Source organism: Thioclava sp. IC9 (assembly GCF_002213225.1).
Classification (GTDB): Bacteria; Pseudomonadota; Alphaproteobacteria; order Rhodobacterales; family Rhodobacteraceae; genus Thioclava; species Thioclava nitratireducens.
Genome location: NZ_NBNX01000004.1, coordinates 110,917 through 442,262 on the forward strand (window position 1 = coordinate 110,917; position 331,346 = coordinate 442,262).

Genomic DNA, 331,346 nt, shown 5'->3' on the forward strand with positions numbered 1-331,346 from the left:
CGCCGCCGCGCTAATCTAAGGCCATGCAACCGGTCATTCTCGTCGCACATGGATCCCCGTCAGAGCCTGAAACTCAGGAAAAGGCCCTGCTGTCCTTGGCCGAAAAGGTTGCAGCAGAAAGCTCCGGGCGCTCGATAGATGCGGCGACGCTCGCGACTCCGGGGTCTTTGGAAGCCGCCTTGGCGCGGCACGAAAACCCTTTGATTTATCCCTATTTCATGGCCCAGGGCTGGTTCACAAAGACCGAACTTCCGCGACGGCTGGCGGCTGCGGGATCTGATGCGCGCCAGCTCGATCCGTTCGGCGTCGATCCGGCGCTGCCCGGTCTGCTGACCAAGGTCATTTTCGATGCGCGTGAATCAGAAAATGTCCCGACCGACTCGCCGGTGATTCTCGTGGCGCACGGGTCGAAAATCTCGCGGAAATCGCGCAATTCGGTTTACGACATAGCGGAAACTCTGGTCCGGAATCCGCTCATGCCGGAGATTCATGTGGCCCTGATCGAGGAGCCGCCCTACCTTGAAGACGTGGCCCGCGCACACCCGGATGGCGTGTGTTTGCCGTTCTTCGCGCTGCGGGCAGGACATGTGACAGGCGATATTCCGCAGGCGTTGCAGGCGGCTAGCTACCGGGGGAGCCTTTTGCCCGAAATCGGGGCGCATCGTGAGGTTCCCGTCCTGATTGCACAGGCGATTTCGCGAGGCTGATCACGATCCTTCACGGACTCGTAGATTGTCACATAGCTGTTACATAATGTTTGCATAAGCGTCACCGAAGACGCCTAGGACCGCGCTGAGGCCACACGACGGCCCAAATTTCAGAACACTGGGAGTGATCTATGAAATCGTTCAACCTCGCCGCTTCCGCGATCGCGATCGTCGCCGTTTCGGGCACCGCCGCCATCGCGCGTGACAACATCCAGGTCGCCGGTTCCTCGACCGTGCTGCCCTACGCCTCCATCGTCGCCGAAGCTTTCGGTGAAAACTTCGATTACCCGACCCCGGTCGTGGAATCGGGCGGCTCCTCGGCTGGCCTGAAGCGCTTCTGCGAAGGCGTTGGCGAAAACACGATCGACGTCGCGAACGCTTCGCGCAAGATCAAGGACAAGGAAGTCGCGACCTGCGCCGACAACGGCGTCACCGACATCATGGAAGTTCGCATCGGCTATGACGGCATCGTCTTCGCGTCGCAAAAAGACGGCCCGGCCTTCAACGCGTTCACGCCCTCGGACATCTTCAACGCGCTCGGCGCGAAGGTCCTGAAGGACGGCAAGATCGTCGACAACAGCTACGCCAAGTGGAACGAGTTCAACTCGGACCTGCCGGATGCCGACATCGTCGCTTTCATCCCGGGCACCAAGCACGGCACCCGTGAAGTCTTCGAAGAGAAAGTTCTGGAAGCTGGCTGCGAAGCCACCGGCGCCAAAGAAGCCTTCATGGCTTCGGGCATGGACGACAAGGCTGCCAGCAAAGCCTGCATGGAAGTCCGCACCGACGGCAAGGCTGTCGATATCGACGGCGACTACACCGAGACCCTCGCCCGCATCGGTTCGAACCCGAACGGCATCGGCGTCTTCGGTCTGGCGTTCTACGAGAACAACACCGACAAGCTGAAAGTTGCGACCATGTCGGGCGTCGAGCCTTCGACCGAGACCATCGCGTCGGGCGACTACCCGGTGTCGCGTCCGCTCTACTTCTACGTCAAGAAAGCGCATATCGGCGTGATCCCCGGCCTGAAGGAATACGCTGAGTTCTTCGTCTCCGACGACATGGCTGGCCCCGACGGCCCGCTCGCTCAATACGGCCTCGTCGCCGACCCGGAACTGGCGAAGACCCAGGAAGCCGTGGCGAACGAAGTGACCATGGGTTCGGGCTCGTAATCGAGACCGCTATCTTCAGGGGGCGGCATATTTCGCCGCCCCCTTTTTCCTTTTTGGTAATTTCCAACTGGTGGGGCTGAAATGCCTGTTTTGTGGATCGTTGTGATCGTGGTCGTGCTGGCGGGAGTCGGCTTCGTGATGGGTCGAATGCGCGCGCTGCATTCGGCGGGCGAAGACCGACGTTCCCTGCACAGTTTGCCGAATTATTACGGCTTCAACGTCGCGATGTTCACCGCGGTCCCGGCGCTTCTTCTCCTTGTGGTCTGGATGGTGGCACAGCCGCTGATCGTGAATGCTCGCGTCTCCGCCGGGATTCCGGAAACGTTGCTGGAAGGCTCGAACATGAGCCTCGTGATGTCGGATGTCCGGCGCGTCGCCGACGGGCTCGATATCGCGATTTCGGAAGGCGCGCTGAGCGCACGACAAGCCGCGAATCTCGATCTTCAGACCACGGACCTGCGCGACGTTCTCGGCTCGGTCGGTGTCGCGCTCGGCTCCAATGTCGATCCGGCGACGCTGAAGGCGGCACAGACCTACCGCGATATGACCTCGACCGGTGATCTGGCGATGACGATCTTCGTCCTTCTCGCCGCAGCCGCGGGTTTCGCCGTCACCTATATACGCACGAACAAGGATTTTCGTGCCCGCAACACGGTGGAACACGGGGTACGCGTTCTTCTGATCGCCGCCGCCTCGATCGCGATCCTGACCACGATCGGTATCGTCCTCTCGCTTGTCTTCAATACGATCGAGTTCTTCCGCCTCTATCCCATCACCGATTTCTTCTTCGGCACCACCTGGTCGCCGAGCTTCGGCGGCGGGTCGGAGCTGGGTATCCTGCCGCTTCTCTGGGGCACGCTCTACATCTCGCTCGTGGCGCTTCTCGTGGCGGTTCCGATCGGGTTGTTCGCGGCCGTCTACCTGTCGGAATACGCGACGAAATCGGTGCGTAGCGTCGTGAAACCGCTGCTCGAAGTGCTCGCCGGGATCCCCACCATCGTGTACGGCCTTTTCGCCCTGCTGACCGTCGGACCCTTCTTGCTGTCGATCTTCGGCCCCTCGGGTCCGACCGCTGCGATGGCAGATGGCGGCTGGATGCATGCGGGCACGGCGGTGATGACCGCGGGTCTGGTGATGGGCATCATGCTGATCCCCTTCGTCTCCTCGCTGTCCGACGACATCATCAACGCGGTGCCGCAATCGCTGCGCGACGGCTCCTACGGCCTCGGCGCGACGAAATCCGAGACGATCAAGCAGGTTATCCTGCCCGCCGCCCTGCCCGGCATCGTCGGCGCGGTGCTCCTCGCGACCTCGCGCGCCATTGGCGAGACGATGATCGTCGTGCTGGGTGCAGGCGCCGCCGCGCGCCTCAGCATGAACCCGTTCGACGCGATGACCACCGTCACCGCCAAGATCGTCTCGCAGCTCACCGGCGATGCCGATTTCGCTTCCCCCGAGGCGCTGGTCGCCTTCGCGCTCGGCATGACGCTGTTCGTCCTGACGCTGGGGCTCAATATCTTCGCGCTCTACATCGTGCGCAAATACCGGGAGCAATACGAATGAGTGATGCGACCCAACACGGCGCAAGCCAGCCCGCGACACGTTCGCTGCATCATGTCGATGCCCGCACGAAGCGCCGCAACGCCTCCGAGAAGCGTTTCAAAGCGCTCGGCATCGGTGCGATCGGGATCGGCCTCGCCTTCCTCGTGATCCTGCTGGTGACGATCGTCTCCAACGGTGCGACCGCATTCCAGCAGACCTTCATTCAGGTGCCGGTCTACCTAGACGCCGCGAAGCTCGACAAGAAGGGCAACCGCGACCCGGCGGACCTTAATAAGGCGACGACCTTCACCTACAAACCGCTGATCGAGAAAGGGCTTCTCGACGCGGTGGAGAAATCCGGCGCGACAACCGATCTCGCCAAGGCGAAGGACATGAAGAACCTGATCTCGGCCTCTGCCGCGAGCCAGGTGCGCGATACGGTCCTCGCAGACCCATCGCTGATCGGCCAGACGGTGAATTTCGAGATACTCGCATCCTCGCGGGTCGACAGCTACCTCAAGGGGCGGGTGCATCGCGACGAGATCGCCAAGGACAAGAACATCACCGTGGCGCAGCTCGACCTCGTCGATCAGCTTCGTGACGCGGGCATCATCCACAAGAGCTTCAATTGGGATTTCATCTTCGGCGCCGACGCTTCGGACAGCCGCGCCGAGCAGGCCGGAATCGGGATCTCGATGCTGGGCTCGTTCTACATGATGCTCGTGGTGCTCGTTCTGGCCCTGCCGATCGGTGTCGCCGCCTCGATCTATCTCGAAGAATTCGCACCGAAGAACCGCTTCACTGACCTGATCGAGGTGAACATCTCGAACCTCGCCGCAGTGCCGTCGATCGTCTTCGGTATCCTCGGCCTCGCGGTGTTCATCCAGTTCGCGCATCTGCCGCAATCGGCCCCGCTGGTCGGTGGCCTCGTGCTGACGCTGATGACCCTGCCGACGATCATCATCTCAACCCGCGCCGCGCTGAAAGCCGTGCCACCGTCGATCCGCGACGCGGCGCTCGGCATCGGCGCGTCTAAGATGCAATCGGTATTCCACCACGTTCTGCCGCTGGCGATGCCCGGCATCCTGACCGGCACGATCATCGGTCTGGCGCAGGCCTTGGGGGAGACCGCGCCGCTTCTGCTGATCGGGATGGTCGGCTATATCGCAACGAACTCGCCGGACGGGTTCTGGGACGGCTTCGTCTCTCCCAACTCCGCCATGCCTGCGCAGATCTACGAATGGGCCAAGCGCGCCGACCCGGCATTTTACGAACGCGCCTGGGGAGGTATCATCATTCTACTGATCTTCCTTTTGGGCATGAACATCATCGCCATCATCCTTCGCCGCAAGTTCGAGCGCCGTTGGTAAGGGAGTGCGAGACATGGAAGACATGAGCCTGACGGAGAGAGCCGTGACCACTGACGACATCAAGATCACCGCACGCAACGTGCAGGTCTACTACGGCGACACCCACGCGATCAAAGACGTCAATGTCGACATCCTCGACAAGACTGTCACCGCCTTCATCGGCCCCTCTGGCTGCGGGAAATCGACCTTCCTGCGATGCCTGAATCGGATGAACGACACGATCGACGTCGCCCGCGTCGAGGGAGAAATCCTGCTCGATGGCGAGGACATCTACGACAAGCGCGTCGATCCGGTGCAGCTGCGCGCCAAGGTCGGCATGGTGTTCCAGAAACCGAACCCCTTCCCGAAATCGATCTACGACAACGTGGCCTACGGCCCGAAAATCCACGGCCTGACCAAAAACAAGGCCGAGCTGGATCAGGTGGTCGAGGATTCGCTGCGCAAGGCCGCGCTGTGGAACGAAGTGAAGGATCGCCTCCACGCTCCCGGGACCGGGCTTTCCGGCGGCCAGCAACAGCGCCTGTGCATCGCGCGCGCCGTCGCGACCTCGCCGGAAGTGCTGCTGATGGACGAGCCCTGCTCGGCGCTCGACCCGATCGCGACCGCGCAGGTCGAGGAACTGATCGACGAACTTCGGGCGAATTTCTCGGTGGTGATCGTGACGCACTCGATGCAGCAGGCCGCGCGCGTCAGCCAGAGAACCGCGTTCTTCCACCTCGGGAATCTCGTCGAATACGACGATACGGACAAGATATTCACCAACCCGTCCGACAGCCGGACGGAAAGCTACATTACCGGCCGGATCGGCTGAGGAGGCAAATAATCATGAGCGAGCATATCCTTTCCGCCTTCGACCGCGACCTTGAAGCCGTGCAGGCCCTGGTCGTGAAGATGGGCGGCCTCGTCGAGGAACAGATCCTCGAAAGCGCCCGCGCCCTCGAAGTGCGCGACCTCGAACTGGCCGAGCAAATCCGCGCCCGCGACCGTGCGGTCGACGAACTGGAAGAGAAGATCAACGAAGAAGCCGCGCGCCTGATCGCCCTGCGCGCACCCGCCGCGCGCGACCTGCGCATGGCGCTCTCGGTCATCAAGATCTCGGCGAGCCTCGAGCGCGTCGGCGATTACGCGAAAAACATTGCCAAGCGCACGCAGGTTCTGTCCGACGGCCCGCAGATTACCGGCACCGCCACCGCGATCCGCCGCATGGCCGGCACCACGGAAGCGATGCTGAAGGACGCGCTCGACGCCTATATCCAGCGAGACGCGAAACTGGCCGCCGATGTGCGCGAGCGCGACCTCGAAGTCGACCAGATGTACAACGCGCTGTTCCGCGAATTCCTGACCTACATGATGGAAGACCCGCGCAACATCACGCCCTGCATGCACCTGCATTTCATCGCGAAGAATATCGAGCGGATGGGCGACCACGCGACGACGATCGCCGAACAGGTGATCTATCTCGTGACCGGCGAAATGCCGGAGGATGCGCGTCCGAAAAGTTCCAGCGTGGCCTGACCGGAGACCCTGAAAAATGTCGCCAGCCCAACAGCCCTGCGTCCTCGTGGTCGAAGACGAAAACGCCCAGCGCGAAGTTCTCAGCTACAACCTCGAAGCCGAAGGGTTTCGCGTCGTGATGGCGGAGAACGGCGACGAGGGCCTGCTGTTCGTGAAGGAAGAAAAGCCCGATCTGATCGTGCTCGACTGGATGCTGCCCAACGTTTCCGGCATCGAGATCTGCCGCCGCGTGAAGGCCAATTCCGACACGCGCAACATCCCGATCATCATGCTCTCGGCGCGCTCGGAAGAGGTGGACCGGGTGCGGGGTCTGGAAACCGGCGCAGACGACTACGTCGTGAAACCCTATTCGGTAGTCGAGCTCATGGCGCGCGTGCGCACGCAACTGCGCCGCACCCGCCCCGCGACGATGGGTGAACGGCTGAGCTTCGAGGACATCATCCTCGACGCCGAGGAACACCGCGTCTTCCGTAACGGCCAGCCGCTGAAACTCGGGCCGACAGAGTTCCGGCTGCTGTCCACGATGATGGAAAAACCGGGCCGCGTCTGGACCCGCGACCAGTTGCTCGACCGGGTCTGGGGACGCGACATCTATGTCGACACCCGGACCATCGACGTCCATGTCGGGCGGCTCCGCAAGGCACTGATGGCGAATGGTGGAGATGATCCGGTGCGCACGGTGCGCGGCACGGGTTACGCGCTAGGATAAAGCGACAAAGGCGCGCGGATCACCGCGCGCCTTCTTCAAATCATTCCTTCAGGCAGAGCTTGCACGCGGTGAGCGCCGCCATGTTCAGGATATCGTTCACCGTCGCGCTCGTGGAACAGAGCTGCACGGCATGGCTCGTCCCGGTCAGGATAGGTCCGATCACGGTCGCGCCCGCCATTTCCTGCATCAGCTTAACCGAGATCGACGCCGAATGCCGCGCGGGCACGACGAGGATATTGGCTGGGCCGGTTAGACGGCAGAACGGATAGTTCTTCATCTGCTCCATATTGAGCGCCACATCGACGGTCATCTCGCCATCGTATTCGAAATCCACGCCGCGCTGGTCGAGGATTTTCGGTGCGACATGCATCTTCGTGGCGCGCTCCGAAACCGGGTAGCCGAAGGTCGAAAAGGAGCAGAACGCCACGCGGGGTTCGAGCCCGAGCCCGCGCGCCACATGCGCCCCCGCCGTCGCGATATCCGCCAGATCGTGCTCGTCGGGCCATTCATGCACCAGTGTATCGCCGATCAGCACGACGCGGCCTTTGTTCAGCACGGCGGTGATCCCGACCGCGCCATCCGAAGGCCGCGCGTCGATCACCTTGTTGATCAGTTCCAGCACATGCGCCGATTTGCGCGTCGCCCCGGTCACCATCCCGTCGCCATGGCCATGGACCAGCATCAGCGCCGCGAAGACATGCCGGTCACGCGTCGCCATTTTATGCGCGTCCTGCCGGTCGATGCCCTGCCGCTGCAGGCGTTTGTAGAGGAAATCCTTGTAGGTCTCAGTATGCTTGGAATTGGCCGCATTCACCACGCGCAACTCGCGATAGGCATCGCCCAGACCTGCCGCTTCCAGCTTTTCCTTCACGTCCTGCTCGCGGCCCACGACCAGCGCCTCGCCCATGCCGGAGCGCTGATAGGCCACGGCAGCGCGCAGCACCCGCTCGTCATCGCCCTCGGCGAAGATCATCTTCGCCTGCGCCTGACGCGCGCGGCTGTGGATGCCCTGCAGGATCGAGGCGGTCGGGTCCATCCGCGCCTTCAGGCTTTGGGCATAGCCTTCCATGTCGATGATCGGACGGCGCGCCACGCCGGTATCCATCCCGGCTTTCGCGACCGCCGGCGGGATCACGTGGATCAGCCGCGGATCGAAGGGCGTCGGAATGATGTAATCGCGCCCGAAGCTCAGCTTGCGCCCATAGGCCATCGCGACCTCGTCGGGCACGTCTTCGCGCGCCAGCTCCGCCAGGGCGTTGGCGCAGGCGATCTTCATCTCGTCATTGATCGCACGGGCGTGAATGTCGAGTGCGCCACGGAACAGGTACGGAAAGCCGAGGACGTTGTTCACCTGGTTCGGATAGTCCGACCGCCCCGTCGCCACAATCGCATCGGGACGCACCGATTGCGCCTCTTCCGGGGTAATTTCCGGGTCCGGGTTCGCCATCGCGAAGATAACCGGGTTGTCGGCCATCGACTGAACCATCTCGGGCGTCACAGCCCCCTTGGCCGACACCCCGAGAAACACGTCGGCATCCTTCATCGCCTCTTCCAGCGTGCGGGCATCGGTCACCGCCGCATGGGCCGATTTCCACTGGTTCATGCCCTCGGTGCGGCCCTGATAGATCACGCCCTTGGTGTCGCACATGATGCAGTTGTCGTGCTTCGCGCCCATCGCCTTCACGAGTTCCAGACAGGCGATGCCCGCAGCCCCCGCGCCGTTCAGCACGATCTTGCAGTCCTCGATCTTCTTGCCCGACAGCTCCAGCGCGTTAATCAGACCCGCCGCACAGATCACCGCCGTGCCGTGCTGATCGTCGTGAAACACCGGGATGTCCATCAACTCCTTGAGCCGCTGCTCGATGATGAAACATTCCGGTGCCTTGATATCCTCGAGGTTGATCCCACCGAAGGTCGGCCCCATCAGCTTCACTGCGTTGATGATCTCTTCGGCATCCTCGGTATCGAGCTCGATATCGATCGCGTTCACATCGGCGAAGCGCTTGAAGAGAACCGCCTTGCCCTCCATCACCGGTTTCGAGGCGAGCGCGCCGAGATTGCCCAACCCAAGAATGGCCGAGCCGTTCGAGATCACCGCGACCATGTTCCCCTTCACGGTGTAGTCGTAGGCGAGCTCGGGGTTCTCCGCGATCGCCTCCACCGGCACGGCAACGCCGGGGCTGTAGGCCAGCGACAGATCGCGCTGCGACGTCATGGGCTTCGACGCCGTGATGTCGTATTTCCCCGGATGCGGGTCGAGGTGATAGGCCAACGCCTCTTCGGGCGTGATACGGTTCTTGCTGGGCATTGGGCCGGTGCTCCTCCTGCAGGTCCGAACCGGTTTAACGTCCCGTGATCCGTCACTCAACGGAATTGCGCCCGAATCCGGGGTTTTGTAGGGTCGCGCGACCAGCAAATGGGGGGCACATGGCCAAGCCGACCGTCACACCGATGATGGAACAGTATCTGGGGATCAAGGAGGCCAATCCGGGCGCACTCCTGTTCTATCGGATGGGTGATTTCTACGAGATGTTCTTTCAGGACGCGGTCGATGCCGCGGCCGCGCTCGACATCGCACTGACTAAGCGTGGTCAGCACATGGGCGAGGATATCGCGATGTGCGGCGTCCCCGTGCACGCGGCCGAGGGCTATTTGCTGACGCTGATCCGAAAAGGCTTCCGCGTGGCGATCGCCGAGCAGATGGAAGACCCTGCCGAAGCGAAGAAGCGCGGGTCGAAATCCGTCGTGAAACGCGATGTGGTGCGGCTGGTCACGCCCGGCACGCTCACTGAGGAAAGCTTGCTGGAGGCGCGCCGCCACAACTTCCTCGCTGCCTGGGCCGAGGTGCGCGACGAAGCCGCGATTGCGTGGGTCGATATCTCTACCGGCGAATTCCGCGTGACGCCATGCCCGCTGTCGCGGCTGGGCCCCGAGCTTGCCCGGCTTGCGCCGCGTGAAGTGCTGGTCAGTGAAGCGAAAGAGGCCGATTGCGCCGAAATAGTCTCTGATATGCGAGCCGCAATGACGCCCTTGTCGCGGGCGAGCTTCGACAGTCAGGCGGCCGAGACGCGGCTTCTGTCGCTCTATTCCATCGGCTCGCTCGATGCGTTCGGCAGTTTCACCCGCGCCGAGATGGCCGCGATGGGGGCGATCGTCGATTACCTCGAGATCACGCAGAAAGGGAAACTGCCCCTGCTGCGCCGTCCCGTTCATGAAGACAGCGGCGCAGCGATGCAGATCGACGCCGCGACGCGCCGCAATCTGGAATTGACGCAGGCACTTTCGGGCGGGCGCGACGGCTCGCTCCTGAATGCCATCGACCGCACCGTTACGGCAGGCGGCGCGCGGCTTCTGGAACGCCGGATCTCCGCCCCGTCTCGGAGTCTGACCGAAATCCACGCGCGGCACGATTCCGTGCGTTTTTTGCTGGAACAGGGTCGATTTTCCGAAGATATCCGCGCCGATCTGAAGCGCTGCCCCGATATGGATCGAGCGCTTTCGCGCCTCGCCCTCGACCGCGGCGGCCCGCGCGACATGGCCGCGATCCGCAACGGGTTGGCGCAGGCCGAGCGGATCGCCGAAGCGGTGTCCGCCGTCGAGGCCCCGCCACTGCTCGCCGAGGCCGCCAAAGCACTGATGGGCCATGACGACCTCACCGCCCTTCTGGATGCGGCGCTCATCGCGGAGCCCCCGCTTCTTGCGCGCGACGGCGGCTTCATCGCGGCAGGCTACGACGAAGATCTCGATCAGACGCGCCAGCTGCGTGACGAGGGCCGTGGCGTGATCGCGAAAATGCAGGCGGAATATATCGAGGCCACGGGGATCAATTCGCTCAAGATCAAGCACAACAACGTGCTGGGCTACTTCATCGAAACCACCGCCACCCACGCCGAGAAGATGCTTGCCCCGCCGCTGTCGGAGCGCTTCATCCACCGTCAGACCACTGCGAACCAAGTGCGCTTCACGACGGTCGAACTGAGCGAGATCGAGACCCGCATTCTGAACGCCGGACACCATGCGCTGGAGATCGAAAAAAGGCTCTATTCCAGCCTAAGACAGGCAATTCTCGACCGCGCGGGTCCGATCAACGAGGCCTCGCGCGCACTTGCCGAAATCGACCTCGCCAGCGCTTTCGCGACGCTCGCGCGCAACGAAGACTGGGCAGAACCCACAGTCGATGACAGCCACGCTTTCGAGATTGAAGGCGGGCGGCATCCGGTCGTCGAAGCCTCGCTCAAGAAATCCGGCGAGCCGTTCATCGCGAATGACTGCGAACTGACCGAAGGCGCGACCCCCGCGATCTGGCTGCTCACCGGTCCGAACATGGCCGGTAAATCGACCTTCCTGCGCCAGAACGCCCTGATCGCGCTTCTCGCACAGGCAGGCAGCTTCGTTCCGGCGAAATCCGCCCATATCGGTCTTGTGTCACAACTCTTCAGCCGCGTCGGTGCGGCGGACGATCTGGCGCGGGGCCGGTCGACCTTCATGGTCGAGATGGTGGAAACCGCCGCGATCCTCAATCAGGCCGATGACCGCGCTCTGGTGATCCTCGACGAAATCGGCCGCGGAACGGCAACCTATGACGGGCTCTCGATCGCCTGGGCGGTCATGGAGCATCTGCACGCGTCCAACCGCTGTCGAGCCCTCTTCGCGACCCATTACCACGAGATGACCGCGCTGTCGGCCAAGCTAGACGGCGTCGAAAATGCGACTGTCGCGGTGAAGGAATGGGAAGGCGAAGTGATCTTCCTGCACGAGGTTCGCAAAGGCGCCGCCGACCGCTCCTATGGCGTTCAGGTCGCACGGCTCGCCGGGCTTCCGCATTCCGTCGTGGAACGCGCGCGGATCGTGCTCGATGCGCTGGAGAAGGGCGAACGCGAAGGCGGTGGCAAGAAACAGGCGGTGATCGACGATCTGCCGCTATTTTCAGTGTCTAACACACCGCAACCCGCCGCCCCGCCAACCGGTCCGTCTCCGCTGGAGGAACGCCTGAAATCGCTCATTCCGGACGACATGACACCGAAAGACGCGCTCGACGCCCTCTACGAGCTTCGCGCGCTTCTCACGGAGTAGTCTTCCTCTTCTTGATGGAAATATCCCGGGGGTCTGGGGGCAGTGCCCCCAGCCTTACCGATCAGGATTTAGGAGTGGAGCTGACGCCCACTTTCGCCGGCCGCAGAAGCCGGTCGTGGATCATGAAGCCGTTCTCCATGACCTGGATGATGTCGCCGGCCTTGGTGCCGGGCGCGGGCGCTTCGAACATCGCTTCATGCATCTGCGGGTCGAACTTCTCGCCGACTTCAGGCGCAACAGTGGTGATGCCGTGACGAGCGAACACGTTGAGCAATTCGCGCTGGGTCAGTTCGACCCCTTCGAGGAACGGTCCGGCCTGCGAACGCACGTCCTCATTCGCGGCCTCGAGCGCACGCGACAGCGCGTCGAACACCGGCAGCATGTCGCGCGCAAGACGCGTCCCGCCGTAATTCGAGGCTTCCTGACGCTCTTTGTCGGCCCGTTTGCGTGCGTTCTCGGCATCTGCCAGCGCACGCATGAAACGGTCGCGATAATCGTCGCGCTCCGCACGCAACGCCTCGAGCTCGTCGGCTTCATAAGACATCACGTCTTCAAAACTCTCGTCGATATGCGCCTGATCCTCGGCAATCTCGTCTTTTTTCTCGCTCATGCCATTCATCCTTTGCCCTGGCCGGAGATCATCCGCCCGACCAGTTGCGCTGTGTAGTCCACGATCGGCACGATGCGCCCGTAGTTGAGCCGGGTCGGCCCAATCACGCCCACCGCACCAATGATCTTTCGGTCAGCGTTCATATATGGAGAGACAACCAAAGAGGAACCCGAAAGAGAGAAAAGTTTGTTCTCTGAGCCAATAAAAATACGCACACCTTCGCCATCCTCGGCCAGATCGAGGAATTCGGCGATGTCGCGCTTCCGCTCGAGATCGTCGAATAGCGAGCGGATGCGGTCGAGATCGTCTTCAGAACCCAAGAGGTTGGCGCGACCACGCACGATCAGCCGTTCGTAGCGCTCGCCCTTGTTCTCCCAAGCGGCCAGACCGCTGTCGATCAGTTCAGTCGCGAGCGAATCGATTTCGTTACGGTGATTTGCAATCTGGCGGGCGATGTGGCCCCGCAGCTCGGACAGGGTTCTTCCCTCCGCCATCGCGTTGAGGAAATTGGCGGCCTCCCGCATCGACGAAGGCGTCTGTCCGAGCGGCGGCGTAAAGACGCGGTTCTCTACCTGCCCGTCCGCGAAGACGAGCACCACCAGTGCACGGTCGGGCGCCAACGAAACGAATTCGATATGGCGGATCGGGGCCTCGTGTTTGGGCGTGAGAACGAGGCTCGCGCCCTGCGTCATTCCCGAAAGCGCGCTCGACACACGGTCCAACAAAGACCCTACATCGCCTGAATTCGCGCCCATCGTTGCATCGAGCGCCGCGCGGTCCTCGTCCCCGAGGTGGCTCACTTCCATCACCCCGTCGACGAACAACCGCAGACCCATCTGGGTCGGAACGCGCCCCGCAGAGACATGCGGGCTGTCCAGAAGCCCGAGATATTCGAGGTCCTGCATAACGTTGCGGATCGTCGCCGCCGAGACCTTCTCGTTCATCTCTCGGGTCAGGCTGCGCGAGCCCACGGGACCGCCAGTCGTCAGATAGCCTTCGACCACCCGGCGAAACACTTCGCGGGAGCGGTCGTTCAGTTCAGAAAGAATATCGTTCTGGTCACTCATCGCGCTTCATCCAAGCTGACTTAAAGCCGCGCGAAGCCGAAGGTCAATCTCGGCTCGGGGGTTGCATCGCTGCGCATGGGCGATCAAATGGGGTGAATTCAGTAGAAAGGACCCCACGATGCGCCCTTCCGGCAGAGAGTTAAGCGAACTTCGCCCGATTTCAATCGAGACCGGGGTTACGAAACACGCAGAAGGGTCATGCCTCATCAAAATGGGCGACACCCATGTGCTGTGCACCGCCACCATCGAGGATCGCGCCCCGTCCTTCCTGAAAGGCTCCGGCCTTGGCTGGGTAACCGCAGAATACGGCATGCTGCCGCGCGCGACCAACACGCGTAACCGTCGCGAGGCCGCGGCGGGCAAGCAAGGCGGAAGAACCGTTGAAATTCAACGACTTATCGGACGCGCTCTACGCGCTGGCGTAGATCGTTCGGCGCTTGGCGAGCGTCAGATCGTCGTCGATTGCGATGTGATCCAGGCCGATGGCGGCACGCGTTGCGCCTCGATCACCGGCGGTTGGGTCGCGCTGCGTCTCGCAGCGAACAAGTTGATGAAATCGGGCGCCTGCACCTCGGATCCGCTGCTCGACCATGTCGCAGCCTTGTCCTGCGGCATTTATGCGGGCCAGCCGGTGGCCGATCTCGACTATGCCGAGGATAGCGAAGCGGGCACCGACGGGAATTTCATCATGACCGGGCGCGGCAAGCTCATCGAAGTGCAGATGTCGGCCGAAGGCGCGACCTTCTCGCGCGAGCAGATGGATCGGCTTCTCGATCTGGCCGAGGAAGGCGCGGCGAAGCTCGTCGAAGCGCAGAAAGCGGCGATCGGATGAGGAGCTTCACCGAGAAGAAGCTGCTGGTCGCGACCCATAACGCTGGGAAGCTCGAGGAGATCAAAGCTATCCTCGCGCCTTTCGGCGTCGAGGTGGTCGGCGCGAAGGAAATGAACCTACCCGAGCCGGAAGAGACCGAGAGCACCTTCGTCGGCAATGCCCGGATCAAGGCGCACGCCGCTTCCAAGGCGACGGGCCTGCCCGCCTTGGCTGACGATTCCGGGATTGAAGTGGACTGTCTCGACGGGGCGCCGGGCGTTTATACCGCCGATTGGGCGACGACCCCGAACGGTCGCGATTTCACCATGGCGATGGAGAAGACGTGGAAGGCTTGCGACGATATCGAGGCCCCCTCGCCACGGACTGCGCGGTTCCGCTCGACCCTGGTTCTCGCCTGGCCCGACGGGCATGACGAAGTGTTCGAAGGCCGCGCCGAGGGTCAACTGGTCTGGCCGATGCGCGGCGCGCTTGGCCATGGCTACGACCCGATGTTCCAGCCCGAGGGCTACGATCTCACCTTCGCGGAGATGGACCCCGCGCAGAAGAACGAGATTTCGCACCGTGCGGACGCTTTCCGCAAATTCGTTACGGTATTCGAGGCGAAATGACCGAGGATTGGCGGCACGGGGGGTTCGGCCTCTACCTTCACTGGCCGTTCTGTGCCGCCAAATGTCCTTATTGCGACTTCAATTCGCACGTCGCGACCTCCATCGACCAAAAACGATGGCTGTCTGCTTATCTCAGCGAACTCGACCGCTATGCCGCTCAGACCGAAGGCCGGGTTTTGAACACGGTTTTCTTCGGCGGCGGCACTCCATCGTTAATGGATCCCGAGATCGTCGCCGCGATCATCGAACGCATTCGCAGAAACTGGCAAACCAGCAACGATTTCGAGATTACCCTCGAAGCAAACCCCACAAGTGTCGAATCCGGACGGTTTAGAGCCTTTTCCAAGGCTGGCGTGAACCGCGTCTCGATGGGGATGCAGGCGCTGAATGACGAAGATCTGCGTCGTTTGGGCCGGATGCACTCGGTCGCAGAAGGCCAGAAAGCCTTCGACATTGCGCGCAAGCAATTCGACCGTGTGAGCTTCGATCTGATCTACGCGCGCCAGCACCAGTCGATCGAAGATTGGAAGTCAGAGCTGGACGAGGCGCTGCGAATGGCAGTCGACCACCTCTCCCTCTATCAGCTGACCATTGAACCCGGCACCGTGTTCGGTGCGCGGCACGATGCAGGCAAGCTCCGCGGCATTCCCGAGGACGATATCTCCGCCGAAATGTATTTCGCGACGCAGGAAATCTGCGAGAAGCACGGCCTGCCCGCCTATGAAATCTCGAACCACGCGCGCCCCGGCGCCGAGAGCCGCCACAACCTGATTTACTGGCGCTATGGGGACTATATCGGCATCGGTCCCGGCGCGCATGGGCGCCTGACCGAAAATGGTGTCCGTCACGCCACCGATACGCTCAAACAACCCGGCGCCTGGCTTGCGCAGGTGGAAAAAACCGGTGCCGGAGAGAATGAACGCGCCGCCCTGCCCCGCGAAGAGCAGGCAATCGAGTATCTTCTATTCGCGCTACGCCTCTCCGAAGGGCTCGAGATGGAACGGTTCAACACGATCTCGCGTTCACCGCTCGACGAGGCGACTATGCGCCATCTTGAGGATATCGGCATGATCGAGAGAGAGAACGGATTTCTGCGCGCGACGGATCAAGGCCGCCCGGTCCTGAACGCCATCATTCGCGACCTCATCCCCTGATGCGCATCGTCTGGCTCACGCTTGGCATCGTCTCGACCGCCATCGGTATCATCGGGCTGTTCCTGCCGCTTGTCCCTACCGTTCCCCTGATGCTTCTAGCGACGTTCTGCTTCGCGCGGTCCTCCGATCGCCTGCACAACTGGATCATCACCCATCCGCGTTTCGGGCCACAGGTCATCGACTGGCAGGAACGGCGTGCTATCGCGAAACGCGCAAAAATCGCGGCAACAGTGTCTGTTTTCGCGGCTTTTGGCCTGTCGTTAGCCTTCCGGTTGCCAGTCGGCATCTTGGCGATTCAGGGGATTACGCTGCTCGGCGTTCTGATTTTCATCTGGACTCGCCCGAATAGCTGATCAGCCGTTGCTGAGCATCTGGCAAAGACGGTCGAGCTCCTCCAGATCACCGTAGGAAATCGTGATCTTACCGCTTCCATTGCTCGTGTGATCGATCGCGACCTTCATCCCGATCGTCGCGGAAAGATCGCCCTCGAGCGCGCGCGTATCGGCATCCTTCTGGGGCTTCGGACGCGCCTTGCGCTCTTCCCCGCCCTGCTGCTTCTTGGCGAGCTTTTCGACATCGCGCACCGACAGCGTCTTTGCCACGGCTTGCCGGGCCAGGCCGACCGGATCCTCAGCGGTAATCATCGCCCGCGCATGACCAGCGGAGAGTTTCCCCTCGCGCAGGTAGCCCTGCACTTCTTCGGGAAGTTGCAGCAGACGCATCAGGTTGGCGATATGACTACGGCTTTTCGACAGCGCCTCGGCCAGCTTTTCTTGTGTGTGGCCGAAGCGGCTCATCAATTGCTTGTAGGCCAGTGCTTCTTCCAACGCGTTGAGGTCGGCGCGCTGAATGTTTTCGATAATCGCGACTTCAAGAACTTCCGTGTCGTTGAACTCGCGAATGATGACCGGAAGCTGGTGAAGCTTGGCCATCTGCGACGCGCGCCACCGGCGTTCACCGGCCACGATCTCATAATGATCCGGCTTCGTCGGGTGTTTGCGCACGATAAGCGGCTGAATCACGCCTTTTTCGCGGATCGACGCCGCCAGTTCTTCCAGGGCGGCGGGCTCGAAATCGCGACGCGGCTGGTCCGGGTTCGGCTCGATCTTCTCGACCGGCACATATTGCTCCGGCCGGCGCGGCGATGCCGTCGTCTCAGCCGGATTCAAATCGACATCCGCCATCAAAGCCGACAAACCGCGCCCCAATCCACGCTTTTCGCGTTCTTTCGCCATGCTCACACCGCCTTTGCCAATTCGTGCCGCGACATCAATTCGCTCGCCAGGTTTCGATAGGCCACCGCCCCGCGCGAGCTGCTGTCATAGTTGAGCACCGGCATCGCGTAAGAAGGCGCCTCGGAGACCCGCACGTTCCGGGGAATCATCGTACGGAAAACCAACTCACCCAAGGTCGCGCGCGCATCCGCCTCCACCTGCTGCGAGAGATTGTTCCGCACGTCATACATCGTGAGAACGATCCCTTCTATCCGCAGGTTTCGATTTGCGCTGAGCCGGATCTCCCGGATCGTCAACATCAGCTGCGAAAGCCCTTCGAGCGCGAAGAATTCCGCCTGAAGCGGCACCAGCACCGAATGCGATGCGACCATCGCGTTGATGGTCAGCAGGCTAAGGCTAGGCGGGCAGTCGATCAATATATAGTCGAAGCCATAGGTATCGACATCAGGATGTCGTAGCGCGTCATGCAGAAGAAAGCTGCGCTTTTCGGTCGAAACGAGCTCCATATCGGCCGAGGACAGGTCCGTTGTCGCTGGACAGAGGTAAAGACCGTCGATTTCCGTCTTGTGCAAGACTGACGAAACCGGCGCATCCTCGATCAGAAGATCATAGGTCGTCAGTTCGCGATCATCAGGTTCGATTCCGAGCCCCGTCGACGCGTTCCCCTGCGGATCCAGGTCGATCAGAAGCACCTTCCGCCCGGCCTCAACGAGCCCGGCAGCGAGATTGATCGCCGTTGTCGTCTTGCCCACGCCGCCCTTCTGGTTCGCAATCGCAATAATTTTCGGTTCGTTTGCGCGAATTGGGTCAGACACGCTCGGCTCCGTGGATTTTCAGGACAACACTGTTTGGATCGCTGAGGCTTTCGATCGCCTCGTGGTCAAAGGACCAGCTTTCCCGCGCCTGCGCAAGTTCTTCCTGCCAGCGTGCGCCTTTCGGAAAGAGAGCCGTCCCGTCCGGCTTCAGATGTGGCGCGGTGAATTCCAACAATTTTGGCAGGCTAGCGAGAGCACGGGCAGAAACGACGCCCGCGTCCAGCGGAGCGATTTCTTCGATTCTCTGCGCGATAACGCGGGTGTTGAGCGACAATTCACGACTGACCGTCGACAGAAAAGCAGATTTGCGAAGATCCGACTCGACGAGAACCACTTGCCTCTCGGGCTCTTTTTCTGCCGACAAAACCGCGATCACCAGGCCTGGAAACCCTCCCCCTGCCCCAAAATCCGCCCATATCTGCGCATTTTCAGGCGCCATCGCGAATATTTGGGCCGAATCGAGGAAGTGGCGCGACCACATATCCTCCAAGGTCGATTTCGCGACGAGGTTGATCGCCGGGTTCCATTTCTTCAGGAGGACTTCGTAGGCTAGGAGCTTATCCAGTGTTTCACGTGAAACATCGAATCGCTTCGCGAACTCCTCGGCTTCGGGCGTCGTCATGCAGAGCGTTCCCGCTTTGACTGCCGCAGGCGCGCTAAGATCAAGGTTAGCGCAGCCGGCGTCACTCCATCTATACGCCCCGCCTGACCTAAAGTCTTGGGCATCGCGCGCTGAAGCTTCCCCTTCAGCTCGTTCGAAAGCCCTTGCAAAGAATCGAAATTGAAATCTTCGGGGATTTCCCAGCCCTCATCGCGCTTGAGAGAGGCCGCGTCGACCTCCTGACGCGCCACGTAATTCGCGTAAAGCGCATCGATCGACAATTGCCGCGCGGCATCTTCGGAAAGTTTTTTCAGTTCCGGAAGCGCCTCCTGCAAAGCGGGCATTGTGATATCCGGGAAGGACAAGAGATCGAACGCCGTCCGGCGAGTCCCATCCTCGTTAACCTTGAAACCCTTCTCCTTCGCTTCCTTCGGCGTAAGCGAAATCGACCGCAATAATTCGCCGCCAACCGCAAGCTCGGCGGACTTCTTTTCAAACTGCGCACGGCGCGCTTCGCCAACGCAGCCAATCTCGATCCCCATCCCGGTCAGACGTTGGTCGGCGTTATCAGCCCGCAGCGACAGGCGGAATTCGGCGCGCGAGGTAAACATCCGGTAAGGTTCGGTAACGCCGCGTGAGGTCAGGTCGTCAATCATCACGCCGATATAGCTTGAGGTCCGGCTGAATTGCACCGGTTCGCCCGACTTGGCGGAAGACGCCGCATTCAACCCCGCCACCAAACCTTGGGCGGCGGCTTCCTCATATCCTGTGGTTCCGTTTATCTGTCCCGCAAGATATAGGCCGGTCACGGCGCGCAACTGCAGCGTCCCGTCCAGTGCCCGCGGATCGACATAGTCATATTCGATCGCGTAACCGGGTTGCAGAATCTTCGCATTTTCCAGACCGAAGATCGAATGGACGTAATCTTCCTGAACATCGACAGGTAGCGAAGTCGAAATTCCGTTCGGATAGACCGTGTCGTCGTCCAGCCCTTCCGGTTCAAGAAAGATCTGATGCGAATCCTTGTCGGCAAAACGGACGACCTTGTCTTCGATAGACGGGCAATAGCGAGGGCCAACCCCAGAAATATGCCCGCCATACATTGCTGAGCGGTCGAGATTGCCCCGGATGATGTCGTGAGTCCGCCCATTCGTATGGGTGATCCCGCAGGAAATCTGCCGCACTTCGGGCGACCGGTTAAGGAAGGAAAACATCACCGGATCGTCATCGCCCGGCTGGCTCTCCAATTTTTCCCAAGCGATCGTCTTCCCATCCAGCCGCGGCGGCGTACCGGTTTTCAGACGGCCCATCGGCAGCTCCATCGCATAAAGCCGCTCTGCGAGTGCACGCGACGGGCTATCCCCGATGCGACCTCCTGGACGCTGCTGATCGCCGATATGAATCACGCCATTCAGGAACGTTCCCGAAGTCAGGATCGCCGAATGACAGCTAAGCGCTACACCATCTGCAAGCATCACGCCGGTCACACGACCGCTTTTGACGCTCAGGTCGGTCACTTCCCCTTCGATCACATCAAGATTGGGTTGCGCCGCAGTCACCCTCTGAGCCGCCTCACGGTAGAGTTTACGATCCGCCTGAGCGCGGGGACCCTGCACCGCTGGCCCTTTACGTCGGTTAAGAAGGCGAAATTGAATCCCCGCCGCATCGGCCAGCCGCCCCATAACGCCATCCATCGCGTCGATCTCGCGCACCAAATGGCCTTTTCCAAGCCCACCAATCGCGGGATTGCACGACATTACCCCGATCGCGTCGGCGCGCAGGGTCACCAAGGCCACCTGAACGCCCATCCGGGCGGCGGCGTGGGCTGCCTCGGTTCCGGCGTGCCCGCCTCCGATCACGATGACGTCGTAATGTTTCACGTGAAACACTCCTTACTTTCCGATGCAGAAGCTCGAGAAAATTTCGTCCAACAGGTTCTCGACATCCACCCGCCCGAGCAACGCTTCCAGCGCCCAAGCCGCCTGGCGCAGTGATTCCGCTGCCAGCTCGCTCCGGTCGGACCCGCGCAATACCTCATCTCGCGCCGATTCCAAAGCCCCGAATGCACGTTGCATTGCAACCCGGTGTCGCTCTCGCGTCATCACGCCGGCACCCTCACCAAGCCCGGACAGCCTTTCTTCGATTGCGGAGATAAGTTCTGCCAGACCAGCTCCTGTCTTTCCGGACACGTTCAGCCCGTCATGCTCGGCAATATCCGATTTGCCGTGCGCCACCAGATCGCCCGGTTCCGGCGCGATCAACGGTACTTCTTCGCCATCGAGCAGGAACACGCGCAGGTCGGATTGTCGGGCGCGTTCCAGAGCCCGCTCCACCCCGATCGCTTCCACGACATCGTCGGTTTCGCGCAGGCCAGCGGTGTCGAGCAAGGTCACCGCCTGCCCGCCGATTTCCATTCGCACCTCGATAACGTCGCGCGTCGTGCCTGCGAATTCGGAGGTGATCGCGGCTTCGCGCCCTGCGAGCGCGTTGAGTAAGGTTGATTTCCCGGCATTCGGACGCCCGACAATTGCGACCTCAAACCCTTCGCGGATCCGTTCTGCCGCACCAATCCGGCGTAATTCATCGCGAATTCCGGCTGTGACCGCGTCGATCAGCTCCAACACCTCGGGCGACACATCGACCGGAACTTCCTCATCCGCGAAGTCGATCGTTGCTTCGATCAACGCCCCCGCCCGGATCAGCTTCGCCCGCCAATCCTCGACCAGAGCGCCAACCGCGCCTGACAAAACCTTCAACGCTTGTTTGCGCTGCGCCTCTGTCTCCGCCTCGATCAGATCGGAAAGTCCTTCGACCTGTGCCAGATCGAGCCGTTCGTTCTCCAACGCCCGCCGGGTAAATTCACCAGGTTCCGCAAGCCGCAACCCGTCGATCTGTCCAAGCGCACGCAAGACAGCCGAGACCGTCGCGATCGCCCCGTGGATATGCAGCTCCGCGACCTCTTCGCCGGTAAAGCTGGCCCCATTTTCAAAGCACAGCACCACTGCCTCGTCGAGTTCCTCACCCGCGAGCCGCAGCCTGCGCAGCCCGGCGATGCGCGGTTCCGGCAAGGTTCCCGCCAGTTCCCGCGCCGCATACCAAGCTTGCGGTCCTGAAATACGAATGACGGCCACGCCCGCTTTTCCGCGGGCCGTGGCCAGAGCATAGATCGTGTCCATAGCAATCCTCTTCCGAGCGGAAGATAGGACGGCCTCAGCCGTTCATCGAGTCGAAGAATTCCGAGTTCGTTTTGGTCTGCTTGAGCTTCGAGATCAGGAACTCGATCGCATCGGTCGTACCCATCGGATTCAGGATGCGGCGCAGAAGGTACGTTTTCTGAAGATCCTTCTGATCGACGAGCAGATCCTCTTTCCGGGTGCCGGATTTGAGGATGTCCATCGCCGGGAATACACGCTTGTCGGCAACCTTGCGGTCCAGCACAATCTCCGAGTTACCGGTGCCCTTGAATTCTTCGAAGATGACTTCGTCCATCCGCGAGCCGGTATCGATCAGCGCGGTCGCAATAATGGTCAGCGAGCCGCCCTCTTCGATGTTCCGCGCGGCGCCGAAGAACCGCTTCGGACGCTGCAGCGCGTTCGCGTCGACACCACCGGTCAGCACCTTGCCCGAGCTCGGAACGACGGTGTTGAAGGCGCGGCCCAAACGGGTAATCGAATCCAGCAAAATAACGACATCTCGCTTATGCTCGACGAGGCGCTTGGCCTTTTCGATGACCATATCGGACACCGCAACGTGGCGCGTCGCCGGTTCATCGAAGGTCGAAGAGATCACCTCGCCCTTCACCGAACGCTGCATGTCGGTGACTTCTTCCGGTCGTTCGTCGATCAGCAGAACGATCAGGTAGCATTCCGGGTGGTTACGCTCGATCGAGGTCGCGATGTTCTGCAGCAGAACCGTCTTACCGGTCCGCGGCGGGGCGACGATCAGCGAACGCTGGCCTTTCCCGATCGGCGCGACGAGGTCGATGATCCGGGCCGAACGGTCCTTGATCGTCGGATCCTCGATTTCCATCTTCAGGCGCTCATCGGGATAGAGCGGCGTGAGGTTGTCGAAAGCGACCTTGTGGCGCGCCCTCTCCGGCTCCTCGAAGTTGATCCGCTCAACCTTCGTTAACGCGAAATACCGCTCGTTCTCGCCGGGCGCGCGGATCACGCCTTCGACGGTATCGCCGGTGCGCAGGCTGTGCTGGCGGATCATGTCGGGCGAGACGTAGATATCGTCGGGACCCGGCAGATAGTTCGCCTCGGTCGAACGCAGGAAGCCGAAACCATCCTGCAGAACTTCGAGGACGCCATCGCCACCGATGACCCAATCATCCTCGGCATGCTCCTTCAGGATCGAGAACATCATCTCGCCCTTGCGCATGGTCGAGGCGTTTTCGATCTCCCATTCTTCGGCCAGCGCCAGAAGTTCCTTCGGGCTCTTGGCTTTCAAGTCGGAGAGATTGAGGCGTTCATCGCTCATCGGATTACCTGCAGCTGGCGCCTCACCAGAGCGATGGGCGCAAAGATTCGTCGTGTCTCAGAAAAACCGGTCGGCCAGGACGGCCGGGGCTTGGCGAGGCAGATAAGCGCAAAGCGTCGCTGAGTCAACGAAAGTCAGAATTTCACGATCACCGACGCGACGATAACGATCATGAAGATCGTCGGGATCTCGTTCATCATGCGGTAGTAGCGCCCGCTGCGGTTCGCCCTGCCCTCTGCAAGCGCCTTGCGTTCCTTCGCGCACCACATGTGGAACCAGGTCATGCCGAGAACGGCGGCTGCCTTGGTCCACGGCCAGATGCTCGACCAATCGACGATCCCCGGCGTGAAGACCAGCATCAGGCCGAAGAGCCAGCTCGCGATCATCCCCGGGTTCATGATGGCCTTGAGAAGAAGCCGTTCCTGATGCCGGAACAGAAGCTCCTGATCGCTATCGCGTTTCATGCCCGCCTTGTTCAGCCCCTCGACGTGGTAAACGTAAAGCCGCGGCAAATAAAACAAGGCCGCCATCCATGTGATGATCGCCATCACGTGGAGCGCTTTGATCCACAAATACCATGTGCTCAGGAAATCGGTCATCTCGCCTCCGGCTGACAGCTGCCATCATCTTCAAAAAAGATTCTTTAAAGAAAAAGATGATGATGATGTAGGGCCTGTTGATGATGTGGATTAACACTTTATCAAGAGTTTCTCCACAGGCGGAAAACATCTGGTGGGAAGGAATCTTTCGGCTGGCGAGTTTCTCCTAAAACATTGATACTGCGTGTTTATCTCTCGGAGAGTCTCAACGTCATCCTGTGGATAACTCTTTGGAGAAAATTGTGAAGTCCTCACCGTGTCCCCAACGGCTCGAATCCGAATTCCACAGGTGGACAAGTTTCGTAAATCTGCCATGAAACGTGCCGATCCGGTGGAGTAATCCGCCGATCCGCGTTATGCCCAATTCGACCCCGAGACTTCTGCGCCTGCTTATCCACAAGTTCATGAACATCCTCCTTGCCTCCGCTTCAGAAATCCGCGCGCAGCTTCTGCGCAACGCCGGTCTGTCGGTGACGGTCGCGCCCGCGCGCATTGACGAGGACACGATCAGGCGGAGTTTGGAGGCCGAAGAGGCAAAGCCGCGCGATGTCGCGGACCTTCTCGCCGAGATGAAGGCTACGAAACTGTCGGCGCGCCATCCCGGAGAACTGGTGGTCGGCGCGGATCAGGTTCTGGAGCTTAAAGGCACGGTCTTGTCGAAGCCGGAGACACCGGAGGACGCGAAATCGCAGTTGCGTGCCCTCTCCGGCCAAACCCACAAACTGCTTTCCGCGATGGTTGCGATCCGGGATGGCGAGCCGCTCTGGCGTCATGTGGGCGAAGTGCGTCTGACGATGCATGAGCTTACTGCGCCCTTCATCGACGATTACGTCGCCCGGAACTGGGAGAGCATCCGCTGGTCCGTGGGCAGCTACAAGCTCGAGGAGGAAGGCGTGCGTCTTTTCTCCCGCGTCCAAGGCGATTATTTTGCCGTCCTGGGCCTTCCCTTGATCGAATTCCTTAACTGGCTTCATGCCCGAGGAGATTTCACGACATGACGGATCATCCGCGCATTCCCCTCGCTGGCGTCATCGGATCGCCGGTCGCGCATTCGCGCTCGCCGCTCCTGTTCCGCACCTGGTTTGCAGAATACGGGATCGAAGGGTTCTATGTTCCGATGGATGTGGCCAGTGATGATCTGGAAACCGTGCTTCGGACCTTGCCCAAGGCGGGGTTCGTCGGCACGAATGTGACGATCCCGCACAAGATCCGCGCGCTCGAGATTGCCGATGTCATCTCCGATCGCGCGGCCCTAATCGGCGCTGCGAATACCTTGGTGTTCCGCCCGGATGGCAAGATTTACGCAGATAATACAGATGGTTACGGTTTCATCGCTAATCTGAGGCAGAATGCGCCGAACTGGGACCCGAAGTCTGGCCCGGCTGCCGTTCTCGGCGCAGGCGGGGCCGCGCGCGCCATCGTCGCTTCGCTTCTGGAAAGCGGAGCGCCGGAAATCCGTATCTCGAACCGGACGCGGGCGCGCGCCGATGCGCTGCGTCAGGAATTCGGGGCGCGTCTGGTCGTTTACGATTGGGTGCGGGCGGGCAATATGCTCGAAGATGCGGCGACGGTGGTGAACACGACGTCGCTCGGTATGATAGGCAAGTCGGAGTTTCGCGTTCCGCTCGATGCATTGCGTCCCAGCGCGACTTGCTGTGATCTCGTGTATACACCCCTTAAGACCAAATTTCTCACCGAGGCCGAAGACGCGGGATGCACCGTGGTCGACGGGCTTGGCATGCTTTTGCATCAAGCCGTCCCGGGATTTGAGCGTTGGTTCGGCCAGCGCCCGGAAGTCGGCGAAACCGTCCGCAACGCGGTGCTCGGGGGATGAGCAAGCCTTTCCTGCTCGGTCTGACCGGCTCCATCGGGATGGGAAAATCCACGACCGCCGCGATGTTCGCCGAGGCCGGCGTGCCCGTGTGGGATGCGGATCAGACGGTGCATGATCTCTATGCGAAGGATGGTGCGGCCGTTGCGCCGATCGCCGCCGCTTTTCCCTCTGCGATCAAGGCGGGCGCAGTGGATCGGGTGGAGCTGAAAAAACTGCTCGCGAACGACAAAACGGCTCTAAACCGCGTTGAAGAGATCGTTCACCCACTCACGACGGCCTCTCGTAGCCAGTTCATCGCGGATCACTCAGAGGCGGATCTGATCCTCCTCGACATCCCTCTTTTGTTCGAAACCGGGGCTGATGCTGCTTGCGATGCCACTCTTGTCGTTTCCGCGCCGGCGGAGGTTCAGCGCGCGCGCGTCCTGGAGCGGCCGGAGATGACCAAGGCGCAGCTCGATTTCATCCTGTCGCGACAGATGCCGGACGCAGAGAAACGCCGCCGCGCGACCTTCATCATCGAAACCGTCGATCTTGAGCAGACCCGCCAAGATGTGCGAAACCTGATCGCGCAGATCAGGGGTGAGCAAAATGCGTGAAATCGTTCTCGATACCGAAACCACAGGTTTCGAGCCGGAAGACGGCGATCGGATCGTCGAGATCGGCGCGGTTGAGCTGTTCAATCACATGCCCACCGGTAACACCTATCACCAATACATTAACCCCGAGCGCTCGATGCCGCAGGAAGCCTTCCAAGTGCATGGCTTGGGCGACGAATTCCTGTCGGACAAGCCCAAATTCGCCCAGATCGGCCTCGATTTCCTGAATTTCATCGGCACGGACTCGGTCCTCGTGATCCACAACGCCAAGTTCGACATGAAATTCCTGAATGCCGAGCTTCGCTGGGCCGGAATGCCTCTGATCCCGGATGAACGCGCACTCGATACGCTCGCGATGGCACGGCGTAGATTTCCTGGCTCGCCCGCGACGCTCGACGCGCTCTGCCGTCGTTTCGGCATCGACAACTCGTCGCGGACTTTGCACGGCGCGCTGCTCGACAGTGAGATTTTGGCTGAGGTTTACCTTGAGCTGATTGGCGGTCGGCAGCCGGGCTTTGGACTGCAACCCGTTGAAACCGGTCAGAAATTGCAAGCTGGCGCAAATCAAGGCTGGCGTCCGAAGCCCCGTCCGGAGCCCCTGCCCCCACGTTTGACTGCTGAAGAAGCCGAAGCCCATGCTGCCTTTGTCGCCAAGCTGGGACAAGCGGCGATCTGGAACCGTTACGACTGACGTCGGCGCCTTTTCTATCAAAATAAACAAGTTTCCCATTTAACCGAGCGTCAACCTCCCTTAAATCGGGGGCTTCTTAGGGAGAGAGCGGGAGTACCGTCCATGCTGGACCTGACTGAAATGCGTGCCACGCTGGCCGAGACCTATGATCTTGCGCCGTCCATCGAGCTGGCCGAGGAAATGCACGAGATCCACGCAAAGATGGATCGCGTTATCCCCCTTCCGGATTTCGCGCGTTACGCGCCGTATATCCGCGCAATCAACCAGTTGAAGAGAGAGAAGAACGCGGTAATTCTTGCTCACAACTACATGACGCCGGAAATCTACCACGGCGTGGCAGATGTAGTAGGTGATAGTCTGCAGCTTGCTATCGAAGCGACCAAAGTTCAGGCGGGCACGATCGTCCAATGCGGCGTGCACTTCATGGCCGAAACGTCAAAAATCCTGAACCCGGCCAAGACCGTCCTGATCCCAGATATGAAAGCCGGCTGCTCGCTGGCAGAGTCGATCACCGCTGACGGCATTGCGGAGATGCGCTCGAAATACCCGGGCGCGTCCGTGGTAAGCTACGTTAACACAACAGCCGAGGTGAAAGCCGCCTCCGACATCTGCTGCACCTCGTCCAACGCCGCGCAGATCGTGCGGGCGATGGAGAGTGACACGGTCATCATGACCCCGGACCAGTACCTTGCGCAGAACGTGGCGAACGAGGTTCCCGAGAAGAATGTGGTTTGGTGGGAAGGTTCGTGCATCGTCCACGAACAGTACACTGCCAAGGATATCAGTGACTTCCGCGCGATGCACCCAAATACCCGGATCATCGCGCACCCGGAATGCCCGCCGGATGTTGTCGCGGCCTCCGATTTCTCGGGCTCGACGTCGGGGATCATTAAATACGTCGAAACCAACAAGCCAAAAGAGGCCATGTTGGTGACGGAATGCTCTATGGCATCCAACATCGCCGACGCGCTACCGGAAGTAGATTTTGTGGGTCCGTGCAATATGTGCCCCTACATGAAGAAAATCACGCTCGAAAAAATCCTGTGGTCGCTGCATACCGGGACCGAGGAAGTGATCGTCGACCCGCAGATTGCCGAGAAAGCGCGCGTCGCGGTCGAGCGGATGATCGAACTCTCCCGGACGCTGGCGAAGTGATCGAAACGCAGCGGATCGTCATCGTCGGCGCGGGCTTGGGCGCACTTTACGCGGCCCTAAGCCTCGCGCCCCGCCCCGTTCTCATCATCTCGCCGGAAACTCTGGGCGAAGGCGCATCATCGGCTTGGGCCCAGGGCGGTGTCGCGGCGGCGATGTCGGTCAGCGACACGCCTGCGGCGCATGCACGCGACACGATGATCGCCGGAGCAGGCACTGTTTCACCGCAAATCGCCCATTTGGTCACCGAAGAAGCACGTCAGCACATCCTCGCATTGACCGAACTCGGAACGCCCTTCGATCGCGATCTCGAGGGCGACTACGTGATGTCGCGCGAGGCAGCGCACAGTCACGCGCGGGTCGTCCGGGTGAAAGGCGATCAGGCGGGTCGCGAGATCATGCAGACTCTCGTCGCGGCAGTCCGGCAGGCACCCTCGGTTCAGGTTCTCGAAGGCGTCCTGGCCACGTATCTGGAGACCGAAGACGACCGCGTGACCGGCGTGTGGATCGAACGCGCATTTGAGCCTTCAGGGCCCGTTCTGATCAAAAGCCCGGCGGTTTTGCTTGCGGGCGGCGGGTCCGGCGGGCTGTTTTCCGTTACGACAAACCCGCCTCGGATCCGTGGGCAGGTCATCGGGATGGCAGCGCGCGCTGGCGCGCGGATCGCCGATCCGGAATTCGTACAGTTCCACCCGACCGCGATCGCCAGTGGCGAAGACCCTGCCCCGCTCGCGACCGAAGCGCTGCGCGGTGAAGGTGCAATACTCGTTAACGCGGATGGCGAGCGCTTCATGCTCTCCGTTCATCCCGACGCGGAGCTTGCTCCGCGCGATATTGTGGCGCGGGCGGTTTACCTGGAGCGACAGGCCGGGCGCGAACCCGCTTTGGATACGCGTGCAGCCCTAGGGGCTGAAGTCCTGACCCGCTTCCCCGCCGTTGCCGAAGCCTGCGAACGGGCCGGAATAGACCCTGTTTCCGGCGTCATCCCCGTTGCGCCGGCCGCACATTATCATATGGGCGGAGTCGATACCGATACGGAGGGACGCAGTTCGCTCGACCGGCTCTGGGTTTGCGGCGAGGCCTCGTCGACCGGGCTGCATGGCGCGAACCGCCTGGCGTCGAACGGGTTGCTTGAGGCTTTGGTTTTCGCACGGATTTGCGCTGTCGGTATCGCTGCTGAGCTTGGAGATATCGCCGACGCTGAGCCGGTAACCCCCGCGTTTCCCGACGGCGATGTCCCGGTGAACGAGGCAGCCGTGCAGGTGCTGCGCAACGCGATGACCGATGGTGTCGGTGTCGTGCGCGATGCGGAGGGATTGAAGGCGGCCCTGCGCGTCATTGCGAAGATCGAGGCGGAGGCCCGCACGGAAACGATGCGGAACATGACCGCGACGGCCACGTTGATCGCTGCAGCGGCGCTTGCGCGCCGAGAGAGCCGCGGCGGCCATTTCCGTTCCGATTTTCCGGACATGGACCCTAAATTGGCGAAAAGAACGAAAATCACGCTGGAGGAGGCGCTGAAAATTCGCGCCGCAGCCCTGGAGGACTGACATGTTGCCCGATTTGCTGATCGAACCAATTGTCCGCGCCGCGCTGGTCGAAGACCTTTCGCCGATGGGCGACGCGACGACGAAGGCGGTGATTCCGGCGGGCAAGACCTATTCCGCGCGACTGAAAGCGCGGGAAGATGGCGTCGCTTCAGGTATGCAGGTCGCGGCGATGGCGTTTCGACTGGTCGATCCGACTTTGCTCGTCTCGATACTGATCGCGGATGGCAAACCGTGCCAAGCCGGGGAGACCTTGCTGACGGTCGATGGCTCGGCCGCGTCGATCCTGATGGCGGAGCGGGTGGCGCTGAATTTCGCGGGACGCCTCAGCGGGATTGCCACGAAAACCGCGAGCTTCGTCGCGAAAACCGAAGGCACGAAGGCGCGTATCACTTGCACCCGGAAGACCACCCCGGGTCTACGCGCGCTCGAGAAAGCAGCGGTGACCCATGGCGGCGGTTTCAACCATCGTTACGGCCTGTCGGACGCGATCCTGATCAAGGATAACCATATTGCGGCCGCCGGGAGCGTGCGCGCGGTGCTCGAAGCAGCGAAAGCGGCGCGCAGTCACATGATGCGGATCGAGCTGGAAGTCGACACGCTGCGCCAGATGGAAGAGGCGCTGAAAATCGGTGGCGCCGATGTCATCCTGCTCGACAATATGGACAGCGCGGAGCTGCGTGCGGCCGTGGCGCTTAATGCGGGCCGCGTCGTACTGGAAGCCTCGGGGAACATGACGCTCGAGCGGATTGCCGAAGTGGCAGCGACCGGCGTGGATTACATCTCTTCCGGTGCGCTCACCCATTCGGCGCGGACGCTCGATCTGGGCCTCGATTTCTGAGAATTCAGCCGAGATAGTCTCTGAATTCGGCGCGAACGGCCTCGTAGACCGAGCGTTTGAAGGGGACGATCTTCTCGACCAGTTCGTCGAAGGGCATCCACTGCCAGACCGAGAATTCGGGATGGTCGGTGTCGATGCGCACCTGATCGTCGGAGCCGAGGAAGCGCATCAGGAACCATTTCTGCTCCTGCCCGCGCCAGCGACCGTTCCAGATTTTCGGCACAAGATCGTGCGGCAGGTCGTAGCGTACCCAATCGGAGGTTTTCGCGACGATTTCGACGAGATCGGGGTTCACCCCGGTTTCTTCTTCCAGTTCGCGCAGTGCGGCTTCTTTCGGCTTTTCACCCTTGTCGATCCCGCCCTGCGGCATCTGCCAGGCCGGTCCAGGATTGTCGATGCGCTGGCCCGCGAAGACGAGGCCCGCGGGGTTCATCAGAACGACGCCGACATTGCGGCGGTAAGGAAGTTTAACGATTTCTTCGGGAGTCATATGAAAAAGGGGCCCGAAGGCCCCTTCCCCTCAATTCTGCTGCGTGTCGGTTTTGCTATCGGCGCTCGGCGCTTCGGCTTGCTGCGTCGACGCGGTGTCAGCCTTGGCTTCCGGCGCGATGGCCGAGAGGCCTTTGATCAGGTCAATCGCGTAGGACATCTGGAAATCTTCCATCCGGCGCTTCGCGGCCTCTTCGGCTTTCGCGCGCTCGTCCTCGGCCTGTTTCTTCTCGTCCTCGGTCATCGAGTCGTTGGTGATTGCACCTTTCAGATCGGCCTCGGAGGTCATCTTGCGGGCGTTGTCGCCTTCAGCGGCCGCCTTATCCTGCGATTTCGGCTGATCGGGCTGCGGCACGACAACGTCGGGAGCAATGCCCAGCGACTGAATCGAACGACCTGACGGCGTGTAGTAGCGCGCGGTGGTCAGACGCATCGCGCCCTCGCCCTGGATCGGCATGACCGTCTGGACCGAGCCTTTGCCGAAGCTCTTGGTGCCGACGACGATTGCGCGGTGATGATCCTGCAGCGCGCCGGTCACGATTTCCGAAGCCGACGCCGAGCCGCCGTTGATCAGCACGACGATCGGCTTGCCGTCGGCCATGTCGCCCGCGGTCGCGTTGAAGCGCTCGCTATCCTGCGGGTTCCGACCGCGGGTGGAGACGATCTCACCCTTGTCGAGGAACGCATCCGCCGTCTTGATCGCCTGCGTCAGAAGACCGCCGGGGTTGTTGCGCAGGTCGATGATGAAGCCGTCGACCTTGTCCATGCCGCCGACCTCTTTCACCTGCTCCTTGATCGAGGATTCGAGGTTCGGGAAGGTCTGGTCGTTAAAGGTGGTGATGCGCAGAATGACGGTATCGCCGTCATGGCGCCCCTTCACGGCGGTCAGCTTGATCGTGTCGCGGGTCAGCGTGACGTCGAACGGATCCTGCTCGCCTTCGCGGACGATGGTCACGGTGATGTCCGAGCCGACCGGCCCACGCATCTTGTCGACTGCCTGATCGAGCGGGATACCCATCAGGGACTCGCCATCGACCGCGGTGATGAAATCGCCGGACTGAATGCCGGCTTCGGCCGCGGGCGTACCGTCCATCGGCGAAACCACCTTCACGAAGCCGTCTTCCTGCGTGACCTCGATACCGAGACCGCCGAACGAACCGCGCGTCTGCACGCGCATATCGCTGTAATCGGAAGGCGGCAGGTAGCTGGAATGCGGGTCGAGAGAGCTGAGCATGCCGTTGATTGCGGCTTCGATCAGCTTCTTGCTATCGACCGGCTCGACATAGTCTTGGCGGATCTTCTCGAAGATGTCGCCGAACAGGTCCAGCTGCTGGTAGACGGTTTCGTTGCGTTTCGTTTCCTCGGCCATCAGCGGCGCCGCGACTTGCGTGGACAGAAGCGCGCCCGCAAGCGTCCCGCCAACCGCTGCCATCATGAACTTTTTCATACTCAACCCTTGTCGTCTTTTGTCTGGATGAACCACGGCGTCGGGTCCACGGGCTTGCCGCCCTCTCTCAGTTCCAAATAAAGCGTCTCGCTGCGATCTGCACCAGCGCCATCTGTCGCCGCCTGCACGAATTCCTTGCCGAATTCCTTCGCTCCCGGCTGAATTCCGCCCATCAAGCCGATGGGCGTGCCCTTTGGCAGCACGTCTCCGACCTCACCATAGACGGTTCCGAGGCCCGCAAGAACCAGAAGATATCCATCTGCGGGTTCGAGGACCATCACATTTCCGTAGTCGAGCAAGGGACCGCGGTATCGGATCGTCGCAGCCCAAGGCGTCGTGACCAGAGATCCCGGCTCACTGGCAATCACGAGGCCGGGACGTTTGATCCCTGCCGCATCCGGTTCGTTGAAGCCACGCAGCACCGAGCCGATAACCGGCAAGTTCAGCGTGCCCTTTGCGCCCGCGAAATCCCCGCGCGGCGGACCGATATCGTTTTCCATATCGCTCAACCCGGTCGCGAAGCCTTCGAGCGTATCGGCGCTTTGCACCAGCGCGGTCAGCTCCTCGGGTTCCTCGAGATAGCGCTGCGGCAGCTTTTCGCGGCGCTCGGAAATGGCCTCCGACAGCGCAGTGCGTGCCTTGGTCACCGAGACCATCCCCTTTTCGAGGGTCTCGCGCGCGTTTTCCTGCAGTTTGCGCAGGGTCGCAATTTCCTCAAGGTGGACGCTCAGCTTCTGCGCCTCGTCCTGCAAGGCGGGCGCGACCGAGGACAGTACCATCCCGGACCGCGCCGAGCCTTCGGGACCGGACGGATGCAGCAGCAGCAGCGGCCCGTCGGATTGCTGCATGGTCGACATGACAGCCAGCAAACTGCCAAGCTCTTCGCGTTTCGCGTCGAAGCCTTGCTTGATCTCGCGCTCGCGGATCGCTGCGCGGCGCAACCCGTCGCGCAGCGCGCTCAGCCCTTGTTCATAGGCATGGATCGTTTTCGTTAGTGCTGCAATGCGATCCGACTTCGACTGCGCCGCGTCGAGCGCGGTGATCGCCTTGCGCAGATCGGCCGAGGCCTTGAGTGCGGCGTCGCCAGATCCGTCCGCCCAAAGCGGCCCGGCGGAAATCAGAAGAGCTGCGAGTGCGGCGCGGATCACGATACGATCAGGCTCTTTCCTGTCATTTCTTCGGGTTGATCGATCTGCATCAGGTCCAGTAGCGTCGGCGCGAGATCCGCGAGCCGCCCGTCGCGCAGCTTGGCGCCCTCCGGCCCGCCAACCAGAGAGACCGGCACGAGGTTCGTCGTATGCGCGGTGTGCGGACCCCCGGTTTCCGGATCGATCATGGTTTCGCAATTGCCGTGATCGGCGGTGATGATCATCGCGCCGCCCGCAGCCTCCAGCGCCTCGACGACGCGGCCGATATCGTGGTCGATCTCTTCCACCGCAGCGATCGCAGCTTTCAGCGAGCCGGTATGGCCGACCATATCGGGGTTGGCGTAGTTCACGATGATCAGGTCGTACCCGGTCTCGATCGCCTCGACGAACTTGTCGGTGACTTCCGGCGCGCTCATCTCGGGCTGCAGGTCATAGGTCGCGACCTTGGGCGATTTCGGCATGTAGCGGTCTTCGCCTTCCCACGGCTCTTCCTTGCCGCCGTTGAGGAAGAAGGTGACGTGCGGATATTTCTCTGTCTCCGCCAAGTGGAATTGGCTAAGCCCTTGTTTTGATATCCACTCTCCGAGCGTGTTTACGATTTCGCGCTTCGGATAGGCGGTCTTCATATAGGCGTTATGCTTGTCGGAATACTCGACCATCCCCAGCAGCGCCGCCCATTTCGGACGCGTTCCCGTCTCGAATTCCGAGAAGTCCGGCTCGCCGATCGCGCGCAGGATTTCGCGCGCGCGGTCGGCGCGGAAGTTGAGGCAGAAGAAGCCATCGCCATCCTTTGCGCCCTCGTAATCGCCGATCACGGTGGGCTTGATGAACTCGTCCATCTCGTCCTTGTCGTAGCTGGCTTCGACCGCGGCCACGGCGGTGTCTGCCCCCTGCCCTTTGCCGTTGATCATCGCGTCATAGGCAAGGCCGACGCGGTCCCAGCGGTTGTCGCGGTCCATTGCGTAATAGCGACCATCGACAGTGACGACCGTACAGCCTTTGGGAAGCCGGTCGCAAAGATCCGAAACGAAGGACTTCGCGCTATCGGGGGCGACATCGCGCCCGTCGGTGATCGCGTGGATCAGAACGGGGACGCCTGCCTCCGAGACCATTTTCGCCGCAGCGAGCGTATGTTCGATATGGCCGTGCACACCACCATCCGAGATGACGCCCATAAGATGCGCGCGCCCGCCGCTCTCTTTCATCGTGTCGATGAAGGACAAGATCGCCTGGTTCTCGAAGAAAGAGCCATCCTCGATCGCCAGATCAATCTGGCCCAGATCCATCGCCACCACCCGTCCCGCGCCGATATTGGTGTGGCCGACTTCGGAATTGCCCATCTGACCGCTCGGCAGACCGACATCGGGGCCGAAGGTCACCAGCGTCGATTTCGCCGGGTTGTTCCACAGGACACGGTCGAGGTTCGGGGTGTCGGCCAGCAAGGGCGCGTTGCCTTCGCGCTCCTTTCGCTCGCCAAAGCCATCGAGAATGCACAGGACGACGGGTTTCGGGCGGGTCATGGCGGCCTCCTAATCTGTTGCCCCCTCATACGCCTCGCAGGCCGTCGCGGCAACCGGGGGCATGCGAGGCTCAGGCCTGGAACATGATCCGCCGGGCCTTCTTCTCGTAGCTGAGTATCTCGGTCTGTCGCGTGACCTCGAGCAGCGAGGCGAGCGCCGCGTCGGGCTTTTCCATATAGCGCCGGCGCAGGTCCAGCACGACAGCCCCGCCGTCCCGGATCACCCGCATCATCAGGTCGAGATAATCGCCGATCGGATAATGAAAGCCGCAGGAAATCAGGCTGGTGACAAGATCGCCCGTGACTCCGTCCAGCGCATCAGGCTGCTTGACCGGGTTGAGTGTCTCGACCGCGCGGGCGCCATTGTCGCGCAGGAACGCCGCTGCGGCGTCGAGCGAGGCATAGCCTGCACCGGTATCGCTCCAGAAATGATATTGCTCCGGGGTTTCCTCGATATCGATCAGGGTCACGGCGCAATCGTAATCCTTGATCAGCAATGCGTCGTTGAGCCCCTGCCCGCAGCCGATGTCGACCACATGGGTCGGACGGCGGCCGGTTTCCTCGAGCGTCTTGCGCAGCGGTAGATACTCGGTGAAGACCTCGGCGAGCGCGCCGCGAAAGATCTCCTCGTTGCGGGTCTCGACTTCTTCGAACGCGGGCCCCCTGTCACCGTCTTCCCAAGCCTTTCGCGCAGTGCCGGAAATCTGGCGCGTGCGCTGGAACCCCAGTAGCATCATTGCCTCGCGGGAAATGGACGCGCCGGATATGTTCATGTCTCGAAGAGTATTCATCGGGCCTGACCTGCTGCACATCATTTTCGGACGCAGCGTAACGTCGTCGTGATGCGGTGCAAGCTGTCGATGGGAGCAGAGGTTAGTGACCTGTCGATCAGACGCGGTGATAGGGTGTGCCGGCGATGATCTGTCCGGCGCGGTAAATCTGTTCGGTCAGCATGACGCGGGCCAGCATATGCGGCCAGACCATCTTGCCGAAGGAGATGGAAAACTCGGCGCGGCTGCGCAGGGCCGGGTCGATCCCGTCCGCACCGCCGATCACGAAAGCCACGTCGCGCGCCTGATCGCGCCAGCCTTGCAGTTTCGTGGCGAATTCCGGCGATGAGATCAGGCTGCCGCGTTCGTCGAGGGTGACGATGACCGATCCCTCGGGAATGGCGCGGCTGAGCAACTCTGCTTCCGCGCCCTGCCCCAAGCCTTTCTTGTCTTCGACCTCGACGACGGAAGCCGGGCCGAGCCCGAAGGCGCGCCCGGATTTCTCGAAGCGTTTCAGGTAGTCGTCGATCAGCTCGCGCTCGGGCCCCTTGCGCAAGCGGCCCACCGCGCAGATCGTGATCTTCATGCAGCCGAACTCAGACGGGGGCGCCCGCAGGCATCCACATCTTTTCCAGCTGATAAAACTCGCGCACTTCCGGGCGGAAGACGTGAACGATGACGTCGGAGCTGTCGATCAGCACCCAGTCGCCCTGATCCTTGCCCTCGACTTTGCAAGCCCGGTCGAATTCGTGCTTCAGCCGCTCGGTCAGGTTTTCGGCTATGGCGCTGACCTGACGCGTGCTGCGCCCGGAACAGACAACCATATAGTCGCCGATCGAGGACCGACCGCGCAGGTCGATGGTCACGATATCTTCGGCCTTGTCGTCTTCGAGGGAAGAGATGACGCGCGCGAGGATTTCTTCGCTCGTCGCTTCGGCGTTGACGGCCCGTGTATTCATGGCCGCTGCCTTTGTGCCGGCATCACTCGGCACGAGGGAAAGATGAGACAGGACATGGTCCTCCAGATGTTACGCGCCACAATAGTCCCGGCGCTGGACGTCTTTCAAAAGTAGCATTCCGCAGGTCCGATTTCAATTTTCCTGCGGCGAATTTTCGCTATGCGTTTCCGGAGCCTGTTGCAAGTCAAGCTGTGACCCTTCGAGCACGCGCACTTCGCGCTGCGGGAACGGGATCGAAATGCCGTTCGCCTTGAACGTATCCCAGAGCGCGAGAAACACTTGGCCGCGCACATTGGTCAGTCCCTCGACCGGGTCGGTGATCCAGAACCGCAGGAGGTAATCGATCGAACTGTTGCCGAAACCGGTCACGTGGCAAACCGTCGGGCGGTTCTTCAGGACGCGGTTCACCGATTGCGCGGCCTCCACCGCGAGCTTGCGCACCAGATGCGGGTCGTCGTGATAGGAGGTGCCGAAGGGCAGGTCGATCCGGACGAATTCGTTGGAATGGGACCAGTTGACCACCTGCCCCGTGATCAGGTCTTCATTCGGGATCAGGTATTCCTTGCCGTCGCGCGTGACGACCGAGACATAGCGCGCGCCCAGCGAATTGATCCAGCCGAAGGTTTCGCCAAGGCTGATCACGTCGCCGGGCTTGATCGATTTATCCAGCAGGATGATCACGCCCGAGACGAGGTTTGACACGACTTTCTGCAGACCGAAGCCAAGGCCCACGCCGATCGCACCGGACAGAACCGCAAGCCCGGTCAGGTCGAATCCTACCGCCTTGATCCCGATGAACAGCGCTGCGCCGTAAAGCAGCACCTGCATCACCTTGATGACCAGCTCCGACATCGACGGGCTGATATCCTCGTTGGTCCGCAGCCGCGCCGAGGTCTGCCCAGAGATGATCCGCGCCACCGACAGGAGGATCGTCGTCAGCACCAGTGCCTTGAGAACCCCGTAGGCCGTGATGCGGAAATCACCGAATTCGACCGCGGTCCCGTTCAAGAGCCGCACCGTTTCGTCCCAAAGCCCGAGGTAATAGAGCGTGACCCAGATCCACGCGCCCCAGCGCACGATACCGCGCAGGAGCGCATTTCGGATCAGCCGCGCGACGAGGCCGACGACGAGCCATGCCGTGACGAGCGTGGCGGCCAGCACCACGAGGAAGCGCCAGGAATAAAAACCCTTGGTTGCCTCGAGCACGAACACCGACGCCCATGCGAACACGATGAAGAGAAATCCGCGCAGACGCTTCCGGAGCAGGATCAGCCAGCGAAGCTGACGGGTCGAGAGCTCACGCCTCCGCCCCCAGTCGTCGACTTTCGGCGCGAGCCAGATGCGCCCGAGATGGGCCAGCGCAAAACACGCTGCGATGATCCCGAATTGCCAGAGCCGCGAGGGCAAGACCATAGAATTGAGGAAGATTTCGATCTGCGCCCAGATCGAACTCAAAATCTTGACGATGTCCCCGTTCGCGAAATCCATGGAAATGACGTTAGCCCGGTTTTGCGATCAGGCCAAACACGGACTCTTCGATTGCCTCAGCGCCGGATTCGCCGTATTTAGCGCCCCATGACACTCGTTTTCGACATGGATGATCGCGCCCGCCTCCGCGAGCGCTTCTACGGCGAAAGCCGCTCGGTGCTGGCACGACTTTGATGCTCTGCGCCCGCGGGCGCATATCTGCGCCTGCTGTCCCATGTCTGACAAACGGCCGTTTTATAGGCCAGCCATCCAAAGAAAGTGAGAGCCATGTCTGCTCCGAAGACCCTCTATGACAAGATCTGGGACGCGCATGTCGTGTCCGAAGACGAAGACGGCACCAGCCTGCTCTATATCGACCGCCACCTCGTCCACGAAGTGACCTCGCCGCAAGCCTTCGAAGGGCTGCGCATGGCGGGCCGCAAGGTGCGCGCGCCGGAGAAAACCATCGCCGTACCGGATCACAACGTGCCGACCACGCTCGACCGCGCGAAGGGGATCGAGAACGAGGAAAGCCGGATTCAGGTCGATGCGCTCGACAAGAACGCCAAGGACTTCGGGGTGAACTATTACCCGGTCTCCGACGTGCGTCAGGGCATCGTGCACATCGTCGGTCCTGAACAGGGCTGGACGCTGCCGGGCATGACGGTCGTCTGCGGCGACAGCCACACCGCGACCCATGGCGCGTTCGGTGCGCTCGCTCACGGCATCGGTACCTCGGAAGTGGAGCATGTTCTGGCGACCCAGACGCTGATCCAGTCGAAGTCGAAGAACATGAAGGTCGAGATCACCGGCAAGCTGCGTCCGGGCGTCACCGCCAAGGACATCACGCTGTCGGTCATCGGCGCGACCGGCACTGCCGGCGGCACTGGTCATGTCATCGAATATTGCGGCGAAGCGATCCGCGAGCTGTCGATGGAAGGCCGCATGACCGTCTGCAACATGGCGATCGAAGGCGGCGCGCGCGCTGGCCTCATCGCGCCGGACGAGAAGACCTTCGAATACGTCAAAGGCCGGGCTCACGCTCCGAAAGGCGCGCAATGGGAGGCGGCTCTGCATTGGTGGAAGCAGCTCTACACCGACGAGGGCGCGCATTTCGACAAGGTCGTCACCATCAAGGCCGAAGAGATCGAGCCCGTCGTGACCTGGGGCACTTCGCCCGAGGACGTGCTGCCGATCTCGGGCTCCGTGCCCGCGCCGGAAGACTTCAAGGGCGGTAAGGTCGAAGCGGCCAAGCGCGCGCTCGACTACATGGGCCTCGAAGCGGGCACCAAGCTGACTGACATCAAGATCGACGTGGTCTTCATCGGCTCGTGCACCAACGGCCGGATCGAGGATCTGCGCGCCGCCGCCGAAGTCGTCAAAGGCCGCAAGCTGGCCGACGGCGTCCGCGCGATGGTCGTGCCGGGCTCGGGTCTCGTGCGGGCTCAGGCCGAAGAAGAGGGTCTGGACAAGATCTTCCTCGACGCCGGGTTCGAATGGCGCATGGCGGGCTGCTCGATGTGTCTCGCGATGAACCCCGACCAGCTGGCAGAGGGCGAGCGTTGCGCGTCGACCTCGAACCGTAACTTCGAGGGGCGTCAGGGCTACAAGGGCCGCACCCATCTGATGAGCCCGGCCATGGCCGCCGCCGCTGCCGTCACCGGTCATCTGACGGATGTTCGGAAGCTGATGGAAATGGAAGACGCGTAAGGAGCGACGAGAATGGAAAAGTTCGAAAAAGTTACCGGGATCGCCGCGCCCATGCCGCTGGTCAATATCGACACCGATATGATCATCCCCAAGGGTTTCCTGAAAACCATCAAGCGTACCGGGCTCGGCGTGCATGCGTTCGACGAGATGCGTTACGACCGTCAGGGGAACGAGAACCCCGACTTCGTTCTCAACAAGCCGCAATATCGGGAAGCGCAGATCCTCGTGGTCGGCGACAACTTCGGCTGCGGCTCCTCGCGTGAGCACGCCCCGTGGGCGCTCGCGGATTTCGGCATCAAGGTGATCATCTCGACCTCCTTCGCCGACATCTTCTACAACAACTCGTTCAAGAACGGGATGTTGCCGATCGTGCTGCCGCAGGAGCAGGTCGATATCCTGATGAAGGATGCGGAGAAGGGTTCGAACGCGCGGATGACCGTCGATCTCGAGAACCAGGAGATCACGACCTCGGAAGGCGAGACGATCAAGTTCGACGTCGACGCTTTCAAGAAGCATTGCCTGCTCGAAGGTCTCGACGATATCGGCCTGACGCTTGAAAAGGCCGCAGCCATCGACAGCTTCGAGACGCAGATGCATCAGGCGCGTCCCTGGGTGTAATCCCCGATACCATAAGAACAGGAAAAGCCGCCCCGGCCCGGGCGGCTTTTTTCGTGAGGAGGGGGCGCGGGAATGCACCGCCCGTGGTATCGTTCATCATTTGACGTAGACCGAGAGGATGATGCGATGCCCGTTTCGACCCTGTTTCTGATGACCGGCCTCGTGCTGATTGTTCTCGGCGTCGCGGCCATCACGAATCCCTTCGCGACCTCTCTGGCCCTGACTACCTTCGTGGGCATACTGTTCCTGATTGCCGGGGTGGTGCAGGCGTGGCTCGCCTTCAACGACCGAGGCGGGGCGCATCGCGCGTGGCACGGGCTGATCGCGCTTCTCAATATCGTCGTCGGCGTCTGGCTGATCGCCGATCCGATGTCCGGCACGGTCTCGCTCGCAGCGGTGGTCGGCGTGCTCTTCCTGCTGATGGGGGCGTTGCGCCTGCTGATCGGCCTGCGCCTCGCGGCGCCGCGCCTGCGCTGGATGCTGGTCCTGTCGGGCGCGGTTTCGATCCTTCTCGGGCTTTTGATCTTCGCGGCCTTCGATCAGATCGCGACGCAGATTCTCGGGCTTTTGCTGGGCATCCAGCTTCTCGCGGATGGTGTCGGTCTTGCCGCACTCGGCTTTGCCAGTCGCGACTCCTGAGGGCTTTTGACCGGCTAAGCCCTTGATCCACAAAATATGGTTCCGCTCCCTAGTTTGCCACAATTTTGCACCTTTATTGATGCAATGTCGCACCAGGTCTTTCCAGAAAACGCCCGAATACGGCAGAGAGTCTGAAAACAGTATTTGCTTGGATCGGGAACTTGGGCAAAATCATGGCAAGTTTGAGGCAGCGGGTCACATTTGGCGCGCGTCTTGCGGGTAAAAGGATCGGCAATGTATCGAATCCGACCGCAGGGAAGGGTAGGGTAACTGTGTTTTCACGTCTCTCAGGGGCGCTCTTTCGCGCGATCCTCGTTGCGGTGGTGATTTGCATCCCCGCGCTCATACTGCCCGATACCAGTAGCGACACCGCCCAGATCGTGGCGTTGATGGCGCTGTTCGGATTTGCGCTGACCCTGTTCGAATACGCCTCGGTCTATCCCGGTCTGATCGAGTTTCGCGATGCGCCGCCCTTCAACCGCATTCGGTTCATGTCGCTGTTTCTAACCGTCGGCCTGCTCTCTCTTGCGGTACAGTCGCAATATCACGCGTCGACGCTGACCCGGTTGATCGAGGTTCTAGGCACAACGGTCGCAAGCTCCATCGACGTGCCTTACAGCCCCGTGCGCCTATTGCAGCTCGCGCTTCCGGCGGATGCCTCTTTGCATCAGGTCGCGCTGGTGCGCACCGCGGCGGGGATGGCCTACCTGATCTCGCTGCTGACCCTCGGCTATTTCGTCATCGTCATGCGGATCATGGGCTGGCCGCAGGCGCATACCAAATTCAACGTCTGGGTAAATCTGCCGACCTTCGACCCCACCGCGGGCGGCGACGTGGTCGAGCGCCTGCGCCGCGACGCGTGGTTCAACATTGCACTCGGATTTCTTTTACCCTTCCTTATTCCGGCGGTGCTCAAACTCGTTTCGGTCAGTTTCGTGATCGTGACGCTGGAAGTGCCACACACGATGATCTGGATGGTGACGGCATGGGCCTTCCTTCCCGCAAGCCTGTTCATGCGCGGCATCGCGCTGGCCCGGGTCGCGCAAATGATCGAGAACAAGCGTCTCGCCTCCGGGGCGAGCGACTACTTGCCGGCCTGATCGCGCTCTGTTTCGCGCTGCCCGCAACGGCAGAGACTCTGCGTGTGGCGACATGGGATGCTGGGCTGTCGCGCCGGGGTCCCGGCCTTCTTCTGAAAGATATCCGCAAAGGCGAGGCGCAGGTCGCGGCGGCGACGCGGATCGTGGACACGATCGCGCCGGATGTTCTGCTGCTGACCGGGATCGACTGGGATCTCGACGGGCTGTCGCTGGAGGCGCTGAACGAACGCCTCGCGCAGCCCTATCCGCACCTTTTCGCGCCACGCCCCAATAGCGGCTGGCCGAGCGGGGTCGATCTCGACGGCAATGGAAAGCTTGGCGAAGCGCGGGATGCCCAAGGCTACGGACGATTTCCGGGGCAGGGCGGCATGGCGCTTCTGTCGCGTTATCCGATCGAGGCCGATCATGTGCGCGACTTCTCCAGGATGCTGTGGAAGGACCTGCCCGACGGGAGGATCGCCGGGGCGGCGCTGTCGCCCGAGGCGATGGCGGTGCAGCGCCTAAGTTCGACGGGGCATTGGGACGTGCCGCTCAAGTTGCCGTTGGGCGAGCGCCTTCATCTTCTGGCCTTCTCTGCGACGCCGCCGGTGTTCGATGGGCCGGAAGATCGCAACGGACGCCGCAATCGTGACGAGATCGCCTTCTGGCTGCGCTATCTGGATGGGGAGCTCGACGCGCTGCCGGCCGAAGCGCCGGTGATCCTGATGGGCGTCGCCAACCTCGACCCGAAGGACGGGGAGGGGCGGCGCGATGCGCTCGATCTGCTGCTGAACGGTCCGCATTTCCAAGACCCCCAGCCGCGGAGTGCGGGAGCGAAAGCTGCGGCGGATCCTGATCATAGGGGCGACTCGAGCCTTGATACCGCCGATTACGACGGCCCGGGCAACCTACGGCTCGACTACGTTCTGCCGTCGAATGATCTGCATGTAGAGGCGGCGGGCGTCGTCTGGCCCGAGCCGGGCGCGCCCTTGGCGGAGGCGGCACGCGCCGCCTCGCGTCACAAGATGGTCTGGCTCGACATTGTATTGCCCTGATCGGGCACGACCTTGAGGCCCCGGATATAGAGATGCTCGAACACCACGCGCTGCAGCGTCTTCGGCGTGAATTCCGGGAAGCGTGCGTGGAAATCGGTGCCGTCGATTTCGTGGCTCATGTCGAACAGGTAGCGCATCTCGCGTAGTTCGCGTGCCAGTTCCCACGCGGGCGATGCGAGCAGAAGCGCCGTCCACGGGAATTTCTTGATCGAGATGTCGCGCCCCATCTGGCGGGAGAATTCCTCGGCCAGCTCGCGAACGGAGAACCGGGTTCCGGGGAACCCGAGATCGAGAAGACCGGGCGAGTGATCTTCGGTCTCGGCAAGTTGCACCGCGACACGTGTCATGTCCTCGAGATCGGCGTAGACGCGCTGCGCATCGGGCTTGCCGAGCGCGGTGATCTTGCCCTTGCGCAAATCCTTCAGCATCACCCGGTTGAGTAGTGTGTCGGGCGCCTCGGCATTGATGAAATCGCCGCCGCGCAGGATCACGACCGAACGGCCCTCCTCGGCATGGGCGCGATAGCGCGCCTCCATCTCGGCGCGGATATTGCCCTTGCGGGTGCAGGCGTGATGCGGGGTCGAGGCGCTCCACGGAGACGGCTCGCGCCCGTAGACATAGACGTTGCCCGGCACCATCACCGATGCGCCGCTATCGCGCGACGCGGTCAGAACCTGCTTGGTGATCTGCGGGATCTGGTTCGCCCAGTCGTGGTAATTCGGCGGGTTCATCGCATTCACGATCCACCGCGCGCCGCGCGCCGCGATCGCCATATCGGTGCCCCGGCGATAGCGATCGACGTCCCAGCCAGCCGCTCGGAAGGACCGTGCCGCAGCTGATCCGAACAAACCGCCCATTCCCAGGATCAGTACCCTGCGATTCATTTCGCCCTCATGTGTCGTCTGCCTGCTCTAAACTCTAGCATGCGCTCATACGCGCGCGGGGGCCACTCGCCAACCACTTGATCCGCAAAAGCCCGCCGAAGCCTCGGCAACCGCTTGCCGATCGTCCAGACACGGTTTCGCGACCTGTGCCGCTTGACCAGGGCGCGGGCAGGGGATACCCCCTTCGAGACCCTGTTTTCTCGGGAGATTATCCTAATGACCAACCCCTCCATCCTCATCCTGCCCGGCGACGGGATCGGCCCTGAAGTCATGGCCGAGGTTCGCAAAGTCATCGATTGGTACGGTGCCAAGCGCGACCTCGCCTTCGACGTGAGCGAAGACCTCGTCGGCGGCGCGGCCTATGACAAGCACGGCGTGCCGCTGGCCGATGAGACGATGGCGAAGGCGCAGGAAGTGGACGCGGTTCTGCTCGGCGCCGTGGGTGGCCCGAAATACGACACGCTCGACTTCTCGGTGAAGCCGGAGCGCGGCCTGCTGCGTCTGCGCAAAGAGATGGACCTGTTTGCGAACCTGCGCCCCGCGCAATGCTTCGACGCGCTCGCCGATTTCTCTTCGCTGAAGAAGGACGTGGTCGCAGGCCTCGACATCATGATCGTGCGCGAACTGACCTCGGGCGTCTATTTCGGGGAGCCGCGCGGCATCTTCGAAGAAGGCAACGAGCGCGTCGGCATCAACACCCAGCGCTACACCGAGTCCGAGATCGAGCGCGCCGCCCGTGCCGCGTTCGAACTGGCGATGAAGCGCAACAAGAAGCTCTGCTCGATGGAGAAAGCCAACGTGATGGAGTCGGGCATCCTCTGGCGCGAAGTCGTGACCCGCGTCGGTCAGGACTACCCGGAAGTCGAACTGAGCCACATGTATGCGGATAACGGCGCGATGCAGCTCGTGCGCGCGCCCAAGCAGTTCGACGTGATCGTCACCGACAACCTGTTCGGCGACATCTTGTCTGACTGCGCGGCGATGCTGACCGGTTCGCTCGGGATGCTGCCTTCGGCGAGCCTCGGCGCGCCGATGGCGAATGGCCGCCCGAAAGCGATGTACGAGCCCGTTCACGGTTCGGCGCCCGATATTGCGGGGCAGGGCAAGGCCAACCCGATCGCCTGTATTCTCAGCTTCGCGATGGCGTTGCGCTACAGCTTCGATCAGGGCGACGAGGCGACCCGCCTGGAAAACGCGATCGAGAAAGTGCTGGCCGATGGCGTGCGCACCGCGGACCTGATGGGCCCCGAAGGCGGCACCCCGGTCTCGACCGCCGAGATGGGCGACAAGATCATCGAAGCGCTCGACGCCTCGCTCTGATCCAAGAGAAAAGTCTCATGAAAAGGCGCGGGTGAAAGCTCGCGCCTTTTTCATGCCGCGGCCTTGCAACTCCCGAACATCCGCCCAAGATGCGAGCGATAACACCGGGAGCCTTCCATGCCCGATTTCGGCGGAAAATCAAACGCGCGCGGCGCCGCGCTTGGCCTGACATCGATGGCGATCTACGCCACGCATGACGTCATCATCAAACATCTGGGCCAGACCTATTCGCCGGTTCAGATCGTGTTCTTCGCGGCGCTTCTATCCTTCCCGCTGCTCTCGGTGATCCTGCTCAACGACAAGCGCGAGGGCAGCCTGCGCCCGGTTCATCCCGGTTGGGTCGTGGGGCGTGTCGTCACCACCGTCGTCACTGGGCTCTGCGCGTTCTACGCCTTCTCGACCCTGCCACTGGCGCAGGTCTATCCGCTTCTCTTCGCGATGCCGCTGCTGGTCACCGTCTTCTCGATCCCGATCCTCGGCGAGCGGGTCGGTATCCACCGCTGGGCCGCTGTCATCCTCGGCCTGATCGGCGTGGTGATCGTGGTGCGCCCCGGACAGGCAGAACTCGCGCCGGGCCATTTCGCGGCGATGACGGCGGCGGTGACCGGCGCCCTCGCCTCGGTGATCGTGCGCAAGATCGGTTCGGAGGAGCGCTCGGTCGTCCTCCTGCTCTCGCCGCTTCTGGGCAACGTGATCGTCATGGCGATCCTTCTCCCCTTCGTCTGGCAGCCGCTTCAGATTACCGATCTCGGCTTGATGGCGGTGATCGCGATGTTCGGCCTGACCGCGTCGTTCCTGCAAATCCTCGCCTATCGCGCGGGCGAGGCCGCAATCGTCGCGCCGATGCAATATTCGCAGATCCTCTGGGCTGTCTTTTACGGCTGGATCATTTTCCACGAGAGCGTGGATATCCCGACGCTCGTCGGCGCCGGCGTCGTGATCCTGTCCGGCATCTACATCGTGATCCGCGAGACCCGCGTCTCCACGAACCAGCCGGTGCTGCGCACGCGGGGACGTTCGGAAACCGCGACCGCGCCGCGTTCGTCGCTTCTGGGCCGCGTTTTGGGCCTTCGCGCACCCAATTCAAGAAGCTGATCAAGACCCCCTTGCAAAACTCCGCGCAAGCCGCTAATTCCCCGCCCACGGTCGGAGCGTAGCGCAGCCTGGTAGCGCACCTGCTTCGGGAGCAGGGGGTCGGAGGTTCGAATCCTCTCGCTCCGACCATTTCCCGATTTTCCCTGATTCCTTGCCTTTTGGCGATGTCGCTGGCCTTTCGGCCCGTGCTTTGGCACAACTTTCCCGAAGCAATGAAGGCAGGGCGCATGCAGGTCGAAGCAACACCCCTTAGCGGCGTTCTGGTGATCACCCCGAAGCGATTCGGCGATCACCGCGGGTTTTTTTCCGAGAGCTATTCGGCGAAGCGATTTGCCGAGGCCGGGATCGATATCGAGTTTGTGCAGGATAACCATTCGGTCTCGGAGGCCGTGGGCACGGTGCGCGGGCTGCATTTTCAGGCGCCACCCCATGCTCAGGCGAAACTGGTGCGCTGCGGACGCGGGCGGCTCTGGGATGTCGCGGTTGATATCCGCAAGGGCAGCCCGACTTACGGGCAATGGTTCGGCACCGAGCTGAGCTTCGAGAACGGCAAGCAGCTGCTGATCCCGGCGGGCTTTGCGCATGGGTTCGTGACGCTCGAGCCGGGCACCGAGATCGTCTACAAATGCTCGGATTACTACGCTCCCGACTGTGAAGGCGCGATCCGCTGGGACGATCCCGATCTGGGCATAGACTGGCCGCTTTCCGCAGGAACAGAGCCTGTTTTGTCCGGCAAGGATGCCGAGGCACCTCTTTTCGCTACCTTCGACAGCCCCTTCACCTGGGAGGGCGCAGCATGAAGATCCTCGTCACCGGGGGTGCCGGGTTCATCGGCTCCGCCGTCGTCCGCCTCGCCGTCTCGCGAGGCCATGAGGTCGTGAACCTCGACGCGCTGACCTATGCCGCCTGCCTCGAGAATGTCGCGCCCGTCTCGGGCAGCCCGCTTTATGCGTTCGAGCAGGCCGATATCCGCGACCCCGAGGCTTTGGCGGCGATCTTCGACCGTCACAAGCCCGACGCGGTGATGCATTTCGCGGCCGAAAGCCATGTGGATCGCTCGATCGACGGTCCCGGCGCCTTTATTGAGACGAACGTGATGGGCACCTACAACATGCTGCAGGCGGCGCGTGCCTACTGGGAGGGTGAAGGCCGCCCCGAGAGTTTCCGCTTCCATCACATCTCGACTGACGAGGTTTATGGCACGCTCGGCGCCACCGGCCAGTTCACCGAAGAGACGCCCTACGCTCCGAACAGTCCCTATTCAGCCTCGAAAGCGGGCTCGGACCATCTCGTGCGCGCCTGGCACGAGACCTACGGCCTGCCGGTCGTGCTCACGAACTGCTCGAACAATTACGGCCCCTATCACTTCCCGGAAAAGCTGATCCCGGTCGTGATCCTGAACGCGCTCGCGGGCAAGCCGCTGCCGATCTATGGCGACGGCTCGAACGTGCGCGACTGGCTCTATGTGGAAGATCACGCCGATGCGCTGCTTCTCGTGCTCGAGAAGGGCGCCTTGGGTCGCAGCTACAATATCGGCGGCGAGAACGAGCGGTCGAACCTCGAGCTGGTCCAGACGATCTGCACCATTCTCGACAAGCTGCGTCCGGGCGACGCGCCCTATTCCGAGCTGATCACCTTCGTCACCGATCGCCCCGGCCACGATGCGCGCTACGCGATCGACCCGACCCGCATCCGCGAGGAGCTGGGCTGGCGGCCGAGCGTGACGGTTGAGGAAGGGCTGGAGCGCACCGTGCGCTGGTATCTCGAGAACGAGGATTGGTGGCGGCCGCTGCTGGGGCGGCACGGCGTCGGCGAAAGGTTGGGCAAGGCATGATCCTCGTCTTCGGACAGACCGGCCAAGTCGCGCAGGAATTGCAGCGCCTCGCACCCGATGCGGCGTTCTTGGGCCGGGATAGGGTCGATTTGAGCAATCCCGACGCCGCCGCACAGGCGATCCGGGAAGCCAAGCCCGAGGCGGTAATCAACGCCGCGGCCTATACGGCTGTCGACAAGGCCGAAGAAGAAGAGGCGCTCGCCCAAACCGTCAACGGTGACGCGCCCGCGGCGATGGCCGAAGCCTGCCGCGACCTCGGCATTCCCTTCGTTCACATCTCCACCGATTACGTCTTCGACGGCTCGGGCGAGGCGCCGTTCGAGCCGACCGATCCGACCGGACCGCTGGGTGCCTATGGCCGCACCAAGCTCGCCGGAGAACAGGCGATCCGCGCGACAGGAGGAACCTTCGCCATCCTGCGCACGAGTTGGGTCTTTTCGGCACATGGCGGGAACTTCGTGAAGACGATGCTGCGCCTGTCCGAGAGCCGCGATCACCTGACGATCGTCGCCGACCAGATCGGCGGCCCGACCCCGGCCAAGGCGATTGCCGAGGCCTGCCTGACGATGGCGCAAGAGTTGCAGCGCGCGCCCGAGAAAAGCGGCGTTTACCATTTCTCAGGCTCTCCCGATGTAAGCTGGGCAGGCCTTGCGCGGGAGATCTTCGCGCGGGCCGGGCGGGAGGTGACGGTGGCGGATATCCCCACCGCCGATTATCCGACGCCCGCGAAACGGCCGCTCAACTCGCGGCTCGACTGCAGCGATCTGGCTGTGTTCGGCTTGAATAGACCCGATTGGAAGTCGGGATTGGACGAGGTTTTGACCGAATTGGGGGCGAAGTGATGCGCAAGGGGATCATTCTGGCGGGCGGCTCGGGCACGCGGCTCTATCCGATCACGATGGGCGTCTCAAAACAGCTTCTGCCAGTCTACGACAAGCCGATGATCTACTACCCGCTGACCACCCTGATGCTGGCCGGTATTCGCGAGATCGCGGTGATCACCACGCCGCATGATCAGGAGCAGTTCATCCGCACGCTCGGCGATGGCAGCCAATGGGGGCTGCGCCTGACCTATATCACCCAGCCCTCGCCCGACGGTCTGGCGCAGGCCTATCTGCTAGCTGAAGATTTTCTCGCGGGCAGCCCTTCGGCGATGGTTCTGGGCGACAACATCTTCTTCGGGGCGGGTCTCGGCGAGATCCTGAAAGCGGCGAATGCGACAACAGAGGGCGGCACCGTCTTCGGCTATCGCGTCCGCGATCCCGAACGCTACGGAGTGGTGGATTTCGACGACAGCGGCAAAGTGCGTGCGATCATCGAGAAGCCCGAAGTACCGCCCTCGCAATTCGCGGTCACGGGGCTCTATTTCCTCGACGAGACCGCTCCGGACCGCGCCAAGACGATCACGCCATCCGCTCGGGGCGAGTTGGAGATCACCTCGCTTCTCGAAACCTACCTACATGACGGCGCGCTCTCGGTCGCGCAGATGGGCCGGGGCTTTGCCTGGCTCGACACTGGAACACATGGCAGCCTGCTCGATGCGGGGAACTTCGTGCGAACGCTGGAAGAGCGACAGGGGCTGCAAAGCGGCTCGCCGGATGAAATCGCCTTCGAGAAAGGCTGGATCAGTGGCGAGCAACTGAAAGATCGCGCGAATGAGTTCGGCAAGAACAGCTATGGCGAGTATCTGCTGCGCCTGATCGAGTGATGGTCAATGACACGGGTCACGATCCTGATGGCGACACGCGATCCGGGCCCGGAGTTGCGCGATCAGCTCGAAAGCCTCGCGACGCAGACGCATCCTGAGTGGCGGCTGATTGTTGGGGACGACAGCCGAAGCGATGCCGCACACGATCTATTGGCAGAGTTCGCGCGGAGCCATGAGGTACGGATTGTAGCCGGGCCGCAAAAAGGAGCGGGGGGGAATTTCCTATCTCTTCTAAGCGGCGTGGACCCCGCCACGACCGAGTTCATCGCCTTCTGCGATCAGGATGATGTTTGGTTGCCGGATCGGCTCGCGCGGGGGATTGCGGCCTTGGACGAGGGTAAACCTGCTCTCTATTGCAGCCGCACATGGGTCTGTGACGCTAATTTGGGAAACAAACACCTTTCGGCGCGACATCCACATCGGCCATCGTTCGGTAACGCTCTGGTCCAGAATATCGCGGCCGGTAACACGATCCTCCTGAACCCGGCCGGGGCCGAGCTTGCCATCTCTGCGGCGCGCGAATTGCAGGTCGCGCCGCGCCATGACTGGTGGATTTATCAACTGTTCACTGGCTGCGGCGTCCGGGTCGTCTATGACGCGGAACCTACGCTTCTCTATCGACAGCATGGCCGCAACGCGGAAGGTGCGAACCTCACGATGCGTGCAAAGCTCTCTCGGTTGAAGCGGCTCCTGAAGGGTGAATGGCGTGGTTGGGTCGATGTCCAATGCGCGGCGCTTACCGCCTCCGCGCACCGGTTCACGCCCGAAAACCGGACCATTTTCAACCGCTTCTTGAATATGCGCGAGGCAGATTTTTCGACCCGAATGAAAGAATTCGCCCGGCTGAGGCTCTATCGCCAAAGCCGGGCGTCTACGCTTGCCCTTTGGATTGGGGCCGTGTTTCGGCTGATTTAGGGTCTCAAATCCGGAAAATCGGCTGCAGAAGGCGCGGCAGGAGCCCCTTGAACTTCAGCGGCGCATCGGTCGCGGCGAGGCAGATGCAGACATCTTCCATCCCCGCGATCGGCGTGTGGTCGAGATCGTCATCCGCCACTTCCACATCGCCCACGCCAAAGCGCCCGGTTTCGTCCGAGAAGGAGCCCTGCAGAACCATGGTCAGTTCCAGGCCGCCATGGGTATGATCGGGCACCGCCATTCCCGGCGGGATGTAGAGAAGCCGTGCCGACCCCTCCTTGTCCTCGCTCAGGATGGCCTGCTTGATGCCGCCGCCCAAGGCACGCCAGCGCGGGTTGTCCGCACCCATCGCCTCGACCACGGCGCCCGGATAGATTCCTGCGCGCGCGGGTTGCGCCGCGACGATCACATCGTCGTCGTCCAGCCCATCAAACACACGTCGCCGCAAATCGTCGCTCGGCGCCATGCCTTCAAGCTCGTCCAGAACCAGCCCGCCTGCCAGTTCCTCTGCTTCAAGCCGTGCGCGACACTCGTCGCACTGGCTCACATGCGCCGCGACGACCAGCGAAAACGCATGACCCAGTGAGCCGGTCGCGTAAGACCGAACCAACCAATCGGGCAAATGATGCGTGATCTCCGTCATTCGTCTCTCAGATCCCTTAACTCGTGTCTAAGCTTCTCCAGCGCGAGCCGGATCCGCGATTTGATCGTCCCTAGTGCGAGGCCTGTTGCCTCGCGTATTTCGGCCTGTGTGAGTTCACCCACGTAGGCCCGCTCGATAATGTCGCGCTGCGCTTCGGGCAGAGCCTTGATCGCTTCACGCAGTTGCGCCGCTTCCTGTTCCAACCCGATCGCCGCGTCGGCTTCTCGGGTTTCCCGCGTTTCCGCTTCGGCGACCAGCTCGTCTGGAACGGGCCGGGGCCGTCTTCGGATCACATCGATCTGCCGATTGCGCGCAATTCGGTAGATCCATGCCGAGGCGCGCGCCCGCGTCTCGTCGTAAAGATGAGCCTTGCGCCAGATCGTGAGCATCACGTCCTGCACCACATCCTCCGCCGCCGCCTGCGACATGCCAGAGCGCACCAGCATCCCCTTCAGTCGCGGCGAGAAGTGATCGTAAAGCCGCGCGAAGGCCATTTTGTCACGCCTGTCACGAACGGCGACGAGCCAGTCGGTCTGCTCGCATGCCGCCTCTGGCGTAGGTTTCGCTGAATTCTTGTCGTCCATACTCTTCCCGGCAAAGGTATGTCCCGCCGCGATTGGCGGGGTCCCCGTGGTGTCGAAGTTGATGGTCGCATCTCTCAGCATGTGACCGATACGCAGCTTATGGGAATCTGGTTCACATGAGTCGCGAAAAAACTTCTGATCCAAACGGTAATATGCACCGTTAAGCCTTCAAGAGCTTGGGAGAATTCGAATGTCATTTGATGCCGTGCATCCACAGGCGCAACGCATCGCGATCATCGGCTCGGGGATTTCCGGTCTGGCCGCGGCGTGGCAACTCGCGCCGCAGAACCGCGTTACCGTCTACGAGGCGGAGCCGCGGCTCGGTGGGCATTCGCGGACGATCGTCGCGGGGCGCAACGGCGATCAGCCGGTCGATACCGGTTTCATCGTCTTCAACTACGCGAATTATCCCCATCTGACGCGCCTGTTCTCCGAGCTCGACGTGCCCGTCGAGAAATCCGACATGAGCTTTGGCGTGACGATCGATCAAGGCCGCATCGAATATGCGCTGCGCGATCTGAACAGCCTTGTGGCGCAAAAGCGCAACCTCGCCCGGCCGGGCTTTCTGCGGATGGTCGCGGATATCGCGAAGTTCAATGCGAAAGCCGTCTCGGTCGCGCAGAGTGACGACGTGACGATCGACGGCCTGCTGGACGAGTTGAACTTAGGCGACTGGTTCCGGCGCTATTACCTGCTGCCGATTTGCGGGGCGATCTGGTCCACGCCCGCCGATCAGATCGGCGCGTTTCCCGCGAAAAGCCTGCTGCGCTTCTTCGAGAACCACGCGCTGTTGTCGGCGACCGGTCAGCATCAGTGGTGGACAGTCTCGGGCGGGTCGATCGAATATGTAAAGCGGCTGGAGGCGGCCTTGCGTCTGCGTGGTGTCGAATTCCGCACCGGTACCCCGGTCACCGCGATCAAGCGGGAGCGAAATTCGGTCGCCATTCTGGCGGAAAAGGCCCTTCCGGATCAGTTCGACCAGGTGATCATCGCCACCCATTCCGATCAGGCGCTCAAGCTGCTGGCCAAGCCGACCCCGCAGGAGCAGGCCGCGCTTTCGGCGGTCCGCTATCAGCCAAACGATGTATATCTTCATCGCGACGAGGCGCAGATGCCGCGTCGGCGCGCTTGTTGGTCGAGCTGGGTCTACCAGGCGCAGACCCGTGCGAGCGAGACGCGGCTTGGTGTGACCTATTGGATGAACAAGTTGCAGAACATCCCCGAGCGCGATCCGCTCTTTGTCACACTGAACCCCGACACACCAATTGCCGAGGAAAAGATCTACGACCATGAGGTCTTCTGGCACCCGGTCTTCGACCGCGCGGCGTTGCGGGCGCAGGGCGAAATCCAGGCGATACAGGGTCTGAATCGGACCTGGTTTGCAGGGGCGTGGCTACGTCATGGCTTCCACGAGGACGGATTCGCCTCGGCCGTTCGGGTTGCGCGCGAGCTCAATCGCGGGGCGCAGCCGCAGATCAAGTTCGAGAAGGTGCCCGCATGAGTGGCGAATTCTGTCCCGGTCACACGGTCCATGCGCGGCGGGGCGCGATTGCCCACCAGTTCCGCTATCACGTCGATTACGTGCTGATCGATCCGGATTCGCGGGGCCCCTGGCCAAGAGTATTCTCACGACGTGGGCGCAACCTCGCGACGGTGCAGGACAAGGATTATGGTGGGACGCCTCATCATGGGGAAGGCGAGGAGTGGGTCCGCAAGCAGCTCTCTCGGCTCGGTGCGCCGGAGATCGCGAAGCTCCGCCTTCTGACCCAACCGAAAATTCTCGGGGCGGGGTTCAACCCTGTGAATTTCTGGCTGGCCTATGATGCGCAAGACGACCTGCGCGCCGTTATCGCGGAGGTGAACAACACTTTCGGTGATCGGCACTCCTATCTCTGCGCCACCCCCGATTTCGACCCTATTTCTGCGGAAACCGAGCTTCACGCCGCGAAGATCTTCCATGTTTCCCCGTTCCAGACGATCGCGGGCGAGTATCGCTTCCGCTTCGATATCCGGGCGGAACATATCCGCATCCGCATCGACCACCGAAATGGAGAAGAAGGCGTGGTTGCGACCCTCGTGACCGACCGGCGTCCACTCACCTCGGCGGCACTTCTCGGGATGGCGCTGCGCCGTCCGCTCACCCCAATTCGCACGCTCGGCCTGATCTACTGGCAGGCCCTGCGGCTCAAGCTCAAAGGCGCCCGCTACCTGCCGCGGCCCACACCCCCGACCGAGGAGATCAGCCAATGATGCCTTTCCTGACCAACCGCATCCGCAGCGAATTCCTCGCCACATGCGAGAAGATCGAGCATGGGACGCTCTATTTGCGCCTGCCCGACGGCACCGCTCGCCGCTTTGGTCACGGAGAGCCGCAGGCCGATATGGAAATCCGCGACTGGCAAGCCGTGGTGGCGATGGCGTCTCGCGGCGATGTCGGCCTTGGCGAGGCCTATATTGCGGGGCTATGGGAAACCTCCTCTATCGAGTCGCTTCTTTCTCTCGCGCTGAAGAACCTCGATGTGGTCGACGGCTATGCCTATGCGGGCTTCTGGTCGAACCTGAAATTCCGCCTGATCGACCGGTTGATGCGGGCCAATTCGCTGCGTGGCGCTTCGCGCAACATTCGGGCGCATTACGATGTCGGAAATGAGTTTTATCAACTCTGGCTCGATGAAGGGATGAGCTATTCGTCGGCGCTTTTCGCGCCGGGCGACAGCGATCTGCACCGGGCCCAAAACCGCAAGCTCGATCGCATTCTCGATCGGATGGGCGAGGGGGAGCAGGTTCTGGAGATCGGCTGCGGCTGGGGACATTTCGCCGAACGCGCGGCCGAGCAGGGGCGCCACGTCACCGGCATCACGATCTCGCCCAGTCAGAAAGGCTATGCCGATGCGCGGCTCGACGGGCGCGCGGATATCCGGCTTCAGGACTATCGCCGTACGCCGGGGCAGTTCGATCATATCGTCTCCATCGAGATGATCGAAGCGGTCGGAGAGCGCTACTGGCCGAACTATTTCCGTACTCTGAAAGAGCGGCTGGCGGAGGGCGGTTCGGCAATGATTCAGGCCATAACAGTGTCTGATTCCTACTTTCCGAAATATCGCGAGACCTCGGATTTCATCCGGCAATACACCTTCCCCGGCGGGATGCTCCTGTCGGACGGCGTGATCCGGGATCAGGCGGCAAAGGCGGGCCTGGCGGTGAAGGACAGCTTCGCTTTCGGGCAGGACTATGCCGAAACCTGCCGGCAATGGGCCGCCCGCTTGAAAGAGCGCAGCGCGCGGGCTGCCGAGTTGGGCTTTGGCCCGGAATTCCTGCGCAACTGGGCCTACTATCTCGAAGCCTGCGCGGCGGCTTTCGCGGTCGGCCATACCGATGTCGTTCAGGTGCAACTGGCACATGCGAGGGCTTAACATGATGCTGAAATTGTTAATTGTCGTCGCGGCCCTGATCTTTGCGGCTTTGCTGGTCCGACACTTCTTCTTCTCTTTCCCGGCGCAGAAATCTGCGGATTACGCGGCAGAGAGCCCAGAATTCGACATCCGGCGGGCCTTCGACGGTCCTGTCGAGGCGCACGGCATGATCTACGGGCCCGACGGCCGCGTCACCTCCCGCTTCCGCGCTGTGATGACGGGGCGGTTCACCAATGACGGTGGCGTAATCGAGGAAGAGTTCGAATATGCCTCAGGGCGTCGCCAGAGCCGGGCATGGAATATTCAGTTCGGGCCGAACGGCGAAATCAGCTCGACCGCCGACGATATCGAAGGTCGCGCCGAGATGGAGCAGTCGGGCAACGCGCTGCGGATGCGGTACCGGCTGCGGCTGCCGGAAGACGCGGGCGGCCATGTGCTCGACGTGACCGACTGGATTTACCTGATGCCGGACGGGACGCTTCTGAACCGGTCGCAGATGCGCAAATTCGGCATCAAGGTGGCGGAGCTGTTCGCGGTCATGCGGCCGATGACCGAACCGGCCGAATGATCACTCGAAGCAACTGGCGCGGCCGTCTTTCTGGATCGTCGCCGCGCCATCCATGATCGAACGCGCGCGGCGCGACAGGAAGCTGCCGGGCTTCGCTGCCGAACGGTCCTTCGGGTCCGGCAGGACGCCTGCGATCAGCGCGGATTGCCGGGCGCTCAGCTTGTCGGGTGTGCTGCGGAAATAGCGATGCGCCGCAGCATCCACCCCGAACGCTCCCTCATCGAACTCGGCGACGTTAAGATAGATTTCCAAAATCCGTCTCTTGCCCCAGATCGCTTCGGCGAGCGGTGTCATAGACGCCTCCAGCGCCTTGCGCAGCCAGCTTCGGCCCTGCCAGAGAAACACGTTCTTCACGGTCTGCTGGGTGATCGTCGAGGCGCCGCGATTGGCGCCATCGTCGATCGCCTTGCGGATCGCGCGCATGTCGAAGCCCCAGTGATTGCAGAAATTGGCATCCTCCGCCGCGACGACCGACCGGGCAAGCACCGGCGCAATATCCTCGAGCGGCACCCATTTCTGATCCACCGCACCGAGCCGCTGGCGTTCGCTCCAAATCGTCCAGGTGGTCGGTGGGTTAACGAACTTGAAAAGAACCATAAGCACGAGCACGAGCGCGACGAGACCGAGCAGGCCGCGCAGCGCCCATTTAAGAGCGCCGCGAAACGGCGCTCGCATGCGGGTGGAGACACTCGATTTCGTGCTGCGTTTGGCGGGCTTTCTGCCCGTTTTTTTCGTGCTCTTTGCCATGCGCGTATAAGTCACAGCGCGCCCCGAGGGGTCAAGCGACAAGGAGCGCCAATTCCGGCCCGCGTGCCACCTGTCGCGCCGTTACCATGGTTTCGATCGGTGCGTCTGAGACGGCTGTCCACGCGGTGCGGATCTCCTGCGCGAGGTCGCGATCTTCGTCGAGGATCATGTTCCCTGGAAAGAGGCTCTCGCTCGGCGCACCTTCGGCAATCAGAATATGATGCCGCGCGAAAAGCAGATGGCGATAGTGGACGGTTGCCCTCGGCTCGATCCGCACGCTTTTGCCATTCACCAGATGCTTTGCGGCGATCAGCACCTCGCTATCCGCGCAGGCGATCTCGGCGCGCCAGCCGCGCAGCAACATCCGGTGTTCCTGCGATACGTAGAGCGGACGTTCGTTGCCAATGGCACCGGCGGCGAAGCGGACCGGCGCGTAAAGGCCGGCGCCACGGCAGACCCGTCCCCCCGCCCAAAGGAGCGGCTGCGGCCCTTCGTCTTCGGTTGAGACGAGATCGCCTGCCGAGAGCGTTTCGACCGCACGCGGACCAGTGGGTGTCTCGATCCGCGTGCCGGCGAGAAAACAGGCGGGTCCGAGGTCGCCGACAGGGGCCTGCGTGCTTTGCGTGACGTAGGTCGAGCTGACGAAGGTCGCGTTGTGGAGGATCGTACCGTCCGAGGGCGTAAACACGGCCGTCCCGTCGCGCAGGTAGAACGTATCGCCGGTGATCGTTTCCTGCACGCCGTTCGCACGTTCGATCGTGATCGTGTCGCCGCGCCAGACATCGGTGACGCGTTGGCCGTTGATCGTGTCGCGGGCACCGTTGCTGCTTGATATCCAGTTGTCGTTGTTCCTGTCGACGATTTCGAATGTCGTCGGAGACAGGACGGTGCCTGCGGTGGGCGGATTGCCCGGGTCCATGACGTAGAACTGATCGTAATAAGTCGCCATCTTTACTGCCCTGGTAACGTTATTATTGGTTATTCGTTACGTGGTAAGCAGCGATCTGGGCGACACGAAGGCGCCTGTAAGGCGCAAAATTAACACAGGATTAAAAAGTGGCAGCCCGGCGACGGGCCAATTCAGAGCGCAGAGGGGCCGACCATACGAGCAAGGCTGCCGGTCGAGCCTTCGCTGATTTCCTCGCCGGTGAAGGCCGTGGTGCCCCCGGAGGAGAGCGCGACTTCCAGCCGTTCGTGGAAATCTTCCGGCAGGGGAATCTGCAGCACGCGGCCGCTTGCATGGCCCAGTGTCCGCATTCGGTCGAGCACTTCGGCGGCGCTGGCTTTCTTAAGCATGATGAAAACCGCAGAGCCGCCTTCCGGCAGGCTCTCTCCCGCCTCGCGCAGGAAGGAGGTATTCAGCCCGACATCCGTGAACTTGCCCGAGATCACCCCGGCCCCGGCGCCCACTACTGCCCCGACCAGTGGCGACAGGAAAACCAACCCGAGGACGCCGCCCCAGACCGCGCCGCCGATCGCGCCGAGGGCGACCGTATTGCTGTTCTCATGGACCCGGACCGCGCCGCTTTGCTCGCGGGTCACGACGACAATGTCCTGCGACCGGAAAAATCCCTCTTTCTCGAGGGCGGTCAGTTCCTCGCGCATCGCGAAACCGGCGGCTTCCGTTTCATGCGCCATCACCAGTAATTCGGACATCGTTACCTCCAGACAGAACAAAGGGCGAGACATCTGTCTCGCCCTTTGAAACGGTTCCGTGAGGGGGTGGGTTCCCTTATTCCGCCGGCACTGCCTGCGGCTCGTCGCTGAGCGGATAGGACAGATGCGCCAGCATTTCCTTCGGGCAGACCTGCAGGAAGTTGGCCTTCTCGGTCTCCCAGTGCTGGAGAATATCGGCGCCTTTGCGCGATCCCGTTTCGGCGACGTGACGCTCGATCAGGCCTTTCAGCTCGGCTTCCCAATGCTCGTGGCCCAGCCCGCAGGTGACGAGGCTTTCGAGATTGATCAGCTCTTCCGCCGTATTGTCCGGATCGTAGAGATAGGCCATGCCGCCGGTCATGCCCGCACCGAAGTTCGGGCCGATCGAGCCGAGGATCACCGCGACGCCGCCGGTCATGTATTCGCAACCGTTGGAGCCGCAGCCCTCGATCACCACTTTCGCACCCGAGTTACGCACCGCGAAGCGCTCGCCCGCGCGGCCCGCCGCGAAGAGGTAACCCTCGGTCGCGCCGTAAAGCACGGTGTTGCCGATGATCGTGTTCTCGGAGGCCACCAGCGGCGAAGCCATGGGCGGACGGACGACGATCATGCCACCCGAGAGACCTTTGCCGACATAGTCGTTGGCATCGCCCGACACTTCGATCTTCAGACCCGGGGCCGCGAAGGCGCCCAGCGACTGACCGCAGGAGCCGGTCAGCTTCACCGTCAGGTGGTCCGATTGCAGCGCGTTGCGCATCCCGAAGTTCTTCACGATGTGCGAAGAGGCGCGCGTCCCGATGGTGCGCAGCGTGTTGCGCACCGCGTAGGAGAGCTGCATCTTCTCGCCATCCTCGAAGAAGCGGTGACCGTCCTTGATGATCTCGGCATCGAGCGTGTCCGAAACCCAGTTACGCGGCTTCGAGCGGTCGTAGACGATCTTGTCCCAGCCATCGACGGTGATCAGGAGCGGATTGAGATCCAGATCGTCGAGATGCGCCGACCCGCGGCTCACCTGGCTGAGAAGATCGGCGCGCCCGATCACCTCGTCGAGCGAACGCGCACCGATCGAGGCGAGGATTTCGCGTACTTCCTGAGCGTAGAAGGTGATGAGGTTCACCACCTTGTCCGCGGTGCCGGTGAACTTGGCGCGCAGCTCCGGATCCTGGGTACAGACGCCCACCGGGCAGGTGTTCGACTGACACTGACGGACCATGATGCAGCCCATCGCGATCAGGGCGGCAGTGCCGATGCCGTATTCCTCGGCCCCCATCATTGCCGCCATCACGATGTCACGCCCCGTGCGCAGACCGCCATCGGTCCGCAGGGTGACGCGTTCGCGCAGGTTGTTCATCGCGAGAACCTGATGCGCCTCGGTCAGACCCATCTCCCACGGGAGACCGGCATATTTGATCGAGGTCGCGGGCGATGCGCCCGTGCCGCCGTTGTGGCCCGAGATCAGGATGATATCGGCCTTCGCCTTCGCGACACCGGCCGCGATCGTGCCGACGCCCGAGGACGCCACCAGCTTCACCGTCACTTTGACCTTCGGGTTGATCTGCTTGAGGTCGTAGATCAGCTGCGCGAGGTCTTCGATCGAGTAGATGTCGTGGTGCGGCGGCGGCGAGATCAGGGTTACGCCCTTGGTCGAGTGCCGCAGACGCGCGATCAGGTCGGTGACTTTCATCCCCGGAAGCTGGCCGCCTTCACCGGGCTTGGCACCCTGAGCGACCTTGATCTCAAGCTCTTCGCAGTGGTTGAGGTATTCGGCGGTGACACCGAAACGGCCCGACGCCACCTGCTTGATCTTCGCCGACGGGTTGTCGCCGTTCGGCTCGGGCACGAAATGCGCCGGGTCTTCGCCGCCTTCACCCGAGTCCGACTTCGCACCGATCCGGTTCATCGCGACGTTCAGGAGCTTGTGCGCCTCGGGCGAAAGCGCGCCCAACGACATGCCCGGCGTCACGAAACGCTTACGGATCGAGGTGATCGACTCGACCTCTTCGATCGGCACCGGCTTGCCCAGCGACTTGATGTCCAGCATGTCGCGGATGTGGATCGGCGGGTTCGCCCGCATCATCGCGGAATACTGCTTCCACAGGTCATAGCTCGCGCGGTTACAGGCCGATTGCAGCATGTGCATCGACTGCGCGCCCCAGGCGTGGCTTTCGCCGGTGCGGCGCGCTTTGTAGAAGCCGCCGATCGGCAGCACGTCCTGACCGCCTTTCCAGCCCTTCGCATGCACGCCTTCAAGCGCGTGCTGGATGCCGTGCAGACCGATGCCGGAGATGCGCGAGTGCATGCCGGGGAAATATTCCGCGACCATCGCGCGCGACAGACCCACGGCTTCGAAGTTCAGACCGCCGCGATAGGAGGAAATCACCGAGATCCCCATCTTCGACATGATCTTCAGCAGACCGGCGTCGATCGCATCGCGATACTTGCGCATCGCATCGACGAGCGAGCCGCTCAGCAGCCCACGGTCGATCCGGTCGGCGATCGTGTCCTGCGCGAGATAGGCGTTCACTGTGGTCGCGCCCGAGCCGATCAGCACCGCGAAGTAATGCGGGTCGATACATTCCGCCGAGCGGACGTTGATCGAACAGAAGGTCCGCAGACCTTTCTGCGTCAGCCAGCTATGCACCGCCGAGGTCGCGAGGATCATCGGCATCGCGACCTTGTTCTCGTCCTGCTCCTCGTCGGTCAGCACGATATGCAGCGCACCCGAGCGCACCGCGTCTTCGGCTTCCTGACGGATCCGGGTCAGACCCTCGCGCAGCGCATCCTGATCCGCATTGGCCGGGAAGGTGCAGTCGATCATCGCCACCTGCTCGCCGAATTCCTTGAGCATGTGGTCGAATTCGGAATTCGCGAGGAACGGGCTTTCGAGGATCCAGATTTCGGTCTGCGAGCTGTCCTCGTCGAGGACGTTCTTCAGGTTGCCGAAGCGCGTCTTGAGCGACATCACCCGGCTTTCACGAAGCGAGTCGATCGGCGGGTTGGTCACCTGGCTGAAGTTCTGACGGAAGAAATGGCTCAGCGGACGGTATTGCTTGGACAGAACCGCAGGCGGCGTGTCGTCGCCCATCGAGGCGATGGCTTCCTTGCCGTCCTCTGCCATCGGCGCGAGAATCTGTTCAATCTCTTCGACCGTGTAGCCCGCTGCGACCTGACGCTTGCGCAGCGTGCCGCCGGAGAATTTCGGCTCTTCCGGCACGTCCACGAGGATCGCGTTCAGATCGGTAACCTTGCCGACCCATTCGCCGAAGGGTTGTGCCGCGGCCAGTTTGTCCTTGATTTCGGTGTCGTGGTAGAGCTTGCCCTCGCGCATATCGACCGCGATCATCTGACCCGGGCCAAGCGCGCCCTTTTCCACGACCGTCGCCTCATCGATCGGCACCATGCCGGCTTCCGAGCCTGCGATCAGGACGCCGTCACCAGTAATGACATAGCGCAGCGGGCGCAGGCCGTTGCGGTCGAGACCGCCGCAGACCCAGCGGCCATCGGTCATCGCCAGCGCGGCGGGGCCGTCCCACGGCTCCATCACGGCGTTGCAATAGGCATACATGTCCTGCCACGCGGACGGCATCGTATCGGTGGATTTCGACCACGGCTCGGGCACGAGCATGGTCTTCACCATCGGCGCGTTGCGGCCCGAGCGGACCATCAGTTCGAACACCGCATCGAGCGCACCGGAATCCGACGCACCTGCCGGGATGATCGGCTTGATGTCTTCGGCGCTGTCGCCGAAGGCCGAGGAGGCCATGCGGATTTCATGGCTCTTCATCCAGTTGGTATTGCCCTTGATCGTGTTGATCTCGCCGTTATGCGCCAGCATCCGGAACGGCTGCGCCAGCCACCACTGCGGGAAGGTGTTGGTGGAATAGCGCTGGTGATAGATCGCGAAGGCGGATTCGAAGCGCTCATCCTTCAGATCGGGATAGAATTCCGCGACCTGCTCGGCCAGCATCATGCCTTTGTAGATGATCGAGCGCGTCGACAGCGAGCAGATGTAGAGCCCGTTGATCTGCGCAGCGATCGCCGCTTTCTCGATGCGGCGGCGGATGATGTAGAGCTCGCGCTCGAACTGCTCCTCGTCGATGTCCTTGTCGTTGCGGATCAGGATCTGCTCGATCTCGGGACGCGTTGCGTTGGCCTTCTCGCCCAGCACTTCGGTGTTCACCGGAACGTGGCGCCAGCCGTAGATGTAGTGACCCATCCGAAGAACTTCGGATTCGACGATCGTGCGGCAGCGCTCCTGCGCGCCGAAATCGGTGCGCGGCAGGAAGACCTGACCGACGGCAACCATTTTCTCCATGTCCGGCTCGTGGCCGGTGCGGCGGATCTGGTCGTAGAAGAAGGGGGCCGGGATCTGGACGTGGATGCCCGCGCCGTCGCCGGTCTTGCCGTCGGCATCGACCGCGCCGCGGTGCCAGATCGCCTTCAGCGCGTCGATGCCGTTCTCCACGACGCGGCGCGAGGCCTTGCCGTCGATCGACACCACGAGACCGACGCCGCAGGACGCCTTCTCGTCATCTTCCTTCCACAGCGAATTCTCGTTCATCCACTGGCGTTTCGCTTCCTCGGCGGCCACCCAGGCTTCGTCATATTTGGTCATTGCAGTGCCTCCTTGGAGAAAGAGCGGGAAAGGGGGGCGAGGCTGACGCGCGTGGGCCGCAGATCGGCCTCCGTCATCATCAGGTCGCAGTCATATTCAGGCGTCTCGGTCGAAAAACCGGGATCGCCGGGAAAGTCGAAGCGTACCGGGCTGTCGTCATAACTCACGACATCGCCCTGATCGTTCTCGAACCGCTCGGCACCGCTGAAGAACACGCGATACTTGCGCGAGATATATTGCGTGCCGGTGCGGGTCGCGACGGTTTGGCCGTTCTGGTCGTCTTCGCGCAGGTCGAAGGTGATTGTCTCGAGCGGGACATCGTCGATGCTGAGCGAATTGCCGGTGAGGGCATCGCTGCCGACATAGCGGCGCAGGCCCCGGTAATTCGACCGTGTGACGAAATCGTAATCGTCCTTGCCATCCGACAAGAGCGCCGAGAACGAGGGGGCGTCCTTCGACGCGCCCGGATCGAACATCTCGATCTCGCCGGTATCGGTCGACACGCTTTCGAGCCAGCGAGTTTCGGAATCTATATGGCTCAGGTAATAGATGCCCTCGCCATCCGCGAACGCGGTCCAGAGATCGCCCTCGGGATCGGCGGCGCAGCGATAGTAATTGGCGACCTGACAGTTATGCATCTGCACGGTCATGAAGACCTCGCAGCCCTGCGGCGGCTTGAAGTCTGCGGCATGGGCGGGCAGGGCGCTGAAGAGCCCCCCGCAGATCGCCATGCCGAGAAAATTCGACCGCATCGCATGCATTCCTTTTCAGATCGACAGGGCGCGGATCACTCCGCTGCCACCGCCGCCACGTTTTCGAGATAGCTCAGGATCGAGCCAGCCGCTTCGCGCCCGTCGCGGATCGCCCAGACAACGAGGCTAGCACCGCGCACGATGTCGCCGATCGCGTAGACGCCGGGGATCGAGGTCGCGTGGGTGCCGAACTCGGCCTTCACGGTGCCCCAGCGGGTCGTCTCCAGATCGTCGGCGTCCCACGCGCCGGGCAGGTCTTCGGGCTCGAAACCGAGCGCCTTGATCACCAGGTCGGCCTCTTCGTCATAGATGCCGCCCTCGATCTTCTCTGGGCTCTGACGGCCCGACTTGTCCGGAGCGCCCAGACGCATCCGCTGTACCGAGCAGTTGGTGACGGGATTGCCCGAGAAGCCGGCCGGTGCGGAGAGCCAGACGAATTCCACGCCTTCTTCCTCGGCATTCTGCACTTCGCGCTGCGAGCCCGGCATGTTGGCGCGGTCGCGTCGATAGAGACATTTCACCGAAGTGGCGCCCTGACGGATCGCGGTGCGCACGCAGTCCATCGCGGTGTCGCCCCCGCCGATGACGAGGACGCGCTTGTCCTTGGCGTTGAGCGTGCCGTCCTCGAATTCCGGTACCTCGTCGCCGAAGCTCTTGCGGTTCGAGGCGGTGAGATAGTCGATCGCGCGCACGATGCCGGCGGCGTCTGCACCCTCGTCGGTCAGTTCGCGCGTCTTGTAGACGCCCGTCGCGATCAAAACCGCGTCATGCTTTCCGCGGATCGCGTCGAAGGAGATGTCGGTGCCGACATTGCAGTTCAGCACGAATTCGACGCCGCCATCTTCCAGCTGCTTCACGCGCTGCATGACGATGTCTTTCTCGAGCTTGAAGCCGGGGATGCCGTAAGTCATCAGGCCGCCCGCGCGGTCGTAGCGGTCATAGACGGTGACCTGAACGCCTGCGCGACGCAGCATGTCGGCCGCTGCCAGGCCGCCCGGACCCGCGCCGATGATGCCGACGCTTTCGGCACGCTCGGTCGCCGGTTTGATCGGCTTCACCCAGCCCATGTCGAAAGCGGTGTCGGTGATGTATTTCTCGACCGCGCCGATGGTGACGGTGCCGTGGCCCGACTGTTCGATCACGCAGTTGCCTTCGCACAGACGATCCTGCGGGCAGATGCGACCGCAGATTTCCGGGAAGGTATTGGTCGCCTGCGACATCTCATAGGCTTCCTGCAGACGGCCTTCGGCGGTCAGGCGCAGCCAGTCGGGGATGTTGTTATGGAGCGGGCAATGCGTGTGGCAATACGGCACGCCGCACTGGCTGCAGCGGCTCGCCTGCTCGGCAGCCTTCTCGTCCGCGTATTCGCGATAGATTTCGTTGAAATCATGGGAGCGCACGTTCGCGTCGCGCTTCTGAGGCATCTCTTTCGCCGTCTTGACGAACTTGAGCATCGGTTGCTTGGCCATTGTGGCGCCTCCCTAGAAAACCGGTGGGTGCGCATGACTACACCGCTTGCCGCAGCAATAAAAGTAAGCAAGACTGACCTAAATGTGCGTTTTTTGTGTGAGGTGCGCGAGAAGGCTCCTCAAAATCACTCAAACTAGGTCAGCTTAGTTTACGTTATTGCGGCTTTTCCCTGATTTTCCTGAAGATGACGCACCGCCAAAAAGCGATTCGCGCTTCGTCAGCCTAGCACACCGACCGCCGCGAGGCTCAGCAAGAGCCCACCGAAGATGATCCGGTAGATCGCGAAGATGGTGAAACGGTGCCCCTGAATGTAGCCAAGGAGCCATTTCACCGCGACAAAGGCCGTGATTGTCGAGACGATGAAGGCAACGCTGAGCGCGGTCCAGTCCTCGTTGCCGCCGGCCCCGTCCTTGAACTGTTTGAGCAATTCGTAACCGCTCGCCGCATACATGGTGGGGATGCCGACGAGGAAGGCGAATTCCGTCGCGGCCGCGCGGTTCGAGGTGCCCAGAAGCATCGCTACGAAGATCGTCGTGGCGGAACGCGAGGTGCCCGGAAAGACCCCGGCCACGATCTGCGCGATCCCGACTGCGATCGCGACACGCCAGAAGACGTGGCTGCTATCGGGCTGACGATCCGCGACGCGTTCGGCAAAGAGCATCCAGAAGCCGCCGATCACCAGCGCCCAGGCGACTGGCTGAATGGCCGTCGGCAACTCGAAGCCCATCTTCTTTACGATCAGGCCCAGAACAGCCGTAATCAGGAAGGCAACGGTCAGCTTCGCTAAATAGTCGCGGTTTTCAGGATCGCGCCAGTTGAACAGCAGTTCCATCAGGCGGCGCCAGTAGATCAGTGTGACGGCGAGGATCGCCCCGGCCTGAATGACGATATTGTAGGTATCCGAGCGCGTACCGAGCCAATGTTCGGCGAGAATGAGGTGGCCAGTGCTCGAAATCGGGAGGAACTCGGTGATCCCTTCGATCACACCGAGCAGAACATCGTTCAGATAGCTCAAGAATACCGCCTATGTCAGAACTGCGCCGCACGCGACGCTTGGAGGTGGGTCAGGTCTTGCGAAGGTTCTTCGCGGAAGCCTTGATGTCGTCATACTGGCCACCGGGACGGAAGCGCCACAGGTAGCCGGGCATCACGGCTTCCATTGCCATAGGATGGATTCCGAGATCGGAGAAGCCTTTCGCCCCCTCGGACACGACATTGTCAGCCTGCAGGTTCTTCACCTGATCGCGCGTGAGGATACGGTTGGTGAACAGCCCGCCGGTGACGGCCTGGCCCAGATCGAAGACGCCGCCCATGATGCTTGCGATCCAGCGCGGCAGCGACAGCACGAGCCGACGACGGTGGATCACTGCCAGCATCTGCTTCATCAGGTCGTGGAAGGTTTCTACATCCGGCCCGCCGAGTTCATAGATGCCGGGCGCGACTTTCCCGTCGGCGCCCATGACCGCCACCTTCGCGACATCGTCGACGAAGACCGGCTGGAACTTGGTCTTGCCACCGGTGATCGGAAGGATCGGGGTGAAGCGCGCCATCGAGGCGAACTTGTTGAAGAAACCGTCCTCGTTGCCGAAAATGATCGAGGGACGCAGGATCACGGCCTGCGGATAGGCCTCCAGAACCGCTTTCTCGCCCGCAGCCTTGGTGCGGGCATATTCGCTGGGGCTGTCCGGATCGGCGCCAATGGCCGAGATCTGCACCAGTTTCGGCACGTTCATCTCTGCGGCGATACGTGCCACGCGGCCTGCGCCTTCGGCCTGCACCGCCCCGAACTTGTTCTTGCCTTCGTTCACCAGGATGCCGACGCAGTTGATCACCGCATCCGCGCCCTGCATCGCCGCGCGCACGCTGGCATCATCGCGAATGTTACAGAAGACCGGCTCGACTTGCCCGACCGCACCGTAGGGTTTGACGAAGAGCGCCTCGTTCGGACGCCGGACCGCAACGCGAATCCGCCAACCGTCCTTTGCCATGCGCCGCGCGATATACCGCCCGACGAACCCCGAACCGCCGTAGATCGTAACCAGCTTGGACATGGGCAGAGGCCTTTCCTTGCAAGAATTTCGTCCTTTGATTACCGCCTCGCCCCCGCGGGAACAAGGCCAAAGACCCGAAGAGTGAAAGCTTGCGAATTTTTCGTGTCGATCCCCGTTGACAGTCCCAGCGCCGCTCTGTATCTCGCGCTCCACGGCACCTGCCCAGGTGGCGGAATTGGTAGACGCGCACGGTTCAGGTCCGTGTGCCGCAAGGCGTGGAGGTTCGAGTCCTCTCCTGGGCACCACTACTAAAAAGTCGCGCAACTCATCTGGGTTGCGCGACTTTTTCGTTTTCGGGTGGCGCGTCCTCGTGCAGCGGCCCGCGCTCCGTCTTATTTCCTGCGGAAAAAGCGCGCGCGATCGTAAAGCGCCTCGAGCCTAGCCATGCGGGCCGAGGTTTCCTCCCAAGTGAGCGACTGGATCGCAGCCATGAACGTTTCGACCAGAACCTGAATCGCGACCGTCGAATCCCATGCCGAGGGCGCTTCGATCTGCGCCGAAAACCGATAGCGCGCATGCGCCGCGGCAGGCGAGACCCAGGGATCGGTGATCAGCACGACTTCCGCGCCCTGCTCGACCGCCATCTCCACCAGTTGCAGCACGCTCGATTCATAGCGGCGAATGTCGAATACCAGCAGCACGTCGCCCTTCTGCATCTCCAGAAGCGCGGGCGGCCAGCTGTTCGATAGCGGTTCGAGCAGCTCGACCCCGGGCCGGATCACCTTCATATGTGCCACGAAATAAGCTGCGATCGGGCCGGTGATCCGGCCCCCGGTCGCGAAAATGCGCCGCTTCGGATCGGCCATCATCGCGGCGGCGGCGTCGAACTCGGCATGGTCGATCTGCTTCAGGGTCGCCTGCAGGTTGCCCAGAACCGTATCGGCGAAGCGGTTGATCATATGGGTATCGGGCGCATCCCCCGCCCAGCGGTCATGTTTGACGAGCGGTGAGACAAGCTGCGCCTCCAGCTCGTCGCGCACCGCCTGCTGCAGTCCCGGATAGCCACCATAGCCCATCTTCTGGGCAAGTCTCACGACGGTGGGAGAGGAGACCTCGGCGGCGCGCGCCAGCTGCGCGACAGATCCCAGAAGCGCCATCGGATAGTGACGCAGGATATGTCCTGCGAGCTGCTTCTCGGTCCGGGTCATCTCTTCGATGCCCGACCGGAGCCTGTCTTCGATGCTTTGCGTGGCTGCTGACAAATCGGGCACTCCCGTGCGAATCACGTTAGAAATGATTGTAACAGAATTTTCTTCTCTGAAATTTTCTTGACAGACACGAGGTGCCGGGGCGAGCCTGACGCTAAGGACGCGACGCAGAATCGCGCCTTGCAACAGGAAGGGACCAATTTGAACAGCGCGCATGCAGCGGTGGACATCGAAGGCGCAGAGCGTTCGGGCCAGATCGTTCTGGTCTGCGAACATGCGTCGAATGCCTTTCCCGCGCCTTGGGGCGAGCTGGGATTGACCCCCGATCAACGCGACGCGCATATCGCCTGGGATCCCGGCGCGCTGGGCCTCGCGCGCGGTCTGGCTGCGAAATTGGAGGCACCGCTGGTTGCGGCCTGCCAGTCGCGGCTGATCTACGATCTCAACCGCCCGCCGCATCATACCGGAGCCATGCCCGTGCAATCGGAGATCCACGAGATCCCCGGCAATGCGGGGCTGACACCGGACGACCGCAGCGCCCGCACCGAGGCGCTTTATCTTCCGTTCCACGCGGCTCTGGGCGGTCTCGTTGCCGAGCGGCTGGCGCGCGGGCAAGCCACTGCACTGGTCACGGTGCATTCCTTCACGCCGATCTGGTTCGGTCAGCCCCGCGCGGTAGAGTTCGGCGTGATCCACGACGCCGATCCGAGCTTTGCGCAGGCGGTTCTCGAGGAAGCCCGCCGTGTCACCGAGCTCGATACGCGTCTTAACGAACCTTACTCAGGCGCCGATGGCGTCTGTCATACGCTGGCGCTGCAAGCGACGCCGATGGGGCTGCCGAATGTCATGCTGGAACTGCGCAACGATCTGATCGCCGATCCCGCCGCGCAGGAGGCGATGGCCGCGACGCTTGCGCCGGTACTGCAAGCCGCGCTGTCACGGATCACCGCAAATAACGGGGAGGCCGCCTGATGCCACGCTGGAGTGTCGCCTATGTCCGCCTGATCGACGGGTTCAATCGCAAGCTCGGCAAACTGGCGATGTACCTGCTCTACGTCATCATGGGCATCATGCTGTTCTCGTCGGTGACGAAGATTGTGCAGATCCCCGCACTCTGGACGCTGGAAATGGCCCAGTTCACGCTGGTGGCCTATTACATGCTGGGCGCGCCGTGGACGCTGCAGGGCGATACCAACGTGCGGATGGACCTGCTATATTCCCGCTGGTCGGCGAAGGGGCAGGCGTGGTGGGATGCTTTCACCGTCTTCGCGCTGCTCTTCTATCTCGGGATCATGGTCTACTCGGCCTATGACTCGACGGTCTATTCCTTCGAATACAACGAGCGAAATCCGACCGCGTGGCGTCCGGTGCTGTGGCCGATCAAGGTCATCATCACGACGGGCTTCGCGCTTCTGTTCCTGCAGGCCGTGGCGCTTCTGATCCGCGATGTCGCGACTATTCGCGGAGAGGAAATCTGATGGATCACAACACCATCGCCCTTTTGATGTTCTCGACGATGCTGCTGATGATGCTGACCGGTCAGCGCGTTTTCGGCGCGATCGGCTTCGTCGCGGTCGTCGCGGCCTTCTGGCTCTGGGGGCCGGGCGGCACGCAGATGGGCTTCGGCTCGGTCATGAAGCTGATGAAATGGACGCCGCTGCTGACGCTGCCGATGTTCGTCTACATGGGCTATGTGATGTCCGAGAGCCGTCTGGCCGAAGACCTATATCGGATGTTCCACGTCTGGTTCGGGCCATTACCGGGGGGCCTCGCCATCGGGACAATCATGTTGATGGTGATGATCTCGGTGATGAACGGGCTGTCGGTCGCGGGCATGGCGATCGGGGCGACGATCGCGCTGCCGGAACTGCTGCGCCGGAACTACGACAAGCTGATGATCTCGGGCGTGATTCAGGCGGGGTCGAGCCTCGGCATCCTGATTCCGCCTTCGGTCGTGCTGGTGCTGTTCTCGCTGATCGCACGCCAGCCGGTTTCCGAACTGTGGCTGGCCGGCGCGGTGCCGGGGCTTCTGATGGCCACGCTTTTCGTCGCCTATATCGTGATCCGCTGCAAACTGAACCCCGACCTCGCCCCGCCGATGGATGCGGAAGAGCGCGCGATGATCACCATGCGCGAGAAACTGCGTCTGCTGCGTGCGGGTCTGATGCCGGTGTTCATCTTCATTGCGATGATGGTGCCATTCCTCAAAGGCTGGGCGAGCCTGACCGAAGCCTCGGTGATCGGCGCGCTGGCCGCTGTCTTCGCGGCGGTTATCAAGCGGCGCTTCACCTGGCAGGTGTTCCAGGTCGCGACCGAGAACACGCTCAAGATCACCGTGATGTTCATGCTGATCATAACCGCGGCGCTATCCTTCGGGGCGGTGTTCGACGGTCTGGGTGCGGGCCGCGCGATCGAGGATTTCTTCACCGACAGCCTCGGTCTCGGCCCGTGGCAGATCCTGATCCTGATGCAGCTGAGCTTCCTCGTGATGGGGATGTTCCTCGACGACACGGCGATGCTGGTGATCGTGGCTCCGGTCTATGTCTCGCTCGCCCGGCATCTGGGCTTCGACATGATCTGGTACGGTGTCCTTTATACCATCACCTGTCAGGTTGCCTATCTCACGCCCCCCTTCGGCTATAACCTGTTCCTGATGAAGGCGATGGCGCCGAAGGAATTCACGTTGCCTGTGATCTACGCCTCCGTGATCCCCTTCGTGGGCGTGATGGTCCTGACGCTGATCCTCGTGATGATCTTTCCGCAGCTGGCGCTCTGGCTGCCGCATGCGGTGCTTGGAAGATAACCATAACCCGGAAAAACCGGGATCAACCAACAAGGAGAGAGTGATGACGACAAGAAGACAGTTCCTCACCACCGGTGCGGTGGGTGCGGCTGCGGCGGGCCTTGCGGCCCCGGCCGTCGCGCAAACCACGCCGATCAAGTGGCGGATGCAGACCTATGCCGGCCCCGCGCTGGCTGAACAGGTCGTGGATAACTGCATCAAGACCTTCAACGAAATCGCCGATGGCGAGATGGAGATCGAACTTTACTACGCCGACCAGCTGGTGCCGACCTCCGAGCTGTTCCGCGCGATGCAGTCGGGCACGATCGACGCCGTGCAATCCGACGATGACTCGATGGCCTCGCCCACCGAAGTCACCGTCTTCGGCGGCTATTTCCCCTTCGGCCTGCGCTACTCGCTCGACGTGCCGACGCTGTTCAACGAATGGGGTCTCAACGAGATCTGGGACGAGCAGTATTCGGCCGTGGGCGTGAAGCACATCTCGGCGGGCTCGTGGGACCCGTGCAACTTCGCCATGAAAGAGCCGGTGAAGTCGCTCGACGATCTGAACGGCAAGCGGGTCTTCACCTTCCCGACCGCCGGGCGCTTCCTCGCGCAATTCGGCGTGGTGCCGGTGACGATTCCGTGGGAAGACGTGGAAGTCGCGCTGCAGACCGGCGAGCTTGACGGCGTCGCATGGTCGGGCATCACGGAGGATTACACCTCGGGCTGGGGCAAGAACGCGCCCTACTTCCTGACCAACAACATCTCGGGTGCGTGGATCGGCCACTTCTTCGCCAACATGGATCGTTGGAACGAAGTGCCGGATCGTCTGAAGACGCTGATGAAGACCTGCTTCGATCAATCGCATTACCACCGCCAGTACTGGTACTGGTCGGGCGAGGCGAAGCTGCGCGTCGATGGCGAGGACATGCAGCTCACCACGATCCCGGATGCCGAATGGCAGAAGGTCGAGGATGCGGCGCACAAGTTCTGGGACGAGATCGCGGCCGAGAGCGAGTTGAAGGCGAAAGTCGTCGACATCTTCCGCAAGTATAACGAGACGATGCGCAAGGCAGGCCCGCCCTACCGTTGCGGTTGATCTCGTCGGCGGGCAGCCCGTCCTGCCCGCTCTTATTTGCCCTCTTGTAGGGCCTTGCACCGCGCGGCACTCTCGCGCGGTGACCCTGATCCCGGAGGAACTCATGTCGCGAAAAATGTCGTTCGACGCGCTCAAGAAGGCGGTCAATGCTGGCGAGGTCGATACCGTCATCGCAGCCCTTGTGGATATGCAGGGACGGCTTCAGGGCAAGCGGTTCCACGCGGCGCATTTCATCGACAGCGCATGGGAAGAGACCCATTGCTGCAACTACCTGCTGGCGACCGACATGGAGATGGTCACGGTGCCGGGCTATGACGCGTCCAGCTGGGAACGCGGCTACGGCGATTACGTGATGAAGCCCGACATGGAGACGCTGCGGCTGATCCCTTGGGTTCCGGGCACGGCGCTGGTGATCTGCGATCTGCTCGATCATCACAGCCACGAGCCGATCCCCCATGCGCCGCGCCAGATGCTGAAATCGCAGCTCAAGCGCGCGAAGGACATGGGCTATGACGTGATGATGGCGACCGAGCTGGAGTTCTTCCTGTTCGAGGAAAGCTATCCGCAGCTGTTCGACGCGGGCTATCCGGAGCCGACCCCGGTCGCGCGCTACAATGTCGATTACTCGATCATGGGTAATTCGCGCGCCGAACCGGCGATGCGGGCGATGCGCAACGCGCTCTACGCCGCAGGCGTGCCGGTCGAATGCTCCAAGGGCGAGGCCGAGCGCGGTCAGGAAGAGCTGAACGTGAAATATGCGGCCGGTCTGCAGACCGCCGACATGCATGTGCTGGTCAAGCAATGCGCCAAGGAAGTCGCCCAGTCCCACGGGCTGTCGGCGACGTTCATGGCGAAATACCACACCGACAAGGCGGGCAGTTCGAGCCACGTGCACCAGTCGCTCTGGAAGGGTGGCAAGCCTGCCTTCTTCGACAAGGACGCGCCCAATGGCATGTCCGAGCTGATGCGGCACTATCTCGGCGGGCAGATGGCCCATGCGCGTGACATCACCTATTTCCTCGCGCCCTACACCAACAGCTACAAGCGTTTCTGCGAGGGGCTTTTCGCGCCGACGAAAGCGGTTTGGTCTTTGGACAACCGCACGGCGGGTTTCCGCATCTGCGGCGAGGGCACGAAATCCATCCGCGTCGAATGTCGCATCGGCGGCGCCGACCTGAACCCCTATCTGGCCTGCGCCGCGCTTCTGGCGGCGGGGCTCGCCGGGATCGAGCAGCAGATGGACCCGGGCCCGGAAGCCGCGGGCGACATCTACAAGGCGGGCGAAGTGACCGAGGTGCCGAAATCCCTGACCGAGGCGCTGGGCGCTCTGGAAGGTTCGGACATGCTCAAATCCGCCTTCGGCGAGGATGTGATGGCCCATTACGTGCGCGCCGCCCGCTGGGAAATCGAAGAACAGAACCGAGTTGTGACCGACTGGGAGCGGATGCGCGGTTTCGAACGCGCCTGAGTTTTGACAGACCCGCGGGGCCCTACACCCGCAAGGAGACATGATGACCAAGACCCTGAAATGTATCTCGCCCGTCGACGGGCAGGTCTATGCCGAACGCGAGGCGCTGAGCGCCTCCGACGCGCAGGCGCTGGCCGCAGGCCTGCGCGCCGCGCAGCCGGCATGGGCCGAGCGCCCGCTGTCCGAGCGTATCGCGCTCGTCGAGGCGGGCATCGCCAAGCTCAACGAGATGAAAGACCTAGTAGTCGAGGAGCTCGCGTGGCAAATGGGCCGCCCGACCCGCTATGGCGGCGAATTCGGCGGCATGAACGAGCGCGCGGGCTACATGGCCTCGATCGCCGAAGAGGCGCTGGCCCCGATGGTGGTCGAGCAGAGCGACAGCTTCCTGCGCCAGATCGCGCGCGAACCCGTAGGCGTCGTCTTCATCATCGCGCCGTGGAACTACCCCTACATGACGGTGATCAACTCGCTGGTCCCGGCCCTGATCGCGGGCAACACGGTGATGTTGAAGCACGCGACGCAAACGATGCTGGTGGGCGAACGCATCGCCGAAGCCTTCCACGCGGCGGGCGTGCCGCAGGACGTGTTCCAGAATGTCTACCTCACGCATGAGGTGTCGGAAGAGTTGATGGGCGCGAAGGCGTTCGATTTCGTCAACTTCACCGGCTCGGTCGGCGGCGGTCGCGCGGTGGAGCGCGCGCTGGCGGGCACCTTTACCGGGTTAGGCCTCGAGTTGGGCGGCAAGGATCCGGGCTATGTCGCCGCAGACGCCGACCTGGACGCGGCGGTCGACGGGTTGATGGATGGTGCGCTGTTCAACGCGGGCCAGTGCTGCTGCGGAATCGAGAGAATCTACGTCCATGCGAGCCTCTACGACGCTTTCGTCGAAAAGGCCGCAGCCTGGGCAAGCAAGCTGACCCTGGGCAATCCGTTCGAGCCGGAAACGACCCTCGGCCCGATGGCGAACAAGCGTTTCGCCGAAGTGGTGCGCGGCCAGATCGAGGACGCGATCACCGATGGCGCGAAGCCGCTGCTCGATCCTTCGTTGTTCCCGGCAGACGATGGCGGCGCCTATCTCGCGCCGCAGATCCTCGTGGACGTGAACCACGAGATGCGCGTGATGCGCGAGGAAAGCTTCGGTCCCGTCGTCGGCATCATGCCGGTGAAGGATGACGAGGAAGCCATCGCCGCGATGAACGATTGCGATTACGGTCTGACCTGCTCGATCTGGACCGCCGATCCCGCCCGCGCCGAGGCGATGGGCAAGCGGCTGCAGACCGGCACCGTCTTCATGAACCGCTGCGACTATCTCGACCCGGCGCTGTGCTGGACCGGCTGCAAGGAAACGGGCCGTGGCGGCTCGCTCTCGGTGCTGGGCTATCACGCGCTGACGCGTCCGAAATCCTACCATCTCAAGAAGGTGACGAAATGACTGCCCCCACCGCAAACTGGTCCTATCCGACTACGATCAAGTTCGGCCCCGGCCGGATCTCGGAACTGGCCGATCACTGCAAATCCGTGGGCATGAACAAGCCGCTTCTGGTGACCGACAAGGCGCTGGCGGCGCTGCCGATCACCGCCGGGGCGCTCGACGTTCTGGACGGCGCGGGTCTGGGCCGCGCGGTTTTCTCTGAGGTCGATCCGAACCCGAACGAGGGCAACATGGCCGCCGGGATCGAGGTCTATAAAGCGGGCGGCCATGACGGCGTGATCTGCTTCGGCGGCGGCTCGGCGCTCGACCTGGGCAAGATGATCGCGCTGATGGCGGGGCAGGACAGCTCGCTCAGCGTCTGGGATCTGGAAGATATCGGCGACTGGTGGACGCGCGCCAATGGCGACGCCATCGCGCCGATCATCGCCGTACCGACCACCGCCGGGACCGGCTCGGAGGTCGGGCGCGCGGGCGTTCTGACCAATTCCGAGACTCACAAGAAGAAGATCATCTTCCACCCGAAGCTGATGCCCGCGATCACGATCTGCGATCCGGAGCTGACGGTCGGCATGCCGCCCTTCATCACGGCGGGCACCGGGATGGACGCGCTGGCGCATTGTCTCGAGGCGTTCTGCAGCCCTCATTACCACCCGATGAGCCAGGGTATCGCACTTGAAGGGATGCGGCTGGTCTTCGAGAACCTGCCGCGCGCCTTCACGACGCCGGACGATCTGGAAGCGCGCGCCAACATGATGTCGGCGGCGGCGATGGGGGCGGTGGCCTTCCAGAAGGGGCTCGGCGCGATCCACTCGCTCAGCCATCCGGTCGGCGCGGTCTACGGCACCCATCACGGCACGACCAATGCCTGTGTGATGCCGATGGTGCTCGACTTCAACCGCGCCGCCATCGAAGAGCGGATCAACCGCGCGGCGGCTTACCTTGGCATCCCGGGCGGCTTCGACGGCTTCAAGGCCCGCATCGAGAGCCTGCGCACCGAACTGTCCATCCCGGCTAACCTGACCGAGATGGGCGTGAAGCGCGAGGATCTCGACATGCTGGTCGAGATGGCACTGGAAGATCCGTCCTGTGGTGGCAATCCGGTCGAGATGACCGCCGACAATACCCGCGCGCTCTACGAGGCGTGCCTATAAAATCTGCGTGCGGCGGCCAGAAGGTCGTCGCACGCGCCTGCGGCTCACGCATCTGTGGCTCGTGTTGATAAGTAAATTGACTGCATGATCAATCTTGCCAAAATTCTGTTACAAGACCCGCATAAAGGGACGCCGATGCCGGAGCCAACCGGACGGCACAATCGTCGAAAGACATAGCTCGGGGGACAGGACCGCATGATGCGGCACCGCCCTCCATCAACGGGGAGAGACCTGAATATGACCTTCAAGTTCCGTTATCTTGCGGCAGCCAGCGCGATGGCCCTCGCTGCCAGCACCGGCACCAGCTTCGCCGACAGCATGGATGACCTCTACGCCGCCGCTAAGGAAGAAGGCAGCCTGACCACGATCGCGCTGCCGCATTCGTGGTGCAACTACTCGGGCGTGATCGACGGCTTCAAGAAGAAGTACCCCGGGATCACCGTGAACGAGCTGAACCCCGATGCGGGCTCGGCCGACGAACTCGAGGCGATCCGCGCCAACAAGGACAACAAGGGTCCGCAGGCGCCCGACGTGATCGACGTCGGTCTTTCCTTCGGCCCGGCGGCCAAGGACGAAGGTCTGATCCAGCCCTACAAGGTCTCGACCTGGGACACGATCCCGGACAGCGCCAAGGATTCCGAAGGCTACTGGTACGGTGATTATTACGGTGTGCTGTCGTTCGCGGTGAACAAGGACATCGTCGACAACGTGCCGCAGGACTGGTCGGATCTGCTCAAGCCGGAATACGCGAACTCGGTGGCTCTGGCGGGCGATCCGCGCGCCTCGAACCAGGCGATCCTCGGCGTTCTGGCCGCGGGCGTCGCAGCAGGCGGCGAGCCGGGCAAAGCCTCGGGTGAAGCTGGCCTGAAGTACTTCGCCGAGATGAACAAGAACGGCAACTTCGTGCCCGTCATCGGCAAGACCGGGACGCTCGCACAGGGCGCGACCCCGATCGTCATCGAGTGGGACTATAACGCTCTGGCCGGTCGCGACACGCTGAACGGCAACCCGCCGGTCGACGTCGTCGTGCCGAAATCGGGCGTGGTCGCCGGTGTCTACGTTCAGGCGATCTCGGCCTACGCGCCGCACCCGAACGCAGCCAAGCTCTGGATGGAATACCTCTATTCGGACGAAGGTCAGCTCGGCTGGCTGGAAGGCTATTGCCACCCGATCCGCTTCAACGACCTGTCGGCCAACGGCAAGGTTCCGCAGAAGATGCTCGACGCGATGCCTCCGGCGGAAGGCTATGCCAAGGCGATCTTCCCGTCGCTCGACGCGCAGGCTGCGAACAAGGAAGTCGTGACCGGCGGCTGGGACAGCGTCGTCGGCGCGAACGTCCAGTAACCGAACCGGCATAAGAAAACGCCCCGCGCTTGATCGCGCGGGGCGACTTTATTGGAATTTCTGTAAGGCGAGGCCCGATGCAAAGCCGCAAGCTGCCGCTGACTTGGGTGGGGATGGTTCCCTTCACGCTCTTCGCGCTTTTGTTCCTGATCGCCCCGACGATGTATATCGTGGTGGGCGCGTTCCGGACGAGTGACGGGGGTTTCACGCTGTCGAACCTCGTGAACCTGTTTCAACCGACGATCCTCGCGAGCTATTGGATTTCTATCAGGATCAGCCTCGCCACTGCGCTTGTAGGCTGCCTGATCGGGTTCGCGCTCGCTGCGGCCGTCACGCTGGGCGGCCTGCCGAAATGGCTGCGCGGTCCGGTGATGACCTTCTCGGGCGTGGCCTCGAACTTCGCGGGCGTGCCGCTGGCCTTCGCCTTTCTCGCGACGCTGGGACGTCTGGGGCTCGTGACCGTGCTGCTGAAGTCGTGGTTCGGCTTCAACATCTACACCCACGGCTTCAACCTGCTCAGCTTCTTCGGTCTGACGATCACCTATCTGTTCTTCCAAATCCCGCTGATGGTGCTGATCATCACCCCTGCGCTGGACGGTCTGAAGCGCGAATGGAAAGAGGCGGCGAGCATTCTCGGCGCGACCGGCTTCCAGTATTGGCGCATCGTCGCGCTGCCGATCCTCTGGCCCTCGCTGCTGGGTACGCTGGCGCTGCTGTTCGCCAATAGCTTCGGTGCGGTGGCGACGGCCTATGCGCTCACCGGTTCGTCGATGTCGATCGTGCCGATCATGCTTTACGCGCAAATCCGTGGCGATGTGCTGCAGGACCCGCATCTGGGCTACGCGCTGGCCTTCGGGATGATCGTCATCACCGGCCTAGCCAACCTCGCCTATGTCTGGCTGCGCGTACGCTCGGAAAGGTGGATGCGATGAAATCCAAGAAACTCTGGTCATGGCTCGCGCTGGCGTTCGGGGCGCTCTATTTCGCCCTGCCGCTGCTCGGTACGCTGGAATTCTCGCTGCGGGCGCGGCGCGGGGTGTATTCGCTCGACGCTTACCGCTCGGTGCTGGCCGATCCGCAATTCCGCGAGACCTTCAGCTACTCCGTCGTGATGGCGATCTTCACGATCCTCGTGGGGGCGCTGATCGTGGTGCCGACCGCCTATTGGGTGCGGTTGCGCCTGCCGCATTGGCGCCCGGTGGTGGAGTTTATCACTCTGCTACCGCTGGTGATCCCGCCGATCGTGATCGTTTTCGGCTATATCCGGCTCTATAACACGTCGTCGATCCTGCCGCTGACCGGCACGACGACGGGCACCAATGTCCTGCTGATGCTGGGCTATGCCACGCTCTCGCTGCCCTACATGTATCGCGCCGTCGATACCGGCCTGCGCACCATCGATGTCGGTACGCTGACCGAGGCGGCACAAAGCCTCGGCGCGGGATGGAGCACGATCCTCGCCCGCGTCATCCTGCCGAACGTGCTGGTCGCGGTGCTCTCGGGCGCCTTCATCACCTTCGCCATCGTCATCGGCGAGTTCGTCCTCGCCTCGCTCCTCAACCGGCCGGCCTTCGGCCCCTACATGCAGCTGACCGGCGCGAACAAGGCTTACGAGCCCGCCGCGCTTGCGGTGATCGCCTTCTCGATCACCTGGATCTGCATGGGGCTCATTCAACTCGTCACCCGGTTTTCCAAACATACGAACGCAAAGCGGTAACCCATGGCCTCTCTCGAGATCGAACATCTGGAAAAATCCTTCGGCGCGAACCGCGTTGTGAAGGATTTCAACCTCTCCATCGAAGAGGGCGAATTCATCTCGCTCCTTGGCCCGTCGGGCTGCGGCAAGACGACGGTGCTGCGGATGGTGGCAGGCTTCGAGTCCCCCTCGGGCGGTGCGATCCGCATCGGCGGGCAGGACGTGACGCATATGGGGGCGAACCAGCGCAATATCGGTATGGTGTTCCAGGCCTACGCGCTGTTTCCCAACCTGACAGTCGCGCAGAACGTGGGCTTCGGGCTGCGCGTGGCAAAACGTCCGCGCGCTGAGATCAAGGCACGTGTCGCCGAGATGCTGTCGCTGATCGGCCTGCCCGATCTGGGCAATCGCTACCCGTTCCAGCTGTCGGGCGGACAACAGCAGCGTGTGGCGCTCGCACGGGCGCTCGCGATTCAGCCGCGCGTGCTGCTGCTGGACGAGCCGCTCTCCGCGCTCGATGCCAAGATCCGCGTGAGCCTGCGTGAGGAAATCCGCGACATTCAGCGACGTCTGGGCATCACGACGATCTTCGTCACCCACGATCAGGAAGAGGCGCTGTCGATCTCGGATCGCGTGGTGGTGATGAATGGTGGCGTCGCCGAGCAGATCGGTGCGCCTTTCGAAATTTACAATCAGCCGAAGACCCGTTTCGTCGCGCAATTCGTGGGCACGCTGAACGCGCTGGAAGCCGTGGTGGCCGATCCCGCGCGGGGCGCATTGCGGGTCGGCGATACCGAGGTGATCCTCTCCGAACCGGTCACCATGGGGCAGGGGACTCCGGTGACGCTGGCCGCACGGCCCGAGGTTCTGGCCTTGGGCCGCCGCGAGGGCAATGACACGGTGTTCACCGGGCGGATCGTCGGGACGCATTTCCTCGGCTCGATCCTGCGGGTAAAAATGGAAGTGGAAGGGCAGCTCATCGCGCTCGACACGTTCAACCGCCCCGGCAACCCGCCGCCCAAGGTCGGCACCGAAGCCGAGGTCAGCGTAGCGAGCCGTGATCTGCTGGTTCTTGCCGACTGACGAGGCAAAACTGGTCCTGCGCTCCTCATTTCTTCAGGTTTCCGGACCCGGACGCCCCTCTGCCGCGTTGCCGATAGAACACTACGTGCGACCGATGCAGAAGGATGAAGATGGAGTGGCTTGTCGACCATAATCAGGTTGTAAGCATCGCGGTGCAGATCGTCACCGCGTTCGTCTGGCTGGTCTACCTGCAACTTCTACTGCAGAATTTTCGGCGTGAACGGCGCTCGAAACTGCTGCTCACCCGGGTCGCGGGCGGCCATGAACGCGGGCATCTGATGCTTGGCAATATGGGTGCCGAGCCAATCTTCGTGAAAGCGCTTCTCGCCGATCTCGTGGTCGACGGGAAAACCTATCACTCGATCGCCAGCGACTCCGGCGGCTTCGCTCCTTTCGGGGATTCCCAACCCGACGAGTCGATCAAGGGCCCGTTGAACACTGCGGAGTACCGGGATCTGGGCCGGATTTCAGATCTCGTGGATGTCGCACTGGAATTCTCCAGCCTGCCTGACGACGCGAAAGAGATGGAAACCGTGGTATTCACCGTTCTGGCGGAAAGCAGTCGCGACAATATCCTCGTCGCCGGACGCCTCTCTCTCGACGTTTATAACGCCGGGGAGCATCAACGCTTCTTGCCGCAGAGCCTGTCGACCGAGCAGCTGCGCAGTTTTCGCAAGCGTCGGGAACTGGCGTCGCGGCTGGAGGAGATGCTGGAGCAGGAAGCCCGCGCCTACCTGACCGGCGAAGACGGCAAACGCCGGGGGCGCGGCGCCGAGTTGGGGCAGCTACGCCTGAAACAACGCGGCGACGGGCGCCAAACAAAGGCTCCGCACGAGGCCGCTGAATGAAGCGGACAGATACCTCAGTTTAACCCACCCGACCAAGACGCGCCGTTCCGGTTTTCGTCGCCAAAGGAGACAACATGTTCAACTGGATTACGGGCGTTATCGCGTCCTTCGGCTATTTCGGCATCGCGGGGCTGATGTTGCTGGAAAACGTGTTTCCTCCGATCCCGTCGGAGCTGATCATGCCGCTCGCGGGGTACATGGCGGCGCAAGGGAAATTCTCGCTGATCGGTTTGATCGTCGCGGGGACGATCGGCTCGGTCATCGGGGCGCTTCTCTGGTACTGGATTGGTCTGAAGATCGGGATCAAGCGTCTGTGTCACCTCTCGAGCCGCCACGGTCGCTGGATCGGCATCACCCCCCGCGACATTACCCGGACCAAGAAATGGTTCGACAAGCACGGCTGGGCAGCGGTGTTCTTCGGGCGGATGCTGCCCGGCGCGCGCACGCTGATCTCGGTGCCGGCTGGCATGGCGCGGATGCCCTTCCTGCCGTTCCTCGCCTACACCACGGTGGGCAGCGCGCTCTGGACGGCATTGCTGACCGTTGCGGGCTATCTGCTCGGAAAGCAGTACAGCGAAGTCGCAAGCTGGGTGAACCCGGTCTCGACCGGCGTGATCGTGATCCTCGTCCTGCTCTACATCTACCGCGTGATTACCTGGAAGCCGCTGGAAGACCCCGACGAGTCGAGCGGCGCCATGCCGTCACGCGAGAGCTGATCGGCGAAGTAAGCGCCATACCTCGGCTGCCTTTCGCCATCTCGCGTTGGCAAGAACGCGGCAAAAGGCTTATATGCCCGGCAAGACGTTAAAGAGGACACGCCGTGGCAATCCACCTGCATCAAAACGACCTTCCCGACGGGCTCGATCTCGGTCCCGTCGTGGCCATCGACTCCGAAACGATGGGCCTTGACCCGCGCCGCGACCGGCTCTGCCTCGTGCAGCTTTCGGCGGGCGATGGCGACGCGCATCTGGTGAAGATCGCCCAAGGTCAGACCGAAGCGCCGAACCTGTGCCGCATGCTGGCCGATCCGTCGGTGGAGAAGCTGTTCCACTTCGCGCGCTTCGATGTGGCGGCCCTCTACAACGCATTCGGGGTTGAGACGAAGCCGGTCTTCTGCACCAAGATCGCCTCGAAGATGGTGCGGACCTTCACCGATCGCCACGGGCTCAAGGTGCTGGTGCAGGAGCTTGTCGGCGTCGACATTTCCAAGCAGCAGCAAAGCTCGGACTGGGGCGCGGCGGAGCTGACCGACGCGCAAATGGAATATGCGGCTTCGGACGTGCTTTACCTGCACCAGATCAAGGCTGAACTGGTCAAGCGGCTGGAGCGCGAGAACCGGATCGGGCTGGCGCAGGCCTGTTTTGATTTCCTGCCGACGCGTGCGAAGCTCGATCTGCTGGGCTGGGATGAACCCAATGACATCTTCCACCACTGATTATTCCGACATCGCCCGCCGCGTGATCGGCATCGAGGTCGCCGGGCTCGAAGCCTTGGCGGCGAGCCTCGATGGCGAGTTTTCGCGCGCGGTGTCGATGATCCTCAAGACCGAGGGGCGCGTGATCGTTTCCGGCATGGGGAAATCGGGCCATATCGGGCGCAAGATCGCGGCGACGCTGGCCTCGACCGGGACACCGGCGCATTTCGTGCATCCGGCGGAGGCGAGCCACGGCGATCTGGGCATGGTCACCCGGCACGATCTGGCGCTGGTGCTGTCCAATTCCGGCGAGACGCCGGAACTGGCCGATCTGATCGCCCATACGCGGCGTTTCCGCATTCCGCTGATCGGAGTGGCGAGCCGCCCGGACTCGACCCTGTTGCGGCAATCGGATCTCGCGCTGGTGCTGCCCAAGGCCGAGGAAGCCTGCGGGACGGGCGTGGTGCCCACGACCTCGACGACGATGACGCTCGCGCTGGGCGATGCGCTGGCCGTGGCCCTGATGGAGCACCGCGAATTCACCGCCGAGCATTTCCGCACGTTCCATCCCGGCGGCAAGCTGGGCGCGCGGCTGTCGAAAGTCTCGGACCTGATGCATCGCGATATGCCGCTTGTCGCGGAAGACACGCCGATGCCCGATGCGCTGTTGATGATGAGCCAGAAGGGCTTCGGCGTCGTCGGCGTCACCGATGAGGCGGGCCGTCTGACCGGGATCGTCACCGATGGCGATTTGCGGCGCCATATGCAGGGGCTGCTGGAGCATAAGGTCTCGGAAGTGATGACCGCCAATCCGCGCACCATCGCGCCGGGACAACTGGCCGAGGCTGCCGTGGCGCAGATGAACGAACGCAAGATCACCGCGCTTTTCGTCGTCGAAGACGAAAAGCCCGTGGGCTTCCTGCAGATCCACGACTGCCTGAGGGCCGGGATCGTCTGATGATGTACGACAATAGCCATACGCGACTGGTGAACTGGGCGAAGATCGTCCTACCGCTGCTCGCGCTGGCGCTGTTGTCGACGATCTTCCTCGTTTCGCGTCGGATCGATCCGAGCGCCGCGATCCCTTATGCCAAGGTCGATGTCGAGAAACTCGCGCGCGAAAATGCGGTCACCCGGCCCGAATATTCCGGCGTAACCGATACCGGCGCGACGCTTTCGGTGACCGCGGCGATGGCGCGCACGCAGCCCGCGCAGGACCAGGGCGCGAGTGCCGATCAGGTCGCGGCAAAGCTGACCGCACCCGATGGCCACGTGACTGATCTGAGCGCGAATGAGGGTCTGTTTCAGCCCAATTCGAACCGTATCGACCTGACCGGGAAGGTCGCGATGCAGACCTCCGACGGCTATCGGGTGAATTCCGAGAAAATTGAACTTCAGACCGATAGCAGCGTTCTGACCTCGCCCGGCCCGATTCACGGGACATCCCCTTTCGGAACGCTCGATGCGGGCTATATGCAGATCGTCCCGACGGCGGATGGCAGCGGTCACGATCTTGTTTTCAAACAGGGTGTGAAGCTGGTATATCAGCCGCAACAATGAGGGTGTGGATGTTTCGAGCGCGTTTTTTCACCGCCTGCGCGATGGTGGTTTCGTTCCCGGTTCTCGTGATGGCGCAAAGCGTCAATTTCGGCGGTCTGCGCGCCGACAAGACCGCCCCGGTAGAGGTCACGGCCGACTCGCTCAACGTCGATCAGCAAAGCGGCCAGGCGGTGTTCTTCGGCAATGTGGAAGTCACCCAAGGCGATATGCATATGAAAGCGGCCGAGCTTGAGGTGTTCTACGCCAGCGACAAACGCTCCGAGATCACGAAGCTGCATGCGACCGGCGGTGTCACGCTGGTCTCGCCCACCGAAGCCGCCGAGGCAGAGGAAGCCGTGTACGACGTGAAGGCGGGCACCGTCGTGATGACGGGCAAGGTTCTTCTGACCCAAGGCAACAACGTGATGTCGGGCAACAAGCTCAATGTCGATCTGAGCACCGGCACGGGCACGATGGATGGACGTGTCCGCACGCTTCTGAAGCCCGCCGGGAGCAAGTGATGGTCGAGGATGCCGCCAAGAGCGACGCCGGGTTGGCCCCGGTCGCGGGTCACGGCGGTTTGCAGATCCGCGGGCTGCGCAAGAGCTACAAGCGCCGCCCCGTGATTCGCGATGTCTCGCTCGATCTGTCGCGCGGCGAGGTCGTGGCGCTTTTGGGGCCCAACGGTTCCGGGAAAACCACCTGTTTTTACAATATCGCCGGGCTGATCCGTCCCGATGCGGGCGAGGTGCTCATCGACGGACGCGATGTGACGGGCCTGCCGATGTATCGCCGCGCGCGGCTCGGGATCGGCTATCTGCCGCAGGAAGCCTCGATTTTCCGCGGGCTTTCGGTCGAAGAGAACATCATGGCGGTTCTCGAGGTCGCCGTGCCGGACCCGCACACGCGGCGGGAACGTCTGGAGGAGTTGCTGGGCGATTTCTCGATCGGCCACCTGCGCCACGCGCCCGCGCTGGCGCTGTCGGGCGGTGAACGCCGTCGCTGCGAAATCGCGCGCTGTCTGGCCGCCGATCCGAAATATCTGTTGCTCGACGAGCCTTTCGCGGGCGTCGATCCGATCGCGGTGTCGGAGATTCGCGCCCTCGTCGGTCAGCTCAAGGATCGCGGTATCGGGGTTTTGATCACGGATCACAACGTCCGCGAAACGCTCGAGATCGTGGATCGGGCCTACATCCTGCATGACGGGACGGTGCTGATGTCAGGCACCGCAGAAGAGGTTGTGCAGGACGAAAACGTGCGCCGCGTCTATCTCGGGCAGCATTTCCGCATCCTCTGAGCATGCTCTACGGATCGCCCAAGCGACTCCGACCCTCGGCAGTTTTGCACCGCAGCGAGGGTCACCCGTTGACACCCCCTGCGATCCATCCCCAAATACATAGGAGATGCGTGATGTTCGCCCCCACTCCCCGGGCGCGCTTGCGGCCCCCGAGAGGGGTCCGGCGCGCGAAAGGTCCCCGAAAGAGGGCCCGGGCGAATTCAGACTCGACGCGACTTTTCAAGAGATTAACCGGCCCGAAACACCTCAGCCCCAAGGCTGGGGTCACTGGCCCAATGCGTGAAGGAGGAAATCCATGCGTTACCAAATCACCGGCAAACAAATCGATGTCGGAGAGGCCCTGCAATCTCACGTCAAGTCGGAGCTGGGCGAAGTCGCCGAGAAATACATGCAGCGTCCCACCGACGCGCAGATCACCTTCTCGCGCGATGCGCATGAATATATCTGCGAAGCGACGGTGCACCTGTCGACCGGGCTGACCGCCTCGGCCAAGGGGCATGCCACCGAAATCTACGCGGCCTTCGATGCGGCCCGCGAAAAGATGGACAAGCAACTGCGGCGCCACAAACGCAGATTGAAAGATCATCACCGCGACCGTGCCGAACCAGTTGAATTCGAAGCTGCAGGTCTATATGTGCTCGCCTCGGAAGAGGATGACGATACCGGCGAGACGCGCGAAGGCGCTCCGATGATCGTAGCCGAGATGGAAACCAAGGTTCCCACGCTCTCGGTCGGTGAAGCGGTCATGCAGATGGAGCTGTCCGACGCGTCGCTACTCGTCTTCCGCAACGAGAAACATGGCGGGGTCAACGTCGTTCATCGGCGTGAAGACGGCAATGTCGGCTGGATCGACCCGCGCAACAGCAAATGAGCGGCCCGGAACGGGCGCGGAGTAGACGAGTTCATGGACCTATCTAAACTTCTCGTGCCTGGCGCGGTCAAAGTGCTGTCGAATGTCACGAGCAAGAAACGCCTGTTTCAGGATCTCGGTGACATCGCGGCGGCGTGCTACAAGATCGACGCCTCGGAAACCGTCGATGCGCTGCAGGAGCGTGAGAGCCTCGGACCGACCGGCGTCGGCCATGGTGTTGCGCTTCCGCATGCGCGGCTCGACGGGCTGAGCGAGGTCGTGGGTGTCTTCTTGCGTCTGGAAAAGCCGCTCGATTTCGACGCGGTGGACCGGCTGCCGGTCGATCTGGTTTTCGCGCTGTTCGCGCCGAAGGATTCCGGCGTCGAGCATCTCAAGGCGCTGGCCCTCGTGTCGCGCACGATGCGCGATCCGGAAACCTGCGAGAAGCTGCGGGCGAATACCGATCCCTCTACGCTGCACGCAGTGCTGACGGAAGCGCAAAGCCGTCAGGCGGCCTGAACCGCTCTCGAATGAAAATCAAAAAGCGCGTCGGTCCTCCCGGCGCGCTTTTTTCATGGCCCAAGATCAGTCTCGCCAGTTTCCGAAGCCGAACTGCATCATGTCGCGCGTATAGGTCTCGCGCGCGGCGGCCTCTAGATCGGGCGTCCAGATATCAGCGAGCTTGATCGCCGCGGTGTCGGTCTCTCCGGGCGCGAGCGTAGGCGCCTCCACCCCGGCCATGCTGGCGAGATAAGCGAAGTCCTCGGCCATCCGTTCTTCGCGCACCAGCAGGTCGGGAAGCGCGAACTGGCCGATGCCCTGAAGCGCCGCGGATTGCGTGGCCCAGAGCGTGTTCACCGGAAGGCTCGTCTGGTTCGCGAGATTGGATTTGAGCCAGCCCAAGAAAGCGATCAGCGCCTCGGCGTAGTCGTCTTGCGCGATGCTCTGCCCTTCCTTCGGGATTGGCAGCTTGTAGCTTTGGCGCAGAACGGCGCGCGTCTCGTCCATAGTGTCCCAGTTCAGCACCGCGTTGAACGCCAGATGCGCGCGCATCAGGGGATGGCGTAGCACGGTGAAGCTGCGATGGCCGGGATGGCGGCGTTTCCACTGGCGCAGGGTTTTCTGGCTGAACCCTTCGACCAGATCGCCGGTCGCGGCCAGCCAGTCGCGGATCGGCGCATCCATCGCGGGCCGGAGCGGCATATAAAGCAGCCCCGCCTCGCTCGCGATGAAACCGGGCACGCCGGGACCGCGCCGGGGCTCGAAATTCGGGGTCTTCGACAGGTTGAACCGGTCGAGTCGCGCCAGCGACGCCTCCATCCCCGGGAAATTTGCGACCTTTGCCTCCAGCGGCTCCGGGTTCTGCACCTTGAGGTTCTCGGGCAACTGTTTCAGCCGCCCCGAGACGCCCAGCCAATTCGCCAGACCGTTAAGCACTTCGACGGACTGTGCATCTTCATAATCGATATAGAAGGCTGTCTGTCCCGAGCGTTGCAGAGCGTTCAGTAACGTCACCTGAAAATCCTGCAGCCCTTCAAGATGCGCCTCGAATTCCTCCGCATCGAAGCGCGCTTTCGTGGCCTTGCGGTGTTTCGCATCGCCCAGCTTCCATTGGCCCGTCGCGCGCGCGATCATCAGGCTGACATAGCTTTCGATCGGGTTACGGGTCAGCACGATCTTCGCGCATTTCGGATCGTTCACGAAGACCGCCAGCATCCGCGGGTCATGATCGTGGAAATAGCGGCAGCCGTTCAGCCCAACCTGAGACTTGATCGCATTCCACAGCACCAGAGGATTGTCGTCGCGCTGCGCCTTGGTGACTCCCACCAGCTCCTTGCGGTTCGGGTACCCGATCAGCGCCGGGTTGAACGCCTCACCATGGCACGTCACGCCGTCCAGATCGTTCAGCGCGGCTTCCACGAGGTTGGAGCCGGTGCGCATCTCGGCGAAGACGACGAAACTCTCAAACTTGGGCATGGGTTATTTCACCAGATAGGGGCGGCCCCGGCGGACGGCGTCGCGCTGCCCGCTTTGCTCGAGCGGGAAATCCCCCATCACGAGTGGCTGCATCCCTTGGTTCTTGAGATTTTGCAGGAATTGGTTGAACCCCGACAGATCGACCATCTGCGGCGCTTCGGTCAGGCGGCGCGTGGCGCGGGGGCTGATCTCGTCGATGATGGTCTGCAGGGGCTCCATCGGGTTCTCGATGAAATCCGCGACGGTCCAGATCCGCACCCGCGCCTTCACATACATCGAGCGGAGAATATCCAGATGCTCCAGCTCGCGCTTTTGCAGCATCGCGGCCTCGCGCCGGATCGTCGTGAAATTCTCGTTGCGGCGCGACAGCGGCAGGGCCCAGGCCCCGGTGATGACCGAGATTTGCGCATTCGGATCGGTCGCGGTGAACCAGTTATTCGCCTGATTGTCGCGCGGCGAGAACATGTAGCATTGCCGTTCCCCGCGCGAGTTCCAGATCAAGTTCGTCAGGAAGGCACGCGGGTTGTAATCGCGCAGCGCCGCGTCGTCGGTCAGGCAACCGTTGAACATCCGCTCGCCACCCGCGAACTCTGCGCGTTCGGGGGCGAAGAGATGACCGTGAACCCGGGCACCCACGTATTTCGCGAGCCAACCGTCGAAATTCTCGAAGAGATCCGAGAAGCCGTGGAAGATCGAATAGGGTGCCGAGGTCTTGCCGTTCTCGTGGTCCTTTCTGGGAAAACGGCTCTGCATATAGAGGCCGGGCCGCCCGCGTGTGCGCCGCTCGATCGACTTGGAAAACAGCCGGTCGATCTTGGCCGGGTTCGGCTCTGCCATGACGGACCGCCCGGGGCTTTTGTCGAGGAAGGTCCGATATAGCTTGTCCGCTTTGGGCCAGATTTTCCGCGCCACGAAACAGTCCGACCGCCGCAGAAGCTGCAGGTGATCGTCGTAGAAGATGTGCGGCTTTCCCTGAAAATCGAACTTGGTCAGCGTCAGCGAGCGGCTCTCGATCGAGGTGGAATAGAGCCTTGCGAGGGTCTGGAAATAGCTCTCATCGGGGATCCAGACGCGCTTGAAATAGCGGTCGTAAAGCGCGCGATCCGGGTCTTCCAGAATGGCCGACAGGGTCTGGCGCGTCAGGCACCACCACTGGCTGCCCAAGTGCGGCACCAGCCCGTCGGGAATGCGTCGCTTGAAGCCTACGCGGCGCTGGAACTCGACATAGCGGTCGAACATCCGCCGCTGTTTTTTCCACGAGAAGGGGAAGCGCAGCGTGAAGCGTTCGATGTCGATCCCGCCAACCGTCCAGCCGACTTCCGTGGTGGTCACACTCTCGATGAAATCGGTATAGGGCCGCGCGTCGAGATAGTCGGTCAGCTCGTGCAGCGGGCGCAGCGGCAGGCAGGAGCCCGACGCCAGATAGACGTGGCGCACGTCGGCATGCAGTGCCAGCATCTGTTCGGCCGCAGCTTGGCTGGCTGCGACCAGCGACCACGTGCCCCACTCGCATTTGTAGCGCCGCGAGAAGGAGACATTCTCCAGATCGGCGAGCATCTTCTTGAAGCCGTTATAGTCATGCGCGGTGACGCGGGCATCGACATGGATCACCACGGGCGATCCGCCCTCCGACCAGAACCGCGCGACCTGCGCGGCCCGGTCGAGCGCGGTGTGGCACATCATGATGAATCCGACTGTCACGCGACTTGTTTCCTCACGCCCAATTGCCCTTCGACATCAGCCCGAGGATTTCGAGCTGGCGCCAGTTGATATATTTCTCCGACCATTTGCACCACAAATCGGGCTCTTTTGAGATCGTGCGGGCATAGGCGTGGTATTCGCGTGAACCCGCGTAATGCTGTTTGCGCTCCAACTCTTCCTCGACCTTGTCGGTCAGCGGCGAGAGGAACTTCGCGTGCAGCAGGCATCCCGAGACCATCTCTCCGCCGATCGTGTCGTAGACCTGGTTGAGGCCGCGCGGCAGCAGCGCATGGGTCGAGGAGATATAGACATTCCCGCGCTCCCATTTGACGAGCGGTACCTTGTTGAGCGAGGGGGCTTTCTTCGGCGCGTCGGGAAAAAAGATGCGTGCCCGCGGTCCGCCTTGGATCCACAGATTATTGGTCTCGGAGTTCTGCGAGATCATGTAATTGCCCGCATCGAACCAGCAGGCCAGATCGAACGGGTTCTGCCCCTCGCGATAGGGCTGCGCGTCGATCGGCCCTTTCGGATACATATCGAGCAGCATCGCCGGGAAAGACCGGATGCCATAGGTGTCGAGCCAGTCGGTCAGCGCCTGAATGGGCCGCGTGTCGCAGAACGGGTAGACGAAGAACTCGTCCGGATCGAGCGTCAGCGTCCAATGCCCGGTGCCGTATTTGCGCAGCAGCCAGTTCATCCAGTCGATGCCGAAATTCGACGCCTTGTAAGACGCCTCCGTGCGCCAGACCGAGCAATCCTCCTGCTGCGCTAGATACTCGGCGCTGCCGTCGTCGCTGCCATTGTCGACAAACAGGAAGTGGCCGACCCCCATCTCGCGGTAATAGCGCAGGAAATAGGGCAGGCGGATGCGTTCGTTGCGGGCGGTGACGAAGACGAGGATATCCTCGGGGTGGATGTCGCCGGTGCGATCGGAATAGAGAGAGAGTTCGCGGCTTTTCCGGAAAGCCCGAATCTGCCGAATTCTGCGCTTGCGGCGCAGTCTGGCGATTTCTCTCAGTCCCAATATCCGTCCCTCTTCGACGTCGCGGTCATTTCGTGCCGCTTCGGTCCCGTGATGCTCGTATCGTAGTTTTCAAATCGTTAAAGGTCGCCCGGTTCAAATCGGCAAGTTTTTAACGGGTTATCAATATCTTCCGATACTTACCCGGTTTGCTTGCAACTGAGAAGCCCGCGCTCCGCGCTCACGTCAGTATTGTTGCCCCCAAGTCAACAAATTTACATCCACCCGCCGCGCGACATCAGCCCCTGCGCCTCCAGTTGTCGCCAGTCGCCGAGCCGCGTCGAATGCGGCGTCCAGAATTCCGGATCGGCGGCCAGCGCGTCGTAATACTGGTCGAATTCCGCGGGCTGGCCGAAATGCTCGCCGCGCGATTTCTCCTCCTTCGACTTGTCCACGATCTCGTCGAGAAACTTGGTGTGCAGCAGCAGCCCCGAGATGGCCTCGCCGCCCTCCGTGTCGTAGGTCTGGTTCAGGTGGCGGGGCAGCAGCGCATGGGTCGAGTTCAGATAGGCCCACCGGCGATGCCACCGCACCAACGGGATTTTCGACAGGGTCGGCGCTTGCCGGGGGTTGTGGGCAAAAAACGCCCGTGCCCGGGGTCCGCCCTGAATCCACAGCGCGTCGGTCCGGTCCTGCCGGGTCATCATGTAATTCCCGGCATCGAACCAGCTCAGGAGCTTGCGCGGGTCCTGCCCCGCCTCATAGCGCTGCGCGCCCAGCGGCCCCTTCGGGTAGAGGTCGAGCATCATTGCTGGGAAACAGCGCTGCTCGGACCGGTCGAGCCAGTCGGTCAGCGCGGGCAGGGGGCGGCTGTCGTGATAGGGGTAGATCAGCAGCTCATCGGCATCGACGGTCAGGCACCAGCGATCGTGCCCGTAGCGCAGCATCAGCCATGTCACCCAATCGAGCCCGAAACGCGAGGCCCGATAGCTGCCCACCGTCTGCCACAGCGAGACGTCGCGCGCTTCCGCCAGCAGCGCAGCGGTGTCATCCGTGCTGCCATTATCGACGATCAGGAAGTGATCGACGCCCAGCTTGCGGTAATGCTTGAGGAAAAAGGGCAGCCGCCGCGCCTCGTTGCGCATCACCGCGAAGGCGAGGATCGCACCGGGCTTTATCTTGCCGGTGCGGTTGGTGACGCTGTCGAGCTGATGTCGCTTGCGCAGGGCGCGCCACAGGAAGTGCTTGCGCTTGAGGCGCAGCCTGTAGCTCTCCCAAAGCTCATGGCGCGATGGCATCCATACTCCTGACCCTGCCTCGGGGTCAGTATTCATACTCTTTCGCCTGATGCCAACGCCATGCATCGGAAATCATGGTGGACAGGTCGGACCGCTTCGGCTGCCAGCCAAGCTCCTCGGTCGCCCGTTTCGAGCCCGACACAAGCGACGCCGCATCGCCCGGTCGACGGTCCCCCTCGACGATCGGAACATCGCGATTGGTTACCGCGCGCGAGGCGTCGATCACTTCGCGCACCGAGAACCCGTTGCCAGAGCCGAGGCAGAAGACCCGCGAGGGTTTGCCATCCTCGAGCCATTTCAGACCCAGCACATGCGCATCGACCAGATCGGAGACATGCACGTAATCGCGGATGCAGGTGCCGTCGCGCGTCGCGTAATCCGAGCCGAACACGGTCAGCGCCGGGCGTTTGCCCGCGATCGCGTCGAGCATCAGCGGGATCAGATGCGTCTCGGGGATGTGCTGCTCGCCGACTTCTGCGTCGGGATCGGCGCCCGCCACGTTGAAATAGCGAAAGATCACGGAGTTCATCCCGTGGCTCGCGCCGAAATCGCGCAGCATGTCTTCGATGGCGCGTTTCGATCCGCCATAGGCGTTGATCGGGCGCTGTTCTGTGTTCTCATCCAGCACCACCCCGTCCTGATCGCCGTAGGTCGCACAGGTCGAGGAGAAGACGAAGTTGCGGCAGTCTGCATCGACGGCCGCCTCGATCAGGTTCAGCGCGCAATTCACGTTGGTGCGCCAATATTTCGCCGAATCTTTCATCGACTCGCCGACGAGGCTGAGCGCCGCGAAATGCATTACAGCGATGGGCTGATACTTGGCGAACACTTCGTCGAGCCGGGCACGATCAGCCAGATCGCCCTCCTCGAGGGGGCCGAATTTCACCGCTTCTTTCCAGCCGGTCGAGAAATTGTCGAAACAGACCGGGACGTAGCCCGCCGCGGCCAGCGCCTTGCAGGCGTGCGAGCCGATATAGCCCGCACCGCCCGTCACCAACACATGCTTCATCGCTTACTCGGCAGCCTGCCGCATCGCGGAGAGATCGGAGAGATACTCGCCGAACTCGTCCTTCAGATCCGGGCGCTGGAGGCCGAAGGCCACCGTTGCCTGCAGGAAGCCCGCTTTCGATCCGCAATCGTAACGTTGGCCGTCGAAGCGATAGGCGTAGACCGAGTTGCCGCCGTGGATTTCCTGCGCGATGGCGTCGGTCAGCTGAATCTCTCCACCGGCTCCCGCCTTGCGCGCATCGAGGTTCCACATGATCCGCGGGGTCAGGATGTAACGACCGATCACCGCGAGGTTCGAGGGCGCATCTTCGGGCTTGGGCTTCTCGACCATGCCATTGACGGGCAGGCGCGGACCGTCGCCCGGGCCCACATCCAGAACACCGTAGGAGGCGGTCTTGTCGGCGGGGACTTCCATCGCCGCGACATAGTTCCCGCCGGTCTCGTTATAGGCTTCCATCATCTGCTGCAGACAGGGCTTGTCGGCGGCGATGACGTCGTCGGTCAGGATCACGGCGAAGGCTTCGTCATGCACCAGACGGCGCGCGCACCAGACCGCATGGCCCAGACCCAGCGGCTGGTTCTGGCGGACATAGGCAATCGCGCCGCTATCCATGTTGGTCTTCTTCAACTCGTCGAGAATCTCGGTCTTGCCCTTCTGCGAGAGCGCGCTTTCGAGCTCGGGGGCGTTGTCGAAGTAATCCTCGAGCGCAGATTTGCCGCGCGAGGTGACGAAGATGAATTCCTCGATACCGGCCGCGCGCGCCTCGTCGATGGCGTATTGGATAAGCGGGCGGTCCACCAGCGTGAGGATCTCTTTCGGGATCGACTTCGTCGCGGGCAGGAAGCGGGTTCCGAGGCCGGCCACCGGGAAGATCGCCTTCGTCACCTTGCTTTTCATTCGTCACCTATAGGGTTGCTACGATCAAATCGTCAGAAGTTGGTTTATTGTGTCCCCAAAGCCTCAATCCAACAAGGGACCGGTTTTCGCGTTGAGCACTCCAAAAGGAAGAAATGCTGCAAACGCGAAAATTGTTTCGTTCAACGCCGTGAAAATTCGCGGTTTACGCGTGTTCGGCGATAAATCGCCGCAGTCAGGGGAGCTGCATCTGCTGCATCATGGATTCTATCCGGGCCACGTCTGATGGATTGTTGAGTTCCCAGAATTGCCGTCCGCGCGCCTCGACCTCTGTGCAGAGCACTGCACGCCCGTTCTCTAGGAAACGCAATTGCTCCAGCCCTTCGAGCGTCTCCAGAGGCCCGATCGGCCAGCCTGCATAGGCCGCCAGCGTGTCCGGTCGGTAAGCATAGACGCCCACATGGTGGAACACCGGCGTCGGGGCTTCGTCCGCGTAACTCTCGGAGGTGAAAGGAATGACCTCTTTCGAGAAATAGAGCCCGCGATTGCCTGCGCCGAACACCGCCGTGGTGCCGCCCACCCGCCCGTTCTGGCGATCTTCCAGCAGGCTTTTCAGCATTGCGCCCTCGCAGCGCAGCACCGGGGTCGCGAGTTCGGCCCAGTCATTGGCGCGCAACCCCGTCACGAGGTCTTCGATGAACCAGGCGGGAGTCAGCGGCGCGTCGCCTTGCAGGTTCACCACGATATCGTAGTCACCGCCAAGCGTTGCGGCAGCTTCGGCGCAGCGCTCGGTCCCGTTGCGGCAGCTCTCCGAGGTCATCACCACCTCCGCGCCGAAGGCCTGGCAGGCGTCGCGGATACGGGCGTCATCGGTGGCCACCACGACCCGGTCGACGCCGCCGACCTGCGTCGCCGCCTCCCAGCTACGCTGGATCAGGGTCTTTTTCTCGCCCGTGGCGCCGGTCAGTTCGACCAGCGGCTTGCCGGGATAACGGCTCGACGCGTAGCGCGCCGGAATGACGATGAGGACAGACATCACTTCACCAGCAGAACGCCGGGAGCGTAGGCGATGAAGAACGGGTTCTCGAAGCCAGGCTTGCCATAGGTGAAGGGCGCGTGATCTTCGAAGCGGATCATCTCGCCGCCCGCGCCGCGCAGAACCGCGTCACCTGCCGCCGTGTCCCATTCCATCGTGCGGCCCAGACGTGGATAGAGGTCTGCCTCGCCCGTCGCGACAAGGCAGAATTTCAGCGACGACCCGGCCGAGGCCATATCCTTCACCGCGTATTTGCCGATGTATTCGTCGGTCGCCTGATCGCGATGCGATTTCGACGCAACCACCATCAGACCGCGATTGTCGGGCATCGAAACCGTGATCGGCTGCTGCTTGCCGGGGCGCTCCTTGTCGAAGGGGCCGTCTTCTTCGACCGCGCGGCCCTCGGCCAGTGTGTAGAACAGCCGTCCCTTGGCGGGCGCATAGACCACGCCACGCACCGGTTTGCCATTCTCGACATAGGCGATGTTGACGGTGAAATCGCCGCGGCGCTTCACGAATTCCTTCGTGCCATCGAGCGGATCGACGATGAGGAAGGTCGACACCTCCTGCGAATGGCTCGCGGCCTGCTCCTCAGTGACGAGCGGCACGTCGGGAAATTCGGCGCGCAGCCCGGCGGAGATCAGCGCGTCGGCGGCCTCGTCGGCTTCGGTCACCGGCGAGTTGTCCGACTTCGACTTCACCTCGAAATCCGGCGAGTCGTAGATCTCCATGATCTTGTCGCCTGCCTCGAGCGCCAGTCGCCGCATCACTCGCATCAGATGTTCGAAATCCATCGTCACGCCTCTCCCGGCCTTGTTAAGGCCCAATTGCTATGCTCCAACTCCCCCCTTATGATGCGGCGACAAGGGTTGAGCAAGCAATCCGACCTAGCTTGGGCCGCAACGCGCCCGAATCGGCAGGAACATGTTCAGACCGGAGACGAAAGCGACCAAGCTCGGGACGACCTTCAGCCTGCTGGAGTTGATCTACCATGCGACCGTGCGCAATCTGCGCAAGACCCACGGCAATGCGTTGATCGGCCTGCTGCTGAACATGGTCCAGACGATGATGCTGGTTATTTCTTTCTACGTCATGTTCAGCATATTGGGGATGCGGTCCAGCTCGGTGCGCGGCGATTTCCTGCTCTACATCATGACCGGCATTTTCCTCTACATGACCCATACCAAGACCCTGGGCGCGGTCTTCGGATCTGAGGGGCCGACCTCGGCGATGATGAAACACGCGCCGATGACCACCGCGGTCTCGATCTCCGCGGCGGCGCTGAGCGCGCTCTACATCCAGGTGCTGTCGATGGTGACGGTGCTCTACATCTACCATGCGGCCTTCAAGCCGATCGAGATTTACGATTGGGTCGGTGCCTTCGGGATGGTGCTGCTGGCGTGGTTCACGGGGCTCGCGGTCGGGGTTGTGCTGTTGGCGGCGAAGCCCTGGGCACCCGAAGTGGTGGGCGTGATCCAGCAGGTCTACACCCGTGCCAACATGATCGCCTCGGGCAAGATGTTTCTCGCGAACAATCTGCCGCACAAGATGCTGATCCTGTTCAACTGGAACCCGCTGTTCCACACGATCGATCAGGCGCGCGGCTTCACCTTCATCAATTACAATCCGCATTTCTCGAACTGGGAATATCCGCTCTATGTCGGGCTAGCGATCCTGATGATCGGCCTTCTGGGCGAATTCTACACGCGTCAATACGCCTCGATCAGCTGGGGGGCGCGGCGTTAGTGCCTTTTCAGGCAGGCTCGTTTCGAAAAGGAGCGCTGTTATGGCCGCGAATACCATCCGAACGATTGGCCTCGGTCTGGCCCTTGCGATGAGTTCTGCCGAATCCGTTCTGGCAGAGGACTTTCCCCACTACGCGGCGGTCACCGGCGTCGCTGCCGACGATGTTCTCAATCTCCGGGCGGAGCCGACCGCATCGGCGCCCGTCCTAGGCACATTGTCCCCCGGAGCGACAGGCATCGAGATAACGGGCGCATCCGCGGACGAAAAATGGCTGAGGTTGAATGTCGATGGACGCACGGGGTGGGCTGCGGCGCGATTTCTCAAGGACGTTCCGATGCCGCCGTGGTGGACCGAACAGGTGCCGCTCGCCTGTTCCGGGACGGAGCCGTTCTGGTCGCTGCGCTACGCGCCGGGGCTCTTTCGGTTCGAGATGGCGGGGGAGGCTGCGCAAAACCTCGATGTCGAATGGTCAGGGGCTCCGCAAAACGGAAAGGCTGAGACGGTGGGGATGAAACTGTCGGGAAAAGGCACGGACGGCTTCGTGGTGTTCAAGGGCGGCACGTGTTCCGATGGCATGAGCGATGCGCTTTACGCGATCGGGCTCGATCTCTTCCTGAAGACATCCGCAGGTCGTCGCGCGCTGACCGGATGCTGCCGCCTCGACTGATCAGACTTTACGGATCGTGTCGCCGGGATCGAGGGTCGGCTCCAGCTCGATCACCTCGCCGCCGATCATCCCGCTTTGCGAGCGACCCGAAATGATCTGCGCCGCCTTGCGCCCGATCTCGGCCCGGCAGGCATTCATCGTGGCGAGCCGCACCGACAGACCGTCGAGCAGTTCGAGCCCGTTGAACCCCGCGAGACCCATCTTGCCGGGCACGTCGATCCCATTGTCGAGGCACCAAAGCAGACCGCCGGCGCCGATCATGTCGTTCGAGTAATAAAGGAAATCGAGATCGGGCGAGCGCTTGAGCATCGTCTCCGTCATCTCGCGGCCCTTCGCGAGTGCCGATCCCCCGCCGTAGAACTCGGTATCGGCCAGTTCGATCCCTGCCTTGGCGAGCCCTTCCTTGAACCCTTCGAGCCGTTTGCGCGCCCGGTGATCCTCGGGCATTTTCGTGCCAAGAAAGCCGATCTTGCGATAGCCCGCGGCGATGATCGCCTCGGCCATGTGCAGCCCGGCGCGGCGATGCGAGATACCGACGACCGAGTCGATCCCCTCACCATCGACATCCATGATCTCGACCACCGGAATGCCCGCGTTCTGCAGCATCGCGCGAGAGGCGGGCGTGTGTTCGACCCCCGCGATGATCACCCCCGAGGGGCGCCACGAGAGCATCTCATAGAGAACCTGCTCTTCCTTCTCGGGCGAGTAATTCGTCACGCCCACGACCGGCTGCAGCCCGGTATCCTCAAGCTCGTCGGATACGCTCGACAGGACTTTCGGGAAGACGAGGTTCGACAGCGACGGGATGATCACGGCCACGAGGTTCACCCGCTGCGATGCGAGCGCGCCGGCGATCTTGTTGGGCACGTAGCCAAGCGCCTTCGCGGCTTGCAGGACCTTTTCGCGTGTCGCATCAGAGACATCGCCGCGATTGCGCAGCACGCGGCTCACGGTCATCTCGGAGACGCCGGAGGCTTCGGAGACATCGCGCAGGGTCAAGGGGCGGCGGGTTTCGATAGGGCGGGACAAGGGCAGTTCCTCAAGGTTCACCTCTTGTTAGCGCCAAACATTTCCCTTGCGCAAGCGAATGATGACCAGTATGTTAGCGTTAACGGTTATAGGGTCGGATAATCTCCGCTCGATACCTGGACAGACCCGCGCCACTGTCGGATTCGTCAGGGCGAGGGACGCGAAAGGGGGCGCAGTGGGCCAATTTGCGCTCCCTTTTCTTTCTTCCCAACCAGTTCCCGAATTCACGACCGCACTAGATGCGCGGCGTAGCGGCTGCGGTTTTTCGCAGCACCACCGCGATGGACTTGCGCCACAAGCTCTTTGGCGGCATCAAAGGCGCTGTGCGGTCCCGTGGCTCAACTGGATAGAGCAGCCCCCTCCTAAGGGGCAGGTTGCAGGTTCGAATCCTGCCGGGATCGCCAATCAGACATGAAAAAGGCCCGCGCTATGCGGGCCTTTCGTGTTTCTGCTGCGACCGCTCAAACCTCGGTCCAGGATTTGTCCTCGCCCTTGAGGCCGCCGACCATCACGCGGGTCGGAAGGCCCATGCGGTCGAGCTCGGTGAAGAAGGGTTTGGGGTCCATCTCTTCGACGTTCTTCATCGTCTTCGCATCCCAGTCGCCCTGCGCGATCAGGATTGCGGCGGCAACCGGCGGCACACCTGCCGTATAGGAGATGCCCTGCGAGCCGACCTCTTCGTAGGCTTCTTTGTGATCGGCGACGTTATAGACGAAATACTCCACGTCCTTGCCGTCCTTCGTGCCTTTCACCAGATCGCCGATGCAGGTCTTGCCGGTGTAGTTCGGCGCGAGGCTCGACGGGTCGGGTAGCACGGCCTTCACCACTTTCAGCGGCACGACTTCCAGACCCTCGGCGGTTTTCACCGGCTGTTCCGACAACAGGCCGAGGTTCTTCAGCACGGTGAAGACGTTGATGTAGTGATCGCCGAAGCCCATCCAGAAGCGAACGTCGGCCTGCGGATAGTTGGTGGCGAGCGAGTGCACCTCGTCATGGCCCGACTGATAGGCCTGCGAGGGGCCTACGACGGGCAGATCCCATTCGTGGCCCGAGGCGAACATGCTCGTCTCTTTCCACTGCTGGTCTTCCCAGTAATAGACGACCCCGGTGAATTCGCGGAAGTTGATCTCCGGATCGAAATTGGTCGCGAAATACTTGCCGTGCGAGCCCGCGTTGATGTCGACGATGTCGATCGACTTCACCTCGTCCATCTGGTCGACGGCGAAACGCGCATAGGCGTTCACCACGCCCGGATCGAAGCCCGCGCCGAGGATCGCAGTCACGCCATGTTCGGCGCACAGGTCGCGCTTCTTCCATTCGTAATTGGCATACCAAGGCGGGGTTTCGCAGATCTTGTCGGGCTCTTCATGAATCGCGGTGTCGATATAGGCGGCGCCGGTGGCGATGCAGCCATCGAGGACGTGCATGTTCACGAAGGCGGTGCCGACGTTGATCACGATCTGGGACCCGGTCTTGCGGATAAGCTCGGCGACGGCCTCGGAATCGGTCGCATCCACCGCATGCGCCTCAAACGTGCCCTCGACCTTCATCGCGCCTTTCTCATGCACGCTTTCGATGATCGCATCGCATTTCGATTTGGTGCGCGAGGCGATGTGCAGATCGCCCAAGATGTCGTTGTTCTGCGCGCATTTATGCGCCACGACCTGGGCGACGCCGCCCGCTCCGATGATGAGCACGTTCTTTTTCACTTCGGCTGTCTCCTTTGTTTGCGGACAGGGGAAGGGGGCTCTTGTGGGCCCTCAGGACAATGAGGCGCGATAATCCTCATAGGTGAAGTCGCGAATCCGGTCGATGTTCCCATTTTCGCGGCGGATGGCGATAGCAGGCATGGCAACGCCGTTGAACCAGTTCTTCTTGACCATCGTGTAACCGGCGGCATCGGCAATCGAGATACGGTCGCCGATTTCGAGCGGTTTGTCGAACCGCGCCTCTCCGAAGATGTCGCCCGCGAGGCAGGTTTTTCCGGCGATCTGGTATTCGTATTCGCCCTGTTGCGGCAGCTTCGCAGTCTCGCGATAGATCAGCAGGTCGAGCATATGCGCCTCGATGCTGCTGTCGACGATGGCGATCTTCTTGCCGTTGTCGAGAATGTCGAGCACCGTGACTTCGAGCGAGGCACTCTGCGTGATGGAGGCCTCGCCAGGCTCGAGATAGACCTGCACGTCGAAATCTTCGGAGAATTTCTTCAACCGGTCGGCCAGATCGTCGAGCGGGTAATCTTCGCCGGTGAAATGGATGCCGCCACCAAGGCTGACCCATTTCAGGCGCTTCAGAATATCGCCGAACTCGGCTTCGATCCGCGAAAGCTGATGGTCGAACAGCGCGAAATCGGCGTTCTCGCAATTGTAGTGGATCATCACGCCCGAGATGCGATCCATCGCCGCCTCGAGCCGCTCGGCATCCCATTCGCCCAGACGCGAGAACGGCCGCGCCGGGTCCGCCAGATCGAAACCGGAGGTCGAAAATCGCGGGTTCAGGCGCAGGCCACGCTCGATATGCGCCGCCTTCTCGCCAAAGCGATCCAGCTGGCTCAGCGAGTTGAAGATGATCTTGTCGGCATACCCGATGGCCTCGTCGATCTCGTGATCGGCCCAGGCGACCGAATAGGCATGGGTTTCCTTGCCGAATTTCTCACGCCCCAGATGGAGCTCGAACAGCGAACTGGAGGTCGTGCCATCCATGTAGGGCTTCATGATGTCGAAGGCCGACCACGTCGCGAAACATTTTAGCGCCAGCAGAGCTTTCGCGCCGGAACGTTCGCGCAGACGCTCGATTTTGCGCATGTTCTCGCGCAGTCGGGCCTCGTCGATAAGGTAGAAGGGCGTATCGGACATGGCTCCCCCGCAGGTCAACAGACCCTGCGATATAGGGCCCATGTGACAGTGGCGCAACCGGATCAGTCGACTCGGATCGCATCCTTGGCCACGCTAAGCGCATAGCCTTTGCGGGAAATGTTGCGCACCAGAAGCTCGCTGACGAGCTGATTTCCGAGGCTGTCGCGCAGCCGTTTGATCCGCGTGGCGCCCGCCGCCTCGTCGCAATCGGCCTCGTCGCGGCCCGAGATCATCGCCTCGATCTGCGCGCCGGTGAGGATGTCGTCATCCATCCGCGCCTCGGCCAGAACAGACAGCGTCTCGATCGCGGCCGGGGTCAGTGTGAAGCCCATATCATTGAGCATCACCGCGTTTTCGCCGCGCAGGATGCGCAGGCTCTGCACCTCGATCCCGGCGCGGCGGATCTCGGTCATGCGCTTGTTCAGCGCGATCAGCAGCAGCAGGAAGACGATCGTCGCGATCAGCAACGCGGCGGCGAAGATCAGCAGGATGAAGATGATTACCCGGTAATTCGCCAGCACATCAGAGAACGCGGTGCCCGATTGCGCGAGCACCTCCAGCAGTTTGATTTCGGCCTGCGAGGTCAGGTTGTCGTTTTGCACGAAGATCTGCTCGACTCGCGCGTTGAACGCATCCGCATTCGGCAGGTTCGCGAATAGTAGCACCGCAGCGACCGCGAGAATCGCAACCACGGCGACGATCCCGCCCACGACTGCGCGCGAGCCCAATCGCAAACTGTCAGTAACGGAGGTAATATTGTCCGGCACTGGCCTTCCTTTGCTCCAAGCCATCGGGGCCGAATGTGGAGAGAACCGTCAGCAAGGTCCACCCATCGGCTTTCAGCTTCGGCGCCAATTCGCGCGCCGCCGCCTTTTTCGAACAGGCCGAGTCCGAGACCTGCGCAACCCCGTATTGCAGCTGCAACGGGTTGTCGCGCTTGGCCTTGTAGTCGGCATAGCACTCGGCCTGCGCGGCCGAGGCAGAGGCGAGAAACGCCAATATGAGGACTGCATGTTTCATGTGGAACACGCTGCGCGCAATGCCCGTGTTATTCAATAGCCAAAGGGGGTTGGCCGGTCTGTTATCCGATAGCAGGGGGCCGTTATTGCCTGACTTTCGACCCCCGGCCCAATCTCGGTTCATCGACGTCACGCGGCCTTCGGGCTGCCGAGTGAAAGGACCGAAGCCATGAGCCTCAAGACCAAGGCCACCGCCGCCATCACCGCCCTCGCCCTCGCGCTGGGCTCCGTCGCGATCAGTGCCACGCCCGCCGCCGCGCTGGGCAAGAAGGACCGTCAGGCGCTAACCATCCTGCTTGGGGTCGGTGCCGCCGCGTTGCTGCTCGACGGTATGAACAAGAACGACCACAAGGCGAAGAAGGCGCAGCCGCGCTATGAAAGCTGGCAGGACCGGCAGCGCCGACTGGAGCGTGAACGCCGTGAGCGCGAGCGTCGCGCCGCCGAAGCCCGCCGCAAGCGCGCGCAGGAACGCTACGACCACGACCGCTATCGCCATGACCGAGACCGCATCTACCTGCCTGCGGAATGCGTGCAACGCGTGAAGACCCGCCGCGGCTGGGGCGAGGTGGTTTCCGCCTCCTGCCTCGACCGCCGCACCGAGCGTACGCTGCCCGCCAACTGCGCCTTCACGATGCGCACCGGGCGTCACGGGGTCGAGAAAGTCTACGGCAGCAACTGCCTGGAGGATCGCGGTATCCGTCTCCGCCGGCGTTAAGACATGCGGCAGACGCCAAGAAGAGCGTCGTCGAGCAGTGCGGGGGCCTTCGGGTCCCCGCTTTTTCATTGAACAGACCTGCCGGTTCGGGGCATTCCCAACGCATGGCAGACTCACCTGACTTTTCCTTCGAAGAAGCCGCCTTCGCGCGCGGCCTGATTGTCGTCGCGGGCGTGGACGAAGTCGGCCGCGGACCGCTTTGCGGGCCCGTCACCGCTGCCGCGGTAATTCTCGATCCAGCCTGCATTCCCGAGGGGCTCAACGATTCGAAGAAGCTCAGCGCGAAGCGCCGCGCCGATCTGGCGGCCCGGATCATGGACTGCGCCGAGTTCTGCGTGGCCCATGCCAGCGTCGAGGAGATCGACGAGCTTAATATCTATCACGCCTCGCATCTCGCGATGTGCCGGGCGGTCACAGGCCTCGCCCGGATCGCCGATCACGTCCTCGTCGATGGCAACCGCGTGCCGTCCGATCTGCAACTTTCCTGCGAGCCGATCGTGAAGGGCGACGCGCGCTGCCTGTCGATCGCGGCGGCCTCGATCCTCGCGAAAGAGGCCCGCGATTTGCTCATGGTGGATTTGGCGCAACAGTATCCTGGCTACGGCTGGGAACGAAATGCGGGCTACGCGACGAAGGATCATCTGCAGGCGCTTCTAGATTTAGGGGTTACCCCCGTTCATAGACGAAGCTTCAAGCCGGTCCACAATATCTTGTGCCAAGCGAATTATATAAGCCCTTGATTCAAAAAAGAAATTGACGATGAATCGGCTTTGACTCATTTTTATAGCCATAGATCGGCACAAAGCCGGCACCCAGATATTGGGCCCTGAGGCGGGCAGTTAAGAGGCTAAAAATGGCAAAGACCAAGACTCCGGTGGTGCGCAATGCACTGCCCCTGAACGAAATTCTCGCAGGCGATTGCATCGAGATGATGAACTCGCTGCCCGAGGACAGTGTAGACCTGATCTTCGCCGATCCACCCTACAACCTACAGTTGCGCGGCGACCTGCATCGCCCCGATAATTCCAAGGTCGACGCGGTCGATGACGCGTGGGACCAGTTCGGCTCCTTCGCGCATTACGACAACTTCACCCGCGAATGGCTGAAGGCCGCACGCCGCATCCTTAAGCCGAACGGCGCGATGTGGGTGATCGGCTCCTATCACAACGTGTTTCGCATGGGCGCAGAGCTGCAGAACCAAGGCTTCTGGATTCTGAACGACGTCGTGTGGCGCAAATCGAACCCGATGCCGAACTTCCGCGGCAAGCGCCTGACGAACGCGCATGAGACGCTGATCTGGGCGTCGAAATCCGAAGGCGCGAAATACACCTTCAATTACGAAGCGCTGAAATCGCTCAACGAAGGGGTGCAGATGCGCTCCGACTGGGTGATCCCGATCTGCAATGGCGGCGAGCGTCTGAAGGATTCGAACGGTGAGAAAGCCCACCCGACCCAAAAGCCCGAGGCGCTGCTGCACCGCGTGCTCGTCGGCACCACCAACCCCGGCGACGTGATCCTCGACCCGTTCTTCGGCACCGGCACGACCGGCGCCGTGGCGAAGATGCTGGGCCGCGATTTCATCGGCATCGAACGCGAGGAAGCCTATCGCGAAGTCGCGCTCAAGCGCCTCGCCAAGATCCGCAAGTTTGACAAGGAAGCTCTGGAGGTTTCCACCTCGAAACGCGCCGAGCCGCGGGTGCCCTTCGGCCAGCTGGTCGAACGCGGGATGCTGCGCCCGGGCGAGGAGCTCTACTCGCTCAACGGTCGCCACAAGGCGAAGGTCCGCGCCGACGGCACGCTGATCGGCGACGACGTGAAAGGCTCGATCCATCAGGTCGGTGCCCATCTCGAAGGCGCGCCCTCCTGCAACGGATGGACCTACTGGACGTTCAAGCGCGACGGCAAACAGGTCCCGATCGACCTGCTGCGCCAGCAGATCCGCGCCGAGATGAACTGAGGCTCCGCCCTCTTCCAAGAATTAGAAGTTACCGCCGGTGCCTGAGGACCGCTCCTCGGCACGCGCCTTGCCCCGCCGTGCGAAACGGCGGGGTCTTTTCGTTTTCGTAACGTTGAAAGGAGGCTCCGCCGCCGTCGCCGGAGGGCGACAATCAAAAGGGAAAAGGGAGCTCTGCCCCCAAGCGTACCGCGCTCCCCTAGGGTATTTGAAGAAGAGCGAAAATCCGGATTTCGGCTTGGCGGAAATATCCCGGGGTGAATGGCCGCAGGCCAGAGGGGCAGAGCCCCCGATCCGTTCAGGCCTGACCGAGGCGGGCGCGCAATTCGCGGAGCACCGGCAGGGTGGCTCGGACCTTTTCGGGACCGAGGTCGCGCACGATCCCCCCGATGATCGGCATCAGCGAGGCCAGCGCGGCATCACGCGCGCGCCGTCCCGAGGGCGAGAGCGAGACCCATTTGCGCCGCGCATCGTCCCAGTCGGGCCGGATATGCACATGGCCCGCCCATTCCAGCTTGGCGAGCGTGTTGGTCATCGCACCGCGGGTGACATGCAGCGCCTCGGCCAGTTGGGCGGGCGTGCGTTCCTCGTTGATATGGGCCAGCAGGTTAAGCACCGAGAAATGCGAGATTTCCATACCCTTCGGCAGGGCGCGGCTCACCACGTTGCGCGCCAGTTGATCGGCCATGAAGACCTCGGCGAACAGCGTCGCGGCGAGCGGATCGTTCTCGGGCAAGGTGCTCACGGTCCGTCGAAGCTCCGGTCATGGAACAAGGAGCGCAGCCGCGAGCGCACCGCGTCCACCTGGTCGAGATCGAGATCAACGAGCGTCACGCCGGGCTCGGTGCCGCCATCGGCCAGCACCTTGCCCCACGGATCGACCGCCAGCGAATGGCCCCAGGTCCGGCGCGGTCGACCGCCATGCGCGGCATGGGTTCCGCATTGCGCGGGCGCGAGCACGAAGCAGGTATTCTCGATCGCGCGGGCACGTACCAGAACCTCCCAATGGGCGGCCCCGGTCGTGTCGTTGAACGCCGCCGGGATCGTCAGCACCTGCGCCCCGGCCTGCGCCAGCGTCCGGTAGAGATGCGGGAAGCGCAGATCGTAGCAGACCGACAGGCCCAGCTGGGCGTATTTCGTGGCGCCCAGAACCGCCTCGCGCCCGGGCCGGTAGGCTTCGGATTCGCGGTAGCGTTCGGTCTCGGACACATCCACGTCGAACATGTGGATCTTGTCGTAGCGGGCTTTGATATTGCCCTTGCGCCCGATCAGGAAGGAGCGATTGGCGAAGCGCGCATCGTCTCCGGATTTCAGGCAGAGCGAGCCAATCAGGATATAGACGCCGAGGCGCTCTGCCTCGTTGCAAAGCGCCTCCAGCGTCGGATCGTGATGCTCGTGCTGCAGGACCGCGTTCTGATGCGCGCGATCCGACGAGATCAGGTTGGTGCACTCGGGCGTCGCGATCAGTTGCGCGCCTTTCGACGCGGCATCGCGGATGAAATCGATCGTGACCGGCAGGTTCCGTGCCGGATCATCCGTGACCGAAAGCTGAACGAGCGCCGCCTTCATTGTCAGCCCGCCAGCATCTGATCGAGCTTGCCCGAATGTTCGAGCGCATGCAGCTCGTCGCAGCCGCCGATCGGCTCGCCGCCGATGAAGATCTGCGGGACGGTCCGGCGGCCATTGGCACGTTGGGTCATCGCGGCGCGCAGTTGCGGCTCGCGGCCCACATCGGTTTCCTCGTAGGAGATGCCCTTCTTGTCCAACAGGCGCTTGGCCCGGATGCAGAAGGGGCAGGTGCTGGTGACGTAGATTTCGACGCGTTTCATAGTGTATTCCCTTTGGTCTGCGAGACTATAGGGATTTAGGGCGCCTTCGCAACGCGTGCCAGTGTCACAGCGCAGATCTGCTCTGCCCCGGCATTTCGCGCCGCCTCCGTTGCAGCGGAAAGCGTGGCCCCCGAAGTCATCACGTCATCGACGATGAGAAGCGGGTGCCCCTGCAGCAGCGCGGCGCGGCGCGGCGCGACGGTGATCGCACCGTCGAGATTGGTGCGGCGCTCCTCGCGGCTTTTGCCTTTCTGGCTCGCGGTGGCGCGGGTGCGGGTGAAGAGATCGGCGCAATAGGCGTGCCCGGTGCGCCGGGCCAGCGCGCGCGCGAGTTCCGCCGCTTGGTTGTAGCGTCGTCGCAGCAGTCGCAGCCGATGCAGCGGGATCGGCGCGATCAGCGTGTCGGGTGTCAGAAGCGGCGCGGCGGCGCGTGCCATCCAGTCGGTCAGCGGCGGCACCAGATCGAGCCGGTCGCCATGTTTCAGCGCCAGTACCAGATCGCGCCCGGTGCCAGAGTAATGCATCACCGTGCGGCCCTGCGCCCATGGGCGCGGATGGGTGAGGCAGTCGTCGCAAAGGATCGCGGTCTCGCTTTCTCCGGGCAGGGGCGTACCGCAGGCGTCGCAGACCGTGCCGCGCGCGAAAGTGGCATCCGACCAGCAGGCGCTGCATAGGCCAAAATCGGTGCCCACCGCGTCGCCGCAGGCGATGCAGCGCGGCGGGAAGAGGGCGCGCAATCCCAGACGTCCCGCCGCTAGCATCCGGCCCCGAACCTCGTTAAGGGTGTCTGCCATGGATACGCCGCCCCTTCTGACCGACCGCGAGGCGCTCGAGCGCCACAGGAAACGCGCCGCCCGCGCGCCCGAACTGTTCCTGCACGAGGACGCGGCGGCTGAGCTCGAGGAAAGACTGCTAGAGGTTAACAGGACCTTTACGGAGCCGGCCCTGATCTCCGCTTTTCCCGAACCTTGGCTCGAAATCCTTCCCGACGCGAAGGTGGTGGCCGATACGGATGTGCTCGATCTCGAGGAAGGCGCGCATGATCTCGTGGTTCACGCGCTGTGTCTGCATTGGACGAACGATCCGGTCGGACAGCTGGTGCAGGCGTCGCGTGCGCTGAAACCCGACGGGCTGTTCATCGGCGTGATGTTCGGCGGCCAGACGCTCAACGAGCTGCGCGCTGCGCTGGCGCAGGCCGAAGCCACGATCACCGGAGGCTTGAGCCCGCGGATCGTGCCGATGGGCGAAATCCGCGATCTCGGCGCGCTGATCCAGCGAGCCGGGTTGGCGCTGCCGGTCGCCGATGCGGTGACGCGCAAGGTGACCTACGAGACGCCGCTGCGCCTTCTTTCGGACCTGCGCGCGATGGGCGAGACCAATGCGCTCGCCGCCCGTGATCGCCGCTTCCTGCGCCGCGATGTGCTGACCGAGGCGTTGCGTCTTTATATCGAAACTTATCAGGAGCCCGATGGCCGGGTGCGCGCGACCTTCGACATGGTCTGGCTCACCGGCTGGAAGCCGCATCCCGATCAGCAGAAACCGTTGCGCCCGGGATCGGCGGCGCAGCGGCTCGCAGATGCGCTTGGAACGACCGAGCGGCCGAGCGGCGACAAGCCCGGCTCAGCCTAGCGCGTCGAGGAAGGACTTCGACCACCAATGCACGTCATAGGTGGTCAGCCCTTCCATCAGCGACCGATAGCGTTCCCGCCGCTCGCCGCGCGACATCATCAGCGCAGTCAGCATCGAGGTCGCGACCTGTTCGGGATCATGCGGGTTCACCATCAGCGCCGCGTCCATCTGCTCGGCCGCGCCGGCAAATTGCGACAGCATCAGCACGCCGGGATCGTCGGGGTTCTGTGCTGCGATGAACTCCTTCGCGACGAGGTTCATCCCGTCCATCAGCGGCGTCACCAGCGCGACATGCGAGGCGCGATAGAGCCCCGCCAGAACCTCGCGCGGCACCGCCCGGTTGATGAAGCGGATCGGAACCCACTGGATGTCTGCGAATTGGCCGTTGATGCGGCCCGAGAGATGCTCGGTCTCTTCGCGGATATCGTCATAGGCCTGCACGCCCTCGCGGGTCGGCGGTGAGATCTGCAGCAGCGAGACGTGGCGATGCCAATCCTCGTGCCGCTCCAGAAATTCGCCGAAGGCGCGGAAGCGGTGCGGAACGCCCTTGGAATAATCCAGCCGGTCGACGCCTATCACCAGCCGACGATGATCCTTCACGATCCCGGCGGGGAGGTTCTCGAACTCGGCCTCTGCCAGGTCCTGGAATTCCCGCGCATCAATCGAAATCGGGAAGGCGGCGATCCGACATTGGCGGGGCGAGAGATGCACATAGCCCGCGCCCAGATCGGAAGCCCCGGCGATCTCGATCATCGAGTGGAGGCAGGCCCGCACGTCGCGCTCTGCCTGCAGCCCCACGAGGTCGTAATTCGCGATCCACTGGCAGACTTCGCGCCCGTTGGGCAGCGCCTGCATCGCGGTCGGCCCGGGGAAGGGCGTGTGAAGGAAGAAACCGATCGGGTTGGTCGCGCCCATCAGGCGCAGCTCGTAGGCCAGCGGCAGCAGGTGGTAATCCTGCACCCAGATCCTGTCGTCGGGCTTGAGAAACGGCGCCACGAGCTTCGCGATCCGCCGATTCACCTGCTTGTAGACGCCCAGATAGAGGTGGTGGATATCCATCAGATCGGCGCGCCCGTGGAACAGCGGCCAGAGGACCGAATTGGAATAGCCCGCGTAATAGTTGTCCTGCTCTTCCTGGGTCAGATCGAAGCAGTAGCGCCTGAACGGCCCGCCCTCGATCTCGCGCAGCTCCGCGGCGGGCTTCTCCGCGATTTCGCCGGAGGTGCCGATCCAGATGCCGCCGGTCTCCTCCAGCACATCGCCAAGCGCCACGACCAGCCCGCCCGAAGGATTGGCCCCGGTCGGAATACGGTTCGAGATGCAGATCAGGCGACCCATGTGACGTTCCTCATTCAACGCGCAACGCGGCGGCCAGCCACTCGCGCACATTCGTCGGTGCGGCGAGGTGATAGCGTGCGACGCTCTCTCCGTCGCCGACCTTGATTCCGAAGCCGCCATGTTCCTCGGCCCAGGCCAGCGCGGGCTCGTCCGTCGTGTCGTCGCCCGCATAGACCGGCTTGCGCCCGTCGAACTGCACGAGGTCGGACAGGATCGCCAAGGCGCCGTCCTTCGAGAACCCCTGGGGGCGGATTTCGACGGCCATCTTCGCGGGCTGGATCATGAAGCCGTCATAGCGCTCGGTCAGCGCCTCGGTGAAGGCTTCGACCTGACCCTGCTTGGCGGGGTTGGAGCGGAAATGGATCGCGGCGCCGTGGCTCTTGTCCTCGAAGATGAGATCATGCTCCTGCGCGAAGCCCGCCAGATCCTCTTTCACCGCGCCCAGATGCTGCGGCGCCTCGGCCATCGGCGGCTCCATCCCGCGCGCCTCCGAGCCGTGCGATCCGACCATCAGGCCTTCGAAGCCCTCGAGAAACCGTTCCAGTTCGTGCAGCGACCGCCCCGAGACGACTGCGAGCGCGCCGTCGAGCGCCTCTGACAGCTCGGTCAGGATGCCGGGCAGATCGCGCGGCACGATCACCGCGTCCGGGCGCGGCGCGATATCCACGAGACATCCGTCGAAATCGAGGAACAGCGCGTCCCGTGACGGGTCGAGCGCGGGCGGTGCCGGTTTTTTCCCGGTCATGTCATCCATTGCCATGTGAAGACCGTAAGTGATCCTGTCCCGGTTGAATAGGCCGCATTGGCACAGATCGGGAAACCCGTTAAGTCGGGTGGAAGTTCCGCGATAATTGACGACAGGACAGTGACACGATGACCAACGCCGCAAATCCGCGCCTTGCCCACGCCCCCGCCGATCATCCGCCCGTCAAGGAAGCGAAGATCGGTCTGCTCGTCGCCAACCTCGGAACCCCGGACAATACCGATTACTGGTCGATGCGCCGCTATCTAAACGAGTTCCTCTCGGACCGGCGTGTGATCGATTATCCGGCATGGAAGTGGCAGCCGCTGCTGCAGCTGATCATCCTGTCGCGGCGGCCTTTCACCTCCGGCGCGAACTACAAAACGATCTGGAACAACGAGGCCGACGAAAGCCCGCTGATGACGATTACCAAGCAGCAGGTCGCAAAGCTGCGCGATGCGGTCTCGGCGCGCTACGGGCAGGAAGTCGTCGTCGATTACTGCATGCGCTACGGCAACCCCTCGACCCAGTCGGTGGTCGACAAGATGGTCGAACAAGGCTGCGAGAAGATCCTGTTCCTGCCGCTTTATCCGCAATATGCAGGGGCAACCTCGGCCACCGCGAACGACCAGTTCTTCCGCGCGCTGATGAAACAGAAGCGCCAGCCCGCCGCCCGCGTCGCGCCTGAATATTTCGACAGACCCTCCTACATCGACGCTCTCGCGCAATCGGTGGAGCGGGTCTATGCGACGCTGGACGAAAAGCCCGACGTGCTGGTCGCGTCCTATCACGGGATGCCCAAGCGCTACCTGATGGAGGGCGACCCCTACCACTGTCAGTGCCAAAAGACCTCGCGCCTGCTGCGCGAACGGCTCGGCTGGGACAAGGACGGGATCGACACCACCTTCCAGTCGGTCTTCGGCCCCGAGGAATGGCTCAAGCCCTACACCGTCGAGCATGTGGCGGAACTGGCGAAGGCCGGGAAGAAGAATATCGCGGTGATCTCGCCCGCCTTCAGCGCGGATTGCATCGAGACGCTCGAGGAGATCAACGGCGAAATCCGCGAGGCGTTCGAGCATGCGGGCGGCGAGAAATTCACCTATGTCCCCTGCCTCAACGACGACGATCTGCACATCAAGGCGCTGATGGACGTCGTGCAGGAAAACCTCGCCGGTTGGCTGGACTGATACGACTTTCGCAATCTGCGACGACCTGTCTCACAGATTAGTGGGGCTCTCTTCCTATATGTTCCTGACGTTGGGGAAAGGGAGCGCTGTGAAGGCGCATCCTGCGGACCGGCAACGATCGGGACGCGCAGAGCAGAAAGGAACGAGAATGATCAAGACTATCGGACTGGCCGCTCTGGCGGCTCTCCATGCTGGCGCGTCCTGGGCCGGCCATGCAAATCCGTGGGCGACGGAAGACGACGTGATTTACTCGCAAAATCACGAGGAAAACCTCGTGCAATCTGTCGACACGCCCGGCGAAGACGAGATGCTGGGCGTCATGGTGCAAAGCGCCCGTGGCAAGCTCGACGGCTTGTCGGGCGGTTCGGGAGCCGGCGATGCTTCGGGCGATGGCTCGGGCGGCGCGTCCGACCACGCCCACGCCACGGGTGGACACGACTGACCGCTACGCAGATTGAATAGCCCCCGGTCCTACGCGGAGCCGGGGGTTTTCCGTGTCGGTCGAGCGGCGCGCCTCAGATCAGCAGCACCTGCGTTCCGATCTTCGCGAAGCCGAACAGCTCCTGGATATGTTCGTTGTAAAGCCCGATGCAGCCGTTCGAGCTTTTACGGCCGATCTTGCGCGTGTCATGGGTGCCGTGGATGCGGTAATAGCGCCACGATAGGTAAAGCGCGTGGGTGCCCAGCGGGTTGTCCGGACCCGGTGGCACGTAATCGGGCCATTCCGGATTGCGCTTCTTCATCGAAGGCGTCGGCGCCCAGCTCGGCCCCTTCACCTTGCGGATCACCTCGGTGCGGCCGCGCCGGGTGAGTTCCTCGGAGACCGGCACCGAGGTCGGGTAGAGCCGGTAGATCGAGCGATCCTCTGACCAGTAATGCAGCGCCCGCGAATGGGTGTCGACGAGGATCGCGCCGTTGCGCAAATTCGAGAAATAGGACTGCCAGTCGCGGTTCTGGAAGCTCGAGATATTGCGCCGCTGATTGGTGAAGGCCGTGGTCTCGAACTGCTCCTGCCCGGCATCGGGTGTCTGCGCTCCGGCGGGCAGCGCGAGCCCCGCACCAAGGCAGGCGGCGGCGCCGAGAAAGGCGCGGCGGTCGAAGGGCTTGCGCGTGTGTGACATCTCAGGCTCCGGGTTCGCGACGGGGACGATTGCGATAAATATAATGTGATCGCACGGCCGCGGCAAATCAAACTGGCGGGGATCGGCCCGCAAATCGACAGAGGGGTTTGCGCGGCTGAGTACAAGCGTGTAATGCGGATTGACGGTTTAACGAGGGACTGACCAAAGATGTTGCGCGCTACCGTATTTGCGATCTCTGCGACTGTGGCTCTGGCAGCTTGCCAGCCGACCGACACGCAGCCGAAGCTTGGCCCCGATGGCCTGCCGCTGCCGAAAGTCTACAACATCACCGCGAGTGACCGCTCGGTGATCCCGCAGCGTGTGCTGGAATCTGTGAACAGCCTGCGCTCGGCGCGCGGGGCCGCGCCGCTGGTGCTGAATGACGCACTGACGACGGCGGCACTCGCGCATTCCAAGGACATGGCCGCGCAGAACCGCCCGTGGCACTGGGGTTCCGACGGCTCCTCGCCGCTGACCCGGGCACAGCGTGCTGGCTATCCGGGGCAGGTGCTGGGCGAGAATATCTCCGAGACCTACGAAACCGAGATGGAGACCCTCGCAGCTTGGATGAAGGTCGCGGATACGCGCGACGTGATCCTGAACCCGGCGGCGACCCAGATGGGCTTCTCGTGGTATCAGGAGCCCTCCGGCAAGATCTGGTGGACGATGGTCACCGGCAACTGAGCCGAAGACCCGCCGCAAGCAAAAAAGGGCCCCATGCGGGGCCCTTTGTAATTTTCGGGGGGCAATCAGGGGAAGATGAAGATCGGCGTTCCGTCGCGGACCATCGCGTAGATGTCGCGGATTTCCTTGTCCTTCACCGCAATGCAGCCAGCGGTCCAGTCTCGGCCCTTGCCCTTGTTCTTGCCGTCGCGGCCATGGATGAAGATGTCGCCACCCGGCTTCTTGCCCTGCGACTCCGCGAAGGCCACCTGCTGCGGGTTCGGATAGCTGATTCCGATCGACAGGTAATAGGCAGAATTCGGATTGCGCCGGTTGATGTAATAGAGCCCTTCCGGCGTCTTGCCGTCACCCTCGAATTGCTTCGGTCCGACAGGATCACCGCCAAGGCCGACCTTGTAGCTTTCCAGCACCTTGTCGCCATGCAGCAGGTACATCATCCGCTGCGACTTGAAGAGCTGGATCTGGGTCACGGCGGGGCCGTTATAGGATTTGAATTTGCTGGAATCGCCGCAGGCGGCCAGCGTTGCGAGGGCGCATCCGCCCAAGAGGAGGGTTCGACGATTCATGTTCGGCCTGTATTCGAAAGCTGCTGTTTTGCCACATTTCTAACCGATTTTCGGCCTCGCATCTAGCGGGTGAAAAGCGCCGCGAGCTCCACATGAGCGGAAAACCGGAACTGATCCACGACCAGTAGTTTATCGAGCGTGAAGCCCGCCGCGATCAGCGTCTCGGCGTCGCGCGCGAAGGTCACAGGATTGCAGGAGACATGGACGAGGCGCTTGAGCTTCGAGGTCGCGATCTCGGCGATCTGGGCCTGCGCGCCCGCCCGCGGCGGATCGATCAACACCGCGTCGAACTTCGCCAGTTCGTCCGGCAGAAGCGGTCGGCGGAACAGGTCGCGCGCCTCGGTGGAGACCCGGTGCAGGCCCTGCGACTGACGCCAGCCCTGATCGAGCGCTTCGGTCATCGCTGCGACTCCTTCGACCGCATGCACTTCGGCAAGCTCGGCCAGCGGCAGAGAGAACGTCCCGCAGCCCGCGAAAAGATCGGCCACCTTTTTCGCATCGCCAATCGCCGCCTTGGCGAAGGCGGTCAGCACCGCTTCGCCGTGATGGGTGGCTTGCAGGAAAGCACCCGGCGGCGGCACGACCTTGGCTTTGCCGAATTGCTGGATCGCCGGCCGCCGCCCCGCGATGATCTGCCCGTTCCAGCTGAGCCGTGCGAGATCGTGGCGATGCGCCAGCCCCGACAAATCCTCGAATTGGGCCGTATCAGGGTCTTTACCGCCCTGTGCCGCGAGTTCCAGACCTGCCTCCGAAAGCGTCAGTGTGAAAGCGATCTCGCCTTTGCGCGAGCCTGCGATCGCGGTCGCCTCGTGCAGCATCGGTATCGCGGCCAGCAGTTCGGGCCGCAGGATCAGGCAGTTCGGAATCTCGACGACCGTGTCCGAGGCGCGGGCGTGAAAGCCGACCAGCGTGCCTTTCTTGGTGCGCCGCCCCGACAGCGTCGCCCGCCTGCGGGAATTCAGCGGCGAGGTCGCGATGGTCATCTCCGGCACGGGCAGGTCGCGCGCGGTCAGCGCCTGACGTACCACGTCCATTTTCCATTCTGCGGTGAACGCCTCCGACGCGTGCTGCATCGAGCAGGCCCCGCAGGAGCGGTAATGCGGGCAGGGCGCTTTGACGCGATCGGGCGAGGGCGTCACGATCTTCGGCTGAGCGCTGCGGCCGTCGATCACCTCGCCCTCGACCACTTCGCCGGGAAGCGCCATGGCGACATGCACGGTCCCCTCGGGGCCATGGGTCACGCCGTCGGCATGCAGGGACAGTCGCTCGATTTCATAGGTCATGCGCATTCTCTAGCGGCGTGGCGTCGGTCAGAAAAGACCCTATTCCGCCGCATCCTCCGCGTCGTCGCAGGTCAGGAAGCCCCCGGACTGACGCGCCCAGTAGCGCGCGTAGAGGCCGTTCATCGCCAGCAATTCGTCATGGCTGCCCTGTTCGACGATCCGCCCTTCCTCCAGCACGACGATCCGGTCCATCTCGGCGATGGTGCTGAGGCGGTGCGCGATCGCCAGAACGGTCTTGCCCGCCATGACCCGGTGAAGGGCGGTTTGGATTTGCGCCTCGACTTCCGAGTCGAGTGCCGAGGTCGCCTCGTCCAGCACAAGGATCGGCGCGTTCTTCAGGAAGGCGCGCGCAAGGGCGATCCGCTGGCGCTGCCCGCCCGACAGCTTCACCCCACGCTCGCCCAGCTTGGCGTCGTAGCCACGATTGCCTTCGTGATCGGCGAGGCCGCGGATGAAGTGATCCGCCTCGGCCTGTTTCGCGGCGGCGATCATCTCCTCCTCGGTCGCGTCGGGCTTGCCGTAAAGGATGTTCTCCCGCGCCGAGCGATTGAACATCGCGGTTTCCTGCGTGACCATCGCGATATTGCGGCGCAGGCTTTCCTGCGTGACCTCGCGAATATCTTGCCCGTCGATCCGAATAGACCCTTTTTCAGCGTCATAGAGCCTTAGCAGCAACGCAACGAGCGTCGATTTCCCTGCACCCGAGGCCCCGACGATCCCGATCCGCTCGCCATCCGCGATGGTCAGGTTGATATCCGCGATCCCGCCGCTGCGACGGCCGTAGGCGAAGTCGACATTTTCGAACTGGATCTCGCCTTCGACATGGCGCAACGTCCGGGCATCGGGCGCGTCGGTCAGGTCATGCATATGGGCAAGCGTCCGCATCCCGTCTTCGGCCTCGCCGATATGGGTCCAGACGGACATCAACGCCTGGCTCACCCAGCCCGACATCTGCGACAGCCGGATCGCGATGGCACCCGACGTGGCAATGGCCCCCGCAGTCGCCTCGCCCTGCGACCAGAGCCAGATCGCGCCCCCGACCAGCATCACCGGAACGATCCCGGCATAGGCCATCTGCACCACGCGATAGAGGCTCTGAACCATGCCGAAGGAATAGGTCTTCTGGCGGAACTTCTGCATTGCCTCTAGCGCCGCGCGATCCTCGTGCTCGGCATGGGCGAACAGCTTTACCGTCTTGATATTGGTGACCGTGTCGACGACCTGCCCCGTCACCATCGCCCGGGCGGACGCCCGCTCACGCGAGCGTCCGCGGATATGCGGCAGGAAGAGGCGGATGATCAGGTAGAGCCCGAAGGTCCAGAATACGAGGCCCACGGCCCCCCAGCGGTCGATCTGGGCCAGAACGATCAGAGAGCCGACGATCGAGGCCAGCGCGAAGAGGCCGGTGTTGATGATCTCGGTGACCGTGTCGGTTACCGCACGGGCGGTCTGCATCTGCTTTTGCGCGATGCGGCCGGCGAAGTCGTTGTCGAAGAAGGTGACCGACTGGCCCATCGTCCAGCGATGCAGCCGCGAAAGTACGAGCGGCATCACGTTGGGGCTGATCAGCAGGTTGTTGGTGGCAGAACTGATGCCGAAGGTCAGAGGGCGGATCAGCAGGAAGAACGCGACGAACAGGACGAGAAGCCCGACATTTGCCCCGATCACTGCGGCCCGTTCGCTGTTCAGTGCAGCGTCGATCACCTGTCCCAGAAGCCAGGCCGAGACGACTTCCATCACGCCGGCGATGGTCGTGCCGAAGCTGGCCACGGCAATCGCGCCCCAGCTGCCCTTGAGGCACCAGCGGAAGAAGGCGCCAAGCTGGCGCGGCGGGGCGCCTTCGGCGGGGGAGAAGGGATCGAACATGGGTCTCTCTTTCCTCTCCCGATATAGTCGATTGCGGCGCGGTTCAAAGCGCGGCGAGCAAATCCTCGCGCGTCAGCGTGAAACCGGAGTCGATCCAGCGCGCCTCGAGCGTCTTCAGCGTATCGCCCAGAGCCTTGCCCTCATAGCGGGGCATCAGATCCCGCGCTTGCACCGGAAATTGCTGTTTCGCGCCGAAATAGACCCTGTTTTGCCAGCCCTCCGGCATTTCCTGCCCCATCAGCGCATGGCGCAGCAAAAACGCATCGGCCCCAGTGTCGGCGCCGAGCCGATAGCCGAGGACAGCCGGGTCGTCGCTGTCGGACAGCGAGGCGCGCAGGGCCTCGAGCTGCCGTGTGTCCTTCTTCGACAGACGCAGCCGCTCGGCCACGTCCTCGCCGCCAATCGCTTCCAGCCTGCGGATCGGATCCGCTGGGCGATCTTCGAGATGCACGAGCGGCCCGAGTGCGGTCGCATCAGCGCCGGGCAGCACGGCCGTCAGAACCCCGCATTGCGCCATCGCCGCCACAGCGTGAACGGGATCGGGTGCGGCCAGCAATTTGAGCATCTCGCCGCCAAGGCGTTCGCGCGAAAGCGTCTCTATTCCAGCGGTATTCGCGGCACAGGCGGCCAGCCCGTCAGGGTCGAGATCGTGCCCATACCACGCGGTAAACCGGAAGAAGCGCAGGATACGCAGGTAATCCTCGCGGATGCGTTCTTCGGCCTCGCCGACGAAGCGCACATGACGCGCCGCCAGATCCTCCAGCCCCGTGCCGAGCGGGTCGAGAACCGTGCCGTCTGAGCGCGCATAAAGCGCGTTCATCGTGAAATCGCGCCGCGCCGCGTCCTCCGCGATGTCGTCGGAAAACGCGACCGTGGCGTGCCGCCCATGCGTCTCCACATCGCGGCGGAAGGTGGTGACCTCATGCGGATGCCCGTCGGCGACCACCGTGACCGTGCCATGATCGACCCCGGTCGGCACCGGCTTCAGCCCGGCCGCCTTCGCAAGTTCGATCACCCGTTCGGGCCGCGCATCGCTGGCGATGTCGATATCGTTGACCGGCGCGCCCAAGGCGCTGTTGCGCACGCAGCCGCCCACCAAAAGCGCCTGATGCCCGCCCTCTTCGAGCATCTTCAGCACGCGTTGGGTCGGCTCTGCCTCGATCCAGTCTCCGGTCAGTCTCATCCCGCCATCCGGTCCGCCAATGAGCGCAATATACGCGCGGTGGCGCCCCAGATGTAATAGGGCCCGTAAGGCGCCACGAAATAGCTGCGCCGCGTGCCGCGCCACCGGCGCGACTCGACGCGGAAATTCTCGGGCGTGATATGCGACAGCGGCACGGTGAACGCCTCGGCCACCTCGCCCGCTTCGGGGATGACCTCGAACGGGGTATGGATGCGCGCGAGCACCGGCGTCACCAGAAAGGACGTCACCGTCTCATGGGGAGCGAACGTGCCCAGCACCTCGACATGGTCAAGAGGCAGGCCGATCTCTTCCTGCGCCTCGCGCAGCGCCGCGCCGACCGGGCCTTCGTCATCGGGATCCACCTTGCCGCCGGGAAAGGCGATCTGGCCGGGATGGTGGCGCAGATGCGAGCTGCGCTTCGTCAGATGCAGACGCGGCTCCGGCCCGAACGTATCGAAGGCGACGAGAACGCCCGCGGGCCGCAGCTTGCGTCCCTCGGGCAGGATCACTTCCGGGTTCAGATCGTAATCCGAAGAGGGCCGCCCCGGTCGCGCCAAGGCGTCCAGAACCGGGGCGAGCGGATCACTCATTCGTTCCCTCGCCTCCCGCTTCGCGCAGCGACCCGTCGGGGTTCTTCTGCGCCTCGAAGCCAAGCGTCAGCGGATCGAAAATGTAATGCGCGCCGCAGAACTGGCAGTCCGCGGTGACCGTACCCTCATCGGTGGTCATATGCGCGATGTCGCGCGCCGAGTAGATCGCGAGCGACTGACGCACGCGATCGGCCGAACAGGTGCAGCCGAACTCCACCCGCTGCGGATCGAAGACGCGCGGCCGCTCTTCGTGGAACAGGCGCACCAGCAACTCGGTCGGCTGCACGGTCGGGCCGATCAGCTCCATATCCTCGACCGTGTCGAGCAGGATATTGGCGCGGGCCCAGTTCTCGCCTTCCTCGCCATCGAGGATGTCGTCGGCGGTCAGCAGGCCCTGATCGCCCGAGCCTTCCTGGGCGGCGAAGGGCGAGGCTGGGGGCATATGCTGCAGCATCACGCCGCCCGCGCGCCAGCTTTCGCCCTGACCGGGCAGGATCGAGCGCCCGAAGGACAGCGAGAACCGCGTGGGCAGCTGCTCGGATTGCGCGAAATACGCCTCGGCGCAGGCGCGCAGCGAGCCCTCGGTCAGCGGCGTGATACCCTGATAGGGGGTCGTGCCTTTGCCCTGATCGATCAGGATCGCGAAATAGCCCTGCCCGATCTGTTCGAACGGGTCGGCCTTGGGATCGAGCTTCTCGTCATCGAAGCTCGCCCATGCGCGGATGCGGGCGGGCGCGCCCTCCTTCTCGGGGGCGTAGTAGTCGGTGGCGATGATGCGGATCGGGCCGTTGCCGCGGATTTGCAGCGACAGCTTCCAGCGCAGTTTGACAGTCTGGCCGATCAGCGCGGTCAGAAGGGCGGCTTCGGCCACCAGCATTTCGACCGCGCGGGGGTAATCATGTTGCGACAGGACGGTGTCTAGCACGCCGTCGAGGCGGGCAACCCGGCCGCGGATGTCAGAGCGGTCGAGCTGAAACGGCAGAACTGTATCGTCCCATGCGATTTGGGATAACTTGGACATGGTGCTCCTGAGAGGCTCAGAGGGGTTTTCGGGCAGCGCGGAGCCTGCCATACAGCCCCAATATAGGCGCGGCAACCGCAGACCCAAGGGAGAGCACATGATCGCGAGGTTCGGAGAGCGGGTGAAATCCGGTCAGCGGTATCGTTTGCGCCCCGGTGCCTACGCGATCCTGATCCGCGACGGCAGGGTGCTTCTGACCCATCAGTCCCATCCCGTGCCGGAGTTTCAATTGCCGGGCGGCGGGATCGATCCGGGCGAGGGGCCGATCGAAGCGCTGCACCGTGAGGTCTTCGAAGAGACCGGTTGGGCGATCACCGGGTTGCGCCGCGTTGGGGCCTATCGGCGTTTCACCTACATGCCCGAATACGAGTTCTGGGCGGAGAAGCTGTGTTCGATCTGGCTGGCGCGCCCGGTTTTGAAGCGCGGCCTCCCGCCGGAGCCGTTTCATACGGCGCATTGGGCCGATCCCGAGGAGGCGCTCGGTTTGCTTGCAAATGAAGGCGAGCGCGCGTTTTTCCGGCGGGTGCTTCGCCGCTGAAAAATAGGGGTCGTTTCATTCGGTGGGAGCTTAGTTGCGGTGGTTCATCCTCCTGTCGTTTCTGCAATCGGGTCACAGTCGCCATTATCCGAAACGAGCACCGATCGTCGCGCGGTGCTGCCGGGGCCGTGAAATTCCAGAACGCCCGCCGAGACATCGTCCGCGATTTCGCCCTCGGCGAACTGCTCGGTTTCGCGATATATCGCATCCAGCAGCGCTGGGCCCGCCATCCCGGAAAACTTGCGGAGCATCCGGGCCAGTCGGGTCTGATCGATCATCTCGCCGTCTCGGTCACAGGCTTCGGTGATTCCGTCCGAGACCAGAACCAGCCTGTCTCCGGGGGTCAGTTGAACGGTGAAGGTTTCGTAGGTGGCGCCTTCGATCAGACCAATCGGTAGTCCCCCCTCCCCGAGAAACTCCACCGTACCGTTGCGCCGTTGCAGGACCGGATAGGGGTGCCCGGCCTGCACCAGTGCCGCCTTGCCGGTGCGCAGGTCGATATCGGCATAGATTAGCGTGAAATATGTTTCGGTGTTCATCTCGCTCAGCACGAGCTCGTTGAGATGTCGCGCAAGGTCCGCCGGGCGTCGGCCGCGCAATTCACCCTGTTCGTTACGGTAGATTGCGAGGTTCTGGCTGGGGGCGGCGGCGGAGAAGTAGCCCGCAATCCGTGCCATCATCAGAGCCGAGGTAATGCCATGTCCCGACACGTCGATGCCGTAAAGGCCGACCCGGCGTTCGTTGATTGGAAAGTACCCGACGAGGTCGCCGCCGACATGGCCCGCCGGTCGCAAGAGCAACGAGACCTCCGCCGCTTCGAACTGTGCGTGACGTACCCGCACCAAGCTCTGCTGTAGCTTGCGTGCCTCCTGCAGGTCGCGGTCGATCACCTCCTGCGCCGCGCGTAGCAGTCGGTTCTTCTCGGTCAGTTCCTCTTGCATCTTGAGAATGCGGGTTCCCGCGCTGAGCCTTGCGCGAAGCTCCTCTCCGTTGACTGGTTTCGAGAGGAAATCGTCGGCCCCGCTTTCCAAACCGCGCGTGACGTCCGTCTTCTCGGCCTTGGTGGTCAGAAGGATGAAATAGCCGTAGCTGCGTCGCGGCAAGTCGCGGAAGATACGGCAGAATTCGGGGCCGCTCATCCCCGACATCATCCAGTCCGAGATCACGATATCCGGCTCGCACTGGGCGCAGATCGCGATTGCCTCTTCCGCACTTTCAGCCTCGCTCACCTGATAGCCGGAGCGCGCCAATTGCGCCGACAGAATGCGGCGCTGCATCCGGCTGTCGTCTACGACCAGAACGTGCCGCGTCGTGCCCGCCAAGGGTGGTCGGCTCGCGCCAACGGGAACCTCGTGTCTTTGCGCCATCTGCATCATCCGAAACCTCTGCAACCATTGAAACCGCAGATTCCCTAAGATTCGGTGAAAACCGGCCGGCTCAGGCGTTAAGAAAATCGAAACGGTGCGGCCCTATGGTCAGCGTCGGGTGGTGTCGGATCGATTGGCCTGGAGGGCGCGATGATTGATTGGGAACGGGTACAGGAATTGCGCTCTGAAATAGGCGCAGAGGGCTTTTCCGAGGTCGTGGATCTATTTCTCGACGAGGTCGAGGCCGTCGTGATGGCGCTTGGCGGGCGCCCCGATCGGGTCGAAGAAGACCTGCACTTCCTGAAAGGCTCTGCCTGGAATCTTGGTTTTCGCGATTTCGGCGGTGCCTGTCAGAAAGGAGAGCGCATGGCGGCCGCCGGACGCTCCGCGGAGGTCGATCTGGGCGCGATCCGCGAGACCTACAGCTTGTCCAAACTGCAATTCATGGGGCGGCTATCGGAATTCACCCCGGCCGCATAGGTAAGGTGCCAGGTAGATCGCGCAAGCGCTGCATTGCGCAGAACGGAAGATCACAAGCGTGGTTACGGCCAGAGTTCGAAAATTGGTTCGGCTACCGAAGCGGGGCCGTAACTATCGAACTGCGGACGCATCAATGCGGCGCAGTGCAAGGACAACGAAAATCTAACGCCCCCATATGATGGGCGGCCTATCGGAAAGGAGGCGTTAAATAAGAAACTCGGCCAAGGTCTCGTCTTCGGTGATGTCGCGCCAAACGAAGCCCTCGGCGTCGAGCTTAGCGAAGAGCTCTGTGAAGTTCTCGGCGCGTTTGGTCTCGATCCCGATCAGGACCGAGCCGAAATTCCGCGCCGACTTCTTCAGGTATTCGAAGCGCGCGATGTCGTCGTCGGGGCCAAGCATCTGAAGGAAATCCTTCAGGGCACCGGGCCGTTGCGGCAGGCGAAGGATGAAATACTTCTTCAGGCCCGAATAGCGCTGGGCGCGTTCGCGCACTTCCGGCAGCCGCTCGAAATCGAAATTGCCGCCCGAGGTCACGCAGACCACGCGCTTGCCGCGGATCGTATCGGCCAGTTCCGGGAGAATATCGACCGACATCGCGCCGGCGGGTTCCAATACGACGCCTTCGACATTGAGCATCTCGAGCATCGTGATGCAAATGCGATCCTCCGGCGCAAGATGGACTTGCTCGGGCGTGACCCAGCCAAGCTCCGCAAAGGGGCGCGCGCCGATCCGGGCGACTGCGGCACCGTCGACAAAACTGTTCACCTGCGAAATCGTCACGGGTTCATGCGCCTTGACCGCTGCGGTCAGGCTCGCACCGCCCAAGGGCTCGACGAAGCGGAATTCCGTCCCGGGGGCGGTCGCGCGAAGATAGCCGGTGACGCCCGCGGCCAAGCCCCCGCCGCCCACGGGCAGGATTACCATATCCGGCGCGCCGCCCAGTTGGTCGAGGATCTCCACCCCGACCGAGGCCTGTCCCTCGATCACATCCGGATCGTCGAACGGGGCGAGGAAATGCGCTCCGGCGTCGCGGCAAAATTCCTGCGCCGAGGCGAGCGTGTCGTCGAAATAGTCGCCGGTCAGAACGATCTCGACCGCATCGCCACCAAAGGTCTTGGTCTTGTCGATCTTCTGCTGCGGCGTCGTGACCGGCATGAAGATCGTGCCTTTCACCCCGAAATGCCGACAGGCGAAGGCCACGCCCTGCGCATGGTTTCCGGCGCTCGCGCAGACGAAATGCGCCGCCGACGGGTCGCGTTCGCGCAATTTCCGCATGGCGGTGAAGGCACCACGAATCTTGTAGGAGCGCACCGGCGTCAGGTCCTCGCGCTTGAGCCAGACCTCCGCCTCGAAGCGTTTCGACAAATGCGCATTGAGTTGCAGCGGCGTCGGCTCGAAGAGCGCACGCAGCGCGCGGGTGGCGGCTTGGGCGGAAAGGGCGAACTCACTCATAAGGAAAGCCATGACGAAGCTGCACCGCTCTTGCAAGGGGGAAGGCCGTTCGGCGGGACTACGCGCAACCCGGGGGCGCTTTGGGCGAAGCTTTGCGCATTTTGCAAAGGCCGCCGCTTTTTTGCCCACTTTCGACGGTATTCGTGCTGAAAACGTGTCGCGAGCAACAAAAAGAGGAGGGCCGCATGCGCCTGAGAAAAACTTCGATCGTCGCCCTTGTCGCGGCGAGCTTCGTCGTCGCCCCGGTGGCGACCAGCCATTTCACCGGCGCGGATGCCGCGTTTGCCAAGAACGGCAATGGCGGTGGGAACGGTGGCGGCAATGGCGGTGGCCATGGCGGCGGCAACGGGGGCGGCAACGGCCACGCGGGCGGCAAATCCGGCGCGGCGGGCAAATCCGCATCGGCCGGGCGTCCCACGAGCCCGGGCAATTCCGGCAAAGCTGCCACGCATGGCGGCGGCCCGGCGAAATTCCTCGACGATCTCTTCTCCGGCAAACTTAACAACAAGTCGCAACACAGCAGCCGCTCCACCGTGAAGACGGCGTCGCGCGGTACGACCGCGACGAAGAAACGCTCGACCACCCCGACCGAATACGCGGTCAACGAGTCGCCGCGTCCGAACGGCAAGCCGAGTCTGAGCGAGGATGAGCTGCGCAATCACGGCGCGCTGGCCTCCGAACTGAAAGGCCTGAATGCCGCCCATGCCAGCGCGACAGCGCTCGCCAACGCCTCGCCGAACAGCCAGGTGGGTCGGATTGCAGCCTATCGCGACACGGTTCTGTCTGCGGCCGAGGCCGAGCAGAACCTGACTGACGCGCAGGATGCGCTGGCGGCACTTGAATCGCAGGATGTCCGCAGCGTGGAGGATATCCAGGTAGCGATCGATGAGCTTGACCCCGAGGCGGAGGGCTATGATGCGCAGCTCGCGCCGCTGGAGGAAGAACTGGCGGCAGCGACGACCTATGAGGCCGATCTGGCCGCTGCGCAGCAGAAGGTCACCGATCTGGAAACCGAGATCGCGAACTCCGCTACGAACGAAAACGATGCGCTTCTCGCCGCCTCGAACGGTCGCGAGCTTTCGCCCGAGGCGCTCGCCTATCTGCACCAACTGCTTGACCTGCCCCCGCCGGAGACCGCGACGGCAAAGCCGCCCGCCGATGGTGATGTGGCGACCGGCGACGGCACGACCGGGGACGGCACCGTCGAAGGCGATCTCGCCGCGACCGGGGAAACCACCGATCCGCTCGTGGATCCGTCCACCGAGAGCTGATCTCGCTTAAAGCCGATGCGAAAGGGCCGTCCTTCGGGGCGGCCCTTGTTCATTGGAAAAAAAGCTTCTATTCCGTCGCGGAACAAGAAAACCGGGAGATGCCGTATGTCCGCGCCCAAGAAAGTCGTGCTTGCCTATTCGGGCGGCCTCGATACCTCGATCATCCTGAAATGGCTGCAGACCGAATACGGCTGCGAGGTCATCACCTACACCGCCGATCTCGGCCAAGGCGAGGAACTCGAGCCGGCGCGCAAGAAGGCAGAGATGCTCGGCATCAAGCCGGAGAACATCCATATTCTCGACGCGCGCGAGGAATTCGTCCGCGATTTCGTCTTCCCGATGTTCCGCGCCAATGCGGTCTACGAGGGGCTCTATCTGCTGGGCACCTCGATCGCGCGCCCGCTGATCTCCAAGCATCTCGTCGAGATCGCGCATCAGCACGGCGCCGATGCGGTGGCGCATGGTGCGACCGGCAAGGGCAACGATCAGGTCCGCTTCGAGCTGTCGGCCTATGCGCTCGACCCGTCGATCAAGGTGATCGCGCCGTGGCGCGAATGGGATCTGTCCTCGCGCACCAAACTCTTGGAATTCGCCGAGGCCAACCAGATCCCGATCGCAAAGGACAAGCGCGGCGAAGCGCCTTTCTCGGTCGATGCGAACCTGCTGCACACCTCGTCCGAGGGGAAGGTGCTGGAAGACCCGGCAGATATGGCGCCCGATTACGTCTACCAGCGCACCGACGATCCGATCACGCAGGCTCCGAACGAGCCCGAATATATCGAGATCGGTTTCGAGAAGGGTGACGCGGTCTCGATCAACGGCGAGGCGATGTCGCCCGCGACAATCCTCACCAAGCTGAACGAATACGGCAAAAAGCACGGCATCGGCCGTCTCGATTTCGTCGAGAACCGCTTCGTCGGCATGAAGTCGCGCGGCGTCTACGAGACTCCCGGCGGCACGATCCTGCTGGAGGCCCACCGCGGCATCGAGCAGATCACGCTCGACAGCGGCGCAGGCCACCTGAAGGATTCGATCATGCCGCGCTATGCCGAGCTGATCTATAACGGCTTCTGGTTCTCGCCCGAGCGTGAGGCGCTGCAGGCGCTGATCGACAAGACGCAGGAATATGTCACCGGCACGGTGAAGCTGATGCTCTTCAAGGGCGCGGCCCGGACCGTGGCGCGCTGGTCGGATTATTCGCTCTATTCCGAGGCCCATGTGACCTTCGAGGAGGACGCAGGTGCCTACGATCAGAAAGACGCGGCGGGCTTCATCCAGCTCAACGCGCTGCGCCTGAAGCTGATCGCAACCCGCAACGCGCGAGTGAAGAAATGAGTTTTTCGCAGCCCAAGGCCGCCATCGTCACCGTCTCCGACCGCGCGTCCCGGGGCGAATACGAGGACAAGGGCGGTCCGGGCTGCGAGGACTATCTCCGCGGCGTGGTCACCTCGCCGCTGGAGATCGAGCGTCACATCATCCCCGATGGGCGCGAGAGCGTCGCGGCAAAGCTGCGCGAGCTGGTCGAGGCGGAAGCCGATCTGATCCTGATCACCGGCGGCACCGGTCCCGCGCCGCGCGACGAGACGCCCGAGGGCTGCTTCGACGTGATCGAGAAGGAACTCGCGGGCTTCGGCGAAGAAATGCGCCGCGCGAGCCTGCTCGAAGTGCCGACCGCCATTCTGTCGCGCCAGTCGGCAGGGATCGCGGGAAAATCGCTGATCATCATGGTGCCGGGAAAACCCTCGGCCATTGCGACCTGCCTCGATGCGGTCTTCGCCGCCGTGCCCTACTGCCTCGACCTGATCGGCGCGGGCTATATCGAGACCGATCCGGCCCGGATCAGAGCCTTCCGTCCGAAGAAGAAGTAAGAGGGGGCGCTGTCCCCGTCTCTTTCAGAGAGACCCCCGGGATATTCGACCGGGGCGAAAATCACCTCTCTTCGTGTTGGCCGAAATATCCCGGGGTGAATGCCGAAGGCAGAGGGGCAGCGCCCCTTACCGCTTCACCGCTGCGATGGCGTAATTCACCGAAAGATCGCGCTCCGAGAGTGACCATGTCCACGCCAGCGGGTTGAACACCATCCCACAGCGGTCGACCGGGTCGAGCCCTGCGTTGCGCGACAGCACGTAAAGCTCGTCGGGCGTGACGAATTTCGACCATTCATGCGTGCCCACCGGCAGCCAGCGCATCACCCGCTCGGCGCCGATGATCGCGACCATGTAGCTTTTCGGATTGCGGTTCAGCGTCGAGCAGATCATCAGCCCGCCCGGCCTCATCAGGCTCTGGATCGTGTTCACGAAGCCCTGCGGATCGGCGACGTGTTCGATGATCTCCATCGCGAGGACGACATCGAATTGCTCACCCTTCGCGGCCAGATCTTCCGCCGCGCAATGGCGGTAATCGATTTCGAGACCCGACTGTTCGGCATGCAGCCGCGCGACGGGGATATTCCCTTCCGCCGCATCCGCCCCCACGACCTCGGCCCCGAGCCGCGCCATCGGTTCGGACAGAAGCCCGCCGCCGCAGCCGATATCCAGCAGGCGCAGCCCCTCGAACGGGCGCGGCGCTTTCAGGTCACGGCCGAACTGGGTGGCGATCTGGGTGGTGATGTAGTCGAGACGGCAGGGGTTGAGCATATGCAGCGGTTTGAACTTGCCGTTCGGGTCCCACCATTCGGCGGCCATCGCTTCGAATTTGGCGACTTCGGACGGGTCGATGCTGTTTGTCGGATCTGCCATTGCTCTCCTCGCATTGATTTTAGGGCAGCCCATGGCGGGCGCGCCTTTTGCTCTATATAGTCCGGATATGGACAGAACTGCAGGGCAAAAGCGCGCATCGGGCGCCCATCTTTATCCGCCGATCGAGCCTTTCGATCAGCGCCGGATCGACGTGGGCGATGGCCATATTCTTTATGTCGAGCAATCCGGCCATCCCCAGGGCCAGCCGGTCGTCGTCTGCCACGGCGGACCGGGCGGCGGCTGCTCGCCGACGATGCGGCGATTCTTCGATCCGCAGCATTACCGGGTCATCCTGTTCGATCAGCGCGGCTGCGGTCTGTCGCGCCCGCATGCCAGCGTCGCCGACAACACGACATGGCATCTGATCGCGGATATGGAGCAGATCCGCCGGACGCTCGGCATCGACAGGTGGATGGTTTTCGGCGGCAGTTGGGGGGCGACACTGGCGTTGCTTTATGCGCAGGCGCATCCCGACCGGGCCTCGAACCTGATTCTTCGGGGCGTCTTTCTTGCGACGCAGGCGGAGCTCGACTGGTTCTACGGCGGCGGCGCGGGGAATTTCTATCCCGACCTCTGGGCGAATTTCCGGCGTCCGATTCCGGAGGACGAGCAGCACGATCTGATCGGCGCCTATCACAAGCGGCTCTTTTCGGGCGACTACATGGCCGAAGCGCGGTATGCGCGGCACTGGGCGATGTGGGAGAACGCGCTGGCGTCGGTGCGCTATGACGGTCCGCCGGGCGAAGCCTCGCCCGATTACGCGCGTGCCTTCGCGCGGCTCGAGAACCACTATTTCCAGAACGCGGCCTTCCTTGAAGAGGACGGCCAGATCCTGCGCGACCGCTACAAGATCGAGCATATCCCGACGACGATCGTGCAGGGGCGGCTCGACATGATCTGTCCGCCGACTTCGGCCTATCGGCTGGCGCAGGGCTGGGCGCTGGCGAAGCTTCAGCTGGTGCCGATGGCAGGACATGCGCTTTCCGAGCCGGGGATCACGGCCGGGCTTGTCCGCGCGATGGATGAGCTTAGATCCTGATCTGACACCGGATTTCCATCGAGGCCGCCATGACGCTCACCTATTTCCTGCTGTTTCTCGCGGCCTCCGCGGCTGCGGCTGCAACCGGCATCATCTTCAAGCCGGGCGAATGGTATGTCGGCTTGAAGAAGCCGGGCTTCACGCCGCCGAACTGGGTGTTTCCCGTGGCCTGGACTTATCTCTATGTCTCGGTCGCCTACGCTGCGGCGCGCATCGCCCCCGAGGCCCGAAGCCAGATCGCGCTTGCGCTGTTTGCGGTGCAGATCGCGCTGAACACGCTCTGGACGCCGGTGTTCTTCGGGGCGCATCGGTTGTGGCTCGGGCTCCTCGTCCTGATCTGTCTGTGGGTCGCCGTAGCGGCGATGATGCTGGCCTTCCTGCAGCTCGATATGCTGGCCGGATTGCTGGTCTTCCCCTATCTCGTCTGGCTGACATTGGCGGGCGCGCTGAACTTCCGCGTCTGGCGCGACAACCCGAGGGCGGGTGCCCAAACCTGATTCCACTTGCGGAATCTGCGATACAGGACTATATCGCCTTCAACAGCGGCGCGCCGGGGTCCAAACCTGACGCCCACCGGAAACGTGTGACGGGCCGCAACGGCCCGTTTTTTGTTTTTGTAGGATCGGAAAGAGAGACATGACCGACCTGATCGCCAAGACCGCCATCGACCGGCGTCTGGCCGAGATCGTGACCCCCGTGATCGAGGGGCTGGGCTTCGAGCTCGTGCGGCTGCGGCTGCAGGGCGGCAAGACGGCCACGCTTCAGATCATGGCAGACCGCCCCGATGGCGGCATCGTCGTGGACGATTGCGCCGCGATCTCGACTGCCGTGTCCGCGGCCCTCGACGTGGAAGACCCGATCGAGGACAAATATACGCTCGAAGTGTCGTCGCCCGGCATCGATCGCCCGCTGACGCGCTTCAAGGATTTCGACATCTGGGAAGGCTACGAGGCGAAGATCGAGACTTCCGAGCAGATCGACGGGCGCAAGCGCTTCAAGGGTATCCTGCGCGGCACCGAAGGCTCGGAAATCCTGATCGAGCTGGACGAGAACGGCGAAGACGTCGTGATCGGCCTCCAGTTCGACTGGCTCGCGGATGCGAAGCTGGTGCTGACCGATGAGCTGATCGACGAGATGCTGCGCCAGAAGAAGGCGACCGAAGGCGTCGACGAAGCTGAATTTGACGAGATTGACGATTCCCCCGAGGAGGAGAACTGAGATGGCCATCACGGCAGCCAACCAGCTTGAGCTTCTGCAGACCGCCGAGGCGGTGGCGCGCGAAAAGATGATCGACCCGGATCTGGTGATCCAGGCGATGGAAGAGAGTCTCGCGCGTGCGGCGAAGTCGCGTTACGGCGCGGAGATGGACATCCGCGTCTCGATCGATCGCAAGACCGGCAAGGCGACCTTCACCCGTGTCCGCACCGTCGTCGAAGACGAGGATCTGGAGAACTATCAGGCCGAGCTGACCGTCGAGCAGGCGAAGCAGTATCTCGAAAATCCCTCGGTCGGCGATGAGATCGTCGACGAGGTGCCGCCGGTCGATCTGGGCCGCATCGCCGCGCAATCGGCCAAGCAGGTCATCCTGCAGAAGGTCCGCGAAGCCGAGCGTGATCGCCAGTACGAAGAGTTCAAGGACCGCGTCGGCACGATCATCAACGGCATCGTCAAGCGCGAGGAATACGGCAACATCATCGTCGATGTGGGCCGTGGCGAAGCGATTCTGCGCCGCAACGAGAAGATCGGCCGCGAGAGCTATCGCCCGAACGACCGTATCCGTGCCTATGTGAAAGACGTACGCCGCGAGACCCGTGGCCCGCAGATCTTCCTCAGCCGCACCGCGCCGGAATTCATGGCCGAACTGTTCAAGATGGAAGTGCCGGAAATCTACGACGGCATCATCGAGATCAAGGCCGTGGCCCGCGATCCGGGTTCGCGCGCGAAGATCGGCGTCATCTCCTATGACAACTCGATCGATCCGGTCGGCGCCTGTGTCGGTATGCGCGGTTCGCGCGTACAGGCCGTCGTCGGCGAGCTTCAGGGCGAGAAGATCGACATCATCCCGTGGAACGAAGATCAGGCGACCTTCCTCGTGAACGCGCTGCAGCCGGCCGAAGTGTCGAAAGTGGTGATCGACGAGGAAGCGCAGAAGATCGAAGTCGTGGTGCCGGACGAGCAACTGTCGCTCGCCATCGGCCGCCGCGGTCAGAACGTGCGTCTGGCCTCGCAGCTGACCGGTCTCGATATCGACATCCTGACCGAGGCCGAGGAATCGGCGCGCCGTCAGGCCGAATTCGCCGAGCGCACCAAGCTGTTCGTCGACGCGCTGGACCTCGACGAGTTCTTCGCGCAGCTTCTCGTGGCCGAGGGCTTCACCTCGCTCGAGGAAGTGGCCTATGTCGAGATGGACGAGTTGCTGTCGATCGAAGGCGTGGACGAGGACACTGCAGGCGAACTGCAGGCCCGTGCCCGCGACGTGATCGAAGAGCAGAACCGCAAGGCGCTGGAGGCGGCGAAGGAAATGGGCGTCGAGCAGTCGCTGTTCGACTTCGAAGGCCTGACCCCGCAGATGATCGAGGCGCTCGCGAAAGACGACGTCAAGACGCTGGAAGATTTCGCGACCTGCGCCGACTGGGAACTGGCCGGTGGCTGGACCACGGTCGACGGTCAGCGCGTGAAGGATGAAGGTCTGCTCGAGAAATTCGACGTGAGCCTCGAGGAGGCGCAGAACCTGATCATGACCGCGCGTATTCAGCTGGGCTGGGTTGACCCGTCCGAGCTGGAAGGCGACGCGGAAGACGAAGGCGAAGAGGAAACCGCGGAGGAGGCCGAGGCGTAAGCCTCGGTCCCGACCGGAGAGGAGCTTAGATGAGTCGCGGCGGAAAGCCGAAAAATCACGACGAGCCCGAACGGCGCTGCATCGTCACCGGCGATGTTCAGCCGAAGGCGGGGCTTGTCCGCTTCGTGGTCGGACCCGACGGGATGGTCTACCCGGACGTGGCGGGCAAGCTGCCCGGCCGCGGAATCTGGGTGACGTCCGATCGCGGCATCATCGAGACGGCGATGAAAAAGGGATTGTTCCCCCGTGCAGCCAAGCAGGCGGTCAAAACCCCTGAGAATCTGGTGGAATTGGTGGAACAGGCCCTTGCCTCTCGCGTTGTGGAGCTTATTTCTCTGGAGCGAAAGGCCGGCAAAGCGATTGTCGGCTTCGAGAAGGTCAAGGGCTGGCTGGCCGAGGGGCGCGCGAAAGTGCTGCTTCAGGCAAGCGACGGCTCGGACAGGGGCAAGGGCAAGCTTTGGACGCCCGAAGGCGGGCGCTGGTTCGGCTGCCTCACCTCTCAGGAATTGGGTTTGGCATTCGGCCGCGATCGTGCGATACACGGCGCGCTTGCAGCCGGTGGCCTCACCCGGCGCGTAATTGAAGACGCATCGAGGCTTGCGGGCGTACGCAAGCAGGACGGCGGCAAGGCCGCCATGAAGGATACGAAGACGGCATGAGCGATACGGACGGCAAAAAGACTCTCGGACTGGGCGGCGGGCGCCCCGGGCAGGTGAAGCAAAGCTTCTCGCACGGGCGCACTAAGAACGTCGTGGTCGAGACGAAAGGCAAGAAGCGGGTGCTGAACAAACCGGCGGCAGGCGCTGGTAAGGGCGGGGGCAACAAACCCTCCCTTGGCGATCCGTCGAAGCGCCCCGCCGGGATTTCCGACGCCGAGATGGAGCGTCGCCTGAAGGCGCTTCAGGCCGCGAAGGCGCGCGAGGCCGAAGAGGCCGCCGCCCGCGAGGCCGAGGAAAAAGCCCGCGAAGAAGAGCGCGAGCGTCGTCGCGCCGAGGCTGAGGCCAAGGAGCGCGAGGAGCGTGAACGCGAAGCGGCCCTGAAGGCCAAGGAAGAAGAGGACGAGCGCAAGAAGCGCGAGGCCGAACTTCGCGACAAGAAGAAAGAAGAGATCCGCAAGGGCGGACCGAAGAAAGATGCGCCGGTCGATCAGGCCGCGGTCGAAGCAGCGGCTGCCCGCGCCGAGACCAAGGGCGTCTCCTCCTCGGGGCCGCGCAAGACGGATCGCGAGCGTGACACGCGCAACGATCGCAACAACGATCGTAACAACAAGGGCAACGACCGCGGCAACCGCCGTTCGGGCAAGCTCTCCTTGAGCGATGCGCTTTCGGGTGGCGAAGGCCGCCAGCGTTCGCTTGCCGCGATGAAGCGCAAGCAGGAAAAAGCGCGCCAGAAGGCGATGGGCGGTACGCAGCGTGCTGAAAAGCAGTCCCGCGAAGTGCAGCTCCCCGAGACGATCATCGTGTCGGAACTCGCCAACCGTATGGCGGAGCGCGCCGCGGATGTGGTCAAAACGCTCATGAAGATGGGCATGATGGTCACCGCGAACCAGACGCTCGACGCCGATACCGCCGAATATGTGATCGAGGAATTCGGTCATAAGGCCGTGCGCGTGTCGGATGCGGATGTCGAGCAGGTCATCGATCAGGTCGACGACAAGGAAGAAGATCTGCAGCCGCGCCCGCCGATCGTCACGATCATGGGTCACGTCGACCACGGCAAGACCTCGCTGCTCGACGCGATCCGCAAGGCGAACGTCGTCTCGGGTGAGGCTGGCGGGATCACGCAGCACATCGGCGCCTATCAGGTGCAGACCGAGAGCGGCGCGACGCTGTCCTTCCTGGATACGCCCGGCCACGCGGCCTTTACCTCGATGCGCGCACGCGGTGCGAATGTCACCGATATCGTGGTGCTCGTGGTGGCGGCCGATGACTCGGTGATGCCGCAGACCATCGAAGCGATCAATCACTCGAAGGCCGCTGGCGTTCCGATGATCGTCGCGATCAACAAGTGCGACAAGCCCGAGGCGAACGCCCAGAAGGTCCGCACCGAGCTTCTGCAGCACGAAGTCGTCGTCGAAGAGATGTCGGGTGACGTGCAGGACGTGGAAGTTTCGGCGAAGACTGGCAAGGGTCTCGACGAACTGCTCGAAGCGATCGCGCTTCAGGCCGAACTGCTCGAACTCAAGGCCAACCCCGATCGCGCCGCGCAAGGTGCGGTGATCGAGGCGAAGCTCGACGTGGGCCGTGGCCCGGTCGCGACGGTTCTGGTGCAGAATGGCACGCTGCGCAAAGGCGACATCTTCGTTGTCGGCGAGCAGTGGGGTAAGGTCCGCGCGCTGATCAACGACAAGGGCGACCGCGTCGATGAGGCCGGTCCGTCGGTTCCGGTCGAGGTGCTCGGCATCAACGGCACGCCCGAGGCTGGCGACGTTCTCAACGTCGTCGAGACCGAGGCGCAGGCCCGCGAGATCGCCGAATACCGCGAGCAGGCTGCGAAGGACAAACGCGCCGCTGCCGGTGCCGCGACGACGCTGGAACAGCTGATGGCGAAAGCCAAGGCCGACGAAAGCGTCACCGAACTGCCCGTGCTGGTGAAGGCCGACGTGCAGGGCTCGGCGGAAGCGATCGTTCAGGCGCTCGAGAAGGTCGGCAACGAAGAGGTGCGCGTCCGTGTGCTGCATTCGGGCGTCGGTGCAATCACCGAATCCGACATCACGCTGGCCGAGGCGTCCAACGCGCCGGTCATCGGGTTCAACGTTCGTGCCAATGCGCCTGCGCGCAACGCCGCGAACCAGAAGGGCGTCGAGATCCGCTACTACTCGATCATCTACGATCTGGTGGACGACATCAAAGCTGCCGCTTCGGGCCTCCTGTCGGCCGAGATCCGCGAACACTTCATCGGCTATGCCGAGATCCTCGAAGTGTTCAAGGTCACCGGCGTCGGCAAGGTTGCTGGTTGCCGCGTCACCGAGGGTGTCGCCCGTCGTTCGGCTGGCGTGCGCCTGCTGCGTGACAACGTGGTGATCCACGAAGGCACGCTGAAGACGCTCAAGCGCTTCAAGGACGAGGTCAAGGAAGTGCCCTCCGGTCAGGAATGTGGTATGGCCTTCGAGAAATACGACGATATCCGCCCCGGCGATGTCATCGAGATTTTCGAGCGCGAAGAGGTCGAGCGGACGCTCTGATCCTTCGGGACCATCCTACAGATATGAAAACGGGGGCCTTCGCGCCCCCGTTTTGCATTTGTGGTTATGATTTGCGGGCTCTGGGCGTGCGGTTCTTACTTTGCGCGCCCGCTAGAAGCGCAAGCTCTGGAGGATCCGCGACAAATAAGTGAACCGAGGCTGGGCAGGTGCGAGAGATTGCGGATAGGATCACGAAGGTTAATCGCGTCCGGACTCCGCTCAGAGCCAGTCGCGCAGGATGGGGATCAGCGGGATATCCGCTGGCGGCATCTCGTAATCGCGCAGATCGCGCGCCCGCGCCCAGGCGAGCGTTTGTCCCTCGCGGGGGCTGACGATCCCCTGCCACTTGCGGCAGGCAAAGAGCGGCATCAGCAGGTGAAAGTCGTCATAGGCGTGGCTGGCGAAGGTCAGCGGCGCGAGGCAGCTCTGATGGGTCTGGATGCCCAGTTCTTCGTCCAGCTCGCGGATCAGCGCGGCCTCGGGCGTCTCGCCCGGCTCGACCTTGCCACCGGGAAACTCCCAGAGACCCGCCATCGACTTGCCCTCGGGGCGCTGTGCCAGAAGCACGCGCCCGTCGGCGTCGATCAGGGCGACGGCGGATACCAGAACCATCTTCACGAACGATAATCCGCGTTAATGTCGATGTAGCGGTGGGTGAGATCGCAGGTCCAGACCGATTTCGATGCGCGACCGAGCCCGAGATCGACGCCAATCACCAACTCGTCATTCTTCATATAGGCGCTCGCGGCCTCTTCGGAGTAATCCGGCACGCGCCAGCCTTTCTCGGCCACCACCATGTCCCCGAAGGAAATCTTGAGCTTGTCGCGATCGGCCTCGGCCCCGGACTTGCCGACGGCCGCCACCACGCGGCCCCAGTTCGCGTCCTCGCCCGCGATTGCGGTCTTCACCAGCGGCGAATTCGCGATCGACATCGCGATCTTATGCGCGTCCTCGTTCGAGCGCGCCCGCGTCACGCGGATCTCGACGAACTTGGTGGCGCCTTCGCCGTCTTTCACGACCTGATGTGCGAGATCCATCATCACGCCGCGCAGACCGGCCTCGAACGCCTTCGCCGGCTCCGAGCGCAGATCGGCGATCTCGGCGGCGTCGGATTTCCCGGTCGCCGCGACGATCAGCGCATCCGAGGTCGACGTATCGCTGTCCACGGTGATCGCGTTGAACGTGTCATCCACCTGCCGCGACAGCATCTTTTGCAGCCGCGCCGGCGTGATTTTCGCATCGGTGAAGATATAGACCAGCATCGTCGCCATGTTCGGCGCGATCATCCCCGAGCCTTTCGCGATCCCGGCGATCTTGATCTTGCCGCCTTCGCCCTGAACTTCGGCAAAGGCGCCTTTGGGATAGGTATCGGTCGTCATGATCGCGCGCGCGGCATCCTCGATCCCGGCAGGGGAGAGGCGCTGCGTCAGGCTGTCGATCACCGCGACGATCTTGTCATGGGGAAGCGGCTCGCCAATGACGCCGGTGGAGGAGGAGAACACGCGGCTGATCGGCATGTCGAGCGCCTGAGCCACCGCTCCGGTGACCTTGTCGACGCTCTCCTGACCGCGTTTCCCGGTGAACGCGTTGGCATTGCCGGAGTTGACTATGATCGCGGCACCGGCGTCGTCCGGCGCGCGCATCGCAAGCTTTTCCTGACAATCGAGAACGCAGGCCGCGCGGGTGGAGGACGTGGTGAACACGCCCGCGATCGAAGCGCCCGGCGCAATCCGCGCCAGCATCACGTCGGTGCGGCCGGCATATTTGACCCCCGCCGCGGCGGAGGCGAATTCGACCCCCGCGATTTCCGGAAGATCGGGAAATTTCGCGGGGGCGAGCGGCGAGATCGTGACCGATTTCGCCTTGGTCTGTGCCGCAGGGGCGGCAGGGGCGGGCGCGTCGGAAAGGTCGGACTTCAGCGCCTTCACCTTGGCGCGGAGCTTTTTGACCTTGGCCTTCAGCTCCTTGGTGTCCTTCGACTTTTTCTTCGCCATCGCGCCCGCCTTTTGATCGATCAGTTGCTACCCAGGATGGACTGATCTTTCAGAACGCTCGGATCAATCCCGTCGGTCATCTTGTCGATTTTGGCTTCGTCCACAACAGCCTTTACGCGGTTTTGCACAGCCTCCTGGCGAATATCGCCAACCAGCTTCTTGCGCACATCGGCCAGTTTCGGGGCATCGACCATCTTGGTGCCGAGCAGCTTCACCACGTGCCAGCCGTATTGGGTCTGGATCGGACCGGCGACTTCGCCTTCCTTCATGCCCGCGACCTCGTCCGCGAAGGGCTTGACCATCGCGTCGAGCTTAAACCAGCCCAGATCGCCGCCATTCGCCGCAGCGCCATCGGTCGAGTTCTTCTTCGCCAGTTCCGCGAAGTCGGCGCCGTTATCGATCTCTTTCTTGATCTTCTCGGCCTCTTCCTTGGTTTTCACGATGATATGGGCGGCGTGATATTCCTTGGTCGGCTCGGCCTTGGCATATTTGGCGTCATAGGCTTTCTGCACGGCTTCGTCGGTCACGGCCTTGTCTGCGGTGTAGTTGAGGAACGCACCCGACAGGTAAGCGCGCTTTTGCACTTCGAGGGCGATCTTATCGCGCTGGGTGATGCGCTTTTCCTCGAGCTGTGCGAGGGCGGTCTGCTGGATCAGCTGCTGCAGGACGCCGTCGAACAGCTTGTCGTCGGGGAGCTGCTGGTATTGCGCGGGCAGGCCGTCGCGCACGGTTTGCATCATGCCAAGCGTGATGTCCTGGCCATTGACGGTAGCCACGACAGTGTCGGCGCTCAGGTCGGTGCGCGGCTTGGCGGCGGTTCCCGATTTCGCGGTATCCCCAGCGGGTGCAGGCGCTTTTGCGTCCTCTGCCTGTGCGATTCCGGCAGTCATCGCGCAGATCGCTACGCTCGCAAGCAGTTTCGTCAGATTCGGCATCCTTGCCACTTCCTTTCTGCCGCGTCTTTAGGCGGCGTTGACACTCTGGCAGTCGCCCCTTACATCGCCAAGGGTCTGTAAGAGCCGTTTCGGCCTTGTTTCGCTAGCTCTTCTAGGCAAGCAAACCCTATGCGGCAAGGCACAGGGAATAACGATCTGGTCAGCTACCCTCGGAGATTACATGCTCGGCATCGGAACACTCGCGAAGAAGGTCTTCGGCACGTCGAATGATCGTAAGGTGAAATCGGTGCGCCCGCTGGTGGCCAAGATCAACGCGCTGGAGGAGGAATACGCAGCCCTCTCCGACGAACAGATCATCGAAAAGACGCGCGATTTTCAGCGCCGCGTGCAGGAAGAGGGCGAGAGCCTCGACAAGATTCTGCCCGAAGCCTTCGCCAACTGCCGCGAAGCCGCGAAGCGTGCACTCGGCCTGCGGGCCTTCGACGTGCAGCTGATCGGTGGCATCTTCCTGCATCAGGGCAACATCGCCGAGATGAAGACGGGCGAAGGGAAAACCCTCGTCGCGACCTTCCCGGCCTACCTGAACGCGCTGGCGGGCAAGGGCGTGCATGTCGTCACCGTGAACGACTATCTCGCGCGGCGCGACGCGGAATGGATGAGCAAGGTCTACGGTGCGCTGGGTCTGACCACCGGCGTCGTCGTGCCCTTCCAGGCCGAGCCCGAGAAGAAGCAGGCCTACGCCGCCGACATCACCTATTCTACGAATAACGAGCTCGGCTTCGATTATCTGCGCGACAACATGAAGACGTCGGTCGACCAGATGATGCAGCGCGGCCATTTCTACGCGATCATCGACGAGGTCGACTCGATCCTCATCGACGAGGCGCGCACGCCGCTGATCATCTCTGGCCCGTCCGACGACCGCTCGGAGCTGTATATCACGCTCGACAAGTTCATCCCGAGCCTGACCGAAGATCATTACACCATCGACGAGAAGGCCCGCACCGCGACCTTCACCGAAGAGGGCAACGACTTCCTCGAAAACCTCCTGCTGGAGGCAGGCGTTCTGCCCGAGGGGCAGTCGCTTTACGATCCGGAAAGCACGACCATCGTGCACCACGTCAACCAGGCCCTGCGCGCCCACAAGCTGTTCTTCAAGGATCAGAACTACGTCGTGCAATCGGGCGAGGTCGTGCTGATCGACGAATTCACCGGCCGGATGATGAAGGGGCGCCGCCTCTCGGAAGGGCTGCATCAGGCGATCGAAGCCAAGGAAGGCGTCGATATTCAGCCCGAGAACGTGACGCTCGCCTCGGTCACCTTCCAGAACTACTTCCGTCTCTACGACAAGCTGGGCGGCATGACCGGCACCGCGGCCACCGAGGCCGAGGAATTCGCCGAGATCTACTCGCTGGGCGTGGTCGAGATTCCGACCAACCGTCCGATCGCGCGGAAAGACGAACATGACCGCGTCTACCGCACGGCGCAGGAGAAATACGACGCTGTCGTTGAGGCGATCAAGAAGGCCCACGAGAAGGGGCAGCCGATGCTGGTCGGCACCACCTCGATCGAGAAATCCGAGATGCTCTCGGATATGCTCAAGAAGGCCGGTATCAAGCACAACGTCCTCAACGCCCGTCAGCACGAGCAGGAAGCGACCATCGTCGCCGAGGCCGGTCGTCTGGGTGCGGTGACCATTGCGACCAACATGGCTGGTCGCGGCACTGACATTCAGCTCGGCGGTAATGTCGAGATGCGCGTTCAGGACGAACTCGCTGCGAATCCCGACGCCGATCCCGAAGAGGTCCGCAAGCGGATCGACGCGGCGACCGCCGAGGAAAAGGCGAAGGTTCTGGAAGCGGGCGGCCTGTTCGTTCTCGCGACCGAGCGCCACGAAAGCCGCCGCATCGACAACCAGCTGCGCGGCCGGTCGGGCCGCCAGGGCGACCCGGGCCGCTCGCTGTTCTTCCTGTCGCTGGAAGACGACCTGATGCGGATCTTCGGCTCCGACAAGCTCGATTCGGTCCTCTCGAAGCTGGGCATGAAAGAGGGCGAAGCGATCGTCCACCCGTGGGTGAACAAGTCGCTCGAGCGTGCGCAGGCGAAGGTCGAAGGCCGCAACTTCGACATCCGCAAGCAGCTTCTGAAATTCGATGACGTGATGAACGACCAGCGGAAAGCGGTCTTCTCGCAGCGTCGCGAAATCATGGAAACCGAAGAGGTCGGCGAGATCACCCGCGATATGCGCGTGCAAGTGATCGAAGATCTCGTGGACCGCTACATGCCGCCGAAATCCTATGCCGATCAATGGGATGTCGAAGGGATGCATCAGGCGGTGATCGAGCAGCTCAACCTCGACGTTCCGATCGCGGAATGGGCCGAGGAAGAGGGCGTCGATCAGGAGGTCGTCACCGAGCGTCTCGAAGAGGCGACCGATACGCTGATGGCCGAGAAAGCCGAAGCCTTCGGTGCCGACACGATGCAGATGATCGAAAAGCAGGTCCTGCTGCAGATCATCGACGCGAAATGGCGCGAACATCTGGTTACGCTCGATCAGCTGCGCCAGACCATCGGTTTCCGCGGTTATGCGCAGCGCGATCCGCTTTCGGAATTCAAGACCGAGGGCTTCCAGCTGTTCGAGATCATGCTCGACAGCTTACGCTCGGACGTGACCCAGCAGCTGGCCCGCATCCGCCCGCTAACCGAAGAAGAGCAGGCGCAGATGATGCAAGCGCAACAGCAGCAGCTCGCGCCCGCCGAGGCGCCGGCGGCCGAGGCTGCGCCCGAGGTCGAGGTGGTGGGAGAGCCGCTGCCGGGCTTCGATGAGACCAATCCGGCAACCTGGGGCGAGCCGTCGCGGAACGATCCCTGCCCCTGCGGCTCGGGCAAAAAGTTCAAGCATTGCCACGGGCAGCTCGTTTGACACAACTCTGACGAGAATATGGCAAAGTTGAGGCGGCTTCGGCCGCCTTTTCCATATCTTGTTGGAGTCGTTGACTCTCTTGGCAGGGTGACCCCACCCAAAGCCAGCTATGGGTGCACGATTTCCCCAATCGCGCCCCAGCTTCGCCGCTTTCGGCCATTAGGAAAAAATTAAGCAGTTTTCTAAGACCGAGTTCGAGGCGGCGATGCGCACCATTCGCAAGATTTCCATGATCGGAGCGACATTCCTGCTCGCCGCCGCGACTGGTCATGTGATGCAAAGCGTGGGCCCGCGTCCGCAACTCGGTGCGTCTTTGGTCGCCAGCTCGGTCGGAAGCGAGTCCTGGGAAAAGCGTGCCGCGCCGCCCCGCGAAGAACCGAAGGTCCGGCTGATTTCGAAAACCGTGCTTCGCAATCCTCCGGTCTATCATTTTGCGGCCGATCCCGGCGTCGGGATCGTTCCGGCGACTGTGCGCACCTCTGGCGACCAGTTCAACGCGCCTCTGCCGCAACCGATGCCGCTGAAAACCGGTGCCGCCGATTGCGACAACCCGGTGCTGTCGGTGAGCCCAGTCGGAGACGGCTTGACCAAGCTGGAACTGAACGCGCCGTGCCATCCCGATACGAATCTGGCGATCCGTGACGAATCGCTCTCGATCGCGGGACAAACGGATGCGTCGGGGGTTTTCGAGGCGGTGCTGCCGCTTCTCGCGCCCACGACATCGCTGCAAGTCACTGCCGACGGTGCGATGATCGCGCAGCTGGAAGCCGGAGCCTCCGGCCTTGATAAGATCAACCGGGCGATCTGGGTGACGAAAGCCGAGAGCCCTTTGCATCTCAACGCCTATGAGAACGGCGCGCAGTTCGACGACGCTGGCCACCTCGACGCGACGAAGCCGCGTTCGCCGGACACGTCGCTGGGCGGGTATATGCAAAGCTTCACCGCCGCCGATGGAAAGCGCATCGAGATCTATACTGCGCCCAAGACCCTTACAGATCTCCGGCTGCAATTGGAGGCGAGTTTTTCGCCCGAGGATTGCGGTAAATCCGTCGGCGGGCGTCTGATGCGGATGCATGGCACGGGGACTGCCGCGATGCCGATCACGCTCGATCTGCCCGCTTGCCCCTCCGATGGCGGCACGGTGGTTCTGCCGCTTGACGGGTTCGAATCTCAGGGCCTGACCGCTCAAAAGTAACCCTCCGAGCGTAGGCTGATCTCGCAACCCTTTCCGAGGATCAGGTGATCATGAAGCACGATGCCGAAGAGCTTCGCTGCCTCGTCGATCTGTCGGGTCAGGACGATGTCCGCCTCTGACGGAGTGGGATCGCCAGAGGGATGATTATGGACGAGGATCAGCGCCGAGGCATTTGCCTCCAGCGCACGCTTCATCACCTCGCGCGGATAGACCGGGACGTGATCGACCGTGCCGCGGCCCTGTTCCTCATCCGCGATCAGCGCGTTTTTCCGATCCAGCAGCAGCAGGCGAAATTGCTCCGTCTCGGCATGGGACATCGCCATGTGGCAGTAATCGACAAGCGCCTGCCACGAACTGAGCACGGGGCGATGCATTACCTTCGACCGCGCGAGCCTTTGTGCTGACGCCTCGATCAGCTTCAACTCGATCACCACAGCCTCCCCGACGCCGGTCACCTGTCGCAGCCGGTTCGGCGGGGCGGAGACCACCCGCCCGAAATCGCCAAAGGTCTGGATCAGGCGGCGGGCGAGGGGCTTCACATCCTGCCGGGGAATGGCGCGAAACAGCACCAGTTCGAGTAGCTCGTAATCGGGCAGGGCCTGCGCGCCGCCTTCCATGAACCGCGTGCGCAGCCGGTGCCGGTGGGCGCGCAGATAGGAAGGTTTGGACGCACGTGTCGGGGGGCGGATCGCGGTGCTACCGGCAAACAGCGGTAGTGGAGGTTCCTGCATATGATGCGGCGTCTGGTCCATGAAACAGACCATGAACGATTCGGATTGAAGAAAGCCTTAATCGCCCTCGGTCAGACCAAGAAAAAAGGCGCCCGAAGGCGCCTTTCCTATGTCTGTCACTGGGTCATGCCATCCCAGAAGCTTTTGACTTTCTTAAAGAAACTCGCACCTTCCGGGTTGTTCTCGGCTTCGATCCCCTGGAACTCCTTGAGGATTTCCTTCTGCCGTGCGGTCAGGTTCACCGGGGTTTCGACGGCCAGTTCGATGAACATGTCGCCGGACCCGCCGCCGCGCAGCGCGGGCATACCCTTGCCGCGAAGGCGCATCTGGCGGCCCGATTGGCTGCCTGCCGGGATTTTAACGCGGCTGCGGCCACCGTCTATCGTCGGCACTTCGACCTCGCCCCCAAGGGCTGCGGTCGCCATGCTGACCGGCACGCGGCAATGCAGATCGGTGCCTTCGCGTTCGAAGATCGCGTGCGGCTGGACCTCGATGAAGATGTAGAGATCGCCCGACGGACCACCACGCAGCCCCGCCTCGCCTTCGCCGGCGTGACGGATGCGGGTGCCGGTCTCGACCCCCGGAGGGATGTTGACCTGAAGCTGGCGATCGACCTCCACGCGACCTGCGCCATGGCAGACCTTGCAGGGGTTCTTCACCACCTGACCCTGACCACCGCAGGTCGGGCAGGTCCGCTCTACCGTGAAGAAGCCGTTCTGCGCGCGCACCTTGCCCAGACCGGAACAGGTCGGACAGGTCTGCGGCTCGGAGCCGCCCTCCGCGCCAGAGCCGTTACACGCCGTACAAGCGGCCGAGCTCGGCACGTTGATCGTCTTGTGGGTGCCGCGATACGCCTCTTCGAGCGTGACGCGCATGTTGTAGCGCAGGTCGGAGCCTCGCTGTGCGCGCGAACGCCCACCGCCGGGACCGCCTCTGCCGCCGCCCATGAAGTCGCCGAACAGGTCTTCGAAGACGTCGGAGAAGGCCGAGGCGAAGTCGCCCTGACCGCCCGCGCCGCCATAACCGCCGCCCGGACGCCCGCCGCCCATGCCGCCTTCGAACGCCGCATGACCGAACCGGTCGTAAGCCGCCTTCTTCTCGGCGTCCTTGAGGACGTCATAAGCCTCGTTCACTTCCTTGAACTGGGCCTCGGCATCGGGATTGTCGGAATTTCGATCGGGATGAAGCTCTTTCGCCTTCTTGCGATAGGCTTTCTTGATCTCTTCGGCCGAGGCGCCTTTGGCAGTTCCCAGAACGTCGTAATAGTCGCGTTTTGCCATTGGTTACCCCCTTGGCGGAACGCAGGCGGGCCCGCCCTTGGAAAAGGCAGGCCCGCCCGACATTCCATGCGCAATTACTTGCGCTCGTCCTCGCCCAGATCTTCGAAGTCAGCGTCGACGATATCGTCATCGACATCGCGCGGGCTGTCTTCGTCGTTGGAGCTCTCGCCCTGACCGGCTTTCTCCTGCTCGGCCTTGTAGATGGCCTCGCCGAGTTTCATCGCCGCATCCGTCAGGTTCTGGATCGCGCCTTTGATCTTGCCGGCTTCATCGGTCTTGAGGGCTTCCTCAAGCGCGTTGGCCGCGAGTTCGATCGCTTCGACGGTCGAGGCATCGACCTTGTCGCCATGCTCTTCGAGCGACTTGCGGGTCGAGTGCAGCAGCGATTCGCCCTGGTTCTTGGTTTCGACCAGTTCCTTGCGGGACTTGTCCGCGTCGGCGTTCGCCTCGGCGTCCTGAACCATTTTTTCGATCTCTTCGTCAGACAGGCCGCCGGACGCCTGGATCGTGATCTTCTGCTCCTTGCCGGTGCCCTTGTCCTTCGCCGAAACGGAGACAATACCGTTCGCGTCGATGTCGAAGGTCACTTCGATCTGCGGCATGCCGCGCGGGGCCGGCGGGATGTCCTCGAGGTTGAACATGCCGAGCATCTTGTTGTCGGCAGCCATCTCGCGCTCACCCTGGAAGACCCGGATCGTCACCGCGTTCTGGTTGTCTTCCGCGGTGGAGAACACCTGGCTCTTCTTCGTCGGGATCGTCGTGTTGCGATCGATCAGGCGGGTGAACACGCCACCCAGCGTCTCGATGCCGAGCGACAGCGGCGTCACGTCGAGTAGGACGACGTCTTTCACGTCACCTTGCAGAACGCCGGCCTGAATGGCCGCACCGAGCGCCACGACCTCATCCGGGTTCACGCCCTTATGGGGCTCCTTGCCGAAGAAGCCGGTCACTTCCTGCACGACTTTCGGCATACGGGTCATACCGCCGACGAGCACGACTTCGTCGATCTCGTCCTTGGAGACGCCGGCATCCTTCAGCGCGGCGGCGCAGGGTTTCAGCGAGGCCTTGATGAGATCGCTCACGAGGCTCTCCAGCTTCGCACGGGTCAGTTTCATGACCATGTGCAGCGGAGTGCCGTCCTTGCCCATCGAGATGAAGGGCTGGTTGATCTCGGTCTGGCTCGAGCTCGACAGTTCGATCTTCGCTTTCTCGGCAGCTTCCTTCAGACGCTGCAGCGCCATCTTGTCCTTGGTGAGGTCAACGCCATGCTCTTTTTTGAACTCGTCAGCGAGGTAGTTGACGATGCGCATGTCGAAGTCTTCACCGCCGAGGAACGTATCGCCGTTGGTCGATTTCACTTCGAAGAGACCGTCGTCGATCTCGAGGATGGTGATGTCGAAGGTACCGCCGCCGAGGTCATAGACCGCGATGGTTTTCGATTCTTTCTTGTCGAGGCCATAGGCCAGCGCAGCCGCGGTCGGCTCGTTGATGATGCGCAGCACTTCGAGACCGGCGATCTTGCCAGCGTCTTTGGTGGCCTGACGCTGGGCGTCGTTGAAGTAGGCAGGCACGGTGATGACGGCCTGCGTGACTTCTTCGCCCAGATAGCTCTCGGCGGTTTCCTTCATCTTCTGAAGGATCACGGCCGAAACCTGTGCGGGGGAATATTTCTCGCCCTTCACTTCGACCCATGCGTCGCCATTGCCGCCGTCGACGATGGAATAGGGAACGAGTTTCTTGTCCTTCTCGACTTCCGCGTCCGTGGTGCGGCGACCGATCAGGCGCTTCACGGCGAAGACGGTGTTCGAGGGGTTGGTGACCGCCTGGCGTTTCGCCGGCTGGCCGACCAGACGTTCGTCGTCAGTATAGGCGACGATCGAGGGGGTGGTGCGTGCCCCTTCGGAGTTTTCGATCACTCGGGGCTGTGCGCCATCCATGATGGCGACGCAGGAGTTCGTGGTCCCGAGGTCGATACCAATGACTTTACCCATGATGTTACCTCTCTTGGCGATATGACGGGGAACGGGTCCATTCAGGCCCCCGGCCCCTATCCCTTGGGTTTCGGTTTCATGTTCTGCTATCTGGCGGTGTGGTCCGCCATCGGCTTCGAAGCGTATATAAGGAGGGGAAAATCGGCCTGCAAGAAGGCTCCCCCGAGGAAGATTGCGAGAAAATGACAGAAAATCCGAAACACGCAATATCTCGCCCCGACCCGCAGGAGATCCGTGGCTTCCGGCATTACCCCGGCTGGCTCGGTCTCGAGGAGCAAAAGGCGCTGATCGAGACGCTGCGTAGCGTCGTCACGCAGGCACCGCTTTTCTCGCCGATGACACCTTACGGCAAGCCGATGTCGGTGCGCATGACCTCGGCCGGGCGCTTCGGCTGGATCTCCGACCGACGCGGCTACCGATATTCCGAGACTCATCCCGACGGGCAGCCGTGGCCCGCGATTCCGCAACCGATCCTCGATATCTGGGAGGCGGTCTCGGGCACGAGTCGCGCCCCCGAATGCTGCCTCATCAACTTCTACGGCGAAGGTGCGAAGATGGGGATGCATCAGGATCGCGACGAGCAGGATTTCGACCAGCCCGTTGTCTCGGTCTCGCTGGGCGATGACGGGCTGTTCCGCATCGGCAACCGTACCCGCGGCGGAAAGACCGAAAGCATCTGGCTGCGTTCGGGCGACGTGATGGTGATGGGGGGCGAGGCGCGGCTCCTTTATCATGGAATCGACCGCGTGAAGCCCGGCACCTCGCCGCTGATGCCGAAGGGCGGGCGGATCAACCTGACGATGCGCGTCGTGACCTGAGGCCTGTGCGGGCTGCGCCGGCGGGAGCCTCCGGCGGGGATATTTTCATCAAGAGGAAGGGGCGCGTCAGAAAGAGCCGCGCGGCAACGGCGTCATGCCCGTGTTATAGGGCGTCCAGTCCTCGACATCCGGGTAGTATTTCCGCCGCCACGCCCGCACGCGCGGGTTCATCCGGCGGCGCCAGAGCGGCGGGATCATCGCGAGCGCCGTCATACCGGGATAGCCGAAGGGCAGCTGCGGGGCTTCCTCGGCATCGTAGGTCTGCAGCAGCGGGAAGCGGCGATCGGGTTTGTAATGGTGATCTGAGTGGCGCTGCAGGTTGATCAGCAGCCAGTTCGAGGCCGTGTGATCGGCGTTCCAGCTATGGCGCGGGAGGACATGTTCGTAACGCCCCTCGCCCTTGTATTGCCGGGTCAGGCCGTAATGCTCGACATAGTTGGTCAGCTCCAGCTGCCAGACCGCGAAAAAGGCCTGCAGCAGGAACAGGCCGAGCCCCATCCATCCGCCGAGCAGCGCCGCCATGACCAGCGCCAGCACCTGCAATGCGCCGTAGCGCCAGAACGGGTTGGAGCGGTGCCAGACAGGGCGGCCCGCGCGGCGCAGCTTCAGCTTCTCGGCTCTCCAGGCGGAGCGGGGGCACTCGAAAATCACCCGCCAGAAGAAGCGGTGAAACCCCTCATTATAGCGCGCCGAGACCGCATCGCGCGGCGTGCCGACCCAGAGGTGATGGACCAGCAGATGCTCTGTCCTGAAATGGGAATAAAGGACTGTGGCCAGCAGCAGGTCGCCCAGCCAGCGTTCCAGCCTGGACTTCTGGTGGAGCAGCTCATGCGCATAGACTATGCCGATCGTGCCCGAGATCACGCCCACGCCGAACATCAGGGCGACGATCTCGAAGCCGTTCAGGTGATCGGTATGCGTCACCCACCAGATCGTGCCGAAGATCACTGCCGCCTGAATCGGGAACCAGATCAACGTGATTGCGCGATACCAGAACAGGTCGTCCTCGGGCGTTTCCGTGTCGGGCTGGTCCTCGTTATGCCCCAGCAGCTGGTCGAGCACCGTCGTCAGCCACCACGCATAGGCGGGCAGCAGGATCAGGGTCCAGCCGCCGACCCACGCCTCGATCCCCGCCAGCGGCACGGTGCCGAGCGATAGCCAGAAGGGCAGGGCGTGCGAGGGGCGGCGGATTTCGTCGCGGCTGGACATCGGGGCCTCGTGAGCGATGCGGGCGCGGTCATACTAGCCGAACGCTAACCCGATACAATCATTCAGCTTGCGACCCATCGGCGCTCTGCGCGGCATCCCAGACCTTGCGCATCAGGGTGGGCAGATCGCCCGGGCGGAAATCTGTCCGCGAGGTCATGGACTCGGTCTCCTTGCGGGCGACATGGACCTGAAGGATCAGATGGAAATGGGTGAAGGTGTGGCGCACCTCGACGGGGGAGAGAATCCAGTCGGCCTGCACCGGCGGGGCGGGTGTCGGCGCGTCGGACCAGTCCGAGCCGGGAAAGCCTAACGTGCCGCCCAGAAGCCCCTTGTCCGGGCGACGTTCCAGCAGCACGTCGCCTTGAGCGTTCATCACCACATAGGCAAAGCCGCGACGGGTCGGCTTTTCTTTCTTTGGGGCTTTGCGCGGCAGCGTCTCGGCAATACCGGCGGCACGCGCGGTGCAACTGTCGATCAGCGGGCAGATGCCACAGGCCGGGTTGCGCGGCGTGCAGATCGTCGCGCCCAGATCCATCATCGCCTGAGCGAAATCTCCGGGTCGGTCCTCGGGCGTGATCTGCGCGGTCAGGTCGGTCAGTTCCGCTTTCGCGCCGGGAAGGGGCGTGTCGACGGAGAAGAGGCGCGAAACCACGCGCTCCACATTGCCGTCGACCACGGCGACGGGCTCGTCATAGGCGATTGCGGCGATGGCTGCGGAGGTATAGGGGCCGATGCCGGGCAGCTTTTGCAGTTCCGCCGCGCTTTCGGGGAAGCGACCGTCCATATCATCCGCCACGACACGCGCGCATTTCAGCAGGTTGCGGGCGCGGGCGTAATAGCCGAGCCCCGCCCATTCTGCCATCACGTCGCCGTCTTCGGCTGCCGCCAATGCACCTACATCGGGCCAGCGCTCGGTGAAGCGGCGGAAATAGTCGCGCACAGCGGCGACCGTGGTCTGCTGCAGCATCACCTCGGAGAGCCAGACGCGGTAGGGGTCGGGTCGCTCGCCCTCTGCCCGATCCGCAGGCGATACGCGCCACGGCATGACGCGGGCATGGGTGTCGTACCAGTTGAGCAGGGTTTCGCCGATTGCCCCTTTACCGTCACGCAATGTTTATGCTCCCCTCTTGCCGACCGGTTGGCCCGGCCCGATGTGCTGCCTAGAATGGGATGGATCAAGAGGAACCGCCCCGAATGAGTAAAAGCGACCCGCAAAAGATGCCGGATCGGCGGATGCGTGGCTTTGAAGCCGCGGGCGGGCTGCTGCGCAACCGGATCCGAGCCGCGGGCGAAGCGCGGGGTTTCGCGGTGTCGCGTCTGCTGACCCATTGGGCCGAAGTCGTGGGTCCTGAGACGGCCGCGCAATGCCGCCCGGTGAAGATCGGCTACACGAAAGGCGGCTTCGGGGCGACCCTTACCCTGCTGACCACCGGGGCGGCGGCGCCGATGCTGCAGATGCAGCTGCCGCAAATCCGTGACAAGGTGAATGCCTGCTACGGCTATAACGCGATCTCGCGTATCTCGCTGACGCAGACGGCGCCGACCGGCTTTGCCGATGGTCAGGCGCAATTCGCACCGAAACCGAAACCTGAACCCAAGGCGCCCGATCCCCGTATCATCGAAGAAGCGAAGGCGCGCGTTGCGGAATGTAGCGATGCCGGTCTGAAATCGGCGCTGGAAGAACTGGCAAGAAACGTTCTATCGAAGTCCGCAGAGCGGGCTGGACAGAAGAAAGGCAGATAAATGAGCAAAACTCTTTCGATCCTCGGCGGCGCGGCCGTTATGGGCCTCCTCGCTACGGGCGGCTGGTACGCCAGCCAGCATAGCGAAGCGAGCCTGATCACTGCGGCGCAAGCGCAGGAAGCCACGGCGAGCAAAGATGTCGAGACTCTGCCCGACGTGGTTCTCGGTCAGGAAGATGCGCCGGTCACGGTGATCGAATACGCCTCCTTCACCTGCCCGCACTGTGCGGAATGGCACAAGGTCGAGTATCCGCAACTGAAGAAGAACTACATCGATACCGGCAAGGTGAAGTTCATCCAGCGCGAAGTCTATTTCGACAAGTTCGGCGTCTGGGCGGGTCTGATCGCGCAGTGCGGCGGCGACCCGAAATATTACGCGATCTCGGACATGATCTATAACAAGCAGAAGGAGTGGATCGGCGACGGCAAGCCGCAGACCATCGCGGACAATCTGCGCAAGATCGGCCTGCAGGCCGGGCTGAGCAACGATCAGGTCACCGCCTGCATGAACGACGAGAAGCGCGCTGAGAAGATGGTCGCGACCTTCCAGAAGAACGCGGGCGACGACAAGATCGACGCGACGCCGACCTTCATCATCGATGGCGAAAAGCATTCCAACATGGCTTGGGACGACTTCAAGAAGATTCTCGACGACGAGCTGGCGAAGCAAGCCAACTGAGCTTTTGTACAGATCAAGCGAAGGCCGGTCCCGCGGGGCCGGCCTTTCTCATATCCCGAGTTGGTCGAGCGCGGCGTCGAATTCTGCGGAGTCGTCGATCGCAAGCCGCACGGGCAGCGCGAGAACCTTCGGACGGAAGCTGTCGGGCAGGCGCACCGCATCCTTCTCGGTCGTGACCATCTGCGCGCCGAGCATGTCGGCCTCCGTCTCGATCCGTCGCAAGAGGCGCGTCGTGAAAGGCTGGTGATCTTCCAGCGCCTCGCCGCGCAGCAGGTTAGCCCCGAGACCGCGCAGCGTGGCGAAGAATTTCTCGGGATGGCCGATGCCCGCGAAGGCGAGGACGGGAAGCCCTTCCCAATCCATGCCCGTCTGCAGCGGCGCGAGTTGGCCCGTCAGGTGCGGTTTAGAAATTCTGGAACCCCAGAAATTCGTGAAATCTGCCTGTGCGGTCTCCGGTCCGATAGACAGCAGGAAGTCCGCGCGGGCCATCCCAGCCTCGATCGGCTCGCGCAGCGGTCCGGCGGGCAGACACCGCCCGTTGCCGAAACCCTTATGGGCGTCGACCACCACGATGGAGATGTCTTTCTCCAGCGTGGGGTTCTGATGGGCGTCGTCCAGAACGATCACCTGTGCCCCGGCGGCGACCGCGGCGCTCGCCCCGGCAGCGCGGTCTCGCGCGACCCAGACCGGTGCGAAGGCGGAAAGCAGCAACGGCTCGTCTCCGGTCTCTTCGGCGCGGTGGCTGCGCTCGTCGACCCGCACCGGCCCTTCGAGCGATCCGCCATAGCCGCGTGTGACTACATGCGCCGTCACACCGCGTGCCGCCAGCCGCTGCACCAGCCAGATCACCGTCGGCGTCTTGCCCGTCCCGCCCGCGTTGATATTGCCGACCGAGATCACCGGCACGTCGAGCCTCAGACCCGGCTGCGCCACACGCCGCTTCGTCATCGCTGCGTAGATTGCCCCAAGCGGAGACAGCAGCCGCGCCCGCAAGCCCGGCGCATCGGGGGCGTTGAACCAGAAACCGGGCGCGCCCATCACGCCACCCTTGCGGGCTGAGTGCCCGACAGGATCTCGGCAAGATCGCGGGCGATGGTCTCCACCGCACCGGCCCCGCCAGACGTCACGGCCCAGGCGTTATGGGCGAGTTGGGCGGAGCGTTCGGGCGCGATCAGGTCGGCCACCACTTCGGGCAGATCCTCCGGCACCACGACGCCGCGACAGGCTTTCGCGGCCTCGAGCCGCAGGTAATCCTCGCGGAAAGGCGCAAGTTTCGGGCCATGCAGGATCGCCGAGCCAAGTGCCGCCGCCTCGACCGGTGAGCGCGGCGACTGTGCGGTCCCCGACAAAGTGCCGCCCATGTAGCTGAGCGCGGCGAGCCGATACCACAGCCCGTATTCCTGCGCGTCGTCCGCGATGAAAATCTCGGTCGTCAGTTCCGGCTCGCCCTCGAGCGAGCGGCGCGCGACCGACCAGCCCTCGGCGGTCAGTTGCGCGGCAAGGGTTTCGCCTTGGGATTCATCATCCGGCACGAGCAGAAGCAGCAGCCGATGCGCGTGGCGCTGAGCGTAGCGATGCGCCGCCGTCACCGGGCCGACTTCGGCCTCGGGCACGGCTGCGGCCAGCCAGACCGGACGCGCGCCCATCGACTCGGCCATCGAGGCGCGCTCGGCCTCGGACCCGTGAAGCGGCTGCGGTGGCTCGCCGAGCGCGCCATCATTGACCACGATTACCGGGCCGCTCAATCGGTCGTCCACCCGTTCTAGGCTCGCCTCGTCTCGCAGGTAAATGCGGTCGATTCGGCCCAGCAGCGCCAGCGAGACGTCGTCGAGCCGCAGCCCGTCCTGCCCGCCGAATTTCGCGTCGGCCAGCACGCTGGCGATACCGCGGGTTTGCGTCTCCGCGATCAGGGCGGCGGGCAGCGTTTCGTCCATGATGAGCACGAGATCGGGGCGCCACGCATCCAGCACGAGACGGACGGAGGCCGGGCGATCCTCGGGGGCGGCGCGCAGGAAAACCTGATCGGGCAGCCCATCCGGCGCGCTCTCCGAGCCGCGCACCGTCATCGCGATGCGGATATCGGGCATCCGCGCCGCGACCCTGCGCGCGACCAGCCCGGCGGCCTCCGCGCATGTCCCCGCAGCCCAGATCCACAGTAGCGGGGCGTCGGCGCGATCTTCCCCCTGACCGGCCTCGACCGCGGCTTTCGCCTTGGGTCCCGCAGGACGCAGGGCCGAGAGCCGCAGTCTGAGCCAGAGAGGAAGAGAGCCCGCCATGCCAGCCTTAGCTGCCGAGCTCTTCGGTGGTCGAAACCTCGAGCTCTTCGTCGCGCAGGCGATGCAGGTGCGCGATGAAGTAGCGGGTGTGGGCGTCGTCGACGGTACGCTGCGCCTCGGCCTTCCACGCGGCATAGGCGGAAGCGTAGTTCGGATACATCCCGACGATATGGATATCGTCGACATTCTTGAATTCGGTGCGGCTCGGGGTCACCAGCTCGCCGCCGAAGACGAGGTGAAGACGTTGCGGGGTCTTTTTGGCCATGTGAACTCCTGTCGGCTTTTCTGCGGCGCAGAGATTACGCTTTGCCCTCACCCTTCACAAGGAGAGGGCCGGGGCCGCACGTAGCCGTTACCGCGCCAGTCCCAGAGACTCCAGATATTCCGCGCCTTTTCTCACCCCAATCTCGTCATTCACTTCGAGGATCAGGCGAGGCATCTTGGGCAGCTTGCCAAGCGCCTTGAACACCGAATGCCACGCGATCGTGCCCTCGCCCGGGTGCCAGTGGCGGTCGCCATAGCCGTCGATATCCTGCAGGTGGACATGCTCCAGCGCCGCGCCCGCCGCATGGACGAACACATCGACCGGCGGCGCGCCGCAGCGGCGATGCATGAACTGCGCATGGCCCGTATCGAGCGAAACCTTCACCGCTTCGCTCTTCATCTTCGCGGCCAGTTCGACGCGAAGGTTCGGCGTGATGTCCTCGCAATTCTCGATGACCAGCGTCACGCCCAGTTCCTCTGCCCTTTCGATCACCGGGGTGAGGACATAGCGCACGCGTTCGACCTGAATGAACGCGTTCGCGGGGTTCTGCTCCAGATCGGCCTCCTTCCAGAGGGTGTAGGGCGAGTGAATCACCATCTGATCGCCGCCCAGTTCCGCCGTGATCTCCAGCACACGCAGCATCCGGGCGCGAATGATCTCGACGATCTCCGGGTCGGCGCAGTCGATGTTGAAGGAGGTGAACGGCCCATGCAGCCCCAGCCGTCCGGTATAGCCGTCGAGCAGGTCTTTCGCGCGTGCCACCATCTTGCGCAGGTCCGCATCCGTCGCGTTCGGCCAGCAGAAGCTCTGCAATTCCAGATCGCGCTGATCGGCGACGATCCAGTCGCGATGATGCGCGAGCATATCGAGGCTCAGCGCAGCGCCGAGCAGCGGTAATTCCTTGGCCATGGGGTCCTCCTCCGGATCGGATGCTCGCGCAAGCCGCGGGGCTTTTCAATCCCGTGAGCGCGCTATATCGGAACGTCATGAAACGCAGCCTGCCCGAGTTTTACGAGTCCATGGTGGATAACGGGGACCTCAACCCCGATCCCGCCCAACGCTCCATTTTGCCCGAACTGGAGCGCGTGCGCCGCGCGCTGGAAAATGCCCCCGCCGCCGAGCCGGTGAAACGCGGCTTCTTCAAGCGCAAGATCAAGCCGGTCGAAGGCGTGCGCGGCCTCTATATCTGGGGCGGTGTCGGGCGCGGGAAATCCATGCTGATGGACCTGTTCTTCGGCCAGACCGACGTGCCGAAACGCCGGGTGCATTTCCACGCCTTCATGCAGGAAGTCCAAGGCAAACTCGACGATGCGCGCCGCGCCAATACCGTGGATGCGATGCGCCCCGTGGCCGAAGAGGTGGCGGGCTCGCTGCGGCTCTTGTGCTTCGACGAGATGCAGATCACGGACATTGCCGATGCGATGATCGTGGGGCGTCTCTTCGAGGCTCTGTTCGAGCGTGGCGTGACTATCGTTACGACGTCGAACCGCGTGCCCGAGGACCTCTACAAGAACGGACTCAACCGGCAGCTATTCCTGCCCTTCATCGGGCTGATCCGCGAGAAGCTCGACGTCTACGAGTTGGCCTCCGAAAACGACTATCGTCAGAACCGTCTGGCCGGGCAGCAGGTCTATTTCACACCGGCGGGCCGCGAGGCGCGCGCGAAGATGGATGCGCTTTGGGATGAGCTGACCGGGGGCGATCATCACGGCAAGCTCGATATCCCGGTGAAGGGACGCTCGGTCGAAATCCCGCATTTCCACAACGGGGTCGGTCGTGCGAGCTTCTGGGATCTCTGCGCGCAGCCGCTGGGTCCTGCGGATTACCTCGCCATCGCGGATGCGGTGAAGGTGCTGTTGCTCGATGATATCCCGCTGCTCTCGGCCTCCAACTTCAACGAGGCGAAGCGCTTCGTCACGCTGATCGACGCGCTCTACGAGGCCAAGGTCCGGCTGATCTGCTCGGCCGCGGACGAGCCCGAGCGGCTTTACGTAGAAGGCGAAGGCACGTTCGAATTCGAGCGCACCGCCAGCCGCCTGCGCGAGATGCAGGCAGACGGCTGGGCGGCGGGGGCTTAAGCCAGCATCTCCGCCAGAAGCGGGCGCACCTTGGTGCCGTAAAGCTCGATCGTCTTGCGCAGATGCGCGGGGTTCTGCGGCCCGCCGCTGTATTTCAGCGTGAATCGCGACAGACCCAAGGCTTTCACCGTCCGCGCGATCTTGCGCGCCACGGTTTCCGGGCTGCCGACATAGAGCGAGCCATGCTCGATCTCCGACAGGTAGGCCTCGCGCCGGAATGGCGGCCAACCGCGCGAGCGCCCGATCATGTCATGCATCCGCGCGTAGCCTTCGTAGAATTCTTCCTGCGCGATCTCGTCGGTCTCGGCGATATGGCCGGGAGAGTGGACACCGATCTTGCCGGGCTTGGTGCCAAGCTGCTCATGCGCGCGGCGATAGAGGTCGACATGCGGTTTGAACCGGGTCGAATCCCCGCCGATGATCGCCAGCATCAGATCCATCTGCATCGCGGCGGTCTCGACCACCGATTGCGGCGAGCCACCGACCCCGCGCCAGATCTGCAGCGGCGTCTCGGGGCGCGGATAGACTGTGACGTTCTTCAGCGGCGGGCGCATCTGCGCATCGAAGCTGACCTTCTCCTGCGTCGCGAGCAGATGCAGGATCTGCGATTTCTCGGTGAACAGCGCCTCGTAATCGTTCAGGTCGAGCCCGAAGAGCGGGAAGCTCTCGGTAAAGGAGCCGCGCCCGATGGTGATCTCTGCCCGCCCCGGCGCCAGCGCGTTCAGAGTGGCGAAGCGCTGGAACACGCGGATCGGATCGTCCGAGGACAGCACCGTCACGGAGGTGCCCGCCTTGATCTTTTCGGTGCGCGCGAGGATCGCAGAGAGGATCGGCTCGGTCGAGGAGATTGCGAAATCGGGGCGGTGATGTTCGCCCAGACCGATGTAATCGAGCCCGACCTGATCGGCGAGCTCGCCTTCGGCCAGCGTGTCGCGGATCACCTCGGCATGGCTGCGCAGCAGGCCGTCCTCGCCGCGCGTCACATCGCCGAACGTGTCGATCCCAAGCTCAAGCTGCATGGTGGTCTCCTTTCCTGTTCACGCGAAGATAGGGGCGCGGGCGCAGGTCAGCCACCGGCATACTCGCACAGAGCTCGTGCAAGGCCGCAGCTTCAGCCGTTCTCGCGCAGCACCCGGCCCGCGAGATAGAGCGAGCCGCAGATCAGGATGCGGGCATGCGGATGGATCGCGACGATCCCCGCGATGGCCGAGCCGACCGAGGCCGCCGGGCGTGCCTCGATGCCGACCGCGCGCGCCGCTTCGGCGGTGTCTTCCGCCGAGAGGGTGTTCGCCTCGCCAGGGATCGACACGGCTAGAAGGTTCGCTGCGTGAGGGGCCAGGGGACGCAGATACCCGGTCACGTCCTTGGTATTCAGCATGCCGCAGATCAGGTGGGTCGGGCGCTGCGGCAGCGTGCCCAGCGTCTTCGCGATCATGTCGCCCGCCGCCGGGTTATGGCCGCCATCGAGCCAGACCTCGGCCTCGGGCGCGCCGTCGACCAACGGTCCGTGGCGCAGCCGTTGCATCCGCGCGGGCCATTCGGCCTTCGTCACGGCTGCCTCGCAGGCGGCTTCGTCAAAGCCCAGGTGCCGCAGCGCCGCGAGCGCTGCCCCGGCATTCGCGATCTGATGCGGGCCGGGCAGGTTCGGCAGCGGCAGATCGAGCAAGCCGTTCTCGTCCTGGAAGATCAACCGGTCGCGCTCTTCCCAGACCTGCCAATGCTGGCCATGCACCAAAATCGGCGCGCCGAGCTTTTCCGCCCGCGCCTCGATCACGTCGAGCGCCCCCTCCTGCTGGGGACTGACCACGCAGGCCACGCCGCGCTTGAGGATCCCGGCCTTCTCGCCCGCGATCTCGGCCAGCGTCTCGCCAAGGAATTGCTGATGGTCGATCGAGACCGGCGTGATGATGCTCAGCGCGGGTTTGTCGATCACATTGGTCGCGTCGAGCCGCCCGCCGAGACCCACTTCCAGCAGCGTGTAATCCGCAGGCGTCCGGGCAAAGGCCAACAGAGCCGCCGCCGTCGTCACCTCGAAGAAGGTGATCGGCTTGCCGCCATTCGCCGCCTCGACCTCATCAAGCAGCGCGGCCAGATCGTCCTCTGAGATCAGCGCTCCGGCGATCCGGATACGTTCGTGGAAGCGCGCAAGATGCGGCGAGGTATAGGCGTGGACGCGCTTGCCCGCAGCCTCCAGCCCGGCCCGGATCATCGCCTGGGTCGAGCCCTTGCCATTGGTGCCCGCAATATGGATTACCGGCGGCAGGTCGCGCTCGGGATGGTCGAGATCCTCAAGCAGCCGCTCCATCCGGTCGAGCGACAGGTCGATGACCTTGGGATGCAGCGCCATCAGGCGGTCGAGAATATCATCGGAGCTTTGCGTCATCGGCCCCTCCGGCCTTAGATGGCGGACCGGGGAGGGGGCGCTGCCCCCGCGGCTGGCGCCGCCCCCCGGGATATTTCAGCCAATACGAAGATCAGGTCTTGGGCTTCGCCTCGGCCTCGGGAGCCGCCTCGGCGACCGCTACCTCGGGGGCCTTCTCCGGCGCGGGCAGATCGCCCTTCACCGCAGGCGGCAGGTTCATCAGCATGCGCAGGATGGTGATCAGTTCGTCGCGCATCTTCATGCGATGCGTCACGCGGTCGAGCATCCCGTGATCGAGCAGATATTCCGCGCGCTGGAAGCCTTCGGGCAGCTTTTCGCGGATCGTCTGTTCGATCACGCGGGGGCCCGCGAAGCAGATCAGCGCATTGGGTTCGGCGATATGCACATCGCCCAGCATCGCGTAGGAGGCGGTCACGCCGCCGGTCGTCGGATGGGTCAGAACGACGATATAGGGAAGGCCCGCTTCCTTGAGCATCTGCACGGCGACAGTGGTGCGTGGCATCTGCATCAGCGACAGGATACCTTCCTGCATCCGCGCGCCGCCAGCCGCCGAGAACAGCACCAGCGGACGCTTGAGCTTCACCGCACGCTCGGCCGCCGCGATGATCGCGTTGCCGACATACATGCCCATCGAGCCGCCCATGAAGGTGAAGTCTTGCGCGGCCGCGACGATCGGCGTGCGCCCCATCTCGCCCTCGGCCACCAGCATCGCCTCTTTCTCGCCGGTCGATTTCTGTGCCGCCTTCATCCGGTCCGGATAGCGTTTCTGATCCTTGAAATGCAGCGGATCGGCGATCGGTTCGGGCACTTTCACTTCGGAGAAGATGCCACCGTCGAACAGCGCCTCGAAGCGCACGCGGGGCGTAATCGCGAGGTGATGGTCGCAATTGGTGCAGACGTTCAGATTGTCCGACAGCTCCCGGTGGAACAGCATCGTCCCGCATTCGGGACATTTCGTCCAAAGGTTCTCGGGCACTTCGCGGCGCGAAAACAGCGAGTTAATCCGAGGACGGACGTAATTGGTGATCCAGTTCATCGTAAGAGCCTCTCGCTGGGGCGGGTCGGTTTGGCTTGAAATACGCCGCCCCTGCGTGAATTGCAATCAGACGCGCAGGGTGAGGCGGATCAACAGCCACGCGATCAACAGGTGCAGCATGTCGAGAACGAGCCACGGCAAGAGGTCCCACAAGTCGCGTGTATTGATCACGATCGTGTAGAGCGCCAGCCCGTCGAGCTGGCCGTAGAAGCCCACGAGGAAAAGTGAGCCGAAGTTATTGGCGAAATGCAGCGCGAGGGCGGCCCCGAGATTGCCGGTGCGCGCGGTCAGGTCGCTCGCGAGGCAGCCGAAGCCGAAGGCCCAGAGCGCGGGCCAGAACGCGTTGCTGCCATAAGTGCCGGGCGAATAGTGCAGCGCCCCGAAGAGCGCCGAGGGCAGGACCATCCAGACCAGGGGGCTGCGCCAGCGCGCTGCGAGCTGCTGCAGCAGGTAGCCGCGAAACAGGACCTCTTCGGTGGCGATCTGGACGAACAGAAGCGGCAGTGCGATCGGCGCCCAGCCCAGCACGTTCATCAGCGGATTGGAGCGGGCCGTGGATTCGCTGAGCTGGGTGAGCGCGAAGGAGAAAAAAGCAAAGAGCAACAGCGTCGGCAGCACCTTCGCAAATGTCGAGAGGCTCTGCTTTCCGAACAACGTCGCCGCCGCGCGGTGGTGCAAGTGGCGGCTGACGAGGAAGGTCGCGATCAGAAGCGGCGCGAAGGTTGCAAGCAGGATGGCGAGGCCGCGCGGGGTCGAACCATGGGCGATTTCCTGAAACAGCCTGAGCATCGAAAAATCGTCGAGCATCGAGGAGAAGAACAGGATCATCGCCCAGCCGCTGAGCAGGTAGAAGGCGACGATCACGCCCAGCCCGAGCATCCCGCGCCAGATCTGGGAATAGGGTTTCGCAGGGGCCGCGAAAGCGTCGAGCGGCGCATATCGGTGGGTCCGCGCGATCACGACGCGGCCTTCGCGGAGAGGGGGACGGTTTCGGAGCGCGAGTGGGTCATCTGGGTCTTCCGCAAGGCTATGGGTCGGTGATAGCGGCTGCGGCCCCGTTGAGGCAACGGCTTTACTTTTTGCGGCGCGGGCAGGACAAGAGGCGGCTGTCTTCTGACCGGGGTGCAAATGTTTGAACTTCCTCTCGATCTGGTGGTGATGCTGATCGGCGCGGCTTTCGCGGCGGGGGTGGTCGATTCCATCGCGGGCGGGGGCGGGCTGATCACGGTGCCGGCGCTTTTGCTGGCGGGCGTGCCGCCGGTTCAGTCGCTCGCGACGAACAAGATTCAGGGCACGTTCGGCGCGGCGACGGCGGCGATTTCCTACGCGGCTTCGGGCCATGTGGTGCTGCGAAAACAGCTACTGGCCGCCGTGATCGGGTTCCTCGGAGGGCTCGCGGGGGCGCTTCTCGTGTCGCGCATCCCGACCGACAAGATCGAGATCGCCCTGCCGTTCATCCTCGTCGCAATCGCCGCGTTTTTCGCTTTGCGGCCTGGTTTGGACGACACGGATCGGGTGCAGCGTATTCGGCCCGGCCTGTTCACCGCCGCTTTCGTGCCGGTGATCGGCTTTTACGACGGCCTGATCGGTCCGGGGACGGGCTCGTTCTTCATGATCGGTTTCGTGACGCTGGCGGGTTACGGCGTGCTCAAGGCGACGGCACATACGAAACTGCTGAACTTCTCGTCGAATATCGGGGGGCTGACGGGGTTCCTGCTGGTCGGCTCGCCGCTCTGGGTGCTAGGCATCGCGATGGGGCTGGCGCAGATCGCCGGGGCGCGGCTGGGCTCGCGGCTTGCGATGCGGGTGGGCGCGCGGCTGATCAAGCCGCTGCTGGTGACGACCTCGACGCTGCTGGCCGCGAAGCTGCTTTGGGACCTGATGTAGACCCTATCCCGGCACCTGCGACAGGATCGTGCGCAGCCGCGCGAAACTACCCGCGATGCCGTCGGGGGCGGGTTCGGCAACGAAGGCATCCAGCTCGGGCCAGACCTTGATCGCCGCGTCGATGCGTGGGTCCGAGCCTTCCGCATATAGCCCCGCCTGAATCATCATCTCGGCCCGGTCATAGGCGCCGAGCAGGCTGCGCGCCTTGCCGATCAGCCGGTTTTCCTCGGGATCCGCCGCGTCGGGCAGCGAGCGCGAGACCGAACGCAGCAAATTGATCGCCGGGAAGCGCCCACGCTCCGCAATCTCGCGCTCCAGCACGACATGCCCGTCGAGCACGCCGCGCAGGATATCGGCGATCGGCTCGTCCATATCGGAACCGGCCACGAGGACCGAGAAGATACCGGTGATGTCGCCCTGACCTTCGGCGCCGGGGCCCGCGCGCTCGCCCAAGGCCATGATCTGATAGGAGGTCGAGGGCGGATAGCCGCGCAGCGAGGCGGGCTCGCCCCCGGCCAAAGCCACCTCACGATGGGCTTCCGCAAAGCGCGTGATCGAGTCGGCGAGGAACAGCACGTGCTGGCCCGCATCGCGGAAATGCTCGGCCACGGCCATCGCGGCCCAGGCGCAGCGACGGCGCACCAGAGGCGATTGATCCGAGGTTGCGGCGACAATCACCGCGCGGGCCATCCCCTCCGGGCCAAGGGTCTTTTCGACGAATTCCCGCAATTCCCGGCCGCGTTCGCCGATCAGCGCGATGACGACGATATCGGCAGACACCCCGCGCGCGAAACTCGCCAATAGCGAGGATTTTCCGACGCCCGATCCCGCGAAAAGGCCGACCCTTTGGCCTTGGACCAATGGCAGCATCGTGTCGAAAGCGGCGAGTGACGTCTCCAACCGGCCGCCCAAAAGCTTGCGCTGGGCGGCAGGCGGAGGGCTTGCGCGCAATTCGCGCTCGCGCGCGCCGTGGATCAGCGGTTGCCCGTCGAGCGGCTTTCCGAACGGGTCGATGATGCGCCCGACCCAGCTGTCATGCGGAGCGATCCCGCCCTGACCGAGCAGCTCCACCTCGTCGTCGATCGCCACGCCATCGGCGGCTCCGTCTGGCAGCACGGTGACCGCCCCGCGCGTCAGCGACAGAACTTCCGCGCCGATCTCGCGCCCGCTTTGGCAGCGAATCGTCGCGCGGTCGCCTAGGGCCGCCGAACGGTCGAGACCGCTGACCTCGATCATCCCGCGCCGCACCTCGCGCACGCGCCCGACGGCGTGGGCGCTGGCGATAGCGCGCATTTCGGCGTGCAACAGGTCGAATCCCGCAAATGCCATTCTGGCCTCCGATGTTCTCGAAAGGTTTTCTAAACGATTCGCTCTTAAAGCTTGGTTGATAGCTCGGAGGAGAAGCCCCGATGTTCGAGAAGATTGAGATCATGGAAATGGCCAGTGCGATGGCCCGACACGCAGCAGCCCGCCAGAACGCGGTTGCGAAAAATATCGCCAATGCGGACACGCCCGGCTACGCGGCGCGGGATCTGCCGCCTTTCGAAGACCTCTATCGTAGCGAGGTCGGCGGCGACCTGCGCGCGACGCGGCCCGGCCATATCGGCGCCGCGTCGACGATCACGACCGGACCGGAACCGCTCGCCTCCCCCGGGGTGACCTCGCCCGATGGCAATGCCGTTTCGCTGGAAGAGGAGATGATCCGCTCGGTCGAGGTGAAGCGCGAGCATGACCTGTCGCTCGCGATCTACCGCTCCTCACTCAACATCTTGCGCAGTTCGCTCGGGAGAGGATGAGGATGACCGATTTCACCCAATCCATGGCGCTCTCCGCCTCGGGCATGAAAGCGCAGGCGATGCGGCTTCGGCACAGCTCCGAAAATATCGCGAATGCCGACACCCCCGGCTATCGCCGCAAGATGGCGGCCTTCGAGGAGGTCGTCGAGGCGGGCGGACGAACCGGGGAGGTTGCGCTCGGCCCGGTCCGGCTCGACCGTACGGAACTCACACGTATTTACGATCCTGGCCATCCGATGGCCGACGAGAACGGCTACTACGACGGCTCGAATGTCGATCTGGTGGTCGAAATCGCTGACGCGCGCGAAGCGCAGCGCAGCTACGAGGCGAATTTGCGCATGTTCGATCAGGCCCGGCAAATGTCGGCCTCCCTGCTCGAACTGCTTCGCCGCTAAGGACCGAGGAGATCTAGAATGGATTTGAACACCTCCCTTGCAACGCAAAGCTACGCCCAGGCCCGGGCCGCTGTCCCGCCGAAAACGGGTGGTTCCGGGCCGGGCCCCCTTTTCGAACAGGCGGCGAGTTCTTTCGTCGATGCGGTACAGGCAGGCGAAGACGCCGCCAAATCTGCAATGACGGGCAAGGCCGATCCGCATGCGCTGGTGCAGGCCCTCGCGCAGAGTGAACTCGCGATCGAGACCGCGGTGACCGTCCGCAACAAGGTCGTCGAGGCCTATCAGGAAATTCTCAGGATGCCGGTCTGATGCAGGACGCAATCTTCTTCGACACGCTTCGGCAGGGCCTATGGATCGCCGTGCTGATCGCGGCGCCGCTGCTGTCGGTCGCCCTCGTCGCCGGGGTGACGATCGGCCTCTTTCAAGCGTTGACCTCGGTGCAGGAAATGACGCTGACATTCGTGCCGAAAGTGGGCGCGATGCTCGTCGTGTTCTGGGTGTCGATGAGTTTCATGTCGGAAAAGCTGGTGGAGTTCTTCACCCGCACCCTCCTGCCGATCATCGCCGGGGGCTAAGATGGATAACGCGATCTATGCCACGCTGACGCGGCAATCCGGCCTGATGCGCGAAATGCGCACCGTCGCCAACAACATCGCGAATGTCTCGACGACGGGCTTCCGGCGCGAAGGGGTGATTTTCTCCGAATACCTTTCGGGGCTCGAGGGCAACGAGCCTTCGCTGTCGATGGCGCGCGCGCATGGCCGCATGATCGACCGGAGCCAGGGGGGGCTGACCCAGACGGGGGGGGCCTTTGACTTCGCGATCGAGGGCGAGGGGTTCTTCATGATCGAGACCCCGCAGGGCAATCAGCTGACGCGGGCGGGAAGCTTCATTCCTTCCGCCGCAGGCGAGTTGTTGACGCCCGACGGCTATCGCCTCCTCGATTCCGGCGGCACCCCGGTGGCGATCCCGTCCGGGGCGAGCTCGGTCGCGCTCGCGGCCGATGGCACGCTGTCCAACAATGGCCAGCCGATCGCGCAGGTCGGCGTCTATCTTCCCACAGATCCCAGCGGATTGCGCCACGTCGGCGGCACGCGGTTCACCGCCGAGGCCGGCGCCGAACCCGTCGAGGGCGCAGTGCTGATGCAAGGTTTTCTCGAAGACAGCAACGTCGATCCGGTCACCGAGATCGCACGCATGATCGAGGTCCAGCGCGCCTACGAGATGGGACAGGCCTTTCTCGAACGCGAAGACGAACGAATTCGCAGCGTCATCCAGACGCTCGCCCGCTAACAGGAGACCATGACATGAGAGCGCTTCAGATCGCGGCCACCGGCATGAGCGCGCAACAGATGCGCGTCGAGGTGATTTCCAACAACCTCGCGAACATGTCGACCACCGGCTACAATGCGCGCCGCGCCGAATTCGCCGATCTCTTCTATCAGCAGGCGACCCGCCCTGGCACGATCAACGCGACCGACGGGACGACCATTCCCGCCGGCGTTCAGCTCGGCCTCGGGGTGCGCCCGACCGCGGTGACGGTCAATGTCGCGCAGGGCTCGCTCAGCGCCACGGGCGGCGATCTGGACGTCGCGATCGATGGCAATGGATATCTGGAGGTGATGCTGCCATCGGGCATCTACGCCTATACGCGCGATGGGGGGCTGAAACGCAACGGCACAGGCCAGATCGTGACCTCCGACGGCTACCCGGTCGTGCCCGAGATGACGATCCCGAACGATGCTCGGGCGATCGCCATCAACGCTCAGGGCGAGGTCTATGCCTATTTCAGCAATCAGGTGGCGCCGCAACTATTGGGGCAGTTCACCCTCGCGAATTTCTCGAACCAGAAAGGGCTCGAGGCGATGGGCTCGAACCTGTTTCTCGAAACCGGGGCCTCGGGGCCACCCAACGTGAACACGCCCGGCGCGGACGAATTGGGCACGCTGCGGCAGGGCTATCTGGAGGAAAGCTCGGTCGATCCGGTGCGCGAGATCACGGAGTTGATCAAGGCGCAGCGCGGCTACGAGCTGAACGCGAAGGTGATTTCGGCCGCGGACCAGATGCTCGGCGCAACGACGCAGGTGCGCTGATGCTGTTTCGGGCGATCCTGATTGCGCTAGCCGGCCTTTTGACAGGCCAAGCTTCGGCGGACACGCTCGTCGCGCTCCACACTTTGCGCGCGCGCACGATCGTCACGCGGGCGGATGTCGGGCTGCGGCCGGGCGAAGTGGTCGGGGCGTTGAGCGGGTCGGAGGAGGCCGTCGGCCTCGAGACGCGCACGGTGATCTATGCCGGGCGCCCGATCCGCGCGCGCGATCTCGGCCAACCCGCGATCGTCGAGCGTAACCAGATCATCCCGCTGCTGTTCCGCTTCGGATCGCTTGAGATCCGTACCGAAGGCCGCGCGCTCGACCGTGCCGGGATCGGAGAGACGATCCGCGTGATGAACGCGGCCTCCAAAACCGTGGTGTCCGCAACGCTTGGCGCGGATGGAACCGCCCATGTCGCGAGATGAGGGGACCCGAAAGAGGAATTCGCGATGAAATCTCCTGCACTGTTGCTTCTTTCGATTGCGCTTGTCGCCTGCGGGCGGCTCGAACAGGTCGGTAAGGCCCCCGATTTCACGCCGGTCGAAGGCGGGAACGAGTTCTATGCCATGGCCTCCTCGCCGCTGCCCGCCACGACCGTGGCCCGCACGCCCGAGCAGGAAGCTTCGCTTTGGTCGGGCGCGCGCAACTCGCTTCTGGGCGATCAGCGCGCCGCCCAGCGCGGTGACATTCTCACGGTTGTGATAGAGATTAACGACAAGGCTGAAATCTCGAATTCCACAGGCCGCTCGCGTAACGGCTCCGAAACGATGGGGGTGCCTTCGATGCTGGGCATTCCGCAGCGCATCGACAAGCGGCTGCCTGCGGGAGCGAACATGGCCAATGCCGTCGCGACCAATTCGAACTCCTCCTATTCCGGCGACGGGCAAGTGTCGCGCAACGAGAAGCTGACCCTTCGCGTGGCCGCCACGATCATCGAGACACTCCCGAACGGCGTGCTGCGCATTCAGGGGAGCCAGGAGGTGCGAGTGAATTTCGAAGTGCGCGAGTTGATCGTCACCGGCTTCGTGCGCCCCGAGGATGTGAGCCGCCAGAACGAAATCACCTATGACAAGATCGCGGGGGCGCGGATTTCTTATGGTGGGCGCGGGCAGATCACCGATGTGCAGCAGCCGCGTTACGGCCAGCAGATCGCCGATGTTCTTCTGCCGTTCTGAGGTGCCTTGATGCTTGGCAAACTTCTCCCGCTTCTCCTTGGTCTGATCGGCCTCGCCGGCGGTGGCGCGGCTGGCTATTTTCTGCGTCCCGCTCCGCCGCCCGCAGCCCCCCCGACGGCCCCCGCCGCTGCGGAGGCGGAGGCGGGCAAGTCTGCTGCCGCAACCGACTCGCATGGTGACCCGGTCGCCGTCGCTAATGGCGCCGGAGGCGAGGTCACCTCCGAATTCGTCAAGCTCAACAACCAGTTCATCGTGCCGCTGGTGACCGAGTCGCACATCTCCGGAATGGTTATCCTTTCGCTGAGCCTCGAGGTGAAGGCGGGCGAAACCGAAGCCGTTTATCGCGCCGAGCCGAAACTGCGTGATGCGTTCCTGCAGGTGCTGTTCGATCACGCGAATACCGGCGGGTTTCAGGGTCTGTTCACCGATTCTGCGAACATGTCGCGCTTGCGCCGGGCCCTGACCGAGACGGCCCGCAACATTCTGGGCCCGAGTGTTCTTGCGGTTCTGGTTTCTGATATCGTGCGTCAGGACAGTTGAGCGCAGGCCGCCCAGCGGCGAACCGCGAAAAACCAGAGCCTCCGCGCCTCAGCGGGGCATTTCGCGTTTCGGGCGACCGAGTTTCGTGACGACGTCATGTCGGCCGACCGCGCGTGCAGTCGCGTCTTGCTGCTTCGCGATCGCGGGATTCAGCTCGTCACGCGCAGCGCGAAGCCGCGTTTCTTCCAGCGAGAGATACCGGAGATAAGCGAGCGTGTTTTGCCCGAATGTCGGGTCCAGCGCGAGCGTCGCCCGGCTCGACCGCTCTTCTGCTTGCAGGTTCGCAATGCGCAAATCGAGCGCGCGGGCCTGGGCGTTCAGCCGTGCGAGCGCGGCGAGTTCCGCCTCGCTTTGCATGCGCGTCAACCGGGCGAGTTTCGTTAGACGCGCGACCTGCAGTTTGCTCATTTGCGCCATGTCGCGCCTCTACCCGCCGCCTTGCGCATCTTCTCCGCGAAGCGGATCGCGGCCGCGACGGGTTTGTAATGCTCGGGACGGATTTCCTCTCCGATCTCGATTGCCGCGAAGAGCGCGCGCGCGGTCGGTGGATCCGAATGAACGGGTACCGCGTTCTCCGCCGCGATTTCGCGTATCCGCGCCGCGATCGCATCGACCCCTTTCGACAGGCAGACCGGGGCGCGACCCGAGGCGCGATTCCATTTCAGCGCGACCGCATAGTGGGTCGGGTTGACGATCACGACGTCGGCCTTGGCGGTGTCGGGAACCGATTGCCGCATCGCAAGCTCCATCCCCTTCTGGCGCCGCTGCGCCTTGAGATGGGGGTCGCCGTCGGATTGCTTCATCTCGTCGGTCAGTTCCTTGCGCGTCATCCGGTTGCGCCGCAGGAATTCCACTCGTTGCCAGAGATAGTCGACGACGCCTATCGCTGCGGCGAGCGCGGTTACGATCATGAGGAACTCGGCGATCATACGAAACAACACGCCCACGATCTGCACCGGTTCGAGATGCTGCGTCAGAAAGATCAGCTCCGCGCGCGCCCTGAGGTAGAGAAAGAGAGTCGTCGCGATCACGGCGAGTTTCGTCACGCTCTTGGCGAATTCGAACAATCCGCTGCGGCCGAATTTCTGCGCAGCATTTTTCAGCGGATTGATCCGGTTGAGCTTCGGTTGGATCTTGTCAGGCGCGACAACGACCGCGCGTTGCGCCCAATAGGCGACCAGCGCGGCGACCATCGGCACCACGAAAAACGGGGCGAGCGGCAGCAGGAGTTCTCCGATCACGCGCCCGCCCATGGCCGTCCCGCCGCCGAGGAACTGCGCGGCCATCTCATCGGCGCGATCGAGCATTGCCATCGCGCCGCTGCCGAACCGCGTGAGGCTGAAGATGCCAAGGCCAAAGAGCGTCGCGAGAAAACTGCCGTAAACGGCAGCTACCGAAATATCGGAGGAGCGCACCAGATCGCCCTTGCGCCGCGCGGCCTCCAGCTTGTGCGGTGTCGGGTCGAATTCCTTTTCGCCGCCTTCGTCCTCGCTCATAGCACCGCTCCGAACGGGTTGGCGAGGAAGGCCATGACCGCCTCGCGCCAGATCGCGATCGCGGGCGAAGCGCAAAGCGCGAGCAGGATCAGCCCGCCCCCTGTCAGCGCCGGAGCGCCGACGAAAGCCACCATGAGCTGCGGCATGGCACGGTTAATCGCGCCGAGCGCGACGTTGTAGATCAACCCGGTGACCGCCAAAGGGGCGGCAAGCGTGAAGGCCAGCGAAAACGCTTGCGCGATGCCCGAGACGCCCCAGCCGCGCAATGCCTCGGGATTGGGCCACTCGCCGACGGGCAGAACGTCGTAGGTGCCGATCATGAACTCGATGAGCCGGACATGAAACCCGAGGCTCATAAGCACCGCGATTCCGGCGATCATCAGCAGGTTTCCGATCGCGGGTTGCGGCTCGCCGCTCATACCGCCAAGCAGTTGCGCGAGCGAGCTCGACTGTGCCGCCATCGTGCCCGCAATCTGCAAGGCGAAGACGAAAGCGCGCAAGCCGAACCCAAGGAACAGGCCGATCGCGATTTCCGAGATCAGCCAGATCGGCGGGCTTGCCCCAAGATCGACAGTGGCGAGCCTGGGGACGAGAGCCGGGATCATCACGAGCGTTATCGCGAGTGCGACGCCGGTCTTGATCCGCGCCGGCAGGCTGGTTTCGCCAAATCCCGGGGCCATTGCGACGATCCCGCCGACCCGAAGCAAGATGACGAAACCTATCAACAAGAAACTTTGCGTTTTCTGCAGAATCTCTGCGAGTTGATCTAGAAGCGGCGGGCTCATGCCGGAACCTGCCCGACCATCGCGGGCCGCGCCTCGAGGCCAATTTCATCGTAGCTCAGAACCGGCGCGTTCAGACCTTTTGCGTTGATGACGGTGCGCAGAAACCGTCGCCTGCGTCCCGAAGAGACGAGCGCCGGGAACGTGCCCGCCTGTGCCGCGCCAGCAAGTTTTTCGGCGATATTCGCAGCGAGTTTGTTGAACAGATCGGGCGGTAAAGCGACATCGCCGCTCGCGTCGCCGCCGATCGTGTATTTGCCGAACCGCTCCTCCCAATCGGGCGCCAGTTGAATCAGGGGGATCGTGCCGTCGTCGCGCCGCAGATCGGCGACGAGCTGGAAACCGAGACGCTGGCGAACGTGCTCGCAAATCTGCTCCGGGGTTTGCAGGTGGCGGGCCTCCGAGATCGCCTCGACGATCAAAAGAAGGTTTCGGATCGAGACCCGTTCATCGAGCAGCAAGCGCAGGACCGCTAGAAGCAGGTCGATCGGAACCTTGTCGGGTATCAACTCGTCGAGGACGCGCCGATTGGCCTGCGCACGCGCCGGATCGGAGAGGTTTGCGACCTCGTGTAGCAGCCGACGCAACGCCCGCAACGTCATCAAACGCGAGAAATTCGCCTTGATTACCTCGAGAAGGTGCGTCGCGAGCACCTCCGTCGGCCCGACCACCGTCGAGCCTGCGAGCGCCGCATCCTCCTGCTGATGAGCGGGCACCCAAAGGGCTGGGGCGTGGAAGACGGGTTCGCGCACCTCTTCCCCGTCCGGCAGGAAATCGCGATTGTCCGCGATCAGTGCCAGCACATGCTCCGGCATCAGCCGGTCGCGCGCCTGCTCCACCCCCTGAACGCGGATCCGGTAATGTCCAGGCGGCAAGGTCGCGTCGTCGGTCAACCGAATTTCCGGCAGGATCAGCCCGAAACTCGCCGCGACATGGTTGCGCATGTTCGAAATCCGCGCGTCGAGACCTGTGGCGGGATCGAGCGCCATCTTCACCAGATCGGGGGCGAATTCGACATGGATGTCGTCGATGTCGAGCACGTCGCCCATGGACTTCTGTTTCGGCCCGGTTTCGGGCGTGGGCATCTTCATCGCCTCGCGCCGGGCGCGCGCCCGCTCTGCGCGCCGCAGCATGAAGGCAGCCCCGCCAAGGAGGACGGCTCCCGCGGTGAAGGGCACGAAAGGCAGCCCCGGCACGAGACCGAACAGCGCCATCAGGACCGCCACGGTGGTCAGCGCGGCCGGATATTTACCAAGCTGGCGAAACAATTCCAGATCGGTGGAGCCTTTCGCGCCGCCACGCGAAAGCAGGATCGCCGCTGCGATCGAGATGATGACCGCGGGTATCTGGCTGACGAGGCCGTCGCCGACCGTGAGGATCGCATAGGTTTCGAGCGCGCGATCGAGCGGCATTCCATGCACCACCGTGCCGATGGTCAGACCGACGACGAGGTTGAGCAACGTGATCAACAACCCTGCGACCGCGTCTCCTTTCACGAATTTGGACGCGCCATCGAGCGAGCCGAAAAAAGTGGTTTCCGCCTGTTCGCGTTCCCGCCGCTCCCGCGCTTCGGCGTGGTCGATCGCGCCCGCATTCATGTCGCTATCGATCGCAAGCTGCTTGCCCGGCATGGCGTCGAGCGCGAAACGCGCGCCGACTTCTGCCATGCGCCCGGCGCCTTTCGTGATCACGATAAAATTCACGATCAGGATCACGCAGAACACGACGAGCCCGATCAGGACCGAGCCGCTCATGATGAAATTCGCGAACCCCTCGATCACGCCACCCGCCGCGCCGGTGCCTGTATGGCCGTTGCCGATGATGAGTTTCGTCGAGGTAACGTTAAGCGAGAGCCGCAACATCAGCGTTGCGAGGAGAATCGTCGGGAAGGCGGAAAAATCGAGCGGTCGTTCGATGAACAAGGTGACAGTGAAGATCAGGATCGCAAGGGCGAAGGAGGTCGCCAGGCCGATGTCGAGAATCCAGGAGGGCACCGGCAGGATCATCATCGCGATGACCGCCATCAGTGCGAGCGCCAGCATGATGGTGGGTTGAAACGCACGGTGCACGAGCGGCGACGCCATCACATTCCTCGCGCTTTTTGCGCGGCTCGGATGAAGAGCGAGGCTCCCGGAGCACCGCCCACGCCTGGAGGCTCTGTTCCTTCCGAGCGAAGCAGGAGGGGATATTGGTTATCCCTGCTTTGCGCCGACGGTTCGGTTCGTGCCAATACGATCTCCGGAATCTCAGGCGCCCCGGCGGTTGCCCGCGTGGCAGAGGTGTTCACCACCTTTTCAGGTTCGACCTTGCCTGCGAGCTTGGCATGAAAACGCGCGAAGCGTTCAGAATAGCGCCTCGCATATTTCGGCGTGCGCGAATGATAGGCCCCGGCAGCCTTTGTCCAGTCCCCGGTTTCGGCATAGAGAGATTTCAGAAACCGAGCCGCATATCGTGCATTTGTCAGCGGGTCGAACATGTCTTCGATCGAAGAAAAATGCTGCCCATGCCATTTGAAGTTGATCTGGAAACAGCCGATATCGAAACTTCGCGCGCCGCGTTTGAATTCCTTGAATACATAAGCCAGCGCCAAATCCCGGGAGTCGAACCAGTGTCCCGCCCCCTCCATGTTCACGGTCCAGGGCCAGGGCTGGAAGCCACCTGCTCCCTTGCGACCCGTCTCATTCAACGAAATCGCCATGAGTACCGTGTAAGGCACATCGCTTTCGCGCGACGCTTGTTTCGCGGCGGCCTCGCATAGCTGGGGCTGTCCCGCCGCGGATAGCGGGGTGAGGGTAAGACATAAGATATAAAGTGCCCGCCGAAACCAAGGCATGGGATTTTCCCTTTGCAGTGCAATTCTTGCGACCCCAGACCTAGCGGGCAAAGCTTTAGAATCCGTTTCCGAAGATTTTGCCCGTCACTGCTGAACAGGGGGCAAAGCAAGGCGATCGAGCATTTTCGACAGCGTTTCGCGTTCTGCCTGGCTTTGCTCCAACAGGCTGCGGGCCCGCGTGAGCGGCCCGCCTTTCACCTCCTTCGTTTGTGAGGACGTCGCCCCGAAAGTTTCCAGGAAACGCTGTTCTACCGCATCTGGAGGGGCATCCAGGCTTGACCAATCGCCCTTGTGCCAGGATTGCGCGCGGGCCCCTTCCGGATTGCCCGCGCGAAGGTAGGCGGCGCGCGCCTCGTCGTGGCGACCGAGTCGAGACAAGGCAGCGGCTCTGATCTGCTCGATCTGTTTACCCTCCAAATTCTTCAGGTGCGCGACGGCGGCAGCTGGATCCAGTTCGAGGAGCGCGGCCCGCGCGAGCAGAGTCTTGTCCTGCACCGACAACGGATCGGCCTGTCCGAGAAGGCGCACGGCAACGGCAGGCATTCCCAGAGATATTGCACGTCCGGCCAGTTCTTGTCGCAGCCCGGAGGTCTGCGCGGCTTTCTCGGCTAGGGGCAATTGGTCATAAAGGGTTCGAAGGAAATCCCCGTCGCCGGCTTGCCCAACCAACCGCGAGAATATCGCTTCGAGCGTGCCCTTCGAATCCGCGATCTCGGTCGCATCTGAGTAAATCTCGAAGGCTTTGCCGAATTCGGAATTCGCGGCGTGGCCAATCGCGGCGATACGACGCAATTCCGGAGCCTCCGGCGCGTCGGCGAGTTCGAAAGCCAAGGCCTCTGCATTCGCAAGAGCTGCCGGGTCGACCGCTCCGCCCGCGTCGATCTGGCTGTTGAGCCACAAGATCAACGCGCGCAGCCCTTGCGCCGAGTTCGTCTTCGAAAGCGCTTCAAGGCGCCCCGAAGCTTGCGGATCGCCCTCCACCACTTGGATTTCGGCTTCCATCGTGTCGAGCGCACGTCGATCCCCGGTCGTGATCCGGCTGACAGTCGGCTCGAGCGATCGTGCCACATCCGCCGCTCCGATCTGCGTGAGGCGTGCCACAAGGTTTGGCGCCAGAGACCGCCGCAAATCGGCTGGAAGCGCCTCGAAATGTCGGCGAAGCGCCGCGAAGGCAACATCGCGTTTTTCGGGAAGCGGGTCAGCTGCGAGGAAGGCCCAAAGCGCGACCGCGCCATTGCAATCGGTGAGCTGAGCAAGCGGCGAGGTGGCGGCGGCAGGATCGGCGTCGAGCACCGCTCCCACGAAGAGCAGCGCATTCTTGCTCGGTCCATCCTTGCCCATATCGCGCAACAGCGCGCGGGCCTCCGTCCCGAAGCCGAAGGCGATGTAAAGCCGCGCCAATGCTGTCACCTTACGCGGATTGGGTGCGTCGAATTCGCCCAAGAGGCCTTTTCGCGCATCGCTGATCTGAGTGAAGGCCGGACGCTCGTCGACCCAGTTCGCGAGCTCGAAATATCGGTCGGGTGGGCACCCGGATACCTCGGGAGGCGCCTGGAGGCCTGTGGCAAGTTGGTCACGGTCGATCGCTGTAACCGAGTCGATCGCAAGATGCGGTGGAGGTCTCGGGCCCTGAGGCGCCTGCGGAATTTCAGCCGTTTCGGCGGCCCTGTCGCCTGTGGGTGGTGGAGCGTGTCGCCCTTGCGCGGGCTTTTCCTCGGTCGGCGTCATCTGTGGCGAGACGAGCCCCTGCGATGCCGCGCGCGACATCTGGCGTAGAAGGCGCTCTTCAATGCCATCGAGCCGTGGATCGGGTTTCGGGGGGAGGGGCGGTTTGGGCGCGCCATCAGAGATATTCACCGGCGCGTTGGCAGGCTCCTCTTGTGCAGTCGTAGCTCGCCAGAACAGGTCGAGGTAGTCGTCTCCGATCCTCACGGGTTGAACGGTTTTCGGGCGGGGCCGAGAGGCTGGTGGGGGCTTCGTTGACGTGGTCTGCGATCGATGTTCACCCGTCGCAATTACCGGGGGGACGTTTTGACCTGGAGAAGGATCCTTGAGGTCGATGACAAACGCGCCGCTCTCGAGCGAGAAGGTTTCGGGCGCGACCCCGGGCGCGAGTTTCAGAAACAACCCGCCATCGGCTTGTGCCGCGAGCGCCTGCAATCTGTCACGGGGTATCAACTCGAAAACGTTCTGGGTCGCGAATTGCGGCTCGGGGGCGTCAGTATCTATCCGTATCCCCCCATCGACAGGCGTAATCGCCCGGCTCGCCGATGCCGGTAGATAGACGACAAGGCGTGAAAAGCCGTCATGCTCCCCCGATTTGACCGGAATCACCGTTGCATGTGCCGGCGCGAGGGGCAGCAGAAATAGAAGTGCGAACCAGAGCCTCATGCCGCCTCCGACTTCACCGACTTCAAGGCCTCCTCAAGGTCGGAGAAGCTGGGGCGAATATGGTGGGGCGTGTTCTGGCGACCGACCTCGATGCAGATATTGGTCGCGTGGTTGTGCAGGTTGGCGATCAACACCTCGCGGATAAGCTTGTAGAAGTGGCTGTCTTCGTCGGTCACCCCTTTCATCCGGCTCGCGAAAGGGGCGATGAAACCGTAGGCGATGAACACGCCGAGAAAGGTTCCGACAAGCGCGCCGCCGATCATCTTGCCGAGAATTTCCGGAGGCTGATCGATCGAGCCCATCGTCTTGATCACGCCGAGCACTGCCGCGACGATCCCGAGGGCGGGCATCGCGTCGGCCACCGACTGCATAGCGTGGCTCGAATGCATGGCATGGTGGTAATTTGCCTCGAGTTGCTTGTCGAGCACCTCTTCCACCTGCATGGGATCGTCGTAGTTCATCGAAGCCGATCGCATCGTGTCACATATGATGTCGACCGCCTCGTGATCGTGGAGGATTTTCGGATATTTTCCGAAGATCGAGGATTTTTCCGGATCTTCGATATGTTCTTCGATTGCGACGGGGTTCTGTCGGGCGAGCCGGATCAATTCGAACAGAAGGCACAGAAGATCGCGATAGTCGTCGGGTTTCCATTTGGGGCCTTTGAAGACCTTCCCGACATCCTTCAGCGTATGCTTGATCGAGGCCAGGTCGTTCGAGAGTACAAAGGCGCCCACGGCTGCGCCGCCGATCATGATCATCTCGAAAGGCAGGGATTTGAGGATAATCCCCATCTTGCCGCCCGCCGCGACATAGCCGCCGAATACCATCACGAAGATGATCACGATCCCGATGACGCCGATCATGGAAAGCCTCTTCCGTTTCTCTCGGGCGACTTTGGATGATTCGGTTTAAGAAAGGCCCAAGAGCCTCAAACATCGCTCAGTTGCGCGGTGCGCCCGCGTTACGGCCTGCCATCAGCACGCTGATCGCGTAGGCTGTTTTGGGTTCGAGACTCTCCATGACCGCAGCAGCGGCGGCGGGGCGCATGCGCGCGAGGAAACCGGCGGCGAAATTCGGGTCCATTTCGGCGAAAAGCGATGCGGCCTGTTTCGGCTTCATGTTCTCGTACAGCGCAACGAGCTTTCCGACATCCTTGTCGGCACCCTCTTCCGCCACGGCGACGGTCTTAGACAGCGCCTCTTCCGCAGCGACGAGATCGTTCAGTCGCTTTTCCAAGCGGGTTTCGGCAAGGGCGAGCGCATTGCGGCGGTCAGTAAGCAGTCCTTCCTGTTCGACCAGTTTCGCTTCCCGCGCCTTGAGATCGGCGAGCATCGCCGTGAACCCGGCGTCGTCGATACAACCGTCCTGCGGTTTTGTCGCCTTTGTCTCGTGCACTGGTTCCGCGGTATCGCGCGCCCAAGCTCCGCTCTGTGCAAGCTGCATGCCGCCGGAGAGGACAAAAAGCGCAGCGATGATCCAGAGGGCACCGCGGCCCGGGCGGGGCCTGCGCCTACCGGGTTTGCGTTCGGCTGCGCGGTTCATTGCGCGGCCTCGATATCCGTTTCGCGTTGCCGCCGGCGCAGCACGCGGCGGCGTGGTTCACCGTCTTCGGGAAGATCATGCAGGGAGGCCAGAAGCAGCTCGAGCTTCTCCGCCCCTGCCTCCGCGCGTTCGGTCAGCGCGCGCAATTGTCGCTCGGATGTGCCCGCGGTGGCCTGCGCCCGTTCAAGCGCGCGAGTCATGTCGTCGACCTGCGCGGACAGCACGGCGATGGCCCCGCCCATCCCGGTTTCGAGTTGGTTGAAACGCTTGAGCCTGCGCGCGAGCACGAAGCAATAGGTTGCCGCCGCCAAGGCTGCGATCCCGGATGTGATTTCGGCAAGGAATTGCATCAGCCTCTCCCTCAGTTCAGCACGAATTCGATGACGAGAAGGTCGCGCACGCGCCCGTCTCCGGTGACCAGTTGAATCCGTCGCAACATCTGCGCGCGCAGGCGCATCATCGCGCTCGGGTCTTCCAGAAGGCTGACGTCGACGGCGCGCAAATACCCATTCAGCACGTCCATCACGCGCGGCTTCAACAGTTCTACGTCATGTTCATAGGCGGTCGGCACTTCGAGTTGCGCCGCGAAGCGCAGATGGCGCGCGGAGGCGCCGCTCAGCGTAATTGCGAGCGGGTCGAGTGCGACAAAGGCGATGTCGGGAAGTGCCTCCGGTGTATGCGCCTCCGGCGCAGCGGCGGCATGCGTGGCCTCTGGAGGCGCGAGAACCAGCCCCGAATAGACCGCGTAGAACCCACCGCTCCCCAGCATAATCATGAGGACGAGGCCGATCAGGAGCATCAGCTTGGTCTTCTTCTTCGGCGGCTCGTTCGCCTCGGCAGTGGCTTCCGTCATGGGGGCCTCGCTGTGTCGGGTCGAGGCTTGGAATAGCCGAGTCGGACTAACCGATTGTTAATCGCAATGAAGGAAGGTGCCCGTGACGCCGGGCAGAACGCCCGCTCTCTGGAGGTTCGTCTTGCAGCAACTCATCGACACTTGGGCTGGCCTGGATATGCGCCGGAAACTCGCCGCGGTTTTCGGCGTGATTGCGATGGTCGCCACGGTCTTAGCAATCGGATCGATCGCGTCGAAGCCGACGCTGGCCTTGCTTTACGCGGGCCTCGGCAGCGCGGAGGCGGGCGAGGTGATCTCCGCGCTCGAACAGCGCGGGGTGGCCTACGAGGTGCGTGGCGATTCGATCTTTGTCGCCGCGCCGAAGCGGGACGAATTGCGCATGACTCTCGCCTCGCAAGGTCTGCCCGCGACCGGTGGCGCAGGCTATGAGCTGCTCGATTCGCTCTCGGGCTTCGGCACGACCTCGCAGATGTTTGACGCCGCCTATTGGCGCGCGAAAGAAGGGGAATTGGCGCGAACCATCGCTGCGGTGCCGTCTATTCGGTCGGCGCGCGTGCATATCGCGCATCCGACGAATGCGCCTTTTCGCGGAACGCCTGAGCCGACGGCCTCTGTGACGATCACGCCGGCTCTTGCGGGGCTGAGCGCTGCGCAGGCGAAGGCCGTTCGCTATCTCGTGGCCTCTGCGGTAACCGGCATGACGCCCGAAGATGTCTCGGTAATCGACTCGGCGCGTGGGCTCATTCCCTTCAGCGACAATCCCGCGCTGCCCGGTGGCGGGGAGACTCGCGCTCTGGCGCTGAAGCGGAACGTCGAACGGCTGCTGGAGGCGCGCGTCGGTCCCGGGAATGCCGTGGTCGAGGTGGCGCTCGACACCGTGACAGAGCGCGAGGCGATCACCGAGCGTCGCTTCGACCCGCAGGGCCGGGTGGCGATCGCGACCGACACGTCCGAAACCTCGAAAACCTCCGATTCGACGACACCCCCGGCGACGACCGTGGCCTCCAACCTGCCCGACAACGGGACTGGCGCGACCGGCAAGTCGCAAAGCCGTACGAGCGAGACGCGCGCGCGCACCAACTTCGAAGTCTCTGAGACGCGTCGTGAATTGCTTCGCAAGCCCGGCGCTCTCAAGCGGCTTAGCGTCGCGGTGCTGGTCGATGGGGTGCGCGGCACCGATCCCGACGGGACACCTAGCTGGACGCCGCGCAGCGATGCCGAACTGGCCGATCTGCGCGAGTTAGTGGCCTCCGCGGTGGGATTCGACGAGGCGCGGGGCGACGTGATCACGCTGCGCTCCATGCAGTTCGAGGCGCTGCCGGAAGCGGGGACCCTCGCTGGCGCCGGATTCATCGACAGCATGGCCCTCGATCTGACGCAGATCATCCAGATCGCGGTGCTCGCAATCGTTGCGCTTGTGCTCGGCCTCTTCGTCGCGCGCCCGATCCTGCTGCAGAAAACCCGAGAAGGAGCCGCGGAACTGCCGGCGCCAAATGCCACGTCAGAGGAAAACTCCCGGTCTTCAACGACGCTCACCGGTGAAATCGACGATGGGGAGATGCCCGATATGAACATGCAGCTGGTGTCCGACTTCGACCTCGGGGATCTACCGATGGCGCGACAGACGGATTTCGATCTCGACCGCCCTGCCGATCCGGTTGACCGCCTCAAGAAGATGATCGAGGAGCGCCAGGCCGAAACCGTCGAAATCCTGCGTAGCTGGATGGAAGAACCGTCGGAGAAAGCGTGATGGGCCAAAGGCTGAAACTCGAATCCTTTGAGCCGAAGGCGAGCGAGGCGGGCGAAATCGCGCTCGACCCGGCCGAGTTGGAAGAGACCAAGCTGGCTGCGTTCGAGACCGGTTACCAGGCAGGCTGGGACGATGCGGTCGCCGCGCAAAACGCCGAAACCGCGCGACTTCACGGCGATCTCGGGCGCAACCTGCAGGCGCTGGGCTTCACCTATAACGAGGCGCGCCAGCACATGCTCGGTGCGCTCGAGCCGCTTCTGCTCGAAATCTGCGGAAAACTGTTGCCCGAGCTCGCGCGTGCGTCGCTTGGCGCCGTCGTGGCCGAGCAATTAATGCCGATTGCCGGGGATCTCTGCGCGAGGCCGATCACGGTGGTCGGCAATCCGACCGCATTGCCGCAGATCCAAGAGGCGCTGGCGCCGCGTGCAGACTTGCCGCTCGCATTCGTCGCGGAGCCCAGCCTTGGCGAAGGGCAGGTCTATCTGCGCTTCGCCGATACCGAGACCCGCGTCGATCTCGACGCCGTCATCGCCGCCATTTCGCGCGCGGTCACGACCTATTTCACCGCCAACGCGAAGGACAAGCCCGATGAATGAGACCGCGCCGAATGCCTCGACCGCCAATCCCTTCACGCAGGTGCCGATCGAGATCACCATCTCGGTCGGCAAGGCCCGCCCGCTGGTGCGCGATTTGCTGCGCCTGAAGCGCGATGCGGTGCTGTCCCTCGACCGGAAAGTGGACGACCCGGTTGAACTCTACGTGGGAGACAAGCTGATCGCGCGCGGCGAGCTGACCGAGATTGACGGCAGCGACGGGCAGCTTGCGGTACGGCTCACCGAGGTGGCCGATCTGCAAAACGGCCTGTGACATGCCTCGCCGCCTACCCTTTGCCGTTCCCGACGTCCCCCTCGCGCGCTCTTCCGCGCTAAGGTTTGTCCTGCTGGCAGCCTTAACCGTAATCCTCGCGGCCCTGCCGGCGCAGGCCCAGGACATCACGCTTTCTGTCGGGGAGGGCGACAGCCTCGCCGGGCGCTCGCTGCTGATCATCGCGGCAATCACACTTCTCAGCCTCGCGCCGGGGCTCGCGATCATGGTGACTGCGTTCCCGTTCATCGTCACGGTGCTGTCGATTCTGCGCCAAGCCCTCGGACTTCAGCAGTCGCCGCCAAACATGTTGATCATCAGCCTCGCCCTATTCCTGACATGGTTGATCATGGAGCCTGTCTTCCTTGAGAGTTGGCGCGTCGCGGGCCAGCCCCTGGTCGAAGGTGCGGTCGACTGGCAGGAGGCGTTTACGAAGGGGATAGAGCCTTTCCGCATCTTCATGGCAGGGCGCACGAATCCCGACACCTTCGCGGCCTTGGCCGATCTGCGCAGCGGCACCGCCGCGACGGGAGCCCCGACAAGCCTCGATGCCGCGCCGCTCTCGACCCTCGTGCCCGCCTTCATGCTGTCCGAGGTCACGCGCGCCTTCCAGATCGGCTTCCTCGTCTACCTGCCGTTTCTGATCATCGACCTCGTCGTCTCGGCGGTGCTGATGTCGATGGGGATGATGATGGTGCCGCCCGCGGTCGTGGCGCTTCCGTTCAAGCTCGCCTTTTTCGTGGTGGCCGACGGCTGGGTGCTGCTCTCGGGGGCCTTGGTGCGCAGTTATTTCTGACGCCGAGAGCGGCTCACGTAACCGCAGACCCCAAAATGCAAAAACCCGGGCCGAAGCCCGGGTTTCTGAGGGTGATGGTGAGCCGTGCAGGATTCGAACCTGCGACCCACTGATTAAAAGTTCCAAGGCCCTATGATTTCAGGGTTTGTCCGAAGTTGTCCGGTTTGGTCCGATGGTGTCCAAATCACCAAGGAAAAACACAGATTTTACAACTGCTAATCGTTTGATTTCGTATTGGTTAGGGTTTAGCTTCGTCCTGTAGCGTCCGGTGGGAGCCGGTCATTTTTGTCCCCTATGTGTCCCCCAAAGATTTTCAGAAGGCAGAGGTATGGCAAAGGTAAAATTCACCGACACCTACATTCGTAGCCTGCGGCCACCAGAAGAAGGCAGGCTCGAAGTAAGTGATGAAACCGTTCCAGGGTTGCGAATTCGAGTGACGCCCAAGGGCAAGAAGTCGTGGATGTATGAGAAGCGGGTGAAGGGCGGCGTAAAGAGAAAGCATGATCTCGGTCGCTACCCTGACGTTTCCATCAAACAGGCACGTCAGCTCGCCAATACGATCCAAGTCGAGGCTAACGCAGGCATCGATCGAGTATCGCTTCGAAAGGCGAATGCCGAGGCCGAAGAGCTTGAGCGAAAATCATCAATTTCCGTGAACAAATTGCTCGAAATTTACTACCAACTGCACGTATCCGGATTGAGGACCGGCGCTCACCGGATGGGCGAGCTTCGGAGCGTCTTGAAGTCCAGTTTGGATTTGCCGTCGAAGAAGATCACCAACCAGATTCTTCAAGCTGCGATTGACGAAGAGGTTGCCGCTGGCCACCTGTCGAAGGCTCATCGAGTTCGTGCATACTTCTCGCACCTGTCAAGGTTTGCGCGGGCGAGGGGGTATTTCGCGCCCTACGTGGGCTTGGATCTGCAAAAGGTGAAGGCGCCGCCAGCGCGTGAACGAACCCCAAGTGTCGAAGAGGTTCGCCGGATCTATTATGCGACTTTCGCCTTGGGAGACCTCTGGGGGCCGCTGTTTCGTCTGATCATCTTGACCGCCCAACGAAAGAACGAAATCGCGCACCTAAGGTGGTCGGAGGTTGATTTGGAACGGCGACGCATTGTTCTGGAGGGCACGAGAACGAAAAACGCCAAGCCCCACATCACCCACCTGAGTGATCCGGCGCTTGAAGAGTTGAAATGGCTATCTGCGTGTGCAGACGAAGACGCGGATCTGATTTTTACGACGACTGGCAATACTCCTGTGTCCGGTTTTAGCAAATCGAAAGCGCGGCTGGACAGCGTCTTGGGGCCTGATTTCGAGCCTTGGCGCACCCACGACCTGAGGTCTTCATTCGCTACAATCCAATCAGAGCGACAGCATAAAGAGGCGGTGGTAGATAGGGTTCTTAATCACTCTGCATCGGGTTCGGCGCCGAGCGTGGTTGCGAGGGTCTACAATCGTGCTGAGTTGCTGGAAGAGAGAAGGATAGCACTTGATGATTGGGCAAAGGTCGTCACGGGCAAGTCTGCGCCATCCAAGTCAGGCAACGTTGTGAGGATCGCCTAATGTTTGCCCCGCCTGGATACGTATTCATCCCCCATTTATACATGGCGCTTTTCGAGCGTTCATTCGTTCTGACTGCCGACTTCGACTATTGGCAGGTTGAGGGGGACAATCCCGACCTCGATGACCAAATGAAACGAGCCGCATTTGCTGCTGAGGGATTGATTGAGTTTCTTCGCTTCTGCCCTTCTCTGTCTGTTTGCTCGCCTGAGGGTAAAGTGTTGCGGATATCAAAAGGAATTCTTCACAAGCGAATTGGCTCGGAGCTTCCTATGGATTTCGAGTTTATCGAACCCCACTCCGATGGTTGGCTTGTCTCGGTGCAAGGTGACGAGAGCAAGTGGCGCGAAGTCGCGAGGGAATCTGTCTCGGACAAAAATGCGCTGAAAGTAGTTGATCTCATGCTGAATGGACTGAAAGCAGCACAGGAGGTCTACCGTCAGTTCGATGGCTGGGCCTTGACCTTCGCAAGAGACGATTGGCCAAACGGGTCAGACGAAATGGACAAACTACTCGATCCCGCGTTGGGACTTGATCCATCTGAGTTTGACACAGATAGCAGCAGCGCTCCTGCAAGGGGGCGCCCGCGAAAGCAAGAAGCTGCGAAGCGCGCCTACGACCTTCTTTTCCCGGGCGGACATCAGGGCAGTTCAATGAAGCTTGTCCTTATGGCGGTGTCCAATCATCTTGGCGAAGTTGTTAGCGAAACGACGATGAGGCGTGCTCTTCAGCAGTCTGAAGGCGACGACTGACGGACGAGGGCGGTCAAGAGGCCCGCCAAAACTAATTTTTCTTTCGGTCAAAAAGGGTCGAAATCTGCCCCGAAACGCATTCAAAACCGGTCTCGCAATTTAGGCGGTTTTGGCGGTCTGGAATGAAAAACCTATCGGCGACAAATGTTTATGCAGATGTCCAGTAAAAGCCGAAAGGATTTTTTGATGACCGAGAAGATGCTTCGTCTGCCCGCTGTCCAAGACATGGTCGGTCTGAGCCGATCCACGATTTATGATATGATCAGCAGGGCCGAATTCCCCCGTCCAGTGCGTGTGGGTCGCCGTGCCGTTGCTTGGCGCTCAACTGACGTTGGCGCTTGGATCGCCGACCGTGGAAACTCGCAAGCCGCATAAGAAACCCCCGCTCAGTCAAGGACCGGGCGAGGGCGATATTCTCTAATGCGACACATGTGAGGATAGCCACTCGGGCCCGGTTCTTCAAGCAGAAGGACCAATCATGAAACAGAAAATCAAAATCCCGCCCCACAACGCGAAGCGCGTTCTTCGCGTGGCGGACCTTCCCAAAGACCGCAACCCGGCGCAATTCGAGATCATCAACGCGAACAGCAAGAGCCGCGTTGTTATCCTGGACAAGCGCCGCCGTCAGATCATCGAACTGCTGGCCAGTGGCCCTGTCTATTGCGCTTCGCCCGTTCGGATCTCCGACATCGTCCATGTCCTCAAGCGTGAAATCGGGTTGGAAGTGGAAACCGAGTTCTATCCCGGCGACCGCACGACCGGCGCGGGAGATTTCGGGATATATTTCCTTCGGAGTCGGGTGCGCCGTCTCGACGGCCAGGAGGTGGCGGCATGAACTCGCTTCGCCTTGCATATCTCCGCCGTCTGTATGGCCTCTCCGGGGCGCTCGCCTGCGCTCTCGCTCAACTCGCCTATGGGGAGGAGCGCGAATAATGAACGCACGCGAAATCACCCTCTCCTTCCACGGTGATTGGCACGGGGGGCACGGCAACGCACCTTGCCCTGTGTGTCAGCCCGAACGCCGCAGTGACCAGCGGGCTCTTTCCCTGCGCGATGGCGGCGGTCGGCTGCTTGCCTATTGCCACAAAGGCGGCTGCGATTTCCGCGACATCGTCAAAGCGTCCGGCTTGAATGCCGGACAGCTCGCCCCGGATCCTGCGGCGCAGCGCCAAGCTGAGATGAAGCGCGACGAATACGAGCGCGCCAAGCTCGACAAGGCGCGGGCCCTCTGGCTTCGCTCGCATGAGATCATCGGCACAAAGGCCGAGGCTTACCTGCGCGGTCGCGGCATCACATGCTATCTGCCTCGGTCACTGCGCTGGGCGCCTGATATCTATCATGGGCCGAGCGGTCGCTGGCTCTCCGCGATGGTCGCGGAGGTTAGCACTGGCGCAGTGCATCGCACCTACTTCGAAAAGAGCGGCGAGCGCATTTCAGGAACCGCAAAGATGATGCTGGGGCCGTGTGCTGGTGGCGCTGTCGCCCTCTCAGAAGGCGCTGGGCCGCTGGTTGTCTGCGAGGGTATCGAAACTGGTTTGAGCCTGCTCAGCGGTCTTTTCGATGGCCCTGCGAAGGTCTGGGCGTCTCTCTCGACCTCAGGGATGAAATCCCTGCAGCTTCCTGAGGATCCGAGTGAACTGATCCTGGCAACTGATGGAGATGAAGCTGGGGCAGACGCTGGCCGAGTCTTGGCGGAAATCGCTCACGCTCGCGGATGGAAGGTTTCACTGCTTCCCGCGCCTCAAGGTCAGGACTGGAATGACGTTCTGCGAGAAAGGAGGGGCGCATGAATGCCTCGGTCCCGCAACCAATCAAGTTCGAGCCCGCAAACTCTCCGCTTCCGCTGAAGGCGACACCCTTCAAGTGGCGTGACCCTGCGACTTTGCCCGCCCGGCAGTGGGTCTATGGCCGACATCTGATCCGGCGCTTTACCAGCGTGACGGTCGCGCCGGGGGGTGTCGGCAAGTCGTCTCTGACTATCTGCGAAGCGCTCGCGATGGCTTCAGGTAGGAGCCTGCTGGGCGATACTCCAGCGGCCCCGCTTCGGGTTTGGATCCTCAATCTCGAAGATCCGCGAGATGAATTGGAGCGCCGCATCATCGCAACGATGCTCCACCATTCGATCAAGCCGGAGACGGTTGGCGATAAGCTTTTCGTCGATAGCGGTCGTGAGAGAGGCCTATGCACCGCGACTCAGAGCGGCGAGGGCGTGCGGATCAACGTGCCGGAAGTCGAAGCGCTCGTGGCGGAAATCAAAGCAAAGGACATCGACGTTTTGATCGTTGACCCCTTCGTGTCCTCGCACCGGGTGAAAGAAAACGACAACGGCGCGATTGACGTCGTCGCGAAGGAGTGGGGCCGAGTCGCGGAGCGCTGCAACTGCGCAATCGACCTCGTCCACCACACACGCAAACTCGGCGGCGAAGAGGCTTCCTCGGAGAATAGCCGAGGCGCCGTGGCCTTGCTGGGCGCGGCACGTTCGGCCCGTGTCCTGAACCGCATGAGTGACGCTCAGAAAGCGGATGCGGGCGTTGCCGACGATCCTCTCACCTATTTCAGTGTTGAGCGTGACAAGGCAAACCTCGCACCGCCTGGAAAGCGTGTGTGGCGACGCATGGTCTCCGTGAACCTGGCTAACGGCGACAGTGTGGGGGTCACGGAAGCTTGGGAATGGCCTGACGATTTCGACGGCATCAACGTCAATGATCTCCTCGCGGTCCAGAACGCGATTCAAGTTTCGTGGGACGCTGGAAGCCCGCCGCGTGCAAGCAATCAGGCCAAGTCTGCTTGGGCGGGTTTGATCGTCGCGGAAGTGCTGGGTCTCGATGCCAGCCGAGACAAAGCCAGAATTTCGCGAATGCTGAAAACCTGGATCGGAACAGGCGCGATCCGCGAGGTTCAGCACGAGGATGCGAAACGCAACAAGCGGCCATGCCTGGAGGTGGGAGAATGGGCAACTGTGTGAGCCTCACCACCTTGAAATGCGAGGTGGGGCAAGGTGTGGCAGTGGGGCGCTTTTCCCGACCTGCCACACTGCCCCACTACCCCACCCCTAAAGGGGTGGTGAGGTGGTGGGGCAGGTGGACCTGTCATCGGTCGGTTATCCGAAGTGGGGCAAATCCCGAAGATCAAGACAGCTTCGCGGCGAGCGGGCGGGCAATCAGGGAGGTAGTCGCATGAGCCGAAAAAGCGGACGAAATGCGGACGGAACTTTCGCGGAAGGAAACCCCGGGAAGCCGAAGGGCACGCGTCATCGTGTCACCCGTGCGGTTCTCGACCTGCTCGACGGTGAGGCCGAGAAGCTGACCGGGAAAGCAGTCGAAATGGCGCTGGGCGGTGATGCTACCGCGCTTCGGCTCTGCCTTGAGCGGATAGCGCCCCCACGCAAGGACGCACCAGTGCAATTCGAGCTGCCCGCGATGGAAGGTGCAGAGGATGCCGCCAAGGCTGCTGGAGCGGTTCTGGAGGCCGTCGCATCGGGCGAACTGACCCCGACCGAGGGCGCGCATGTCATGGCCTTGATCGAGGCCTACAGACGCACGCTCGAAACCACCGATATCGAAAAACGGCTGAGAGAATTGGAGGCGCAGAAATGAGCCTGAAGAACAGGATCGAGCGGCTCGAGAGGCACGCGGGACGCACCAGCGAAGAGGGTCCGGAGATCATCTTCGTCATCGCGAACAGGAAGGAGGGCGAGAAGCAAGAGGCTTACCCGGCTTTCGCGACTTTCACGGGCTTTCCCAAACACGACCTCGCGGCGCTGCCGGAGGAAACCACACCAGATTTCGAAGCCCGCGCAGAGAAGCGACTGGCAGAACTCAAAGCGGCAGGAAGCGCCGAGCAGAAAGGACAGTGAAATGTTTATGCAGAGACAGCGAGATCAGATTTCAGGGATGACCCCGCAGCAGTTGCGGGCTCGACAGATGTTGCTCGGAATGATGCAGCCCAACTACGGCCAAGCATCGAATATAGGTGAGGGCTTTTCGCAACTCGCAGCTGGCATCAACGCGGGCATTCAGGGGGATGCAATCAAGGCGCGGGAAAACGATCCGTCGTTCGCCGGTCAATCCGGTGCAACCCCTGAAACTGGCGACTGGAGCGCGCTCTTCGAGAGTATGCAGCCAAACTACAGGCAAGCGGCCAACATCGGCCAAGGATTCTCGCAGTTGGCGAGCGGGATTAAGTCGGGCTTCGCTAAGAGCAAAGCAGGCTCCACTCAAAGAAGCCCATTCGGTTCGGGCATGTTCAATCTTCTCAACCGCTAATCGGCACAACGCGAGGAAACAACAATGGCTACCTATCGAGAACTAATGGACGCTGCCCGCCGCGCTGATGCGGTGGGGGACGGAGCTGCGGCAAAGCGCCTCCTTGAGCTGGCGCGTGAGGCCCAACGTTCCGGTGATCCGGCTGCGCAATTTACCGGCGCGGAAATCAACGGCGGTCGCATCCCGCCAGAAGAAAAAATGAAAACCTTCGAGATCCAAGGTTCGGATGGAAAAACCTACGAAGCCGAAGCGCCTGACATGCAGTCCGCAGCTGCCGCAATGCAGCAGTTCTCTGGTGTGGGGCAGGCGGCTCAATCGAAAGGGCCAGACGATTACTCTGTTGAGCAATACCGTGCCGCTGCGAGGCGCGCCTACGCCGCAGGCGATATGGGTGCTGCGAAGCGGCTCATCGCGAAGGGGCGCGAGCTTGAGGCGAGCCAGAAGTCATTCGGGCAGGTCATCAAGGAAAACATCTTCGGCGATAACGACCCCAACAGCCAGAACTTCGGCGAAATGGTCGGGTCCGCATTGAATAAGGCAGGCGAGGCGATGACGTTTGGCCTGATCGGTGATGAGGCTGGTGCTGCAGCAGATGCTGCGCTCGGTATCGGCAGCTACGACAACCGTCTGCAGCATTATCGCCAGCAAGAGCACGTCCTGCAGCGAGATAACCCCAAGACGGCGCTGGGCGCGGAGCTGGGGGGCGCTGTGCTTGGCGCTATGGCCCCAGGTGGCGCTATCGGCACCCTTGGACGCGGGGCGGGCCTTCTGCCTCGTCTCGCCGCTTCCAGCGCGACCGGTGCGGCCATGGGCGGCACCTACGGCTTCATGGAAGGCGAAGGCGGTTTCGACAATCGGATGAGTGACGCGAAAACCGGAGCAAAGGTCGGCGCGGCTGTTGGTTTCGCTGCCCCTGTCGTGGGGCGTGGGGTGCAGAAGCTCGCGGACGGGCACGCGGCACGCCAAGCGATCACGAAAGCCATCAAAGGCGCTCCGAGCAGCGAGGCGCTCAGGGCAGAGGGACGCGCGGCTTATGACGCCATCGACAGGGCCAACGTCCAGATCCAACCGCAGGCATTCGATCGAACCCGTCAGAGAATCCTCGAGATGCTGCGCCAGAATACCGGCTTCGATGAATTGCCCGGTCCGGGGAGCCTCACCCCGAACTCTGCACGCGCGATGGAGATCATGCGACAGGCTGGTGACCGCATGGCAAAAGAGCCAACGGCTGCACTGCCCTTCAAGAGCCTTGACCAGATGCGCCGACAGGCCGGGGCAGCCGCTGGGAACTTCGCCAACAAGACCGACCAGAAGGCTGGGATGGAGATCATCAGCGGTCTGGATGACCTCGTGAACAATCTGGCGCCTGGGGATGTGGTTTCCGGCGACGTCCAGGCGCTGAAAACCCTTATCCCGAAAGCCAGGGATGTTTGGTCGCGAATGTCAAAAAGCCAGATGATCGATGACGCAATCGAGGCGGGGCAGAACAACTACCTGTCCGGTGGCGCCAGCGGCATCCGTAACCAGTTCAAGCGCATCCTGAGCAACAAGAAGCTGGCGGCGAAGTTCACCGAAGCCGAGAAGGCGGCGATGCGGAAGGTGGTGAACGGCTCGATGGGCAGTCAGATCATGAACCTTCTCGGAGGCGGACTTGGTCAGCTCGGGCAAATCGGCGCTGGCTTCGGCCTCGGTGGGCCTGCTGGCGCTGCCGCGGGCGCGGTCACTGGCAGCTTGGCCCGCAGAGGGTCGGAGGCCATCGCGTCTCGCAACGCTGAGATTGCGCGAGCAATGGTCGCGAACGGAAAGCTGAACACGCTTCCCGTCGCAAGCGAGTCGAGCAGGCGGGCCATCGAGGCGATGATGCGGAGAGGGGGCGCACCAGCCAACTGAGTGATCAGAAGGCGGAGAGAGGCGGCGGCGGTGAGGTCAATCTTGCCGCCGTTTTCTAACGGTGACTATCGGATATTCGGCATGATAACATGAACTGAAGGATGACTGGTCGACGCTGCTGTGTGGGAGTGGAAAGCGCGTCCATATCTGCTCGTCGAAGTGTCAGAGTGTTGAAGCTGCGTTGTTGCAATTTTTCCATTGTGGATAATGGGCCTGATGGTTGCGCAGAGCGAGGGGATGTTTCTATGAATGCATATATTTCCCTCTCTGAATTTTACACCTTTCTTATACTAATCGTGACGATTCTGAAGTTTGGTTTCGATTTTCTTCTTTCGCCTTGGTTCAGGCGTCAGCAGCGCCGCAATGGTCTGAGTCCGGAGCAAGCTGCGAAGGCTAAAGGAAAGCGCGACCGGAAGTCGAACCTCTTCACGTTCTTAGCCCTATCGATCTTGTCTTCACTGGTGCTCTTGGAAGGGTTTTCTTCAACGGATGTTAGTAGAGAAGACATTGATCGTCTTCAGTCTCAAATAGACGAAATTCGGTTTCTGACTGAAAGCGAAAACACATCTACTGAAAAACTGCGAAAGGAGTCAACGAATGACTGAAGAAGAATTTGAAAAACTTAAATCACGAATCAAGCGAATCGAAGATTTCCTGTTTCCTCCAGGCGGCCCCGGAAATCCAACGATTTTTGACGATATTAAGAGAGTGGAAAAGGAGCTGATCGATTTGCGTGGATCAATAGTAACACGGGAGGAAGGTGATCGCATTTGGGAAGAGCTTAATTCCTTGAAGATAGAAATCGCCGCCATCAAGAGGCGTTTAGGTGACCGCGATGGCGGCGCAACTATGGTAACGCGCGGTTAGATAGCACGTCGGCAAAGGTAGCGAGGGCCGCTGACCTTGATAATACAGGGAATCTATAGGCTGCCGGCGCCACTATTTAACGGCGAAAAGCGGCATCGCATGGGTGCCTCGTTCTCCGTCTCATGATCAGTCCACTTGGACGACGTGGCCTACCGAAACGGGGTGAGATAGGATCCAATCCGCCTCTTTCTCCTTTCGCGCCATAAATTCCCGGCGCTTCTCAAGCCGCAGAATTGTAACCTTGTTCTGATATATGCCTCGCAGGCCGGCGAAGAGCGACAGTCCCACGAAGCCTTCGAACGGGCTTATGTCGGAAAAACTGCGATACCCGGACATCCAGGCGAAGAACGCGCAGGCCGCCAAGATGGCGAGAGGCAGCCAGTCGCGTTCGCGCTCAGCTTTCTTGATCGCGTCTGACAGGCCGAAATCATCGTCGTCGTCCATTCGATTTCCTTTCGAAACGATTTCATATGAGAAGGTGATGTCGGTTAAGTGAGATGACGCATCGCCCAATTGGTCATTGATAGCTGTTGGGAGCCGGAGTTTCGTAAAGGATACGCGCTGCGCCCAAGTAGCACTGCTTGAGTGACTTTCTTCCAACTTCTTGGCAACTGCGCACCAAACTTCCGAAATCATCATTCGGCGCCATCACGTAGCCGATAAAAACGCCGCATAGCAGAGCGGCCAGTATCGGCGTAAGCGGATGCGATAATACTTTGGCGGCAAGATCCTCGCCGTGTTGATCATTTGCCTTCGTCAAATTCGTTTTCCCCCCGCGCTTGCGCTTCTTGGCGTCAATCTTGGATTTCAAAGCCTTCGAGTCCGAGTGACAAGTCTCGGTCCAAATCGCGGCGTTGAGAAATGAGCGTGTCGATATGAAGGTCGCAGAGAGCCCTCACGGCGCTTCCGGCGAGGTAAGCTATCGCCATTAGTCCAGCGGCGAAAAGAACTGACCAGCCTTCCTGCGTGGTGCCTGCACCCAAGGCGATCACCGCGAGGACGGAGACCCAGCTCGAGACGGCCTTTTGTTTCTTCAATCGGTCGACCCGGCCGTCGATATAGCTCCGTGACTCTTCTTCGGTTGGCGTGAACACTTAGTCCTCCCGCATGCTGATCCCGGGCCCGGTCGCGACTTGACCATCTTCAAGAAACTGGACCCCTTTGGCTTCTAGCGCCTTCCTAATCGCTTCGGCGGTAGAGTGCTGTAGTCCACTCTTGCCCGTCTCAAAGCGGCTGATCGTCGTGAACGAAACCCCCGCAATCTCCGCCAGTTCTCGCACGCCAAGCTGAAGTGCTGCGCGTGCCATTCTTACCTGCTCCGGCCTCATTTGCATACCTTGTTATAGTTTTCGCTAACAGGGTTATTGACAAAGCGCCTACCCTGTATCATATCTATAACACGGTAAGCAAAAACGCAAACGGAGTTGCCGCTATGACTTACGACCGCGCCGCCATCATGAAAGCCGCCTGGGTGATCGTTCGCCGTTTCTTGGGGCGCACTCACGAAACGCTTTCTCAGCTCCTGTCGCGTGCCCTGAAGCTCGCATGGTCGGACGCAAAGCAAGAGGTTCAGGTCGCTAAGGTCGTCGCTGCGAAGCGTGCCGAGGCTGACGCCCTCGCCCAACGCCCCAGCGCGGATCTCATGGCGGAAATCGTAACGCTCGAAAACGCCGATACGCTGGGTAGCGCTGGGCGTGCACGTCTCGCGGAGTTGCACACTGCTCTTCGCCAAGCAGAGGCGCGCGAAGACGTAGACTACGCCGAGAAGCGTAAGCTGATCGCGAGCGCCAAGGGCCGCTTCGCCTCGATCACCTTCACCAAAAAAGACGGCACGCGCCGTGTAATGCGGGTCCAGCCCGCTACGTTGCGCCAGCATGTCAAAGGCGTCGATGCCTCTGATGCGGGCCGCAGAGCTGCTGAGACGCGCGCACAGCGCCATCCCAACCTTCTGCCGGTTTGGGACGCCGAGAAGAAGGCGCCGCGCTCTGTGAACCTCGCGACCGTCAGTCAGATCAAGGTGAACGGTGTTACCCATGAATTCCACGCCTGCTGAATGCAGCGCGTGAACCACTCACCCTAATTTGGAAAGGAAGAACGATGAACTTTCACCTGAAATCCCGTAATCGCGTCGATGGCACCGAGAACAAGACCGAGATTGGACGCCGCAACCTCCTTTTGGGTCTGGCTGCGGGAGCTACCGCAGCGGCAGCCATGAAAGGCTCAAAGGCCGAAGCGCAAACTCGAGAAGACCCGGAGCTACTCGCCTTGGCGGATGCTCTCCCGTCTCTTGAAGCTGATTATCTGAATGCTTTGGCAACGAGGCAGGATATCATTGACCGGTTTGCTTCAACTTGGCCCCGCGCACCCCAGCAAATTTACCGCTATGGGGACAATTGCACGGAAGAGCGCGACGTGGACGGCTTGGCGTTCGCGCATCCCGAAGGCGGCAAGTCTGGTCTGCCGGGCGCTTTGATCAGTGTGGGGAAGCCTGAGCACTTCGAGGCCGACATCCGCTACAACAAGGCGCGCCTTGCCCACATTATGAAAACCAAGAGCAAGCGTGGGCGGAAATTCCACGAAGCTTGGGGCGCTCGTTCGGAGGAGGCGCTGCCCCTTGCAAAAGCCTACTGGGCGGATCTGGAAAAGGCGAAATCCGCATCCGGTATCGAGGACGCCAACGGCAGGCTTGCCGCCGCCCGAGAGGCGCTTCACGCCCACGTGGATCAGATCATGGTATTCCGGGAGAAGACGATGCAGGGTCTCGTGATCAAGGCTCAGGCCATGACTGCGTGGGGCAAGGTTGAGTCCTTCCAACGCGCCTTCAATATCCAAGCCAATGATTGGGCTGATGCGATGGCCGCGACCGTCATGCGCCAAGCCCAGCTTTCGACCTGATCGGTAAGACAGCATTGAGGCTCCGCGCTGAGCGGGGCCTTTCCTGCCTAAAATAGGCTGAAAAATGAATGTTCCTTACAGCATCAATCGCCAGTGGTCCGATCAATACTTGCCTGAGATACGGCGGATCGTCGGCGCCCACTTGCTGCAGGTCGCGCCCGATCACCTCGATCGACACCACGCGACTGACTTGCTGATGCTCGATGGCCGCGACCTACGGATTGCCGCACGCGTCCGGCGGCCTGGTTATGCCTCCCGCTACCCCTACGAATTCACGATCCGCTCTCAAGTTGCGTCCGGCGCCATGACGGAGTTGGCGAAGATAGTGAACGGTGAGGGCGATTGGCTCTTCTACGGCCACGCCAGCGAAGATGGCCGAGCACTGGATTTGTGGTGGCTCATCGACCTACGCGCGTTCCGCGCCGGGCTGATCAGACGCAGCGCTAACGGTTTCCCAATCCGGTGTGGGGACAATGCCAACGCTGACGGCACTTGCTTCAAGTGGTTTGACATTCGGTCTTTCCCGTCTGATCCACCGCTCGTCGTTGCCTCGGGTCGGCGATAATGTCGCTGCATAAATACTTGGAAAAATTTAGTTCTTGGGGTTTTCTAAGGGCCTTAGCCTTATTTTCATCAACAGCAAGTTAGGAATTACACGATGAAAGAATACAAGATTCTGTCGCAGAAAGACCGTTTCTTCAGTGGAAAATTTGACCCCCAACTTCTTGAGGAAGCCATCAATTCTTACGCTGAACAGGGGTGGGAAGTAGTCTCGATGGCAACTGCAAACATACCCTCTTTTGGCGGCGCGCGTGAAGAAATGGTCGTCTTGTTTTCTCGGGAGGCCTAAAGGATGCCGCCAGTTACTGAGCGTGGCGGCGTTCGCTTCGACGAAAAGCAGCCCGAGAAATTCCAAAAACTTTTTCACCTTGATACCAAGATCAACACAGGCTTCGGCCATGATCAGTTAAAATCTCTGCGTGACGTGAAAGAGGCCATGGCGCGTGAGGCTCGTGCTCGAGGCGCTGACTACATAGCAAATTTTTCATACGGACAGAAAAACGGAGGGATCCTGCAGCAGCTTTGGAGCCTCGACAACGTCCTTTGGTTTGCTTCAGGCGATGCAGGAATTTTGCTGGATTAGGATGGCTCCAGGAACGACTTCACGAAAGCGCGATCATTCCGCTTGATCGACGGCAACTGCTGGTTACGATCCCATTCATTGACTTGTAAGGGAGGGATTCAAGTGAAGGTTGTTCTTACGTTTCTGGCGGCGGTGTTCGCGCTTTCGATGCCGCTGCAGGCCATGCCTACCGCAGCAGGATTGAGCCAAGACGAAATTGCTCATGGTGGAGGCTGTCGCAAAAGCTCGCCCCCCGGGCAGTGCTGTCACATGGACAACAGCGTAGGCAGGGTCCATTGCCACTGAGGTTCACGCTCAGCCTAATCATCGCAGCGGCTCTATGTGGGCCGCTGCATGCGCAGACGATCACGGGGACAGCGTCTGTCATCGATGGCGATACCATCGACATTCACGGCAACCGGATCCGCCTACAGGCCATCGACGCCATCGAAAGCCGCCAACGTTGCCGTTTGCCAAGCGGGAAGCTGTGGAACTGCGGCAAAGATTCGGCCTTCGCGCTCGCAGATAAGATTGGCCGTTCACCGGTCTCCTGCAAAGTCAGTGACGTTGATCGATATGGGCGCTACGTCGCGGTTTGCAGCCAGCACGGCGAAGACCTGAACGGTTGGCTCGTCCGCAACGGATGGGCGGTCGCGTATCGTCGTTACGGCCATGACTATGTGCGCGACGAGGAATTCGCGCGTAAGCGGCGCGCTGGGATTTGGGCGAGTGAGTTCATGATGCCTTGGGATTGGCGTAGGAAGTAGACCCAATCAATTTGAGTCTGAATCTTCCACCCACTTTGAATGCGTGGCGAGCTTGCTTTTGACCCCTTTCGAAATCTTCCCGTGCTTTCCCAAGTTAGCAATTTGTCCATGATACGCGTTTTCAGGTATCGGATCCCTGAATGTCGCGAGTTCAAGGCTTCTGACAAACGCAACCTCGAGCAAAACTGCGGCGGAATCCGCGGGGCGACTGCTAAGGTTGTGAGTAAGCGACAGCCCTGCTGCTGACAAAGCCGATGCAATGTCTACCGACATGCAACCATCCGACGACGACATCGAGAATGCGGCAGACGAAGGGCGCATTCCGCCTCTGTTGTCATCTGGAACAATGAGTTCGGGCGGAATGAACCTAATCAGCTCGTCGTCGTTCGTAATGGAAGGATCGTCATGAGGTTGCGTCGACATCTTAGCAGGCTAGGCGGAAACGAGCTTCAACGCTTTAGAAAAATCTGGGTCTTTCCATTCAAAGGGACGTTCGATCATCTCCCCGTCGTCCAAATATTCGATGAAAAGCGTCTCCGAATACGGAACCTCGATTTCGATTTCGATGTCGATGTTATTGGCGTGCCATTCAAGTTGAAGGCCGCCCGAGGTCGTTGGAACGATTGTCGGAGCTGCTGTGTTTGCGTCAGATATGCTGTTCAAGAGTCCAATGGCATAGTGACCGACGTGCCCGCGCACCGGCTCTGCACCGTGCCCATCCCAGCCTGCCTCCAAAGACATCAACGCCCTGATGCGTTGATCTGCGTCCTCTGACCATTTCGGGCTGGTGTTGGTCAAAGCTGGCGATTGGACCGCGTGTTCCACGCGCCCCGTCGTCCTTGTTATAAGCTCGAGCATATCAAATTTTCCTCCCCCAAATCTTATGCATACGATCAGTCGTAACGCTTGTGAAACGGTTCACAATTTTCTTGCGCGCCCAGTCCATAAACTCCATAGCGCTTTCAAGGTTTCGTTCGAGCGGCTTACCGCGCACCATAATGCTTAACTGTATTGCCCGTTCGCCTTTCGGCCCTTGAACGGGTTGAGCCTGCACGGTCATGCGCCCCGCCCAAGTTCCGTTACCCCAGGAGAGCCCGTCACGTATTGAAAATGACGTATCCTCTTTTTGCTTGTCGGGGTCATTCCACTCATCCTCGTTGAGAATAGAAATCGCGCGCTCCGGATTGCAAAGGACGTCTTCTTCATCGGGAAGAGAGATAATGTTTACGTAGGTGACCTCAACCTGGTTCGGAACAACTGCAGCAAGTTCGAGGGCTTCGAGGCTCTTACTCATAGCAGCGAACGCGCCACGGAATTCCTCACGGATAGCCTCATAGCGGGGGTATTGATGGTCGCCGTTCCGCTTTCGCCAGTTCATGATGAATCGGTCACCCTGAAACTGGATCAGTCGAGACTCGTCTTGGCTCAACATCCATAGCCTTGGCAGTTCGAAGGGACGATGCTGAATCGTGAGTGGCCGCGGCTCTCCAAAGACATTGGGAACCTCGAAGGCCGGTGCGAGCGTCGGCTTCTCTTCCAGAATTGGATAGTTTGCCACGAAAGTTTGATGAATCGGCCCATAATGGACGGATTTTAGGCCCTTGATCTGATCAAACTGCAGGCCCAGCACGACCTCAACGAGCGGCGGATCAGTATAGTCGGGTAGTCCGTCTGGCCGTTGCATATGACTGAAAATGTCCTTGGTCGTTTGGCGGAAGTGAATCACAAATCTCGCAGCTTGTGAATCCCCCAGCCGATCGAGCGGTGCTGCTTCGCCGATTTCGCCGGACTGACTATCGGTTAGCGGACAAATTTGTCCCCCATGTGTCCCCCAGAGAACGCCAGAAAGCACAAAGGGCTCAGCCTTTTACGGCTAAGCCCTTGAGAATGATGGTGAGCCGTGCAGGATTCGAACCTGCGACCCACTGATTAAAAGTCAGTTGCTCTACCAACTGAGCTAACGGCCCATCACAGGGCGCGTCTCTACAAACCCCCGCCGGGGGGGTCAAGGCATAAAATTCACAAAAATTGCACATCTGGAAAAAACCTTGGCGCGGGCGTATATCGCGCGCCATGAATACAAAGCGCATACAGAGCGGACTGCCCTTCATGAAGATGCATGGGCTCGGCAATGACTTCGTCGTGATCGACGCCCGCGCGGGCGACGATCCGGTCACGCCTGCGCTCGCGCGTGCGCTCGGTGATCGGCATCGCGGCGTGGGATTCGACCAGCTCGCGGTGATCCGCCCCGCCCAAGGGGCTGATTTCACGCTCGATTTCTGGAACAACGATGGCACGCGGGCGGGTGCATGTGGGAATGCGACCCGCTGCGTGAGCGATTACATGATGCGCCAGCTTGGTCGGGAGAGTGTCACGCTGCTCACCGAACGCGGGCAACTCAGCGCGGTGCGGCGCGAGGACGGGATGGTCTCGGTCAATATGGGCGCGCCGATTCTCGAAGCGGCGCAAATTCCGATTCTGCCCGGCATCAATCCCGCGCATCTGCCGCTGGGCGGCGACCCGATCGCGGTCGGCATGGGCAACCCTCATTGCGTCTTCTTCGTGGACGATGCCGAGGCGGTCGAAGTGGATCGCCAGGGCCCGGTGATCGAGCATGATCCCCTGTTCCCCGAGCGCACCAATGTCGAATTTGCCAGCGTGATCGGCCTCGACCATCTGCGGATGCGCGTCTGGGAGCGCGGCACCGGCATCACGCTCGCCTGCGGCTCGGGCACCTGCGCCACCGCCGTCGCCGCGCATCTGCGTGGCCTCACCGGCAAGCGTGTCCTCGTCGATGTCGATGGCGGCCAGCTGGAGATCGACTGGCGCGACGATGGCGTCTGGATGACCGGCCCCACCGCGCATGTGTTCGATGCGACCCTCACCCAAGATTTTCTGGACGCGATATGAAACCGCCCGTTTTCTCGACTCTCGGCTGCCGTCTCAACGCCTATGAGACGGAGGCGATGAAGGAATTGGCTGCAGGCGCCGGGCTCGAAGGGGCCGTGGTCGTCAATACCTGCGCCGTGACGGCCGAGGCCGTGCGCAAGGCCAAGCAGGAAATCCGCCGTCTCGCGCGCGAGAATCCGGACGTGCCGGTGATCGTGACCGGCTGCGCTGCGCAGACCGAGCCCGACACCTTCGCCGTGATGCCCGAGGTCACCAAGATCATCGGCAATCACGAGAAAATGCAGGCCGACACCTGGGCGCAGCTCGCCCCGCAAGGCCCCGATTTCATCGGCGAGACCGAGCGGGTGATGGTCGACGACATCATGTCGGTGAAGGAGACCGCCGGTCACCTGATCGATGGGTTCGGCCGCCATCGCGCTTATGTGCAGGTGCAAAACGGCTGCGATCACCGCTGCACCTTCTGCATCATCCCCTTCGGACGCGGCAATTCGCGCTCCGTCCCGGCGGGCGTCGTGGTCGAGCAGATCAAGCGCCTCGTGGATCGCGGCTTCAACGAGGTCGTCCTCACCGGGGTCGATCTGACTTCCTGGGGCGCGGACCTGCCGGGCGAGCCGCGTCTGGGCGATCTGGTTATGCGAATCCTGCGCCTCGTGCCGGACCTGCCGCGCCTGCGCATCTCCTCCATCGACTCGATCGAGGCGGATGAGAACCTGATGCTGGCGATCGCGAGTGAGCCGCGTCTGATGCCGCATCTGCATCTCAGCCTTCAGGCGGGCGACGACATGATCCTCAAGCGGATGAAGCGCCGCCACCTGCGCGACGACGCCATCGCCTTTACCGAGGAAGCGCGCAAGCTGCGCCCCGGGATCGTCTTCGGCGCGGATATTATCGCGGGTTTCCCGACCGAGACCGAGGAGATGTTCGAAAACTCCCTGCGGCTCGTCGACGATTGCGGGCTGACCTTCCTGCATGTCTTCCCCTATTCCGCGCGCAAGGGCACTCCCGCCGCGCGGATGCCTGCCGTGAAAGGCCCCATCGTCAAGGAGCGCGCGGCCCGGCTGCGCGCGAAGGGCGACGCCGCGCTGGCCGCCCATCTCGACGCGCAGGTCGGCACCGAACAGCGCGTGCTGACCGAGACCCCGCGCGTCGCGCGCACCGAAGGCTTTGCCGAGGTGACGTTCGAGGCGGACCAGCCCGAAGGCACGCTGATGAGCGTGCGCATCACTGGCCATGACGGGGCGCGGTTGCTGGCGGGCTGAAGGGGGCTTTCGTTTTTCGCAGCGTGAGCTAGCTTGTGGCCCATGCTGCGGATCAACGATCAGATAACCATCGAGGATTGGGAAATCACCGAAACCTTCACCCGGGCGCAAGGTCCAGGGGGGCAGAATGTGAACAAGGTCTCGACCGCGGTGGAGCTGCGCTTCGAGGCCGAACGCTCGCCGCATCTGCCGCAACCGGTGAAGAACCGCCTGCGCCGGATCGCGGGGCGCAGATGGACCAGCGACGGCGCGCTTTTGCTGCTGGTGCAGGACACGCGCAGTCAGGCGCGCAACCGCGAGATCGCGCGCGACCGCCTCGCCGAGATGATCCGAAAGGCCTGCGAAAAGCCCAAGAAACGCATCCCGACCCGGCCCACGCTCGGCTCGAAGAAGCGGCGGCTGAAGGCGAAGGCGATTCACGGCGAGAAGAAAGCGCTGCGCGGGAAGGTCTCGGATGGGGAGTGATCTGCTGGACCGGCGCGAAAGGCTTTTAGGGCCGAACGTGCCGACCTTCTACGACCGCCCGGTGGAGATCGTGCGGGGAGAGGGCGCTTCGCTTTTCGACGCCGACGGCCAGCGCTACCTCGACGCCTATAACAACGTCGCCCATTGCGGCCATTGCCATCCGCGCATCGTGAAGGCGATCTGCGAACAGGCTGCGACGCTCAACACCCACACGCGCTATCTGCATGAGGGCATTCTAAATTATGCCGAGGCGTTGCTGGGCAAGTTCGCCTTCGACGGTCAGCTTCTCATGACCTGCACCGGGTCCGAGGCCAATGACGTCGCTTTGCGCATGGCGCAGGCGGTGACCGGCAAGCGCGGCTTCATCGCGACCGACAACACCTATCACGGCAACACCACCGCCGTGGCGCATCTCTCGACCCGCCGCCCGCCGATCGGGGGCTGGCCCGACCATATCCGCCGGGTGCCGGCGCCCGACAGTCTCGCCCCCTTGGGCGGATCGCTCGAGGCGCAGTCCGAAGCCTTTGCGGCCAACGTCGCGCAGGCGATTGCCGAGCTGGAAGAGAGCGGCCACGGCTTCGCGGGGCTCATGCTCTGCCCGATCTTCGCCAATGAGGGGATGCCCGGCATCGCGCCCGGTTTCCTAGACCCGACCGTCGAGGCGATCCGCCGCGCGGGCGGGCTGATCCTGTGTGACGAGGTGCAGCCGGGTTTCGGCCGGATCGGCTCGCATTTCTGGGGGCACGAATGGCTGGGCGTCACGCCTGACGTGGTCACGATGGGCAAGCCGATGGGCAATGGGCACCCGGTCGCGGGCCTTGTTGCGACGCCCGAGGTGATGGGCGCCTTCCGCGAGGCTTTCGGCTATTTCAATACGTTCGGCGGGAATCCCGTTTCGGTCGCAGCCGCAATGGAGACGTTGCGGGTGATCGAGGACGAAGGCTTGCAGGAGAACGCGGCACAGGTCGGCGACTACCTTCTGCAAGGGCTGCGCGACCTGTCCCATCCGCTGATCGCCGACACGCGGGGCCTTGGCCTGTTCCTCGGGATCGAACTGGCGCAGGACGGCAAGCCCGCCAGCGAAGCCGCGGGCCGGATCGTCGAAGCGATGCGCGAGCGCCATGTCTTGATGGGCCGCGTGGGCCGGGCACAACACATTATCAAGATCCGCCCGCCGATGGTCTTCAATCGCAGCGATGCCGATGAAATGCTGGAGAAGCTTTCGCAGAGTTTCGAGGAGCTTCCTGCATGATCTCGGACGAGACCGCACGGGCGATGGCGGAGTCTGCCCTCGCTTCATGGGGAGGTGCGCCCGAGCCGCCGCGACTGGTGAAGAACCGCGAGAATATCGTCTTCGAGGCGTATCTGAAGGATGGTCGCCATGTCGCGTTGCGTTTGCACCGGCCCGGTTATCAGGGCCGCGAAGGGGTCGAGGCCGAGTTGCGCTGGTGCGAAAGTCTCGCCGATCAGGGGATGCCGGTGCCGCGCCCGGTGCGCACGAGCGAGGGCGCTCTGACAGGGCTCGTGGAGGACCGCGTCACCTCTTGCGTGGGTTGGCTGGATGGGACGCCGATCGGCGCGGGCGATCAGCCCCTCGCCGGGACGCCAGAAGCAGTGCGCGCCGAGGCCCAGGCGCTGGGTCGCCTCATCGCGCAGCTTCACATCAGCAGCGATGCCGCCCCGCCCGACGGGTTCGACCGGAACCCGTGGGATGGCGAGGGGTTTCTGGGGGAGCGTCCGCTTTGGGGTCGTTTCTGGGAACATCCTCAGCTTTCGGAAGTTGAGGCCACAACGCTGTCCTCGGGCCGCGACCTTGCGCGTGTGCTTTTGGCACAGGCACAGGACTATGGTCCGATCCACGCCGATTGCCTGCGTGAGAACGTGTTGTCGACGCCGGACGGGCTCGCCCTGATCGACTTCGACGATTGCGGGCCGGGCTACCGGCTCTACGACCTCGCGACGGCGCTGGTGCAGGGCTGGGGCGACCCGCTTTGGGGCGAACAGGCGGCTGGGCTCGTCGAGGGCTATCGCAGCCTGCGACCGCTTCCGCCCGATCAGGAGGCACTCCTGCCGCTTTTCGTGGCGCTGAGGGCCTTCGCCTCCGCTGGCTGGATTGTGACCCGGGCCCTGCCTTCCGATCCGCGCCAAAAACTATATGTAGAACGTGCGCTTGATCTCGCACAGCATTTGGAGAATCGTACGCCGCCATGGGAGACCAGTCGATGAAATGGGCGAAATCCGTCGCCAAGGGCCTGCTGGGCTATCGTCCCGCCTCTTTGCAGGTGGGCGCGCTCTGTCTGCGCATCCGTGACGGAAAGACCCAGGTTCTGCTGATCACCTCCCGCGATACCGGGCGCTGGGTCATCCCCAAAGGCTGGCCGATGCGGGGACGCTCGCTGTCCGGCGCAGCCAAGCAGGAGGCGTGGGAAGAGGCCGGAGTCGTCGGCAAGATCGACAAGGAGCCCGCCGGGGCATTCCGTTATGACAAGATCCTCGATAGCGGCTTGGCGACGCCCACCGATGTCGTCGTCTTCCCGCTGCGGGTGGAGACCCTGATGAAGTCCTATCCCGAGGAACATCAGCGCAAGCGCAAATGGTTCGCGCCGAAGGAGGCCGCGAAGCTTGTGGCGGAAGAGGGGCTGCAAAAAATTCTGCGCAAGCTCTGAGCGCCGAAACGGGCCTGACGCCTTGTCACAGCGGGTCAAACCCGTTACCCCGCGCGGGTTCTGACAATTAGATGACAGGTTCGTGACGGTGGCCAATCAAGACAACGAGTCCCGCGTCAATCAGTGGAAAACGCTCGACAAGGATCTCAAGCGGATCGGTCGTGTCGAAAGCGCCGCGCAATTCGTGGCGCGCGGCATGGTTGCGCCGGGAGTCGCGCTGGCCTTCATCGTGCTCGCCGGACTGGTGGCGGCCGTGCTGGTGGGAGGTCAGCCTGGCCAGCTGGTGGTGATCTTCGCTGCCGCGATCGGGGCCTATATGGCGCTCAACATCGGCGCCAATGACGTGGCCAACAACATGGGCCCCGCCGTGGGCTCACGCGCGATGACGCTGATCGGGGCGCTGATCGTCGCCGCCATCTTCGAAAGCTTGGGCGCGCTCGTCGCGGGCGGCGATGTCGTCAAGACCGTCGCGAAAGGCATCATCGAACCCACCGTCTTGCCCGATTCCGGGCATTTCGTCTGGGCGATGATGGCGGCGCTTCTGGCGGCGGCTTTGTGGCTGAACCTCGCGACATGGCTGGGCGCGCCGGTCTCGACCACGCACTCCATCGTCGGCGGCGTCGTCGGCGCGGGCGTCGTGGCCGCGGGCTTCGGCGCGGTCGACTGGGCGTCGATGGGGATGATCGCGGCAAGCTGGGTGATCTCGCCGATCCTCGGCGGGGTGATCGCGGCGGCCTTCCTCGCACTTATCAAGTCCAAGGTGATCTATGTCGACGACAAGATCGCGGCCGCCCGGCGATGGGTGCCGATCCTGATCGGGATCATGGCGGGGGCCTTCGCTGCCTATCTCGCGCTCAAGGGCCTGAAGCACCTGTTCAAGATCACGATCGTCGAGGCCGTCCTGATCGGGCTCGTCGTCGGTCTTGTGGGCTGGCTGATCACGATCCCGATGATCCGCCGCCAATCCGAGGGAATGGAGAATCGCAAGAAGTCCCTCAAGACGCTGTTCGGCCTGCCGCTCGTCGTCTCTGCTGCGCTGCTGAGCTTCGCCCATGGTGCGAATGACGTCGCCAATGCGGTGGGTCCGCTCGCCGCCATCGTGCACACGGTGGAGCAGGGCGATATCGCGGCGCAGGTCGACATCCCGTTCTGGGTGATGGCCGTGGGTGCGCTTGGCATCTCTTTCGGTCTGTTGCTGTTCGGGCCCAAGCTGATCCGCCTCGTCGGCAACGAGATCACCAAGCTCAACCCGATGCGCGCCTATTGCGTGGCGCTGTCGGCGGCAATCACGGTGATCGTGGCGTCCTGGCTGGGTCTGCCGGTCTCCTCGACGCATATCGCGGTCGGCGGCATCTTCGGCGTGGGTTTCTACCGCGAGTGGCACGCCGAGAAACGCGCGCGTGAGCTGGGCACCCGCAAGGGCAAACCCGTCCCGCCGGAAGAGCGCAAACGCCGCCTACTGGTGCGCCGCTCGCATATGATGACTGTTGCCACGGCGTGGATCGTGACCGTCCCGGCCTCGGCCGCGCTCTCGGCGGTGTTCTACCTGATCCTCAACGCGATGACCTGATCGCTCAGACCATGACCTTCATCGCCTGCTGCTGGCCGACGTCGAAGACGCGCTTGTAGCGGGCGATTTCCGCCTCCGGCCCCATCGCCTTTTCGGGATTGTCCGACAGTTTCACCGTCGGACGCCCATCGGCTTCGACCGCTTTGCAGACGAGGCTGAACGGCGCAAGCGCGTCATGCGGCACCAGCCCGCGGAAGTCGTTCGTCAGCAGCGTGCCCCAGCCGAAACTGACCTTCACGCGCCCGGCGAACTGCGCGTGCAACTCGCGAATCTTGTCGACGGTCAGCCCGTCCGAGAAGATCACCAGCTTTTGGCGCGGGTCCTCGCCGCGTGCCTTCCACCAGTCGATCGCGATATCCGCGCCGGTCGCCGGATCGCCCGAATCGATGCGAATACCGGTCCAGCCCGCCAGCCAATCCGGTGCGTGATCGAGGAAACCCTTCGTGCCGTAGGTGTCGGGCAGGATGATACGCAGGTTGCCGTCATGCTCCTCATGCCAATCGGCCAGCACCTTGTAGGGCGCCTTTGCCAGCTCCGCATCGCTATTGGTCAGCGCCGCATAGACCATCGGCATCTCATGCGCGTTGGTGCCCACGGCCTCGATGTCGCGCCGCATCGCGATCAGGCAGTTCGAAGTGCCGGTGAACGCGCCCCCTTCGGAGATGTCACCAAGCCCTTCGAGCATCGCCTGCACGCACCAGTCCTGCCACAGGAAGCTGTGCCGTCGCCGTGTGCCGAAATCCGCGATCCGCAGGTGATCCAACTCGCGCAGCGCCTCGATCTTCTCCCAGACCTTCGTCATCGCGCGGGCATAAAGCACCTGCAACTCGAACCGCCCCATCGTGTTCAGCACTGCCCGGCCGCGCAGCTCCATCAGGATCGCGAGCGCCGGAATCTCCCAGAGCATGACCTCGTGCCACTTGCCCTCGAAGGTCAGCTCATATTGCCCGTCGCGCTTTTCCAGGTGGTAGGGCGGCAGTTGATAGCCCTCGAACCATTCCATGAAATCCGAGCGGAACATCTGCCGCTTGCCGTAGAACGTGTTGCCGCGCAGCCAGGTGCTCTCCCCGCGCGACAGTTTCAACGAGCGTGCATAATCGAGTTGCTCGCGCAGTTCCGCCTCGTCGATCAACTCCGCCAGCCGGATCGACTTGCTGCGATTGATCAGGCTGAACTTGACCCGCGTCTCCGGCTTGTTGCGAAAAATCGACTGACACATCAACAGCTTGTAGAAATCGGTGTCGATCAGAGACCGCACGATCGGGTCGATCTTCCACTTGTGGTTATAGACGCGGCTCGCGATGTCGACCATGGATCAGGCCTCCAGCTTCACACCGGCAGAGCGCATCTCGCTATGCGCCTCCTGCAGCGAGCCGTCGAGGTCGATCGCCCGGCAGGCGCCTTCGATCACGGTCGCGCGGAAGCCCAGCTTCGCCGCATCCAGCGCCGACCACGCGACGCAGAAATCTGTGGCGAGCCCCACGAAGGTCAGATCCTCGACACCCCGGTCGCGCAGATAGCCTGCAAGCCCGGTCGGCGTCTTGTGGTCGTTCTCGAAGAAAGCCGAATAGCTGTCGACGCCGCGCCGGAATCCCTTGCGGATGATCAGCTGCGCCCGGTCCACGGCGAGATCGGGGTGGAACTCCGCCCCTTTGCTGCCTTGGACGCAATGGTCCGGCCAGAGGGTCTGCAGCCCATACTCCATGTGGATCTGCGTGAAGGGCGCGCCGCCTTCGTGCTGGCTCGCGAAAGAGGAGTGATCCGCCGGGTGCCAATCCTGCGTCAGCACCACGGTGTCGAACTCGGTCATCAGCGTGTTCACGCGCGGAAGGATCTCGTCGCCCCCCGCTACCGCCAGCGCGCCGCCGGGGCAGAAATCGTTTTGCACGTCGATCACGATCAGGGCTTTGGTCATTTTGTCTCTCCCGCAGGGTCTCTCCATGGGTAGGGCGCGGGCCCCACATGGTCAACGGCTCTTGCCTAATGCCCCTGCACGGCGCTAATGCGGGGCCCATGTTCACCGTTGCCGCCCTTTACCATTTTACCCGGTTCGAGTCTCCCGAGGCCTTGAAGGCCCCGCTGGCGAAGCTTGCCTGCGCGCAAGGTGTGAAAGGCTCGCTCCTGCTCGCGCGCGAAGGGATCAACGGCACGATCGCCGGGACCCGTGAAGGGATCGATGCGGTGCTGGCGCATATCCGCGGCTTGCCGGGCTGCGCCGATCTGGAGTGGAAGGAAAGCGCGGCGGCCGAGATGCCTTTCGGCAAGTTGAAGGTGCGGCTCAAGCGCGAGATCGTCACGATGGGCGAGCCCGATATCGATCCCAAAGCCCGCGTCGGCCATTACGTCGAGCCGCAGGACTGGAACGCGCTGATCTCCTCGCCCGACACGGTGGTGATCGATACGCGCAACGATTACGAGATCGAGATCGGCACTTTCGAGGGGGCCATCGACCCCGGCACGAAGAGCTTCCGCGAATTTCCGCAATGGTGGCGCGACAATGCGCATCGCTTCCATAACAAGCGCGTCGCGATGTTCTGCACCGGCGGTATCCGCTGCGAGAAATCGACGAATTTCCTGCTCTCGGAAGGGGTGCCCGAGGTCTATCACCTCAAGGGCGGCATCCTGAAATATCTCGAAGACATGCCCGAAGACGGCTCGCTCTGGCAGGGCGACTGCTTCGTCTTCGATCAGCGCGTGAGCCTGCGCCACGGGCTGAAACAGGGCGATTACGACAGCTGTCACGCCTGTCGCCGTCCGGTTTCCGCGGAAGACAAACGCCACCCCGATTACGAGGAAGGCGTCTCCTGTCACCGCTGCATCGGCGAGTATTCCGATGCCGATCGCGACCGCTTCCGCGAGCGCGAACGTCAGATGCGCCTCGCCGCCGAGCGGGGCGAAGCGCATCTCGGACGCGATTAATTATCCGCGCAGACCTGCGTCAGATCGTTGCAGCCTTGCGTGACGGTCGGAGCCCCGGTGGTCGGGAAGTCCAGACGCGGCAGCGAGAAATCCCCGACGCCAGCCGACGCGGCAGTCGCGCCAAACACGGACAGAACAAGGGCGTAAGCGAGACGTTTCATAGCGGTTCTCCATAACTGAACTACTTGGTTCGGAATGCAATATGAACCGTTCGGTTCGGAAATCAAGACCTAATGAACTGAATGGTTCAAAATACTGCCTTGCACTGGAGGCAAAGCCGCCTATTTTAGAACCGTTCTAAAAAAGAGGGCCTCCCATGCTTCCCGGTTTCGCGTCACGCCGCCGTTTCGACGATCTCTCCGAACAGGAAGTGCTTGCGCTCGCGATTTCCTCCGAGGAGGACGACGCGCGCATCTATCGCCAATATGCCGAGCATCTGCGCGATGAGTTTCCGGGCTCCGCGAAGATTTTCGACGAGATGGCGAAAGAGGAAGACGAGCATCGCCGCCTCCTGATCGCCCGGCACACGGAGCGTTTCGGCGAGGTAATCCCGCTGATCCGTCGCGAGCATGTCGCGGGCTTCTACAACCGCAAACCGATCTGGCTGACGAAGAACCTATCACTCGATACGATCCGCGGCGAGGCCGAGGCGATGGAGCGCGAGGCGGGCAAGTTCTATACGCTCGCCGCCCAGCGTAGCTCTGATGCCAGCACGCGCGAGTTGCTGGGCGATCTCGCCGCAGCCGAACTCGGCCACGAGAAGAAGGCCGAAGAGCTGACCGGCACGCATCTGCCCGAGAGCGAGAAGGAAGAAGAAGACCGTCAGGCCCATCGCCAGTTCATCCTGACTTGGGTGCAACCGGGTCTCGCCGGACTGATGGACGGCTCGGTCTCGACCCTCGCGCCGATCTTCGCCACCGCCTTCGCGACCCAAAATCCTTGGACCACCTTCCTCGTGGGCCTCGCGGCCTCGGTCGGCGCGGGCATCTCGATGGGCTTCACCGAAGCCGCTCATGATGACGGCGTGATCTCGGGCCGCGGTTCGCCGATCAAGCGCGGCATCGCCTCGGGCGTGATGACCATGCTGGGTGGCTTGGGCCACGCGCTGCCCTACCTGATCCCCGATTTCTGGACCGCGACCACCATCGCGATCATCGTCGTGTTCATCGAGCTCTGGGCGATCGCGTGGATCCAGAACCGCTTCATGGAAACGCCCTTCCTGCGCGCGGCCTTCCAGGTCGTGCTCGGTGGTGCGCTGGTCTTTGCGGCCGGTGTCTTGATCGGCGGCGGCTGACGCCGACCTGCGATTTGCCTTCGGCTTGGCGAAAATATCCCCGCCGGAGGCATCCCCGCCTTTCCACGGGTACATGGGTCACATTCCGTATCTGGCACTTGCCAAAGGCGCATGCTAGCCCTTGGCCATGCTCGAGATCTTTCTGAAGACCTTGCCCTTTTTCGCCCTGATCGGGCTTGGCTGGTTCGCCGGACAGATCCGCTTTTTCACCGCCGAGGCGACCGCGTGGCTGACGAAGTTCGTCTTCTACTTCGCGCTCTCGGCGATGCTGTTCAAATTCTCCGCCAATCTCGATCTGGACGCGCTCGTCGATCCGCAGTTCATCCTTGCGTATCTGACCGGCTCCGGCGCGGTCTGGCTGATCACTTTCGCCGTCGCCAAGGCGCGCAAACTTCCCACCGCGCTTTCGGCGATGGAGGCGCATACCTCGATGACCGGCAATACCGGCTTCCTCGGCGTGCCGATGCTGGTGGTGCTGCTGGGACCGGCAGCGGTCGGGCCGGTGCTGATGGTGCTGAGCTGCGATCTGATCGTGTTCTCCTCGATCATCACGATCTTCATCACCGCCGCGCGGCACGGGAAGGTCTCTCTCGCGCCGATCGCGCTGGGGCTTGTGAAGAACCCGATGATCGTCTCGATGGTGGCGGGGCTCGCCTGGGCGGGGCTGAAGCTGCCGATGCCGGGTCCGCTTGAGGAATTCATGACGCTTTTGGGCGCCGCCGCCACGCCGGGCGCGCTGTTCGCCATTGGCGCGTCGCTCGCGGGGAAATCGGCGGAGAAACCCGCGCCGGCGGTTTGGCTGTCCTTCGGCAAGCTCTTCCTGCATCCGGCGGCCATCGCGATCACGTCGCTTCTGATCTTCGACGTCGATCCCTTCGCGGCAGGCGTGATGATCGCCGCCGCCGCCCTTCCGGTCGCGGGCAATGTCTATATTCTGGCGCAGCATTTCGGGGTGGCGCCGCAGCGCGTCTCGGCGTCCATCCTCGTCTCGACCGCCGTCTCGATCCTCACGGTTCCGGCGGTCATCCACTGGGTTCACGGCTAAGGAGGCTCTGATGAAAACGATCTCGGAAAACCGCTGTTTCGGAGGCGTCCAAGGCGTCTACTCGCACGCCTCGAAGGTCAACGATTGCGAGATGACCTTTGGGCTGTTCCTGCCGCGCGAGGCCGAGGACGGGCCGGTTCCGGTGCTGTGGTATCTCTCGGGACTGACCTGCACCCATGAGAACGCCATGACCAAGGCAGGCGCACAGGCTTTCGCGGCCGAGCACGGGATTGCGCTCGTTTTCCCCGACACCTCGCCGCGCGGCGAGGGCGTCGCCAACCATGAGGATTACGATCTGGGGCAGGGCGCGGGCTTTTACGTCAACGCGACGCAGGATCCGTGGGCGCCGCATTTCCGGATGTGGGATTACATCGCCGAGGAACTTCCGAACGCCATCGACGCCGCTTTCGAGATCGATCCCGAGCGGCAGGCGATCACCGGCCATTCGATGGGCGGGCATGGCGCGTTGACGCTGGCGATGCACCAGCCCGAGCGCTTCCGGTCCGTCTCGGCCTTCGCGCCGATCGCGAACCCGACGCAAAGCGACTGGGGCCGCAAGCAGTTCAGCGCCTATCTGGGCGAAGACGAGGCGGCTTGGGCGGCGCATGATGCGACGCTTCTGATGCGCGAGCGTGGGTTCGACGGCGAAGTGCTGATCGATCAGGGCGGCTCGGATCAGTTCCTCGATCTCCTGAAGCCCGAGGCGCTGGCCGAGGCGATGGCCGCGCGCCGTCAGCCCGGCACCTTCCGGATTCAGGAAGGTTACGATCACAGCTACTATTTCGTCTCGACCTTCATTCCCGACCACATCGAGTTCCACGCCGAGGCGCTCTGGGCGTGATCTGGGTCGATGCCGATGCCTGCCCGGTGAAGGCCGAGGCCGAGAAGGTCGCGACCCGTCTCGGGATCAAGCTGATGCTGGTCTCCAACGGCGGGCTGCGGCCCTCGCCCAATCCGCTGGTCGAGATGGTCTATGTCGATCAGGGGCCGGACGTGGCCGACATGTATATCGCCGAGCGGGCGACCGTGGGTGATGTGGTGATCACCAATGACATTCCGCTGGCGGCAAAATGCGTCGAGTCCGGCGCGCGCGTCCTGCGCCCCGATGGCGAGGCCCTGACGCCCGCCAATATCGGCAACGTTCTGGCAACGCGGGATTTGATGGCGGATCTGCGCTCTGCCGATCCGTTCCGGCAGGGCGGCGGCAAGCCGTTCTCCAAGGCGGATCGGGCGCGGTTCTCGGATGCGCTCGACCGGGTGGCGCGGGCGGCGGCAAGAGAGGTTAAGAATGGTTGAGGCAGTTATCTTCGACATCGGAAACGTGCTGATCGAATGGCAACCCGAGCGGCATTACGACCGGATCATGCCGCGCGAGACCCGCGAGCAGATGTTCACAGAGGTCGATCTGCACGGCATGAATGACGAGATCGACCGCGGCGCGCCCTTCCGCGAGACGATCTACGCATGGGCCGAGAAATACCCGAGCTGGCGCGATGCGATCCGGCGTTGGCACGACGACTGGATCGAGATGGCCTCGCCGGGTATCCCGCATTCGCAGCGGCTGATGAAAGCCCTGCAGGCCAAGGGGATACCGGTCTTCTCGCTGACGAATTTCGGGATCGAAAGCTACGATTTCGCGGCCACGCATTACCCGTTCCTGCGCGAGTTCGACCGCGATTTCATCTCTGGCCATATGGGCGTCACGAAGCCAGATCCGAAAATCTATCAGATGGTCGAGGACGCGTCGGGGCTGTCCGGCTCGGATCTGATCTTCACCGATGACCGCGCCGACAATATCGCGACGGCGCATACCTTCGGCTGGAAGACGCATCTTTTCGATGGGCCCGAAGGCTGGGCGCGGCGGCTGGTCGAGGAAGGGCTGCTGGAGGAGGCGGAGGCCGCATAAGTTGAACTTATGCAGCCGCCTCGAAAATAAGGAAAACTTATCTCAGGCGCGTTTCGCGACCGCAACGCCCAGAAGTTCGAGCACCTTCGCCTCGATCTGCGGCGCATCCATGCCCGCCGAGTGATACATATCTTCGGGCGAGGCGTGATCGATGAACGTGTCGGGCAGCACCATCGAGCGGAACTTGAATCCGTGATCGAAGACGCCCTGATCCGAGAGGTATTGCGCGACATGGCTGCCGAAGCCGCCCACCGCGCCCTCCTCGATGCAGATCAGCGCCTCGTGCTCCGCCACCAGCCGGTCGATCAGATCGGTGTCGAGCGGTTTCGCGAAACGCGCATCGGCGATGGTCGGCGCAAGGCCGCGGGCTTGCAGCGCTTCGCGGGCTTTCAGAACCTCGGCGAGACGGGTGCCGTAGGACAGGATCGCAACGCGCGCACCCTCCGCGATCATCCGGCCCTTGCCGATCTCCAGCGGCACGCCTTCTTCGGGCATGTCGACGCCCATGCCTTCTCCGCGCGGATAGCGGAAGGCGATCGGGCCGTCGTCATATGCTGCGGCGGTGGCGACCATATGGACCAGCTCCGCCTCGTCGGCGGCGGCCATCACGACCATGCCGGGCAGCGAGGACATGAAGCCCACGTCGAACGAGCCCGCATGGGTCGCACCATCCGCGCCCACCAGACCGGCGCGGTCGATGGCGAAGCGCACGGGAAGGCGCTGGATCGCGACGTCATGGACGATCTGGTCGTAGCCGCGTTGCAGGAAGGTCGAGTAGATCGCGCAGAACGGCTTCATACCGGAGGCCGCGAGACCGGCAGAGAAGGTGACGGCGTGCTGCTCGGCGATGCCCACGTCGAAACAGCGGCGCGGATAGACGCCCGCGAATTGCTTCAGTCCGGTCCCGTCCGGCATGGCGGCGGTGATGCCGACGATCTTCTCGTCTTTCGCCGCTTCCTTGATCAGGCTTTCGGCGAAGACCTTGGTGTAGCTCGGGGCGTTGGAGGGCGATTTCTTCTGCTCGCCGGTGTTGAGGTCGAATTTCGCGGTGGCGTGACCGCCATCGGGGCGGCTCTCGGCGGGGGCATAGCCCTTGCCCTTCTTCGTCAGCGTATGGATCAATACCGGGCCGGTCGCGCGCGCCTTGAGCGTGCGCAGCAGCGGCAGAAGCTGATCGAGATCGTGCCCGTCGACCGGGCCAACATAGGAGAAGCCGAGCTCCTCGAACAGCGTGCCGCCCATCGCGATGCCTTTCAGCATCTCTTTCGCGCGGCGCGCGCCCAGCTGGAACGGCACCGGCAGCAGACCGACCGCGCCCTTGGCGGCGGATTTCAGGTCCTGCAGCGGGGCCTCGGAGTAAAGCCGCGTGAGATAGCTCGACAGCGCGCCGACGGGTGGGGCGATCGACATCTCGTTGTCGTTGAGCACGACGAACATGCGCTTGCCCAGGTGGCCTGCGTGGTTCATCGCCTCGAAAGCCATGCCGCCAGACATCGCGCCGTCACCGATCACGGCAATCGCGTCGCCAGTTTCAGCGCCCAGCTCGCGGCCCATCGTGAAGCCGGTCGCGGCCGAAATCGAGGTGGAGCTATGGCCCGCGCCGAACGGGTCGTAGGGCGACTCGGAGCGCTTGGTGAAGCCCGACAGACCGCCCTTGGTGCGCAGCGTGCGGATGCGGTCGCGGCGCCCGGTCAGGATCTTGTGCGGGTAGCACTGGTGACCGACGTCCCAGACGATCTTGTCGCGCGGCGCGTCGAACACGGCATGCAGCGCGACCGTCAACTCGACCACGCCGAGACCCGCGCCCAGATGGCCGCCGGTTTGCGACACCGCCGAGATCGTTTCGGCGCGCAACTCGTTGGCGAGCGTTTTCAGCTCGGCATCGGAAAGGCCTTTCAGATCGGACGGCAGTCGCACCTTGTCGAGGAGCGGCGTGGCCGTTTGGTCGTTCGGGTTGTCGCTCATTGGCTGCCCCCTAGGCGCGCTACATTTCGCGGGAGATAACGAAACGCGCAGCGGCCCGCAAGTTTTCCGCTTCCTCGCCGTAAGGTGAAAGCGCGTCTATCGCCTGGTCGATCAGCTCGCCCTCGCGGAGCCGCGCGCCAGCAAGGCCGAGCAGCGAAACGAAGGTCGCCTTGCCGGCCTCGGCGTCCTTGCCGACCCGCTTCCCGGCGGCCTTTTCGCAGCCCGTCACATCTAGGATGTCATCGTGAATTTGAAAGGCCAGACCGACCGCATCGGCGAAATCGCTCAGAGGGCCCTCGTCTTCGCCCGCGAGGATCGCGCCGGCGCGGGAGGCAAAGGAGATCAGCGCCCCGGTCTTGCCCGCCTGCAGCGCGGTGATCTGGCTCAGCGAAAGGGGATTGGTGGCACTTTCCGCCGCGATGTCGAGCGCCTGACCGTGGCCCATGCCCGCCGCGCCGGAGGCTTTGGCAAGCGCGAGGCTGAGCGCGATGCGCCGCTCTGCCGGGCCGAGGAGGGGATCGGCGCAAAGCTCAAACGCAAGCGTCTGCAGCACGTCGCCGGTGAGCACGGCGGTGGCCTCGTCCCATTTCACGTGAATCGTCGGCTGGCCGCGGCGCAGATCGTCGTCATCCATGCAGGGCAGATCATCATGCACGAGGCTGTAGGCGTGCAGCGCCTCGACCGCGGCGGCGGCGGGCATCGCTTGAGCTTCGGGAATTCCGAAGATCGCGGCGCTTTCGATCGCGAGGAAGGCGCGCAGCCGTTTGCCGCCCTGCAGCGCGTAATGCATCGGGTCGCGCAACGGCCCCTCCGGCTGGCGCGCCACGGCGGCATCGAGCGCGACCTGAACGGCCGCCTGCACCTCTTTCAAACGGGAGGAGAACATTTACAGACCTTCGGCGGGGGCCGTGCCTTGCGGTGCGCCGTCGGCATTGAGCGTGATCTTCTCGACCCGCGCCTCGGCCTCCTTCAGAAGCTTGGCGCAATGCTCTTTCAGCTTGGCACCGCGCTCGTAGAGCTTGATCGACTCGTCGAGGGGCACGTCGCCGTGTTCCAGTTTGCCCACGACTTCCTCGAGGGCCTTCATCGCCTCTTCGAAGCTCAGCGCGTTAATATCGCTCATCAATCTGCATTCCCGGTGATATGTCGTCCAATAAGGCTCTGACGCCCGGCTTCCTGCAAACCATATCCGGCTCGCGGAGTCGAGATCACCCCGCGAACCCGGCCCAGCAGTGAACGTCTTGTCGCCTATTTCTGGAGCGATTCGAGATATGTCGCGAGGGAGAGGACGCGCCCGCGCGTGGCCAGCACGTCGGTGTAATACGGCGCGCCGTGCCCGCCCTGGTCCATGAACACCTCGCCGAAGACCGGCATCGGCCCGCCATGTGCCCGCACGCCCGTGCGCCCGTCGATGATGTGGATCGTTTTGAGCATCGGGAACGCGCCGTCATTCGCGGCGGCAAGCCCGGTCAGATCGGCAGGTTTCACGGTCAGATATTCGGCCATCGGCCCGGTGCCGGTGCCGTCGTCGCCATGACAGCTGGCGCAATATTGGTCGTAGAGAACTTTGCCGACATCGGCGTTCTGAGCGATGGCCGGCGTCGCGGCGAGACATGCCGCGGCGATGAGGTAAGTGAAGCGCATTGTATCCTCCCACAAAGATGACGCGGGGGAAGGTTAGGCGCGAAACGTGATCACGTCTGTGATCGGCGTCAACGAAGAAAGGCGCCCCGTATGCTACGGAGCGCCCCACGAAAAGGGCCATCTCTATTCGAGATGACCCTCCGAGGTCTACGGAGATGGTCCGGTTAGGGTCCGAAGGATCCAGCCGTCCCAGTCAGGGTTCTTTGCCCTAGGGTTTGCCCTCAGGCCACGGCCCCCCTCACTGTCCCGACACCTCTCTCCACTATCACTCTAGACACTGGACCACCTCCTTTCATGCGTTGCCGTTATCCACAGCGTGCCACAGATTTTGTGTGTGGCAAGAAAAATCACGCAAGTCTTGGAGAAAGTTTCGTGACGAGTGCCTTGAAAGGCAGCAGTGCGATCAAAGTCAGGGCAAGTTTGACAAGCCAGTCGGCGGTGGCGAGCGACACCCAGAGCGGCACTGTCGGCCCGACGCCCAACAAGGGCAGGGTCTCATTCGCCCAGGACACGTCGTTGCCCGGCTCGAGGAAGGTCAGCCCGGCCGAGAAAGCCACCGAGAAGAAGATCAGCGTATCGAGCGAGGCGCCGATCAGGGTCGAGATCGCCGGGGCGCGCCACCAGACGCCGTCGCGCAGCTTGTCGAAGACGAAGATGTCGGTCATCTGCGCCACGAGGAAGGCCGCGCCGGAGCCGAGCGCGATGCGCAGCGTCACCGCCGGATAGGTGAAGCCGTCACCCTGCAGCATGATCTGGCTGCCGATGAGCGAGCAGATCACCCCCACGACAAAACCCGCGAAGACCACGCGACGCGCGGCACCGGGGCCGTAGACACGGTTCATCACGTCATTGACGAGGAAGGCGAAGGGGTAGGTGAAGGCGCCCCAGGTCAGCCAGTCGCCGACGAGGAATTGCACCAGGATGTTCGAGGCCACGACGATTGCGGCCATGGCAATGATGCCAGGAATATAGCGGGTCATGATGTTCAACCGTTTTTACATGGTAGCGGAGACATGGCCCGGACCAGCCCGGGCAAGGGCGCGCGATACGCCGTCACGACGCGCGCGTCAATCCTTCTTGGCGGTGCGGCGGGTGTTGGGCAGGACGTATTCGACGATTTCGGTGCGCTGTAGGAACCGGAAATTGTCGTCGGAGATCATCGTCAGGCGGATCGCACCCTCGTCGTCGCGCCAGACCGACAGGCCCTCGAGATTGTCGTGTCGTCCCGCGCCGGTTTCCAGCAGAACCTCGCCCCCCGAGATCGAATCGCCGTTGATGTCGAAGACCTGCACGCGCGAGCGGAAGCCCAGAAGGCCCCAGAAGTCGCGCTCCAGCAGATAAAAGCGGCCATCGGGCCCGAAATCCGCACCGACCGGCAGCCAGTTATCGGAGCGCGGGATGGCGAAGGGCTGATCCCATTTGCCATCGCGATAGCGCCAGACCGGGTAGGGTCTGTCCTTCGCGCCCGAGCGTTCGGGCATCGTGTAGAGCGTGCCCTGATCGTCGATCGCCAGCGCCTCGAGCGAGGAGTTGTTCTGCATCTTCGCGAAGGCATCCGGGCGCGGCAGTAGCTCGGCCGGACCGCCGTCGGTCGGGAAATGCGACACCCGCGCCAGCCCTTCGAAGGAGATGTAGACCGAGCCGTCGGGCGCCAGGGCCAAGCCTTCGCTGTCGCCCTGATGGCGGTTGAGCACGCGGCCTTTGGAGCTGTGAAGCCAGTTCGGCCCGTTGGTGATTTCGACGTCGCTGATCCGGCCCTGCGCGTCCCGGTCCAGCCGCCCGCGCCAGATCGTCGTGCGGTCGGATTGGGTGATGAAGTTGCGCCCGTCGGGGCCCAGCTCGAGCCCCGAGAAGCCGCCGAAGACGCTCACGCCCGGCATCGTCCAGTGATAGCTTTGCAGGAAGCGGGCGCGCGGTTCCGGTCCGGCCGGCGCGAGCCCCGCGAGAACCGCCAGCCCCGCTCCCGCGATCAGCGCGAAGACAGAACGGCGCGGCATTGGCTCGGCAGGTCCGACATGACGTAGGTCTTGGCGTTCTTTTTCGGCGGCCCTTTCGGCTTGGGCTTCGCTGCGGTTTTCGGCGGGTTGAGGTAATCCGTCACCCACCAGTTCAGCGTCTCGTCACAGCCGTCGCCTCCCTTCGACAGCTGCGCCACGGTCGGCTTCTGCGTCTGGCAATAGCGCGCACCGGGCGGGCATTTCAGGCGGACATGGAAATGGGTGTTGTGGCCATACATCGGACGGATTTTCTGCAGCCAAGCGCGGTCGTTGCGCGGCACCGTGTTGCACATCGCGATTTTCACCGCAGCGGCGACGAAGATGCGGTCGACCCGCGGATCGGCGGCGGCATGGCGCATCAGCTCGAGATGCTGCGGCGTCCAGTTGCCGTTGATATGGCGCTGGTCGGCGGTGCGCACCGAGATCGAGGAGATCTTCTCCCGCTGGGCGCGGCTGAGATTGAGGTTCGTGGCCGGCAGCATCCAGATGTCGGCATCCAGCCCGATCTGGTGGCTGGCATGGCCGCCGGTCATCGGGCCGCCGCGCGGCTGGGAAATGTCACCGATATAGAGCCCGTTCCACCCCGGCAGGGTCGCGGCGTAGCGCGACAGGTCCTGCAGATAGGTCAGCATTGCAGGCTGGCCCCAGTTGCGATTGCGCGACAGGCGCATCGCCTGCCATGTCGGCCCGCTCTCGGGCATCCGTTGCAGCCCGGCGGCGCAGCCGCGCGAATAGAAGCCGATGGCAGAGGGCGCCTGCGCCGAGGCTACCGCTTCCGCGCCAAAAAGCTGGCGGGCGAGCGGTTCGGAGAATCCGGGGGCGGCAATCAGGCTGAAAGAAAGAGCGGCGGCGAGTAATTTCGCGATCATGGTGAGGGGGGTCCTTCGGGCGCAGGGTCTCCGTGGCTTCTCACGAAGCCTAGCAGGACCAGGCCCAAAAGCAAAAGAACGATGATCGGCGTGATGCCGGTCGACTGATTTCCGCTTATCTGCGTCGTGATCCCGATTGCAAGCGGCGCGATGAAGGCCGTGGCCTTGCCCGAAAGCGCGTAGAGGCCGAAATGCTCGGTGATCTTTTCCGGGTCGGCCTGACGCACCATCATCGTGCGCGAGGCCGATTGCAGCGCGCCGCCGCAGGCCCCGATCATGCCGCCAAGTACCATGAAGGCGATGTCGGGCAGTTTGCTGTCGGGGGTGACGGCCATGCCGAAGACGCTTTCGCGCGAGATCATCACGATGCCGAGCACCACGAGCGTGAGGATCACGAGCGTCGTGATGATGACCGTGCGCGGCCCCCAGCGGTCGTCCGCCTTGCCGCCGAGCCATGCGAAAGTCGCGCCGGTGATCGTGCCGAGGATGCCGAAGATGCCGATCAGGGTGATCGACCAGCTCAGCACGCCCGCCGCGTAGAGCCCGCCGAAGGTGTAGATGCCGTTGAGCGCATCGCGATAGAACATCGAGCTGAGCAGGAACGAGGTCAGCGAGCGCCGATGTGGCAGCGCGCGGAGCGTCGCGCGCAGTTCCGGCCATGCGCCGCGCAGAGCCGTGCCGATGGGCAGCGCGTCGGCTTTGCGCGGCTCGCGCACCCAGAGGAAGAAGGGGATCATGAATACCGCGTACCAGATCGCGGTGAGCGGCCCGACCGCGCGGGTGTCCTCGCGCGTGGCGACGTCGAGGCCGAACAGCGGCTCGATCCCGAGCATGGTTTTCCCGGTCGTCGGGCTCGCCTGCAGCAGCAAAAGCATGATGAACAGCGTGATCATTCCGCCGATATAGCCGAACGCCCAGCCCGAGCCGGAGATGCGCCCGATTTCTTCGCGGGGACCCAGATCGGGCAGAATCGCATTGGTGAAGGTGGTCGCGAATTCCATGCCGATCATGCCGATGGCGAAGCTGATCATGATCGCCATCAGCTTGAAATCGCCCGGCACCGCGTACCATAGCCCCCACGCGCCCAGAACGTACATTACCGAGAAGACCCAGATGAACGGCATCCGCCGCCCCGACCGGTCGGCAATCGCGCCGAGGAAGGGAGAGCCGAGCGCGATGATGATCCCCGCGATGCCCACGCCATAACCCCAGACGGTCTGCGCCGCGGTCCCCGAGCCCATCAGGTCTTTCACGAAGGGCGCGAAGATGAAGGTGATCAGCAGCGTGTTATAGGGTTGGCTCGCCCAGTCGAAGAACCACCAGCCCCAGATGCGTTTCTTCGCCGTGATCATGTCGCCCTCTCCCCGCCGCGCCAGCAATTGCGGCGATCAAGCCCGAAAAGGGACGGTCTGGCAAGGGGTTCGACGGTCGGGGCATGCCGCGGGCACGGCAGTGTCACATCTGCGGCGGCCAGGGACGCTTGAGGTCTGCCTCGGCCCAGGCGGTCACGAATTCGGGCAGCGGCGGCGAGGTCGCGTCCTGCCCCATCTCGCCCAGAACCTGCGCCGGTGGGATCATGCCCTTCTTCGAGGTCACGGCACCACGGATCAGCACATGCGAGGTGCATTCGCCGCTTTCGGTGAACATCGCATGCTCTAGCCAGATCCAGCGATCGTCCCAGCCAAGACAGCGCGAGCGCATCTCGAATTTCTGGAAGGCCTGCACCCGGCGGCGATAGCGCGTGGTGTTCCCGGCGACCACGATGCCCCATTTGTTGCGCTTCAGTGCGCCCCAGAGCCCTGTGCGGATCGCAAGCGGAATTCGCCCGAGATCGTAGAGCGTCAGCGTGCGCCCGTTGTTCAGCTCCATCCAGAGGTCGATGTCCCACGGCCAGCAGATATGCTGGCTGACATGGGTACCCGTGATCGGCAGCGCCGGGGCGTTGCGGAACTTCACGATCTCTTTGGCCATACGGATAACGGGGTACATGCGGGCACTGGTGCTGCGACGCCGCGGGACGGTCAAGAGAGACGTTACGGAAAATGCGCGTGAGCCTGCGGTTGCAATGCCGCGGCGCCTCGCTTACCTGTCTTTGCGATCCAAAGCGGAGGTTTCGATGGTCACGCTCTTTCAGGCCCTGGTGCTGATCCTGAACGTCATCTGGTTCGTCATGATCGCCCATATCATCATGAGCTGGCTTATCAATTTTCAGGTGCTGAACCTGCGCCAACCCTTGGTGGCGCAAATCTGGTTCGGCCTGAATAACCTGCTGGAGCCGATCTACGGGCGCATCCGTCGCTTCCTGCCCGACACGGGCGGGCTCGATCTGGCGCCGCTGGTGGCCTTCATCATCCTGATCATCATCCGTCAGGCACTGTTCAACAACGCGGCCTTCTTCTACGGCAACAGCTTCTGATGCCTGCGGCTGTGGCAGCCGAAGCCCCCGCAGAGCTACTGGCGCGAGTCTGGGGGTTCGACGCCTTCCGACCCGGTCAGGAAGAGATCGTGCGCGCGGTGATCGAGGGCCGGAACGTGCTGGCGATCATGCCGACGGGCGGCGGGAAATCCCTGTGTTATCAATTGCCTGCGCTGGCGCGCGAGGGCGTGACGGTGGTGATCTCGCCGCTGATCGCGCTGATGCGCGATCAGGTCCGCGCATTGAGGCAGGCGGGTGTCGAGGCGGGCGCGCTGACTTCGGGCAATACCGAGGAGGAGACCGAAGAGGTCTTCACCGCGATCGACGAAGGACGGCTGAAGCTTCTCTACATGGCGCCCGAACGTCTGGCCTCTGGCGGGGCGCAGCACCTGCTGAAGCGCGCAGGCGTCAGTCTGATCGCGGTGGACGAGGCGCACTGCGTCAGCCAATGGGGCCATGATTTCCGCCCCGACTACCTGCGCATCGGCGAGCTGCGCCGCAGTCTCGGCGTCCCGCTTGCGGCCTTCACCGCGACCGCCGACGAAGAAACCCGGACCGAGATCGTCACGCGCCTGTTCGACGGGCAGCCCCCCGAGAGCTTCCTGCGCGGCTTCGACCGACCGAATATCCATCTGGCCTTTTCGCCCAAGGATCAGCCACGCCAACAGATTTTGCGCTTCGCGGCCGCGCGAAAAGGGCAATCCGGCATCGTTTATTGCGGCACGCGGGCGAAGACCGAGAGCTTGGCCAAGGCGCTGAGCGAGGCCGGGCATCTCGCCTGTCACTATCACGGCGGGATGGAGGCCGATGACCGCCGCGCTGTGGAGACCCGCTTTCAGCAGGAAGACGGATTGATCGTGGTCGCGACGGTCGCCTTCGGGATGGGCGTCGACAAGCCCGATATCCGCTGGGTCGCCCATGCTGATCTGCCCAAGAGCATCGAGGCTTACTATCAGGAGATCGGTCGCGCGGGTCGCGACGGTGCCGCCGCCGAGACGCTGACACTGTATGGGCCCGACGACATCAAGCTGCGCCGGTCCCAGATCGACGAAGGGCTCGCCCCGCCCGAGCGCAAGGAGGCCGATCACGGGCGGCTGAATGCGCTGCTGGGTCTCGCCGAGGCGACCGAATGCCGCCGGGTGAAGCTGCTGCGCTATTTCGGCGAAGAGGCCGCGCCCTGCGGGCATTGCGACCTGTGTGACACGCCGCCCGAGCTGTTCGACGGGACCGAGGCCGTGCGCAAGGCGCTGTCCGCCGCGCTGCGCTCGGAGGAACGGTTCGGCGCGGGGCATCTGATCGAGATTCTGCTGGGCTCGCAGACCGACAAGATAAAACAATGGGGCCACGACAAGCTGCCGACCTATGGGGTCGGGCGCGATCTGAGCCGAGCGCAATGGCAGGCGGTGTTTCGGCAGATGATGGGCCACGACCTGATCCGGCCCGACGCATCGCGGCACGGCGCGCTGGTGATGACCCAGACCGCGCATCCGATCCTGCGCGGCGAGCAGTCGATCACGCTGCGCCGCGATCTGGTGGCGAAGGCGAAGACCAAACACGTGGTCCGGACGCTGGTGAGCGACGACGACGCGCCGCTTCTCTCGGCACTGAAGGCGAAGCGCCGCGCGCTGGCCGAGGCGCAGGGCGTGCCCGCCTATGTCGTCTTCACCGACCGCACCCTGATCGAGATGGCCGAGAAACGCCCCGGAACGCTCGACGAAATGGCGGGGATCAGCGGTGTCGGTGCCAAGAAGCTGGAAAGCTACGGCGCGGAGTTTCTGGAGGTGATCGCCGGCGCGGTGGAAGAGATGCACCCGCTGCGCCGCAAGCTCGCAGGTTCGACCGAGGGGGAGATTTACGACCGTCTGGCCGACGCGCAGCGAAATCTCGAACGCGGCGCGGATGGCTATGATCGCCCGCTCTCCTGTTCGGCCTCGACGATCCGCAAGATCGCGGAGACGAAGCCTCGCAACCGCGACGATCTCGCCCGGATTTCCAACCTGCCTGAGGCGAAGCTCGACCGCTTTGCCGAGGCGTTCCTGGCGGTGCTGGCCGACTACCGCTAGGCGGGTTGCTCGGCCGCGGGTGGGCGTGCATCTGCGGGGCGATCCGACTGGATGCGTTCGGTAATCTCTCGTTTCTTCAAAGGCTTGGTCAGGTAGTGGTCGATCCCGGCGGCGAGGATGCTCTCGCTGTCGCCCTCCATCGCATGGGCGGTGAGCGCGCAGATCGGCACATGCGCGGCGCCTTCCAACGCCCGGATTTCGCGCGCCGCCTCGCGCCCGTCCATGCCGGGCATCGAAATGTCCATGAAGATCAGATCGGGCTGGAAACTGCGCCACAGCGCGACGGCCTCATGCCCGTTATTGGCGAAGCGCAGATCGATATCGAGATCCTTCACCATCTTGGAAAAGACCAGCTGATTGGTGCGGTTATCCTCGGCGGCGAGGATCCGCATCGCACGCCGCTCGGTCAGGTCTGGCGGCGGGCTGGGAGGCGGCGGATCAGGTGTCGCTTCGGCGGCTCGCGACAGGTCCTGCAATGCGCGGAACAGTTCCGAGCGCAGCACCGGTTTTTGCAGACAGCCGGTGACACCCTCGTCCATCGCGGCCTTCGCAGCCTCCGGGTCGGAGCTGAGTAGCAGGATCGGCACGTCGCCGCCATCCGCCCGAAGCCTCTGCGCCAGCGCCACCCCGTCGAGCGCGGGCATCCGATGATCGGTCAGGATCACGTCGAAGGCGCTGCCATCCTTGATCACCTGCAACGCCTCCTCGCCGGAGCGACAAAGCGTCACCTCCAGCCCGTAGGTCTGCAATTGCCGCTCCAGAATGACGCGATTGACCAGAAGATCGTCGACCACCAGCGCCGCGTGCAGCGTGATCGGCTGGGAGGGGGCGTCGATCGGCTCGACCGGTTCGGCGCGGGGCAGCACCAGTTTGAGGCCGAAACACGAGCCTTCGCCAAGCGCGCTGTCCACCCAGACCTCGCCACCCATCAACTCCACCAGTTGGCGGGTGATCGCAAGACCAAGCCCGGTGCCTTCGAACTTGCGATTACTCTCGGCCTCGACCTGATTGAACTCGCCGAAGACGTGATCGAGCAGCTCGGGCGCGATGCCGATGCCGGTGTCTTCGACGGTGATGTGCAGCTCGTAGTGACCGACCTCGCGTTCGACCCCCACGACGCGGGCGAGGACGTGACCGGCTTTTGTGAATTTCACCGCATTGCCCAGAAGGTTGGTCAGGATCTGCCGCATCCGTCCGGGATCGGCCTCGAACCGGGTGGGCAGGAACAGGTCGTAATCCACCAGAAGCTTCAGATCGCGGTCCTTGGCAGAGGGCTGCAAGAGCACCGTCACCTCGTGCAGGCAGCGTTCCAGATCGAAGGGTTCGGGGTAAAGCCGCATCCGCTCCGCCTCGATCTTCGAGTAATCGAGCACGTCGTTGATGATGGTCAGAAGCGCTTCGCCGGAGGAGCGGATGGTCTCGGCGAACAAGCGCTGCTCTTCGGACAGATCGGTCTCGACCAGCAGGTCCGCCATGCCCACGACGCCATTCATCGGCGTGCGGATCTCGTGGCTCATATTGGCGAGGAAGGCGGATTTCGCGCGGTTCGCCGCCTCCGCCCGGTCGCGGGCGTCGCGCAACTCCGCTTCGCGCGCGACGGCGCCGGTGATGTCCTGCGCGAAGGTGACGAGATCGCCCTGCGCGCCCCATGTGTCGTTGAGCCGGAACCAGCGGCCATCCTGCGTGCGCAGCGCCATCGGGGGGATCTCGGTGCGGCGGATGCGTTCGCACATCTCGAAATGCCAATGGTGCGGATCGCGCCCCTGCAGGTCGAAGACCCCGCGCTCTGCCGCGATCCGCATCACTTCGTCATAGGCGACGCCGACGCCGATCGCGATTTCGCCTTCGAAGAAGGAGAGGAACAAATGGTTGGCGGCGACGAGGCGCAGATCGCTGTCGAAGACGGCGAAGCCGTCCGAGATCGAATTGACCGCGTGCCACAGCCGCGCCTGCGCGATCTGGGCGAGCGAATTGGCCCGTTCGAGATCGTTGCGCACGCGGCTGTTCTCGCCCAGCAGGGTTTCGCGTTCGCTAAGAGCACGGGCAAGACCTTCGCGCTGCTCCACCACCTGATCTGAGAGCATCCTTGCGTGCTGGGCCAGCTTCTGGTTGGCGGCGAACAATTCCTGGCGCTTCTGCTCCAACAGCTTTTCCGCCGCGAGTCGCCCGCGGCGTTCCCGTGCCAGTTTCTCTGCGATCGCCTTGTGCATGGACGCGGCAAAGCCCCCCGTGTGGTCCGGGAGGCAGAGTTGCAGTGCTGTGTGAAAGGCGGGTTAACCGCGATGATGGGCGGGCGGGAAAATCCTTAAATTGCTATGGATTGCCCGCCCGCTTGACCCTCAAAGACCGGGCCTCAGAGACGTTCGATCGAGAGCGCGATGCCTTGGCCGCCGCCGATGCACATGGTGACGAGGCCGTGCTTGCCGCCGGTGCGCTCCAGCGCGTGCAGCGCCTTCACGATCAGGATCGCGCCGGTGGCGCCGACCGGGTGGCCGAGCGCAATCGCGCCGCCATCGGGGTTCACCTTCGACGCATCCAGACCCAGCTCGCGCGAGACGGCCAGCGCCTGCGAGGCAAAGGCTTCGTTGCTTTCGATCCAGTCGAACTCGGAGGCCTGCATGCCGGTCTTTTCCAGCAGCGCGCGCACGGCGGGGATCGGGCCGAGGCCCATCACCTCGGGGCGGACGCCCGCGATGGCGTAGCCGGTGATCTTGGCGCGCGGGGTCAGACCCGCCTCTTTCGCGGCCTCTTCGCGGGCCAGAACCAGTGCCGCCGCACCGTCATTGATGCCCGAGGCGTTGCCCGCGGTGACCGAGCCGTCCTTCTGGAAGACCGGCTTGAGCGAGGCGAGTTTCTCGAGGCTCGTCTGTTTCGGGTGCTCGTCGGTGTCGAAGACGGTCGTGCCCTTGCGCGTGGTGACCTCGACGGGGGCGATCTCTTCCTTGAAATGGCCCTCGGAGATCGCTTTTGCCGCACGCTCCTGGCTTTCCATCGCGAAGGCGTCCTGCTCTTCGCGCGAGATCGAACACTCGGCGGCCACGTTCTCGGCCGTCACGCCCATATGGCCGGTGCCGAAGGGGCACGACAGCGCGCCGGTCATCATGTCGAGCATCTTCGCGTCGCCCATCTTCTGACCGAAGCGGGCGGCGGGCAGGATATAGGGCGATTTGCTCATCACCTCGGCACCGCCTGCCAGCGCGAAATCGGCATCGCCCAGCATCAGCATCTGCGCGGCGGACACGACCGCCTGCACGCCGGAGCCGCAAAGGCGGTTCACGTTCATCGCGGGCGTGCCGATCGGGACGCCGGCATTCACCGCCGCCACGCGGCTGAGATACATGTCGCGCGGTTCGGTGTTGATGATATGGCCGAAGACCACCTGACCGATCTTGTCCGCCGACACGCCCGCCCGCGAGATCGCCTCTTTCGAGACATGGGTGGCGAGGTCGATCGGCGCGAAGCCGGACAGCGTGCCGCCGAACGTGCCGATAGGCGTGCGGGTGCCGGAGAGAATGACGATACCGGTCATGGGTAGCCTCCAATGTTTGGGTCGGCGCGAGGGTAGCGAATGGGCTGAACCCGCGCCAGCGCGCCCGCATGGTTATGACGAGACGTCATTTGCCAAGGGCACCGGGTTGAAACTCGTGACATAGGGAACACATTCTAGAAATCGAATATGACTAGGAGGCCGACATGACTGCCAACCCGATCGTCAAAGGGTTCTGGGATCGTCCCACCGGAAGCTGGCAATACGTCTTTCACGACCCCGATACGATGAAGGGGGCGGTGGTCGATCCGGTCTGGGATTACGACCCGCAGGCGGGCGCTACGACGCTGGGCAATGCCGAGAAAATCCTCGATTACGTCAAGGCCGAGGGGATCGACGTGGAGTGGGTGCTCGATACGCATCCCCATGCCGACCACTTCTCCTCCGCCGTCTGGCTGGCCGAGAAACTGGGCGCGAAGCGCGGCATCGGCGAGCGCGTGCGGACGGTGCAAAGCCTCTGGGCCGAGATCTACAACACGCCCGAGCTGTCGCAGGACGGGCGGCAATGGGATCACCTGTTCGCCGAGGGCGAGACGTTCAGGATCGGCAATCTCGATGTGAAGGTGATGCTCTCGACCGGGCATACGCTGGCCTCGATCACCTATGTCGTGGGCGATGCGGCCTTCGTGCATGATACGCTGATGCAGCCCGAAAGCGGCACGAGCCGGGCGGATTTTCCGGGCGGCTCTGCGGCCGAGCTGTGGGATTCGATCCGGGCGATTCTCGATCTGCCCGCCGAGACGCGGCTGTTCATCGGGCACGACTATCCCGGCGAGGGCAAGGAGCCGCAGACCGGCGCGACCGTGGCCGATCACCGCAAGCACAACAAGCACGTCAAGGACGGCATCTCCCGCGAGGAGTACATCAAGACGCGTGAAGAACGCGATGCGACCCTGCCGCTGCCCAAGCTGATGCTGGCCGCTTTGCAGGTGAATATCCGCGGCGGGCGCAAGCCCGAGGCCGAGGGGGATGGTCGGTCTTACCTGAAAATCCCGCTCGACTATTTCGAGCCGCGGTAAGCGTTAGCCGCGTGGCAGTTCGGCCCGGCCCTCGGGGGTCAGCAGCCACGCGTCGCGGCCTTCGATCACCACGGTCGAGAGCGGGTGGCCATAGCCCGCGCCGGAATCGAGATTGAGGCGGTTGCCGTAATGGGTGGCCGCCTTGATATTTGTATGCCCATGCACGATCAGCGCCCCGTGGTCGCGCGGATCGGTCAGGAAGGGTTTGCGAATCCATAGCAGGTCATCCTCCACCTGATCCTCCATCGCCACGCCGGGGCGGATGCCGGCGTGAACGAAGATCGCCTCGCCGCGGGGGAAATAGGCGGGCTGGCGCGCGAGCCAGTCGCGATGGGACTGCGGGATGGCGGAAAGCTCCGATGTGACCTCGTCGAGTGGGCGCGAGAACGCGTCGGGGATGCCGTAGCTCTCCAGTGTCGCCTCGCCGCCCACGCGCGGATTGAGATAGGAGACCTCTGCGCTGAGGATCGGGTCTTCGGTATAGGGATCGTCGAGGAAGCCCAGGAACATCCGGTCGTGATTGCCGCGCAACACGATCCAGTTCTCGCCGCTCTGCTGACCTTTCATCAGGTAGTCGATCACCCCCGCCGAGTCCGGTCCGCGATCCACCAGATCGCCGACATGCACGATGGGGGCCTCCGTCTCGCCATAGGCGTCGCGATCCGCCGCAATCAGGTCATGCGCCCCGCGCAGCTTGTCGAGATGCCCGTGAATGTCGCCGATCGCGTAGGTCCGCATGAGTGCCCCTTCCAATGCAAAGGCCCCCCGCGCACGGCGGAGGGCCCGGTTTCAACCGTTCAGCTAAGTCAGCCGAGGACGAATTCCAGCGGCTTGACCTGCTTGAAGCCGCCCGAGGTTTTCAGCGCCTCGACAACGTCCGCGCTGACCGCCTCGTCGACATAGGCGATGGCGATCGCTTCGCCGCCCTGCTTGGAACGACCCAAGGTGAAGTTCGCGAGGTTCACGCCCTTCTCGCCGAGGATCGTGCCGAGCTTGCCGATGATGCCGGGCACGTCGTCGTTGGTGGTGTAGAGCATGTGCTCGCCCACTTCGGCGTCGATGTTGATGCCCTTGATCTGGATGAAGCGCGGCTTGCCATCCGAGAACACGGTGCCCGCGATCGAGCGTTCCTTGCTTTCCGAGACGACGGTGACCTTGATGTAGCCCTCGAAGATACCGGTCTGGTCCTGCGAGGTGGTCGAGATCTGGATGCCGCGCTCTTTCGCGATGACCGGGGCGGAGACCATGTTCACGTCCGGCTGGCTGGCCTTGAGGATGCCCGAAACGACAGCCGCGTCGAGCGCCTTGAGGTTCATCTCGGACGCCACACCGTCGAAGGTGATGTTGATCGCCTTGATCGCGTCCTCTGTCATCTGGCCGATGAAGCCGCCGAGGTGCTGCGCGAGTTTCACCCAGGGGCCCATGACTTTCGCTTCTTCAGCGGTCATCGAGGGCATGTTGAGCGCGTTCTCGACGGCGCCGTCCAGCAGGTAGTTAGACATCTGCTCTGCCACCTGCAGGGCCACGTTCTCCTGCGCTTCGGTGGTCGAGGCGCCGAGGTGCGGCGTGCAGACCACGTTCGGCAGGCCGAAGAGGACGTTATCGGTCGCCGGTTCCTCGGCGAAGACGTCGAAGGCCGCGCCTGCGACATGGCCCGACTTGATCAGATCGGCCAGCGCCTGCTCGTCGACCAGGCCGCCACGCGCACAGTTGATGATGCGCACACCGGGCTTGGTTTTCTGCAGGTTTTCCTTCGAGAGGATGTTGCGGGTCGAATCCGTAAGCGGCACGTGCAGAGTGATGAAGTCGGCGCGACGCAGCAGTTCGTCCAGCTCGACTTTCTCGACGCCCATATTGGCCGCCTTCTCTTCGCTCAGGAAGGGGTCATAGGCCACGACCTTCATCTTCAGACCGCGCGCGCGGTCGCAGACGATGCCGCCGATATTGCCCGCACCGATCACGCCGAGCGTCTTGGCGGTCAGCTCGACCCCCATGAATTTCGACTTTTCCCACTTGCCGGCCTGCGTCGAGGCATCGGCTTCGGGGATCTGGCGCGCGACCGCGAACATCATCGCGATGGCGTGCTCGGCGGTGGTGATCATGTTGCCGAAGGGCGTGTTCATCACGATCACGCCTTTCTTGCTCGCCGCTTCCTTGTCGACATTGTCGGTGCCGATACCGGCGCGGCCGACGACTTTCAGGTTGGTCGCGCTTTCCAGCAGTTTCGCCGTGACCTTGGTGGCCGAGCGGATGGCGAGACCGTCATACTTGCCGATCACTTCGGCGAGCTTTTCCTTGTCCTTGCCGAGCGAGGGTTCGAAATCGACCTCGATGCCACGGTCACGGAAGATCTGGACGGCGGTTTCCGAGAGCTTGTCGGAGACGAGAACCTTGGGGGCCATTTTCTGGGATCCTTGAATTTTCAGAATATCGGGAAAGGACGGGCCCGGAGGCCCGCCAATCTGTCACGGATCACGCTTGCGCGGCGATCTCGGCCTCGAAGGCGTATTCGACCCAAGGCATCAGCGCCTCGACATCCGCCGTCTCGACGGTCGAGCCGCACCAGATGCGCAGACCGGCCGGGGCGTCGCGATAGGCGCCGAGATCGAGGCCCACGCCTTCAGCTTCGAGCCGCTTGGCGACGGCTTTGGCGAAGGCTGCGCCATCCTTGATGCGATCGTCGGTGAACTTGAGGCAGACCGAGGTGGTCGACGCGGTCGCCGGATCATTGGCGAGATTCGCGATCCACGGCTTTTCGGCGCAGAAATCCCAGACGACTTTCGCGTTGGCATCGGCGCGGTCGATCAGGCCTTTCAGCCCGCCCACCGACTTCGCCCAGTTCAGCGACACGAGGTAGTCTTCGACGCAGAGCATCGAGGGGGTGTTGATCGTCTCGCCCTTGAAGATGCCCTCATTCAGCTTGCCGCCCTTGGTCATGCGGAAGATCTTCGGCAGCGGCCAGGCGGGGGAGTAGTTCTCGAGCCGCTCGACAGCGCGGGGGCTCAGGATCAGCACGCCGTGACCGCCTTCACCGCCCAGCACTTTCTGCCAGGAGAAGGTGGTGACATCGAGCTTGTCCCAGGGCAGATCCATCGCGAAAGCGGCCGAGGTGGCGTCGCAGATGGTGAGGCCTTCGCGGTCCGCCGGGATCGCATCGCCATTGGGGACGCGCACGCCCGAGGTGGTGCCGTTCCACGTGAAAACCACGTCGGTGTTGAAGTCGATGGTGGAGAAATCGACGATATCGCCATAGTCGGCAGTCTTCGTCTCGGCCTCGATCTTGAGCTGCTTGACCACGTCGGTCACCCAGCCCGCGCCGAAGCTTTCCCAAGCGACCATCGTCGCCTTGCGCTCGCCCAACAGCGACCACATCGCCATTTCGACGGCGCCGGTGTCGGAGGCGGGCACGATGCCGATGCGGTAATCGGCGGGCACGCCCAGAATTTCGCGGGTGGTGTCGATCGCCTCTTTCAGCTTCGCCTTGCCGATAGCGGCACGGTGCGAACGGCCCAGCGGCGCGTCATTGAGCATGTCGAGGGAGAAACCAGGGATCTTCGTGCAGGGGCCCGAAGAAAAACGCGGGTTTGCCGGCCGCGTAGCCGGAGCTTGAATAGCCATTGCTGGTATCCTTCCAGATATATGCCCTTCGTTGGGGAAGGGTGTCCCGCCGCCGGATGTACGCGTGGGTCCGCTCTGGTGCAAGGGGAGAATTCACCGCGAGGCCACACCTGCGTCAAAATGATGCCGGATCTCGATGCAGACTGGTGCGGCGGTCGTGATGTTGTATCGTTTCAACGATACGCGCCGGCGAGCATATGAGCCAAGGCAAAATCTTATATTATAAACAGTATGATAAATCTTTAAGCTTGTGACATTTGTTCGCGTCACTCCGCTCGAACTGGGCGACCCAAGAGCTTTCAGACATGACTAAAGACAGCGCCCCGGAGGCAGCCGTGATCACGCCGATGCGAATTTGCATCATCATCATGATGAAGAACGAAGGGCCTTTCATCCTCGAATGGTTGGCCCATTGGCGCAATCTCGGGGTGACCGATTTCATCGTCTTTTCGAACGACTGCTTCGATGGCACGGATGCGATTCTGGACCGGCTCGATGCTCTCGGGGTCGTGCAACACTTGCCCAACCCAGCATATCTGGCGGACACCAAACGCTTCCATCGACACGCCTTGGCTTACGGGTCGCAATTGCGGCGCCATCGCGAGGCCGATTACACGATGATCTGCGATACCGACGAATTTCTGCACATCGACGTGGCGGATGGCACCCTTCCGGGGCTTCTGGCATTGCACGATTATCCCGATGCGATCTCCTTCGGCGAGCTGCTCTTCGGGTTCGGAGGGCGAGAAAGCTTCGAAGAAGGTCTCGTTACCGAGCGGTTCACCTGGGCGATCGACATGAGACCCGGAGCGCGCCGTGCCCGTCGTGGCGTGAAGACGATCGCAAAGGTCACGCCGACGGTCCTCGAATGGAACAACCATCGTCCGCAGATGGAGCGACGGCGCGGCATTCGTTGGCTCGACGGTGCCGGCGTCCCGGTGCCGCGTAAATTCCGTGTCGGAACGGATCGCGGCTACGATGTGCGCGGGCGATATGATCAGGCATGGCTCGCGCATTATTCGGTACGCTCGGCGGAAAGCCTGTTACTGAAAATGGAGCGCGGCGACGCGGTGCGGCCGGACCGGCTGACTGCCAATTATGCGCGCAAACGCAGCTCTGCGCGCGAAGATAACCTGACCATGCTGCGCTATGGATTGGCGATCCGGCGCGAGATGGGCCGCTTCCTCGAAGATCCGGTGTTGTCCGCGTTGCACACCGCGGCGATCGACGCTCATCATGCGCGGATCGCCGAACTGAAAGCCGACCCCGAGATGGCGGAGGTCTGGAAGACGTTCCGCGAAGTCTGCCAGACAGAGGTAGCAACGCGCGCGGAGCGTTCCGGAACGGGTGAAGCCGACAAATAGCGAGGCGACCGACACCCGGAGAGGAGGCGCAGGTTGCCCCGTGGCGATGCTCTGGCATGCGCCGGGAAATTGGTCTAATTCCGGCATCTAAATTCGGAGCCGATATTCCCCAAGGAGCGCGCATGTTTACCGCCACGCTGATCGCTGACCCGAAAAAGGCCAATCTGGATCAAGGTACGCTCGATGCGCTCTGTGGCGCATGGGGCGGTGGCGATGCGCGTTGGCTCAACCCGAATGTCGCAGCCGAGTTCATGGTGGACCGCGTGCCGTCGAATCGTTGGGAGGCGTGGGAGGGCCTGCAGGGGCTGGGCGTCGATCTGGTCGTGCAGCCCGCCGAGGGGCGTCGCAAGCAGATGCTGCTGGCGGATATGGACTCGACGATGATCCAGCAGGAATGCATCGACGAGCTGGCCGACGTGGCGGGCGTGGGTGAACGCGTGAAGGAGATCACCGCGCGGGCGATGAATGGCGAGCTGGATTTCGAAGGCGCGCTGACCGAGCGGGTCGGTCTGCTGAAAGGGCTGCCCGAGAGCGTGATTTCCGAGGTGATCGCGAACCGCATCAGCTTCATGCCCGGTGGGCACGATCTGGTCGCGACGATGAAGGCCAATGGCGCCTACTGTGTGCTCGTCTCGGGCGGATTCACGGCCTTCACCGGCTATGTCGCGGAGACGCTGGGCTTCGACGAGAACCGCGCGAACCTGCTGCTAGTCGAGGATGGCAAGCTGACGGGCGTGCCCTCGCAGCCGATCCTCGGGCGTGAAGCCAAGGTTCAGGCTTTGCTGGAAATTTCGGAAAAACTGAAGCTGGATCACGCGCAGGTCATGGCCGTGGGCGACGGGGCGAACGATCTGGGAATGCTGAAGCTCGCGGGCGCGGGCGTGGCGCTGCATGCCAAGCCCTCCGTTGCCGCCGAATGCGACATCCGGATCAACTTCGGTGATCTGAGCGCGCTGCTCTACATTCAGGGCTATGCGGTGGAAGATTTCGCCTGACCGCCCTGCCAGACTTCGGTCAGGCGCCAATCGTCATCGAAATGCACCAGATCCCCTGCGAGACCGGGGGCGATCCGGGCCACCGGCGCGCCGATTGCCTCGGCCGGGATACGACTTGCCATCGCAAGCGCCTGTGCCGGTGATACGCCAACCGTCTCGATCATGAAGCGCACCGCCTGCGGCAGCGACAGATCGGCCCCGGCAAGCGTGCCGTCCTCCAGCCGCAGCGCCCAGTCGCGGCGCAGGATGCGGCGACCGGCGAGATCAAACTCGGTCAGAGCGGACCCGGCGCAGGCCATCGCGTCGGAGACGAGGAAGACCTCGCCCTGCCGTTTCGCCTCCAGCGCCAGCCGGATCGTGTCGGGATGCACATGGATGCCGTCCGCGATCAGCCCCACGGAGACCGGCTGCGACAGCGCCGCGCCGACGAGTCCGGGTTCGCGCGAGCCCAGCTGGCTCATCGCATTGAAGAGATGGGTGACCATCCGCGCGCCCGCCGCGATGGCCTCCTGAGCCTCCGCGAAGCTGCAATCGGAATGGCCGAGGCTGACGACGATACCGGCATCGGAGAGGCGCGCGATCTGTTCGGGCGTCGCGTTGGCGGGCGAGAGCGTCACGATCAGCGCGGGCAGCCCGGTCTTCGCCTCCAGCAGCGTCTCGATATCCTCTTCGTCCATCGGTCGGATGCAGCCCGGCGGGTGACAACCGGGGCGCTTCGGGTCGAGATGCGGGCCCTCCAGATGCAGCCCGCCGAAGCCCGGCACTCGCGACACGGCGGCGATACCTGCCGCCAGCACGGTCTGGGTCGCGGCGCGGGTGTCGGTGATCAGCGTCGGCAGGATCGTCGTCGCGCCAAGATCGGCATGCGCGGCGCAGATGCTGGAGATCGTCTCCAGCGTCGCGCGCCCGTCGAGCATCACGCCGCCGCCGCCGTTCACCTGCAGATCGACAAGCCCGGGCGCGAGCGTGCCTCCCGGAAACTCGATCACCTCGCCCTCTGGCAGTTCCGCGATCGGGCAGAGGGCCGAGATTCGACCCTGTTCCAGCACGATTGCATAGTTTTCGTGGAAGGCGGCGCCATCGAAAACGCGCGCGCCCGTCAGGATCAACTTGTCCAAAACGCATCCTCCATCGCCAATGCCAAGGCACCGTCCAGCGCGTTGCCTTTCGCCGCCCGCTGCGGCCAATCTTGCACCGCCAGACCCTGTCCAAGTCCGCCGAGCCACGTCACGGGCAGCGGCTCTTCGGGTTGCAACAGCGCGATGGCCTCCCGAATCTCCGTCTGCGCAGCCTCGCGCACGGCGACCGCGGCAGGGTCGGTCGACTGCAGGACGCGCGGCGCAAACCGCGCCCAATCGGCGGGGGTGGCGTCGAGGCTGAACGCGATCAGCCCGTTGCGCCCGTTCATCTCGTCGAGGAAGTCGCGCAGCAGCGGCGTCACCGGGCAGAAACCATCCAGCGCACGCCCCGCTCGCATTCCGAGCGCCCGGCCCATCCAAGCGCCCGAGCCCTCATCGCCCAGCCGCAAGCCCCAGCCACCGATCGCGTGTTGCTGACCGCCCAGCTGCCGCGCGAAGAAAGAGCCGGTGCCAATGGCCGCGACGATACCGTCCTCCGGTCCTAGGGCGCCGCGCACCGAGGTCGTCACATCTTGTACGACGCGGGCGGGAAAAGGCAGCTCGGCGGCCAAAGCCTCGGCGGCGGGCGCATGGTTCGCCCCGGCCAGCCCGAGCACCGCGCGAATCTTCGGTGCATCGAGGGGCCGCATCGCGGTTTCGATGGCGGTGAAGATATTTTGCCGCGCCGCGTCGTAGTCGGAGGCGATATTCGCGGGGCCGGCCTCGCCGCGTCCGATGACGCGGCCTGACGCATCGGCGAACACCGCCCGGCATCCGCTGCCTCCGCCATCGACTGCAATGAAATGCATCCCCGCCTCCGTTTTCTGCGTAACAGTGCCAAATAGCGAACCCGAGAGAAAGCGCGTAACGAAATCCGCGCGTGAAACGACTTGGGGAAAGATCGCATCGCCTCTATCACTGGGGCGTCACCCACGGGAGGACCATGCGCAAACCTCTGATATTCCTTGGCCTGATCGCTCTGGCGGTGATCGCGACCTTTCTGGTGGCCGATCCCGACCCCGAACGGCTGCGCGCCCTGCGCGACAGTCTCGCGGCGTGGCGCGAGGCGCATCCGCTGGCGCTGCCCATCGGGTTCTTCGTCACCTACGTTGTCGTTACGGCGCTGTCGCTGCCCTTTGCGGTCTGGCTGACCCTTTTGGGCGCGGCGCTGCTGGGCTTCTGGCAGGGGCTGGTGCTGATCTCCTTCGCGTCTTCCATCGGGGCGCTGCTGGCCTTTCTGGTCGCGCGCTACCTGATGCGCGACTGGGTGCGCGGGCGGCTTGGCCCACGGCTTGCGAAGATCGAGAAAGGCGCCGCGCGCGACGGCGAGTTCTACCTGTTCTCGCTTCGCCTGATCCCGGTCGTGCCGTTCTTCGTCATCAACCTCGCCTTCGGGCTGACCCGGGTGAAGGCGTGGAAGTTCTATGCCGTCTCGCAACTCGGCATGCTGCCCGGGACGGCCGTTTATGTCGCGGCGGGGGCGCAGCTGGGCGATCTGAACAGCCTGTCGGGGATCGTCTCGCCGGGTCTGCTCGGTGCCTTCGCGGCGCTGGCGGTGTTTCCGTGGGTGGCGCGCGCGGCGCTACGATTCTGGGCGCGCAAGCGCGCTTATCGCGGCTATGAGCGCCCGGCCAAGTTCGACCGCAACCTGATCGTCATCGGCGCAGGGGCGGCGGGGCTTGTGGCGTCTTATGTCGCGGCCCAAGCGAAGGCGAAAGTCACGCTGGTGCAGGACGGCCCGATGGGCGGCGATTGCCTGAATTTCGGCTGCGTGCCGTCGAAGGCGCTGATTGCCTCGGCGAGGGCTGTGGGTGTGGCACGCGGTTCCGAGGCGCTGGGCGTGCGCGCGGATGTCTCGGTCGATTGGTCCGTCGTGACGCGGCGGATATCCGAGGTGATCGCGCAGATTGAGCCGAATGATTCCGTGGAGCGCTATGAAGGTTTGGGCGTCGAGGTGATCGAAGGCCATGCGCGACTGGAAGACCCGTGGACCGTGCGCGTGGGCGACCAGCGCCTGACGACGCGCGGCGTCGTGCTCGCGACCGGCGCGGCCCCGGTGATCCCGCCGATCGAGGGGATTGGATCGGTCGAGCCCCTGACCTCGGACACGCTGTGGGAGGCGCTCGCTGCGATGCCTGCGCCACCCGAGAGGATGGTGATCCTTGGCGGTGGCCCGATCGGCTGCGAGATAGCGCAGGCGCTGGCGCGTCTTGGGGCGGGCGTGACGGTTGTCGAGGCGGCGGAGCGGCTGTTGATCCGTGAAGATACCGAGGCCTCGGACGCCATCGCGGCCGCGTTGCGCGCCGATGGGGCCGATCTGAAGCTTGGTGCGAAGGCGATCCGCTTCGGGCGGGACGAGTCCAGCACGGATGGACGTAAATGGCTGGAGCTGGAAGACGGCTCCAAGATTCAGTTCGACACGCTGCTGGTCGCGGTCGGACGCAAGGCGCGGCTCGAAGGCTTTGGGCTGGAGGAGCTGTGCATTCCGGCAAACAAGGTGATCGAGACGAACGACTACCTCGAAACCCTCATGCCCAATATCCACGCCGCAGGCGATGCGGCCGGGCCCTTGCAGCTTACCAACGCCGCGGGCCATCAGGGCTGGATCGCGGCGGCGAATTCGCTGGCCTCGCCGTTCTGGCGCTTCAAGGCCCATGCCGCGCCGATCCCGCATGCGGTCTTCACCACGCCCGAACTGGCGCGGGTGGGGATGACAGCTGCAGAAGCCGAGGCGGAGGGCGTGCACCACGAGGTCACGACATATCCCCTTGGCGATTTGGACCGGGCGCTGGCCGAAGGCGCGGGACAGGGCTTCGTGCGGATCGTCACCGCGAAAGGCTCCGACAAGATCCTTGGTGCCACGGTCTGCGGCGCGCATGCCGCCGAGGTGCTTACCGAGTTCGCGCTGGCGATGCGGCACGGGCTGGGCTTGGGCAAAATCCTTGCCACGCCGCATATCTACCCCAGTTGGTCGGAGGCCGCGAAGAACGCCGCCGGGCGCTGGCGGCAGTCGCATGTGAACCCGCGAACGCTACGTATCGCCGAGCGCTTCATGACATGGAGGCGCGGATGATCGATGCTGCTCTCCTGCCGCTGCAACGTGCCATGATGCAGCCCCCCGCCGAGGCGCTGGCCGCGCGCGGTATCCGCGCCGATCAGGTGACGGTGGCGGGCTTCGCGCTGGGTCTGCTCGCGATTCCGGCGCTGGCCTTGCACGCCTATTGGCTGGCGCTGGCGCTGATCCTGATCAACCGGGTCGCGGACGGGCTCGACGGGGCTATTGCCCGCATCAAGGGGCCGACCGATCGCGGTGCGTTCCTCGATATCGCGCTGGATTTTCTGTTCTACGCGCTGATCCCGGTGGGCTTCGCTCTGGCTGATCCGGCCCGTAACGCGCTCGCCGCTTCCATCCTGATCGCGGCCTTCGTCGGCACCGGGTCGAGCTTCCTCGCTTTCGCCTCGATCGCCGCCAAGCGCGGGATGAGCACCGACGCCTATCCGACCAAGGGCATCTACTACCTCGGCGGCCTTACCGAAGGCGCCGAGACGATCCTGTTCTTCGCGGCGATCTGTCTGTTTCCGCAAGCCTTCCCGATCCTTGCCGGGATCTTCGCCGCCGCCTGTTTCGTGACCACCGTGACCCGCTGGCTGATGGGCTGGCGGGCGTTTTCCTGAACGGAGAGAGTATGAGAAACCTTCTTGCCGCCCCGGTTCTTGCCGCGAGTCTCGCGCTGCCGCTCGCTGCGCCCGCCTTCGCCGATTGGGCGCAGACGCAGGCCGAGGCGAAGGGCCAGACGGTCTATTTCAACGCCTGGGGCGGCGATCCGCGCACCAACGCTTTCATCGACTGGGTGTCCGATCAGATGCAGGAGAAATACGGTGTCACGGTCGAGCAGGTGAAACTGTCCGACACTGCCGAAGCCGTTTCGCGCGTGCAGGCCGAGAAGGCGGCAGGCAAAGATGACGGCGGCGCGGTGGACCTTATCTGGATCAACGGGCCGAACTTTCTGGCGATGAAGGAAGCGGGGCTGCTGCATGGGCCGTTCGTGAGCGATCTGCCCAATGCGAAATATCTCGACCTGTCGGAAGGCTCGGCGGCCACGACCGATTTCACCGTGCCGACCGAGGGCTATGAGAGCCCTTGGCGGCTTGCGAAATTCGCCTTCGCCTATGATGCGGAGCGGGTGAACGAACCGCCGAAGGATATGGCGGGGCTTTTGGATTGGGCCAAGGCGCATCCGGGCCGCTTCACCCATCCCAACCCGTCGAATTTCATGGGGGCGAGCTTCCTCAAGCAGGCGCTGGTCGAGTTGGCGCCCGATCCGGCGGCGCTGTCGCAGCCCGTGACGGACGAGGCCTATACCAAGGAAACCGCGCCGCTCTGGGCGTGGTACGATGCGTTGCGCCCGCTGATGTGGCGCGAAGGCAAATCCTTCCCCGAGAACGAAAGCGTGCAGGCGCAACTGGTGGCCGATGGCGAGGTCGATTTCGCGATGTTCTTCGATCCCGCCGCGCCCGCCGCGATGATCGAACAGGGCGTGCTGCCGCCCTCTGTCCGCGTCTGGGTGCCCGAAGGCGGCACGATCGGGAATATCTCCTACGTCGCGATTCCCTATAACGCGGCGCATCAGGCGGGGGCGGAGCTGGTCGCGAATTTCCTGCTCGATCCGGCCACGCAGGCCCATATGCAGGACATCCGCGTGCTGGGAAGTTTCTCGGTGCTCGATCCGGCGAAGCTGGACGAGGCGGCGAAACAGGCCTTCGCTGATTTGCCCACCGCGCCCGCGCTGCCGACGCTGGAGGAGTTGGGCCCGACCCTGCCCGAGCCGCACCCGAGCTGGATGACCAAGCTCACCGAGGACTGGGCGCAGCGCTACACGAAGTGAGGTTCCGATGCGGCTCGCCGGGGCGATCATGACGCTGGTGATCGGCGCGCCAGTGCTGCTGGGCGCGGTGCTGACGCTGGCGACCGCGTTTGGCTGGCAGCCGGGGCTGGGGCGCGTCGCGCTGGGCTGGAACGGTTTCGCTGAGGCATTGGCCGCGCCCGGTATCCTCACCTCGCTGCGGCTGACGCTGGTGACCGGTTTGGGGGCTACGCTGCTGTCGCTTGCGGCTTCGATCCCGCTCGCGCGCTGGCTGATGACGCGGCAATCGGCGTCGCGCTGGCTGACGCCTCTGCTCGCGGTGCCCCATGCGGCGCTGGCGATCGGGCTGGCCTTCCTGATCGCGCCCTCGGGCTGGGCGGCGCGGTTGATCTCGCCCTGGGCGACTGGCTGGGACTTGCCGCCGCAGATCGTCACTGTGGGCGACCCGTGGGGGCTGTCGCTGATCCTCGGGCTGATGCTGAAAGAGGTGCCGTTCCTGACGCTGATGACGCTGGTCGCCGCCGCGCAGCGCCCGGTGGCGGCGCAGATGGCGGCGGGGCGCGCGCTTGGCTATGCGCCGGGGCGCGTCTGGGCGCGGATCGTCTGGCCGCAGCTTTACCCGGCACTGCGCCTGCCGGCGCTGATCGTACTGGCCTTTTCGCTGTCGGTCGTGGACATGGCGCTGATCCTCGGGCCGTCGAACCCGCCGACGCTGGCCATGCGGATCCTGCGACTCTACGGCGCGCCGGATCCCGCGCAGGCGGTGCCCGCCTCGGCGCTGGCGGTGATCCTGCTGGCGGTGATGGGGGCGAGTGCGGCGCTTTGGATGGCCGGCGAGCGCGCGGTGGCACGGCTGGGCAAGACGGCGATCCGCGCTGGGCATCGCGGCACCTCGCGGCGAAACTGGAGCGGCGCTGGCGTGATCGGGGCGGGCGGTCTGCTGGCGATCGGATCGCTCGGCGCGCTGATCCTGTGGAGCCTCGCGAGCTTCTGGCGCTTTCCCGATGCCATGCCCGCCGATCTGACGCTCAAACGCTGGGCCAGCGCGGATTGGGCAAGGCCCGCTCTGACCAGCTTGTCCCTTGCGCTGGTCTCGACCGGGCTGGCGCTGATCCTCGCGATGCTCTGGTTGGAAAGCGAGGATCGCTCCGGCAAGCGCCTGCCGCTCGGCGCCTCGATCGTCCTGCCGCTTTTGCTGCCGCAGATCGGGTTTCTGCAGGGGCTGACGACGGGGTTTCTCTGGCTCGGCCTGCCGCCCGGGCCGGTCGCGGTGACATGGGCCGAACTGCTGTTCGTCTTTCCCTATGTGATGATCGCGCTGGCCGGGCCGTGGCGCGCGCTCGACCCGGCGCATCTCGCCAGTGCGGCGAGCCTCGGGGCCGGGCCGACACGACGCCTGCTGCGGATCAAGCTGCCGATGCTGCTGGGCCCGATCTGCGCGGCGGCGGCGATCGGGGTCGCGGTGTCGGTCGCGCAATATCTCGCAGTTCTGCTGCCCGGGGCGGGGCGCGTTCAGGCGCTGGCGACCGAAGCTGTCGCGCTCGCCTCGGGGGCGGATCGGCGGCTGGCCGCGATCCTCGCGCTCATGCAGGCGGCGCTGCCATGGCTGGGTTTCGCGCTGGCGCTCGCCGTGCCGACATGGTGGCATCGCAATCGGCGCGGGTTGCGCGGAGGAGTGGCATGAGCCTCGAGTTGATCGATCTGAGCCTGACCGCGCCCGGCGCCTCCGCGCCGCTCTTCGCGTCGCTGTCGCTGGTCGTGGCGCCCGGCGAGACCGTCTGCCTGATGGGGCCGTCCGGGATCGGCAAGTCGAGCCTGCTCGCCCATATCGGCGGGCACCTGTCGCGTGGGTTCACGGCCTCGGGCGATGTGCTGCTCGATGGCGAAAGCGTCACGCAGCTGCCCGCCGAGAAACGCGGCATCGGGATGCTGTTTCAGCAGGCGCAGCTTTTCCCACATCTCTCGGTGGGCGACAATCTGGCCTTCGGGTTGCCCGGGCAGGTGAAGGGCAAGGCGGCCCGGCGCGCGGCGGTCGAGGCGGCATTGGAACAGGCCGGGCTTGCGGGCATGGCTGATCGCGATCCGGCGACGCTGTCGGGCGGGCAGAGCACCCGTGCGGCGCTGATGCGCACTCTGCTTGCCCGGCCCCGCGCGGTGTTGATCGACGAGCCCTTCGCCGCGCTCGACGCGGAGCTGCGGGCCGAGATCCGCAGTTTCACGCTGCAGCATCTCGCGGCCGAGCGGATCCCTTGCCTGATGGTCAGCCACGATCCGGAGGATGGCGCGGCAGCTGCGCGCCGGATCACATTGGGCTGAACCCCGCGCAGCCGCAGTGCGGCGAGCCCCGGCAGACTTGCGCGATGAGGGCCCTGAGGCTATCTCAAAACTCATGATTTCTGCTGTCAAACACCGCTCGTCGCGTCTTTTGGCCTCCCTCGCCCTCGCGCTGGGGGTCACCGGATTGCTGGCGGGGTGTCAGCCGACAGCCTTCGGTTCGGCGCAGGTCGCGAAGGCCCGCACCACGCTCGCGAATGGCGCGCTGACGGTAGCCGCGCCGAAGGGCTGGTGCGTCGATCCGAAAAGCCTGCGCAATTCCGGTGCGGGGGGGTTCGCGCTGTTCGGCAATTGCGCTGCAATCTCGCGCAATGCCGAGGATGCCCATGCGCCAGAGCCTGCGCTGCTGAGCGTCACCGTCGGGCCGCCCGCGCTGGAGGATGGCTCCGGCAAGCTGTCACGGGATCGGCTCAAGAAGATCGGCGATTTCTTCCATTCCGAGATTGGGCGGGCGGCGCTGTCGCGATCTGGCGAGGCGGGCGACGTCACTATCAAGGGCACCGATATCGCCGACGGCACCTTGCTGCTGCGGGTCGAGGATCGCTCCGGCACCGGCGGGCCGCCGATCGCCAAGACCTATCTGCGGGGCGTCACCGCGCTTGGCGGGCGGATCACCGCGCTGTCGGTTATGCCGCTGAAGGAAGGCGAATTGAGCTACGCCCAGCAGCGCCAGTTGCTGGAGAAATTCATCGCCGCGATCCGCGCCGCGAACTGACCGTGCGGACGTGACGCTCCGAGCGCGCGTCGCCACGCCGGAACATGATGACTTCGCCCGGAAATTTCCCTTTCTCAGAATCCGCTGATAAGGAATAACTGCTGTGATGCCGCAAGCGGCAACGGCAGGACGGGAAAGAAGGGCGGGGACATGGCGGGGCGAAACGGCGGATCGCTGTTGCAACGGATTGCCGAGCGGCGCAGCTTGCGGCGCTGGCGCGATGCGGCGTCCACGGTGCCCACGCTTGGGCCTGATGGACTGCGCAGTCTGCGCGCCCGGGCGCGCGCGCTGCGCAACGAGCTCGACACGGTGCTCCGCGCGACCGAGCAGCGGCTGACGGCCTTTCCCGGTGATACGTCGGTCCGCAAGCCCGCCGGCAGTGACTGGGCGTGGCGTCCGCTGCTCTGGCGGGTGAAGGCGCATCCGCATGGGATCGCGGGGGCGCAAAGTCGCGACAAGCTTGGCGATGACCTCACCCTGTTCCATGACTGCCCTCGGTCCGAGATAACGCTGCGCCAGATCCGTAATACCAAGGGCGAGACGCTCGCGCCGTTCGGGCTGCGGCTCGATGTGCTGCGCTTCGAAGGCTCGTTCCTGTCGCTGGTGCTCGACCTACCCGATGCGGCGCTTGGCGGGCTGCAACTCAACCATCTCATCCGGCTGGAGATGCAGCTGGAGTGCGAGCGGGAACTGGAGGTGTTCTGCCGCCTCAACATCAAGCACGGCCCCAATTCGGAGCAGCTGGTGCGCGAATTGCCCCAAGGCGAGGGCGCGCGCTATGTCGAATTCGATCTGGCCTATACGCGGATGAACGAGCGGCGGTTGGAAAAGGTATGGGTCGACCTGATTTTCGAAAACCCACGGATGAACGAGGTGGTGATCCGCGATCTCACCTTCGCGCGCTACCCGCGCGCCGAGCTGTGACGGAGGCGAGGATGCTGGAAAATTCACGGATCAAGGCCGGGCGCTGGGAGGCGGTGAGCCACGAGAAAGAGGCGCCCGATCTTGAGGTGCGCCATCAGGGCGAGGTGCTGGAAGGGCTGTTGCTGACTGGCGAGCCGGGCGACTGGCGCCTCTCGCAGCCGATCCCGGCGGAGTTGCTGAGTGAGGGGGTGCTGACCTTCCTCGTCTGCCGCAAATCGGATGGCGAGGTGATCGACCGCTTCTCTCTGGTCGCAGGCGCGCCGCTCGCGGGTGATCTGCGCGCCGAGATCGACCTGCTGCGCACCGAGTTGGACATGCTGTCGCGCGCCTTCCGCCAGCATTGCGCCGAGAGCGAAAGCTGAGCCTTTTGCGCGCGCCCTCGCGCGGGCGCGCGCACGCGTAGAAGAAAGACCTACGCGTCGAGCAGCTTGGCCACGGCCCGCAGCTCGAATTTCTGGATCTTCCCGGTCGAGGTTTTCGGCAGTTCGGAGAAGACCACGCGCTTGGGCGTCTTGAAGCCCGCGAGCCGCTCGCGGCAGAACTTGATCAACTCCTCTTCCGTCGCCTCCTTGCCCTCCTTCAGCTCGACGAAGGCGCAGGGCACTTCGCCCCAGGTCTCGTCGGGCTTCGCCACGACCGACGCGAGCGAGACCGCCGGGTGGGCGCAGATCACGCCTTCCACCTCGACCGAGGAGACGTTCTCCCCGCCCGAGATGATGATGTCCTTCGCGCGGTCGGTGATCTTGATGTAGCCGTCGGGATGCATGAAGGCGATGTCGCCGGAGTGGAACACGCCGCCCTCGAAGGCCTCGCGCGTCGCCTGCGGGTTCTTGAAGTAGCCCTTCATCACCATGTTGCCGCGGAAGACGATCTCGCCCAGATGCTGAGCGTCGCGGGCGACCTCCTTGCCCTGATCGTGAACGGTTACCTGTTCGAGCATCGGCATCGACACGCCCGTGCGCGCCTTCAGTTCGGCACGTTCCTCGCCGGTTGCGCCGTCCCAGGATGGCTTCCAGGTGCATTCCACGGCTGGCCCGTAGGTTTCGGTCAGCCCGTAGACCTGCGTGACGTTGAACCCCAGCGGTTCGATCGCGGCCAGCGTCGAGGCGGGCGGCGGGGCGCCGGCGGTGAAGACTTCGACCACGTGATCGAAGGGGCGGCGATGCTCGTCCTTGGCGTTGACGATGGTGTTGAGCACGATCGGCGCGCCACCGAAATGCGTCACCCCGTGATCGGCGATCGCGTCATAGATGTTCTTCGCGGTCACATCCCGGCAGCCGACGACCGTGCCGCCCATCATCGGGGCCATCCAGCTATGGGTCCAGGAGTTGCAATGGAACAGCGGCACGATGGTCAGCAGAACCGGGTAAAGCTGCATCCGCCACGAGATCGCGTTCGCCTGCGTCGAGAGATAGGCGCCGCGGTGGTGATAGACGACGCCTTTGGGCTTGCCGGTCGTGCCGGAGGTGTAGTTGAGCGCGATGCTCTCCCATTCGTCCTCCGGCATGATCCAGTCGAACATCGGGTCGCCCTCGGCCACCAGCGCCTCGTATTCGAGGTAATGCCCGGTCGGCTCGAACCCGTGATCGGGGTCGGCCACCTCCACGATCTGCGGCGCGGGGCCTTTCATCTTCTTCACGGCTTCTTCGGCCACCGGCAGGAAGGCCACGTCGCAGAGCACGATCTTCGCGCCGCCATGTTCGAAGATATAGGCGACGGTATCGACATCGAGCCGTGTGTTGATCGCGTTCAGCACCGCGCCGCAGGCGGGCACGCCGAAATGCGCTTCGATCTGGGGTAGGGTGTTGGGCAGGATCGTCGCTACCACGTCACCCGAGTTCACGCCGCGCGCCTTGAGCGCCGAGGCGAGCTGGCTCACGCGCGCGTGGTAATCGACGTAATTATAAGAGCGGCTGCCGTAGATCACCGCCAGCCGCTCGGGGAAGACCTCCAGCGCTCGGTTGAGATGCGACAAAGGTGTAAGCGGGGCGTAATTCGCCGCGCATTTCTCCAAACCCGTCTCGTCGGCAAGCCAGCCCATGAAAACCTCCTCCTCAATTGTTCGGGCATCTTCAGGCGGCTCCGCGCGAAAGGAAAGAGGGTTTGCGTCATCTTTCGTCAGAGATAGTGTCTCGCGCATGATCGTTTCGCATGGCCGTCGCTATATCTTCGTTCACATCCCGAAGACGGGCGGCACGGCGCTGACGCTCGCGCTGGAGGACCGCGCCATGGCGGACGATCTTCTGATCGGAGACACGCCCAAGGCGCAGCGGCGCAAACGCAGGCTGGCGGGCCGCGAGACGCGAGGGCGGCTTTGGAAGCATTCCACGCTGAGCGACGGGCTGGGGCTCTATACGGAAGAGCAGGCTCGGGCCTATTTCACTTTCACACTTGTGCGGAACCCGTGGGATCGGGTCGTCAGCTACTACCATTGGTTGCGCGAGCAGCAGATGACGCATCCGGCCGTGGCATTAGCAAAGTCACTCAGCTTTTCGGACTTCATAAACCATCCGCACACCCAGGCATCGCTCGCGGCGGCCCCTTATGGCAGCTACATGCGGCTGCCGGACGGGGAGGAGATTTGCGACCTTTATATTCGCCTTGAAGATGTAGAGGCCGATGCCGAACCCCTCGCGACGCATCTGGGGTTTTCCGTGACGCCTTTCGCGCGATCCAACATTTCCGCGCGGAAGCGCAACTGGCGCGAGTATTTTTCGGATGTTGACGCTGAAGTGGTTTCAAAACTCTGTGCCGAAGACATCGCGCGGTTCGATTACCGATTCTAAATTTTCGCGCGATTGCAGATTGCGACGCATTTTGGGCCATTCTTACGGCCGGTGAACGCGCCCCTATCCAAAAAGATAGGTCAATCGAGCGTGTCCCCTATCCAAAAAGATAGGTCAATCACGGGTCCGTGAGCAACTTACTGTCCGAAAGTATAGGTTTGCCACATTTCGGTCACCTTTCGGCCCCGGAAACTCCCTAGGAATCAATTGATCTGGGTAGGACCAAGAAATGGCCTCGCCGACTTTCAGAAGGAAGACCGACATGACCCGCAGTGCAACGACGACCTGGGACGACGATTGCGCCTTTGATACCGCTCTGGCGGGCGCAACCTCCGGGCGAATGCTCGACAACGGAGCTGCGTCGGGAATCGTCGCCGGAACGCGCATCGCCACCGCCATGGGCTGGCGCCCGGTGGAAGCGATCGCAGCCGGTGACATGGTCATGACTTTCGACAGTGGCCTGCGTCCCGTCGCGGACGTCAAACGGACTCAACTCTGGCTCGGTCACGGGCGTTGCCCGGACCATCGCAAGCCGCTCGCCGTGCCGGTCGGCGCGTTGGGCAACAAAACCCCGATGCTGCTTTTGCCTGAACAGAACATGATGGTGGAAAGCGACATGGCCGAGGCAATTTACGGTGACCCCTTCGCCGTGATCCCCGCTTCGGCACTTGAAGGCTATCGCGGGATCGATCGGATTACACCCCACCGTCCGATCGACGTGATCGTGCTGGAGTTTGAGGAGGAGGAGATCGTCTACGCTAATGGTTCTGGCATGGTCCATTGCGGTTCGGTCAACAGCCACCGGCTCGAAGCGCTCTTCGACGATGATGCAGGCCCGAACTACGAGACGCTGTCGCTCGAGATGGCGCGCTCGATCGTCGCGGGGCTGATCGACGAAGATCTGACCGCACATGCTTACGCGGCAGAGTGATAGCCCGGCCTGATCCCCTCCTGAAATTCTGACAGGCCGAACGCCGCACCCCAGACCAGGGTGCGGCGTTTTCCTTTGCCCGGGAATAGGCGAACGCTTCGGCGCAGAGGAAGGCGCGCGCATAGAAAAACGCCGGGGCCATTCGGTCCCGGCGTTCTGGTTTTCTGGCGCCGTCGGATCAGGCGGCTTTCGCGGCCTGACCGTCGCCGAAACGACCATAGAAGGTGTCACCCTTGGCTGCGATGTCGCGCAGCAGGGCGGGGGCTTCGAAGCGCGGACCGTATTGCGCGGTGAGCGCCTCGCAGATCTCCACCGCCTTGCCGGCGCCGAGGATGTCGAGCCACGAGAACGGGCCACCCGACCACGGGGCGAAGCCCCAGCCGAGGATCGCGCCCACGTCACCCTCGCGGATGTCTTCCAGCACGCCCTGCTCGAAGGCGCGCACGGCTTCCAGCACCTGCGCCATCAGCAGGCGATGCTGCACGTGATGCACGTCGGGCTGCTCGTCGGCGCGCGGGAACTTGGCGTCGAGGCCGTCCCACAGGCCTTGGCGTTTGCCCTTGTCGTCATAGTCGTAGAAGCCCGCGTTCGACTTGCGGCCCATCCGGCCTTCGTCGGCCATCCAGAACAACACGTCATCGACCGCCTCATCGGGATAGGCATCGCCCATCGCCGCCTTGGTGGCCTTCGCGATCTTCACGCCGAGGTCGATCGAGGTCTCGTCTACCAGCTGCAGCGGTCCGAGCGGCATGCCGACCATAGTCGCGGCGTGTTCCACCAGCGTCGGGTTCACCCCTTCGGCCACCATGCGAATCCCCTCGTTGATATAGGGGATGATGCAGCGGTTGGCGTAGAAGAAGCGCGCGTCGTTCACCACGATCGGCGTCTTGCGGATCTGGCGCACGAAGTCGAGCGCCTTGGCCACGGCCACCGAACCGGTTTCGGCACCCTTGATGATCTCCACCAGCATCATCTTGTCGACGGGCGAGAAGAAGTGGATGCCGATGAACTGCTCGGGGCGTGCGCTGGCCTTGGCGAGCTCGGTGATCGGCAGGGTCGAGGTGTTGGTCGCGAAAATCGCATCCTGCGGAATCACGGCTTCGGCCTTCTTGGTGACCTCGGCTTTGACGCCCGGATCTTCGAACACGGCTTCCACGATCAGGTCGCAACCCTCAAGCGCGGCGTAATCCGTGGTCGCGTTGATCAGGCCCAGCGTCTTGGCCTTGCCCTCTTCGGTGACCTTCTTGCGCGAGATGCCCTTGTCGAGGATGCCCTCGGAATAGGACTTCCCGCGATCGGCGGCCTCCTGGCTGTTGTCGATCAGCACGACCTCGATACCGGCTTTGGCCGAGACATAGGCAATGCCTGCGCCCATCATGCCCGCGCCGAGGATGCCGACCTTCTTGACCTTCTGGTCCGGCACGTCGGGACGGTTCGCGCCCTTCTCCAGCGCGCCCTTGTTGATGAAGAGCGAACGGATCATCGAGGTCGACGACGGGTTCAGCAGAACGTTGGTGAACCAGCGCGCCTCGATCTTGATCGCCTGATCGAAGGGCACGAGCGCGCCTTCATAGACCGCCGAGAGCAGCGCCTTGGCCGCCGGATAGACGCCCGCGGTCTTGCCATGCACCATCGCGGAAGCGCCGACGAAGGTCATGAAGCCCGCCGGGTGATAGGGTGCGCCGCCGGGCATCTTGAAGCCCTTCGCATCCCACGGTTTGACCAGATCGGCGTCTTTGGCGTTCAGCACCCATTCCTTCGCGGAGGCCAGCGGATCCTCGACGACCTCGTCGATCAGGCCCGCGGCCTTTGCCTTCTTGGGGTCCGAGAGCTTGCCTTCCAGCAGGAAGGGCGCCGCCGCCATCGCACCGAGCTTGCGCGAGACACGGGTGGTGCCGCCGCCGCCGGGGAAGATGCCGACCATGATCTCGGGCAGGCCGATCTTGGCCTTCGGGTTGTCAGCGACAAAAGTGCGGTGCGTCGACAGCGGCAGTTCCAGACCGATGCCGAGCGCGGTGCCGGGGATCGCGGTTGCGATCGGCTTGCCGCCCTTGTTGGTCTTCGGGTCCATGCCGGCGCGCTCGATCTTGCGCAGGACATGGTGCATCTGCATCACGCCGTCGAAGATCGCCTGAGCGCCGCCTTCGCGCATCTGCGCGATGACGTTGAGGTCCATGCCGCCCGCGAAATCGGGCTTGCCGGAGGTGATGACGACACCCTTCACGGCGTCATCCGCCAGCGCCTTGTCGATGAAGCTGTCGAGAAGCGCGAAGCCCTCCATGCTCATCACGTTCATCGACTTCTCGGGCACGTCCCAAGTGATGACGGCAACGCCGTCGCTGCCAAGTTCGTATTTGAAATCAGCCATTCGTTCCTCCCTCACACGCGCTCGATGATGGTCGCGGCGCCCATGCCGGACGCAACGCAGAGCGTGGCCAGACCGGTGTTCAGGTCGCGGCGTTCGAGCTCGTCCAGCAGCGTGCCGATGATGATCGCGCCGGTGGCGCCGAGCGGGTGGCCAAGCGCGATCGCGCCGCCGTTGACGTTGACCTTCGATGCGTCGACCTGGAAGGCCTGCATGAAGCGCAGCACGACCGCAGCAAACGCCTCGTTCACCTCGAACAGGTCGATGTCGGAGATCGACATGCCCGAATCGGCGAGGATCTTTTCGGTCACGGGCACCGGGCCGGTCAGCATGATCGTCGGATCGGTGCCGATCTTCGCGGTGGCGCGGATGCGCGCGCGCGGCTTGAGGCCATGCGCCTCACCGAATTCCTTGTTGCCGATCAGCACGGCGGCGGCCCCGTCCACGATGCCCGAGGAGTTGCCGGCGTGATGGACGTGGTTGATGTGATCGAGGTGCGGGTATTTCAGCATCGCGACCTTGTCGAAGCCGGGCATGACCTCGCCCATTTCCTTGAAGGACGGCTTCAGGCTGCCGAGCGATTCCATCGTCGTGCCCGGACGCGGGAATTCGTCCTGCTCGAGAATGATCAAACCGTTCTGGTCCTTCACCGGCACGATGGATTTTGCGAAGCGGTTTTCCTTGATCGCCTCCGCCGCACGGCGCTGCGATTCCACGCCGAGCGCGTCGACGTCTTCGCGGCTAAAGCCGTATTCGGTGGCGATGATATCGGCCGAGATGCCCTGCGGGACGAAATAGGTCTTCATCGCGAGCGACGGGTCCACGGCGATTGCTGCGCCGTCCGAGCCCATCGCGACGCGGCCCATCATCTCGACGCCGCCTGCGATGTATCCCATGCCAGCGCCGCCGCGCACCTGGTTCGCGGCGAGGTTCACGGCTTCCATGCCCGACGCGCAGAAGCGGTTGATCGACAGGCCCGGGATGCGCTCGTCGAGATCCGACAGAAGCACCGCCGAGCGCGCAAGGCAGCCGCCCTGCTCCATCACCTGGGTCGCGTTGCCCCAGATTACGTCCTCGACCGCATGGCCTTCGAGGTTGTTGCGCTCGGCCACCGCGTTAAGCAGCCGCGCGGACAGCGCGACCGAGCTGACCTCGTGCAAGGCGCCGTCCTTGCGGCCCTTGCCCCGCGGAGTGCGGGCTGCGTCATAGATATAGGCTTCCGTCATGGTTCCTCCTCACGCCCGGTCGGAAGGATTGCCGGGCATCAAATCATAGGGGTGTTTCCAACCGGGCAGGGCGGCAATGCCATCCAGCCAACGGTCGATATTGGGGAATTCCTTGCGGTCGAACCCAAAGGGCTCGGGGTAGTAGAGATAGCCGCAGCAGGCGAAATCGGCCAAGCTGGGCTGGTCGCCGACGACCCAGTCGCGACCCTCCATGTGTTTCTCCAGCGTCTTGATCGCGGTCAGCACGCGGCCCTTCAGCCAGCCGATCGCCTCTTGCGGACGCTTGTCTTCGGGCAGGAAGTTCATCAGGAAGCGCAACCCGCCTTGCTGGCCCGAGCCTTTCTGCGCATCCCAGAACATCCAGCGCAGCATTTCGTTGCGGTCCTCGGCGAGGAATTTGCCGGTCTGCTCCGCGATGTGAAGTTGGATGACGCAGGATTGCGACAGGGTCAGGTCGCCCTCTTTGAAGACGGGCGCCTCGGCCATTTCGTTCAGCGCCTGGTATTCGGCGCTGCGCGCCTCGCCGTTGAAGAAATCGACATAGACCGGCTCCCAGTCGTAGCCCGCCAATTCCATCGTCAGCGCCGCCTTGTACGCGTTCCCCGACTCTCCGAAGCAATAAAGTTGTGCCGCCATTTGTTGCGGTCCTCCCTGATCACGATGCCAATCTGGCCCCTAAGTGACGCGAACGTAAGCCCCTCGTGGGCATTCCGCCGCAACGTCATTCGATCACGACGTTGCGTCCAACGCGAGGGAGAGGGTGACGTTCCGTTGCGAGAGGTGAACGGACGTGAACGGAAAGCACGGAAAAAGCGAGAGGAGCGGCGCGGTTAGCGCACCGCCTGCATCGTTCCCTTGGGAAACTCGATTCCTTCGAAATCGGGATACACCTTGCGCAATACCGCGATCTGCGCCGGGCTGTCGATGCGCACGAGATACCATTCCTCGCCATCCTGCAGCGCCAGCGTGGTATTGGTCGAGCGCACCTTGCCCATATCGGGCACCTCCATCACCGTCGATGTCGGAATCTGCGCATAGGCCCGGCCCGAAGACGTCTCGCCGGTTTTCATTTCGTTGGTGTTCATCTCGAACTCGTCGATCGTGACCGAGGCCATCGCGTCGTTGATTTGCTTGCGCATGATCTCTTCGAGCTGCTCTTTCGGTACGCCCGTCTGATCCGCGATGGCCTGCATCATCTTCGGCGGCACCGTGTCGAAGAAAACCGAGTAGTCCTTCTCTTCCACCGCCTTGGTGAAGCCCGCGACCTCCTGCGTGACAGCGTTGCGGTCGGCGGAGTCGAAGGCAAAGGCGGGCAGGGCCGAGACGGCAAGGGATGCGACAGCGAAAGCGAGAGACAGGCGGGTCATGGATGTCCTTTCGAAATCAGGCTTTGCGCTCGCCAAGCTCGGCCTTGAACAGCCGCAGGCGGTGGTTGAGATTTTCCTCGTGGGTGACGGAGTTGAAATGCTCGAACAGGAAGGTCAGCGCCTCGTCGGGCGTGATTTCCGCCTCCTGCGCGAAGCGGTTGAGGCTGCGATAGGCGTCATTGGTCATGGCGACGGGAAAGCGACGGGTCAGGCGCAGTCGTTTGGGCATTCAGGCTCCGGGGCAATGTAGCGCGGGAAGGCGCGTCAGGTTGCGCGCAGCTTAGGAAGAAACCTGCGCGCTGGCCAGACCACCCGTGCTCCGAAGCCAAGCACCGGGACCGCGCCTAGAGGTCGTCCCAATCGCTCAGCCCGAGCTTGTTCTTGCGGTGGATCTGCCACAGCGCCATCAGCGCCCCGAAGGCGAGCGCCGAGATCACCAGCGTTACCAGATGCGGCGCGTAGGACATGCCCTCCGTCGCGCTCAGCAGATGATCCACGAGGAGCTGCGCCACCGCGAACCCGGCGCCGAAGATCAGCAGGTTCTGCTTCCAGTCGAGATAGGGAATCGGGCGCGGCTCGAAGCCCAGCCAATGCAGTACCCGCGCGCCCATGGAAGGACGGGTCGAGCGGAACACGCCCCGCGCCCGCAGCTCTGCGAGCGCGGCATCGTATCGGCGGTGGGTTTCTGCGTTATTGAGATACATGGCGGCGGGGCTCGGCGGGAATCGTGTCTCGGTTGAGATTCCGAGGTTAGACCTGCATGGCCGCAAAACAATCGCCCGGCGCTACACTTCGCCTGACATGGCGGTGATCGAAAATTGAAACGGCGGGCCGAGGCCCGCCGTTCATTTTCGTTTGATCCGTTCGTCTCAGAACTGGTCTTCGGTCAGCGCCATGACCGGGTCCGCACCGCTCTCGATCCGCGCCAGATGCATGGCGCAGGCGGGAAGCTGACGCGCCATGTAGTAGCGGCCCGTCGCGATCTTGCCTTCGTAGAAGGCAGTGTCCGACGCCCCGTTGTCGAGCGCGGTGAAGGCGGCTTTCGCCATCCGCGTCCACATCAGGCCGAGGCAGACGTGGCCCATCAGGTGCATGAAGTCATAGCTGCCCGACAGCGCCGCGTTCGGGTTTTTCATGCCGTTCTGCATGAAGAACATGCCCGCGGTCTGAAGCTGCTTGGAGGCGTTCTTCAGCGCATCGGTGAAGGGCTTCATCCGCTCATCGTCGTCATGCGACTTGCACTCTGCCTTGACCATCTCGAAGAAGGCCATGACGTGCTTGCCACCGTCGGCTGCGAGCTTGCGGCCCACGAGGTCGAGTGCCTGAATGCCGTTGGCGCCCTCGTAGATCATCGCGATGCGTGCGTCGCGCACATGCTGCGACATCGGCCAGTCTTCGGTATAGCCGTGGCCACCGAAGACCTGCTGCGCGGAGACGGCGGTCTCGAAGCCCTTGTCGGTAAGGAAGCCCTTGATGACCGGGGTCATCAGCGAGATCAGACCTTCGGCTTCGGCGTCGTTGAGCCCATGGGAGCGGTCGATCAGATGCGCACCCCAGAAGGTGAAGGCGCGGGCGCCCTCTACGAAGCTCTTCTGGTCCATCAGCATCCGGCGCACGTCCGGGTGCACGATGATCGGATCGGCGGCCTTCTCGGGCGCCTTCACGCCGGTCACGTCGCGACCCTGAATGCGGTCCTTCGCGTAAGCCACGGCTTCCTGATAGGCGGCTTCGGCCACGGCATAGCCCTGAAGACCGACGCCGAGACGCGCTTCGTTCATCATGGTGAACATCGCGCGCATCCCCTTGTGGAGATCGCCCAGCAGCCAGCCCTTCGCGCCGTCGTAGTTCATGACGCAGGTCGCGTTGCCGTGGATGCCCATCTTCTCTTCGAGCTTGCCGACCGAGAGCGAGTTGCGCTCGCCCAGCGAGCCGTCCTCGTTGACGAGGAATTTCGGCACGATGAAGAGCGACACACCCTTGGTGCCTTCGCCACCGCCCGGCGCTTTCGCCAGCACGAGGTGGATCACGTTATCCGACAGGTCATGATCGCCCGCCGAGATGAAGATCTTGGTGCCGGTGATCGCGTAGGAGCCATCATCCTGCGGCTCGGCCTTGGTGCGCATGAGACCCAGATCGGTGCCGCAATGGGGCTCCGTCAGGTTCATCGTGCCGGTCCAGTCGCAGGTGACCATCTTCGGCAGATAGGTCTGCTTCTGCTCGTCCGTGCCGTGGGTGTGGATCGCCGAATAGGCGCCGTGGGTCAGGCCCTGGTACATGTTGAAGGCCATGTTGGCCGAGACGAACATCTCGCCCACCGCGCAGTTCAGCAGGTAGGGCATGCCCTGACCGCCGAATTCAGGATCGCAGTCGAGCGCGGTCCAGCCGCCCTCTTTCATCGCCTCGAACGCCTTGTCGAACCCTTTGGGCGTGCGGACCACGCCGTTTTCGAGCACGCAGCCTTCCTTGTCGCCCACCTCGTTCAGCGGGGCCAGCACCTCCGACGAGACCTTGCCCGCAGCGTCGAGAACGGCCTCGGTGAAGTCGCGGTCCATTTCTTCGTAACCCGGCACGTCCGAATCCGAAACTCTGAGCAGGTCATGCAGCACAAACTGCATGTCTTTGGTGTTGGCGATAAAGCTCGACATGGTTCGCTCCCTTTAGTCGTCGCGGATCAGGCCGCGTCGTCGTGGCGCGCCTTCTCCAGTTCCTTCTCCGCCCACTCGATCTGACTGGCCAGTTCGTCGATCGCCTGACCCAGTTCCTCGCGTTGGCGCGTCATTTCCTCCAGACGTTGCTGTGCGAGCTTGATCGTCTCGTTCAGCTGCGTCTTCTGCTTGTCGCCCATCTCGTAGAGGTCCAGCAGCTGGCGGATATCCTCCAGCGAAAACCCGAAACGTTTGCCGCGCAGGATCAGTTTCAGCCGGGCGCGGTCGCGCCGCGTAAACAGCCGTTTCTGTCCCTCGCGAATGGGAAACAGCAACTCCTTGCTCTCGTAGAACCGCAGGGTGCGCGGGGTCACCTCGAAGGCATCGCACATCTCGCGGATCGTCATTACTGTGTCGGTCATACTCTCTGCCTCGCGTTTCCTTTGCGTAATGCGACGCGGCAGATCGTCTGTCCGCAGTCACAATACAAGACTTCTTTACGTTCGCGTCACCGTAACGTGGCGTCACGAATCCAATGACGTAATGTCAGGGAATTTTTACCGTACGGTAAAGCAAGTTTCTTTCGTCGAAACTGGCCATAATCGTCAAGCTCACAAGGCGTTCACACGACCTCGCTGACGTTAAGGAATGCATTTCAGGCTCAAGAATCAAGAGTGTCCTGAACCTGATCACGCAATTGTCGGAGGTCGTCGATTGCCGCGTCCAATTCTTCGCGTTGTCGCGTCAGCACGTCAAGCTGCCGGTCGGCCAGTTCGACCCAGACGCGGTTCTGCTCTTCAGTGCCTTGCTGATCGTAGATCAGCAGCCATTGGCGCAACTCCTCGAGCGAGAAGCCAAATCGACGCCCGCGCAGGATCAACGTCATCCGCGCGATTTCGCGCGGGCCGTAATAGCGCGAGCGGCCTTCCTTCTGGGGATTGAGAAGCTCGATATACTCGTAATAGCGCAGCGTGCGCGGGGTCACGTCGAACCGCTCGCACATCTCCTTGAAGGACAGTAAGTCTGACATCTATTCGGCCTCCCGATCCGGGCGAGAAGCTAGCGCGCCGGGCTTCAGGCTGCAAGCAAAGCCAGCCCTCGCCCGGCGGGCTGCAGCTTATATTTCGATCGCTTTGAGCATCTCTGGTTCGATGACATCCACCCCCGGCAGACCGTCGATCAGCGCCTGCGCGGATTGCTCCAGCGCATCGAAGGTCTTGTAGTGGCAGGGGATGACCGTCTTGAAGTTGAAATACTTCTTCGACGCCCACGCCGCGCGCTTCATGTCCATCGTGAAATGGCCGCCCGCCGCGAGGATGCCGATATCGGGATTGTGCAGTTCACCCATCCAGTCCATGTCGGCCATGATGTCGGTATCGCCGCTGACGTAGATCGTGTGGCCCTCGGCCTCGATCATGAAGCCCGCGGGCTGGCCCGCATAGGCCGGGTTGCCGTCCTTGTAATCGACCGAGGCGGAATGGGTCGCGTTCACCATCGTGACCTTCACACCGCCCAGATCGACCGTGCCGCCTTTGCCGAAACCGACCGTCTCGGCCCCCTCGGCCCCGAGCATGATCGACAGCTCGTGGATGCAGTAGATCGGGATATCCAGTTCCTTCGCGATCGGCACCGCGTCCGAAGCGTGATCGCCGTGGCCGTGGGTCAGCAGCAGATGCGTCCCACCCTCGATCGCCTCGCCGCGCTTGTCGTCGGGAAAGACCGGCGAGCCGGTGAGGAACGGATCGAGCAGGATCACGGCGTCGCCGGTTTCGATGCGGAAGCCGGAATGGCCGAGCCAGATGAGTTTCATATGGATTTCCTCCGTTAGGCACTTCGGTTGTGACAGGGTGACGTATAAGCCCTGCGCATGTTCCAAGATTAGCGCGCAAATTCGCGTGGGACAGGGCAGGGGCGCGCCGATGCCGGGGCGCGGCGCTTGAAAGCCCCAGTGGCTCGGGCTAAACCGCCTTCCAAGACAAGCGGAGAAGCACATGTCCATCGATATCGACACCGCCCGCAAAGTGGCGCATCTGGCCCGGATCCGGGTGCCCGAAGACCATCTGCCCGAGCTCGCGCAGGAACTCTCCAGCATCCTGACCTTCATGGAGCAGCTCAACGAGGTCGACGTTGAGGGCGTCGAGCCGATGACCTCCGTGACGCCGATGCGCCTCAAGCGCCGCGTCGACGAGGTGACCGATGGCGGTTATCCCGAGAAAATCCTCAAGAACGCCCCCGATGCCCGCGAGGGCTTCTTTGCCGTGCCGAAGGTGGTCGAATGAGCCTGAACAAACTGACGATTGCCGACGCGCGCGATGCGCTCAAGAAGGGCGATGTGACTTCGGTCGAGCTGACCGAGGCCTGCCTGGGCGAAATCGAAGGCGCAGGCGCGCTGAATGCCTACGTGCACAAGACCCCTGAGATCGCGCTGGAGCAGGCCAAGGCCGCCGATGCGCGCATCAAGTCGGGCGACGCGCCCGCGATGTGCGGCATCCCGCTGGGGATCAAGGATCTTTTCGCGACCAAGGGCGTGGCGACGCAGGCCGCGTCGAACATCCTCGACGGGTTCAAGCCGGAATACGAATCCACCGTCACGCAGAACCTGTGGGACGCGGGCGCGGTGATGCTCGGCAAGCTGTCGATGGACGAATTCGCGATGGGCTCGTCGAACGAGACCGCCTGCTACGGCCCGGCGGTGAACCCCTGGAAGATCGATGACCGGAAACTGACCCCGGGCGGGTCTTCGGGCGGTTCGGCCGCGGCTGTGGCTGCCGACCTGTGCCTTGCCGCGACCGGCACGGATACCGGCGGCTCGATCCGCCAGCCCGCCGCCTTCACCGGCATCGTCGGCATCAAGCCGACCTATGGCCGGGTCTCTCGCTGGGGTGTGGTGGCCTTCGCCTCTTCGCTTGATCAGGCGGGTCCGATGACCAAATCGGTGCGCGACGCGGCGATCATGCTTGGCACGATGTGCTCGCACGATCCGAAGGATTCGACCTCCGCCGATATTCCGGTCCCGGATTTCGAGGCCGCGCTGACCGGCGACATTCGCGGCAAGAAGATTGGTATCCCGAAAGAATACCGCATCGATGGTATGCCCGCCGAGATCCAGAAGCTCTGGGACGACGGCATCGCGATGATGAAAGATGCGGGGGCCGAGATCGTCGATATCTCGCTGCCCCATACGAAATACGCGCTGCCCGCCTATTACGTCGTGGCTCCCGCGGAAGCCTCGTCGAACCTCGCGCGCTATGATGGCGTGCGCTACGGCCACCGCGCCAAGCTCGCGGCAGGCGAGGGCATCGTCGACATGTACGAGAAGACCCGCGCCGAAGGTTTCGGCCCCGAGGTGCAGCGTCGCGTGATGATCGGCACCTATGTGCTGTCGGCAGGCTTCTATGACGCCTATTACAATCGCGCCCGGAAAGTGCGCGCCTTGATCAAGCGCGACTTCGAAGAAGTTTTCGCGCAGGGCATCGATTCGATCCTGACGCCTGCCACCCCGTCTGCCGCTTTCGGTCTGGGCGAGATGGACGGCGCCGATCCGGTCGAGATGTATATGCAGGATGTGTTCACCGTGACGGTGAACCTTGCAGGCCTTCCCGGCGTTTCGGTGCCGTGCGGGCTGGACAGCAAGGGCCTTCCGCTGGGGCTGCAACTCATCGGGCGGCCTTGGGAAGAGGGCGATCTGCTGAACCACGCCCACGTCCTCGAACAGGCCGCGGGCTTCTCGGCCAAACCGGAGAAATGGTGGTAACATGAAACAGGCACTCGCGATCCTCGGCGGCGTTCTGGCCCTCTCGGGCTGTATCTCTTCTATTCCCGACAGCGGCCCCGAAGCCCGTCGCGAGGCCGAACTGCGCGGCCAGCCCATCGTGCCGCCCTCGGCACAAAGCGTCCTGCCGACCGACAACGGCTCGACCAACCCCGATGCGCCCGGCGCGCCGCTGAACGCAACCGGCACGGCGACGCCCGGCACGACCAACGCGCTTTCCGCACCGACCATCGATGCGGGCGGCACCATCGGCGACAATCCTTCGACCTCCAGCTCCGACAGCAGCGACAATAGCGGCGCCGCGATCGGGGCAGATGCGATGGCCGCGCTGCAGGAGACCGACGCGTCGAACAGCACTGCCGGTTCCAGCACCATGGCCAGCTCGCCGAACTTCGACACCACCGCGTCGAGCAGCGCGCCCGCGCAGAACACGATCAGCAATCAGGACAGCTCGGGGCCGAACCTCGCTGCCTATGCGCTGTCGGTGTCCAACCGTCCGGGCGACTCGGTCTACAAGCGCTCGGGCATCAAGCTGACCTCGTCGAGCAAGGCCTGCGCGAAATACGTCTCTGCCGATCAGGCGCAACGCGCCTTCCTCTCCGCAGGCGGGCCGCAGAAAGACCGGATGAACCTCGATCCCGATGGCGACGGTTTCGCCTGCGACTGGGATCCGACGCCGTTCCAGACCGCGCGTCAGTGAGCGCCGACTGGCCCTCGCCCAATTACGGCCCGCGCCGCGAGGGGGCGGTGCCGGAACTGATCATTATCCATTACACCGCGATGTGGTCCTGCGAGGCCGCACGGACGCGCCTCTGCCTGCCCGAGGCGGAGGTCTCCGCGCATTGGCTGATCGGGCGTGATGGCTCGGTCGAGCAGCTCGTCCCAGAGGAGATGCGCGCTTGGCATGCGGGCTTGGGAAGCTGGCAGGGGCTGGGCGATGTGAATTCGCGCTCGATCGGGATCGAACTGGATAACGAGGGCGATCGTCCGTTCCCCGAGCCGCTGATGGCCGCGCTGGAAGAGCTGCTTCCGCAGATCATGCGCCGCTGGGCAATTGCACCCGAGAACGTCATTGGCCATTCGGATTTCGCGCCCGAGCGCAAGATCGACCCGGGCCCGCGCTTCGACTGGCAGCGCCTCGCGCGGCAGGGCCTGGCGATCTGGCCGGAGCGGGGCGCTGCTGCGCCCGCGGTCGATCCCGAGAGCTTCCTCGCTCTGGCGTCGAGCCTTGGCTACCCGGAAGCGCCGCTCGCGACGATCCTGCCAGCCTTCCGCCTGCGCTTCCGCCCGCGCCATGAGGGGCCGCTGGATGCGGTGGACATGGCGCTGGTCGCCGATCTGGCGAGCCGCTTTGGCGCAGATGGCGGGGCGTGGCGATCAAGCTGAGGCCGGGAGCGGGCTCTGCCCCCCGGTCGCCGGACGGCGACAGATTTGAAGACGGAGGGGGCTCTGCCCCCGCTCGCGATGCGAGCCCCCCGGGATATTTCTTCCAATCCGAAGAGTTGATCAGAGCGCGGCGGCGAGCCGGGTGCCCTGATCGATGGCGCGTTTCGCGTCGAGTTCCGCCGCCACATCCGCGCCGCCGATCACATGCGGGCTGCGACCCGCCGCGATCAGCTGATCGGCCAGCGAGCGGTCCGAGAGTTGGCCTGCGCATAGCACCACCGTATCGGCCTCGATCAGCGTCGGGTTCTCGCGCGCCTCACCGAAAGTGACATGCAGCCCCTCGGCGGTGATCTTCTCGTAATTCACGCCGCCGATCATTTTCACGTCCTTCATATGCAGCGCCGCGCGGTGAACCCAGCCCGTGGTCTTGCCGAGGCGGCGGCCGAGCTTTTCCTTCTTGCGCTGCAGTAGCGTCACTTCGCGGGCTGGGGCTTCGGGCTCGGGCTTCGTCAACCCGCCCGGCGTCTGCGCCGGATCGCCGACGCCCCATTCGCGCTTCCACTCTTCCAGATCCAGCGTCGGGCTTTCGGTCACCGTCAGGAATTCGGCCACGTCGAATCCGATGCCGCCCGCGCCGATCACCGCGACGCGCTTGCCGGCGGTGACGCGGCCCTTGAGGATGTCGATATAGCTGACGACCTGCCCGCCCTCGGTCGGGATTTCGGGGTCGCGCGGCTGCACGCCGGTTGCGATGATGATCTCGTCGAAGGGGGCGAGGAGATCGGGCGTGGCCTCGGTCTCCAGCTTCACCGTCACGCCGGTCTTCTCGATCATGGTCTTGAACCAGTCGGTGAGCCCGTGGAATTCCTCCTTGCCGGGGATCGCGCGCGCCATGGTCAGCTGCCCGCCGAGCTCCGAGGCGCGGTCGAACAGGGTCACGGCATGGCCACGCTCGGCCGCGGTGATCGCGGCAGACAGGCCCGCCGGGCCCGCGCCGACGACGGCGATGGATTTCGGCGCCTCGGTCTTGGTGATGACGATCTCGGTCTCATGCGCGGCGCGCGGATTCACGAGGCAGCTCGAGACCTTGCCCTGGAAGGTGTGGTCCAGACAGGCCTGATTGCAGGCGATGCAGGGTGCGATCTCGGCGGCGCGGCCCTCTTTCGCCTTCACCACGAAATCTGCATCGGCGAGGAAGGGGCGCGCCATCGACACCATGTCGGCGCAGCCGTCGCCCAGCACCTCTTCGGCGACTTCAGGCGTGTTGATGCGATTGGACGTGATGACCGGGATCGAGACCTCGGGCTTGAGCCGCCCGGTGAGCCAGGTGAAGGCCGCCCGCGGCACCGATGTCACGATGGTCGGCACCCGCGCCTCGTGCCAGCCGATGCCGGTGTTGAGCATCGTGGCGCCCGCTGCCTCGACGGCTTTCGCGAGGGTGACGACCTCTTCCCAAGTCGAGCCGTCGGGGATCAGGTCGATCAGCGAGATGCGGAAGATCACGATGAAATCGGGGCCGACCGCTTCGCGCACGCGCTTGACCACTTCGACGGGCAGGCGCATCCGGTTCTCGAACGAGCCGCCCCAACCGTCTTCGCGCTTGTTGGTGTGGCGTACGAGGAACTGGTTGAGGAAATAGCCCTCGGAGCCCATCACCTCGACGCCGTCATAACCCGCCTCGCGGGCGCGTGCGGCGGCGGTGGCGATGTCGGCGACCTGCTTCTCGATCCCGGCTTCGTCGAGCTCTTTCGGCGGGAAAGGCGAGATCGGGGACTTGATCGCAGAGGGCGCCACGCAATCGGGGCCATAGGCATAGCGCCCGGCGTGCAGGATTTGCATCGCGATGCGGCCGCCCGCTTCGTGAACGCGGTCGGTGATGATCTTGTGATGCGCGATGTCCTCGGGGGTGAACAGCCCCGCCGCGCCGGGAAAGACGCCACCTTCGTTATTAGGGGCCATTCCGCCCGTCACCATCAGCGCGACACCGCCGCGCGCGCGTTCGGCATAGAACTCGGCCACCGCATTCCAGTCGCCGCGCTCTTCGAGATTGGTGTGCATCGAGCCCATCAGCACGCGGTTCGGCAGCGTCACGTGGCCCAGATCGAGCGGCGTGAAGATATGCGGATATTGGCTCATGTAACCCTCCCTGATTTGGCCCGCACTCTGCGGCGCAAGGCTAGGCTTGTCACGTCAAACGCGGCGTCAGAGCGAACGCGCCACCGTTTCGCAGAGGTCACCAACCTGCGGGATTCTCTCCCATTGTTACCCTCGTATTGTCGCCGCGAAGTCTAAATTGCGCCCGATTTCGGCTCGATAAGCGGAAAATAAGAAACAGAAATTACAAGCCGAAGGGTGTTTGGGATGGATCGCCTGACTGAAATGGAAGCCTTTGCCACGGTTGTGGATCAGGGGGGCTTCACCGATGCAGCCAAGAAGATGGGCATCTCCAAATCGGCTGTGTCGAAGCATGTCTCGGCGTTGGAGGCGCGCCTCGGCGCACGTCTTCTGAATCGCACCACGCGTCGCGTTTCGCCGACGGAAATCGGGCTGGCTTATTACGACCGCGCGCGTCGCGTTCTCAACGATGCGGGCGAGGCCGATGCGCTGGTGACGTCGATGCAGACGGCGCCCTCGGGGCTGCTGCGCATCTCGGTCGCCACCGATTTCGGTGTGAACCTTCTCTCTCCCGTTCTGGGCGAATTCCTGCAGGAATTCCCCGAAATCACCGTGAATATGGTGCTGAACAACCGCTACGTCGAACTTATTTCCGAAGGGTTCGACATGGCGATCCGCGTCGGCGAACTGGAGGATTCGAGCCTGCGCGCGCGCAAGCTGACCGAGACCTCGCGCCGGATGATCGCCTCGCCAGACTACTTCAAGAAATTCGGCCGCCCCGAGCGGATCGACGATCTCAACAACCACAAACTGCTGCATTATTCGAACCAGTCGGCGGGCAATGTCTGGAAGTTGACCGCGCCTTCGGGCGAGCGGCGTCAGGTCCGCTCGGCGGGCTGGCTGACGGTCAATGACGGCCAGTCGCTGCTGCATGCCGCGACGGCCGGTCTCGGGATCGCTTACCTGCCCTCGTTCCTCTATGCCGACGCGATGCGCGAGGGCCTCGTGGAAGAAGCGATGCCCGATCTGCCGATGGAAACGCTGGGCATCTACGCAATCTATCCGCCGGGGCGTTTCACGCAGCCGAAAGTGCGCGCTTTCATCGATTTCCTCGCCAAGACCTTCGCCGAGAAGGGCCCCGACAACTGGTGAGACTGAACTCCCTCCCGCGCCGGGCCATTCCGCCGGCTGGCGCTAACTCCGGGTCGAGGTGAGAACCGCTTCGACCCGTCTGTTTTTCTCGCGTCCCTCTTTGGTCAGATTGCTTGCGCGCGGGGCGAGGAAGCCCGCCCCCTCGGCGCTGACCTGTGACGCCGCCACCCCGTAATCGCCGATCAATTTTTGCCGTGCCGATTGCGCGCGTTTCTTCGACAGCGCGATATTGGCCGCGAGCGAACCGACCGCATCGGTATGACCCACCAGCATCACCTGATAATCCGGGTTGGCCTTGAGGAACTCGGCCAGCGCCTGCAGCGAGGCGAAATCGCCCTCGCCGAGCGCGGATGCCCCCGATGGGAAGTCGAGATCGTCGAGCGCGACCGAGCCCTGCGCCTCCAGCGTCTGCGCAAGCGCGGAGGGGGCGACAGCCGGGGCATCGGCGCGCGGCAGAACCGGCGCGGTTTGCGGCGCGGCGAGCGGGTCGTCGGGCCGAGCGGGGGTGACGTCCTGCACCCGCAGCTCGGTCACCTGAATGAAGCCCGACTCGGACGACCGCGAGACGGTGATCCCAAGGTAATCGGCATCCTTGCGCGCCGCGATGTAGCGGAAATCGCCCAGATCGACATGCATCGCGGGCTCGGACAGCAGGTCGAGGGCGTAGCGAAAATCGAAGCCGCCGCAGGCCTGCGTGTCGCACTCATAGAGGATGTCGTAGCCCGCCTGCTTGAGCTGATCGCGCAGCGGCGCGAGGATCTGTAGCGTCGTATTTTGATTGGCCCGCAGCTGATAGGCCGTGTCGGAGCGCGCACCCTCGAGATCGCGGGTCTCGAGCTTGCCGTCCTGCCACGGACCGACCGCCAATTGGTAGCTGGTGGCGGGGCTCGTTTCCTGCGCGGATTGGGTGGCGCCGGCGGGCAACGTCAGATCTAACGAGGCGGCGCATGTGGCGTGGGGCAGGCTGGCGGCGAGCAGACTGGCCAGCAGGAGTGGCGCACGGCGGATCATGCCACCTCCGGCGCGCGGCGATAGTGATACTGCGCGCGAACTTCCATGCCGAAGCTCTCGGCGAGGGCGTTCGAGGCGTCATTGGCGAGCGTCGTGATCATCTCGAACCGCTCTGCCCCGGCCTCAACGGCCCAGCGAGCGCCCTCGTAGATCATCTCGCGCGCGAGGCTCATGCGGCGGTATTTCGGCGCAACGGCGAGCGCGTGGAGCATCGCCGCGTCCTCGTAGAGAGCGATATAGGCAACGCCCGCGGCCCGGTCGTCCTTGCGGCCCAGAACGCAGGTTTTCGGTACCTCTGCGCGGTCCATGATCGCCTGCCGCTCGGGCCCGACATCCAATTCGGTCCAGAGGTCGCGGGCGATCTGCAGCGGCGGCCAATGGGCGAAAGCGGTCACGGGCGGGACCTCGCCCTGCATCGCGGCGATCGGCGCGGACCAGATCCGCACCGGGTCATAAGCTTCGTAGCCGCGCGCCTCCAGAACCGCGTCGAGCGCCTCGTCTCCCGCGCGGATCATGAAGCGCGGACGTTGGCCCAAGGCGCGATGCGCGGCTTCGGCGGCGGGAATGTCGGCTTGCTCCAGCGGGACCTCCAGCGTAGCGCAGCTGACGCGCGATCCGCCGCCTTGCCCGTCGCGGATCAGAAACCCGCCTGCGCGGCGATATTCGGCGGCTGGCCAGGTCGCGTCGATGATCGCGTAGGCGTCGATCATGTGCCCTCCGGGAAGGCGGCCTTCAGCTCGGCGAAGCCCGCCTCGACCTGATCGGGATCGGTGCCGCGCAGCACGAGATTGGTGCCGTAGCGGCCTTCTTGAACGAAAGGATAAGAACCGATCGAAAGGTCGGGGAAGCGGCCAGCCAGCGCGCGCAGATCGTCGGCCACCGACGATTCCGCCCGCAGAACCTGCAGGCTGCGCGAGAGCATCGGCGCGCCGCCGGTGAGCTTCGGCAAAAGCCCTTCGACCATCGCCTGAAAGATGTTCGGCACGCCCGCCATCACATGGACATTGCCCAGCGAGAAACCCGGCGCGGCAGAGACCGGGTTCTCGATCAGCTCGGCCCCGTCGGGGATCCGCGCCATGCGCAGGCGCGCGGAGGTGAACTCAGCGTCGCGCGCGGAGTAATGCGCGGCGAGGATCGCCTTGGCATCCTCGCGCACGCCGAGCTTGGCTCCCATCGCCTCGGCTACCGCATCGGCGGTGATATCGTCATGGGTCGGGCCGATCCCGCCACTGGTGAAAAGGTGATCATGGGCCGCCGAAAGCTCCCGCACCGCGGCAACGATCACGTCATTGTCGTCCGGCACCACGCGGATTTCGCGGCAGGTGATTCCGCGCTCGACCAGCTGTCCGGCCAGATAATGCGCGTTTCCCTCGCGGGTGCGCCCCGAGAGGATTTCATCGCCGATGATCAGGATCGCTGCGGTGGGATTTGGCATCTGTGAGGCTCCTTTCGACTTGGTATAGGGCGCGGAACGGGGCGCGAAAAGCCCGGGCACTGGCCAAGCCCCGCTTTTGTGACTATCTAAAGGCCGAAACCCTTAAGGAGCAGACCGTTGGACGATACTCAGGGCCGCACCACGAAGGACGGGATCCGGATCTACGATCAGAGCGATTTTGCAGGAATGCGCGCCGCCTCGCAGGTGACGGCGCAGATCCTCGACGAGGTCGCTGATCTCGTGGAGCCGGGGGTCACGACCGCAGCACTCGACGCCTTCATCGAACGCCGCGTGGGCGAGTTGGGCGCGACCTCGGCGACCATCGGGTATCGCGGCTATCAGCACGCGAGCTGCATCTCGGTGAACCATGTCGTCTGCCACGGCATCCCGGGCGACAAGAAACTGAAGGACGGCGATATCATCAATATCGACGTGACCGTGATCCTCGACGGTTGGTTCGGGGACAGTTCGCGCATGTATGTAGCGGGCAACCTGAGCCGCAAGGCCGAACGCTTGATTCAGGTCACCCATGACTCGCTGATGGTCGGCATCGAGCAGGTGAAGCCCGGAAACACCTTTGGCGATATCGGCCACGCGATCCAGAAATTCGTCGAAAGCAACCGCATGTCGGTGGTGCGCGATTTCTGCGGTCACGGCGTGGGCAAGGTGTTCCACGCGCCGCCGAACGTGTTGCATTACGGGCGCGCGGGTACCGGCGCGATGCTCGAAGAGGGCATGATCTTCACGATCGAGCCCATGGTGAACCTCGGCCGCCCCGAGACAAAGGTTCTGGCCGACGATTGGACCGCCGTGACGCGGGACAAATCGCTGTCGGCGCAGTTCGAGCATTCGGTGGGCGTGACCGCCGATGGCTGCGAGATCTTCACCACCTCGCCGGCGGGGCGCTTCCACCCGACCTGGCGCTAAGGTTCAGGCGTTAGTGGGGGCGCTGCCCCCGCTGGCTGCGTCAAAGCCCTACGTTTGCGCTTCGGGCGTTCGCCGGGGCGTCCTTCCACTGGAAGGCGGCTGATCCCGGCTCTCCCCCCGGGATATTTTAGCCAAGCCGAAGATCAGGGGTCGAGGCCGATGAGCCGCGGCACCTGACGCATGTCGGTGAAGAGCTCTGCGCCTTCCGCCGCGAGCCGCGGATTGTCGCCTTTCGGCGAGTAGCCCAAACAACGCATCCCCGCGTTTTTCGCCGCACGCGCCCCAGTAGGACTGTCCTCGATCACCACGCAGGCCGCCGGATCGGCGCCCAGATGGCGCGCGGCATGGATGTAGAGATCGGGCTTCGGCTTTGGCATGCCCATGTCCTGACCCGAGAACAGCAGCCCCTCTAGCCGCGTGCGGATATCCGGGTGCTGGCCCAGTGTCGCCTCCATCTTCGCTTTCCGGCCGTTCGAGCCGACCGCGAAGGGAATGCCTTCTGCATCGAGACGCGCGAGAAGGCGCGGGATGCCGGGCATCAGCTCGGTCCCCTCGCGCAACCGCGCGTAGAGCGCCTTGTAATAGCTGTCGACCCAGCCCTCGGGCAGATCGGCCCCATGCTCGCGGCCCCATTGATAGACGTTCTCGATGGTGGATCCGATGAAGGCGTCTTCCAGTTCGGAGATCGTCTTGTGCACGCCGTAGCGGGCGAATTCTTCCTGAATCAGATCGAAGGTCGCGGGCTCGCTGTCGACGAGCACACCGTCGCAATCGAACAGGACGGCGTGCGGGATCGGGTGGTGTTGCGTCATTCGGGCATCCGGGCAAGAGTTACGAGCGTGTCGCCATAGCGACGCTGGTCGAGCTGTTCGAGGGCGGCGGGCAGGATCGGCGCGGTGTTCTCCTCCCAAACGATCATCGCACCCGGAGCGATCCATCCATTCTCGAGACAGGAGGCGAGGGCGCGTTCGCCCAAGCCCATCCCGTAGGGCGGATCGAGGAAGATGAGGTCGTAGCCGGGGCCGCGATTGGGGCCCATATTGGTCGCATCGCGCCGCCAGACATCCGTCACGCCCATCGCGCGCATAGCCTCGATGTTGCGGCGCAGAAGCGCGCGGGCGGCGGTGCCGTCATCGACGAAAGCCACCCGGGCCGCGCCGCGCGACAGCGCCTCCAGCCCCAGTGCACCGGTACCTGCGAAGAGGTCGAGCACCCGCGCCTCGGGCACCGGATTGCCGTGCCCGCCATTGGTCAGCAGGTTGAAGATCGACTCGCGCACGCGGTCGGTCGTGGGGCGCAGATGGGCATCCATGTCGCCTGCACCCACATCCGCCAGCTTCAGCCCGCGTTTAGCGCCTCCGATAATTCTCATTTCATCAGGGCTTTCAACTCTGCCGTGCTTTCGACTGCCTCGGGCGTGACGGGTTTGCCAGCTTCAATGAGGCGCTTGCCGACCATGTAGGCGCGCGCGTCATTGATCGCGTCCACTGCGATCAGGCGGCCGTCGCGGAAATACCAGAAGCTGCTGCCCTCATCGCGGCGGGTGACGACCCGGTCGTAGCCTGCATTGAGCCCGGCGATCTGCAGCTTCGCGTCGAACTGGTCCGACCAGAACCACGCTTTCGGGGCGTAAGGACGACCTGCACCCAGCATGTTCTCGGCGACCAGCTCGCCCATGTCGATCGCGTTGCCGACGGATTCGAGGCGGATCCGCTCCTCTGTGCCGGGGAAGGAGGCACAATCCCCCGCCGCCCAGATATGGGGCGCGGAGGTGCGGCCCTGTTCGTCGGCAGCGATGCCGTTCTCGCAATGGATACCGGCTTCGCGGGCGACTTCCTCGTCGGGGGTGATGCCGATGCCCACGATCACGAAATCGGCGGGCAATTCGCGCCCGTCCTCGAGGATTGCGCCGGTGACGGTCCCCTCGCCGGTCAGTCGCGTCAGGCCGACGCCTTCGAGGATTTCCACGCCGCGCTCGCTGTGCAGCGCGCGGATCGCGTCTGCGGTCTCCTTGCAGGCGACGCGGCCGAGGATGCGCGGCGCGGCCTCGACCAGCGTCACCTCGAGGCCGAGCTTGCGCGCGACCGCGGCCGCCTCCAGCCCGATATAACCGCCGCCCACCACGACCAGCCGTTTGCCGGCGGTGAAAAGGGGCTGCATCCGGTCGACATCGGCGAGGTTGCGCACGGTGAAGACATTGCCCAGATCGCCGCCGATCGCGGCGGGTAGGCGGCGCGGCGTGGCCCCGGTGCAGAGCGCCAGTTCGGCATAATCCAGCGTCTCGCCATCCGACAGGGTCACCGTCCGCGCCTCGGTGTCGATTGCGGTGACCGAGATGCCGAGCCGCAGCGTAATGTCGTTTTCTTGCCACCAGTCCGGGGCGCGCAGGGTCAGCCGCTCCAGCTCCATCTCGCCCAGCAGATAGGCTTTCGACAGCGGTGGGCGTTGATAGGGGGGCACCGGCTCTGCGCCGATCACGGTGATCGTGCCGTCATATTTCAGTGCCCGCAGTTTCGCGGCCATCGAGGCTGCGGCCTGTCCCGCGCCGACGATCACTATTCCACCCATATCTTTCTCCACTGGCCCGGCTTGCGCATGACCCTATATCGACGGGCGGAACAAGTGCAACGCGAACAAATCGGAGCTTTTCATGACTATTTCGACCGGCGACGTTCTTCCTGGCGCGACTCTCCTCGCGATGGGCGATGAAGGGCCGCAGCCCGTGAGCCTTGGTGACAAGATGAAGGGCCGCAAGATCGTGATCTTCGCGGTGCCGGGCGCCTATACCGGCGTCTGCACGACCGCCCATGTGCCGAGCTTCATCCGCACCAAGGACCAATTTGCGGAGAAAGGCGTGGACGAGATCATCTGCGTCTCGGTCAACGACCCCTTCGTGATGAAGTCGTGGGGCGAGGCGACGGGCGCGACCGAGGCGGGGCTGACCATGCTGGCCGACCCGGAAGCCGCATTCACGCAGGCGATCGAGATGGATTTCACGGCGCCGCCCGCGGGTCTCATCAACCGCTCGAAGCGCTATGCGATGCTCGTCGAGGACGGTGTGGTCAAGCAGCTGAATGTCGAGGAAAGCCCCGGCACCTGTGAAGCCTCCGCAGGCGAAGGGCTTCTCGCGGAGATCTGATCCGCGGCCCAAATGCAAAGGAAAACGCCCGGCCAAGGAGCCGGGCGTTTTTCGTCAGTCTTCGTCTTTCGGAGCCGGCTCGGCCAGTCGCATCAACGGGCGTCCGATGTCGCGATCGACCTCGGCGACGCCTTCGGCCAGCGAGTCCAGCGCACCGGCTAGCTCGATATCGAGCACGCTGATGCCGCCGCAGTCATGGGTCGTCAGCGTGATCTCGAGCTTGTTGTAGACGTTGCGCCAGTCGGGATGGTGATCCATCTTTTCGGCGCAAAGCGCGGCTTGGCTCATGAAGCCCCACGCGGCGGAGAAGTCCTTGAACAGGAGCCGCTTGATCAGGGCATCCTGTCCATCGGCCGCGCGCCATCCGGTATCTTCAAGCGCGTTCAGCAGCGCCCTGCGTTCCTCGGGTTCGAGCTTCGAAGTCATCGCTTACTCCCTGATACGTTAAGCTGGCCCGCAGCCTTGCAGCAGCGGGCCGCCAGTTCAAGCGGCGCCGCTTTCGCGTGTCACGCTGTGGGTTTCGATCTTCGGCACCTGCACCACTTCGAGCGTGCGCGTAGGGAAGGGGATGCCGATGCCGTTCGCGTCGAACTCCTCCTTGATCTTGCGGGTATATTCCGCCTGAAGCCCCCAGAAGTCGGCGGTGGTGGCCCAGACACGGAAGGTAAAATCGACCGAGCTGTCGCCGAGCTGCTTCACGCGGATCACCGGCGCGGGCTCCGGCAGGGCGCGCGGATCGGAGAGCGAGATCTTCTCCAGCACTTCCTGCGTTTTCTTGAGATCCGCGTCATAGGCGACGCCGATCGTCAGATCCATCATACGTGTCGGATTGGCGGAGTAATTGGTGATCGCGCTCGACCAGATGTCGCTGTTGGGCACGATGATCTGGATGCCGTCATAGGTCGTCAGAACCGTGTAGAAGAGCTGAATCTCGGTCACCGTGCCGCTTTCCGAGCCCGCGGCGATGTAGTCGCCTTGGCGGAACGGGCGGAACAGTATGATCATCACCCCGGCGGCGAGGTTCGACAGCGTGCCCTGCAGCGCGAGACCGATGGCCAGACCGGCAGCACCGACGAGGGCGGCCAGCGACGTGGTCTGGATGCCGAAGCGGTTTAGGATGAAGATCACCCCGATCGCGAGGATCAGGTATTTCACCATGTTCCCGAGGAAGCCGAAGAGCGTGTCGTCCAGCCGCTTGTAGCGCTGCGACAGCGCCACGATGCGCCGTTTGGCCCAGGCCGAGATCGCCATTGCGACCAGCAGGATCACCAGCGCAGCCACCACATTCACCGCAACCATGATGGCCGCATCGATCCGATCCTGCGTCAGCCACGCGCTGACATCGGTCAGGTCATTGAAATTCATTCATCGCTCCCGTCATACGTCCTTTAACACTGCTACTTATCACGCCTGCTCATCGCTGCCACCCGAGGGGCTCCGGAACGGGCCCATTTCGGTCAGTATCTCGATATCTTCGTCCACGGCGGCGCGTTCGGCTTCCAAGTACTCCGCGACCGCGCCGCGCAGACCTTGATGGCCAATCCAGTGCGCCGAATGGGTGGCGACGGGCAGGTAGCCGCGCGCCAGCTTGTGTTCGCCCTGCGCGCCGGCCTCGACCCGGCTCAGCTTGTGCGCGATCGCGTAATCGACCGCCTGATGGTAGCAAAGCTCGAAATGCAGGAAGGGGTGATCCTCGATACACCCCCAGTAGCGCCCGAACAGAGCCTCGCGCCCGATCAGGTTCAGCGCACCGGCGATCGGGCGGTCGCCGTTCATCGCAAGCACCAGAAGCACGTCGTCGCGCATCTCGTGCAGAAGATCGAAGAAGGCACGAGTCAGGTAGGGGCGGCCCCATTTTCGCGCGCCGGTGTCCTGATAGAACTGCCAGAACGCGTCCCAATGCTCGGGCCGTATGTCGTCGCCAGTCAGCTGCACGATCTCGCCGCCGAAGGCCTGCGCCCGCTGACGCTCCTTCCGCAAAGCCTTGCGCTTGCGTGAGCTCAGTTCGCCGAGGAACTGGTCGAAACTCTCATACCCCTCGTTGAACCAATGGAACTGCTGCCCGATCCGTGGCAGCCAGCCCGCTTCGGCGGCAAGCTCAGCCTCGTCCTCGGTACAAAACGTCATATGGACCGAGGAAACCCCGGCCCCTTCCGCGATCTGCGCCATGCCAGCCAGAAGCGCGCGGCCCCCGGCCTCTTCCAGCCCCGGCAGAACCAGCAGACGCCGCCCGGCCACTGGGGTGAAGGGCACCGCGCATTGCAGCTTGGGGTAATAGCGCCCGCCCGCGCGCTCGAACGCATCGGCCCAGCCGTGATCGAAGACATATTCGCCCTGACTGTGCGATTTCACGTAGAGCGGCGCGACGCCGATGATCCGATCGCCCATCCGCGCCACCAGATGCCGCGCATCCCAGCCCGTGCCCGGCCCGACCGAGCCGGAGGCCTCGAGTGCAGCAAGAAACCGATGTGTGGTGAACGGGTCGAACGCCCGTTCCCCATCCCCGGTTTCGGGGCAGGCGCAGGCATTCCAGTCTGCTTCACTTATTTCGGAAATATCCGAATAAAGCGTGATTTCAACGCTTTGATCCATTTCATCCCGGGAGGTTAGGCGATCCTTTGCCTGAATCTGTGCCCCGCGCGCTCCGCGTCAAGCCGGAAGCGCCGAGAGGTAGCCTTCGAAGGTCACGTTATCGGCGACCCGCCGCGCCAGCGCCTCCTCGTCGACGGAGCGGATCGTCCAGCACAGAACCGGCACGCCGAGCGATTTCAGCTCGGTCACCCGAAGCGCGTTCAGGTCCTTCGCCTCATGCGAGATGAAGGCCGCCCCGACGCGATCGAAATCGGGGATGTGGCGCAGCTCGTCGCCGCGCGCCGCGGGCAGCAGAGCCCAGTCATTGGGCTGGTAGGCCGAGGTTGTCAGACCGACAGCGACGTCCGGGGCCAATTCGCCGAAAGCCGCCACCGCATGGGGGTTGAAGGACATCACTGCGACCGGGCCCTCGTAATCGCGCAGCAACAGCGCCGTCGCCTCCTCCAGCGCGCCGATCTGCGAACCGAGAGCCCCGTCCTGATCCTTGATCTCGACCAGAAGCGGCACTTGGCCTTTCACGATCTCCAGCACTTCGGCGAGGGTCGGAATACCTTCCTCCGTGCCGCTCAGATGGATCGCACCCAGCTCCGCCGCCGTTCGCTGGCGTACCGGGCCGCGCTCTGCGGTCAGCCGGTCCAGCGCGTAGTCGTGAAACACCATCGGCACGCCATCGGCGGAGAGCTGCACGTCGATCTCGATTCCGTAACCCGCGGCGATTGCCGCGCGGATCGCCCCGCGGCTGTTCTCAGGGCGGCCCAGCGTGTAGTCGTGCAAAGCCCTATGCGCGATCGGAAGCCGGAGAAAATCAGGATGCAATGCCATCACGCGACCTCGAAAATCGCCTCGATCTCGACTGCGACGCCCATCGGCAGCGAAGCCGCCGAGACCGCCGAACGCGCGTGACGCCCGGCTTCGCCGAAGACCTCGACCATCAGGTCGGAGCAGCCGTTGATGACCTTGGGCTGATCGGTGAAATCAGCGGTGGAGTTCACGAATCCCACTAGCTTCACCACGCGGAGTTTGTCGAGATCGCCGACGGCCGCCTTCGCCTGGGCGATCAGAGCCAGCCCGCAGAAACGCGCCGCCATCGCGCCCTCTTCGACATCCATGCCGTCGCCGAGTTTGCCGCGGATCAGACCCTCGGGCCCGTTCGAGATTTGCCCCGAGACGAACAGCTGATTGCCGGTGCGCACGAAGGGCACGTAATTCGCGGCCGGTGCCGGGGCATCGGGAAGCTGAATCCCCAACTCTTCGAGACGTGCTTCGATCTTGGCCATTGCGCCCTCCATGTGAAATTCGACGCGAGGCTAGGCGCGCGCCTTTTCTCCCGCAAGCGGAATCGCTTCTCTTCTTCTTGATGAAAATATCCCGGGGCGCGATAGCGCAGGGCGGAGCCCCTTCACCCTTTAGTTTTGTCGCCCTACGGCGACGAGGGCGGAGCCCCTTGCTGTTACGCCACCAGCGCCTCGGCCTTCTTCAGGTCGACCGAGACGAGCTGGCTTACGCCCTGCTCCTGCATCGTCACCCCGAACAGCCGGTCCATCCGCGCCATCGTCACCGCATGGTGGGTGATGATCAAAAAGCGCGTATCGGTGCGCCGCGTCATCTCGTCGAGCAGGTCGCAGAAGCGCGTAACGTTGGCGTCGTCTAGCGGCGCGTCGACCTCGTCAAGCACGCAGATCGGCGCGGGGTTGGCCATGAAGACCGCGAAGATCAGCGCCATCGCGGTCAGCGTCTGCTCCCCGCCCGACAACAGCGACAACGTGGACAGCTTCTTGCCCGGCGGCTGGCACATGATCTCGAGACCGGCCTCCAGCGGGTCGTCGCTTTCGACCAGTTGCAGGTTCGCAGAGCCACCGCCGAAGAGGTGGGTGAACAGCGTGCGGAAGTTCTCGTTCACCTGCTCGAACGCGGTCAGAAGACGCTCGCGCCCTTCGCGGTTGAGTCCCGAAATCCCGGCGCGCAGCTTGCGGATCGCCTCTTCGAGATCGGATTTCTCCTGCACCAGCGCGTCATGCTCTTCCTGTACCTCGCGCGCATCTTCCTCGGCGCGCAGGTTGACTGCGCCGAGGCTCTCGCGCAGTCGCTTGAGCCGGTTCACTTCCGCGTCGAGCTTCTCCGCGTCGGGCATCTTATCGGGATCGGTATCGAGGCTTTCCAGCAGATCCTGCGGAGACTTCTCGGTTTCCTCGAGGATGCGTTCGGCGGCATAGGCGACGGTTTCGCGCGCCGCGTCGACGCGGGCCTCGGCGCGGGCGCGGGCTTCGCGCGCCTCGCCAGCTAGACGTTCGGCCTCGCGCTCGGCCAGCTGCGCCTCGCGCAGGGCGGTTTCCGCGCCTGACAACTTCTCCGACGCTTCGGCCTGACGCGCTTCGGCGGTGGCAATGGCTTCCGACAGCTCGGCGCGTTTCGCGGCCAATTCCTCAGGGGCGGCGGAGGCGTCTTTCAACTCCGCCTCGCTCTCGATCTTGCGGGTTTCCAGCTCGGCGGAGCGTTTCTCTGCGGTCTCCAGCCGGTGCCGCCAACCGGAGATTTCCTTGGTGATCTCCTGCCGACGCTTTAGCCGCGCCTCGCCCTCGCGACGGATTTCGTCATGGGCGGAGCGCTTGGTCATCATCGTCATCCGCGCCGCTTCGACGGTCATCTTCACAGCCTCGACGTCGCCGCGCGCGGCGTCCAAATCGGGCAGGGAGGATTGCGCATTCTCCGCCTCGCGCAGCGCCATCCGCGCGCTGCTAGCTTCTTCCTCGTGGCGTGCGACGGCGAGCTGTGCGCTTTCCAGCTTGGAGCTGGCGATGGAACGATCGGCCTCGGCGCGGCTGAGCGCGCGGCCCGCCTCGGCCAGACGGCGATCGGCCTCGCGGCGCGCCTCGCGGGCGCTGGCATCGGCGCGTGTGGCCTCGGCCAGCGCGGCGGTCAGCGCCTCATGAGCGGATTTCGCGCCCGAAGCGCGCGCCTCGGCCTCTTCGAGATCGCGCTTCAATTCCACCAGACGGTTGAGCTGTTGCAGGCGCAGCGCGGCGGCGGTCGGGGCATCCTCGGCGCCGGCGCGATAGCCGTCCCAGCGCCACAGGTCGCCCTCGGTCGACACCAGCCGCTGACCGGGGGCCAGCTGATCCTGCAGCCGCGCGCCCTCGTCATAATCCTCTACCAGACCAATCTGCGAAATCCGGCGGACCAGCACGTCGGGCACGTCGACATGGGCCGAGAGCGGCTCTACCCCGGCGGGGAGGGGTTGCGGCGTGGGATAGTCGGAGAGGGCTTGCCAGCCGGTCGCGTCATCCTCGCCGACTTCCGGTGCGCGCAGATCATCGGCGAGGGCGGCACCAAGGGCCGCCTCGTAGCCACGATCCACCCGGACGCGGTCGAGAATTTGCTGACCGTTGGAGGCTTCGCGCTCGACCAGACGAGCCAGTGCCGAGACTTCGGCGCGCAAGGCCCCCGCTTCGCCCTCGGCCTCCGAGCGCGCTGCCCGGGCTGCGCTTTCGCGGCCCTGCGCCTCGGCGCGCGCGTCATCGGCGGCGGCCAACGACTCTTCGGCAGCTTCGGCGGCAGCTTGCGCTTGTGTCTGTGCGCCTTCGGCCGCCTCGAATTCCGCATTCGCCTTCGCAAGCGCGGCGGCAGCAGCTTCGGCAGCTTGCTTCGCCTGCGCGGCGGCGGCCTCGGATTTCTCGGCCGTCGCGCGGTTGTCGGTCACCAAACGCTGCGACGACTGGTGGCGGGCCGCGAGCCGCGCGACATCCTCGGTCAGTTCCGACAGTTGCGCCTCGCGCTCCTGCAGAATCTGCGCGGCCTCATGGGCGGCATCGACCGCTGCGGCCAGCTTGTCTTCATGCCCCTCGGAGGCTTTCGCGATCTGCGCCTGCTCCCATTCGAGCCGCCCGATCGTCTCCCCCGCATCGCGATTGAGGCCCGCCTCACGCTCCATGTCGCGCACGAGCTGGTCGATCCGCGCCTTCAGCGTCTCGATCCGCGCAATCGCCTGATCTTCCTGATCCGAGAGCGCGTCGCGCTGTACGGTGAGGCGTTGCAGGATCGCGCCTGCGATGGCTTCTTCCTCGCGCAGCGGCGGCAATGCGTCTTCCTTGCCCTGCCGGGCTTTCGCCGCCTCGCGGGAGGCTCTCTCGGCTTGCGCGGCCCCGGTGACCTTCTCGCGATGCGCCTCTTCGGCGGTCGTGCGGGCCAGATCGGCTTCGCGCCAACGACGATACAGCAGCATCCCCTCGGCGCGGCGCAGCTCTTCGCCGATGGTGCGGTAGCGCGCGGCCTGGCGGGCCTGCCGGGCGAGGGTAGCCAGCTGCGTGGCGAGTTGCTCGATCACGTCATCGACGCGCGTCAGATTCTGCTCGGCGCCGTTCAGCTTCAGCTCCGCCTCGTGGCGGCGCTGATAGAGCCCGGAAATCCCGGCCGCTTCCTCGAGGATGCGGCGACGGTTCTTCGGCTTGGCGTTGATCAGCTCGGAAATCTGGCCCTGCCGCACGAGTGCGGGCGAATGCGCGCCGGTCGAGGCGTCCGCGAACAGCATCTGAACGTCTCGGGCCCGCACGTCCTTGGAGTTCACCTTGTAGGCCGAGCCCGCATCGCGGGTGATCCGGCGCACGATCTCCAGCCCGTCGCTGTCGTTGAACCCCGAGGGCGCGAGCCGCTCGGTATTGTCGATCTGCAGCGCGACTTCCGCGAAATTGCGCGCGCCCCGCGACGAGGCACCCGCGAAGATCACGTCTTCCATCCCGCCGCCGCGCATCGCCGAGGGGCGGTTCTCGCCCATCACCCAGCGCAGCGCTTCCAGGAGGTTCGACTTGCCGCAGCCATTGGGCCCGACGACGCCGGTCAGCCCGTCATGGATCACGAGATCCGTGGGGTCCACGAAGCTCTTGAAACCGTTGAGACGTAGCCGAGAGAAGCGCAATTGACGAACTTTCCGAATCTGAATGAGTACTGAGAAGTGTCCGTAGAGCAGGCCTGCGAGTCAATGGAAAGACACTTCATCTGGCGATGATGGCGGTATTATCCACAAGATATTGGCGTATTCTCGCCGGTGTTTCGCGCTATTTGCGCTCCGAATCCTCGAAGCCGGGAGAAGCGTGTTTCGCCTGAAGCTCTTGAATAGTCCGTCTTTTCCTTTTTTGCGGGCAGGCTTAGCATCGAAAGCGACCCAAGGAGCCGACCGATGATCCCAGCCCTGTCCCTGATCCTCGCCTGCCAACTCGCCGGCGAGATCCTGTCCCGCGCCTTGCAGCTACCGCTTCCCGGCCCGGTTCTGGGGATGATCTTCCTGCTGATCGTGATGAGCGTCTCGGGCAAGGTGCAGCAGATCGTGCGCCCCACTGCCCAGTTCGTCTTGCAACACCTGTCGCTTCTCTTCGTGCCGGCGGGCGTGGGGATCGTCGCGCATCTCGGCGCGCTGCGCGAGCATGGGGTGGGGCTGGCGGTGGCGCTGGTGGTCTCGACCATGCTTGCGATCGTGGTCGGTGCGGCGGTTTTCGTCGCGGTGGCGAAGCTGACACGGAGCGATGTGGATGACTGATCCGTTCAAGCTCTGGTCCTATCTGTCCTCCGAACCGCTGCTTTGGCTCTGGGCGACGCTGATCGCCTATTGGATCGGGGATGCGATCTTCAAAAGCGTGAACCGCAACCCCTTCGCCAATCCGGTGATGATCGCGGTGGTGATCCTCGGCGCGGTGCTCCTGATGACCGGCACGCCCTATCAGCGCTATTTCGACGGGGCGCAATTCGTGCATTTCATGCTGGGCCCGGCGACGGTCTGCCTGGCGGTGCCGCTGCATGCGAACCTGCCCAAGGTGAAGCGCGCGCTTCTGCCGATCGCAGCGGGGCTGGTGGCGGGGTCGGTCACGGCCATCGTCTCGGTTCTGGCGATAGCGAAGGCGATGGGGGCGGGGCCTGAGTTGCTCGCCTCGCTCGCGCCGAAATCGGTGACGGCCCCGGTGGCTATCGGGATTTCGCAAAGCTTGGGCGGGGAGCCGTCGCTGACGGCGGCGTTGGTGATCCTCACCGGGATGATCGGGGCGATTACGGTGACGCCGATGCTCAACCTGCTGGGCTTTCGCGACTGGCGGGCGCGGGGCTTCGCGGTGGGCGTCGCGGCCCACGGGATCGGCACGGCGCGTGCCTTTCAGGTACATGAGACTGCGGGCGCCTTTGCGTCCATCGGCATGGGGCTGAACGCGGTGCTGACCGCCTTCCTCGCGCCGGTGGTGCTGAGTTACTTCGGTTAATCGACTTCCGTCAGTATTGCCTCGGCGGGCGGGCCTTGTAGACCGGGAGCTTCCAGCCGAAGCGCAGCGATCCAGCGCGCAGCGCAAAGGTCACGCCGCCGCAGATCAGCAGCGCCAGCAGCGTATCCGCTCCGAGCGCCGTCGCGACCAGCGCGCTCGCTGCCCCTGCGAAGGCGCAGGACAGGTAAAGCTCGCCCTGTTTGAGGACCAGCGGCACCTCGTTGCAAACCACGTCGCGCATCAGGCCCCCGAAGGTGCCGGTGGCGATGCCCATGATCAGCACGATGACCGGGCCGTGCTCCAGCCGCATCGTGATCGCCACGCCCGCCGGTACCGCCACCGCCAATGCGCAGGCATCCAGCCACAGCAGTGCACGATAGCGGCTCTCCAGAAGATGCGCGGTGAAGAACACGACTACCGCTGCCCCCGCCGCGATCAGCACATAGGTGGGATCGCCGACCCAGAAGACCGGGTCACGGCCGAGAAGCAGGTCGCGCAGGGTGCCGCCGCCGATAGCAGTCAGCGCGGCAACGAAGATGAAGCCCACGAGGTCGAGCTGCTGGCGCGAGGCGACCAGCGCCCCGGTCAGTGCGAAGACCAGCACCGAAGCGTAATCCAGTGCCGCACCCACGGGAAAATCTCCCAGCCATGCGGGTAGGGCGGTCATTTTTGCTTGGCCGGTTTGAAGGGCTCCATCCCGGCGCGGGCCAATTCATCGGCGCGCTCGTTCTCCGGGTGGCCCGCATGGCCCTTGATCCATTCCCAGGTCACGCGATGGCGGCGCTGCGCCTCGTCGAGCCGCTGCCAGAGATCGACGTTCTTCACCGGTTTCTTCGCCGCAGTCTTCCAGCCGTTGCGCTTCCAGCCGTGGATCCAGCCGGTCACGCCGTTCTTCACGTAGGCGGAGTCTGTGGTGATCGTGATCGCGGTGTCGCGGGTCAGGGCCTCCAGCGCGTTGATCGCGGCCAGAAGCTCCATCCGGTTATTGGTGGTCTCGGCCTCGCCTCCCTTGAGCTCGCGCTCCTTGACGACCGCTTCGCCGTCCATCGCGCGCATCAAGACGCCCCAGCCGCCGGGGCCGGGATTGCCGCTGCACGCGCCATCCGTCCATGCGTAAAGCTTAGCCATCGAGACCCACATAGCCGTCGAGCTTAGCGATCCGGTCGAGCCAGCGGCGCAGCGCCGGGAAGGGCTCGAGATCATAGCCGCCGCGGGATTCAGCGGTGTGGGTATAGGCGTAGAGGCAGATATCGGCGAGGCTCATCTTGTCGCCTGCGAGCCAATCCGCCTGCTCCAGCCGCTGCTCCATGATGCCCAAAAGGACGTGGCCGCGCACTTCCAGCGCGTCGAGCGTCTCCTGCGTTCGCTCATGGGCGCGATGCGGATAGCAGAGGATCGCGGCGCGCACGGCGATGACGCCCTCGTGCTGGTTCTGCTCCCAGAACATCCAGGACAGCATCTGCGCTCGGGCGAAACGATCCTCCGGCACGAAGCGCGAGCCTTCGCCGAGATAGGTCAGGATCGCGTTGGATTCGCCCAGCACCCGCCCGTCATCGAGTTGGAGCGTGGGTGCTTTGCCGAAGGGAAGGGCCCCGCTTTCATGCGCCTGAGCCAATGCGTCGCTGTCATATTCCACATCGACCCGGTCATAGCTCTCGCCCAGCAGCGCCATCAGCAGACGCACCTTGTAGCTGTTGCCTGAGGAGGGCATCGAATAAAGCTTCATCACGTTACGTCCTTACGATCGCGATCAGGCAGGCGACGACGACTGCCGTCAGGCCGATGCGCAGTTTCAGCCACCAGAGCGGCGTATGACCGAACTTCTGGAACAGCCAGTCGAGCGGCAAGAGCGCGAGGAAGCCGAGAAGCAGCACGAAATTCACCGGCATCCCGAGCGCCACGAAGGCGATGAAGAAGATGACCGGAGCGACGGCGAGGAAATAGCCGGTCTCCCATTCCGCACGCGCCGCGAAGCCCCAGAGGCTGCCTGCCATGAAGCAGAAGATCATCAGGCCATAGGCGAGCACGGCTACACGCGGATCGGCGACGAAGGCGAATTGCCCGGTCTGCACCACCAGCACGCCCCAAAGGAACGGGATCAGCCCGGCAAGGCCGAGGATCAGCGCGCCGCCGGGGATTTTCGGACCCATACCGCGCATCACGAGGCTTCCCGCAATACGCGCGGCACCTTGAACTCGATGTCCTCGCGGGCGGTTTCGATCTGGTCGACCGTCAGGTCAAAGCGTTGGCGGAAAGCGTCGATCACCTCGTCGATCAGCACTTCCGGTGCTGACGCGCCTGCGGTCACGCCGACCGTCTTCACGCCTTCCAGTGCGCGCCAGTCGATATCCTCGGCGCGTTGCACGAGTTGCGAATAGGTACAGCCCGAAGCCTTGCCGACCTCGACGAGACGCCGCGAGTTGGACGAGTTCGGCGCGCCGATCACCAGCAGCGCGTCGATCTGATCGGCCATCGCCTTCACCGCCGCCTGACGGTTCGTGGTGGCATAGCAGATGTCTTCCTTGGCGGGGCCGACGATCTTCGGGAAGCGATCCTGCAGGGCCTCGACGATTGCTGCCGTGTCATCGACCGAAAGCGTGGTCTGGGTGATGAAAGCCAGTTGGTCGGGATCGCGCGGTGTGATCTTGGCCACGTCTTCGACCGTTTCGACCAGTAGCACCTCGCCTTCAGGCAGTTGCCCCATCGTGCCGAGAACTTCCGGGTGGCCGGCATGGCCGATCATGACCATCTGCAGCCCCTCGTTCGAGTGCCGCTCGGCTTCCTTGTGGACCTTGCTCACCAGCGGGCAGGTCGCGTCGACATAGATCATCTCGCGCCGCGAAGCCTCGGCGGGCACCGATTTCGGCACGCCGTGGGCCGAGAAGATCACCGGTCGGTCGTCGGGGCATTCGTCGAGCTCTTCGACAAAGACGGCGCCTTGGTCGCGCAGGCTGTCGACGACGTATTTGTTATGCACGATCTCGTGGCGCACATAGACCGGGGCGCCCCATTTCTCGAGGGCCATCTCGACGATCTTGATCGCCCGGTCGACGCCCGCGCAAAAGCCGCGCGGGGCTGCGAGATAGAGTGTCAGGGAGGGTTTCATCGCGCGCTCCTTTGTTCGGGTTCAGACGTAAAGCTCCACCAGCCTCGCGTCCAGAGGCGATCAGCTTGCAAGCCCGATGGCCTGTGCCGTCAGCCATGCCAGCACCGCGTAGCGTCCCGCTTTCGCGATGAAGACCAGCGGCAGGAACAGCCACATCGACATCCGCAGGATGCCCGCGACGAGGCAGATCAGGTCGCCTCCGGGCGCCCAGCTCAGCAGCAATAGCCCGATCCCCCAGCGCTCGAACCAACGGTGGCCGCGCGCGAGCTGCGTCTCGTTCGCGGGAAACCATTTGCGATCTTTCCAGCGGGTCACGCCGAGACCGATCGCATAAGTGACGAGCGAGCCGATCGTATTACCCAAGGCGGCGACGAGGATCATCAGCCAGATATTCTGGGTGCCGAGGGTCTGCAGCGCCACGAAAACCACTTCCGACTGGAAGGGGATCGGCGTGGCGGCCAGAAGGGCCGAGACGAAGAGGCCGAGCAGGGAGACGTTTTCGAGCATCAGGGCTTTCGTGAAAAGCAGCCGGGAGAACGATCCCGGAAAAGACGAAGGGCGCGCAGGTGATCCGCACGCCCCTTCAATCACGAATTACGGCCCGCGTCAGGCCCCGGATCAGCTCTCGCTGCCGTCTTCGCCTTCGCGCGGCTCGCGCGGCGGGCGCCCGATAACTTCGCGCAGCGCGTCGAGTTCGATGAAATTATCGGCCTGACGACGCAGTTCGTCGGCGATCATCGGCGGCTGCGAGCGGATCGTCGAGACGACCGAGACACGGCAGCCCTGACGCTGAAGGCTTTCGACCAGCGGCCGGAAATCGCCATCGCCAGAGAACAGCACGATATGATCGAGGCGCGGTGCGAGCTCCATCGCGTCGACGGCGAGCTCGATATCCATATTGCCCTTCACCTTTCGGCGGCCCATGGAATCCGTATATTCCTTCGCGGGCTTGGTAACCATCGCAAAGCCGTTGTAATTCAGCCAATCCACCAGCGGACGGATCGGCGAATATTCTTCGCTCTCCAGGAGGGCTGTGTAATAAAACGCGCGCACGAGTTTGCCGCGGCGCTCGAATTCTTGTCTCAACAGCTTGTAATCAATATCAAAGCCAAGCGCCTTGGCGGCCGCATAAAGATTAGATCCGTCTATGAACAGGGCGAGTCGTTCGTCCTTGTAGAACATACAGTCCTCTTGCACAGGTGGGGTGGACCAGATCGCTCATGTGCCGATACGGAAAGGATTAACCGTATCTCAGTCTTGCACAGGCGGGGAGGGCCGACCAGATTTAACTAGGACATATCGCATTTCGCGAGGGAAACGGAATCTGTCTTTATGGACACTAACTATTTGGTCGCTTTAGGGGCGAATTTACCGAGCCAATATGGGTCTCCTCGCGAAACGCTCTGCGCCGCTTTGGAGCGCTTGGAGCAACTGGGTTTTTCCATGGTGGCAATTAGCCGCTTCTGGTCGACGCCCGCCGTTCCCGCTGGGGCCGGTCCCGACTTCGTGAACGCTTGTTGCAAAATGCGATGCAATTTGCAACCTCGCGATGTCCTCGCGCAACTCCATGTCTTGGAAGAGGAATTTGGCCGCGTGCGGGAAGGCCGCTGGAGCGCGCGGGTCATCGATGTTGACCTGATTGCATCAGAGGAGCAGGTTCTGCCGGATCGCGACGCCTTCTTGCGCTGGCAGAATCTCCCGCAGGACGCGCAGCAGCGCGAGGCCCCGAGCGAGCTGATCCTGCCGCATCCGCGCTTGCAGGACAGGGCTTTCGTGCTGATTCCCCTTGCCGAAATCGCGCCGCTCTGGCCCCATCCGGTGACGGGGCAAAGCGTGATGGAGATGCTTGCAGCGCTTCCGGAAGCGGAAAAATCGTCGATTTCTCCGCTATGAGGGGGGCAAAACCCTGCGGGCGGGGTGGATGGGCGCTTGTGTTTCCGCACTGCAAAGCCTAAGTAGGGCCCTCAATCCGAGTTCTTCTGGAGAGATTCATGGCCCGCGTGACGGTTGAAGATTGCGTTGACAAGGTTCCGAACCGCTTCGAGCTGGTAATGCTCGCTTCGCATCGTGCCCGCGAAATCGCTGCTGGCGCTCCCATCACGGTCGAGCGCGACAACGATAAAAACCCCGTCGTCGCTCTGCGCGAAATCGCCGAGGAGACCCAATCGGCCGAGGATCTGCGTGAGCGTCTCATCGAGAGCAACCAGACCCAGATCGAGGTCGACGAGCCCGAAGAGGACTCGATGGCGATGCTCATGGGTGGCGAATCCCCCGATCGTGCCGTCGAGGACGACATGAGCGAAGAGCGCATGTTGCGCGCGCTGATGGACGCGCAAGGGCGCGAGTAATCCACTGATTGGCCGGAACGAGCGCGAATGATCGACGTCGAAGACCTGATCGCGCTCGTCCGCAATTATAATCCCAAGACCGATGCGGATCTGATCCGGAAGGCCTATGCCTACGGTAAGGACATGCATGAAGGGCAGTTCCGGCATTCGGGCGAGCCCTATTTTTCGCATCCCGTCGCGGTGGCGGCGATCCTGACCGAACAGCGTCTGGATGATGCGACCATCGTCACCGCCCTTCTGCACGACACGATCGAAGACACGCGCTCGACCTATGGCGAGGTCGCCGGGATGTTCGGCGAGCAGATCGCCGAGCTGGTCGACGGCGTCACCAAGCTGACCAACCTGCAACTCTCGAACGCGGCCTCGAAGCAGGCGGAAAACTTCCGCAAGCTGTTCATGGCGATGTCGAAAGACCTGCGGGTGATCCTCGTGAAGCTCGCCGACCGCCTGCACAACATGCGGACGATCCGTTCGATGCGGCCAGAAAAGCAGGCTCAGAAAGCGCGCGAGACGATGGAGATCTACGCGCCGCTCGCAGGCCGGATGGGTATGCAGTGGATGCGCGAGGAACTCGAAGACCTCGCCTTCAAGGTACTCAACCCCGAGGCGCGCACCTCGATCATTCGGCGCTTCGTCAGCCTGCAAAAGGAAACCGGCGATGTGATCCCGAAGATCACCGCCGACATCCGCGCGCTGCTCGAAGACGAGGATATCGACGCCGACGTGTTCGGTCGCGCGAAGCGGCCCTATTCGATCTGGCGCAAGATGGAGGAGAAGCAGCTCACCTTCTCGCGCCTGTCGGATATCTACGGCTTCCGCGTTATCACCCGCACCGAGATGGACTGCTACCGGGTCCTCGGGCTGATCCACCACCGCTGGCGTGCGGTGCCGACCCGCTTCAAGGATTATATCAGCCAGCCGAAGACCAACGGCTATCGCTCGATTCACACCACGGTGTCGGGGCGCGACGGCAAGCGCGTCGAGGTGCAGATCCGCACCCGCCAGATGCACGAAGTCGCCGAGGCAGGCGTCGCGGCGCATTGGTCCTATCGCGATGGCGAGCGCGCGCAGAACCCCTTCGCGGTCGATCCGGCGAAATGGTTGGCCTCGTTGAGCGAGCGGTTCTCGGACCCCGATGGCGATGGCGATCACGACGAGTTTCTCGAGAACGTCAAACTCGAGATGTATTCCGATCAGGTCTTCTGCTTCACGCCGAAAGGCGATGTGGTGAAGCTGCCAAAAGGCGCCACTCCGATCGATTTCGCCTATGCGATCCACACGCGTATCGGCAATAGCTGCGTCGGCGCCAAGGTCGACGGCATCCGCGTTCCGCTCTGGACGCGCTTGAAAAACGGCCAGTCGGTCGAGGTGATCACCGCCTCGGGCCAGCGTCCGCAGTTGACCTGGCTCGATATAGTGGCGACCGGGCGCGCCAAGGCAGCGATCCGCAAATCGCTGCGTGAGGAAGATCGCGACCGCTTCATCAAGCTGGGTCAGGAATTGGCACGGGTGGCGTTTGAGCATGTCGGCCGCCGCGTGACCGACAAGGCGCTGCGCACCGCCGGCAAGGCGCTGGGGATCGGCGATCAGGACGAGGTTCTCGCGCGGCTCGGATCTGCGGAACTGGCGGCCTCGGACGTGTTGGACGCGCTTTACCCGGAACTCGCGCAACGCCGCGAAGGCGCCGAGATCGAGCCGACCCGCGCCGTTCTGGGGCTCGCCGCCGATCAGAGCTTCCGCCGTGCCGATTGCTGCCAGCCGCTCCCGGGAGAGCGGATCGTCGGCATCACCTATCGCGGTAAGGGCGTGGTGATCCACGCCATCGATTGCCCCGCTCTCGAAGAGTTCGAGGATCAGCCCGAACGCTGGGTCGATCTGCATTGGAAAACCGGGCAACACCCGCCTGCCTATACCGCGACGCTCAAGGTCACGATCTCGAACGACGCAGGCGTGCTGGGACATATCTGCACCTTGATCGGCCAGCAGAAGGCAAATATTTCGGACCTCAACTTCGTGGAGCGCAAGCCGGATTTCTATTCGGTGCTCGTAGAGGTCGAACTGTGCGATGCGGAACATATGCATCGCCTGCTTACCGCCCTTGAGGCGGAGAGCGACGTGGCGCAGGTGGAGCGGATCAGGAACCTGTCGCGCAAACCCTGACGCACACGGCGCAGGGGGGAGAAAGGACGGCGGCGTGGTCTTCAGGCGGCGCGAAAAAAGGGGGCTCCTGGCCAACCTGCGCGAGGCGATCTGGCCGCGTTCGGGCTGGTCCCGGGCTTTCCAATACGTCAAGCACCGCGTCAACCGACTGCCCGACCGCCCGCATCGCATCGCCCGCGGCGTCTGGGCCGGGGTCTTGGTCTCGTTCACGCCGCTCTTCGGATTTCACTTCGTCAGCGCGGCGGCCGTGGCCTGGATCATGCGCGGTAATATCCTCGCGGCGATCCTCGCCACCTTCTTCGGCAATCCGGTCACCTTCCCGATCATCGCTGTCTTCTCGACGAAGCTTGGGCACAAGATCCTGGGCGACCGGCTCGATCATGGCGGAGAGCCCGAAAGCCTGCTGCAGACCTTTCAGGCGGCGAGCCACGATCTGCTGCATAACTTCTGGGCGATGTTCACCCCCGAACATGCCGAATGGAGCGGTTTGGAGCGGTTCTTCACCGACGTCTGGCTACCCTACTTGATCGGCGGAATCGTTCCCGGCGTGATCTCGGCGACCATCTGCTACTACGTGTCCTTGCCGATCATCACCGCCTATCAGAACCGGCGGCGTAGTCGGCTCAAGGCGCGGCTCGAGAAGATGCGGGCGAAGATCAAGCGCGAGGAAAGGGCGGCGGCGAAGGCCGAGAAGTCCGAGGATTGAACCGATCCGGCTCGCCGCGTCAGCTTTGCGTGCCGCCTGCGTCCGCCGCGCTCAGCGCGTAGCCGCGCCGTTGCGCCCGGCGGCGAAACCGCTCGGCGGCATGGACCGCTTCGCGCAGGTTGGAGAACCAGCGCAGGCAGGAGGCGCCGGTCTGACCTTGCAGCCCCCATTCGCGCAGCACGGTATATTCCCCGAACAGGTTGTCGGAGACTTCCACGCGATAGAACCGTCGCGATGTCGGCGTGTGTAGAAGGAGATTGAGCATGGCAGTGCCCCTGTATCCCGATTTCGTGAAGTGAATCAGAGCGGAGCGGTTTTGGCCAGCAAAAAGAGGTTAATGCCTTGCTGCCCGCAGCGCGGGCTATGTCCTCAGCTCCAGCGGACTTCGCCAAGGAAGATGTACCCCGCGCCGTATATCGTTTTGATAAGGCGTGGGTTTTTCGGATCTTCGCGAAGCTTCGTGCGCAGCCGAGAGATCCGCACATCCATCGCCCGGTCGAAGCTCTCGCCCGCCGCGCCGCCCAAGCTTTCCTGCATCTGCGCGCGGGTGATCAGCCGGTTCGGGCTTTCGAGAAACAGCCGCAGCACCTCCCCCTCGGCATGGGAGAACGAGGTTTCGGCCCCATCCTCCGCGACGAGGAGGTAGCGGTCGAAATGCGCGGTCCAGCCTGCGAAACGGGCGGTTTGCGCCTGCGCAGGGCTTTCGCTGCGCCCCTTGCGCAGCCGGGCGCGGATGCGCGCCACGACTTCGGCGGGATCGAAGGGCTTGATGATGTAATCATCCGCACCAAGCTCCAGCCCAGTCACCCGGTCCTGCACCTGCGCGCGGCCCGAGATGATGATGATCGCAGCGCCGGATTCCAGCGCCAGCCGATGCACCAGCGCCAGCCCGTCGCGATCAGGTAGCCCCAGATCGACGAGGCAGACATCCGGCGAAGAGCGCTTCAGCCCAACTTCGAACTCGGTCGCGCGGGCATAGCAGGTCGTGCGAAACCCGGCCTCTTCGAGCGCATCGGAGAGCATCCGGCGAATTTCGGGCTCGTCGTCGAGGATCGCGACAAGGGGGTGGTCGGCACTCATCGAGGCACTCCCGCAAGCAACGCCGCAAGCTGCGCGGCGGTAAAGGGTTTCTGAAGGACCGGGCAGGGGGCCTGCGCGCGCAGCGCATCGCCCGGTGGCAGCGAGGTCATCAGGATCATTGGAACCTGATCGCCGATACTGCGGGCAAGATCCACCCCGCTGCGTGGTCCGGGCAGCTGGATATCCGACAGGACCAGTTCAATGTCGGGCAGGTTCAGAAGCGCCTCGGCCTCGGCGATCGTACCCGCCTCTACGACCGTATGGTCGAGGGCGCGGAGCATGTCTCGGGTGCTGGCGCGGATGTCCTCGTCATCCTCGACCAGCAGAACCATCATCGGGTCGGCTTGCCGGGCGGCGGCTTTCAGCGGTAGCCGCATCGTTACGCGCGCTCCGTCCTCGGTGTTCTCCAGCCGCAGCGTGCCGCCCGCGAGCTTGGTCTGGTCATAGACCATCGACAGGCCGAGCCCGGAGCCCTCCTTGCCCTTCGTCGTGAAGAACGGGTCGAGCGCGTGTTCGAGCGCCTCGTCCGAGAAGCCTCCGCCCTGATCGGTGACGATGATCTCGACCCAGGTGTCGCGCACTGCGCGGGCCTCGATACTGATCGTGCCGCCCTTCGCCCGCATTGCGTGATTGGCGTTCAGGATCAGGTTCAGAAGGCTGTCCTGCAGCGGCCCGGGATCGAGCAGGATCGGGTCGCTCAGACCGTTATTGGCGAAGTCGAGCGTCACCGGATCGTGCAGCGTCGGCCCCGCCATCGCGGCGAGATCGTCGAAGAGATCGTCCAGCACCACCGCCTGCGGGCGCAGCTCGCGCGGGCCCGAGATCGCGGCGATCCGGTCGAGAAGCGTGCCGCCGCGCCGCGCCGCGCCAAGGGTCGCGCGGATCGCCTCCTGCGCCTCCGCAGGCAGCCCCTCCATCCGTTCGAGCCGCCCCTGCAACCCGAGGATGATCGTCAGCAGATTGGCGAAATCATGCGCCAGCCCCGAGGACAGCTGCGCGGCCAATTCGCGCTTCGCCGTTTGCGCCAGCGCCGCGCGGACCTGCGCTTCGTGCGTGACATCGGTGGAGAGGATATAGATCCCGGTTACCTTGTCCTCGCCCGCGAGATCGGGGGTCAGCGCCACGCGGATGCGGCGGCCCGACGGGTCATGGGTGATCTCGACCACGCTTGCCTCGCCGGCAAGCGCGCGGCGAAAGCAGGGGGTGATCTTGCGATAGGTCTCGGGGCCGAGCGCCTCGCTCGCATGGTGGCCGACCGCATTGGCGAGCGAGCCGGGCATCACGGTTGACAGACGCCGGTTGGAATAGGTGTAGATCAGGTCGCGATCGACCCGCGCGATATGGGCAGGCATCATCTCGGTCACCTGCCGGGTGCGGGCCTCGGTGATGGCCAGTTGGCGCGAGGTTTCCTCCAGCGCCATGTTGGTCGCGGCGAGTTCGCGGTTCGCCGCCGCGAGCGCCTCGGCATGGTCGAGGAGCTGACCCGACAACTCTTCGGAGCGCGCGCGCAACAGTGCCTCCTGCCGCTTCACCGGCGTGATATCGGTATAGACCGTGACCCAGCCGCCTTCGGGCAGAGGCGCGCCCTCGACCGAGATCGTGCGCCCATTCGCGCGTTGCCGCTCCATGTAATGGGCCTCGAAGGCGCGCGCGGTCTCGACCCGTTCGCGGACGGCGGCCTCGATATCGTCCACCTTGCCGTATTCGCCCCGCGTCACGAGGAAGCGAATCGTATCCTCGAAGGTGGTGCCGGGTCGGGTCAGCGCATCGGGCAGGTCGAACATGAGCTGGTATTGCCGGTTCGACACGGCCAGCCGCAGATCGCTGTCGAAGATCGACAGCGCCTGTCCGATGAGGTTCAGCCCCGCCTGTGTCAGCCGCTCGCGGCTTGTTTCGCTCACCTTGCCCCTCCCGCTCCTTGGCTTTTGCTACCACCGGCGGACGGCGCGGCAAAGCGCGTTTCGCTGCGCAGCGAAGTCGTAAGAATTCGTTACAATCACGAAAAGATCACGAAAACTTTGACAGAGACTGTCGAGCCATGCCGAACTGTGCGCGGAGGAGCGCCCAGAGCGGTCGAGGGACGCCGGACATACCGGCGCGAGGGAGGAAAATTTGGCTGACGCAGTCGCGAAGGGGCAGGACTCTGCCCAATCGATTCCTGCGCTTTTGGCGCGGAACGTGGCCCGATACGGTGGCTACCCCGCCTATCGCGAAAAGGAATTCGGGATCTGGCAGAGCTGGAGCTGGGCCGAAGCGGCCGAGGAAATCCGCGCCATGGCGCTGGGTTTCCTGAGCCTCGGCGTGGAGCGGGGCGATCATGTCGCCATCATCGGGCGCAACCGCCCCATGCATTACTGGTCGATGGTCGCGGCGCAGATGTGCGGCGCGATTCCGGTGCCGCTGTATCAGGACGCGGCGGCCGAAGAGATGGCCTATGTGATGGAGCATTGCGGCGCGCGCTTCGTCGTCTGCGGCGATCAGGAGCAGGTCGACAAGATCGTCGAGATCGAGGACCGCATCCATGCGATCACCCATGTCACCTACACCGACAAGCGCGGCATGCGGAAATACGACCACTCGCGGATGAACGCGCTGGAGGACGTGCAGGCCGAAGGCCGCGCGGGCCATTCGCGCTACGAGGCCGAGCTCGACAAGCGCATCGCCGAGCTGACCTATGACAGCACCTGCGTGATGCTCTACACCTCGGGCACGACGGGCAAGCCGAAGGGCGTGGTCCTGTCGAACCGCAACATCATCGAGACTGCGAAGGCGTCCTCGGAATTCGATCACCTGAACCATAATGACGAGGTTCTGGCCTACCTGCCGATGGCATGGGTGGGCGATTTCATCTTCTCGATCGGGCAGGCCTATTGGTCGGGCTTCACCGTGAACTGCCCGGAAAGCCCCGAGACGATGATGATCGACCTGCGTGAGATCGGGCCGACCTATTTCTTCGCGCCGCCGCGGGTCTTCGAGAACCAGCTGACCTCGGTGATGATCCGCATGGAAGATGCGGGCAAGCTGAAGAAGAAGCTGTTCGACCATTACATGAAGGTCGCGCGCGATGTCGGCCCCGAGATTCTCGATGGCAAGCCCGTCAGCTTCGGCAAGCGGGTGTCCTATGCGCTGGGCAATCTCTTCGTCTATGGCCCGCTGAAGAACACGCTGGGCTTCTCGCGCATCCGCGTGGGCTACACGGCGGGCGAGGCGATCGGGCCGGAGATATTCTCCTTCTACCGCTCGCTCGGGATCAACCTGAAGCAGCTCTACGGCCAGACCGAGGCGTCGGTCTTCATCACCCAGCAGCCCGATGGCGAAGTACGCGCCGATACGGTGGGCGTGCCGTCGCCGGGCGTCGAGGTGAAGATCGCCGACAATGGCGAGGTTTTCTATCGCAGTCCCGGCACCTTCGTGGAGTATTACAAGAACCCGGAAAGTACGGCCTCGACCAAGGACCCGGAAGGCTGGGTCGCAACGGGCGATGCGGGCTTCTTCGAGGAAGACACCGGGCATCTGCGGATCATCGACCGCGCGAAGGATGTGGGCAAGATGGCCGACGGTCGCCTGTTCGCGCCGAAATATGTCGAGAACAAGCTGAAGTTCTACCCCTCGATCCTCGAGGCGGTGGTGTTCGGCGCAGGGCGCGATCGCTGCACGGCCTTCATCAATATCGACCTCACGGCGGTCGGCAACTGGGCCGAACGCAACAACATCTCCTACGCCTCCTACCAGGAGCTTGCGGGCCACCCGCGCGTCTACGAGATGATCCGCGAACACGTCGAAGAGGTGAATGAAAGCATCGCCGAAGACCCGATGCTCTCGGGCTGTCAGGTCCATCGCTTCCTGATCCTGCACAAGGAACTCGACGCCGATGACGGCGAGATGACCCGGACCCGCAAGGTACGCCGCAACGTGATCGGCGAGAAATTCGCCGACCTGATCGCGGCGCTCTATGACGGGCGCGACGAGATCTACACCGAAACGGAAGTGACCTACGAGGACGGGCGCAAGGGCTCGATCAAGGCGACGCTGAAGATCGCCGACGCGAAGGTCGTGGCCCCGAAACAGATGGCGGAGGCGGCGGAATGAAAGACATGCAAGACGGATACGTCACCGCCGACGGCCGCCAGATCGGCGGGGTCATCATGGAGATGAAGAACATCACGCTGCGCTTCGGCGGGGTGGTGGCGATCAAGGATATCTCCTTCGACATCCGCGAGGGCGAAATCCGCGCGATCATCGGTCCGAACGGCGCGGGGAAATCCTCGATGCTGAACGTCATCTCGGGCTTCTATATCCCGACCGAGGGCGAGGTGTTCTACAAGGGCATCAAGCGCGGGCCGATGAAACCCTATCAGGTCGCGCGTCTTGGTATCGCACGCACCTTCCAGAACATCGCGCTGTTCGACGGCATGTCGGTGCTCGACAACATCATGACCGGCCGGCTGACCCATATGAAGAAGGGTCTCGTGTCGCAGGCGGGTTGGTGGTGGACCGGTGCCGCCGCCGAGGAACACGAGAACCGCGAGAAGGTCGAGAAGATCATCGACTTCCTCGAGATCCAGAATATCCGAAAAACGCCGGTGGGGCGTCTGCCTTACGGCCTGAAGAAGCGGGTGGAACTGGCGCGCGCGCTTGCCGCGGAGCCGAAGATCCTGCTGCTCGACGAGCCGATGGCCGGGATGAACGTCGAAGAGAAAGAGGACATGAGCCGCTTCATCCTCGACGTGAACGACGAATTCGGCACCACCATCGTCCTGATCGAACACGATATGGGCGTCGTGATGGATCTCTCCGACCGCGTGGTCGTGATGGATTACGGCAAGAAGATCGGTGACGGCTCGCCCGACGAGGTGCGCAACAATCAAGACGTGATCGACGCCTATCTGGGGGTGGCCCATGACTGAGACCATCCGCTTCGCAATTCAGACATCGGAGGCGCGTCATGCCTGATATCGTTCTCTACGCCGCCGAGGTGACGCTGAACGGCCTGATGGCCGGGGTGCTCTACGCGCTCGTGGCTCTGGGCTTCGTGCTGATCTTCAAAGCTTCCGGCATCTTCAACTATGCGCAGGGCGTGCTCGCACTCTTCGCGGCGCTGACGCTGGTCGGCATCCAGAAGGGTCAGGTGCCCTTCGCCCATCTCATCAACGCGATGACGGGCAATCACTACACGAACTTTCCGTGGGAGATTCCGGCGATCGTCGCGATACTGCTTGCGGCGGGAGTGATGGTGATCCTCGCGATCATTATCGAAAAGCTGGTGCTCAAGCATCTGGTCAACCAGGCGCCGATCATCCTCTTCATGGCGACAATCGGGATGGCCTATTTCCTCGAAGGCTTCGGGGACGTGATGTGGGGCTCGGACATCAAGACGCTCGATGTGGGGCTGCCGCAGGGCATCAACGAGACCATCGACACCGTCACCTACAACATGTTCGGCTACGGCTTCTTCATCGACAATCTCGATATCGTCGCGGCCATCGTCGCGGTGCTGCTGGTGGCCGCGCTGACCGTTTTCTCGCAATACTCCAAGCAGGGCCGGGCGTTACGTGCCGTGGCAGACGATCACCAGGCCGCGCTTTCGGTCGGGATCTCGCTGCGCTTCATCTGGATCCTCGTCTGGTCCATCGCAGGCTTCGTGGCGCTGGTCGCGGGCATCATGTGGGGCTCGAAATCGGGCGTGCAGTTTTCGCTTTCGCTGATTGCGCTCAAGGCGCTGCCGGTGCTGATGCTGGGCGGCTTCACCTCGATCCCCGGCGCCATCGTCGGCGGTCTGATCATCGGTGTGGGCGAGAAACTGTTCGAACTGCTGATCGGGGCGCCCTTCCTTGGCGGCGCGACCGAGAACTGGTTCGCCTATGTCCTCGCGCTCGTCTTCCTCGTGTTCCGGCCGCAGGGTCTGTTCGGCGAGAAGATCATCGAGAGGGTCTGACCGATGATCACGATGCTGTCACGGCAAGGTGAGAAAAATCTTGATCGCGTCGCAGGGGTGCGACAAGCTGCCGCATATCGTGGCGTCAACGGGAGGGGAGCCCAGTGTCGTCGCGCTGATGTGACGATCATTGGGAGGACCGGTACCGATGAAGACCTGCGCAACCGTGTTCACGATTGGCTGGGGAGCTGCGCTCGCGTTCGGATGGATCGCGCTGGCCGCGCCGCCGGAAGAACCGACCACCTTGCAAACACTGAATATCGTGCTGGCCGCCCTGGGGGCGGGTGCCGGGCTCTGGGCCTGGGTGAGGATCCGGCGCGGCGACTGCTGACGGGGGACGACGCGCTCTCCCTGGCGAAAGGGAGAGGCTGATGTTTTACCGCGAAGCAGGTGATTTCAAGACATCCTACCGGGAGGACAGCCAGACCTTCCCGATCAAGTTCGACCGGCTGCGCTATTACGCGGTGCTGGTGGTCGCTTTCGGGATCGTGCCGCTGTTCATCAACGACTACTGGGCGAACGCGGTCGCGGTGCCCTTCCTGATCTACGCCATCGCGGCGATCGGGTTGAACATCCTCGTGGGCTATGCCGGGCAGGTCAGCCTTGGCACCGGCGGCTTCATGGCGGTGGGCGCCTATTCCGTCTACAAACTGATGACGGCCTTCCCGGATATCAACATCTTCTTCCACGTGATCATCGCGGGGTTCATCACGGCAGCAGTCGGCGTGATTTTTGGCCTGCCGAGCCTACGCATTAAGGGTTTCTACCTCGCGGTGGCGACGCTGGCGGCGCAGTTCTTCCTCGTCTGGCTCTTCAACAAGGTGCCGTGGTTCTACAATTACTCGGCCTCGGGTCAGATCAACGCGCCCGAGCGCACCGTGTTCGGCGTGTTCGTGACTGGCGCGCAGACCTCGGCGATGGCGAAATACATGTTCTGCCTCGTGATGCTGACGCTGGTGGCGCTGGTCGCGCGCAACCTGACGCGTGGCACCGTGGGGCGAAAATGGATGGCGATCCGCGACATGGATATCGCCGCCGAGATCATCGGGGTGAACCCGCTGACGACGAAACTGTCGGCCTTCGCGGTCAGCTCCTTCTTCATCGGCATCGCGGGTGCTCTGTTCTTCGCGGTCTACCTTGGCGCGGCGGAAGTGGGCGAAGCCTTCGGCATCCAGAAGTCCTTCCTGATCCTTTTCATGGTGATCATCGGCGGTCTGGGCTCGATCTTCGGCTCGTTTGCGGGTGCTGCCTTCCTCGTGCTGCTGCCGGTCTTCCTCAAGAACGTGCTCGTCGGCACCTTCGGTTGGCCCACGGATCTCGCCGCCCATATCGAGCTGATGATCGTGGGCGGGCTGATCGTGGCCTTCCTGATCGCGGAACCGCACGGCCTCGCACAGCTCTGGCGCGTCGCGAAAGAGAAACTCCGGCTTTGGCCCTTCCCGCACTGAGGGCCGGGCCGCCCAACACAAAGAACCGGGAAACGCCCGGCGCAAAACTCGAACATTCTGGGAGGAGAACCGAATGAAGAAGACCCTAACCGCATTGGTCGCGGCGGCGATGACGCTGACCACGGCCCCGGCTTTCGCCGAACTGGTGGTGCCGAACCTCAGCTATCGCACCGGGCCCTATGCCGCGAACGGCATCCCCTACGCCGATGGCTTCAACGACTATTTCACCCTGCTTAACGAGCGTGACGGCGGCATTGGCGGTGAGATGGTCAAGACGCCCGAATGCGAAACCGCCTACAACACCGAGAAGGGCGTGGAATGCTATGAGTCCACCAAGGGCGAAGGCGCGCTGGCCTATAACCCACTCTCGACCGGCATCACCTATCAGCTGATCCCGAAGGTCACCGCTGACGGCATCACGCTCTACACCCCGGGCTACGGCCGCACTTCGGCCGCGAACGGCAAGGTGTTCAAGTGGGTCTTCAACTTCCCGGCCAACTACTGGGATGGCGCCTCGGTCGCGATCAAACACATCATTGATCAGGAAGGTGGCGACATCAAAGGCAAGAAAATCGCGCTGGTCTACCACAACTCTGCCTACGGCAAGGAGCCGATCCGCACGCTCGAAGAGCTGTCCAAGAAGCACGGTTTCGAGCTGTCGACCCTACCCGTGGACCATCCCGGTCAGGAGCAGAAGTCGCAGTGGCTTCAGATCCGTCGTGACAAGCCCGACTATGTCCTGATGTGGGGCTGGGGCGTCATGAACCAGGTCGCCATCCAGGAAGCCGTCAACATCCGCTTCCCGATGGATCACTTCATCGGCGTCTGGTGGTCGGGTTCGGAGAACGACGTGGCTCCGGCAGGCGACAAGGCCTCGGGCTACAAGGCGCTCTCGTTCCACGGCACCGGCATGGACTACCCGGTCTATGACGACCTGAAGAAATACGTGGTCGATGCCGGCAAGGCCTCGGGTGCGGGCGACGAGGTCGGCACGATGCTCTACTCGCGCGGCATGTACGCGGCGATGATCATCTCGGAAGCGATCCGCAAGGCGCAGGAAATGACCGGCAAGTCGAACGTCAACGCCGCCGAAGTGCGCGACGGTTTCGAGAACCTCGACCTCACCGAAGCCCGTCTGGAAGAGCTCGGCCTGCCGAACTTCGCCCAGCCGATCAAGGCGAGCTGTGAGAACCACGGGGGGCCCGGCTCCGCCAAGGTCTTCCAGTGGGATGCCGCTGCGAAGAAGTGGAACGAAGCCTCCGACTGGATCGAATCCGACAAGGACGTGCTCAACCCGCTGATCGAAGAAGATTCCGCAGCCTTCGCTTCGGAAAACGGCATCACCAACCAGTGTAACTGATCGAAAACGGCCTCCGGCGCGCGCCGCCGGGGGCCACCCCAACGTCCCGGAGAGAACCATGCTCGACGCTTCGAAATCCGACACGACCCTGCTCGAGGTCAACAATATCGAGGTGATCTACAATCACGTCATCCTCGTGCTCAAAGGGGTCAGCCTGAGCGTGCCCAAGGGCGGGATCACCGCGCTTCTTGGCGGCAACGGCGCGGGCAAGACGACGACGCTCAAGGCGATCTCCAACCTGCTCAAGTCCGAACGCGGCGAGGTGACGAAAGGCTCGATCACCTATCGCGGCGAACGGGTGCAGGACGGCTCCCCCGCCGATCTGGTCCGCAAGGGCGTGATCCAGGTGATGGAGGGACGTCACTGTTTCGAACACCTGACCGTCGAGGAAAACCTGCTGACCGGTGCCTATACCCGCAAGGACGGGCGCGCCGCGATTCAGGACGATCTGGAGATGGTCTACACCTATTTCCCGCGCCTCAAGGAGCGCCGCAAATCGCAGGCGGGCTATACCTCGGGCGGGGAGCAGCAGATGGTCGCGATGGGCCGCGCGCTGATGAGCCGCCCCGAGACGATCCTGCTGGACGAACCTTCGATGGGTCTCGCGCCACAGCTGGTGGAGCAGATCTTCGAGATCGTGAAATCGGTCAACGAGAACGAAGGCGTCACATTCCTTCTGGCCGAGCAGAACACCAACGTCGCGCTCCGCTATGCGCATTACGGCTACATTCTGGAGAGCGGCCGCATCGTGATGGACGGTCCCGCAAAGGAATTGCGCGAGAACCCGGACGTGAAGGAATTCTACCTCGGCATGTCCGACGAAGGCCGCAAGAGCTTCCGCGACGTGCGCAGCTATCGCCGCCGGAAACGCTGGCTGGCGTGACGCTAACCTACTGATTCAATTAAATTGCTGCGCAGCATTTTCGGCGCGGCACAGGGGCGGTCTGTCCGCTGAACTGAAAGGGTCGAGAGATGCGCGAACATTTCGACGAATTGGAAACCCGCAGCGCCGACGCGCGTGAGGCCTCTTTGGCGGAGTGCCTGCCAGCTCTGATCGGCGCGGCGATGACGGCTCCGGGGATCGCGGCGCATCTGCAAGGCGTCGACCCGAGAGCTGTCACATCGCGCGAGGCGCTCGCGAAGCTGCCGGTGCTACGCAAGTCCGACCTCGGCTCCGCGCAGAAAGGCGCGCCACCCTTCGGCGGGCTGGTCATGAAACCCGCACATGCCTTCGCCCATATCTTCCAGTCGCCCGGTCCGATCTACGAGCCCGGCGATGTCAGTTACAATTGGTGGCGGCTGGGGCGCTTCGTCCATGCCGCAGGCGTCGGTCCGGGCGATATCGTGCAGAACTGCTTTGGTTACCACCTCACCCCGGCGGGGATGATGTTCGAAAATGCCGCGCGCACGGTCGGCGCCGCCGTGCTGCCCGCAGGCACCGGCCAGACGGAGCTGCAGGTCCGCGCCGCCGCCGATATCGGCTCGACGGTTTACGCGGGCACGCCCGATTACCTGCGCATCATCCTCGAGAAAGCCGAAGAGATGGGCGAGGCTCTGAAAATCACCAAGGCCACCGTGTCGGGCGGCGCACTCTTCCCGAGCCTGCGCCAGAGCTATGCCGACCGTGGGATCTCCTGCCTGCAATGTTACGCCACCGCCGATCTGGGCAACATCGCCTATGAGAGCGCCGCGATGGAGGGGATGATCGTGGACGAAGGCGTGATCGTCGAGATCGTCCGCCCCGGCACCGGCGATCCGGTGGCCCCCGGCGAGGTCGGCGAGGTCGTCGTGACCACGCTCAATCCCGACTACCCGCTGATCCGCTTCGCCACCGGCGATCTCTCGGCGGTGATGGAAGGCGTCAGCCCCTGTGGGCGCACCAACATGCGTATCAAGGGCTGGATGGGCCGCGCCGATCAGACCACCAAGATCAAGGGCATGTTCGTACGCCCCGAACAGGTGGCGAGCTTCGTCTCCGCCCATGCAGAGGTGCAGAAGGCCCGCGTCATCGCCACACGCGACGGCGAGATGGACGTGATGACCGTGCAGATCGAAACCGAGGCCGACGACCCGACGCGTTTCGACGGCGGCGTGCGCGCGGCGCTCAAGATGAAAGGCGTGATCGAACTGGTGGCGCCGGGGTCGCTTCCGAATGATGGTAAGGTCATCGACGACCAGCGCAGCTACGACTGAGGAACCCAGCCGCGATCTCAGGGGTTTCCTCGCGTAAGAGAGATGGAGGACCCCATGCGTAAACTTCTTCTGACAGGTGCCGCGATCGCGGCGCTAGGCCTTCCCGCCCATGCCGCCGATCTGGCGTTGCTTCTGGGCAATTCCAATTACCAGCGGATCGACGATCTTCGCTCGGGCACCGCGCTGACCGATAGCGAAGCGAAGCTGCAGACGGCAGGTTTCTCGGTGCTGATCGAGGATGACGCCGACGCCGCCGAGATCCGCTCCCGCTTCCGCGATTTCGTGACCCGCGCGCCCGAGGCCGACCGGCTGGTCGTGGCGCTCTCGGGCCGCTTCGCCCATTCCGCCGGCGAGACGTGGTATCTGCCGGTCGATGTCCGCGACACCTCGCTGCCCGAAGCGGTGAGCGAGGCGTTGCCGCTGTCCGCCGTGATGACGGTTCTGGCCGCGCACCCCGGCCGCGCGGTGCTGCTGCTCGGCACGGCGGATGACGCGGGCAACGGCGACGGCCTGACCCAACCCGGGATCGGCACGCTCGACATTCCGCAAGGTGTGACGGTGCTGCGCGGCAGCCCGAAAAACGTCGCGCGCCTGATGTCGGGCAATCTGACCGAGCCTGGCGCCTCGCTGATGCGGTCGGCGCAATCTGCGGACCTGACCGCCAGTGGCTACATCGCGCAAGATTTCACCCTGGTCACCGAGCCGACGGGGAAGAAACCCGCCCCGGTGAAGACCCCCGAAGCAGACCCGTCTGCCCCGTACTGGGACATGGCGCGCTCCGAGGATTCGATCACCGCCTATCAGCTCTATCTCGACCGCTACCCGAATGGCGCGAATGCCGCTCAGGCGAAACAGCGCATCCAGCAACTGCGTGACGAACCGCAGCAGAAAGCGAAGGCCGCGGAGGAGGCGCTGAACCTTAGCCGCGACCAGCGCCGCGAGGTGCAGCAGTACCTGACGATCCTGAAATTCGACCCGAAAGGCGTCGACGGCATCTTCGGGCCGGGCTCGCGCGGGGCGATCGCGCGCTGGCAGAAGGCCAACGGCTTCGACGATACGAGCTACCTGACCCGCGCACAGCTCACCGCGCTCACGGCGCAGGGCGAGAAGCGCGCCGCCGAGCTAAAGGCAGAGGCTGAGGCGCGTCAGGCCAAGATCGACCAGCAGGACCGTGCCTATTGGGAGCAGACCGGCAAGGCGGGCGATGAGGCGGGGCTGCGCGCCTATCTCAAAAAATATCCCGACGGTCTGTTCGCGGAACTCGCGCAGGAGCGTCTCGACAAGATCGAAGCGGATCGCCGCTCCGAGGCTCAGGCTGCGGATCGCGCAGACTGGGACGCCGCGCGCAAAGCCGACACCATCGCCAGCTACCGGGATTATCTCGCAAGCCGCTCCGACCCGGCCTTCAAAGCCGAGGCCGAGGCACGCATTGCCGAGCTGCAGCAACAGAATCAGCAAAGCGACGCGATGGATGCGGCCGCTGCGAAAGAGGCCGCCCTCAACCTGCCCGGTGTCGCGAAATCGCTGGTGGAGCAGCGCCTTGCCCAGATGGGCCTGAAGCCCGGCAAGGTCGACGGTGTGTTCGACAAGGATACGCGCCGCGCGATTCGCCGCTATCAGACCGCGGGCGGGCTGGAAGCTACAGGCTATCTCGATCAGGCCACCGTGGCGCAGCTTCTGGCCGGGGCGATCGGCGTGCAATAAGCGCCGATCTCTCTCAGCCTCGAAACGCTGAAAAAAGGAAAAGGCCGCGCCGGGAAATCCCTGGCGCGGCCTTTATTCGTTTCGGCTCGGCTGCCTCAGCCCTGGCGGGCTTTGAAGCGCTTCTGCGTCTTGTTGATCACGTAGACGCGGCCTTTGCGGCGCACGACCTGGCAATCGCGATGACGCTGCTTGAGCGAGCGGAGCGAGTTGCGGACCTTCATCGGCCTTCTCCTGTATCGCGGCGCGCGGTGCGCCTTGAAAAACGAATGCCCCGGGCTTGCAAGCCGGGGGCGGTGAATAGATGGTGGGCGGTACTGGGATCGAACCAGTGGCCACTACGATGTCAACGTAGTGCTCTACCGCTGAGCTAACCGCCCACACCCGTTCGACCCCGTTGGTGCCTTTGATTCGCGCTTGCGGCTAGGCCGCGAAGGGAACCGAAAGGCGCGGTGTCGCGTCGGTCTGGGGGTCTATATAAAGAGTCGAAACGGCTTTCAAGAGGCTTTTGGCGCGAAAGCGTTCCGGTGTAGGATATTAAGCGATCATAAGAGGTTTCATGTCCGACATCCCAGCCCTTTTGCCGCCGTTCCGGCTGGATCGCCCCAAGGCGTTGCGGACCGCTGCGGTCTTCGCCTCGCCCCATTCCGGTGCACACTACCCGCATAGCCTGCAGGAACGCGCCGTTCTGGACATGCTGCGCCTGCGGTCTTCCGAAGACGCCTTCGTCGATGAGTTGCTGGCGGATGTGCCGCAATTCGGCGCCCCGCTTCTTTGTGCGCAATATCCGAGGGCGTGGGTCGATCTCAACCGGGCGGAGGACGAACTTGATTCGGCGCTGATCGCCGGGCTGGACCGGGCGCATCCCGGACCGCGCGTCGCGGCTGGTCTCGGGGTGATTCCCCGCGTGGTATCCGGTGCGCGGGCGATTTATCGCGGCAAGATTCCGTTGATCGAGGCCGAGGCGCGGATCAACCATGTCTGGCGACCTTATCACGCGCAGCTCGAGGCGCTGATGGCCGAGGCGCATGGCGCTTTCGGGCAGGCAATTCTGCTCGATATGCATTCGATGCCCTCCGAGGCTCTGGCCGCGAGTGGCCCGCGTCGCGCGGAAATCGTGCTCGGCGATCGCTACGGCACCAGCGCCGACCGGGAGATCGTGCGCGAGATCGAACTGATCTTCGAAGGCGAGGGGCTGAACGTCGCGCGCAACAGCCCCTTTGCCGGTGCCTATATCACCCAGCGATACGGGCATCCGCGCGAGGGCTATCACGCGATCCAGATCGAGATCGACCGCGCCCTCTACATGGATCAGCACCGCATCGCGCCGAACGAGAATTTCAATACGTTCGCGGCGCTGATGAGCCGGGTGGCGCGTCAGATCGCCGATCTCGGGTCCCATCGACTGCGTCACGCAGCGGAGTAAGTCACTCCCCGTCCCAGCCGCGCCCGTTGCGGATCGCATCCGCCCCGAATCGCGCCCGGATCGCATCTTTGGCCCGCTCCGCGCTTGCGCGCTTGCCCGCATAAGGGTCGAGCAGGTCGCCTGCCGGATCGCGCCCATCCGCCGCCATGAGGTCTGAGAACCCGATCCCGATCAGTCGGTAGGCCTGCCCCTTCGGCAGCTTGTCGAACAGCGTCTCCCCCGCCCGATAGAGCGTGTCGGCCAGCTGGCTCGGCTCTTCCAGCCGGGTCTGCCGGGTCACCGTCGCGAAATCCGCCTTTTTCAGCTTCAGCGTCACGGTCCGCCCCGCCAGATCGCGCGCCTTCATCCGGGCCGAGACCTTCTCGGCCAGATGCCACAGCTTGCCCATCAGTGCCTCGCGATCGGCGATGTCAGTGTTGAAGGTGGTCTCGTTTGACACGGATTTCATCGGCGAGTCGGGAGAGACCCTGCGGGCATCATGGCCGTTCGCCAGTTCGAACAGGCGCCGCCCAGACGCGCCGAAGCGATCCCCCATCCGCGACAGCCCCGCGCGGCGAATATCGGCAAGCGTGCGGATGCCTGCACGCCCCAGGGCCGAGCGCGTTGCCGCCCCCACGCCCCAGAGGATCGACACCGGCTTGTCGCGGAGGAACTCTTCCGTATCGCCGCGCCCGATCACCGAAAACCCGCGCGGCTTGTCGAGATCCGAGGCGATCTTGGCGAGGAACTTGTTATGCGAAAGACCGACCGAGGCGGTGACCCCGATCTCCGTCTCGATCTCGCGCGCAAGCCGCGCCATCAGGAGGGCAGGGGGCGCATGGTGCAGCCGCTCCGTGCCGCCCAGATCGAGGAACGCCTCGTCGAGCGAGAGCGGCTCGATCAGCGGCGTCAGCTCCACCATTTTCGCCCTGATCTCGCGCGAGACGCTGGCGTAATGCTCCATCCGCGGCTTGATGATCACCGCATCGGGGCAAAGCTTGCGCGCCTGAAACATCGGCATCGCCGAGCGCACCCCTGAGATTCGCGCGATGTAGCAGCAGGTCGTCACCACCCCGCGCGTGCCGCCGCCCACGATCACCGCTTGCGAAGACAGCTCGGGATTGTCGCGCTTCTCGACCGAAGCATAGAAACTGTCGCAATCGATATGTGCGATGGGCAGGTCGAACAGCTCCGGATGCGCCACGATGCGCGCCTTGCCGCAGGCGGGGCAACGCTTCGGTGCCTCGTCAAAACTCTTCAGGCAATGGCGACAAAGGGCAGGCATGGGCTCTCGATCCGGGGGTGTATCCCTTAGATACTCTCTCTTCGCCTTGGCGGAAATATCCCGGGCTGAATTGGCGCAGCCAAGAGGGGCAGCGCCCCTTGATGCTAACGAAAAAGGGGCGGATCGCTCCGCCCCTCTCAATCCGTCTTCAGGTGGCTCTTAGTGCAGCGGCACGCCATCGGCGGGTTTCGTGCCACCCAAGGAGGCCACGTGACCGCCGACGATCAGCCCGTTCGGGCCAGCCGTGACTTCGACCGTCGCGCCGTCCATAACTTCGCCGCCAAGGATCGCCTCGGCCAGCGGATCCTGCAGCGAGCGCTGGATCACCCGCTTCAGGGGACGCGCGCCATAGACCGGGTCGTAGCCTGCATCGGCGAGCCACTTGTGAGCCGGCTCGTCCAGATCCAGCGTGATCTTGCGCTGTGCCAGACGTTTCTCCAGCCGCTTGAGCTGGATTTCCACGATCCCGTCCATGTCCTTGCGGTTCAGGCGATCGAAGATCACCATCTCGTCGAGACGGTTCAGGAATTCGGGGCGGAAATGCGCCCGCACCGCATCCATCACCTGACGCTTGGCCTCGCCTGCATCCGAACCATCCGGCAGCTGGCTAAGCGCCTGCGAGCCGAGGTTCGACGTCAGCACGATCAGCGTCTGCTTGAAGTCGACCGTGCGGCCCTGACCATCGGTCAGCACACCATCGTCGAGCACCTGCAGCAGCACGTTGAACACGTCCGGATGCGCCTTCTCGACTTCGTCGAACAGCACGACCTGATAGGGACGCCGCCGGACCGCCTCGGTCAGAACGCCACCCTCGTCATAGCCGACATACCCGGGCGGGGCACCGATCAGCCGGGCCACGGAGTGCTTCTCCATGAACTCGGACATGTCGATCCGCACCATCGCCTGATCGTCGTCGAACAGGTAATTGGCGACCGCCTTGGTCAGCTCGGTCTTACCCACACCGGTCGGGCCGAGGAAGAGGAACGAGCCCAGCGGGCGATTCTCGTCGTTGAGCCCGGCACGTGCACGGCGCACGGCGTTCGACACGGCGGTGATCGCTGCATTCTGACCGACGACGCGCTTGTGTAGCTCGTCTTCCATCTTCAGCAGCTTCTCGCGCTCGCCCTCCAGCATTTTGGAGGTCGGGATGCCGGTCCAGCGTTCGACCACTTCGGCGATCTGCTCGGGGCGCACTGATTCCTCGACCATCAGCTCTTCGCCTTCGGCCTCATCGGCCGCGGCGAGCTGCTTCTCGAGGCTCGGAATGATGCCGTAGCTCAGCTCACCGGCGCGGGCGAGATTGCCTTCGCGCTTGGCCTGATCCAGTTCGGCCCGGGCCTTGTCGAGTTGCTCCTTGAGGTTGCGGCCCGATTCCAGCTTGTCACGCTCGGCCTGCCACTTGGCAGTCATTTCCGAGGCGCGATCCTGCAGATCCGCCAGTTCCTTCTCGAGCTTCTCGAGACGATCCTTCGAAGCGGTATCGTCCTCTTTCTTCAGCGCTTCCGCTTCGATCTGCATCTGCAGGATCTGACGGTCGAGCGCATCGAGCTCCTCGGGTTTGCTGTCCACTTCCATGCGCAGGCGCGAGGCGGCCTCGTCCACGAGGTCGATCGCCTTGTCGGGCAGGAAGCGGTCGGTGATGTAGCGATGCGAGAGTGTCGCCGCCGAGACCAGCGCCGAGTCGGAGATCTTCACCCCATGGTGGAGTTCGTATTTCTCCTTGATTCCGCGCAGGATCGAGATCGTGTCCTCGACCGTCGGCTCTTCCACCATCACGGGCTGGAAGCGCCGAGCCAGTGCCGCGTCCTTCTCGACATATTTGCGATACTCATCAAGCGTCGTGGCGCCCACGCAGTGCAGCTCACCACGGGCCAGCGCCGGCTTGATCAGGTTCGCCGCGTCCATCGCGCCGTCAGATTTCCCGGCACCCACGAGCGTGTGCATCTCGTCGATGAACAGGATGATTTCACCCGCAGCGGCCTCGATTTCCTTGAGGATCGCTTTCAGACGTTCTTCGAACTCACCGCGATATTTCGCACCGGCGATCAGCGCGCCCATGTCGAGCGCGAGAAGCCGTTTGTCGCGCAGCGATTCCGGTACGTCGCCGTCGATGATGCGCAGCGCGAGGCCTTCCGCGATCGCGGTCTTACCCACGCCGGGTTCACCGATCAGAACCGGGTTGTTCTTGGTCCGACGGCTGAGCACCTGCATGGTGCGCCGAATCTCGTCATCACGACCGATGATCGGGTCGATCTTGCCTTGCTCGGCAGCCTCGGTCAGATCGCGCGCATATTTCTTGAGCGCCTCATAGCCCTCTTCGGCCGAGGCCGAATCCGCCGTGCGGCCCTTGCGCAGGTCGTTGATCGCGGCGTTGAGCTTCTGCGCCGTCACAGCGCCCGCATCGAGCGCGTCCTTGGCGCGCGTGTTCACCATGGCCAGAGCCATCAGAACACGTTCGACCGGCACGAAGCTGTCGCCCGCTTTCTTGGCGATCTTCTCGGCCTCGTCGAGCACGCGCACGAGGCTTTGCTCGACATAGACCTGCCCGTCGCCGCCCGACACTTTCGGCAGTTTCGACACCGCCAGATCGACGGCCTCGAGCACGCGGGCAGGCTCGCCACCGGCGCGCTTGATCAGATTGGCCGACAGCCCCTGATCGTCATCCATCAATGCCTTCAGAAGATGCTCGGGCACCACACGTTGATGACCCTCGCGCATCGCGATCGTCTGCGCGGCCTGAAGGAAGCCGCGAGACCGCTCCGTGAACTTCTCCATGTTCATCGGCATTCTCCTTTTTTAAAGCCCCCGGGATGTGTCTGGCCCTGTATTAGGCGCCGTCCTGGCCGGGTCTCGCTATGAAAAATGGGATGTGGCATGCGCCGCTTCAAGTCTTTTCGATGGACCATTTCGCCGCAGGAGGAAACCAGATCGCAAGGTTTAGCGTTTACGTGAAGACAAGCATAGAGGACGACCACAGAGGAGGGTCCGGGTCCATGCACCATGGCAACGCCACGCATATCGCGCGCCTGATCTACAATGCCGCGCAACGCCGTTTCGAGGCGATCGTAGAATTCTTCATCCCCGGGGTCGCGCAGCCGCTGCGGGTGCCCGTCAGAATCGAAGCCAGCCAGAACATCCCACATCGACAGCTTACTCGCGCGCTGACCCGCGAAGCGCAGCGCCGTGGTATCGGCGGGCTGTGAACCCGCGAACGGCTTGACGTAGCGGTGATTGATCCGCATCAGGGGGCGATCTTGAAAAGGAGCGCTCTGCGATGACCGACATGACCCTGCCCGCCGACGACCGTCTCATCGTCGCCCTCGACGTGCCGAGCGCCTATGAAGGCCTCGTGCTGGCAAACCAGTTGGGCGACTCGGTGTCCTTCTACAAGATCGGTCTGGGGATGCTCACCGGCGGTGGCCTCGCGCTGGCGAGCGAGCTGAAGCAGGATCAGGGCAAGCGCATCTTCCTCGACATGAAGCTGTTCGATATCGGTGCGACGGTGGAAAACGCGGTGGGCGGTCTGGCGCAGTTCGACCTTGATTTCCTCACCGTGCATGGCGACCCCTATGTGGTTAAGGCCGCGAAGGAAGGCGCCGCGGGCACCGACCTGAAAATCCTCGCTGTGACAATCCTGACCTCGCTTGACCGGGAAGACCTGAACGGCGCGCTCATCAAGGAGGGTGCGATCAGCGATCTCGTCGCCGAACGTGCGGGCCGTGCATTCGACGCGGGTGCGGATGGCGTGATCGCTTCGCCGCAGGAAGCGGCGATGATCCGGGCATTGCCCGAGGCAACCGGCAAGCTGATCGTGACGCCGGGCGTGCGCCCGACCGGGGCCGACCTCGGCGACCAGAAGCGGATCGCGACCCCGGCAGCCGCAGTGGACGCAGGCGCTGACCATATCGTCGTTGGCCGCCCAATCCACCGCGCGCCCGATCCGCGCGCCGCGGCGGAAGCGATCCTCCAAGAGCTTCGGGGCTGACTGGCGCTTAGATCACTGGCCATCGCCGCCGGTGGCCGGGCCACTCGTCTTCGAGTTCGGCGCGACTTCGACCTTCGCGGCATTCGGATCTGACATCTGCTGTTCGCTCGGTGGATCGGTGGCGGCCTCGTCGCCGCCGTCAACCGGCGTATCCGCAACCAACCAGACCACGACACCCAGCGCCGCGACCAGCGCCACAAGGGTGAGTATCAGGCCGCCGATACTGCTTTGTCGGTTCGAATCCTTGGCCATTTCTGCTCGCCTCTTCGCTTTGGTCCCTCGGTAAAGGAAACGCGAGGCAATGGCCTGCGTTCCTCCTCCTGTCCTCAGATAGGCGGAGCGCGGCGCAAAATGAAACGGCGCCCCGCAGGACGCCGCTTCACTTGCGCGTGATCCAGAAGGGCGGAAATCAGTTCGATCCGCCGCTCTGCGTGGTGGCCTCGGCGGCAGCGCCGCTGGTGTCGGTGCTGCCGCTGTCGCTAGCCGCGGTATCGCCCGCCGCAGCATCGCCCGATGCGGTCGCGCCCGACGAATCCGCCGGGGCAGCGGAGTCGCTGTTTTCGATCGTGACCGAAGTGGAGCTTGCGTCGCTTTCTGCGGGCGCGGTGGTGGCGCTTTCATCCCCGGGCGCCATCATCAGCCAAAGGACGATACCGAGCGCAACGACGACCGCGCCCAGAACGAAGTAGATGCCGCCCAGACCCGAGCGTTCGTGATTATGCGTGTCAGACATGATGATCTCCTGTCGATTTTCATCTCTCTCTGCGTATTGGCGAGAGAACATCGATAGGCCGCTTCCAGTTCCCGGGGTGCGCGGGAACCCGCCGGGCGGGGTTTCGTCACACGGGGTCAGTTCTCGTTGATATCGTCATGCCAGTGCTTCACCTGACCGCGTCGCACGCCCATCAGCTTGCGCAGCGCGAGCCATGCGATGATCGACAGAATCGCGAAGGTGATCAGCGTGATCGGGACCGAATTTCCGACGATGCCGATCCAGACGAGCGCGCCCGTGACGACGGCCCCGATCGAGAAGCCGAGGAAGATGAAGCCGGGGATGATCATCTCTGCGACGCCCAGCACAAGACCGGCGACGACCCAGACCCACGGGAGTTGCCACAGATCCATCATGCTTTCCTCAGCAGTTGGAAAGCGTCGGTGAAGGCTTCGAGGGCTGCGGCGGGCAGTATCACGGTCTGCTTGCCTTCGCCCTTGGCCACCTGCGCCAGCGCATCAACCTGTTTCAACGCGACCTGATATTGCGCGGCCTCGAGCCCGTTCTTGGCGATCGCCTGCGCAACCACCTCGGTCGCATAAGCTTCGGCATCCGCCGAGATGCGGCGGGCTTCGGCCTCTTTCTGCGCCTGGAACAGTTGCGCTTCGGCGGCGAGCTCGACCGCGCGCTTCTTGCCCTCGGCCTCGGTCACCTGCGCCCGACGCGCGCGTTCGGCGTTGAGCTGCTGCAGCATCGCGGCTCGGGTCGCCTCGTCCAGATTGACGTCGAGAATCTCGGCACGGGTCACCTCGATCCCCCAATCGTCGACCATCACGGCAACCTGCTCGCGGACCTTCTCGATCAGACGGGCACGGTTCGATTGCACTTCGTCGAGTTCGATCACCCCGATCTCGGAGCGCACGATCCCCGCCACCGTCGTCGCGATGGCCGCATCGACATCGCGGATACGATAGACGGTCTTCTCCGGCTCGGTAATTCGGTAGAAGACCGAGGTCTCGACCTTTACCAGCACGTTGTCGGCGGTGATCGCATCCTGCATCGCATTGGGCAGCTGGCGCTCGAGGATCGAAATCTTGTGCGGCACGCGGTCGAGGAAGGGCACGATGAAGTTGATGCCGGGGCCGAGCACCGCGCGCAGCCGGCCGAATCTTTCCACGACATGTTTTTCGGATTGCGGCACGATCCGGACGCCGAGGAAGACGGACAGGATCAGCAGCATCGCGATGGCGATCATCACGATATCGCTGCCGCTCAGGGAATTAACGAATAACATCTGGGCCTCGACCTTCTGAACTCAAACTTGGTGACCGGGAAACACGCGCAAGGCGAGCAGTGTCAGCACCACGAGCACGGCCCAGCCTCCCGGGCGCGCGAGCAGCCAGATGGCGAGTGCGAAGCCGATCCCGACGATGCGGCTGCCTGCCGTCGCGAGAAAGCCGAACAGAACGCCCATCAGGCGAACTCACTCATGCGGGGGGTCATCGACTGCTCCTTGTGGTTTTCCCGCAAGTCTGCCGCAAGTTGTGCGTTTTGGGAAGGTAGTTGCGCTCAGCTGAGGCAAGCGGGCAGGCGCAGGCCGCGCAAGACGTCGTCGCCCGACATCGGACGCTTGCCGGGGCGCTGCGCCTCGAGAATTTCCAGCGCGCCAGTGCCGCAGGCAATCGTAAACCCGTCGAGGATTTCGCCCGGCGCGCCACTGCCCTCTGCCGGGGCGGCGCGCAGCAGCTTGATCCGCTCACCCGCGATCTCGGTCCAGGCGCCAGGGAAGGGCGAGAGGCCGTTGATATGGCGGATCACCTCGTCGGCCGGGCGCGTCCAATCGACCCGCGCTTCGGCCTTGTCGATCTTCGCGGCATAGGTGACGCCATTCTCCGGCTGAGGCTGAAGGATCAGCGAGTCGATCTCGGACAGCGCATCGAGGATCAGCCGGGCGCCCATCGCGCTCAGCCGGTCATGCAACTCGCCGGTGGTCTCGGTCGCGCCGATCTCGGTCGCTTCGCGCAGCAGAACCGGCCCGGTATCGAGTCCGGCTTCCATCTGCATGATGCAGATGCCGGTCTGGCTGTCGCCTGCCATGATCGCCCGGTGGATCGGCGCGGCCCCGCGCCAGCGCGGGAGCAGCGAGGCGTGGATATTCAGGCAGCCCTTCGCGGGCGCATCCAGAATGGCCTGCGGCAGGATCAGCCCGTAGGCCACGACGACCGCGATATCGGCATTCAGCGCGGCGAAGGCTTCACGATCCTCGGGTGCTTTGAAATTCCGCGGGGTGCGCACCTCGATCCCCAGTTCCTCGGCCTTGGCATGGACCGGTGAGGGGCGCTCTTTCTTGCCGCGACCGGCGGGGCGGGGCGGCTGGCTGTAGACGGCGACAACCTCATGCGCGCCGGCCAGCGCCTCCAGAACGGGGACGGAGAATTCCGGCGTTCCCATGAAGATGACGCGCATCGCTTAGCCTTTCGCGAGTTTCTTCGACTTCTGCACCAGCATCTTGCGGCGCAGAGGCGAGAGATGATCGACATACATCTTGCCGTTGAGATGGTCGATCTGGTGCTGGACGCTCGTCGCCCAGAGGCCCACAAAATCGCGGTCCTCCATCTCGCCGTCTTCATTGAGGAAGCGCACCGTCACAGCGCGGGGCCGCTCGATCGGGGCGAAAACGCCGGGCAGGTTGGGCGAGGCCTCCTCGTGCTTGCGCATCTGCACCGACGCATGCAGCACTTCGGGGTTCGCCATCCGCACGGCCTGACCGCGCTTGTCCGACGCATCGACGACCGCAAGCCGCATCATGATGCCGATCTGCGGCGCGGCGAGGCCGACGCCGGGCATCGCGTCCATCGTCTCGACCATGTCGTCCCAGATCATCCGGACGGTTTCGGTGATCGTCTCGACCGGCTCGGCCTGGCGATGCAGGCGGCGGTCGTCATAGGGGATGAACGCGCGCGCGGCCATCAGAGGATCGGATCCTTGGTGGCGCCCGCACGGGCGCGCTCGCGCTTGAGCTTCTCCATCTTGCGGGTGATCATCTTGCGCTTCATCGGACCGAGATAGTCGATGAACAGCTTGCCGTTGAGATGGTCGAACTCGTGCTGAGCGCAGGTCGCCCAAAGCGCGTCGAACTGTTCCTCATGGCTTTGCCCGTCGAGGCCGAGCCACTTCATCCGCACCTCGGAGGGACGCGTCACCTCGGCATATTGATCCGGGATCGAGAGGCAGCCTTCCTCGTAGACATTGGTCTCTTCCGAAGTCCAGCTGATCTCGGGATTGATCAGGACCATCGGCTCGGGGGCCGCTTCCTTGTCCTTCACGCAATCCATCACGAAGATCCGCTTCATCACGCCGACCTGCGGCCCGGCCAGGCCGATGCCGGGCGCGTCATACATGGTCGCGAGCATGTCATCGGCGAGCTTGCGGATCTCGTCGTTAACTTCGGGCACCGGCTCGCAGACCTTTTTCAGGCGCGGATCGGGATGGATCAGGATCGGTCGTAGCGTCATGGGCAGGGATTTAGGCGAAGCAATGCCTCTGTGCAATGGCGGCGGTGATTGTGCCAGTGACAAAACGCCGTTTGTAACCCGGCTTCGCTTTTGCTCAGATGCGCCCAATCCGACCAGAGAGAGGCGCAAATGAGCAAACCCGACTTCGACGAAATCATCGACCGCGTAGGCACCCATTCGCAGAAATGGGACGCGATGGAAAAGGTTTACGGCGTGTCGCCCGAAGACGGGATCGCGATGTGGGTCGCGGATATGGATTTCCGCCCGCCCGTCTGCGTTCAGCGCGCGCTCGAGGAGATGGTCGGGCAGGGCATCTATGGCTATTGGGGCGGCGAGGACGAGTACCGTGCCGCGATCCAGTGGTGGATGCGCGAACGGCACGGCTGGGAGATCGAACCGGACTGGATCTTCACGACCCATGGGCTGGTCAACGGCACGGCGCTCTGCGTCGACGCCTATACCGATCCGGGCGATGCGGTCGTTCTGATGACGCCGGTCTACCACGCCTTCGCGCGGGTCATCCGTGCGGCCGGGCGCGAGGTGCGCGAATGCCCGCTGAAGCTGGTCGATGGTCGCTACGAGATGGATTTCGACACCTGGGACGGGTTGATGACCGGGGCCGAGAAGATGCTCGTCCTCTGCTCGCCGCACAACCCCGGCGGCCGCGTCTGGACCCGTGCAGAACTGGAAGCCACGGCCGAGTTCGCGAAGCGCCACGGGCTGGTGCTGGTCTCGGACGAGATTCACCATGACATCGTGATGCCGGGCGAAACGCATATCCCGATGGCGAACGCCGCGCCCGATCTGCCGCTGGTGATGATGACGGCCACCACGAAGACCTTCAACATCGCGGGCACCCACACCGGAAACGTGATCATTGCGGATCCGGACCTGCGCGCCCGATTCGCAAAGCGGATGGCTGCCTTGGGGATTTCGCCCAACAGTTTCGGCATCGCGATGGCGACGGCAGCCTACAGCCCCGAGGGCGCCGCGTGGGTCGATGCGCTGAACGCCTATCTCGACGAGAACCGGCGCATCTTCGATCAGGGGATCGCAGAGATTCCAGGACTGCATTCGATGCCGCTCGAGGCGACCTATCTTGCTTGGGTCGACTTCTCCGGCACCGGAATGGAGCCCGAGGAATACCAGTCGCGCGTTCTGAAAGAAGCGAAGATCGCGGTGAATCTCGGCGCGACCTTCGGAGCCGGGGGCGAAAGGTTCCTGCGCTTCAACCTCGCCACGCCGCGGGCGCGGGTGCGCGAGGCGGTCGACCGACTGCAGGCGGCCTTCGCTGATCTGCAATGAAAAAGGGCCGGTTTTCCGGCCCTTTCCTTTGAAATCTCTCGCTCGCTCAGAGCTTCGTCAGGTAGCCCGAGAGAGTCGGCGCTTCCTGCACGAAGTCCAGCGCTGCGCGATCGCTGACCGCGGTTTCCCGCTTCACGGTGCAGATCAACTCATGGCCCTGAATCTCCGACGCCACGATCAGGCAAGTCGCGACATGGGTCTCGCCGTCGTAAAGATCGACATGACCGCGCAGATGCGTGACCTCGTCCGCGTCCAGCGCGAATCCGCCTGGAACCCGGCGCAGCACCGGCCAGATCTGGCCGCCCGCGAGAACCCGCAGGCGCGCCTTTTTCGCCGCATCGCGCTTCTGCGCGGCGCGCAGTCCTTCAAGGACCTCCTTGGGCAGGAATTCCATGACATCCTCCAACAGCTTCCCCATGCTCCATGCTGATCACACCAATGTAAAAAGCAAGTTAACCATTTAGATGATCCGATGCTGCGTCTGCGAAGAGTGCTGAAATTGCAACGGCTTGCACGGCTGACGCATCGGGTTGTCGCTCTGGGTCGCCCAAGATAGCGTTGAGGGTAACCGCGCAACCCGGAGGCTCCCATGCGTAAGGCTTTGCTCATTCTGACCTTCGCTTTCTCGCCCATGCTCACCCCCGGCTTGGCCCATGCGCAGTGCGGCGGGAGCTGGTCCGGTTTCCTGTCCGGAATTCGCAGCGATCTGCAGTCGGCTGGACTGAACGCGCAACAGGCTGATGCGTTCCTCGCCGGTGCGCGGCAGAGCCCGGCCGTGCTGCGGGCGGACCGGGCGCAAGGGGTGTTTCGCAAGACATTCCTCGAATTTGCGAGCGCGGTGATCAGCAAGAATCGGATGGTTAACGGGGCAAAGAACGCCAAGCGCTATGCGAAGACCTTCGACCGGATGGAGCAGACCTATGGCGTCTCGCGCGGGGTGCTGCTGGCATTCTGGGCGCTCGAGACGGATTACGGCGCGGTGCAGGGCGATTTCAACACCCGCAATGCGCTTCTGACGCTGGCCCATGATTGCCGTCGGCCCGCGCTGTTCCGCCCGCAGGTGATCGCTGCGGGCAAGCTTTTCCGGCGCGGCGATTTTGACCCCCAGCGAACCACCGGTGCCTGGGCGGGAGAAATCGGGCAGGTGCAGATGCTGCCGGACGACATCCTCCGCAACGGTGTCGACGGCGATGGCGATGGGCATGTGCGCCTGAAGACGTCCGCCCCCGATGCGCTGATGTCGGGAGCGAATATGCTGCGCGATATGGGTTGGCGGCCGAACGAGCCGTGGATGCAAGAGGTCACGGTGCCTGACGATCTCGATTGGTCCAAGACCGGGCTGACGACTGAATTGCCGGTCTCCGATTGGAAGGCACGCGGGGTGCGCGCGCGGCAAGGGCAGCTTGCCAGCAGCCTGCGCGGATCGATCCTTTTGCCGATGGGGCGCAAGGGGCCCGCCTTTATCGTCTATCCGAATTTCCGCGTGCTGTTCGAGTGGAACAAGAGCTTCGTCTACGTCACCAGCGCGGCCTATTTTGCCACACGCCTCGAAGGAGCGCCGCGCCTCGATCCCGGCGCGCCGGAACCGGGACTGAGCGTGGCGCAGATGAAGCGGCTGCAGCAAAAGCTCGTTGCGAAGGGCTATGACGTGGGTGCGGTGGACGGCATCCTTGGCGCGAACACTCGTAACGCAGTCCAGACGGCGCAGGAGAAGCTTGGACTGCCTGCGGACGGTTGGCCGACGCGCGTCTTGCTCGATCGGTTGTGACCGTGTCGGGCCGAACCTTCATCCTGCCGCTCCCCCAAGTGCGAAGAAATCGAGGAAGGGGCTGAGCAGGTAGCGGATCGGCGAGACCGGCGCGGTTTGCAGGAAGACCTCTGTGGGCATCCCGGGAACCAAGAGGGAGCTTTCCTGCGTGTCGAGCTGCCCAATGTCGAAGGTGACCTGCGCTTGGTAATAGCTCTCCCCCGTCACCGGGTCGGTCAGCGTATCGGGGGAAATCCGGGTGAGCTTTCCGATCAAATCGCTGGATATTCGCCGCGACAAACCGGGGAAGCGCAGGATCGCGCTCTGGCCTGCTGCGACGCCATCGACGTTGATCGGATCGATCCTGGCATTGATAACAAGCGGCCGTCCGGTTTCGACGATCGCCATCGCCATTTCCGCCGGGCGCAGCACCGCGTGCGCGCCGCGCAGACGTACGTCGTGCACCGTGCCGTTGACCGGGGCGCGCAGGGTGCGCCGCGCCAGTTCGCGGCGCAGATGGGTCGCGCGCGCCGAGAGTTCGATGGCACGGGCGTTGCGGGACTCGAGTTGCGATTCGATTTCCTCCCGGCGTTGCGACTGCAGCCGCGACGCGGTGAGTACCACGCCGCCGCTTTGCACCGTAAGTTGCGTTTTCTGGGCGCGCAGCGCGCCGAGTTGTCGCTCCAGCGAAACCTGTTCGCGGGTGAGTGCGAGGATTTGCGCCGAGGTCGCAAGTCCACGATCCTTTAGCCGTTCGCGGAGGGACAGTTCCTTTTCGATCAATCGCTCCTCGCGTTCCAAGGCCGAGACCTGAGTGTCGATTCCGTCGCGCTGGGCGCTGATTTGCTGGATCTGCCGCGCCATATCCGCGCGTTGCTGGGCTAAAGATTGTTTGCGGGCCTCGAAAATAGCCTTCTGCCCCTCGACCAGCTTCGCGACATCTTCGCGGTGCTTGGCCGCCTCCCACAGGCTTGCCGGATAAGCGATCCTTTCGGTCCCGTCTCGTTCGGCCTGCAGACGCGCCCGCTGGGCCTGAACCGCGTACTCCGAGGCTTCCACGATAGCCAGCTCGGTGCGGATATCATCCGCATCGAGCCGTATAAGCACTTGGCCGCGGATGACGTGATCGCCGCTTTTGACGTAGACTTTATCGATGATCCCACCCGTCGGATGCTCGATCACGTGTCGGGAACTATCGACTTCGATGCGGCCCGAGGCTTGGATCAGTCCGGCGAGCCGCGTGAAGGTCAGCCATATGGCGCATCCGATGAACAAGGCGACGATCGCTGCGAGACCGCAGCCGATCGGAACGCGATGGAGCGAAGAGGCCTGGCGACGGCACTCCTGTCCTGAACGGACGTCCGCGTCACTCACGCCGCACTGTCCGCGGCGGGCACAACACGGGATTTGGTGGCCGAGGCGATCATGCGCTTGAGAACGTCGTCGCGCGCGCCGAGCGCGCGCTGCGCACCTCGATCGAGCACAAGGATACGGTCGCATTCAGCGAGTGCCCCGGGACTGTTGGTCATCACGATCGCCGCGCCGCCATGCGCTTTCAGATCGCTCAGCATCGCATGCAGGCCCGGCCCGGCATCACCGTTGAGCAACAGGTTGGGCTCGTCGAGAACGAGGAGTATCGGATCGTGATAGAGCGCGCGCGAAAGCGCGACGAGCTGGCGCTGACGATCGGAAAGCGATGCTCCCTCGAACTCGATCGGCGTGTCATATCCGGCGGGCAGTTTGAGAATCATCTGGTGCGCGCCAGCACGTTTTGCGGCGGCGATGACCCGGTCCTTGTCCGGCGCTGGATCGAGCCGGGCGATATTCTCGGCTACCGTGCCGGGGAAAAAGGAGATCGATTGCGGCAGATAACCGATCAGCCGCCCGAGGTTGTCGCGGTCGTATTGGTCGAGCGGCACATCGTCGAGGCGGATCGTGCCGGCGCTGGGGCGGTGGAAGTTGCACAGGCTGCGCGCGAGAACTGATTTGCCCGCACCGAGCGGACCGATCACCCCGAGCGCTTCGCCGGGTTCGAGTGAGAAGCTGATCATGTCGAGCGTCGCGCGGTCGGACGTCGCAGGGCGAATGGTGAGGCCTTCCACGGTGAGCTGGGGCTTCGGCGTGATCCATTCGGAGCCCTTTCGCTCCGGCGGGTGGGCGCCGAGAAGGGCAGCCAGCCGGTCGCGAGCAAGGCTGGCGCCCTGCCATTGCGTCCAGCCGCCCACGGCGAGTTCGACCGGCGCGAGCGCACGGCCCATTAGGATCGAGGCTGCGACCATCGCCCCGGCGCTCACCTCGCCCTGCAGTACCAGGTAGGCGCCGAGGGCGAGCATCGAGGTTTGCAGGAGCAGCCGCAGGGCGCGCATCACGGCGTGGAAGCTGCCGCTGACATCCGTGGTGTGAATTGCGTTGTTCATGGATTCGTGCCGTGCCGCCTGCCAGCGCTTGAAACCGCTTTCGCGCATGCCAAGCGAAACGATGGTTTCGATCTGTCGAAGAAAGTCGTTTCCCAGGTAGCGGGCCTTGTTCTCCAGCTGCGCCGTCTCATCCAGCCGCGCGCGCGTGACGAATTGCGTCGCGAATGAAAGCAGGATCAGTGCGGCGCCCCCGGCGAAAGCCAATGCGCCGAGCCAGGGATGGAAGACGAACAGCACCCCGAGATAGAGCGGCGTCCAGGGCAGATCGAAAACCGCTGCCGCGACTGGGGAGGCATAGTAACGCTGTAGAATTTCCAGATCGCGCAGGGCGTTGTTGGACGACCGCTCCTGCGTGTTGACCGTCGCGTCGACGATGGCGGCGTCGAACACGCGCCTTTCGAGGCCGCGCTGATGATCCGCGCCGATCCGGGCGAGCAGGCGGCCCCGTGCCCAATCGAGCACGCCCATCATCATGAAGAGAAAGGCGACCAGCAGGAAAAGGTTGATCAGCGTCGGCAGCGATCGTGCGGGCAGCACGCGGTCGTAGACCTGCAACATGAACAGGGGCCCGGCGAGGACGAGTACATTGATGAAGGCGGCGAATATCGCGACCAGTGCAAATTGCCCACGCACCCCGCGCAGCAGGCGGGCCATTTCGCGTCGGCCCTTGATGATGTTGCGTTTGATGACCGCTTCTTCGGTGTTGGAATATGGCATCGTGCCCTCCCCGAGATGGGGGCGCTGCTTGGAGCGCCGCGCATGTCGAAAGTGGCGCACGCGCGCTGAACAGGGCGTTAATTCCCTCGATCTTTTTCGTTCAATTCTATCGAACGGGTCCGGAACTCCGGAGTTCTGCGTGTCTCGCGTTGCGACAAGGCCGGATGCGCTCTATCTATTTCAGGACTGAAGCCGCAACGAAGGGGGAGCGACTTTGGCGCAGTGGATGGAACAAAGAGCTTCGGCGCGTCCGCGCGCGCTACGGCCTGCGGTGGCTTTGATTGCGGCGCTCGCGCTGGGGATGGCCGCCTGCGCGCCTGCACCGCCCGCAACGGGTATTCACGACCCCTACGAGGCCACCAATCGCAAGACCCACGCGTTCAACAAGCAGCTTGATTCGACGTTCTTCCGGGGCGATCCAGCCGATACGAGCCCGCCCGGTCCGCTCACGAAGACGCTTTATAACGTCGGCAGCAATCTCAGCCTTCCGGGCAAAGTGCTCAACTCGCTCCTGCAAGGGCGCCCCGAGCCGGCCGTGAAGAATACTTTCCGCTTCTTCATCAACTCGACGATCGGGCTGGGCGGCATCTTCGACCCGGCGGGGACTGATTTTTCGCTGCCCGAGACGGATACCGATTTCGGCGAGACGCTGCATGTCTGGGGCGTGGGCGAAGGAAATTACCAGGAATTGCCGATCTTCGGCCCGTCCACGACGCGCGATACGGTCGGGATGGTGGTCGATTTCGTGATCGATCCGCTGAACGCACTGCCCGACAAGGAGCGGATCGCCGCGGGAGCGCTGCGCTTCGGCGGCAAGATCGCGAAGCGCGACATGTATGGCACGACTGTCGATTCGATCCTGTACGATAGTGCCGACAGCTATGCCCAGAGTCGGCTTCTGTATCTGCAGAACCGGCGCTACGAACTCAACGGCGAGGAGGCCAGCGATGCGAATGCCTACGATCCCTACGAAGACTTACTGCCGCAGTAGGCGATATGTTCTGGGCCTCGGCGCGGCGGGTGTCGCGACGGCCCTGTTGCCGGGGTCGGCTTTCGCGCTGACGGATGCACAGGCGCGGTCGCTGATCCAGAAAGCGGTGAACGATGTAAATGCGGCCATCGCTTCTGGTCGCACCGGTTCCGCCCTCTACGCGATGTTCGAGCGGATTTTCGCGAGATATGCCGATGTGAACGTCATCGCGCGCTCGGCGTTGGGCGTCGCGGCGCGGCAGGCGAGCCCGGCGCAGCTCTCGGCCTTCACCAAGGCGTTCCAGGGCTATCTTTCGCGCAAATACGGCAAGCGCTTCCGAGAGTTTCAGGGGGCGAAGTTCCAGATACAGGGCGCGCGTCCGGTCAAGACCTTCTACGAGGTCAAGACGCTCGCGAGCTTGCCGGGGCAGGCGCCGTTCGAGGTTCTGTGGCAGGTCTCCGATCGCTCGGGCAGCGACAAGTTCTTCAACCTGATCGTCGAAGGGGTGAACATGCTCGCCTCCGAGCGTGCGGAGATCGGTGCGATGCTCGACCGGCGCCGCGGCAATATCGACGCGATGATCGAGGACTTGAAGCGGGCCGGGTAAGCGGTTCGGGTTTCGGCCCGGCTGAGCGCCTGTCGAGAAGAAGAACGCCCGGGCCAGCGGTCCGGGCGTTCTTCTTTTTCGGGTCTGCTCGCTCAGTTGCCGCCGAAGATGTTGAGCAGCTCGTTCAGAATCGACTGAGACGGGTCGCGGCGTTGCCGTTGCGGCTGTCGCTGGGCAGGGGCTTGGCCCGCACTCTGGTTTTGGCCCTGATATTGCTGATCCGGCACCTGCCAGTCGCCCGGATGGGCCATCGGCAGCGGCTTGGGATCTTCGCCGTCGAGCACGCGCTTCATCGTCTCGTGGAAGATCTCGGCGGGCAGGCCGCCTCCGGTGGTGCCTTTCAGCGGCGAGTTGTCGTCATTGCCCATCCAGACGCCGACCACGTAGTCGGAGGTGAACCCGATGAACCAGGCATCGCGGGCGCTCTGCGTGGTGCCGGTCTTGCCCGCGATCTCGTAGCCGTCGATATTGGCGCGGCGGCCGGTGCCGTGCAGCACGACCTGGCGCATCATGTAGGTCAGCTCCTGTGCGGCTTTTTGCGAGATTACCCGCTCACCGATCCCGCCGGGTTTGCCGAAGAGCGGTTGGTCGTCGCCCTTCAGTGTCAGCGAGGTCAGGCCATAGGGTTGCACCGAGGAGCCGCCATTGAGGATTCCAGCATAGGCCCCCGTCATGTCGAGCAAGTCCGACTCCCCGACGCCGAGCGCCACCGAGGGCAGGTTCGGCAGGTCCTGCGCGAATCCGAAGCCTTCCGCGACCTTGATGACGTTCTCACGGCCAACGGCCTCGGAGACGCGCACGGTCGCGACGTTCACCGAATGCTCCAGTGCGGTCGTCAGCGTGATCGGCCCCATGTAGCTGCGCTCGTAGTTGCGCGGGCTCCAATCGGGCGAGCCGGGCATCTTCACCGTGACCGGCGCGTCATCGACCATCGAATCCGGCGTGTAGCCCAGATCTAGCGCGGTCGCGTAGACGAAGGGCTTGAATGTCGAGCCGGTCTGGCGTTGCGCCATCGTGGCGTGGTTGAACGCTCCCGAGACCTTCGTGGCCCGACCGCCAACCATGCCCCGCACGGCGCCATCCGCGCTCATCACGACGATCGCGGACTCGGCTTTTGACCCCTTCGAGACCTTGTTCTCGTAGACCGATTTCATCGCGTCTTCGGCGGCGGACTGGATGCGCTGATCGAGCGTGGTGTTGATGACCACGTCCTCGGTCGTGTCGCGCGACAGGAAGTCGGGGATGGTGTCCATCACCCAATCCGCGAAATAGCCGCCTGCGCGTTTCTGCGCCGCTTGGCTCAGCGTCGCGGGGTTGTTCTTCGCGTCCAGATATTGACGATCCGTCAGGTAGCCCTGCTCATGCATCAGGCTGAGCACGGTCGCGGCCCGCTCCTGCGAGCGCTTCAGGCTGGAGGTCGGGGCGTAGTAGCTCGGCGCTTTCAGAAGGCCCGCCAACATTGCAGCCTGCTGCGGATCGACATTCGCTGCCGAGATGCCGAAATAGCGCTCGGACGCGGCCTCGAAGCCACGCGCGCCGGCCCCGAGATAGGCGCGGTTGAGATAGATCGAGAGGATTTCGTCCTTGGAGTATTTCAGTTCCAGCGCGAAGGCGTAGGGGACTTCCTTGATCTTGCGGCGCAGACCGCCCGAACGGCAGTCATTCTCATAGGCGGCTTCGTTCTTCCACTTCTTCGGGTCGAACTTCACGCCGAGGCAGAGAAGCTTGGCGGTCTGCTGCGTGATGGTCGAGCCACCGTTGCCGTCAAACGGGCCGCGCCCTTCGCGCATGTTGATGGCCATCGCCGAGGCGATGCCGCGCGGCGAGATGCCGAAATGATGGTAGAAGCGGCGGTCCTCGGTCGCGACCACGGCGTCGCGCAGATAGGGGGAGACGTTCTTCGCGTCGATCTGCCCGCCGAAGGTTTCGCCGCGCCAGGCGAAGACCTTGCCCTGATCGTCGAGCATAGTGACCGAGCCGCGCGTGCGGCCGTCGAGCAGCTTCGTGTAGTCTGGCAGGGTCGAGTAGAAATACAGGGTCGCCGCGCCCACCACGAGCGCGACGATCATCGCGAGTCGCCAGCCGATTCCCCAGATCACGCGCCAGATCAGCCGCGCGAGGCCGATGATCAGGCCGGTGACCGGTCCGTGCCGCCGGGGAGGCTTGCCACCGCCGCCGCCGCCGCGGCGCGCAGTCTTGCGCGGCTTGGCGGGTTTCGATGCCTTGGGTTTCTGCTTCGAAGAGGAATAGCGTTTGTCGGCCACGAGGCGCCCGCGCCCTCCGCCTTTCTGAGTCATCTGCCTGTTCCGCTGCCTGCGTTTTAATTTCGCGCAATCTACACGGGCCGACCCGAGATGTGGACCCGCGAAAAATCACGTTTCAGATTTGCAATGTGACTAAAAATTAGGCAACGCGCACAAATTGTGCAAATTAGGGCCTGAATCCGCTGAATCTGCCAGTCGGACGGAACCTCGTTTCCTTGTGCGAAAGGGGCGCAGAGGGCCTCTTATCACCGTGCGATGTCGCCAAGCGGGCATCGAAAGGGCTGAACAAGGAAGGGATGTCAGGTGAAACTCATCATTGCAGCAATCAAGCCGTTCAAGCTGGAGGAGGTGCGCGAGGCGCTCACCACCATCGGCGTACGCGGAATGATGGTGACCGAGATCAAAGGCTTCGGTGCCCAGTCGGGTCACACGGAAATCTATCGTGGCGCCGAATACGCCGTGAACTTCGTGCCGAAGGTCAAACTGGAGATCGTGGTCGCTGACGGCCTCGCCGACGAGGTGGTCGACACGATCATGAAAGCCGCGAAGACCGACAAGATCGGCGACGGCAAGATCTTCGTTCTCGATGTCGGGCAGGCGGTTCGCGTGCGCACCGGCGAAACCAATGACGACGCGCTTTAAGACGCGACAGGGGAAAGTAGGAAAATGAACAAGCTTTCGAAAATCACCGGCCTTGCGGTCGCACTGACCGCGGTGGCTCTGCCGGCGCTGGCCCAGGATGCCGCCGCGCCTGCGGCGATGGATCCGCCGGCCAACGAGATCGGCTTCATCCTGAACACCTTCATGTTCCTCGTCACCGGTTTCCTGGTGATGTGGATGGGCGCGGGCTTCTCGATGCTCGAGGCTGGCCTCGTACGCTCGAAGAACGTGACCATGCAGTCGCTCAAGAACATCGCGCTCTTCGCGATCGCGGCGATCATGTACTATCTGATCGGCTACAACCTGATGTATCCGGGCGACGGCTGGTCGATCAACGGCGTGCTCGGCGCTTTCTCGACGACTTCGCTCGAGCCTGTCGGCGTCGGCGCGGATTCGGTCGACCTGACCTACGCTTCGGTCGGTTCGGACTTCTTCTTCCAGCTAATGTTCTGCGCCACCACGGCGTCGATCGTTTCGGGTACGCTGGCCGAGCGCATCAAGCTGTGGCCGTTCCTGATCTTCACCGTGATCCTCACGGGCTTCATCTACCCGATCCAGGCTTCGTGGAAATGGGGCGGTGGCTTCCTTGACGCCGATTTCGGCTTCCTCGACTTCGCCGGCTCGACCGTCGTGCACTCGGTCGGTGGCTGGGCAGCTCTCGCTGGTGCTCTGATCCTCGGCCCGCGCATCGGCAAGTACAAGGACGGCAAGGTCCAGGCGATGCCCGGTTCGAACCTGACGCTCGCCACGCTCGGTACCTTCATTCTGTGGCTCGGCTGGTTCGGCTTCAACGGCGGTTCGCAGCTCTACATGAACACCGTGGGCAACGTCGCCGATATCTCGCGCATCTTCGCCAATACCAACACCGCAGCAGCCGGTGGCGCGATCGCTGCGCTGATCCTGACCCAGATCCTCTACAAGAAGCCGGATCTGACCATGGTTCTCAACGGCGCTCTGGCTGGCCTCGTGTCGATCACGGCCGAGCCGCTGACCCCGAGCCTCGGTGCTGCGACCATCATCGGCGCGATCGGCGGTATCATCGTGGTCCTGCTGGTTCCGATGCTCGACAAGCTGAAGATCGACGACGTCGTGGGCGCCATCCCGGTCCACCTCGGCGCGGGTATCTGGGGCACGCTGGCGGTTCCGATCACCAACCCCGACGGCACCTTCTACGGTCAGATCGTCTCGATCATCATCGTCGGCATCTTCGTCTTCGTGGTCTCGGCAATCATCTGGTTCATCCTCAAAGCCGTGATGGGCATCCGCGCTCCGGCCGAGGACGAGATGATGGGTCTCGACAAGGCGGAACTCGGCATGGAAGCCTATCCGGAGTTCGTCAACTAAGACGCCGCATCCAAGACAAGCGAAAGGCCCGGGAGCGATCCCGGGCCTTTTTCCATTGCGTCTGGTGTCGGCTTACTCGGTGACCGGAGCGCCTTGTTGCGTCTGCTGTCCGCCTCTGTTCTGGTAATCCGGCTTGCGCAGGAAGAAGACCAGCGGGATGGCCGCGAGTGTGACCCACATCATGAACTTGAAATCGTCCACGTAAGAGATCATCGCCGCCTGTTGCGTCGCGAGGTTGTTGAGCACCTCGAGCGCGGCCTCTCTCGAGATGCTGCCTGCACCGTTCATCACGCCCGAAAGGTTCTGCGGATTGATCGCAGAGACGATCTCGGCATGGTTCACCGCGATGTTGTGCGTCAGCAGCGCGGTCACGATCGAAATCCCGATGGACGAGCCGATATTGCGCAGCAGCGAGAACAGCGCCGTGCCGTCGCCGCGGTACTTGGGGTCGAGCGTGGCAAAGGCCAGCGTCGAGATCGGCACGAAGACCGAGCCCAGCCCGAAGCCCTGGATCACGCCTGAGACGATGATCCATTTCGGACCCATCTGCGGCGAGAAGGTCGACATCATGTGCAGCGAGTAGGCAGTGAAGGACAGCCCGACGACCACGAGGATGCGGAGGTCGATGACCTTCACCAGCCGCCCGATCAGCAGCATCATGATCATCGCCCCGACCCCGCGCGGGGACATCACCAAGCCCGTCGTCAGCGTCGGATAGCCGAAGATATTCGACAGCATCGGCGGCAGCAGCGCCAGCGAGGCGAGCAGGATGATCCCGATCACGAAGATGAACAGCAGCCCCATCGAGAGGTTGCGGTCGAGGAACATCTTCGGTTCGAGGAAGGGCTTTTTCGCGCTGAGAATCCAGACGATGAAGACCCAGAACCCGCTGATCGCTAGCGCCGCCTCGATCCAGATTTCGCGCGAGGCGAACCAGTCGAGATCGGAGCCCCGGTCGAGCATCATCTGCAGCGCGCCGATCGCCACCGCCAGCGCCGCGAAGCCGAAGAAGTCGAAGCCGATCTTCTTCTTGGGCGTTTCAGGCAGGAAGAAGAGCGACCCCGCGATGGCGATCATGCCGAGCGGCACGTTGATGTAGAATACCCAGCGCCAGTTGATCACCTCGGTCAGGTAACCGCCGAGCGTCGGGCCGATGATCGGGCCGAGCATGATGCCCGCGCCGAACATCGCCATCGCCTGCCCGTGCTTCTCGCGCGGGTTGATGTCGAGCATGAAGTTCTGCGCGAGCGGCACGATGGCCGCACCGAACACGCCCTGCATGAGGCGGAAGATCACCATCACGTCGAGCGACCACGCGATCCCGCAGAGCATCGAGAAAACCACGAAGCCGATCACCGCGACCATGAAGATCTCGCGCCGCCCGAAGCGATTGGCGAGCCAGCCCGACAGCGGCGTCACGATGGCCGCGGCCACGATATAGGAGGTCAGCACCCAGTTGATCGTGTCGCGCGACGCGCCGAGATCGGCGCGCATGTCGGGCAGGGCCACGTTCGCGATGGTGGTATCGAGCACCTGCATGATCACCGCCAGCATCAGCGACGCCATGATCAGCGCGCGATGCTGGACGTTATGCGGGTCGATTCCCTTGGGTTCCTTTTCGGCGGCGTCAGCCATGGCTTACTGCCCCTGTTCGGTCGTGCCCGCCACGGCGGCCGAGCTGTTGGCCTTGTCGAGGATACGCTTGTAGCGCGGTTGCGAGGCGGTATCGACGGTGACGCTGGCCGAGAGACCCGCGCGCAGGCCATCGAGGTTTGCGCCATCGTCGAGCCGCAGGCGCACCGGCACGCGTTGCGTCACTTTCACCCAGTTGCCGGTCGCGTTCTGCGCCGGAAGGATCGAGAACTCCGCCCCGGTGCCTGCGCCGACGGCCTCGACCGTCGCGTGATATTCGCGATCGGGGAAAGCGTCGAATTCGACGGTGGCCGACTGGCCTTCTTGCATGTGGGTCAGCGCGGTTTCCTTGAAGTTCGCGATCACCCAGACATCGCTCGTGTCGACCAGCGTGAAGAGGCTTGTCCCCGCGCCGACCATCTCGCCCGCCTTGAAGGAGGCGGCCTGATAGATGATGCCGTCGGTGGGCGCATCGACCTCGGTCTGCGAGAGATTGTATTTGGCATCGTTCACCGCCACGATCGCCGATTTCACCGAGGGGTGTTCGTCGACCGGGATCTCGGGATTGCCGTCGAGGGCGACCTTGGCTGAGGCCACCTTCTGCTTGGCGGCGGCCAGCGTGTTCTGCGCGGCTTGCGTGGCCGTGCGCTGTTGGTCGAGCGCCTGCTGCGTGGTGGTGCCGGATTTGATCAGCTTCTCCTGACGGGCGAGCTGTTTCTCCTGATAGGCGGCGTTGTCGGCAGCCTGTTTCTCGTCGGCGAGCGCGGCCTTGTAGGAGGCGCGCAGCTGCTCGACCTGCAGGCGGGCTTGCGAGAGCGCGGCCTGCGCCTTGGCCAGTGCCAGCTCGTAGGGTTTCTTGTCGATCTGGAACAGCGGCGCGCCTTTCTCGACGTGCTCGTTGTCATGCACGAACACCTCGGTCACACGGCCCGAGATCTGCGAGGCTACCGGGATTCGCGCCATCTGATAATTGGCGTTGGCGGTGCTTTGCGAGCCACCGGCGCTGAGCCAGTACCACGCGCCACCCAGTACGATCAGGGCGGGCACGAGAATGAGGAGCCAGAATTTCGGCCCCTTCTTCTGTTTCTGTTTCGATTGGGTTTCCGCGCTCTCGGCGGTCGGGTTCTGGTCACTCATGATGTGTCTCTGACGTGGAGGAGGTGTCTTCGGAGAGGTTACGGATGATCTGGCGCAGGGTGTTCAATGCGGTCGCGATTTCGTCATCGCTCAACCCGGCCAGCGCCTGTTCATAGATGTCGTCCGCGATCGAGCGCGCATCCTCAAAGGCGTTGCGCGCCTTGACCGAAGGGTGCACGAGCTTGACGCGGCGATCATTCGGATCAGCTTTGCGGCAGACCCAGTCGGCTTCTTCCATGCGGTCGACGAGGCGCGAGACCGAAATCGGTTCGATCTCGAGCAGCTCGGCCAGCCGGGCCTGCGCCAGCGCGCCTTCCTTCTTGAGGTAGACGAGCAGCCGCCACTGCGCGGTGGTCAGGCCGAATTCGTTGGCGCGTGCCTCGAAGCGACGGCGGATCAACCGCGTCGCGTCGTGCAGGAGAAAACCTAGGCTCTGATCGGGCATCCGGAGCTCCGTTGAAATTAAAGTAAGCTTCTATATTATGAGCCTGCTTATTATTTCAAGGGCGCAAGGCGGAAAATTCCGCTACGAAAAACGGCGACCCGAAGGGGCCGCCGTTTTGAATTTCTATTCTGTGGTAGGTGCTTAGACGCCTGCGTCTATCAGTGCGCGGGCCAGCAGCGGCACGCTGTTCTTGTTCAGGCCCGCGATGTTGATCCGCGAGTCGCCGACCATGTAGATCGCGTTGCCTTCCTTCATCGCGGCGACCTGCTCGGGCGTGGCGCCAAGGCGCGAGAACATGCCGCGATGCTCTGCCACGAAGTCGAAGCGGTCCGAGTTCGACAGCTTGCGCAGCTCGTCCGCGAGTTGCTGGCGCAGTTCCAGCATGCCGGTGCGGACATCTTCCAGCTCGGCTTCCCAATCGGCGCGCAGTTCGGGATCGGTTAGCACGCGGGTGACCAGCGCCTGCCCGTGATAGGGCGGGAAGGAGTAGGTCTGACGGTTGAGATAGGCGAGGTTGCCCTGCACGGTCTTCTTAGTCTCTTCCGAGCCCAGAACCATCAGGCAGCCGGTGCGCTCGCGATAGATGCCGAAGTTCTTTGAGCACGACGCCGCAATCAGCACTTCCGGCAGACGCTCGGCGATCAGGCGGGTGCCTGCCGCATCCGCTTCCAGACCGTCCCCGAAGCCCTGATAGGCGAGGTCAATCATCGGCACGGCGCCGGTTTCCTGAAGCAGATCGGCGACCTTGCCCCATTGCTCGAGCGTCAGGTTCGCGCCGGTCGGGTTGTGGCAGCAGCCGTGCAGCAGCAGGATGTCGCCTTCCTTGGCGCCCTTCAGGTCTTCAATCATCGCGTCGAAATCGACCGAGCGGGTCTCGGAATCGAAGTAGCGATAGGTGGTGAAGTCCTGATCCATGAATTTCAGGATCGAGAGGTGGTTCGGCCAGGTTGGATCGGAGACCCAGATTTTTGTGCCGGGGTTCGCCATCCGCGCAAGCTCGAAGCCCATCCGGCAGGCGCCGGTGCCGCCCACGGTTGACAGGCAGGCCAGACGGTCGGCCGGATAGCCCTTGCCAAGAACCATCTCGGCCATTGCGGCGTGAAATTCCGGCTGACCGGCGAGGCCCGCGTATTTCTTGGTGGTCTCGTTTTCCCAGACCTGCTTTTCCGCCTTGTGGACGGCGCGCATGATCGGGGTTTCACCTTCGGCGTTCTTGTAGACGCCGACGCCGAGATCGACCTTCTGGTCGCGCTCATCGGCGCGGTATTCTTCCATCAGCGCGAGGATCTTGTCCGGCGCCTGCGGCTTGAGATTGTTCAGCATCATGCTTCTCCCGTTGCGACCTTGAGGTCGTTATACATGCCCCATTCCGACCAGGACCCGTCATAGAGCGACCAGTCCGACTTGCCGATGATCTCCAGCGCGAGCGCGAGAATCGCGGCGCTGACGCCGGAGCCGCAGGTCGTGATCGCGGGCTTCGACAGGTCGACGCCGGCGGCCTCGAACAGGGCCTTGATCTCGTCGGGGGATTTGAAGGTGCCCTCGGGGGTCAGCAGTTCGCCGAAGGGCAGGTTGCGCGAGCCGGGGATGTGACCCGAACGCAGTCCTGGGCGCGGCTCGGTGCCGTTGCCGAGGAAGCGATCGTTCGGGCGCGCGTCGATGATTTCGTGATCGCCAAGCTTGCTGGCATGGGCGACCTGCGTGACGTCCTTCACCAGACCGGACTGGCGCTGCACCGTCATGTGACGGTCGCGGACCATCGGCGGCATGTCTTCGAGCGGACGGCCTTCGGCCTCCCATTTCGGCAGGCCGCCATCAAGCACGGCCACATCCGTCTTGCCCATCAGGCGGAAGGTCCACCAGACGCGCGGCGCGGAGAAGACGGAGTGCTGGTCGTAGATCACGACCTGATGGCCGTCGCCCACGCCCATCGCGCGCATCCGCGAGATGAATTTCTCGGGCGGCGGCGCCATATGCGGCAGGTCCGAGCGGTTGTCGGAGATTTCGTCGATGTCGAAGAAACGCGCGCCGGGGATATGCTTGGCCTCGTAGGTCGCCTTTGCATCTCGCTCCATCTGCGGCAGGAACCACGACGCGTCCAGAATGCGCAGGTCGGGATCCTTCAGATGGGCTGCGAGCCAATCCGTCGATACGAGCGTTTTCGGGTCATCCATCGTCATGCGCCTCTTTTGCCGGTCGGGATTGCTTAGACTCAGCGGTGCGCAAGACGCAAGGGCAGGGCGGGTAAATCCGCCCGATGCCCCTAGTAATTCTGCTTGAGAAGGCGCTGTTTCTGGCGGTTCCAGTCGCGTTTCGCCTCTGTTTCGCGCTTATCGGCCTGTTTCTTGCCCTTCGCGATACCGATCAGGATCTTCGCGATGCCCTTCTCGTTGAAGTACATCTTCAGTGGCACGATGGTCATCCCCTCGCGCTGGGTCGCATTCCAAAGACGTGAAAGTTCGCGCTTCGACACGAGCAGTTTGCGCTTGCGCCGCTCCTCGTGGCCGAAATGCGAGGCCTGGTTCAGGCTCGCGATATAAGAGTTGATCAGCCACAATTCGCCATCCTCAACGGAGGCATAGCTTTCCGCGATGTTCGTCTGCCCGACGCGCATCGATTTCACCTCTGAGCCTTGCAGCACGATGCCCGCCTCCAGAGTATCCTGGACGGCGTAGTGATAACGGGCCTGCCGGTTCTCGGCGATCAGCTTGGAATTGGGGTCTGAATGCTTTGCCATGGTCGCATCGAGATAGGGCAGGCAAGCGGCTGTGTCCAGTGCGGCACCGCTGCGCTTGACGTGGGTGCGGCGGCGCGAAATAGCTAGGGCAGGAGGAGACGCCCATGACCATTCAGATCGCGATCGGTTCGGTGATGATGCTCTTGACCGTGTGCATCGCCGCGCTCAGCGCCTGGGCGATCGAGGCGACATTCGCGCGGCTTCACTGGTGGATGCTGCGCGAGCCGCACCGCCCGAAACTGATGCTGATGGTTGTCGTCGCAGCTCTTTGGGCCTTGGCGATGGTCACTGCCGGCGTCTGGCTCTGGGCTTTCTGCTTCCGCCTCCTCGGCGTGTTCCACACGATGGAGCAGTCGGTCTATTTCTCGCTCGTGAGTTTCACAACGCTGGGCTATGGCGACATTCTGCTGACCCATCAATGGCGCATCCTTGGCGGGATGGCCGCGGCGAACGGGCTGCTGAACGTGGGGCTTCTGACCGCGCTGCTGGTCGAGGTGATCCGCCATGTTCGCAAGAGCCAGCTGGAGGCGCGGGCCGAGCGAGGCGCGAGTTGAGCGGAGCGCTCGCGCGCGCGAGTGCGCACGCGAACTATATATATATATATCAGTCAGTCGAGATATCGGTCAGTCGAGCATCAGCGCATCCTTGACGATCCCGGTCAGAAGATCGGTCACCGGTTGCATTGATTCCTGCTCGTAGGAGCGGAAGCCGACGGTCACGTGATCGGTGTCCTCGGGGGTCTGGTAGACGAAGATCGTGTAGGGGCAGAACTGAAAGTTGGTGATGTCCGCCTCCATGACCTCGCGCGAGGTCTGCGCCGAGCAGAAGGAGAAGACGTCCGCGCCGGTGAACAGCGTCTTGGTGCCGCCCACGGCGTCTTTCGTGCGTTCCAGCATATCACCGGTATGGCTGACGTGATCGACCACGAGCCCCGCCCCGATGATCGCGTTCTGCACCGCGAAGGTGACGTTGTCGAACGTGTCTTCGGTGGTCCAGGTGTGGGCTTCCTGAGCCGTTGCCGCGCTCGCGCCCACGGTGATGACCGCCGCGAGTGCGGCGCCGATGAAGCGTTTCATCTCTCTCTCCCTTGTCTCCCGATCGGGCGCCTTGGCGGCGCCCGTTGATCCAGTCTCGATAGTGGCGCGTATTTTTATACGTGCCTAGAGGTAACAATGTCGCTGTAAGTTCCGAAGTGTAAGCGACGGGCACCGCTCCATATGTAGGGGCAGAGAGGAGATTTCCATGCGCAAGACGAGACCAACCGACCCGAGCTGGGCCGATGTGACTCCCAAGGCCGACTTCCTGAACCGCCGCCAGATCATGGCGGGTGCCGGGGCAATGGCACTTGGTGCGATCGCCGGACCGAGCTTTGCCAGCATCGACGCGAAACCGTCGAAATTCTCGACCGACGCCAAGCCGAACACCCTCAAGGAGATCACCTCTTACAACAATTTCTACGAGTTCGGCTGGGACAAGTCCGATCCCGCGCAGTATGCGGGTCAGCTGGTGACAGACCCGTGGTCGATCGAGATCGACGGCATGGTCGACAAGCCCGGCTCCTATCCGCTCGACGATATCCTCAAGCCCGTGACGCTCGAACAGCGCATCTACCGCTTCCGCTGCGTCGAGGCATGGTCGATGGTCGTGCCTTGGATCGGGTTCGAGCTTTCGAGCCTGCTTAACCGCGTCGGCGTGCAGCCGTCCGCGAAATACGTGGCCTTCCAGACGCTCTACCGTCCCGAGCAGATGCCGGGCCAGAAACAGGGCGGCATCGACTGGCCCTACGTCGAGGGGCTGCGCATCGACGAGGCGATGAACCCGCTGACCATTCTGGCGACCGGCCTCTATGACGAAGAGATGCCAAACCAGAACGGCGCGCCGATCCGTCTGATCGTGCCGTGGAAATACGGGTTCAAGTCGATCAAGAGCATCGTGAAGATTTCGCTCACGGATAAGCAGCCGCCGACGACCTGGAACAAGTTGCAGCCGCGCGAATACGGCTTCTATGCCAATGTGAACCCGAAGGTGGATCACCCGCGTTGGTCGCAGGCCACCGAACGGCGCGTGGGCGCGGGTCTCTTTGCAGGCCGTCAGGAGACGCTGATGTTCAACGGCTACGGCGAAGAGGTCGCGCAGCTCTACAAGGGCATGGACCTCGCGAAGTACTATTGATGAACAGCGCAATGCTCTCCGCCCCGATCAACACCGCGCTGCGTCGCGTGCCCAGCTGGTTGGTCTATCTCGCCGGGCTGATCCCGCTGGCATGGGTGGTCTGGCTGACACTGACCGGCGGCATCGGTGTCGATCCCGTGAAAGGGATCGAGCATCGTCTGGGCAAGATCGCCTTGTGGTTCCTGATCGGCGGGCTGGCGATCACGCCCGCGCGCCGGTTCCTCGGTCTCAACCTGATCAAGTATCGCCGTGCGATTGGCTTGCTGGCCTTCTTCTACGTGGCGCTGCACCTGATCGCCTGGGCGGTGCTGGATATGGGCATGCTCTGGGGGCAGGCGGCGCGCGATCTGATCAAGCGCCCCTACCTCTTCTTCGGCATCTCCGCCTTCGTGCTGCTGATCCCGCTGGCGATCACTTCGAACAACGCTTCGGTCCGCAAGCTGGGCAAGACGTGGCGGCGGATTCACATGCTGGTCTATCCGGCCGTCGCGCTGGGTGTGATCCACTACCTCTGGCAGATGAAAGTCATTTCTAATGAGGGTTGGCTCTGGCTCGGGGTGTTCGCCGTCCTCATGGCTGTCCGATTTCGTTCATTTCGTTGGTGACTTGGTTTGGTTTGCGGGGTGCCGTTGGGGCATGCCTGGCAGGAGGTTTCGCGTGGGTGGGTGATTTGCGCAAGATTCTTCCCTGCGCTGTTTTGGCGTGAGCTGGTTGCATTTGCGGTAGTGTAGAAAGTGTAGATATTTCAGTGTGTTGAGTGATTTGTCGGAGAAAAGCGAAAGTTTTTTGAAAAAGGCACTTGCGACTCCCCGGTGTGATCCGTAAATACCGCCTCACCGAAGCGGAACACACCGCAACGGGGCGCCGGAAAGGCTCGCAAGGGACTGACGGCGAAGGAAATTTTGGAGATACGGTTGGCAGGTAGCGCCCCAAGGGATTGAGGCGATGCCGGTTGATTTTGTCTCCGCGCTCTTTGACATTGATAGATATCTGAAGAGATATGCGGGCGGTTTGGTCGATGATCGATGCGGACCGGAGCATA

Annotated in this window: 342 protein-coding genes and 5 tRNA genes; 178 read left to right on the forward strand and 169 right to left on the reverse strand. The window is 63.1% G+C overall.

Translation table 11 applies throughout. The features are described 5' to 3' along the window. Nucleotides 1-95: 95 nt before the first annotated feature. The 7 genes from B6V76_RS11885 (at nucleotide 96) to phoB (ending at nucleotide 7,015) form a co-directional block, all read left to right on the forward strand. On the forward strand, nucleotides 96-707 hold the full coding sequence (locus B6V76_RS11885) for a CbiX/SirB N-terminal domain-containing protein (protein ID WP_166504591.1): 612 nt from the start codon (nucleotides 96-98) through the stop codon (nucleotides 705-707). 131 nt (nucleotides 708-838) lie between these two features. Continuing rightward, on the forward strand, nucleotides 839-1,879 hold the full coding sequence (locus B6V76_RS11890; protein ID WP_088723508.1) for a substrate-binding domain-containing protein: 1,041 nt from the start codon (nucleotides 839-841) through the stop codon (nucleotides 1,877-1,879). Nucleotides 1,880-1,960: 81 nt separating this feature from the next. After that, a complete protein-coding gene (pstC, locus tag B6V76_RS11895) occupies nucleotides 1,961-3,442 on the forward strand; it encodes a phosphate ABC transporter permease subunit PstC (protein WP_088727535.1) in 1,482 nt (493 codons plus the stop codon). Continuing rightward, complete coding sequence (pstA, locus tag B6V76_RS11900) at nucleotides 3,439-4,791, forward strand: phosphate ABC transporter permease PstA (RefSeq protein WP_088727536.1); 1,353 nt, start codon at nucleotides 3,439-3,441, stop codon at nucleotides 4,789-4,791. The genes pstC and pstA overlap by 4 nt, the downstream gene beginning before the upstream one ends. Nucleotides 4,792-4,804: 13 nt before the next feature. After that, nucleotides 4,805-5,602: a phosphate ABC transporter ATP-binding protein PstB gene (pstB, locus tag B6V76_RS11905; protein WP_075776717.1), complete on the forward strand. Its 798-nt coding sequence runs from the start codon at nucleotides 4,805-4,807 to the stop codon at nucleotides 5,600-5,602. A gap of 14 nt (nucleotides 5,603-5,616) precedes the next feature. Then, entirely contained in the window at nucleotides 5,617-6,306 is a 690-nt protein-coding gene (gene phoU, locus B6V76_RS11910; RefSeq protein WP_199224649.1) for a phosphate signaling complex protein PhoU, read from the forward strand. Nucleotides 6,307-6,322: 16 nt separating this feature from the next. Next, nucleotides 6,323-7,015: a phosphate regulon transcriptional regulator PhoB gene (gene phoB / locus B6V76_RS11915; RefSeq protein WP_075776718.1), complete on the forward strand. Its 693-nt coding sequence runs from the start codon at nucleotides 6,323-6,325 to the stop codon at nucleotides 7,013-7,015. A 40-nt stretch (nucleotides 7,016-7,055) separates the two neighbouring features. Here phoB and B6V76_RS11920 read toward each other — a convergent pair whose 3' ends face one another. Then, nucleotides 7,056-9,323, reverse strand: coding sequence for an NADP-dependent malic enzyme (locus tag B6V76_RS11920; RefSeq protein WP_088719953.1), 2,268 nt, complete (start codon nucleotides 9,321-9,323; stop codon nucleotides 7,056-7,058). Nucleotides 9,324-9,442: 119 nt separating this feature from the next. Between B6V76_RS11920 and mutS the strand changes: the two genes are divergently transcribed. Continuing rightward, a complete protein-coding gene (mutS, locus tag B6V76_RS11925; RefSeq protein WP_088727537.1) occupies nucleotides 9,443-12,088 on the forward strand; it encodes a DNA mismatch repair protein MutS in 2,646 nt (881 codons plus the stop codon). 61 nt (nucleotides 12,089-12,149) lie between these two features. On the opposite strand, the gene B6V76_RS11930 is transcribed toward mutS, so the two are convergent. Both B6V76_RS11930 and hrcA read right to left on the reverse strand, forming a co-directional pair. Then, complete coding sequence (locus tag B6V76_RS11930; protein ID WP_075776721.1) at nucleotides 12,150-12,698, reverse strand: nucleotide exchange factor GrpE; 549 nt, start codon at nucleotides 12,696-12,698, stop codon at nucleotides 12,150-12,152. A 5-nt stretch (nucleotides 12,699-12,703) separates the two neighbouring features. After that, nucleotides 12,704-13,765 (reverse strand): heat-inducible transcriptional repressor HrcA, encoded by a 1,062-nt coding sequence (gene hrcA, locus B6V76_RS11935; RefSeq protein WP_075776722.1) that lies wholly within the window; start codon nucleotides 13,763-13,765, stop codon nucleotides 12,704-12,706. 118 nt (nucleotides 13,766-13,883) lie between these two features. Between hrcA and rph the strand changes: the two genes are divergently transcribed. The 4 genes from rph to B6V76_RS11955 are packed head-to-tail and all read left to right on the forward strand — an operon-like array spanning nucleotide 13,884 to nucleotide 16,712. Continuing rightward, the gene (gene rph / locus B6V76_RS11940) at nucleotides 13,884-14,597 is read left to right on the forward strand and encodes a ribonuclease PH (RefSeq protein ID WP_075776723.1); all 714 of its coding nucleotides are present in this window, start codon (nucleotides 13,884-13,886) and stop codon (nucleotides 14,595-14,597) included. Further along, nucleotides 14,594-15,205, forward strand: coding sequence for an RdgB/HAM1 family non-canonical purine NTP pyrophosphatase (gene rdgB, locus B6V76_RS11945; RefSeq protein ID WP_075776724.1), 612 nt, complete (start codon nucleotides 14,594-14,596; stop codon nucleotides 15,203-15,205). The genes rph and rdgB overlap by 4 nt, the downstream gene beginning before the upstream one ends. Further along, the gene (gene hemW, locus B6V76_RS11950) at nucleotides 15,202-16,359 is read left to right on the forward strand and encodes a radical SAM family heme chaperone HemW (protein ID WP_088727538.1); all 1,158 of its coding nucleotides are present in this window, start codon (nucleotides 15,202-15,204) and stop codon (nucleotides 16,357-16,359) included. The genes rdgB and hemW overlap by 4 nt, the downstream gene beginning before the upstream one ends. Then, entirely contained in the window at nucleotides 16,359-16,712 is a 354-nt protein-coding gene (locus B6V76_RS11955) for a YbaN family protein (protein WP_075776726.1), read from the forward strand. The genes hemW and B6V76_RS11955 overlap by 1 nt, the downstream gene beginning before the upstream one ends. On the opposite strand, the gene B6V76_RS11960 is transcribed toward B6V76_RS11955, so the two are convergent. From B6V76_RS11960 to B6V76_RS11990, 7 genes are all read right to left on the reverse strand, one after another. Then, complete coding sequence (locus tag B6V76_RS11960) at nucleotides 16,713-17,594, reverse strand: ParB/RepB/Spo0J family partition protein (RefSeq protein WP_075776727.1); 882 nt, start codon at nucleotides 17,592-17,594, stop codon at nucleotides 16,713-16,715. A 2-nt stretch (nucleotides 17,595-17,596) separates the two neighbouring features. Next, on the reverse strand, nucleotides 17,597-18,409 hold the full coding sequence (locus B6V76_RS11965) for an AAA family ATPase (RefSeq protein WP_075776728.1): 813 nt from the start codon (nucleotides 18,407-18,409) through the stop codon (nucleotides 17,597-17,599). Then, nucleotides 18,402-19,031, reverse strand: a complete 630-nt coding sequence (rsmG, locus tag B6V76_RS11970; protein WP_088727539.1) for a 16S rRNA (guanine(527)-N(7))-methyltransferase RsmG — start codon at nucleotides 19,029-19,031, stop codon at nucleotides 18,402-18,404. The genes B6V76_RS11965 and rsmG overlap by 8 nt, the downstream gene beginning before the upstream one ends. Beyond that, nucleotides 19,028-20,890: a tRNA uridine-5-carboxymethylaminomethyl(34) synthesis enzyme MnmG gene (gene mnmG / locus B6V76_RS11975; RefSeq protein WP_088727540.1), complete on the reverse strand. Its 1,863-nt coding sequence runs from the start codon at nucleotides 20,888-20,890 to the stop codon at nucleotides 19,028-19,030. Before mnmG ends, rsmG begins: the two co-directional genes overlap by 4 nt. A gap of 12 nt (nucleotides 20,891-20,902) precedes the next feature. Next, nucleotides 20,903-22,186: a tRNA uridine-5-carboxymethylaminomethyl(34) synthesis GTPase MnmE gene (gene mnmE, locus B6V76_RS11980; protein ID WP_088727541.1), complete on the reverse strand. Its 1,284-nt coding sequence runs from the start codon at nucleotides 22,184-22,186 to the stop codon at nucleotides 20,903-20,905. A gap of 34 nt (nucleotides 22,187-22,220) precedes the next feature. Next, on the reverse strand, nucleotides 22,221-23,492 hold the full coding sequence (gene rho / locus B6V76_RS11985; protein ID WP_075776732.1) for a transcription termination factor Rho: 1,272 nt from the start codon (nucleotides 23,490-23,492) through the stop codon (nucleotides 22,221-22,223). Between the two features lie 134 nt (nucleotides 23,493-23,626). Then, on the reverse strand, nucleotides 23,627-24,091 hold the full coding sequence (locus B6V76_RS11990) for a CopD family protein (protein WP_088727542.1): 465 nt from the start codon (nucleotides 24,089-24,091) through the stop codon (nucleotides 23,627-23,629). 356 nt (nucleotides 24,092-24,447) lie between these two features. Between B6V76_RS11990 and B6V76_RS11995 the strand changes: the two genes are divergently transcribed. The 7 genes from B6V76_RS11995 (at nucleotide 24,448) to nadC (ending at nucleotide 30,752) form a co-directional block, all read left to right on the forward strand. Then, complete coding sequence (locus B6V76_RS11995) at nucleotides 24,448-25,089, forward strand: Maf family protein (protein ID WP_240497854.1); 642 nt, start codon at nucleotides 24,448-24,450, stop codon at nucleotides 25,087-25,089. Beyond that, a complete protein-coding gene (locus B6V76_RS12000; protein WP_075776734.1) occupies nucleotides 25,086-25,925 on the forward strand; it encodes a shikimate dehydrogenase in 840 nt (279 codons plus the stop codon). Before B6V76_RS11995 ends, B6V76_RS12000 begins: the two co-directional genes overlap by 4 nt. Continuing rightward, entirely contained in the window at nucleotides 25,922-26,521 is a 600-nt protein-coding gene (gene coaE / locus B6V76_RS12005) for a dephospho-CoA kinase (protein WP_088727543.1), read from the forward strand. Before B6V76_RS12000 ends, coaE begins: the two co-directional genes overlap by 4 nt. Beyond that, the gene (gene dnaQ / locus B6V76_RS12010) at nucleotides 26,514-27,212 is read left to right on the forward strand and encodes a DNA polymerase III subunit epsilon (protein WP_088727544.1); all 699 of its coding nucleotides are present in this window, start codon (nucleotides 26,514-26,516) and stop codon (nucleotides 27,210-27,212) included. Before coaE ends, dnaQ begins: the two co-directional genes overlap by 8 nt. A 102-nt stretch (nucleotides 27,213-27,314) precedes the next feature. Next, the gene (gene nadA, locus B6V76_RS12015) at nucleotides 27,315-28,367 is read left to right on the forward strand and encodes a quinolinate synthase NadA (RefSeq protein ID WP_088727545.1); all 1,053 of its coding nucleotides are present in this window, start codon (nucleotides 27,315-27,317) and stop codon (nucleotides 28,365-28,367) included. Beyond that, entirely contained in the window at nucleotides 28,364-29,914 is a 1,551-nt protein-coding gene (locus B6V76_RS12020; RefSeq protein WP_088727546.1) for an L-aspartate oxidase, read from the forward strand. The genes nadA and B6V76_RS12020 overlap by 4 nt, the downstream gene beginning before the upstream one ends. Before the next feature lies 1 nt (nucleotide 29,915). Beyond that, on the forward strand, nucleotides 29,916-30,752 hold the full coding sequence (gene nadC / locus B6V76_RS12025; RefSeq protein WP_088727547.1) for a carboxylating nicotinate-nucleotide diphosphorylase: 837 nt from the start codon (nucleotides 29,916-29,918) through the stop codon (nucleotides 30,750-30,752). 4 nt (nucleotides 30,753-30,756) lie between these two features. Here nadC and B6V76_RS12030 read toward each other — a convergent pair whose 3' ends face one another. From B6V76_RS12030 to B6V76_RS12065, 8 genes are all read right to left on the reverse strand, one after another. Further along, nucleotides 30,757-31,242, reverse strand: a complete 486-nt coding sequence (locus B6V76_RS12030) for an RNA pyrophosphohydrolase (protein ID WP_088719943.1) — start codon at nucleotides 31,240-31,242, stop codon at nucleotides 30,757-30,759. A 30-nt stretch (nucleotides 31,243-31,272) separates the two neighbouring features. Further along, nucleotides 31,273-32,688, reverse strand: a complete 1,416-nt coding sequence (locus B6V76_RS12035) for a S41 family peptidase (protein WP_077701052.1) — start codon at nucleotides 32,686-32,688, stop codon at nucleotides 31,273-31,275. 2 nt (nucleotides 32,689-32,690) lie between these two features. Then, complete coding sequence (locus B6V76_RS12040; protein WP_075776741.1) at nucleotides 32,691-33,836, reverse strand: peptidoglycan DD-metalloendopeptidase family protein; 1,146 nt, start codon at nucleotides 33,834-33,836, stop codon at nucleotides 32,691-32,693. After that, nucleotides 33,833-35,356: a 2,3-bisphosphoglycerate-independent phosphoglycerate mutase gene (gene gpmI / locus B6V76_RS12045; RefSeq protein ID WP_088727548.1), complete on the reverse strand. Its 1,524-nt coding sequence runs from the start codon at nucleotides 35,354-35,356 to the stop codon at nucleotides 33,833-33,835. Before gpmI ends, B6V76_RS12040 begins: the two co-directional genes overlap by 4 nt. Nucleotides 35,357-35,426: 70 nt before the next feature. Continuing rightward, nucleotides 35,427-36,146, reverse strand: coding sequence for a class I SAM-dependent methyltransferase (locus B6V76_RS12050; protein ID WP_141104916.1), 720 nt, complete (start codon nucleotides 36,144-36,146; stop codon nucleotides 35,427-35,429). A gap of 97 nt (nucleotides 36,147-36,243) precedes the next feature. Continuing rightward, nucleotides 36,244-36,711, reverse strand: a complete 468-nt coding sequence (gene rlmH, locus B6V76_RS12055) for a 23S rRNA (pseudouridine(1915)-N(3))-methyltransferase RlmH (RefSeq protein ID WP_088723493.1) — start codon at nucleotides 36,709-36,711, stop codon at nucleotides 36,244-36,246. 10 nt (nucleotides 36,712-36,721) lie between these two features. Beyond that, nucleotides 36,722-37,084, reverse strand: coding sequence for a ribosome silencing factor (gene rsfS / locus B6V76_RS12060; protein WP_075776745.1), 363 nt, complete (start codon nucleotides 37,082-37,084; stop codon nucleotides 36,722-36,724). A 132-nt stretch (nucleotides 37,085-37,216) separates the two neighbouring features. Continuing rightward, nucleotides 37,217-38,572, reverse strand: a complete 1,356-nt coding sequence (locus B6V76_RS12065) for a mechanosensitive ion channel domain-containing protein (protein WP_088727550.1) — start codon at nucleotides 38,570-38,572, stop codon at nucleotides 37,217-37,219. A gap of 267 nt (nucleotides 38,573-38,839) precedes the next feature. Between B6V76_RS12065 and leuC the strand changes: the two genes are divergently transcribed. The 5 genes from leuC to B6V76_RS12090 all read left to right on the forward strand — a co-directional run bounded on the left by leuC (nucleotide 38,840) and on the right by B6V76_RS12090 (nucleotide 43,652). Further along, nucleotides 38,840-40,261 (forward strand): 3-isopropylmalate dehydratase large subunit, encoded by a 1,422-nt coding sequence (gene leuC / locus B6V76_RS12070; protein WP_075776747.1) that lies wholly within the window; start codon nucleotides 38,840-38,842, stop codon nucleotides 40,259-40,261. A gap of 12 nt (nucleotides 40,262-40,273) precedes the next feature. Then, nucleotides 40,274-40,879, forward strand: coding sequence for a 3-isopropylmalate dehydratase small subunit (gene leuD / locus B6V76_RS12075; RefSeq protein WP_075776748.1), 606 nt, complete (start codon nucleotides 40,274-40,276; stop codon nucleotides 40,877-40,879). A gap of 126 nt (nucleotides 40,880-41,005) precedes the next feature. Beyond that, on the forward strand, nucleotides 41,006-41,518 hold the full coding sequence (locus tag B6V76_RS12080) for a DUF308 domain-containing protein (protein ID WP_166504592.1): 513 nt from the start codon (nucleotides 41,006-41,008) through the stop codon (nucleotides 41,516-41,518). A 272-nt stretch (nucleotides 41,519-41,790) separates the two neighbouring features. Then, nucleotides 41,791-42,618: a hypothetical protein gene (locus B6V76_RS12085; RefSeq protein WP_075776750.1), complete on the forward strand. Its 828-nt coding sequence runs from the start codon at nucleotides 41,791-41,793 to the stop codon at nucleotides 42,616-42,618. 44 nt (nucleotides 42,619-42,662) lie between these two features. After that, nucleotides 42,663-43,652, forward strand: a complete 990-nt coding sequence (locus tag B6V76_RS12090) for an endonuclease/exonuclease/phosphatase family protein (protein WP_346426011.1) — start codon at nucleotides 42,663-42,665, stop codon at nucleotides 43,650-43,652. Here the strand turns inward: B6V76_RS12090 and B6V76_RS12095 are convergent. Then, nucleotides 43,616-44,536 carry a hypothetical protein gene (locus B6V76_RS12095; RefSeq protein ID WP_075776752.1) on the reverse strand — a complete coding sequence of 307 codons (921 nt, stop codon included), beginning with the start codon at nucleotides 44,534-44,536 and terminating at the stop codon, nucleotides 43,616-43,618. The genes B6V76_RS12090 and B6V76_RS12095 overlap by 37 nt on opposite strands. A gap of 216 nt (nucleotides 44,537-44,752) precedes the next feature. Here B6V76_RS12095 and leuB point away from each other — a divergent pair, with 216 nt between their 5' ends. The 8 genes from leuB (at nucleotide 44,753) to B6V76_RS12135 (ending at nucleotide 51,408) form a co-directional block, all read left to right on the forward strand. After that, entirely contained in the window at nucleotides 44,753-45,856 is a 1,104-nt protein-coding gene (gene leuB / locus B6V76_RS12100; RefSeq protein ID WP_088723490.1) for a 3-isopropylmalate dehydrogenase, read from the forward strand. Nucleotides 45,857-45,973: 117 nt separating this feature from the next. Then, the gene (locus B6V76_RS12105) at nucleotides 45,974-46,951 is read left to right on the forward strand and encodes a DMT family transporter (RefSeq protein WP_075776754.1); all 978 of its coding nucleotides are present in this window, start codon (nucleotides 45,974-45,976) and stop codon (nucleotides 46,949-46,951) included. 52 nt (nucleotides 46,952-47,003) lie between these two features. Continuing rightward, nucleotides 47,004-47,080, forward strand: a tRNA-Pro gene (locus tag B6V76_RS12110). Nucleotides 47,081-47,178: 98 nt separating this feature from the next. Continuing rightward, nucleotides 47,179-47,751, forward strand: a complete 573-nt coding sequence (gene rfbC / locus B6V76_RS12115) for a dTDP-4-dehydrorhamnose 3,5-epimerase (protein WP_166504593.1) — start codon at nucleotides 47,179-47,181, stop codon at nucleotides 47,749-47,751. Further along, nucleotides 47,748-48,785: a dTDP-glucose 4,6-dehydratase gene (gene rfbB, locus B6V76_RS12120; protein WP_088727554.1), complete on the forward strand. Its 1,038-nt coding sequence runs from the start codon at nucleotides 47,748-47,750 to the stop codon at nucleotides 48,783-48,785. The genes rfbC and rfbB overlap by 4 nt, the downstream gene beginning before the upstream one ends. Further along, nucleotides 48,782-49,627, forward strand: a complete 846-nt coding sequence (gene rfbD, locus B6V76_RS12125; RefSeq protein ID WP_088727555.1) for a dTDP-4-dehydrorhamnose reductase — start codon at nucleotides 48,782-48,784, stop codon at nucleotides 49,625-49,627. The genes rfbB and rfbD overlap by 4 nt, the downstream gene beginning before the upstream one ends. Further along, on the forward strand, nucleotides 49,627-50,493 hold the full coding sequence (gene rfbA, locus B6V76_RS12130) for a glucose-1-phosphate thymidylyltransferase RfbA (protein ID WP_088727556.1): 867 nt from the start codon (nucleotides 49,627-49,629) through the stop codon (nucleotides 50,491-50,493). Before rfbD ends, rfbA begins: the two co-directional genes overlap by 1 nt. Nucleotides 50,494-50,499: 6 nt before the next feature. Next, nucleotides 50,500-51,408 carry a glycosyltransferase gene (locus B6V76_RS12135; RefSeq protein ID WP_088727557.1) on the forward strand — a complete coding sequence of 303 codons (909 nt, stop codon included), beginning with the start codon at nucleotides 50,500-50,502 and terminating at the stop codon, nucleotides 51,406-51,408. A gap of 4 nt (nucleotides 51,409-51,412) precedes the next feature. On the opposite strand, the gene B6V76_RS12140 is transcribed toward B6V76_RS12135, so the two are convergent. Further along, complete coding sequence (locus B6V76_RS12140; RefSeq protein WP_075775155.1) at nucleotides 51,413-52,051, reverse strand: ChrR family anti-sigma-E factor; 639 nt, start codon at nucleotides 52,049-52,051, stop codon at nucleotides 51,413-51,415. Beyond that, nucleotides 52,048-52,635: a sigma-70 family RNA polymerase sigma factor gene (locus tag B6V76_RS12145; RefSeq protein ID WP_075775156.1), complete on the reverse strand. Its 588-nt coding sequence runs from the start codon at nucleotides 52,633-52,635 to the stop codon at nucleotides 52,048-52,050. Before B6V76_RS12145 ends, B6V76_RS12140 begins: the two co-directional genes overlap by 4 nt. Before the next feature lie 190 nt (nucleotides 52,636-52,825). Between B6V76_RS12145 and B6V76_RS12150 the strand changes: the two genes are divergently transcribed. Genes B6V76_RS12150 through B6V76_RS12165 form a run of 4 tightly spaced genes read left to right on the forward strand, consistent with a single transcriptional unit; the run spans nucleotide 52,826 to nucleotide 56,616 of the window. Then, nucleotides 52,826-54,136, forward strand: coding sequence for an FAD-dependent oxidoreductase (locus B6V76_RS12150; RefSeq protein ID WP_088727558.1), 1,311 nt, complete (start codon nucleotides 52,826-52,828; stop codon nucleotides 54,134-54,136). Further along, on the forward strand, nucleotides 54,133-54,885 hold the full coding sequence (locus B6V76_RS12155) for a DUF1365 domain-containing protein (RefSeq protein ID WP_088727559.1): 753 nt from the start codon (nucleotides 54,133-54,135) through the stop codon (nucleotides 54,883-54,885). The genes B6V76_RS12150 and B6V76_RS12155 overlap by 4 nt, the downstream gene beginning before the upstream one ends. Continuing rightward, nucleotides 54,885-56,048: a cyclopropane-fatty-acyl-phospholipid synthase family protein gene (locus tag B6V76_RS12160; protein WP_088727694.1), complete on the forward strand. Its 1,164-nt coding sequence runs from the start codon at nucleotides 54,885-54,887 to the stop codon at nucleotides 56,046-56,048. The genes B6V76_RS12155 and B6V76_RS12160 overlap by 1 nt, the downstream gene beginning before the upstream one ends. Before the next feature lies 1 nt (nucleotide 56,049). Further along, nucleotides 56,050-56,616: a DUF3833 domain-containing protein gene (locus tag B6V76_RS12165; RefSeq protein WP_233243064.1), complete on the forward strand. Its 567-nt coding sequence runs from the start codon at nucleotides 56,050-56,052 to the stop codon at nucleotides 56,614-56,616. Here B6V76_RS12165 and mtgA read toward each other — a convergent pair whose 3' ends face one another. From mtgA to B6V76_RS12205, 8 genes are all read right to left on the reverse strand, one after another. Next, nucleotides 56,617-57,363, reverse strand: coding sequence for a monofunctional biosynthetic peptidoglycan transglycosylase (gene mtgA, locus B6V76_RS12170; RefSeq protein WP_075775159.1), 747 nt, complete (start codon nucleotides 57,361-57,363; stop codon nucleotides 56,617-56,619). A gap of 31 nt (nucleotides 57,364-57,394) precedes the next feature. After that, nucleotides 57,395-58,312, reverse strand: a complete 918-nt coding sequence (locus tag B6V76_RS12175) for a Hint domain-containing protein (RefSeq protein ID WP_088727560.1) — start codon at nucleotides 58,310-58,312, stop codon at nucleotides 57,395-57,397. 131 nt (nucleotides 58,313-58,443) lie between these two features. Further along, complete coding sequence (locus tag B6V76_RS12180) at nucleotides 58,444-59,019, reverse strand: DUF1269 domain-containing protein (RefSeq protein ID WP_075775161.1); 576 nt, start codon at nucleotides 59,017-59,019, stop codon at nucleotides 58,444-58,446. A gap of 76 nt (nucleotides 59,020-59,095) precedes the next feature. Beyond that, nucleotides 59,096-63,634: a glutamate synthase large subunit gene (gltB, locus tag B6V76_RS12185; protein ID WP_075775162.1), complete on the reverse strand. Its 4,539-nt coding sequence runs from the start codon at nucleotides 63,632-63,634 to the stop codon at nucleotides 59,096-59,098. Continuing rightward, nucleotides 63,631-64,386, reverse strand: a complete 756-nt coding sequence (locus B6V76_RS12190) for a hypothetical protein (protein ID WP_233243063.1) — start codon at nucleotides 64,384-64,386, stop codon at nucleotides 63,631-63,633. Before B6V76_RS12190 ends, gltB begins: the two co-directional genes overlap by 4 nt. A gap of 35 nt (nucleotides 64,387-64,421) precedes the next feature. Further along, nucleotides 64,422-65,855, reverse strand: coding sequence for an NAD(P)-dependent oxidoreductase (locus tag B6V76_RS12195; protein WP_088727561.1), 1,434 nt, complete (start codon nucleotides 65,853-65,855; stop codon nucleotides 64,422-64,424). 218 nt (nucleotides 65,856-66,073) lie between these two features. Further along, nucleotides 66,074-66,871 carry an undecaprenyl-diphosphate phosphatase gene (locus B6V76_RS12200; protein WP_075775165.1) on the reverse strand — a complete coding sequence of 266 codons (798 nt, stop codon included), beginning with the start codon at nucleotides 66,869-66,871 and terminating at the stop codon, nucleotides 66,074-66,076. Nucleotides 66,872-66,920: 49 nt separating this feature from the next. After that, nucleotides 66,921-67,907 carry a complex I NDUFA9 subunit family protein gene (locus B6V76_RS12205; RefSeq protein ID WP_075775166.1) on the reverse strand — a complete coding sequence of 329 codons (987 nt, stop codon included), beginning with the start codon at nucleotides 67,905-67,907 and terminating at the stop codon, nucleotides 66,921-66,923. Nucleotides 67,908-68,067: 160 nt separating this feature from the next. On the opposite strand from B6V76_RS12205, the gene B6V76_RS12210 reads away from it, so the two are divergent. Next, nucleotides 68,068-68,152 (forward strand) — tRNA-Leu (locus B6V76_RS12210). Between the two features lie 87 nt (nucleotides 68,153-68,239). Here B6V76_RS12210 and B6V76_RS12215 read toward each other — a convergent pair. Next, nucleotides 68,240-69,109, reverse strand: coding sequence for a MurR/RpiR family transcriptional regulator (locus B6V76_RS12215; protein WP_075775167.1), 870 nt, complete (start codon nucleotides 69,107-69,109; stop codon nucleotides 68,240-68,242). A gap of 147 nt (nucleotides 69,110-69,256) precedes the next feature. Here B6V76_RS12215 and B6V76_RS12220 point away from each other — a divergent pair, with 147 nt between their 5' ends. From B6V76_RS12220 to B6V76_RS12315, 20 genes are all read left to right on the forward strand, one after another. Continuing rightward, a complete protein-coding gene (locus B6V76_RS12220; RefSeq protein WP_075775168.1) occupies nucleotides 69,257-70,027 on the forward strand; it encodes an N-formylglutamate amidohydrolase in 771 nt (256 codons plus the stop codon). Continuing rightward, nucleotides 70,027-70,533, forward strand: a complete 507-nt coding sequence (locus tag B6V76_RS12225) for a TRAP transporter small permease subunit (RefSeq protein WP_075775169.1) — start codon at nucleotides 70,027-70,029, stop codon at nucleotides 70,531-70,533. Before B6V76_RS12220 ends, B6V76_RS12225 begins: the two co-directional genes overlap by 1 nt. Beyond that, nucleotides 70,533-71,858 (forward strand): TRAP transporter large permease subunit, encoded by a 1,326-nt coding sequence (locus B6V76_RS12230; RefSeq protein WP_075775170.1) that lies wholly within the window; start codon nucleotides 70,533-70,535, stop codon nucleotides 71,856-71,858. The genes B6V76_RS12225 and B6V76_RS12230 overlap by 1 nt, the downstream gene beginning before the upstream one ends. 43 nt (nucleotides 71,859-71,901) lie before the next feature. Next, entirely contained in the window at nucleotides 71,902-72,939 is a 1,038-nt protein-coding gene (locus B6V76_RS12235) for a TRAP transporter substrate-binding protein (RefSeq protein WP_075775171.1), read from the forward strand. A 103-nt stretch (nucleotides 72,940-73,042) separates the two neighbouring features. After that, nucleotides 73,043-74,407, forward strand: coding sequence for a glutamine synthetase family protein (locus B6V76_RS12240; RefSeq protein ID WP_075775172.1), 1,365 nt, complete (start codon nucleotides 73,043-73,045; stop codon nucleotides 74,405-74,407). 43 nt (nucleotides 74,408-74,450) lie between these two features. Next, on the forward strand, nucleotides 74,451-75,839 hold the full coding sequence (locus B6V76_RS12245; protein WP_075775451.1) for an aldehyde dehydrogenase family protein: 1,389 nt from the start codon (nucleotides 74,451-74,453) through the stop codon (nucleotides 75,837-75,839). Next, complete coding sequence (locus B6V76_RS12250; RefSeq protein ID WP_088727563.1) at nucleotides 75,836-76,990, forward strand: iron-containing alcohol dehydrogenase; 1,155 nt, start codon at nucleotides 75,836-75,838, stop codon at nucleotides 76,988-76,990. The genes B6V76_RS12245 and B6V76_RS12250 overlap by 4 nt, the downstream gene beginning before the upstream one ends. 237 nt (nucleotides 76,991-77,227) lie before the next feature. Further along, nucleotides 77,228-78,334 (forward strand): ABC transporter substrate-binding protein, encoded by a 1,107-nt coding sequence (locus B6V76_RS12255; protein WP_075775174.1) that lies wholly within the window; start codon nucleotides 77,228-77,230, stop codon nucleotides 78,332-78,334. Between the two features lie 77 nt (nucleotides 78,335-78,411). Further along, on the forward strand, nucleotides 78,412-79,266 hold the full coding sequence (locus B6V76_RS12260) for an ABC transporter permease subunit (protein WP_075775175.1): 855 nt from the start codon (nucleotides 78,412-78,414) through the stop codon (nucleotides 79,264-79,266). Beyond that, the gene (locus tag B6V76_RS12265) at nucleotides 79,263-80,051 is read left to right on the forward strand and encodes an ABC transporter permease (protein WP_075775176.1); all 789 of its coding nucleotides are present in this window, start codon (nucleotides 79,263-79,265) and stop codon (nucleotides 80,049-80,051) included. The genes B6V76_RS12260 and B6V76_RS12265 overlap by 4 nt, the downstream gene beginning before the upstream one ends. A 3-nt stretch (nucleotides 80,052-80,054) precedes the next feature. Then, complete coding sequence (locus B6V76_RS12270) at nucleotides 80,055-81,113, forward strand: ABC transporter ATP-binding protein (protein ID WP_088727564.1); 1,059 nt, start codon at nucleotides 80,055-80,057, stop codon at nucleotides 81,111-81,113. A gap of 152 nt (nucleotides 81,114-81,265) precedes the next feature. Beyond that, a complete protein-coding gene (locus B6V76_RS12275) occupies nucleotides 81,266-81,961 on the forward strand; it encodes a hypothetical protein (RefSeq protein ID WP_141104917.1) in 696 nt (231 codons plus the stop codon). Between the two features lie 74 nt (nucleotides 81,962-82,035). Beyond that, a complete protein-coding gene (locus B6V76_RS12280; protein ID WP_075775179.1) occupies nucleotides 82,036-82,677 on the forward strand; it encodes a DedA family protein in 642 nt (213 codons plus the stop codon). A 104-nt stretch (nucleotides 82,678-82,781) separates the two neighbouring features. Next, the gene (locus B6V76_RS12285) at nucleotides 82,782-83,396 is read left to right on the forward strand and encodes a ribonuclease D (protein ID WP_075775180.1); all 615 of its coding nucleotides are present in this window, start codon (nucleotides 82,782-82,784) and stop codon (nucleotides 83,394-83,396) included. Beyond that, nucleotides 83,377-84,333, forward strand: coding sequence for a KpsF/GutQ family sugar-phosphate isomerase (locus tag B6V76_RS12290; RefSeq protein WP_088727565.1), 957 nt, complete (start codon nucleotides 83,377-83,379; stop codon nucleotides 84,331-84,333). Before B6V76_RS12285 ends, B6V76_RS12290 begins: the two co-directional genes overlap by 20 nt. Beyond that, complete coding sequence (lptC, locus tag B6V76_RS12295) at nucleotides 84,333-84,935, forward strand: LPS export ABC transporter periplasmic protein LptC (protein ID WP_141104918.1); 603 nt, start codon at nucleotides 84,333-84,335, stop codon at nucleotides 84,933-84,935. The genes B6V76_RS12290 and lptC overlap by 1 nt, the downstream gene beginning before the upstream one ends. 8 nt (nucleotides 84,936-84,943) lie before the next feature. Next, nucleotides 84,944-85,435, forward strand: a complete 492-nt coding sequence (lptA, locus tag B6V76_RS12300) for a lipopolysaccharide transport periplasmic protein LptA (protein ID WP_240497855.1) — start codon at nucleotides 84,944-84,946, stop codon at nucleotides 85,433-85,435. Next, nucleotides 85,435-86,211 (forward strand): LPS export ABC transporter ATP-binding protein, encoded by a 777-nt coding sequence (lptB, locus tag B6V76_RS12305; protein ID WP_075775184.1) that lies wholly within the window; start codon nucleotides 85,435-85,437, stop codon nucleotides 86,209-86,211. The genes lptA and lptB overlap by 1 nt, the downstream gene beginning before the upstream one ends. Before the next feature lie 295 nt (nucleotides 86,212-86,506). After that, nucleotides 86,507-87,082 carry a ribosome-associated translation inhibitor RaiA gene (raiA, locus tag B6V76_RS12310; RefSeq protein ID WP_075775185.1) on the forward strand — a complete coding sequence of 192 codons (576 nt, stop codon included), beginning with the start codon at nucleotides 86,507-86,509 and terminating at the stop codon, nucleotides 87,080-87,082. 33 nt (nucleotides 87,083-87,115) lie between these two features. Then, the gene (locus B6V76_RS12315) at nucleotides 87,116-87,580 is read left to right on the forward strand and encodes a PTS sugar transporter subunit IIA (protein ID WP_075775186.1); all 465 of its coding nucleotides are present in this window, start codon (nucleotides 87,116-87,118) and stop codon (nucleotides 87,578-87,580) included. Nucleotides 87,581-87,646: 66 nt separating this feature from the next. Here B6V76_RS12315 and B6V76_RS12320 read toward each other — a convergent pair whose 3' ends face one another. The 8 genes from B6V76_RS12320 to cysQ form a co-directional block, all read right to left on the reverse strand. Then, nucleotides 87,647-89,038 (reverse strand): nodulation protein NodH, encoded by a 1,392-nt coding sequence (locus tag B6V76_RS12320; protein WP_088727566.1) that lies wholly within the window; start codon nucleotides 89,036-89,038, stop codon nucleotides 87,647-87,649. A gap of 3 nt (nucleotides 89,039-89,041) precedes the next feature. Next, complete coding sequence (locus tag B6V76_RS12325) at nucleotides 89,042-90,739, reverse strand: beta-1,6-N-acetylglucosaminyltransferase (RefSeq protein ID WP_075775188.1); 1,698 nt, start codon at nucleotides 90,737-90,739, stop codon at nucleotides 89,042-89,044. A 13-nt stretch (nucleotides 90,740-90,752) separates the two neighbouring features. Beyond that, nucleotides 90,753-91,763, reverse strand: coding sequence for a glycosyltransferase family 2 protein (locus B6V76_RS12330; protein WP_088727567.1), 1,011 nt, complete (start codon nucleotides 91,761-91,763; stop codon nucleotides 90,753-90,755). 212 nt (nucleotides 91,764-91,975) lie between these two features. Next, nucleotides 91,976-92,998, reverse strand: a complete 1,023-nt coding sequence (locus B6V76_RS12335; RefSeq protein ID WP_088727568.1) for a glycosyltransferase family 2 protein — start codon at nucleotides 92,996-92,998, stop codon at nucleotides 91,976-91,978. 25 nt (nucleotides 92,999-93,023) lie between these two features. Further along, the gene (galE, locus tag B6V76_RS12340; protein WP_088727569.1) at nucleotides 93,024-94,007 is read right to left on the reverse strand and encodes a UDP-glucose 4-epimerase GalE; all 984 of its coding nucleotides are present in this window, start codon (nucleotides 94,005-94,007) and stop codon (nucleotides 93,024-93,026) included. A 3-nt stretch (nucleotides 94,008-94,010) separates the two neighbouring features. Further along, a complete protein-coding gene (gene galU / locus B6V76_RS12345; RefSeq protein WP_075775192.1) occupies nucleotides 94,011-94,904 on the reverse strand; it encodes a UTP--glucose-1-phosphate uridylyltransferase GalU in 894 nt (297 codons plus the stop codon). 193 nt (nucleotides 94,905-95,097) lie between these two features. Continuing rightward, nucleotides 95,098-95,898, reverse strand: coding sequence for a manno-octulosonate cytidylyltransferase (locus tag B6V76_RS12350; RefSeq protein WP_088727570.1), 801 nt, complete (start codon nucleotides 95,896-95,898; stop codon nucleotides 95,098-95,100). Beyond that, nucleotides 95,898-96,692 carry a 3'(2'),5'-bisphosphate nucleotidase CysQ gene (gene cysQ, locus B6V76_RS12355; protein ID WP_075775194.1) on the reverse strand — a complete coding sequence of 265 codons (795 nt, stop codon included), beginning with the start codon at nucleotides 96,690-96,692 and terminating at the stop codon, nucleotides 95,898-95,900. Before cysQ ends, B6V76_RS12350 begins: the two co-directional genes overlap by 1 nt. A gap of 130 nt (nucleotides 96,693-96,822) precedes the next feature. Between cysQ and B6V76_RS12360 the strand changes: the two genes are divergently transcribed. Both B6V76_RS12360 and B6V76_RS12365 read left to right on the forward strand, forming a co-directional pair. Beyond that, the gene (locus B6V76_RS12360) at nucleotides 96,823-97,644 is read left to right on the forward strand and encodes an ABC transporter permease (RefSeq protein ID WP_075775195.1); all 822 of its coding nucleotides are present in this window, start codon (nucleotides 96,823-96,825) and stop codon (nucleotides 97,642-97,644) included. A 40-nt stretch (nucleotides 97,645-97,684) separates the two neighbouring features. Beyond that, complete coding sequence (locus tag B6V76_RS12365; RefSeq protein ID WP_088727571.1) at nucleotides 97,685-98,311, forward strand: SH3 domain-containing protein; 627 nt, start codon at nucleotides 97,685-97,687, stop codon at nucleotides 98,309-98,311. Here B6V76_RS12365 and B6V76_RS12370 read toward each other — a convergent pair whose 3' ends face one another. After that, nucleotides 98,312-99,340: a LacI family DNA-binding transcriptional regulator gene (locus B6V76_RS12370; protein WP_088725257.1), complete on the reverse strand. Its 1,029-nt coding sequence runs from the start codon at nucleotides 99,338-99,340 to the stop codon at nucleotides 98,312-98,314. It abuts the gene before it with no gap. A 327-nt stretch (nucleotides 99,341-99,667) separates the two neighbouring features. On the opposite strand from B6V76_RS12370, the gene B6V76_RS12375 reads away from it, so the two are divergent. Beyond that, nucleotides 99,668-99,744, forward strand: a tRNA-Arg gene (locus B6V76_RS12375). Nucleotides 99,745-99,801: 57 nt separating this feature from the next. Here the strand turns inward: B6V76_RS12375 and B6V76_RS12380 are convergent. The 4 genes from B6V76_RS12380 to B6V76_RS12395 form a co-directional block, all read right to left on the reverse strand. Beyond that, a complete protein-coding gene (locus B6V76_RS12380; protein ID WP_088727572.1) occupies nucleotides 99,802-101,049 on the reverse strand; it encodes a saccharopine dehydrogenase family protein in 1,248 nt (415 codons plus the stop codon). A 51-nt stretch (nucleotides 101,050-101,100) separates the two neighbouring features. Then, nucleotides 101,101-102,195 (reverse strand): carboxynorspermidine decarboxylase, encoded by a 1,095-nt coding sequence (nspC, locus tag B6V76_RS12385; protein ID WP_075775198.1) that lies wholly within the window; start codon nucleotides 102,193-102,195, stop codon nucleotides 101,101-101,103. Between the two features lie 62 nt (nucleotides 102,196-102,257). After that, on the reverse strand, nucleotides 102,258-102,962 hold the full coding sequence (locus tag B6V76_RS12390; protein ID WP_240496957.1) for a helix-turn-helix domain-containing protein: 705 nt from the start codon (nucleotides 102,960-102,962) through the stop codon (nucleotides 102,258-102,260). After that, nucleotides 102,934-103,215 (reverse strand): hypothetical protein, encoded by a 282-nt coding sequence (locus B6V76_RS12395; RefSeq protein ID WP_088719907.1) that lies wholly within the window; start codon nucleotides 103,213-103,215, stop codon nucleotides 102,934-102,936. Before B6V76_RS12395 ends, B6V76_RS12390 begins: the two co-directional genes overlap by 29 nt. Nucleotides 103,216-103,383: 168 nt before the next feature. Between B6V76_RS12395 and B6V76_RS12400 the strand changes: the two genes are divergently transcribed. From B6V76_RS12400 to B6V76_RS12410, 3 genes are all read left to right on the forward strand, one after another. Beyond that, a complete protein-coding gene (locus tag B6V76_RS12400) occupies nucleotides 103,384-103,929 on the forward strand; it encodes a hypothetical protein (RefSeq protein ID WP_075775200.1) in 546 nt (181 codons plus the stop codon). Nucleotides 103,930-104,033: 104 nt separating this feature from the next. Further along, on the forward strand, nucleotides 104,034-104,669 hold the full coding sequence (locus B6V76_RS12405; RefSeq protein WP_088727573.1) for a ribonuclease HII: 636 nt from the start codon (nucleotides 104,034-104,036) through the stop codon (nucleotides 104,667-104,669). 113 nt (nucleotides 104,670-104,782) lie between these two features. Next, a complete protein-coding gene (locus B6V76_RS12410) occupies nucleotides 104,783-105,886 on the forward strand; it encodes a site-specific DNA-methyltransferase (protein ID WP_075775202.1) in 1,104 nt (367 codons plus the stop codon). A 295-nt stretch (nucleotides 105,887-106,181) separates the two neighbouring features. Here the strand turns inward: B6V76_RS12410 and B6V76_RS12415 are convergent, their stop codons facing one another. From B6V76_RS12415 to B6V76_RS12430, 4 genes are read right to left on the reverse strand one after another with little or no spacing between them, the layout of a single operon-like run. After that, nucleotides 106,182-106,571 (reverse strand): MarR family transcriptional regulator, encoded by a 390-nt coding sequence (locus tag B6V76_RS12415; protein ID WP_075775454.1) that lies wholly within the window; start codon nucleotides 106,569-106,571, stop codon nucleotides 106,182-106,184. 53 nt (nucleotides 106,572-106,624) lie between these two features. Continuing rightward, nucleotides 106,625-107,452, reverse strand: a complete 828-nt coding sequence (locus B6V76_RS12420) for a carbon-nitrogen hydrolase family protein (protein WP_075775203.1) — start codon at nucleotides 107,450-107,452, stop codon at nucleotides 106,625-106,627. A 2-nt stretch (nucleotides 107,453-107,454) separates the two neighbouring features. After that, nucleotides 107,455-107,712, reverse strand: coding sequence for a glutaredoxin 3 (gene grxC, locus B6V76_RS12425; RefSeq protein ID WP_088725254.1), 258 nt, complete (start codon nucleotides 107,710-107,712; stop codon nucleotides 107,455-107,457). 35 nt (nucleotides 107,713-107,747) lie between these two features. Then, entirely contained in the window at nucleotides 107,748-108,506 is a 759-nt protein-coding gene (locus B6V76_RS12430) for a ComF family protein (RefSeq protein ID WP_240497856.1), read from the reverse strand. Between B6V76_RS12430 and B6V76_RS12435 the strand changes: the two genes are divergently transcribed. Then, nucleotides 108,505-109,341 (forward strand): methyltransferase domain-containing protein, encoded by an 837-nt coding sequence (locus B6V76_RS12435; protein ID WP_088727575.1) that lies wholly within the window; start codon nucleotides 108,505-108,507, stop codon nucleotides 109,339-109,341. The genes B6V76_RS12430 and B6V76_RS12435 overlap by 2 nt on opposite strands. Here the strand turns inward: B6V76_RS12435 and B6V76_RS12440 are convergent. Next, a complete protein-coding gene (locus tag B6V76_RS12440) occupies nucleotides 109,333-110,679 on the reverse strand; it encodes a trehalose-6-phosphate synthase (RefSeq protein WP_075775207.1) in 1,347 nt (448 codons plus the stop codon). The two genes, B6V76_RS12435 and B6V76_RS12440, sit on opposite strands and share 9 nt — an antisense overlap. A 10-nt stretch (nucleotides 110,680-110,689) precedes the next feature. Beyond that, nucleotides 110,690-111,439 carry a trehalose-phosphatase gene (gene otsB / locus B6V76_RS12445; protein ID WP_088727576.1) on the reverse strand — a complete coding sequence of 250 codons (750 nt, stop codon included), beginning with the start codon at nucleotides 111,437-111,439 and terminating at the stop codon, nucleotides 110,690-110,692. Between the two features lie 113 nt (nucleotides 111,440-111,552). On the opposite strand from otsB, the gene hemH reads away from it, so the two are divergent. Together hemH and B6V76_RS12455 are read left to right on the forward strand one after the other, a co-directional pair. Then, a complete protein-coding gene (hemH, locus tag B6V76_RS12450) occupies nucleotides 111,553-112,608 on the forward strand; it encodes a ferrochelatase (protein WP_075775208.1) in 1,056 nt (351 codons plus the stop codon). A gap of 148 nt (nucleotides 112,609-112,756) precedes the next feature. Then, nucleotides 112,757-113,050 (forward strand): hypothetical protein, encoded by a 294-nt coding sequence (locus B6V76_RS12455; protein WP_088727577.1) that lies wholly within the window; start codon nucleotides 112,757-112,759, stop codon nucleotides 113,048-113,050. 73 nt (nucleotides 113,051-113,123) lie between these two features. On the opposite strand, the gene B6V76_RS12460 is transcribed toward B6V76_RS12455, so the two are convergent. After that, nucleotides 113,124-113,729, reverse strand: coding sequence for a L,D-transpeptidase (locus B6V76_RS12460; RefSeq protein ID WP_075775210.1), 606 nt, complete (start codon nucleotides 113,727-113,729; stop codon nucleotides 113,124-113,126). A 168-nt stretch (nucleotides 113,730-113,897) separates the two neighbouring features. Between B6V76_RS12460 and B6V76_RS12465 the strand changes: the two genes are divergently transcribed. Next, nucleotides 113,898-114,413: a CAP domain-containing protein gene (locus B6V76_RS12465; RefSeq protein WP_075775211.1), complete on the forward strand. Its 516-nt coding sequence runs from the start codon at nucleotides 113,898-113,900 to the stop codon at nucleotides 114,411-114,413. A 65-nt stretch (nucleotides 114,414-114,478) separates the two neighbouring features. On the opposite strand, the gene B6V76_RS12470 is transcribed toward B6V76_RS12465, so the two are convergent. The 6 genes from B6V76_RS12470 to B6V76_RS12495 all read right to left on the reverse strand — a co-directional run bounded on the left by B6V76_RS12470 (nucleotide 114,479) and on the right by B6V76_RS12495 (nucleotide 120,922). Then, on the reverse strand, nucleotides 114,479-114,979 hold the full coding sequence (locus B6V76_RS12470; RefSeq protein ID WP_075775212.1) for a L,D-transpeptidase family protein: 501 nt from the start codon (nucleotides 114,977-114,979) through the stop codon (nucleotides 114,479-114,481). 62 nt (nucleotides 114,980-115,041) lie between these two features. Continuing rightward, nucleotides 115,042-116,262, reverse strand: coding sequence for a class I SAM-dependent RNA methyltransferase (locus B6V76_RS12475; RefSeq protein WP_088727578.1), 1,221 nt, complete (start codon nucleotides 116,260-116,262; stop codon nucleotides 115,042-115,044). A 39-nt stretch (nucleotides 116,263-116,301) separates the two neighbouring features. Next, nucleotides 116,302-118,128 carry an ABC transporter ATP-binding protein gene (locus B6V76_RS12480; RefSeq protein WP_075775214.1) on the reverse strand — a complete coding sequence of 609 codons (1,827 nt, stop codon included), beginning with the start codon at nucleotides 118,126-118,128 and terminating at the stop codon, nucleotides 116,302-116,304. 43 nt (nucleotides 118,129-118,171) lie between these two features. Next, nucleotides 118,172-119,311 carry a CCA tRNA nucleotidyltransferase gene (locus B6V76_RS12485; protein ID WP_088727579.1) on the reverse strand — a complete coding sequence of 380 codons (1,140 nt, stop codon included), beginning with the start codon at nucleotides 119,309-119,311 and terminating at the stop codon, nucleotides 118,172-118,174. Then, nucleotides 119,308-119,901 carry a CoA pyrophosphatase gene (locus tag B6V76_RS12490; RefSeq protein ID WP_088723181.1) on the reverse strand — a complete coding sequence of 198 codons (594 nt, stop codon included), beginning with the start codon at nucleotides 119,899-119,901 and terminating at the stop codon, nucleotides 119,308-119,310. The genes B6V76_RS12485 and B6V76_RS12490 overlap by 4 nt, the downstream gene beginning before the upstream one ends. Beyond that, nucleotides 119,894-120,922 carry an Hsp33 family molecular chaperone HslO gene (locus tag B6V76_RS12495; protein WP_088727580.1) on the reverse strand — a complete coding sequence of 343 codons (1,029 nt, stop codon included), beginning with the start codon at nucleotides 120,920-120,922 and terminating at the stop codon, nucleotides 119,894-119,896. Before B6V76_RS12495 ends, B6V76_RS12490 begins: the two co-directional genes overlap by 8 nt. A 97-nt stretch (nucleotides 120,923-121,019) precedes the next feature. Here B6V76_RS12495 and B6V76_RS12500 point away from each other — a divergent pair, with 97 nt between their 5' ends. Beyond that, complete coding sequence (locus B6V76_RS12500; RefSeq protein WP_088723180.1) at nucleotides 121,020-121,460, forward strand: NUDIX hydrolase; 441 nt, start codon at nucleotides 121,020-121,022, stop codon at nucleotides 121,458-121,460. A gap of 44 nt (nucleotides 121,461-121,504) precedes the next feature. On the opposite strand, the gene B6V76_RS12505 is transcribed toward B6V76_RS12500, so the two are convergent. Next, a complete protein-coding gene (locus tag B6V76_RS12505) occupies nucleotides 121,505-122,827 on the reverse strand; it encodes a SpoIIE family protein phosphatase (RefSeq protein ID WP_088727696.1) in 1,323 nt (440 codons plus the stop codon). Between the two features lie 150 nt (nucleotides 122,828-122,977). Between B6V76_RS12505 and B6V76_RS12510 the strand changes: the two genes are divergently transcribed. Next, complete coding sequence (locus B6V76_RS12510) at nucleotides 122,978-123,307, forward strand: histidine kinase (RefSeq protein ID WP_075775220.1); 330 nt, start codon at nucleotides 122,978-122,980, stop codon at nucleotides 123,305-123,307. Between the two features lie 204 nt (nucleotides 123,308-123,511). Here B6V76_RS12510 and ilvA read toward each other — a convergent pair whose 3' ends face one another. Further along, nucleotides 123,512-124,759, reverse strand: a complete 1,248-nt coding sequence (gene ilvA / locus B6V76_RS12515; protein WP_075775456.1) for a threonine ammonia-lyase IlvA — start codon at nucleotides 124,757-124,759, stop codon at nucleotides 123,512-123,514. A gap of 185 nt (nucleotides 124,760-124,944) precedes the next feature. On the opposite strand from ilvA, the gene B6V76_RS12520 reads away from it, so the two are divergent. The 3 genes from B6V76_RS12520 to mog all read left to right on the forward strand — a co-directional run bounded on the left by B6V76_RS12520 (nucleotide 124,945) and on the right by mog (nucleotide 127,898). Continuing rightward, the gene (locus B6V76_RS12520; protein ID WP_088727581.1) at nucleotides 124,945-126,030 is read left to right on the forward strand and encodes a hypothetical protein; all 1,086 of its coding nucleotides are present in this window, start codon (nucleotides 124,945-124,947) and stop codon (nucleotides 126,028-126,030) included. Nucleotides 126,031-126,135: 105 nt separating this feature from the next. Next, nucleotides 126,136-127,365, forward strand: coding sequence for an argininosuccinate synthase (locus tag B6V76_RS12525; RefSeq protein ID WP_075775222.1), 1,230 nt, complete (start codon nucleotides 126,136-126,138; stop codon nucleotides 127,363-127,365). Beyond that, nucleotides 127,362-127,898 (forward strand): molybdopterin adenylyltransferase, encoded by a 537-nt coding sequence (gene mog, locus B6V76_RS12530; protein WP_088727582.1) that lies wholly within the window; start codon nucleotides 127,362-127,364, stop codon nucleotides 127,896-127,898. Before B6V76_RS12525 ends, mog begins: the two co-directional genes overlap by 4 nt. Before the next feature lie 126 nt (nucleotides 127,899-128,024). Here the strand turns inward: mog and ubiG are convergent, their stop codons facing one another. Further along, the gene (gene ubiG / locus B6V76_RS12535) at nucleotides 128,025-128,768 is read right to left on the reverse strand and encodes a bifunctional 2-polyprenyl-6-hydroxyphenol methylase/3-demethylubiquinol 3-O-methyltransferase UbiG (RefSeq protein WP_088727583.1); all 744 of its coding nucleotides are present in this window, start codon (nucleotides 128,766-128,768) and stop codon (nucleotides 128,025-128,027) included. 67 nt (nucleotides 128,769-128,835) lie between these two features. On the opposite strand from ubiG, the gene pip reads away from it, so the two are divergent. The 6 genes from pip (at nucleotide 128,836) to infB (ending at nucleotide 135,830) form a co-directional block, all read left to right on the forward strand. Beyond that, the gene (pip, locus tag B6V76_RS12540; protein WP_088727584.1) at nucleotides 128,836-129,807 is read left to right on the forward strand and encodes a prolyl aminopeptidase; all 972 of its coding nucleotides are present in this window, start codon (nucleotides 128,836-128,838) and stop codon (nucleotides 129,805-129,807) included. A 29-nt stretch (nucleotides 129,808-129,836) separates the two neighbouring features. Continuing rightward, a complete protein-coding gene (locus B6V76_RS12545) occupies nucleotides 129,837-130,304 on the forward strand; it encodes a TspO/MBR family protein (protein WP_088727585.1) in 468 nt (155 codons plus the stop codon). A 139-nt stretch (nucleotides 130,305-130,443) separates the two neighbouring features. After that, nucleotides 130,444-131,025: a ribosome maturation factor RimP gene (rimP, locus tag B6V76_RS12550; RefSeq protein ID WP_075775227.1), complete on the forward strand. Its 582-nt coding sequence runs from the start codon at nucleotides 130,444-130,446 to the stop codon at nucleotides 131,023-131,025. Between the two features lies 1 nt (nucleotide 131,026). Next, entirely contained in the window at nucleotides 131,027-132,646 is a 1,620-nt protein-coding gene (nusA, locus tag B6V76_RS12555; protein ID WP_075775228.1) for a transcription termination factor NusA, read from the forward strand. 29 nt (nucleotides 132,647-132,675) lie between these two features. Next, nucleotides 132,676-133,305: an RNA-binding protein gene (locus B6V76_RS12560; protein ID WP_088727586.1), complete on the forward strand. Its 630-nt coding sequence runs from the start codon at nucleotides 132,676-132,678 to the stop codon at nucleotides 133,303-133,305. Then, complete coding sequence (gene infB / locus B6V76_RS12565; RefSeq protein ID WP_075775230.1) at nucleotides 133,302-135,830, forward strand: translation initiation factor IF-2; 2,529 nt, start codon at nucleotides 133,302-133,304, stop codon at nucleotides 135,828-135,830. The genes B6V76_RS12560 and infB overlap by 4 nt, the downstream gene beginning before the upstream one ends. A 219-nt stretch (nucleotides 135,831-136,049) precedes the next feature. Here infB and mutT read toward each other — a convergent pair whose 3' ends face one another. The 3 genes from mutT to B6V76_RS12580 are packed head-to-tail and all read right to left on the reverse strand — an operon-like array spanning nucleotide 136,050 to nucleotide 138,759. Continuing rightward, nucleotides 136,050-136,448, reverse strand: a complete 399-nt coding sequence (mutT, locus tag B6V76_RS12570) for an 8-oxo-dGTP diphosphatase MutT (protein ID WP_075775231.1) — start codon at nucleotides 136,446-136,448, stop codon at nucleotides 136,050-136,052. Beyond that, nucleotides 136,445-137,824 carry a bifunctional glutamate N-acetyltransferase/amino-acid acetyltransferase ArgJ gene (argJ, locus tag B6V76_RS12575; RefSeq protein ID WP_088727587.1) on the reverse strand — a complete coding sequence of 460 codons (1,380 nt, stop codon included), beginning with the start codon at nucleotides 137,822-137,824 and terminating at the stop codon, nucleotides 136,445-136,447. Before argJ ends, mutT begins: the two co-directional genes overlap by 4 nt. 20 nt (nucleotides 137,825-137,844) lie before the next feature. After that, on the reverse strand, nucleotides 137,845-138,759 hold the full coding sequence (locus B6V76_RS12580; protein WP_088727588.1) for a peptidylprolyl isomerase: 915 nt from the start codon (nucleotides 138,757-138,759) through the stop codon (nucleotides 137,845-137,847). 181 nt (nucleotides 138,760-138,940) lie between these two features. On the opposite strand from B6V76_RS12580, the gene secA reads away from it, so the two are divergent. Both secA and B6V76_RS12590 read left to right on the forward strand, forming a co-directional pair. Then, nucleotides 138,941-141,643: a preprotein translocase subunit SecA gene (gene secA, locus B6V76_RS12585; RefSeq protein ID WP_088719888.1), complete on the forward strand. Its 2,703-nt coding sequence runs from the start codon at nucleotides 138,941-138,943 to the stop codon at nucleotides 141,641-141,643. A 205-nt stretch (nucleotides 141,644-141,848) separates the two neighbouring features. Further along, nucleotides 141,849-142,838 carry a hypothetical protein gene (locus tag B6V76_RS12590; protein ID WP_088727589.1) on the forward strand — a complete coding sequence of 330 codons (990 nt, stop codon included), beginning with the start codon at nucleotides 141,849-141,851 and terminating at the stop codon, nucleotides 142,836-142,838. Here the strand turns inward: B6V76_RS12590 and radC are convergent. The 3 genes from radC to dnaK form a co-directional block, all read right to left on the reverse strand. Beyond that, on the reverse strand, nucleotides 142,829-143,590 hold the full coding sequence (radC, locus tag B6V76_RS12595; RefSeq protein WP_088727697.1) for a DNA repair protein RadC: 762 nt from the start codon (nucleotides 143,588-143,590) through the stop codon (nucleotides 142,829-142,831). The two genes, B6V76_RS12590 and radC, sit on opposite strands and share 10 nt — an antisense overlap. Before the next feature lie 95 nt (nucleotides 143,591-143,685). Continuing rightward, nucleotides 143,686-144,849, reverse strand: coding sequence for a molecular chaperone DnaJ (gene dnaJ / locus B6V76_RS12600; protein WP_075775235.1), 1,164 nt, complete (start codon nucleotides 144,847-144,849; stop codon nucleotides 143,686-143,688). Nucleotides 144,850-144,923: 74 nt separating this feature from the next. Beyond that, complete coding sequence (gene dnaK / locus B6V76_RS12605; RefSeq protein ID WP_088719886.1) at nucleotides 144,924-146,840, reverse strand: molecular chaperone DnaK; 1,917 nt, start codon at nucleotides 146,838-146,840, stop codon at nucleotides 144,924-144,926. 182 nt (nucleotides 146,841-147,022) lie between these two features. On the opposite strand from dnaK, the gene B6V76_RS12610 reads away from it, so the two are divergent. Beyond that, nucleotides 147,023-147,658, forward strand: a complete 636-nt coding sequence (locus B6V76_RS12610; RefSeq protein ID WP_075775237.1) for an alpha-ketoglutarate-dependent dioxygenase AlkB — start codon at nucleotides 147,023-147,025, stop codon at nucleotides 147,656-147,658. Between the two features lie 66 nt (nucleotides 147,659-147,724). On the opposite strand, the gene B6V76_RS12615 is transcribed toward B6V76_RS12610, so the two are convergent. Together B6V76_RS12615 and mutY are read right to left on the reverse strand one after the other, a co-directional pair. Next, entirely contained in the window at nucleotides 147,725-148,867 is a 1,143-nt protein-coding gene (locus tag B6V76_RS12615; RefSeq protein ID WP_088727590.1) for an alkane 1-monooxygenase, read from the reverse strand. Between the two features lie 58 nt (nucleotides 148,868-148,925). Further along, nucleotides 148,926-149,978, reverse strand: a complete 1,053-nt coding sequence (gene mutY, locus B6V76_RS12620; protein ID WP_088727591.1) for an A/G-specific adenine glycosylase — start codon at nucleotides 149,976-149,978, stop codon at nucleotides 148,926-148,928. Between the two features lie 83 nt (nucleotides 149,979-150,061). Between mutY and B6V76_RS12625 the strand changes: the two genes are divergently transcribed. Further along, nucleotides 150,062-150,610, forward strand: a complete 549-nt coding sequence (locus B6V76_RS12625; protein ID WP_240497857.1) for a DUF721 domain-containing protein — start codon at nucleotides 150,062-150,064, stop codon at nucleotides 150,608-150,610. Further along, nucleotides 150,611-151,288 (forward strand): DsbA family protein, encoded by a 678-nt coding sequence (locus B6V76_RS12630; RefSeq protein ID WP_075775241.1) that lies wholly within the window; start codon nucleotides 150,611-150,613, stop codon nucleotides 151,286-151,288. It abuts the gene before it with no gap. A 48-nt stretch (nucleotides 151,289-151,336) separates the two neighbouring features. On the opposite strand, the gene lpxK is transcribed toward B6V76_RS12630, so the two are convergent. The 4 genes from lpxK to B6V76_RS12650 all read right to left on the reverse strand — a co-directional run bounded on the left by lpxK (nucleotide 151,337) and on the right by B6V76_RS12650 (nucleotide 154,738). Continuing rightward, entirely contained in the window at nucleotides 151,337-152,326 is a 990-nt protein-coding gene (gene lpxK, locus B6V76_RS12635; protein WP_088727592.1) for a tetraacyldisaccharide 4'-kinase, read from the reverse strand. Continuing rightward, a complete protein-coding gene (locus tag B6V76_RS12640) occupies nucleotides 152,326-153,564 on the reverse strand; it encodes a glycosyltransferase N-terminal domain-containing protein (protein WP_075775243.1) in 1,239 nt (412 codons plus the stop codon). Before B6V76_RS12640 ends, lpxK begins: the two co-directional genes overlap by 1 nt. A gap of 7 nt (nucleotides 153,565-153,571) precedes the next feature. Next, nucleotides 153,572-153,829, reverse strand: a complete 258-nt coding sequence (locus B6V76_RS12645) for a DUF4170 domain-containing protein (RefSeq protein ID WP_075775244.1) — start codon at nucleotides 153,827-153,829, stop codon at nucleotides 153,572-153,574. An 87-nt stretch (nucleotides 153,830-153,916) separates the two neighbouring features. Further along, nucleotides 153,917-154,738 (reverse strand): sugar phosphate isomerase/epimerase family protein, encoded by an 822-nt coding sequence (locus B6V76_RS12650; RefSeq protein ID WP_088727593.1) that lies wholly within the window; start codon nucleotides 154,736-154,738, stop codon nucleotides 153,917-153,919. Nucleotides 154,739-154,815: 77 nt separating this feature from the next. On the opposite strand from B6V76_RS12650, the gene zapE reads away from it, so the two are divergent. Further along, on the forward strand, nucleotides 154,816-155,907 hold the full coding sequence (gene zapE / locus B6V76_RS12655; RefSeq protein WP_088727699.1) for a cell division protein ZapE: 1,092 nt from the start codon (nucleotides 154,816-154,818) through the stop codon (nucleotides 155,905-155,907). On the opposite strand, the gene B6V76_RS12660 is transcribed toward zapE, so the two are convergent. From B6V76_RS12660 to B6V76_RS12675, 4 genes are all read right to left on the reverse strand, one after another. Continuing rightward, nucleotides 155,904-156,926: an LLM class flavin-dependent oxidoreductase gene (locus B6V76_RS12660; protein ID WP_088727594.1), complete on the reverse strand. Its 1,023-nt coding sequence runs from the start codon at nucleotides 156,924-156,926 to the stop codon at nucleotides 155,904-155,906. The two genes, zapE and B6V76_RS12660, sit on opposite strands and share 4 nt — an antisense overlap. Before the next feature lie 92 nt (nucleotides 156,927-157,018). Continuing rightward, entirely contained in the window at nucleotides 157,019-158,290 is a 1,272-nt protein-coding gene (locus B6V76_RS12665; RefSeq protein ID WP_088727595.1) for a folylpolyglutamate synthase/dihydrofolate synthase family protein, read from the reverse strand. Between the two features lie 91 nt (nucleotides 158,291-158,381). Further along, nucleotides 158,382-159,326 (reverse strand): acetyl-CoA carboxylase, carboxyltransferase subunit beta, encoded by a 945-nt coding sequence (gene accD / locus B6V76_RS12670; protein WP_088727596.1) that lies wholly within the window; start codon nucleotides 159,324-159,326, stop codon nucleotides 158,382-158,384. Nucleotides 159,327-159,392: 66 nt separating this feature from the next. Next, on the reverse strand, nucleotides 159,393-160,286 hold the full coding sequence (locus B6V76_RS12675) for a type II CAAX endopeptidase family protein (RefSeq protein ID WP_088727597.1): 894 nt from the start codon (nucleotides 160,284-160,286) through the stop codon (nucleotides 159,393-159,395). Between the two features lie 168 nt (nucleotides 160,287-160,454). On the opposite strand from B6V76_RS12675, the gene B6V76_RS12680 reads away from it, so the two are divergent. Further along, nucleotides 160,455-161,213, forward strand: a complete 759-nt coding sequence (locus tag B6V76_RS12680) for a TSUP family transporter (RefSeq protein ID WP_075775250.1) — start codon at nucleotides 160,455-160,457, stop codon at nucleotides 161,211-161,213. A gap of 3 nt (nucleotides 161,214-161,216) precedes the next feature. Here the strand turns inward: B6V76_RS12680 and B6V76_RS12685 are convergent, their stop codons facing one another. Beyond that, nucleotides 161,217-162,542, reverse strand: coding sequence for a FliI/YscN family ATPase (locus tag B6V76_RS12685; RefSeq protein WP_088727598.1), 1,326 nt, complete (start codon nucleotides 162,540-162,542; stop codon nucleotides 161,217-161,219). An 80-nt stretch (nucleotides 162,543-162,622) separates the two neighbouring features. Here B6V76_RS12685 and B6V76_RS12690 point away from each other — a divergent pair, with 80 nt between their 5' ends. The 9 genes from B6V76_RS12690 to B6V76_RS12730 are packed head-to-tail and all read left to right on the forward strand — an operon-like array spanning nucleotide 162,623 to nucleotide 167,212. Further along, nucleotides 162,623-163,009, forward strand: coding sequence for a FlgB family protein (locus tag B6V76_RS12690; RefSeq protein WP_088727599.1), 387 nt, complete (start codon nucleotides 162,623-162,625; stop codon nucleotides 163,007-163,009). Nucleotides 163,010-163,011: 2 nt separating this feature from the next. Continuing rightward, complete coding sequence (gene flgC, locus B6V76_RS12695; protein WP_088727600.1) at nucleotides 163,012-163,404, forward strand: flagellar basal body rod protein FlgC; 393 nt, start codon at nucleotides 163,012-163,014, stop codon at nucleotides 163,402-163,404. Between the two features lie 18 nt (nucleotides 163,405-163,422). After that, on the forward strand, nucleotides 163,423-163,713 hold the full coding sequence (gene fliE, locus B6V76_RS12700; protein WP_088727601.1) for a flagellar hook-basal body complex protein FliE: 291 nt from the start codon (nucleotides 163,423-163,425) through the stop codon (nucleotides 163,711-163,713). Then, nucleotides 163,713-163,979, forward strand: a complete 267-nt coding sequence (locus B6V76_RS12705; RefSeq protein ID WP_088719873.1) for a flagellar biosynthetic protein FliQ — start codon at nucleotides 163,713-163,715, stop codon at nucleotides 163,977-163,979. Before fliE ends, B6V76_RS12705 begins: the two co-directional genes overlap by 1 nt. Nucleotide 163,980: 1 nt before the next feature. Beyond that, on the forward strand, nucleotides 163,981-164,697 hold the full coding sequence (locus B6V76_RS12710) for a flagellar hook-basal body complex protein (protein ID WP_088723161.1): 717 nt from the start codon (nucleotides 163,981-163,983) through the stop codon (nucleotides 164,695-164,697). A 14-nt stretch (nucleotides 164,698-164,711) separates the two neighbouring features. Further along, a complete protein-coding gene (gene flgG / locus B6V76_RS12715; protein ID WP_088727602.1) occupies nucleotides 164,712-165,497 on the forward strand; it encodes a flagellar basal-body rod protein FlgG in 786 nt (261 codons plus the stop codon). Then, nucleotides 165,497-165,922 (forward strand): flagellar basal body P-ring formation chaperone FlgA, encoded by a 426-nt coding sequence (gene flgA, locus B6V76_RS12720; RefSeq protein WP_088727603.1) that lies wholly within the window; start codon nucleotides 165,497-165,499, stop codon nucleotides 165,920-165,922. Before flgG ends, flgA begins: the two co-directional genes overlap by 1 nt. A 24-nt stretch (nucleotides 165,923-165,946) precedes the next feature. Then, complete coding sequence (flgH, locus tag B6V76_RS12725; RefSeq protein ID WP_075775259.1) at nucleotides 165,947-166,672, forward strand: flagellar basal body L-ring protein FlgH; 726 nt, start codon at nucleotides 165,947-165,949, stop codon at nucleotides 166,670-166,672. Between the two features lie 9 nt (nucleotides 166,673-166,681). Continuing rightward, nucleotides 166,682-167,212, forward strand: a complete 531-nt coding sequence (locus tag B6V76_RS12730; RefSeq protein WP_075775260.1) for a flagellar basal body-associated FliL family protein — start codon at nucleotides 166,682-166,684, stop codon at nucleotides 167,210-167,212. Between the two features lie 48 nt (nucleotides 167,213-167,260). Here the strand turns inward: B6V76_RS12730 and B6V76_RS12735 are convergent, their stop codons facing one another. From B6V76_RS12735 to B6V76_RS12780, 10 genes are all read right to left on the reverse strand, one after another. Continuing rightward, a complete protein-coding gene (locus B6V76_RS12735) occupies nucleotides 167,261-167,629 on the reverse strand; it encodes a hypothetical protein (RefSeq protein ID WP_088727604.1) in 369 nt (122 codons plus the stop codon). Beyond that, the gene (locus tag B6V76_RS12740; RefSeq protein WP_088727605.1) at nucleotides 167,617-168,708 is read right to left on the reverse strand and encodes a flagellar type III secretion system protein FlhB; all 1,092 of its coding nucleotides are present in this window, start codon (nucleotides 168,706-168,708) and stop codon (nucleotides 167,617-167,619) included. Before B6V76_RS12740 ends, B6V76_RS12735 begins: the two co-directional genes overlap by 13 nt. Continuing rightward, nucleotides 168,705-169,493, reverse strand: coding sequence for a flagellar biosynthetic protein FliR (locus B6V76_RS12745; RefSeq protein WP_088727606.1), 789 nt, complete (start codon nucleotides 169,491-169,493; stop codon nucleotides 168,705-168,707). Before B6V76_RS12745 ends, B6V76_RS12740 begins: the two co-directional genes overlap by 4 nt. Further along, nucleotides 169,490-171,574 (reverse strand): flagellar biosynthesis protein FlhA, encoded by a 2,085-nt coding sequence (flhA, locus tag B6V76_RS12750; RefSeq protein ID WP_088727607.1) that lies wholly within the window; start codon nucleotides 171,572-171,574, stop codon nucleotides 169,490-169,492. Before flhA ends, B6V76_RS12745 begins: the two co-directional genes overlap by 4 nt. After that, nucleotides 171,574-172,323 carry a transglycosylase SLT domain-containing protein gene (locus B6V76_RS12755; protein ID WP_088727608.1) on the reverse strand — a complete coding sequence of 250 codons (750 nt, stop codon included), beginning with the start codon at nucleotides 172,321-172,323 and terminating at the stop codon, nucleotides 171,574-171,576. Before B6V76_RS12755 ends, flhA begins: the two co-directional genes overlap by 1 nt. An 84-nt stretch (nucleotides 172,324-172,407) precedes the next feature. Further along, entirely contained in the window at nucleotides 172,408-174,483 is a 2,076-nt protein-coding gene (locus B6V76_RS12760) for a hypothetical protein (RefSeq protein WP_141104919.1), read from the reverse strand. Between the two features lie 227 nt (nucleotides 174,484-174,710). Further along, a complete protein-coding gene (gene motA, locus B6V76_RS12765) occupies nucleotides 174,711-175,580 on the reverse strand; it encodes a flagellar motor stator protein MotA (protein WP_075775267.1) in 870 nt (289 codons plus the stop codon). A gap of 76 nt (nucleotides 175,581-175,656) precedes the next feature. Further along, entirely contained in the window at nucleotides 175,657-176,259 is a 603-nt protein-coding gene (locus B6V76_RS12770) for a hypothetical protein (protein ID WP_075775268.1), read from the reverse strand. Further along, a complete protein-coding gene (locus B6V76_RS12775; RefSeq protein WP_088727610.1) occupies nucleotides 176,256-176,609 on the reverse strand; it encodes a hypothetical protein in 354 nt (117 codons plus the stop codon). The genes B6V76_RS12770 and B6V76_RS12775 overlap by 4 nt, the downstream gene beginning before the upstream one ends. Nucleotides 176,610-176,620: 11 nt before the next feature. Beyond that, entirely contained in the window at nucleotides 176,621-177,112 is a 492-nt protein-coding gene (locus B6V76_RS12780) for a flagellar basal body-associated FliL family protein (protein WP_088727611.1), read from the reverse strand. Between the two features lie 121 nt (nucleotides 177,113-177,233). Here B6V76_RS12780 and fliF point away from each other — a divergent pair, with 121 nt between their 5' ends. The 16 genes from fliF to B6V76_RS12855 all read left to right on the forward strand — a co-directional run bounded on the left by fliF (nucleotide 177,234) and on the right by B6V76_RS12855 (nucleotide 189,854). Beyond that, complete coding sequence (gene fliF / locus B6V76_RS12785; protein WP_088727612.1) at nucleotides 177,234-178,862, forward strand: flagellar basal-body MS-ring/collar protein FliF; 1,629 nt, start codon at nucleotides 177,234-177,236, stop codon at nucleotides 178,860-178,862. Then, nucleotides 178,862-179,458: a flagellar biosynthesis protein gene (locus B6V76_RS12790; RefSeq protein ID WP_088727613.1), complete on the forward strand. Its 597-nt coding sequence runs from the start codon at nucleotides 178,862-178,864 to the stop codon at nucleotides 179,456-179,458. Before fliF ends, B6V76_RS12790 begins: the two co-directional genes overlap by 1 nt. Beyond that, nucleotides 179,451-179,729 carry a FliM/FliN family flagellar motor switch protein gene (locus B6V76_RS12795; protein ID WP_075775273.1) on the forward strand — a complete coding sequence of 93 codons (279 nt, stop codon included), beginning with the start codon at nucleotides 179,451-179,453 and terminating at the stop codon, nucleotides 179,727-179,729. Before B6V76_RS12790 ends, B6V76_RS12795 begins: the two co-directional genes overlap by 8 nt. A gap of 1 nt (nucleotide 179,730) precedes the next feature. Continuing rightward, nucleotides 179,731-180,522 carry a flagellar type III secretion system pore protein FliP gene (gene fliP, locus B6V76_RS12800; RefSeq protein WP_088727614.1) on the forward strand — a complete coding sequence of 264 codons (792 nt, stop codon included), beginning with the start codon at nucleotides 179,731-179,733 and terminating at the stop codon, nucleotides 180,520-180,522. Between the two features lie 328 nt (nucleotides 180,523-180,850). Continuing rightward, on the forward strand, nucleotides 180,851-182,083 hold the full coding sequence (locus B6V76_RS12805; protein ID WP_088727615.1) for a site-specific integrase: 1,233 nt from the start codon (nucleotides 180,851-180,853) through the stop codon (nucleotides 182,081-182,083). Continuing rightward, entirely contained in the window at nucleotides 182,083-182,832 is a 750-nt protein-coding gene (locus tag B6V76_RS12810) for a hypothetical protein (protein WP_088727616.1), read from the forward strand. The genes B6V76_RS12805 and B6V76_RS12810 overlap by 1 nt, the downstream gene beginning before the upstream one ends. A gap of 198 nt (nucleotides 182,833-183,030) precedes the next feature. Continuing rightward, entirely contained in the window at nucleotides 183,031-183,207 is a 177-nt protein-coding gene (locus B6V76_RS12815) for an AlpA family phage regulatory protein (RefSeq protein ID WP_276206138.1), read from the forward strand. 103 nt (nucleotides 183,208-183,310) lie between these two features. After that, nucleotides 183,311-183,667 (forward strand): hypothetical protein, encoded by a 357-nt coding sequence (locus B6V76_RS19725; protein WP_141104920.1) that lies wholly within the window; start codon nucleotides 183,311-183,313, stop codon nucleotides 183,665-183,667. Between the two features lie 97 nt (nucleotides 183,668-183,764). After that, nucleotides 183,765-184,622: a toprim domain-containing protein gene (locus B6V76_RS12820; protein ID WP_206184213.1), complete on the forward strand. Its 858-nt coding sequence runs from the start codon at nucleotides 183,765-183,767 to the stop codon at nucleotides 184,620-184,622. Continuing rightward, a complete protein-coding gene (locus tag B6V76_RS12825; protein ID WP_088727617.1) occupies nucleotides 184,619-185,797 on the forward strand; it encodes an AAA family ATPase in 1,179 nt (392 codons plus the stop codon). Before B6V76_RS12820 ends, B6V76_RS12825 begins: the two co-directional genes overlap by 4 nt. Before the next feature lie 211 nt (nucleotides 185,798-186,008). Beyond that, a complete protein-coding gene (locus B6V76_RS12830) occupies nucleotides 186,009-186,428 on the forward strand; it encodes a hypothetical protein (RefSeq protein ID WP_088727618.1) in 420 nt (139 codons plus the stop codon). Then, on the forward strand, nucleotides 186,425-186,688 hold the full coding sequence (locus tag B6V76_RS12835) for a hypothetical protein (protein WP_088727619.1): 264 nt from the start codon (nucleotides 186,425-186,427) through the stop codon (nucleotides 186,686-186,688). The genes B6V76_RS12830 and B6V76_RS12835 overlap by 4 nt, the downstream gene beginning before the upstream one ends. A 1-nt stretch (nucleotide 186,689) precedes the next feature. Continuing rightward, nucleotides 186,690-187,097 carry a hypothetical protein gene (locus tag B6V76_RS12840; protein ID WP_088727620.1) on the forward strand — a complete coding sequence of 136 codons (408 nt, stop codon included), beginning with the start codon at nucleotides 186,690-186,692 and terminating at the stop codon, nucleotides 187,095-187,097. 24 nt (nucleotides 187,098-187,121) lie between these two features. After that, nucleotides 187,122-188,987, forward strand: coding sequence for a hypothetical protein (locus tag B6V76_RS12845; RefSeq protein WP_088727621.1), 1,866 nt, complete (start codon nucleotides 187,122-187,124; stop codon nucleotides 188,985-188,987). 245 nt (nucleotides 188,988-189,232) lie between these two features. Next, complete coding sequence (locus B6V76_RS12850) at nucleotides 189,233-189,592, forward strand: hypothetical protein (RefSeq protein WP_088727622.1); 360 nt, start codon at nucleotides 189,233-189,235, stop codon at nucleotides 189,590-189,592. Further along, nucleotides 189,585-189,854: a hypothetical protein gene (locus tag B6V76_RS12855; RefSeq protein WP_088727623.1), complete on the forward strand. Its 270-nt coding sequence runs from the start codon at nucleotides 189,585-189,587 to the stop codon at nucleotides 189,852-189,854. The genes B6V76_RS12850 and B6V76_RS12855 overlap by 8 nt, the downstream gene beginning before the upstream one ends. Nucleotides 189,855-189,980: 126 nt before the next feature. On the opposite strand, the gene B6V76_RS12860 is transcribed toward B6V76_RS12855, so the two are convergent. The 4 genes from B6V76_RS12860 to B6V76_RS12870 all read right to left on the reverse strand — a co-directional run bounded on the left by B6V76_RS12860 (nucleotide 189,981) and on the right by B6V76_RS12870 (nucleotide 191,161). After that, nucleotides 189,981-190,298: a hypothetical protein gene (locus tag B6V76_RS12860; protein WP_088727624.1), complete on the reverse strand. Its 318-nt coding sequence runs from the start codon at nucleotides 190,296-190,298 to the stop codon at nucleotides 189,981-189,983. Between the two features lie 73 nt (nucleotides 190,299-190,371). Continuing rightward, a complete protein-coding gene (locus B6V76_RS19730) occupies nucleotides 190,372-190,665 on the reverse strand; it encodes a hypothetical protein (RefSeq protein WP_141104921.1) in 294 nt (97 codons plus the stop codon). Beyond that, nucleotides 190,649-190,948: a hypothetical protein gene (locus tag B6V76_RS12865; RefSeq protein ID WP_088727625.1), complete on the reverse strand. Its 300-nt coding sequence runs from the start codon at nucleotides 190,946-190,948 to the stop codon at nucleotides 190,649-190,651. Before B6V76_RS12865 ends, B6V76_RS19730 begins: the two co-directional genes overlap by 17 nt. Then, the gene (locus B6V76_RS12870; protein ID WP_088727626.1) at nucleotides 190,949-191,161 is read right to left on the reverse strand and encodes a helix-turn-helix transcriptional regulator; all 213 of its coding nucleotides are present in this window, start codon (nucleotides 191,159-191,161) and stop codon (nucleotides 190,949-190,951) included. It abuts the gene before it with no gap. Nucleotides 191,162-191,286: 125 nt separating this feature from the next. Between B6V76_RS12870 and B6V76_RS12875 the strand changes: the two genes are divergently transcribed. The 6 genes from B6V76_RS12875 (at nucleotide 191,287) to B6V76_RS12905 (ending at nucleotide 194,639) form a co-directional block, all read left to right on the forward strand. Then, complete coding sequence (locus tag B6V76_RS12875; protein WP_088727627.1) at nucleotides 191,287-191,907, forward strand: hypothetical protein; 621 nt, start codon at nucleotides 191,287-191,289, stop codon at nucleotides 191,905-191,907. A gap of 44 nt (nucleotides 191,908-191,951) precedes the next feature. Next, nucleotides 191,952-192,749 (forward strand): hypothetical protein, encoded by a 798-nt coding sequence (locus B6V76_RS12880; protein ID WP_088727628.1) that lies wholly within the window; start codon nucleotides 191,952-191,954, stop codon nucleotides 192,747-192,749. Nucleotides 192,750-192,813: 64 nt separating this feature from the next. Beyond that, entirely contained in the window at nucleotides 192,814-193,314 is a 501-nt protein-coding gene (locus B6V76_RS12885; protein ID WP_088727629.1) for a hypothetical protein, read from the forward strand. Between the two features lie 93 nt (nucleotides 193,315-193,407). Then, nucleotides 193,408-193,599 carry a DUF4177 domain-containing protein gene (locus B6V76_RS12890; protein WP_088727630.1) on the forward strand — a complete coding sequence of 64 codons (192 nt, stop codon included), beginning with the start codon at nucleotides 193,408-193,410 and terminating at the stop codon, nucleotides 193,597-193,599. Between the two features lie 3 nt (nucleotides 193,600-193,602). After that, on the forward strand, nucleotides 193,603-193,893 hold the full coding sequence (locus B6V76_RS12895) for a hypothetical protein (RefSeq protein ID WP_088727631.1): 291 nt from the start codon (nucleotides 193,603-193,605) through the stop codon (nucleotides 193,891-193,893). A gap of 275 nt (nucleotides 193,894-194,168) precedes the next feature. After that, entirely contained in the window at nucleotides 194,169-194,639 is a 471-nt protein-coding gene (locus B6V76_RS12905; RefSeq protein ID WP_088727633.1) for a thermonuclease family protein, read from the forward strand. A 432-nt stretch (nucleotides 194,640-195,071) separates the two neighbouring features. On the opposite strand, the gene B6V76_RS12910 is transcribed toward B6V76_RS12905, so the two are convergent. From B6V76_RS12910 to B6V76_RS12920, 3 genes are all read right to left on the reverse strand, one after another. Then, nucleotides 195,072-195,497 carry a hypothetical protein gene (locus B6V76_RS12910; protein WP_088727634.1) on the reverse strand — a complete coding sequence of 142 codons (426 nt, stop codon included), beginning with the start codon at nucleotides 195,495-195,497 and terminating at the stop codon, nucleotides 195,072-195,074. A 1-nt stretch (nucleotide 195,498) separates the two neighbouring features. Continuing rightward, nucleotides 195,499-196,491, reverse strand: a complete 993-nt coding sequence (locus B6V76_RS12915) for a TIGR04255 family protein (RefSeq protein WP_141104922.1) — start codon at nucleotides 196,489-196,491, stop codon at nucleotides 195,499-195,501. Between the two features lie 39 nt (nucleotides 196,492-196,530). Beyond that, nucleotides 196,531-196,606: transfer RNA gene (locus B6V76_RS12920), tRNA-Lys, on the reverse strand. 106 nt (nucleotides 196,607-196,712) lie between these two features. Here B6V76_RS12920 and dapF point away from each other — a divergent pair. The 7 genes from dapF (at nucleotide 196,713) to B6V76_RS12955 (ending at nucleotide 203,509) form a co-directional block, all read left to right on the forward strand. Continuing rightward, nucleotides 196,713-197,549: a diaminopimelate epimerase gene (gene dapF, locus B6V76_RS12925; RefSeq protein ID WP_088727636.1), complete on the forward strand. Its 837-nt coding sequence runs from the start codon at nucleotides 196,713-196,715 to the stop codon at nucleotides 197,547-197,549. Further along, nucleotides 197,546-198,808 carry a tRNA (N(6)-L-threonylcarbamoyladenosine(37)-C(2))-methylthiotransferase MtaB gene (gene mtaB, locus B6V76_RS12930; protein WP_088727637.1) on the forward strand — a complete coding sequence of 421 codons (1,263 nt, stop codon included), beginning with the start codon at nucleotides 197,546-197,548 and terminating at the stop codon, nucleotides 198,806-198,808. The genes dapF and mtaB overlap by 4 nt, the downstream gene beginning before the upstream one ends. A 42-nt stretch (nucleotides 198,809-198,850) precedes the next feature. Next, complete coding sequence (gene arfB, locus B6V76_RS12935) at nucleotides 198,851-199,273, forward strand: alternative ribosome rescue aminoacyl-tRNA hydrolase ArfB (RefSeq protein WP_075775325.1); 423 nt, start codon at nucleotides 198,851-198,853, stop codon at nucleotides 199,271-199,273. Further along, nucleotides 199,263-200,525 (forward strand): aminotransferase class III-fold pyridoxal phosphate-dependent enzyme, encoded by a 1,263-nt coding sequence (locus B6V76_RS12940; RefSeq protein WP_088727638.1) that lies wholly within the window; start codon nucleotides 199,263-199,265, stop codon nucleotides 200,523-200,525. The genes arfB and B6V76_RS12940 overlap by 11 nt, the downstream gene beginning before the upstream one ends. Next, the gene (locus B6V76_RS12945) at nucleotides 200,522-201,499 is read left to right on the forward strand and encodes a phosphotransferase (protein WP_088727639.1); all 978 of its coding nucleotides are present in this window, start codon (nucleotides 200,522-200,524) and stop codon (nucleotides 201,497-201,499) included. Before B6V76_RS12940 ends, B6V76_RS12945 begins: the two co-directional genes overlap by 4 nt. Then, nucleotides 201,496-201,939 carry an NUDIX hydrolase gene (locus tag B6V76_RS12950; protein WP_088719854.1) on the forward strand — a complete coding sequence of 148 codons (444 nt, stop codon included), beginning with the start codon at nucleotides 201,496-201,498 and terminating at the stop codon, nucleotides 201,937-201,939. The genes B6V76_RS12945 and B6V76_RS12950 overlap by 4 nt, the downstream gene beginning before the upstream one ends. A gap of 88 nt (nucleotides 201,940-202,027) precedes the next feature. After that, nucleotides 202,028-203,509: an inorganic phosphate transporter gene (locus tag B6V76_RS12955; protein WP_240497859.1), complete on the forward strand. Its 1,482-nt coding sequence runs from the start codon at nucleotides 202,028-202,030 to the stop codon at nucleotides 203,507-203,509. Between the two features lie 4 nt (nucleotides 203,510-203,513). Here the strand turns inward: B6V76_RS12955 and pncB are convergent, their stop codons facing one another. Next, nucleotides 203,514-204,821 carry a nicotinate phosphoribosyltransferase gene (gene pncB / locus B6V76_RS12960; protein ID WP_088723143.1) on the reverse strand — a complete coding sequence of 436 codons (1,308 nt, stop codon included), beginning with the start codon at nucleotides 204,819-204,821 and terminating at the stop codon, nucleotides 203,514-203,516. Between the two features lie 3 nt (nucleotides 204,822-204,824). After that, nucleotides 204,825-205,424: a bifunctional nicotinamidase/pyrazinamidase gene (gene pncA, locus B6V76_RS12965; RefSeq protein ID WP_088727640.1), complete on the reverse strand. Its 600-nt coding sequence runs from the start codon at nucleotides 205,422-205,424 to the stop codon at nucleotides 204,825-204,827. 98 nt (nucleotides 205,425-205,522) lie between these two features. On the opposite strand from pncA, the gene B6V76_RS12970 reads away from it, so the two are divergent. Then, the gene (locus B6V76_RS12970; protein WP_088727641.1) at nucleotides 205,523-206,428 is read left to right on the forward strand and encodes a rhodanese-related sulfurtransferase; all 906 of its coding nucleotides are present in this window, start codon (nucleotides 205,523-205,525) and stop codon (nucleotides 206,426-206,428) included. On the opposite strand, the gene B6V76_RS19965 is transcribed toward B6V76_RS12970, so the two are convergent. Further along, entirely contained in the window at nucleotides 206,425-206,589 is a 165-nt protein-coding gene (locus tag B6V76_RS19965) for a hypothetical protein (RefSeq protein ID WP_157771528.1), read from the reverse strand. The two genes, B6V76_RS12970 and B6V76_RS19965, sit on opposite strands and share 4 nt — an antisense overlap. A gap of 155 nt (nucleotides 206,590-206,744) precedes the next feature. Here B6V76_RS19965 and mbfA point away from each other — a divergent pair, with 155 nt between their 5' ends. The 5 genes from mbfA (at nucleotide 206,745) to B6V76_RS12995 (ending at nucleotide 210,673) form a co-directional block, all read left to right on the forward strand. Beyond that, the gene (gene mbfA / locus B6V76_RS12975) at nucleotides 206,745-207,722 is read left to right on the forward strand and encodes an iron exporter MbfA (RefSeq protein WP_075775332.1); all 978 of its coding nucleotides are present in this window, start codon (nucleotides 206,745-206,747) and stop codon (nucleotides 207,720-207,722) included. Between the two features lie 127 nt (nucleotides 207,723-207,849). Next, the gene (locus tag B6V76_RS12980) at nucleotides 207,850-208,767 is read left to right on the forward strand and encodes an AEC family transporter (RefSeq protein ID WP_088725212.1); all 918 of its coding nucleotides are present in this window, start codon (nucleotides 207,850-207,852) and stop codon (nucleotides 208,765-208,767) included. A gap of 10 nt (nucleotides 208,768-208,777) precedes the next feature. Beyond that, nucleotides 208,778-209,608: an S-formylglutathione hydrolase gene (gene fghA / locus B6V76_RS12985; RefSeq protein ID WP_088727642.1), complete on the forward strand. Its 831-nt coding sequence runs from the start codon at nucleotides 208,778-208,780 to the stop codon at nucleotides 209,606-209,608. Next, entirely contained in the window at nucleotides 209,605-210,063 is a 459-nt protein-coding gene (locus B6V76_RS12990) for a YaiI/YqxD family protein (RefSeq protein WP_075775335.1), read from the forward strand. The genes fghA and B6V76_RS12990 overlap by 4 nt, the downstream gene beginning before the upstream one ends. Continuing rightward, nucleotides 210,056-210,673: an HAD family phosphatase gene (locus B6V76_RS12995; RefSeq protein ID WP_088723139.1), complete on the forward strand. Its 618-nt coding sequence runs from the start codon at nucleotides 210,056-210,058 to the stop codon at nucleotides 210,671-210,673. The genes B6V76_RS12990 and B6V76_RS12995 overlap by 8 nt, the downstream gene beginning before the upstream one ends. A 42-nt stretch (nucleotides 210,674-210,715) precedes the next feature. Here B6V76_RS12995 and dxs read toward each other — a convergent pair whose 3' ends face one another. The 9 genes from dxs to B6V76_RS13040 all read right to left on the reverse strand — a co-directional run bounded on the left by dxs (nucleotide 210,716) and on the right by B6V76_RS13040 (nucleotide 219,137). After that, nucleotides 210,716-212,638 carry a 1-deoxy-D-xylulose-5-phosphate synthase gene (gene dxs / locus B6V76_RS13000; protein WP_088723138.1) on the reverse strand — a complete coding sequence of 641 codons (1,923 nt, stop codon included), beginning with the start codon at nucleotides 212,636-212,638 and terminating at the stop codon, nucleotides 210,716-210,718. Between the two features lie 19 nt (nucleotides 212,639-212,657). Beyond that, on the reverse strand, nucleotides 212,658-213,524 hold the full coding sequence (locus B6V76_RS13005; protein WP_075775338.1) for a polyprenyl synthetase family protein: 867 nt from the start codon (nucleotides 213,522-213,524) through the stop codon (nucleotides 212,658-212,660). Next, on the reverse strand, nucleotides 213,525-213,761 hold the full coding sequence (locus B6V76_RS13010; RefSeq protein WP_075775339.1) for an exodeoxyribonuclease VII small subunit: 237 nt from the start codon (nucleotides 213,759-213,761) through the stop codon (nucleotides 213,525-213,527). Between the two features lie 125 nt (nucleotides 213,762-213,886). Further along, complete coding sequence (locus tag B6V76_RS13015) at nucleotides 213,887-214,282, reverse strand: cytochrome c (protein WP_088725209.1); 396 nt, start codon at nucleotides 214,280-214,282, stop codon at nucleotides 213,887-213,889. A 347-nt stretch (nucleotides 214,283-214,629) separates the two neighbouring features. Further along, nucleotides 214,630-215,262 carry a queuosine precursor transporter gene (locus B6V76_RS13020; RefSeq protein ID WP_075775341.1) on the reverse strand — a complete coding sequence of 211 codons (633 nt, stop codon included), beginning with the start codon at nucleotides 215,260-215,262 and terminating at the stop codon, nucleotides 214,630-214,632. Between the two features lie 87 nt (nucleotides 215,263-215,349). Next, entirely contained in the window at nucleotides 215,350-216,279 is a 930-nt protein-coding gene (locus B6V76_RS13025; protein ID WP_075775342.1) for an esterase-like activity of phytase family protein, read from the reverse strand. Then, on the reverse strand, nucleotides 216,252-217,148 hold the full coding sequence (gene mepA / locus B6V76_RS13030; RefSeq protein WP_088719846.1) for a penicillin-insensitive murein endopeptidase: 897 nt from the start codon (nucleotides 217,146-217,148) through the stop codon (nucleotides 216,252-216,254). The genes B6V76_RS13025 and mepA overlap by 28 nt, the downstream gene beginning before the upstream one ends. Next, nucleotides 217,145-218,500, reverse strand: a complete 1,356-nt coding sequence (locus B6V76_RS13035) for an MFS transporter (protein WP_088727643.1) — start codon at nucleotides 218,498-218,500, stop codon at nucleotides 217,145-217,147. Before B6V76_RS13035 ends, mepA begins: the two co-directional genes overlap by 4 nt. A gap of 103 nt (nucleotides 218,501-218,603) precedes the next feature. Further along, nucleotides 218,604-219,137, reverse strand: coding sequence for an acyl-CoA thioesterase (locus B6V76_RS13040; RefSeq protein ID WP_088719844.1), 534 nt, complete (start codon nucleotides 219,135-219,137; stop codon nucleotides 218,604-218,606). Between the two features lie 127 nt (nucleotides 219,138-219,264). Here B6V76_RS13040 and B6V76_RS13045 point away from each other — a divergent pair, with 127 nt between their 5' ends. Then, nucleotides 219,265-219,564, forward strand: coding sequence for a YggT family protein (locus B6V76_RS13045; RefSeq protein ID WP_075775346.1), 300 nt, complete (start codon nucleotides 219,265-219,267; stop codon nucleotides 219,562-219,564). Next, nucleotides 219,564-221,627, forward strand: coding sequence for a DNA helicase RecQ (gene recQ / locus B6V76_RS13050; RefSeq protein WP_088727644.1), 2,064 nt, complete (start codon nucleotides 219,564-219,566; stop codon nucleotides 221,625-221,627). The genes B6V76_RS13045 and recQ overlap by 1 nt, the downstream gene beginning before the upstream one ends. On the opposite strand, the gene B6V76_RS13055 is transcribed toward recQ, so the two are convergent. Both B6V76_RS13055 and B6V76_RS13060 read right to left on the reverse strand, forming a co-directional pair. Then, the gene (locus tag B6V76_RS13055; RefSeq protein ID WP_088727645.1) at nucleotides 221,624-223,837 is read right to left on the reverse strand and encodes a response regulator; all 2,214 of its coding nucleotides are present in this window, start codon (nucleotides 223,835-223,837) and stop codon (nucleotides 221,624-221,626) included. The genes recQ and B6V76_RS13055 overlap by 4 nt on opposite strands. Before the next feature lie 143 nt (nucleotides 223,838-223,980). Then, nucleotides 223,981-225,156, reverse strand: coding sequence for an acetyl-CoA C-acyltransferase family protein (locus B6V76_RS13060; protein ID WP_088727646.1), 1,176 nt, complete (start codon nucleotides 225,154-225,156; stop codon nucleotides 223,981-223,983). Between the two features lie 164 nt (nucleotides 225,157-225,320). Between B6V76_RS13060 and B6V76_RS13065 the strand changes: the two genes are divergently transcribed. Next, complete coding sequence (locus tag B6V76_RS13065) at nucleotides 225,321-226,193, forward strand: MBL fold metallo-hydrolase (protein ID WP_088719840.1); 873 nt, start codon at nucleotides 225,321-225,323, stop codon at nucleotides 226,191-226,193. Nucleotides 226,194-226,196: 3 nt separating this feature from the next. Here B6V76_RS13065 and B6V76_RS13070 read toward each other — a convergent pair whose 3' ends face one another. The 3 genes from B6V76_RS13070 to B6V76_RS13080 form a co-directional block, all read right to left on the reverse strand. Then, nucleotides 226,197-226,931, reverse strand: coding sequence for a metallophosphoesterase family protein (locus B6V76_RS13070; protein ID WP_088727647.1), 735 nt, complete (start codon nucleotides 226,929-226,931; stop codon nucleotides 226,197-226,199). 68 nt (nucleotides 226,932-226,999) lie between these two features. After that, nucleotides 227,000-228,595, reverse strand: a complete 1,596-nt coding sequence (gene serA / locus B6V76_RS13075) for a phosphoglycerate dehydrogenase (RefSeq protein ID WP_075775352.1) — start codon at nucleotides 228,593-228,595, stop codon at nucleotides 227,000-227,002. A gap of 70 nt (nucleotides 228,596-228,665) precedes the next feature. Beyond that, entirely contained in the window at nucleotides 228,666-229,811 is a 1,146-nt protein-coding gene (locus tag B6V76_RS13080; protein WP_088727648.1) for a phosphoserine transaminase, read from the reverse strand. A 305-nt stretch (nucleotides 229,812-230,116) separates the two neighbouring features. Between B6V76_RS13080 and B6V76_RS13085 the strand changes: the two genes are divergently transcribed. Together B6V76_RS13085 and serB are read left to right on the forward strand one after the other, a co-directional pair. Continuing rightward, nucleotides 230,117-231,175, forward strand: a complete 1,059-nt coding sequence (locus tag B6V76_RS13085; protein ID WP_088727649.1) for a glycosyltransferase family 2 protein — start codon at nucleotides 230,117-230,119, stop codon at nucleotides 231,173-231,175. A 122-nt stretch (nucleotides 231,176-231,297) separates the two neighbouring features. Further along, complete coding sequence (serB, locus tag B6V76_RS13090; RefSeq protein ID WP_088727650.1) at nucleotides 231,298-232,170, forward strand: phosphoserine phosphatase SerB; 873 nt, start codon at nucleotides 231,298-231,300, stop codon at nucleotides 232,168-232,170. Here serB and nagA read toward each other — a convergent pair. Both nagA and B6V76_RS13100 read right to left on the reverse strand, forming a co-directional pair. Then, entirely contained in the window at nucleotides 232,146-233,288 is a 1,143-nt protein-coding gene (nagA, locus tag B6V76_RS13095; protein ID WP_088727651.1) for an N-acetylglucosamine-6-phosphate deacetylase, read from the reverse strand. The two genes, serB and nagA, sit on opposite strands and share 25 nt — an antisense overlap. Beyond that, entirely contained in the window at nucleotides 233,276-234,097 is an 822-nt protein-coding gene (locus B6V76_RS13100; RefSeq protein ID WP_088727652.1) for a BadF/BadG/BcrA/BcrD ATPase family protein, read from the reverse strand. The genes nagA and B6V76_RS13100 overlap by 13 nt, the downstream gene beginning before the upstream one ends. A gap of 134 nt (nucleotides 234,098-234,231) precedes the next feature. Here B6V76_RS13100 and B6V76_RS13105 point away from each other — a divergent pair, with 134 nt between their 5' ends. The 8 genes from B6V76_RS13105 (at nucleotide 234,232) to B6V76_RS13140 (ending at nucleotide 242,488) form a co-directional block, all read left to right on the forward strand. Beyond that, nucleotides 234,232-236,361, forward strand: coding sequence for a bifunctional TVP38/TMEM64 family protein/FAD-dependent oxidoreductase (locus B6V76_RS13105; RefSeq protein WP_088727653.1), 2,130 nt, complete (start codon nucleotides 234,232-234,234; stop codon nucleotides 236,359-236,361). Further along, nucleotides 236,358-236,963 carry a CDP-alcohol phosphatidyltransferase family protein gene (locus B6V76_RS13110; RefSeq protein ID WP_088727654.1) on the forward strand — a complete coding sequence of 202 codons (606 nt, stop codon included), beginning with the start codon at nucleotides 236,358-236,360 and terminating at the stop codon, nucleotides 236,961-236,963. The genes B6V76_RS13105 and B6V76_RS13110 overlap by 4 nt, the downstream gene beginning before the upstream one ends. Before the next feature lie 11 nt (nucleotides 236,964-236,974). Then, nucleotides 236,975-238,174, forward strand: coding sequence for an ABC transporter substrate-binding protein (locus B6V76_RS13115; RefSeq protein WP_088725194.1), 1,200 nt, complete (start codon nucleotides 236,975-236,977; stop codon nucleotides 238,172-238,174). Nucleotides 238,175-238,181: 7 nt separating this feature from the next. Then, a complete protein-coding gene (locus B6V76_RS13120) occupies nucleotides 238,182-239,837 on the forward strand; it encodes an ABC transporter permease (RefSeq protein ID WP_088727655.1) in 1,656 nt (551 codons plus the stop codon). Then, nucleotides 239,834-240,469, forward strand: a complete 636-nt coding sequence (locus B6V76_RS13125; protein WP_088725192.1) for an ATP-binding cassette domain-containing protein — start codon at nucleotides 239,834-239,836, stop codon at nucleotides 240,467-240,469. The genes B6V76_RS13120 and B6V76_RS13125 overlap by 4 nt, the downstream gene beginning before the upstream one ends. A 73-nt stretch (nucleotides 240,470-240,542) precedes the next feature. Beyond that, the gene (locus tag B6V76_RS13130; protein ID WP_088727656.1) at nucleotides 240,543-241,202 is read left to right on the forward strand and encodes a hypothetical protein; all 660 of its coding nucleotides are present in this window, start codon (nucleotides 240,543-240,545) and stop codon (nucleotides 241,200-241,202) included. 150 nt (nucleotides 241,203-241,352) lie between these two features. Further along, nucleotides 241,353-242,126, forward strand: a complete 774-nt coding sequence (locus B6V76_RS13135; RefSeq protein ID WP_088723117.1) for a DUF6478 family protein — start codon at nucleotides 241,353-241,355, stop codon at nucleotides 242,124-242,126. An 11-nt stretch (nucleotides 242,127-242,137) separates the two neighbouring features. Next, a complete protein-coding gene (locus tag B6V76_RS13140; protein ID WP_075775364.1) occupies nucleotides 242,138-242,488 on the forward strand; it encodes a hypothetical protein in 351 nt (116 codons plus the stop codon). A gap of 50 nt (nucleotides 242,489-242,538) precedes the next feature. Here the strand turns inward: B6V76_RS13140 and B6V76_RS13145 are convergent, their stop codons facing one another. Beyond that, a complete protein-coding gene (locus tag B6V76_RS13145) occupies nucleotides 242,539-244,167 on the reverse strand; it encodes an AMP-binding protein (protein WP_088727657.1) in 1,629 nt (542 codons plus the stop codon). Nucleotides 244,168-244,264: 97 nt separating this feature from the next. Between B6V76_RS13145 and B6V76_RS13150 the strand changes: the two genes are divergently transcribed. Together B6V76_RS13150 and B6V76_RS13155 are read left to right on the forward strand one after the other, a co-directional pair. Next, complete coding sequence (locus B6V76_RS13150; RefSeq protein ID WP_088723116.1) at nucleotides 244,265-244,912, forward strand: sulfotransferase family 2 domain-containing protein; 648 nt, start codon at nucleotides 244,265-244,267, stop codon at nucleotides 244,910-244,912. Between the two features lie 262 nt (nucleotides 244,913-245,174). Beyond that, a complete protein-coding gene (locus B6V76_RS13155; protein WP_075775367.1) occupies nucleotides 245,175-245,843 on the forward strand; it encodes a Hint domain-containing protein in 669 nt (222 codons plus the stop codon). A 178-nt stretch (nucleotides 245,844-246,021) separates the two neighbouring features. Here B6V76_RS13155 and B6V76_RS13160 read toward each other — a convergent pair whose 3' ends face one another. The 10 genes from B6V76_RS13160 to B6V76_RS13205 all read right to left on the reverse strand — a co-directional run bounded on the left by B6V76_RS13160 (nucleotide 246,022) and on the right by B6V76_RS13205 (nucleotide 255,256). After that, the gene (locus tag B6V76_RS13160) at nucleotides 246,022-248,211 is read right to left on the reverse strand and encodes a 3-hydroxyacyl-CoA dehydrogenase NAD-binding domain-containing protein (RefSeq protein WP_088727658.1); all 2,190 of its coding nucleotides are present in this window, start codon (nucleotides 248,209-248,211) and stop codon (nucleotides 246,022-246,024) included. 11 nt (nucleotides 248,212-248,222) lie between these two features. Then, a complete protein-coding gene (locus B6V76_RS13165; protein ID WP_088727659.1) occupies nucleotides 248,223-249,434 on the reverse strand; it encodes an acetyl-CoA C-acetyltransferase in 1,212 nt (403 codons plus the stop codon). Nucleotides 249,435-249,443: 9 nt separating this feature from the next. After that, a complete protein-coding gene (locus tag B6V76_RS13170) occupies nucleotides 249,444-250,070 on the reverse strand; it encodes a glutathione S-transferase family protein (protein WP_075775370.1) in 627 nt (208 codons plus the stop codon). A 194-nt stretch (nucleotides 250,071-250,264) separates the two neighbouring features. Next, nucleotides 250,265-250,801 (reverse strand): hypothetical protein, encoded by a 537-nt coding sequence (locus B6V76_RS13175; RefSeq protein WP_088723113.1) that lies wholly within the window; start codon nucleotides 250,799-250,801, stop codon nucleotides 250,265-250,267. Nucleotides 250,802-250,817: 16 nt separating this feature from the next. Then, nucleotides 250,818-251,030, reverse strand: coding sequence for a hypothetical protein (locus B6V76_RS13180; RefSeq protein ID WP_075775372.1), 213 nt, complete (start codon nucleotides 251,028-251,030; stop codon nucleotides 250,818-250,820). Between the two features lie 115 nt (nucleotides 251,031-251,145). Continuing rightward, nucleotides 251,146-251,505 (reverse strand): DUF6404 family protein, encoded by a 360-nt coding sequence (locus tag B6V76_RS13185; RefSeq protein ID WP_075775373.1) that lies wholly within the window; start codon nucleotides 251,503-251,505, stop codon nucleotides 251,146-251,148. A 165-nt stretch (nucleotides 251,506-251,670) separates the two neighbouring features. Beyond that, complete coding sequence (locus B6V76_RS13190; protein WP_088727660.1) at nucleotides 251,671-253,446, reverse strand: acyl-CoA dehydrogenase C-terminal domain-containing protein; 1,776 nt, start codon at nucleotides 253,444-253,446, stop codon at nucleotides 251,671-251,673. Between the two features lie 26 nt (nucleotides 253,447-253,472). Next, nucleotides 253,473-253,868 carry a MerR family DNA-binding transcriptional regulator gene (locus B6V76_RS13195; RefSeq protein WP_075775375.1) on the reverse strand — a complete coding sequence of 132 codons (396 nt, stop codon included), beginning with the start codon at nucleotides 253,866-253,868 and terminating at the stop codon, nucleotides 253,473-253,475. 239 nt (nucleotides 253,869-254,107) lie between these two features. Further along, entirely contained in the window at nucleotides 254,108-254,476 is a 369-nt protein-coding gene (locus B6V76_RS13200; RefSeq protein WP_075775376.1) for a MerR family DNA-binding transcriptional regulator, read from the reverse strand. A gap of 87 nt (nucleotides 254,477-254,563) precedes the next feature. Further along, nucleotides 254,564-255,256 carry a metal-dependent hydrolase gene (locus tag B6V76_RS13205; protein WP_088727661.1) on the reverse strand — a complete coding sequence of 231 codons (693 nt, stop codon included), beginning with the start codon at nucleotides 255,254-255,256 and terminating at the stop codon, nucleotides 254,564-254,566. A 181-nt stretch (nucleotides 255,257-255,437) separates the two neighbouring features. Here B6V76_RS13205 and gatC point away from each other — a divergent pair, with 181 nt between their 5' ends. Genes gatC through B6V76_RS13225 form a run of 4 tightly spaced genes read left to right on the forward strand, consistent with a single transcriptional unit; the run spans nucleotide 255,438 to nucleotide 258,604 of the window. Beyond that, nucleotides 255,438-255,725: an Asp-tRNA(Asn)/Glu-tRNA(Gln) amidotransferase subunit GatC gene (gatC, locus tag B6V76_RS13210; protein WP_075775378.1), complete on the forward strand. Its 288-nt coding sequence runs from the start codon at nucleotides 255,438-255,440 to the stop codon at nucleotides 255,723-255,725. Then, nucleotides 255,722-257,200, forward strand: a complete 1,479-nt coding sequence (gene gatA / locus B6V76_RS13215; RefSeq protein WP_075775379.1) for an Asp-tRNA(Asn)/Glu-tRNA(Gln) amidotransferase subunit GatA — start codon at nucleotides 255,722-255,724, stop codon at nucleotides 257,198-257,200. Before gatC ends, gatA begins: the two co-directional genes overlap by 4 nt. Before the next feature lies 1 nt (nucleotide 257,201). Then, a complete protein-coding gene (locus B6V76_RS13220) occupies nucleotides 257,202-257,918 on the forward strand; it encodes a hypothetical protein (protein WP_088727662.1) in 717 nt (238 codons plus the stop codon). Then, a complete protein-coding gene (locus B6V76_RS13225; protein ID WP_075775381.1) occupies nucleotides 257,915-258,604 on the forward strand; it encodes an N-acetylmuramoyl-L-alanine amidase in 690 nt (229 codons plus the stop codon). The genes B6V76_RS13220 and B6V76_RS13225 overlap by 4 nt, the downstream gene beginning before the upstream one ends. 120 nt (nucleotides 258,605-258,724) lie before the next feature. On the opposite strand, the gene B6V76_RS13230 is transcribed toward B6V76_RS13225, so the two are convergent. Beyond that, nucleotides 258,725-260,740, reverse strand: a complete 2,016-nt coding sequence (locus B6V76_RS13230) for an NADPH-dependent 2,4-dienoyl-CoA reductase (protein WP_088727663.1) — start codon at nucleotides 260,738-260,740, stop codon at nucleotides 258,725-258,727. A gap of 225 nt (nucleotides 260,741-260,965) precedes the next feature. Between B6V76_RS13230 and B6V76_RS13235 the strand changes: the two genes are divergently transcribed. Next, nucleotides 260,966-261,871 carry a LysR family transcriptional regulator gene (locus B6V76_RS13235; protein WP_075775383.1) on the forward strand — a complete coding sequence of 302 codons (906 nt, stop codon included), beginning with the start codon at nucleotides 260,966-260,968 and terminating at the stop codon, nucleotides 261,869-261,871. 42 nt (nucleotides 261,872-261,913) lie between these two features. On the opposite strand, the gene B6V76_RS13240 is transcribed toward B6V76_RS13235, so the two are convergent. Genes B6V76_RS13240 through B6V76_RS13250 form a run of 3 tightly spaced genes read right to left on the reverse strand, consistent with a single transcriptional unit; the run spans nucleotide 261,914 to nucleotide 264,317 of the window. Next, a complete protein-coding gene (locus tag B6V76_RS13240; RefSeq protein WP_088727664.1) occupies nucleotides 261,914-262,882 on the reverse strand; it encodes an OmpA family protein in 969 nt (322 codons plus the stop codon). Beyond that, nucleotides 262,879-263,592 (reverse strand): GNAT family N-acetyltransferase, encoded by a 714-nt coding sequence (locus tag B6V76_RS13245; protein ID WP_075775384.1) that lies wholly within the window; start codon nucleotides 263,590-263,592, stop codon nucleotides 262,879-262,881. The genes B6V76_RS13240 and B6V76_RS13245 overlap by 4 nt, the downstream gene beginning before the upstream one ends. Then, nucleotides 263,589-264,317 (reverse strand): molybdopterin-binding protein, encoded by a 729-nt coding sequence (locus B6V76_RS13250; protein ID WP_088727665.1) that lies wholly within the window; start codon nucleotides 264,315-264,317, stop codon nucleotides 263,589-263,591. The genes B6V76_RS13245 and B6V76_RS13250 overlap by 4 nt, the downstream gene beginning before the upstream one ends. Before the next feature lie 117 nt (nucleotides 264,318-264,434). On the opposite strand from B6V76_RS13250, the gene map reads away from it, so the two are divergent. Next, on the forward strand, nucleotides 264,435-265,244 hold the full coding sequence (gene map / locus B6V76_RS13255; protein ID WP_075775386.1) for a type I methionyl aminopeptidase: 810 nt from the start codon (nucleotides 264,435-264,437) through the stop codon (nucleotides 265,242-265,244). A 143-nt stretch (nucleotides 265,245-265,387) separates the two neighbouring features. Here the strand turns inward: map and B6V76_RS13260 are convergent, their stop codons facing one another. From B6V76_RS13260 to B6V76_RS13270, 3 genes are read right to left on the reverse strand one after another with little or no spacing between them, the layout of a single operon-like run. Continuing rightward, nucleotides 265,388-266,056, reverse strand: a complete 669-nt coding sequence (locus B6V76_RS13260) for an HAD family phosphatase (protein WP_240497860.1) — start codon at nucleotides 266,054-266,056, stop codon at nucleotides 265,388-265,390. Beyond that, nucleotides 266,053-266,616: a 16S rRNA (guanine(966)-N(2))-methyltransferase RsmD gene (rsmD, locus tag B6V76_RS13265; RefSeq protein ID WP_075775388.1), complete on the reverse strand. Its 564-nt coding sequence runs from the start codon at nucleotides 266,614-266,616 to the stop codon at nucleotides 266,053-266,055. The genes B6V76_RS13260 and rsmD overlap by 4 nt, the downstream gene beginning before the upstream one ends. Next, nucleotides 266,613-267,812 carry an FAD-dependent oxidoreductase gene (locus B6V76_RS13270; protein WP_088727666.1) on the reverse strand — a complete coding sequence of 400 codons (1,200 nt, stop codon included), beginning with the start codon at nucleotides 267,810-267,812 and terminating at the stop codon, nucleotides 266,613-266,615. Before B6V76_RS13270 ends, rsmD begins: the two co-directional genes overlap by 4 nt. An 82-nt stretch (nucleotides 267,813-267,894) precedes the next feature. Between B6V76_RS13270 and B6V76_RS13275 the strand changes: the two genes are divergently transcribed. After that, the gene (locus B6V76_RS13275; RefSeq protein ID WP_075775390.1) at nucleotides 267,895-268,383 is read left to right on the forward strand and encodes a peroxiredoxin; all 489 of its coding nucleotides are present in this window, start codon (nucleotides 267,895-267,897) and stop codon (nucleotides 268,381-268,383) included. Nucleotides 268,384-268,437: 54 nt separating this feature from the next. On the opposite strand, the gene B6V76_RS13280 is transcribed toward B6V76_RS13275, so the two are convergent. The 6 genes from B6V76_RS13280 to smc form a co-directional block, all read right to left on the reverse strand. Continuing rightward, entirely contained in the window at nucleotides 268,438-268,809 is a 372-nt protein-coding gene (locus B6V76_RS13280) for a 4a-hydroxytetrahydrobiopterin dehydratase (RefSeq protein WP_075775391.1), read from the reverse strand. 57 nt (nucleotides 268,810-268,866) lie between these two features. Continuing rightward, nucleotides 268,867-269,748: a mechanosensitive ion channel domain-containing protein gene (locus B6V76_RS13285; protein ID WP_088727667.1), complete on the reverse strand. Its 882-nt coding sequence runs from the start codon at nucleotides 269,746-269,748 to the stop codon at nucleotides 268,867-268,869. 39 nt (nucleotides 269,749-269,787) lie between these two features. Next, nucleotides 269,788-270,975 (reverse strand): GNAT family N-acetyltransferase, encoded by a 1,188-nt coding sequence (locus tag B6V76_RS13290; protein WP_088727668.1) that lies wholly within the window; start codon nucleotides 270,973-270,975, stop codon nucleotides 269,788-269,790. A gap of 57 nt (nucleotides 270,976-271,032) precedes the next feature. Beyond that, on the reverse strand, nucleotides 271,033-271,800 hold the full coding sequence (locus tag B6V76_RS13295) for a glycerophosphodiester phosphodiesterase family protein (protein ID WP_075775394.1): 768 nt from the start codon (nucleotides 271,798-271,800) through the stop codon (nucleotides 271,033-271,035). Next, entirely contained in the window at nucleotides 271,797-272,252 is a 456-nt protein-coding gene (locus tag B6V76_RS13300) for a RidA family protein (RefSeq protein ID WP_088719811.1), read from the reverse strand. Before B6V76_RS13300 ends, B6V76_RS13295 begins: the two co-directional genes overlap by 4 nt. 173 nt (nucleotides 272,253-272,425) lie before the next feature. Further along, on the reverse strand, nucleotides 272,426-275,884 hold the full coding sequence (gene smc, locus B6V76_RS13305; RefSeq protein WP_088727669.1) for a chromosome segregation protein SMC: 3,459 nt from the start codon (nucleotides 275,882-275,884) through the stop codon (nucleotides 272,426-272,428). A 261-nt stretch (nucleotides 275,885-276,145) separates the two neighbouring features. Between smc and B6V76_RS13310 the strand changes: the two genes are divergently transcribed. Both B6V76_RS13310 and B6V76_RS13315 read left to right on the forward strand, forming a co-directional pair. Further along, entirely contained in the window at nucleotides 276,146-276,502 is a 357-nt protein-coding gene (locus B6V76_RS13310; RefSeq protein ID WP_088719809.1) for a CidA/LrgA family protein, read from the forward strand. Continuing rightward, the gene (locus tag B6V76_RS13315; RefSeq protein WP_075775398.1) at nucleotides 276,495-277,211 is read left to right on the forward strand and encodes an LrgB family protein; all 717 of its coding nucleotides are present in this window, start codon (nucleotides 276,495-276,497) and stop codon (nucleotides 277,209-277,211) included. The genes B6V76_RS13310 and B6V76_RS13315 overlap by 8 nt, the downstream gene beginning before the upstream one ends. Before the next feature lie 10 nt (nucleotides 277,212-277,221). Here B6V76_RS13315 and B6V76_RS13320 read toward each other — a convergent pair whose 3' ends face one another. The 7 genes from B6V76_RS13320 to B6V76_RS13350 form a co-directional block, all read right to left on the reverse strand. Further along, the gene (locus tag B6V76_RS13320) at nucleotides 277,222-277,842 is read right to left on the reverse strand and encodes a trimeric intracellular cation channel family protein (protein WP_240497708.1); all 621 of its coding nucleotides are present in this window, start codon (nucleotides 277,840-277,842) and stop codon (nucleotides 277,222-277,224) included. 32 nt (nucleotides 277,843-277,874) lie between these two features. Further along, nucleotides 277,875-278,339 carry a ribonuclease HI gene (rnhA, locus tag B6V76_RS13325; protein WP_075775464.1) on the reverse strand — a complete coding sequence of 155 codons (465 nt, stop codon included), beginning with the start codon at nucleotides 278,337-278,339 and terminating at the stop codon, nucleotides 277,875-277,877. Next, a complete protein-coding gene (locus tag B6V76_RS13330) occupies nucleotides 278,332-278,937 on the reverse strand; it encodes a glutathione S-transferase family protein (protein WP_088725176.1) in 606 nt (201 codons plus the stop codon). Before B6V76_RS13330 ends, rnhA begins: the two co-directional genes overlap by 8 nt. A 4-nt stretch (nucleotides 278,938-278,941) precedes the next feature. Further along, the gene (locus tag B6V76_RS13335; RefSeq protein ID WP_240497861.1) at nucleotides 278,942-279,370 is read right to left on the reverse strand and encodes a DUF3429 domain-containing protein; all 429 of its coding nucleotides are present in this window, start codon (nucleotides 279,368-279,370) and stop codon (nucleotides 278,942-278,944) included. Next, nucleotides 279,370-280,317, reverse strand: a complete 948-nt coding sequence (ispH, locus tag B6V76_RS13340; protein WP_088727670.1) for a 4-hydroxy-3-methylbut-2-enyl diphosphate reductase — start codon at nucleotides 280,315-280,317, stop codon at nucleotides 279,370-279,372. The genes B6V76_RS13335 and ispH overlap by 1 nt, the downstream gene beginning before the upstream one ends. 60 nt (nucleotides 280,318-280,377) lie before the next feature. After that, nucleotides 280,378-280,824 (reverse strand): YqaA family protein, encoded by a 447-nt coding sequence (locus tag B6V76_RS13345; RefSeq protein WP_088727671.1) that lies wholly within the window; start codon nucleotides 280,822-280,824, stop codon nucleotides 280,378-280,380. Between the two features lie 111 nt (nucleotides 280,825-280,935). Next, nucleotides 280,936-281,499, reverse strand: a complete 564-nt coding sequence (locus tag B6V76_RS13350; RefSeq protein ID WP_075775403.1) for an NYN domain-containing protein — start codon at nucleotides 281,497-281,499, stop codon at nucleotides 280,936-280,938. Between the two features lie 150 nt (nucleotides 281,500-281,649). Here B6V76_RS13350 and folK point away from each other — a divergent pair, with 150 nt between their 5' ends. The 4 genes from folK (at nucleotide 281,650) to B6V76_RS13370 (ending at nucleotide 285,531) form a co-directional block, all read left to right on the forward strand. Next, nucleotides 281,650-282,210: a 2-amino-4-hydroxy-6-hydroxymethyldihydropteridine diphosphokinase gene (gene folK, locus B6V76_RS13355; RefSeq protein WP_088725174.1), complete on the forward strand. Its 561-nt coding sequence runs from the start codon at nucleotides 281,650-281,652 to the stop codon at nucleotides 282,208-282,210. Nucleotides 282,211-282,308: 98 nt separating this feature from the next. Then, entirely contained in the window at nucleotides 282,309-282,665 is a 357-nt protein-coding gene (rpoZ, locus tag B6V76_RS13360; RefSeq protein WP_075775405.1) for a DNA-directed RNA polymerase subunit omega, read from the forward strand. 27 nt (nucleotides 282,666-282,692) lie between these two features. Continuing rightward, a complete protein-coding gene (locus tag B6V76_RS13365) occupies nucleotides 282,693-284,825 on the forward strand; it encodes a bifunctional (p)ppGpp synthetase/guanosine-3',5'-bis(diphosphate) 3'-pyrophosphohydrolase (protein ID WP_075775406.1) in 2,133 nt (710 codons plus the stop codon). 34 nt (nucleotides 284,826-284,859) lie between these two features. Continuing rightward, nucleotides 284,860-285,531, forward strand: coding sequence for a DUF2062 domain-containing protein (locus B6V76_RS13370; RefSeq protein WP_075775407.1), 672 nt, complete (start codon nucleotides 284,860-284,862; stop codon nucleotides 285,529-285,531). Between the two features lie 19 nt (nucleotides 285,532-285,550). On the opposite strand, the gene B6V76_RS13375 is transcribed toward B6V76_RS13370, so the two are convergent. The 3 genes from B6V76_RS13375 to B6V76_RS13385 all read right to left on the reverse strand — a co-directional run bounded on the left by B6V76_RS13375 (nucleotide 285,551) and on the right by B6V76_RS13385 (nucleotide 288,512). Beyond that, nucleotides 285,551-285,796, reverse strand: coding sequence for a WGR domain-containing protein (locus tag B6V76_RS13375; RefSeq protein WP_075775408.1), 246 nt, complete (start codon nucleotides 285,794-285,796; stop codon nucleotides 285,551-285,553). 104 nt (nucleotides 285,797-285,900) lie between these two features. Beyond that, the gene (locus B6V76_RS13380) at nucleotides 285,901-286,611 is read right to left on the reverse strand and encodes a response regulator transcription factor (RefSeq protein WP_075775409.1); all 711 of its coding nucleotides are present in this window, start codon (nucleotides 286,609-286,611) and stop codon (nucleotides 285,901-285,903) included. Further along, nucleotides 286,608-288,512: a PAS-domain containing protein gene (locus B6V76_RS13385; RefSeq protein ID WP_088727672.1), complete on the reverse strand. Its 1,905-nt coding sequence runs from the start codon at nucleotides 288,510-288,512 to the stop codon at nucleotides 286,608-286,610. The genes B6V76_RS13380 and B6V76_RS13385 overlap by 4 nt, the downstream gene beginning before the upstream one ends. A gap of 211 nt (nucleotides 288,513-288,723) precedes the next feature. Between B6V76_RS13385 and B6V76_RS13390 the strand changes: the two genes are divergently transcribed. From B6V76_RS13390 to B6V76_RS13430, 9 genes are all read left to right on the forward strand, one after another. Next, on the forward strand, nucleotides 288,724-290,700 hold the full coding sequence (locus B6V76_RS13390) for a long-chain fatty acid--CoA ligase (protein ID WP_088727673.1): 1,977 nt from the start codon (nucleotides 288,724-288,726) through the stop codon (nucleotides 290,698-290,700). Further along, nucleotides 290,697-291,518 carry an ABC transporter ATP-binding protein gene (locus B6V76_RS13395; protein ID WP_088719801.1) on the forward strand — a complete coding sequence of 274 codons (822 nt, stop codon included), beginning with the start codon at nucleotides 290,697-290,699 and terminating at the stop codon, nucleotides 291,516-291,518. Before B6V76_RS13390 ends, B6V76_RS13395 begins: the two co-directional genes overlap by 4 nt. 38 nt (nucleotides 291,519-291,556) lie before the next feature. Continuing rightward, entirely contained in the window at nucleotides 291,557-292,546 is a 990-nt protein-coding gene (locus B6V76_RS13400; RefSeq protein ID WP_075775413.1) for a branched-chain amino acid ABC transporter permease, read from the forward strand. A gap of 148 nt (nucleotides 292,547-292,694) precedes the next feature. Continuing rightward, nucleotides 292,695-292,877 (forward strand): hypothetical protein, encoded by a 183-nt coding sequence (locus tag B6V76_RS13405; protein WP_075775414.1) that lies wholly within the window; start codon nucleotides 292,695-292,697, stop codon nucleotides 292,875-292,877. A gap of 40 nt (nucleotides 292,878-292,917) precedes the next feature. Continuing rightward, nucleotides 292,918-293,994: a branched-chain amino acid ABC transporter permease gene (locus B6V76_RS13410; protein WP_075775415.1), complete on the forward strand. Its 1,077-nt coding sequence runs from the start codon at nucleotides 292,918-292,920 to the stop codon at nucleotides 293,992-293,994. Between the two features lie 73 nt (nucleotides 293,995-294,067). Further along, nucleotides 294,068-295,354 (forward strand): ABC transporter substrate-binding protein, encoded by a 1,287-nt coding sequence (locus tag B6V76_RS13415; RefSeq protein ID WP_075775416.1) that lies wholly within the window; start codon nucleotides 294,068-294,070, stop codon nucleotides 295,352-295,354. 58 nt (nucleotides 295,355-295,412) lie between these two features. Then, on the forward strand, nucleotides 295,413-296,237 hold the full coding sequence (locus tag B6V76_RS13420) for an ABC transporter ATP-binding protein (protein WP_075775417.1): 825 nt from the start codon (nucleotides 295,413-295,415) through the stop codon (nucleotides 296,235-296,237). A gap of 89 nt (nucleotides 296,238-296,326) precedes the next feature. Further along, nucleotides 296,327-297,547: an AMP-binding protein gene (locus B6V76_RS13425; RefSeq protein ID WP_088719800.1), complete on the forward strand. Its 1,221-nt coding sequence runs from the start codon at nucleotides 296,327-296,329 to the stop codon at nucleotides 297,545-297,547. A 54-nt stretch (nucleotides 297,548-297,601) separates the two neighbouring features. Then, a complete protein-coding gene (locus B6V76_RS13430) occupies nucleotides 297,602-299,251 on the forward strand; it encodes a peptidoglycan-binding protein (RefSeq protein ID WP_166504594.1) in 1,650 nt (549 codons plus the stop codon). 95 nt (nucleotides 299,252-299,346) lie between these two features. On the opposite strand, the gene ykgO is transcribed toward B6V76_RS13430, so the two are convergent. Both ykgO and B6V76_RS13440 read right to left on the reverse strand, forming a co-directional pair. Then, nucleotides 299,347-299,472, reverse strand: coding sequence for a type B 50S ribosomal protein L36 (ykgO, locus tag B6V76_RS13435; protein ID WP_038074920.1), 126 nt, complete (start codon nucleotides 299,470-299,472; stop codon nucleotides 299,347-299,349). A gap of 81 nt (nucleotides 299,473-299,553) precedes the next feature. Beyond that, nucleotides 299,554-299,628, reverse strand: a tRNA-Val gene (locus B6V76_RS13440). A 179-nt stretch (nucleotides 299,629-299,807) separates the two neighbouring features. Here B6V76_RS13440 and B6V76_RS13445 point away from each other — a divergent pair. Then, nucleotides 299,808-300,674 carry an N-formylglutamate amidohydrolase gene (locus B6V76_RS13445; RefSeq protein ID WP_088727675.1) on the forward strand — a complete coding sequence of 289 codons (867 nt, stop codon included), beginning with the start codon at nucleotides 299,808-299,810 and terminating at the stop codon, nucleotides 300,672-300,674. 1 nt (nucleotide 300,675) lies between these two features. Here the strand turns inward: B6V76_RS13445 and B6V76_RS13450 are convergent, their stop codons facing one another. After that, nucleotides 300,676-301,938, reverse strand: a complete 1,263-nt coding sequence (locus tag B6V76_RS13450; RefSeq protein ID WP_075775421.1) for a DNA polymerase IV — start codon at nucleotides 301,936-301,938, stop codon at nucleotides 300,676-300,678. Between the two features lie 159 nt (nucleotides 301,939-302,097). Next, a complete protein-coding gene (gene clpB / locus B6V76_RS13455; RefSeq protein WP_088727676.1) occupies nucleotides 302,098-304,719 on the reverse strand; it encodes an ATP-dependent chaperone ClpB in 2,622 nt (873 codons plus the stop codon). A gap of 212 nt (nucleotides 304,720-304,931) precedes the next feature. Between clpB and B6V76_RS13460 the strand changes: the two genes are divergently transcribed. Next, entirely contained in the window at nucleotides 304,932-305,141 is a 210-nt protein-coding gene (locus tag B6V76_RS13460; RefSeq protein WP_075775423.1) for a hypothetical protein, read from the forward strand. Nucleotides 305,142-305,221: 80 nt separating this feature from the next. Then, entirely contained in the window at nucleotides 305,222-305,923 is a 702-nt protein-coding gene (gene pyrF / locus B6V76_RS13465) for an orotidine-5'-phosphate decarboxylase (protein ID WP_088727705.1), read from the forward strand. A gap of 12 nt (nucleotides 305,924-305,935) precedes the next feature. Here pyrF and B6V76_RS13470 read toward each other — a convergent pair whose 3' ends face one another. The 8 genes from B6V76_RS13470 to def (B6V76_RS13500) all read right to left on the reverse strand — a co-directional run bounded on the left by B6V76_RS13470 (nucleotide 305,936) and on the right by def (B6V76_RS13500) (nucleotide 310,150). After that, nucleotides 305,936-306,175 (reverse strand): hypothetical protein, encoded by a 240-nt coding sequence (locus tag B6V76_RS13470; RefSeq protein ID WP_075775424.1) that lies wholly within the window; start codon nucleotides 306,173-306,175, stop codon nucleotides 305,936-305,938. A gap of 157 nt (nucleotides 306,176-306,332) precedes the next feature. Beyond that, nucleotides 306,333-306,656 (reverse strand): hypothetical protein, encoded by a 324-nt coding sequence (locus tag B6V76_RS13475; RefSeq protein WP_075775425.1) that lies wholly within the window; start codon nucleotides 306,654-306,656, stop codon nucleotides 306,333-306,335. A 116-nt stretch (nucleotides 306,657-306,772) separates the two neighbouring features. After that, a complete protein-coding gene (locus tag B6V76_RS13480; protein ID WP_077701024.1) occupies nucleotides 306,773-307,051 on the reverse strand; it encodes a hypothetical protein in 279 nt (92 codons plus the stop codon). Then, nucleotides 307,048-307,929: an SPFH domain-containing protein gene (locus B6V76_RS13485; protein ID WP_075775427.1), complete on the reverse strand. Its 882-nt coding sequence runs from the start codon at nucleotides 307,927-307,929 to the stop codon at nucleotides 307,048-307,050. Before B6V76_RS13485 ends, B6V76_RS13480 begins: the two co-directional genes overlap by 4 nt. A 21-nt stretch (nucleotides 307,930-307,950) precedes the next feature. Then, nucleotides 307,951-308,109: a hypothetical protein gene (locus tag B6V76_RS19970; RefSeq protein ID WP_157771525.1), complete on the reverse strand. Its 159-nt coding sequence runs from the start codon at nucleotides 308,107-308,109 to the stop codon at nucleotides 307,951-307,953. Between the two features lie 95 nt (nucleotides 308,110-308,204). After that, nucleotides 308,205-309,101, reverse strand: a complete 897-nt coding sequence (gene fmt, locus B6V76_RS13490; RefSeq protein ID WP_088727677.1) for a methionyl-tRNA formyltransferase — start codon at nucleotides 309,099-309,101, stop codon at nucleotides 308,205-308,207. Between the two features lie 3 nt (nucleotides 309,102-309,104). Continuing rightward, a complete protein-coding gene (gene def / locus B6V76_RS13495) occupies nucleotides 309,105-309,605 on the reverse strand; it encodes a peptide deformylase (RefSeq protein WP_088723088.1) in 501 nt (166 codons plus the stop codon). Continuing rightward, on the reverse strand, nucleotides 309,605-310,150 hold the full coding sequence (gene def / locus B6V76_RS13500; RefSeq protein ID WP_088727678.1) for a peptide deformylase: 546 nt from the start codon (nucleotides 310,148-310,150) through the stop codon (nucleotides 309,605-309,607). The genes def (B6V76_RS13495) and def (B6V76_RS13500) overlap by 1 nt, the downstream gene beginning before the upstream one ends. Before the next feature lie 129 nt (nucleotides 310,151-310,279). Here def (B6V76_RS13500) and B6V76_RS13505 point away from each other — a divergent pair, with 129 nt between their 5' ends. Then, nucleotides 310,280-311,455, forward strand: a complete 1,176-nt coding sequence (locus B6V76_RS13505) for a MalY/PatB family protein (RefSeq protein ID WP_088727679.1) — start codon at nucleotides 310,280-310,282, stop codon at nucleotides 311,453-311,455. Between the two features lie 46 nt (nucleotides 311,456-311,501). On the opposite strand, the gene B6V76_RS13510 is transcribed toward B6V76_RS13505, so the two are convergent. Beyond that, nucleotides 311,502-311,873: a hypothetical protein gene (locus B6V76_RS13510; RefSeq protein ID WP_075775432.1), complete on the reverse strand. Its 372-nt coding sequence runs from the start codon at nucleotides 311,871-311,873 to the stop codon at nucleotides 311,502-311,504. Between the two features lie 171 nt (nucleotides 311,874-312,044). On the opposite strand from B6V76_RS13510, the gene B6V76_RS13515 reads away from it, so the two are divergent. Next, nucleotides 312,045-313,223, forward strand: coding sequence for a lytic murein transglycosylase (locus B6V76_RS13515; RefSeq protein WP_088727680.1), 1,179 nt, complete (start codon nucleotides 312,045-312,047; stop codon nucleotides 313,221-313,223). Between the two features lie 18 nt (nucleotides 313,224-313,241). Here the strand turns inward: B6V76_RS13515 and B6V76_RS13520 are convergent, their stop codons facing one another. Next, nucleotides 313,242-314,576: an HlyD family type I secretion periplasmic adaptor subunit gene (locus tag B6V76_RS13520; RefSeq protein WP_166504595.1), complete on the reverse strand. Its 1,335-nt coding sequence runs from the start codon at nucleotides 314,574-314,576 to the stop codon at nucleotides 313,242-313,244. Then, a complete protein-coding gene (locus B6V76_RS13525) occupies nucleotides 314,573-316,336 on the reverse strand; it encodes a type I secretion system permease/ATPase (protein WP_075775435.1) in 1,764 nt (587 codons plus the stop codon). The genes B6V76_RS13520 and B6V76_RS13525 overlap by 4 nt, the downstream gene beginning before the upstream one ends. Before the next feature lie 226 nt (nucleotides 316,337-316,562). On the opposite strand from B6V76_RS13525, the gene B6V76_RS13530 reads away from it, so the two are divergent. Further along, the gene (locus B6V76_RS13530) at nucleotides 316,563-317,327 is read left to right on the forward strand and encodes a VacJ family lipoprotein (RefSeq protein WP_088727682.1); all 765 of its coding nucleotides are present in this window, start codon (nucleotides 316,563-316,565) and stop codon (nucleotides 317,325-317,327) included. Next, nucleotides 317,290-317,913, forward strand: a complete 624-nt coding sequence (locus B6V76_RS13535; RefSeq protein WP_088727683.1) for an ABC transporter substrate-binding protein — start codon at nucleotides 317,290-317,292, stop codon at nucleotides 317,911-317,913. The genes B6V76_RS13530 and B6V76_RS13535 overlap by 38 nt, the downstream gene beginning before the upstream one ends. 92 nt (nucleotides 317,914-318,005) lie before the next feature. On the opposite strand, the gene B6V76_RS13540 is transcribed toward B6V76_RS13535, so the two are convergent. Continuing rightward, a complete protein-coding gene (locus B6V76_RS13540; protein ID WP_088727684.1) occupies nucleotides 318,006-320,210 on the reverse strand; it encodes a transglycosylase domain-containing protein in 2,205 nt (734 codons plus the stop codon). A 270-nt stretch (nucleotides 320,211-320,480) separates the two neighbouring features. Between B6V76_RS13540 and B6V76_RS13545 the strand changes: the two genes are divergently transcribed. Then, nucleotides 320,481-320,819, forward strand: a complete 339-nt coding sequence (locus B6V76_RS13545; RefSeq protein WP_075775438.1) for a P-II family nitrogen regulator — start codon at nucleotides 320,481-320,483, stop codon at nucleotides 320,817-320,819. Nucleotides 320,820-320,843: 24 nt separating this feature from the next. Beyond that, a complete protein-coding gene (locus B6V76_RS13550) occupies nucleotides 320,844-322,181 on the forward strand; it encodes an ammonium transporter (protein WP_088719786.1) in 1,338 nt (445 codons plus the stop codon). Between the two features lie 72 nt (nucleotides 322,182-322,253). On the opposite strand, the gene B6V76_RS13555 is transcribed toward B6V76_RS13550, so the two are convergent. From B6V76_RS13555 to smpB, 6 genes are all read right to left on the reverse strand, one after another. Continuing rightward, a complete protein-coding gene (locus B6V76_RS13555) occupies nucleotides 322,254-323,816 on the reverse strand; it encodes a DHA2 family efflux MFS transporter permease subunit (protein WP_088727685.1) in 1,563 nt (520 codons plus the stop codon). A 3-nt stretch (nucleotides 323,817-323,819) separates the two neighbouring features. Next, nucleotides 323,820-324,950 carry an HlyD family secretion protein gene (locus B6V76_RS13560; protein ID WP_075775441.1) on the reverse strand — a complete coding sequence of 377 codons (1,131 nt, stop codon included), beginning with the start codon at nucleotides 324,948-324,950 and terminating at the stop codon, nucleotides 323,820-323,822. Then, nucleotides 324,943-325,395 (reverse strand): MarR family transcriptional regulator, encoded by a 453-nt coding sequence (locus B6V76_RS13565; protein ID WP_075775442.1) that lies wholly within the window; start codon nucleotides 325,393-325,395, stop codon nucleotides 324,943-324,945. Before B6V76_RS13565 ends, B6V76_RS13560 begins: the two co-directional genes overlap by 8 nt. 141 nt (nucleotides 325,396-325,536) lie before the next feature. Next, a complete protein-coding gene (locus B6V76_RS13570) occupies nucleotides 325,537-326,718 on the reverse strand; it encodes an amino acid aminotransferase (protein ID WP_088727686.1) in 1,182 nt (393 codons plus the stop codon). Beyond that, nucleotides 326,718-327,575 (reverse strand): 3-mercaptopyruvate sulfurtransferase, encoded by an 858-nt coding sequence (gene sseA, locus B6V76_RS13575; protein WP_088719783.1) that lies wholly within the window; start codon nucleotides 327,573-327,575, stop codon nucleotides 326,718-326,720. The genes B6V76_RS13570 and sseA overlap by 1 nt, the downstream gene beginning before the upstream one ends. Nucleotides 327,576-327,658: 83 nt before the next feature. After that, complete coding sequence (gene smpB / locus B6V76_RS13580) at nucleotides 327,659-328,132, reverse strand: SsrA-binding protein SmpB (protein ID WP_075775444.1); 474 nt, start codon at nucleotides 328,130-328,132, stop codon at nucleotides 327,659-327,661. Nucleotides 328,133-328,236: 104 nt separating this feature from the next. On the opposite strand from smpB, the gene B6V76_RS13585 reads away from it, so the two are divergent. Further along, nucleotides 328,237-328,686, forward strand: coding sequence for an ion channel (locus tag B6V76_RS13585; RefSeq protein ID WP_075775445.1), 450 nt, complete (start codon nucleotides 328,237-328,239; stop codon nucleotides 328,684-328,686). 69 nt (nucleotides 328,687-328,755) lie between these two features. Here B6V76_RS13585 and B6V76_RS13590 read toward each other — a convergent pair whose 3' ends face one another. Then, complete coding sequence (locus B6V76_RS13590; RefSeq protein WP_075775446.1) at nucleotides 328,756-329,208, reverse strand: DUF302 domain-containing protein; 453 nt, start codon at nucleotides 329,206-329,208, stop codon at nucleotides 328,756-328,758. A gap of 166 nt (nucleotides 329,209-329,374) precedes the next feature. Here B6V76_RS13590 and msrP point away from each other — a divergent pair, with 166 nt between their 5' ends. Together msrP and msrQ are read left to right on the forward strand one after the other, a co-directional pair. Then, a complete protein-coding gene (gene msrP, locus B6V76_RS13595; protein ID WP_088727687.1) occupies nucleotides 329,375-330,304 on the forward strand; it encodes a protein-methionine-sulfoxide reductase catalytic subunit MsrP in 930 nt (309 codons plus the stop codon). Further along, on the forward strand, nucleotides 330,304-330,909 hold the full coding sequence (gene msrQ / locus B6V76_RS13600) for a protein-methionine-sulfoxide reductase heme-binding subunit MsrQ (protein ID WP_240497108.1): 606 nt from the start codon (nucleotides 330,304-330,306) through the stop codon (nucleotides 330,907-330,909). Before msrP ends, msrQ begins: the two co-directional genes overlap by 1 nt. Nucleotides 330,910-331,346 lie beyond the last annotated feature (437 nt).

Coding starts and splice junctions, on each gene's coding strand:
- B6V76_RS11890 (WP_088723508.1), top strand. CDS start 839: ATGAAATCGTTCAACCTCGCCGCTTCCGCGATCGCGATCGTCGCCGTT.
- pstC (WP_088727535.1), top strand. CDS start 1,961: ATGCCTGTTTTGTGGATCGTTGTGATCGTGGTCGTGCTGGCGGGAGTC.
- pstA (WP_088727536.1), top strand. CDS start 3,439: ATGAGTGATGCGACCCAACACGGCGCAAGCCAGCCCGCGACACGTTCG.
- pstB (WP_075776717.1), top strand. CDS start 4,805: ATGGAAGACATGAGCCTGACGGAGAGAGCCGTGACCACTGACGACATC.
- phoU (WP_199224649.1), top strand. CDS start 5,617: ATGAGCGAGCATATCCTTTCCGCCTTCGACCGCGACCTTGAAGCCGTG.
- phoB (WP_075776718.1), top strand. CDS start 6,323: ATGTCGCCAGCCCAACAGCCCTGCGTCCTCGTGGTCGAAGACGAAAAC.
- B6V76_RS11920 (WP_088719953.1), bottom strand. CDS start 9,323: ATGCCCAGCAAGAACCGTATCACGCCCGAAGAGGCGTTGGCCTATCAC.
- mutS (WP_088727537.1), top strand. CDS start 9,443: ATGGCCAAGCCGACCGTCACACCGATGATGGAACAGTATCTGGGGATC.
- B6V76_RS11930 (WP_075776721.1), bottom strand. CDS start 12,698: ATGAGCGAGAAAAAAGACGAGATTGCCGAGGATCAGGCGCATATCGAC.
- hrcA (WP_075776722.1), bottom strand. CDS start 13,765: ATGAGTGACCAGAACGATATTCTTTCTGAACTGAACGACCGCTCCCGC.
- rph (WP_075776723.1), top strand. CDS start 13,884: ATGCGCCCTTCCGGCAGAGAGTTAAGCGAACTTCGCCCGATTTCAATC.
- rdgB (WP_075776724.1), top strand. CDS start 14,594: ATGAGGAGCTTCACCGAGAAGAAGCTGCTGGTCGCGACCCATAACGCT.
- hemW (WP_088727538.1), top strand. CDS start 15,202: ATGACCGAGGATTGGCGGCACGGGGGGTTCGGCCTCTACCTTCACTGG.
- B6V76_RS11955 (WP_075776726.1), top strand. CDS start 16,359: ATGCGCATCGTCTGGCTCACGCTTGGCATCGTCTCGACCGCCATCGGT.
- B6V76_RS11960 (WP_075776727.1), bottom strand. CDS start 17,594: ATGGCGAAAGAACGCGAAAAGCGTGGATTGGGGCGCGGTTTGTCGGCT.
- rsmG (WP_088727539.1), bottom strand. CDS start 19,031: ATGACGACGCCCGAAGCCGAGGAGTTCGCGAAGCGATTCGATGTTTCA.
- mnmE (WP_088727541.1), bottom strand. CDS start 22,186: ATGGACACGATCTATGCTCTGGCCACGGCCCGCGGAAAAGCGGGCGTG.
- rho (WP_075776732.1), bottom strand. CDS start 23,492: ATGAGCGATGAACGCCTCAATCTCTCCGACTTGAAAGCCAAGAGCCCG.
- B6V76_RS11990 (WP_088727542.1), bottom strand. CDS start 24,091: ATGACCGATTTCCTGAGCACATGGTATTTGTGGATCAAAGCGCTCCAC.
- B6V76_RS11995 (WP_240497854.1), top strand. CDS start 24,448: ATGCCCAATTCGACCCCGAGACTTCTGCGCCTGCTTATCCACAAGTTC.
- B6V76_RS12000 (WP_075776734.1), top strand. CDS start 25,086: ATGACGGATCATCCGCGCATTCCCCTCGCTGGCGTCATCGGATCGCCG.
- coaE (WP_088727543.1), top strand. CDS start 25,922: ATGAGCAAGCCTTTCCTGCTCGGTCTGACCGGCTCCATCGGGATGGGA.
- dnaQ (WP_088727544.1), top strand. CDS start 26,514: ATGCGTGAAATCGTTCTCGATACCGAAACCACAGGTTTCGAGCCGGAA.
- nadA (WP_088727545.1), top strand. CDS start 27,315: ATGCTGGACCTGACTGAAATGCGTGCCACGCTGGCCGAGACCTATGAT.
- nadC (WP_088727547.1), top strand. CDS start 29,916: ATGTTGCCCGATTTGCTGATCGAACCAATTGTCCGCGCCGCGCTGGTC.
- B6V76_RS12030 (WP_088719943.1), bottom strand. CDS start 31,242: ATGACTCCCGAAGAAATCGTTAAACTTCCTTACCGCCGCAATGTCGGC.
- B6V76_RS12035 (WP_077701052.1), bottom strand. CDS start 32,688: ATGAAAAAGTTCATGATGGCAGCGGTTGGCGGGACGCTTGCGGGCGCG.
- gpmI (WP_088727548.1), bottom strand. CDS start 35,356: ATGACCCGCCCGAAACCCGTCGTCCTGTGCATTCTCGATGGCTTTGGC.
- B6V76_RS12050 (WP_141104916.1), bottom strand. CDS start 36,146: ATGAATACTCTTCGAGACATGAACATATCCGGCGCGTCCATTTCCCGC.
- rlmH (WP_088723493.1), bottom strand. CDS start 36,711: ATGAAGATCACGATCTGCGCGGTGGGCCGCTTGCGCAAGGGGCCCGAG.
- rsfS (WP_075776745.1), bottom strand. CDS start 37,084: ATGAATACACGGGCCGTCAACGCCGAAGCGACGAGCGAAGAAATCCTC.
- B6V76_RS12065 (WP_088727550.1), bottom strand. CDS start 38,572: ATGGATTTCGCGAACGGGGACATCGTCAAGATTTTGAGTTCGATCTGG.
- leuC (WP_075776747.1), top strand. CDS start 38,840: ATGTCTGCTCCGAAGACCCTCTATGACAAGATCTGGGACGCGCATGTC.
- leuD (WP_075776748.1), top strand. CDS start 40,274: ATGGAAAAGTTCGAAAAAGTTACCGGGATCGCCGCGCCCATGCCGCTG.
- B6V76_RS12080 (WP_166504592.1), top strand. CDS start 41,006: ATGCCCGTTTCGACCCTGTTTCTGATGACCGGCCTCGTGCTGATTGTT.
- B6V76_RS12095 (WP_075776752.1), bottom strand. CDS start 44,536: ATGAATCGCAGGGTACTGATCCTGGGAATGGGCGGTTTGTTCGGATCA.
- leuB (WP_088723490.1), top strand. CDS start 44,753: ATGACCAACCCCTCCATCCTCATCCTGCCCGGCGACGGGATCGGCCCT.
- B6V76_RS12105 (WP_075776754.1), top strand. CDS start 45,974: ATGCCCGATTTCGGCGGAAAATCAAACGCGCGCGGCGCCGCGCTTGGC.
- rfbC (WP_166504593.1), top strand. CDS start 47,179: ATGCAGGTCGAAGCAACACCCCTTAGCGGCGTTCTGGTGATCACCCCG.
- rfbB (WP_088727554.1), top strand. CDS start 47,748: ATGAAGATCCTCGTCACCGGGGGTGCCGGGTTCATCGGCTCCGCCGTC.
- rfbD (WP_088727555.1), top strand. CDS start 48,782: ATGATCCTCGTCTTCGGACAGACCGGCCAAGTCGCGCAGGAATTGCAG.
- rfbA (WP_088727556.1), top strand. CDS start 49,627: ATGCGCAAGGGGATCATTCTGGCGGGCGGCTCGGGCACGCGGCTCTAT.
- B6V76_RS12135 (WP_088727557.1), top strand. CDS start 50,500: ATGACACGGGTCACGATCCTGATGGCGACACGCGATCCGGGCCCGGAG.
- B6V76_RS12140 (WP_075775155.1), bottom strand. CDS start 52,051: ATGACGGAGATCACGCATCATTTGCCCGATTGGTTGGTTCGGTCTTAC.
- B6V76_RS12145 (WP_075775156.1), bottom strand. CDS start 52,635: ATGGACGACAAGAATTCAGCGAAACCTACGCCAGAGGCGGCATGCGAG.
- B6V76_RS12150 (WP_088727558.1), top strand. CDS start 52,826: ATGTCATTTGATGCCGTGCATCCACAGGCGCAACGCATCGCGATCATC.
- B6V76_RS12155 (WP_088727559.1), top strand. CDS start 54,133: ATGAGTGGCGAATTCTGTCCCGGTCACACGGTCCATGCGCGGCGGGGC.
- B6V76_RS12160 (WP_088727694.1), top strand. CDS start 54,885: ATGCCTTTCCTGACCAACCGCATCCGCAGCGAATTCCTCGCCACATGC.
- B6V76_RS12165 (WP_233243064.1), top strand. CDS start 56,050: ATGATGCTGAAATTGTTAATTGTCGTCGCGGCCCTGATCTTTGCGGCT.
- mtgA (WP_075775159.1), bottom strand. CDS start 57,363: ATGGCAAAGAGCACGAAAAAAACGGGCAGAAAGCCCGCCAAACGCAGC.
- B6V76_RS12175 (WP_088727560.1), bottom strand. CDS start 58,312: ATGGCGACTTATTACGATCAGTTCTACGTCATGGACCCGGGCAATCCG.
- B6V76_RS12180 (WP_075775161.1), bottom strand. CDS start 59,019: ATGTCCGAATTACTGGTGATGGCGCATGAAACGGAAGCCGCCGGTTTC.
- gltB (WP_075775162.1), bottom strand. CDS start 63,634: ATGACCAAATATGACGAAGCCTGGGTGGCCGCCGAGGAAGCGAAACGC.
- B6V76_RS12190 (WP_233243063.1), bottom strand. CDS start 64,386: ATGCGGTCGAATTTTCTCGGCATGGCGATCTGCGGGGGGCTCTTCAGC.
- B6V76_RS12195 (WP_088727561.1), bottom strand. CDS start 65,855: ATGGCCAAGCAACCGATGCTCAAGTTCGTCAAGACGGCGAAAGAGATG.
- B6V76_RS12205 (WP_075775166.1), bottom strand. CDS start 67,907: ATGTCCAAGCTGGTTACGATCTACGGCGGTTCGGGGTTCGTCGGGCGG.
- B6V76_RS12225 (WP_075775169.1), top strand. CDS start 70,027: ATGCCACGCTGGAGTGTCGCCTATGTCCGCCTGATCGACGGGTTCAAT.
- B6V76_RS12230 (WP_075775170.1), top strand. CDS start 70,533: ATGGATCACAACACCATCGCCCTTTTGATGTTCTCGACGATGCTGCTG.
- B6V76_RS12235 (WP_075775171.1), top strand. CDS start 71,902: ATGACGACAAGAAGACAGTTCCTCACCACCGGTGCGGTGGGTGCGGCT.
- B6V76_RS12240 (WP_075775172.1), top strand. CDS start 73,043: ATGTCGCGAAAAATGTCGTTCGACGCGCTCAAGAAGGCGGTCAATGCT.
- B6V76_RS12245 (WP_075775451.1), top strand. CDS start 74,451: ATGACCAAGACCCTGAAATGTATCTCGCCCGTCGACGGGCAGGTCTAT.
- B6V76_RS12250 (WP_088727563.1), top strand. CDS start 75,836: ATGACTGCCCCCACCGCAAACTGGTCCTATCCGACTACGATCAAGTTC.
- B6V76_RS12255 (WP_075775174.1), top strand. CDS start 77,228: ATGACCTTCAAGTTCCGTTATCTTGCGGCAGCCAGCGCGATGGCCCTC.
- B6V76_RS12260 (WP_075775175.1), top strand. CDS start 78,412: ATGCAAAGCCGCAAGCTGCCGCTGACTTGGGTGGGGATGGTTCCCTTC.
- B6V76_RS12265 (WP_075775176.1), top strand. CDS start 79,263: ATGAAATCCAAGAAACTCTGGTCATGGCTCGCGCTGGCGTTCGGGGCG.
- B6V76_RS12270 (WP_088727564.1), top strand. CDS start 80,055: ATGGCCTCTCTCGAGATCGAACATCTGGAAAAATCCTTCGGCGCGAAC.
- B6V76_RS12280 (WP_075775179.1), top strand. CDS start 82,036: ATGTTCAACTGGATTACGGGCGTTATCGCGTCCTTCGGCTATTTCGGC.
- B6V76_RS12290 (WP_088727565.1), top strand. CDS start 83,377: ATGACATCTTCCACCACTGATTATTCCGACATCGCCCGCCGCGTGATC.
- lptC (WP_141104918.1), top strand. CDS start 84,333: ATGATGTACGACAATAGCCATACGCGACTGGTGAACTGGGCGAAGATC.
- lptA (WP_240497855.1), top strand. CDS start 84,944: ATGTTTCGAGCGCGTTTTTTCACCGCCTGCGCGATGGTGGTTTCGTTC.
- lptB (WP_075775184.1), top strand. CDS start 85,435: ATGGTCGAGGATGCCGCCAAGAGCGACGCCGGGTTGGCCCCGGTCGCG.
- raiA (WP_075775185.1), top strand. CDS start 86,507: ATGCGTTACCAAATCACCGGCAAACAAATCGATGTCGGAGAGGCCCTG.
- B6V76_RS12315 (WP_075775186.1), top strand. CDS start 87,116: ATGGACCTATCTAAACTTCTCGTGCCTGGCGCGGTCAAAGTGCTGTCG.
- B6V76_RS12320 (WP_088727566.1), bottom strand. CDS start 89,038: ATGCCCAAGTTTGAGAGTTTCGTCGTCTTCGCCGAGATGCGCACCGGC.
- B6V76_RS12335 (WP_088727568.1), bottom strand. CDS start 92,998: ATGCCATCGCGCCATGAGCTTTGGGAGAGCTACAGGCTGCGCCTCAAG.
- galE (WP_088727569.1), bottom strand. CDS start 94,007: ATGAAGCATGTGTTGGTGACGGGCGGTGCGGGCTATATCGGCTCGCAC.
- galU (WP_075775192.1), bottom strand. CDS start 94,904: ATGAAAAGCAAGGTGACGAAGGCGATCTTCCCGGTGGCCGGCCTCGGA.
- B6V76_RS12350 (WP_088727570.1), bottom strand. CDS start 95,898: ATGTCTGTCCTCATCGTCATTCCGGCGCGCTACGCGTCGAGCCGTTAT.
- cysQ (WP_075775194.1), bottom strand. CDS start 96,692: ATGGATTTCGAACATCTGATGCGAGTGATGCGGCGACTGGCGCTCGAG.
- B6V76_RS12360 (WP_075775195.1), top strand. CDS start 96,823: ATGTTCAGACCGGAGACGAAAGCGACCAAGCTCGGGACGACCTTCAGC.
- B6V76_RS12365 (WP_088727571.1), top strand. CDS start 97,685: ATGGCCGCGAATACCATCCGAACGATTGGCCTCGGTCTGGCCCTTGCG.
- nspC (WP_075775198.1), bottom strand. CDS start 102,195: ATGTCCGATACGCCCTTCTACCTTATCGACGAGGCCCGACTGCGCGAG.
- B6V76_RS12395 (WP_088719907.1), bottom strand. CDS start 103,215: ATGAAACATGCAGTCCTCATATTGGCGTTTCTCGCCTCTGCCTCGGCC.
- B6V76_RS12400 (WP_075775200.1), top strand. CDS start 103,384: ATGAGCCTCAAGACCAAGGCCACCGCCGCCATCACCGCCCTCGCCCTC.
- B6V76_RS12405 (WP_088727573.1), top strand. CDS start 104,034: ATGGCAGACTCACCTGACTTTTCCTTCGAAGAAGCCGCCTTCGCGCGC.
- B6V76_RS12410 (WP_075775202.1), top strand. CDS start 104,783: ATGGCAAAGACCAAGACTCCGGTGGTGCGCAATGCACTGCCCCTGAAC.
- B6V76_RS12415 (WP_075775454.1), bottom strand. CDS start 106,571: ATGGCCGATCAACTGGCGCGCAACGTGGTGAGCCGCGCCCTGCCGAAG.
- B6V76_RS12420 (WP_075775203.1), bottom strand. CDS start 107,452: ATGAAGGCGGCGCTCGTTCAGCTTTCGGTCACGGATGATCCGGCACGG.
- grxC (WP_088725254.1), bottom strand. CDS start 107,712: ATGAAACGCGTCGAAATCTACGTCACCAGCACCTGCCCCTTCTGCATC.
- B6V76_RS12435 (WP_088727575.1), top strand. CDS start 108,505: ATGGATACGCCGCCCCTTCTGACCGACCGCGAGGCGCTCGAGCGCCAC.
- B6V76_RS12430 (WP_240497856.1), bottom strand. CDS start 108,506: ATGGCAGACACCCTTAACGAGGTTCGGGGCCGGATGCTAGCGGCGGGA.
- B6V76_RS12440 (WP_075775207.1), bottom strand. CDS start 110,679: ATGGGTCGCCTGATCTGCATCTCGAACCGTATTCCGACCGGGGCCAAT.
- otsB (WP_088727576.1), bottom strand. CDS start 111,439: ATGGCAATGGATGACATGACCGGGAAAAAACCGGCACCGCCCGCGCTC.
- hemH (WP_075775208.1), top strand. CDS start 111,553: ATGACCAACGCCGCAAATCCGCGCCTTGCCCACGCCCCCGCCGATCAT.
- B6V76_RS12455 (WP_088727577.1), top strand. CDS start 112,757: ATGATCAAGACTATCGGACTGGCCGCTCTGGCGGCTCTCCATGCTGGC.
- B6V76_RS12460 (WP_075775210.1), bottom strand. CDS start 113,729: ATGTCACACACGCGCAAGCCCTTCGACCGCCGCGCCTTTCTCGGCGCC.
- B6V76_RS12465 (WP_075775211.1), top strand. CDS start 113,898: ATGTTGCGCGCTACCGTATTTGCGATCTCTGCGACTGTGGCTCTGGCA.
- B6V76_RS12470 (WP_075775212.1), bottom strand. CDS start 114,979: ATGAATCGTCGAACCCTCCTCTTGGGCGGATGCGCCCTCGCAACGCTG.
- B6V76_RS12475 (WP_088727578.1), bottom strand. CDS start 116,262: ATGACCTATGAAATCGAGCGACTGTCCCTGCATGCCGACGGCGTGACC.
- B6V76_RS12480 (WP_075775214.1), bottom strand. CDS start 118,128: ATGTTCGATCCCTTCTCCCCCGCCGAAGGCGCCCCGCCGCGCCAGCTT.
- B6V76_RS12485 (WP_088727579.1), bottom strand. CDS start 119,311: ATGAGACTGACCGGAGACTGGATCGAGGCAGAGCCGACCCAACGCGTG.
- B6V76_RS12490 (WP_088723181.1), bottom strand. CDS start 119,901: ATGAGTGATCCGCTCGCCCCGGTTCTGGACGCCTTGGCGCGACCGGGG.
- B6V76_RS12495 (WP_088727580.1), bottom strand. CDS start 120,922: ATGTCCAAGTTATCCCAAATCGCATGGGACGATACAGTTCTGCCGTTT.
- B6V76_RS12500 (WP_088723180.1), top strand. CDS start 121,020: ATGATCGCGAGGTTCGGAGAGCGGGTGAAATCCGGTCAGCGGTATCGT.
- B6V76_RS12505 (WP_088727696.1), bottom strand. CDS start 122,827: ATGGCGCAAAGACACGAGGTTCCCGTTGGCGCGAGCCGACCACCCTTG.
- B6V76_RS12510 (WP_075775220.1), top strand. CDS start 122,978: ATGATTGATTGGGAACGGGTACAGGAATTGCGCTCTGAAATAGGCGCA.
- ilvA (WP_075775456.1), bottom strand. CDS start 124,759: ATGAGTGAGTTCGCCCTTTCCGCCCAAGCCGCCACCCGCGCGCTGCGT.
- B6V76_RS12520 (WP_088727581.1), top strand. CDS start 124,945: ATGCGCCTGAGAAAAACTTCGATCGTCGCCCTTGTCGCGGCGAGCTTC.
- B6V76_RS12525 (WP_075775222.1), top strand. CDS start 126,136: ATGTCCGCGCCCAAGAAAGTCGTGCTTGCCTATTCGGGCGGCCTCGAT.
- mog (WP_088727582.1), top strand. CDS start 127,362: ATGAGTTTTTCGCAGCCCAAGGCCGCCATCGTCACCGTCTCCGACCGC.
- ubiG (WP_088727583.1), bottom strand. CDS start 128,768: ATGGCAGATCCGACAAACAGCATCGACCCGTCCGAAGTCGCCAAATTC.
- pip (WP_088727584.1), top strand. CDS start 128,836: ATGGACAGAACTGCAGGGCAAAAGCGCGCATCGGGCGCCCATCTTTAT.
- B6V76_RS12545 (WP_088727585.1), top strand. CDS start 129,837: ATGACGCTCACCTATTTCCTGCTGTTTCTCGCGGCCTCCGCGGCTGCG.
- rimP (WP_075775227.1), top strand. CDS start 130,444: ATGACCGACCTGATCGCCAAGACCGCCATCGACCGGCGTCTGGCCGAG.
- nusA (WP_075775228.1), top strand. CDS start 131,027: ATGGCCATCACGGCAGCCAACCAGCTTGAGCTTCTGCAGACCGCCGAG.
- B6V76_RS12560 (WP_088727586.1), top strand. CDS start 132,676: ATGAGTCGCGGCGGAAAGCCGAAAAATCACGACGAGCCCGAACGGCGC.
- infB (WP_075775230.1), top strand. CDS start 133,302: ATGAGCGATACGGACGGCAAAAAGACTCTCGGACTGGGCGGCGGGCGC.
- argJ (WP_088727587.1), bottom strand. CDS start 137,824: ATGGCGAAGAAAAAGTCGAAGGACACCAAGGAGCTGAAGGCCAAGGTC.
- B6V76_RS12580 (WP_088727588.1), bottom strand. CDS start 138,759: ATGCCGAATCTGACGAAACTGCTTGCGAGCGTAGCGATCTGCGCGATG.
- secA (WP_088719888.1), top strand. CDS start 138,941: ATGCTCGGCATCGGAACACTCGCGAAGAAGGTCTTCGGCACGTCGAAT.
- B6V76_RS12590 (WP_088727589.1), top strand. CDS start 141,849: ATGCGCACCATTCGCAAGATTTCCATGATCGGAGCGACATTCCTGCTC.
- radC (WP_088727697.1), bottom strand. CDS start 143,590: ATGGACCAGACGCCGCATCATATGCAGGAACCTCCACTACCGCTGTTT.
- dnaJ (WP_075775235.1), bottom strand. CDS start 144,849: ATGGCAAAACGCGACTATTACGACGTTCTGGGAACTGCCAAAGGCGCC.
- dnaK (WP_088719886.1), bottom strand. CDS start 146,840: ATGGGTAAAGTCATTGGTATCGACCTCGGGACCACGAACTCCTGCGTC.
- B6V76_RS12610 (WP_075775237.1), top strand. CDS start 147,023: ATGACAGAAAATCCGAAACACGCAATATCTCGCCCCGACCCGCAGGAG.
- B6V76_RS12615 (WP_088727590.1), bottom strand. CDS start 148,867: ATGTCCAGCCGCGACGAAATCCGCCGCCCCTCGCACGCCCTGCCCTTC.
- B6V76_RS12625 (WP_240497857.1), top strand. CDS start 150,062: ATGAGTAAAAGCGACCCGCAAAAGATGCCGGATCGGCGGATGCGTGGC.
- B6V76_RS12630 (WP_075775241.1), top strand. CDS start 150,611: ATGAGCAAAACTCTTTCGATCCTCGGCGGCGCGGCCGTTATGGGCCTC.
- lpxK (WP_088727592.1), bottom strand. CDS start 152,326: ATGGGCGCGCCCGGTTTCTGGTTCAACGCCCCCGATGCGCCGGGCTTG.
- B6V76_RS12640 (WP_075775243.1), bottom strand. CDS start 153,564: ATGGCGGGCTCTCTTCCTCTCTGGCTCAGACTGCGGCTCTCGGCCCTG.
- B6V76_RS12645 (WP_075775244.1), bottom strand. CDS start 153,829: ATGGCCAAAAAGACCCCGCAACGTCTTCACCTCGTCTTCGGCGGCGAG.
- B6V76_RS12650 (WP_088727593.1), bottom strand. CDS start 154,738: ATGGCCAAGGAATTACCGCTGCTCGGCGCTGCGCTGAGCCTCGATATG.
- zapE (WP_088727699.1), top strand. CDS start 154,816: ATGAAACGCAGCCTGCCCGAGTTTTACGAGTCCATGGTGGATAACGGG.
- B6V76_RS12660 (WP_088727594.1), bottom strand. CDS start 156,926: ATGCAGCTTGAGCTTGGGATCGACACGTTCGGCGATGTGACGCGCGGC.
- B6V76_RS12665 (WP_088727595.1), bottom strand. CDS start 158,290: ATGACGCAAAGCTCCGATGATATTCTCGACCGCCTGATGGCGCTGCAT.
- accD (WP_088727596.1), bottom strand. CDS start 159,326: ATGAACTGGATCACCAATTACGTCCGTCCTCGGATTAACTCGCTGTTT.
- B6V76_RS12680 (WP_075775250.1), top strand. CDS start 160,455: ATGTTTGAACTTCCTCTCGATCTGGTGGTGATGCTGATCGGCGCGGCT.
- B6V76_RS12685 (WP_088727598.1), bottom strand. CDS start 162,542: ATGGCATTTGCGGGATTCGACCTGTTGCACGCCGAAATGCGCGCTATC.
- B6V76_RS12690 (WP_088727599.1), top strand. CDS start 162,623: ATGTTCGAGAAGATTGAGATCATGGAAATGGCCAGTGCGATGGCCCGA.
- flgC (WP_088727600.1), top strand. CDS start 163,012: ATGACCGATTTCACCCAATCCATGGCGCTCTCCGCCTCGGGCATGAAA.
- fliE (WP_088727601.1), top strand. CDS start 163,423: ATGGATTTGAACACCTCCCTTGCAACGCAAAGCTACGCCCAGGCCCGG.
- B6V76_RS12705 (WP_088719873.1), top strand. CDS start 163,713: ATGCAGGACGCAATCTTCTTCGACACGCTTCGGCAGGGCCTATGGATC.
- B6V76_RS12710 (WP_088723161.1), top strand. CDS start 163,981: ATGGATAACGCGATCTATGCCACGCTGACGCGGCAATCCGGCCTGATG.
- flgG (WP_088727602.1), top strand. CDS start 164,712: ATGAGAGCGCTTCAGATCGCGGCCACCGGCATGAGCGCGCAACAGATG.
- flgA (WP_088727603.1), top strand. CDS start 165,497: ATGCTGTTTCGGGCGATCCTGATTGCGCTAGCCGGCCTTTTGACAGGC.
- flgH (WP_075775259.1), top strand. CDS start 165,947: ATGAAATCTCCTGCACTGTTGCTTCTTTCGATTGCGCTTGTCGCCTGC.
- B6V76_RS12730 (WP_075775260.1), top strand. CDS start 166,682: ATGCTTGGCAAACTTCTCCCGCTTCTCCTTGGTCTGATCGGCCTCGCC.
- B6V76_RS12735 (WP_088727604.1), bottom strand. CDS start 167,629: ATGGCGCAAATGAGCAAACTGCAGGTCGCGCGTCTAACGAAACTCGCC.
- B6V76_RS12740 (WP_088727605.1), bottom strand. CDS start 168,708: ATGAGCGAGGACGAAGGCGGCGAAAAGGAATTCGACCCGACACCGCAC.
- B6V76_RS12745 (WP_088727606.1), bottom strand. CDS start 169,493: ATGAGCCCGCCGCTTCTAGATCAACTCGCAGAGATTCTGCAGAAAACG.
- flhA (WP_088727607.1), bottom strand. CDS start 171,574: ATGGCGTCGCCGCTCGTGCACCGTGCGTTTCAACCCACCATCATGCTG.
- B6V76_RS12755 (WP_088727608.1), bottom strand. CDS start 172,323: ATGCCTTGGTTTCGGCGGGCACTTTATATCTTATGTCTTACCCTCACC.
- motA (WP_075775267.1), bottom strand. CDS start 175,580: ATGATCGGCGTCATCGGGATCGTGATCATCTTCGTGATGGTATTCGGC.
- B6V76_RS12770 (WP_075775268.1), bottom strand. CDS start 176,259: ATGAACCGCGCAGCCGAACGCAAACCCGGTAGGCGCAGGCCCCGCCCG.
- B6V76_RS12775 (WP_088727610.1), bottom strand. CDS start 176,609: ATGCAATTCCTTGCCGAAATCACATCCGGGATCGCAGCCTTGGCGGCG.
- B6V76_RS12780 (WP_088727611.1), bottom strand. CDS start 177,112: ATGACGGAAGCCACTGCCGAGGCGAACGAGCCGCCGAAGAAGAAGACC.
- B6V76_RS12790 (WP_088727613.1), top strand. CDS start 178,862: ATGGGCCAAAGGCTGAAACTCGAATCCTTTGAGCCGAAGGCGAGCGAG.
- B6V76_RS12795 (WP_075775273.1), top strand. CDS start 179,451: ATGAATGAGACCGCGCCGAATGCCTCGACCGCCAATCCCTTCACGCAG.
- fliP (WP_088727614.1), top strand. CDS start 179,731: ATGCCTCGCCGCCTACCCTTTGCCGTTCCCGACGTCCCCCTCGCGCGC.
- B6V76_RS12805 (WP_088727615.1), top strand. CDS start 180,851: ATGGCAAAGGTAAAATTCACCGACACCTACATTCGTAGCCTGCGGCCA.
- B6V76_RS12810 (WP_088727616.1), top strand. CDS start 182,083: ATGTTTGCCCCGCCTGGATACGTATTCATCCCCCATTTATACATGGCG.
- B6V76_RS12815 (WP_276206138.1), top strand. CDS start 183,031: ATGCTTCGTCTGCCCGCTGTCCAAGACATGGTCGGTCTGAGCCGATCC.
- B6V76_RS19725 (WP_141104920.1), top strand. CDS start 183,311: ATGAAACAGAAAATCAAAATCCCGCCCCACAACGCGAAGCGCGTTCTT.
- B6V76_RS12820 (WP_206184213.1), top strand. CDS start 183,765: ATGAACGCACGCGAAATCACCCTCTCCTTCCACGGTGATTGGCACGGG.
- B6V76_RS12825 (WP_088727617.1), top strand. CDS start 184,619: ATGAATGCCTCGGTCCCGCAACCAATCAAGTTCGAGCCCGCAAACTCT.
- B6V76_RS12830 (WP_088727618.1), top strand. CDS start 186,009: ATGAGCCGAAAAAGCGGACGAAATGCGGACGGAACTTTCGCGGAAGGA.
- B6V76_RS12835 (WP_088727619.1), top strand. CDS start 186,425: ATGAGCCTGAAGAACAGGATCGAGCGGCTCGAGAGGCACGCGGGACGC.
- B6V76_RS12840 (WP_088727620.1), top strand. CDS start 186,690: ATGTTTATGCAGAGACAGCGAGATCAGATTTCAGGGATGACCCCGCAG.
- B6V76_RS12845 (WP_088727621.1), top strand. CDS start 187,122: ATGGCTACCTATCGAGAACTAATGGACGCTGCCCGCCGCGCTGATGCG.
- B6V76_RS12850 (WP_088727622.1), top strand. CDS start 189,233: ATGAATGCATATATTTCCCTCTCTGAATTTTACACCTTTCTTATACTA.
- B6V76_RS12855 (WP_088727623.1), top strand. CDS start 189,585: ATGACTGAAGAAGAATTTGAAAAACTTAAATCACGAATCAAGCGAATC.
- B6V76_RS12860 (WP_088727624.1), bottom strand. CDS start 190,298: ATGGACGACGACGATGATTTCGGCCTGTCAGACGCGATCAAGAAAGCT.
- B6V76_RS12870 (WP_088727626.1), bottom strand. CDS start 191,161: ATGGCACGCGCAGCACTTCAGCTTGGCGTGCGAGAACTGGCGGAGATT.
- B6V76_RS12875 (WP_088727627.1), top strand. CDS start 191,287: ATGACTTACGACCGCGCCGCCATCATGAAAGCCGCCTGGGTGATCGTT.
- B6V76_RS12880 (WP_088727628.1), top strand. CDS start 191,952: ATGAACTTTCACCTGAAATCCCGTAATCGCGTCGATGGCACCGAGAAC.
- B6V76_RS12885 (WP_088727629.1), top strand. CDS start 192,814: ATGAATGTTCCTTACAGCATCAATCGCCAGTGGTCCGATCAATACTTG.
- B6V76_RS12890 (WP_088727630.1), top strand. CDS start 193,408: ATGAAAGAATACAAGATTCTGTCGCAGAAAGACCGTTTCTTCAGTGGA.
- B6V76_RS12895 (WP_088727631.1), top strand. CDS start 193,603: ATGCCGCCAGTTACTGAGCGTGGCGGCGTTCGCTTCGACGAAAAGCAG.
- B6V76_RS12910 (WP_088727634.1), bottom strand. CDS start 195,497: ATGCTCGAGCTTATAACAAGGACGACGGGGCGCGTGGAACACGCGGTC.
- dapF (WP_088727636.1), top strand. CDS start 196,713: ATGAATACAAAGCGCATACAGAGCGGACTGCCCTTCATGAAGATGCAT.
- mtaB (WP_088727637.1), top strand. CDS start 197,546: ATGAAACCGCCCGTTTTCTCGACTCTCGGCTGCCGTCTCAACGCCTAT.
- arfB (WP_075775325.1), top strand. CDS start 198,851: ATGCTGCGGATCAACGATCAGATAACCATCGAGGATTGGGAAATCACC.
- B6V76_RS12940 (WP_088727638.1), top strand. CDS start 199,263: ATGGGGAGTGATCTGCTGGACCGGCGCGAAAGGCTTTTAGGGCCGAAC.
- B6V76_RS12945 (WP_088727639.1), top strand. CDS start 200,522: ATGATCTCGGACGAGACCGCACGGGCGATGGCGGAGTCTGCCCTCGCT.
- B6V76_RS12950 (WP_088719854.1), top strand. CDS start 201,496: ATGAAATGGGCGAAATCCGTCGCCAAGGGCCTGCTGGGCTATCGTCCC.
- pncB (WP_088723143.1), bottom strand. CDS start 204,821: ATGGTCGACATCGCGAGCCGCGTCTATAACCACAAGTGGAAGATCGAC.
- pncA (WP_088727640.1), bottom strand. CDS start 205,424: ATGACCAAAGCCCTGATCGTGATCGACGTGCAAAACGATTTCTGCCCC.
- B6V76_RS12970 (WP_088727641.1), top strand. CDS start 205,523: ATGTTCACCGTTGCCGCCCTTTACCATTTTACCCGGTTCGAGTCTCCC.
- B6V76_RS19965 (WP_157771528.1), bottom strand. CDS start 206,589: ATGAAACGTCTCGCTTACGCCCTTGTTCTGTCCGTGTTTGGCGCGACT.
- mbfA (WP_075775332.1), top strand. CDS start 206,745: ATGCTTCCCGGTTTCGCGTCACGCCGCCGTTTCGACGATCTCTCCGAA.
- B6V76_RS12980 (WP_088725212.1), top strand. CDS start 207,850: ATGCTCGAGATCTTTCTGAAGACCTTGCCCTTTTTCGCCCTGATCGGG.
- fghA (WP_088727642.1), top strand. CDS start 208,778: ATGAAAACGATCTCGGAAAACCGCTGTTTCGGAGGCGTCCAAGGCGTC.
- B6V76_RS12995 (WP_088723139.1), top strand. CDS start 210,056: ATGGTTGAGGCAGTTATCTTCGACATCGGAAACGTGCTGATCGAATGG.
- dxs (WP_088723138.1), bottom strand. CDS start 212,638: ATGAGCGACAACCCGAACGACCAAACGGCCACGCCGCTCCTCGACAAG.
- B6V76_RS13005 (WP_075775338.1), bottom strand. CDS start 213,524: ATGTTCTCCTCCCGTTTGAAAGAGGTGCAGGCGGCCGTTCAGGTCGCG.
- B6V76_RS13010 (WP_075775339.1), bottom strand. CDS start 213,761: ATGAGCGATATTAACGCGCTGAGCTTCGAAGAGGCGATGAAGGCCCTC.
- B6V76_RS13015 (WP_088725209.1), bottom strand. CDS start 214,282: ATGCGCTTCACTTACCTCATCGCCGCGGCATGTCTCGCCGCGACGCCG.
- B6V76_RS13020 (WP_075775341.1), bottom strand. CDS start 215,262: ATGACCCGCTATATTCCTGGCATCATTGCCATGGCCGCAATCGTCGTG.
- B6V76_RS13025 (WP_075775342.1), bottom strand. CDS start 216,279: ATGCCGCGCCGTTCTGTCTTCGCGCTGATCGCGGGAGCGGGGCTGGCG.
- mepA (WP_088719846.1), bottom strand. CDS start 217,148: ATGATCGCGAAATTACTCGCCGCCGCTCTTTCTTTCAGCCTGATTGCC.
- B6V76_RS13035 (WP_088727643.1), bottom strand. CDS start 218,500: ATGATCACGGCGAAGAAACGCATCTGGGGCTGGTGGTTCTTCGACTGG.
- B6V76_RS13040 (WP_088719844.1), bottom strand. CDS start 219,137: ATGTACCCCGTTATCCGTATGGCCAAAGAGATCGTGAAGTTCCGCAAC.
- B6V76_RS13045 (WP_075775346.1), top strand. CDS start 219,265: ATGGTCACGCTCTTTCAGGCCCTGGTGCTGATCCTGAACGTCATCTGG.
- recQ (WP_088727644.1), top strand. CDS start 219,564: ATGCCTGCGGCTGTGGCAGCCGAAGCCCCCGCAGAGCTACTGGCGCGA.
- B6V76_RS13055 (WP_088727645.1), bottom strand. CDS start 223,837: ATGCACAAGGCGATCGCAGAGAAACTGGCACGGGAACGCCGCGGGCGA.
- B6V76_RS13060 (WP_088727646.1), bottom strand. CDS start 225,156: ATGACCGGTATCGTCATTCTCTCCGGCACCCGCACGCCTATCGGCACG.
- B6V76_RS13065 (WP_088719840.1), top strand. CDS start 225,321: ATGACTGCCAACCCGATCGTCAAAGGGTTCTGGGATCGTCCCACCGGA.
- B6V76_RS13070 (WP_088727647.1), bottom strand. CDS start 226,931: ATGCGGACCTACGCGATCGGCGACATTCACGGGCATCTCGACAAGCTG.
- serA (WP_075775352.1), bottom strand. CDS start 228,595: ATGGCCCCCAAGGTTCTCGTCTCCGACAAGCTCTCGGAAACCGCCGTC.
- B6V76_RS13080 (WP_088727648.1), bottom strand. CDS start 229,811: ATGGCTATTCAAGCTCCGGCTACGCGGCCGGCAAACCCGCGTTTTTCT.
- B6V76_RS13085 (WP_088727649.1), top strand. CDS start 230,117: ATGACTAAAGACAGCGCCCCGGAGGCAGCCGTGATCACGCCGATGCGA.
- serB (WP_088727650.1), top strand. CDS start 231,298: ATGTTTACCGCCACGCTGATCGCTGACCCGAAAAAGGCCAATCTGGAT.
- B6V76_RS13100 (WP_088727652.1), bottom strand. CDS start 234,097: ATGCATTTCATTGCAGTCGATGGCGGAGGCAGCGGATGCCGGGCGGTG.
- B6V76_RS13105 (WP_088727653.1), top strand. CDS start 234,232: ATGCGCAAACCTCTGATATTCCTTGGCCTGATCGCTCTGGCGGTGATC.
- B6V76_RS13110 (WP_088727654.1), top strand. CDS start 236,358: ATGATCGATGCTGCTCTCCTGCCGCTGCAACGTGCCATGATGCAGCCC.
- B6V76_RS13115 (WP_088725194.1), top strand. CDS start 236,975: ATGAGAAACCTTCTTGCCGCCCCGGTTCTTGCCGCGAGTCTCGCGCTG.
- B6V76_RS13120 (WP_088727655.1), top strand. CDS start 238,182: ATGCGGCTCGCCGGGGCGATCATGACGCTGGTGATCGGCGCGCCAGTG.
- B6V76_RS13125 (WP_088725192.1), top strand. CDS start 239,834: ATGAGCCTCGAGTTGATCGATCTGAGCCTGACCGCGCCCGGCGCCTCC.
- B6V76_RS13130 (WP_088727656.1), top strand. CDS start 240,543: ATGATTTCTGCTGTCAAACACCGCTCGTCGCGTCTTTTGGCCTCCCTC.
- B6V76_RS13135 (WP_088723117.1), top strand. CDS start 241,353: ATGGCGGGGCGAAACGGCGGATCGCTGTTGCAACGGATTGCCGAGCGG.
- B6V76_RS13140 (WP_075775364.1), top strand. CDS start 242,138: ATGCTGGAAAATTCACGGATCAAGGCCGGGCGCTGGGAGGCGGTGAGC.
- B6V76_RS13145 (WP_088727657.1), bottom strand. CDS start 244,167: ATGGGCTGGCTTGCCGACGAGACGGGTTTGGAGAAATGCGCGGCGAAT.
- B6V76_RS13150 (WP_088723116.1), top strand. CDS start 244,265: ATGATCGTTTCGCATGGCCGTCGCTATATCTTCGTTCACATCCCGAAG.
- B6V76_RS13155 (WP_075775367.1), top strand. CDS start 245,175: ATGACCCGCAGTGCAACGACGACCTGGGACGACGATTGCGCCTTTGAT.
- B6V76_RS13160 (WP_088727658.1), bottom strand. CDS start 248,211: ATGGCTGATTTCAAATACGAACTTGGCAGCGACGGCGTTGCCGTCATC.
- B6V76_RS13165 (WP_088727659.1), bottom strand. CDS start 249,434: ATGACGGAAGCCTATATCTATGACGCAGCCCGCACTCCGCGGGGCAAG.
- B6V76_RS13170 (WP_075775370.1), bottom strand. CDS start 250,070: ATGGCGGCACAACTTTATTGCTTCGGAGAGTCGGGGAACGCGTACAAG.
- B6V76_RS13175 (WP_088723113.1), bottom strand. CDS start 250,801: ATGACCCGCCTGTCTCTCGCTTTCGCTGTCGCATCCCTTGCCGTCTCG.
- B6V76_RS13180 (WP_075775372.1), bottom strand. CDS start 251,030: ATGCCCAAACGACTGCGCCTGACCCGTCGCTTTCCCGTCGCCATGACC.
- B6V76_RS13185 (WP_075775373.1), bottom strand. CDS start 251,505: ATGTATCTCAATAACGCAGAAACCCACCGCCGATACGATGCCGCGCTC.
- B6V76_RS13190 (WP_088727660.1), bottom strand. CDS start 253,446: ATGTCGAGCTTTATCGCCAACACCAAAGACATGCAGTTTGTGCTGCAT.
- B6V76_RS13195 (WP_075775375.1), bottom strand. CDS start 253,868: ATGACCGACACAGTAATGACGATCCGCGAGATGTGCGATGCCTTCGAG.
- B6V76_RS13200 (WP_075775376.1), bottom strand. CDS start 254,476: ATGTCAGACTTACTGTCCTTCAAGGAGATGTGCGAGCGGTTCGACGTG.
- B6V76_RS13205 (WP_088727661.1), bottom strand. CDS start 255,256: ATGAAACTCATCTGGCTCGGCCATTCCGGCTTCCGCATCGAAACCGGC.
- gatC (WP_075775378.1), top strand. CDS start 255,438: ATGTCCATCGATATCGACACCGCCCGCAAAGTGGCGCATCTGGCCCGG.
- gatA (WP_075775379.1), top strand. CDS start 255,722: ATGAGCCTGAACAAACTGACGATTGCCGACGCGCGCGATGCGCTCAAG.
- B6V76_RS13220 (WP_088727662.1), top strand. CDS start 257,202: ATGAAACAGGCACTCGCGATCCTCGGCGGCGTTCTGGCCCTCTCGGGC.
- B6V76_RS13230 (WP_088727663.1), bottom strand. CDS start 260,740: ATGAGCCAATATCCGCATATCTTCACGCCGCTCGATCTGGGCCACGTG.
- B6V76_RS13235 (WP_075775383.1), top strand. CDS start 260,966: ATGGATCGCCTGACTGAAATGGAAGCCTTTGCCACGGTTGTGGATCAG.
- B6V76_RS13240 (WP_088727664.1), bottom strand. CDS start 262,882: ATGATCCGCCGTGCGCCACTCCTGCTGGCCAGTCTGCTCGCCGCCAGC.
- B6V76_RS13245 (WP_075775384.1), bottom strand. CDS start 263,592: ATGATCGACGCCTACGCGATCATCGACGCGACCTGGCCAGCCGCCGAA.
- B6V76_RS13250 (WP_088727665.1), bottom strand. CDS start 264,317: ATGCCAAATCCCACCGCAGCGATCCTGATCATCGGCGATGAAATCCTC.
- B6V76_RS13260 (WP_240497860.1), bottom strand. CDS start 266,056: ATGACGCAACACCACCCGATCCCGCACGCCGTCCTGTTCGATTGCGAC.
- rsmD (WP_075775388.1), bottom strand. CDS start 266,616: ATGAGAATTATCGGAGGCGCTAAACGCGGGCTGAAGCTGGCGGATGTG.
- B6V76_RS13270 (WP_088727666.1), bottom strand. CDS start 267,812: ATGGGTGGAATAGTGATCGTCGGCGCGGGACAGGCCGCAGCCTCGATG.
- B6V76_RS13275 (WP_075775390.1), top strand. CDS start 267,895: ATGACTATTTCGACCGGCGACGTTCTTCCTGGCGCGACTCTCCTCGCG.
- B6V76_RS13280 (WP_075775391.1), bottom strand. CDS start 268,809: ATGACTTCGAAGCTCGAACCCGAGGAACGCAGGGCGCTGCTGAACGCG.
- B6V76_RS13285 (WP_088727667.1), bottom strand. CDS start 269,748: ATGAATTTCAATGACCTGACCGATGTCAGCGCGTGGCTGACGCAGGAT.
- B6V76_RS13290 (WP_088727668.1), bottom strand. CDS start 270,975: ATGGATCAAAGCGTTGAAATCACGCTTTATTCGGATATTTCCGAAATA.
- B6V76_RS13300 (WP_088719811.1), bottom strand. CDS start 272,252: ATGGCCAAGATCGAAGCACGTCTCGAAGAGTTGGGGATTCAGCTTCCC.
- B6V76_RS13310 (WP_088719809.1), top strand. CDS start 276,146: ATGATCCCAGCCCTGTCCCTGATCCTCGCCTGCCAACTCGCCGGCGAG.
- B6V76_RS13315 (WP_075775398.1), top strand. CDS start 276,495: ATGACTGATCCGTTCAAGCTCTGGTCCTATCTGTCCTCCGAACCGCTG.
- rnhA (WP_075775464.1), bottom strand. CDS start 278,339: ATGGCTAAGCTTTACGCATGGACGGATGGCGCGTGCAGCGGCAATCCC.
- B6V76_RS13330 (WP_088725176.1), bottom strand. CDS start 278,937: ATGAAGCTTTATTCGATGCCCTCCTCAGGCAACAGCTACAAGGTGCGT.
- B6V76_RS13335 (WP_240497861.1), bottom strand. CDS start 279,370: ATGCGCGGTATGGGTCCGAAAATCCCCGGCGGCGCGCTGATCCTCGGC.
- ispH (WP_088727670.1), bottom strand. CDS start 280,317: ATGAAACCCTCCCTGACACTCTATCTCGCAGCCCCGCGCGGCTTTTGC.
- B6V76_RS13345 (WP_088727671.1), bottom strand. CDS start 280,824: ATGCTCGAAAACGTCTCCCTGCTCGGCCTCTTCGTCTCGGCCCTTCTG.
- B6V76_RS13350 (WP_075775403.1), bottom strand. CDS start 281,499: ATGTTCTACAAGGACGAACGACTCGCCCTGTTCATAGACGGATCTAAT.
- folK (WP_088725174.1), top strand. CDS start 281,650: ATGGACACTAACTATTTGGTCGCTTTAGGGGCGAATTTACCGAGCCAA.
- rpoZ (WP_075775405.1), top strand. CDS start 282,309: ATGGCCCGCGTGACGGTTGAAGATTGCGTTGACAAGGTTCCGAACCGC.
- B6V76_RS13365 (WP_075775406.1), top strand. CDS start 282,693: ATGATCGACGTCGAAGACCTGATCGCGCTCGTCCGCAATTATAATCCC.
- B6V76_RS13375 (WP_075775408.1), bottom strand. CDS start 285,796: ATGCTCAATCTCCTTCTACACACGCCGACATCGCGACGGTTCTATCGC.
- B6V76_RS13380 (WP_075775409.1), bottom strand. CDS start 286,611: ATGAGTGCCGACCACCCCCTTGTCGCGATCCTCGACGACGAGCCCGAA.
- B6V76_RS13395 (WP_088719801.1), top strand. CDS start 290,697: ATGAAAGACATGCAAGACGGATACGTCACCGCCGACGGCCGCCAGATC.
- B6V76_RS13400 (WP_075775413.1), top strand. CDS start 291,557: ATGCCTGATATCGTTCTCTACGCCGCCGAGGTGACGCTGAACGGCCTG.
- B6V76_RS13405 (WP_075775414.1), top strand. CDS start 292,695: ATGAAGACCTGCGCAACCGTGTTCACGATTGGCTGGGGAGCTGCGCTC.
- B6V76_RS13410 (WP_075775415.1), top strand. CDS start 292,918: ATGTTTTACCGCGAAGCAGGTGATTTCAAGACATCCTACCGGGAGGAC.
- B6V76_RS13415 (WP_075775416.1), top strand. CDS start 294,068: ATGAAGAAGACCCTAACCGCATTGGTCGCGGCGGCGATGACGCTGACC.
- B6V76_RS13420 (WP_075775417.1), top strand. CDS start 295,413: ATGCTCGACGCTTCGAAATCCGACACGACCCTGCTCGAGGTCAACAAT.
- B6V76_RS13425 (WP_088719800.1), top strand. CDS start 296,327: ATGCGCGAACATTTCGACGAATTGGAAACCCGCAGCGCCGACGCGCGT.
- B6V76_RS13430 (WP_166504594.1), top strand. CDS start 297,602: ATGCGTAAACTTCTTCTGACAGGTGCCGCGATCGCGGCGCTAGGCCTT.
- ykgO (WP_038074920.1), bottom strand. CDS start 299,472: ATGAAGGTCCGCAACTCGCTCCGCTCGCTCAAGCAGCGTCATCGCGAT.
- B6V76_RS13445 (WP_088727675.1), top strand. CDS start 299,808: ATGTCCGACATCCCAGCCCTTTTGCCGCCGTTCCGGCTGGATCGCCCC.
- B6V76_RS13450 (WP_075775421.1), bottom strand. CDS start 301,938: ATGCCTGCCCTTTGTCGCCATTGCCTGAAGAGTTTTGACGAGGCACCG.
- clpB (WP_088727676.1), bottom strand. CDS start 304,719: ATGAACATGGAGAAGTTCACGGAGCGGTCTCGCGGCTTCCTTCAGGCC.
- B6V76_RS13460 (WP_075775423.1), top strand. CDS start 304,932: ATGCACCATGGCAACGCCACGCATATCGCGCGCCTGATCTACAATGCC.
- pyrF (WP_088727705.1), top strand. CDS start 305,222: ATGACCCTGCCCGCCGACGACCGTCTCATCGTCGCCCTCGACGTGCCG.
- B6V76_RS13470 (WP_075775424.1), bottom strand. CDS start 306,175: ATGGCCAAGGATTCGAACCGACAAAGCAGTATCGGCGGCCTGATACTC.
- B6V76_RS13475 (WP_075775425.1), bottom strand. CDS start 306,656: ATGTCTGACACGCATAATCACGAACGCTCGGGTCTGGGCGGCATCTAC.
- B6V76_RS13480 (WP_077701024.1), bottom strand. CDS start 307,051: ATGATGGATCTGTGGCAACTCCCGTGGGTCTGGGTCGTCGCCGGTCTT.
- B6V76_RS13485 (WP_075775427.1), bottom strand. CDS start 307,929: ATGTTATTCGTTAATTCCCTGAGCGGCAGCGATATCGTGATGATCGCC.
- B6V76_RS19970 (WP_157771525.1), bottom strand. CDS start 308,109: ATGGGCGTTCTGTTCGGCTTTCTCGCGACGGCAGGCAGCCGCATCGTC.
- fmt (WP_088727677.1), bottom strand. CDS start 309,101: ATGCGCGTCATCTTCATGGGAACGCCGGAATTCTCCGTCCCCGTTCTG.
- def (WP_088723088.1), bottom strand. CDS start 309,605: ATGGCCGCGCGCGCGTTCATCCCCTATGACGACCGCCGCCTGCATCGC.
- def (WP_088727678.1), bottom strand. CDS start 310,150: ATGACGCTACGACCGATCCTGATCCATCCCGATCCGCGCCTGAAAAAG.
- B6V76_RS13505 (WP_088727679.1), top strand. CDS start 310,280: ATGAGCAAACCCGACTTCGACGAAATCATCGACCGCGTAGGCACCCAT.
- B6V76_RS13510 (WP_075775432.1), bottom strand. CDS start 311,873: ATGGGGAAGCTGTTGGAGGATGTCATGGAATTCCTGCCCAAGGAGGTC.
- B6V76_RS13515 (WP_088727680.1), top strand. CDS start 312,045: ATGCGTAAGGCTTTGCTCATTCTGACCTTCGCTTTCTCGCCCATGCTC.
- B6V76_RS13525 (WP_075775435.1), bottom strand. CDS start 316,336: ATGCCATATTCCAACACCGAAGAAGCGGTCATCAAACGCAACATCATC.
- B6V76_RS13530 (WP_088727682.1), top strand. CDS start 316,563: ATGGAACAAAGAGCTTCGGCGCGTCCGCGCGCGCTACGGCCTGCGGTG.
- B6V76_RS13535 (WP_088727683.1), top strand. CDS start 317,290: ATGCCTACGATCCCTACGAAGACTTACTGCCGCAGTAGGCGATATGTT.
- B6V76_RS13540 (WP_088727684.1), bottom strand. CDS start 320,210: ATGACTCAGAAAGGCGGAGGGCGCGGGCGCCTCGTGGCCGACAAACGC.
- B6V76_RS13550 (WP_088719786.1), top strand. CDS start 320,844: ATGAACAAGCTTTCGAAAATCACCGGCCTTGCGGTCGCACTGACCGCG.
- B6V76_RS13555 (WP_088727685.1), bottom strand. CDS start 323,816: ATGGCTGACGCCGCCGAAAAGGAACCCAAGGGAATCGACCCGCATAAC.
- B6V76_RS13560 (WP_075775441.1), bottom strand. CDS start 324,950: ATGAGTGACCAGAACCCGACCGCCGAGAGCGCGGAAACCCAATCGAAA.
- B6V76_RS13565 (WP_075775442.1), bottom strand. CDS start 325,395: ATGCCCGATCAGAGCCTAGGTTTTCTCCTGCACGACGCGACGCGGTTG.
- B6V76_RS13570 (WP_088727686.1), bottom strand. CDS start 326,718: ATGCTGAACAATCTCAAGCCGCAGGCGCCGGACAAGATCCTCGCGCTG.
- sseA (WP_088719783.1), bottom strand. CDS start 327,575: ATGACGATGGATGACCCGAAAACGCTCGTATCGACGGATTGGCTCGCA.
- smpB (WP_075775444.1), bottom strand. CDS start 328,132: ATGGCAAAGCATTCAGACCCCAATTCCAAGCTGATCGCCGAGAACCGG.
- B6V76_RS13585 (WP_075775445.1), top strand. CDS start 328,237: ATGACCATTCAGATCGCGATCGGTTCGGTGATGATGCTCTTGACCGTG.
- B6V76_RS13590 (WP_075775446.1), bottom strand. CDS start 329,208: ATGAAACGCTTCATCGGCGCCGCACTCGCGGCGGTCATCACCGTGGGC.
- msrP (WP_088727687.1), top strand. CDS start 329,375: ATGCGCAAGACGAGACCAACCGACCCGAGCTGGGCCGATGTGACTCCC.
- msrQ (WP_240497108.1), top strand. CDS start 330,304: ATGAACAGCGCAATGCTCTCCGCCCCGATCAACACCGCGCTGCGTCGC.